This window comes from Bacillus sp. YH3-2-B2 (assembly GCF_053663335.1).
The window spans coordinates 225,273-686,645 of record NZ_JBSJQE010000003.1 but is presented as its reverse complement, the minus strand read 5'-3'; the positions used below and the strand labels follow the sequence as shown (position 1 = coordinate 686,645).

Below are 461,373 nucleotides of genomic sequence, written 5' to 3'. Positions count from 1 at the left end.
CGCTTGAACATATGCTTGTCGATAATGCCGCGATGCAGCTCATCTACGCTCCGAGCCAGTTTGACGTCATCGTAACTGAGAATATGTTCGGCGATATTTTAAGCGATGAAGCCTCCATGCTGACAGGCTCGCTCGGCATGCTGCCGTCAGCCAGTTTATCAAGTTCAGGTCTTCACTTGTTTGAACCCGTGCATGGATCTGCGCCTGACATCGCTGGTAAAGGGATGGCCAATCCGTTTGCGGCGATTTTATCAGCGGCGATGCTTTTGAGAACATCTTTCGGACTTGAAAACGAAGCGCAGGCGGTGGAAAAAGCGGTCGCAAAGGTGCTTGCAGACGGCAGCCGTACACGTGATATCGCCCGGGACGGCCAATATGCCGGAACGCATGACATTACTGAAAAAGTAAAAGCCGCATTAGCCGGCTCGAATACAAAATCTATAGTATGACGCTTTAAAGAAAGCGGTCTTAGTTCATAGGTAGAGGGAGGAAACAAAGATGATGCCTCGAACAATCATCGAAAAGATTTGGGATCGGCATGTTGTAAAAAGCGGTGAAGGAAAACCCGACCTTCTCTATATTGATCTGCACCTCATTCATGAAGTTACGTCTCCTCAGGCGTTTGAAGGGTTAAGGCAGAAGGGAAGAAAGGTCAGACGGCCGCAGAACACATTCGCGACGATGGACCACAATATTCCGACCGTCAACCGTTTTGACATTAAAGATGAAGTCGCAAAGCGCCAAGTAACCGCGCTTGAACGGAATTGCGAGGAGTTCGGCGTCCGTCTTGCGGATCTTCACAGCGCAGACCAGGGGATCGTTCACGTGGTCGGGCCTGAGCTTGGTCTGACACTTCCGGGAAAAACGATCGTTTGCGGAGACAGCCATACATCGACTCACGGCGCGTTCGGAGCGCTTGCCTTCGGTATCGGCACAAGTGAGGTGGAACATGTTCTTTCCACACAGACATTATGGCAGCAGCGGCCGAAAACGCTTGAAATCCGCGTTGACGGAACGCTCCAAAAAGGAGTGACAGCGAAGGATGTCATCTTGTCGGTCATCGGAAAATACGGGGTGAAATTCGGTACCGGATATGTCATTGAATACACCGGGGAAGTATTCAGAAAAATGTCTATGGACGAACGCATGACCGTCTGCAATATGTCAATAGAAGCGGGAGCACGGGCGGGACTGATCGCTCCAGATGACACGACGATTGAATACTGTAAAAACCGTAAATACGCGCCAAAAGGCGAGGAATTTGAAAAAGCCGCCGCAGAATGGAAAGCGTTAAAAACCGATCCGGGCGCCGTATACGATCATTCCATCGTGTTAGACGGCAGCGAGATTTCTCCAATGGTAACATGGGGCGTCAATCCCGGCATGGTTCTTCCGGTCGATGCCCAAATACCGGCGCCGGAAACGATTGATTCTGAAGACGGTAAAAAAGAAGCCATCCGCGCGTACGAATACATGGGAATCTCACCGAATCAAAAAATTGAAGATATTAAAGTCGAGCATGTGTTTATCGGCTCCTGTACAAATTCGCGGATGACCGATCTTCGCCAGGCTGCGGATATGATCAAAGGCCGAAAAGTCGCCGACAGCGTCAGAGCCATTGTGGTGCCGGGTTCTCAAAGCGTGAAACAGCAGGCCGAGGAAGAAGGGCTGCACCGCGTGTTTCTCGAGGCCGGCTTTGAATGGAGAGAATCAGGCTGCAGCATGTGTCTCAGTATGAATAATGATGTCGTGCCTGAAGGGGAACGATGCGCTTCCACTTCCAACCGCAACTTCGAAGGCAGACAGGGAAAAGGCGCGAGAACACACCTTGTCAGTCCGGCGATGGCGGCAATGGCGGCCATTCACGGGCATTTCGTCGATGTAAGAAAGTTTTATCAAGAAAAAACAGTTGTGTAAGGAGTGCGCGAAAAGATGGAACCTTTAAAAACGCATACGGGAAAAGCGGCCGTCTTAAACCGGATCAACGTCGATACGGACCAGATTATTCCGAAACAGTTTTTGAAAAGAATTGAAAGAACCGGATACGGCAGATTCGCGTTTTTTGATTGGAGATACCTTGAGAACGGGGAGCCTGATCCTGAATTTGAATTAAACCGCAAAGTCTATGAAGGCGCGTCCATATTAATTGCCGGAGAGAATTTCGGCTGCGGATCATCCCGTGAACACGCTCCTTGGGCGCTGGATGATTACGGCTTCAAAATCATCATTGCTCCGTCATTTGCCGATATTTTTCATCAAAACTGTTTTAAAAACGGTATGCTTCCCATCCGTATGCCGTATGATCAGTGGAAAAAACTCGCCGGCCAATATGAAAATCAGTCTCTTAACATGACGGTTGATTTGGAAAACCAGCTCATTCATGACAGTGAAGGAAAAGAGATTTCATTTGAAGTCGATCCTCACTGGAAGGAAATGCTGATTAACGGTTATGATGAAATTTCATTAACACTTCTGCTGGAGGACGACATTCAGCAGTTTGAATCGAAAAGGAGTTCATGGCTTCAAGCCTGAAAAAAGCTGCCCGGCATCTGTCCGGCAGCTTTTTTTACCGTGTGCATCATCCTTTCTTGTGTTTCATGACGCGTGTTGATACACTTGAACAAAATAGCGCCTGAAAGGAAATAAAGTATGACGCATGACAAGAAAAAAGCTGATATCATTCCTTTCCCCCGTCTTAAAGAACGCTTGGTTGATAAAGGGATGGCCGCCATGAAGGATAAACAGTATGAGGAGGCCCTCGAACTGTTTTCAGAGGCGGTAAGCCACGGCGATACCGAGTCCGACGTACATTTAGGCATGGCGATTTGTTTTCTGGAACTCGGGGAATTGGAAGAAGCAAAACAAGTTTGCGAGAAAATGCTGAATGAAGGGTACGGCCATTATTTCACCGTGCTGCAGGTGTACATGACCATTTTAATTCAGCTGAAACAATATGAAGAAGTCAAAAGCACAATTGAAGCTGTGCTGGAAGAAAACCAGCTGCCCGCAGAAAGTGCGGAGCAATTCTACCGGCTGCTCGAATTCAGCCGCAAAATGACCGATCCCGATCAGCAGGATGAGGCGTGGGAGGAGGAATACGAGGACATTCTTGATGCGGAAAAAGTGCTGAACAGCCCCGCTGAACAAATGAATCTGATTCATTCTCTTAAAGACCGCAATATTGCAAAATACACGGGTCTCTTAAAAACAATTCTTCAAGATCCGGGCTCGCATCCGCTTATCAAGACGATGATTTTGACGCTGATGGCGGAGCATGACTACAGCAAGCCGGTTCATATTACAAAATTCGGCGATTCAATGACCGCGGTTCCGAGTGAAACGGTTCAGCCTGATGCGGCTCCGATTTTGCACCGCGTTCTTCGGGTGCTTGATGAAACGCTCGGCAATGAAAACCCTACATTATACGCTGCCGTCGAGGAGCTGTGGAGAAGGCATCTGTACGTCCTGCACCCTTTTATGCCGAAGTTTTTGAACGCGGATTTATGGGCGGCTGCGCTTCATAAGGTCGGTTACGAGATGCACGGCATTGACATTGAGCCGGAGGAACTTCATATGATGTACGAGTTTGACAGCCGCGAACTCGAAGAAGCCTGCACGATGATTAAGGATATTGAAGAAATTTCTTATTTGTAAATCACACCATATAGTTGAAAGCGGTAGGCGTTATGTTATAATATAGTGGTTGTATTTATGTATAGCGGTTTAACTGAAATGAGAATTACGGTTGGACAGGCTGCCAGTTCATTACATAATGATTCTGATTCAAAGCGGTTTTTTCTTTGACAAAGCCGCGGATTGCTTTAGAATGGAAGACCGACACAACCTGAATAGATTTTTGGAGGGAAACACATGTCTGTAAAATGGGAAAAACAAGAAGGCAACGAAGGCGTATTAACGGTTGAAGTTGATGCGGATACGTTCAAAACAGCTCTTGATGATGCATTTAAAAAAGTAGTAAAACAGGTTTCTATTCCTGGATTCCGCAAAGGGAAAGTTCCCCGCGGTTTATTCGAACAGCGTTTCGGCGTTGAAGCTCTTTACCAGGATGCTTTAGATATTTTACTTCCTGTAGAATACCCTAAAGCGGTTGAAGAAGCCGGCATTGAGCCTGTAGACCGCCCTGAAATCGATGTTGAAAAAATCGAAAAAGGCGAAAGCTTAATTTTCACTGCAAAAGTGACTGTAAAACCGGAAGTGAAACTTGGCGATTACAAAGGCTTAGGAATCGAAAAAGATGACACTGTCGTTACTGACGAAGATGTACAAAACGAACTTAAAGCGCTTCAAGAGCGTCAGGCTGAGCTTGTCGTGAAAGAAGAAGGCGCTGTTGAAAACGGCGATACAGTCGTTCTTGACTTCGAAGGTTTCGTTGACGGCGAAGCGTTTGAAGGCGGAAAAGCTGAGAACTACTCACTTGAAGTAGGATCAGGTTCATTCATCCCGGGCTTCGAAGAGCAGTTAACAGGCCTTGAAGCAGGCGCTGAAAAGGATGTTGAAGTAACATTCCCTGAAGAGTACCACGCTGAAGAGCTTGCCGGAAAACCAGCTGTTTTCAAAGTGAAAATTCATGAAATCAAAGCGAAAGAGCTTCCTGAGCTTAACGACGAATTCGCAAAAGACATTGACGAAGAAGTTGAAACGCTTGCTGAATTAACTGAGAAAACAAAAAAACGCCTTGAAGAAGCAAAAGAAAACGAAGCTGACGCTAAATTGCGTGAAGAGCTTGTTCTGAAAGCATCTGAAAACGCTGAAGCTGATGTTCCTCAAGCGATGATCGACACTGAGCTTGACCGCATGCTGAAAGAATTCGAACAGCGTCTGCAAATGCAAGGCATGAACCTTGAGCTTTACACTCAATTCTCAGGCCAAGACGAAAACGCGTTAAAAGAGCAAATGAAAGAAGATGCCGCAAAACGCGTAAAATCAAACCTGACTCTTGAAGCGATCGCTCAAGCAGAAAACCTTGAAGTAACGGACGAAGAAGTTGAAGCTGAGCTGACTAAAATGGCTGAAGCTTACAACATGCCGGTTGAAAACATCAAGCAGGCAATCGGTTCAACTGACGCGATGAAAGAAGATTTAAAAGTTCGAAAAGCAATTGATTTTCTTGTAGAAAACCGTTAATATGGTTCATAATAATAGACATAATAAAACAGGGCGCGATTAATTCGTGCCTTGTTTTGTACAATTATGATATAACTCTTTTTCTTGGGGCAAGATAGTCATTGCCGGGCTGTTTTTCGTCATACATATAGAATGTGCAAGTGCGAAACACATTGTTACCGTCTTACTGGAAAGTATGGTAAAATGCAATACATACTCGATCGTAGCAAGAACCGTTTTCTTTTGCCCTTCAGGTAAAAGAAAAAGTGAGACAAGATTAAGGGGTGAAAGAATGTTTAAATTCAACGAGGAAAAAGGACAATTGAAATGCTCGTTCTGCGGAAAAACGCAAGATCAGGTTCGTAAGCTGGTTGCAGGACCGGGTGTATATATATGCGACGAATGTATTGAGCTCTGTACAGAAATCGTAGAGGAAGAGCTTGGTACAGAAGAAGAAGTCGAATTTAAAGACGTTCCGAAGCCGCAGGAAATCCGTGAGATTCTGAATGAATATGTCATCGGACAGGATCAGGCGAAGAAATCACTTGCGGTTGCGGTATACAACCATTACAAACGCATCAATTCCAACAGTAAAGTGGATGATGTCGAGCTTTCTAAAAGTAATATTTCTTTAATCGGACCGACTGGAAGCGGGAAAACACTTCTTGCCCAGACGCTTGCGCGTATTCTGAACGTTCCGTTTGCGATCGCGGACGCTACATCTCTGACTGAAGCCGGATATGTCGGTGAGGACGTAGAAAACATCCTCCTCAAGCTGATTCAGGCAGCAGACTATGATGTGGAAAAAGCAGAAAAAGGCATTATTTATATCGATGAAATCGATAAAGTAGCGCGGAAATCTGAAAACCCGTCCATTACACGCGATGTATCAGGCGAAGGCGTTCAGCAGGCGCTGCTGAAAATTCTTGAAGGAACGGTTGCAAGCGTGCCGCCTCAAGGAGGACGTAAACATCCTCATCAGGAATTCATCCAGATCGATACGACGAACATTCTGTTCATTTGCGGCGGTGCATTTGACGGCATTGAACAAATCATCAAACGCCGTCTCGGACAAAAAGTCATCGGCTTCGGCTCAGATAATAAAGCGGCAGACCTGGAAAAAGAAGAACTGCTTTCTAAAGTTCTCCCGGAAGACTTGCTCCGTTTCGGTCTGATTCCTGAATTCATCGGCCGTCTTCCTGTCATTGCAAGCCTTGAGCAGCTTGACGAAACGGCACTGGTTGAAATTCTGACTAAACCGAAAAACGCACTCGTCAAACAATACAAGAAAATGTTAGAACTTGATGATGTCGAGCTTGAATTTGAAGGCGAGGCATTATCTGAAATTGCGAAAAAAGCGATCGAGCGTAAAACAGGCGCACGCGGCCTGCGTTCTATCATTGAAGGCATCATGCTTGACGTCATGTTTGATCTGCCGTCCCGTGATGATATTGAAAAATGTGTCATTACCGGAGCGACAGTCGCAGACGGTGAAGCGCCGCGTCTTGTATTAAAAGACGGCACTGTTGTCGGCCAAGATAAAACATCAGCATAACACGACAAAACCTCCTGACCCGATTTGATCAGGAGGTTTTTTTCTTGTCCTGACCCTTCTGAAAATGTTTATTCCGGGCTTTGCTGGGAGATACTAGCGGACAGAGGAATGAATTGGATACATAAATCGTTTTTTCAGGAGGGACCAGTATGAGTTGGACAGGGATCGCATTATTTGTACAGCTGTTTTTCGGGATAGTCATCGGACTATATTTTTGGAATCTGCTCAAAAACCAGCGAACACAAAAAGTGACGATAGATAAAGAATCAAAAAAGGAAATGGAACAGCTGCGCAAAATGCGCGCCATCAGTTTATCAGAACCTTTATCAGAAAAGGTGCGGCCGAAAAGCTTTCAGGACATTGTCGGCCAGGAAGACGGAATTAAAGCGTTAAAAGCAGCGCTTTGCGGACCGAACCCGCAGCACGTCATTATTTACGGTCCTCCGGGAGTCGGTAAAACGGCTGCGGCGCGGCTGGTATTGGAAGAAGCGAAAAAACATAAACAGTCACCGTTTCAAAAGCAGGCTGTTTTTGTTGAACTTGATGCGACGACCGCGCGGTTTGATGAACGGGGGATTGCCGATCCGCTTATCGGTTCAGTGCATGATCCGATTTATCAGGGAGCGGGTGCGATGGGCCAGGCGGGCATTCCGCAGCCGAAACAGGGGGCTGTGACTCATGCGCACGGCGGGGTATTGTTTATTGATGAAATCGGCGAGCTTCACCCGATTCAGATGAATAAAATGCTGAAGGTGCTTGAAGATCGAAAAGTATTTTTAGACAGTGCGTATTACAGTGAAGAAAATACGCAAATACCGAATCACATCCATGATATTTTTCAAAATGGGCTTCCGGCAGATTTCCGTTTGATCGGAGCGACAACGAGAATGCCGACTGAAATTCCGCCGGCCATCCGTTCGCGCTGTCTTGAAGTATTTTTCCGCGAGCTGGAAAAGGATGAACTTAAAATCGTTGCGAAGAAAGCAGCCGACAAAATTCAGAAAGAGATTTCTGATGAAGCTCTCAGCGTGCTGACCGCATATACGAGAAACGGACGTGAAGCCGTCAATATGATCCAGATCGCCGCCGGCATGGCGGTGACTGAGGACAGAAAAGAAATCACGACTGAAGATATAGAATGGGTTGTTCATTCCAGTCAGCTCACACCTAAAAATGAGCAGAAAATCGCCGATGAACCGCAAGTCGGCATCGTGAACGGACTTGCCGTCTACGGGCCGAACAGCGGCGCATTGCTGGAAATCGAAGTGAATGTCACACCTGCGCAGGACAAAGGAAGCCTGAATATCACGGGAATTGCAGAGGAAGAAAGCATCGGCAGCCAATCGAAGTCGATCCGCCGCAAAAGCATGGCGAAGGGATCTGTGGAAAATGTGCTGACGGTTCTCCGCACAATGGGCATCAAACCTTCAGACTATGACATTCACGTCAATTTTCCGGGCGGAGGCCCGATTGACGGACCTTCAGCAGGTATCGCGATGGCCGCGGGGATTTTTTCCGCGATTCACCGCATCCCGATCGACCATACGGTGGCGATGACGGGAGAAATCAGCCTGACGGGGCTTGTCAAACCGATCGGCGGCGTCATTCCGAAAATTAAAGCCGCAAAACAGGCCGGAGCAAAAACGGTCATTATCCCATATGAAAATCAGCAGTCCATTCTGAAACGAATAGACGGAATCACCATTAAAGCGGTAAAAACGTTCCAGGAAGTGCTTGACGTCATATTGGTGGACCCTCCTTCAGAACAAAAACCGTTTGATATCCAAATGAATAAAGAATCTGTATAAACCCCATTTTTATAATGGGGTTTTTTTATGGAGGACATCTTTTCCTTTTTCAGAACAGAAAGAAAGGGTATACTACGAAGAGACTGTTTTATATACAGGGCAGGCGGATAAGCCGATTAAAGCCCGATCCCGGAATTGTACAACGATGAAAAAGTTGTATTATAATGGTTCATACTAAAGTCACGGAGGTGTCAGTCACATGGCAGAAGATACAAAACGCAGCATCCCGCTCCTCCCTTTAAGAGGCTTATTGGTATACCCGACAATGGTTTTACATTTAGATGTAGGCCGTGACAAGTCGGTTCAGGCTCTTGAACAGGCAATGATGCATGATCATATGATTTTTTTAGCCACTCAGCAGGATATTTCGATAGACGAACCGGGTGAAGAGGATATTTTCGCCGTCGGCACTTATACAAAAATTAAACAGATGCTGAAGCTGCCCAACGGTACGATCAGAGTGCTTGTAGAAGGCATTCAGCGGGCGCAGATCCTTGAATACACCGAACTCGAAGATTATACTTCGGTCGATATACAGCTGATGCATGAGGATGATTCAAAAGACGTGGAAGACGAAGCGCTTATGCGGACGCTGCTGGACCATTTTGACCAGTACATAAAAATTTCTAAAAAAATCTCCGCAGAAACGTATGCGGCTGTGACTGATATTGAAGAGCCCGGCAGAATGGCGGATATCGTCGCTTCTCATCTCCCGCTGAAATTAAAGGACAAGCAGGACATTTTAGAAACGGCGGATATTAAAGAACGTCTGAATAAGGTCATTCGTTCCATTCATAATGAAAAAGAAGTGCTGGAGATTGAGAAAAAAATCGGTCAGCGCGTCAAACGTTCGATGGAACGCACTCAAAAGGAATACTATTTGCGTGAACAGATGAAAGCCATTCAGAAGGAGCTTGGCGACAAAGAAGGAAAAACCGGCGAAGTTCAGTCGCTCACGGAAAAGATAGAAGAAGCAGGCATGCCTGAGCGTGTCAAAGAAACGGCGCTTAAGGAATTAAGCCGTTACGAAAAAGTGCCGTCAAGCTCAGCGGAAAGCTCTGTTATCCGCAACTATATCGACTGGCTCATCGCCCTTCCGTGGTCGGATGAAACAGAAGATAAACTTGATATTAAAAAAGCCGGGGAAATCTTAGATAAAGAGCATCACGGCTTAGAGAAAGTGAAAGAGCGGATTTTGGAGTATTTGGCCGTGAAACAGCTGACGAAAACGCTGAAAGGGCCGATTCTTTGTCTCGCCGGACCTCCGGGAGTCGGTAAAACATCTCTTGCAAAATCAATCAGTACGAGCATGGGACGCCGTTTTGTGAGAATTTCACTGGGCGGAGTGCGCGATGAGTCTGAAATCCGCGGGCACCGGCGCACATACGTCGGGGCGATGCCGGGCCGGATTATCCAGGGAATGAAAAAAGCCGGCAAACAAAATCCGGTCTTTCTCCTCGACGAGATCGACAAAATGTCGTCTGATTTCAGAGGCGATCCGTCTTCGGCGATGCTTGAGGTGCTGGATCCGGAACAAAACAGCACATTCAGCGACCACTATATTGAAGAGACGTTCGATTTATCGAAAGTGCTGTTTATCGCGACTGCGAATAACCTTGCTTCCATCCCGGGCCCTCTCAGAGACAGAATGGAGATTATCAGCCTGTCAGGCTACACTGAAAACGAAAAGCTGGAGATCGTGAAAGACCACCTGCTTCCGAAACAAATCAAAGAGCACGGCCTCACAAAGAGCAGCCTGCAGATTCGGGATCAGGCGATTACGGACATCATCCGCTACTATACGAGGGAAGCCGGCGTGAGAACGCTTGAACGCCAGATTGCCGCCATTTGCCGAAAGGCTGCAAAGGCCATTGTGTCTGAGGAGAGAAAACGCATTACCGTTACAGAGAAAAATCTGGCCGACTATCTCGGAAAACGGATATTCAGATACGGACAGGCGGAAACCGAAGATCAAATCGGGGTTGTCACGGGGCTCGCGTATACGACGGTCGGCGGAGATACGCTGTCAATCGAAGTGTCATTGTCACCGGGAAAAGGAAAGCTGATTCTGACCGGGAAGCTTGGAGATGTCATGCGGGAATCAGCGCAGGCCGCTTTCAGTTATGTCCGCTCGAAAGCGGAACAGTTCGGAATCGACCCGAAATTCCATGAGAAGTATGACATTCATATCCATGTCCCTGAAGGAGCGGTGCCGAAAGACGGCCCTTCTGCCGGAATTACGATGGCCACGGCGCTCGTTTCAGCATTAACGGACCGTGCGGTAAAACGCGAAGTCGGTATGACGGGAGAAATCACGCTGCGGGGCCGCGTGCTTCCGATCGGCGGACTGAAAGAAAAGGCGCTCGGCGCGCACAGAGCGGGCCTGACCACTATTATTGCGCCTAAAGATAACGAAAAAGATATAGAGGATATTCCAGAAAGCGTCAGAGAAGGACTGAAGTTTATATTCGTTTCTCACCTGGATGACGTTTTGGAACATGCCTTAGTAGGAGAGAAGAAATGAAAGTCACAAAGTCAGAAATCGTGATCAGCGCGGTCAAACCTGAGCAGTACCCAGATGGGGGGCTTCCGGAAATCGCGCTGGCGGGAAGATCAAATGTAGGAAAGTCATCTTTTATCAATTCATTAATCAATCGGAAAAACTTGGCCAGAACGTCATCAAAACCGGGGAAAACACAGACTTTAAACTTTTACATCATCAATGATGAATTGCATTTTGTCGACGTTCCCGGGTACGGATTTGCGAAAGTTTCCAAAAGCGAGCGGGAAGCATGGGGGAGAATGATTGAAACCTATATGACGACCCGCGAAGAGCTGAAAGCCTGCGTGCAGATTGTCGACCTCAGGCACGCGCCGTCTGCTGAAGACGTGAACATGTATGAATTCCTGAAGTATTACGGCATTCCCGTCATCGTTATCGCGACAAAAGCGGATAAGATTCCAAAAGGAAAATGGGACAAGCACTTAAAGGTTGTCAAACAGACGCTTGATATGGATCCTGAAGATGAGCTGATTTTATTTTCCTCTGAAACGAAAAAAGGCAAAGATGAAGCATGGGGAGCCATTAAAAAAATGATCAGCCGGTAATGAAAAACCCAAAACGCAGTGCGTTTTGGGTTTTATCGTATAGTTTTGTTCCGCTTGATAAATAATAATAAAAGGCTGATTCCGATGAAAACATACGGCCAGTATGTTTTGAAGTGTTCCGTCGGAATATGGACGGACTCCAGCCACGCCGTAATTTGTTTAAAGAAGTATAAAAAGAGGGAAAAACCAATCATGGCAGCCGCTTCGTATACATATTCTTTTCTGGCTGCCGCAAATAAGGAGAATCCGAAGACGAAGAGAATCATTTCAAAATCTCCCGGCCACCATGAGAGCTCAGGTTTGGCGAAAAAGTGTAAACCTATGCCGAAAAGAAGCATGCCGATCAGGACGTGAGGCCCGGCCGCTTCCTTTTTGCCCTGATACAAGAGCACGGCCCCCAAGAGCATAAGGAGCACCGGCCATTCCCCCTGATTCGCAAACAGGTGAACCTGTCCGCTCTGAAGCCATGCGAATAATGAAGCGGCTAGCAGAAGTCCCGGTAATAAAATTGATGTTTTTTTCATCCTGTCACCTACCCGCAGTAAAGGATTTTTAGTATGATGATTACAGTGGAAACGAGCTTTTTATACTATAGCATAACATTTTTGAAATCTGTTCACATTTTCCCGAAGAAACTATGTTATAATTATTATAAATAATAAATTCTATGTTAGAATGATTATAAATAAATTGCGATGTACGGGGGTGCATGAAAGCGATGCATATTCTTGTTGTGGGAGTAGATTATAAATCCGCCCCTATTGAAATACGCGAAAAAATAAGTTTTCAGCCGGATGAGCTTGCAGAAGCGATGCTCCGTTTAAAAGAAGAAAAAAGCGTTCTTGAAAACATTATCGTGTCAACCTGCAACCGCACCGAAATATATGCGGTGGTCGACCAGCTTCATACCGGCCGTTATTATATAAAGACATTTTTATCCGAATGGTTCTCGCTGCCGAAAGAAGAGCTGTCTCCGTTTCTGAAATTTTATGAGAGCGACGCGGCGATCGAGCATTTATTCCGTGTGGCGTGCGGTTTGGATTCCATGGTCATCGGAGAGACGCAAATACTCGGCCAGGTCCGCTCGAGCTTTAAAACGGCGCAGGCAGAAAAGACGATCGGCACCATTTTCAATGAGCTGTTTAAACAGGCGGTGACCGTCGGCAAACGCACGCATGCCGAAACCGATATCGGCGCCAATGCCGTTTCCGTCAGTTACGCCGCCGTTGAACTCGCGAAAAAAATCTTCGGCTCATTGTCAAATAAGCACATTTTGATTCTCGGTGCGGGAAAAATGGGCGAGCTCGCCGCAGAAAACCTGCACGGTCAGGGTATCGGCAAAGTAACGGTCATCAACAGAACGTTTTTGAAGGCAAAAGCGCTTGCTGACCGTTTCTCCGGAGAAGCGCGCAGCTTAAACCAGCTTGAACATGCACTTGCTGAAGCTGATATTTTAATCAGTTCGACAGGCGCAAGTGATTTCGTCGTGTCTAAAGAAATGATGGAGAGAGCGGGCAGACAGCGTAAAGGCCGTCCGTTATTTATGGTGGATATCGCTGTGCCGAGAGACCTCGATCCGGCGCTGAACGATCTTGAAGGTGTTTTTCTGTACGATATTGATGACCTTGAAGGAATCGTTGAAGCCAACTTACAAGAACGCCGCGAAACCGCTGAAAAAGTCGAGCTGTTTATTGAAGCGGCAATTGTTGAGTTTAAGCAGTGGCTTAATACGCTCGGGGTCGTGCCGGTCATTTCGGCGCTGCGTGAAAAGGCGCTGTCCATCCAGTCCGATACGATGCAGAGCATTGAGCGCAAGCTGCCTCATCTGACGGTAAGAGAGAAAAAACTTCTCAGCAAACATACGAAAAGCATCATTAACCAAATGCTGCGCGACCCGATTCTGAAAGCGAAAGAGCTTGCGGCTGAAGCGGATTCAGATGAAAAGCTGAAGCTGTTTATGCAGATTTTCGATATTGAGGAAGAGGCCGGCCGCCAGCTGGACAAAAGCCTGGATAACCGCCAGACGGTTCATTCGTTTCAAAAGGCAGAAGCAAAAACGGGCTTACGTCCGCTTGTAAGTGAGTGAGGGCTGTATGATTGATACAGCAATGGCAAGACTTAATGAAGCGACAATTGTTATTTATGCAGTAAGCGTCCTTTTTTACTTTATAGATTTTCTTCAACACAACCGGAAGGCTGGAAAAATAGCCTTCTGGTTGCTTTCTATTGTCTGGACTCTGCAAACCGTCTATCTTTCTTATTTCATGTGGCAGACGGGCAGATTTCCGGTCTTGAATATTACAGAGGCCCTTTACTTTTATGCGTGGGTGCTTGTCACGCTCTCACTTGTGGTCACGCAGATTCTGCGCGTTGATTTTATCGTGTTTTTCACGAATGTCATCGGTTTCTCGATGATTGCGATCCATACGTTTTCACCGACGGATCAGCATTCGGCCGCCTTTTCCGGCCAGCTGGTCTCAGAGCTTTTGGTCATTCATATTACAATGGCGATTCTGTCTTACGGCGCTTTTTCCCTTTCTTTTGTCTTTTCGCTTCTTTATCAGTTTCAATATTCTTTATTAAAGAAGAAAAAATGGGGAAAATGGCTGTTGAGAATTGAAGATTTGTCAAAACTTGATTATATGGCTTACGTTTTAAATGTCATCGGGGTTCCGATGCTGCTGTTGAGCCTGATATTAGGCGTGATCTGGGCGTATGTGTCGCTGGAAACGCTGTACTGGTTTGATTCAAAAGTGCTCGGCTCGTTTATTGTGCTGCTTTTATACAGCTACTATTTATATATCAGAATGATTAAGGAACTGCAGGGAAAAGTGGCGGCGTTATGGAATTCAGCATGTTTTCTCGTGCTGATGATTAATTACTTCCTGCTCGGAAGCCTGTCACAATTCCATTGGTTCAGTTAACGCACGCGCCCAAACAGATTCGGGAGGAAAGAAAATGAGAACGATTAAGGTAGGTTCCAGACGGAGCAAACTGGCTATGACCCAGACAAAATGGGTGATTAACAAACTGAAGGAATTGAATCCTTCCTATGACTTTGAAATCCGGGAGATTGTCACAAAAGGCGACCGCATCCTCGATGTTACACTGTCAAAAGTGGGCGGCAAAGGTTTGTTTGTCAAAGAGATTGAACAGGCACTGCTGCATCAGGAGATTGATATGGCGGTTCACAGCATGAAAGACATGCCCGCCGTTTTGCCTGAGGGTCTTGTCATAGGCTGCATACCGAAACGTGAGGATCCGCGTGATGCGCTCATTTCAAAAGGGCATCAAAAGCTGGACGGCATAAAAGAAGGGGGCATCATCGGCACCAGCAGTCTAAGAAGAAGCGCCCAGATTCTTGCTGAACGCCCTGATCTTACAATTAAGTGGATCAGAGGCAATATCGATACGAGACTTCAAAAGCTTGAAACGGAAGATTACGATGCTATTATTTTAGCGGCTGCGGGGCTTTCGAGAATGGGCTGGAAAGATGATGTCGTATCTGAATTTCTCGAACCGGACCGCTGTCTGCCTGCGGTCGGCCAAGGCGCTCTTGCCATTGAATGCAGAGAGTCGGATGAAGAGCTTTTGAAGCTGTTTGCGCAATTTACCGATGAGTATACGCAGCGCACGGTAGCAGCCGAACGGGCTTTCTTACACGCGATGGAAGGCGGCTGCCAAGTGCCGATAGCCGGGTATGCGTCCGTCAATGACCGGGATGAGGTTGAATTGGTCGGTCTTGTCGCGTCTCCGGACGGAAAGACGATTTATAAAGAAACAGCGGCGGGACATGATCCGGTAGAAATCGGGAAACGCTGTGCGGCGATGATGTCTGAAAAAGGAGCCAAAGCACTAATCGACAGCGTGAAACAGGAGCTCGAACAGGATGGCAAATGACCTTCCTTTACAAGGAAAGACCGTGCTCGTCACCCGGAACAAAAGACAGGCAGCACCGTTCCGAAAAAAAGTGGAGGCGCTCGGCGGAACGGCTGTTTCCGCCTCTCTGATCGCTTTTCAGGAAGCGCTCCCGGATGAATGTGCGGACAGTCTGCGGGAAGACCTTTCTGAACCGGGCTGGCTTGTGTTTACAAGCGTAAACGGTGTCCGGTTCTTTTTTTCCTACCTTGATCAGCATGGCCTTGCGCTTTCGGGACGGAAAAAAATCGCAGCCGTCGGTGAAAAGACAGCGCGCGCCCTGAAAGAGCGGGGAGCCCGGACGGATGCGATGCCTGACGAGTATGTGGCGGAATGTCTGGCTGATACTTTAAAACGGCACGCATCAGCTGCCGAACCCATTTCAGTGATAAAGGGCAATTTATCACGCGATGTCATAAAAGCGGAGCTTGAGCCGCTTGGCTATCAAATAAGGGAATGGGTGTTATACAATACCATTCAGGATGAAAAAGGCATGGACGAGCTGAGACGGGCTGCATCCCGCTCTCATTTTGATTTTATTACGTTTACCAGCTCATCGGCGGTGCATACGTTTATGCGCGCGGTCGGAGACGGAGAAAAAGCGTGGGAAAACAGCGGTGCGAGCTATATCAGCATCGGCCCTTTGACAGAGAAAGCGCTCTTGGAATACGGGATCTCATCCCATGTGCCTGACACCTATACGATTGAAGGCATGCTGGACGTCATGTGCAGCATGTCGGGAAAGGATAGATAATGATGAATCAAACATTTAACAGACACCGCCGTTTGCGCGCGAACGCTGCGATGAGAGATTTAGTAAAAGAAACACGTCTTCACCCTTCAGATTTTATTTACCCGTTATTTGTCGTTGAAGGACTCGAAGGAAAAAAAGAAGTTCCTTCCATGCCGGGGGTTTATCATGTATCACTCGATTTGTTAAAGGATGAAATGGCTGAGCTGATATCGCTCGGCATTAAGTCGGTCATCGTTTTCGGCGTGCCGGAAGAAAAAGACGCCTGCGGAACCCAGGCTTTTCACGACCACGGCATTGTGCAAAAAGGGATTGCTGAGATTAAAAAGCATTATCCTGAAATGATCGTCATCGCTGATACATGTCTTTGTGAATACACGGATCACGGCCATTGCGGCGTCGTGAAAGACGGAGTAATCCTGAATGACGAGTCGCTTGAACTGCTGGCGCAGACAGCCGTCAGCCAGGCTAAAGCCGGCGCTGACATCATCGCTCCTTCAAATATGATGGACGGTTTTGTCACAGTGATCAGGGAAGCGCTCGACAAAGAAGGATTCACGAATGTTCCGATCATGTCTTATGCCGTGAAATATTCAAGTGAATTTTACGGTCCGTTCCGCGACGCGGCTGACAGCACGCCGCAGTTCGGTGACCGAAAAACATATCAGATGGATCCGGCCAACCGCCTGGAAGCGCTACGTGAGGCTGAATCAGACGCGGCAGAAGGCGCTGACTTTTTAATCGTCAAACCGTCTATGTCATACTTAGATATTATGCGTGATGTGAAAAACCGCCATCACCTGCCGCTGGTCGCATATAATGTGAGCGGGGAGTATTCCATGGTGAAAGCGGCAGCCCAAAACGGCTGGATTAAAGAAAAAGAAATGGTGCTGGAAATTTTAACGGGCATGAAACGTGCAGGAGCCGATCTGATTATGACGTATCATGCAAAAGACGCAGCAAAATGGCTTGCTGAGTAACGATTTCATTTGACGGGAGCTGAGGCAGATGAGAAGCTATGAAAAATCAAAAGCCGCTTTTAAAGAAGCGCAGAAACTGATGCCGGGCGGAGTGAACAGCCCGGTGCGCGCGTTTAAATCAGTTGATATGGACCCGATCTTTATGCAGCGCGGAAAAGGATCGAAAATTTTTGATATTGACGGCAATGAATATATCGACTACGTCCTGAGCTGGGGGCCGCTCATTTTGGGCCACACGAACGACCGGGTCGTTGAAAGCCTGAAAAAAGTAGCCGAGAACGGGACAAGTTTCGGGGCATCCACTGAAGTGGAAAACGAACTGGCCAAATTGGTCATTGACCGTGTGCCGTCTGTTGAAATCGTGCGGATGGTCAGCTCCGGCACAGAGGCGACAATGAGCGCCCTGCGTCTGGCAAGAGGATATACCGGCCGCAACAAAATTTTGAAATTTGAAGGCTGTTACCACGGCCATGGTGATTCGCTGCTGATCAAAGCGGGATCCGGAGTGGCGACACTCGGCCTGCCGGACAGCCCGGGCGTACCGGAAGGAATAGCGATGAATACGATTACCGTTCCATACAACGACTTGGAAAGCGTTGCACTCGCATTCCGGGAGTACGGTGAAGATATTGCCGGGGTCATTGTTGAACCGGTAGCGGGCAATATGGGCGTTGTTCCGCCGCAGGAAGGCTTTTTACAAGGACTTCGCGACATTACGGAACAGTATGGCGCGCTGCTCATTTTTGATGAGGTCATGACCGGTTTTCGCGTGGACTATAACTGTGCGCAAGGATATTTCGGCGTGACGCCTGATTTAACGTGTCTCGGCAAAGTCATCGGCGGCGGTCTTCCTGTCGGTGCGTATGGCGGCAAAGCCGAAATCATGGAACGAATCGCGCCGAGCGGTCCGATCTACCAGGCGGGAACATTGTCAGGAAATCCGCTTGCCATGACAGCGGGACTTGAGACGTTACAGCAGCTCACACCTGAATCTTACCAAGAATTTGTGAAAAAAGGCGATATGCTTGAAGAAGGCATTTCAAAAGCAGCTGCAGCACATGGCATTCCGCACACGTTTAACCGGGCAGGGTCAATGATCGGCTTCTTTTTCACCAATGAGCCTGTCATTAACTATGAAGCAGCCAAATCTTCTGATTTAAAGCTGTTCGCCAAGTATTATAAAGGGATGGCCGACGCAGGCGTATTTCTGCCGCCGTCTCAATTTGAAGGATTGTTTCTCTCCACTGCGCATACAATGGAGGATATTGAAAATACCATTCAAGCCGCTGAGAAAGTGTTCCAGGCGATCAGCCGCTGATACCGAAAAGCCGATGCAAGCAAGACTTGTATCGGCTTTTTTCAATGCCTCCATTATCATATTTTCCCGGATTGCGGCATACACCTTTAGTGACATCTAATTGTATGGATTAGATGAAAGGAGGATATGAACTTGCCGCATAATCACCGATTGCAATTTTCTGTTGAAGAATCAATCTGTTTCCAAAAAGGACAGGAAGTTTCTGAATTACTTTCGATTTCATTAGACCCTGACATCAGGGTGCAGGAAGTAAATGATTATGTCTCAATTAAAGGGTCATTAGAACTTACTGGCGAGTACAACATAGATCACAGCAGTCATTTTGAAAAGCTTAATAGTGAGCTGAGGCATGTAGAGGAAGTGAGGGCAAGGGAGGATGGCACGGCCGAGCTCATTCATTGTTTCCCGGTGGACATTACGATTCCGAAAAATAAAGTGAGCCACCTCAATGATGTTTTCGTATTTATTGATGCCTTTGATTATCAGCTGACGGATTCAAGGATCTTAACCATTCAAGCTGATTTGGCAATTGAAGGGCTGCTTGAGGAATCCGAGCCAAAAGAGCCGGAGATCCCTTTGTACGTGGCGCCTGAATTTGCCAGAGAAGAAATGATCAATCTTGCCGGACATCATTCAGAGGACGAAAATGAACCAGAATTAATGATACGCCATGAGCCTGAAATACCTTTGACTGTATCAGAAGAAGCAGCACAAGAAACAGAGAAAAACGAGGAAGAAATCCCGTCTTCACTCAGGCAGGAGGAAGAAGAACAGGAAGCAGCCCCGATTCTGAGGGAGCGGGAAGAAGAAGAGCAGGAAGCAGCCCCGATTCTGAGGGAGCGGGAAGAAGAAGAGCAGGAAGCAGCCCCGATTCTGAGGGAGCGGGAGGAAGAAGAGCAGGAAGCAGCCCCGATTATGAGGGAGCAGGAAGAAGAGCAGGAGACTGCCCCGATTTTGAGGGAGCGGGAAGAAGAAGAGCAGGAAGCAGCCCCGATTCTGAGGGAGCAGGAAGAAGAGCAGGAGACTGCCCCGATTTTGAGGGAGCGGGAAGAAGAAGAGCAGGAAGCAGCCCCGATTCTGAGGGAGCAGGAAGAAGAAGAGCAGGAAGCAGCCCCGATTCTGAGGGAGCAGGAAGAAGAGCAGGAAGCAGCTCCGATTCTGAGGGAGCAGGAAGAAGAGCAGGAAGCAGCCCCGATTATGAGGGAGCGGGAAGAAGAGCAGGAAGCAGTCCCGATTCTGAGGGAGCAGGAAGAAGAGCAGGAAGCAGCCCCGATTATGAGGGAGCAAGAAGAGGTGCCGAAACCTGTTTCCTTTACTGAGCCTCCTCCTCCCGTTTCCTTCCAGCACGAAGAAGAGCCGGAAGAAGCTGAGGAGCCTGCAATCATGTCAGCCGTGAGGAATGAACCCGTATTTGAGGATGATTCAGCAGAAGCGCAGGAAGAGCCAAAAGATGATATCGAACCGGTTTTCCCTGCATTCACTCTGACTCCGCATGCAGAAAAAACAAAAATTGCGGAACAGCCCTTCCTTCAAAAAGAAGAACAGCCAGAGGCCGAGCCGCTTCTCCGTCAGAGCGATCATAAGGCGGCAGAAGACGAAGATGAGCCTGCGGTTTTTCAAGAAGAGCAGGCGCCCGTTTATCGTGAGTTCGTTCCGGAACGGCAGGAAGAGGAGTTTTACAGCGCTCCTAAGCTGCTTGAAGAAGAGGCTCATGATGAAGAAGGGTTTGAAATTGAGGTAAGGAAGATGGCGCCGCCGGAGGAGGAAACCGGGAAGCCTCTCGATTTGTCTTTTCAGTTTTCCAAACTGCCGCCGGAGGAGCCGGCGCAAGCGGAACAGCCTGAGCCGCTTAAGCCTGAAAGAAAGAATGAAGAAGCGGCACCGGGAACCGAGCAGAAGGAAAATGACAACTCTCATTACTTGACAAAATTATTTACAAGGGAAGAAGAAAAGTTTTCAAGAATGAAAATTTGTATCGTGCAGCAGCAAGATACAATCGACCGGGTGTGTGAACGATATGACATTACATCCCAGCAGCTCATCCGAACGAATGCTTTATCGTTTGATGACGAGCTTGAGGAAGGTCAGCTTCTGTATATACCTGAATATAATAACAGCCATGTGTAAGCACAAAGAGGCCGTAAAAATGTGGTGAATGGAATGGAAGCAGTCCAATCAGTGCTTCAGGAATATGGGCTGACGGCTGAGTACATTGAGCCTGTCAGCCCGCATGTTTGGAAGGTCTACTCAAACTACGGCATTTTTGCTTTGAAACAGCTCAAGCCGGCCCGCAGCAGTGAATTTACGGATCTTATGATTGAGATTGAGGAGAAAGGCTACCGATCATTTGTGCCGATCTGCCGCACGTATGCAGGCGATTTTTTTGCGGGAAGACAGACGGAGAATTCTTATTATTTAATGCCTTGGCTTCAGTACGATCAGGAAGAAGAACGGGACCAAAAACATGTTTACCTTTTTAAAGAGGTCGCGAAGCTCCATTCTGCGACTGTGCGGGACATCCAAATCCGGACTGAAGATATCAGCCGCTTTTATGAAGCAACGAAAAGAGATTGGGAAAATGATAAACTTGTCTATGAACAATTCGCCGACCGGGCGGAAAAAGAGTGGTACCTTTCACCTTTTGAACTGCAGGCTGTTACGTATCTTACAGAAACGGTTTCCGCCGTCAATTTTGCTCTCGAACGTCTGGAAGAATGGTTTGACGCGGCAAAGGATCATGACAAGACGAGAGCGGTGATCAACCACGGCAGTTTATCGAGCCGCCACTTTCTGTATAATGATGCGGGATCAGGCTTTTTCACAAATTTCGAGAAAGCTGCGCTGGGCCCTCCGCAAAATGACCTGCTCAGCTTTTACTCCAGAATGTTCAGAAGCTATCCGAAAGCATGTCCGGAATGCCTGGACTGGTTTTATACGTATCACAAATCATTCCCGCTCCGTGAAGCGGAAATCAGCCTGTTTCTCAGCTATATGGCTTATCCGTCCGCCATGTACAAAGTGCTGAAACGGTATCAGACCGGCCAAAGGGGCTCTGAAAAAGAAGAATGCACGCAATTATTAAGAGCGTTTTGGCAGATGAAAAATGTTGAGCCTTTTCTCATGAAGGTTCATCAGATTGAGCGGGAGAAAAAAATAAAAGCGGAAAACGAGTCCTCTTCATAACGGGACTCGTTTTTTTATATCCATTCCAAATGCAGGGCGCACGCTAAAAACAGCAGGATGGCAAGCAGCAGGACATCAAAAGTCGTCGGAAAGAAAATCGTCCTGATCCCCTGAAAGATCGTAATCGGGATAATGACTTGCACGGATACAAGGCGGACCTGTCTGGCCCACTGGGGGAGCGAATAAGAATTGAATTTTTTTCTCACGGGCAATTCCTCCTCACATTCGCCTTTCTATGTATCGTATGTAAGGGGAAGAGCGGGGTGCATGCCCATTTATGTATGACGGCAGCGGTTTTTGGAAAAGATGATTGACGAATCAAAAACACTTTTACTATAATAAAGAACATAATAAATAAGATCATGAGCTGATATAAATACACCTGCTTTGAACGGGAAGAGTACAAGAAAGACGCATGAAGAGAGAGAAGCTACTGTGCTGAAAGGCTTCTTATGCCGTCTCATTGGAAGGTCGCCCGGGAGCATAATTTCTTGAACATACAGTAGAGAAATTCGGGCCGCACCCGTTATCCGTTTAAGTGCATGAACAAATCTGTTCATGAAAAAAGGTGGTACCGCGAAAGAGCTTTTCGTCCTTTATCAGGATGAAGGCTCTTTTTTAGTTGCTCAGCCATTTCTAAACATGCTGGAGGGTTATCATGGATACAAACGAACAAACAATGCCGACAAAATATGATCCGTCTGCGATTGAAAAAGGCCGCTATGATTTTTGGTTGAAAGGAAAATATTTTGAAGCGGGCGGCGATCAAACGAAACAGCCGTATTCTGTCGTCATTCCGCCGCCGAACGTGACGGGCAGGCTGCACCTCGGACATGCGTGGGATACGACGCTGCAAGATATCGTTACGCGTATGAAACGCATGCAGGGCTATGACGTGCTCTGGCTTCCGGGCATGGACCACGCCGGCATCGCCACTCAGGCAAAAGTCGAAGCGAAACTCCGCGAGCAGGGCACAAGCCGTTATGACCTCGGCCGTGAAAAGTTTTTAGAAGAAACGTGGAAGTGGAAAGAAGAGTATGCTGATTTCATCCGCAGCCAATGGGCCAAGATGGGACTCGGACTCGATTATTCACGCGAACGTTTCACTCTTGATGAAGGGCTGAACAAAGCCGTGCGTGAAGTATTCGTCAAGTTGTACGAGAAAGGCTTGATTTACAGAGGCGAATATATCATCAACTGGGACCCTGCCACAAAAACGGCTTTATCCGATATTGAAGTGATTTACAAAGACGTACAGGGCGCGTTTTATCATTTGCGCTACCCGTTAGCAGACGGCTCAGGCTCAATTGAAATCGCGACCACCCGTCCGGAAACGATGCTTGGCGACACTGCTGTCGCGGTTCATCCTGAAGATGAGCGCTACAAGCACTTAATCGGCAAAACGGTGATTCTGCCGATTACAAACCGCGAAATTCCGATCGTCGGCGATGATTATGTTGATATGGAATTCGGATCAGGCGCCGTTAAAATCACGCCTGCCCATGACCCGAATGACTTTGAACTCGGAAACCGCCACAATTTAGAGCGGATTCTCGTCATGAATGAAGACGGAACAATGAATGAAAAAGCGCTGCAATATAACGGCATGGACCGGTTTGAATGCCGCAAAAAACTCGTCAAAGATCTTCAGGAATCCGGCGTTCTCTTTAAAATCGAAGACCATATGCATTCCGTCGGCCACAGTGAGAGAAGCGGCGCTGTTGTTGAGCCGTACCTGTCCACACAATGGTTTGTCAAAATGCAGCCGCTGGCCGATGCTGCGGTTGACCTTCAGGCAAAAGAAGAGAAGGTTCACTTCGTTCCTGACCGGTTCGAGAAAACGTACCTGCACTGGATGGAAAACATCCGTGATTGGTGTATTTCCCGTCAGCTGTGGTGGGGCCACCGCATCCCGGCTTGGTATCATAAAGAAACAAAAGAAGTGTACGTCGGCCTTGAAGCGCCTGAGGACAGCGAAAATTGGGAACAGGATTCAGACGTGCTTGATACATGGTTCAGCTCCGCGCTTTGGCCGTTTTCTACAATGGGCTGGCCTGATGAAAACGCTGAAGACTTTAAGCGGTATTACTCAACCGATGTTCTTGTAACGGGATATGACATCATTTTCTTCTGGGTATCCCGGATGATTTTCCAAGGTCTTGAGTTTACCGGCGAGCGTCCGTTCAAAGACGTGCTGATTCACGGCTTAATCCGTGACGAGCAGGGCAGAAAAATGAGTAAATCCCTTGGGAACGGCGTGGACCCGATGGATGTCATCGACAAGTACGGAGCGGATTCCCTGCGCTATTTCCTGGCAACCGGAAGTTCACCGGGACAGGATCTCCGTTTCAGCTATGAAAAAGTGGAATCCACATGGAATTTCGCAAATAAAATTTGGAACGCCTCCCGTTTTGCATTAATGAACATGGACGGCATGACGTATGACGAGCTTGATCTGTCCGGTGAAAAATCAGTTGCTGATAAGTGGATCCTGACAAGACTGAATGAAACGATAGAAGACGTAACACAGCTTGCGGATCGTTATGAATTCGGTGAAGTCGGACGCCACCTGTACAACTTTATCTGGGACGATGTGTGCGACTGGTATATCGAAATGGCGAAGCTTCCGCTGTACGGGGAAGATGAAGCGGCGAAGAAAACAACCCGGTCTGTTCTGGCATACGTGCTTGACCAGACGATGCGTCTTCTTCACCCGTTTATGCCATTCTTAACGGAAGAAATCTGGCAGCACCTTCCTCATGAAGGCGAGTCAATCACGATCAGCTCTTGGCCGGTTCCGGTGCCGGAACATACGGATAAAGAGGCAGCGGCGGATATGAAACTGCTCGTAGAATTAATCCGTTCTGTCCGCAATATCCGGAGCGAAGTCAACACGCCGATGAGCAAGCAGGTTGAACTTTACATTAAAACATCTACCGAAGACATTGCCGGCCGCCTTGAGAAGAACCGTTCTTACGTTGAACGCTTCACGAATCCGAGCACGCTGAAAATCGGGACGGATATCACTGCGGCAGACAAGGCGATGACAGCGGTCGTCACCGGAGCGGAAGTCATTCTGCCGCTTGAAGGGCTGATTAACATTGATGAGGAGATCGCCCGTCTGCAAAAAGAATTCGACAAGCTGACAAAAGAAGTCGAACGCGTTCAGAAAAAACTCGGCAACGAAGGATTCATTAAAAAAGCTCCTGAGCATGTCATTGAAGAAGAACGCGGAAAAGAGAAAGACTACACGGCAAAACGCGAAGCTGTCCGGCAGCGGATTGCAGAGCTGAAAGGCTGATAAAACAGCGGGGCGGTTTCCTAAGAAACCGCCTTGTCGTATAAAAGAGGGGATTTCATTGTTTAATACGTACAAAGAAGCGATCAGCTGGATTCACGGCAGACTCAAGTTCGGCGTTAAGCCGGGCCTTCTCCGTATGGAAAAGCTGATGGAAAAACTGGAACACCCGGAAAAGAACATCCGCGCCATTCATGTGGCGGGCACAAACGGCAAAGGATCAACCGTCTCTTTTATCCGTTCCGTGCTTCAAGAAGCCGGTTATACGGTCGGCACGTTCACATCGCCTTACATGATTACGTTTAATGAGCGTATCAGCGTCAACGGCACGCCGATTACCGATGAGGAATGGAGAACGCTCGTTAATGACATAAAGCCGATAGTCGATGAGCTCGATAAGACTGATGCCGGAACGGTGACAGAATTTGAAATCATTACAGCGTGTGCATTTTTATATTTTGCGAAGCGGGCTGATATCGATTTTGTTATTTTTGAAGCGGGGCTCGGCGGCACATTTGATTCAACCAATATTGTGAAACCGCTCCTGTCGGTCATTACAAGTATCGGACATGACCATATGGCCATTTTAGGCAATACCATCGAGGAGATCGCCGGGCAGAAAGCCGGTATCATTAAAAATTCCATTCCGGTCATTACGGGTGTCAATCAGCCGGAAGCACTCGGCGTTATTGAAGCGGAAGCCGAAAAAAAGCAGGCTCCGTATCAGTCACTTTATAAAACGTGCAGACTGTTTAATGAAGCGGCGCTTCCGTCCGGCGAAAGCTTTTCGCTGGAAACAGAAACGAAATGCTATGAAGACATTCAAACGTCGCTGATCGGCATTCACCAAAGGCAGAATGCGGCATTGGCGATATTGGCCGCTGAATGGCTGAATCGCCTGGAAGCCGCAGTCATTTCAGAAGAAGCGATGCGAAACGGCCTGAAAAAAGCTTCCTGGCCGGGCCGGTTTGAACGTCTTCAAAGCCGCCCTTTAGTGTTTGCGGACGGCGCGCATAACGAAGAGGGCGTTGAAACGCTGACAGAAACGATCAGGCAGCGCTTTGCCGATAAAAACGTCCATGTCGTATTCAGCGCATTAAAAGACAAACCGTATCAGGAAATGATTAAAAAGCTTGAAACCGAAGCAGATTCCATTCACTTTGTATCATTTGACTTTCCGCGTGCTTCAAGCGCCGAAGCTCTTTACAATGCAAGCAGTCATGCGTCTAAGAGCTTCGATGAGAACCCGGACAGTGTGAAAGAATGGATAGAACAAAAAGACGGGGCGGATGATGTCATCATCATTACCGGCTCCTTATATTTTATTTCAGAAATGAGAAAGCGGCTTATCTGAAAGCCCCTCGGATGCCCGGCAGACCATTTTCCGGTTTTGCCGGGTGTTTTTATGCTGAAAATATATTTTCAGCCATTTCAGTCATGGTGTTTTTCTTTGCTATAATCTGAGCCAGATTGATAGTAAAGGTGTGGTCTGAGTGCTTTTGATTCTGTTTTTTCTCGGCTTGATTTTCGGTTCTTTTTTTTATACAGCAGCGTGCCGTATCCCGCTTCGAATCTCGGTTATTTCGCCGCGTTCAGCCTGCTCGTTCTGCGGCTTGCCGCTCTCCTGGGGGGAGCTTGTGCCCGTCGTCTCCTATATTCTGCAAAGAGGCAGATGCAGAAACTGCCGTGCGAAGCTGTCGGTTATGTATCCGGCGGCGGAATGCTGGACGGCGTGTTTATTCACGGCTGCAGGCATTCATTTCGGTTTCTCAAAAGAACTGTTAGTCGCGCTGTTATTTCTGTCTCTGCTCATGATTGTTACTATGACGGATCTGCAATATATGCTGATTCCTGACAAAGTTCTGCTGTTTTTTCTTCCGCTTTTCATCGCCGGCCGTATGTTTTCTCCGCTGGATTCATGGTATGCGGGGTTTGCCGGAGCTGTTTGCGGATTTTTTCTGCTAGTTTTTATCATGTTTGTCAGTAAAGGAGGCATCGGCGCAGGTGATGTGAAACTGTTTGGGGTGATCGGCCTGACGCTCGGCGTGAAGCTCGTGCTCATTGCATTCTTTCTTTCCGTTATGATCGGAGCCGTATACGGTATGTGCGCCGCAGCCCGGGGCAGGCTTGGTAAAAAGCAGCCATTTCCGTTTGCGCCGGCCATCTCAGCCGGGAGCGCTTTGAGTTATTTATACGGTGAAGAGCTGTTTTCGTTTTACATCAAGCTCGCTTCAGGCGGGGCTTGAAAAATTTGGCGAACGTTTTTTGGACAAGACGACAAAAGTCTTGTTCTTTTTTTTTACGCCTATGCTAAAGTGTGAACCATGATCAGTTCAAGGTACGGCCAAGACGAATGCAAGGGGGAAGAGACGTTGAAAAAAAGGAAGAGCAAAAAGCACAGCAAAGCTAAAAACAGTGCCCTTAAAGTAACCATTAACGGACAAGAAGAAACGATGTATGGACAAGAAGATGTGAATGAAGGCGGGGAGAAAACCGTCACATTTTCCAATTGGGAAGAAACAAAAAAGGCGGAACAGGAGACCGCCGCTTCCCATGAAGATCCGAAAGAAGAAGATTTCAATTGGGATCATGAGAAGAATTCTGAGGTATTTGAAGATGACCCTAAAGTCGTTCCGCCATACCAGAAGAAAAAAACAGGCCCTCATTTTCCGAAAAAAAAGCAGCCGTCTTCTCCAGTTAAAAAAGCGGTCACGACAATTGCCGTTGCGGCTGTTTTAGGCACCGGGCTCGGCCTTGTCGCCTTAAATATGTCGGGAAGTAAAGAAGCCTCCGCTCCGGCATCAGCTGACAAAGGTTCACAAGGGCAGACGGTGAAAGCGGGAGATGTTTCTAAAGACAAATCTGAAACAGCCGGCACAGGAGATGCGGAATCTTCAGTGGGAAACTATAAAACATATGCGGTGCAGGCCGGAAAATTTTCATCAGAAAAAGGAGCGCAAACGCTTGTTGACCAGCTGACTGAAAAAGGATACTCGGCCGTCTCTCTGGCAAAAGAAGACGGATACACATACGTGATCGCCGGGCTTGCAGCGGAAAAAAGCTTATCACAGCAATTGGGTCAGACACTGATAGACCATGATTTTGAGGCTTGGGGCGGAAAAGAGCTCAGCTTTGCGGTCGATTCAGGGCTGGAAGACTCTTTTAAACAGGCATCTGAGCTCTCCGCCAAAGCGATTACCGGCAAAGATCTTTCAAAAACGGAAGTGGCTGAAGCGGCAAAAGCGGCAGACGGCGCAGACGCCGCTGACAAAAAGCAGAAGGAGGCCGTGCTTCAAGCGCTGAAAGAGCTGGAAACGTCGGGGGCAGAATCCGGCTGGAAAGCCCAAAAAGAGCTTTTAAGTGTTGTAAAATAGTATCTCATTTCCCGTCATCCGGCGGGATTTTTTATTTTGTCATCAAAAAGTTATTTTTCTGAAATTGTGGTTGCCCGTTTGATTTGGTAGGATAGACAAGTATCTTTTTTTCTTAAGCAAACCCTGAAAGGATGACAACCATGACAAAACGCTTAATACTCGCATCACAATCTCCGCGAAGAAAAGAACTCCTTAATCTTCTTCAGATTCCTTACAGCATTATTGCGAGCCGCACAGAAGAAAAATTAAATCGAAACCTTTCGCCGGAAGAAAACGTCCAATGTTTGGCCGAGCAAAAAGCCGGTGCTGTATTGGCCGAAAATCCCGATGCAGTCGTTATCGGGGCTGACACGATGGTGTGCATAGACGGCGAGTGCCTCGGCAAACCGCGTGACAGGGAAGAAGCGGCACAGATGCTGCGGAGGCTTTCCGGCCGAAGCCATCAAGTCATTACGGCGGTCAGCATTCAGACGCATGACCGGAAAGAAACATTCTGTGACACGACGGAAGTGACGTTTTGGCCGCTCAGTGAAGACGACATACAGCTCTACATTGAAACAAAAGAACCGATGGATAAAGCAGGTGCATACGGCATCCAAGGAAAAGGCGCGCTTTTAGTGAAAAAAATAGACGGTGATTTTTATTCTGTCGTCGGGCTTCCTGTCGCTAAAACAATGAGAGCCTTGAAAGAATTTAATATAAAAGCTTGATGTTCAAACCGGGAAGGGGAACAAGGAGGGGTTGATCATCCGTGATCTGCCGTTAAAATTAAGAGATTTCCCCGAAAAAGAAAAACCGAGAGAGCGGCTTCTGCACTTTGGAGCTGAACATCTCTCTAACAATGAATTGCTCGCCATCCTGCTGCGGACGGGAACGAAACATGAGTCCGTCATGAACCTCGCTCACCGGCTGTTGCGGACGTTTGACGGGCTGCGCCTGTTAAAAGGCGCCTCTGCCCAGGAGCTTTCCAGCATTCCGGGAATCGGCACGGTGAAAGCCGTTCAGATTCTTGCCGCAATTGAGCTGGGGAGCCGTATTCATAAGACATCCGCCGGGGAGCATTGCGTCATCCGCTCTCCGGAAGACGGGGCGAAGTATGTGATGGAGGATATGCGCTTTTTATCCCAGGAGCATTTTGTCTGTTTATATTTAAATACCAAAAATCAAGTCATTCATAAACGCACCGTTTTTATCGGAAGTCTGAATTCATCTATTGTCCACCCGCGGGAGGTGTTTAAAGAAGCTTTCAAACGATCCGCCGCGTCCTTCATTTGCGTTCATAATCATCCTTCAGGAGATCCTACACCGAGCAGGGAAGATATAGAGGTAACCAGGCGGCTTTTTGAGTGCGGAAATTTAATCGGCATCGAGCTGCTGGATCATTTGGTCATTGGTGATAAAAAATTTGTGAGTTTAAAGGAAAAAGGATATTTGTAACACTTTTTTTTTCGTTGATTTAAGATATAATAGATTTTATGAGTTTTTCCCTTTAGGGTATTTTTGCTTTAAGAAAGGAAGATACATACATATGTTCGGAATTGGTACAAGAGACCTTGGTATAGATTTGGGAACCGCGAATACGCTTGTGTTTGTTAAAGGTAAAGGAATCGTAGTGAGAGAGCCGTCTGTCGTTGCTCTGCAAACGGATACGAAGTCAATCGTTGCGGTCGGTAACGATGCGAAAAACATGATCGGAAGAACTCCGGGCAACGTGGTTGCGCTCCGTCCGATGAAAGACGGCGTTATCGCTGACTATGAAACAACTGCGACAATGATGAAATACTACATTAATCAGGCTGTGAAAAATAAAGGATTGTTTGCGAGAAAGCCGTACGTTATGGTGTGTGTGCCGTCAGGTATTACGGCCGTTGAAGAACGGGCGGTCATCGACGCGACAAGACAAGCGGGCGCACGTGACGCTTATCCGATTGAAGAACCGTTTGCGGCAGCAATCGGCGCGAATCTTCCGGTATGGGAGCCGACGGGCAGCATGGTCGTTGATATCGGCGGCGGAACAACTGAAGTGGCGATCATTTCTTTAGGCGGCATTGTCACGTCCCAGTCAATCCGCGTAGCCGGTGACGAAATGGACGACTCAATCATCAGCTATATCAGAAAAACATATAATCTGATGATCGGTGACCGTACGGCGGAAGCCATTAAAATGGAAATCGGTTCAGCCGAAACCGGTGAAGAAAATGCGTCAATGGAAATCCGCGGCCGCGATCTTCTGACAGGTCTGCCGAAAACGATCGAAATCACGGGAACGGAAATTGCAAATGCACTGCGTGATACAGTTCTCTCAATCGTTGATGCGGTGAAGAGCACGCTTGAAAAAACACCGCCTGAGCTGGCCGCTGACATTATGGACAGAGGTATTGTATTAACAGGGGGAGGCGCCCTGCTCCGCAATCTCGACAAAGTCATCAGCGACGAAACGAAAATGCCTGTTCTTATCGCTGAAGATCCGCTGGATTGTGTTGCGATCGGCACTGGAAAAGCACTGGAGCACATCCATCTTTTCAAAGGAAAAACAAGATAATCAGGAGTTAAATAGAAGAGGTGTATCACGATGCCGAACAAACGGTTAATGCTATTACTTCTGTGTATTATCATATTGGTGGCTATGATTGGATTCTCGCTGAAGAACGGCCGTAATACCACCTGGCCTGAAAAGCTGATCGGTGATACGACGGGAGTATTTCAAAACATTTTTCACACGCCTGCCGAATATTTTGCAGGGTTCTTCGGGGACATAAAAGACCTGAAAAACACGTACAAAGAAAACGAACGCTTAAGACAAAAGCTGGACGGACAGACACAATATGAAGCGAAGCTCCAAGAACTCAAAGATGAAAACAAGAAGCTGCGTGATGAACTCGGGCATGTCAAATCAATTTCCGACTATGATCCGATTTTAGCGACCGTTATCGCCAGAAACCCTGATCAATGGTACAAGCAGATCATGATCAATAAGGGAACGAAGCACAAAGTGGCCAAAGACATGGCTGTCACGAACGAAAAGGGTGCGCTGGTCGGGAAGATCAAAAGCAGCGGACTCAACAGTTTCACATCCGCCGTTCAGCTGCTGAGCGATGTTGACCGCAATAACAGAGTGGCCACCAAAATCTCCGGCAAAAAGGGAAGCAAAGGCTACGGTTTAATTGAAGGGTATGATAAAAAGAAACAGACCCTGAAAATGACCATCCTTGAACCGGATGAAAAACGTGAAGTGAAAAAAGGCGACCTCGTGGAGACCTCCGGAACGGGCGGCGTATTTCCTCAAGGGCTGACGGTCGGCGAAGTGACCGATGTAGAATCAGATGCTTACGGCCTGACGAAAATCGCTTACGTGAAACCGGCTGCCGACTTGTACGATCTTGACCATGTCATCGTCGTGAACCGAAGCGTAGCAACAGGGGAGGAAGGATCGTGAAACGTTTCCTTCTCCCTTTGATTATGATTTTGGTCTTTTGTGCGGAAAGCATCTATACCGATCTGGTGCGTTTTCCTTTCGTTTCCGTCGAGCAGCAGGTCGTTCCGCATTTTCTTTTGCTTGCGCTGATTTTTATGTCGGCTTATATCAACCAAAAGCATGCGGTGATCTACGGTTTCATTTTCGGATTTCTTTATGACATCAATTATACGGGTGTTTTAGGCGTTTATATGTTTGGTTTTGCCGGATTATGCTATCTGGCGGCCAAAGCGTTTAAAGTGCTGCAGACAAACGCCCTGATGGTCATTCTGGTCGCGGTGCTGAGCGTATGTGTGCTTGAATTTTACGTCTACGGCATTCAGACGTTAATCCGCAGCGGCACTATGACGTTTAACGATTTTGTCATTCAGCGGTTCTTGCCGACCGCTTTGCTGAATATCGCGGGAGCCGTTATATTAGTCCTGCCCTTCAGGCTGTTTTATATAAGTCTGAAGAAAGAATTAAGAGATGAGTAAAAAGGATTTTATCTTTTTTTGACGAAAAGAGTATGTTGTTGAGGTGAACATTGATGAAGACCAAAAAGCAGCAATATGTAACAATAAAAGGAACAAAAAACGGCTTAACATTGCATCTGGATGATGCGTGTTCTTTTGATGAGCTTCTCGATGGTCTTCAAAACATGCTGTCGATTGAACAATATACTGATGGCAAAGGCCAAAAAATCAGTGTTCATATTAAACTCGGGCATCGGTATCTGTATCAGGAACAGGCAGAGCAGCTGACTGATCTGATAGCGTCAAAGAAAGATTTAGTCGTGCATTCAATTGACAGTGAAGTCATCGCCAAAGAAGAAGCGCAGCGGATGAAAGAGGAGCAGGAAATTGTTTCGGTTTCCAAAATCGTCCGTTCGGGCCAGGTGCTTCACGTGACGGGAGATTTGCTTTTAATCGGAGATGTGAATCCCGGCGGTACGATCAGAGCCGGAGGAAATATATTTGTTCTCGGTTCATTAAAAGGGATTGCCCACGCGGGTTATAACGGAAATAACCGGGCTGTGATCGCCGCATCCGAAATGATGCCGACACAATTGAGGATCAATCACGTGTTAAATCGCTCCCCAGACCACATTCAAAAAGGGAACGACATGGAATGTGCTTATTTAGATACTGACGGAAATATGGTCATTGAACGCCTTCAGCAATTGGCTCATTTAAGACCTGATCTAACAAGGCTTGAGGGAGGAATGTGAAATTGGGTGAGGCTATCGTAATAACTTCGGGAAAAGGCGGAGTAGGTAAAACAACAACATCTGCAAACCTCGGTACCGCCTTAGCCATTTTAGGGAAGCGCGTCTGTTTGGTAGACACAGATATCGGACTGCGCAACCTTGATGTCGTAATGGGTCTTGAAAACAGAATTATTTACGACTTAGTAGATGTAATTGAAGGCAGATGCAAGACGCATCAGGCGCTTGTCAAAGACAAACGTTTTGATGATCTGCTTCATTTAATGCCGGCTGCCCAGACAAGCGACAAGACGGCTGTTGTCCCTGAGCAGATCAAATTGCTTGTGCAGGAGCTTAAGCAGGAATTTGATTATGTCATTATTGATTGTCCGGCCGGAATTGAACAAGGCTATAAAAATGCCGTCTCCGGAGCTGATAAGGCGATTGTTGTGACGACGCCGGAAATATCAGCGGTGCGGGACGCTGACCGCATTATCGGACTTTTGGAGCAGGAAGATATCGAACCGCCGCGCCTTATCGTGAACCGCATCAGAAATCACCTGGTGAAAAACGGTGACACGATGGATGTGGATGAAGTTGTTCATCATCTGTCTATTGATCTCCTCGGAATCGTTGCTGACGATGATGAAGTGATCAGGGCTTCAAATATCGGCGAACCGATTGCCATGAATTCCAAAAACCGCGCCAGCATTGCGTACCGCAATATCGCCCGGCGCATTTTAGGAGAATCCGTTCCTTTGCAGGTGCTTGAAGAGCAGCAAAAAGGGATGATGGCGAAAATCAAGTCATTTTTCGGCGTGCGTTCATAATATATACCAGAATACAAAGATCTGATGAAGCCCAGCTTATCAGGTCTTTTTTGTTTTTTAAGAGCGCATATTTGCAATGGACAAGACATAGGATGTACAAACCCAACGATTGCAAAGGATGATGGCGATGAGTCACAGAGCTGATGAAATTAGAAAAAGACTGGCCAAAAGAAGAAAACAGCGGCCTGAATCAAAACGGACTTTCGTTCAAAACGCTCAAACGCAGAATTTTCCCGCGTGGCAGATGGTCAAGGAGCAGGAAAAGCACAAGCTTCTTCCGGACTACGAATATCAAACGGAACACCCGCCCGAATTTAACGGGCGGCATCCATTGATCAGCGCTCATTCTATTATTTTAAAATGCCTGCTGGCCGCCTGTCTCGTACTGATCTCCGCTATTGCCTATAAAACTGACAAACAGCCGCTGAGTCAGATCAAACCGGCAATCGCACAAACCTTTCAAAAAGAATTTCAGTTTGCTGCCGTAAGCAATTGGTTCGTATCTTCCTTCGGAAACCCGCTCGCTTTTCTTACGCCGGGAACGAAAAAGAAGGACGGTCAGGTGGCGGTCAGTCAGGATATGGCCGTTCCTGCCGCGGGGAAAATCCAGCAGGACTTTCAAAATAACGGAGAGGGCGTCGTCGTCGAAACCGCCAGTGAAGCCATTGACAGCGTAAAAGAAGGCTACATTATGGAAGTGAGCAAAGATAAAAAAACAGGGCTGACGGTGAAGGTGCAGCACGCCGACAATACAAGCAGCATTTACGGCAGGCTAAAAGATGTTAACGTTTCATTGTACGACTTTGTCGATAAAGGGAAAAAGATCGGTTCGATCAAGCTCAACGATAAAAGTAAAGGCCAGTACTATTTCGCGATCCAGGATGGCGATAAATTCATAGATCCGATCCAGGTGATCACATTTGATGAATAAATGGCTCATCCTCCTTTTTAAAATTCATGTCCATCCTTTTCTTTGGATTATTATGGGGCTCGGTCTTATGACGGGGCACATCAAAGCGCTGCTGTGTCTTTTGCTGGTCGTATCCGTTCATGAGCTGGGGCATGCTGCTCTGGCTGTGTTTTTTTCGTGGCGCATTAAACGCATCTTTCTGCTGCCTTTCGGCGGGACGGTTGAGGTGGAGGAGCACGGAAACCGGCCGCTAAAAGAGGAATTCGCGGTCATTTTGGCGGGCCCGCTTCAGCATGTGTGGCTTCAGGCGGCAGCCTGGCTCTTTTTCATGTCAGGCTTTGCAAGTGAGCAGACATTTGAGATGTTTACCTTTTATAATCTCTCCATTCTTTTCATCAATCTTTTGCCGATCTGGCCGCTTGACGGCGGCAAGTTCGTGTTTTTATACTTCTCTAAACAAATGGCTTTTCAAAAAGCGCATCTCCTCAGCCTGCAGACATCGGCCGTTTCCGCGCTTTTGCTCTGCTGCTGGATTGTGCTGGCCGTCCCCCTTCAGGTCAGCGCATGGGTGCTGTTCGTCTTTCTCGCCGCTTCTTTATGGGATGAATACCGGAAGCGGCATTATATTCAGCTGAGGTTTCTTTTGGAGAGATACTACGGCAAAAACCGAGATGTCACCATGCTGCATCCTTTGACGGTCGCGGCCGATGCCAAAGTAAAGCATGTCATGGCCGAATTCAAACGGGGATGCAAGCACCCCATTATCATTGAAAAAGCCGGCGAAAAGCTCAGCCAGCTCGATGAAAATGAAGTGCTTCATGCGTATTTTGCCGATAAACGGACAGATTCCTCTATGGAAGACCTGCTGCTGCCTTACTAGAAATAGATTGACATATCCTTTTGGTTCTGATATATTTTTTAATGTTATGGATGTAGCACCAATGCTACAACCGCTCGGGACAGGTGATAAGAGCTTTAAAGCCCCCTGTTGCTGGCGAGTCTTAGTCTAATAGGAGGTGCAGAGAATGTACGCAATCATTAAAACAGGCGGAAAACAAATCAAAGTTGAAGAAGGTCAAACTGTTTACATCGAAAAACTTGCTGCTGAAGCAGGTGAAACAGTGACGTTTGAAGACGTATTGTTTGTTGGCGGAGACAGCGTGAAAGTCGGCAACCCAACAGTTGCAGGCGCGACAGTTACAGCTAAAGTTGAAAAACAAGGCCGTGCGAAAAAAATCACTGTTTTCCGTTACAAGCCAAAGAAAAATGTTCATAAAAAACAAGGTCATCGTCAGCCTTATACTAAATTGACAATCGAAAAAATCAACGCGTAAGCATGATTGAGGCAACAATTCGAAGATCTCGGAATGACGGGGGCATTTTGTCCTTTGAAATGACGGGACATGCCGATTTTGCTGAACATGGACGAGATCTCGTTTGCGCCGGGGTCACGGCTGTCGTTTTCGGAGCGGTCAATGCGGTTATCGCGCTGGCTTCTCTCGAACCGATTCTTGATATAGGCGAGGACGGGGGTTATTTCTACTTTGAATTCCCTGAAGCCGCTGATCAGGAAGCTTTGCAAAAAGCGCAGCTGCTGATTGAAGGCATGATTGTTTCTCTTGAAACGATCGAGCGGGATTACAGTGAACACTTACGGTTGACTGCAAACCAAATATAGGAGGTGAGTTACATGCTTAGATTAGATCTTCAGTTTTTCGCTTCTAAAAAAGGTGTAGGTTCTACAAAGAACGGACGTGACTCTGAATCTAAACGTTTAGGCGCTAAACGTGCAGACGGTCAATTCGTAACAGGCGGATCTATCCTTTACCGTCAACGCGGAACGAAAATCTACCCAGGTGAAAACGTGGGCCGCGGAGGAGATGACACTCTTTTTGCTAAAATCGACGGAACTGTTAAATTCGAACGTTTCGGCCGTGACCGCAAAAAAGTGAGCGTATATCCTGTAGCTCAATAATGACACAAAAAACTCCGGTCGTTGACTGGAGTTTTTTTTGCAGTAAGCGGAGTAACATCAAGAATGAAAAGCAGAGGATGCGTGAGTGAACCCCGCCTTGAATGAGGACATCAGCTTCTCATACCCACTGGATATGTTCCCCAAGCAGTGATACCAAAAATGTTTCTGCCTGGCATCCGCATTGTATGCGATCCGAAAAAGGAACATGATGAACCAGGAAAAACAAGTGTTTTTTTAACAAAGCCTTCTCTGTTATAATTCATAGTACACACTTATCAAGACTCCTAAAAAGAAATTAAACGATTGGGAGTGCGAAAATGAAGGATGTATCGAAGAAACAAGAAGAACCTGTAAGCGATGCGGCTCTGATCAATGAACTGATCCAATTAATGGGCCATTTCCGTCATGATTGGATGAATAAGCTGCAGCTGATAAAAGGAAACTTAAGTTTGCAGAAGTATGACAGGGTCGTTGAAATAATCGACGAAATGGTCATAGATGCAAAGCACGAGTCAAAGCTCTCAAACCTGAAAACCCCGCACTTGGCGTTTGACTTTCTGACATTTAATTGGAAGTCCCGTTATATGAGGCTCGAATACGAAGTGCTCGGAGAAATTAAAGATTTATCGGCATATGATCAAAAGCTGTCGAACCTGATGAGAAAACTGTTTCATCTGTTCGGTCTGGCGGTAAGCAATGAAAGTGAAAATCATCTGACCGTATCGCTGCAGACGGATCACCCTGACAGACAGCTTATTGTATATCTCGATTTTCATGGAACGATTGCAAATGCAGATGTGTTTGATGAATTTCGCAAATCGCGGTATGAGGACTTTGATGTCATGCAATTTGAGCTGACCGGCCATGAATGTGTGGCCGAAATTGGAATGAACTAGCGGTTTTTTACGGTTTAGAACGGAGGATATTATGTTTGTAGATCAGGTGAAAGTATATGTAAAAGGCGGCGACGGCGGTAACGGAATGGTTGCGTTCCGCCGTGAAAAATATGTGCCGAAAGGCGGGCCTGCCGGCGGTGACGGAGGTAATGGAGGCGACGTCGTTTTTGAGGTTGATGAAGGACTGCGCACGCTCATGGACTTCCGGTACCAGCGCCATTTCAAAGCGATACGCGGCGAGCACGGCATGTCTAAAAACCAGCACGGCAGAAATGCGGACGATATGGTTGTTAAAGTTCCGCCCGGCACAGTCGTAACGGATGACGATACAAAACAGGTCATTGCCGATCTGACTGAGCACGGACAGCGCGCCGTCATCGCAAAAGGCGGACGCGGCGGACGCGGAAATACCCGCTTTGCGACCCCGGCCAACCCGGCACCGCAGCTGTCAGAGCACGGAGAGCCCGGAAAAGAGCGCTATATCGTGCTTGAACTGAAAGTGCTTGCAGACGTAGGTCTCGTCGGCTTCCCGAGCGTCGGAAAATCTACGCTTCTGTCTGTCGTTTCATCGGCAAAGCCGAAAATCGCCGATTATCATTTTACAACGCTTGTTCCGAATCTGGGCATGGTGGAAACGGATGACGGAAGAAGCTTCGTCATGGCGGATCTGCCCGGTTTGATTGAAGGAGCGCACGAAGGAGTCGGCTTAGGCCACCAATTTCTCCGCCATATCGAACGGACGCGCGTCATCGTTCACGTTATTGACATGTCAGCGATGGAAGGCCGTGATCCGTATGAGGATTATGTGACCATTAATCAGGAGCTCAGTGAATATAATCTGCGGCTGACGGAGCGTCCGCAAATTATCGTTGCGAATAAAATGGACATGCCCGAAGCGGCTGAAAATCTTAAAGCGTTTAAAGAAAAGCTTCAGGATGACCATCCTGTCTTCCCGATCAGCGCGGTGACGAGAGAAGGGCTCCGCGATCTTCTGTTTGAAGTCGCCAACCAGCTGGAAACAACGCCTGAATTCCCGCTGTATGATGAAGAAGAACTGGCGGAAAACCGCGTAATGTACACGATGGAAGATGAAGAAATTCCATTTGACATTACCCGTGATCCGGACGGCGCGTTTGTGCTTTCAGGTGACAGTCTGGAACGCCTCTTTAAAATGACTGACTTCTCCCGTGACGAATCCGTCAAGCGTTTTGCAAGACAGATGCGCGGTATGGGCGTTGATGAAGCACTCAGAGAACGCGGTGCTAAAGACGGCGATATCATCCGGCTGCTGGAATTTGAATTTGAATTTATTGATTAAAAAAATGGAGAGCTTGCAATGCAGGCTCTCTGATGTAAAAGGGAGGGGTGCAGGTGAAAGAAGAGACATTTTATTTAGTGCGTGAAGACGTTCTGCCTGATGCGATGCGGAAAACCCTTGAAGTCAAAAAGCTGCTCGACAGAAAAAAGGCTGAATCGGTTGCAGATGCCGTGCAGAAAGTTGATTTAAGCAGAAGCGCTTTTTACAAATACCGAGATGCGGTTTTCCCTTTTTACACGATGGTTAAAGAACAAATAATCACACTTTTCTTTCATTTGGAGGATCGGTCAGGCGCGTTATCCCAGCTTTTGCAGGCGGTGGCTGACTCAGGAAGCAACGTGCTTTCCATTCACCAGACGATTCCGCTTCAGGGCAGGGCGAATGTCACGCTCTCAATCAGTACGTCCGCAATGGAAGAAAACATTCATACGTTAATGAATAAACTGAGAAAATTTGATTTTATAGAAAAAGTTGAGATCTTAGGGTCAGGCGCGTAAGGAGAGAAGAGACATGAAAGTCGGTTATTTAGGGCCAGAAGCCACATTTACACATCTAGCAGTCAGTTCCTGCTTTCAAAACAGCGTGACACAAGCACCTTATCAAACAATACCGGCATGCATGGATGCGGCGGTTGCGGGAGAAGTTGATCTTGCATTTGTTCCTTTGGAAAACGCGCTGGAGGGCTCGGTTAACTTAACGATTGACTACTTGATTCATGAGCAGCCTCTTGCGATCGTGGGGGAAATGACGCTGCCGATTCACCAGCATCTGCTCGTTCACCCTTCGAGAGAAAATGAGTGGAAAAAGCTTGAGAAAATTTATTCTCATTCCCATGCGATTGCGCAATGTCACAAATTTCTTCACCGGCATTTTTCGTCCGTTCCTTATGAGTATGCGAAGTCAACAGGTGCGGCTGCCAAGTATGTCAGTGAGCATTCGGACCTTCCGATCGGCGTGATTGCAAATGAAATGGCGGCCGCTACATACGGATTGAGCATCGTGAAGCGGGATATTCAGGATTATCAGGACAACCACACGAGATTTGTCATTCTTTCGCCTGAAAAAGACGTCTCATTCGAAGTGAATGCGAAACTGTCTTCACGGCCGAAAACGACGATGATGGTAACGCTTCCCCAAGATGACCAATCAGGCGCGCTGCACAGGGTGCTGTCCGCTTTTTCATGGAGAAACCTGAATTTATCAAAGATCGAATCGCGCCCGACAAAAACGGGTCTCGGCAACTATTTCTTTATTATTGATATTGAACAGGCGATGGATCAGGTTCTCATTCCCGGTGCCGTTCAAGAGATGGAAGCCCTCGGCTGCCGGGTCAAGCTTCTGGGAACATATCAATCCTATTCGATATAAAAAAAGCCCTTCAGGGGGCTTTTTTTTTAATCTTTTATTAAAATACCCGCGTCGTCCAGCGCTTGGCAGGCTTGGTCAATCCGCTCTTTTGTCGGGGCGCTTAACGTATGGAGATGCACGCCTCCGGTCAGCTGTGAAAGGTAAGCGGCATTTGTCGAGTTAATGTGATCCATGAATTGTTTGACTTCTTTCCGTGTGCTGACTCTTATGGCGGCGGTTAAATCGCCGTATACGGGGTGTTCAATAATGACGTCCTTTATGGTGACGCCTTCATCGACAATGAGTTCAAGCTCTTCTTCCGTCCGCTCCGGGCCGTGCAGACAGGCGACAATCCGTTCGGCGTTTTTTTCGCCGCCGGCATTCATGCTGATGTATAAATAGCCTTGGCTCGTCGCGATAATCGGTTCGCTTTTTGCTTTCAAGAGCGATATGTCCTGCACGATCACCTGTCTTGAAACATTTGCTTTTTTGGCCAATTCGCCTCCTGTTAATGGCGAGCCGGCTTCTTTCAGCCAATGAAGCAGCATGTCGCGTCTTTTCGCCCCAGTAAGCTTCGTTCCTTCTGTCAAATTGCTGATTCTCCTTTCTTTTGCTCCCATAGCGCCGTAAATGTATGTATCAGCATATCGAGCTGTTCACATGTTGTTTCGTTTCCGAATGAGATCCGGAAAAACTGCCGCGCTTCCCGTTCGGTTTTTCTCAGCGCCTTCATAGCTGAAGAAGGGCCGTGGCTGCCGGCGGAACATGCGCTCCCGGTTGAGATGCAAATATCGTTACGATTACATTCTAACATAATATATTGTCCTTCAAAGGAGTGAAAAAAACACCCGACAATGTGGGGCAGGCATTCACCGCCGGTTTCTTCCTCTGAAAATGAAATGGGGAGGCCTTGACGCCGAATTTGGTCATACAAATAATTCCTCAGCCTGTCAGCATGCTCACGGTGTTCCTCCATATGTTTCACTGCGTACTCCGCAGCAGCGGTAAAAGCGCCGATGGCCGGCACATTCACCGTACCGGGCCTGAACCCGTTTTCATGCACGGTATGCGGATAAACCGGATTCCAGCTGACACCGGGCCGAATGTAAACAGCCCCGGTGCCTTTCGGGCCGTATACTTTATGACCGGAGACGGAAAGGGCGTCGATTCCCGCCTGATCCGCATCAATCGGCAGTTTGCCGAAACTTTGAACACAATCGCAATGCAGCAAAATGTTTCTCTGGTGAAGAAAAGCGGCCAGACGATTCACAGGCTGGATGAGGCCGGTTTCTGAATTGGCGTGCTGTATGGAAACGAGCCCCGTGTCAGGACGGATATGAGCCGCCAGTATGTCCTCGGTTATAAGGCCGTTTTCGTCGGGATATATGATGGTGACATCAATTCCCCGGTCAGCCAAAAACGCCGCGGCATTATGGATCGAGTGGTGTTCCATTGCGGTCGTAATAAAATGTTTTTTGTGGTCGGGCAGACCGTACAGCAATGATTGGACGGCCAAGATGTTCGCTTCCGTTCCGCCGCTTGTAAAGTAAATGCCGTCTGCCGCTCCGCCGATCAATTTTCCTGCAGAATGTCTGCAATATTCCAGCACGTCCGCCGCTCTTCCTCCGGCGTCATGAAGGCTGCTTGCATTGCCGTATACCTCTGTGCTGAGATGCTGAAAGACTTTCGCGGCTTCTTTGTTTAAAGGCGTTCCCGCCGCGTAATCAAGATAAATCATACAGCCCGTCTCCTATCCGTTTATGTTAAAAAAAGCTTGAGTTTATTTTATCGTTGTGTAAATATAGGTGTCAAGACAGTTGTAAATATAATAGGAGGGTGATGTATGTCTGAAAAAACAATTATCGTCATTGGTACGGGGACGGCGGCCCTTGCCTGTGCTTCCTCATTTCCTCCGTCATACCAAGTAACCGTCATCACAAAGAGAAACGTAACGAACAGCAATTCGCATTATGCTCAAGGCGGGATTGCTGTTTCATACGCAAAAGATGACTCGATAGAATCCCATGTGAACGATACACTGTATGCGGGATGCGGACACAATGACGTGACAGCCGTGCGGCATTTGCTGCAAAGCGGACAGAGCATGATAAACAGGCTGATAGAAGGCCATTTCCCTTTTGATACGAAGTCGGACGGAACGTTTTGTCTCGGCAGGGAAGGCGCTCATTCCAAAAGGAGGATTCTGCACGCCGGGGGAGATGCGACCGGACGGATGCTGGTTGAGTTTCTGGTTCGGCAGCTGAGGGACGGCATTCGGATCATTGAACACGAGACGGTTGTTGATCTGCTGATTGAACACGGGCGATGCGCAGGCGTTGCCGTAAAGGATGCTTCAGGCGCCGTTTCTTACAGAAGAGCGGATTGTGTAGTGCTTGCTTCAGGCGGCTGCGGCAGTCTGTACCAATATCACACAAATGATTCCGCCATAACGGGAGACGGCATCGCTCTTGCCTTCCGCGCGGGTGCTGAGATCACGGATATGGAGTTCACCCAATTCCACCCGACCCTCCTTGTGAAAAACGGGACTGTGTACGGTCTGATTTCTGAAGCAGTGAGAGGAGAAGGCGGATATTTAGCGGATCGCTTCGGGCGCAGGATCATGGCTGACAGACACGCGCTTGAAGATTTGGCGCCCCGGGATGTGGTTTCACGGGCGATTTATGAAGAAATGATGAAAGAAAATCCTGTTTTTATAAATTGCAGCCGAATAGCCGATTTTAACAAACGTTTTCCGACCATAACAGAAATTTGTCAAACAGCCGGCGTTGATCTTGAAAGCGGGATTCCTGTAGCACCCGGAATGCATTTTTTAATGGGCGGAGTAAAAGCCGATACATGGGGGAAAACGTCCGTGCCTGATTTGTACGCTATAGGCGAGACCGCCTGCACAGGCTTGCACGGGGCGAACCGCCTTGCGAGCAACTCACTGCTGGAAGCGCTGGCAAGCGGGCAACGATGTGCTGAACATATCATTCAAACACCGTTAAACGGAAGATATAAAAAAACCCCGAAGAAAACTGATGTCATCTTACAAGTGCCGGACACAACGCTTCATGTCCTTCAAGCCAAAATGACAACCGGAGCGGGCATCGTCAGGGAAAAAGAAAACCTGCAGGCGCTGGCATCCTGGCTTAACAACGTATCTGTGCGTCATATGAATGTGAAGGATATCACAATGGAACAAGCCGAGCTATCCTGCCTATGGAAGACTGCGCAATTTGTTGTGACCTCAGCCCTTATTCGGGAAGAAAGCAGAGGCGCTCATTTTCGCACTGATTTTCCCGGGACGGAGAAAGAGTGGCACGGAAAACAAATCATTCATTCAACATCTGGAACAGTTATCAGAAAAAACGAAAGGATTGGGGAACTATGGACATTCTGCAGCTGAAACAAATGCTGACTCATTTTTTTCAGGAAGATATCGGAACGGGTGATGCGACGTCACAAGCGATTTTTTCTGATCAGCAATGTAAAGCGCGGATCATCGCAAAAACAGACGGCGTGTTTGCCGGAGAAGACGTTATCCGTGAAGGATGGAAGCTTTTACACGATGATATCCGCATCCGCTCCCTGAAAAAAGACGGAGAACGGATGAAAAGAGGAGACGTGCTCGCTGAAATGGAAGGCCGGGCGGCAGCTCTTCTTACGGGGGAGCGGGTCATTTTGAATCTCATACAAAGAATGTCAGGCATTGCGACCATGACGGATGAGGCCAAAAGGCGTCTTGATGATCCGTCCATCAAGCTTTGTGATACGAGAAAAACGACACCCGGGCTCAGAATGCTGGAAAAATACGCTGTTCGCATCGGAGGCGGCTTTAATCATCGCTTCGGCTTATATGACGGCATCATGATTAAAGATAATCATATTGCCGCCTGCGGATCGATAAAGGCAGCTGTGGAGCGGGCAAGAAAAACGGCGGGGCAGATGCTTGCGGTGGAAGTCGAAATCGAATCCGAACAGCAGCTGCTCGAGGCAATAGAAGCGGGCGCAGACATTATTATGTTTGACAACTGTCCGCCTGAGTCCGTCCGGCGTTTTGCAGGCATGACACCGGGTCATATCAAAACGGAAGCATCCGGAGGCATAACGCTCGATACATTGCCCGCTTATAAAGGGACGGGCGTCCAATATATTTCACTCGGATTTCTGACTCATTCAGTAAAAAGCGCCGACATCAGCATGGATGTTGAGGCTGCGGAACAGGGGGATTTTTAAGATGTCTATTTTTGACGTGCTAACTGCATCAGCCGAAATGATGCCGAGCCATTATAAAGACATGAGCACCGGAGAAATGGAAAAGCGTGTCGCCGCCATTAAACGGGATTTCGGAAAGCGCCTGTTCATTCCGGGACATCACTATCAAAAAGACGAAGTGATACAATTCGCCGATACGGCAGGTGACTCTCTGCAGCTTGCTCAAGTGGCGGAAAAAAATAAAGAGGCGGAATATATTGTGTTTTGCGGCGTGCATTTTATGGCGGAAACCGCTGATATGCTGACTGATGATAACCAAACCGTCATTTTGCCTGACATGCGCGCCGGATGCTCGATGGCTGATATGGCAGATATTCAGCAGACGGACAAAGCATGGCAAGAGCTTCAAGAACTGTACGGTAACACCATCATTCCGTTAACATATGTTAACTCGACGGCGGAAATTAAAGCATTCGTCGGACGGCACGGAGGAGCGACCGTCACCTCTTCGAATGCCCGGAGTGTGCTGAAATGGGCTTTTAAACAAAAAGAAAGAATTTTATTTTTGCCGGATCAGCATTTAGGCAGAAATACGGCCTATGACCTCGGCATTCCGCTGACAGAAATGGCTGTATGGGACCCGGGGCAGAACCGATTGCTTACTGAACATCCGGAAAACATTAAAGTCATCCTTTGGAAAGGGCATTGCTCCGTACACGAAAAGTTTACAGCGGAAAATATTTCTCAGCTGCGGCAGCGGGATTCCGGCATCCGCATTATCGTTCATCCGGAATGTTCGCGGGAAGTGGTCTCGCTCAGTGACGACAGCGGGTCTACCAAATATATTATTGATACGATTGAACAGGCAGAACCGGGAAGCAAGTGGGCGATCGGCACGGAAATGAATCTTGTTCAGCGCCTCATTCACTCGCACCCGGATAAACAGATTGAATCATTGAATCCCGATATGTGTCCGTGTCTGACAATGAACAGAATCGACCTGCCGCATTTATTGTGGTCGCTTGAGCAGCTTGAAAAAGGCGAGCCGAAGGGTGTCATTAAAGTTCCGGAAGCGGTTCGGACAGAAGCGCTTCGTGCTTTGAACAGAATGCTGAGTCATACGTAATCATAAAAATTTCCCCTCCTTCCCAAATTTTTTATCATCATGCCCAGTCCACCGGCATATAGTGTGAAGAAACGTATTGTAATGACAAATGTACCGTTCACGTTTTGTGCATAGGAGGGGAAAACGTTGAAAATTCATATCGTTCAAAAAGGCGATTCGCTCTGGAAAATAGCTGAAAAATACGGAGTTGATCTTGAAGAGTTAAAAAAACTGAATCATCAGCTTAGCAATCCAGACTTAATTATGCCTGGAATGAAGATAAAGGTGCCTTCAGAAGCCGTTCCGGTCAGAAAAGAGCCCAAGGCCGGCTTCGGAACGTCTGCGCATAAGCATGAGCATCCATATGCCAAAGAAAAACCGAAATCAGTTGTGGACATTGAAGACACCATACCGGAAGAACCGAAGCCGTCAATTCCGTATGTGCCGCCAATCCCTGAAAAGCATGAAAATGTGCTGCCGGAAGCTGATATGAACCAATATTATCCGTCCAATCAGCTGTTTCAGCCGTGGTCGCCTCCTAAGCCGGAGGAACCGGTGACACATTTTGTCGAGCCGAAAGAAAAAGAGCATGACAATAACATTCCACAACAGGAGGAAATGATCAACATGGAAAACGCGAATTACCCGAATATGCCGAAGGCGCCTGAAGCCGGAAAGATGGAAGAAGAAAACGCCGCTTATCATCTGCCGAACATGCCAAACATTCCGAATGTCCCGTTTCCGAATATGCCGGCCGTTGAACCGCCTTTTATGCATTACCCGATGCCGTGCATGCCTTGTCCTTGTCCGGTTCCGGTGACACCGATGCTGCCGGGTTCGGGACTATGCCATCCGTGCTTCCCGGTAGGCGGAGGTTTCGGCGGTTTTGGAGGAGGTTATGGAGGCTTTCCGGTAATGCCGATGCCATTACCGTACGGATTCCATCATCACGGATTCCATCATCCGGGATTTGGGCCGCAAGCGGGTTACGGTGAATATGAGAACCAGGCCCATGAAAATGCAGAGCATTATGATGGTTCTGCATCAGGTTTCGGCGGTGCTCCGTACGGTCAAATGCCGTATTACGGCGGATATTCGTCACATTACGCAAACGCGCCTCATCATGATGGAAAATATAAGGATGATGATTGCGGCTGCCATGATTCACATCACCACCACCATCATCACCACGGTTCACATCACCATCACGCAAATGTGCCTGTGCAGCCGTATCCGAATGTGGGTGCAAACGCCGGATATTTTATGCCTTACGGCGGAGCAAATCCTAATGCCGCGCCGAATCAGCCGAGTCCAAATCAAGTATTCGGACGGCCGGAGGAAGAAGAAGATTAATGTTTCGGGACGATGTATGTCGTTCCTTTTTTTATGTCCAACTGAGGAATGGACATAACTGACAAGCTTAAACCCGCCGTCGGCCGCACATCCTAAACATGAGCGGAAAACGCTCAAACAGCGATGAATCCACGGGGGGTTTTTCCATTGGGTAAAAAACTGATGACGATCGCAGGCGTTTTAGCCGTGACGGCAAGCTTAACGGCATGCGGAGCAAATAATGCCATGAATGACGGACGCTACAATCAGTCAACACGTCCGGTCGGATATTATTCGAATGATAATGATAACGGCAGACGCCAGTACGGAATGGACCATCAAGGACCCGTTTCTGAAATGATGGAAAACCGAAACGGCCGTCATAATACGACAAACGTGTCCGACCAGTATGCGCCTAATGACGGGGTTCCGTTAACGACGGACGGCACATATAACGGCCGAAATGTCAATACGCCGCCGGCAGCAATGTCTTATAATGGGTATGACAACGCCGAAAACATCAGGCTGGCGGCAAAAGTTGCAAACCGCGTGAAAAAAGTAAAAGGCGTACAGGATAGTCAGGTCATCGTGACTGACACGAGAGTCGTCATTGCCGTCAGAACAAATCATCCTTTTACGAAAAATGATGATAAACATGTCAAACATGCGGCCAAAAAATTTGCGGACGGCCGTACAATTCAAGTGTTTACCGACAACGCTACTTTTACAAAGCTGCAAGACATGAACAGAAACAGCCGTTAAACGGGACTGCCGGATGATTTCATCCGGCAGTATTTTTATGGATAAAGCTTCATCATTTCTTTACATATTCTTAAAACGCTCTTTATGTTGCGGTGGTAACATAAAAGTAATAAAACGTAACGGAGGGGCCGGAATGAAAAAAACGGAGCATGACAAAAGCCGCGGAGCAAAAACTGTGTATCTGACCGTAAGGGGATACCGGCTCAAACTGACGCCCGGACAAATGAAACTGATTTCAGCCGGCCGGGCATAATCATCGGGGCAGCCCTCATATAGAGGCTGCTTTTTTTCGGCTGAAACAGACAAATGAAAGAAAACGGTTAAGCACCGGCATCTTTGGTCAAACTAGCATCAAGAGTTTGATTGAATAAAGAGGTGTTATTGGTGAAACGAATTTGCGGTGCTCGTCTATTGTTTATGCTTATCTTATCGGCTGCAGTCCTGATTTGCGGAGGAAAAGGCGCATACGGGGCGGAGGTTGAGCATTACGGGCCGCTTCGGGTGCACGTCCAGCTGGAAAAGGTCTATCTGGACGGTGATGTCGGCATCGAACATACGGATGAAACCGTTTTGGCGATGGAGGATTTTTGGGCCGCATATGCGGGCTGGACGCTCGTTGAGCAGAAAAAAGGCTTCGTCCTTTTCCGTAAGCATGTTGATGACATTTCTCCGCTCAGTAAGGTTAACGGTTATATCGGCGTCACGGACGGAGGCGTCATCTCCACTTTTCACGGCCGTCCCGGATCGCTGGCCGAGCCGATTCAATCTTTCTTCCAGATTGATATAGAAAGGCTGGAAAGCCGATTGCAAAAGCACTTGGAACACGGCATACCGTACAGGACAAAAGCGGAGTTTGAGAGCGTGATCGATCATATTAAGACTTACAGCGGCTGACTTTGACGCAAGACATGTGACACATGTCTTTTTTTTTCTGAATGGAAGGTGTCAAAGCGAACATACGTTAACTTTTCTATAAGACTTTGGCTGTTTTTGTGTTACAATGATAAGCAGTCAAAGAGGTGAATAGGTGTGATTGAATTCGTGAAGGGGACGATTGATTATGTATCTCCCCAATACATCGTGATTGAAAACGGCGGAATCGGCTATCAGGTCTTCACTCCGAACCCGTTTATTTATAAGGTAAGCAATCAAGAGACCATTTTTACGTATCATCATATAAAAGAAGACGCCTTTTCTTTGTACGGTTTTTCAACCCGGGAAGAAAAAGCGCTTTTCACAAAGCTGCTGAACGTCACCGGCATCGGGCCGAAAGGGGCGCTCGCCATCCTCGGTTCCGGTGACCCCGGAGCCGTCATCGAAGCGATCGAACAGGAAGATGAAGCCTTTTTGGTGAAATTTCCGGGTGTGGGCAAAAAAACGGCGCGGCAGATTATTCTTGATTTGAAAGGCAAACTGGCCGACGTCGTGCCTGAAATGATTGACAACCTGTTCAATCATGAAGCGCGCATTGAAAAACAAGAGGCTGAAACGGCGCTTGACGAGGCGCTTGAAGCGCTTAGGGTTCTCGGCTACGCCGAAAAAGAAATTAAAAAAGTGCTTCCTCACTTAAAAGAGGAAACGGCGCTTTCAACAGATCAATATGTGAAAAAAGCATTGCAAAAATTATTAAAGTAAGGTGATGTTCATGGATGAACGGCTCGTTTCAAGTGAAGCAGACAGCCATGAATCAATAATCGAGCAAAGCCTCAGGCCGCAGAATCTCGCCCAGTATATCGGCCAAAAGAAGGTGAAAGAAAATCTGCGCGTGTTTATCGATGCGGCGAAAATGAGGCAGGAAACGCTGGACCACGTTCTTTTATACGGGCCTCCGGGTCTCGGGAAAACAACGCTTGCGTCTATCGTGGCCAATGAGATGGGTGTGGAGATGCGGACGACGTCAGGTCCCGCCATCGAAAGACCGGGAGATTTGGCAGCCATTTTGACGGCGCTCGAACCAGGGGATGTGCTGTTTATAGACGAAATTCACAGGCTGAACCGCTCGATTGAGGAAGTGCTGTACCCGGCGATGGAGGATTTCTGCCTTGATATCGTCATTGGAAAAGGCCCGTCCGCCCGCTCCGTCCGTCTCGACCTTCCCCCTTTTACGCTTGTAGGAGCGACGACAAGGGTCGGATTATTGACCGCACCGCTCAGAGACCGGTTCGGGGTGCTGTCGCGCCTTGAATACTATACGCAGGAAGAGCTGACAGATATCGTGTCAAGAACGGCTGACGTTTTTGAAGTGGATATCGAAGAAGCTCCGGCTCTGGAGATCGCCAGACGGTCAAGGGGAACGCCGCGGGTTGCAAACCGGCTTCTCAGAAGGGTGAGAGATTTTGCCCAGGTGCTCGGCGACAGCCGCATCACGGAAGAAATCGCTCACGACGCGCTCGAACGTCTTCAAGTCGATGCGCTCGGCCTTGACCATATCGACCATAAGCTGCTGATGGGCATGATCGAAAAATTCAGCGGCGGTCCTGTCGGCCTTGATACGATTTCCGCGACAATCGGCGAAGAACCGCATACAATAGAGGATGTGTACGAACCGTATCTGCTGCAGATCGGATTTCTCCAGAGGACGCCGAGGGGACGGGTCGTGACTCCGGCTGTGTATGAACATTTTCGATTGGAGGCGCCCGCCCGTGACTGACTTTCCGAAGGTTCTCATGGTTCTCGGTGCCGTTTTGCTTATTGCCGGCGCAGTCTGGCACTTTGTCGGAAGGCTGCCCGGAGATATTTTCGTTAAGAAGGGAAATGTTACATTTTTCTTTCCCGTTGTCACTTGTATTGTGATCAGTGTGATACTATCCATTCTGCTTAATTTTTTCGGCAGAATGAAATAACAATAGATAGAATAAAGGTGAAATGATGAAAGTCGATTTATTTGATTTTGAACTGCCTGAACGCCTCATTGCCCAAGTGCCGCTGAAAGAGCGTGACGCATCACGGCTGATGGTGCTCAACAAACAGACGGGCGGGCTGACGGACAGTTCGTTTAAAGAGATTGTAAGCTTTTTTAATGAAGGGGATTGTCTCGTCTTGAACAATACCCGTGTGCTGCCTGCAAGATTATTCGGCACAAAAGAAGATACGGGAGCGAAAGTGGAGCTTCTGTTATTAAAACAGGAAGAAAATGATACATGGGAAACGCTCGTAAAGCCGGCGAAACGCGTAAAAAAAGGAACGGTCCTGACATTTGGCGACGGCCGGCTGACAGCGGTCTGCACGGAGGAGCTTGATCACGGAGGCAGAAAAATAGAATTCCGGTATGACGGGATTTTTTACGAAGTGCTTGAATCACTCGGTGAAATGCCGCTGCCTCCTTATATTAAAGAGCAGCTTGATGATAAAGAACGGTATCAGACCGTCTTTTCAAAAGAAATCGGATCTGCCGCAGCTCCGACGGCCGGACTTCATTTTACGGAAGAGATTCTGGACGAGCTGCAGCAAAAGGGTGTGCGGATTGAATTTATCACACTTCATGTGGGACTCGGCACATTCCGCCCGGTCAGTGCGGATGATGTGGAAGAGCATAACATGCACGCGGAATTTTATGAAATGACGGAAGAAACCGCCGCCTCTTTAAACGAGGTCAGAAAGGCGGGAGGGCGCATCGTGTCGGTCGGGACGACATCAACGCGCACCCTGGAAACCATTGCCGGCGAGCATGACGGCGTATTTACCGCTTCAAGCGGCTGGACGTCCATCTTCATTTATCCGGGATATGAATTTAAAGCGATTGACGGCATGATCACCAATTTTCATCTGCCGAAATCTTCCCTTATCATGCTCGTTTCTGCGCTTGCCGGCAGAGAGCATGTTCTTTCCGCCTACCGTCATGCGGTAGAAGAGGAATACCGTTTCTTCAGCTTTGGCGACGCCATGCTGATTATCTAATTTGAATGACAGGAGGCCTCATACAAAGTGGCTGAACAACCGATACGTTATGAATTTATAAAGGAATGCAAACAAACGGGAGCGCGGCTGGGCAGAGTTCATACGCCCCACGGCTCCTTTGAGACGCCTGTATTTATGCCGGTCGGCACGCTTGCTACGGTAAAGACGATGTCTCCGGATGAGCTGAAATCTATGGATGCGGGCATTATTTTAAGCAATACGTACCATTTATGGCTCCGCCCGGGACACGACATTGTAAAAGAAGCGGGCGGGCTTCATAAGTTTATGAACTGGGACCGCGCGATTTTAACAGATTCCGGCGGTTTTCAGGTCTTTTCATTGAGCAAGTTTCGTAATATAGAAGAAGAAGGCGTTCATTTCCGCAATCACTTAAACGGAGACAAGCTGTTTTTATCTCCGGAAAAAGCGATGGAAATTCAAAACGCCCTCGGCTCTGATATCATGATGGCGTTTGATGAGTGTCCGCCGTATCCGGCAGAGTATGATTACATGAAACGCTCTGTGGAACGGACCAGCCGCTGGGCGGAACGCTGCCTGGAGGCGCACGGGCGCTCAGATGAGCAGGGTCTGTTCGGAATCGTACAGGGCGGAGAATACGAAGACCTGCGGACACAAAGTGCAAACGACTTGGTTTCGCTTGATTTTCCGGGGTATGCCATAGGCGGATTATCTGTCGGCGAGCCGAAGCACGTTATGAACCGAGTGCTTGAGTTTACAACTCCGCTTTTACCGAAGGACAAGCCGAGATATTTAATGGGTGTGGGTTCACCGGATGCCTTAATTGACGGCGCCATCCGCGGCGTGGATATGTTTGACTGCGTACTGCCGACCCGGATTGCCCGAAACGGCACGGTGTTTACGAATGAAGGGCGTCTGAATATGAAAAACGCCAAATATGAGCGTGATTTCCGTCCGATTGACGAAGAGTGCAGCTGCCATACATGCAAAAATTACTCCCGCGCTTACATCAGACATTTGATCCGCTGTAATGAAACGTTTGGAATTCGATTAACAACTTACCATAACCTTCATTTTCTGTTACACTTAATGGAGCAGGTCAGACAAGCCATCCGGGAGGATCGTCTTGGTGATTTCCGAGAAGAGTTCTTTGAGCGTTACGGCTATAATAAGCCAAATGCGAAAAGCTTCTAAATAAAACCATTCTTGAAAGGAGGGAAACAGATGGGTACTTTAGGCACAATCGTTCCTATTATTTTAATGTTTGCAGTGCTTTATTTCCTGCTCATCCGTCCGCAGCAAAAGCAGCAGAAGGCCGTACGCCAGATGCAGGAAGAGCTGAAAAAAGGGGATTCAGTGGTGACAATCGGAGGATTGCACGGCACTGTTGATTCAATTGATGAAAGCAAGGTCGTCATTAAAACAGGTGATAACACCCGTTTAACATTTGACCGCCGCGCAATCAGAGAAGCTTCCGCTGAATAACAGCGAAGCTCATACATACAAAAAAAAGAGCGGAGAATCCGCTCTTTTTTTTATTACGCTGATCTGCTTCCTTTCAAATTCACTCCGAAAATGCCGCCCAGCATACTGACTCCCAAAAAGCCGAGATGAAATAAAAGCTGACCGGATGTAAACGTTTTTCCGAACCCTAAATATTGAAACAGCAAGATGATTAATGAAAAACAGACGGCGGTTAACGCTCCGATCATCCAGCCTTTTTCCTTCGCTTTGCCGCCCGATATAAAACCTCCCGCAAATAAAGAAAGAAAAGAAAGCGCGGTGATCAGCCAGCTGAAAGATGATTCTTCCATTGAGGTAACCGTCAGTAAAAGCGAAATCGCCAAACTTGTAAGAAGCATCACCGCAAAAATAGCCACTAAACCGTACAAAACGCCTCTTCCCACTTGTTTCGTTTCTTCCATTTTTATCTCCTCTCCGCACTGCGGCCTGATATATGACAAGCCGGAGCCCGTCTTTTTCTAAATGTATTCTCTGAATGTTCGAATTAGACGTAAATGCATGATGTTCAGCCCGTTTATTACATAATTCAGAGCCGATGGCAAATGCTATGACCGTTGGAGGTGCGATATGGAAGATATTTTCATTATTACGTTTCGTACGATTGTGCTTTATTTTATCATTCTTGTGATTTTCAGACTGATGGGAAAACGGGAAATCGGAGAACTGAGCATTTTAGACCTTGTCGTCTCCATTATGATTGCCGAGATTGCCGTATTGGCAATTGAAAATGTAAAAGATAAGCTTTTGCACACAATAGTGCCGATTGTCGTTTTAATGATTATTCAAGTAAGCCTTGCTTTTATTTCGCTCAAAAGCCAAAAAATACGGCAGCTGCTTGACGGAAAACCCACCATTATTATAAAACAGGGAAAAATTGATGAACGGGCGATGAGATCGCAGCGCTACAATTTTGACGATCTTCTTATGCAGCTGAGGGAGAATAACATCGATAGAATCTCTGACGTGTCGTACGCCATTTTGGAGTCTTCGGGCAAACTGTCAATCGTCAAAAAGAAAAACAATAAGGATAAGCAGATGGAAACATCGCTTATCGTTGACGGGGTCATTCAGAACGAGCATCTGGACAGAATCGGGAAAGATAAACACTGGCTTGAAAAAAATTTAGCAAAAAGAGGATATCGCGATCTTTCGGTTATATCATTCTGCACGTTTACGGACGGCGCTTTTTTTATTGATCTTAAAGATGAAAAAGGGGAGCCATAAATCGGTTTCACCGCGTCACGAACTTGCCGATGACCGGAATCCGGATCAGCTCTTCCCTTTTAATCAGCCTGAATAACAGAAGAAGCGCAATGTACAAAATCGCGGTCATTGCAATCCAGCCTGTGAGATTAACAGCCTCTGATCCTGAAAAATGAACGGCGTGCTTGATGATGCGGCTGATATAACCGCAAATGAATATGACGGCAAAACAGAGCGCGTATTCTTTTATTTTAATGCTGATCGGAAGCACCTTGCTTACGGTGGCCGCATGCAGTAGGGTGACAAGGACCATCCCCGTTACAATCGCAAGTGCGGCGCCCATGATGCCTAAGGAAGGCCTGGTCGCCAAAACAAAAATTAGGCCGGTTTTGACAGCGGCGCCGATAAAACTGTTCATCATGGCGGCCCCGGCTAAATTGAGAGCCTGCAGCACCGCCTGAAGAGGCCCCTGAAAATAGTAAAGCAGAAAAAACGGCGCCATCACTTTAACAAATACCGCCGCATTAGTTGATCCGTACATGACGGACATCAGTTCATCAGCGAAAGAGAATAAAATAACCACCGAAATGCCTCCGCTTAAAAGACACAGCCTCATCGCCTGTTCCAGACGGTATTCGACAACTTGCAGCTTTTTTTGCTCCATTCCTTCACTGATCGCAGGAACAAGCGCCGTTGACAGAGAATAGGTTATAAAGCTGGGCAGCGTCAAAACCGTCATGGCAAATCCGGTCAGCTCCCCGTACTGGCTGGTGGCGGCAGCGGTGGCCACTCCTGCAATCGCAAGGCTCTGCGCGACGACAATAGGTTCAAAAAACCAAGATAAATTTCCGATGAAGCGGCTTCCGGTTGTCGGGAGCGACACGCTCATCAGCTGGCGGAAGGTTTCTTTTCCATTTGCAATCGACTTGAAAAATTGTTTTCTGATTCTGATTGTTTTATTTGCTTTAAAACAAATGAATAAATAAATAAGAGAGGCAAGCTCCCCGATGACAGACGAAATCATGGCTCCTGCTGCGGCATATTCAATCCCGTACGGCAGAAACACCGTCGTGCAGACTGCGACAAGTGAAATCCGCACGATCTGCTCAAGCACTTGGGAAAACGCCAGCGGGTTCATATTCTGTCTGCCCTGAAAGTAACCGCGGAGCACGCTGGAGATCGCGATAATCGGCACGACGGGCGTAATCGCCAGAAGCGGGTAAACCGTGCGCTGATCCGTCAGCATCGTTTCTGACATAATCGGCGCAAAGCATAAAAACAGCGGCGTGAAGATGAGACTTAATATCCCGGTGACGGTAAGCGCCATCACTAAAATGTGTTTCATTTTCTGCCGGTCCCCCCGCGCGCTTGCTTCAGCGACAAGTTTGCTGATGGCAACGGGGAGGCCGAATTGAGTCAAAGTGGTGGCCAAGAAAAATGTCGGGGCAGCCATCATGTATAAACCGACCCCTTCTTCACCGATAAACCGGGCGATAACCACCCGGTTGACAAAGCCGAGCATTCTCGTAATCATCCCGGCTGCAATGAGAATAAGAGTGCCCCTTAAAAAAGTCTGTTTTGCCATTTTATAAACCCCTGCCTTCTCAAACTACCTGGAATCATATACAATAAAGATATGCGCCGATGTCGTCCGAGCATGACAAGTCTTCGAGAAAAATGGAAAAAGGAGCGAGCGCCCAGTGGAGAAACATCCCGCCGAAATGTACAAAGATCATTTGCGGCCTTTCTTGTACAGTAAACTTGAAGAGTTCAAAATCCTCGGATACGATGATGTTGAGCACGAGAGTTTATGGTCATACTTAATACATAAAAAGTGGAAACAGAAAAAGGAACTGCCGCTGCATGAATTGGCCGGTAATATTTTATCAGTTAAAATTGGCGATTTTATGAACTATGCAACCGTTGAAGCTTTTAAGTCGTCTAATTGGCTGGAAAGCGATGAGGGTCAGGAAGCTTTGGATGAACTGCTGAGATAATGATTTGACGGCATAGGTTTAAGGAGGAAATACATAATGAAAAAAGGACGCTTGATTGCGTTTTTCCTGATCGTATTATTGATCGGCACAGGGCTGGGGTATTTTACAAAACCGGCTGCCAATAATATTACGTTAGGATTGGATTTACGCGGCGGGTTTGAAGTTCTGTACGATGTGCAGCCCGTCAAAAAAGGCGATAAAATCACAAAAGACGTGCTCGTCAGCACGGTGCAGGCGCTGAACCGCCGGGCTAACGTTCTCGGCGTAAGCGAGCCGAACATTCAGATTGAAGGAAATAACCGCATACGCGTTCAGCTGGCGGGCGTCACGAATCAGAACAGGGCGCGCGAAATTCTGTCAACGGAAGCGCAGCTCTCGTTCAGGGATACGAATGATAAAGAGCTGTTAAACGGCTCTGATCTCGTGGAAAACGGCGCGAAGCAAACCTTTGATCCGACGACGAACGAACCGATTGTCAGCGTTAAGCTGAAGGATGCGGATAAGTTCGGAGAAGTGACGAAAAAAGTCAAGAAAATGGCCCCTAATAATCAGCTTGTGATCTGGCTTGATTACCAAAAGGGCGATTCATTTAAAAAAGAAGTCGGCAAAAAACATCCGAAATATGTATCCGCTCCGAATGTGAGCCAGGAATTAAACACGAAGGATGTCACGATTGAAGGTCAGTTCACCGTTCAAAAAGCGAAGGACTTGGCCAATATTTTAAACGCGGGTGCGCTGCCTGTGAAACTGACCGAAAAATACTCTACTTCAGTAGGGGCGCAATTCGGACAGCAGGCTTTGCATGATACGGTAGAGGCCGGCATCATCGGTATTGCAATTGTTTTCTTATTTATGCTGCTTTATTACAGACTGCCTGGACTCATAGCGGTCATTACGCTTTCTGTATACGTGTATATTACGCTTCAAGTGTTTGACTGGATGCAGGCGGTGCTGACGCTTCCGGGTATTGCGGCGCTCATTTTGGGTGTCGGGATGGCGGTTGACGCCAACATCATCACCTATGAACGGATAAAAGAAGAACTGAAACTCGGCAAATCCGTCCGCTCAGCTTTCCGTTCAGGGAACAGACGGTCATTTGCGACGATCTTTGATGCGAACATCACAACGATCATCGCAGCGGTCGTGCTCTTTATTTTCGGGACAAGCTCTGTAAAAGGGTTTGCGACGATGCTGATTTTGTCAATACTGACAAGCTTTATTACAGCTGTCTTCCTTTCAAGATTCCTGCTCGCCCTTCTTGTGGAAAGCAGATGGCTTGACCGGAAAAAAAGCTGGTTCGGCGTCAAGAAAAAACATATTATGGACATTCAAAAAACAGATGAAAATACTGAACCGCATACGGCATTCCAGAAATGGGATTTCACGAGCAAACGAAAATATTTCTTTATTTTCTCAAGCGCTGTAACCATTGCGGGAATTATCATCTTACTGGTCTTTAAACTCAACCTGGGAATCGATTTTGCAAGCGGTGCGCGGATTGATGTGCAGAGCAATCATGCATTGACGGCGCAGCAGGTTGAAAAAGACTTTGACTCTCTCGGCATGGATCCGGAAAACATCGTGCTCTCGGGTAAAGAGAACCATGTTGCCGCGGCCCGTTTTGTCGGAGAGCCATCTAAAGAAAAAATCGCTGAAATCAAAACGTACTTTAAGGACAAATACGGATCTGAACCGAACGTCAGCACGGTATCGCCGACAGTCGGAAAAGAACTGGCCCGTAATGCTTTATATGCCGTGGCAATTGCATCAATCGGCATCATTATTTACGTGTCAATCCGTTTCGAGTACAGAATGGCAATCGCCGCGATTGTATCCCTGCTGTATGACGCTTTCTTTATCGTCGCGTTTTTCAGCATTACAAGGCTGGAGGTTGACGTAACCTTTATCGCCGCTATTCTCACCATAATCGGTTACTCGATAAATGATACGATCGTTACATTTGACCGGATACGCGAGCAGATGAAAAAACGCAAGCCGAAGTCATTTGCCGATCTGGAACATATCGTGAATCTGAGTTTGCAGCAAACCTTTACACGTTCGATCAATACGGTCTTGACCGTTGTGATTGTTGTCGTCGTGCTGCTCATTTTGGGCTCATCGTCAATTACAAACTTCTCCGTCGCCTTATTGGTCGGTTTATTGACGGGCGTTTATTCCTCTCTTTACATCGCCGCGCAGCTGTGGCTTGTATGGAAAGGAAAAGAATTTAAAGGGAAAAAATCAATCGAAGAGTAAAAGGAAACAGGCTGTCTTCCGGAAGGCAGCCTGTTTTTTTTAGGCCGCATTGAACTTAAAACCTGCATTTGCTATAATGACATACGCTTACATAATCAATCATCATTGTAAAAACATGTAGGAGGGTTCTTATGAACGTTCGTGAGTCGGAGCTTCCGGGCATCGGCCAGAAAGTAGAAGTCATTACGAAAAATCATGATAAAATCAGTATTATTCTTCATGATGACGGCAGAAAAGAGCTCTATTACTTCGATGAGAATGATCATGACGAATGCTTGGCATCCGTTGAATTTAACGACGAAGAGGCAAGGCAGATTTCCGCTATTTTAGGCGGGATGACGTATAAGCCGAAAGCGCTGGAATCTGTGGAAGTCGCGCTTGATGACCTCGTCATTGAGTGGTTTAAAGCCGAATCTCATGCACCGGCTGTCAGCCGCACAATCGGAGATTTGGAGATCAAGAAACATTACAACGTCCAGATTATTGCGATCGTGAAGAAAAACCGGCAAAAACAGCTGAGTCCCGGTATTGATACCGTAATTGAAGAAGGGGACACCCTCGTCATATCGGGAGAAAGAAGCGGACTGAAAAAGCTGGTCCGCGAGCAGTTGACGGCCCGGATTTCCTGAGGCCGGGGTTTACTCCCGGGAAAATGGGGGAAAAGATAAGAAAATAATTGGGGGCAGACGCATGAATAAACAATGGACTATTATATTCGCTTTACTATTTACTCTGATTGTCGCCATCTTTGCTGTCATTAACGTGCGGGCGGTTGAGGTTGATTATCTGTTCGGAACCGCTGAATGGCCGCTGATTTTAGTCATTTTAGGCTCTGTGTTAATGGGAGCGCTGATCGTGTTTTCAGCCGGTATATTTCAAGTGATGAAACTGAAGCGCGAAATTAAAATGCTGCGGAAAGAAAACAGATCCGCAGGTGAATTGACGGCTGATTCGGACGGCAAAAAAACAGCCGCTGCGCCGGAAGAAATGCTTGAAGAGAAAAAAGGATCAGAATAACATTTGAAACCCCTCAGTCCGCTCTAGTATAATAGGGTGGTTGAGGGGTGAATTTATGTTAGCGTCAAAAATGCGCTGGGAAATCCAGCAGCCGGATCAGGAAAAAGTCAAATCACTCACAGAACAATTGGACATAACACCTCTTGTGGCATCACTGCTTGTAAAAAGAGGTTTTGATACTGCCGAAAGCGCAAGGCTGTTTTTACATACAAAGGATGCAGACTTTTATGACCCGTATGAATTAAAGGGAATGCGGGAAGCAGTTGATCGGATAAAACTGGCGGTTTCTCAAGGGGAACCGATTATGATTTACGGAGATTACGATGCAGACGGCGTTACAAGCACGTCAGTGATGCTGACGGCACTCAGACAGCTGTCGGCGGACGTTGACTTTTATATTCCCGACCGTTTTACAGAAGGCTACGGCCCGAATGAACAAGCTTTCCGCTCCATAAAAGAGCGGGGATTTTCGCTGATCATTACAGTGGATACGGGAATCGCCGCCGTCCATGAAGCTGAAGTCGCAAAAGAGCTGGGCTTAGACGTCATTATTACCGACCACCATGAGCCGGGACCCGAGCTTCCTGACGTATTTGCGATCATCCACCCGAAGCAGCCGGGATGCGGCTATCCGTTTAAAGAATTGGCCGGCGTCGGTGTGGCGTTTAAGCTTGCCCACGCGCTTACGGGTTCTTTGCCGGAAGCTATGCTGGACTTGGCGGCAATCGGTACGGTTGCAGATCTGGTGCCTCTTCATGATGAAAACAGATTAATTGCGTCACTCGGAATTGAAAGGCTTCGGACGACAAATCGGCCGGGCCTCAAAGCTCTGATTAAGCTTTCCGGCGGAGATATCGGACAAGCTGATGAGGAAACGATCGGATTTCAGGTCGCACCGAGGCTCAATGCCGTCGGAAGAATAGAACAGGCCGATCCCGCCGTTCACCTGCTGATGACCGAAGATCAGTTTGAAGCGGAGGAACTGGCTTCGGATATTGACCGGCTGAATAAAGAGCGGCAGAAAATGGTGAAAACCATGACCGAAGAGGCTGTTGAAATGGTTCAGCAGCAAGGCGGAAACCCGTCTGCCATTGTAGTGGCAAAAGCCGGCTGGAATCCGGGAGTCGTCGGTATTGTCGCATCGAAGCTGGCTGAACGTTTTTACCGGCCCGCTGTTGTGCTTGGAATAGATGAGGAGCAGGGAATCGCCAAAGGGTCGGCGCGAAGCATCAGAGGCTTCAACCTTTTTACGAGCCTTTCACAGTGCAGAGACATTCTTCCTCATTTTGGCGGGCATCCGATGGCGGCCGGAATGACGTTGAAGGCTGAAGATGTGGCGGAATTAAGGGACAGGCTGAATCAAATGGCTGAAGAAACCCTTACGGAAGAGGATTTTATTCCCGTTCAGGAGGTTGATCTTGTCTGCGGCGTTGAAGACATAACCGTTGAAAGCATTACAGAATTGAATATGCTGTCGCCGTTCGGCATGCTTAACCCTAAACCGCATGTGATGGTGAAAAATGCCGTGCTTGATGATGTGCGCCTGATCGGAGCGAATAAAAACCACGTAAAAATGACGGTGAAAAGTGATTCCGCCGTCCTTGACTGCGTCGGCTTTAACAAAGGAGAGCTGGAAGCCGGAGTTGTTCCCGGATCAACGATTTCCATTGTCGGCGAGATGTCCATTAATGAATGGAACAACAGAAAGAAGCCCCAGCTGATGATTAAAGATGCTGCGGTGCCGGAATGGCAGCTTTTTGATATCCGGGGCAAGCGGACGTGGGAAGACACGGTCACCGCGCTGCCGAAGGAAAAACGGGTGCTCATCTGCTTTAACGAAAAAACCGCTCAGAAGCTCCGTGAAAAAGAGCTGTCGGGCGAGCTTGCCGAGATCACTTCGGAATCCGAGGCGGAAGTTCTCCAGCTTGACGGAAAATATGCCGTTTTTCTGGATGTGCCGCCGTCAGCGGATCGCCTGCAGCATTTGCTTGACGGAAAGAAGCCGGAACGGATTTATTTTGTTTTTATCAATCATGAAGAACATTTCCTGTCCTCATTTCCATCGCGGAATGATTTCAAGTGGTTTTACGCATTTCTCTTGAAAAGGGGCGCTTTTGACTTCGGCAAGCATGGTTCAGAGCTTGCGAGACACAGAGGATGGTCAATTGACACAATCAATTTTATGACAAAGGTGTTTTTTGATCTCGGTTTTGTTAAAATAGAAGATGGTGTGCTGTCTGTCGTGAGCGGCGCGAAAAAACGCGACCTGGCAGATTCGCAAACCTATCAGGTAAAACAGCAGCTGATGGAATTAGACCAGAAGCTCAATTATTCCGCAGCCCATGAGCTGAAGGAATGGCTGAATAAGCTGATGAACCAAGGTTCAGAGGCTTATGAAAGTACGAGGAGGACATAGAACAGATGGATCTTAAAAAATACGTAACAATTGTGCCCGATTACCCGAAAGAAGGCGTACAATTTAAAGATATTACGACATTGATGGACAAAGGCGACGTATACCGTTACGCCACTGACCAAATTGTTGAATATGCAAAAGAAAAAGAAATTGATTTAGTTGTCGGGCCTGAAGCGCGTGGCTTTATTATCGGCTGTCCGGTTGCATACGCGCTCGGAGTCGGCTTTGCCCCGGTTCGGAAAGAAGGGAAACTTCCGCGTGAGGTCATTAAAGTCGATTACGGTTTGGAGTACGGAAAAGACGTACTGACGATTCATAAAGATGCGATCCTGCCGGGACAGCGCGTGCTGATTACTGATGACTTGCTTGCAACAGGCGGCACGATCGAAGCAACGATTAAGCTTGTCGAAGAACTGGGCGGCGTCGTAGCCGGTATTGCATTCTTAATCGAGCTTTCTTACCTTGACGGCAGAGACAAGCTTGACGATTACGATATTTTAACATTAATGAAATATTAACCGCATATGGAAAAAAGCACTCGTGTCAGGGTGCTTTTTTCCTATTATTTCATCATCCTGACAGATTCTTTAGGTGTTTTGAACTTCTGCCCTTTACATCTCTCGTTTTTTTCTTGATAATAAACTAATACAGTTTACATTTAAAAAAGGTGATTCCATGGCGAACGAACAAGTATTGACTGCCGAGCAAGTAATAGATAAAGCGCGCACTTATCTGCCGGAGGAGCAGATTGCGTTTGTTGAGAAAGCTTACCTGTATGCGCAAGACGCGCATCGCGAACAGTACCGCAAATCAGGTGAGCCGTACATCATTCATCCGATTCAGGTGGCGGGGATCCTCGTCGATCTGGAAATGGACCCTTCCACAATTGCGGGCGGATTTCTGCATGATGTGGTGGAGGACACGGATGTCACCCTCGACGACCTGAAGGAAGCATTTTCTGAAGAAGTGGCGATGCTTGTCGACGGCGTGACGAAGCTCGGTAAAATTAAGTATAAATCTCAAGAGGAGCAGCAGGCGGAAAACCATCGAAAAATGTTTGTCGCTATGGCTCAGGATATCAGAGTCATATTGATCAAGCTGGCGGATCGCCTTCACAATATGCGGACGTTAAAGCATCTTCCGCAGGAAAAGCAGCGGAGAATTTCAAATGAGACGCTGGAGATTTTCGCTCCGCTGGCCCATCGGCTCGGGATTTCTAAGATCAAATGGGAGCTGGAAGACACCGCTCTCCGTTATTTGAATCCTCAGCAATATTACAGAATCGTCAACCTCATGAAGAAAAAGCGCGCGGAACGCGAACTTTATGTCGAAGAGGTTGTCAATGAAGTGAAAAAACGCGTTGAAGAAGTGAATATTAAAGCGGACTTTTCAGGACGTCCGAAGCACATCTACAGCATTTACCGCAAGATGGCGCTGCAAAATAAACAGTTCAATGAAATATATGATCTGCTCGCCGTCCGTATTCTTGTCGGAAGCATTAAAGACTGCTACGCCGTACTCGGCATTATTCATACGTGCTGGAAGCCGATGCCGGGCAGATTCAAAGATTATATTGCGATGCCTAAGCCGAATATGTATCAGTCTCTGCATACGACCGTAATCGGGCCTAAAGGCGATCCGCTGGAAGTGCAGATCAGAACGTTTGAGATGCATGAGATCGCTGAATACGGGGTGGCCGCACACTGGGCATATAAAGAAGGCAAGGCTGCAAACGAAGAAGCGACATTTGAGAAAAAACTGTCCTGGTTCCGTGAAATTCTGGAATTCCAAAACGAGTCTACCGATGCGGAAGAATTTATGGAATCGCTGAAAATCGATCTGTTTTCTGACATGGTATACGTATTTACGCCAAAAGGCGATGTCATTGAACTGCCGTCAGGCTCTGTGCCGATTGATTTTTCCTACAGGATCCATTCGGAGATCGGCAACAAAACAATCGGGGCGAAAGTGAACGGAAAAATGGTGACGCTTGACCATAAGCTCCGGACGGGCGACATCGTCGAGATTCTGACGTCCAAGCATTCTTACGGTCCGAGCCAAGACTGGGTCAAACTGGCGCAGACGTCCCAGGCGAAACACAAAATCCGCCAATTCTTTAAGAAACAGCGCCGGGAAGAAAACGTCGAAAAAGGCCGTGAGCTTGTCGAGAAAGAAATTAAAAATCTTGATTTTGAAGTGAAAGATGTTTTAACACTCGAAAATCTTCAAAAAGTTGCCGACAAGTTCAATTTCTCAAATGAAGAGGATATGTACGCGGCGGTCGGATATAACGGCATTACCGCTCTTCAGGTGGCCAACAGGCTCACCGAAAAAGAACGGAAGCTGCGTGACCAGGAAGAGCAGGAAAAAATCGTTCAGGAAGTCACTTCCGAGCCGAAACATTATCCGCAAGGGAGAAAACGGGAAGCGGGTGTGCGCGTAAAAGGCATTGACAACCTTCTCGTCCGCTTGTCGAAATGCTGCAACCCGGTGCCGGGCGACCATATTGTCGGTTTTATTACAAAAGGGCGCGGTGTATCCGTTCACCGGGATGACTGTCCGAACGTCAAAACGAATGAAGCGCAGGAACGTTTGATCCCCGTTGAATGGGAGCATGAATCACAGGTTCAAAGGCGCAAAGAATATAACGTTGAGATTGAGATTTTGGGGTATGACCGTCTCGGGCTTTTAAATGAGGTGCTCCAAGCCGTAAATGAAACGAAAACCAACATCTCCTCTGTCTCCGGCAAATCCGACCGCAATAAAGTCGCTACGATTCATATGGCGATTTTTATTCAAAACATCAATCATCTGCACAAAGTGGTCGAGCGGATTAAACAGATCAGAGACATCTATTCAGTCCGCCGGGTAATGAACTAAAAGGAGCTTGCTATGAAATTAGTTGTTCAGCGTGTAACAGAAGCGAGTGTGACGGTTGACGGCGCTGTCGCCGGCCGGATCGGACCCGGTATTATGGCGCTTGTCGGTATCACTCATGAAGATACAGAAGAAGATGCCGCTTACTTGGCGGATAAAATCGTGAATCTTCGGATTTTTGATGATGAAAGCGGCAAGATGAATTTATCGCTTTTGGATACGGGCGGGGAGATTTTATCCGTTTCCCAGTTTACGCTTTACGGCGAAACGAAGAAAGGGAGACGCCCGAATTTTATGAATGCGGCTAAACCGGATCAGGCTGTGCTCCTTTATGAAAAGTGGAACGAACTCCTTCGGGAAAAAGGAGTCAAAGTGGAAACCGGAATATTCGGAGCCATGATGGATGTTCAGCTGACGAATTCCGGGCCGATTACATTGATTATGGATTCTAAACAATAAAAAAGCTGCCGTTCGGCAGCTTTTTTTATGATTGAAAATAATGTTCCAATCCGCTTTCAATTCCGTCTGTCACTTTTTCCTGGTAAGAGCCGCTATGTATGATTGTTTCTTCTTGCGGTTGACTGAGATAGCCGAGCTCATACAGCATGGCAGGCCGTTTATTTTCCCTCAGAACGTAATAATCGCCAAACAGAACGCCGCGATCAGGAATAGGGGAACGCTTCACTACTTCAGAATGGACGTCTGAGGCAAGCTGGCGGTCCTTAGACGGACTGTAATAATAAGCCGTGCTTCCCCGCGTTGACGTATCGGCATAGCTGTCATAGTGGATGCTGATAAAGGCATCCGCATTCCGGTAATGAGAGGTTGAAACCCTGGCCTGCAGGCTGATAAATGTATCATCCTGTCTGGTGATATACACGTTTGCACCGGCCGCTCTCAATTTTTGGGCCAGCAGCTTAGCGGTTTTAATCGTTACGTTTTTTTCAAACTTTCCGGAGTAGCCGATCGTTCCGCTGTCTTTTCCTCCGTGTCCGGGATCAACGACGATCGTTTTGTTTTTAAGTGAGCCGCTGCCGCCTGACGTGTTGGGAGAAGGTGCTTCGCCTGTTTCCTCACCGCTTTTTGACGTTTGTACGACCCAGTCTGCCACATATGCGGTTTGTCCGTTCTCAAGCCGGACTTCATACCATTTGCCGCTTGAGCCGACAATCGGGTAGGCTGCGCCTTTATCTGCCCTTTTTACGATAGAAGCGGAAGTCGAGGCCGAGCTCCTTAAGTTGGTGCCGCCGTAAACAATATACGCTTTTTTCGAGGAGCCTGAGCCCGCAGAACCGTCTCCCGAGCCGGATGCGCTGCCCGATGAGTCAGAATCCTTTATGATGTAGTGGCTTGCTGCCCAGCCTTTTTGACCGTTTGCTTCAATTTTCAGCCAGCCGTGGTCTTCACTTAAGATGGAAACCTTTGTTCCGCGTGATAATTTAGTCATAATCGCTGAATCATGTGACGCTGCACTTCTGACATTCAATGAAGAAACGCCGACAGTCCCGCTTTTTGACCCGCTTCGGGCCGAAGTTGCTTTCGTATCCGATCCGCCGCTGTCCGCGGTGACGTATTCGGAAGAAACCCACCCGGTTGTGCCTTGATAAGAAATGTTCACCCATCCGCTGTTCTTGTCCAGCACGGATGCATGCGCGCCTTGCGGAAGTTTGCCGATGACTTCATACGATGTCCCCGGGCCTTTTCTGATGCGGAGGTCAGGATCGGTGGAAGTGACCGTTCCGCTTGTTGCGGATGAATTGTCTGCTCCCCCGGCTGTTTTTGATATCAGCCAGGAAACGACCCATCCGGTTTTACCTGGGCTCAGCTGAAGCTGTACCCAGTCTCCCTCTTCTTTAGTGATCGGGTATCTTTCCCCTTTTTTCACTTCAGCCTTAATTCCGTAGCTCAGGCCGGGACCGCCTCTGACATTGATCTTGTCTGTCGCGATGACCGCTTCTCCTTCGGCGGCGATTGCGGTGTGAAATGACGGAAGAAGCGCTGTGATGATGACGCCGCATAAAATAAGAGCAAGAGTTCTCTTCTTCATGGCTGTCCTCCTTTCTGAACTAACTAAAATACATTCTTGTATAATATCGTATTTTCCTTGCTGAATGTTAAATAAAAATAAAATGGTTTGTTTATACTAGTCATAAATACAGCGAAAAGGTGTGCAAATCATGAAATATCAACCAAAAATGGGACGCGCGCTGCACGATGCGGAAGGAAATCTGCACTTCAGTGATCAGAGCGATAGAGAAAAGGCGGGTTTTCTAGAAGAGACGTCGACGGAGTTCGGTCTCTTATCGAAAGAAGCGGTCGCAAGGAAAAACAGACGGAATAAAACTTGACAGGGGAGTGCAATCCCATTATTATAATAGAAATTGATGTACATAAGTCATGATAACGATTTTGAACCGATAATGGAGAAGAGTAGGTCAGAATGCATGGAGAAGAGAGGAACCGTCCCGGGCTGAAAGCGGATCCGCACTGCATCTTTCTCGAAACAACACTCCGGAGGTTCCCTGCTGAACGCTTTTGCAAGTCATTAGGCAGCGGACGTGAACCTGCGTTAAAGGTCAGAGCGGGGATGCTTCGGCATTCCAACTAGGGTGGCACCACGGGTATAACTCTCGTCCCTACTATACATGTATAGTAGGAGCGGGAGTTTTTTTATTTGAAGAAAGACATTAAGGAGGCCTGTAACATGGCATATCACATTCCAAGAGGCACACAGGACATACTGCCGGGTGAATCAGACAGATGGCAGTTCGTCGAACAAATTATGAGAGAGACGTGCCGCACTTATCAATATAAAGAAATCCGCACGCCGATCTTCGAGCATACGGAATTATTCGCAAGAGGCGTCGGTGAGTCTACAGATATCGTGCAGAAAGAAATGTACACGTTTGAAGACCGTAAAGGGAGAAGCCTGACGCTTCGGCCGGAAGGAACAGCCGCCGCAGTCCGCGCGTTCAATGAAAATAAATTATTTGCGAACCCGGTGCAGCCGACGAAGCTTTATTATGTCGGACCGATGTTCCGTTACGAACGTCCGCAGACAGGGCGTTTCCGCCAATTTTATCAATTCGGAATTGAAGCGATCGGCTCCAAAGATCCGGCCGTGGATGCAGAAGTCATTGCGCTTGCGATGAGTATTTACCGTAAAGCCGGTTTGAAACATGTCAAGCTTGTGCTGAACAGCCTTGGTGACCAGGAGAGCCGCAAATCCTACCGGGAAGCGCTCGTCAAACATTTTGAACCGCGCATCGGAGAATTTTGCTCAGACTGCCAGTCGCGTCTGCACACAAACCCGCTCAGAATTCTTGACTGCAAGAAAGACAGAGAGCATGAACTGATGAAAACGGCTCCGTCCATTCTTGATTACTTAAATGAAGAATCAGCCGCTTATTTTGAGAAAGTAAAACAATACTTAAACGATCTCGGCATCCCGTTCGAAATAGATCCGAACCTTGTCAGAGGGCTTGATTATTATAACCATACCGCTTTTGAAATTATGAGCAATGCCGAAGGATTCGGAGCGATTACAACCCTTGCCGGCGGGGGCCGCTATGACGGGCTTGTTGAACAGATCGGCGGACCTGAAGCGCCGGGTATCGGATTTGCGATGAGCATCGAACGTCTGCTGGCAGCCATTGACGCTGAGAAAACAGAGCTTCCCGTCAATCAGGGGATTGATTGCTACATCGTGACGCTCGGAGAAAAAGCGAAGGATTATTCCGTTTCCCTTGTGTACAAACTGAGAGAAGCGGGCATCTCAAGTGAAATCGATTATGAAAATAAAAAGATGAAGGGCCAATTCAAAACGGCTGACCGTCTCGGCGCACGTTTTATTGCGATTTTAGGGGAAGATGAGCTTGCTCAAAATAAAATCAATGTAAAAGATGCGGAAACAGGAGAGCAGCGTGAAGTGGTGTTAGACGAGCTGATACAAGTGTTAAAGGCAGATCAAAAGCAGTGAAGGAGAGGAACGCTATGTTTGGAAGAACATATTATTGTGGCGAGATAACTGAAAAAGCGATTGGCGAAACCGTCAAACTGAAAGGGTGGGTGCAGAAACGGCGCGATCTCGGCGGCTTGATTTTCATTGATTTGCGGGACCGCTCGGGTATTGTGCAAGTCGTGTTCAACCCTGACGTATCGAAGGAAGCCCTTGCCGCAGCGGAAGCAATCAGAAACGAATATGTGCTTGATATCGAAGGCACGGTTTCTGCCCGTGAAGAAGGCACGGTGAATCCCAACCTGAAAACCGGTAAAATTGAAATCAAAGCTGAAGCGGTGACGGTGCTCAGTACGGCGAAAACGCCTCCGTTTCCGATCAGTGACCAGGCGGCTGACGTTTCTGAAGACGTCCGGTTAAAACACCGCTATTTGGATTTGCGCCGCCCGGCGATGTTTCAAACATTGCAAATGCGCCATCAAGTCACAAAATCCATCCGCCATTTCTTGGATGAAAACGGATTTCTTGATATTGAAACACCGATTTTAACAAAAAGTTCTCCCGAAGGCGCCCGTGATTACTTAGTGCCGAGCCGGGTGCATGAAGGGGAATTTTACGCCCTTCCGCAATCGCCGCAGATTTTTAAACAGCTTCTGATGGTGTCGGGCTTTGAACGGTATTATCAAGTGGCCCGCTGCTTCCGCGATGAAGACTTGCGTGCCGACCGCCAGCCGGAATTTACGCAGATTGATATTGAAATGTCCTTTATGAGTCAAGAGGACATCATGGCTCTGGCGGAAGAGATGATGGCGAAAGTCATGCTTGAAACAAAAGGTGTTGAAGTACCGTTGCCGCTTCCGCGAATGACATATGAAGAAGCGATGAACAGCTACGGTTCCGACAAACCCGATACCCGCTTCGGCATGCTGCTGACGGACGTGTCAGACATAGTGAAAGATACTGAATTTAAGGTGTTCTCATCAGCCGTGGCAAACGGCGGCGTTGTAAAAGCGATCAATGTCAAAGGCGCTGCCGGCGACTATTCCAGAAAAGATATCGATGCGCTCGGCGTTTTTGCCGGAAATTACGGCGCGAAAGGTCTCGCTTGGGTGAAAGTTGAAGCTGACGGCGTAAAAGGCCCGATTGCGAAATTCTTTGATGAAGAGAAGCAGGCAAAACTGGCTGAAGCGCTTAATGCTTCTGAAGGCGATCTGCTCCTGTTCGGCGCTGATAAGTTTGAGGTTGTGGCTCAATCCCTCGGCGCGCTTCGCTTAAAACTAGGCAAAGAACGCGGCCTGATTGACGAAAGCCTCTTCAACTTCCTGTGGGTTGTGGACTGGCCGTTACTGGAGCATGACGAGGAAGAAGGCCGTTTCTATGCGGCTCACCATCCGTTTACAATGCCTGTCCGTGAAGATCTTGACCTGATTGAAACGGCGCCTGAAGATATGAAAGCGCAGGCTTACGACCTTGTCTTAAACGGCTATGAACTCGGCGGAGGCTCAATCCGTATTTTTGAAAAAGACGTTCAGGAAAAAATGTTCGGGCTTCTCGGCTTTACAAAAGAAGAAGCGGAGGAGGAGTTCGGATACCTTCTTGAAGCCTTTGAATACGGCGCCCCTCCGCACGGCGGAATCGCGCTCGGCTTAGACCGGTTGGTTATGCTTCTAGCAGGCCGCACTAACTTAAGAGATACGATCGCTTTCCCGAAAACGGCAAGCGCAAGCTGCCTTCTTACGGAAGCGCCCGGCGAAGTGAGCGACGCCCAGCTTGAAGAACTTCACCTTTCTGTCAAAAGAAAAGTGAAACAGTAAAGATCGGCAGTTTGTTTCTTGAAAATCAAAATCTGCTGTGATATGATTTTGACAAGTTAAATAAAGTCCTGATGTGTTAGTTGTACACCTAGTTTTGACCGAACATTTTTTTGATTTGGGAGCCCGCATTTTTAAATGGCGTACATGCCTCTTTTCATTCGCTAAAGAGGACTTACAAGATTTAAAAAAGGGCACCCACCTGCTGAGAGCGGGTTCAAAACGAAGGAAAGCTGCAACGGCACAATTGGGACTTTATTTTTTGTGCGCTAAAACCAGCGGCTTTCTGACAAGCCGAGTTTATAAAACCAGAATGTGGAGTGAGTCTCTTGTTACATCAGTTTTCCAGAAATGAGCTAGCGATTGGAAAAGAAGGGCTGGACACGTTAAGAAACAGCACGGTTGCCGTTCTCGGCGTCGGCGGAGTCGGTTCATTCGCAGCCGAAGCATTGGCGAGGTCCGGAGTGGGGCGGATCGTGCTTGTCGATAAAGATGATGTTGACATTACAAACGTAAACCGCCAGCTGCATGCGCTCTTGTCGACGGTGGGACAGCCGAAAACAGAATTGATGAAAGAGCGGATCGCTGATATTAATCCGGATTGTGACGTCGTCGCCTTAAAAATGTTTTATACAGAAGAGACGTATGAGCAGTTCTTTGAGTATCCGCTCGATTACGTCATTGACGCGTCGGATACGATTCATTATAAAATTCATCTGATGAAAGAATGTCTGAAACGGAATGTTCCGCTGATTTCAAGCATGGGAGCGGCGAATAAAACAGACCCGACACGCTTTCAGATTGCTGACATTTCAAAAACCCATACTGATCCGATTGCCAAAGTCGTCCGCACAAGGCTTCGTAAAGAGGGCATTAAAAAAGGCATACAGGTCATTTTTTCTGATGAAAGCCCGATCGTCATCCGTGAAGACGTCAGAAAAGAAGTCGGGAATGATGAAGCGAAAATCCGCAAAGCGCAAATGCCGCCGTCTTCCAACGCCTGGGTTCCGTCAGTGGCCGGTCTGATTATGGGCGGACATGTTGTCATGGAGCTCTTAAAGGACATTGACATTAAACGGGTTAAAGATAAGTAAAAAGAAAAACAGCCTTCTTCAGGAAAGGCTGTTTTTTTATTTTAATCCGCCGTTTACACGAAAGATCTTGTCCGGTTATTTTTTCTGCTTCATCAGTTTTTCATACACTTGCTTTATGGCGGCTTCAAATTTCCCCGTTTGTTTCGGTTTATAGTATTGCTTGTTTTTTAACGGATCGGGCAAATATTGCTGTTCGACCCATCCATTCTCGAAATCGTGAGGATATTGATAGCCGATCCCGCGTCCGAGCTCTTGGGCCCCTTTATAGTGGGCGTCTTTTAAATGTTTCGGCACATCGCCGATTTTACCAGTCCTGATGTCTTTGAGCGCCTCATCAACGGCTGAGATGGCGGAGTTTGATTTTGGCGAGAGGCATAATTCGATTACCGCATTGGCCAGCGGAATTCTCGCTTCCGGAAAGCCGATCCGTTCTGCGGTCTGAATCGCGCTCAGCACCCGGGGGCCTGCCTGCGGGCTTGCGAGGCCGATATCTTCATAGGCGATCACGAGAAGTCTTCTTGATATGCTTTCAAGGTCTCCGGCTTCGATCAGACGGGCCAGATAATGAAGGGCGGCGTTTGCATCCGAGCCCCGGATCGATTTTTGGAACGCGGATAAGACGTCATAATGCGCATCGCCGTTTTTATCATGGGTATAGCTTTTTTTCTGCAGACATTCTTCCGCCGTTTCCCGTGTAATCCGGATCGTGCCGTCGCTTGATTCCTTTGTGGAGAGCACGGCAAGCTCCAGTGCGTTCAAAGCGGAGCGGACGTCTCCTCCGCATCCTTGTGCGAAATGATCCATCGCGTCGTCGTCCACCGAAACGCTGTAGGAACCGAGTCCCCGGTGTTCATCTGTGAGCGCTCTTTTCAATGCCTGCTTGATCAGATCGGGTGTTAACGGTTCAAGCTCAAATATCTGGGTTCGGCTTCTGATGGCCGGGTTAATGGCATGATAAGGGTTGGCGGTCGTCGCGCCGATTAAAATAATCATGCCGTTTTCTAAATAGGGCAGCAGAAAATCCTGCTTTCCCTTATCAAGCCTGTGCACTTCATCAAGGATTAAAATGACCTGGCCTGACATTTTCGCTTCCTGTACGACAATCTCCATGTCTTTTTTATTATGAATGACGGCATTCAATTTCCTGAATGCGATGCTTGTCGATCCTGCGATCGCTGTGGCGATGGACGTTTTTCCGATGCCCGGCGGTCCGTACAGGATCATGGATGATAAGTGCTTCGCACGCACCATTCTGCCGATGATTTTATCTTCTTTGACCAAATGTTCCTGACCGATAATGTCTTCGATATTGGCAGGCCGCATCCGATACGCCAATGGTTTCATGAACATCTCTCCTTACATATACAGGGTAACGGAAAACGGCCGATTAGAAAAGCGAATTGCGGCGGGCCCCGTGTTTCAATGAAAATTAGGATAAGTTATGTTATAATAACAGTTGGTCTATAAGATACTAAACAGATTATTCATATCCATTTACTTGTATAAATTAACAATTAGAATTGACTGGGGTGTTCATATTGAAAATATCGACAAAGGGAAGATACGGGCTCACCATTATGATTGAATTGGCGAAAAAGCACGGAGACGGTCCGACGTCGCTCAAAAGCATCGCCCAAACAAACAGCCTTTCTGAGCATTACTTGGAACAGCTTGTATCACCGCTCAGAAACGCCGGACTCGTAAAAAGCATCAGAGGCGCTTACGGGGGTTACGTGCTCGGGGGCCAGCCTGAAGAGATAACGGCCGGAGATATTATCAGAGTGCTGGAAGGGCCGATCAGCCCGGTAGAAGTGCTTGAGGATGAAGAGCCTGCCAAGCGGGAGTTATGGATCCGCATCCGCGACGCTGTAAAAGACGTGCTGGACAGCACGACGTTAGAAGACCTTGCGAGCTACACGGACGGCGAGCAGGAAGCTTATATGTTCTATATTTAAACCAGAGGTGTAAAGACAATGGAACGGATTTATTTAGATCATGCCGCGACTTCCCCGATGGATGAACGTGTGCTCGAAGAAATGAAGCCCCATTTCTTCGGCAGTTTCGGCAACCCGTCAAGCATTCATTCATTCGGGAGAGAATCCCGGAAATGGGTCGATGAAGCGAGAGCGGACATCGCGCGCGAAATCAGTGCGAAAGAACAGGAAATTATTTTCACAAGCGGCGGCACGGAGGCTGATAATTTAGCGATTTTCGGAACGGCTGCCGCCCGGAAGAATGAAGGAAAGCATATCATTACGACCGCTGTTGAGCATCATGCTGTATTGCACGCCTGCGAAAAGCTGGAAGAAGACGGCTTTGAGGTGACATACCTCATCCCCGGCCCTTCAGGACGGATCAGTGCAAATCAGGTGAAAGAAGCGCTCCGTGATGATACAATCCTTGTTACCGTCATGTATGGCAATAACGAAGTCGGAACCATTCAGCCGATTGACGAAATCGGAGAGCTGTTAAGCGGGCACCAGGCCTATTTTCACACAGATGCCGTTCAGGCATTCGGTTATATGCCGATTGATGTGAAAAAAAGCAGAATTGACATGCTGTCTGTTTCCGGTCACAAGCTTAACGGGCCTAAAGGGACAGGCTTTTTATATGTAAATCAAGAGGTGAAGCTGTCACCGATTCTTCTTGGGGGAGAGCAGGAACGAAAGCGCCGCGCGGGGACGGAAAATGTACCGGGCATCGCCGGCTTAAAAGAAGCGGTCGTCCTTTCAAACCGTGAGAGGGAAGAGAAAACAGCGAAGTATAAGGAGTTTAAGAACATCATCATGAGCACGCTGGAAGAAGCCGGCGTCACAGCGGAGGTGAACGGAGATGCCGAGAAATGCCTGCCTCATATTTTAAACCTTTACTTTCCCGGTGTGCCGGTGGAAGCGCTGCTGGTCAATCTTGACATGGAAGGCATTGCCGTATCCAGCGGATCTGCTTGTACAGCGGGATCCGTTCTTCCGTCCCATGTGCTTACGGCCATGTTCGGAAGTGAAAGCGGCAGGCTGACTTCGTCAATCCGCCTCAGCTTCGGCCTCGGCAATACGGCGGAACAAATCGAAACAGCCGCCGAAAAGCTTGCCGCCGTCGTTAAACGGCTTGCTTAAAACGGCGGACTTACGTTTTTAATGGAGTGAATGCAAATGGAAAAACGGCCGGAGGATACAAGAGTCGTAGTCGGCATGTCCGGCGGCGTGGACTCTTCCGTGGCGGCCCTTCTGCTGAAGGAGCAGGGCTACGATGTAATCGGAATCTTTATGAAAAACTGGGATGATACGGACGAAAACGGTTTTTGCACGGCAACGGAAGATTATGAAGACGTCATCCGGGTCTGCAACCAGATCGGAATTCCGTATTATGCCGTCAATTTTGAGAAGCAATATTGGGAAAAGGTATTTCAATATTTCCTTGATGAATATAAAGCCGGAAGAACCCCCAATCCGGATGTCATGTGCAATAAAGAAATTAAGTTTAAGGCTTTCTTGGATCATGCTCTGTCACTCGGCGCGGATTATCTTGCGACGGGCCATTACGCACGCGTGGATAGAAGCGCAGGTACAGTGCGCATGCTCCGCGGTCTGGATGAAAACAAGGACCAGACTTATTTTCTGAATCAGCTCAATCAGGAACAGCTCAGCAAAGTCATGTTCCCGATCGGTGATCTGCAAAAAAGCCGCGTGCGGGAAATCGCCAAAGAAGCGGAACTTGCGACAGCTGCGAAAAAAGACAGCACGGGAATCTGCTTTATCGGCGAACGCAACTTCAAAACGTTTCTCAGCCAATATCTCCCCGCTCAGCCGGGCGATATGATGACAATGGACGGAGAAATAAAAGGGCGTCATGACGGTCTGATGTATTATACAATCGGACAGCGCCACGGTCTTGGAATCGGCGGAAGCGGCGAGCCGTGGTTCGCCGTCGGTAAAGATCTTGAAAAAAACATTCTGTATGTTGATCAAGGATTCCATAATCCGCTTCTGTATTCCGATAAGATCACGGCGACAAATGTCAGCTGGACGCGTCCCGGTCTGATGGACAGCGGCGAAATGACATGCACGGCGAAATTCCGCTACCGTCAGGAAGATCACAAAGTAACGGTGAAAATGACGGGTGATGATGAAGCGGAAATCATTTTTGACGGGCAGGTACGCGCCGTTACGCCGGGACAAGCCGTCGTTTTTTATGACGGAGAAGAGTGCCTCGGCGGCGGAACGATAGATGACGTTTATAAAGACGGAACAAAACTGTGGTACGTATAACACATGTAAAAAACCTCAACTCGCATGTTGGGGTTTTTTAGCGAAAGGAAGTTAAAAATGGATTATAATAAAATCGGGATTGACGCCATGCAGGAGGGCGATTTTGAAAAAGCGGCAGAGGCTTTTACGAAAGCGATTGAGGAAAACGGCCAAGACCCGGTGCCGTACATCAACTTCGCAAATCTGCTTTCTTCTGTGAACGAACTCGAACGGGCGCTTGCATTCTATAACAGAGCGCTTGAATTGGACAATTCGGCGGCAGCCGCTTATTACGGTGCGGGAAACGTATATGTGATGAAAGAATCGTTTTCCGAAGCGAAGGATATGTTTGAAAAAGCGCTTCGCTCCGGAATGGAAAACGGAGATTTGTTTTATATGCTGGGGACCGTTCTCGTTAAATTAGAGCGGCCGAAGCTTGCGCTGCCGTATTTGCAGCGTGCCGTTGAATTAAACGAAAATGACACGGAAGCGCGCTTCCAGTTCGGAATGTGTCTCGCAAATGAAGAAATGCTGGATGAGGCTCTTGCGCAGTTTGAGAAGGTGGTCGAGCAGGATCCAAGCCACGCGGACGCATTTTATAATGCCGGGGTCGCTTACGCGTACAAAGAAAATCGTGAAAAGGCGCTTGAGATGCTGGAAGGCGCAATCGGCATACAGCCTGATCATATGCTTGCGCTTCATGCGAAACAGCTTATCACCCAGTCATAACAAAAGGAGGGAAGGCTCGTGGATCAGCTGAACATCGAAGAACAGCCGTATGTAAAAGGCGTCATTCATACGGTCATTTATCATAATGACACCAACCTGTATACAGTGCTGAAAGTCAAGGTTGCAGAAACGTCTGAGGCGATCGAAGACAAGGTCGTATCCGTAACGGGCTACTTCCCTCTGCTGCAAGAAGATGAGACCTACACATTTTACGGAAAAACCGCCACGCATCCTAAGTTCGGCCTGCAATTTCAGGCTGAACACTTTAAAAAAGAAATTCCGACCACAAAAGAAGGGATCATTCACTATTTATCAAGTGATCTGTTTGAAGGAATCGGAAAAAAAACGGCGGAAGAAATCGTCAAAAAGCTTGGAGACGGCGCGCTCAATAAAATTCTGGCTGATGCATCGGTGCTTTATGATGTGCCGAAAATGTCAAAAAAGAAAGCGGACAAACTGGCGGGAGAGCTGCAGCGGCATCAGGGTCTTGAGCAGATTATGATCTCTCTGAACCAATACGGTTTCGGGCCCCAGCTATCCATGAAAATATATCAGGCCTACGAAACGGAAACCTTGGAGAAAATTCAGGAAAATCCTTATCAGCTTGTAAAAGACGTTGAAGGCATCGGCTTTGTGAAAGCTGACGAGCTGGGCGGAAAAATGGGTCTGTCAGGAAACCACCCGGAGCGGATCAAAGCGGCAATCTTATATACGATTGAATCGACCTGTCTTTCAGAGGGCCATACGTACATAGAGACAAAGCAGCTGATTATCAATACGCAAACGCTCCTGAATCAGTCAGCTGAAGGCGGCCGCGTCACGGAGATGGATGCGGCTGACGGCATCATCGCCCTCGGGGAGAGTAAGGATATCGTCATTGAAGGAGAGCGCTGCTATTTTCCGTCCTTGTTTTACGCCGAACAAAACGTCGCAAAACGCGTGCTCGACATTGCGGCCCAGACGGAGTATGCCGATCAGTTTCCTGAATCGGAATTTCTTCTTGCGCTCGGTGAACTGGAAGAACGGATGAATGTTCAATACGCACCAAGCCAAAAGGATGCCATTCAAAAAGCGCTGTCCTCGCCGATGCTTTTACTGACCGGAGGACCGGGAACGGGGAAAACGACCGTTATTAAAGGAATCGTGGAATTATACAGTGAACTGCACGGCGTATCCCTTGACCCTGGTGATTATAAAAAAGATGAAGCATTTCCGGTGCTGCTTGCCGCGCCGACCGGAAGAGCCGCAAAACGAATGAGCGAATCTACGGGTCTGCCGGCTGTTACGATTCACAGGCTGCTTGGCTGGAATGGCGCTGAAGGCTTTACCTACAATGAAGATCAGCCGATTGAAGGGAAACTGATCATTATAGACGAAGCGAGTATGCTCGATATTTGGCTCGCCAGCCATTTGTTTAAGGCGCTTCCTAAGCACATTCAGCTCATTATAGTCGGTGATGAAGACCAGCTTCCTTCAGTAGGACCGGGGCAGGTGCTCAGAGACCTTTTGGCTTCTGAGGTGCTGCCGACCGTGCGCCTGACAGATATTTACCGTCAGGCTGAAGGATCATCCATTGTGGAACTTGCCCATGATATGAAAAAAGGGCTGCTTCCAAAGGGGCTGACCGCGCCGACAAAGGACCGCTCATTTATCCGCTGTAATTCTTCACAGATTAAAGAAGTCGTGGACCAGGTCGTCTCGAACGCGTTAAAAAAGGGGTATACCTCCAGAGATATTCAAGTGCTTGCCCCGATGTACAGGGGAAAAGCGGGAATTAACGAGCTGAACATGCTTCTTCAGGACATCATGAATCCGCCGAAAGAAAAAAGGCGGGAGCTGAAATTCGGGGATGTCGTCTACAGGACGGGCGATAAAATATTGCAGCTTGTCAACCAGCCGGAAAACAATGTGTTTAACGGCGATATCGGCGAAATCGTGTCCATTTTTTATGCCAAAGAAAATACGGAAAAAGAAGACATGGTCGTCGTCTCGTTTGACGGCAACGAAATCACCTTTACGAAAAAGGATTTCAGCCAGTTTACCCACGCTTACTGCTGTTCCATTCATAAGTCGCAGGGAAGCGAATTCCCGATTGTCGTCCTGCCTGTCGTCAAAGGCTACTATCGAATGCTCAGGAGAAATCTGCTTTATACCGCCATTACAAGAGCGAAAAAATTCCTGATTCTTTGCGGAGAAGAAGAAGCGCTTGAATGGGGCGTCAAAAACAATGATGCCACCGTCAGACAGACGTCGCTTAAAAACAGGCTCACAGAGCAGACTGAAGAGATGGATGCAGAACTGGCCGCCCTGCAAAAAGAGCTGCCGTTCAGTGTATACGATGCGAACATCGGAATGGAAGGCATCACGCCTTTTGACTTTATGGAAGAAAAAGCGTAAATAAAACCCGGCACATGTTTATGCGCCGGTTTTTCGCCTGTGGAAGTCATTTCAAAGTATGCTGCCCGGCTTCTTGGCAAAACCTATACGTGTTCAACAAAAGGTGGTTGATCACACTTTGAGAACATGCCATGCAGCTGAAGGACGAACAGTATATGACGAAAACACCGGGCGCAGTCTCGGAATGATATCGGATGTATGTTTCTCTCTGGACGGCCGGTTTCTCGGTTTCGTGCTGGAGCAGAAACGCTTGTTTCACAACCGCCATCTTTTTTTAGGGGCAAGTGATATAAAAGAGATGGATCAAGAAGCCGTAGCTGCCGGTCATGCTCATTTGCAGCCTTTGCCGAAGAGCTGTTTCACCTTTGAACAGATTAAAATGCAGCCGGTGAAATCGCCTGATGGTGAAATGTTCGGTTTGCTGGAAGATGTATACTTTTGTTTGGACAGGGGCATAATCGTAGCATATGAACTCTCGGACGGCTTCTTTTCAGATCTGGCTGGCAGACGCCAAGTGCGCCGCGCCGCCGATACGCTTATTGAAGCGGGGAAAGAAGGCATCGTCCTGAACGGATAAGAGGTGTAGTCTGTGCTTGTATGTCCGAACTGCAAAAGTAAAGATATCGGCAAAATCGGCGTAAACCAATACTATTGCTGGGGCTGCTTCATTGAGCTGACGGTGGCCAAAGGCAAAATTGCGACACATCAAGTAGAGGAAGACGGCACGTTAAGCAGTCTTGATGATTTGTTTTCTGAAGACGAACGCAGTATCAATTTTTAAAGTTGAAAGGAGATACGCGCGATGGGCAGAACAATGACCTCTCTGTTGGCTTTAGGAGCTGGAGCCGTTATGTATCGTATGGCTTCTCAGTCCGATATGCTGAATAAAAAAGGGATGAAACGGATGAGAAGACGAGTCATGAAAATGTTTTAAGCAGAAAAAAGGATACTTCTCCGGAAGTATCCTTTTTACGTTTGTCTCGCTTCCAGCCGTCTGGCTGCGAGAGACAGGCTGTAATTGACCGCGAAATACATCAGGGCCGCCAGCAGAAAGATCGGGAAAAAATACCCCCCGTCAGCGCTTTGTCCGTTTAAAATCTGCGCGTTATGAATCAGTTCGGGCAGAGCGATGACGACCGCAAGTGACGTATCCTTTAATAAGGAGATAAACTGGCTCACAATCGGAGGAACCATACGCCTGAGCGCCTGCGGCATGACGACGAGAAAAAGAGTCTGCGTGTACGTCAGTCCTGAAGAACGCGCCGCTTCAATCTGTCCTTTGTCAACGGATTGCAAACCGCTTCTGATGATTTCTGACAGCATGGCCGATTCAAAAATCGTCAGCGCCGTGATGGCGGCCGCGGTAATTTCCAGTTTGATCCCGATTTCCGGAAGGGCAAAAAACGTAAAGAAAATGATTAATAACAGCGGCAGGTTGCGGATGGTTTCCACAATGGCCGCTATAATGCCCGAGACGATAGGAATTTTCGCATAGCGCAAAGTGCCGGCGGCAAGCCCGAAAATAAAACTCAGGACAATGGAGATCAGCGCAACATAAAGTGTGACCAAAAAGCCGTCCCATAAAAACAGCAGATGGTCAGGTGTATAGGCGCCGCTAAAATCCATGTTTTTCACTCTCCTTCTCTAATAACTCTTTCCGAGACGTCTTTCCAAATAGTGAACCCCGATGCTGAGCGGGATCGTTAATATCAAATAAAAAAGCGCGACGAAAATATAGACATCAAACACGACAAGAGTGCTCGAGGACACGAGATCCGCCTGATACATCAAATCGAGTCCCGCCACCACTCCGAGTATTGATGAGTTTTTGACAAGGTTGAGAAATTGGTTTCCGAGCGGGGGAATGACGATTTTTACGGCCTGAGGAAGAATGATATATCTCATCGCCTGACTGTAGGTGAAGCCTGACGATCTGGCCGCTTCCATCTGCCCATTGGGGACAGTCTGAATTCCGGCTCTGATGGCTTCTGCGATAAAGGCGGACGTGTAAATCGTAAGCGCAATTGTTCCCGCCTGAAAGCCGTCCAGTCTCAGCCCGGCGTTCGGAAGTCCGAAATAAAAAACGAATGTGATGAGGAGAAGCGGGATGTTCCGGATAAATTCCACATACGCAGTGCCGATCCATTGAAGGGGTTTGAAAGCCGTGATTCTCATGACTGCGATCAGAACGCCCACCGCAAAGCTGCCTGCCAGCGCGATGAAGCTCGCAAGCAATGTGTGCAGGAAACCGTCCATATACATATCGAAGTTTTCCGTTAAAATTGAAAAGTTCATCTATGTCACTCCTTATAAAACGGGGATGAGCATGCCTGCTCATCCCGCGATCCGTCCTATTTTGCCGGTTCTTCTTTTATCCATTTTTTATAGATTTTTTCGTACCTGCCGTCGGCTTTCATTTTTTTCAAAGAGGCGTTGATTTCTTTGACAAGGCCGGATTGGCCTTTTTTGACGGCGATTCCGTAAGGTTCATCGGTGAAGGTTTCGCCTGTCAGCTGATATTGTTTATTTTCATCCGCCATGCCGTATAAAATCGCATTATCGGTTGTGAGCGCATCTCCCTGTCCCGCTTTAAGCGCAGTGAACGCTTCGGCGTAATTTTCAAATTCCAGCACTGAGGCGTCAGGCGCTTTTTCCCTGATGTTCTGTGAGGAAGTGGAGCCTTTTACCGCCAATACTTTTGAGCCTTTTCCCAGGTCTTCGGTGCTTTTGATGCTGCTTCCTTTTTTGACGAGCAGGGATTGCCCGGCTTCAAAATAAACATCTGAGAAATCAACTTCTTTTTTCCGCTCATCCGTTATCGTCATCGTGGCGGTGATGGCGTCGATATCGCCGTTTTGCAGCATCGGAATCCTCGTTTTTGACGTCACTTCTTTAAATTCCGCTTTCTTCTCATCCCCCAGAATATCTTTTGCGAGCTGTTTTGAGATATCAATATCGAAGCCTTCAATATCACCGGAGCTTGGGTTTTTCAGCCCGAATAACCTCGTATCGGTTTTGACGCCGAAGATGATTTTGTCTCTGTCTTTAATAGAGGCTAACGTGTCTTTTCCCGTTCCTTTTGAATCCCCGGACGTTTCTTTCCCTCCGCAGGCTGCCAGCATAAAGACGGCCAGCAGTGATATCAATCCGAATGACAACCATTTTGTTACGCGTGACATAAGCGCTCCTCCGTTTCTTTTCAGTGATTTAAAATACGGCTTAAGAATAAACGCGCCCTCTCTTCACGGGGGCTTTCGTAAAATTCAGCCGGTGCAGCTTCTTCTAAGATGGATCCGCCGTCGATAAACACGATGCGGTCCGCCACTTCTTTTGCGAATCCCATTTCATGTGTGACGACTGCCATGGTCATGCCTTCCTTTGCGAGTGTTTTCATGACATCCAGCACTTCCCCTATCATTTCCGGATCAAGCGCGGATGTGGGTTCATCAAACAGCATAATCTCGGGCTTCATCGCAAGCCCCCTGGCGATGGCGACACGCTGCTGCTGGCCGCCGGAAAGCTGTGAAGGATAAGCGTCCGCTTTGTCCGGTATACCGACTTTTTTCAAATAGTATAAGGCCGTTTCCTTTGCTTCTTCTTTTGATTGCTTGAGCACTTTGATCGGTGCGAGCATGATGTTTTGCAGAACGGTTTTGTGCGGGTACAGATGAAAATGCTGAAACACCATGCCGATATTCCGGCGGACCTGATTGATATCCGTTTTCTTGTCATGGATGGAGACGCCGTTTACCGTTAAGGCGCCTCCATCAACTGTTTCCAGCTGATTAATGCAGCGGAGAAGCGTGCTTTTTCCCGATCCTGAAGGTCCGATGATAACGACGACTTCCCCTTTTTTAATGTGCAGATTAATGTTTTTCAGCACGTGGAAATGTCCGTAGTGCTTATTTACATCCTGAAATGAAATCATGGCCATCCTCCTTAAAAAAACATGAGTCATATTGACTGGACAGTTTTGAAATCCTTTAACACATTACGATGGTTATACAGACTTTTATGAATATTAGTTAGACTATTTCGTAATTTCTGATAATTATTTCCGTCAAGAGGTCTGCGTCATAAGGCGGAGTTTATGAATCGGGAATAATTCCGGCTTTCTGTCAAAAGATAAAGCAAGAGGTGAAACGTCATGCTTCAAAAACCGCTGCAGCTCTTAATGTGGACGGCTGTATGTCTGCTCGTTTTGTTAACAGTGTATGTCTTTTGCATGCTCGATATGTTATGGTCTCCCATTTGGCTTGTTATAAAATCTCTCTTTATTCCTATATTCATCGCAGTATTTATTGCTTATCTTTTACTTCCGATTACTGAATGGCTTCATAGAAAAGGGATGCCTAGAACTTTAAGCCTGCTTCTGATTTATTGCCTGTTTTTCGGCGGAATCGGCTGGGGGGTTTATAAAGGGGTTCCTGTTTTAATTGAACAGCTGCAGGATCTGTCTGAGAGCATTCCCGGTCTGGCCGAAAACTACAACAGCATGCTGAGGCATCTGCATAATCACACGGATCATTGGCCTGACGGCATGCACCATCGGATGGACAAAATGATTCAGCAGACAGAAACGTTTCTTGCCGGCACGATTGAAAGCACGATCAGAAGCATCCGTTTCGTGCTTGATTATATCCTGATCGCGGCGACGATTCCTTTTCTCGTGTTCTATATGGTGAAGGATATAGACGTTATGAAAAAGACGGTCTGGTATTTGACGCCGAAATCCTGGAGAAAAAGGGGGAGTGAATTTCTGCGGGATGTGGACGACTCTCTCGGTGATTACATCCGCGGTCAGCTTCTCGTTTGTTTTTTGCTCGGGTTCATAGCCGGCGTTTCATTTTGGCTGTTCGGGCTTCCTTACCCGCTGATTTTGGGCCTTGCCATCGGGATTACGAATGTCATCCCGTATTTCGGTCCGTTTATCGGCGCTGTGCCGGCGCTGCTCCTTTCGCTGGCGATTTCCTCCAAGGCTGTGATCATCGTAATCGTCACGATTTTTATTCTTCAATTTATAGAAGGAAACATTTTGAGCCCGCTCATTGTCGGCCGAAGTCTCAGGATGCACCCCGTCGTGATCATGCTTGCGCTTCTTGCCGGAGGGGAGCTCGCGGGCATTCCCGGCATGATTCTCGCTGTTCCGGCGGCAGCCGTTTTAAAAGTGACGGCCATTCACTTTTTGCGGATCAGGACGGAACATTGACATTCGGGTTCTGCTTGTCTATAATTTCGAGTAGAATACATACGAATCTCGAGTGACGGATATGAGTACGCCGAAGCCCTGTTTAAGAGAGAAGCTCCGATACGCTGAAAGGAGCTTCAGCAGAAGATCGGCCGAAGCTAATCCTGAGTGCAGTTAAAGGCTGCCGCAATCCTGCGTTACGGGATGAAAGGTGACAGGCCTTTTTCGGCCTGTAATCAGGGTGGTACCGCGAGACAGCTCTCGTCCCTGTGTGAACGCATGGTTTGCATAGGGAGAGAGCTTTTTTGCTGTCGCAAAAGAGAATTTCGGGTAGTGATAAGGAGGAATATAGATGAAACACTTAACTTCTGCTGAAGTGCGTCAAATGTTTTTAGATTTCTTTAAAGAAAAAGGCCATGCCGTTGAACCGAGCGCCTCATTGGTTCCGCATGAAGATCCGTCTTTATTATGGATCAACAGCGGCGTTGCGACGCTGAAAAAATACTTTGACGGCCGCGTTGTGCCGGAGAATCCGAGAATTGTAAACGCGCAAAAATCAATCCGCACAAATGATATTGAAAATGTGGGGAAAACGGCGCGCCACCACACGTTCTTTGAGATGCTCGGAAATTTTTCCATCGGTGATTATTTTAAAGAAGAAGCCATCACGTGGGCTTGGGAGTTTTTAACGAGCGAAAAGTGGATCGGCTTTGATCCGGAGCTGTTGTCTGTAACGGTTCACCCTGAGGATGAAGAAGCTTATACGCTATGGGCGGAAAAAATCGGCGTTCCGGAAGAAAGAATCATCCGTCTGGAAGGGAACTTCTGGGATATCGGCGAAGGCCCGAGCGGACCGAATACAGAAATTTTCTATGACCGCGGCGAGAAATACGGCAATGATCCGTCAGATTCTGAATTGTATCCGGGCGGCGAAAATGACCGCTATCTTGAAGTGTGGAACCTGGTATTCTCAGAGTTCAACCACAACCCGGACGGCACGTACACACCGCTTCCGAAGAAAAACATTGATACGGGCATGGGGCTTGAACGGATGGTCTCCGTGATTCAGGACGTCCCGACAAACTTTGACACTGATTTGTTTATGCCGATTATTGAAGCAACAGAGCGTATTTCCGGAGATACTTACGGAAAGGATGCAGTGAAGGATACGGCCTTTAAAGTGATCGCCGATCATATCAGAACGGTCGCATTTGCGGTAAGCGACGGAGCTCTGCCGTCAAATGAAGGGCGCGGGTATGTACTGAGACGCCTCTTGCGCCGGGCGGTGCGATACGCGAAAACCATCGGTATCAGCCGTCCGTTTATGTACGAGCTGGTTCCGACTGTTGCAGGAATTATGGACGCTTTCTATCCGGAGGTGAAAGAAAAGCAAGAGTTTATCGCCAAAGTCATCAAAACGGAGGAAGAGCGCTTCCATGAAACATTAAACGAAGGTCTGGCCATTTTATCCGACGTGATAAAGAAAGAGAAGGAAAAAGGCAGCGGCATCATCTCCGGAAAAGACGTATTCAAACTGTACGATACATACGGATTCCCGGTTGAATTGACGGAGGAATACGCGGAAGATGAGCAAATGAAGGTTGACCATAAAGGCTTTGAAGCCGAAATGGAAAAACAGCGTGAACGGGCGAGAAATGCGCGCCAAGATGTAGGAAGCATGCAGGTGCAGGGCGGCGCATTGCGCGACATTACCGCAGAAAGCACATTTGTCGGCTACAGTTCCGTAAAAGCTGAAGCGAAGGTAATCGAGCTTCTTCATGACGGTCAATTAATCAGCGAGGCGCAGGAAGGGGATACCGTCCAAATCCTTCTCGACAAAACGCCTTTCTATGCTGAAAGCGGCGGACAGATCGGTGACAGAGGAGTGCTGAGAAGCGAGCAGGCTGTCGTAACCATTAAGGACGTGAAAAAAGCTCCGAACGGTCAGCATGTACACGAAGGCACGGTGGATAGCGGCACGATTCAAAAAGGCGCAAGCGTGACGGCTGAAGTTGAAGATCAAATGAGAAGCGGCGTGGTGAAAAACCATACAGCAACCCACCTTCTGCACCAGGCGCTGAAAGACGTTCTCGGCACACATGTCAACCAAGCGGGTTCACTCGTTACCGAAAATCGTCTGCGTTTTGACTTCTCTCATTTCGGTCAAGTGACAAAAGAAGAACTTGAACGCATTGAAGGAATCGTCAACGAAAAAATCTGGGAGAGCATTCCGGTAGCGATTGATTTGAAACCGATCAATGAAGCGAAAGAAATGGGCGCGATGGCCCTGTTCGGCGAGAAATACGGCGATATCGTCCGCGTCGTACAAGTCGGAGATTACAGCCTTGAGCTTTGCGGCGGATGCCATGTCACGAATACGGCTGAAATCGGTCTGTTTAAAATCGTATCCGAATCAGGGATCGGCGCAGGTACGCGAAGAATCGAAGCCGTAACAGGAAAAGGCGCTTATCAGGAAATGAACAGCCAGCTCAGCCTTCTGCAGCACGCTGCGGACGAGCTGAAATCAAACGTAAAAGACGTACCGAAGCGAATTCAGTCTCTTCAAGCAGAGCTGAAGGAAGCGCAAAGAGAAAATGAATCATTGCTCAGCAAACTTGGCAATGTGGAAGCCGGAGCCATTCTGTCTAAAGTAAAAGACATCGGCGGCGTAAAAGTGCTGGCTGAAAAAGTAAATGCGAAAGACATGAACCACCTTCGCACTATGGTGGATGATCTGAAAGCGAAGCTCGGTTCTGCGGTCATCATTCTCGGCGCCGTGCAAAACGAGAAAGTCAACCTTTCAGCAGGCGTGACGAAAGACCTGATCGAAAAAGGCCTTCACGCCGGCAAAATGGTCAAACAAGCGGCTGAAGTCTGCGGAGGCGGAGGCGGAGGCCGTCCGGACATGGCGCAGGCCGGCGGAAAGCAGCCTGAAAAATTGGAAGAGGCGCTCGCATCTGCGGAAGATTGGATAAAATCCGTTTTATAATCCTTTCAACTAGTGTAGAATGATGATAAGATGAGGACCTCAGGCTGAACTTTGCCTGCGAATTTGGGAAAGAGGTGCAAAACGGTGAGCTCGTTTGATAAAACGATGAAATTTAATTTCTCCGATGATTCTGCTGAAACAAACGTCGAAGAAGTGCTGATTACGGTATATGATGCGCTTCAGGAAAAGGGGTACAATCCTATCAACCAGATTGTCGGATACTTGCTGTCTGGAGATCCTGCATACATTCCTAGGCATCGCGACGCCCGGAACTTAATTCGCAAACTGGAACGTGACGAATTAATCGAGGAATTGGTAAAATCCTATCTAGAACAGCATAAAGAGGCGTAAATACATTCATGAGAATATTGGGACTTGATCTTGGAACGAAAACACTCGGCGTAGCTTTAAGCGATGAAATGGGCTGGACCGCTCAGGGCATTGAGACGATAAAAATAAACGAGGCTGAAGGAGATTACGGTCTGGACCGTTTATCCGAGCTGATGAAAGACTATAATGTAGAGAAGATCGTGCTCGGTTTTCCGAAAAACATGAACGGGACGATCGGTCCGAGAGGCGAAGCCAGCCAAACATTTGCGAAACTGCTTGAAACAGCGTACAATGTCCCTGTTGTGCTGTGGGACGAGCGTCTGACGACGATGGCGGCTGAAAAAATGCTGATCGCGGCTGACGTCAGCAGGCAAAAACGAAAAAAAGTCATTGATAAAATGGCGGCTGTCATGATCCTTCAAGGATATCTGGACAGTTTAAACTAAGAGGTGAAAGAAATGGAACACGGCGAAAAACATATTACAATTGTCGATGATCAAGGCAACGAACAGCTTTGCGAAGTGCTGTTCACATTTGAAAACGACACATTCAACAAATCTTACGTACTTTATTATCCGATTGATGCTCAAGACGATGATGAAATCGAAATTCACGCTTCAAGCTTCGAACCGAACGAAAACGGTGAAGACGGCGAACTGATGCCGATTGAAACCGATGAAGAGTGGGAAATGATCGAAGAAACGCTGAACACGTTTTTAGCGGAAGAAGACGAAGAATAAAATGAACGGAAAAAGCCGGAGCGCATATGCGCTTCGGCTTTTTTTTTGTAATAAATTGCCGAATGCACATGAATCATGTAGTATAAGAGCTGTTGGGAGGAAAATACTTGTATGAATATCAATCAGACTAAAAATTCATTTCCGCGTAAAAACAAAAAAACAACGATAATACTGTCCTCCGTGATCGCTCTGCTTATCATCATTTGCGGTGCTTTTTTCTATGGAAAATCTCTGCTGTCCCCGGTTGACAAAGGCAGCAAAACGGCAGTCAATATTAATATTCCGAGCGGTTCTTCCGTTTCGGCAATCGCTGAAATTCTTGAGGATCAGCATGTCATCAAAAGCAAAAAAGCATTTCAGCTGTATGTGAAGTATAAAGGCGCTTCCGGGTTTCAGGCGGGATTTTACCACCTGAATAAAGGAATGGATGCGGATGCGATTATCAAAAAACTGACCGCGGGATCAACGGGATATGCCTTTCAGATCTCCGTTCCTGAAGGAAAACAGCTTACACAGATTGCGGATGCGATCGCAAAAGAAACATCATATTCAAAAGAAGAGATCATGGCAAAACTGGATGACAAAACATTCATCGGCAAACTGAAAAAACAGTTTCCTGATACAATAACGGACGCACTTTCAAACAAGAAGCTCAAGCATCCGCTCGAAGGCTATCTGTATCCGGCCACATATCCGTTTAATGATCCGGATGCATCGCTTGACACGATTTTGACGGCAATGGTTCAGGAAACAAACACCCGTATCGAAACGTATAAATCTGAACTGGAAAAAAAGAAACTTTCCGTCCATAACGCGCTGACGATGGCATCGCTTATTGAAGAAGAAGCCACCGCCAAAGCCGACCGTCACAAAATCGCCAGCGTTTTTTACAACAGGCTTGCAGAAAAAATGCCGCTGCAGACTGACCCGACGGTATTATATGCGGCCGGTAAGCATAAAAGCCGGGTCTACTACAAAGACCTGAAAATTGATTCTCCGTTTAATACGTATAAACATAAGGGGCTGCCGCCGGGACCGATTGCAAATGCCGGTGATTCATCATGGGAAGCGGCTCTCCGCCCTGACAAAACGGATTATCTCTATTTCCTTGCAAAATCAAACGGCGAGGTCGTTTTCACCAAAACATTAAAAGACCATAATAAAGCGAAGGAAAAGTATATTTCCAAAAAAGACAGCGAATAAAAGGAGGGCAAAAGCTCTCCTTTTATTCCATTCTGAAAGGTTTTATGATAAAATATATCGGGTTGTTTACTTATGGATAAAGAAGTGTCTTAAGAGAGTGTCCCCGCGGATTCGTCAGGGGCACTCCTTTTTAGAACGGAGGCTGTTTGCCGTGAATGATCGGTATGAACAAATAAACGAGTATATAAACGCGATGCTGAAGCCTCGGCCTGATAAAGTGAAAAAGCTTGAAGCCTATGCAAAAGAGCACCATGTTCCGATTATGGAAGAAGCGGGCATTGAAGTGCTGCTTCAAATGCTGTCGATTCAACAGGCGAAAAACATTTTGGAAATCGGCGCGGCAATCGGATATTCCGCCATACGGATGGCGCTTGAGCTTCCGGATGCGAATATTTACACGATTGAACGGGACGACAAACGCTATGAAGAAGCTGTGAACAATATAAAAGACTTTGAAATGGAAAAACGGATTCACGTAATGCACGGGGATGCGCTGGAACTTTCTGAGTCTGTCCGTGTCACGGCTCCTTATGATGCCATTTTTATCGACGCGGCCAAAGGCCAGTACACGAACTTTTTTGAGCTCTATGAACCGATGCTTGCGCCGGATGGAGTCATTTTTACGGACAATGTTCTGTTTAAAGGACTGGTGGCACAAAATCACTCGGACATTGAGCCGAAAAGAAGACGGAAGCTTGTTGAAAAAATTGATCAATATAACCAATGGCTGATGAACCGGCCTGACTATCAAACGGTCATACTTCCGGTCGGAGACGGCATCGCCATCAGTAAAAAGAAGAGGTGAATGATCATGAAAAAACCTGAACTTTTGGTGACTCCGACTTCTGTACAGGATATTCTTCCGCTCATTCAAGCGGGCGCAACGGCCCTGTTAGTCGGAGAACAGAGATACGGCCTGAGACTGGCCGGTGAATTTTCAAGAGAAGATATAAAAGAAGCCGTAAAGACAGCTCATCAGGAAGGCGCGAAAGTGTACGCCGCCGTCAATGCTATTTTTCACAACGAAAAAGTGGACGAGCTGAACGGCTATCTTGCCTTTTTGCAGGAGGCCGGCGTTGATGCGGCTGTTTTCGGTGATCCGGCCGTTTTAATGGCGGCGCGTGAAGCGGCTCCCGATCTCAAACTGCACTGGAGCACGGAAACAACGGGTACCAACTACTATTCCTGCAATTACTGGGGACGCAAAGGCGCACGGCGGGCAGTGCTGGCTAAGGAATTAAATATGGACAGCATCATTGACATAAAAGAGAACGCCGAAGTGGAAATTGAAATTCAAATCCACGGCATGACGTGCATGTTCCAATCGAAGCGTTCACTAGTGGGCCATTACTTCGAATACCAGGGAAAAGTCATGGACATCGAACAGAAGAAAAAAGAAGCGGGAATGTTTCTGCATGACAAGGAACGGGGCAATAAATACCCGATTTTTGAAGATGAAAACGGCACGCACATCATGAGCCCGAACGATGTGTGCATGATTGATGAATTAGAGGACCTGATGGACGCCGGCATCGATTCTTTCAAAATCGACGGAGTTTTGAAGTCTCCTGAATACTTAACTGAAGTGACCCGCATGTACAGAGAAGCAATCGATCTGTGCTTCGAAAGCCGAGAGACATACGAAGAGAAAAAAGAGAGCTGGATAGAGCGGATTGAAAGCATTCAGCCTGTGAACAGAAGCATCGACACAGGATTCTTCTTTAAAGAAACGGTCTATTAAAAAGGAGGGTGCAACGGATGACAGCCGTAAATCAAACCATTTCCAAAGTCGTAAACGGAAAACGCGTCATTACGAAAAAACCTGAACTCCTTGCTCCGGCAGGAAACCTTGAAAAATTAAAAATTGCTGTTCATTACGGAGCGGACGCGGTTTTTATCGGAGGACAGGAATACGGACTCCGCTCAAATGCGGATAACTTCTCAATAGAAGAAATCGCAGAGGGCGTAGAATTTGCCAAAAAATACGGGGCAAAAATATATGTGACAACAAACATTTTCGCCCATAATGAAAATATGGACGGTCTGGAAGAATACTTAAAAGCGTTGGGAGACGCAAAAGTTGCCGGAATTATCGTCGCTGATCCGCTGATTATTGAAACATGCCGGAGAGTGGCCCCGGACGTAGAAATTCACCTCAGCACACAGCAGTCCCTTTCAAACTGGAAAGCGGTGCAGTTCTGGAAAGAAGAAGGGCTTGACCGCGTGGTGCTTGCCCGTGAAACGAGCGGACTGGAAATTAAAGAAATGAAGGAAAAGGTGGATATTGAAATTGAAACCTTTATCCACGGCGCTATGTGTATCGCTTATTCAGGACGATGCGTGCTGAGCAATCACATGACGGCCCGGGATTCCAACCGCGGCGGCTGCTGTCAGTCCTGCCGCTGGGATTATGATCTGTATCAGACAGACGGTGCAAACGCGGTCGCGCTCTATGACGAAGAAGACGCTCCGTTTGCGATGAGCCCGAAAGATTTAAAATTGATTGAATCCATTCCGCAAATGATCGAGATGGGTATCGACAGCCTGAAAATTGAAGGCCGGATGAAATCGATTCATTACGTTGCGACGGTTGTCAGCGTGTATCGCAAAGTCATCGACGCATACTGCGCTGATCCTGAAAACTTTGTCATTCAAAAAGAATGGCTGGATGAGCTGGACAAATGTGCAAACCGGGATACCGCGCCTGCTTTCTTTGAAGGCACGCCCGGGTATGAAGAGCAGATGTTCGGCGAACACGGAAAGAAAACAACATTTGATTTTGCCGGTCTCGTGCTCGCGTATAACGAGGAAACTCAAATGGTGACGCTCCAGCAGCGCAATTTCTTTAAACAAGGTGACGAAGTGGAATTTTTCGGTCCTGAAATCGACAATTTCACATTCACAATCGGCACTATTTGGGACGAAGACGGAAACGAGCTTGATGCTGCCCGCCATCCCCTGCAAATCGTTACATTTAAAGTAGACAAAAAGATTTATCCGAGCAACATGATGAGAAAGGGGAAGTAATCACCAATGGGTAAGAGTCCTGTAGTTATAGGCATCGCAGGAGGGTCCGGATCAGGAAAAACAAGCGTCACCCGTTCCATCTATGAACAGTTTAAAGGACACTCGATTTTAATGATCCAGCAAGACCTTTATTATAAAGACCAAAGCCATCTTCCGTTTGAAGAAAGGCTGAACACAAACTATGATCACCCGCTCGCATTTGATAATGACTATTTAATCGAGCATATTCAAGAGCTTTTGAATTACCGGCCGATAGAAAAGCCGATTTATGATTATAAACTGCATACGCGTTCTGAGGAAACCATTCCGGTTGAGCCGAAGGATGTCATTATTCTGGAAGGCATTCTCGTCCTCGAAGATAAAAGACTTCGCGACCTCATGGATATGAAACTTTATGTGGACACGGACGCGGATCTCCGTATCATCAGACGGATTATGAGAGATATTAACGAAAGAGGCCGTTCAATCGATTCTGTCATTGAGCAGTATGTGTCCGTCGTCAGACCGATGCACAATCAGTTTGTTGAACCGACGAAACGCTACGCGGACATCATTATTCCGGAAGGCGGACAAAACCACGTCGCAATTGATCTGATGGTCACGAAGATTCAAACGATCCTTGAACAAAATGCAATTTTGTAATACCATAGCATAGACATAAATAACTCAGACCATATTATGTATAGGCTGGAAGGGAATGAGACAGTTCCCTTCTTTCCCTGTTTATAAACCGAAACATTTGCAGAAAACACACATTCAGTTTAAGATAAACAGTACCTATATGGGAGAGAAGAACGAGGACTGCCCTGTGTTCTCATTCTTGATTTTTTCGTTTATGCTCTCATACATAATCACACGTTATTGTTGAGGGACAACCACCAAGGAGTGAAGGAACATGGCACAAGAAAAAGTTTTTCCGATGACTCACGAAGGAAAACAAAAACTTGAACAAGAATTAGAGCAATTGAAAACGGTTAAACGTAAAGAAGTAGTAGAACGCATTAAAATCGCAAGAAGCTTCGGAGATCTGTCAGAGAACTCTGAGTATGATTCCGCAAAAGAAGAACAGGCATTTGTGGAAGGGCGCATCACGACGCTTGAAAACATGATCCGCAATGCGAAAATCATCGAGGATGACGGCGGTTCAAATGTAGTCGGTTTGGGAAAAACCGTATCATTCATCGAATTGCCCGACGGTGAAGAAGAATCTTACACGATTGTCGGAAGCGCTGAAGCTGATCCGTTTGAAGGAAAAATCTCAAACGACTCGCCAATCGCAAAAAGCCTGCTCGGCAGAAAAGTGGACGAAGAAGTGACAGTTCAGACGCCGGGCGGAGAAATGCTCGTGAAAATTGTGAAAATTTCATAAGATCCGTTTAACAATGAAACACCTCGTCCAAAATGTGGATGAGGTGTTTTTTATGATCGTATCAAAAAGGCTGAAAACGGCCGTGATTTGTTTTCTGCTCGTGTTTTTCTTTCTGCTTGCTAGGCTGGCTGAAATTCAGCTGTTTTTTACAGAATCTTTTTCAAAATCCAATATTAATCTGATTCAGGAAAGCGTCAAGCAGCGGACGGAAGAAGTCCTTATTTCAGACGGACGCGGCTCTTTTCTTGATCGGAACGGCAAAGAGCTGACCGGAAAAAAGCAGCCTGCCGTCATACTGTTTCCCTTTCTCGTGACGCAGGATTGGCCGGTTGACCGGGTATCAGACATTCTCGGAATGAAACAGGGGGAGCTCAGGCAGCTGCTCACGGAAGCAAAAAAACCGGTGATCCTGAACAGCAGAAAAATAAAACATCTGACGAAACAATCCGTGGCAAATATCAATTCTTTGAAATATCCCGGCATTTACGGCGTATATATGAAAGACAGCAAAGAAACAAACATAGCCGCTCATCTGTTGGGCGCGACAAACCAGGACCCTGAGCTTTTGAAAAAGAAATACCCCGGGAGGAAGGAACTGCCGATCACGGCAAAAATCGGGACAAGCGGGATGGAGCGGACGTTTGATGAGTTTTTACTGGCGGATCAGGACACAAAACTTTTGTATCATGTCGACGGAAGGGGAAACCCTTTATTCGGAATGGACGTCAAATATACGGCTGAAGCAAACGCGTTTTATCCGCTGCAAGTCAAAACCTCCATCGACCGCAATATTCAAAAAGCAATGGAAGATGTATTGAAAGACCGCGGGTTAAAAAAGGGGGGAGCCGTCCTTTTAGACATTGAAAAAAGCAGTGTGCTCGGAATGGTATCAAAGCCTGACGCCGACATGTCAAAGCAGCAGACACTGCAAAATTACATGCTGACGCCGATTTATCCGGGATCAGTGTTTAAAACGGTGATTGCCGCAGCCGCAATAGAACAAAACGAAGTGAAGCCGGGCACATCCTTTAACTGCAATCTCAACCTGTACGGAGAGCCGGGGGATGACAAAGGCACGCTCAGTTTTGGAGAAAGCTTTGCCCAAAGCTGCAATTATACGTTTACAAGTCTTGCGGAAAAATTGATCAAAAAAGATGATTCCGTTATTGAAAACATGGCGGAAAAACTAGGTCTCACACAGCGGGCGGGCTGGGAAGGCAAGCTGTACCGGGAAGACGGATTCAGGCAGCTGTATAATGAAAAAAGCGGGGTCATTTGGGGAGATGACAAAGACAAAACCGTAAAAAAAGCCGTCGCACAGACGGCGATCGGGCAAAAAAACGTGAAAGTCACGCCTCTTGAAGTCGCCAATATGATGGCGGCGATCGCGCGCGGCGGTGAAAAAAAACAAGTCAAAATCGCGGACAAAATTGAATACAAAAACAAAACGACGATGGCGTCATTCAGAGATCAGCCGTTAAAAGGGGAAAACATCGACAAATATACGGCGCAGCAGCTTCAAAAAATTCTCAGAGAAGTCGTCACCTCACCGAAAGGAACCGGCCGAAGGTTTCAGGATCTGCCGTATGAGATAGCAGGCAAATCGGGAACGGCCCAGACGGGAATGTTCACAAAAGAAAAACAGACGCTTTACCACAAATGGTTTGCGGGATACTTTCCCGCGGACAAGCCGAAATACGCTCTCGTGGTGCTGCACATGGACACGCCGGGGGATAAGGCTCTGACAAATACAGTGTTTTATGATATTGTTAAAAAGGTACATGAAAATGAAACAAATCAGACATAGAACAACCGCTCAGCCCATGTTAAAATATATGCTGAGCAAGAGGGATAAAGGAGTGCAGAATGATTGAGCAATAAACAATCTCGTTTTGAAAACCGTGATAAGCGCAGAAAAGCAAATATGGTGCTTAACATTTTAATTGCTATCGTATCTATTCTCATTGTCGTCGTTGCAGTCAGCCTCTTCATCAACAGTCCGTCGAGCGACGTGAGCGAAAAAGCGGACACGAGCCAGAAGCAGGAAACACCTGCATCAGGCAAGACGAAGCAGACATCCGATGAAGACATAAAAGACAGCAAAAAAGATAAGGCATCAGACGATGACAAAAAAGATAAACAGGATAAGGACACATCTGATTCATCTTCAGACTCTGACAGCAAAAAAGACGATGATTCATCGAAAAGTGATGACAGCAGCAAAAAAGACTCTGATTCAAGCGATCCTTTTAAAGGGGCAAAGATAACAGAGGGCGGCTCATCAAGCGAAGTCGAGAAAACAATTGTTAACCCAAAATGGAAAGCGGTCGGCACAAAGCAGACGGGAGAACATGCGGCGACGTATGACTCAAGCTCTGAAGACTGGTCCGAAATGCTTGACGCCATCTCTTACGCAACAGGCGTGTCAAAAGATCACATGACAGTGCTGTGGCTCGGAAACAATGGAAGCCCGCAAGATGCGAAGGGTAAAGTTTTAGACAAAACGAACGGCAAAAAGTATCAGGTCACCATCACTTGGAAAGACAAAAAAGGCTGGAAGCCGACAAAAGTAGAAACGTTAAAATAACCGCAAAAAAGCAGCTGATTATTCAGCTGCTTTTTTCTGTCATACGTCAGCTGAAAAATGCACCGACGCGCTGTAAAGGATTCTGCCGTCAACGGCCGTCACTTGATGGGATACAGAACGGACGCGAAGCATAATCGCCTGGTTGTTTTCAATCTGAACGTTTATTTTCTTTTCAAGCTCCTGCAAAGATGCCGCTTCGAAAAATTCTACTTTATCTTTGATTAAATCCAATTGAAAATTCATCAGTACAGATCCTCCTGATTTTTCTTCTGAGTCAATGAAAGTATAAGCCTTTCTGCCGTAATTGAGCAATAATCCCAAAGTATTTTAGTACCCTTCCATTCTTTTTTGTGATAGGATAGGAACTGTTCCACGATTAATCCATACTATACTCATAGGAATTATAAATTATGGAGAGTGAAAAATATGGGCCGTGAATTTATTCCATTATTTGAAGATTGGGCAGCGACTTATGATGCCACAGTGCACGGGGCAGACAAACAATATGCCGCTGTTTTTAAAGGGTATGACAATATTCTTGACAGCATCGTCGCACTTTCGGGTTCAAACGTTTTAGAGTTCGGACCGGGCACAGGGAATTTAACGGCGAAATTAGCCGCCGCGAACAAAAAGGTGTTTGGTGTAGAACCGTCTCCGTCAATGAGAAAACTGGCGGCTGACAAGCTTTCTGACAAAGCCGTGTTCAGTGACGGAGATTTTCTGGAGTTTCCCGCTCCGCCTTTTCAAATAGATACCATCGTCAGCTCGTACGCCTTTCATCATTTAACCGATGAAGAAAAGCAAGCGGCTGTAAAGCAATATGGCACAATCCTTCAGAAGCATGATAAAATAGTGTTTGCCGATACCGTCTTTAAAGATCATGAAGCTTATGATGAAACAATTAAAAAAGCAATCCGAAACGGCTATCATCAATTAGCGGACGATTTAAAGACGGAACATTATCCGACACTCGGGACAATGAAAAACATCTTTTCAGAAGAGGGATTTGCCGCGCGGTTTACGCAGCAAAATGACTTTGTCTGGATAATGGAGGCGATTAAACGGTAAATCGAAGGGATTGTGTATAAATGAAACTGGCAGTCATCGGAGCAATGGAAGAGGAAGTTACGATTTTAAGAAGCAAACTGAAAGACGCAAAACAAGAGATGATCGCTCACTGTGAGTTTACGACGGGCAGCTATGAAGGCGTCGAAGTTATCTTGCTGAAATCGGGGATCGGAAAAGTCAACGCCGCGATCAGCACGACGCTTCTGCTTGACCGTTTCAAACCTGATTATGTGATTAACACAGGCTCAGCGGGCGGTTTTCATCATACATTGAATGTAGGCGACATCGTCATCTCAACAGATGTCCGCCATCATGACGTGGATGTGACGGCGTTTGACTATGAATACGGACAGGTGCCGGGTCTTCCGGCAGCATACAAAGCTGATGAAAAGCTGATCAGTATTACTGAGGAAGCGGTTTCTGAACTGAACGGCATTCAAGTCGCCAAAGGCACAATCGCTACGGGAGATTCTTTTATGAATGATCCGAAGCGGGTTGAAGACGTACGCGCCAAATTTGCGGATTTGTACGCGGTTGAAATGGAAGCTGCGGCTGTCGCACAGGTGTGCCACCAGTTCAAAACGCCTTTTGTTGTCATCAGAGCTTTATCTGATATTGCCGGAAAAGAATCTGACGTTTCATTTGATAAATTTTTAGAACAGGCTGCCGTTCATTCAACTGAGCTTGTCCTGAATGTCATCAAACGAATTCACTAAGCGGGGGATTCTCGTTCTCCTCCGCTTTTCCAGGAGGAGGACATATATTGAACGTGATAACAGATATTACAGAACTGATCGGAAATACACCGCTGCTCCGTCTCAAGCATTTTGATATACCGGAGGGAACAGCGGTTTATGCTAAACTTGAGATGATGAATCCGGGCGGAAGCATTAAAGACAGGCTGGGCGGGATGCTCATTGAAGATGCGCTTCGCACGGGAAAGGTGAAACCGGGCGGCGTTATCATCGAAGCGACTGCCGGAAACACCGGGATCGGACTCGCTCTGTGCGCCAGAAAGCATCAGCTTCGCGCCGTTTTTTGCGTCCCGGAGCATTTCAGCAGAGAAAAGCAGCAAATTATGAAAGCTCTCGGAGCGGACATCGTGCATACGCCGAGAGAAGAAGGTATGCAGGGAGCCATTCGAAAAGCGCTTGAACTGGAGAGGGAGATTAGTAATTCTTATGCCGTTCTGCAATTTGAAAACCGAGTAAATCCATTGACTTACTATAAAACGATTGGACCCGAAATATGGAACGCGCTCGGCGGGGATATCCACACCTTTGTCGCAGGAGCGGGTTCCGGCGGCACCTTTGCCGGTACGGCAGCTTATTTAAAAGAGAAAAATCCTGCTGTCAAAACGGTGATCGTTGAACCGGAAGGCTCGATCCTGAACGGAGGAGAGCCGCATGCCCATAAAACGGAAGGCATCGGCATGGAGTTTATCCCGGAATATATGGACGAGAACCATTTTGACGCCATTTACACAGTGGAAGACGATACGGCGTTTTCGCTTGTCAGAGAAGCGGCCGAGAAAGAAGGCCTCTTAATCGGAAGCTCTTCAGGGGCGGCTCTTTATGCAGCGCTTGAAGAAGCGAAAAAAGCGCCCGCCGGATCAAATATCGTCACTATTTTCCCTGACGGCAGCGATCGATATATAAGCAAAAACATTTTTCAAGGAGGTCAGTAAGATGAAGAAAAAAACGCTGATGGTGCACGGAGGAATTACGGGAGATGAAAAGACAGGAGCGGTTTCCGTACCGATTTATCAAGTAAGCACGTACCGGCAGCCGAAAGCGGGCGAGCACACGGGTTATGAATATTCAAGAACGGCCAATCCGACGCGGACGGCGCTTGAAAGCTTAATTGCGGAGCTTGAAGGCGGCGCGGCGGGATATGCGTTCGGCTCAGGCATGGCTGCGATTACTGCCGTCATGATGCTGTTTGACAGCGGCGATCATGTTATTTTGACGGATGATGTATACGGCGGCACTTACCGGGTGATGACAGGTGTGCTGAACCGCTTCGGCATTGAAGCGGACTTTGTTGATACGAGCAGTGAAGAAAAAGTCAAAAAGGCCATTCGCCCGAATACGAAAGCCATTTATATCGAAACACCGACAAACCCGCTATTGAAAGTGACTGACCTCAAACTGATGTCTGACATCGCAAAAGAAGCGGGCGTATTGCTTATCGTCGATAATACATTTTACACGCCGTATTTCCAGCAACCGCTCAGCTTTGGCGCGGACATCGTGCTGCACAGCGCGACAAAATATCTCGGCGGCCACAGTGATGTCGTCGGCGGCTTAGTCGTGACGGCTGATAAAGAGCTCGGTGAAAAGCTTCATTACGTGCAAAACTCAACGGGCGGCGTTTTAGGACCGCAGGATTCATGGCTTTTAATGAGAGGCATTAAAACACTCGGACTCAGAATGGATGCCATCAATCACAGCGCCGGGAAAATCGCCGAGCTGCTTGAAGCGCATGATGCCGTTCAGACGCTCTACTATCCGGGATCAGCGAAACATCCGGGCCATGAGCTGACAAAAGCGCAAAGCTCCGGTTTCGGCGGAATGATTTCCTTTGATATCGGCAGCAGTGAACGCGTCGACGCATTTTTAGAAAAATTGAACCTGTTTACAATCGCTGAAAGCTTAGGAGCGGTTGAAAGCTTAATCTCCGTGCCGTCCAGAATGACGCACGCTTCGATCCCGCGCGACCGCCGGCTTGCGCTTGGCATTACCGACGGGCTCGTACGGATCTCAGTCGGTATTGAGGATACTGAGGATTTAACGGCGGATGTGAAACAGGCGCTTGATTCCCTTTTATAAAGAATGGATAGATTTACATTCTCTGTCGGCTGTCAGCTTGTATTATAATGTTGGTAGACTATAAAACTGGCAGGTGACCTTATATGGAGAAGAAAAGACTGAAATCATTAATAGAAGATTTTAAGCATTACGCATTTATTCTGCTTGCAGTCAGCACCTTCATTTATATCGGCGCGGTTCTTCCCGGACAAGGGCTGACTGCGGGCCAGAAAATGCTGATGTTTGTAACGGATTGTGCATTTTTAGCGGGCGCTTATTTCTGCGTTGACCGTTCACTTATTTATAAAAAGAGGCTGGAAGAGGCCGATGAATAAAAAAAAGCCATTGTCTTTTGACAATGGCTTTTTCATTTCTTATTCAGACGGGGTTTCGCGTAATTCTTTTCCCATTCCTTTTAAAAACTGCAGCCCGAAGCCGAGCGCGCGGTTAATATCAGGATCACCGACGGCTTTCATCAGTTCAAACATACTGACTTTCCTGTCCTCTTTTAAAAATCTTTGCGCCTGATCCGTCCCGGCCATGGCGCTTTCTAAAAGTCTGCCCATAAATTCGGGATCAGCTTTTGACAGCGCGCCTCCCGCGGCCATCATCGTATTCAGAAGATTGGTGACAGGTTCCCGGGAAATCTGTCCGAGTGCGATTTTGGCAATCTCCTCTTTTGCCTGGAGCATATAGCCGGCGGCATCAAAAATGCCCAAGCCATTCAGCTCTGCCATAATAGACATCGTTTTCGCGACGGCTTCTTCATTTTCTGCGAGAAGCGTCTTCAGTTCTTCCAGTTTTTCAGCTTTCAGCTGTTCCTCTGTTTTCGTTTCTTTTTGAATTTCAGTAATTGGGCTTGCCATAATGTTTCCCCCTTTCCTTAATCAGTTAAGTGCACATAGCCCGGACGGTTCCATTTTCGCTGAGCTTCCACACCGTTTTGCGGATGACGTTTTTTGTTCCGCGGATTCGTTTTCGGAAGCGGCGGTGTATCACAGGAACCGAGCACTTCCATGCGGACTTTTGTCTGTTTATAGGCAGGTGTATGTGTCCGTGAATCATACGCAGGCCCGGTCAGGAAATTAATCGCAGAATCTTTATCTGTAGAGTTCATCGGCAGATAAAGCTCATTTGCGCGGACACGGTCTGTCACAAGCGCATTCAATTTAACCGCCCCAAAAGGAGAGACGAGCCGGATCATTGTTCCGTCGCAAATTCCGCGTTCAGCCGCGAGCTCCGGCGATACTTCAACAAATACATCCGGCACTTTAGACTGAATGCCCTTCGATTTGTTTGTCATGTTTCCTTCGTGGAAATGTTCAAGCATCCGTCCGTTGTTAATATGCAGGTCATATTCTTCAGGGAATACGGCAGGCTCCACCCAATCGCTCAGCGCAAAACGGGCCTTTTTGTCCGGGAAGTTAAAGCCGTCTTCATAAAGAAGCGGAGTGCTTTCTCCCGTAAAGCTTCCCCACAGGAAGCTGTTCCAGCCGCTAAGAACGTCGTAGCTTGCTTTTCCGAACAGCGGAGAAAGGCTTGCCATTTCTGAGAAAATGTCGCTTGGATGCGTGTAATTCCAATCAGCGCCTAAACGATTGGCGACTTCCTGAATAATCCACCAGTCGGGTTTGGCATCGCCTAGTGTCGGAAGCGCCTGATACAATCTTTGTACACGACGCTCTGTGTTTGTAAATGTTCCGTCTTTTTCAAGAGATGGAACCGCAGGCAGGATGACATCCGCGTATTGCGCCGTTCTTGAAAGGAAAATATCCTGCACAACAAAGAAATCAAGGCTGGATAAAATGTCATGAACATGGTTGGCGTTTGAATCGACGAGCGCCATATCTTCACCGACAAGATACATGGCTTTCATGTTTCCTTCTTCAATCGCATGGAGCATTTCGATATTATCAAGACCCGGCTTGCCGCCAATTTCAACACCGTAAGCTTTTTCGAATTTAGCGCGTGCCGCATCATCGGTAATATGCTGATACCCCGGAAGCCAGCCTGGAAGAGTTCCCATATCGCAAGCGCCTTGAACGTTGTTATGTCCCCGCAGCGGATAGGCTCCGGCGCCCGGGCGGCGGTAGTTTCCTGTGGCAAGCAGCAGATTGGAAATCGCCGCTGATGTATCAGAGCCGCCTGTATTCTGGGTAACGCCCATGCCCCAAAGAACACAAGTGCCGTCTGCATCACGAATCATTTCGGCAATGCGGATGATCGTATCCTGAGAAAGTCCGGTGATGCGCTCCGCATATTCTAATGTATACTTTTTCAGCGTTTCTTTATAATCTTCAAAGTAGTTGACATTCTCATCAATAAACGCTTGATCGTGCCAGCCTTGGTCAATCATATATTTTGTCACTGCCATGAGCCAGACTTGGTCAGTCCCTTGTTTCGGGCTGATAAAGAGGTCGGACCGTTCAGCCATTTCATTTCTGCGCAGATCGGCAACAATTAATTTTTGTCCGTGCAGCTTATGGGCGCGTTTCACGCGTGTGGCTAGAACCGGATGTCCTTCTGCCGGATTGGCGCCGACGATGAGCACGAGGCCCGCTTTTGCGATATCTTTAATTGTGCCGGCGTCACCGCCCATACCGACTGTGCGGAATAAGCCGTCCGTTGCCGGTGACTGGCAGTAGCGTGAACAGTTATCCACGTTGTTGGTTTCAAATACTTGACGCGCTAATTTTTGAATAACGTAGTTGTCTTCATTCGTAATTTTAGAAGAAGAAATAAAACCGACAGAACCATTTCCGTGTTCGGCCTTGATCGAACCGAGTCTTGAAGCGACAAGATCAAGAGCTTCTTCCCATGACGATTCAACAAATGCGCCGTTTTTCCGGATAAGCGGTTTTGTAATCCGTTCTTCCGAATTCACGAAGTCCCAGCCGAATTTCCCTTTCACACAAGTGGAAATCGCGTTAACCGGAGCATCGGAAACAGGCTGAATTTTAAGGATGTCACGGCCTTTTGTCCATACTTCAAAAGAGCATCCGACGCCGCAGAACGTGCAGACTGTTTTTGTTTTTTTCGTCCGTTTATCGCGCATAGCCGCTTCCACTTCTGACACGGCGAAGATGCTTGTATAGTCGGGTTCAACATTTTTCACTAAATCAATCATCGGTTCCATGATATCTTCTTTTATTCCTGTCATAAATCCGGCTTGGCCGAGCATTGATTTTTCCATCAGTGCGTTACAAGGGCAGACAGTGACACATTGGCCGCAGCTGACGCAGGATGATTCATTAATGGCGACGCCTTCATCCCAAATGACCCGCGGGCGGTCGCGCTCCCAATCAATTGAAAGGGTCTCATTCACCTGAAGGTTTTGACACACTTCCACACATTGGCCGCAGGCGATGCATTGGTTCGGATCATAGCGGTAAAACGGGTGAGACATATCAACCGCGCACTTTGAATCATCTTTCGGCGTATACGGATATTTCTGATGCTCAATTCCCATCATTTCCGCTGTATTATGCAGTGTGCAGTTGCCGTTGTTGTTATCGCATACCGTACAGTAAAGCAGGTGATTCTCGAGCAGGCGGTCCATGGCCTCTGTCTGAGCCTCTTTTACCCTTCCCGACGTAAGCGAGATGGACATCCCGTTTTCTGCAGCCGTGGAACAAGAGCGCTGCAATTTCCCGTTTACTTCAACAATACAGGTGTCACATGTTTGAATCGGATCTACTTCCGGTACATGGCATATTTGCGGAATCTCAATTCCGTTTTGGTTTAAAATATCTAAAATCTTTGACCCCTCTGGTGCTTCATACTCCGTGCCGTCAATTTTGACACGGATAGACTGAACGTCTGTCACTTCCAATTCCCCTCCATCTTTTAAACTCGAAAAAAAGCCATGCACATAGATACCGGCCTCCTGTCCGGAGAACGGTATAAATACGCATGGCGGAATAGTTCACTAGCAAGTCTTACTAACAGACCAATCCTATTTGTATAAAACGATAGACTCATAACACGTTTCCTATTACAAATCCATCTTCACTGCTTTTATTATAAGGTGATATTTATTATAATACAATACGAAAGGAAAACTTTAACCAGGTGAAATGTCACAAAGGGGAACCGGGAATGTCTTTCATAGGCTGAAATCGGAGGGGACAATATGTCTAAAAAAATTCATGAATTTAACGATATTATCCGGAAATTGCGCAAAGAATTATTTGGAAAGGGGCCGGAACGAATTCACACCGTTTTTGTGGATAACATGGCGGTATCAACGCTTTACGGCAATCTAAGCGCAAGTGAGCAGTTTATCGCACGCACGCCTGAAGGAAGAGAAATGGTTCATGCGGCGCGGACCAGCTTAATTCAGGAACTGTATTCAAAACAAACGCCTGACGGAATGGAAGAGCTCATCGGAGCAAAGCTCGTGCATCTGTTTTCAGACATCAAGATCGAAGAGAATATTGCGGTGTCTGTATTTGTCTTTGACCGAACAATTGAAGAGCGCCGTGAAGAAATCAAAAGCTGAAAAAAATTCAATTGACACGAAATTGTCACATTTGATATGATATGAACTGCCTGCAGTGGCTTAAGGACGAATTTTATGGAATGTGTGCATGATCTGTACATTTTCTATAGCTGATATTTTCATTCTGCTTGATATTGTTGTATGGGTATGCATACAAGTTAGGCAGCATTCAAACCCGTTTTAGACGGGCTGTTTGAATGCTGCCTTTTTTGTTAGGCGTCTTTGGAAACTGCGGGGCTGAAATGATAAATGGAGGGGTTATTATGGCTTTTCGTAAACCGGACGAAATAGCGGAGCTTGCGGTCGAATCAGGGGTAAAAAAGGTGCATTCACCGCTTTCAGCACTGATTGTATTAGGATTTTTGGGAGGAGCGTTTATCGCACTCGGTTATTTGCTTGATATCCGTGTCATCGGCGACCTTCCGAAAGAATGGGGAAGCCTGTCGAGTTTAATCGGGGCGTCCGTGTTTCCCATCGGATTGGTGCTCGTCGTTCTTGCCGGCGCGGAGCTGATTACGGGTAATATGATGTCGGTATCTATGGCGCTTTTTTCCAGAAGAATATCCGCCGGTGCATTAGTGAAAAATTGGGTGATCGTGACGTTGATGAATCTTGTCGGCGCACTGTTTGTCGCTTACTTTTTCGGACATGTTGTTGGATTAACCGAAACAGGACCTTACTTGGAAAAAACGATTGCGGTCGCACAAGGCAAGTTGGATATGCCGTTTGGAAAAGTTATTGTTTCGGCGATCGGCTGTAACTGGCTTGTCTGTTTGGCCGTCTGGCTTTCTTTCGGCGCAGAAGACGGAGCCGGAAAAATCGCGGGTATATGGTTTCCGATTATGGCGTTTGTCGCGATTGGTTTTCAGCACGTTGTAGCCAATATGTTTATCATCCCGGCTGCGATTTTTGCAGGTTCTTTTTCGTGGGGTGATCTGATTGGCAATCTCATTCCGGCCTTTATCGGGAATGTAATCGGCGGGGCAGTGTTTGTCGGCCTTATTTATTTTATTGCATATTCAAAAAAAGATCAGAAAAAGCAAGGGATGAAAAGAGTTTCCTGAGGTAAGAAAGATGCCGGAAAACACGGACAATTGAAGCGGAATGCCAGCACATTTTCCGTCCAAATCTTGAAAAAAATGTTTACAAAATGGAAGCTGATGGATATACTTACAAAGTAAGAAAAAAGCAAAGGGAGGTTGAATCACATGACGACGTTAAACGGCAATCAAAATTTACAATTGAACCGATTCAGCCTGTGGAAGAGTTCGTGTCCTTCCTTAACCTCTGCCCGTCAAGCACGTTAATTTCGGAGTATCAGGACATTCGCAGCTCCCCGCAGGGAAAGAAGCACGTCTTCTTTTGTCTGCGGATTTAGTCTGCCCGCAGCGCATATGAAGTTTGCTGCGGGTTATTTTCGCTTGTGCGGATATTGAAAGGGGGTGAGCGATAATGACCATTAATCTTTTCTTTTTAACACTGACCATTTCAAAGCGTTTTAAAAGTGCGGAAGAGTATGAACGAGAACAGCAGGTCGAAGAGTTTTATAATGAAGCGAAAGAACGCCAGCTGAAACACTTTTATATGAACTGAACGGACACGAAGGGCCAAAACGGAGGAGAAGGAGGAGATCATCATGTTCAGAATTGAACTGCTGAATCATTACACAATGGAGAAGGACCAGGTTTAGCGAGGATGTTGCTGTCACGTCGCAGACGGCCTGCATACCATGGTAAAGAAAGAAAAATTGGTAAGCGGGTGATAGCATGCAAGGCGGTCAGAACAGGATTCCATCCATCGGGCACGGGTATGCGTCAATGCCCCATTCATTTAAACACGGCTACGGCAACCCGTATCGCCGGCAGAGAATGGCGGCGCTTTCCCGGCAGACAAGATATATAGCACCGTATTATTGGTACTAGAGCAGGCGGAAAACCTACGTTTTCCGTCTTTTTTTTTATGAAAACAAATATAAATTTCAAATAAATCGAAACGTTCATAAAGAGAAGTGCGTCTAGTTAGTACCTCATACTAATACGAGGTAATATTATTTCTGAATAATAAATCACAGGAATGGAAAAGCGGGTGTTATACAATGTTGCAACATACATCTTCAGCATTAAAACGAATGCGCGCGAAATACTTTGCTGCATCAGAACCGGCAGAGTCAGTCATTCAGCAAATCTTGATGGACATACAGGAATACGACCGCATTTTGGAAATCGGGACCGGAAACGGCTCAATGTTTAAACAAATCATCGGACAGCTTGAAAAGGGCAGTCTTAAAAGCATAGAAACATCGAAACGTAAAATACGGAAAACACAGCGCGCAAACCGTTCGGTTATAAAAGCCGGGCGCGGAAACATTCAGCAGGGGAGGCCTGAAAGCTTACCGTTCCGCGATCGCAGCTTTCATAAAGTTTTCTCATTACATACTGCTGAAACAGTCATCGATTACAGGACAGCATGTAAAGAAGTGTACCGCGTTCTTCAAATTGACGGGTGTTTCTATATGGTTTTGAAACCTTCGCGGATGAGTGAGAAGGATGTGATTCAGGTGCTCTATGATCAGCATTTCAGAGACATTTCAGTTGTCAGCAGAGATTCGTTCCATTTTATTACTGCCATTAAATAGAATATTTCTTGGGAAATAAAAAGAGCTGCTTAAGTCACTGCAGCTCTTTTTGTGAAATTGGGCATATTTCCTTATTTTTGGTTATTTCACATCTATTTTATATTAAAAAAAGTTTTTTTCTTATACAATGGTAATCAGATGACCGTACATTTTAAATATTTTGAACAAACGGAATGAATATTCATTCCGAATCTGGAAAGGGGGATGAAATGACAGCTTCAAACAAGGTTGAACTCATTATGAAAGCGTCGCTTACTTTGTTTACAGATAGAGGATTTGACGCAACGACGATTCCGATGATTGCCGCTCAGGCCGATGTCGGAACCGGCACAATCTACCGTTACTTTGACAGTAAAGAGACACTTGTGAACGTACTGTATCAGGAAAGTGCGCAGCGTTTTATGAAAAAAGTCAAAACGGACTTTCAGGGTATCTCTGTAAGAGAAGGGTTTCATCACCTGTTTTATTGTCTGATTGATTTTACGAAGGAAAGTGAGTATGCATTGTTTTTTCTTGAAACGAATAAGGACGCCTACTTTCTGAATGAAACGAGCCGTAAGCTTCTTGATGAAATAACACAGATGCTTGACGTCTTTTTTCAGCGCGGCAAGTCTGAAGGTGTGCTCCGCAATCTGCCGTCCAATGTGCTGATGGCGCTGCTGCTCGGGGCATATCTCAAACTCTATCAGCTTATCCGGACGGGAAGCGTCGAAATAACAAAACCGTTTCTGAAAGAATTGGAACAATGTTCTTGGGATGCCATCAGAACTCATTAACTATTCGCCGAAGGAAGGAAGATCGATATGAAACAGCTAAGCGCTATACCGCAGCCGAAAACATACGGACCTCTGAAAAATCTCCCTCACTTGGAAAAAGAAAAACTGTCACAATCGCTCTGGAAAATTGCCGAAGAATACGGCCCGATCTTTCGTTTCGAATTTCCGAGCTCTGTCGGGGTCTTCGTCTCAGGCCGCGAGCTCGCGGCAGAAGTCTGTGATGAAAAGCGATTTGATAAAAACCTCAGCAAAGCCTTGCTGAAAGTCCGTGAGTTTGGCGGTGACGGACTATTTACGAGCTGGACTCACGAAAAGAATTGGCAGAAAGCGCATCGGATTTTATTGCCGAGCTTCAGCCAGAAGGCGATGAAAGGCTATCATTCAATGATGCTTGATATTGCCATGCAGCTCGTGCAGAAGTGGAGCAGATTAAATCCGAATGAAGAAATTGACGTTGCCGAAGATATGACGCGCCTGACGCTGGATACAATCGGCCTGTGCGGATTTCATTACCGCTTTAACAGCTTTTACCGCGACACACAGCATCCTTTTATCACAAGTATGCTTCGCGCGCTGCAGGAGGCAATGCGCCAATCGCAGAGACACAGCCTGCAGGACAAGCTGATGATCAAAACGAGACATCAGTTCCAGCAGGATATTGAAGTGATGAATGAACTCGTAGACCGGATCATAGCTGAGCGGAGGGAAAATCCGGATGAGAATCTGTCTGACCTTTTAGCATTGATGCTTGAAGCGAAAGATCCTGTAACGGGTGAAAGGCTGGATGATGAAAATATCCGTTATCAAATCATTACCTTTTTGATCGCGGGGCATGAAACCACAAGCGGACTGCTTTCATTCGCGATTTACTGCCTGCTGAAAAATAAAGATAAATTGAAAAAAGCCGTTCAGGAAGCCGAGCGGGTGCTGACGGGAGAGACACCTGAATATAAGCAGATTCAGCAGCTGACATATATCCGCATGGTGTTAAACGAGACTTTGCGGCTGTATCCGACTGCCCCGGCATTTTCCCTGTACGCGAAAGAAGATACGGTTCTCGGCGGGAAATATCCGATTGCGAAAGGACAGCCGGTGACGATTCTGACTCCGCAGCTTCACCGGGATAAAAGCGCGTGGGGAGAAGATGCCGAGCTATTCCGTCCGGAAAGGTTCAGCGATCCCGCGGCAATTCCGGCTGATGCCTATAAGCCGTTCGGAAACGGACAGCGCGCATGCATCGGGATGCAGTTTGCCCTGCAGGAAGCGACAATGGTGCTCGGCCTTGTCCTTAAACACTTTGAACTGATTGATCATACTGATTATGAGCTTACGATTAAAGAAGCTTTAACCATTAAGCCCGGTGATTTTAAAATCCGTGTGAAAAACAAGGATGTGTCCAATCAGCAGTCCGCACAAAACCATAAAGCTGAAGTCAGCGGTCACAAAGAAGAAACGACAGAAATACCGTCCCACGGAACGCCGCTTCTCATTCTTTACGGTTCAAATTTGGGAACTGCGGAAGGAATCGCGGAAGAGCTGGCTGACATCGGCAGAAGCAAAGGATTTTCAACTGAAACCGGCCCGCTCGATGATTATACGGGGAAACTGCCTGTAAAAGGCGCAGTCGTTATTGTGACGGCTTCTTATAACGGGGCGCCGCCTGATAACGCAGCGGGTTTTGTGAAATGGATGGAAACCCTTGAAGATCAGGAATTAAAGGGTGTTTCTTACGCCGTCTTCGGCTGCGGAGACCGCAATTGGGCCGCCACTTACCAGAGGATCCCCCGCCTGATAGACAAAGTGCTTGAAGAAAAAGGGGCAAAACGGCTGACCTCTATCGGAGAGGGCGACAATGCCGATGATTTTGAGTACAGTCAGGAAGCCTGGGAAGACTCATTCTGGAAGGACATCATGAAGGCTTTTCATATAGAGGCCGCTCCAAAACAGACAAACAAATCACAGTTATCAATCGAATACGTAAGTGAAGCAGCCGAGACGCCGATTGCCAAAACGTACAAAGCATTTGAGGCGGAAGTCACCACAAACAAAGAGCTTCATACCGAAAGCAGCAAGCGTTCAGTCCGGCATATTGAGCTGCGTCTCCCGAAAACCGAAACGTATCGGGAAGGAGACCATCTCGGGGTGCTTCCGCAAAACAGCGGGGAACTGATCAGCCGTGTCATTCGCCGATTCGGTCTTGATCCGAACCAGCACTTTAAGATCAAGGGCCGGCAGCTGCCTCATCTGCCGATGGACCGGCCGGTTAATGCGCCGGCGCTTTTGGCGTCATATGTAGAGCTGCAGGAACCGGCAACGAGAGCCCAGCTTCGCGAACTTGCCGCCCATACCGTGTGCCCGCCGCACCAAAAAGAATTGGAGCATCTTTATTCTGACGATGCGGCATATAAAGAAAACGTGCTGAAAAAACGAATGACCATGCTGGACCTGCTGGAAGATTATCCGGCTTGTGAACTGCCGTTTGAGCGCTTTTTAGAACTTCTGCCGTCCTTAAAGGCGCGCTATTATTCAATCTCAAGCTCACCGAAGTCAAACAAAAGGGAGCTCAGTATCACGGTCGGCGTTGTGACGGCTCCGGCGTGGAGCGGCCGGGGAGAATACAGGGGCGTGGCTTCGAACTATTTAGCCGGATTACAAAATGGCGATTCTGCCGTCTGTTTCATCCGCTCGCCGCAGTCGGGTTTCGCATTGCCTGAAAATACGAAAACGCCTCTCATTATGATCGGAGCAGGCACCGGAATTGCACCGTTCAGGGGATTTATCCAGGCGCGGGCAGCAGAAAAAATGTCCGGTAACAGCCTGGGCGAAGCTCATTTATACTTCGGCTGCAGACATCCTGAAGAAGACGATCTGTACAAAGATGAATTCGACCATGCGGAGAAAAACGGCCTTGTCACCGTGCATCGGGCGTATTCCAGATTAGATCAGGACTGTAAAGTTTACGTACAGGATGTCCTGCTTCGCGAGGCTGCACAGATTATTGCGCTTCTTGACCAAGGCGGCCATCTCTATATATGCGGAGACGGAAGCAAAATGGCTCCGGCTGTCGAAAATGTACTGCTTCAGGCGTATGAAAAGGTGCATAACACTGATTCAAAAGTTTCCTCGAATTGGCTTGAACAGCTGCAGGCGGAAGGAAGATATGCGAAAGATGTTTGGGCAGGTGTGTAACAGAAGCGTAAGGCAATTGAAGATTGTGTTTTAATTGAAGAAAGCCGGCACGATATTTGAAATCTACTGAATCAAAAGGAATAGTTATAGGGAGTATCGTGCCGGCCTTATCTTTAGTATCGGACAAAAGACACAAATCTTTAATGTTTTTATTGATTTACATGCAGGCGGCTATGTCCCTTTTTTCTGAATTCCGCCACAAATAAAATTGGATAAGACAGCAATAGCAAAACCGAAATAAATGAAATGATACCGATCCAATGAAAATGCGTCCAAAAGAAACCGCCGCAAGACCCGGCCGCGCTTGACCCGATATAGTATGCAAGCAGATATAATGAAGAAGCTTGCGCGCGCTGATCACCGGCTGCTCGGCCGACCCAGGCGCTTGCAATTGAATGTGCGCCGAAAAAGCCGAAGGTAAACACGGCAATGCCCGCAATTTTAAGGGCAAGCTGGGGCAAAAGTGTCACCGCTGCGCCGGCAAGCATAACAAAAATCGCAATCTTAATCATTTTTGCACTTCCGAAAAGATCTGCTTTTTTCCCCATATAGACAGAGCTGAACGTTCCCGCGAGATAGACAATAAAAATAAAACCGATTACAGTCTGTGACAAATGATAAGGAGCCGCCATTAAATGAAAGCCGATATAATTATATAATGTCACAAAACTCCCCATTAATATAAATCCCAGAGATATTAACAAAAGCAGCCGTTTGCGGTGTAGAACCGCTCCGTATTCCTTACATGCCGCTTTTACGCCCGCATGCCGCTGAGATGAATGGCGCGGAGCCGGAAGAAAACGCCAAAACAAATAGCTTAATATAATAGAAAGAATGCCGATAATGGCAAGCGCCGGCCGCCAGCCGAATACATCAGTCAGAAGCCCCGTTAACAGCCTGCCGCTCATTCCCCCGATGCTTGTGCCGCTGATATACAGGCCCATCATTTTCCCGAGGCCCTTCGGATCAAACTCCTCGCCTACATATGTCATAGCGACAGCAGGAACGCCTGCCAGAAAAATACCGAGCAGCCCCCTCATCGCCAAAAGCGCCGGAAAAGCCGGACTGAACGCTGTTAATAGACCTAAAACAGAAGTAGCTGTTAACGACAGCACCATTAATTTTTTTCTGCCGAATCCGTCAGACAACGAAGCGGCGGCCAATAATGAAAATGCCAAAACGGCTGTTGAGATGGATAAAGTTAAGCTGGCAGCCGCAGCGGAAATATGAAACTCTTCCGAAAACAAAGGCATAAGCGGCTGTGTCGTGTAAAGCGTGGCAAATGTCACAAAGCCGCTGATAAACAGAGCCAAGCTGGCCTTTCTGTAAGCCTTTGTATGAGGCTGAATAAACGTCATGAATGTCCCTCTTTTCTCACTGTTGGTTATATATGTATCGTACGCTTTTCATTTCAATGTGTCTAATTTATAATAACTATAGAATTAATGCGTGTAGGTTATGAGGAAAGGGGAGAAGGAGAAAATGGAGCTTCATCAAATTGACAACTTCATTGCGGCGGCAACTCATCAGCATTTCACAAACGCGGCAAAAGAAAGAATGATTTCTCAGCCGGCATTAAGCCGATCGATTATCAGGCTCGAAGAAGAATTAGGCGCGCCGTTATTTTACAGAGAGACAAAAGCCGTCCGGCTGACAAGGCACGGAGAGCAGTTCTTAATAAAAGCAAAACAAGCGAGACGAGCTTTAAATGAAGGCGTTGAACAAGTGAAAAAAAATATGAGCCTGGAACACGGCGAAATATCTGTATCTTTTCTTCATACGCTCGGGCTGCGCTTAATGCCTCAGCTGATTGCCGAATTTAAAAAGCTATACCCAAACGTGACCTTCCGGCTTTATCAAGGCGCAAATGAAACGCTTCGCAAAATGGTGGAAACGGGAGATGCGGATATCTGTCTCAGCTCCCCGCCGCTTCCCAGCGAGCTTTTACAATGGACAGTGCTGGAGAAAGAGCCTCTTTATGCGGTGCTTCCTGAGAACCACCCGCTTGCAGGAAATAAAAGCATTCAAATGAAAGAGATGCAGGACGAGGATTTTGTCGGATTTAAACCGGGATACGGGCTGAGGTATATGTTTGATCTGATGTGCCGGGATTTGAATATACACCCGCATCTCGCATTTGAAGGAGAGGAAGTGTCAACCATATTAGGGCTGACCGCCGCGGGTCTTGGGGCTGCAGTGCTGCCGAAAACCGCGGAGCATTCATACTTTCCGGTCGTTTTTCTCCCGGTTGCAGATTACCAATGCGAACGCACCATAGCGTTAGCGCAGTTAAAAAACCATGCTCTCTCTCCCGCTGCTGAGCGTTTTAAACAGTTTGCACTTGATTATTACAAAGCACGCAACTGAGCGGTCATTTTATTAAAATCGAAGTTGAAAATAAAGCAGAAAGAAATACAGAAAACGGAGGATAACCATGGCGAAAAAAACAGTGAAAACAAATGCTGTCCGTATCATTGAGCAGCAAAACATTCCCTATGAGCTATTAGGTTACAAAACAGAAGGGGGACAGCCCGCAGACGGTCTTTCCGTTTCACAAAAAATCGGATACTCTGCCGAATATGTTTATAAAACCTTAGTGGCATCTGCAGGAACTGATCGTTATTACGTCTTTGTCGTTCCCGTTGCAAAAGAACTGAATCTGAAAAAGGCTGCGAAGGCGGCAGGTGAGAAGAAAATAGAAATGATTGCCATGAAGGACCTTTTGGGAGTGACCGGCTATATACGCGGCGGCTGTTCTCCGATCGGAATGAAAAAAAGGTTTCCGACTTTTATTGATAGATCCGCTGAAACACTGGGGTTTATGATTGTCAGTGCGGGGAAAATCGGAATGCAGCTGAAAGTAGCGCCTCAAGATTTAGCCGAAGCAAGCGGAGCGGTATTTACAGACATTGTATAAATGTCCGATGAATCTAATGGAATACACGTTTCAAAGGAGAATGATAATGAAAAAAAGATATGAAAACTTGAATGGCGTGAAGAATGAACATGGATTCAGAGATATGTGGAAATGGATGAAAGAACGAAGAGAAAAAAGTAAAGACTTAAGCGAGAACATTCCGAAAGCGGTCACAAGGGATGTCCGTGATGTTGCCGTCAATCGGACGGAAACCGCCATAACATGGATCGGCCATTCTTCATTTCTGATCCAAATACAGGGGCTTAACATAATGACCGACCCTGTATGGGCGCGGAGGATGGGTTTTCAAAAACGGCTGACAGAGCCGGGATATGAATTGAGCGAACTGCCTGACATTGATGCCGTGCTCATCTCACATGGGCATTATGACCATCTTGATTTTCCGAGTATAAAAAAACTGAGAGGAAACCCGGATTTTTACGTGCCTGCGGGATTGAAAAAGCTGTTCATCAAAAAAGGCCGCAAAAAGGTTCATGAAATGAATTGGTGGGATCGTTTTGAGATGCGGGGGGTGAATATATCATTTGTTCCGGCCCAGCACTGGACACGGAGAACGCTTTGGGATACCGATACCTCTCATTGGGGGGGCTGGGTCATAGAAAGCGAAAACGGCGAGTCCATCTATTTTGCAGGAGATACAGGCTATTTTGAGGGCTTTAAAGAAATCGGAGAGAGGTTTCGTATTAAGGCGGCTCTGATGCCGATCGGAGCATACGAACCCGAATGGTTTATGAAAGTGTCACATATCAATCCGGAAGACGCCGTGAAAGCGTTTTTGGAGCTGAAGGCTGACAGCTTCATTCCCATGCATTACGGGGCATTCCGGCTTGCTGATGATACAGGCCCGGAAGCATTAAGCAGACTGCACAGCGAGTGGGACCGGCGTGCATTACCTCCTGAAAACCTGAAAGCATTAGCGCTTGGCGAAACATTTTGGCTGTAACAGCAGGTTTTCGCTGCCGACACCAATCGTTTAAAAACGGTTGGTGTTTTGTTGTCAACCAAAGGTGAACAGCCTCAGTATAAAACATGATTTTTCCGGAATCTGCGGTAAAAAACAAAACTTTTTACTCTTTTGTTTCACTATACAATGAAAACGGTTTCGTATGCGCAGTATATTTAACCTATCATAATTGCTCCAGCAGAAACGGACAGGAAGGATAGAAAAACAGATGAAATACATGAATTCAAGACAGAAAAAGATTTTGTATCTGTTGTTATCTGAACCTGATGACTACTTAGTTGTGCAAGATTTCGCAGACAGGGTCCGCTGTTCTGAAAAAACGATCAGGAATGATTTGAAAACGATTGAAGATTTCCTGAATGAACATGCTCAAGCTCAGCTGATCCGCAAACCGGGATTAGGCGTCTATTTACATATATCTGAACAGGAAAGGTCACGGTTAAGCCGGCACATTTATAATGAGCACTTTACATGCAGGCACAAGACCGATGAAGAAAGAATACTTCACATCGCTTATGATTTATTAATGAATTCAAAGCCCGTTTCCGCAAAAGAAATTGCCGCACAGCATTTTGTAAACAGAGCTTCCATTAAAAAGGATATTAGTGCGGTTGAAGAGTGGCTGAAGCGATTTGACCTCATACTGGTTTCTAAACAGCGGCTCGGCTTAAAGATTGAAGGGGACGAAAAAAACAAAAGAAAAGCATTGGCGCGAATTTCAGATTTGATTGATAATGCGGAGTTTACAAGCCAATTTATAAAAAGTAAGTTTTTAAGTCATGAAGCGGACTTTGTGAGAAAAGAAATCAAGTTATTACAAAAAAACCATTCTATCTATTTTACGGATGAAACATTTGAAAATTTGCTGCTGCATACATTGCTGACCATCCGCCGTATCAAAATGAAACAGCCGGTCGCCATCTCTGCAAGACAGCTGGAGGCGGTAAAAAAGAAGAAAGAATATGAATGGACACTGGCTTGTTTAAAACGGCTTGAGCCGGTATTTGCCATCCGGTTTCCCGAGGAAGAAGCCGTCTATTTAACTTTACATATAATAGGCGGGAAAGTCCGCTATCCATTGCAGCAAGAAAAGAAGCTTGATCTTGAAGATTCTGAGCTTTCCAAAGTCGTCAGGCATTTGATCAATCGTGTTTCAGAACTGAAAATGCTGGATTTTCACAAAGACCAGGAATTGATCAACGGATTGAACATTCATCTCGATCCGGTGTTGAAGCGGCTGAGCTATGATCTCTCTGTTTCAAACCCCATGCTCCACGATATCAAAAAAATGTACCCTTATTTGTTTCATCTTATCATTGACGTTTTAGAAGACATCAATCAAACATTTGATCTTTATATTCCTGAAGAAGAGGCGGCCTATTTGACGCTGCATTTTCAGGCAGCGATCGAACGGCTGCGCCGAAGCAGTCATAACCCTAAAAGGACGATCATCGTCTGCCATATGGGCATTGGCATGTCGCAATTGCTGCGGACTAAAATTGAACGCAAATTTCATCACATTACGATAAAAGACTGTATCGCAAAAGCGGAGCTGACAGAGTATATCAAAAAGCATAAAGATATAGATTTCGTCATTTCTACGATAGAGCTTGGAAATGTAACGATCCCTCATATCGTCGTATCACCGCTTTTGGAGCCTGCTGATGAAAAGAAGCTCAGCGCATTTATGCAACAGCTTGATACATCATACCGCCGGGAGCAAAAAACGTTTAAAATGCTGAATGATACGACTCCGTTTCTCGTTTTTTTACAGCAAGAGACAGAGCACCGTTATCAGGTCATTGAAAAGCTGGCGCAGGCTTTGTATGAAAAAGGCTATGTAGAAAAAGAGTATGGCATTCATGCAGTAATGAGAGAAAAAATGTCGGCGACAAATATCGGGGCGGGTATTGCCATCCCTCACGCGAACTCTAAATATATCAAACAATCAGCCATTGCAATCGCCACCTTAAAAGAGCCCATTGAGTGGGGGACGGAAAAGGTGTCGCTTGTATTTATGCTTGCCGTCAAACACGAAGATCAAAACAAGGTAAAGCAATTATTCAGTGAGCTTTCCTATCTTAGCGAGCAGCCGGCATTTATTCAAAAACTGACGGAAGAAAAAAATGTGATGACGTTTTTATCGTATTTAAACTATTAAAAGCAGGGGATGGCTCCCTGCTTTTTTTCTGTTTATAGGGAAAAATGCCGTTATTTCCGGAACTTATGGTAAAAAAACGCGCTTATCACAGGCTGATTTCAGTATAAAGTTGAGACAAGATCTTGAAATTCAGACTGCAAAGGAGGATTTATATGAAACTGTTAGCGATTACATCATGTCCGAACGGCATTGCCCATACGTATATGGCTGCTGAAAATTTACAAAAAGCAGCCGGCAGATTAGGCGTTGAGATCAAAGTGGAAACCCAGGGCGGAATCGGGGTGGAAAATAGGCTGACTGAAGAGGAAATCCGGGAAGCAGACGCAATCATTATCGCGGCGGACCGTTCGGTGAACAAAGACCGATTCGCGGGAAAAAAGCTGCTGGCCGTCGGGGTTCAGGAAGGCATCCGCAAACCGGAAGAATTAATTCAAAAAGCGCTTAGCGGTGAAGTGCCGGTTTATCAATCTGCTTCAAAAGCTCAAACCGCAAGTCAGCAGGGCAAAAAACAAAACCCGATTTACCGTCATTTAATGAACGGCGTTTCTTTTATGGTTCCTTTCATTGTCGTCGGCGGATTATTGATAGCGGTTGCATTGACGCTTGGAGGAGAAAAAACACCAAAGGGCTTAGTCATTCCGGATGAGTCTTTTTGGAAAACGATTGAACAGATCGGCAGCGCTTCTTTTTCATTCATGATCCCGATTTTAGCCGGGTACATCGCGTTCAGCATCGCCGATAAGCCGGGTCTTGTCCCCGGAATGATCGGCGGATATATTGCGGCATCCGGCAGCTTTTACGACAGTGCGAGCGGCGCAGGATTTCTTGGAGGAATCATTGCGGGATTTTTGGCGGGATATGCGGCGCTTGGAATCAAAAAATGTAAAGTTCCTAAAGCAATACAGCCGATTATGCCGATCATTATTATTCCGGTGTTTGCCTCACTGATCGTCGGTTTGGCGTTTGTATTTCTGATCGGCGCCCCCGTCGCTCATATTTTCGCATCATTAACGGTTTGGCTTGCGGGAATGAAAGGCTCGAGCTCAATTCTCCTGGCATTGATTTTAGGAGCGATGATCTCCTTTGATATGGGAGGACCCGTAAACAAGGTGGCCTTTCTATTCGGATCGGCAATGATCGGAGAAGGAAATTATGAAATTATGGGCCCGATTGCCGTTTCCATTTGTATACCGCCGATAGGGCTTGGGATTGCGACGTTTTTAGGAAAAAGAAAATTCGCCGCCGCAGAAAGAGAAATGGGAAAAGCTTCATTTACGATGGGCCTTTTCGGTATCACGGAAGGAGCCATTCCATTTGCGGCCCAAGACCCCCTTCGAGTGATCCCGAGTATTATGGCGGGTTCTATGACCGGCTCGGTGATAGCGATGATCGGCCATGTGGGGGACAGAGTGGCACACGGCGGCCCCATCGTTGCTGTACTTGGAGCAGTAGATCATGTATTGATGTTTTTTATCGCTGTAACAGCAGGCTCTCTTGTCACCGCTCTGTTGGTTAATGTACTGAAGAAAGATATGGCGAAATCCCCCGCGCCCGGTGAGGTGCTGCCGTCTGCCGCATCAAATGAAGCTGCAGCGGCAAAAGAAACAAAGGAACCATCTCAGGCTGACAGCCGAAAAGCCGGGATGACCGAAATCAAAAAACTGACTGACATTATCAGCACGGACTTGATTGAACCGCATTTATCCGGCGAAACGAGGGATGACATTATCGATGAAATGATCGAGAAATTGTCCCGTAAAGGTATGCTGCTGTCTGACAGCGGATTTAAGCAGGCCATTTTGAGCCGTGAACAGCAGGGAACCACGGCGATAGGTATGAATATCGCCATTCCGCACGGAAAGTCTGAAGCCGTCAGAACGCCGGGTGTTGCATTCGGAATAAGACGTTCGGGTGTTGACTGGAACAGCCTTGATGGTTCTGATGCAAAACTGATTTTTATGATTGCTGTACCGAAGGAAAGCGGCGGAAATCAGCATCTGAAAATATTGCAGATGTTATCCCGAAAACTGATGGATGACAGCTATCGGGAAAGGCTGCTCTCCGTTCAGACAAAAGAAGAGGCGTATGAGCTTCTGGAAGAAATCGAATAAAGCGAGGGATGATCATGTCTACTGAACCGATATTTTTCAATCCGGTTTTCAAAGAAAGAATTTGGGGAGGCGCCGCCCTGCGTGATTTTCACTATAATATTCCGTCCGAGCGGACAGGGGAGTGCTGGGCCTTCGCCGCTCATCAAAATGGACAGAGCACAGTTCGAAACGGCATGTATAAAGGATGTACGCTCGGTGAATTGTGGGAGCATCACAGAGATTTATTCGGAAACCTTGAAGGAGACCGTTTTCCTCTTCTTACAAAAATTTTGGATGCGGACCAAGACCTGTCCGTTCAGGTGCATCCGAATGATGACTTTGCCAAAATGCATGAAAACGGGGAACTTGGAAAAACCGAATGCTGGTATATCATTGATTGTGAAAAAGATGCGGAGATCATTTTCGGCCACAGCGCAACAACAAAAGAAGAACTGATATCCATGATTGAGCGCGGAGAATGGGACGGGCTCCTGAACAGAGTTAAGGTAAAGCCGGGAGATTTCTTTTTTGTCCCAAGCGGCACCGTTCACGCGATTGGAAAGGGCACACTTATTTTAGAGACGCAGCAAAATTCAGATACGACTTACAGATTGTATGATTACGGAAGAAAAGATGCGGACGGCAGGATGCGCGAGCTCCATTTGGAAAAAAGTATAGAAGTGACAGACGTTCCAGCTGTCCGTGAACGGCCGACCGTTCAATATAAACAAACAGATGATCTGCTGGCAGCTGTTTTAATAGAATGTCCTTATTTTTCAGTCGAAAAGTGGGATGTAAAAGGTGAAGCAAATTTATTCCAGAATCATCCCTTCCTTCTTGTCAGCGTGATCGAAGGAGACGGAATAATGATTGCAGGCGGGCATGAACATCCCTTTAGAAAAGGTGATCATATTCTCCTGCCTTCCGGTTTGGGAGAATATAAACTGGCGGGCCATGCAAATTGTATTGTGTCTCATCTGTGATCTTCAAAACCCTTCTCTGGCAGCAGAGAAGGGTTTCTCGTTACTTTTACAAAAAGGCCGAAATTTCCGTGGTTCGTTCCTGAATTTATTCTCTCAATTTGTATATCTCCCGAGCCATCGATTCAAGTATGTACATCGCGGGGATTTGGGTGGTGATATTCGCATTTTCAACCCATTCTTCCGTCACGTAATATGAAATATTCACATCGGACATTTTGGCAATGGTTGAATGTTTATGATTTGTAATACTGATGACCCGGCTTCCTTCTTGTTTCAGCTGATTCAGATGAGTCACTGTAGAATCTCCTTCACCTGAAACCGATAATGCGATCGTGATGCTGTTATGGCGGAAATGGGAATGGGCCGGAAAGTAAGGATCTTTAATATACATTGAAAGTTTCCCTAAGCACGAAAAATATCTGGCTCCGTATTCGGCGAGAATTCCTGAACTTCCCACTCCGATAAAAATGACGCTTTCTGCATCGGCCGCAAGGGCAGCTGCTTCCTTCAGCTTTTCTTCCATGCCTCCGCTTACTGTTCTTTCAAAAAACTCGGCAACGGAATGATGGGGACTCTTTAAAATCGTTTTTTTATTTGCCTCCGCATACATTTTCAGCTTCACCTTAAACTCCGAAAACCCTTCACAGTTTATTTTTTTGCAGAAACGTAAAATAGAAGCCGTAGATACATGGGTTTCATTTGCCAATTCACGGATTCGCATATAGACGACTTTCTCGCTGTTTTGGGAGATGTAGTTGTATAAAGAAGTTTCAAGCTCGTTAAATGAAGCAATCATTTCGTGTGTGAACATGCAGGGGGATTCTCCTTTTTATGAGAATGGTGAATGTACATCTCATCGTAACATATCATTTTTAAAAGAAACATAGTGTTATTTTCATGTGACAAATCACTTTTTGTGTCATTCAAAACAAGACGTCAGCCAATGATTTACGGTGCAAAACAACTGCGGATATAATTCGTTCATACGCTTTATGCATGATCTCTTCAAGGGTCGCTGACAAGAGCGGCCGAAAAAAGGAGGACAATATGAGTATCAAACTGATAGCGGTTGATATGGACGGAACGTTTTTGAATGATGAAATGGCATATAACGAAGAGCGTTTTATGAATCAGTATCGTGAATTAAAAGCACGGGGAATTAAATTTGCCGTAGCAAGCGGAAACCAATATGCGCAGCTTACATCTTTCTTTCCGGAAATCAAAAGTGAAATCGCTTTCGTTGCCGAGAATGGCGCTTTCGTCGTGAATGCCGGAGAAGAAGTATTCGCAGGTAGCATGTCTGAAGACACTATAAAAGCAGTAATCCGTGCTTTAGAGCAGTATGAGGTGAAAAACGTCATTGTCTGCGGAAAAAAAAGCGCGTATATTCATGAAAATGCCAGTGAAGATGAATATCTGCATGCCAGTAAGTATTATTATGTGTTAAAAAGGGTGCCGCATTTTGAAAACATCGATGATGACATTTTAAAATTTTCCATCAGCTTTCCCGCCGAACATTGTTCCGCACTTCTGAGCCATTTAAAAAACGCAATCGGGTCTTTCGTCACGCCTGTATCAAGCGGGCACGGTGACATAGATCTGATCATACCGGGGCTTCATAAAGCAAGCGGGATTAAGCTTCTCCAGAAACAATGGGGAATAAATGCTGAAGAATGCGCGGCCTTCGGAGACAGCGGCAATGATTTGGAGATGGTGTCCGCCGTGAAATACGGAGTCGCCATGGATAATGCGCAGGAAAGCATTAAACAGGCCGCGGCGCATATCGCGCAATCAAACAATGAGGAAGGGGTCTTAAACGCGATTAATTCCATTCTCAAATGTGAAAAACCCTTTGTCTGAAAAAAGACATTTTAACTGCGGAGGTGCTGAACGATGATTAAATTAGTGATTACGGATTTAGACGGCACATTTTTAAATAATCAAGGCGATTTTGACAGAACGTTATTTGAAAAGACAAAAAGAGTAATGGAGGAACAGCATGTCGCTTTCGCCATCTGCACCGGGAAACAGTGTGAAAGGGTGGAAGCCTTATTCGGAGAAGACGCGAAAGATTTTTGGATTTTAGGAGACAGTGCTGCACGTATGAAAAAGAACGGCAAGTTCGTATATGAATCTTTAATCAGCAATAAAGCCGGACTGTCAATTATAGGCGCTTTAGAAAAAATCAGCTGCGGGCACACCATTATCGCGTGCACAAAAAAAGGCGCGATCGTAAAAGAAAATCTGTCTGAAAGTGAAATGAAATATGTAAATGCCTCTTATGCACATGTAACGAAAATAACTGATTTTACTGAGATAAAAGACGATTTTATCAAGATTACGCTTCATGACCCCGACGCCAACTGTCCGGAAACGAGAGAAAAGCTGCATGAATTTTTTCACCAATTATATATCGTAGCATCAGAAGATACCTGGATGGATATATCAAATATCGGAATACATAAAGGATCAACAGTACAAGAACTGCAGCGATTATTAGGGGTTTCGGCTGATGAAACAATGGCATTCGGAGACGGCCGCAATGACAAAGAATTGATGGAAGCGGCATCCTACAGCTTTGCGGTTAAGAACGCCGTTGACGAAATAAAAGATGCGGCGCACTTTGTCATCAAATCAAATGACGAAAGCACCGTCATGCACACGATTATGAGAATATTAGCGCTGCAAAAACAATGAGAAAGCAGATGGGCTAAAGCCAATGAGGCAGGACTTACTAGGAAAAGAAAAAGCGGGCTATTCTCAGACTTTAATTCACTCCTCATTTCCCTAAAATATGTTAAAAATGAATAAATATCTATATTTGACTCGGTTTTATTGGTATAATATGTATAAAATGAATGAAACGGCGTAATATCAAGATGAAAAAAATCACTTCATATCATTTGATATCAGACAAAAAGTAGGAACTTCCTCGTTTTGAAATTGGGAGGTGTTTGTATTAGCCCGCTGTTGAGTCCCGCGTATATCATTCTCATTTTTCTTCCGGCAGCTTCTTTTCTGTTAGGGATTTTAGGATATTTCATTTTCAAAAAAGTATGGATGATGGTTGTTATTGTATTGATTTTGTCCTTGATATTTATGTTTATTGTAATAGGTGCCGAACCGACATTTTTCATTTGGGTGGCTATGATGACGGGGAGCTGTTTTATCTCCGGTTCAATCACTAAGACGATATGGACTTTTGCAAAGCGAAAATATTAGACTGAAAAATCCTGTTTGAGCAGCGATCCTTTTTTGCCGATTGAAGAAAAGGAAGTATAGAGTGATCTGTTATGTTCTTATATTTTGTCTGTTATTGTCATGTCTGTCTATCGTTTTGTTCTTTTTTAACTAAACGGAGCACTATAATTGAACTGCAGATACATAGAAAAACAAAAAAGGATAAGGAGGATTTTTATGTTTCAAACCTTAGACCATTTTTTGAAATCTTGGGAATTCGAAGCCGATGCGACACAAAAACTGCTGAATCATCTGACTGATGAATCACTTAAACAAGAAATCACTTCACAACATTGGACTTTAGGCCGTATTGCATGGCATACTGTCGCGGCCATTCATATCATTACCTCAAACACAGATTTAACGTTTCACGCTCCGGCTGAAGATTATCCTGTTCCTGCGTCGGCGCGGTTTATTGCTGAGAGTTATCACCAAGCCAGTAATGCATTTGTACAGGCGTTAAAAACGCAATGGACTGATGATACACTTCAAGAATGTGTCAACTTTATTGGTCAGCAATTGCCAAATGGTTCACTTTTGATGTTTTTAATTCAACATCAAAACCATCATCGAGGACAAATGACTGTCCTTATGAGACAAGCAGGTTTACCTGTTCCGGGTATTTATGGTCCGGCAAAAGAGGAATGGACAACATTTGGTTTGGAAGCTCCGAAATAGGATGTTGTTGTAAGGGCTCGAACGAATAGATGATACCAATCGATGTTGGTATCTTTTTTGTTTTAGTCTTCGTGACATGCAGACGAATCAACAGTTCAAAAGGTGTAAAGTGAGTTCAATAACTGCAGAAAGGCGATTATGATGATAACTAAAATGACTCAATTCAATATGAAAGACTTCTATAAACCAAACGAACCTTTCGTTGTTTCAGGGAGAATCATCCCTTCATTTGAAAACAATGTTTGGACATATACAGAGGAGAAATTTGCTGAACCTTATGTCAAAAAATATGACGATGAAGACATTGATGTCAGTTATATTGAAGAAGCGGATAAAGTTGTCTTTTTTTATTACGCAGAGAACGACTGTGTCGGCCGGAGTAAGCTTCGTTCTAATTGGAATGGATACGCACTGATTGAAGACATTGCCGTTGCAAAAGATTATAGAAAAAATGGTGTCGGGACGGCTTTATTACATAAAGCGATTGAGTGGGCAAAGGAGAATCATTTATGCGGTCTTATGCTTGAAACACAAGATATTAATGTTTCAGCTTGTCATTTTTATGCCAAAAATAACTTTGTCATAGGAGCGATCGATACAATGCTTTATTCCAATTTTTCAACAGCAAATGAAATTGCGGTTTTTTGGTACTGTAAATTTTAAATATAACAGTATTTGATGTTTCGTCATTTAGCGGGTGTGTGCCGCAAAGTATTCAAAACATCGGCTTGAGGATTTATAATAAGGTATATCAATCAATGCAGGGGGAGTTATGTATGAAGTGCAAAAAAATGAACAGGGTACAATTAAAAGAGGGAAGCGTATCAATGGCCCTATAAACTGCGTCTGCCCTCATTAATGGAGGGAAATTTGTGAATACGCCTTATTCACAGTCAGCTTTACGGCACAACCAAGTGTTCATTTGGCTTTGTGTTCTGTCATTTTTCAGCGTATTAAATGAAATGGTTTTGAACGTCTCGCTACCTGATATCGCCAACGATTTTCATAAACTGCCAGCGAGTGCAAACTGGGTGAACACGGCCTTTATGTTAACCTTTTCCATCGGAACTGCTCTGTATGGGAAGTTATCAGATCAGCTGGGCATCAAAAAACTGCTCCTATTTGGAATTATGGTAAATGGCTTCGGGTCGATCATTGGATTTGTCGGACACTCTTTCTTTCCTGTACTCATTCTGGCCCGATTTATTCAAGGGGCTGGTGCAGCCGCATTCCCGGCTCTTGTGATGGTTGCAGTAGTACGCTATATTCCGAAAGAAAACAGGGGTAAAGCATTTGGTCTGATCGGGTCGCTGGTGGCAATGGGGGAAGGTGTCGGACCAGCTATTGGCGGAATGATCGCTCATTATATTCACTGGTCATATTTGCTGCTTATTCCGACAGCAACAGTTATCACCGTTCCATTCCTGATGAAACTGCTGGAAAAGGAAGAAAGAATCAGCGGGCGCTTTGATATGACGGGGATTATATTAATGTCTGCAGGCACCGTATTTTTTCTGCTGTTTACAACGTCATATAGAATGTCTTTTCTGATCATCAGTATTCTGGCTTTCCTGATATTTGTGAAACATATTAGGAAAACTCAAGATCCCTTTGTTGACCCTGCACTGGGGAAAAATGTTTTGTTTATGACGGGCGTCCTTAGCGGAGGCCTGATATTCGGCACTGCTGCAGGATTTGTGTCTATGGTTCCTTATATGATGAAAGATGTTCACCATTTAAGTACTGCGGCAATTGGAAGCGGGATTATGTTCCCCGGGACGATGAGCGTCATCATCTTCGGTTACATTGGAGGATTGCTTGTTGATCGGAAAGGTTCTTTGTATGTGCTGACCATTGGGATTGTATTGATGTCTTCCAGCTTTTTAATCGCTGCCTTTTTCATAGATGCGGCACCTTGGCTTATGACCGTCATAATCGTTTTTGTTTTTGGGGGGCTCTCCTTCACAAAAACGGTTATATCTACAATTGTGTCTGGCAGTTTGAAACAAAAGGAAGCCGGCGCCGGAATGAGTCTGCTTAATTTTACGAGCTTTTTATCAGAGGGAACGGGTATTTCGATTGCAGGCGGTTTATTATCGATCAGCTTGCTGAATCAAAGGCTGCTGCCTGTTAACGATGATCATTCCGCTTATTTGTACAGTAATATGCTCATTCTTTTTACAGGAATCGTTGTTATGAGCTGGCTGGTAACCATGAATGTCTATAAACGTTCGCGAAGAAATGACTAAAAAGGGAAAAGGATCAAACTTGATAAAAGTTTTGATCCTTTTTTTAAGGAGCTTCCTTATTACGGAACCTTTTGCCGATCAATGAAAGGGGAGTTAAAGTGAATTACATTTATAAGAAAAAGGAAAAGAAAAATGGAAAATTGTATCATTTCAATCAGAGATAAATGGGAGAATGCACTTATTGGGTCTGAACAAAAAAATAATCAAATTGAGATCGTGATCAATCACCGCAACGAGAAAACAACCAAGTTTTCACTGCCAATCGAGACTTTTGAAAAAGTGTATAGGGATATTAAAATAGGCCGGAGAGAAAGTTAATCATTCTGTTTGAAAATGACCATGAAGTTCGTAAGCGGTATGGTTTTAACCGCATCTGGATTCCCCTGGCAAAGTAAAGGTTTTTGGGGATTTATGTCAAAATAATAGTAAGTACCTTATGCAACAGGGAGTTTGGTTGCTTCATAAGGAGGGGGAAGTATGAAAAATAAGATTCACATATTGGGAGCCTCTGGTGTCGGAACGTCAACATTGGGTGTTGCATTATCAAAGCATTTGCCGCATACGCATCTTGATACTGATGATTACTATTGGACAGATAAATTCACTAAAAAAAGAGAAATCCCTGAAAGAAGAAAGTTACTTAAAAAAGACTTGACAATAAATGAGAAATGGATTCTTTCTGGCGCAGTGTGCCGCTGGGGCGATGATCTAAAAAGTTATTTTGACCTTGTCATCTTCTTATGGATTCCGCAGGATATACGGCTTGAGAGATTAAAGCATAGGGAATTTCAGCGTTATGGAAACGAAGTGTTAGCCGGCGGCAGTAAATATGAACAATCACAAACATTTTTAGAGTGGGCTTCTTTATATGATCATGCCGGAATGGAAGTTAGAAGCAAAGCTTTACACGAACATTGGATGGAAGATTTATCTTGTCCATTGTTAAAAATTGAAGGGGATTACTCAGTCAATGAAAGAGTTGATCGTGTCTTGGATTATCTGAATTCTAATTAAACTAACGGATGGAGATAACTGCAAAATCCAAAATTCAAAGACAGTTCCGGCCATTTTAACGGAGCTGTTTTTTTATACCGCCTTCAGTTTGTCTGTTGTGAAGTGATTTATTCTCGGAAAGAAGCAGCGGAATTAATAGAGAACTCACTTCGGGAAACCGTGAAGGCAGGAATCAAAACGGGAGATCTTGGCAGTCAATCATCAACGTCAGACTTTGCAGAAGAATTGCAGAAAGGATCGGACGTTAAGGCGGAAAATAAGAGGTGAGAAGCAGATCATCAAAACGCAATACACCTCAATTTATATTTTCAGTAAGAACGGCTCTGCTCATTAAAAAACTCAATTCGAAGATTAGTGGCATCAATATTGCCGCAGATCGAGTGACATAAAGAGGAAGGGATGAGACCCCTTCCTTAAAACCTTCAATTCCTCTAATTTCATTGTAAGATATATTCCTTTTTTGAAATGGGTATCCAAATTTCACTTTTAAAAGATGGCGATGTTACATCTTTATGCTCGTTCCACAGGATCTCTGGGCCTTCAATTTGTTCATAATGTGACGATGGAAACCATTCAGAATAAATCCGCCCCCATACTTCCTGCAGTGCATCCGGAAATGATCCGGCTGCTTCGAATACAGCCCACGTTGAGGCAGGGACTTCAAGCTGTGATAGATGATTTGGGCAATGTTTCGTTGTGGCTGCGCCAATATAGTGATCAAGCTCTCCGTTTTCCTCTGTCCGGCCTTCAGAAAAGTTCGTGGATGCACTGATGAGTCCTGCAGGTGCTGCATTAGAAAGCTCTTTTAGTTGTTTGATTGCTGCTTCATTTAAACTTTCCCACATCAATGCAATGTCAGGATTCACGCCTTTGAACAAAATAGGGACTCTTTTTTTTAATGCCGACGATGCGAAATTTTATTATGCAATAGTTCACTCTATTTCTGCTTTCAATTTTTCGAACCACTCTAAATTAACCAAGTGATGTGAACGGGAATTTTCATTCATACGGCGAAAGTAATTGATTGTGCCGGGAATTTCTTGAGTGATGGACAGGTATTCATCAAGGAGCTCGATTCGAGTTTTAGTCTGATCGATTTGTGATTGGATCAGATCCAGTAATTTATTTTTGTCGAATTCATCGGCAAAGAGTAACGCGCCATAAAATTGCAGGTTCACATATTCCGATTTGGTGCCGTATTTGATCATTAATTTTTCGAATTCTGCCCTTCCCGAATCTGTGACTTTAAAGTTACGGATCTCACGCCCGCTGGTTGAGGGTTTCTGCTGAATCTGTTCAATCAAACACTTTTCTTCAAGTTGCTGCAGATTGTAATAAAATGAACCTTTCGTGAAGTTAACAATGTATTTGTAATGACGTTTTTCCATTAAGGCCAGAAGTTCATAGCCGTGAGCTCCGGGGTTTTGGATGAGCAAGCCAAGGATAAGTAAGGGAATTATGGTTTCATCACCTTCGCCATCCGCGCCTCAAATTCCGCGTACGTGATTTCACCCGAAGCCAAATCCATACTATGAAGGTAAATCTGTTCTGTTTTAGAATAGTCACCCTTCACTTTCAGTGATTGCTCCTCTCCCGAAATGGGTTTTAGGATATGGTGCTTTTTCGAAAAAGCCTCGAAATAGCGGTAACCGAATTTACGTTGTGAAGCTGCGTCTAAATGAATGCCATCAGGATTCGCAGTCAAACCTGCCGCAGTAACAAAATAACAATTCTGTTGTTCATTAGCAAAACGCAGCAATTGTTCATTAACCTGTCGAAATTCAGTCGCGTGCTGTCCAAAACCGGTCTTCCCAAGAAAGTCACCAAGCCCTCCAATAATCAACGGTACCTCATCAAGTTTCAACTCGTTTCTTAGCGTCTCAATGATAAGAGTTAATTTCTCGTAATAAGTTTCATGCAGCGAACGATAACTGTCACTCTCACCTTGGTGCCAAAGGATCCCGCAAATTTGACTGGAACGGAGGGCGAAGCGGGCTTCGGACAAAGCATGCTGAAAAAGGATGCCTTCCGGATGCCAGTCATTCAATGAACTGCCGCCTTCCGCACACGGGATCAAGCCAATTTCTTCATCGGGATGAGCTTTCGACCATGCATCTGCAAAAGATGCCGCCAGGCCAACGCCGGAAACCGGACGGTCGTAATTAATCGGCTCTGTCATCATCTGCCATTGTCCATTGCGCAGCATTTTAATTTTTTCATTATAGATAGGGTCTACTTCATTCAAAAATCCACGGCCTGCCATATTCGACTGCCCCAACATTAAAAAAGACTTTATCATCTGATTTTTCACTTCTTTACATCAATATTTTAGTCTAATTAGACTATAGTCAATTCAGCTTGTCTTGTAAAGTTTTAATAAGGTTTTATTATGATGTATGAAAAGCGTTCCTGTGGCAGACACTCGACCTGCCTATAGATAAAAACTTAGGGTATGCCTGGATAGTTCCTTCCATCAATTGCATACCGATTCATGAAGGCGAATTGGAGAAGCGGAATCCGCTGACTGAGGAGATCGAGATTGATTTTGAAAAGGCACAAGTAGAAAAGCACAAAAAGAAATTCAGTAAGTCTGATTTTGGATGGAAAAATGACTGTGATGCGATGGCTCCTAAGTTTCCGAGCCTTCAAACAAAGAAAATACAGAAAACCAAGCGCGCGAGAAGCCGATCCTTTGATGGCAAGCCTGTTCAAGCTTCAACTTTTATTCGAATGGTTCAAGATACGCCAACGATTTTAAGAGTTGCGCTGACTAAGGATCAAAAGTCTGTTCCATCAATTAGCACAGCTAACTTAAGCACAAAAGAAGTAATTGCTGAAGTTAACATTACCTCTGACACACTTGAAAACAACATCGAACAAGAAGTCGCATACAGATGCGACTTCTATCAATTTCTAATTAATAGAAAGTAACCGTAAGAAAAAAATTAAGGACTTGCAGCCCTATAGACGTATAAACAAATTTAATCGCTCATAACATGTCATCAAACTTAGCCTATTCAATATGGATTCCAATTCCAATTTAGGAGTTTAAGATCCATTGATGTGCTCATAAATATCTTTCACATCTACCGGACAGTGGGCGAGTAAAATACGTCACTATGCATATGCTGTATTTTTTCCCAGTTGGCGGGATTGGTTGTATCAAAAGAGCGGTGCTCCAGAATGGCCTGATATAGGGCGGTTTTTTGTTCCAAATGGGCAATGTGCTGTTTGGCTTCTTCGAGCTGGGCGAGTGCTTCTTCTTTATGCTCCATCATGAGTGTGTACCGTTGTGGGATGGTCGAATCTCCTTCGAGACAGAGATTCACGTACGTTTTAATGTCTTCAATCGGCATTCCGGATTGCCTGAGGCATTTGACGCCAAACAGCCAGTTGATTGATTCTTCATCGAACAAACGGATATTGTTTTTATTGCGCTGTACGCTCGGCACCAGGCCTTTATCCGTGTAAAAGCGCACCGCATGCTCAGTGAGTCCGGTTATCATCGCTGCTTCTTTGACTGTATGCATGTGTAATCCTCCTTTAAAAATTTTTTAAAAAAGTGCTTGCCTTCGTGTTGCACGAAGGTAATAAGCTTATTATAACGCAAACCAGCCGCAGCGGAATTCATTCTGCAGTGCCCGATTTTCGGGATGCGTGCCGTTTGTCGTTCTACATTTGAACAATAGGAGGAATTACAATGCAAACCGTAACATTAAACAACGGAGTGAAAATGCCAATTATCGGCTTCGGTGTATACCAAGTCCCCGATGCTCAAGAATGTGAAAACGCAGTATATGAAGCACTGATGGCCGGTTATCGCCTGATTGACACTGCTTCCGGTTACCTAAATGAGGAGGCAGTCGGACGTGCAATCAAGCGGAGCGGCGTACCGCGTGAGGAGCTGTTCATTACGACCAAGCTCTGGATTCAGGATGCCGGCTATGAAAGTGCCAAGGCGGCATTTTCCAAATCTTTAAATAAGCTGCAGCTGGATTATCTTGATTTATACCTTATTCACCAGCCATACGGCGATTACTACGGCGCTTGGCGCGCGATGGAGGATCTGTACCGCGAAGGAAAAATCAGGGCAATCGGAGTCAGCAACTTCCATCCCGACCGTCTAATGGATCTGATCATGCATAATGAAATCGTGCCAGCCGTCAATCAAGTCGAAACGCATCCATTCTGCCAGCAAAAAGAAAGTGCTGCTTTTATGAAAGAGCAGGGAGTTCAACACGAGTCATGGGCACCGTTCGCTGAAGGACGCAATAACATGTTCAGCAACGGCGTGTTGACTTCCATTGCGGAAAAACACAATAAATCCGTCGCCCAGGTCGTGCTGCGTTGGCTTGTTCAGCGTGAAGTCGTTACGATTCCAAAATCGGTGCGCAAAGAACGGATTGTCGAAAACTTTGACATTTTTGATTTTGAGTTGAGCTTAGAGGATATCGAAAAGATTTCCACCCTTGATAAAGGAGAAAGTCTTTTCGGGTCGCACCGAGATCCTGAAATTGTAAAATCGATAGGCGCCATGAAATTCGATCTGTAAGCTTTATCTAATAAAACAGTTAAGTTTAATGAACTTAAAAGGTTAATCCCATGGATTACACAGAGGATATCGATACTACAACTTAGGGAATTAGAACCTTATCGGGTATGAAAATTATTCGAAAATGCCAAGTTTGTTCATAAGGGAGGGTTAATGCTAAAAAGACTGCGTGCAGCTTACATTTTAACGGAAGATTTGATGAGATGGTTAAACCAGAAAATCTGAAACCTAATATTTGAATCTTTTAAGATAAAAACTAGTTACTAATCAGTAACTAGTTTTTCTTTTTTCCACCGTTGAAAATCACCTCAGTAGGACAAACAGTTATTACGTAGTATAACCAAAGGGGTGATGCATTTAAAGAAGGTGATAATCTTCGAGAGCCGCAAACTGGCAAATGCATAACGATTTCTATCATTATTTAATAAAACTGTATAGGAAGAAGATTCAGGATGATAGCCATTAGCTTTAAGGTTATCAACCGAGGAACAAGGGATCAAACATCGGCAGCCAGATCGAGGTCAGCATAAAGAAAGCAGGGACTGAAGTATGCCTGTGAAGGACTTTCTGAGAGCTTTTTAGAGCGTCCGGCGTTGAATCGTTTGAGAGAGGACGCAAGTTAAGGACTTATAAGTCAAGTCATTTGATACCAAAATGCAGTAATGAATGAGAAAAATGATTTTCATAACTGTCACATCTCTTTTTCTATATTCTTATTGATTCTGAGTCACCGGTGGATATTATGCCGGCTGAAGTGATTTCCGTTTCATCTATTGAAATAAGGCTTAATGAAAATGACAAATTAATAATACCTGCTGATTTGATTATTATTCCTAAACGGTTGCGCTCTGGAGAAGATGAAGAACTGAAAATGGGTGAGAATTTGATGGTTGTCTCCTTAAAAGGCGGGCAATCATTTTTTATTCTCGATAAAATTTAATGATAGTAATCCTGAAAAAATAAATAATTGTAAAGACCTAATCTATGCTTTAAAATAACTATAATATTTTGAAAATTTTATCCGAGGTGGGTTATGAAAACTATTGGTCTTATTGGCGGAATGAGTTGGGAATCTTCAGCTGAGTATTATCGAATTATCAATGAAGAAATAAAAAAGAAGTTAGGAGGGCTTCACTCGGCAAAATGCCTTTTATACAGTGTTGATTTTAAGGAAATTGAACATTATCAATCCATAGGAGCTTGGGATAAAGCAGGTGAAGCTTTAGGTCAAGTTGCAAGATCATTAGAAAAAGCAGGTGCAGATTTTATTGTAATATGTACAAATACTATGCATAAAGTTCTTGGATATATCCAAGAAATGATCACTATACCTATTTTGCATATTGCCGATGCAACTGCAGAACAAATTATTAGACAAGACATTCGCTCAGTAGGATTGCTAGGTACTAAATATACGATGGAACAAGATTTTTATAAATCATGTATTGCGTCTCATGATATTAATGTCATTGTTCCTGATGATGATGAAAGGGAATTAATAAATAATATTATTTATCAAGAACTGTGTCTGGGTGAAATTAAACAGTCTTCCAAAAACATTTATAAGAAGATCATGAATAATTTGGTGGATAGAGGAGCAGAAGGAATCATTCTTGGATGCACTGAAATTGGACTATTAGTAAAGGCAGAGGATTCAAAAGTGCCATTATTTGATACGACTTTAATCCATGCTCAAAAAGCAGTAAATAAATCCCTTTCGATTTCTTCTTAGAATGATTATTTCTTATATTTTAAAACCGCTCTTTAGGAGCGGTTTTTATTATGGTTCATTCAATCAATAAATGGAGGAACGATATAGGAGTGATCTTATCATGACCCTTTCCTCAGAAATTGAATTTGATGATATTGAAGATGACAGCGAAGTCATAGGGACCTCTCAAACCTACAAAATAGATTTTGAAAATGGCCGTATCACAAATGAATTCATCACAGGCCTTGACGCGATTAAACAGTTTGTATATTTGTCCCTTCATACTGAGCGCTACGCATATTCTGTTCATAGTCATGATTGAAAAAGATAAAATAGAAAAAGCCGGAATGTCAGATCCGGCTTTTCGCTCACTTTCCCTTCTTCTTCCGCTTCTCCTTTTCCGCCCGGTAAAACTCATGAAACATCTTCATCAATGCGCGTTTTTCAATCCGCGACACATAACTCCTTGAAATGCCGAGCTCCTTTGCGATCTCGCGCTGCGTTTTTTCTTTTTTTAAATCAAGCCCGAAGCGGCCGACGATGACTTCTTTTTCGCGGTCGTCTAAAATATCAATATATTTTTTGACCTTTTCAAGTTCCATGTTGAGCTGAATGGTGTCGATCACATCTTCGCTTTCCGACTTGAGGACATCGATCAGGCTTATTTCATTCCCTTCTTTATCCTGGCCGATCGGGTCATGAAGGGAGACGTCTTTTTTCGTTTTTTTCAATGCGCGCAGATGCATTAAAATCTCATTCTCAATACATCGTGCGGCATATGTGGCAAGCTTCGTGCCTTTTCCGGCTGAGTAGCTTTCAATTCCTTTGATCAGCCCGATTGTACCGATGGAGATCAGATCTTCTGCGTCTTCTCCCGTGTTTTCGAATTTTTTTACAATATGGGCGACTAAACGGAGATTGTGTTCGATCAGCATGTTGCGGGCGTGTTCATCGCCTTCAGCCATAAGGTCTAAGTATTTTTTCTCCTCACTATTTGAGAGCGGTTGTGGAAAGGCATTATTTTTCACGTATGATACTAAAAACACGAGTTCTTTCACAATAAACCCGAGCGCTGCAAAAACACCTGTCACCATCCTCACCTCCACAAAGTTATGTAGGCAAAAGCCTATATGTAACTGTATGTGGCAGTCAGGCTGTTTGTGTCTGTACAGGGAAATTAATCAAAGGCAGGTTTTATTTCTTACAGCCTCTTGATTTTTGCTGATTGAGCCTGTATATTGTTAAAAAAAGTAAGGGTGAAAAGAATATAACGAAAAGCGCTGAAGAGACGAGTAGACAGATATCATTCATGACAGAGAGCTCCGGGAGCTGTGAAGGAGTATGAATGGATGTGTTGAAACAAACCTCTTAGCTTCGCATCGGAATCATGAAAAACGAGGATGATGCGGCGGATACTCCTGTTACCGAGTAAGCTTTGTACCCGGCAAGGCCGGCACCAAACCGAATTGAGGTGGCATAGCGGGCTGTTTCCCGTCCTCAAGACTTTATTGTCTTGAGGGCGTTTTTTATTTCTAAGGGAGGGATAAGATGAAAAACCGGAAGTCTTGGCGGTACCCGATGCTTCTGTTAACCGGAATCGGGATAGCAAATATTGGTGAATGGATTTATTTTTTGTCTCTTAATCTTATTGTCTTAAAAGAAACGGGGTCTGCTTTTGCGGTTTCCATCCTTTATTTAATCAGGCCTGCGGCTGTTTTGATAACAAATGGGTGGGCGGGTAGCATCATCGACCGGTGTAACAAACGGAATATGATGATGTCGCTTGATTTCATCCGGGCTGCATTCATTGCCGTTCTGCCGCTGATGTTTACTGTACGGTCTTTATTTTCTGTTTATTGTATCGTGTTTTTGATTCAAATGGCCAATGCGATGTTTCGTCCGTGTTCCATGGCGTATGTGACGATGCTTATTCCGGCTGAAAGGAGAAAACGATTCAATTCACTAAGGGCTTTGTCGGAATCAGGGGCTTTTCTCCTCGGGCCGGCTGCGGCCGGGCTGCTTTTTATCGCCGGCACGCCGATTTTTGCGATTTGGGTGAATGCGGGGGCTTTAGTGCTGTCCGGTTTCATCACGATGATGCTGCCGAACCTTGAAAATGAGCCCCACGTACATTCTCCCGCACAGAAGCTTTCTTTGGCAGTGTACAAAGAAGATTGGAAGCTCGTCTATCGCTTCAGCCGAACGGCGCGAAACGTCATGATCATTTATTTTTTATTCAGTCTGGTCATGACCGTTATGCTATCCGCGCTTGATTCGCTTGAAGCCGCTTTTTCAAAAGAAGTTCTTCAGCTGACTGATGCCGATTACGGTTTTCTCGTCAGTGTCTCTGGGGCAGGGGTTATTGCGGGGGCGCTTGTCAATGTGTTCTTTAATAAAAAAATGCCGGCTTCTTTATTGATGGGAATGGGCTCTTTATTCACAGCGGCAGGATATATGATTTATGCGTTTTCTGACGTTTTTTGGACGGCTGCTTTCGGATTTTTCCTTCTCGCTTTTTTTCTGGCGTTTGCCAATACAGGCTTTCTGACGTTTTATCAAAAGAATGTTCCGGTGGACATCATGGGGAGAGTGGGGAGCTTTTATTCATTAGTCGAAGCCGTCTTCATTATATTGGTAACGGCGGTTTTCGGAGCGGCGGCTGTCAGTTCTTCCGTCCGCGGCATCGTCATCGCAGGGGCTGCTGTTATGCTGGCGTTGGCAGCCGTTTTATGCTCGTTCTTATTTGCGGCCTCAAAAAGGAGGACTCCCGATGTATTTCAAGCGGATCAAATTAAACAAACATAAAGAGACGGCCGTACAGCTTGAAGCTTCCATCAAATTTTACCGCAGCCAAAAAATCGGTTATGTGCACCTTTACTATATGACTGAGCAGCAGAGGGGAAGAGGGTGCGGAACAGAACTGCATCAATACGCGAATCAGTTTTTCAGAGCGAACGGTGTTTCGGAATATCACCTGAGAGTTTCGCCGGGCAATGAAGCGGCTCTGTCATTTTACAGAAAGAAAAAAATGGAAGTGATCGGTTCAGAATGTAACGGAAAAGTTCTCAGAATGAGAGGAGCCGTACCGCCGGAATAGGGGGGCGGTACGCGCTTCATTTTCTCGTTGTTTTTAAAAGACCGGGAAACTTCTTATAAATGACCGCCATTAAGACGAGCATATACATTCCGTAAATCCCGAAAGACAGCAGTTTGTTGCTTGTAAATGAAGCGCCTGCGACGGTCACGATCACAATGTTCGGAATTTTGCCGAGCACCGACGCAGAAAAAAAGATCGGCCATCGTATGTTACTCAGCCCGCAGACGGTATTCATGGCAAGCGACGGTATAATCGGAATCAGCCGCCCGAAAAGCACCGCCGTAAACGCGTGCTGATGAAATGAATCTTCATATTGAGCCGCGGCCGGGTAAGCCACCAGCTTTTTTCTGGCCCAGTCTCTGAATCCGTACCGGACGAGAAAAAACAATGCCATTGTTCCGAGCATCGCGCCTGACAATGTAATCCACACTCCGTTTAAAATCCCGAAAACCGCTCCGTTTAAGGCCGCGATAATGGCGAATGGAACGATCGGAAAAAATACGTCAGCTGCGACCAGAAGGATACTCATAAGCACGGCGTACATGCCGCCCGCGCGAATCATGCTGAGCCAGACGTCTTTTTGCATAAAGCCGATCATCACGACAGCAATGATGACGGCAAGACTGAATCCCTTTTTTATCATCTGTACGTTCACCTCTTTTCAATTAGTATACAGCACAAATCTATCTCCTTCTATTAAAATAAGCTGTCCGATAAGCGTACTTGTTTATCAGCATTTGCCGTTTGATGAGAAACGGCTGCACCCGGATTTGGACAAAAACAAGCGGGAAGCGGGATGTACATCATTTGATGCAGAGAATGATTTTTTATAAAAGGGGACACGTTAACAGTAGTGTTTACTGGAGGTGTAAACGTTGAGATGCTTTCATCTGATCATCATGATATGCGTCCTCACGAGTCTCACTGCCGTGTCCGCCGATGCGAAATCTTTAAAAAGAAGTGACATGGAGAAGACGGGAAACGTGTACTGGGATATAAGGTCTGAAAAAAAGAAGCTATCTTTAACCTTCGATGACGGCCCCCATCCTGTCTATACGGAGGCTGTGTTAGACGTGCTGAAACAGCACAATGTTAAAGCAACCTTTTTTTGTATCGGGAGCCGTATAGACAAATACCCCATAACGGCAAAACGCATCGTTGAAGAAGGACATGAAATCGGCAACCATACGATGAACCATGTTTATTTTCACCGTTTAAAACGCAAAGAAATTTTACAAGAGCTTCACAGCTCCGCGCATCATATCAGATCGCTGCAGCCGGAAGGGGACAAGTTATTCCGCCCGCCGGGAGGGTCGTTGAATCATACGGCTTTCAAAAGCATCTTAAAAGAGGGCTATCATATCATCATGTGGTCATGGAACCAAGATCCGAGGGACTGGAAAAGGCCCGGAAAAGGAAAAATCGTCAGGCACGTTGTTTCACATGCCAGAGATGGAGATATCGTTCTTCTGCATGACGGCGGAGGAAATCGGCGCCAGACGGTTGAGGCTTTGAAAGAAATCATTCCCCAGCTGAAAAAGCAGGGCTACACGTTTGTTAAGGTTTCGGATTTGATCGGACAGGATTCCGGTCCTTTTCATATCCAGTAAAGAGAGCGCCGCGTTGAAAGCCGCCAAAGAGATGTGTACCATAGGAGGTAAGGTTTGGAGGGAGAGAAAATGAAGTTTGCTGTTCTTTTTATTACGATAACCTGTCTGTTATCAGGATGCGCTGCGGGCAAAGAAAAAAGTGTTGTCGCGTTCGGCGACAGCAATACGCGCGGTTCCAACTGGGATTATCGTGATTATCCGAAGGCGCAGCAGTGGGTAAACATTTTAAAAACAGCGGAACGCGGCCGTCTTACGGTTATAAATGCGGGAATAGGCGGCCAGACGACTGAGGATGCGCGCCTGCGCTTTCAAAGCGATGTGCTGGAGCGTAAGCCCCAATATTTATTTATCATGTTCGGAACAAATGATGCGGGCATTTTGACGGGAGATCAGCCGCGAGTATCAAAGAAACGGTTTAAAGAAAACCTGACTTATTTCATAAACGAAAGCAGAAATCACGGCATAAAGCCGATTTTAATGACGTGCATCCCGGTTATAGAAGGAAACGGAACGCATCATCTCTATTACTATTCGAGATATAAAGCCTCAGCCTTTAAAGAAAAAGGCGGCGCGAGAAAATGGCATAATTCCTATAACGGCGTTACGAGGCAGGTTGCAGCTGAGTTGAAAGTGCCGCTGGTGGATAACTGGAAACACTTTATACGCGCGGACGGCGGCAAAGATACAGACCGGGCGCTGATCCAATCCGGACTGATAGATCCCTCCGGAAATCATATGACGCCAAAAGGCGCCAGAATCTTAATTGAAGGCATAAAAAATGGGCGGGTTTTGGAACGCTGACGCCGTCAGCTGCCTAAACCGTTTTGCTTCTGCTTCATAGGCTGTAGAAAAAACATCTTTTGGAGGCGATTGCTATGAACCGCGGTTTCCCTCCGCAATATCCTGTATGCCCGCCTCCTCGGGTGAATGCGGGGTACTGGTACGCATTTTTTGTTGTGCTGCTCGTCGTCATTCTCGTCCTGGGCGGTCTGTATTGGTTCAATATATAGCAGCCGTCCTCTTAAACACCTCTATTTTAGGGGTGTTTTTTGTTGAAAGTGGTAGTAATGCGCATAACCGAAGTGATATAATATCAGTCATCTGAGTAAAAAAAGGAAATTCGCCCGGGAATTTTTTTCTGTTTAAGAAGAAACGGAAATAATGTGTCCGAGCGATCTTCTTTTGATTTCGTTTTCAATTAACTCGATAAATTCACGGCTCAAATTCATTTCATTGGCTTTGAAATAAGATTCTATTAGTAATTCATCAGAAAGCTTTCTCATGCCGGGGACCCAATTAATGGGAGTGGCACCTCCTTACAATTGTAATCAATCATCAGACGCAAGCATATGATGGAAGGTTGCGTTTCAATCATGGTGAGGTTATCTTTAATCTACCATGAAATACAAATAAGAACAATCGTTCTGTTATCCACACTTGTAAGTGGATAACTTGTTAGTATCTTGTTTATAATCTGGATAAATCCGGATGTAATAAGAGTGGATAATGTGTGTAATTTTATCCACAACTGGTGAAGAAACCCAATTTTTGTCGAAATTTTTTTACTGAGTCCGACTTTGTTTTTAAATCTGACAGGTTTCGACATATAGATGATAGAAAGAAAAGGAAGGGTGCGGGTTTTGTTAAAAAAGTTTTTTTTACCTGACGAATTTGTGAAAAATATATTTCATATCACACCGGAAAAGCTCAAGGAACGCAATGTGAAAGGGATTATTACAGACCTTGACAACACGCTTGTGGAGTGGGACAGACCGAGTGCGACACCTCGATTAATCGAGTGGTTTGAAGAAATGAAGGAGCACGGCATTAAAGTCACGATCGTCTCCAATAATAATGAACGAAGAGTGAAATTATTCTCGGAGCCGCTTGGCATACCGTTTATTTATAAGGCAAGAAAACCGATGGGGCGCGCCTTTAAAAGAGCCGTCAGCAGCATGGATCTGAAAAAAGAAGACTGTGTGGTCATCGGCGATCAGCTGCTTACTGATGTTCTCGGCGGAAACAGAAACGGGTATCATACGATCCTCGTCGTGCCTGTCGCTTCCTCTGACGGAGTCATGACGCGCTTTAACCGCCGGATTGAACGGAGAATATTGAGTTCTTTGAAACGTAAAGGCCATATTCAGTGGGAGGATTAGGAATGGAAAAGGTTGTTTGCATCGGCTGCGGAGTAACGATCCAGACCGAGGATAAACAAGGTCTCGGATACGCGCCAAAGGCATCACTCACAAAAGAGAATGTCATCTGCCAGCGCTGCTTCAGACTGAAAAATTACAATGAAATTCAAGATGTTTCATTAACGGATGATGACTTTTTAAATATTTTGCACACAATCGGCGATACTGACTCTCTAATTGTCAAAGTCGTTGATATTTTTGATTTTAACGGAAGCTGGATAAACGGGCTGAACCGCTTTGTCGGCGGTAATCCGATCATTCTTGTCGGTAATAAGGCCGATATCCTGCCGAAATCCGTAAAGCGGGAACGGCTCGTCCAATGGATGAAACGCGAAGCGAAAGAATACGGCTTAAAACCCCTTGATGTCTTTTTAATCAGCGCTTCCCGCGGACAAGGGATGAAGGAAGTCATTGACGCCATTGAACATTACCGTGAAGGGCGGGATGTGTATGTGGTGGGCTGTACCAATGTCGGCAAATCCACATTTATCAACCGGATTATTAAAGAGGTCTCAGGGGAAGAGAATATTATTACCACCTCTCAATTTCCGGGCACGACGCTTGATGCGATTGAAATCCCGCTTGATGACGGATCTGCGCTTTATGATACGCCGGGAATCATTAACCATCACCAGATGGCGCATTACGTGGACAAGCGTGACTTAAAGGTGCTGACACCGAAAAAAGAACTGAAGCCGCGCACTTTTCAGCTGAATGAAAAACAAACGCTTTATTTCGGCGGGCTTGCCCGGTTTGACTATGTATCAGGCGATAAAACGGCGTTTGTCTGCTATATGCCGAATGAATTGATGATTCACAGAACAAAGCTTGAAAATGCTGATGCTTTATACGAAAAGCATGTGGGAGAACTGCTTACCCCGCCCGGAAAAGATCATTTGGATGAATTTCCGGAGCTTACGGCCCACACGTTTACGATTAAAGAAGGAAAGACGGATATCGTTTTTTCCGGACTCGGCTGGGTCACGGTGCAGCAAGCAGATAAAAAAATAACGGCATACGCTCCGAAAGGCGTACACGTATTTGTCCGCCGTTCATTAATATAGAGAGAAGGGGAGAGGGAGCATGAAACAATTGTACGGAGTAATCGGAAATCCGATCGAGCATTCAATGTCACCCGATATTCATAACGCAGCTTTGCAAGATAAGAACATCAACGGGCAGTATTTTGCGTTTCAGGTGGAACCTCGTCATCTCAAGGACGCCGTTAACGGAATCAAGGCGCTTGGCATCTGCGGAGTGAACGTCACAGTTCCGCATAAAGTCGCGATCATGGAGCATCTGGATGAAATACATGAAAGCGCGAAAGTACTCGGGGCCGTAAATACCGTCAAAAGAGAGGGAGACAGGCTCATCGGGTATAATACTGACGGAGATGGGTTTTATAAATCCTTAGTCAAAGTATTGGACAAACCGATATCAGAGCTCTCCATCCTCATGATTGGGGCGGGAGGAGCGGCAAGAGCGATTTTTACGACGATCGTCCGCAGAGAGCCGAAACAATTTGACGTTTGCAACCGCACGCCGGAAAAAGCAGAAAGTCTGATTGCGGCTGCTCCCTCTTTTCAGCAGAAACGCGCCCTTACTTTAAAAGAAGCTGAAAATCAGCTTGAACAATATGACGTCATCATTCATACAACATCTGTCGGCATGTATCCGAAAACGGATGCCGTGCCGCTCTCATTGGAACGGGCCAAAACGGGCGCCATCGTTTGTGATATCGTATACAACCCGATTCAAACGGCGTTCTTAAAAGAAGCTGAAAAAAGAGGTTTAACAACCCTTGACGGTGTCGGCATGTTTGTGGAACAGGCTGCACTGTCTTTCAAGCTGTGGACGGAACAAGAGCCTGACAGCGGCTTAATGAGAGCAATTGTTGAAGGAAAACTAGGAGGAACACAATGTTAACAGGAAAACAAAAACGGTTTTTGCGTTCAAAAGCGCATCATTTAACGCCTATTTTTCAAGTGGGAAAAGGCGGAGTCAACGAAAACATGGTGAAACAGATTGCCGAGGCTTTAGAAGCAAGAGAGCTGATTAAAGTCAGCGTGCTTCAAAACTGCGAAGACGATAAAAACGATGTCGCAGAAGCGCTTGTGAAAGGCAGCCGCTCACAATTGGTGCAGACGATCGGAAATACGATCGTATTGTATAAGGAATCAAAGGAAAATAAACAAATCGAGCTTCCGTAAGGTGGTTGACATGAAGAAAATCGGAATATTCGGGGGCACATTTGACCCTCCGCACAACGGACATCTTCTGATGGCTAATGAAGTCCTTCATCAGGCGGAGCTCGATGAGATTTGGTTTATGCCCAATAAAATCCCGCCGCATAAGCAGAATGAAGACTTTACAGACAGCCGGCACCGGGTGGAGATGCTGAAGCTTGCCATCAGCTCTAATTCCTTCTTTAAGCTTGAGCTTGCGGAAATGGACCGGAAAGGCCCTTCTTATACCTATGATACCGTCCGTTTACTGAAGGAGCGGCACCCGAACGACAAGCTTTTCTTTATTATCGGGGCGGATATGATTGAATATCTGCCGAAATGGTACAAACTGGACGAACTGCTCACGCTCATTCAATTTATCGGAGTGCGGCGCCCGGGGTATCATATTGAGACCCCGTACCCGCTGCTTTTTGCCGACGTTCCGGAATTTGACGTTTCGTCAACGATGCTGAGAGAACGTCTCAAAGCAAAAAAGCCGACGCAATACTTAATGCCGGATAAAGTGAGGCAGTATATAGAGGAGAATGATTTATATGAATCGTGAGGAAGCACTTGCCTGCGTCAAAGAACAGCTGACCGAGCATCGCTACATCCACACAATCGGCGTGACAGATACGGCGGTTATTCTCGCAGGCCGGTTCGGAGCAGATCCGAAAAAAGCGGAAATGGCGGCTATTTTTCATGATTATGCAAAATTCCGGCCGAAAGAAGAAATGAAGCAGATCATCGTGCGGGAAAAAATGCCGGCTGAGCTCTTGGATTACAATGCCGAGCTGTGGCATGCCCCTGTGGGAGCGTATTTGGCTGAGAAAGAAGCGGGGATCACTGATCCTGAGATCTTGGATGCAATCCGCTATCACACGTCAGGGCGTCCCGGAATGACCCTTTTAGACAAAGTCATCTACGTTGCGGATTACATTGAACCCGGCCGCCATTTTCCCGGAGTGGAAGAGGTGCGCCGTCTGGCGGAAACAGATCTGAACGAAGCGCTCATACAAGCGATGAAAAATACAATGATATTTCTGATGAAAAAAAACCAGCCGGTCTTTCCGGAGACGTTTGCAACCTATAACTGGCTGGTGTCTCAAAAATGACAGGAGGAATATGGAAAATGAATCAAGCTTCCGTATTAAAAATCGCGGCAAAAGCATGCGACGATAAACGTGCAGAAGATATTTTAGCGCTGGACATGGAAGGAATCTCACTTGTAGCGGATTACTTTTTAATCTGCCACGGGAATTCTGATAAACAGGTTCAGGCCATTGCGCGTGAAATTAAAGATCAGGCAGAAGAAAACGGCATTGATGTCAAAAAGATGGAAGGGTTTGATGAGGCCCGCTGGGTTTTAGTTGATCTCGGCGACGTCATTGTCCACGTTTTCCATAAAGATGAAAGAAGCTACTATAATCTTGAAAAGCTATGGGGCGACGCGCCGCTCGCAGAGCTTGAACTCGGCTTGAACTCATGATTTACCAAGGCTTCGCCGGTGTATATGACGAGTTAATGTCACATGCGCCGTATGATGAATGGGCGGGCTGGATCGAAGCGTCTCTTCCGGAAAAGGGAAGGGTGCTTGATCTTGCCTGCGGAACCGGAGAAATATCCATCAGGCTTGCTGAAAAAGGCTGCGAAGTCACGGGGATTGATTTGAGTGAAGATATGCTGAGCTGTGCCCAGCAGAAAAAAACGGGAAAGCCGATTCTTTTTCTCCAGCAGGATATGAGAAAGCTTTCCGGTTTTGAAGAACAGTTTGATGCCGTAGTCATCTGCTGTGATTCCCTAAATTACTTAAAAACGAAAAATGATGTCTTAAGCACCTTCAAAAGTGTTTTTCAAGTTTTGAAGGAGGGCGGCCTGCTTCTGTTTGACGTCCATTCCCCGTATAAAATGACGGAGCTTTTTCCGGACAGCACCCATGCGGATCAGGATGAGCAGATCAGCTATATCTGGCAAAGCTTTGCCGGCGATGAAGAGCTTTCTGTCATCCATGATATGTCCTTTTTCGTATGGAACGGACAATCTTATGACCGCTATGACGAGACGCATGAGCAAAAAACATTTTACATTGAAGAATATAAACAAATGCTTGCAGAGACCGGATTTGAACTGAAGAAGGTGACGGCTGATTTTACAGACCGTCCTCCTTCAACAGAGTCTGAACGTCTTTTCTTTACGGCAGGCAAACCAAAAACCATCGTTTAAACGGAACGATGGTTTTTAAAATGCATTTTTTGCGATTGGCGCGATAAAGCTCTTTATGGCATACTCAGTTACACGTGAAATTGCTTCTTCACTAACGATATATCTTCATCGTATTTGTCATGTGTACGCTGAAAGACACGATTGAACATATCCTGAACACCGCTTTCGAGAGCCTTCAGTCCTTCTCCGGTGACGCCGCCTTTTACGCATACTTTTTCCTGCAAGGCGGGAAGCGTGTAATGCCCCGTTTCAAGAAGCTTTCCGAGACCGACAAGCATTTCTGTCGACATAATCACGGCTTCTTCTTTGGTGATGTCCGTTTCTTCCACTGCCGCGTCAATAAAGCGCTGAACGAGATAACTCATAAAAGCGGGCCCGCAGCTGACAATGTCTGACGCCGCTCTTGTAATGCCGCTGCTGATTTCCACAGGTTTTGAAATATGAGTGAACAGCGTTTGAATATCCGCTTTTGCAGACTCGCTGCAGCTTTTGCCGAACGTAACAAGCGAGACGCCGGCCAAGGCGCGGTTCGTAATGCTCGGAATGACGCGGGCCGTCTGACACGGAACCGTATGTTCAATCTGATCCGTCTGAACGGGGCTGGTAATGGAGATTAAAATGTGATCTTTCCGTAAATGCGGTGTGAGTTTTTTCAGCAAAGGATATATATCCAGCGGTTTTACACAAATGAATATTATTTCATTATCCTGTACGAGCTTTTCCTGATCCTCGGTGACATGGATGCCGCTGAAACGTTCTTTTAGTTTTAATGCTTTTTCGATTGTTCTGTTTGTGATGGTGATATGTGAGGGATCGGCAGCGTTTGATTCGATAAACGATTCAATCAGGATCGTTCCCATGTTTCCGGTGCCGATAAAGCCTATTTTCAATGAATTCCCCTCCTTTTCCCTTAATCCTCTAAACCTTATGCGGGGAGGCAATGCAATATGACGAAAGCGATGATGACGGAGCGGCTGCGGCGGAACCTGAAAATTCTGGGCGCTTGTCTTGCGGCAGGGGCGGTTTTTATCTGTATTTGGCTGTTTCGTTCTGAAAAGGAAGAGCCGGTCAAACAGCAGTCCGTGCTCGGCCAAACAGCCTCGGCATCCGTCGCGGACAAAAAAGACACCGCAGACGATAAGATTATGATTGATGTGAAAGGTGCGGTCCGAAATCCCGGCGTGTATGAAATGAAAGCGGGAGACAGAGTGACGCAAGCCATTGAAAAAGCCGGAGGCCTGAAGAAAAAGGCGGATGAATTGAATGTTAATTTAGCAGAGCAGCTGCAGGACGGGACGATTGTTTATATTCCGAGTGAAGGCGAAGAAGAGAATCACCCGAAAACAGCAGCGGGTGAAAAGGAGAATGCAGCTGTCAATATCAATACGGCATCTTTGGACGAACTTCAGGCGATTTCCGGGGTGGGGCAGAAAAAAGCGGAAGCCATTATCGCCTACCGAGAAGAAAACGGACGGTTTCAGACTGCTGAAGATTTGATGAATGTATCAGGCTTTGGAGAAAAGTCATTTGAGCGGATAAAAACTTCCATTACGGTAAAGTGAATTGACGGTTCTGCTTAAATCTATGTAAACTTAGAAAAGCAACAAGACTTTTTGGAGGGAACACTTGTGGAACGAATCTCATGGAATCAATATTTTATGGCGCAAAGCCATTTGCTGGCGCTGAGAAGCACATGTCCGAGACTGTCAGTCGGGGCAACCGTAGTCAGAGATAAGCGGATGATTGCCGGCGGATACAACGGCTCAATCGCCGGCGGCGTCCATTGCGCTGATGAAGGATGCCTTTTAATAGATAATCATTGCCAGAGGACCATACATGCAGAGATGAATGCGATTCTGCAATGTTCTAAGTTCGGTGTTCCGACGGAGGGCGCCGAAATTTATGTGACGCATTATCCTTGTATTCAATGCTGCAAATCAATTATCCAGGCAGGCATCAAAACGGTCTATTATGCCGAAGATTACAAAACACAGCCTTATGCAAAAGAGCTGTTCAGCCAAGCCGGAGTCAAGGTGGAGCAGGTCGAACTTGATGAAATGATCATCGATCTGAAAAACCGCGAAAAATTGTCTTTTGTCGCAGGTCTGATTCAGCAATTATCTGATGCGGGAGTTAAGGCAGATGAACTGAAAAAAATTCATGAACAGGCCAATGAGCTGTTTACCAGTTACGTATAAATGAAATATAAATACCTTCTTCTGCCTCTGGCGGCGGTTTCTGCAACTGCGGGAATTGCCGCCGCTCATGTCTTCTGGGTTCTGCTCCTTTTTCTTCTGTATCTTCTCTTTATTATGATAAAAACAAAGCAGCCTGCTCCGGTTGTTGTCTGCCTCGTTTCTTTTTGTGTTTATTTCTTTCTTTATACGGTTTGTGACGCTGCGAATGTAACGCGGTATCAGGCCGGCAGTTATACTGAACAGGCCGTCATCACTAATATTCCGAAGGTTGACGGAGCGAAAATGTCAGCCGTTATCCGTACACATGACAAGGAAAAATGGGCGGCTTCGTACAAAATCCGGTCTCTTGAAGAAAAGAGACGCATTGAACAGCTTGAACCGGGGATGCGCTGCACGTTTACAGGCTCTCTGGAACAGCCTGCACATGCGACGATTCCCGGGGGTTTTGATTATAAGGAATATCTTTACTCTCAGCAGATTCACTGGTTATTTACCGTGACTTCTATTCAGCAGTGTGAAAAATCCAAACAGCCGCTGTTTAAACTGCTGAGCATCAGAAAAAATTTGATTTCAATCATTCGGAATCACGTGCCTGAATCTTCCGCCGGAATTGTTGAAGCGCTGACCTTAGGTGAAAGATTTTCTATAGAGGACGATATACTGAGTGCATATCAAAATTTGGGAGTCGTTCATTTAATGGCGATTTCCGGAATGCATGTCGGTCTTATTACGGCGGGACTATTTTATGCTCTGATCAGAATCGGGCTGACAAGAGAAAAGGCGGGGATGTTGCTGCTGCTGTTTTTACCGGTGTATACGCTGCTGAGCGGTGCCGCCCCATCCGTATTGCGCGCATCCCTCATGCTGGGATTTTATATCGCCGGAACTCTTTTTAAACGCGGCATTCATTCCTCTGCTGCATTGTCTCTGTCTTATCTGCTGCTCCTGCTGTTTAATCCTTACCTCCTTTGGCAGGCGGGCTTCCAGCTTTCCTTTGCGGTAAGCGCCTCTTTAATTCTGTCATCCTCCATTTTAAAGAAAGCAGGGAAAAGCAGACTTGCCGGGCTTGCGATGGCTTCATTCATTGCAGAGCTCAGCTCACTTCCGTTTCTTCTCTATCATTTTCAGCAAATTTCACTTGTCAGTTTTCCGATGAACATGGTGATGGTGCCATTTTATACGTTATTTGTCATTCCGGTTTCTGTCATCGGTTTCCTTCTTCTTTTGCTTTCAAGGCAGGTGGGAGAATGTTTGTTTGATATGTTTGACCTTGTGATGAAGCCTGTGCATGATTTCATTACATATGCGGCATCCGTTGATTTATTTACTATGATTGTGTCAAAGCCTGACTTTCTTTCTCTTCTTCTGCTTGCGGTTTCCGTTTTTACGCTTTTTGCGGCTTTGGAAAAGGGAGGTTTTTTAAAACTCAGGAAATCGGCTCTTTTTTTCTGCGCGGTTTTGGCTTATTTAATATGCCGTCCGTATTTCAGTCCATGGGGAGAAGCGGATATGCTTGATATCGGGCAGGGAGACTCGCTGTTTATAAGCGCGCCGCACCGCAAAGGGACCGTAATGGTTGATACAGGGGGAGTGATTGCTTATCACGGAGAATCATGGAAAGAAAAACGCCACCCGTATTCTATCGGCGAGAAGGTTTTGATTCCGTTTTTAAACGGAAAAGGGGTGAAAAAGCTGGATGCGCTGATTTTAACCCATGCGGATCAGGATCACATCGGGGAAGCCGGAGTGTTAATCAAAAATCATAGAGTCAAACGGTTAATTGTCCCCGTGGGATTCGTAAAAGAACCGAAGGATCAGAACATATTAAATATGGCGAAAGAAAACAACATTCCCGTTGCCGAAGCAAAGCGGGGCGACACCATTACAGCGGGTGATCTTCAGTTTCAGGTGCTGTCTCCGGAGTCATCTGACGGAAAGAGTAAAAATGATTCATCACTGGTGCTTTGGACGGTTTTAGGCGGAGTGAGCTGGCTTTTGACGGGAGATTTAGAATCGGACGGCGAAACAGAAGTGCTGAAAACGTATCCGAAACTGAAGGCTGATATATTGAAGGCGGGTCATCACGGCAGCAAAAGCTCAACGAGTGAAGCCTTTTTGAAACAGCTTCAGCCGGAAGCAGCGCTGATTTCAGCAGGAAAAGAGAATCGATACCATCATCCGCATGAAGAAGTGCTGGATCGTTTGAAGGCGTACTCTGTCAATGTGCTTCGCACCGATATCAGCGGAACGATTCAATACAGATTTGAAAAAGGCGCCGGAACGTTTTCCGTCTTCCCTCCATATGATATAGAAGAAACCAGGGCGCAAGAAGTAAAAAAGACTGCCGATTGACAGCAGCCCGGAATGCGGCTAAGAGCCGATAAGATGGATGGCTGTTGCCATCACGAACAAAAAGGCGAAAAATCCGAAGGACACGACAAAACCGACAGCTGAGTCAACAGCATCATTTCGTTTGCTTTGAACGTTTTTTTCAAAATCATTCAATTTCATCCCTCCTGACTTCCCTAAGTATACTGGAATTGTTTTGAAAAATCTAGAAGTGATGGTAACGTTTTCTGTTCTTGTGATTATCGCCTTTTTACAAGCAGACCCGGGAGCTTGTGAATCAGGCGTTTATTATAAATGAGGAAGCTGTCCTTTTTAAAGCTTCCTCTTTACTATTTGCCGAACTCAATTTAGGATAGAAGGGGATCAAGAAAGAGAGGAAGTCATACGATCATGGTATTTGATGTTTGGAAAGCCCTGAAAAAAGGGGATGTCCGCTCCGTTTATTGCTTATACGGAAAAGAAACGTATCTGCTCCAAGAGACTGTCAGCCGGATCAGACAAGCTGTCGTTGATGAGGAGACTAAAGATTTTAACCTGTCTGTTTTTGATCTTGAAGAGGATCCGCTTGACCAGGCCATAACCGATGCGGAAACGTTTCCGTTTATGGGAGAGAAGCGGCTGGTTATCGTAAAAAATCCGTCTTTTTTAACAGGGGAAAAAAAGAAAGAAAAAATAGAGCATAATACAAGCGCTTTGGAGACTTACCTGAAGGAGCCTGCGCCTTATACGGTCTTTGTGATTGTGGCTCCGTATGAAAAGCTGGACGAACGGAAAAAGCTGACGAAAGCGCTGAAGCAAAAAGCCCTTATGATTGAAGCTAAGGAGCTGAATGCAAAGGAGACGACTGATTTTACGATTAATCTGGCGAAATCCGAAAATAAAACGATGGATACAGAAGCTGCTGAGCATTTGGTTCTGCTTGCAAACGGCCATCTGTCTTCCATATATCAGGAAATACAAAAACTCTCCGCCTACACCGGTGACAGACATGAGATCACGCTTGAAGATGTCCGGGAGCTTGTCGCAAGAAGTTTGGAGCAGAATATTTTTGAGCTGATCAACAAAATCGTGAACCGAAAACGGACGGAAAGTCTTCAAATATTTTATGATCTTTTAAAACAAAACGAAGAACCGATCAAAATTATGGCGCTGATCGCCAACCAATTCCGTCTGATTATGCAGACAAAGTATTTTGCGGGACAAGGATACGGCCAAAAGCAAATCGCTTCCAATTTAAAGGTGCACCCCTTCCGGGTAAAGCTGGCGATGGATCAGGCGAGGCTATTTTCTGAAGAAGAGCTGCGGCGTATTATAGAAAGGCTCGCAGTGATGGATTATGAAATGAAAACGGGGAAAAAGGACAAGCAGCTCTTGCTGGAGCTCTTTCTCCTTGAGCTTCTCCGGACTGAATGAAAAAAACGATCCCCGTTAAAGGGATCGTTTTTGTATTATGCAGAAAGTCCGTTCACTTGTTTCGCAAGTCTAGATTTGTATCGAGCTGCGGCATTTTTGTGTACAAGACCTGTTTTCACTGCTTTATCAATGCGTTTCGCTGCTTCAGAAAGAGCAGTTTTCGCTTTATCCGCTTCGTTGTTAGCAACAGAAGCTTCAACTTGTTTGATTGCAGTACGCATAGCAGATTTGATTGTCGCGTTATGAGCGCGGCGTTCGTTGTTTGTTTTTGTACGTTTAATCGCTGATTTAATGTTTGGCATGTGTTTCACCTCCTAAGATACAACCTGTAGCACAGTGTCTTAAGGTTAAATCTTCTTCACAATAGAACAAATTGTATTCTATCAAACAGAACTTTAGATTGCAATATAAATGTAAAGTATTTTTCGTTGATGGGTAAATTCGCATGATTCGTTTTGTAAATGGCCACACTATGTACCACGATGATTGAAGGAGGTCTTTCCTGTGAAAAACAACGAACTGGATGTCAATCAATTTCTGATACGGACGGATTTAGCGGTAGAAACGAAACAGGCGGTAAAAGACGGACAAGCCGGTCAGACAAAAGAAATAAACGGGTTTATTGAAAAAGAACGCGACAAGGGCGGCATTAAAGTCAGAACCGTCGATATTACCAAAGAAGGCGCCGAGCTATCGGGGAAAAAGCAGGGACGCTATGTCACGATCGAGGCTCAAGGGGTTCGGGAACACGACTCTGACATGCAGGAAAAAGTAACGGAAGTGTTTGCCGAGGAATTTTCCGCCTACCTGTCGGCATTAAAGATTCCAAAGGATGCAAGCTGTTTGATCGTCGGTCTCGGCAACTGGAATGTGACGCCGGATGCGCTCGGCCCTCTCGTGACCGAAAACCTTCTTGTGACACGGCATCTGTTCAGGCTTCAGCCGGAAAACGTACAGGAAGGGTACAGGCCGGTCAGCGCGCTTGCTCCCGGTGTGATGGGATTAACGGGAATTGAAACGAGCGATATTATTCAAGGTGTGATCAAAGAATCAAAGCCGGATTTTGTGATTGCGGTAGACGCTCTTGCGGCAAGAGCCGTTGAAAGGGTGAACACGACCATCCAATTTTCTGATACGGGCATTCACCCGGGATCAGGCGTCGGCAATAAGAGAAAAGAATTAAGCAAGGAGACGCTCGGCATCCCCGTCATCGCAATCGGGGTACCGACTGTCGTTGATGCGGTTACGATCGCAAGCGATACGGTGGATTATATATTAAAGCATTTCGGCAGAGAGATGAAAGATGACAGCCCGTCAAGATCCCTGGTGCCCGCCGGAATGAACTTCGGCAAAAAGAAGGTGCTGACAGACGAAGACCTTCCCGGAGAAAAAGAGCGCCAATCCTTTCTCGGTATTGTCGGCACGCTGGACGAAAACGAAAAACGACAGCTGATTCACGAAGTGCTCTCTCCGCTCGGCCATAATCTGATGGTCACGCCGAAGGAGATTGACACCTTTATTGATGATATGGCGAACGTGCTAGCAAACGGGTTAAACACCGCCCTTCATGAAAAAGTGTCACAAGATAACAAAGGTTCTTATAATCATTAAAATGGTTCTACCTCCTCTAGCTTGTTCATAGAGTAATTACTAGACAAGCGCTGGAGGGATTCAAATCATGAGAAAAAAACGCAGAAACCGTCAAATTGTCGTTGCAGTAAACGGTGGAAATGCGCTCAAGGGCATGTTTTTGTTTATGACAAGCCTTATCGTTATTTTCGTATTATCGGGTGTGCTCACATCGCTTCGCCCTGAACTGAGGCTTTCTTCGGATTCTCTTCACGGAATTGCCGGAGAACTTCCGGGTGACGCGTTTGCACACCTCCTCGGTATGGAAAATCATTATTTCGCCTCAGAGCTTCCTGAAAAAGACTCTTTTCAGCTGTCCCGGCTTTCCTTAAAACTGGCGACAAGTATTAATATGGAAGACCCGCGGAGTTTCTTGGGACGTGAGCTGCCGGGATTTGCCCAATACGATACGGAGATCCTTCTGGCGGGGCAGGGGACGGATTATACGAATATGCCTGCTGAATCTCCGCCGCCGTCGAAGGTGATGGAAAAAGAAAAAGAAGTGAACCTGGCAGAAATCGAAAACAAAACGAAAAAAGAAGAAACGGCGCCGCCGAAACATTCAACAGGCAGCAAAAAAGTCGTTTTTATTTACCACACTCATAATACCGAATCCTATCTTCCTCTGTTAAAGGGGGAAACAAATCCTGATAACGCCCGCCATTCGAAGGCCAATGTCACGCTTGTCGGAGATATGTTCGGAAAAGCGCTTGAAGCGCAAGGTGTAGGAGCGACCGTAGATAAAACCGACATTCAGGCCCGCCTGAACAAAGACGGCTTAAATTATGCGCGAAGCTATGACGAATCAAGGCCGGTCGTAAAAAGCGCGCTCGCCAAAAATAAAAATCTGCAATATACCATAGACATTCACCGGGATTCCCGCCGCAAGAAAAATACGACAGCCGACATCAAAGGAAAAAGCTATGCCAGAGTCGCCATCGTGGTCGGGAAAAAAAGCGCTAATTTTGAAGAAAACTATAAACTCGCAAGTGAACTTCATAAGCTGATGGAGAAAAAATACCCCGGCTTAAGCGTCGGTGTTTTATCAAAAGGCTCTCCGGGAGATAATGGAGTATACAACCAGGATTTAAACGACAGGTCGCTTCTGCTGGAATTCGGGGGCGTGGATAACAATCTAGAAGAACTGAGGCGCGCATCAGATGCCGTGGCCGATGTGTTCAGCGAACTGTACTGGGATGCAGACAAGGTCAGCTCGCAATCAGGAGAGAAGAAAAAACAATAGAAATCAGGTGATTCGAATGATCCGTTTTACCGGCAAATGCCTGCTGATCGCCATTGTCATGTTTTTCGGCGTTTTGTTCGGCATGCAGCAGGCAAACAGCGGAATGCTTGATATGAAAGGATACAAAGATCCCTCCTTAAAAGGAGCATTCACGCTCGGCGGCGGAGAAGGACAGGAAAAAGAAGCTTCCATTTTGGGGCAAACCGTTACGGCGAAAGATCTGGAAGAAAAACAAAAACAGCTGGAACAGGCGGAAACCTTCAACCTGTTTTCAAAAGCGGGAGAAACCCTTTCAAATACCGTGACGGACTCGGCGCAGGCGATGTACGAGTGGGTTTCGAAACTGAACCGATAGCATTGATGAAGAGAAAAGCGGATGATTCCTTAAAGGAAGCTTTTCTCTTTCTTGTTTTAATTGAATGTTTACAATCCTATTGATATAATCTAAGCTAGTGTATTTTGCGTTTAATAGTAGGAGTGATAGATTGTGACAGATAAAGAAAAGCGTTTAGAGAGGCAGTCAAGAATCCGGAATTTCTCCATCATCGCCCACATAGACCACGGCAAATCGACCTTGGCGGATCGGATTTTAGAAAAAACATCGGCGATCACCCAGCGGGAAATGAAAGAACAATTGCTTGATTCAATGGACCTTGAACGCGAACGGGGAATTACCATCAAATTAAATTCCGTTCAGCTGAAATACAAAGCAAAAGACGGAGAAGAATATATATTCCATCTCATCGACACGCCCGGACACGTCGACTTTACATATGAAGTTTCGCGAAGCCTGGCTGCCTGTGAAGGCGCGATTCTCGTTGTTGATGCGGCTCAGGGAATAGAAGCGCAGACATTGGCGAACGTCTATCTGGCGCTTGATAATGATCTTGAGATTCTTCCTGTCATTAATAAAATCGATCTTCCGAGCGCAGAGCCAGAACGTGTGCGTCAAGAGGTTGAGGACGTTATCGGCCTTGACGCTTCAGACGCCGTCCTCGCTTCAGCGAAAGCGGGCATCGGCATCGAAGACATTTTAGAACAGATCGTAGAAAAAGTGCCGGCTCCCGCGGGAGATCCGGAAGCTCCGCTGAAAGCGCTCATCTTTGACTCGCTTTATGACGCGTACCGCGGAGTCGTCGCGTATATCAGAGTCGTAGAAGGAACGGTCAAACCGGGCCAGAAAATTAAAATGATGGCAACCGGAAAAGAGTTTGAAGTCATCGAAGTCGGCGTCTTCACGCCGAAAGCGCAGCCGGCTGACGAATTGACAGTCGGTGACGTAGGCTATTTGACAGCCGCAATCAAAAACGTCGGCGACACCCGTGTCGGTGATACGATCACGAGCGCGGTTAAGCCTGCGGCAGAAGCGCTTCCGGGTTACCGCAAACTCAATCCGATGGTATACTGCGGACTTTATCCGATTGACACAGCCAAATATAATGATTTGCGCGAAGCTCTGGAAAAACTTGAATTGAACGATTCATCTCTTCAATACGAGGCGGAGACGTCACAAGCCCTCGGCTTCGGTTTCCGCTGCGGTTTTTTAGGAATGCTTCACATGGAAATCATTCAAGAGCGGATTGAACGGGAATTTAAAATTGACCTTATTACGACCGCGCCGAGCGTTATTTATGACGTTTATATGACGGACGGCGAAAAGATCATCGTGGATAACCCGTCAAACATGCCTGACCCGCAAAAAATAGAGCGGGTGGAAGAACCTTATGTCAAAGCGACGATGATGGTTCCGAACGATTACGTCGGAGCGGTTATGGAGCTTTGCCAGGGGAAACGGGGCAACTTTATCGATATGCAGTACTTAGACGCCAACCGGGTCAGCATTGTATATGAGATGCCTCTTGCGGAAATCGTATATGAATTTTTTGATCAGCTGAAATCCAGCACGAAAGGGTACGCCTCTTTCGATTACGAGCTGATCGGCTACAAACCGTCCAAACTCGTCAAAATGGACATTATGCTGAATGCAGAAAAAATTGATGCGCTGTCATTTATCGTGCACCGCGATTACGCATACGAGCGCGGGAAAGTCATCGTCGAAAAATTGAAAGAATTGATTCCCCGCCAGCAATTCGAAGTGCCCGTACAGGCAGCGATCGGACAGAAAATCGTGGCCCGCTCAACCATTAAGGCCATGCGGAAAAACGTCCTTGCAAAATGTTACGGAGGAGACATCTCGCGGAAACGGAAGCTTCTTGAAAAACAAAAAGAAGGAAAACGCCGGATGAAGCAGGTCGGCTCGGTAGAAGTGCCGCAGGAAGCGTTTATGGCCGTTCTTAAAATGGATGACAGCCCGAAAAAATAACGGAAGCCGCCGCAGTCCCGCGCTGCGGCTTCTTTCTGTAAAGAAGAAGGTGTTTCAAAATGAAATCAGCTTATATTCATATTCCGTTTTGTGAGCATATCTGCCACTATTGCGATTTCAATAAATATTTTATTCAGAGCCAGCCTGTCGATGAGTACTTAAACTCACTCGAAAAGGAAATGATAAACACAATAGAACGGACGGGACGCCCTGATCTCCGCACGATTTTTATCGGGGGAGGCACGCCGACATCGCTCTCACCCGCCCAGCTGGAAAAATTGATGGATTCCATTCACCGCGTGCTGAAACCTTCTGACGGACTCATAGAATTTGCCGCGGAAGCGAATCCGGATGATTTGTCCCCGGAAAAATTAAAAATCATGAAAAATGCCGGTGTCAACCGGCTGAGCTTCGGTGTTCAAACCTTTGAAGATGAGCTTTTACAAAAAATCGGCAGAGTGCATAAACAAAAGGACGTATTCACTTCCTTTGAACGTGCGAGGGCTCTCGGCTTCGACAACATCAGTCTCGATTTAATGTTCGGCCTGCCGGGTCAGACGCTGGCCGATCTTGACAATTCCGTCAAAACGGCTTTGTCTCTTGATGCGGAGCATTATTCCGTTTACTCGCTGATCGTAGAGCCGAAAACGGTGTTTTATAATTTAATGCAAAAAGGCCGCCTGCATCTCCCGGCGCAAGAACAAGAGGCCGAGATGTATGAAACGGTCATGAGGCAGATGAGCGAAGCGGGCATCCGTCAATACGAGATCAGTAACTTTGCAAAGCCCGGATTCGAGTCGCAGCATAATCTGACGTATTGGAGCAATGAAGCGTATTTCGGTTTTGGCGCAGGCGCTCACGGATATATCAGCGGCACGCGCACCGTCAACGCCGGGCCTGTGAAACATTACATTCAGCTCATCGAAGAAAAGGGGCTGCCTTATCGTGACACGCACGAGGTGACACGTGAGGAGCAGATTGAAGAAGAAATGTTCCTCGGTCTCAGAAAAATGTCCGGCGTACAAAAGCAAGCTTTTCTCGATAAATTCGGACGCTCGGTTGACGAACTGTTTCCCGATGTTCTCAAAGATTTAACCGAAAAAGGCCTGATCTGTGACACGGAAGAATCGGTTGCATTAACGCATGAGGGCAAATTATTAGGAAATGAGGTTTTTGGCGCTTTTTTGGGTGAGTTATAATTGACATTTTTCTTTTGGTTTGTTACTTTTGATATAGAATTAGCACTCGCTGACCTTGAGTGCTAACAGGGGTGATGATGATGTTAACAAATCGTCAGCTGTTGATCCTGCAAGTGATTATTAATGATTTTATACAATCAGCGCAGCCTGTAGGATCAAGAACTCTTTCAAAAAAAGACGAGATTACATTCAGCTCTGCAACGATCAGAAACGAGATGGCTGACTTGGAGGAATTGGGCTTTATTGAAAAAACCCATTCATCCTCAGGACGGATTCCGTCGGAAAAAGGGTACAGGTATTATGTCGATCATTTGCTGTCACCCGTCAAGCTGACAAAAACCGATCTGGATTTAATTCACTCGATATTTAAAGAAAAAATCTTCGAGCTGGAAAAAACAGTCCAAAAATCAGCGCAAATCCTGTCCGATCTGACAAACTACACATCGATTGTCCTCGGGCCGACGCTGAGCGAGAACTATCTTAAACAGATTCAAATCGTTCCGATCCAGCCGGATAAGGCGGTCGCCATCCTCGTCACGAACACGGGGCATGTCGAAAACCGCACCATCAATTTCCCGGCTAAAGTGGATTTGGCCGATATTGAAAAACTGGTCAATATATTAAACGATCGATTAGCGGGCGTGCCGATGGACGAATTGAATGAGCGCATTTTCAAAGAGGTTGTCACATATTTAAGGCAGCATATCGCCAACTATGACAGCATACTTGAATCGCTCCGCTCCACATTCCATCCGGCGGCCCACGTTGAGAAATTGTTTTTCGGCGGAAAGATCAACATGCTGAATCAGCCGGAGTTCCACGATATTGAAAGGGTCCGCTCGCTCTTATCTTTAATTGAAAAAGAGCAGGATGTTCTGAAGCTGTTTCAGTCATCAAAAGCCGGAATTTCAATCAAAATCGGGAAAGAAAACGACTACGAAGAAATGGAAAACTGCAGCTTAATCACGGCCACCTATACAGTTGATACGAAGCAGATCGGATCAATCGCGATTATCGGGCCGACGCGCATGAATTATTCAAGAGTCGTCAGCCTGCTGCAGCACGTGACTTCGGACTTGTCAAAAGCATTCACAAGTTTGTATGATGAATAAGGGAATTTTGGCAATCATTTTCAGTCATCTTTTTACAGCATTTGAGGGAGGTGAACACAATGTCAGAAGAAAAACAAACCGCAGAACAGGTTGAAGCAGCAGAACAAGAAGAAGTGACAGAACAGGCAGAACAAGCGGCTTCACAAGAGCAGCATGAAGAAACGGCAGGTCAGGAAGAAGCCCTTCAGCACCAAATTGATGAATTGCAGGGTTTGCTTGATGAAAAAGAAAACAAGCTTTTGCGTGTTCAAGCAGACTTTGAAAACTATAAACGACGCAGCCGCCTTGAAATGGAAGCTGCTCAGAAATACCGTTCTCAAAACGTCGTAACGGAAATCCTTCCGGCTCTCGACAACTTTGAACGGGCGTTACAGGTAGAAGCTGAAAGCGAGCAGACAAAAAGCTTGCTGCAAGGTATGGAAATGGTCCGCCGTCAGCTGATGGACGCACTTGAAAAAGAAGGCGTTGAAGCCATCGAAGCTGTCGGTCAGGAATTTGATCCGAACCTTCACCAAGCCGTCATGCAGGTGGAAGATGAAAACTTCGGCAGCAATATTGTTATCGAAGAACTGCAAAAAGGCTACAAACTGAAGGATCGCGTCATCCGTCCTTCAATGGTAAAAGTGAATCAATAACTACATAGCAGGAGGTAATTCAAAGTGAGTAAAGTAATCGGAATTGACTTGGGTACGACAAACTCATGTGTGGCAGTGCTTGAAGGCGGAGAGCCTACAGTAATCGCCAACGCTGAAGGAAACCGTACGACTCCGTCAGTCGTTGCATTTAAAAACGGCGAGCGCCAAGTAGGGGAAGTGGCGAAACGCCAATCAATCACAAATCCTAACACAATCATGTCTGTTAAACGCCATATGGGTACTGACTATAAAGTGGAAATCGAAGGAAAAGACTACACGCCTCAAGAAGTATCAGCTATTATCCTTCAGCATCTGAAAGCATACGCTGAAAGCTACCTCGGCGAAACAGTTTCAAAAGCCGTTATCACGGTTCCTGCATACTTCAACGATGCAGAGCGCCAAGCGACAAAAGATGCCGGTAAAATCGCCGGTCTTGAGGTAGAGCGTATTATCAACGAGCCGACTGCAGCAGCGCTTGCATACGGACTTGATAAAACGGACGAAGACCAAACGATTCTTGTTTACGACCTTGGCGGCGGTACGTTTGACGTATCTGTTCTTGAACTTGGCGACGGCGTGTTTGAAGTCCGTTCAACTGCCGGTGACAACCGTCTTGGCGGGGACGACTTTGACCAAGTCATCATCGATCATCTCGTAGCAGAATTCAAAAAAGAAAACGGCATTGATCTTTCAAAAGACAAAATGGCGCTTCAGCGTTTGAAAGATGCGGCTGAGAAAGCGAAAAAAGATCTTTCCGGCGTATCATCTACACAAATTTCTTTACCGTTTATCACAGCGGGAGAAGCAGGTCCTCTTCACCTTGAGCTGACACTGACCCGCGCTAAATTCGAAGAGCTTTCCGCTCACCTTGTTGAGCGCACAATGGCTCCTGTCCGTCAGGCTCTTCAAGATGCGGATCTTTCTGCGAGCGAAATCGACAAAGTTATCCTTGTCGGCGGATCAACACGTATTCCTGCCGTACAGGAAGCAATTAAAAAAGAAACGGGTAAAGAAGCGCATAAAGGCGTAAACCCTGATGAAGTTGTAGCGTTGGGTGCAGCGATTCAAGGCGGCGTCATCACGGGAGACGTAAAAGACGTTGTTCTTCTTGACGTTACACCGCTTTCTCTCGGTATTGAAACAATGGGCGGCGTGTTCACGAAACTGATCGACCGCAACACGACAATTCCGACGAGCAAGTCTCAAGTATTCTCAACTGCAGCTGACAACCAAACGGCTGTTGACATTCACGTGCTTCAAGGTGAGCGCCCGATGTCTGCCGACAACAAAACGCTCGGCCGCTTCCAGCTTACTGATATCCCGCCTGCACCGCGCGGCGTACCGCAAATCGAAGTTTCTTTCGATATTGACAAAAACGGTATCGTAAACGTAAGAGCGAAAGACTTAGGCACAGGAAAAGAACAAAACATTACAATCAAATCTTCTTCAGGTCTTTCTGATGATGAGATCGAACGCATGGTAAAAGAAGCGGAAGAAAACGCTGACGCTGATGCGAAGAGAAAAGAAGAAATCGAAGTTCGCAACGAAGCTGACCAGCTTGTGTTCCAAACGGAAAAAACATTAAAAGATCTGGAAGGCAAAGTGGACGAAGAGCAAGTGAAAAAAGCAAACGACGCGAAAGACGCGCTGAAAGCCGCTATCGAGAAAAACGAAATTGAAGACATCAAAGCGAAAAAAGATGATCTTCAAACAATTGTTCAAGAGCTTTCTATGAAGCTTTATGAAGAAGCGGCAAAAGCGCAGCAGGCTGAAGGCGCAGCAAACGCTGAAGGCAAAAAAGCGGATGACAACGTTGTCGATGCGGAATACGAAGAAGTAAAAGACGACGAAACGAAAAAATAAGTTCTTTCCCGCATGGCTTTAGGCGGAAGAACACACAGCATATTCTGATTCAACAGACAGAAAGTCAAAGTCAGGCATCTCTTGGCTTTGACTTTTTTTCTTGCCCGGGATAAAAGGAATTGAAAAAACATAATTCAAAATGATACAATCTAATTTATGTGAGAAATTCGGGAGAGTGAAGCGAGATGAGTAAGCGTGATTACTATGAAGTGCTTGGGGTAAGTAAGAGCGCTTCAAAGGATGAAATCAAAAAAGCCTATCGGAAGCTTTCAAAAAAATATCATCCTGATATCAATAAAGAATCCGGAGCAGATGAAAAATTCAAAGAGGTAAAAGAAGCGTACGAAGCGCTCTCAGACGACCAAAAACGCGCTCAATATGACCAATTCGGCCATACAGACCCTAACCAGGGATTCGGCGGCGGTTTCGGAGGCGGCGGAGACTTCGGCGGCTTCGGTTTCGATGACATCTTCTCAAGCATCTTCGGAGGCGGCACGAGACGCCGTGACCCGAATGCGCCGCGGCAAGGCGCGGATCTGCAGTATACAATGACCCTGTCATTTGAAGACGCGGCTTTCGGAAAAGAAACGATCATTGAAATTCCGCGCGAAGAGAATTGCGAAACATGTAAAGGATCGGGCGCGAAGCCGGGAACAAAGCCGGATACGTGCTCGCACTGCGGAGGTTCAGGCCAGCTGAACGTCGAACAGAACACGCCGTTTGGCAAAGTGGTTAACCGAAGAGTCTGCCACCACTGTGAAGGAACAGGAAAAATCATCAAAAACAAGTGTTCTGACTGCGGCGGCACGGGCAAAGTGAAAAAACGGAAAAAAATCAATGTCACGATTCCTGCCGGTGTGGATGACGGACAGCAGCTGCGCGTTCCGGGCCAAGGTGAACCTGGCGTAAACGGAGGGCCTGCGGGAGATCTGTTTGTCGTATTCCATGTGCGCGCCCACGAGTTCTTTGAACGCGACGGAGACGATATTTATTGCGAAATGCCGTTAACGTTTGCCCAAGCAGCACTCGGAGACGAAGTGGAAGTGCCGACGCTTCACGGAAAAGTGAAATTGAAAATACCTGCCGGCACACAAACAGGCACGAAATTCAGATTAAGAGGCAAAGGCGTTCAGAACGTCCGGGGCTACGGACAAGGCGACCAGCACATTGTCGTCCGCGTCGTCACACCGACGAATCTGACAGACAAACAAAAAGACATCATCCGCGAGTTCGCTGAAGTCAGCGGAAACCTGCCGGATGAACAAGAAATGAGTTTCTTTGACAAAGTAAAACGCGCATTTAAAGGCGAGTAATGATTGGATAGGAGTTGGTAGTTTTGAAATGGTCCGAAATCAGCATTCACACAACACATGAAGCGGTCGAACCCATCTCAAATATTTTGCATGAAGCTGGTGCGAGCGGGGTTGTCATCGAAGATCCGCTTGATTTAATGAAAGAGCGTGAGAATGTTTACGGGGAAATCTACCAGCTCGACCCCAATGATTACCCCGATGAGGGTGTCATTGTCAAAGCGTATCTGCCGATTAACAGTTTCCTCGGCGAAACGGTGGACGGCATTAAAGAGACGATTAATAATCTGCTTTTGTACGACATTGATTTAGGCAGAAACACAATCACCATTTCTGAAGTTAATGAAGAAGAATGGGCGACAGCTTGGAAAAAGTATTATCATCCGGTGAAAATTTCTGAAAAATTCACGATCGTACCCACATGGGAAACGTACACACCCGTGAATACCGATGAACTGATTATCGAAATGGATCCGGGCATGGCATTCGGTACGGGAACGCATCCGACAACCGTTCTGTGCATTCAGGCGCTTGAGCGTATCGTTCAAAAAGGCGACCATGTCATTGATGTCGGCACCGGTTCAGGAATTTTAAGCATCGCGGCCGCCATGCTTGAGGCCGAATCGGTTCATGCATATGACCTTGATCCGGTCGCTGTTGAAAGCGCGCGTCTGAATCTAAAATTGAACAAAGTGAGTGATACGGCCGAAGTGAAGCAGAACAATTTGTTAGACGGCATCACGGGCGAACATGATGTCATTGTCGCAAATATTTTGGCGGAAGTGATTCTCCGCTTTACATCACAGGCGTACGACCTGCTCAAAGACGGAGGCCATTTTATTACTTCAGGCATTATCGGCCAGAAAAAACAGGAAGTAAAAGAAGCGTTGGAAAAAGCCGGCTTTACCATCACAGAAATTCTGTCTATGGAAGATTGGGTCAGCATCATCGCGAAAAAATAACAGTTAGTAGGTGTCACAGCGTATGCAACGATATTTTATCGAGCTCACGAAGCAGGAGATGGACGAAACTCCCGATTTTCAAATTACGGGGGAAGACGTCCACCATATAGCGAACGTCATGAGAATGAGTGCGGGAGACCGGATAATCTGCTGTTCGAAAGACGGCCATGAAGCGTTATGCCTGCTCAAAGCGGTTTCTAAAGATCATATATCATGCAGCATTGCTGAATGGACGGGTGAAAACCGTGAACTGCCGTTAAAAATCAGGATTGCCAGCGGCCTTCCGAAAGGCGATAAGCTTGAATGGATTATCCAAAAAGGGACCGAGCTGGGGGCTAGTATGTTCATCCCCTTTCAGGGCGCCAGATCCGTCGTTAAGCTAGACGACAAAAAGGCAAAAAAAAAGCGGGAGAGATGGGCGAAAATCGCGAAGGAAGCGGCGGAGCAATCGTACCGCAATGAAATTCCCGAAGTGAAAACCGTTCATACGTTCCGGCAGCTGCTTGAAATGGCGGAGAATGTCGATAAATGTGTCGTTGCATACGAGGAGTCATCAAAGCAGGGAGAAACGGGCGCTTTCGCCGCGGAGCTTAAAAGCCTTCCGCAAGGTTCGTCTCTTTTAATCGTATTCGGCCCTGAAGGCGGTCTGACTGAGTCTGAAGTTCATCAGCTTTCAGAAAAAGGCGCCGTCTTATGCGGCCTCGGACCGAGAATTTTACGGACTGAAACTGCGCCTCTTTACGCGTTAAGCGCAGTTTCCTATCATACAGAGTTATTAAGAGGTGATCAGTAATGGCAACTGTTGCTTTTCATACCCTTGGCTGCAAGGTCAATCATTATGAAACAGAAGCAATCTGGCAGCTGTTTAAAGATGCGGGTTATGAACGAAAAGAATTCGAACAGACAGCAGATGTATATGTCATTAATACATGTACGGTAACAAACACGGGAGATAAAAAAAGCCGTCAAGTCATCAGACGGGCGATCCGCCAAAATCCTGACGGCGTCATCTGCGTAACAGGGTGCTATGCGCAAACCTCTCCGGCAGAAATTATGGCCATACCGGGTGTTGACATCGTCGTCGGCACGCAGGATCGTGAAAAAATGCTCGGTTACATTGAGCAGTACAGGGAAGAGCGTCAGCCGATCAACGGCGTCGGCAATATTATGAAAGCACGCGTGTTTGAAGAGCTGGATGTTCCCGCTTTTACTGACCGCACAAGAGCGTCGTTAAAAATCCAAGAGGGCTGCAACAACTTCTGTACGTTCTGCATTATCCCTTGGGCGCGCGGTCTGCTTCGTTCCCGCGATCCGGAAGAAGTCATTAAACAGGCGCAGCAGCTGGTGGATGCCGGCTATAAAGAAATCGTCCTGACGGGGATTCATACGGGCGGCTACGGCGAAGATATGAAAGATTATAATTTCGCCAAGCTTCTCCGCGAGCTTGATACACGTGTAGAAGGACTGAAGCGGATCAGAATTTCATCTATTGAAGCAAGCCAAATCACTGATGAAGTGATTGAAGTGCTGGACGCGTCTGATAAAATCGTCCGCCACCTTCATATCCCGATTCAGTCAGGATCAAACACCGTTCTGAAACGGATGAGACGCAAATATACGATGGAATTTTTCGCGGACCGTTTAAATAAGCTGAAAGAAGCGCTGCCGGGTCTTGCTGTCACATCTGATGTCATCGTCGGTTTCCCGGGTGAAACGGAAGAAGAATTTATGGAAACATACCGGTTCATTAAAGAACATAAGTTTTCAGAGCTTCACGTATTCCCTTACAGCAAACGCACCGGAACACCTGCGGCCAGAATGGAAGACCAGGTTGACGAGAACGTGAAAAACGAACGGGTGCATAAGCTGATTGCGCTGTCTGACCAGCTTGCCAAAGAATACGCCTCCGATTATGAAGGAGAGGTTCTGGAAATCATTCCGGAAGAGGCGTTTAAAGAGTCTGATGAGGACGGCATGTTCGTCGGCTATACGGACAATTACATGAAAGTCGTCTTCAAAGGCACGGAAGATGTAATCGGCAAACTTGTCAAAGTCAAAATTCAAAAAGCGGGCTATCCGTATAATGAAGGACAATTCGTCCGCGTCGTTGAGGATGAAATGACCCGGAACATGCGCATGTCTTCATAACAGATAAAAAAACCGGTGCCTTCCCGCATCGGTTTTTTTACGGTTTCGGAGGAATCATCCTGTCAATCAGCCGGTAAAACAAATGTGTGAACGGCAGAAACAATAAGGCGGTGACTACGTTAAATAACAGGCTGAAATGCGCAATCATCTGCGCGGGATCATCAGACAAGCGCTCCGTAATACCTGCTGATGCAGACAGGAAGGGAAAGACGAGCAGTACGCCGAGAATATTAAACACTACGTGAGCACCGGCGGTCTGTCTGGCGGCATAACCGCCTGAAACAGCAGCCATGACGGCCGTGACGCATGTCCCGATATTAGATCCCAGAACGACGCTGACCGCTTGTTCAATGCCGATCACCCCTTCGTTCATAAAACTCATCAAAATGCCGATGCAGACGGAGCTTGAATGAATGATTGCCGTCAATATCATACCGATAAAAAGAGCGGACCAGCTCGAATCATTCACATGGCGCAAAACCTCCGCCCCCGCCTTCATTTCTGTCAGCGGAACGGCAAGTCGGCTGAAGCATGTGATGCAAAAAAAGATGATGCTGAGACCGAGGAAGCTTATACCGATCTGCCTGAACGGATATTTACGGATGAGGATAAACACAAGGCCTCCGATAAAAAGCACCCAAATGAGCACGTCCATCTTTATGGCTAAAAACTCCGTCGTAAATGTGGAGCCGACATTCGTGCCGAGAATCATCGGAATGGTCCGTTTAAAAGATAAAGCGCCTGCGCTGACAAAGCCGATGACAATGACCATGAAGGCTGAGCTGCTCTGAAGAAAACCGGTGAATATGATGCTTATGAGAAAAGCTTTCAAAGGGTGGTCGGTAAATAAGAGCAGGCTTTTCTCAATTTTTGAATACGTTAATGCGATCAGGCCCTGCCTGAGCAGGCTCATTCCGAGTAAAAAAAACAGGATAAGTGCGGTAAAGAGAATCAGTATTATCAAACGAAACACCCCTTTCCATCATTATATAGACAAGCAGCCTTATTCATGACGGAAAAGTGAGCTCGCTTAGTTGACCTGACTGATGGCTTATATTATAATGTCAAAGTACATGTTTATATATGTATCTTTTTAAAGGTAGTCGATTGGTGTATTCGGAGGGAGGGAAAGAGAATGTCAAAAACGGTCGTTAGAAAAAACGAATCGCTTGAAGATGCTCTTCGTCGCTTCAAACGCAGTGTATCAAAGACAGGTACTTTGCAAGAAGCAAGAAAGCGCGAATTTTATGAAAAACCTAGCGTAAAGCGCAAGAAAAAGTCAGAAGCTGCTAGAAAACGCAAATTCTAAAAGAGGGTGGATTTATGAGTCTTCTTGAGCGACTTAACCAAGATATGAAGCTGTATATGAAAAGCCGTGAGAAAGACAAACTGACTGTCGTTCGAATGGTGAAAGCTTCACTTCAAAACGAAGCAATTAAGCTTAAGAAAGACAGTTTGACCGAGGATGAGGAACTTACTGTCCTATCTCGTGAACTTAAGCAACGTAAAGACTCCCTCCATGAATTTTCAAACGCTGATCGTTTAGATTTAGTAGATAAAGTTCAAAAAGAGCTGGACATTTTAGAAATTTATTTACCGAAGCAGCTTTCTGAAGAAGAGCTGCAGACAATTGTAAATGAAACCATCGCTGAAGTCGGTGCGAGCTCCAAAGCGGACATGGGCAAAGTGATGAGTGCTATTATGCCTAAAGTAAAAGGTAAAGCTGACGGCAGCGTAATTAACAGACTTGTCAGCAGTCAATTATCTTAATTGACAAGAAAAAAGACATCTTTCCTAGAGAGATGTCTTTTTTTATACATAAAAAAATGAAACTAAAGTACATTTGTTACGTATATAAAGAAGAACGAAACGGGAAGGAGGGTATATTGGCCTTGTTCCGAAAAAAAACCGGAATTGCTGTTGCTCTATTGGGCTTATTTGTATTATCTTTATTAGGGGTTCAATTGAACGCGAAAGCTGATCATCCATCGGTTTATGTCGTCCCGGTTGAGAAAAATGTCGAACAGGGGCTCGCCTCGTTTTTATCGCGTTCTTTCAAAGAAGCGAAGGAGTCCGGCGCGTCACACATTATTCTTGACATCAATACACCGGGAGGCGCCGTTCAATCAGCCTTGGATATTGCGGATATCATCGGCCGCGCGGATGTGCCTGTTACCGCTTACGTTAATAAACGGGCGCTTTCTGCCGGAGCGTATATAGCGCTTCAGGCAGATGAAATCTATATGGCGCCGGGCGGAAAAATGGGTGCCGCAGCCATCATCGACGGAAAAGGAAACGCGGCGGACAAAAAGGCTCAATCACTGTGGCATGCAGAAATGGAGGACGCAGCGGTTAAAAACAACCGAAATCCGAAATACGCCCTGGCCATGGCAGATCCCGCCATCAATGCAAAGGAAGCGGGCGCCCCAAAGGGAAAACTGCTGACACTGACAGCTGAAAAAGCCAAGGAAGTCGGATATTCGGAGGGCACGGTTTCAGACCTTGATGCTTTATATACAAAGCTAAGTTTTGACAAAGCGGATGTTCACCATGCAAAAGAAGGTTTCGTCGGCAAACTGGGCAGATGGCTGACAAATCCGTTTGTTGTCCCCGTCTTATTAACGCTTGCTTTGCTTGGTTTGACCATTGAATTGTTCTCGCCGGGCCTCGGGATACCGGGTGCCGTCGGACTGACGGCCATGCTGCTGTTTTTCACCGGGCATATCGCTGCCGGATTCGCCGGCTATGACAGCGTATTCTTATTTTGCGCGGGCTTGGTTTTTATCCTTTTAGAGATATTTCTGCCCGGAGGCATAATCGGTCTTATCGGTATTGCAGGCGTCATCGCGAGCCTCTTTCTCGCTGCGGGCAGCTTTACCGTAATGGCGGTTTCTCTCTTGATCGCCATTGCTGTGTCTATTACAGCCTTTATCATATTAACAAGGGTGTTGGGGAAACGAATGAAATTCTTTAAAAAATTAATATTAACTGATTCAACAAGCACGGAGAGCGGTTATGTTTCAAATCAGAACCGGACGGAGCTGTTGGGGAAAGTCGGCATTACCGCTACAGCCCTCAGACCGTCAGGCACCGTCATTATTGATGATGAACGTCTGGATGTCGTCTCGGAAGGATCATTCACTGAAAAAGACAGACAGGTGAAAGTAGTGAAAGCGGAAGGCTCACGCATTGTCGTGAGAGAAATATAGATGATAACCTTGAGGAGGAATTAGATGGAACTGTCAAGTTTGGCGATTTTAGCAATAGTTGCAGCTGCCATAATCGTGTTAGCCATATTCTTCACCTTTGTACCGGTGATGCTATGGATTTCGGCGCTTGCGGCAGGAGTCAGAATCAGCATTTTTACTTTGGTCGGAATGAGGCTGCGGCGCGTCATACCAAGCCGCGTTGTCAATCCGTTAATTAAAGCACACAAAGCCGGCCTATCCGCAACAACAAATCAGCTCGAAAGCCATTATCTGGCCGGTGGTAATGTCGACAGGGTGGTCAATGCCCTGATTGCGGCACAGCGCGCCAATATTGAGCTGACATTTGAACGCTGCGCAGCCATTGACCTGGCCGGGCGTGACGTATTGGAAGCCGTACAGATGAGCGTCAATCCGAAGGTCATTGAAACACCGTTTATCGCGGGTGTCGCCATGGACGGAATTGAAGTAAAAGCAAAAGCCAGAATCACGGTAAGAGCCAATATCGAGCGCCTTGTCGGAGGAGCGGGAGAAGAGACGGTTGTCGCCCGTGTCGGAGAAGGGATTGTCTCGACAATCGGTTCCTCGGGTAATCATAAAAAAGTGCTGGAAAACCCTGATATGATTTCGCAGACCGTACTTGGCAAAGGGCTGGATTCAGGCACCGCCTTTGAAATTCTTTCGATTGACATCGCCGACGTTGATATCGGCAAAAACATCGGAGCGATTCTTCAAACGGATCAGGCAGAAGCAGACAAAAACATTGCGCAGGCAAAAGCCGAAGAGCGCCGTGCCATGGCGGTCGCCCAAGAGCAGGAAATGCGCGCTCGCGTAGAAGAAATGCGTGCAAAAGTCGTGGAAGCAGAAGCCGAAGTGCCGCTTGCGATGGCAGAAGCGCTGCGTGAAGGAAACATCGGCGTCATGGACTATATGAACATAAAAAATATCGACGCGGATACGGACATGAGGGATTCTATCGGCAAGCTGACGAATGACCAGCAAGATGAAGACCAACAATAACCTCTCTATTAAGGAGGGAGCCGCTATATGCACGAGATTCTGACAAATCCGCTCGTCATTGCCGCCGTCATCGGCATTATATCGGCAATATTCGGCAAGAAAAACAAAGATGAAAAACGGCCGCCGGGTACACGTCCCGAAAATCAGGCAAAAAAGCAGGATCAAAAACAGCCGCAGAAAGAGCATAAGCCGGAAGCGGAAGAATTGCCTGCCGTTTCAGAAGAGAACCCTTTTGAGCAAAAAAGAAGGGAAGCTGAAAAGCGCCTAGCGGAGACGGAGCAGATGTTTAACGGGCTTGAACATAAGCTGACATCTCAACGCGCACGAAACGCATCTCTGAAGAAATCAGCCCTCAAAATAAATAAAGAAACTGCGGTCCAAGGCATTATATTCAGTGAGGTTTTGGGTTCGCCCCGTGCAAAAAAACCGCATCGGATCATGCGGAACATCGGTAAAAAATAAAGTGTTAGAACCCCTTTTCAAATCATACATATGAGATGAAAGGGGGTTCTTTTTTTATGGGGCAAAGAAAGAATCGTGTAAAGGCATGGCTGACAAGAGCATTGGAAATTCCCCCGGACGTTATGATGGATCTGCCTCGTATTACGATGGTCGGCAGACTTCATATCTACATAGAGAATCACAGAGGCCTCCTGCTGTTCAGCGAAGAAGAAGTCAGGCTGATGCTCAAGCAGGGGCAATGTATCATATCAGGAAAAAACTTGGTCATTAAGGCAATCCTTCCTGAGGAAATCCTTTTGGAAGGCACGATAGATCACGTACGATATGTCGATTCATAAAGCCGGGGGGAAATAATGTGAAAAACAAATGGCTGTCATTTTTTTCGGGTAAAGTCCAAATGGAAGTCAAAGGAAAAGGGATTGAACGGCTGCTGAATGAATGCACGAGAAACGGAATCGCCATCTTTGCGGTGAAAAAAAAGCAAGACTGTATTCTGCTGATGATTCAGCTTCAAGATGTACATGCTTTCAGAAGAGTCATCAGAAAACATGAATGCAAAGCAAGCTTTACAAAAAGAAAGGGTCTTCCCTTTCTGCTTCTCAAATCAAAATTAAACCTGGGCTTCACTGCGGGATTTGTGATGTTTTTCATTATATTGTTTCTTTTGTCCAACATGATTTGGGACATTGATATTAAAGGGGCCAAGCCCGAAACCGAGCATCAGATGGTAAAGCACCTTGAAGAAATCGGTGTGAAAAAAGGCCGTTTGCAATTTTTAATGATGACGCCGGAGAAAATCCAAAAATCATTAACAAACGGCATTGATAATATTACGTGGGTCGGTGTGGAATTGAACGGGACAGCCCTTCATATGAAAGTGGTCGAAAAAAACGAACCGACAAAAGAAAAGTACGTGAGCCCCCGCCATATCGTTGCCAAAAAGAAGGCGGTCATCAAAAGGATGTTCGTGCAAAAGGGGCAGCCGATGGCTTTTGTGAACGATCATGTTAACAAAGGACAGCTTCTCGTCTCAGGACTGATCGGAAATGAAGACCGGAAAGTCGCCTCAAAAGCGGAAATTTACGGAGAAACATGGTACAAGTCAGAAGTAACCGTGCCTCTTGAAACATCATTTACGCTATATACGGGTAAAGTAAGGACGAAGCACAAGCTGTCTTTCGGATCATGGGGCGTGCCTTTTTGGGGCTTTGAATTTAATGAGGAGCCGCTGAAACATCCGAAAACAGAGGAAGAAAAGCACCCGTTTCAATTTCTGGGGATGAAGCTTCCGGTGTCTTACGTTCAAGAACAGACAAGAGAAAGTGAAACAACCGTGCGGACTTATACGAAAGGCGAAGCGGTTCAGGCCGGTATCAAAATGGGAAGACAAGATGTAGAAAAGCGATTAAACGGCAGCGGAGAGGTGGAAAGTGAAAAAGTTTTGCACCAATCCGTTGAGAATGGTAAAGTAAAGTTGATTATTCTCTACCAAGTTATAGAAGATATCGTTCAAACCACACCTATTGTTCAGGGAGACTAAAGAATGGCAGAACATTTACTTGCGATTAATCACAAACTGAAAAGCCCGGACGAAGCACTTTCTTTGTTCGGCAGCCAAGATGCCTTTTTACATTTAATGGAGAAGGATCTGGGCATTAGCCTCATCACACGCGGTGAAACCATTTACGTTTCCGGGAATGATGAAACATTTGAGATCGCTGACAGATTATTAGGCTCGCTCCTTACTTTAATTCGCAAGGGGATCGAGATTTCGGAACGTGATGTGCTGTATGCCGTGAAAATGGCAAAAAAAGATGAACTGGACTATTTTGAAAGCATGTATGAAGAGGAAATAACGAAAACGGCAAAAGGCAAACCGATCCGTGTCAAAACCCTCGGCCAAAGAGAATATGTGGCGGCGATGAAGAAAAACGACATGGTGTTCGGCATCGGGCCGGCGGGAACCGGCAAAACTTATTTGGCGGTCGTAAAAGCGGTGCATGCTTTAAAAAACGGCCACATTAAAAAAATCATTTTAACAAGACCCGCTGTGGAAGCCGGCGAGAGCCTCGGTTTTCTGCCCGGAGATTTAAAGGAAAAAGTAGATCCTTATCTGCGCCCGCTGTATGACGCGCTCCATGATGTGCTCGGAAGCGACCATACGGAGCGTCTTATGGAAAGAGGGGTTATCGAAATTGCCCCGCTTGCCTATATGAGAGGGCGGACGCTTGACGACGCGTATGTGATTCTTGATGAAGCCCAGAATACCACTCCCGCTCAAATGAAAATGTTTTTGACGAGATTGGGTTTTGGCTCTAAAATGATCATTACGGGCGACGTAAGCCAAATTGACCTGCCGAAAGGCGTCACATCGGGACTTGCAGTAGCGAAGGATATGCTGAAGGATATAAACGGCATCTCCGTGATTGAACTTGACCAGACAGATGTGGTCAGGCATCCGCTTGTTGCAAAAATTATTGAAGCTTATGATAAGCAAAAGTAATGCAAAAATGACCCGATCTCCCGTTATCGGGTCATTTTTATATGATGTGTTCCTGATGTTTCAGGGAGGAGGTTCTTGTTTTGAAAAAGAAGGAAAAGGGCAAAAGCGCCCGGGAACGGTTCCGCAGTTTCAGACATGCCCGCTCAGCCCATGTGCTGCTGTACCTGCTGCTTTCAGCGATCATGTTTGGTTTGCTCTTTATTCATGTAAAACCTGAATCACTTAATTTGGATTTGTTTTCAGTCAGTGATAAGACGATTTACGCGCCCGCCACAGTGGAAGATCAGCAGGCGACGGAATCGAAAAAACAGGCGGCCGAAGATGCGGTGGAAGATCAATACACCCTGAAAAAAGGCTATACCGACAACCGGCTTGACCTGATCACTTCCATTTTTGACAGCATCGGCGAAGTGAAAAAAGATGCGGAAAAAGACAAAAAGTCACCATCGGAAAAATCACTGGTCAAATCGGTGAAAAACAAGCTGACACAGGATGTCAATGAATCCGTCTCGGAAGATGCCATTAAATCGCTTCTCCATGCAAACAATGAAGATTTCTCATTTGTGAGGGATTCCGTCATTACCGCGGTGAATACGGTGATGAGCAGTGAAATTCCTTCTGAAAAGCTTGCTGAAGCGAAGGATAAGGTCGCAAAAGAGCTCAAAAGCGCTTCTGTGCCGTCAAAATATTTAGCGGCTGCGACTGAAATCGGAAAATACGCGGTCATCCCGAATTACGTATTTGATCCGAAAGCGACGGATGAAAAACGCCAGGAAGCGTCAGACAGCGTCCAGCCGGTACAGATCAAACAGGGACAGGTTCTCGTGGAAGAGAATGATCTGATCGACCGGGAAGTATACAGGAAGCTTGAACTGACGGGGCTTTTGAATAATTCCAACCTGTTAAAACCGATCAGCGGTCTGCTTCTGATGATCGGGCTGTTTATTGCCACGCTTGTCTACTATTTTGAGAAACAGCAGCAGGAGCTTAAGCTGAAAAATAAATCTCTTTTGCTGTTTTCTATCATTACAACGCTTATTCTCGTCATTATGGAAGTCGTCAGTCTCTTTCAGAAGATTGAATACACCAATATCGGCTATCTTGTGCCGATCGCCGCCGGCGCGATTTTAATCAGGCTGCTGCTCAATGAAAGGCTCGCCATTTTAGGAAGCATCATTCTGGCGATCTGCGGCAGTATGATGTTTAATCAGGGTGTGACGGGAACATTTAATTACGTCATCGGCATTTACTATTTAATCAGCAGCATTTCAGGCATTCTGTTTTTGGGGAAACACAATGCGAGATCAAAAATATTGCAGGCGGGACTGTTCGTCTCATTTATTAATATGATTATCGTGCTGTCGCTTTTATTAATACAAAATACGGCGCTGTCACCGGTTGAAATCGGAACGCTGATGCTGATGGGGGTCGTCTCGGGACTTGCTTCATCCGTTTTAATTATCGGTCTGATGCCGTTTTTTGAGACGGGATTCGGCATTCTTTCAACGATGAGGCTGATTGAACTGTCTAATCCGAATCATCCCCTGCTTCGAAAGATTTTAACGGAAACACCCGGTACATATCATCACAGCGTCATGGTGGCAAATCTGTCGGAAGCGGCTTGTGAAGCCGTAGGGGCAAACGGTCTTTTGGCACGGGTCGGAGCGTATTATCACGATCTCGGCAAAACGAAACGTCCGCAATATTTTATTGAAAATCAGATGAATATGGATAATCCGCATGACAAGCTGTCTCCGCAGCTCAGCAAAAATATCATTATCGCACATACGACAGACGGTGCGAATATGCTCAGAAGCTATAAGTTTCCGAAAGAGCTTGTGGATATCGCGGAACAGCATCACGGAACGTCCCTTTTAAAATTCTTTTATTATAAAGCGAAAGAAAAGGGCGACCAGATTACAGAGAAAGAGTTCCGCTACCCGGGGCCGAAGCCGCAATCGAAAGAAGCGGCTATTATCTCAGTGGCCGACAGCGTTGAAGCCGCCGTCCGTTCCATGCATAATCCCAATCCTGAGCGGATCGAAAAACTGGTGCGGGGAATTATATCCGATAAGCTTCAGGACGGACAATTCTCAGAATGTGATCTCACGTTCCGAGAACTGGATACGATCGCAAAAACACTATGTGCGACTTTAAAAGGAATTTTCCACTCCCGGATTGAATATCCGGAGGCTACGAAGAAGGTGAAATAAATGGGTTTACTCATAGATATTGTTGATGAAACGAACAGCGTCTCAGCTGATGCGCTCCAAGAAGTGGAGAAGCTGCTCCAATTCGCGGCGGAAAAAGAAGGCGTTCAGGATCAGGCTGAAGTATCGGTCACGATTGTGACAAATGAAGAAATCAGAGAAATCAACAGAGACTACCGGGGAAAAGACACTCCGACTGACGTCATTTCATTTGCGCTTGAAGAAGAAGGCGAAGACGAGGTTGAAATCGTAGGCGCCGACATGCCGCCTGTTTTAGGAGATATTATCATCAGCGCAGACAGAACGAAAGAGCAGGCGGAAGAGTACGGCCATTCGTTTATGAGAGAGCTCGGTTTTCTGGCCGTGCACGGCTTTTTGCATTTGCTTGGCTATGATCACATGACAAAAGAAGAAGAGGAAGAAATGTTTTCAAAGCAAAAGGATTTGCTGGATGAGTATGGACTCACGAGATCATAAAAACGAGTGGAGCAGGTTCCTGAAGAGCTTTGTCCATGCATGGAGGGGAATCTGGAAAACGGCGCGGTCAGAGCGGAATTTTCAATTTCATATTACCGCGGCCTGCGCCGTTATCGTTTGCGGTTTTCTCACCGGGCTGAGCACAGCCGAATGGGCCGTTGTTTTGGTGCTGATCGGAGGGATGCTTGCTTTGGAGCTTTTAAATACGGCGATAGAGCATGTTGTGGATTTAGTTACCGATCAGTATCACCCGCTCGCAAAAGCGGCAAAGGACGCGGCCGCCGGAGCCGTTTGCGTCTTTGCCGTGATATCGTGTATCATTGGTTTACTCATCTTCCTGCCGAAGATATGTTAGCAGAAGATTCTTACAATTATTTTACATTGCCAAAAATGGGCGTGAAAAACCGATCATAATTATGTAAAATAAAAGTGACAGCGGTATCATACAGGATAAAGGTAAGAGAGGAATTAAGTACACATGAACAGACAAGAATTGATTGCAGAAGCATTAAAAGCACGGGACACAGCGTATGTGCCGTATTCAAATTTCAGAGTGGGAGCCGCTCTTCTTACCAAAGACGGAAAAGTGTACAGAGGCTGCAACATTGAAAATGCGGCATACAGCATGTGCAACTGTGCTGAACGCACGGCGATATTCAAAGCTGTTTCCGAGGGGGATACGGAATTTGCGATGCTCGCCGTGGCTGCGGATACTCCGGGACCGGTTTCGCCGTGCGGAGCCTGCAGACAAGTAATTTCCGAGCTGTGCTCAAAGGATATGCTTGTTATTCTGACCAACTTACAAGGACAAATAAAAGAAATGACTGCGGAAGAATTATTGCCGGGCGCATTTTCATCGGAGGATTTACATGACGAACGAAAGCTTTAAATCAGGATTTGTATCTATCATCGGAAGACCGAACGTAGGAAAGTCTACCTTTTTAAACAGGGTCATCGGTCAAAAGATCGCCATCATGAGCGACAAACCTCAGACGACAAGAAATAAAGTCCAAGGGGTACTGACAACCGGCACGTCGCAGACTATTTTTATTGATACACCGGGCATTCACAAACCGAAGCACAAGCTTGGCGACTTTATGATGAAAGTGGCGCAGAATACGCTGAAAGAAGTTGACTTGGTGTTATTTATGATTAACGCCGAAGAAGGGTACGGAAAGGGCGACGAGTTTATCATTGAAAAGCTCGGACAGACGTCCACGCCGGTCTTTCTGATCGTAAACAAAATTGATAAGATCCACCCCGACCAGCTGCTTCTTTTAATTGATGAGTACCGTACGCGCTATCCGTTTAAAGAAATCGTGCCGATCTCAGCTTTGGAAGGGAACAACGTCGAAACCCTTCTCGCGCAGATTGAAGCGTATTTACCGGAAGGGCCTCAGTTCTATCCGAGCGATCAGGTGACTGACCATCCCGAGCGGTTCATTATTTCTGAACTGATCAGGGAAAAGGTGCTCCATTTGACAAGGGAAGAAGTGCCGCACAGCATCGCTGTCGCTATCGAGTCCATTAAAGGGCAGGAAAACGGCTCTGTCCATGTCGCCGCCACCATTGTGGTCGAGCGGGATTCTCAAAAAGGCATCGTCATCGGGAAAAAAGGAGCGCTTCTGAAAGAAGTCGGCAAAAGAGCGCGGGCTGATATTGAAGCGCTGCTGGGTTCACGCGTTTACCTCGAATTATGGGTGAAAGTGCAGAAGGACTGGCGGAATAAAATGTCTCAGCTGCGTGATTTCGGCTTCAAAGAGGATGAATATTAATTCATCTGAGGCGCATGCCTGATGTGTGGGATTACCTCACAGAAACAGGGATTCGTTAGCAAAATTTGTTTAACATGAAAAGGAGGACATCAGGTCAAGATAAGGGTAAGAATTTGGATTGGCAAGCTAGTTTAATGATGAAAGGTGGGTTTTTTGTGTTGAATTTTACCTGGAACGTATTTTCTCAAACAGGAAGTGTTGATACGTACCTTCTTTTTAAAGAACTGGAAAAAGAGAACCTGGAAAGACCCGAAGAACCGGAAGATGAGCTAGCCCGAATTGATTTTCCAATTTTGTAAACCTCTTGGCCCCTCCCGTTGTTGGAAGGTGCGGAAATGCTGACTAAATGTGAAGGAATCGTGCTCCGTACGAATGACTACGGGGAGACGAATAAAATCGTGACATTGCTGACGAGGGAACACGGCAAAATCGGCGTCATGGCAAGGGGCGCCAGGAAGTCAGCCAGCCGGCTGTCAGCAGTCAGCCAGCCGTTTTTGTACGGGTCATTTTTAATGCAAAGAACATCCGGACTCGGCACGCTCCAGCAGGGTGAAATGATTCTCAGCATGAGAACGATCAGAGAAGATTTATTTTTGACGGCGTATGCCGCTTTTATCGCTGAACTCACTGACAAAGGAACGGAAGAGAAGAAACCGAACCCCTATTTATTCGAATTGATTCTCGAATCCTTTAAGAGGCTGAATGACGGGACTGACCCGGACGTGATCACCTTCATCGTGCAGATGAAAATGCTCGGCGTCATGGGGCTGTATCCGGAGCTGAATCATTGTGTCCACTGCAAAAGCGGGGAAGGGACGTTTCATTTTTCGATAAGAGATAACGGTTTTATCTGCCACCACTGCTTTGAAAAGGATCCGTACAGAGTTCCGATTTCGCCGCAAACGGCAAGGCTGCTAAGGCTTTTTTATTACTTTGATATCGGAAGGCTCGGCAGCGTCTCGTTAAAACAGGAAACCAAAAACGAAATTAAACAGGTCATTGATCTGTATTACGAGGAATATTCAGGACTTTATTTAAAGTCAAAACGGTTTTTAGACCAGATGGAAAGCATGAAGAACCTTTTGGATGAAAACAAAAGTTGACATTCTGCCCATCTTTTTATATGATCATTTATTATAAAATATGTTGCAGTGACAGAAAGAAGTACTTGCGTCCAACTCATACAAGCGACCTTAGGACAGTGTAAGCTAAGGATGAGCGCGCAACGAAAGGCATTCTCGAGCAACCCTTTAAAAAGAGGCTGAGTGATTCACATCCTCAGCAACTAGGGTGGAACCGCGGGAGAACTCTCGTCCCTATGTTTGCGGCCGGCAAGCATAGAGACGGGAGTTTTTTGGTTGCCGCCGCACTTGTAAAAGAATGGAGAAAGTGGAGGTGCTTGAAATGAACATTCAAGATATGATTTTAACCTTGCAGAAGCACTGGTCGAATGAAGGCTGTGTGCTCATGCAGTCGTATGATGTGGAGAAAGGCGCAGGCACAATGAGTCCGTATACATTTTTACGAAGCATCGGGCCGGAGCCGTGGAGAGTGGCTTACGTTGAGCCGTCCAGACGGCCTGCGGACGGACGGTACGGTGAAAACCCGAACAGGCTCTATCAGCATCACCAATTTCAAGTCATTATCAAGCCGTCGCCTGATAACATTCAAGAGCTTTACCTTGATTCATTGCGTGCGCTCGGCATTGACCCGCTTGAACATGATATCCGTTTCGTAGAAGACAACTGGGAAAACCCGTCTTTAGGCTGTGCAGGTCTCGGCTGGGAAGTATGGCTTGACGGGATGGAAATTACTCAGTTTACATACTTCCAGCAGGTGGGCGGAATTGAATGTAAACCGGTGTCCGTTGAGATCACATATGGTATTGAACGTCTCGCGTCATATATTCAGGATAAAGAAAACGTCTTTGATCTTGAATGGACGTCAGGATTTACTGTGAAAGATTTATTTATGATGGCTGAATATGAGCATTCCGTTTATACTTTTGAAACATCTGACGTGGATATGCTTTTCCATTTGTTCAGCACCTATGAAAAAGAAGCGATCAGACAAATGGATAACGGGCTTGTGCATCCGGCCTATGATTATGTGCTGAAATGCTCTCACACATTTAATCTGCTTGATGCAAAAGGCGCGATCTCGGTGACAGAGCGGACGGGTTATATCGGCCGTGTCCGCAACTTAGCGAGAAAAGTGGCAAAAACGTATTATGAAGAACGGGAAAAATTAGGGTTCCCAATGCTTAAAGAGGAGGGCTCTTCCCATGAGTAAACAAGACTTGCTTTTAGAGATCGGACTCGAGGAAATGCCGGCGCGGTTTTTACATGACAGCATGGTGCAGCTCGGTGAAAAGCTGACCGGCTGGCTTGCTGAAAAAAATATCGCCCACGGCGAAGTGAAACTTTTTAATACGCCGAGACGTCTGGCAGTATATATAAAAGACGTAGCAGAAAAACAGGCTGATATTCAGGAAGAAGCAAAAGGCCCTGCGAAAAAAATCGCTCTGGATGCTGACGGAAACTGGACAAAAGCCGCTATCGGATTTTCAAAAGGCCAAGGCGCCGGAGTGGATGACCTGTATATAAAAGATGTAAACGGCACGGAATATGTCTTCGTTCAAAAATTCCAGGCGGGACAAGAGACGAAGACACTTTTACCGCAGCTGGAAAATTTGATTGCCGGAATGCATTTTCCGAAAAACATGCGCTGGGGCACGCAGGATCTGCGTTATATCCGTCCGATCAAATGGATTGCCGCCCTCTTTGGAAAAGATGTCATTCCGTTTGAAATCACAAATGTCGAGACGGGCCGGAACACGCAGGGACACCGCTTTCTCGGCCAAGAAGTATCTGTTGATGTGCCGTCATCATACGAAAAGCTGCTGAAAGAACAAAGCGTCATTGCTGACCCGAAAGAACGCAAACAAATGATCCAAAGCCAGCTGGATGCGCTTGCGGCCAAGAAAAAATGGAATATTCCGGTCGATGAGGATCTGCTGAACGAAGTCAACCATCTGGTGGAATATCCGACGGCGCTTTACGGATCTTTTGAATCCGAGTTTCTTTCTATCCCTGAAGAAGTGCTCGTGACAACAATGAAAGAGCATCAGCGCTACTTCCCGGTAAAAGATGAAAACGGGAATCTGCTTCCTCATTTTATTACGGTGCGAAACGGGAACAGCCATGCAATTGAAAATGTTGCCCGCGGAAACGAGAAAGTGCTGAGAGCAAGGCTTTCAGATGCTGCGTTCTTCTACAAAGAAGACCAAAAGCTGAACATTGATGAGAACGTGAAGAAACTGGAAAATATCGTTTTCCATGAAGAGCTCGGCTCCCTTGGAGATAAAGTAAGAAGAGTGGTCACCATTGCGGGCAAACTTGCCGTCCGCCTGAAAGCGGATGAACAGACGCAAAAACTTGTGAAGCGCGCCGCAGAGATTTCTAAATTTGACCTGGTTACACATATGATCTATGAGTTCCCTGAGCTTCAAGGCGTGATGGGAGAAAAATATGCGCGCATGCTCGGTGAAGATGAAGCCGTCGCTGCCGCTGTCAATGAGCACTATATGCCGAGAGCGGCCGGGGGAGAAGTGCCTTCAACCTTTACCGGCGCGGTCGTGGCGTTAGCTGATAAACTGGACACGATTGCTTCCTTCTTCAGCATTGACGTAATTCCGACAGGTTCTCAGGATCCGTACGGATTGCGCCGTCAGGCAAGCGGCATTGTTTCCATTCTGATCGACCGCAACTGGGGCATTTCTTTTAAAGAACTGCTGTCGTTGACAGAAACGGAAAAAGAAAATGAGCTCCTTGATTTCTTTACACAGCGTCTGAAATACGTCTTAAACGCTGAAGACATCCGTCATGACGTTATTGAAGCCGTTCTGGACAGCACAAAACTTGAGCCGTATGCAGCCGTTCATAAGGCAAGAGTGCTTGAGAAGCACCTCGGCACACCCGGCTTTAAAGAAACGGCTGAATCACTCGGCCGGGTCATCTCCATCAGCAAAAAAGGCGAGAGCCGCGATATCAAGCCGGATCTGTTTGAAAATGAACAGGAGAAAAAGCTGTTTGACGCTTATGAAAAAACAAAAGACAGTGTCGCGGAAAGCTTTGCCTCCAAAAACTATGAACAGGCGCTTGCCGTGCTCAGCGGATTAAAAGAGCCGATCGAAGATTACTTTAATCACACGATGGTAAATGCGGACGATGAAGCATTAAAAACCAACCGTTTAGCGCAAATGACCGCTCTTGCAGATGTGATCAAGTCTTTTGCTAATATGAATCATCTTATTGTAAAATAAAGAAAAAGACGGTTGCTGTGTGATCGGCAATCGTCTTTTCCCCTTTTACATAAACATCACAGAATGAAAACATAGATAAAGAAACCCTTCCATAAAGGTGGTGAGTACGATCGAATTAAATAAACGGCAAGAACAAATTTTACAGATTGTAAAGGAAAACGGCCCGATTACCGGAGAGCATATCGCAGAACAGCTCAATTTAACGAGGGCCACGCTGCGGCCGGACTTGGCCATACTCACCATGTCAGGCTTCTTAGAGGCCCGTCCGCGGGTCGGTTATTTTTATACGGGGAAAACGGGAAATCAGCTGCTTGCGGATAAATTGAAAAAGCTGCAAGTGAAAGATTTTCAATCGATCCCTGTTGTCATCAATGAAAATGTCTCGGTATACGATGCCATCTGCACCATGTTTTTAGAAGATGTCGGCACGTTATTTGTCGTAGATCGTGATGCTGTCTTAGTCGGTGTGCTGTCACGCAAAGATTTGCTGCGGGCGAGCATCGGCCAGCAGGAACTTGCCTCAATACCGGTTCATATTATCATGACAAGAATGCCGAATATCGCCGTCTGCCGGCGTGATGATTATGTGATGGACATCGCCAAGTATTTAATTGAGAAACAGATCGATGCCCTGCCCGTTATTAAAGATACGGATAAAGGCTTTGAGGTCATCGGCCGGTTTACCAAAACGAATATGACTAAGATACTTGTCAGTTTATCAGAAAATGAAATCATATAAGCTTGAAAACTAACGGGGGGATAACATGGACAATCGCATCATTTATGTAGTATCAGACTCAGTCGGAGAAACCGCCGAACTCGTTGTAAAAGCCTCGCTCAGCCAGTTTAACGGCTCAGCCGATGATACGCATATCAGAAGAATACCTTATGTGGAAGATATCGGCACCATTAATGAAGTCGTGTCTCTCGCCAAAGCGGACGGCGGCATTATTTGTTTTACGCTCGTTGTTCCTGAAATGCGCAAATACCTGGTTGAACAAGCGGAAAAAGCGAATGTGCTGTATTACGATATTATCGGTCCGCTCATCGATAAAATGGAATCGGCTTACGGTCTGACCGCCAAATATGAACCGGGCCGCGTCCGCCAGCTTGATGAAGATTATTTCAAAAAGGTCGAGGCGATCGAGTTTGCCGTCAAATATGACGATGGCAGGGATCCAAGAGGCATTTTAAAAGCCGATATCATCCTGCTCGGAGTATCCAGAACGTCTAAAACCCCATTATCACAATATCTTGCCCATAAGCGTCTGAAAGTGGCCAATGTGCCGATCGTTCCTGAGGTCGATCCGCCGGAAGAACTGTTCAGCGTTGATCCGAAAAAATGCATCGGCTTAAAAATCAGCCCTGATAAACTGAACCATATACGTAAAGAACGGTTAAAATCTCTCGGCTTAAATGACAAAGCCATTTACGCCAATATCAACAGAATTAAAGAAGAGCTGGAGTATTTTGAGAAAATCGTGAACCGGATCGGCTGCCAAGTCGTTGACGTTTCGAATAAAGCGGTCGAAGAAACAGCGAACATCATTCATCATCTCAAAACAAAGGGCCGATAACTCAGGACGCTTTATCCTGGGTTTTTGGGTATGCAAATAGGGAATAAACAAAAAGGATGGCATCTTCGCGAAGTTTGTATTATAATAAAAAATTGTGATAAAATGTTTATTTTTAGGTTTAAGCTTCGTGTGATACGAATAAACTATTATGGGTAAGATGTCAAGAATAACTCCCGGAAATTTTTCGACAAAGCTCAAAATAGATCCGCAGTCATGGAGCATATGCGATTTCGCTTGTTTTTATGCAGGAGATTGATGGAGGGATGGAGAATTAGTCTTCTAAATGAAAAAGAAAAGACGATTTTTGTCGATGCAGACGCATGCCCCGTAAAAGAGGAAATAATGCTCATTGCATCGCAATTCAGCGTTCGGGTTATTTTCGTCGCATCATTTGAACACTACCAGCTTTCCAGAAGCAAAGACGAGAACTGGGTATACGTTGATCCTCATAAAGAAGCGGCAGATTTATATATCGCAAACCATGTGAGATCGGGAGACGTCGTAGTCACGCAGGATATCGGTTTAGCATCTCTTTTGCTGAACAGAAATATTGCCGTCTTATCGGAAAGGGGCCGTTCTTATACTGAAGACACGATTGACTTCGCTCTGATGAGCCGTCATATGTCAGGCAAAATGAGAAGAAGCGGCATTCATTCCAAAGGACCTAAAAAATTAAATAAAGAAGATCGGAATCGATTTGTTACCCTGCTTAAAAAAATCCTGTCGAATGATGAAGGGATTTCAAATCAAAACATCGAATAATGTACGACGGAGTGTTATAAGATGGGAAACCGCATACCAGATGAAGTAGTTAATCAGGTGCAGCAGTCAGCAGACATTGTTGAAGTCATAGGTGATTATGTCCAATTGAAAAAGCAAGGCCGCAACTACTTTGGGCTCTGTCCGTTTCACGGGGAAAACACGCCCTCGTTTTCCGTCTCCAGCGATAAGCAGATCTTTCATTGCTTCGGATGCGGAGCGGGCGGGAACGTTTTCTCTTTCTTACGGCAGATGGAAGGCTATTCATTTACGGAAGCTGTTTCTCACCTTGCGGATAAATATCAGATTGATTTCCCTGATGATATAACGATTCACTCTGCATCCAGGCCGGAATCTTCCGGAGAGCAGAAGATGGCGGAAGCCCACGAGCTTCTGAAGAAATTTTACCATCATTTGCTAATAAATACAAAGGAAGGCCAGGAAGCGTTAGATTACCTTTTATCAAGGGGTTTTACGAAAGAGCTCATAGATGAGTTTGAAATCGGCTACGCGCTGGATTCCTGGGATTTCATGACGAAATTCTTGAAAAAGCGCGGTTTTGAGGAAGAAATGATGGAAAAAGCGGGTCTGCTGATCAGAAGGGAAGACGGCAGCGGGTATTTTGACCGTTTCAGAAACAGAATTATGTTTCCCATTCATGATCACCACGGAGCCGTGGCGGCTTTTTCAGGAAGGGCGCTCGGAAGCCAGCAGCCGAAGTATATGAACAGCCCGGAAACGCCGCTGTTTCATAAATCTAAGCTGCTGTATAACTTTCATAAGGCGCGCCTGCCGATCAGGAAAGAGGAGAGAGCCGTTCTGTTTGAAGGCTTCGCTGACGTCATATCCGCCGTCAGCTCAGGCGTAAAAGAAAGTATCGCCACAATGGGGACGTCGCTCACCGAAGAGCATGTGAAAATCCTCAGAAGAAATGTTCAGGAGGTCATTCTCTGCTACGATTCGGATAAAGCCGGGTACGAAGCTACGCTGAAAGCGGCCGGCCTGCTCCAGAAAGCTGATTGTAAGGTAAGAGTAAGCATGCTGCCTGACGGGCTTGATCCTGATGATTATATCAGAACCCGGGGCGGAGAAAAATTCCGGACCGATATCATTGATGCAAGCGTTACGGTCATGGCTTTTAAAATGCAATATTTCCGCAAAGGGAAAAACTTATCTGACGAAGGAGACCGGCTCGCTTACATGAAAGAAGTGCTGAAAGAAATCAGCGCTCTTTCCGGGTCGCTTGAGCAGGAAATGTATGTGAAGCAGCTCGCCTCTGAATTTTCTCTTTCGGTAGAATCTTTGACGGAACAGCTTTCCATCTACGCCAGACAAAACGCCCCCGGCGACAAAAACGCCGAACCGCAGACAAGACGGGCCCGGGTGACGACAAAAGCGAAACGGCGCCGTCTCCGTCCCGCCTATGAGAACGCGGAAAGACTTCTGCTCGCTCATATGCTGAGAGACCGAAACGTCATAAAGAAAGTGATTGAGCGTGTCGGCTTTGAATTTAACATTGACGGACATCGTGCGCTGGCAGCATACCTGTACGCTGTTTATGAAGAGGGTGCTGACATGACGCCGCAGCATCTTATGGCGAGAATGCAGGATGATGAAATCAGCCAGCTGCTTTCAGATATAGGGATGCTCCAAGTAAACGAGGAGCTCTCAGAGGCCGAGTTATCCGATTACGTAAAAAAAGTGTTGGATCACCGAAAATGGTCAATGATAAAGGAAAAAGAAGCAGAAAGAGCGGATGCGGAGAGGCAGAAAGACTTCGTGAAAGCTGCGTCTCTGGCTCAAGAAATTGTTGCATTGAACCGATCATTAAAGTAACACCAAAAAGAGGCTTGCGTTCTGATTGGCAATGATTCCTTGCGGAGGAGCAAATAGATCGCTTAACCTCATCATGAATTGTCATTATTATCCGCAGCCCTGCATGCTGAAAAAGAGAGAAGGCTTCCGGGGCGGATAAGAAACATACCGCTTTTAGAATTCGTTGCAAGCTTTGGAAGGAGGGATCCATAATGGCTGATAAACAAACCCACGAAACAGAAACAGAACTTACATTAGACCAGGTAAAAGAGCAGCTTACTGAAACTGGAAAAAAACGTGGTGTTTTAACATATGAAGAAATTGCTGAACGCATGTCCAGCTTTGAAATTGAATCAGACCAAATGGATGAGTATTATGAATTTTTAGGAGAACAAGGTGTTGAATTAATTAGTGAAAATGAAGAAACGGAAGATCCTAATATTCAACAGCTTGCCAAAGCCGAAGAAGAATTTGACCTTAATGACCTCAGCGTACCGCCTGGCGTAAAGATCAATGATCCAGTCCGCATGTACCTTAAGGAAATCGGACGGGTAAATCTTCTTTCTGCTAAAGAAGAAATCACCTACGCTCAAAAAATTGAAGAGGGTGACGAGGAATCTAAACGCAGACTGGCTGAAGCAAACCTTCGTTTAGTTGTCAGCATTGCTAAACGGTATGTCGGCCGCGGCATGCTTTTCTTAGACTTGATCCAAGAAGGAAACATGGGTCTCATGAAAGCCGTCGAGAAGTTTGACTACCGTAAAGGATATAAATTCAGTACGTATGCGACTTGGTGGATCAGACAGGCGATTACACGCGCCATCGCTGACCAGGCGAGAACAATCCGTATCCCGGTTCACATGGTGGAAACCATTAACAAATTAATCCGGGTGCAGCGTCAGCTTCTTCAGGATCTTGGCAGAGAGCCGACACCGGAAGAGATTGCTGAAGACATGGATCTTACGCCTGAAAAAGTCCGTGAAATATTAAAAATTGCTCAAGAGCCAGTTTCTTTAGAAACGCCGATCGGTGAAGAAGACGACTCACATCTCGGTGATTTTATCGAAGACCAGGAAGCGACATCTCCGTCGGATCATGCGGCATATGAGCTATTAAAAGAACAGCTGGAAGATGTGCTGGATACGTTGACAGATCGTGAAGAAAACGTGCTGCGTCTCCGTTTCGGTCTGGATGACGGACGCACAAGAACTTTGGAAGAAGTCGGCAAAGTGTTTGGAGTAACGAGAGAGCGTATTCGCCAAATTGAAGCAAAAGCGCTTCGCAAATTGAGACATCCGAGCAGAAGCAAACGTCTGAAGGATTTTCTCGAATAGAATGGAACGGGTCTTTTTGATCCGTTCTTTTTTGTGTATAAGATATATGGATAATATACCTTTATTTTACTGGATAAGCATATGTTTTGCAAATGAGTTCGGAAAAAATGCGGCATGTCCTGGAAGGGGGAAAATGAGATAAGTTTATTTATATTCTTTATTGTAAGCGTATACAATTCATTATACAATAGAATAAAGATAATTTTGTGATAAACAAAACAGTTATTTTTGCTTTTTGTATAAATTGTGAAATCAATGAAATTGCTGAGCAAGACCATTTACTTTTTGTAAAAATAAGTTAGAATTAGAAGTGTTTACATAGGGGGAGAATGAAAAAGGGGGATGGAGATATGAAGTGGAATCCGCTGATTCCTTTTTTGCTCATTGCAGTGTTGGGAATAGGGCTGACTTTCTTTTTAGCTGTAAAAGGCAATGGAGATGCGCAGCAGATCGCAAGCGGCGGTGAAAGCAAAAATGCCGAGAAGGAAACTGCAAACGCTTCACCTGAAGAGATTTATAAAGCGAACTGCATCACCTGTCACGGAGAAAACTATGAAGGTGTGTCAGGGCCGAACTTAAAAGGCGTCGGCAAAAGAAAAGATGTCGCTGAGATTAAAACAAAAATTGAAAAAGGCGGCAACGGGATGCCCGCGGGCCTTGTGCCGGCCGAAAAGCTGGATGACATGGCAAAATGGGTTTCTGACATTAAATAAAGCTTTGCCGGTCCCTATATAAAAGACATATGAAAAACTCTATCCGCCGCTTGGATTCCGGGCGGTTTTTTTATATGATAGTAAAGGAAAAAGAACCTGAGAAAAGTTGTGATATTGTGAATGAAATGAAGTTATCTAAAAGATTGCAGTCTGTGGCGGAATATATCCCTCCGGGTGCCCTGGTTGCTGATATCGGGTCAGACCACGCGTATCTTCCTTGCTATGCCGTTTTGAATCATTTGGCAAGCCGCGCAATCGCCGGTGAAATTACAGACGGACCGTTTCTATCCGCCAAACAGCAGGTGGAAAAACTGGACTTAAGCACTCTTATCTCCGTAAGGAAAGGTGACGGGCTGAGCGTCCTTGAAAAAGGAGAAGCCGGCGCCATTACGATCGCTGGCATGGGCGGAGCGCTGATCGCTCGTATTTTGGAGTCGGGAAAAACGAAATTGACGGGGCGTGAACGGCTGATTCTGCAGCCGAATATTCATGCCGTTCATATAAGAGAGTGGCTGTATCAGGAAGGTTATGAACTGCTTGATGAAGTGATTCTCGAAGAAGACGGAAAGTGTTATGAAATCCTCGTTGCGGAAACTGGCGACCGTGATGCGCCGTATCGGGACGTGCCGATGGCTGCCGGAATGCTTGCGGGTCCGTTTTTATTAAAAGAGAGGAATGAAGTGTTTCTTCGGAAATGGAGCCAGGAACTTAAGCATACTGAGCAAATTTATGAACAGATCAGCCGCAGTGCAAAGCATGAAAATCATGAAAAATTAGCTGAATTGAAAGAGCGGATTTCTCTGCTGAAGGAGGTAATCGGACATGCCTAAACATGTGAACGGACAGGAAATCATCCAGCTGTTTGAACAATTTTCACCGAAGGCTTATGCGGTGGAAGGAGATAAAATCGGACTGCAGATCGGTACATTGAATAAGCCGGTGAAAAATGTCATGGTGACACTGGATGTTTTGGAACAAACGGTAGATGAAGCCATTGAGAAAAAAGTTGACTTAATTATCGCCCACCATCCACCGATTTTTCGGCCGCTTAAACAGATCACCACTGATCAGCCGGGCGGAAGACTGATTGAGAAATGTATAAAGCATGATATTGCCGTATATGCGGCTCATACGAATCTTGATGTAGCGGACGGCGGTGTTAACGATCTGCTTGCCGAAGCTCTCGGCCTGACAGACACAGAAGTGCTCGTCCCGACATATTCGGACCCGATGAAAAAACTTGCCGTATATGTTCCGAAAGACTATGAAGAAGCTGTAAGAACCGCGCTCGGCAACGCCGGAGCGGGACATATCGGCAATTACAGCCATTGCGCGTTCTCTTCTGAGGGAATCGGGAGCTTTAAGCCGCTGGAGGGGGCAGACCCGTTTATCGGACAGACGGGAGAGCTGGAACTCGTCCATGAAGTGAGACTTGAGACCGTTTTTCCGGCAAGTATGGAGAAAACCGTCATAAAAGCGCTGAAAAAAAGCCATCCGTATGAAGAGGTGGCGTATGATATTTATCCGGTGGAGCAGTCTCCGCTTGAAAAAGGCCTCGGCCGGATCGGAAAACTTCAGCAGGACATGACACTTGAAGAGTTTGCTCTGTTTGTGAAAGAAAAGTTTGACGTTAACGGAGTCCGGATGGTCGGAGAGCGAAACAGCAAGGTGAAAAAGGTCGCGGTTCTTGGCGGCGACGGAAATAAATATATTTATCAGGCAAAGCGGAAAGGTGCAGATGTTTACGTGACGGGCGACCTTTATTTTCATGTAGCGCATGATGCGATGATGATGGGATTAAACGTCGTGGACCCGGGGCATTATGCTGAAAAGATCATGAGAAAAGGCACGGCTGAGAAGCTTACGGCAATGGCCGTAGAGAAAAACTATGACGTGCGCATTTTCGCTTCCGAAACAGATACAAACCCATTTACCTTCTTATAAAAAAAACTGAGGCCCCGGGCCTCAGTTTTTTATTTTTACTTTCGGAAGGATTTTTTTGAGCGGCACACTGTGTTCAAGCTGCCATGTCGATTCATCGTTGTGGTCAAACTGCTCTAAAAAGCGGATGACTTCCTTTGTAATCGGTGTCGGTGTTGATGCGCCTGCGGTAACGGCGACGGTATTGACGTCTTTCAGCCATTCGAGCTTCAGTTCACTGATGTCTCCGATTCGGTAGGCTTTTGTTCCGGCGATCTCTTCTGACACTTGAGCCAGCCTGTTGGAGTTATTGCTTTTCGGATCGCCGACAACAATGGTTAAGTCCGCTTTTTTTGCCTGCTCCGATACAGCTTCTTGACGAACCTGTGTGGCCAGGCAGATTTCCTGATGGTATTCCACGTGCGGGTACTTTTCTTTGACTGATTCCATAATATCGTGGACGTCCCACTGGGACATTGTCGTTTGGTTTGTAACGATTAATTTCTCAGCCTGAATATCGAGATTTCTGACGTCTTCTTCTGTTTCAACGAGATGAACGATTTCAGGAGCGACGCCGACGGCTCCTTCAGGCTCGGGGTGGCCTTTTTTGCCGATGTATATGACATGATAGCCTTCAGCTTTTACTTTTCGGATTAAGTCATGTGTTTTCGTGACGTCCGGGCATGTGGCGTCAATCGTAACAAGCCCTTTTTCCTCAGCAGCTTTTCTTACTTCCGGAGATACCCCGTGAGCCGTGAAAATAACGGTTCCTTTTTCCACCTGCTTTAAAATCTCCAGACGGTTTGTGCCGTCAAGCGTGTAAATGCCGTCTTCCTCAAACGCATCTGTGACATGCTTATTATGAACAATCATTCCGAGTATATATATAGGTCTTGGCAGTGTTTTATCGAGTGACGCGTTTTTGGCTATGACCATGGCATCAACAACGCCGTAACAGTAGCCGCGCGGCGATATTTTGATAACGTCCAATGTAGATGTCCTCCTATCAAAAGTGAGTGTAGAGGCAATATAAAAAGCCGTAGTTAAACGGCTCAAATCTTGCATTCTTCTGATCTCATTATAGCTAATCTTTCGTGAGATATCAAAGAATGTTAAATATATAATTTCGGCGTTGATCTGCCCGATGTTCTTTTTGGACGCGGCTGTTCCGTTGATTCTGCCTGTGCGGCGTCTTTTTCTTTTGAAGCGGATGCTTTTTCAGACGTCTTCTTTGATGTTTTGGATGAGGCGTCTGATTTGTTTTCATCTTCTGTTTCATCTGTTTTTTCGGCTTCATCCTTTTTGTCCTGTTCGTCTGTTTCTTTTGTCTCGTCAGATTCATTCTCATCATCGCTGCTGCTTAATTGGCTGTAAAGCTTCATCATGGCGGGCAGACTCCGTACTAAAGGACCGTACTGCTGGATCATCGGCGTAACCTGCTGCGCCACGCCGAGCACCTTCTGAACGTTGCCGAGCATGCTCGACAGGGATGCCGGACTTGCCAGGTTCTGTATTCCCTGCAGTCCTGCACCTGCTCCTCCGCTGGCCGCCGCCGGTGCCGACGCGGCAGCGCTTCCTCCTCCTGAACCGGGTAAAAAACGGGAAAGCATCCCTTTTAAGCCCCCTCCGCCGCCCGTGCCTGCGTTTCTCAGGCCCGCTCCGGCAATCTGCTGCTGAGGGAAAAGCTGCCGGCCCTGCTGCATCAGCTGCCGGCCCGGCAATGACGGTCTTCCTCCCATCCTCATACGCGGATTCATCAACGGCCGGCCCTGCTGCGCCATATTTCTCATCGGCTGCTGTGGAAACATACTTGTACCTCCTTTCTGTCTCTCTGCTATTACAATATGCATCGGAGGGGGCATTTGCTTTTCTGTCTTGAAAACAGGATTCCCCCAAGACATGGTGTTTTTAAGTAAAATCGGTTATAATGTGATGATGGACACAGAATGTGCCGCTTTAAGGAGCTGGGAAAAATGAAAGAAACTAAATTTGATGGATACAACTTAAAACCGTTTATTATAGATGCAGTTCACCGCCTTGGTTTTTATGAACCGACAGATATTCAAAAGCGGCTGATACCTGCCGTACTGAAAAACGAAAGCGTGATCGGGCAGTCCCAGACGGGGACGGGGAAAACCCACGCCTATTTATTGCCAATTTTGAATCGGATTGATCCGGGTTCTGATACGGTGCAGGCTGTTATCACGGCGCCGACGAGAGAGCTTGCCAATCAGATTCATCAGGAAGCGCTCAAAATCACACAGGGTGCGGAAGATGAGCCGATCCGGACAAAATGCTTCATCGGCGGGACGGACAAGCAAAAATCAATTGATAAGCTGAAAACACAGCCTCATCTCGTCGTCGGAACGCCGGGCCGGATCGCGGATCTGATTAAGGCGCAGGCATTGAACGTCTATAAAGCGCAGTCTCTCGTCATTGACGAAGCTGATCTGATGCTTGACATGGGCTTTTTAGAAGACGTTGATTATATCGGATCGCGGATGCCGGAAGAACTTCAGATGCTTGTGTTCTCAGCTACGATTCCGGAAAAGCTGAAGCCGTTTTTGAAAAAGTATATGGAAAATCCGAAGTACGCGCATGTTGAGCCGAAAAGAATCACAGCCGAAAAGATTGAACATGTTTTGGTTCCTTCTAAACAGCGTGATAAAGACAAACTGCTTTTTGATATGATGTCTCATCTGAACCCTTATCTGGGCATTGTGTTTGCCAATACGAAAAACACGGCTGACCATATTGCGAAATACCTGACTGAAAAGGGCATGAGGATCGGTCTTCTGCACGGGGGATTAACGCCGCGTGAGCGTAAGAAGGTAATGAAGCAGATTAATGATCTGGAATTCACTTATGTCATTGCGACAGACCTTGCGGCAAGAGGAATTGACATTAAAGGCGTAAGCCACGTCATCAACTATGAGCTTCCGGACGATCTGGATTTTTATGTTCACCGTGTCGGGAGAACCGCACGCGCCGGTTCATCAGGCCAAGCACTGACCATTTATGAGCTTTCTGACGAAGATGCGCTCGTAAGACTCGAAAAGATGGGTATTGTGTTTGAATATGCGGAGCTTGTAAACGGCGAATGGAAGAAAGGCGATGACCGCCACCGCCGCAAAAATCGCAAAAAGACGGCAAATGAGGCTGACCAAATGGCGAAACGCCTTGTGAAAAAGCCGAAAAAAGTAAAGCCGGGCTATAAAAAGAAAATGAGCTACGAAATGGAAAAAATCAGAAAGAAGCAGAGAAGAAACCAATCTAACAGAGGAAAGTAGGGGGAATCGGGTTGCTGAAATTAGGCTCACACGTCTCAATGAGCGGAAAACATATGCTCCTTGCCGCAAGCAAGGAAGCCGTTTCATACGGGGCGAACACATTTATGATCTATACGGGCGCTCCCCAAAATACGCGCCGCAAAAAAATTGAAGACTTGAATATTGAAGCGGGCCGCGCCCATATGAAGGAAAACGGCATCGACGAGATTGTCGTGCATGCGCCGTACATCATTAACATCGGAAATACGACAAATCCGGCAACGTTTGAGCTGGGCGTTGATTTTCTGCGTTCTGAAATTGAAAGAACGGCAGCGATCGGCGCGAAACAGATCGTGCTTCATCCGGGAGCGCATGTCGGAGCCGGCGCTGAGACGGGCATCAAAAAAATCATTGAAGGTTTAAACGAAGTGATTGTTCCCGGTCAACACGTGCAGATTGCGCTGGAGACAATGGCGGGCAAAGGATCAGAATGCGGAAGAAGCTTTGAAGAGCTGGCCGAGATCATTTCGGGGGTTACGCATAATGAACATCTATCCGTCTGCTTTGACACTTGCCACACCCATGATGCAGGATATGATGTCGCCAATGATTTTGACGGCGTTCTTAACGAGTTTGATAAAATCGTCGGCATCGACCGGATAAAAGTCCTTCATGTGAATGACAGTAAAAATATTAAAGGCGCCCGGAAAGACCGCCATGAAAATATCGGGTTCGGAGAGATCGGTTTTGACGCTCTGCAGTACATCGTTCATCACGAGCAGCTTGCCGATATTCCGAAAATCCTCGAAACACCGTATGTAGGCGAAGACAAGAAAAATAAGAAGCCGCCGTACCGTTTTGAAATCGAAATGCTGAAAGAAAAGCAGTTTGATCAGGAGCTTCTTGAAAAAATATCAGCTCAATAAAAAAGGAGGGGGAATTGCCCCTCCTTTTTTACCCTGAGAATTGATTGAAAAGTTCGTCAACTTTCCGAGCCGTTTCTTTTGAGGTTATCGTTTCCACTTTTTTCAGCAGGCGCAGCCGCTCCTGTTCATCAAAAATATTGATGTTTTTTCCGTGCATCAGAGCCGCTACCTCAGCCGCTTGACTTCTCGTAATGCTGATTCCGTATTGCTTGGAATATTTCAGAAGATCGTCCGCAGTGACTTGATTGAGCCGCTGCAAAATAATTCTTTGTATTAAAATCATCGATACTTTCACCTCTTTAGACATAATGTATTGAGCAAATCATTAAAATGTTACGGCTTTTAATGGTAAAATGAAGTTGCTTACTGTTTAAAATAGTTATTACAGGAAAGGAGATTTTATGACCCCAAATAAACAGCATAAAAGAGAATCATTTTTACACTTTATCTTCAGGGTCATCATGATTCTGATCGGGGCGGGTTCAGCCGCCGTAAGTATTGAATTGTTTCTGGTCCCTAATAATTTTATCGACGGAGGCATTATCGGTGTTTCATTAATTTTAGACCACCTCTTTATGTCCAATCCCCTCCTCAATTTCGCCTTATTCGTTGTGTTACTCAACATTCCATTTATGATTTTCGGATATAAATATATCGGAAAAACATTTCTCATCTCTACTGTTATCGGAATTGTCGGTTTAGCGCTGATTGAATCCTCCTTGCACCATGTGGAGGCCATTACGACCCAGCCTATTTTGGCGACGGTATTCGGCGGGCTTTTGCTCGGTTTCGGGGTAGGCCTTGTCATCCGAAACGGAGGCTCGATGGACGGTACTGAAATACTCGGTATCCTTCTCACAAAAAAGCTGCCCTTCTCAGTCGGAGAATTCGTTATGCTCATCAATGTGTTTATTTTTATTTGGGCCGGTTTTGTGTTCGGTCCGGAGCAGGCGATGTATTCTTTCATGACTTATTATATTGCCATGAAAACGATTGACGCCGTCATTCAGGGTCTCGATGAAACAAAAGCGGTCATTATTGTGGCAGATCAGTATGCGGAAATTTCAGACGCAATCTTGCACCGGCTTGGAAGGGGAACCACCAAGCTTCAGGGAAAAGGCGGATATACGGATGAATCCAAAGAAGTCATTTACGCGGTCGTGACAAGGCTTGAAGTGACTAAATTGAAATCCATTGTGTTTGAAATTGATAAAAACGCCTTTATTACGATCATGAATACCCATGAAACGAGGGGCGGTAAGTTCAAAACCGCGATTCACTAGGCTTTCATTTACTTTTCATCATTTTATAGGTATAATTTGATACATCATAAGAAAATGGCCTGCTGTTCAGACAGCTGCCATTTTCTTTTTGGAGCGATACCGTGTTGTAAAGGGGAGGTCCTCATGAACGTACAAGAAGCGTTGAACCTGCTGAAAGAAAAAGGGTATAAATATACGAGTAAGCGAGAAGACATGCTGCAGCTTTTTGCTGATTCTGATAAATATCTGACCGCCAAAAACGTGCTTGCCGCATTAAATGACGACTATCCGGGTCTGAGCTTTGATACCATATACAGAAATCTTTCGTTATATGAAGAACTCGGCATTTTGGAAACAACGGAGCTTTCCGGAGAAAAACTGTTCCGTTTTACATGCTCTTATACCCATCATCATCACCATTTTATCTGTTTAACTTGCGGGAAAACGAAGGAAATTGAGTCCTGTCCGATGGATAAGCTGCACGATGATTTGGAAGGGTATGAAATCAGCGGCCATAAGTTTGAAATTTACGGCACCTGTCCGGCGTGCCGATAAAAAACCTCCTGCTTATACAGGAGGTTTTTTTTCAGCTTTTAACATGCTGAAAGCTGTGTTTGTTTTTATTAATCCAGGCGACGGCTTCAAGCCAATTCTGCACCCTGATAATATTGGAATCGATGGGGAGCTGATTATATGGGGAGTTAAAAAGGATAACCGGAATGCCTGCTTCTTTTGCGATCATTGTCGCGTTGCCGTGGTGATCTTCGAAAAATAAATCAATGCCGTGTTTTTTGACGGCTTCCACTTTGTGATGGCCTCCGACAAGCTCAATGTGATCGTAATGAATGTCCCGGTTTGCAAACCAGTCCAGCGTAACATCTTCTAAGTGGCCGCGTCTTGCCGTAATGTAGATAAGGCGGTGCTCTTCTTTCAGTCCGTCCAGTGCCTGCTTGGCAAATTCCGCGAGCTTCGCTTCTTTATATATGGCTGCTTCATGAACGTTCATCCATTCCCAAAATTCCTCGTCTGTAATGTTCAAAAGCTTCGTCAGATCATAATCAGTCATATCATCCAAGGTAATGGAAAGATGAAATGAGCGGTTTAAATAAGGGACAAATGTATCCTGTGCCGTAACTGTGCCGTCAATATCTATACCTAACCGTAACATGTCCACACTCCTATAAATTCATCCCTTCAAGTGTAACATAAACAATTAACAATACCAGAAAAGTTTAGCAAACATGAATTCGTAAAAAACGCGGAAACTAAAAAAGCTCCTTTCATAAAAGAAAAAGGGGGAATTGAAGGTGGCATACGATTACGAAAATCGAAAAGGCAACGATTACTATGTAGATCATGGATCGGAAGGAACCGATATCACGCGTGATGTTTATTCAGAAGAAACAGCGGCCGAAATCTCAGAGCCATATCGTGCTTCTGACCGGGCAGCAGACCGTGATGATAATCGGGACGGAGTAAGTGAAGGCCGGGGGATAGGGTATGCAGCATTGGCTATTTCTATCATTTCCCTGTTTGTGCTCCCTGTTTTATTAGGGGCATGCGGCATTATCGTCGGCTATATCGCCAGAAGAAGAGGAGCAGGCGCTTTAGGCGGATGGGCGATGGGAATCGGTATTGTTTCCCTTGTGCTTGGCATCTTCATTACACCGTTTTTTTAACACAACGCAAAAAAAAGCTTGGCGGAATATCCGTCAAGCTTTTTGTGTTTCTTGTTCTGCTTTTGCTTTTTCTGCTTCAAGCTTTGCATAGTGTTCTTCTGCCAGCTTGTCGATTTCTTTTTTGAGCTCTTCGACCATTGTTTCTTCAGGCACTTTGCGGACGATTTGGCCTTTGCGGAAAAGAAGTCCTTCGCCGCGCGCGCCGGCAATCCCGATATCGGCTTCTCTTGCTTCGCCCGGTCCGTTAACGGCACATCCGAGAACCGCTACTTTAATCGGCGCTTTGACTTTAGAAATGTATTCTTCCACTTCATTTGCGATGCTGATGAGATCAATTTCGATCCGTCCGCATGTCGGGCATGAAATAAGCGTAGCCGCGTTTGAAGCGAGACCGAATGATTTCAGCAGTTCTCTGGCTACTTTCACTTCTTCAACCGGGTCGGCGCTCAGAGAGATCCGGAGCGTGTTTCCGATTCCTTTGCTTAAAATCGCTCCGAGTCCGGCCGCGCTTTTTACCGTTCCGGCAAACAGCGTGCCCGATTCTGTAATTCCGAGGTGAAGCGGATAATCAAATGCTTTTGACGCTTTTTCGTATGCTTCTATGGCGAGATTGACGTCAGAGGCTTTCATGCTGACGATGATGTCATGAAAGTCAAGGTCTTCCAGGATTTTGATATGATGAAGCGCACTCTCAACCATTCCGTCAGCAGTCGGATAGCCGTATTTTTCTAAAATACGCTTTTCCAAAGATCCCGCGTTTACGCCGATCCGGATCGGAATTCCTTTTTCTTTCGCCGCTTTTACGACGGCTTCCACTTTTTCGCGCCGGCCGATGTTACCCGGGTTGATTCTGATTTTGTCGGCCCCGCCCTCAATTGCTTTTAATGCAAGCTTGTAGTCAAAATGAATATCGACAACGAGAGGGATGGAAATTTGTTTTTTGATGTCGGCAATCGCGTTAGCGGCGCGTTCGTCCGGACATGCCACCCGGACAATTTGGCAGCCGGCTTCGGCTAAACGGTTGATTTCCGCAACTGTTGCTTCTACGTCGTGTGTTTTGGTCGTCGTCATACTCTGAATGACGACTTCGTTATTTCCGCCTATTGTTAAAGGTCCCACTTTGACGGGACGCGTTTTTGTACGATGTGTGATTTCACTCACTTGTCAATCGCTCCTTAATTGTAGTTACCGCTTTTGCAGGCTGAGCCTTTTACATGTCAGGCAACTTCTATTTACATGTTATATTGTAACAGTGTATTTGCCGAACTGACAAGAAATTAACGTTTAATTGCGGTAGACGGGGAATTTATAAGCGGTGCCTGCCTGAATGGCGTTTGCTTTTACATTCGGATTCAGCGCCTCAAAATCTTGTGCAATATCATCTGGCGCTTTATGTGCGCCGACTATCGACATCACCGTATCGCCTTTTTTGACCGTAACCGTTCTGTATGAAGCTTCCTGTTGGGCTGGCTGTGCCGCCGCTGCGTATGCTGGAAGGTCTTGAGAAGGGATCGTGCCGATTTTAAGATCGTAAAAGATAATGAATATCACAAATAAACTGCCGAATACAAAAGTAAGCCGCTTCATTCCAACCGCCTCCCGCATACATTTTTACTTCATTGTATGCTTGTCCCGTTTTGTTCATGACAAAAAAGAAGACCGCCGGGGGCAGTCTTTGTTACACAGCTGTTTTATTTCGCGGTATCTCTTTTAAGACGAGGAAAAGGATGATAAAGTTTACAAACCAATTCACTAAAAATTCACTCGGCACCGTAATAACAAGCGCGCGCATGATCGTAAAGAATATGGTCGAAAGTGTAATGGAATAAGCCGAAAGCTTCCAGAGCTGCTGGTAATTCAATGTCTTTCTTTGCGCATTTTTCAATATCAGGCCGATGACGGCGAGAAATGATACTTCAATGAATTTGCCGGCCGCTGTCATGATGAACAGCAAAACGGACAGGACGGTGACGATCATTGTTTTATTTTGGTTTAATGCTGATATGATTTCTTTTTTTGTGATATCGGCAGGCATCAGCGAATAATTCATTTCTGTCGCCTGTCCGTCTACAGCAAGCACCATTTTATTTTTCAAAATGCCGATCGCATTTTGTTTCGCCGCTATTTGTTTAGCGCCGTAAGCATCTGTGGGATCAAACACGATGACGAACCCGTTCGCTTCCGTTTCCTTAGAGGCGGATGCTTTCGTCTGCAATTCTCCGTTTGAAATGCTGAAATCAGGGAAATCTTTCTTTAACACGGTTTTGAAACCGTTCATTGAGTTTACGGTGCCGGAGCAAAGGTAATAAGCGCTTGGCAGCGTAAAAAGGACAGACAGCAAAAATACATAAAGGATCGCTTTTCCTATCCCCTGAAACCGTGTTTTTGCAATATCTGCCGGAGAGTATGTACTTTTCAATAAAGCCGTAAATATGTTCAACATCTTCACTTCCTAGCCTAAACTGGTATATGTTGCTTATTGTATCGTTCACAGGGGATGAACACAAGTGAGAGTATTTAAAGCGGTGATAAGGAATCATACATAATAAGATAAAGCGGGAAGCGGTGATCGCCCGCAAAACAAAGGAGGGTGTTTTTGTCATGAGTGTTTTGTATTGGCTGATTATCATTGCGGTCTTCGTCATTGCTTTTATCGGGCTTGTATATCCGGTGATTCCAAGCGTTATTTTTATTGTGGCCGGTTTTCTTCTCTACGGATTTTTGTTTTCCTTCAGTCCTTATTCTTACCTGTTTTGGCTCATTGAGGCGGTATTTGCGGCCGTTTTATTTGCAGCTGATTATGTGTCAAATTTACTTGGCGTTAAAAGGTACGGAGGAAGCAGGGCGGCAATCTGGGGAAGCACGATCGGATTGTTGATCGGGCCCTTCGTTATTCCTGTGGCAGGCATTATAATAGGCCCGTTTATCGGTGCTGTCTGCGCTGAGGTGTTTGTTCATCAAAAGGATATCAAGTCCGCGGCAAAAGTGGGGCTCGGCTCGTTAATCGGCTTTTTAACAAGCGTGGCGGCAAAAGGCGTCATTCAGCTCTTTATGATCGGATATTTCTTATGGACGGTGCTTTAGAAAGGTTTAATTTCGGCAGTGAACGGATAAAGTGTAATATGTCTGCTGGAATCGCCGGATTGTGAGCTTTTTCATTGATTACCATGCTTTCTTTTGTTACATTGAGATTAGAAAAGTTCGCGTTAAGCGGCATTTCAGTACATATATTTAAAGGAGGAAAAAAATTATGGCTTACAAACTTCCAGAATTGCCTTACGCTTATGATGCTTTAGAACCTCATATCGATAAGGAAACGATGACGATTCATCATACGAAGCACCATAACACATACGTGACAAACCTCAATAAAGCGATCGAAGGATCAGCGCTTGCAGAGAAATCTGTAGATGAGCTTGTTGCTGATTTGAACGCAGTGCCGGAGGACATCCGCACAGCTGTCCGCAACAATGGCGGCGGACATGCCAACCACTCTTTATTCTGGACTCTTTTATCTCCGAACGGCGGAGGCGAACCGACTGGTGAGCTTGCTGAAGAGATCAAAAGCACGTTCGGAAGCTTCGATCAATTTAAAGAAAAATTCGCCGCAGCAGCTGCCGGCCGTTTCGGTTCAGGCTGGGCTTGGCTTGTTGTAAACAACGGCAAACTTGAAATTACAAGCACGCCAAACCAAGATTCACCGCTTTCAGAGGGTAAAACGCCTGTCCTCGGTCTTGATGTTTGGGAGCATGCGTACTACCTGAACTACCAAAACCGCCGTCCTGATTACATTTCAGCTTTCTGGAATGTTGTGAACTGGGATGAAGTTGCCCGTCTTTACAGCGAAGCAAAATAAATAGTTCGATCAAACAAGGTCTCCCGCGGGAGGCCTTGTTTTTTTATTGACTTTGAATCCTTTTACATATCTCAGTTTGAGTGAGACAAACTAATGTGTAGTAAAGGGGAGTCAATGATGAGCAAAATAAAAAAAATTATCGGCGACATCGAAATAAATAAAGGGCTGCTGCTGTTATTGACGATTGGCGGCCTTTACTCATTGGGCATCGCGCTGTCAAATACATTTGTCAACGTGTATTTGTGGAAGCAGTCGGGAAAATTTATTGATTTGGCCATATACAATTTGTCGGTCGTAACGATGCAGCCGGTTACCTTTCTGCTGGCCGGCCGGCTGGCTAAAAAAATCGACAGGGTGTTTATTCTCAGGTTCGGCGTTATCTTTTTGGCGGCTTTTTATTTAAGTGTGCTGCTTGCCGGAGAAACTGCGGCTTCCCGTCTCGTTTTGATAGGGGCCGTGCTCGGAGTTGGATACGGCTTTTACTGGCTGGCTTTTAATGTGCTGACGTTCGAAATTACGGAACCGGAAACGAGAGATTTTTTTAACGGGTTTTTAGGCATTTTGTCTTCATCGGCGGGCATGATCGGTCCGATTGTGGCCGGATATGTTATTTCAAGACTTGAAAACAATACGGGTTATACAATCATTTTCAGCCTGTCGCTCGGCTTATTTGCCCTTGCCGTGGTCATGAGCTTTTTTCTGAAGCGAAGGGAGTCGAAAGGCCGGTTTATGCTGAAAAAAGTTTTTGATGAGCGCCACACGAATCTGAATTGGCGCCGGATTACCAACGCGCACTTTTTTCAAGGCTTGAGAGAAGGGATTTTTGTTTTTTTAATCAGCGTATTTGTATTCATTGCGACAAACAGTGAGCTGGCGCTCGGAACATTCGGTCTCGTCAATTCCGCGGTTTCTTTTTTTGCCTATTATTTTGCATCAAGGCTCATCAAAAAAAGAGCTCGGAAAAAGGCGATTCTTATCGGCGGATTGATCTTGTACGGCGCCCTGTTTCTCATCATTTTTAAAATGAGCTTCACGACGCTCCTTTTGTACGGAGTGTTTATTGCGATCGGCTATCCAGTTCTGCTCGTGCCGTATGTCTCGCTTACATATGATGTGATAGGCCGGGCGCGTCTTGCCAGAAAAGCCAGAATTGAATACATTGTGCTCAGGGAGTTATTTTTAAATGCGGGCCGGATCGTTTCCATCCTTTGTTTCCTTGTAATCGTTACATTATTCAAGGAAAAAGTGGGAATACCGGCGGCGCTCGTGCTGCTCGGAGCCGGCCATCCGCTGATTTATTACTTTATAAAAGACATCAGACTGGATACGGAAACTTCTGATGAAACAGTAGAAGAAGACCGACAAAAACAGGCGGCGGAACCGAATTTTATAAAAGGAGAAAGATAAAAGGGTTATCTGTAGAAAAATATCGAAAAAACCTTTAGAATGAAAAATGACACCTGAACAGAAGGTGTCATTTCTTTCTGTAAATAAGAAAAGGTGATGTCATGAGGAGAAATAAAAAGAAAATAGCTGTAAACAAAGAAAAGAAAAAATCACTGCCGATCCGGCTTAATTTTTTGTTTTTGGCCGCGTTTCTTATTTTCACTTGGATTATCGTCGAGCTTGGCATCAAGCAGATCGTTCAGGGTGATGATTATAAAAACGCCGCTAATAAGCAGGAGGAGTCTGATGTCAGCACGGCGGTTCCGAGAGGGAAAATATACGACCGGAACCTAAATCCCATCGTAACGAATAAAGCATTAAATGCGATTACATATACACGTTCAGCCTCAACCACCCAGGCGCAGCGTTTAAAAATCGCAAAAAAACTGTCGGGTATGATTAAGGTAAGCACCAAAAAGGTGACTGAGCGGGATAAAAAAGACTATTGGATGTTAACGAGGCCTGATGAAGCGAAAAAACTGATTACGGCCGAAGAAAAGCAAAAAGCTGAAGACAAAAAACTGTCTGAAGATGATTTATATCAGCTTCAGCTGAAACGTATCACAGACAAACAGCTGAATGAGCTCACTTCAAAAGATATGCAGATCCTTGCGATCAAAAGGCAGATGGATTCAGGCTACTCACTGACGCCTCAATACATCAAAAATGAAGGGGTGTCGGCAAAAGAAATGGCCGTCGTCAGCGAACATTTAGATGAACTGCCGGGAGTTGACGTGACGTCTGACTGGGAACGGTCTTATCCTTATAAAAGCCTGATCCGGACATTGCTCGGCAGTGTATCCAGTGCGAACGAAGGTCTTCCTTCCAATCTGCTGGATCACTATCTGTCACTCGGCTACAGCCGGAATGACAGGGTCGGAAAAAGCTATTTAGAATATCAATATGAAAGCCTGCTGCAGGGTCAAAAAGAGAAAGTGCAGAACTTAACCGACTCATCCGGAAATGTCACGGGCAGCAAAGTGATTTCAAAAGGACAGGCCGGCAAAGACCTTGTATTATCCATTGATATGGACCTGCAGAAATCCGTTGAAAAAATCATTGAGAAAAATTTAAGATCGGCAAAAGCGAGACCGAGCACGAAGCTTCTTGATCGGGCCTTCGTCGTCATGATGAACCCGAAAAACGGAGAAGTGCTGACGATGGCCGGCAAACAGATTACGAATGATCATGGAAAGTACAAAATTAATGATTATGCCCTCGGCGCAATGACTTCCTCCTACGCAATGGGATCGGCGGTCAAAGGAGCGACGGTGTTGACCGGACTGCAGACGGGCGCGATTAATTTGAACACCGTTTTCCAGGATGAACCTATGTATTTCAAGGGAAGTAAAAACCCGAAAAAATCATGGACGAATTTAGGTCCCGTAGATATCCAAAAAGCGCTTCAGGAATCATCAAACGTGTTCATGTTCAAAACGGCGATTGCTGTCGGTAAAGGGGAGTACAAAAAAGGCCAGTCCCTGCCGCTTGATATGAAGGCATTCGATACTTTCAGATACTACTTCAATCAGTTCGGACTCGGAGTTAAGACGGGGATTGATCTTCCGAATGAAGCAACCGGGTACCAAGGGACACAGCGAATTTCCGGTCTTCTGTTAGACTTTGCCATCGGGCAGTATGATACGTTTACACCGCTGCAAATGGCGCAGTATGTATCAACGATCGCCAATGGAGGCTATCGTTTGAAACCTCAGCTTGTAAAAGAGGTCAGACAGCCTGATTCGAAAAAAGGAATCGGAGCCGTTGTAGAGTCTGTTCAGCCTCAAGTACTGAACAAGATTGATATGAATCATGCAGACATTAAAGAAGTGCAGGCAGGTTTCAGACGTGTCATGACAAAAGGGACAGCCGCAACTGATTTTGCGACGGCGACATACAGTCCTGCCGGTAAAACGGGTACGGCGCAATCTTTCTATGACGGTCCTGACAAATCAGAGACGGGTGAAGGAACGTATAATACGACTCTTGTCGCGTATGCACCTGCTGATAATCCGGAAGTGGCTATTTCTGTAGTCGTTCCTTGGGCCTATATTAATTACAGCGATCGATATTCGATTACGAATGATATAGGAAGAGCAGCTCTGGACAAATACTTTGAGCTGAAAAAGAAACAAGAAGATAATAATACGAAGCAGAAAAACGAAGATAAAATTCAGGAAGACGCTGAAAACGGCAATACAAGCAACTAACAGAAAAACGCTCACAACCTGTGAGCGTTTTTTTTATACAAAAAAACATCCGGATTTACAAAACCTTAACACTTGATTTATACGCATTTTACAAGAACCCTTTACTCTATACGTGTAGGACAAATTACACATTAAATGCAGGGGGAATTCAGGAAATGAAAAAAAACAAATGGATGCTTATGCTTCTGATGGCTGCTGTTATGATTGTTGCTGCAGCATGCGGAAATGCAAAGGAAAGCGGCAAGACAGACAGTCAATCTGCAAGTGAGGATAAAAAAGCATCAGGTTCTTTAACCATTTCTGGTTCATCAGCCATGCAGCCGTTAGTACTGGCAGCGGCGGAAAAGTTTATGGAAAAACATCCGGATGCTGATGTGCAGGTGCAAGCGGGAGGTTCAGGAACAGGACTTTCGCAAGTGTCTGAAGGGGCAGTGCAAATCGGCAACTCAGATGTCTTCGCTGAAGAAAAAGAAGGCATTGATGCGAAAGCCCTAAAAGACCACCGAGTAGCGGTAGTGGCGATGGCGGCTGCGGTCAACCCCGGTGCGGGCGTAAAGGATATAACCAAAAAACAGCTGACAGACGTCTTTACTGGTAAAATTAAAAACTGGAAAGAGCTTGGCGGTAAAGATCAAAAAATTACACTCGTGAACCGTCCTGATTCATCTGGAACACGCGCTACGTTCGTCAAATATGCTCTTGACGGAGCAGAGCCTGCAGAGGGCATTACAGAGGATTCCTCCAATACAGTCAAAAAAATCATTGCGGAAACGCCGGGAGCAATCGGTTATCTGGCATTCTCTTATATAAACGATGACAAAGTAACGCCTTTATCGATCGGAGGCATCGAACCGGAAGAGAAAAACGTCGTCACAGGCGAGTATCCGATTTGGGCTTACGAGCACTCTTATACGAAAGGTGAAGCGTCAGGCCTTACAAAAACGTTTCTTGACTATATGAACAGCGATGAAGTACAGAAAAGTATCGTAAAAGATCAGGGCTACATTCCGATCTCTGATATGAAAGTCACACGTGACGCAAACGGCAAGCAAAGCTGAGGGGAGGGCGGGCTCCCCGCCTCTTCTTCTTTATAGGAGTGTAAACAAATGATAAATCACAGAGAAAAAGAGTCTGTAAGCGAACGCTTAATAAGCTCAAAACAAAACAGGCAATTGGATGAAGTCCGCGGAAGGGTGGTTGTGTCTGTGTGTGCCGCGATTATCATTGCGGCATCAGCGGCGATCACAATTTTTCTCGGCATAAAGGGGCTGCAATCTTTTTTTGTAAATGGTGTAAGCCCGATTGAGTTCTTAACAAGTCAGAATTGGAATCCAACCCAGGCAAAACCTGAGTTCGGCGCGCTGCCTTTTATTTTCGGATCATTTGCGGTCACGATTCTGTCCGCTCTGATCGCAGCGCCCCTCGGTATTGCGGGTGCCGTGTTTATGACGGAAATTGCGCCGACTTGGGGAAAAAAGGTGCTGCAGCCGGTAATTGAGCTGCTTGTCGGCATTCCGTCCGTCGTTTATGGATTCATAGGTCTTACAGTATTGGTTCCGTTTATCGGCTCTTTTAAATCAAGCGGAACGGGTCACAGCCTTCTGGCGGGGACGATCGTACTCTCGGTAATGATTCTGCCGACTGTTACATCGATTTCCGCTGATGCGCTTGCGTCACTTCCGAAACACCTTCGCGACGGTTCATATGCGCTTGGTGCGACGAGGTGGCAGACAATCAGAAAGGTGCTTATCCCGGCGGCGTTTCCGACATTGCTGACCGCTGTCGTGCTCGGGATGGCAAGAGCGTTCGGAGAAGCACTCGCCGTACAGATGGTTATCGGAAATACAAAGCTTCTGCCGGAAAGCCTGCTTGATACGGCGGGAACATTAACGACGATTATCACGTTAAACATGGGCCATACCACATACGGCAGTATTGAAAATAATACGTTATGGTCTATGGGGCTTGTTCTTCTCATCATGTCGTTTCTGTTTATATTGCTCATACGCTACTTGTCATCTAGGAGGAAAGTGTAATGAACCGGAAAATAACGGATAAATTGGCCACCGGTGTATTCGGGTTATGCGCCGCTGTAATCGCGGCGATTTTGGCAGGATTGTTTTTGTACATTCTTATTCACGGCGTCTCTGAAATCTCCTTGCGTTTTCTTACGTCAAAATCGAGCGCCATTGCCTCAGGCGGCGGAATACGGGATCAGCTTTTTAACTCCTTTTACATTCTGTTTATCACCATGCTGATCACGATACCGCTTGGTGTGGGGGGCGGCGTCTTTATGGCTGAATATGCGCCCCAAAATAAAATCACCGATTTTATCAGAACGTGTATTGAGGTGCTGTCTTCGCTTCCGTCCATTGTCATCGGGATGTTCGGCATGCTGATGTTTGTAAACCTGACCGGATGGGGCTACACGATTATCGGGGGCGCGCTCGCATTAACGGTCTTTAACCTTCCCGTTATGGTCCGGGTGACAGAAGGCGCGCTCACTGCAGTCCCTAAGGAGCTGAAAGAAGCTTCTCTTGCTTTAGGCGTATCGAGATGGCATACCGTCAAAACGGTGCTGATTCCGAGTGCGATTCCTTCAATTTTAACCGGAGCCATTCTGGCATCAGGAAGAGTATTCGGAGAAGCGGCCGCATTGTTATTTACAGCGGGGCTGACAACGCCGCGGCTGAACTTTACGGATTTGAACCCATTTTCTGAATCATCTCCTTTCAACATTTTCAGGCCGGCTGAGACGCTGGCGGTTCATATATGGAGTGTCAATACGCAGGGAATCATCCCTGACGCCGAAGCGATTGCAAACGGCGGCTCGGCGGTGCTGGTGATTTCGGTTCTCTTGTTTAACCTTTCTGCGAGATGGCTCGGGTCTGTCATTTATAAAAAGCTTACGGCAAATTAATCGGAAAGAGGCGAAAACATGATCGATCACATCATCAGGGAACAAGCGGAACAGACAAAGCGTTTGCCGGAGTCTTCGATTTTGGAAGTGAAGCATTTATCAATTTATTACGGTGACAAACAAGCGGTAAAAGATGTAAACATGAATATTGAAAAACATGCGGTGACGGCTCTGATCGGTCCGTCCGGCTGCGGGAAATCAACATTTTTGAGACAGATTAACAGAATGAACGATGCCATTGCTTCGGCGAGAAGTGAGGGAGAAATCCTTTATGAAGGGCTGAATATTTTGGGTGAAGCGATTAATGTCGTGTCTCTCAGACGGGAGATCGGTATGGTGTTTCAAAAACCGAATCCGTTCCCGAAATCCATTTACAATAACATCACACATGCGCTGAAGTATGCGGGGGAACGCAGAAAAGCCGTTTTGGATGAGGCGGTCGAGGAAAGCTTAACGAAGGCGGCGCTTTGGGATGAAGTCAAAGACCGGCTTCATTCATCGGCTCTGTCGTTATCAGGCGGCCAGCAGCAGCGCCTTTGTATCGCCCGTACGCTTGCGATGAAACCTGCCGTGCTTCTTTTAGATGAACCGGCTTCAGCTCTGGACCCTATTTCAAACGCCAGAATCGAGACGCTTTTGACAGAACTGAAAAAAGATTATTCGATTATTATCGTTACGCATAACATGCAGCAGGCGCTGAGGGTGTCTGACCGAACGGCTTTCTTTTTAAACGGGGAAGTGGTGGAATACGGGCAGACAGAACAAATTTTCACGAGTCCTAAAGCGCAAAAGACAGATGACTACATTAACGGAAAGTTCGGATAGGGGGAAGGACTGTGAGCCTTGTGAAGGAAGCGGTGCACACACAGAATTTATTTGATATTCACGGCATGAACGTATGGTACGGAGCCCATCAGGCTTTAAAAGACATTACGATCGGTTTTGAGGAGCGGAAGGTAACTGCGATCATCGGTCCGTCCGGCTGCGGGAAATCCACTTTTATTAAAACATTAAACTTAATGCTGCAAATGGCCCCGAATGTCAAAGTGACAGGCGACATGATCTATAACGGGCGCAATCTGCTGAAGGAAAAGACGGATGCGGCAGAATTAAGAAAACAGATCGGTATGGTGTTTCAAAAAGGCAATCCGTTTCCCCAGTCAATATTTGAGAATGTCGTGTACGGTCCGAGAATTCACGGCGAAAAAAATAAAAAGAAACTGCTTGAAATCGCCGAGGAATCTTTAAAAGCAGCTGCGCTCTGGGATGAAGTGAAGGATCGCCTTCACCAACAGGCGCTTTCACTGTCAGGCGGTCAGCAGCAGCGGCTGTGCATCGCAAGAGCGCTCGCCACCAAACCGGACGTCCTTCTGATGGATGAACCGACGTCCGCTCTTGATCCCGTGTCCACGCGGAAAATAGAAGAGCTGATTTTGACATTGAAAGAAAAGTATACAATCGTTATTGTGACTCATAACATGCAGCAGGCTGCGAGGGTCTCTGATCAAACCGCGTTTTTCTATATGGGCGAACTGGTGGAGTGGGGCGATACGGGCAAAATATTTTCTCAGCCGGACCATCAAAAAACACATGATTATATCACCGGAAAATTCGGATGAAAAAAACGGGCCCGGCCATTAACCGGGTCCGTTTTATATGTCTATTAAAAAAGCCTGCCGGCCGTATCCATCTGAATGGACGATGCCTGCAAGCTTTTTTAGCGGGTTAATGTTTTGACGATTTTTTTAAAGCTCATATCTGAGTCGACTTTGAAATGGCCGGCGCGGATTTCTTTGTGGTAGCCTGCGTCAATGACGTAATCATTGAAGTCTTTCGCTGAAGGAATAATCCCTTCTTTTTCAAGAATGGATGACACATCAGCAGTGCTCATTCCGTCTTTAATCGTCAGTTTGTATGTTACTTTTTTCTTTTTGGCGTCTGTGTTTTGGTCGTTGTTTAACGATTTTTCTTTAGAATCAAGCAGTTTTTGATAGTCATCGCGGTTGACGGAGACTTTGTGCTGATCGTCGAGGTAGCTGTTTACTTCTTTTTCTGTCAATGCTGTTTTTTCAGTTTTAACGGCGGCTGCCTGGTCATGGTCAGTCAAATAGAAGACAGCGGCGAGAACGGCCGTCGCTAAAATCATGCCTGCTGCAAAAGCCTGAATGCCCCGTTTTGTCATACGAGCACCTTCTCATTATCTTTAATAATGGTATTGACGTCCTCGACAGACACGTGCTCCGCTTTTGCGATGGCTTCCGCAGACATTCCGTTGTTATATTTTGAAATGATTTGTTTGGCGATTTTTTGGTTAATGCCGCTGCTTTTGGCTTTGCGGATCACGAGGTTGGTTTCCAGCAATTCTTCTTCAAGCACCGTCATTTTCTTTTTCAACTTGTAAATTTCCTGCATGGCGGAAAGCTGAAGCGTTTCTAGCTCCTGTTCCACGTCTTTCATCGGATCTCTTTGAGAATATGAGAATGCAATAAGCGCTATACTGACGATAAACAACGCAATAATAGCAATTTCCACGTTTCATCACCTTCTATTATTAATTTGCCCTTCTTTTTTATACCATAAAACGCCGCCATTCTAAAGGAAATAGAGAAAAAAACGGAATTTTGTCGGAAAATCTTTTTTACTCGGGGAGCAAACGGTTATTTCTCTATAGATTTCGTATCGGAAAGCCCTTTTTTGTCCTGTTTCGTCATATTTTGCCTTCTTCTGACGCAAGCTCATTCAGAGGATCAGAAGCGTAAACTGATGTTTTCTGCACTTAAACAACATTTCATGTAAATCAGCTCTAGCATTCCGTCCATTATAGTGGTATTATATATAAGTCTGAATAAGTAAATGATATTTAGTTTGGAGGGAAAATAATGCGCGTTAATATTACTTTGGCTTGCACTGAATGTGGTGAGCGTAACTATATTTCTAAAAAGAACAAACGCAACAATCCGGACCGCGTTGAATTTAAAAAATATTGCCCACGTGATAAAAAATCTACGTTACACCGTGAAACAAAATAAGCTGTTTAACACAGCGGAAAAAGCTGGAGCTTTCAATAAAGTTCTGGCTTTTTTGTCTTTCAGGGAGGTTTGAGAAACGTGAAAGCACAAATCAGAACCGATATAAAAGCAAAGCTTTCTGACATGACAGAAAGTGAATGGGAGAAAAAATGCCGCAGCATGCGTGAAACGCTGTTTTCTTTAAAAGAATGGAAACAGGCCCGCATGATCGCCGTTACTATCTCGACACGCCTGGAAATTCCGACACGGCCGATCATTGAACAGGCCTGGCAAGAGAAAAAACAAGTCTGTATCCCAAAATGCTTTCCGCAGACGGGAGCAATGGAGTTCCGTACATTTTCTGCGTATGATCAGCTGGAAACCGTATATGCGGGCCTCAGTGAACCGATCGAGAGTCTGACGGAAAAAGCCGCCCAAAATGACATTGACCTTGTGATTGTGCCCGGCGTGGCTTTTGACCGGGAAGGCTTCAGAATCGGATACGGCGGAGGATATTATGATCGGTACCTGTCCGGTTATAAAGGCCGTACCGTGTCGCTTCTCTTTGACTGCCAGCTGACAGACCGCATTCCCCGCATGCCCCACGATATTCCGGTCGATATGATCGTGACTGAATCTGAAACCATCGCTTAATCGCATAAAAAACTTCTTGCACCGGAATAATTCTCGCTGTTTGACAAACGATAGGGGCAGGAGGGATAAGATGAAAAAATTGTTGATCTACTCATTATGCGCCGTATCTGTTTTAGCCGTTTACCAAAACCGCTACCGTCTGATGAACAGCGTGCTCAGCCAGCCGGGGATCAGACGGACATTCATTCATTTCTTTTTAAAAATACCGTTTATCAGAAACAAATTCATTCAGCAGGCATTTTAAACAAATCCCGTTTTTTCAGCGGGATTTTTTGCATAAGAAAACCTGCCGGTAAAAAACGGCAGGTTTTCTCGTATTGTCAGCTTTTTTTCAGGAAACCGAGCAGAATTGAGATCATAGGAGAAATGTACAGGAAAAAGGTAAACGGCAGGTAGTCGATGACGGAAACCCCTAATGCGCTTGCCATAAAAGCGCCGCTTACTCCCCAGGGAATCAGCGGGTTGATCAATGTTCCGCCGTCCTCAAGCGACCGCGCAAGGTGAATCCGCTTAATGCTGAGCTTGTCATATAAAGGTTTATAAGATTGACCCGGAATTAAGATCGACAAATACTGCTCACCTGTCGCAAGGTTTACGCCTATACTTGAGAAGACGGTCGCCATGACAAGACGTCCTTTCGTATGCACGCCTTTTATCAATCCTTGAAGCAGCGCCGCGATCAGGCCCGTTTTTTCCATCAGGCCGCCGAGCGCAAAGGCGATCATGATCAGAGAGACTGATCCCATCATCGATTGGAGCCCGCCTCTGTTGATAATGCTGGCCACAGCCTGGTCGCCGGTTTTAAACGCCGTCCCGCTTTGCAGGGCGGATATAAATCCTTGAATGCTGCTGTCAGGAATAAAAACAGCAGTCAGAAGCCCTGCGGAAATAATACCGGCGGTAAGCACCGGAATCACGGAAACCCGTCTCACAGCTAAAATGATCACCAACAGAGGTGAAAGAAGCGACCAAGGCGTAACGTGCACGGCCTCTTTTATTCCGGAAATGACCGCCTCAATATTTTGCGTTGAAGCGGCATTTATTGAAACAGATGAACCGAGAATATAAAAAAGAACGATCGTGATCAGCAGTGCCGGAACGGTAGTGCCCATCATATGGCGAATATGCTTAAAAATCGGAATTTCGCCGATTCCGGCGGCAAAATTCGTCGTGTCGGACATCGGTGACATTTTATCACCGAAACAAGCTCCGCAAATGACTGCTCCCGCCGTCCATTCGAGCGGAACTCCCGCCGCGCTTGCTACCCCTAACAGCGCGACGCCGATTGTACTGACAGTTGTCAGACTTGAGCCGACAAGCGTGCTGATAATCATGCAGGAAAATAATGCGGTCAAAAGCAGCTGACTCGGCTGTATAATTGACAGAGCGTAAACGGTGACGGTGGGAATGGCGCCGCTGTACATCCAGGCGCCGATCAGCACACCGATCAAAGCCAGCACGATAATCGGCTGCACACCGTTTTTCAATCCGCTGACAATTCCTTTTTCAAGACTGTCCCACGAGAAACCGAGCCATAAACCTGTCAGAGACAGAATAATGACGCAAAAGAACAGCGGCATATGCGGCTCTGTATGAAAGAAAAACAGGCAGGAAATAATGACTGCTAACATCAAGACAAATAAACTGATGGCTGAGATGAACGTCAGCCTTTTTTCTTGTTTCAAAACAACACCCCATCAAACTTTAATCCTTTTGTGCTTTTGGGCACGAAAGTATTGTAACAGAAAAACGCATAAATGAGTGTTTTTTTACAATTGTGAATATACAATTTATGAAAATAATACAAGGATATTTTCTCCAATCGTTTTTTGCTTGACGCCCGGATCAGTGATGAAATACGCTTATACTAAGAAGAATAGAAATGGTGAAGAAGATGAATTCATTTTATGACGTGCAGCAGCTGTTTAAGTCATTCGGACATATCGTTTATTTCGGTGACAGACAAGCCGAAATTGACTTTATGAAAGATGAATTAAAGGAAATGTACTTGTCAAACGTGATTGAAAGAGAATTATGGCAAAAAGCCGCCGGAGTTCTTCAGAGAGAATCGGAGCGGATCAAAGACAGATAACACAGCAGGATTTTAAATAAGAAAAGGAGATTATTATGGAAGATACATGGTTTGCGGGGATTGATCTTGGCGGAACAACCATCAAGCTGGCCTTTATCAACATGTACGGTGAAATTCAGCATAAATGGGAAGTTCCGACCGATAAATCAGGAAACACAATTACGGTCACGATCGCCAAAGCGCTTGATCAGAAGCTGGAAGAACTGAACAAGCCGAAACGGATCGTAAAATGGATCGGAATGGGAGCGCCCGGACCCGTGGAAATGGCGACGGGAATGGTCTATGAGACGACAAATATGGGGTGGAAAAACTATCCGCTGAAAGACCATCTCGAGGCGGAAACGGGTATTCCGGCCGTCATTGAAAACGATGCCAATATCGCGGCGCTCGGAGAAATGTGGAAGGGTGCAGGTGACGGGGCCAAAGATGTCATTTTAGTGACGCTCGGAACCGGAGTCGGCGGAGGCATCATCGTCAACGGAGAAATCGTTCACGGTAAAAACGGGGCCGGCGGAGAAATCGGTCATATTTGCAGTATTCCGGAAGGAGGAGCTCCGTGCAATTGCGGAAAATCCGGCTGCATCGAAACGATTGCGTCCGCAACCGGCATCGTCCGCATCGCGAAAGAAAAGCTTGCAGCGGTTTCCGACTCTTTGCTCTTACAAGTGCGCGATCTGACGGCACGTGACGTGTTCGAAGCGGCTAAACAGCAGGATAAGACAGCGCTTGAAGTCGTTGATTACGTCGCAAAACATTTAGGCCTCGTGCTCGGAAATCTGGCAAGCGCCATGAATCCGACGAAAATCGTGCTCGGCGGAGGCGTGTCTAAAGCGGGTGAAATCCTGCGGTCAAAAGTGGAAGAGACCTTCAAAATCACCGCGTTCCCGCGTTCTGCGGAAGCGGCCGATATTTCGATTGCGGCACTTGGAAATGACGCCGGAGTCATCGGCGGGGCGTGGATTGCCAAAAATGAATGGCTCAAACATCAAAACTGCTGAAGAAAGTCTGCCTGCCCATATCGCGGGCAGCTTTCTTTTTTTATCTCCCCTGTCATATAGTTTTAAAAAAAGGGGGATGAACATGGCGGGAATTCGTGTCAAACCTGAATTGAAACAGCATATGAAAGATATTGCAAAGGTGCTTTCAATTGATGAAAAACTGTTGAAAGCCGCTGATAAAATGGCGGAAAGCGATGAATTATTTTGTCCCGGCTTTGCCGTGAGCGGGCAGTCAGAGGGTCCGCCGCTTGAGACGCTGAGCGGGCTTTCGCGATACATCCGGCACTGTGAAAGCGTTCTTTCCGCTGATCAATGGGTGAAGGAAGAAAAGGTGTACGGCTCCCAATCGGTTTATGAAGAAATTGAGAAAATAACGGATGTCTTTCCGTTTGTCACATGCCGTAAAATCGGCAGTTCCGTATTGGGAAAGCCGCTTTATGAGCTGAAAATAGGTGCGGATACGGCCGAAAGAAAAGTCCATGTAAACGCCTCATTTCATGCCAATGAATGGATCACCACCTCGGTCGCGCTTAAATGGTGTAAAGAATATTGCGCGGCATTATGCGAAAATAAAACCGTTTTCGGGCACTCTGCGCTTGATATATTCAGCCGGACATCATTGTCATTCGTTCCGCTCGTAAATCCCGACGGGGTTGATCTCGTGCTTTACGGGTGTGAAGATTTATCAGAAAAAAATGAATTTCTCAACGAATTAAATGAGTACCGCCCGGATTTCCGCGAATGGAAGGCGAATATAAACGGTGTGGATTTAAATAAACATTTCCCATCCAATTGGGATATTGAACAAAGGCGCAAACCGAAAGCCCCTTCATACCGTGATTTTCCGGGAACGGCGCCGCTCACTGAACCGGAGGCGCAGGCAATGCACCGGATGATAACGGAACAGCCGCCTGACCGGCTGATCGCGCTTCATACGCAGGGAGAAGAGATTTACTGGGGATACGAAGGATGTGAACCGGAGCAATCATCTCAGATGATTCGGGAGTTTGAAGCGATAAGCGGAAACCGCTATCAAGGCGTTAAAACCATTGACAGCCATGCCGGTTTTAGGGATTGGTTTATACAGCAGTATGGAAAAGAGGGCTATACCATTGAGCTCGGGAAGGGAAAAAACCCTTTGCCTTTTCATCAGTTTGCTGATATTTATCAAGCGACGGAAGGTATTTTGTGGAGGTCGCTTGTTTTTTGAGACATCTGTGAAATTTCTCATTTGTTTACATAAACAAATATGGGACAATAGAAAGAATGGAGGGAAGGCTGATGAGATACTTGGTTTGTGTTCTGCTGTCCGCATTCGTTCTGTGTTTAGCGGCCTGTGAACCATCTCATCAGCAGCAAGACACAGGCGTTTCGGCAAAATCGGCAGAACAGAAAATCGTTCCGCTCAGTAAAAAGGAAGCGGAAAAAACGGAAGGGTGGCTGGATAACAGAACAATTCTGTATACAGCACATCATCAGCTGATGAAATATGATCTTTTCAGCGGAAAATCCGAACGGCTCTATGAAACAAAGGGCAATATTGTCAATGTAAAGATCAGCCGGAAAAAACAGCTGATTCTCGTACAGGTGACAAGCAGCGGTCAGACTGAGCTTGTGCTTATGAACAAGCAGGGGAAAAGACTTTATCACAAAGCCTTTAACTCTTATGAGCTGGAGACGGCTTGGAATCCGTATGACCCGTATCAAATGATGATTACCGTTTTTACTGAAACATGGGACTTCACAGCCTATACGGCCGATATGAACAACGGCATTTTAAAAAAGAGTCCCGTTCAGGCCCCTTTTGTTCATTGGACCTCCACTGATGAATTCCAATATATCAAGCAAGGAAAAACGGAGGAAGAGGGTCCTTTATATTCTTATGACTTGCAGACGAAAAAAGAAAAAAGAGTGCTTCATCACGTCATCTGGGCTGATTCCCGCCCGGGCATGACGATTGCCGTCAGACAAACGGATCAATCGGACGGAGACGGCGAGTTCCTTTTCCAAAAGCCGGCATCCGTGACACACCGCTTTCCTCTCCAAAAAAAGTATGAGAGCTTTGCGCCGATGGAATATGATTACGATCAGACACACAAGCGGTTTTACATATTTAAGCCTGAAGGCCGCTCTTACAATCTGATCAGCTTTGACTTAGGAGACGAACGGGAGCGGACGGTGCTCAAAAACACGGAAATGGAGCCGATTCAGATCTCTCCGAACGGGGAATACGCTTTATACGGCTTTACGTATGACCGTCTGATTTCACTGAAAACAGGCATGACAGAACCAATCATAACAAATGAAAAAGGAGTTTGAACCAAATGGCAATTGCAGATGTCACAATCATTCCGATCGGAACAAAAACACCGAGCGTCAGTGAGTATGTAGCGGATGTGCAAAACATTTTGGAGGGTTACAAAGCTGCCGGCAAAATCAAATTTCAGCTCACGCCGATGAACACGTTGATTGAAGGTGAGCTGAGCGACTTATTCGCAGTCATTCAGGACATTCACGAAGCCCCGTTTCAAAAAGGGCTGCACAGAGTGGCGACAAATATCCGCATTGATGACAGACGTGATAAAGAAACGACGCTGGAGAGCAAAATCAAAAGTGTCAGCAAACATTTGCAGCAATAAAAAATAAGCCTGTATCCATTGGATACAGGCTTTTAATGTGCAGTCGGATAGCCGCTGGTTACAACGGTCATTACGGTAAACCAGCCAAACACGCCCAGCGTGGCGGCGGCTAACAAAAATCCCAGGATATTTCTCTGTCTGACAGCCCGCAGGACTCCTAATACAGCTAATAATGCGACAAGGCCGAAGATTACAACAAGTAACATCATGCTCCTCCTTTGTCATTGGAACCTGAAAATCTTTCCATTTTATTTTAACCGTTTTCATTTTGTTTGTCGATAGCGTTTTCCCATCCGCATTCATTGAATCTTCCGCAGAAAACCTTCATAATAAGGGCATATACATAAAGAGGTGATGAAAGTGAAATGGAGACGAATGCCGGCCGGTCCGATTCAGGCAAACGCGTATTTTCTTGTCAGTGAGGATCAGTCCTGTCTTATTTTTGATCCGGGCGGGGAAGCGGACAAAATCAACAATTACATAAAAGAAAACAATCTGAAGCCGCTGGCCATCTTACTGACGCACGCCCATTTTGACCATATCGGCGCACTTGACGAAGTAAGAGACAGATGGGATGTTCCCGTCTATCTTCACAAAAATGAAGAAAAGTGGCTGGAGGACTCTTCCTTAAACGGATCAGGCATATTGCGGGGCATTGCCGTAACGGCACGGCCCGCCGAACGGCTCATCGAAGGCGACGGCATTTTGGACATCGGGCCTTTCCATTTGGAGACATTGTTTACGCCGGGACATTCACCGGGAAGCGTTTCTTATTATGTGAAGGACGCGGATCTGGTGATTTCAGGTGATGTGCTCTTTCAGGGAGGCATCGGCCGAACTGATTTACACGGCGGAAGTCAGGACGTATTGCTTGATTCCATTCATCAAAAACTGCTCACGCTTCCCGGACATACACTTGTATTAAGCGGGCACGGGCCGGAAACGGACATCCAGACAGAGCAGGAGCGAAACCCGTTTATCAATGGTTTTTCACTGTAAATGAAAAAGACAGACCATAATCGGTCTGTCTTTTTCTGTTCAATGGGTTCCGCCGCCCGGTGTCATAATAAAAATAGAGTAATATGTAAATCCGGCGAAAAATACGGTTAAGTAAGCTCCAAAAATATAAATATACATCCGCTCAGTCAGATTCAAATAAGAAAGAAATACGAAAAAGATCGTCTGTCCAAAAAACAAAAGAGAAGCGTCTTTCATGCCCCCTAGAAAAAACATGACTGCAAATATCCCCGTCCAAAATCCTAACACCCGGAACATGCGATTCATTCCTTATCCCCTCCCGAGAGTCTATCTGAAGTTTATTATAATAGATCGGCACTCAAAATGTAAACATTTTCATGATTATATTTATTGTGGAATTTATGTCTTTCCCTGTGTTTTATATCTTATGCCGCTCTCTAAAAAAGATCCGAAAAATCTTTTTGAAATACGTTTAGGGAAAAAAAGTTCAGGGTACTTATGTTAACAAAGAGACGGATTATCCGAGGGAGGAATTTTTAAAAATGAAAGAACTTATTTTTTATTCATACCCGAGCTGCACATCATGCCGAAAAACGAAACATTGGCTAAAAGCCCACAATGTTGACTTTCAAGAGCGCCATCTATTCAGGGAGACACCGACAATTGATGAATTGAAGCAGATCTTATCATTAACGACCGAAGGAATTGATGAAATATTGGCGACGAGAAGCCAAACATTTAAAAACCTCAACCTGAACATTGAAGAAATGACTGTAAATGAAGTGCTGAAGCTTTTGACTGAGAAGCCGAAACTGCTGCGGCGTCCGATTCTGATCGATCGCAATAAGCTCGTTATCGGATACAATCCGGGAGAACTGATGAAGCTGACGAAGAAAAAAACGGTACATCAATCTGTATCATAAGAGAAAAACGAAGATCCGCTGATCAAATTTATCAGCTAATCTTCGTTTTTTGCGGTTGCGGGACTGGGCTAGCTGGATTCGAACCAACGATCACGGAGTCAAAGTCCATTGCCTTACCGCTTGGCTATAGCCCATCGGATGTAATTACAGTATGTGCGTCCGGCGCCGATTTATACATACAAAGTAATTTGAATGGAGGAGACCCGTGAAACATTTGAATGAAACATTATCTCGAACCTTAATTGAAGAATCAGGTGAAATCACACGCCAGTGGCTGCTCATACCAAAATCGGGGCGGCCTTCAGATGATCAGAAAGCGGAAATGCAGCACCGTCTGTTAATTGAAATCGTTGCCGGCATTTTATCGGAAAAAGACGGCGGGGAAGAGGAGCTGACAAAGTGGGCGCTTCAGTTCGCAAGGGACCGGGCCGTCCATGAAGTACCGGTCTATGAAAGCGTCACGAGCTTTAAAGAATTCCGGAGATTGCTCTGGAACCGCATACAGACATGCTGTGAAACGATGTCTGAGAAGCCCGGGGCGAATGCGGTATTCCATTGGGGAGAGAAGCTGAACAAAGCAATTGACCATATGATTGAAGTATTTACAGAGGAATATTATAAAGTGACGGTTACACAATTAAACGCCCAAAAGGAAATGATTAACGAACTAAGCGCGCCGATTATGCCGATTGCCGACGGTATTGGAATTTTGCCGCTCGTCGGCGAAATTGATACCTACCGGGCAAAAATGATTTTGGAATCGGTGCTTGACCAATGTTCTTCACTCCGTCTTTCTTATTTATTTTTAGATATATCAGGAGTGCCGATTGTGGATACGATGGTCGCTTATCAGATTTTCAAAGTGATTGACAGCACAAAACTTCTTGGCATAGAAACGACAATCTCAGGCATCAGGCCGGAAATCGCGCAGACCGTCGTGAAGCTCGGCATCGATTTTTCTCAGGTGAAAACAGAGCAGAGTCTGGCGAAGGCGCTGGCAAAAAACGGATTTATCGTAAAAGAATCATTAAGATGATAAAAAGCTGAATGGCCGGGGAGGATTTCTCCCTCAGCTATTCAGCTTTGTCAGCTTCAATCGTCATGATATGATGGCTGTCGATTTCTTTTACCGTAAATGTGTAGCCTTCAAAATCAATGGTGCTCCCGGGCTTCGCGTCAATATGCTGAGTAAGAAACCAGCCCCCCAGTGTATCGACTTGATCAGCCGTAATCTCTGTTCCGAGTAAATCATTGACGTCACTGATCAGCAATTTGGCGTTCAGGAGATAGCGGTTCTTCCCAAGCTTTTGAACGGAAGGTGTTTCGTCCGTATCAAATTCGTCGCGGATTTCGCCGACGATCTCTTCAATGATATCTTCCGCCGTTACTAATCCCGCGGTTCCGCCGTACTCATCAATGAGAATGGCCATATGGGCGTGTTCCCGCTGCATTTTAACGAACAATTGATAAATCGGAATCGTCTCAATCACGTGGATCGCCGGCTGGATGTAAGGGCTGAGTTCGTGTTTTGTAAACGCCCCTCCTTCTGACAGGAATCTGAATAAAACTTCTTTAATATTGATGATGCCGACTACATGATCTTTATCTCCTTTTACGACGGGATACCGGGTATATTTATTTGTTTTGATAATGTCCCGGAGCATATGTCCCGATCCGCTGTCTAACGGCAGGCTCACCATTTCATTCCGGGGCACCATAATTTCTTTGGCAGTGCGCTTATCAAATGTAAAAATGTTATTTACGTAATGCAGCTCGCTTTTTTTGATCATGCCGCTTCGATAGCTTTCGGCAAGGAGCACCCGCAATTCCTCTTCCGTATAAGCCATTTCATGTTCGGAAGCAGGCTTCAAGCCGAACATGGCTGTAATCAGGCGGGCGGAATGATTGAGCAGCCAGATGAACGGAAACATTAACTTATAAAACAAAATCATCGGTCTGGCAGACAAAAGTGTAATCCGCTCGGCTTTTTGGATAGCAAAACTTTTCGGGGCGAGTTCGCCGATGACGACATTCACATATGTAACCAGCAGAAAGGCGATGATCAATGACAGTACTTGGGCAACCGCTTCGTGAACTCCGGTTTTTAAAAATAACGGCTGAAGCATTGCTTTGACTGTCGGTTCACCCAGCCAGCCGATCCCCAAAGCGGTGACGGTGATGCCCAATTGGCACGCCGATAAATATTCATCGAGGTGTGTAATGACATGCTTGGCTGCTTTTGCTCCTTTTACATCTTCCTCAATGAGCTGATTAATGCGGGAGCGCCTTGCTTTAACAATTGAAAACTCTATGGCGACAAAACACGCCGTTAATAAAATAAATAGTACGATGGCAGATAGTTTGATGATATACAATGTAACGCCTTCCGCGAAGGAAGGCTTGCACCTCCCTTTTTTCGGAATAATACCACTGTAGAAAGCTGCTCAAACATCGAACCTGGTTTAGCCTGCTTCATTTACGGTAATAAAACAAGAAAGCGATACTGGAGGATGACAAGAGATGAAGGTACATTCGGGAGCGGACTGGCTGTGGTACCAGCTCGGTCCGCATGAAAAAGCGGAAGCGAAAAAAATGATCCATCACAATCACTGGCCGCAATGCGAAAAGTGGTTTGAACATGAAAATCATATAAACTTTCTGCGCTCAGATACAAATGATCAGAATAATGAAGCGGTTTTCGGATCTTTAATCTATCATCAAGGATTAGATGATGAAAAAAACCATACCGTATTTCACTTTTATATTACGAGAGACTTCTTTTTTACGATTAATTTTGATTTTTCGCTGCTGCGCGGTGTAAAAGAAAAGCATGCCACACAGCAGATTCAAACCTGTGAAAATCCGATTGAAGGCTTTTTTGTTCTGCTGGGAGAGCTGATGAATTCCTATCTGATCGGACTGGATGAATTTGAAGTCAAGCAGCGGACGCTGAAATGGCAGATTCATGATGACAACAGCAAAGGAATCTTGGAAAATGTGCATAAACTGCGCCATGAGCTGTTCATTTGGAAAGGTCTTACACTGGGAGCTAAAAAAGTGGAAATGGCTTTAAAAGAAGCGTTTCTCCCGAAAAATGACAGGCAGAAAGATTACCTCAGGGCTCATCATAAGATGGAAAGAGGGATTACATATATCAATGAGTTTGATCAGGAACTGAGCAATCTGCTGCACGCCGAGGAAGTCATTACCTCCCAAAGAGGAAATGAAATTGTGAAAGCCTTGACGATCTTTACAACTCTCTTTACACCGATGACCGCGCTTGGAGCTCTCTGGGGGATGAACTTTGATAACATGCCGGAGCTTCATTGGAAATATGCGTATATCTGTTCCATCGTGCTCATTATTGTATCAACCCTGCTGATTTATATTTATCTGCGGCAGAAAGGCTGGACAGGGGACATTTTGAGGGAGCATCAAAAAAAATATTTGCGGAAAGAAAAGAAACGCTAAGAAGAGCAGGCATACGCCTGCTTTTTTGATGGCTGAAAATGGCCGAATGGTTCCGGATTTCATTCAGTAAATCAAAGTCAGGGGGCTTATTTTTTATTTTTTTGCGTTTTACACAGTGTAAAACGCATAATCTCTCCTTTGCCGGCTTTTGTGTATCTGATTTACAATACGTGCGGAAGGAGGAAAGTCTTGTGAAAAATATTGAAACATACAGCAGGAACATCATAAATGAGGCCTATACGGCAAGGGCTTCAGATATACACATTGTGCCGAGAGAAAAGGATGCTTTCATTCATTTTCGCATCGGCCATGCTCTTGTGAAAAAAAGAGTCTTAAAAAAAGAGGAATGCGTAAGGCTTATTTCTCATTTCAAGTTTTTATCGGCCATGGATATAGGAGAAAGACGTAAGCCGCAAAACGGGTCATTGTCTCTGCCGCTTCCGACGGAAACCGTTCATTTGAGAATGTCAACCTTGCCGACAATGAATGATGAAAGTCTTGTCATCAGGCTTTTGCCTAAGCGGCAGATTCCCCCTCTGGATAAACTGTCTTTATTTCGGGGGGCGGGCGCCGCACTATTGTCCTTTCTGAAGCATTCGCACGGCCTGCTTCTGTTTACCGGACCGACCGGATCTGGAAAAACGACCACCCTTTACTCGCTTGTCAACTATGCAAAAAGGCATTTCAACCGGCGGATTGTCACGCTTGAAGACCCCGTAGAAACAAGAGATGAGGATGTGTTGCAAGTCCAGGTGAATGAAAAAGCCGGAGTCACATATTCCGCCGGTTTAAAAGCGATTTTAAGACATGATCCCGATATGATCATCTTAGGGGAAATCAGGGATGCCGAGACGGCTGAAATCGCAGTCCGCGCGGCCATGACGGGACACCTCGTTCTTTCAAGCCTGCACACAAGGGATGCTAAGGGCGCCATATACAGACTGCTGGAGTTTGGGGTGAACATGACAGAAATTGAACAAACCGTCATTGCCATCGCTGCTCAGCGTCTGGTTGATTTAACATGTCCGTTCTGCAAAGAGGAAAACTGTTCGGTGTACTGCCGGATGTACAGGCAGACACGCCGTGCGGGCATTTATGAACTGCTCTACGGGAAAAACCTTACCCAATGCTTTCAGGAAGCAAAGGGAGAGCACGCCAATTTTCAATATCAGACGCTCCGCAGGCTGATCAGAAAAGGAATCGCGCTCGGCTATGTCACGACCGACAATTACGATCGGTGGGTGTATCATGAAGCGGATTAAACGAACCTGGCCGTTGAAGGATCAAGCGGCTTTTTTGAAAAGGCTCGGTGAAATGACGGAAAAAGGATACAGTCTGATTGAAGGGCTCAGACTGCTGAAACTCCAGCTGCATAAACGTCAGCTTGCAGAGCTGACGGACGGAATCCGCCGGCTGAGGGAAGGTGATGCGTTTTACGAAGTGCTTGAGGCACTGTCTTTTCATAAAGAAGCCGTCTCTATCTGCTATTTCGCAGAGAAACACGGAGAATTGCCAGGGGCGATGAAACAAAGCGGCGAATTATTACAGAGAAAGCTCATGCAGACGAATCAAATCAAAAAAATGCTCCGGTATCCGATGTTTTTAATTTCTTCCGTCTGTGTCATGTTTTATATCCTGCAAAGTTTAATTATTCCGCAGTTTTCTGGGATTTATCAATCAATGAATATGAATACATCCGGTGCGACTGCTTTCATCTTTGCGTTTTTTCGGCATTTTCATGAAGCCTGCGCACTGGCGCTGTCCGCCGCTTTCTGCTTGTTTTTGTACGTTTGGTTCTTATGTAAGAAAAAATCCCCGCAAGATAAAATGCTCATTGTTGTGAAAATACCCCTCTTAGGAAAAGCGGCCGTTCTTTTTAACAGCTACTTTTTCTCTTTACAGCTCAGCAGTCTTCTGAAATCCGGCCTTTCTATCTATGACAGCTTAACAGCTTTTAAAGAACAATCTTTTCTGCCTTTTTATCGTGAAGAAGCAGAGATGCTCATTACACGTCTGAAAGCCGGAGAAACCATAGAATCCGCTCTTTCCGGGCATCCGTGTTATGAAAAAGATCTTGCGGCTGCAGTCAGCCACGGACAGGCAAACGGCCTGCTTCACCGCGAACTTTATACGTACAGCCAGTTTATGATGGAGCGTCTTGAACAAAACGCGGCGAAGTATACCGGCATTCTCCAGCCTGTCATTTACGGTGTTGTGGCCGGTATGATTTTAATTGTCTACATGTCAATGCTGATGCCGATGTACCAGATGATGAACCAAATGTAAGGGAGTGCTTCGTCTGAAAAATCAAGATGGATTTACTTTAATTGAAATGCTGATCGTTTTATTTATCGTTTCCATTCTGCTTTTAATCACCATTCCTAACGTTACAAAACATAATCAAAGCATTCAGCATAAAGGCTGTGAAGGACTGCAGAATATGGTGAAAGCCCAAGTGACGGCGTACGAAATCGACCATGAAGGTAAAATGCCGGATATGAACGATTTACAATCAGAGGGGTATATCAAAAAGAATACAGCCTGCCCGAATGGTAAACAGATCTTAATTAGTGGCGGAGAAGTTACAGTTGAACAATAACAGGCGGACAGAAAACGGGTTTACCCTTCTTGAAAGCCTGATTGTGTTAAGCCTGGCGTCCGTCCTGCTGACGATTTTGTTCACGACGGTTCCGCCGGTCTGCACCCACCTTGCCGTGCGGCAAAAAACAGAACAGCTTCAAAAAGATATTCAGCTTGCGCAGGAAACGGCTATCGCAGAACATAAAAGAACAAAAATCACTTTTCTACCAAAAGAGCATAAATACAAACTGCAGTCAGGCGGAAGGATTGTCGAGCGTTCTTTTGATTCGCTTCACATTACACTTGTGACTTTACCGGAGAGCCTTGAATTTAATGAAAAAGGCCATCCGAATTCGGGAGGAAAGATTCAATTGAAGAGCGCCGGGTTCACCTATGAGATCACAGTTTACTTAGGGAGCGGAAATGTCCATGCTAAACGGAAATAAAGGGTTCTCTACTATTGAAACACTATCAGCAATGGCCATTTGGCTGTTCCTTATGACGTCTATCATTCCGGTCTGGACGGGCATGCTGACAGATGGTCTGAAAATAGAAGATCGCCAGGAAGCGTACCAGCTTCTTCAGAAGCATATCAGCACTTATATGATGACCGGAAAAAAGCCGCCGTCTCCCAGCGTGAAGTGGAAGGAGGATGGTGAGTATTACAAAGTGTGTGCGGCTGACCGCGGCGAAAAAGAAATGTGTCTCAGCATTCTCAAAACAGACTGGCTTTACGCTTCTTAATGTTTTGTTCTCCTTGGCAGTCTGTCTTTTCCTATCAGGCACCCTGGGCCCGATTTTACATCTGTTTTTATCAAACCGGACCGATAACGGCGGAATAGACAGCCGGGAGCATCAAATTGCCGTTCAGCAGATCATGAACGAATGTAAACAGGCTGAGACTGCTAAGCCGGCGGACGGCGGACGGGCGTTAGCATGCCGGAAAACAGGGGGCGAAGAAGTGCGTTTTGAAATTTATCATAAGATGATAAGGAAAAGAGTAAACGGAAAAGGCCACGTGCCGATCCTGCAAAACACGGCATCATTAACGGCTGATGTGAAAAACGGCCTGCTCTTATTAGAGATCTCAAGCGTTACAGGTAAAAAGAATCAGGCGGTCATTCCGGTTTACAGCTCTTTAAAAGGTGATTAAATGCACAAATCTGACGGTTTTATATATCCCGCGATTCTGTTTGTTTCTGCCGCAGTTTTACTTGTCATCAGCTATACTTCATCTGATTTCATCACCCGAAAAACATTTGCGAAAGAGGCCGGGGAGTACTGGATCGGAGAGAATCTGCTCCAAAACGGCGCGCTGCTGTCAAGCCGCCATATGACACAGGGACAAAAGGTCCAAACTGGTACACAGCGTTTTCCGTACGGAACTGTTTCCTTCCACATCACCGGGAGTGATCGCCGGGAAACGGTTCAGGTTACAATTCAGGCCGAAACAGTGTCAGGCACGAGACGCGAGGCTCACCTTTTGTTCGATCAGAAGAAGAAACAGCTGATTCAATGGACGGAAGTATAAAAAAGAGGCGGCGGGACAACACTTCATAGTAAAGACAGCACTATGAGGTGAGAGCCGTGAAAACAAATGATTATGTAAAATATATGACTGAGCAATTCGTTAAATATTTCGATACGCCGAAACAGGAACGGAGAGAGCGAAAAGAAGTGCGGAAAGAAAAGAAAGTGCCGGCTTCTCAGCACTGGTTCGGAATATTGCCGTACAGTTTTAAGCTGTGGATGCAGCGGAAAAAATAAAGTGAATCACACGAAAGGTCCTCCTGTATCAGGAGGGCCTTATTGGTATTCCTCAATGACGGCAATTTTATTTACCTTTTGGCTGTAGGGATTAAAAGAAATCGTAACAAACACACCAAATTCTTTTGCGCCATCCCGCAATGTCAAGTGGTATTGTTTGACTGCTTCATCCGTTCTTTTCCGATCCCACACCTTTTGAATAAATAATGTTTGGGCGAGCGGATATCTTTTTTTAGCTTCTTTTTCTGCTAACTTTTCCCATTTTGATTTATGGTGAACAGCATAATAAGGCACCGTTTCCGCCTGAGCTGTTCCTGAAACCCCGAAAACAAGAAGAGAAAGGCAAATCAGACTTTGTGTGATCATCATTCTTCGTCCTTTCGCTGTATATACTTTCCATTTTGTTCTAGTCACCTCGTTATTTTCTCACGTTTTATTAGAAAAAATTCCAAAAAGGTGTGTAATTTGAAGCAAAACGATGTTTTTGAAAGATACCATTCTTAAAAACGAACAATTTGACCGATTTTGACATTTTTCAAGACGATAATCCTTGATTATACTTTGTTCATGCGGTTCTTTAAAAAGAACGGTTGTCATATTTATTAACAGTTTTACAGGGGGTAAGGCATGTTCCGATGGTTGCGAATGGAAAAAAAGGGCAAGGTGAGATGGCGGATGATGCTATTTTTACGGCTTTCGTTCATTTTTTGCCTGTCCGTGACGATATGTGCTCAGTTAACAGGTGATACAAGTTCCTCCTTCAATGATGTGAAAAGCTTCAGTCTCCCGGTTCAAACGTGCGGAGATTTTCAATATACGGATGACGATTGCCGTTATGACGAACGCTGGGATCAGAGTGATTTACATATAACAAATCAAACTGATACGTCAGGCACCGTGTGTGCGCCGCTTCAACTCTATGCCGAGCTGGAGAATAAGGGAAAAGAGCGGACTGTTTCTGACTGGAAATGGGAGCTCCATAAAATCGCTTCTCAGCAGCAGCCTTTACGAAACGGCAATGTTGTGGATAAAGGGCTTATTACTGATAAAAAAAGCAAAACGATTTATAAAATTGAGTCAAAGCGGTCTTTGCAGCCGGGCATATACGCATTCAAGGTTTACAAGCCTGAAGGGTATCCGGCGGACGAAGAAAAATTTGAGTGGTCAAAACCGATGAAACTCGTCAAATGCCGGGAACAGGCAACCGTTTCTGATCTAAAGAAAACGGAGAAAGAGCCGGCTGAGCCGGTAAAAGAAAGCGGGGAAGAACATGAAAAAAACGCTGAAACTGATCAGTAATATTTTGTATGCCGTCATCTTCAGTCTGATTATTGTGCTGACGTTAACGGTGATTTCGACCCGGGCTTCCGGGGGTGAGCCGGCCATCTTCGGCTATACGCTGAAATCCGTGCTGTCGGGTTCAATGGACCCGGAATTTAAGACGGGTTCGCTCATAGCGGTAAAGAAAATTTCTGACGTGAATGACTTAAAAAAAGGGGATGTGATCACCTTTACGCAAGATGACGGAACAGCCGTCACACACAGAATAATCGGGATCACAAAAAAGGACGGGAACCTGCTGTTTGAGACAAAAGGGGACCATAATGCCGCCCCGGATGCCGCACCCGTTCAAGCTGAAAAAGTGGCGGCCCAGTATACGGGATATCAGCTTCCGTATGCAGGATATGTCATACATTTGGCAAGCCAGCCGATCGGAACGGCGATTCTGTTAATCGTTCCCGGCGTCATGCTTTTGATTTACTCAATAACAGTCATCGTCAGCGCCCTCCGCGATATTGAGCGGAAAACGAAAGCGCTGGAAGAACATGCGAAAAAGGGAACCATCTCCACATGAATACGGTTGCAACCTGGCGACAGGATTTGATAACAAAAAATAAAAAGTAAGGGGAGTACAAACATGGGTATGAAAAAGAAATTAAGCTTGGGCGTTGCCTCTGCCGCACTCGGTTTAGCATTAGTAGGAGGAGGCACATGGGCCGCATTTAATGATGTGAAGTCGACGGACGCTACATTTGCGTCAGGAACACTTGATTTATCGGCTAAAGAACAATCAGCCAATGTCAATTTGTCAAACTTAAAACCAGGTGATAAATTGACGAAAGATTTTGAATTCAGAAACAACGGTTCACTTGCCATTAAAGAAGTGCTGATGGCTTTGAATTTTACTGACTTTAAAGGAGCAAAGAAAGGAAATGAATCTGCGGAGGATTTCCTCAGCCAGTTTGAAATTACGGTTCTGACAGTCGGTAAAGAAGGGGGCAACGGCTATCCTAAAAATATCATTTTAAAGGCGGCCAGCCTGAAAGACTTATACTTAATGTCAACAAAACAGGATAAAGCAGCTGCCGAAGCGATCAGCAAGCACATTGATCCGAAATTCCTGAGTGAGAGCGGAAAAGTCAATGTGGCAACCATTAACGGCAAAACAGCTCCTGAGTACGACGGAGTTCCGAAAACGCCTGCTGATTATGACCAGGTGAGAATGGAAATCCAATTTAAAAATGACACCGCAAAAACTGCGGACGGATTAAGTGTGCAAAACAAGTTCCAAGGCAATGCGATTTCTCTTCAATTCTCTTTTGAAGCAACGCAATGGAACGGCTTGACCATTACGAAAGATCATACGGATAAAGACGGTTACGTCAAGGAAAATGAAAAGGCTCACAGTGAGGATAAAAACTAATCCGAAAGTCGGACAGTTAAAAGAGGAGTTGTGCACATATGGCGGCACTACTCCTCTTTTTGCGCTTTTCTCCATTTTTGATAATCTAAAAATTCACGAAATTGTTTTTTTGATACCCCGGATGTCATCGCATCGCGAACTAATTTCTCCCATTCACTATCTAATTGACCATCGTATTCGGTTTCATGTTTTTCATCAAGTAAAGTATGAACCGAGACGTCCAGAACAGCGGAGACTTTTTCGAGAAATTGAATGGAGGGGTTCGTCTGTAAATTTCGTTCTATTGAGCTTAAATAAGACTTCGCTACCCCAGCTTTTTCAGCTAGTTCTGATAGTGAGTAGCCTTTTTCTTTTCGGTATTGTTTAATACGCTGGCCAATCAATGTCATCACCTTCCTTGTGATATTATAGCACATTCAGAAAGGATTTACGGTATGACTTCTGGCTGCCTGGATATGTTGAGAAGACTTTTTATGCGAAAGCAGGTATTTGCGTATTTCTTCTAGGCTGATATTTGCTTTTTGGGCTTCTAATATCAGCTCAACCCATTCCTTATCTAATTGCGAAAATTCCATTTTTGCATTTTTCATGCATTTTCTCCTCCTAAAATACTTGTTTATGTATTTCAGCCAATCCGCCCATGACCTTATCTTTACATGTCTGGAAGTGATTCATCGCATGCGAAACGCCAGAAATTTTTTCTATATACTTTTATTATAATATAGAATTTCCAGAAAAAACGGGAAAGGTGTCGAATGGATAACGCTTATCCAGAAAAATTACTTTGCAGGAAAAATAAACCGCCGTTTTCAATCTGAATGTGAATTTTCGGCTGATATAAGGCTTTCAGCGCTTGTTTTTCCAAATGGTATTCCTCAGGTTTTTCTTCTGTCTGCTCATAAAACTGATCGAGCAGCCTGAGGTCCTTTTTCCATCTGGCGATCGCGCTGTCAGCCCAGTCTGACGGCTCTTTGGCGGCAGCGTCTTTTAAGTAATGCTCCATCCTTTTAATCCCGCTTTCCGGCTTAATCATCGGCGATATGGTAAAGCAATAGTCTGATATTTGCGAGGTCAGCGGAAGCGGTGCAAGCTTCTGCTGAAACCCTTCTATAATTGTTCCAGAAACAAGATGCAGGCCTAAAGACAAAAGTCTGTCTTTTTTCATGTCGGATTGGTATGAAATCACTACATTTAATCCAAGCCAGGGCTGAAGCGGCACTCTGGCTCCGGCTGATACAATTTTCTCATATATTCTTGTAAATCTCCCATTTTGTTTAACTGCTTGAAAGATTTGAAAGAGGCGCGGGGCTCCAAAGTAAATAAACTCGCCGTCCATATCCTCCGGAGCCGTTTCTTTATCAGTGATGAACGTAATCTTCATCGGGTTCGGTTCGCCGCCCGTTTTTTCACGCCAATGCCAATAAAACGGGCGGTTCATAATTTGTTTGTCCATCTCGACCGTCAACTGAACCGTCATAAAACCCGGCCCGTGTTCTGTAATCGGGCAGTGGTTCGCTTCAAAAAAGCGCAGTAAAAATTGGTGAACCTCCTGCTGTCTCATGTCGCGCTTCCTCCTTTTTAAGAGCCTTTTTTTGTGGCGGGCTTTTCCGTACTGTACGACAGAAAAGAGGTGAGATTGTCCATTTTGATTCTCATTTCCTCCTCTGTCAGCGAATGGCATAAAATATCATGCAAATGGTCTTCAAAATTGCTCACTTTGATTTTTGTTAAAATGTCATCTAATTCTCCGACGACATTTTCAAATAAATGAATTTTGTCATACAGAAGTTTTAAGATATGCTCTTCCACCGTATGTTTTGTCGCCATATTGTAGATATGGACATCTCTTTCCTGACCGAGTCTGTGAATCCTTCCGATTCTTTGTTCAAGCCGCATCGGGTTCCACGGGAGGTCATAATTGATAATATGGTTGCAGAATTGCAGGTTGATCCCTTCGCCTCCTGCTTCTGTAGCGATCAGCACCTGCACTTTGCCGCGGAAGAGATCCTTCATCCAGTCTTTTTTTCCGCGTTTAAATCCGCCTCTGAACGGAACGGAGCTTATGCCGTTCTGCTGAAGGAACCATTGCAGGTAAATCTGTGTCGCCCTGTATTCAGTAAAAATAATGACTTTGTCATTAATCTTTTGGATCAAGTCAACAACTTGAATCGCTTTTGAGTTTTGCGTGACTTGATTGATGCGGTCCATTAAATTAGCGATCGTCTGTTCATCGAATGCGGGCGCTTGTTTGTCTTTTTGGTCAAGCATTTTTTTGAGCGTCATATACACGGCTTCCCGGCTTGAACAGCACTCTCTTTGCAGCGTCATAATGGAAAATGCGCTTGCGGGCTTTTCCGTGCCGTTTTTCAGTGCGGCAATGTCATCGTAAAGCGCCTGTTCCGTCGGTGAAAAGGTGATCGGCACTGTTTCCACGTGGCGCTTCGTCCATGTAAGGCCGGTGTCGCTCCGCGTGTTGCGGATCATCACCTTATTGACGAGTTCTTTCAAATGCTCATGAGCGTCAATCCCGTCCTTCTGATTGAAGGTTTCTTGAAATCCGCTTTCGTTTCCTAAATGGCCGGGCTTTAACAGTGACACTAAATTGAAGATTTCTTCGATCCGGTTTTGAATCGGCGTCGCCGTCAGAAGCAGGCAGTATTTCTTCACAAGACTTCTCGCAAATTCATAATTTTTCGTTTTGCTGTTTTTGAGCTTGTGCGCCTCGTCAATAATGACGAGATCATACGGAATAGAAAGGACAATGTCTTTGTGAGGGGAGCGTTTGGCCGTATCAATAGAAGAAACGACGATATCGCACTGTTCCCACACATAGCTTTTCTTCTGTTCAACAGCGGGTATTAAAAACTTCTCCTGAAGCTCTTTCACCCACTGGGAAACGAGTGATGCCGGCACAAGAATCAGGATTTTCTTGGCCAGCCCGCGAATCATATATTCTTTTAAAATCAGGCCTGCTTCCACCGTTTTTCCGAGCCCCACTTCATCAGCCAAAATCGCCTTGCCGTTCATTTTTTCAACGACTTTCTGCGCGACCTCAAGCTGATGGGGAAGCGGAGTGAAATCGGGCAGGTATAAAGGAGCCCTCAACCCTTCGAATTCAGGAATGGCAAGGGTCTGCTGGACTTCAGCTGACAGTTTGTACATCTCCCAATTTGACCAGGGACCGTCCGTTTTCAGCCGCTCAGAAAACTCTCCCGGCCAGTTTGCATCAAATATGATCTCTGCTGTCATATGTAACAAAACCGCCTTTCTTTTAAAAAACTGATTTATCATAATTTTTGTTGCCGGACGTAAATGAGGGTGGTAGGATATAAGTAATGATTTCACTAAAAGATATTGCTTTAGTATGTCCATAAAATTGGTAAATATGAGCGAATGACAGCAAGGGGAGAGACTCGGACGAAAGATGGGCGTCCGGGCGCCGAAGGAGCAAACTGCGGAGTGAATCTCTCAGGCAAAAGAACTCTTGCTCGACGCAACTCTGGAGAGTGTCTGCACTTAGAAGAAGCAGGCCACCAAAGGGGACGTCTTTATGATATGTTCATAAAGTAAACTTTCAGGTGCCGGGACAGAGAAACCTTCATTTTCATGAGGTGTTTCTCTGTCCTTTTTTATATGTTTTTACAATGCGCCAATGACTGAAGGGGGAAGATGATGCTGAAACGAACACCGCTTTATGACGTGTATAAAGAATACGGCGGAAAAACGATTGATTTTGGAGGATGGGAGCTGCCGGTTCAATTTTCTTCTATTAAAGAGGAGCATGAAGCCGTCCGCACAAAAGCAGGACTGTTTGATGTGTCTCATATGGGGGAAGTTGAAGTATCCGGTAAAGACGCCCTGTCTTTTCTGCAAAAAATGATGACAAATGACGTTGCCGATTTAAAGCCGGGAAACGCGCTTTATACCGCCATGTGCTATCCTGACGGCGGTACGGTCGATGATTTGCTGATCTATCAGAAAAGCGAGAGCTGCTATCTGCTCGTGATAAACGCGTCTAATATTGAAAAAGACATCGCCTGGCTGACGGAACATGCGGAAGGCGACGTCACGCTGACGAATCAGTCTGACGGGATTTCACTGCTTGCCGTTCAGGGGCCGAATGCTCAGTCGGTTCTTGCGAAGCTGACTGAATGTGATTTGTCCTCCTTAAAGCCGTTTGCATTTATTGACGAGGCGGACGTTGCCGGACGCCAAGTCCTGCTTTCAAGAACAGGCTATACCGGTGAAGACGGGTTTGAGTTATATTGCCGAAATGAAGATGCGGTTCATCTATTTAAGGAGATACTTGCAGCGGGAGAGCATGAAGGCCTCGTTCCGTGCGGCCTCGGCGCCCGTGATACGCTGAGATTTGAAGCGAAGCTTGCTTTATACGGTCAGGAATTGACGAAAGATATTACACCGATTGAAGCCGGAATCGGATTTGCCGTGAAACACAAGAAAGATTCCGATTTTTTCGGGAAATCTGTATTGCGCGAACAGAAAGAAAAAGGAGCCCCGCGAAAGCTGGTCGGACTTGAGATGATTGAAAAAGGGATTCCGAGACACGGGTACGCCGTGAAAAAAGACGGTGTTCCGATCGGGGAAGTCACGACAGGCACGCAATCTCCGACTTTAAAGAAAAATATCGGCCTTGCCTTAATCAAAACGGAATTCAGTGAAGTCGGAACGGAAGTAGAAGTGGAAATCCGTAAAAAAACGGTAAAAGCAAAGGTTGTCCGCACACCGTTTTATAAACGTCCAAAACAGAACTGAAAAAGGAGAGTCATATGAAGCATCGATATTTGCCCGCGACAGAACAGGATAAAAAAGAAATGCTGAAAGCCATCGGCGCAGAAACAATTGATGAACTGTTTGCCGATATTCCGGAAGATGTGAGGTTTCAAAAAGACTACCAAATTAAACAAGCAAAATCTGAAACGGAGCTGACGAGAGAGCTGACAAAGCTTGCGGCGAAAAATAAAGACGCTGTTACATATGCATCTTTTCTGGGCGCAGGAGTGTACGATCACTATCAGCCGGTTATCGTCGATCATGTGATTTCCCGATCAGAGTTTTACACGGCTTATACGCCTTACCAGCCTGAAATCTCACAAGGGGAGCTGCAGGCGATTTTTGAATTTCAAACGATGATCTGTGAATTAACGGGAATGGATATCGCAAACTCCTCTATGTACGACGGGGGAACGGCGCTTGCGGAAGCGGCGATGCTTGCATCGGGACATACGAAAAAGAAAAAAATCGTCATTTCCGCAGCCGTTCATCCGGAATCACGGGATGTTTTGAAAACATACGCAAAGGGCCAATATATTGAGGTTGTAGAGGTGCCCGCGAAAAACGGCGTCACAGATCTTGAAGCATTGGAACATGCCGTTTGTGATGAGACGGCCGCCGTGATCGTTCAGTATCCGAACTTCTTCGGACAAATCGAGCCGTTAAAGGACATTGAGCCGCTCGCACATAAAGGAAACAGCCAGCTGATTGTTTCTTCAAACCCGCTCGCGCTCGGTATTTTGACACCGCCCGGGGCATACGGAGCTGATATTGTCGTCGGAGACGCGCAGCCTTTCGGCATACCTGCGGCGTTCGGCGGCCCGCACTGCGGCTATTTTGCAGTAACGAAAAAACTGATGAGAAAGGTGCCGGGCCGGCTTGTCGGCCAAACGGAGGATGAAAACGGGCGAAGAGGTTTTGTTCTCACCCTTCAGGCGCGCGAGCAGCATATCAGAAGAGACAAAGCCACGTCTAACATTTGTTCAAATCAGGCGCTGAATGCTTTAGCGGCTTCAGTCGCGATGACGGCGCTCGGAAAAAACGGCGTCAAAGACATGGCCCGCCAAAATATATTGAAAGCTGATTACGCGAGACGCCACGCGGAAAAAGCCGGCTTGCACGTAGCATTTGACGGCCCGATATTTAATGAATTTGCCGTCAGGCTGAATCTTCCCGTCAAGGAAGCAAACCGGCGGCTCCTGCAAGACGGCATCATCGGCGGATATGACTTAGGTCTTGCGTATCCGGAACTGGATCAGCATATGCTGATTGCCGTCACAGAGCTGAGAACGAAAGAAGAGATCGATTCGCTTATTGCGGGATTGGGGGATCAACATGAATAATCAAGATCAGGCGCTTATTTTTGAAATGTCCCGCGAAGGGCGTGTCGGTTACAGCCTTCCGGAGCTTGATGTGCCGGAAACAGAGCTTGAAAGCCTTCTTCCCGGTGACTATATCCGCGATGAAGACGCAAAGCTGCCGGAAGTATCAGAGCTTGATATTATGCGGCATTATACCGCTCTTTCTAAGAGAAACCACGGAGTTGATTCAGGCTTTTATCCGCTCGGCTCCTGTACGATGAAATACAATCCGAAATTAAATGAAAAGATTGCCCGGTTCGCAGGTTTTTCCGCTATTCATCCGCTTCAGGACGAGGACACGGTTCAGGGGGCGCTTGAGCTTTTATACGATTTAAGCGGACACTTGGAGGAGATTACGGGCATGGACGAGGTGACGCTGCAGCCTGCGGCGGGCGCTCACGGCGAATGGACCGGCCTGATGATGATCCGCGCCTACCACGAAGCGCGGGGAGACTTCGGACGGACGAAGGTGATTGTCCCTGATTCAGCCCACGGTACGAATCCGGCATCCGCCACGGTCGCCGGTTTTGAAACGATTACCGTTAAGTCAAATGAGCACGGGCTGGTTGACATTGAAGATTTGAAAAGAGCGGTAAACGAAGAAACAGCGGCGCTGATGCTGACGAATCCGAACACCCTCGGGTTATTTGAAGAAAACATTACGGAAATGGCTGAAATCGTCCATCAGGCCGGCGGAAAGCTTTATTATGACGGAGCGAATTTAAATGCCGTTTTAAGTAAAGCAAGACCGGGAGATATGGGATTTGACGTCGTTCACCTTAATCTGCATAAAACATTTACCGGGCCGCACGGCGGGGGAGGACCGGGCTCAGGGCCGGTCGGAGTGAAAAAAGAATTCATTCCGTATCTGCCGAAACCCGTTCTCACGAAAAAAGAGGGCCGTTTGACTTTTGATTATGACCGGCCGCAGTCGATCGGGCGCGTAAAACCTTATTACGGCAACTTCGGCATTAATGTCAGAGCCTACACGTATATCCGTTCCATGGGGCCTGACGGCTTAAAAGCTGTGACCGAAAACGCGGTTTTAAATGCAAATTATATGATGAGAAGACTCGCGCCTTATTATGATCTCCCGTTTGACCGTCATTGCAAGCATGAATTTGTGTTATCGGGAAGAAGGCAGAAAAAGCTCGGCGTAAGAACGCTTGATATTGCCAAACGGCTTTTGGATTTCGGCTATCATCCGCCGACTGTGTATTTTCCTCTCAATGTTGAAGAAAGCATCATGATCGAACCGACGGAAACGGAATCGAAGGAAACGCTTGATGCGTTTATAGATGCCATGATTCAAATTGCGCGGGAAGCGGAGGAATCGCCTGAAATCGTTCAGGAGGCGCCGCATACAACAGTTGTCAAAAGAATGGATGAAACCAAGGCGGCAAGAAAGCCGGTTTTAAAATACGAACGTACACCTGACGTCAGCCGCTGACACGGTATAAAAAAAGAGCTTCCGTATAAAACGGACAGCTCTTTTTTCATGATTAGTTTTTTGCTTTAATTTTTCCGCCCCATTTTTTAAATCCGCCTTTCAGGTTGTAAATATCTTTGCAGCCGTGTTTGCGGAGCGTCTGTGCCGCGCGTCCGCTGCGGACATTGTTTTGGCAGTACAGATAAACGGGTTTATCAGGACGGATTTCACTTTTGCGCTGTTTCAGCTGTGACAGCGGAATGTTGCGCGCGCCGAGAATATGGCCGCCTTCAAATTCATTCGGTTCACGGACGTCAATCAGCTGCGCTTTTCTGTAGCCCGCGCGGAATTCCTCTTCCGTAAGTGTTTTCATTAAACGCTGCTGGTAAAAATACGAAACGATCATATAAACGATAAACGCCGCAACAATAATTAAAGCAATCATATTAGACAATGCAATTCTACTCCTTTAGCTTATAAAATCAAAACCCTGCTTCCTGAAAACAAGGCTTACCGGACGTTTTGGGACAAATACTATTATAGTAAAGCATGAAGCGATTGTCATCCTTAATGAAACGAAATATTTTTCATTTTCAAGGCAGTTTGTTAAACTGATTTTATTAAAACGATAAAGAAGGGTTCAGTGTATGGAAAAAGAAACATGGCGGTTTATTGACTCAGGGAATGAAAGCCCGGCATTTAACATGGCGCTGGATGAAGCGCTTTTATATTGGCACAGCCAAAAAAAAATTCCTCCGGTGATCCGTTTTTACGGCTGGAATCCGGCAACTTTGTCTGTCGGGTATTTTCAAAATATTAAGAAGGAAATTAACTTTGACGCAGTACATAAACACGGCCTCGGGTTTGTCAGAAGACCGACAGGTGGACGGGGTGTTCTGCATGATAAAGAATTGACATACAGCGTAATCGTTTCAGAGGATCACCCGGAAATGCCGGCCACGGTGACAGAGGCGTACCGGGTGATTTCAGAAGGTATTCTGCAGGGATTCAGAAACCTTGGACTTGATGCCTGCTTTGCGATTCCGCGAACGGAGAAAGAAAAAGAAAGCTTGAAAAATCCGCGCTCGTCCGTCTGCTTTGATGCCCCTTCGTGGTATGAGCTGGTCGTCGAAGGACGGAAAGTTGCCGGAAGCGCACAGACACGCCAAAAAGGCGTCATTCTTCAGCACGGTTCCATCCTGCTTGACATTGATGAGGATAAGCTGTTTGATCTGTTTTTATATCCGAGCGACAGAGTCCGTGAGCGCATGCAGCGGAATTTCAAAAACAAAGCGGTAGCCATCAACGCCTTAGCGCCGAAACGGGTAACGATGGATGAGGCCAGAATCGCTTTTAAAGCCGGTTTTGAGGAAGGGCTGAACATTCATCTTGAGCCTTACACACTCACGTCTGAAGAGCTTGCATTTGTCAATGAGCTGGCTGAGACGAAATACGCGTCTGATGAATGGAATTATAAGCGCTGATAAGGCTTGACAGACCGGAAGCATCCTTGTTTTTTCATGACCGTTAGTGTAAACTTGTAATGGTTTATAAAGTTAAGGTGCTTTTTGGGAGGGTTACTTATGACAACACCAAGTATGGAAGATTATATTGAACAGATTTATATGCTGATAGAAGAAAAAGGATATGCACGGGTTTCTGATATCGCGGAAGCTTTGGCAGTCCACCCCTCCTCTGTAACGAAAATGGTTCAAAAACTAGATAAAGACGAGTATTTGATTTATGAAAAATATCGCGGGCTCGTATTGACGTCAAAAGGCAAAAAGATCGGCAAACGGCTCGTATACAGACACGAATTGCTTGAGCAGTTTTTAAGAATCATTGGTGTTGATGAAGAGAAGATTTACAATGATGTTGAAGGAATCGAACATCATCTGAGCTGGAACAGCATTGACCGCATCGGCGACCTCGTTCAGTATTTTGAAGATGACGAAAGCCGGAAAAAAGAATTGAAATCCGTACAGAAAAAAACCGAAAATCCCGGTGAATAAAGGGCAGCCCGAAATGGGGCGCCCTTTTTTTAATGTCTTCATTCTTTGGTCTATTTCGCCCAGCCGTTTCTTAAAATAATAATACACCTTGAGATGGAAGGGAGAGGGCGCGCTATGCAGATTGACGGCGTATTTTCGGGCGGGGGGATAAAAGGGGTGGCGCTTGCCGGCGCTTATGAAGCGCTGGAAGAAAAGGGCTTTCGCTTTGAAAGGCTCGCCGGAACAAGCGCCGGCGCGATTATTGCCGCATTTATCGCTGCGGGCTATACGAGCAGAGAGGTTCATTCCATCATAGATGAGGTGGACGGAAGGCAATTGCTTGATCAGAGATACTCATTTCTCCCGCTGAAAATCCTGCAGTGGGTGTCGATATATTGGCGCCTCGGACTATACAGAGGCGATATGCTGGAAAAGTGGATTGCGGATAAATTAAAAGCGAAGGGCATCATCGCGTTCGGTGATTTGAAAAAAGGCTCGCTCCGTCTCATCGCTTCAGATCTGACGAACGGAACGATGATCGTGCTTCCTGACGATCTTCCCCGCTACGGATTAAATCCGGAGATGTTCCCGGTTGCCAGAGCCGTCAGAATGAGCTGCAGCATTCCTTATTTTTTTGAACCGATAAAACTGAAGACCGAAAAAGGCACCTCAACGGTCGTTGACGGCGGCGTGTTAAGCAATTTCCCGATTTGGCTGTATTCAAAAGAACGCAAACGGCCGGTCATCGGAATTTCGCTTTCGCCCAACGAAAAAGAGCGCCCGAAAAAATCAATCCGCAACGCTTTTGAGCTGTTCGGGGCTTTGTTTGAAACGATGAAAGACGCTCATGATGCCAGGCATATCGCGACAAAGTACGAACAGAATATTATTTTTATTCCGGTGGAACATGTGATGGCGACGGAGTTTCATCTCACACCGCAAAAAAAACTAGCTCTCATTGAGCTAGGAAAAAGCAGAACAGAGCAATTTTTGAAGCAATGGAGCTATTAAAAAAGCGCTCTGTTTTTCTTTTTATTCTTTTTGCCTTCTATGACGGTAAGCTGGGTCTGGCTTTTTTTCTTAAGAATCATCGGCTTCGGTCTGCTGCTGCTCGGCACGCTCCGCAAATGGCTGACCCGGCCTCTGTGTCCGGCGCGGTGCTTCGCTTTTTGCTCCTTCATTCGGAGCCGCGATTGTCTGGCCGCTTTTTTGAAAGCGGTTCCGTCACGGCCGGTGCGTCGGTTCAGGACCGTCCTCACGATAAAATAAATAATAATGCCTGCGATAATAACGGTGATTGCTCTTGAAATCATCTGCCCGGGGTTGGTTACCGCCGCATAAATGAAACCGAATGCGCCAAGCGCTATCAATACAGCAAAAAAAGGTTGTACACGATGATTCATAACTGCCCACCTCCAAAATAATAACGGTAACGGTTCAGATTACGTTGTGAGACGGCTTTTCGCTCTGTTCTGAAATGTCTTCCAGTCTGAGAAGCTCGTTAAAGCTTTCTATGGCAACCTCGACCTGGTCATCCGCCGGTTCCTTTGTCGTTAAAAGCTGCAGCCACAGGCCGGGATAACCGAGCACTTTCAAAACGGGGATATTCCGTACTCTGTTCGTCAGCTGGAGCACTTCAAAGGAGATGCCGAGAACGACCGGTATAAGCGCAATCCTGTCTAAAATCCGCACCCAAAGCGGATCTGTCGGAACGAGTAAATAGACGAACATGCCGACAATGATCGTAAATAAAATAAAGCTTGAACCGCAACGGTAATGAAGCCGTGACTGTTTCTGAACATTTTCTATTGTAATTGGCAAATTCTGTTCATAACAGTTTATGACCTTATGTTCGGCTCCATGATATTGAAACACTCTTTTAATTAACGGCGTCATTGATAAAAAATAAATGTAGCCGAGAAGCAGAATCAGCTTAAACAGACTTTCGATTCCGATCTGCGCGGCGTCTGAGGAAAATACGGGCCTTACAAGCTCCGCTAAGAAGACCGGGACGAGCGTAAAAACGAATTTGCTGAACAAAAACGACAGAACGCCGATCACCGCCAGGCTGAAAAACATCGATAAGCCGGAACCCTTCTTATCTTCCTGCTCCAGCTTGGCGTCATCCTGAGGATCAAGCCCGTAACGTTCGCTGGAAAAGTTTAAATGCTTTGTGCCGTTGGCGCTCGCCTCAATGATGGCGACGATTCCCCGCAAAAAAGGAATCTTTTTTAAAGCCGAAAGCTTGGCGTTCGGCACTCTCGGAAGCTTGAAAAAATCAATGCTTCCGTCATTCCTGCGGATGGCGGTAACATAATTTTTTCTGCCGCCGAACATTACCCCTTCAACGACAGCCTGCCCGCCGTATGCAGGGGGCGTTTTTTGTTTGGACATTGTTTATCAACCTGCCTGTTTTCTTAGGATTTACTAACCATTTCCTTTCACTCTATTGTACAGGAAACCGCGGTAAACCTCTAGTTAGACAGCCGGAAAATCAATGCTTTTTCTACATGCAGTATACCCCGTTTCTTTAGATTTTACTCATTGAATGAAAATATGGCGCAGCTTTTTATGACTTTTCAATTTTTGGGCAGTCTATGACTGGAGGTGCCATGATGACAAGCGAAAAACATTCAGAACAGGAAGAAAAAAAGAAGCAGGATGATGATCAGCAGCCTGTTTCATTTACCGGCAGAATTTGCGGTATCGGATTTGCCGGCGGTGTATTTTGGAGTTTGATCGGCTATCTCGGGTATGTCTTTCATTTTTCAGAGATCAGCCCCAACATGATTCTTCAGCCGTTTATGATCGGAGAATGGAAAAAACAATGGCTGGGCACGATGGTCAGCATCGTTGTCATCGGATTCATTTCAATTGCCGGGGCGTTTATTTATTTCGTCTGCCTGAAGCGTTTTAAAACCATGTGGCCGGGGATGGTGTACGGCGTCATTTTATGGTGTGCGGTTTTTTTCTTATTCAATCCGATTTTCGAAGATGTGAAATCCGTCACTGAATTGAAATCAGATACAATCGTGACGACGCTTTGCCTTTACATTCTGTACGGTTTGTTTGTCGGCTACTCAATTTCCTTCAACTACAATGAACTTACGTCAGACAAGCTTGCAAGGGCGCTCGGCAACAAGTGAATAAGTGTATAATCCCTGTCCGGTATGGTAAAATGTTCACGAGAAGTGAACATTTTTTATGCTGAAAACCGGGCGGGGATGCTCCCGCGTTGTCAGGCGGCAGTCAAGAATCGGCGAGGAGGAGAAAGGGAATGAAACTTGAGAAATTGCGAAATCTTTTCGGTCAGCTGGATATAGACGGAATGTTGGTGACAAGCTCCGCCAATCTGCAGTACATGACGGGATTTACGGGTTCGTCAGGCCTTGCGGTCATATCGAAAGAACGTGCGGCATTTATCACGGATTTCCGTTACACCGAGCAGGCGAAGACGCAAGTGAAGGGTTTTGACATTATCGAGCACGGCGGAAGCTTAATCCAAACGGCTGCGGATACGATTCTTGAGTACGGCATTAAAAAACTCGGCTTCGAGCAAAACAGCATGACGTACGGAACATATGCATCCTACCAAGCGGTGCTGCAGGAAGCGGAGATGGTTCCCGTCGCGGATTCCGTTGAAAAGTTGCGCTTGATTAAGTCAAGTGAAGAGATTAAGATATTAGAGGAAGCTGCGAAGATTGCGGATGATGCGTTTGAACATATTCTGACGTTTATCAAACCGGGCATCTCAGAGATTTCAGTTGCAAACGAGCTTGAATTTTATATGAGACGTCAAGGAGCAGACGGCTCTTCCTTTGATATGATCGTCGCCTCGGGAGTCAGATCCAGCCTTCCCCACGGAGTGGCAAGCGGCAAATTGATTGAAAAGGGAGACTTGGTCACGCTCGATTTCGGCGCTTATTATAAAGGCTATTGTTCTGATATCACACGCACCGTCGCGGTCGGAGAGCCAAGTGATAAACTGAAAGAGATTTATCAGGTCGTATACGATGCCCAAGCGCTTGGTGTCCTGCATATTAAACCCGGCATGACGGGAAAAGAAGCGGATGCCCTGACGAGGGATCATATCACCGCAAAAGGCTACGGACAGTATTTCGGCCATTCGACAGGACACGGGTTCGGAATGGAAGTCCATGAATCACCGGGGCTGTCTTTCAGGTCATCGGCCGTCCTTGAGCCGGGCATGGCGGTAACGGTTGAGCCGGGCATATACATACCGGAAGTCGGGGGCGCAAGAATCGAAGATGATATCATCATCACTGAGGACGGCAACCGGACAATTACGCATTCCCCTAAAGAATTAATTATTTTGTGATCGGAATATAGGAGGACATCAAACATGATTTCAGTTAACGATTTTCGTACAGGACTAACGATTGAAGTAGACGGCGGCATTTGGCGCGTCGTTGACTTTCAGCACGTAAAACCGGGAAAAGGAGCGGCATTTGTCCGTTCTAAATTGCGTAACCTGCGCACGGGCGCTATTCAGGAGAAAACATTCCGTGCAGGAGAAAAAGTCGCGAAAGCTCAAATCGAAACAAAAACGATGCAGTATCTTTATGCCAACGGCGATCAGCACGTGTTCATGGATACAAGCTCATATGAACAGCTTGAATTGAACGAAAACCAAATCGAAGAAGAATTGAAATACCTTCTGGAAAATATGTCTGTGCATATCATGATGTATCAGTCTGAAACGCTCGGTATTGAACTGCCGAACACAGTTGAACTGAAAGTTGTTGAAACAGAGCCGGGAATTAAAGGCGACACGGCGTCAGGCGGCACGAAACCTGCCAAAACGGAAACAGGCCTTGTCGTAAACGTACCGTTCTTCGTGAACGAAGGCGATACGCTGGTTGTAAATACATCAGACGGTTCTTACGTGTCAAGAGCGTAGTTAAAGAAATTCGGAGTCTGCTCCTTTTACGGGGCAGGCTTTTTTTTGCGTTCTGCCTCAGAATCTTTCTTCTATATGAAAATAGTGAGACTACTTCCGTCAGCTAGAGCATATAGTGTAACAAAATGCTTGAAGTTGGGGGATTGCAATGAAATTTTTGTTCGGTTCAATCAATTCTACTGTTTTAACGATGGCCGGTTTACGAGTTTTGTCCTCGCTCATTGAATTATCTGCCGCTATTATCATGCTTTTGACAAACGACATCAGAAAAGCGGTTGTGGTGAATAGTATTTTGGCAATCGTCGGCCCTCTGATCTTTATCATCACAATGACGATCGGCATTTATCAGATTGCCGGACAGCTCTCATATGCAAAATTAATATTGATTTTTGCGGGGGTGGTGCTGATTTTGGCCGGTGTGCATAAATAGAGGGCCGGGGTGTCATAAAGTCTGTCCCGGATCATACATTTTAAAGAAGCCAATCGGTAAAAAGGAGGAGACTCTATTGAATGAAATTACAGAGGTTCTCCCTGAATTATTGAGAGATGCCATCTCCGCCGTGCCCGAAGAAGCAAGGCGGGATACAGAAGAAATCAGAATCCGGGTCGACAGGCCGGTTGAACTGATCCAAAAAGGACAACCTTTGTATTTGTCATATGTGTGTACGGCCGGCGACGCACAGCTGATCCTCAGCCGGCTCAGCAATTACAGTATGTACACGCTGGAAGAAGAGCTGAAAAAAGGATACATCACAATCAGAGGAGGCCACCGTGTGGGGCTGGCCGGAAGAGTCATCGTCGAAAACGGAGCCGTCAAAGGACTCCGGGATATTACATCTTTTAATATCCGAATCGCCCGGGAGAAGCTGGGGATCGCAGAACCGCTCATTCCTTTCTTATGGAAAGAAAACTGGCTGAACACGCTGATCATCGGTCCTCCGCAAACGGGGAAAACGACCTTGCTTCGTGATTTGGCCCGGCTTTCCAGCACCGGATCAACACGCATCCCGGCAAAAAAGACAGGTATCGTAGATGAACGGTCGGAAATTGCCGGCTGCCTGCGGGGCATTCCCCAGCACAGTTTCGGCCGCAGAGTCGATGTCCTTGATGCCTGTCCGAAGGCGGAAGGGCTGATGATGATGATCCGCTCTATGAGCCCTGATGTCATAATTGTGGATGAAATTGGGAGAATGGAAGACTCACAAGCGCTGATGGAGGCGCTCCATGCGGGCGTATCCGTTATCGTCTCTGCGCACGGATGGAATATGAAAGACTTGGTCAAGAGGCCGTCGCTGAAAATGCTGTGGGAGGAAAACGTGTTTGACCGGTATGTGGAGCTGTCAAGACGCCGCGGTCCGGGAACGATCAGCAGGATTTACGGAAAGGACGGGAAACCTGTTCCGCATGCTGAAAGCGTGATGTCATGCTGAAGCTTTTAGGTGCCGTGTTCATTCTGACAGCGACGACATGGACGGGATTTGAGATCGCCAAAATGTATATTGAAAGGCCGAGGCAGATCCGTCAGCTGCGCGCGGCGCTCCAATCGCTAGAAGCGGAAATCATGTTCGGGCATACGCCGCTGCATACCGCCTCGGGACAAATTGCCGCACAGCTTTCCGAACCTGTATCGTTATTGTTTCAAGCTTTCAGCAGAAGGCTTGAGCAGGGAAGCGATTCCGCCAAAACGGCTTGGGAACAGAGCTTGAAACATAACTGGTCTTCCATGGCGATGAAAAAAAGCGAATATGATGTGCTGAAGCAATTCGGAGAGACGCTCGGGCTCCATGACCGTGTTTCTCAGCAGAAACATATCAAGCTTGCGCTTACACATTTGGAAGCGGCGGAAGCGGATGCCGGACGGGCGCAGGCGAAAAATGAAAAAATGGTGAAAAGCTTAGGATTTTTAGCCGGACTGTTACTCATTCTTCTATTGATGTAAACATGAGGGGAGCAAACATAAAATGGGAGTCGACGTAAATGTCATTTTTCAAATCGCCGGAGTCGGTATCGTGGTTGCGTTTCTGCACACCATACTTGACCAAATGGGAAAAAAAGAATACGCCCAATGGGTGACGCTGCTTGGCTTTATCTATATTTTATTTATGGTGGCGACGATTGTCGATGACCTGTTCAAAAAGATCAAAGCTGTGTTTCTATTCCAAGGATAGGGGGGCTTACAGATTGAGATTGTTCAAATTGTAGGTTTAGGCCTGATCGCCACATTTCTCTCCCTGATCGTAAAAGAACAGAAACCGACTTTCGCGTTTATGATTGTCGTCTTCAGCGGCTGCGTGATCTTTCTCTATCTCATCGATCAGATTTACGACATTATCAGAATGATAGAAAAAATAGCCGTCAATGCAAATGTCAATATGGTCTATGTGGAAACCATTTTAAAAATTATCGGCATCGCCTACATCGCTGAATTCGGTGCGCAGCTGACAAAGGATGCGGGCCAGGGAGCGATTGCTTCGAAAATAGAGCTGGCCGGAAAAATTTTGATACTGGTAATGGCCGTGCCGATACTCACCGTCATTATTGAAACGATTCTCGGACTTATTCCTTCTTGATCATCAATAAAATGGAAAGGGGGGCACAAAAAATGAAGCGCTTTCGGTGGGCGGGGGCTTTTTTGTTCATCCTCTTATTTTTTCAGACTGAATGTGTACAAGCTGCCGGAACAGACGGTGCGTCGCAGGAAACCGCAATTCATCAAGAATCCGCTGATGAAGTGGCGAAAAAGCAGGCCGAAGCGCTGAAAACAGAAGGCATCGGAAAGTTTTGGGACGACATCATGACAGAATACGGCGGTCTTCTGCCTGAAAGCCAAAAGGGAAGCATCATCGACTTTATTAACGGAGAAAAAACGTTCTCGCCGGAGGCATGGCTGAAGGCTTTATTTTCATACTTGTTTCATGAAGTGCTCGCAAACGGAAAGCTCCTGGGAACTTTGATTCTTCTCACCATTTTTTGTGTCATTCTGCAGCTTTTGCAAAATGCGTTCCAGCAGAGCACCGTCAGCAAAGTGGCTTATGCAATTGTCTACATGGTGCTGATTATTCTCGCTTTAAACAGCTTTCATGTTGCCGTCAATTATGCCAGTGAAGCGATCCAGACGATGACAAGTTTCATTCTCGCGCTCATCCCGCTTTTACTCGCGCTTTTGGCGTCTTCCGGGGGAGCCGTCTCCGCAGCTTTTTTTCACCCCGTTATTTTATTTCTGATGAATACGAGCGGCCTTCTCATTCAAAACATTGTCATGCCGCTTATCTTCCTGTCAGCGATTTTAAGCATCGTCAGCACGATGACGGATCAATATAAAGTCACGCAGCTTGCCAATCTGCTCAGAAATATTGCGATCGGCGCGCTTGCCGTATTCCTCACCGTGTTTCTCGGCGTCATCTCCGTACAGGGGGCTTCGGCTGCCGTGACGGACGGGATTACGCTCAGGACTGCAAAATTTATCACAGGCAATTTTATTCCCGTGCTCGGCCGGATGTTTACGGATGCGACGGATACGGTCATCAGCGCCTCGCTCCTATTAAAAAACACCGTGGGAATCCTAGGAGTCGGAATTTTGATCTGCATCTCCGCGTTTCCGGCGATTAAAGTGCTCTCGCTCGCTTTTATTTATAAGCTCGCGGCCGCTATTCTGCAGCCGCTCGGAGGCGGTCCCGTCATTACGTGCCTCGGCGTCATCAGCAGAAGCGTGCTGTATATTTTCGCGGCGCTCGCCATCGTCTCTCTCATGTTTTTCCTCAGTATTACAGTCATTATTACAGCAGGCAACCTCACCATGATGATGAAATAAAGGAGGCCCATTGGATATGAGCTTTTTAACAGAATGGCTGACAAGCATTATTTTATTTATCTTATTCGCCATCGTCATCGACATGCTGCTGCCCAGCTCCAGTATGCAAAAATACGCCAAGATGGTTGTCAGCCTGCTGTTAATCATTGTCATGCTCAACCCGATCTTCAAACTTTTCAAAACAGACCCGGAAATCATCTTCGATTATTTGACAAAACAAGAGCAATCTCAATCCGCTGATATAAAAAATCAAATCAAATCAGAAAAAAAAGAAATACAAGCATCAAACCGCGCATATGTTTTAGAAGAAATGGCTGTCCAACTAAAAAAGAAAGCGGAGGAGATGTTCAGTCATGACGAATACAAAATAGACGACATCCGCCTTACAGCGGAAGAACAGGTTCGTTCAGAAGAAGATGTAAAAACGATCAGCGTGTATATGGCCCCATCTTCTGAAAAAACCGTGCAAACCGTCGCACCGATCGACATCCGCACAGACCGCAAATACGAACCGGAAGGCGCAGCCGAAAAAAAAGAGGCCGCAGACATCAAAGAAAAACTTGCGGATATATGGGAAATCGGCAGTGAGAAAATTACGGTTTATATGGAAGGCGGGGAGAAAAACGGCCATGAATAAAAACGGACTATGGACCATACTCAAAAAACAGCTGATGATCGGACAGGCGAAAGACGGAGAAAAACCAAAACTGACAAAATATCATTATTTTCTGTTCGTGTTTGTGCTCGGGGTATCTTTTATGCTGGTGAGCCAGCTGTTCTCTTCACCGGAGAAAACCGGGAAGGACCAAGCGGCGCAGACCGTCATGTCCGGCCGAACGGAAGACAAAAGCGGGCAAAAAAGCGCACCCGTTTTTAAGGCATCGAAAGACAGCAGCGCCAAAAACACGATCGATGATTATGAAAGAGACTATGAAAACCAGCTGAAAGAAATCCTTGAAACGATTATCGGCGTGGAGGATGTATCAATTGTCGTGAACGTAGACGCAACATCTTTAAAAGTGTTTGAGAAAAATAAAACGAAAAAAGACACCACCACCGAAGAAACCGATAAAGAAGGCGGCAAAAGAAGCGTAACCGATCAAACCTCAGAGGAGCAAATTGTCATGATTCGAAACGGGGATCAGGAAACCCCGGTCGTCGTCCAGACGAAAAAGCCCGATATCCGCGGTGTACTCGTTGTCGCTCAGGGAGTGGACAACGTTCAAATAAAAAAAACCATCATTGATGCCGTCACAAGGGTGCTTGATGTTCCGAGCTACCGTGTAGCGGTTGCCCCTAAAAAAATCAAGGAGGATTCATAAATCATGCTGAAAAAACAAACGGTTTGGCTTTTAACAATGCTCAGTCTCGTCGTGGTATTAAGTGTTTATTATATTATGTCGCCGGAAAGCAAAAATGCCGTGCAGATGAAAAGCGAAAAAAGCAGCGGAGAAGTGGCAACTGAAAAAACGCCGGCTCCTGAAACGAAAGATAAGAACGGAAGCGGCACGGATAAAGAAGACGGAACAAAAGGAACGAAAGATTCTAAAGGCACAAAAGAGGATAAAGAAACATCAGCTGAAGCATCGGACAAAGACGGATCGGTCGCTACAGAAACAGCTGATGAAAACTTATTTACCGCATACCGCATGGAGCTTGAAGACGCGAGAAGCAAAGAAAGGGAACAGTTAAACAGCATTGTTTCAAGCGATGATGCGACCGCAAAGGAAAAAAGCGAAGCCTACGATAAAATGACGGCGCTGAGCAATGCTGAAGGGACGGAAAAACAGCTGGAAACGCTGATTAAAACACAAGGCTACAAAGATGCGCTCGTGGATGCTGAAGGAGACAAAATCAACATTACGGTCATGTCTGACAAACATTCAAACGCAAAAGCTTCCGCTATCATTGACCTTGTAAAAAAAGAAATCAAGACGATGAAAGACGTCGCCATTACGTTTGAACCGACAAAATAAGAGATCTCCACCGCCCGCACCTGCTGCGGGCTTTTCTGATGTCATTTTAGATCAGTGTTGAATTTACACAAGCGCTCCTGTAAGATAAACATAGTATGTACTTTTAGTAGCAACCCATAAATTTCTATTTTTTATACATAGGAGTGGAAACTGATGTTAAAAATCAACGAAATTCATGAACTGATAAAAAGAATCGATGAATCTTCCATCGACGAATTCGTTTACGAAATCGAAGGCGTAAGCCTCAAACTGAAAAAAAATGAAGCGCCGGCAGTGAATGTAACGGGACAAGCCCAAGCCGTTCCCGCCGCTTACGCACCTGCTCCGCAGGCTGCAAAACCGGAAGCGCGTGAAGCCGCTCCTGTTCAGGAAGCGCCGAAACAAGACGAAAACCTGCACAAAATTACGTCTCCGATGGTCGGAACGTTTTATGCTTCTTCATCGCCGGAAGCCGGCCCTTACGTAAACCAAGGTTCAAAAGTGAGCGAAAATACAGTTGTTTGTATCGTAGAAGCAATGAAACTCTTTAACGAGATTGAAGCCGAAGTAAAAGGAGAAATCGTTGAAGTGTTAGTTGAAAACGGCCAGCTGGTCGAATACGGACAACCTCTATTTCTTGTAAAAGCTGAGTAAGGAGACCTGCTATTATGATTAAAAAGCTATTGATCGCCAACCGAGGAGAAATCGCCGTCAGAATCATCCGGGCCTGCAAAGAGCTGGGCATTGAAACTGTAGCCGTTTATTCTGAGGCAGATAAAGATGCCCTGCATGTCCAAATGGCCGATGAGGCTTTTTGTATCGGGCCGAAAACATCAAAAGACAGCTATTTAAATGTAACGAACATCGTCAGCGTCGCAAAGCTGACCGGCACGGATGCGATTCATCCGGGATACGGGTTTTTAGCTGAAAACGCCGACTTTGCCGAGCTGTGCGAGGAATTAAACGTAACGTTTGTCGGCCCTACGGCTGACGCCATTTCAAAAATGGGAACAAAAGATATCGCGCGCGACACGATGCAGCTGGCGGGCGTGCCGATTGTGCCCGGTTCAAAAGGAATCATAAAAAATACGGAAGAAGCGGTTTCGCTTGCAGGTGAAATTGGGTATCCTGTCATTATAAAAGCCACTGCGGGCGGAGGCGGAAAAGGCATCCGGGTCGCACGCACAGAAGAAGAACTGATCAAAGGCATTGAGATTACCCAGCAGGAAGCCGCTACGGCATTCGGAAATCCGGGTGTGTACATCGAGAAGTACATAGAAGATTTCCGCCATGTTGAAATTCAGGTGCTTGCGGATAATTACGGAAACACGATCCATCTCGGAGAGCGTGACTGTTCTATCCAAAGACGCCTGCAAAAACTTCTTGAAGAGTCACCGTCACCTGCGCTTGATTCTGAAATCAGGGAGCAGATGGGCGAAGCTGCGGTAAAAGCAGCGAAGGCCGTCGGTTACACGGGAGCCGGCACAGTAGAATTCATTTATGACTACAGAGAACAGCGCTACTACTTCATGGAAATGAACACGCGTATTCAAGTAGAGCACCCTGTCACAGAAATGGTGACGGGAACGGATCTGATCAAAGAACAGATCAAAGTGGCATCCGGACAGGAGCTTTCGCTCAGACAGGAAGACGTTGAATTTAACGGCTGGGCGATTGAATGCCGCATCAACGCTGAAAATCCTGCGAAAAACTTCATGCCTTCACCCGGTAAAATTAACATGTACCTGCCGCCGGGCGGACTCGGCGTACGCGTGGATTCAGCCGCATATCCCGGCTATTCGATCCCGCCGTACTATGACAGTATGATTGCTAAAGTCATCACATACGGAACAACGCGTGATGAGGCAGTTGCACGGATGAAACGCGCGCTGAGCGAATTCGTGATTGAAGGTATTGAAACGACGATTCCGTTCCATCTGAAACTGCTTGAACACGAAACATTTGTCAGCGGAGAGTTTAATACAAAGTTTTTAGAAACATATGATGTAATGGGCTCATAATTTTTGCGGGAGGTGAATTGAATGGAAGACAACAGTGTGCTTAAAATGGATCATGATGAGGCTCATTTAGGCAAGGTTGAAATTGCTCCTGAGGTCATTGAAGTCATTGCCGGCATCGCCGCTTCCGAAGTTGAAGGAGTTGCTGAAATGCGCGGCAATTTCGCCACCGGCGTCGTAGAGCGCTTCGGCAAAATCAATCACGGTAAAGGCGTAAAGGTCGATTTAGCCGATGACGGGATTACCATCGACGTCTATTGCGTCGTTCAATTCGGGATCTCGATCCCGAAAGTGGCGGCAAGCGTTCAGGAGAATATCCGCCAAACCTTATTAAACATGACGTCTCTGACCATTAATGAAATCAATATTCATATCGTCGGCATTCAATTTGACACGAAAGCCCAAGAAGTCGAAATCGACGAAGAAATGTAATGAGCGTATAAAAACCAAGGGGATGGGCAGCCCTTTGGTTTTTTATACGTTTCCCGTCATTTCAGGCATGAAGAAAGCCGGCTTACAAACGGCAGCCGAGTTTCTTCATGCTGTGAAATCCGAATGAAATTAATACGGTTTGTGAAAATATTCGGCATTAGGGTGAAAAAACCTAAATTTCGACATGCGATTGAGAAAAAAATATGTTATGATCTCTTTAAGCTTAACGACAAGCGGATAAAGCGGATCTGAAGGAGAAAGAAAATGAAAAGAAGAACAGCTAGAGAAAAAGCTTTGCAGGCACTTTTTCAGATTGATGTCAGCGATATTGCACCGAACGATGCCATTGAGCACGCGCTTGATGGTGAAAAAACAGATGCCTTCTTTGAACAGCTGGTGTACGGAGTGATCGAACATCAGGTTCAGCTTGATGAAATGATTTCCGGCCATCTCGTCAATTGGAAGCTTGACCGGATTGCAAACGTAGACCGCGCGATCCTGCGTCTGGCGGTGTATGAAATGGTTTATACTGACGACATTCCTGCTAACGTGTCATTAAACGAAGCAATCGAGCTGGCAAAACGGTTCGGCGACGATAAAGCTGCAAAATTCGTAAACGGGGTTCTTTCTAACATTAAAACTGATATCGAATCATAGGAGGAAAGAAAATGACTGCAACAATCATCGACGGAAAAGAAACGGCTAAAGAAAAACGCGAACAATTGGCAAAAGAAGTAGAAGAGCTGAAAGCACAAGGCGTAGTGCCCGGTTTGGCGGTCATTTTAATCGGAGACGATCCCGCTTCTGTTTCATATGTGACAGGCAAGAAAAAAGCCGCTGAAACAATGGGAATGAAATTTAAGCTTGACCGCTTTGACTCAAGCTTAACCGAGGCGGAGCTTTTAACAGTGATTGATCAGTATAATCAAAATCCGGAATTCCACGGCATTCTCGTCCAGCTGCCGCTCCCGGATCATATTTCTGAAAAAGCCGTAATCGAGCGGATCTCTCCCGATAAGGATGTTGACGGTTTCCACCCTCTCAACGTCGGGAAAATGCTGCTTGGCGAAGATACATTTCTTCCATGCACGCCGCACGGAATTGTCGAGTTATTGAAAAAGACGAACGTAGATCTTTCCGGCAAAGAAGTTGTTGTAGTCGGACGAAGCAATATTGTCGGTAAACCGGTCGGCCAGCTGCTGCTGAACGAAAACGCGACCGTCACATATTGCCATTCCCGCACGAAAAATATGGCTGAGCATACGAAAAAAGCAGATATTCTTGTGGTAGCGGTCGGTAAAGCGAATTTCATCAAAGCCGATCAAATCAAAGAGGGCGCCATTGTCATTGATGTCGGCGTCAACCGTCTCGAAAGCGGAAAACTCTGCGGAGACGTTCAGTTTGATGAAGCGAAAGAAAAAGCATCTTTCATTACACCGGTGCCGGGCGGAGTAGGTCCGATGACCATCACAATGCTTGCGCATAATACTGTTAAATCTGCCAGACGTACGTTATCATAGATAACCGGAGACAGTCACAAAAAGTGTGACAATGAGCACGATACCCGCTTCTTAAGGCTCCTTTCAGCCAGAGCGGGTTTTCTTAGTTTAGGGCAAAAAGCCTTTATGAAAGGAGTGCAGGATGTGAGTGAAGCGGCATATGTCACGGTTTCCGCGCTGACCAAATACATTAAACGAAAATTCGATGTGGACCCTCATCTTGAAGACATTTGGATTAAGGGTGAGCTCTCCAATGTTAAAATTCATACGAGAGGCCACATCTATTTTACATTAAAAGATGAGCATGCCCGCATGCAGGCCGTCATGTTTCAAAGACAAAGTTCGAGGCTTGCGTTTAAGCCCGAGGACGGAATGAAGGTCATCGTAAGAGGCGGGATCTCCGTCTATGAACCGAGCGGAAGCTATCAGCTGTACGCGAAAGAAATGCAGCCGGACGGTGTGGGGGCGCTCTACTTAGCATATGAAGAATTAAAGAAAAAACTTGCCGGCGAAGGGTTGTTTGATGACCGGCATAAGCAGGCCATCCCCGCTTTTCCGGCTACGATCGGGGTCGTCACGTCACCGACGGGAGCAGCCGTCAGAGACGTCATTACCACACTTAAAAGAAGATACCCCCTTGTGAAAGTCATTGTGCTTCCCGCGCTCGTTCAAGGTGAAAATGCCAGCAGATCGATTGTGAAGCGCATTGAAGAAGCCAATGCACAAAAAATGTGTGACGTCCTGATCGTCGGAAGGGGAGGGGGCTCGATCGAAGAATTGTGGGCATTTAACGAAGAAATCGTGGCCCGGGCGATTTTTGCTTCCGCCATTCCGATTATATCAGCCGTCGGACATGAAACAGATTTTACAATCAGTGATTTCGTCGCGGATATCCGGGCGGCAACGCCGACAGGAGCGGCAGAAATCGCCGTCCCCCACACGACGGACTTAATGGAACGGACAAAAACGGCGGAAGTCCGCCTGACAAGAGCGATGCAGCAGCATATCAGCAAGAAAAAAGAACGGGTTCAATCGCTCCAGTCATCCTACGCGTTCCGTTTTCCGAAACGATTGTATACCCAAAAAGAACAGCAGTTTGATCTTTTGTATCAGCAGTTCCAATCACAGCTCACAGGGCTTACGGACAGGAAACAAAGACAGCTGGAGCGGAATACGTACAGATTAACGGCGCTCCACCCTGAAACCCAGCTGAAACAGGCGAAAAAACGGTACGAGGAGCGCTCAAATCAGCTCGCCCGAAGCATGAATGTCCAGCTGAAGCAGCTTCATTCGCAGTTTCAGACGGTTCTTGGTAAACTGAATGCATTAAGTCCCCTTCAGGTGATGGAGAGAGGATACAGTCTGGCCTATAAAGACAAAGAGCTGATCAAAAGCGTTGATCAAGTGGAACAAAATGATACGCTTGAAGTAAAGATGACAGACGGCGTTCTGACGTGTGAAGTATTGCAAAAGAGAGGCGAACGAAAATGACAGAAACCAAAAAAAGTGAAGAGCTGACATTTGAAGAGGCGATGAAAGGCCTTGAAGGTATTGTGGCAAAGCTTGAAGAAGGAGACGTGCCGCTTGAGCAGGCGATTAATTATTTTCAGGAAGGGATGGCCCTTTCAAAAATGTGCCATGAAAAGCTTCAGCATGTCGAAAAGCAAATGGACTTTATTTTAAAAGATAACGGCGAACTTGCACCTTTCAGCGTTCAGGAGGAAGACGAAGGTGACAAATAAACTGGACGCATTTTTAGCATCGCGCAAACAACTGATTGAACAGCAGCTTTTTTTGTATACGGAACGGCTTGCGATGCCGGAAATCCTCAAAAAATCTATGCTGTATTCTTTGGAAGCGGGCGGAAAGAGGCTGCGTCCCCTCGTCGTCTTAGCCGTTCTGAATGCTTACGGAAAAGATGAAAAAGACGGGATTCCGGTCGGATGCGCTGTCGAAATGATTCATACGTATTCCTTAATCCATGATGATCTTCCTTGCATGGACGATGATGATCTGCGCCGGGGAAAGCCCACAAACCATAAAGTCTTCGGAGAAGCGGCAGCCGTATTGGCCGGAGACGGGCTTCTGACAGAAAGCTTTAAATTGATCACATCTCACGTGTCTGAGGCGGTTTCAGCAGAAAAACGGCTCCGTCTCGTCGATGAGCTGATCAGCGCGGCAGGAACGGAAGGAATGGTCGGCGGGCAGGCTGCCGACATGGAAGCGGAACAAAAGCGGATAACGCTTGAGGAGCTGGAATCCATCCACGAGCGGAAAACGGCCAAGCTCCTCGGTTTTTCCGTGACGGCGGGCGCCATTTTGGCAGATGCGCCGGAGGATGAAGTCGAAAAGCTGCGTCTGTTCAGCAGCCATATCGGCATCGGATTTCAAATCAGAGATGACATCCTTGATATTGAAGGGCATGAGGAGAAGATCGGCAAACCGGTCGGCTCAGACACGTCGAATGAAAAGTCAACGTATCCGTCGCTTTTAACGCTAGAAGGCGCGAAAGAGAAGCTGGCGTATCATATCAGCGAGGCGAAACGGATCATCAGCGGCCTTTCTCTTCAGAAAGAACTGCTGCATGACCTCTGTGATTTAATCGCGGCGAGAGATCATTAAAAACGGTCCTGATTTGAAGGGGCTGCCGCTCCTATGGTAAAATGTAAGCAGTTTCGATGAAAATACAAAGGGAGTCTTTTTCTTTTTTCAAAAAGACACTGTTTAATTTGCAGAAATTCATGCTGAAAGTGAGTTGATCCGCTTTGGATCTTTTATCAATACAGGACCCGTCATTTCTTAAAAAGATGTCAATTGAACAGCTGGAAGAGCTGAGTGAGGAGATCCGCAATTTCCTCATCACATCGCTGTCTGCCTCTGGCGGCCATATCGGGCCGAACCTCGGGGTTGTCGAGCTGACAATTGCGCTTCACAAAGAATTTGACAGTCCGAAAGATAAATTTTTATGGGATGTCGGACATCAGTCCTATGTTCATAAACTGTTAACCGGGCGCGGCAAGGAGTTTGAAACCTTGCGCCAATATAAAGGGCTTTGCGGTTTCCCGAAACGCAGCGAAAGCGAACATGACGTATGGGAAACAGGCCACAGCTCAACATCGCTCTCAGGCGCGATGGGAATGGCTGCCGCCCGTGATATTAAAGGATCGAAAGAATATATCATCCCGATTATCGGAGACGGCGCTTTAACCGGAGGAATGGCGCTTGAAGCGCTGAACCATATCGGTGATGAGAAAAAAGATATGATCGTCATTCTGAATGATAATGAGATGAGCATTGCGCCGAATGTCGGAGCGATTCATTCTATGCTGGGACGGCTTCGCACGGCCGGCAAATATCAATGGGTAAAAGACGAGCTTGAATATTTATTTAAGCGCATCCCGGCCGTCGGCGGAAAATTGGCCGCCACAGCGGAACGGATAAAAGACAGCTTAAAATATATGCTTGTGTCAGGTATGTTTTTTGAAGAGCTGGGCTTTACGTATTTAGGCCCGGTTGACGGTCATTCCTACCACGAACTGTTTGAAAACCTGCAATACGCCAAAAAAACGAAAGGCCCTGTCCTTTTACATGTCATTACGAAAAAGGGCAAAGGCTATAAACCGGCTGAGACCGACACAATCGGCACATGGCACGGAACGGGTCCTTATAAAATCAATACGGGTGATTTCGTCAAGCCGAAAGCCGCGGCGCCTTCATGGAGCGGACTTGTCAGCGGCACCGTGCAGGAGCTGGCGCGCGAGGATGACAGAATTGTCGCGATTACACCGGCTATGCCGGTCGGCTCTAAGCTTGAAGGATTTGCGAAAGAATTTCCTGAGCGCATGTTTGACGTCGGAATCGCAGAACAGCATGCGGCGACAATGGCCGCGGGAATGGCGCTTCAGGGGATGAAGCCGTTTCTTGCGATCTATTCGACCTTTTTGCAGCGGGCGTACGATCAGGTCGTCCATGATATCTGCCGTCAAAACGCGAATGTATTTATCGGCATTGACCGCGCCGGTTTGGTCGGCGCTGACGGGGAGACGCATCAAGGCGTCTTTGACATCGCCTTTTTGCGGCATATACCGAACCTCGTTTTAATGATGCCGAAGGATGAAAATGAAGGCCGCCATATGGTCAATACAGCCCTTTCCTATGAGGAAGGTCCGATCGCGATGCGCTTCCCGCGCGGAAACGGGCTCGGCGTAAAGATGGATAAAGAGCTGAAAACCATTCCGATCGGAACATGGGAAGTGCTCCGTCCCGGAAAAGACGCGGTCATTTTAACATTCGGTACGACCATTGAAATGGCGCTGGAAGCGGCTGAAGAACTGCAAAAAGAAGGCCTGTCCGTGCGTGTCGTGAATGCGAGGTTCATAAAACCGATTGATAAACAAATGATGAAGGCCATTCTTAATGAAGGTCTGCCGATTTTAACGATAGAAGAAGCTGTGCTTGAAGGCGGATTCGGCAGCACGATTCTTGAATACGCTCATGACCTCGGCATGTATCATACACCGATTGACAGAATGGGCATCCCAGACCGGTTTATTGAACACGGCAGCGTAACCGCCCTGCTTGAAGAAATCGGTCTCACGAAGGCTGAGGTTATGAACCGGATAAAACTGCTGATGCCGCCGAAGACACATAAAGGAATTGGATCATGACAGCAAAAAAAGAACGATTAGATGTACTTCTTGTAGAAAAAGGCCTTGCGGAAACGCGGGAAAAAGCGAAACGCGCCATTATGGCGGGCATCGTATACTCAAATGAAAACCGATTGGACAAACCGGGTGAAAAAATCGCCCGGGATCTTCCGTTAACGGTAAAAGGAAACCCTCTTAAATATGTCAGCAGAGGCGGATTAAAGCTTGAAAAAGCCTTGGAAGTGTTTCCTGTCTCGGTAAAAGGCAAAACGATGATTGACATCGGCTCGTCTACAGGGGGATTCACGGATTGCGCCCTCCAAAACGGAGCCGAGCGGTCCTACGCAGTGGATGTCGGCTATAATCAGCTTGCTTGGAAGCTCAGACAGGACGAGAGGGTCGTCGTCATGGAACGGACGAATTTCCGCTATTCCGAGCCTTCCGATTTCACAGAGGGTTTGCCGGAATTTGCGACAATCGATGTTTCTTTCATCTCACTCCGCCTCATTCTGCCGGTTTTAAAAACGCTGCTTGTACCGGGGAGCGATTGTATCGCACTGGTGAAGCCGCAATTTGAAGCCGGACGGGAATCCGTCGGAAAAAAAGGCATTGTCAGAGATCCCGGCGTTCATGCTGACGTTCTCCGCCGCATGAATCAATTTGCCGCTTCTGAAGGATATACAGTGAAAGGACTGTCCTTCTCACCGATTACGGGGGGAGACGGCAATATTGAGTTTCTGCTTCATTTGGAATGGGGCGGAGAAAACGGAAACGGCGCTGAACTGCCGGAAGAAGACATTCTCCGTACCGTCCGCGAAGCACATGAGACATTAAAAGCCAAAAAGACAGATGTACCGGAATAATAGGGGGCTATTATTCCTTTTTTCTGCCATCATGTACTTTTTATCAAGAAGCGGTTAACATAATGACAAACAGCTTGAAAACAGAGGTGCTTACATGACAAAAGGCCAAAGGCATATAAAAATCAGAGAGCTTATTACAAGCCATGAGATTGAAACGCAGGATGACTTAGTTGACATGCTGAGAGAAGAAGGATATAAGGTAACCCAGGCGACTGTCTCCAGAGACATTAAAGAGCTGCATCTCGTAAAGGTGCCGACGAACAACGGCTCCTACAAATACAGCCTGCCGGCGGATCAGCGGTTCAATCCGCTGTCAAAACTGAAGCGTTCATTAATGGATGCGTTCGTAAAAATTGACTCAGCAAGCCATATGATCGTATTAAAAACGATGCCGGGGAATGCTCAGGCAATCGGCGCTCTGATGGATAATCTCGAATGGGAAGAAATCATGGGCACGATCTGCGGAGATGACACGATCTTAATCATCTGCAGGACGCCTGAAGATACGGAAGGCGTACAAAGCCGTCTTTTGGAGCTGCTGTAGCGTAATTATCAGATAAAAGGTGGAATGCTGTTTGTTAGCTGAACTATCAATAAAAAACTTTGCCATTATAGAGGAACTGACGATTTCGTTTGAACGGGGGCTCACCGTCCTGACGGGAGAAACAGGGGCCGGCAAGTCAATTATTATAGACGCCGTTTCCCTATTAGTCGGCGGCCGCGGCTCGTCTGAATTTGTCCGTTACGGTGAAACAAAGGCCGAGCTTGAAGGACTGTTTCTATTGGACAGCGGTCATCCCGTTTTTGAAGTATGCCGTGAGCAGGGAATAGACGCATCTGACGACATGATTGTCATGAGAAGGGACATCAATGCCGGAGGAAAAAGCGTCTGCCGTGTCAACGGAAAATTAGTGACGATTGCGGCTTTAAGGGAAATCGGCAGACTTTTATTAGATATTCACGGACAGCATGATAACCAGCTGTTAATGGAGGACGACAAACACTTGGAGCTTTTGGATAAATTTGCGGGCGTTGAGGCCGAATCCGCGCTTCAGGCTTACCATGAAGGCTATGAGCGTTATATGAAGCTGCTCAAAAAAGTGAAGAAGCTGTCAGAAAGCGAGCAGGAAATGGCGCATCGGTTAGACCTGATTCAATTTCAGCTTGAAGAAATCGAGTCGGCGAAGCTTGAATTGAATGAAGACGAACTTCTTCAGGAAGAGCGGAAGCAGATATCCAACTTTGAAAAAATTTATGAATCATTGCAAAACGCCTATAATGCGCTCCGCAGCGAGCAGGGGGGGCTTGACTGGGTCGGAATGGCCTCTGCTCAGCTTGAAGATATTTCGGATATCAATGAACCGCTGCAAAAGCTGTCTGAAAGTGTGTCAAGTTCCTATTATCTGCTGGAGGATGCAACCTTTCAGATGCGCAATCTGTTAGATGATCTGGAATATGATCCGGAACGGCTGAATTTTATTGAAACCCGTTTAAATGAGATCAAACAGCTGAAGCGCAAATACGGAGCGACGGTAGAAGACATTTTGGAATACGGATCTAAAATAGAAGAGGAAATCGATCAAATCGAGAACCGCGACAGCCACCTTGAAGCCCTGAAGAAGGAATTGGAGTCGGTCGGCAAAGATGTGGCCGTAGAAGCCGCCAATTTATCAAAAATCAGAAAAGCATGGGCCAAGAAACTGGCGGAAGCGATTCATCAGGAATTACAAAGTCTGTATATGGGCAAATCAACGTTTGATACGGAATTTCTCGTGAAAACCGATCCGTCTGCCAGTGAAGCTCCGGTTGTTAACGGGCAGCCCGTGCAGCTTACCCATAAGGGGATTGACCTTGTGAAGTTTTTAATTTCAACAAACACCGGTGAGCCTTTAAAACCGCTGTCAAAGGTCGCTTCCGGAGGCGAGCTTTCAAGGGTGATGCTGGCGATGAAGAGTATTTTTTCTTCCCAGCAGGATGTCACCTCCATCATCTTTGACGAAGTGGACACCGGTGTAAGCGGGCGGGTTGCCCAAGCCATCGCTGAAAAAATCCATAAAGTATCGACCGGTTCACAGGTGCTCTGCATTACACACCTGCCGCAGGTTGCCGCCATGGCGGATACGCACCTTCTGATCGCAAAAGAATTCAAAGACGGCCGGACGACAACGCATGTCACGCCGCTTTCCAAGCAGGATAAGGTAGCGGAAATCGGCCGTATGATTGCGGGTGTTGAAGTGACCGATCTGACAAAACGGCATGCACAAGAGCTTTTAAAACAGGCCGGACAGGTAAAAACGACAGGATAAGCTGCTGATACAGGCAGCTTATTTTTTTGTTCCATTTCTCTAACAGTGTATCCAATGTTTTTCTTCGTATGCCGGTTATAAATCAAGCGCAGGAAGGCAAAAGTATAGATGTAGCAGAAAAAGAAAGTGGTGTGGGATAGGAGCGAGGAGAGTGAAGGAATGAATGCACGATAACATGAGGAAAGCAATAGGTGTAATTCTCCTTGTTTCTTTACTAAGTGTAGGCTTTTTTAAGCCGTTTAAAGAATATTTACTGATACCGTCAGAAATGAGCGTCTTTGAAAACCAGACTCAGGCCGTTCCGGTCAATGCATCAATAAGCGCTGAAAAGGGCGAATTATCAGAAGCCTTTACGCTGAAAGAAGAGCACGGTCATGCAAACATAACAGGGCAAACACAAGGCCGGTCAGAAGTAGTATATGATCTTGCCGGGTTTCCCATTAAAAAAACGAAAGTGCGTGTCCTTCCTGAATTGAAGGTCATTCCGGGCGGACAGTCCATCGGTGTAAAACTGCATTCAGTCGGTGTTTTGGTCGTCGGTTTTCACCAGGTGATGACAAAGGATGGGAAAAAGTCTCCGGGAGAACAAGCGGGTATTGAATCTGGCGACATCATTATTAAAATGAACGGACATAAAATTGAAAAAATGAGCGATATCGCCCCGTTTATTCAAAAAGCGGGCAAAACCGGTGAATCTTTGGATTTATTGGTGAAACGCGATAAGCAAAAAATCAAAACAAAGCTGATTCCGACAAAGGACGAAGCCGAGGGGAAATATCGAATCGGCCTTTATATCCGCGATTCGGCAGCCGGCATCGGCACCATGACATTTTTTGAACCGAAAACAAAAAAATACGGCGCATTGGGCCACGTCATCTCTGATATGGATACAAAAAAACCGATTGTTGTAGAAGACGGAGAAATCGTCCGTTCTACTGTAACATCGATTGAAAAAGGAAAAGGCGGCAATCCCGGCGAAAAACTGGCAAGGTTTTCGTCAGAACGGAAAACGATCGGCGATATTAACCGCAACAGCCCGTTCGGCATTTTTGGGACACTGCATCAGCCGATTAAAAACAACATTTCCGACAAAGCGCTTCCGATTGCTTTGTCAAATGAAGTAAAAAAAGGACCTGCGCAAATGCTGACGGTTATCGAAAACGATAAAGTAGAGAAATTTGATATTGAAATCGTCAGCACCACGCCGCAAAAATTCCCGGCGACAAAGGGAATGGTGTTGAAAGTGACAGATCCGAAACTGCTGAAAAGAACCGGCGGAATCGTTCAGGGGATGAGCGGAAGCCCGATCATTCAGAATGGAAAGGTCGTCGGAGCCGTAACCCACGTATTTGTCAATGATCCGACAAGCGGCTACGGCGTTCATATCGAATGGATGCTGTCTGAAGCGGGTGTTGATGTTTACGGGAAAGACAAAGCAAGCTGACTGCCGGATGATCCGGCAGTTTTTTTATGTGATGCGTTCTTCACTTCTTTCCGGGATTCATGTAAAATAAGACATGAAGATTTTTCGACAAATTCACGTTTCCTGATTTGTCAAACTTAATTTTTAGTCGAAAAACCTAGAAAATGCTAGAAAAACAAAGATATACCACTATTATTGGTAAATATGGATTTTTTAAAAGGGGAAGTAGTGGTTTTGTCGAATGTAACATATAGCAGTCAAATGGGTTGCGTCCTGTTAATACATTGGGGGAGGAAGAAACGTGGAGAAAATTAAAGTTTGTGTTGCTGATGATAATCGAGAGCTTGTAAGCCTGTTGAGTGAATATATAGAGGGACAGGATGATATGGAAGTGATCGGCGTTGCTTATAACGGACAGGAATGTCTTTCTTTGTTTAAAGATAAGAATCCCGATGTGCTCGTTTTAGACATTATCATGCCGCATCTGGACGGACTTGCGGTTTTGGAGCGTCTGCGGGAATCAGAGCTCGAGAAGCAGCCGAACGTCATCATGCTGACGGCATTCGGTCAGGAAGACGTTACGAAAAAAGCCGTCGATTTAGGCGCGTCCTATTTCATCCTGAAGCCGTTTGATATGGAAAACCTTGTCGGCCATATCCGCCAGGTAAGCGGAAATGTCAGCAGTGTCACACACCGTGCGCCGTCCGCGCAAAGCAGCATTATCCGCAGCCAGCCGGAGCCGAAACGGAAAAATCTCGATGCCAGCATTACAAGCATTATCCATGAGATCGGTGTACCTGCCCATATCAAAGGCTATCTTTATTTGCGTGAAGCCATTTCCATGGTGTATAACGATATTGAACTCCTCGGCAGCATCACAAAAGTCCTTTATCCCGACATCGCCAAAAAATTCAACACGACCGCAAGCCGTGTAGAACGGGCCATCCGCCACGCCATTGAAGTCGCATGGAGCAGGGGAAATATTGATTCCATTTCTTCACTGTTCGGATATACGGTAAGCATGACAAAAGCAAAACCAACCAACTCGGAATTCATCGCGATGGTTGCTGACAAGCTGAGATTGGAGCATAAAGCTTCGTAACGCAAGCCTTTGGCTAAATGTCTTTTTGCGCCTTCTATTCCGTGCATGAACGCGGAAGAGAAGGCGTTTTGAGATTTTGCTGACGAAAACAATGGGAACCACTCACGCCGGTACTTGTTCTATACATAAATACGGGAACTATGCCGTCTATACGTATAATACCGGAGCTGATATTTTAATGATTTTGCCGTCTCTGAAATAAAAGCGGGGGATGCGGCGGCTTAACACAGACAGGACTTCGTAGCTGATCGTACCGAGCATTTCGGCAATTTCATCAACGGAAATCTCGGCTTCTTTTTGTTTGCCGTAGATGACGACTTCTTCTCCTTGTTTGCCCTCATTCTCACCTAAACTGACCATTATCATATCCATTGTCACTCTCCCCGCCACCGGCACCCGTCTGCCGCGGTGCAGAATAAACCCGCGGTTGGACAGGGCGCGGGAGTAACCGTCAGCATAGCCGATCGGAATCGTCGCGATGATTTCACCCGGTTCGGCGATATATGTGGCGCCATAACTGACGGTCCGGGGATCTGTCACCATAGCTTTCACATAAGCAATACGCGCCTTTAAACTTAGTGCGGGTGTGAGATCCACGAGGTTCAGTTCCTTTATCGAGGCGGACGGATATAAACCATATAACCCAATACCTAAACGGATCATGTCGGCGCTGAATTCCGGGAATGCGATAGCGGCGGCTGTATTGCACATATGCACGGTAGGCAGCGTAATGTCTTGATTTTTTAAAAAGCGGAGGAAGCTGATAAACTTTTCGTGCTGCAGCATCGTCAGCTCAGTGTCCGGTTCATCCGCTGTTGAAAAATGTGTAAAGATGCCATCCCATGACAGGTATGTACTCGACTTGAGCGCTTTCACCACTGCTAAAAGATCTTCTTCTGTGCGCACACCCAGCCGGCCCATTCCGGTATCCACATTGATATGAATGGACAGCCGTTTCGAATCTGCTTCTTTTTCCAATATCCGATTCGCTTTTTTGATCCAGCTGACCTGAAACGCTGATAATGTGATGTTCCAAACGGCAGATTTTTTCACACAGCTGAGAGCTGTAAAGCCGAGCACGAGAATAGGTGCCGTAATTCCCGCTCTCCGTAACACAATTCCCTCTTCGACGCTTGCGACAGCAAGCTCGCTCGCCCCGCTTTCCAGTGCCTGCCGCGCTACTTCCACAGACCCGTGGCCATAAGCGTTCGCTTTTACGACGGCCATAATTTTAGACGTATTCGGAATATGGCGGCGGATCGCCCGTACATTCTTTTTTATCGCATCAAGGTCAACTTCAATCCAAACTTCCCGGCAAAGTTTTTTCATCACGATTCCTTCTTTCCTTAATGAGATTCAGTACTCATGCTTTCAATCTGCATTCTATTCATCTTTAACTGAAATCATTCAAAACATGGAAAGGTGATCGCTGATGTTTAAAATCAAGTTTTCGGGAAATCAGTGTGCCTGCTTTATTTATGCAGTTAGGGCTGCTTGGCAGCCCTTAAATTGACTTTACAATATTCTGATCTGAAAATTGATGTTCAAACATTTTGGACTGGCTTACAGCATTGTTTTGAATGACAATGCCGATATTTCCCCCTCCGGCACCGAAAACGGTTTTTGATGCAGTCAGCGGACTGATGGATATGGCGCCGCCAACATTGACAACTCCGTTTCCTGATACGTTGTTTATCGTAATCGGGCAACCGCTCATTCTATTTTTTCTCCTTTCTCTCACAGTCTACTAACTATATGTACGCTGTGATATGGAATAAGATTAAACAAAACGGCAAAAAGAATCCGGCTGCTGCCAGCCGGAAAGGGAGGGAAATACGGATGTCATAATGTTTTCGTTACATTTTGATCAGAGTATTGAGAGTTTGAAGATTGAGATGTGCTGGATTGATTCATTTGCAGGACCATACCTGTATTTCCCCCTCCTGAGCCGTAGACGGTTTTTGATACGGTTAAAGGACTTATCGAAAACGCACCGCCGACATTGACAACCCCGTTTCCGGAAAGACTGTTAATCGTAATAGGGAAACCAGCCATCATATACGGTCTCCTTTCTATTAATCTATTTACTATATGTACGCTATGTGTTGGAAATAAGAGTAAACAAAGCGGTAAAAACTTGTGAATCAAAAAAACTGCCGGACATCCGGCAGTTTTTTTAGTCTACTTTTCAAACGGCACCCAGCCGCCTGTATTCTGAATCATTTCCCATAACGGTTCAGGAAGTCGGTATTTCTCAATTTCAGATGCTTGAATGGCTTTTTCGATTTCCTGTTCGCGGCCTTCTTTGACCAGCACCGCCCATTCGGGGTTAATCAAAATGACACGTCCCAGAGCCACCAGCGGAATTCCGCTTTCTAATACGGCAAGCGCTTCGTCCGCGGTATAGATGGAACCGACGGCCATCAGCGGCACTTTATGGCCGACGCGTTCGTTTAATAAATCCATCCGGGTCCGTGAAGTATCCGCGCCGCGGCGGGCTTTGGAATTGACATCCATCAGTGAAATATGCAGATAATCCAAGTTCTCTTCCGCAAGCGCGTCGGCGAGCATGAATGTTTCTTTCATTGTAAGCCCCGGTGTTTCCGGCTCTTCCGGTGACAGGCGGTAGCCGAGAACGAATGGATTTTCAGCGTGTGTATCAATCGCCTGTTTGACAGCGTCAACGACTGCAAGCGGGAACGCAAGGCGCTTTTCATCGCTTCCGCCCCAGCGGTCTGTGCGCCGGTTTGTTTTCGGTGAATAAAATTGGTGAATCAGGTACCCGTTTGCCCCGTGAATTTCAACACCGTCAAAGCCGGCTTCAATCGCTCTGCGTGTCGCTTCGCCGAATGCTTTCACGATGTGCTCAATTTCTTGTTCGGTGAGGGCCCGGGACGTTTGTCTGCCGTCTTCTTCTGAGCCGCTCGGACTGACGACGTCGTTGTTTGGCACGAGTTCAGGAGGACATTCCAATCCTCCGTGGTGAATCTGCACAACGGCTTTCGCTCCTTGAGACTGGATCGCCTGAGCGAGTTTTTTCAAGCCGGGAATGTGAGAATCATCATAGATGCCGGGCTGGCCTGGAAACGCTTTGCCGTCCGGCGTTACGTTTGCACATGCCGTAATGACCATGCCCATTTCTTTTGAACGGGGAGTAATGTAGCTTAATTCACGGTCGGAAATCGTTCCGTCATCATTTGATGAATAGTGTGTCATCGGTGCGACTGAAATACGGTTTGGTATGGTGACGCCGCTTTCGAACGTAAAAGGTTCAAACAGCGGTTGATAAGTTTGCTTCATCATTTCGCCTTCTTCCTTAGGAGTTTAACTCGTCCGTATTCTAGCTTATGTTTTCATTGTGTGCAATTATTTTGCTTGTTCTTCTTCCGGAGGTTATGACCGGCTGAACCATTTAAACGAATGAAACGGTTTTCTCCGTTCCTTTTCAGGATCTTTATATCCTCCTGAAATTTGATGGCCGATCGAGCTGAATATGACAGCGGCGGCGAAGAGGAGAATGATTTTTTTCATATGCATATCTTCTTTCTTATCTTTTACAAGGTTATTTATAAGCATACGCTTGTGCGAAAAAACCGTCAATTTGTTTATTCTTTTTTCCACTTTCCTGCGGCGAATATCGTTCCGATCTGAATCACAACACTTAACAGAGCGCACACTGCCACTACTGTGTTGCTGTCCATAGAAGACACCCTCCTTTTTGTTAGGTTGATGTATCATATGACAGCTGTCTCTGTTTTGACAAAACCGTAATGCGGTGTTTCATATTTTTCAACACAAAAAGGGCGCTTTTTTAAGCGCCTTTACTTTTTTTTCAGCCGGTTCAAAGCGATTTGCACGGCGATGGCGTCATCCAGGTAGCCGATCGGAAACATGTAATCCGGAATGACGTCGGTCGCTAAAATATAATACAGCAGCGCGCTCCCGAGAATCGCGCGGTCTTCAGCCGGTGTTGATTCATCCATATACTGATGATGCATGTTTTTCAAATGATCAATAAAAGGGCCGACGCTTTCTTCATTGTCCATTTTCTTTTGAAACTCATCGCAAATCAGGCGATGGCCCTGCTGGGTTTTGGCGTATTGTTCATATCTGGTCAGTTCGCGCTCAATTTGCTCCCGGGAAAAAGGCTGATCAAACATCTCGGCCATATTCAGCATATCCTGAATCGCGTGCATCGGGTCTTGCGGCGCAGCTTCTTTTTCATGGCCGATGTCTATGCCTGACGCCTCAAGCAATTCCTCCAGCGGGGTGCGGAGATGTTTTGAAAATTCCTGAAGATGCTTTAAATTGGCCTTCTGTTTGCCGTTGATAATCCGGGAGATGGTGGCCGTATCAATGTTTGTTAAGGCGCCGAGCTTTCTCATGGAGAGTGAGTGCTTATCAAGCAGTGATTTTAAAAGGGGTCCCAGTGTCTTATTTTTATTTTCTGGCAAGGGTGTCACCTCGTTTCCGCCGGAATGATGATCGTCAATCAATAATTTTTGCAGAAAAGGTACCTTTTCTGTGCTGCTGAATAGGATAGTGTAGATTCAACGGCACAACATGTTGAAAAGACATCAAAGAATGGAGAGAAACGAACATGGCTTGGTTATTGATTTTAGGTTTGGCAGTGTCCTCAAGCATTGATAATTTAGGAGTGGGGATGTCATACGGCATCAGAAAAATCAAAATATCGCATGCGTCAAATATGATGATCGCTTTTATCTGTTTTGTATTCAGTTATATCGGAATTTATTTCGGCAAATGGATTTCAGCCGTTTTACCGGGCTTTCTTCCTGTATTGCTGGCGGCGTTTATTTTATCTGTCATCGGTATCCGCATCATTCTGCTGGCTGTGCCGAGAAAAACAGCGCGTGTTGGTGCGTCAGGAAAAAAAGGCCGTTTTGCCGGTCTGCTGCAAAATCCGGAGGCAGCGGATGCCGACGGTTCGGGAGAAATCGGTATATTGGAATCCATGGTTCTCGGGGTGGCCGTATCCGCAAATGCGCTGACCAACGGATTAAGCGCGGGGTTGATCGGGCTTTCTCCCGCTGCCATTTCTATTACTGCGGCGGTCGGAAGCTTTCTGACCATATGGATCGGCTGCTCGCTTGGAAAAAAAGCCGCTTCATTGCGCATCGGTTCTTTTCACGTCGGACAGTTCAGCACGGTGTTGAGCGGAGTGATTATTCTCATCATTGCCGCCAATACGCTGCTCTTTTAAGTTGTCCCGTTCATTTTATGAAAAGCTCAAAATAAATATGAATGTTTCTATTCGGGAGAGTGCATGACGCGGCTCTCTTTTTTGCCGATCTGATATTTTTTCAAAATGAACAGAAAGTCGTCCGTTTCCGTTAAATTCTGCATATTCGGCCTTCAGACAGAACCTTTTTCATAGACTGATCAGCTTGTTTTCTTTCTAAGTTCAGGTAAACAGCAGGTCAGATAGCCTTCATTCCAAATATGGAAAAGCGCTGGAGGAATGGAGGCTCCCTTTACAAATCGGCCATTCTGTTCAAAGATAAAGCCGAATGAGAAAACGTGAGGTGATCTGTGTGAAGTCTGCCATACTTCTGATCTTCACCGCATGGCTGTTATCAGGCTGCGAGTATACCGCGGAGGCTGATGCGGCGCCGTCATTTACACAGGAAGGAACATTTATAAAAGCGGCCGGAAACGATACGATCGCGGTCGAAATTGACGGAGAAAGGCAAGAGGTGAAGGTGCCTTTCACTAAGCGGTTTGAATGTCAGTCGCTGCCTGAACATACGGCGGTGCAAATCACCTATAAAAAAGAGAGCAGCGGACAATTACGGCTTGAGAAACTGAAAAAAGAAACAGATATGTGAAAACGGGGAGGAAAAAAACGTGGGTTTACTGACAAAAAGCGCTGCTGCCTTCGGTGCCGCTCTGCTTCTGCTTGCGCCGTCCGCTTATGCAGCCGAACCTTTGCAAGGGAAAACCATCTATATAGATGCCGGACATGGCGGAGAAGACAGCGGGGCCGGCGGAAATGGACTGCTTGAGAAAAACATCAATTTAGCGGTGTCAAACAAGGTGATCGCCAAATTGGAGACAGAAGGCGCAAAACCTGTAGCTTCAAGGACTGATGATACTTTTTTACGTTTGGACGAGCGGGTGGCGAAAGCGAGCGCCAGCCAATCCGATTTATTCGTCAGCCTCCATACCAATTCAGCCGTATCAACGGCATCGGGCGCGGAAACGTATTTTAATTCGACATATGAAGGAGCGGACAGCGAAAGGCTTGCTTCCGACATTCAGCAGCAGCTTGTCACGTCTTTAGGGATGAGGGACAGAGGCGTAAAAGAAGCTCCTTTTTATGTTATTACATATTCAAAGATGCCGAGTGTGCTGGCTGAATTAGGTTTTATCACAAATCCTCAAGATGCGGACAAGCTGAAAAGCGATAACGGACAAGAGCACGCCGCGGACGCCGTTGTAAACGGAATCGAAACCTATTACAGCGGACGGTAATGATAAAATATGTGTAAATAGCGCCCTCCTGATGTGCATAACGATTATAATAGAGAAAACCGATGACAAACATCTGAGGTGACACATATGACGAATATTTTTGCCCACCGGGGGGCGTCGGGCGACTGCCCTGAAAATACGATGCCCGCATTCAAAAAAGCGATTGAGGACGGGGCTGACGGAATTGAACTTGATGTACAGATGACAAAAGACGGCCGGATCGTGGTCATTCACGATGAAACCCTCGACCGCACGACATCTTTGAAAGGATTTGTGAAAGATACGGCGTATGACAAAATCAGAACCGCCGATGCCGCCGGAAAATGGAAAGATTCTTTTAAAGGTGTCAGAATTCCGCTTTTGTCAGATGTGCTGCGTTTTGCGGAACGTGCTGATTTTCTGATAAACATTGAGCTGAAAAACAGTGTATTCCGTTACGAAGGAATGGAAGAAGAAGTGATCAAAAAAGTCAGATATTACGGACTGGAAAAGCGCGTTATTTTTTCTTCATTTAATCATGAGAGTCTCGCGGTGTGCCACGCCCTGGCGCCTGAAATTGAACGGGCGGTGCTGACAATGGATGTGCTGTACCGGCCTGAACGGTATCTTGCCGCCATTCCCGCTTCGGGTTATCATCCGAAGCTCGGCACGCCGGCGGTCAGTGCTGAAGTGATCACACATCTTGCAAAACACCAAGCGGCGCTCCGTCCGTTCACCGTCAATCGTCCTGAGGATATGAAGCGGCTGATGAAAGCGGGGATAGACGCAATTTTTACCGATTATCCAAAGCTGGCTGTTTCTATAAAAGAAGAATGCCGCAGCTGAGAAGACTGGTCAGACAGTCTTCTTTTTTTATGGGCGGGAAAAAGGCGGTGCACTCATAACTCGGTCAGCCGGTTCATATATTGTAACAGGGCGTTTTGTGTAAGCGTTATCTTTTATCTTATTGAAAGTGAGGCAAAAGTGTGGGAAAAACGGTTATCGTCAGTGCGGCAAGAACGCCGTTCGGAAAATTCGGCGGCGCATTAAAAGAGGTAAAGGCATCCGAGCTTGGCGGCATTGCCATAAAAGAAGCAATCAAGCGCGCCGCTATCAGTGAAAGCGAAGCGGAAGGAGCGGTGATGGGGATGGTCGTCCAGGCGGGTGCCGGGCAGATTCCGGCACGGCAGGCTGCAAGATATGCCGGGCTTCCGTGGTCTGTTCCGGCTGAAACCATTAATAAAGTCTGTGCATCAGGGCTCAGAGCCGTTACCATCTGTGATCAAATGATCCGGGCGAAAGACGCGGACGTGCTGATTGCAGGCGGAATGGAAAGCATGAGCAACATCCCGTACGCCATTCCGGCCGGCCGCTGGGGTGTGAGGATGGGGGACGGAGTTTTTCAGGATTTAATGGTTCATGACGGTCTGACCTGTGCGTTCGACCAGGTACATATGGCTGTCCACGGAAGCACTGCGGCCAAAAAGTACGGCATTTCCCGGGATGAACAGGATCATTACGCTCTTTTGAGTCAGAAACGCGCGGCTGAGGCGGCTGAGGCGGGCAAATTGCGTGAAGAAATTGTCCCCGTCACCTGGATCGGCAAAAAGGGCAAACAGCATATCGTTGAAGCGGATGAGGGGCTGCGTCCTGATACAAGCCTTGATCAGCTCGCAGCGCTCAAGCCAATTTTTACAGCCGACGGAACGGTTACAGCAGGAAATGCTCCCGGTGTAAATGACGGGGCCGGAGCATTTGTGCTGATGTCAGAGGAAAAAGCAGCAAAGCAGCATGTCAGGCCGCTCGCAGCAATACTTGGCTTTGCGTCAGTCGGACTGGAAGCGTCCGAGCTGGCAAGCGCGCCGGGAGAGGCCATCAGCCGGCTCTTGAAAAAAACCGGACTGTCCGTTGACGATATTGATTTGTTTGAAGTAAATGAAGCATTTGCGTCCGTCGTGCTCGTGAGTGAAAAAATAGCCGGGTTCAGCCGGGAGAAAGTGAATGTAAACGGAGGGGCAATCGCGTTCGGCCACCCGATCGGCGCAAGCGGAGCGAGAATCATCATGAGTTTAATATACGAATTAAAGCGTCGCGGAGGAGGTTTAGGCATAGCGGCTATATGCAGCGGAGCGGCTCAAGGAGATGCCGTCCTGCTGGAGGTGTACTGATCAAAGGAGGGAGCGCCGGATGAAGATGAAAACAATCATGGTCGCAGGTGCCGGTCAGATGGGGGCAGGCATCGCTCAGACGGCTGCAGAAGCCGGGTTTGCCGTCAAGTTATACGATTGGGAGCCGGAAACGGTAACAAAAGGTCTTCACCGCATAAAGACAAACCTGGAGAAAGAGCAGGCAAAAGGACGGAAGTCACAGCAGGAGACAGATGCCGTTTTCAGCCGTATTTCCCCGGCAGAGCTTACAGAAGCGGGAGATGCTGATTTTATCATTGAAGCCATTGCCGAAAACAAAAAAGCAAAAGCGGAATTGTTTGACACACTTGATAAAATCTGTCCCCCTCATGCCGTATTGGCAAGCAATACGTCTTCTCTTCCTATTACGGAGCTTGCCGCGGCCACAAAAAGGCCTGAAAAAGTAATCGGCATGCATTTTATGAATCCGGTTCCTGTCATGGAGCTTGTCGAAGTCATCAGAGGACTCGCCACATCGGAAGAAACGGCGGAAACAGTAAAGAAGCTTGCCGTCCGGATGAATAAAACCCCTGTCGAAGTCAATGACTTCCCGGGCTTTATATCTAATCGCATATTAATGCCGATGATTAACGAAGCCGTTTATTGCCTTTACGAAGGAGCAGCTTCAAAGGAAGCGATTGATGAGGTGATGAAGCTCGGCATGCGTCATCCGATGGGCCCTTTAACGTTAGCTGATTTCATCGGGCTGGATACGTGCCTTTCCATTATGGAGGTTCTCTACGCGGGGCTCGGAGATCCGAAATACCGCCCATGCCCTCTGCTCAGAAAATATGTCAGCGCCGGCTGGCTCGGCAAAAAAAGCGGGCGCGGTTTTTATGAGTACGGCAGATGATGTAAAGATCATGAGGGGAGACGGCAGCCATGCATTTTACAGAAGAGCACATCATGATGAGAAAAATGGTGCGTGATTTTGCCCGCAAGGAAATCGCGCCGGTGGTTGAGCTCATGGAATCAACAGATGAATTTCCGGAGCGGCTGATTAAAAAAATGGGCGAAGCGGGATTGATGGGCATTCCCGTCCCGGAAGCTTACGGCGGGGCGGGTGCTGATACAACATCTTACATTTTAGCGATTCATGAAATATCAAAAGTCAGCGCGGCCGTCGGCGTCATTTTGTCCGTCCACACATCGGTAGGCACAATCCCGATTTTGCATTTCGGGACAGAAGCCCAAAAACAAACGTATATTCCGAAGCTGGCAGCGGGGAAATATATTGGGGCTTTTGCGCTTACTGAGCCTCAATCCGGATCTGATGCGGGAAGTCTGAAAACAACAGCCGTGCGACGAGGCGGTTCATATATTCTGAACGGTTCAAAAATCTTTATTACAAACGGCGGAGCGGCAGATCTGTATCTGACATTCGCCATAACCGATCCGGGTAAAGGGAGAAAGGGAATTTCAGCGTTTATCGTTGAAAAAAACACACCCGGTTTTTCTGTCGGAAAAAAAGAAAAAAAGCTCGGATTGTTAGGTTCCAATACTGTCGAATTGCAGTTTGACCAAGCGGAAATTCCGATTGAAAACCGGCTCGGCGAAGAGGGCGAGGGTTTTTCAATCGCCATGAAAAACCTTGACGTCGGACGGATCGGCATAGCGGCTCAGGCGCTCGGGATTATCGAAGCGGCGCTCGGCTGCTCGGTGGAGTACGCCAAAACCCGCAGCCAGTTCGGCAGACCCATCGCTTCGAATCAGGCCGTTTCATTTAAATTATCTGACATGGCAACGAATGCGGAAGCTGCCAAATTATTGGTCTATCATGCTGCTGATCTGTATCAGCGAGGGCTTCCGTGCGGAAAAGAAGCATCTATGGCGAAGCAATTCGCGTCCGATGCGGCGATGAAAGCGGCGGTGGAGGCTGTGCAGATTCACGGCGGCTACGGCTATATGAAAGAGTATCCCGCGGAGCGTTTATTTCGGGATGCGAAAGTCACGCAAATCTATGAAGGAACCAATGAGATTCAAAGGCTGATTATTTCTAAGTATCTTCTTCAATAAAAAGTGCGCAAAGGAGCGAAACCATGGAATCTTATTCTCCCGGTTTAGATGGCGTCATTGCGGTGGAAACGGGGATTTCTTTCCTGGATACACAGCAGGGCAGTATTTTAATCAAAGGCCACGATCTGATTGAGCTTTCTAAAACGGCCGGCTATATGGACATTGTTCATCTCTTATTGGAAGACAGACTTCCTGATGCGAAAGAGAAGAAGGCGCTTGAAGAAGACGTTCGGCGCGGCGGACACCTTCCCGAGGAAATCTTGCGTATATGCCGTCTGCTGCCCGAACGTACTCACCCGATGGACGGACTGAGGACAGGTTTGTCCGCGCTTGGAGGCTTTGATAAGGATATTGATAACCGCACCTCTTCTGTAAATCGGCACCGTGTCCGCGGGCTGATAGGCAAAATGCCCAATCTGACCGTCAACAGCTATCGAGTCATCAACGGACTGGAGCCTTTAGCGCCTGTCGGAACCTTATCGTATAGCGCAAACTTTTTATATATGATTACCGGAAAAACGCCGTCCTCCTTGGAAGAAGAAATATTCGACCGGTCGCTTCTTTTATACAGTGAGCATGAATTGCCGAACTCAACGTTTACGGCCCGTGTCATTGCTTCGACGCAATCGGATATTTACGGCGCTCTGACCGGAGCCGTCGCCTCGCTTAAGGGAAACCTTCACGGCGGAGCGAACGAAGCGGTTATGTACATGCTTGAGGAAGCGAAGGATACAGACGGGTTTACACAATTATTAACTCAAAAACTCGCAAACAAAGAAAAAATCATGGGCTTCGGCCACCGTGTCTACATGAAAAAAATGGACCCGAGGGCGCTCATGATGAAAGAAGCATTGAAAAAACTGTCTGATCTTTCAGGCGATTTCCGTCTTTATCATATGTGTGAAGCCGGAGAAACCGTCATGCGGGAGAAAAAAGGCCTTTATCCGAACTTAGATTACTACGCAGCGCCGGTTTATTACATGCTCGGCATCCCGATCCCGCTGTATACGCCTATATTCTTCAGCGCACGGACGGTCGGACTGTGCGCTCATGTCATTGAACAGCACAGCCGAAACCGGCTTTTCCGCCCGCGTGTCCGCTATACCGGAGCGCGCCTGTAAACAGATGAGAAAGGAAGATGAAAACATGACAGAACCCCGCCGAATGGATGCTGTAATCGAAGAGATTTCTGACTACGTGCTCCATCAGGAGATTGACAGTTCAGAAGCTTTCACTACGGCAGGACATGTGCTTCTTGATACGATAGGCTGCGGAATTTTGGCGCTCAGCTATCCCGAATGTACAAAGCTGCTCGGCCCGATTGTCCCGGGAACCTCCGTGCCCAACGGCAGCAGAGTCCCGGGCACGCCTTTTGTTTTAGACCCGGTCACGGCTGCCTTTAATATCGGCTGTATCAACAGGTGGCTCGATTATAATGATACGTGGCTTGCGGCCGAATGGGGGCATCCGTCTGACAATCTCGGAGGCATATTGGCTTGTGCGGATTATATATCCAGAGTGCGGATTTCAGAAGGGAAAGAACCGCTTACCGTGCGTGATGTGCTTTGCGCAATGATCAAAGCGCACGAAATTCAAGGAATTCTCGCTTTGGAAAACAGCTTAAACAGAGTCGGGCTTGACCATGTGCTGTTTGTGAAAGTGGCGACTGCGGCTGTTTGCGCACAAATGCTGGGCGGCTCAAGAGAGGAAATCAATAACGCCGTATCTCACGCTTGGATTGATAATTCAAGCCTCAGAACGTATCGTCATGCGCCGAACACCGGATCACGCAAATCATGGGCGGCCGGCGACGCGACGAGCAGAGGCGTATATTTGGCCCTTATGGCGCAAAAAGGTGAGATGGGGTACCCGACGGCTCTGACCGCATCCGGGTGGGGATTTCAAGACGTATTATTTAACCGGCAGGAAATGAAGCTTGCCCGCCCGCTTGGGTCCTATGTGATGGAGAATGTTTTGTTTAAAGTATCCTACCCGGCTGAATTCCACGCCCAGACAGCGGCGGAATGCGCGGTCCGGCTTCATCCGGAGGTGAAAGACCGCATCGAAGACATTGACAGGATCACGATTATGACCCATGAGTCGGCAATCCGGATTATCGATAAAAAAGGGCCGCTTCACAATCCGGCTGACCGGGATCACTGCCTCCAGTATATTACGGCAATCGGGCTGCTTTTCGGAGATATCACGGCGGATCATTATGAAGAGGAAACGGCGTCTGACCCGCGAATTGATACATTGCGGAGCAAAATGGAGGTGACGGAACACAAAGCGTACTCAATAGATTACTTAGACCCGAATAAGCGATCCATCTCAAATGCCGTACAGGTGCATTTTACAGACGGCACGGCTACGGGACGGATTGAATGTGAATATCCGCTCGGGCACCGATTCCGCAGAAAAGAAGCCGTTCCGAAGATTCTTGCCAAGTTTTCAGCAAACATCAGCACTCATTTTTCATTGAAGCAGCAGCGGAAAATCGAAGAGGCCTGTAAAGATAGCGGCCAAATGCAGAAGCTCAGCGTTAGTGAATTTATGGACTTATTTCTCATATAAAATAGGAGGGTGACAAACATGACGTGGATCGTCAGCAAGCAGTCGTCTCAAGAGGAGCTTGCAGAGCGGTTCCGTACGCTGATGGCAGCGCCGGATCTATTGCAGATTCCCGGCGCTCACGATGCGATGGCCGCTCTTATTGCCAAGAAAACGGGTTTTTCGGCTCTTTATTTATCAGGCGCGGCTTACACGGCGAGCAGAGGGCTGCCCGATTTAGGCATCATCACGTCGGCGGAAATGGCTGAACGGGTTAAAGATCTGGTCCGCTCGTCTGATCTGCCCGTCCTTGTCGATATTGACACGGGTTTCGGAGGCGTGCTGAATGCCGCCCGGACGGCGAAAGAAATGTATGAAGCGCGCGCGGCCGCCGTCCAAATGGAGGATCAGCGCCTGCCGAAAAAATGCGGACATCTGAATGGGAAGCAGCTCGTGCCGATTGAAGAAATGGCGCAAAAAATCCAAGCGGTCAAGCGGGCCGCGCCGACTCTTCTTGTTGTTGCGAGAACAGACGCCAGACAGCAGGAAGGGCTGGAGGGGGCATTAAAAAGGGCGTCCGCTTATATAAAAGCGGGTGCTGACGCTGTTTTTCCGGAAGCGCTCCAATCCGAAAGTGAATTCAGAGCGTTTTCCAAACAAATCAGTGTGCCGATTCTCGCAAATATGACTGAATTCGGACAAACGCCGTATTACAGTGCTGATGAATTTTCCGATATGGGCTGTCAGATGGTCATTTATCCGGTCACGTCACTCAGAACGGCTGCCAAGGCTTTTGAGCGTATTTTCCGCCTTCTGAAAGAAGAAGGCTCTCAAAAAGAGGGGCTTTCGGATATGCAGACGAGAAAAGAATTATATGAAACGATCGCTTACGATGACTATGAAGACCTGGATCAATCCATTGCCAAAACGATACTGCCGGACGACTGAAAAAGCCCTTTTTTGCAAGGGCTTTTTTTACAGCTTTTTTTTCCTGAACCGCGGGCTGACTTGATTGCGTTTCCGATCTCTGTACAAAATAAACCCGGCCAGAACATAAAGGCCGAACAAAAAAAACGCCAATCCGGCCGCCCCCTGAAGAAAAAGGGACGGAAACGGGGAAAACGCATGCCCGAATAATGCATCTCTCATCAGCTTAATGCCGAGCGCCGCGACAGCGCCGGGGAGGACCAGAATCAAAAGCGCAACAAGCCGGCTCATATTCAGAAAACCCCTTTACGATATGATTTCCTTTATTGTCCAATCGAAAAAATATTTTGTCAAGAGATCAAAACGTGGTAACATAGGGGTTGTGCAAATTATTGCAACGGGAAATACAGGTGTGCAAATTTTTTCATATAAAGGGGTATCGGGATGCAGAAGGTGCTGATTATAGGTGCTGGTAAAGGAGGCACGGCGCTCCTACAGATTTTGATGAAAACAAAACTGATCCGGATTATTGCGGTGGTTGATCAAGATCCGGAGGCGCAAGGGCTGCAAGAAGCCCGGAGATATGGAATTGCAACCTCATCAGATTGGAAACCCTACATAACTGAAGATATAGATATTATCATCCATACAACAGGCGATAAAGCGGTCATGGATGAGCTGCTCCATGAGAAAAAAGAACAAACCATCGTCATGCCGGGAAAATTGGCGTACATGGTGTTTCAGCTGATGGAGGAAAAACAGCAGCTTATCCAAATGCTGAAGTCGCAGACGTATAAGCATGACCGGATTTTTAATTCAACGCACGACGGCATGATTTTTATAGACGTCAACGAAACGATCATTTTATTTAATCAGATGGCAGAAAAAATGGTCGGCCGAAAACGGGAGGATGTCATCGGCCGCCAAATTAAAGATGTAGTGCCGAACACAAAGCTGCCGCGGATTCTGGAAACGAGAGAGCCGGAATATAACCAGAAGCAGCTTCTCGGCAAGCACCTGCAGATTGTCACGACAAGACTGCCGATCATTGATGAAGGCGGAAAGCTTCTCGGCGCGTTATGTGTGTTTAAAGACATCACCGACGCAGTTGAACTGGCGGAAGAGGTCACGAACTTAAAACAAATCCGCACCATGCTTGAAGCGATTATTCAATCGTCAGACGAGGCCATTTCCGTCGTTGATGAAAACGGCATCGGAATGTTAATCAACAAAGCGTATACAAAAATGACCGGGCTGTCAGAAAGCGAGGTCATCGGAAAACCCGCTTCCACCGATATCTCAGAAGGGGAAAGCATGCACCTGAAAGTATTGGGGACAAGGCGGCCCGTGCGGGGTGTGAGGATGAAGGTCGGCCCCAATAAAAAGGATGTCATCGTAAATGTTGCCCCCGTTATTGTGGACGGTATTTTAAAAGGCAGCGTCGGCGTCATCCATGACGTGTCAGAAATTAAAACGCTGACTGCTGAGCTGAATCGGGCGCGCCAGATCATCCGCACGCTTGAAGCGAAATACACGTTTGACGACATTATCGGCACGAGTGAACAAATGCTGGTCGCCCTTGAACAGGCGAAGCTCGGGGCGAAAACGCCGGCGACGATTCTGCTGCGGGGAGAATCCGGCACAGGAAAAGAACTTTTCGCCCATGCCATCCATAATGAAAGCGACCGAAAATACAATAAATTCATCCGGGTCAATTGTGCGGCCCTGTCTGAATCCCTGCTTGAATCCGAGCTTTTCGGCTATGAGGAAGGCGCGTTTACGGGCGCGAGGCGCGGGGGCAAAAAAGGACTTTTTGAGGAAGCGAATAACGGCAGCATTTTCTTAGATGAAATCGGAGAGCTGACCCAAAGCACCCAGGCAAAGCTGCTCAGAGTTCTGCAGGAAAAAGAAATTATCAGAGTCGGCGGCGCTAAAGCGATTTCTGTCAATGTCAGAATTATCGCAGCGACAAACGTCAACATCGAAAAGGCCATGGCGGAAGGCGCGTTCCGTGAAGACCTGTATTACCGGATTAACCGCTATCCGATCTCAATCCCGCCGCTTCGGCAGCGCAAAGAAGATATTGAAGCGCTGAGCATTCGGCTCATTGAAAAAATCAATCAGGATTACGGCCGCAATGTAAAGGGGCTCACGCCGAACGCGCTGCGAGCTTTATCAGCCTACAGCTGGCCGGGAAACGTACGGGAGCTTGAAAATGTTCTCGGACGGGCAATGATATTTTTAGAGCCGCACATGGAACGGATCGAACAGCAGCATCTGCCTGTTTTCGAATCAGAGCTGAATGAAAAAAACGGCACCCAAAGTGATTTTCCGGATGTAGAAGGGGAAAAGCTGTCTCAGGCTGTTGAAAAATTTGAAGCGCACGTCATTCAAAAAACGCTTGAAAAGCATAAATTCAACCGAACCAAAACGGCGAAAGCGCTTGGTGTCAGCATTCGGAATCTGTACTACAAAATGGACAAGTACGGCCTTGCAAATGACGGCATGCAATAAGTTGCAGAGAAAGCGCAAACAGCTGCATGTGTTCTTGAAAAAAGCCGGAATAAACCCTTTCGCATATTTGGCACGGAACTTGCATTGTTAAAAGCGGATTCGCACAAGAAAGGTGGTACAAAATGAAGCTGAAAGACCTAGTTGAAAAAGCCGCGGCAAAAAACGCAAAAACCATTGCAGTGGCCCACGCAGCAGATAAAGAAGTGATCCAGGCCGTCAAAATGGCGGCAGAACACTTGTCGGCACGATTTTTACTGACAGGTGACAGCGGAAAGCTGAAAGAGCTTCTGGCAAATGAGCCGAAGTTCAATGCTGACATCATCCACGCCGATTCACCAGAAGAATCTGCGGCAAAAGCAGTGCGCGCAGTGCGTGAACAAGAGGCGGACGTTTTAATGAAAGGGAATCTCCCGAGCTCAACTCTTCTGAAATCGGTTTTAAACCGCCAGGAAGGGCTTCGTTCAAAAAGGGTGTTATCACATGTAGCCGTTTTTGAGGTGCCGGACTATGACCGGCTGATGTATGTGACTGATTCAGCGCTGAACATTGCCCCGTCTCTTGAAGAGCTCGGGCATATTCTGCAAAATGCGGTTCATGTCGCACATTCTGTAGGGAACCCTATGCCGAAAGCCGCAGTCCTTGCCGCTATTGAAACGGTTAATCCGAAAATGGAGGCGACGCTGAACGCGGCTGCGATCGTCCAGATGTGCAATAGAGGACAGATTACCGGCTGCATTGCGGACGGACCGCTTGCTTTGGATAATGCCGTATCCCAAGCGGCTGCGCTGCAAAAAGGGATTTCCGGAAGCGTAGCGGGCCAGGCGGATATTCTCTTGGTTCCTTCAATCGAGGCCGGAAATATGCTTTATAAGTCAATGATTTATTTTGCGAAAGCAAATGTTGCTGCCGTCATCGCCGGTGCAAAAGCGCCGATCGCATTAACGAGCAGAGCGGATACCGCAGAAAATAAACTGTATTCAATTGCGCTTGCGATTTGCGCATCACAAGAACAGTAGGAGGAACGAACCTATGGAAATTTTCAAATATATGGAGACTTACGATTACGAACAATTGGTATTCTGCCAAGATGAACAATCCGGATTAAAAGCGATCATCGCGATTCATGATACGACGCTCGGCCCTGCACTCGGCGGAACAAGAATGTGGACATATGACAGTGAAGAAGCGGCGATTGAAGATGCACTGAGACTCGCAAAAGGCATGACTTATAAAAATGCGGCTGCCGGTTTAAACTTAGGCGGCGGGAAAACCGTTATTATCGGAGACCCGCGCAAAGATAAAAATGAAGAAATGTTCCGCGCGTTCGGCCGCTACATCCAAGGCTTAAACGGAAGGTATATTACGGCGGAAGACGTCGGCACCACCGTTGAAGATATGGACATTATTCATGATGAAACAGACTATGTAACCGGAATTTCTCCGGCATTCGGTTCATCAGGAAATCCGTCCCCGGTTACGGCGTACGGCGTCTACAAAGGGATGAAAGCCGCAGCGAAAGCGGCGTTTGGCACTGATTCACTGGAAGGTAAAACAATTGCCGTGCAGGGCGTGGGAAATGTGGCTTACAATCTATGCCGCCACCTTCACGAAGAAGGCGCTTCTTTAATCGTAACGGATATCAATAAAGAATCTGTTAAACGTGCCGTTGAGGACTTCGGCGCCCGCGCAGTTGATCCCGGCGACATTTACTCACAGACGTGCGATATTTATGCCCCATGTGCTCTCGGCGCCGTCATTAACGATGACACGATTAAACAGCTGAAGGCGAAAGTCATTGCGGGAGCGGCCAATAACCAGCTGAAAGAAACACGTCACGGCGATACCATTCATGAAATGGGAATCGTGTACGCTCCGGATTATGTCATCAATGCAGGCGGCGTCATCAATGTGGCCGATGAGCTTTACGGCTACAATGCTGAGCGGGCTTTGAAAAAAGTTGAAGGCATCTATGCAAACATTGAGCGGGTGCTCGATATTTCCGCGCGTGACGGCATTCCGACATACTTAGCGGCCGACCGTCTGGCTGAGGAACGAATTGAACGCATGCGCCGTTCAAGAAGCCAGTTTCTGCAAAACGGCCAAAGTATATTAAGCAGACGATAGGAATTTGATCTGGAGGTATGAAAATGTTCGAAAAGGAAAAACGCATTCTCATTCTGAATCCAGGCTCAACATCAACGAAAATCGGTGTCTTTCACAATGAACGCTGTATCTTTGAAAAGACGCTGCGGCATCCAGAAGAAGAGCTGAAAACATTTAACGGCATTATCGACCAGTACGAATTTCGAAAAATAAGCATTCTTGAGTCTTTGCACGAACAGGGCATCAACATTTCAAAGTTTGATGCCGTTTGTGCCAGGGGCGGCCTGCTCAGACCGATTGAGGGCGGCACATATGAAGTGAATGACGCCATGATCACTGATTTGAAAAACGGCTACAACGGCCAGCATGCTTCTAATCTGGGCGGAATTATTGCCAGGGAAATAGCTGACGGACTAAATATCCCCGCGTATATCGTCGATCCGGTCGTGGTGGATGAGATGACTCCGCTCGCTAAAGTATCAGGGATGCCTGAAATCAAGCGGAAAAGCATTTTTCATGCTTTGAACCAAAAAGCTGTTGCCCGTCAGGCGGCGGCGTCCCTCGGCAAACGGTATGAACAGATGAAGATGATCGTCACTCATATGGGCGGCGGCATCACAGTCGGTGTCCATGATTGCGGACGGGTGACGGATGTCAACAACGGGCTTCACGGAGAAGGGCCCTTCAGCCCGGAGCGCGCGGGAACCGTTCCTGCGGGTGATTTGGTGGAGATGTGTTTTTCCGGCAAGTATTCAAAAGCCGATATGATGAAAAAACTTGTCGGCACGGGCGGACTCTCCGGCTACCTGGGGACAACGGACGCGGTGAAGGTGGAAAAACGCATTCAGGCCGGAGATGAGCATGCGAGGCTCATTTATGACGCCATGGCTTATCAAGTAGCAAAAGAAATCGGGGCGGCAAGCGCCGTATTAAAAGGAAAAGTAGACATTATCGTCCTGACGGGCGGATTGGCGTACGGGAAAAGTTTCGTATCCGCCATCAGATCGTACATAGATTGGATTTCGGATGTACTGGTGTACCCGGGAGAAAATGAACTGCAATCTCTCGCGCAAGGCGCGCTTCGGGTTTTAGCCGGTGAGGAGCAGTCAAAGCAATATCAGATCGGCGAAGGAGTGAAAACAAATGGCGACTGAATATGATGTGGTCATTCTGGGCGGCGGGACGGGCGGTTATGTAGCCGCCATCAGAGCGGCCCAGCTCGGCTTAAAAACGGCCGTTGTAGAAAAAGAAAAGCTCGGCGGAACATGCCTGCATAAAGGATGTATCCCGAGTAAAGCGCTGTTAAGAAGCGCGGAAGTGTACCGAACCGCAAAGGAAGCGGCAGCATTCGGCATTGAAACGGAAGGTGTCTCCCTCCGCTTTGACAGCGTGCAAAAACGAAAGCAGGGAATCGTTGACCGTCTGGCCGGCGGTGTCGCCCACTTGATGAAAAAGGGGAAGATTGATGTATTCAACGGGTACGGACGTATGCTCGGCCCTTCCATCTTCTCACCTCTTCCCGGTACGGTTTCTGTCGAATACGCAAATGGTGAAGAAAACGACATGCTGATACCGAAACAATTGATTATCGCAACCGGTTCAAGGCCGAAAATGCTGCCGGGTTTAGAAGCAGACGGTACATATATTCTGACATCAGATGAAGCGTTAGAGCTTGAGCGTCTGCCCAAATCCATGATGATCGTCGGCGGCGGTGTCATCGGAATTGAATGGGCATCCATGCTGAACGATTTCGGCGTCAATATCACTGTGATTGAATATGCGGACCGCATTTTGCCGACTGAAGACCGTGATATTTCAAGCGAGATGGAAAAACTGTTAACGAAAAAAGGAATTAAGATCGTAACGGGTGCGAAAGTGCTTCCGGATACATTGGAAAAAGCGGACGGCGTTTCAATTGCCGCTGAAAAGAATGGAAAAAAAGAAACGTATCACGCGGAACAAATGCTTGTTTCCATCGGCCGCCAGCCGAACATTGAAGGGATCGGCCTTGAAAACACGGATATTGAAGCGGAAAACGGTTCTATCATCGTGAACGAAGCCGGGCAGACGAAGGAATCGCACATTTATGCGATCGGTGATGTTGTCGGCGGTCTTCAGCTTGCACATGTGGCCTCCCGTGAAGGCATCATTGCCGTTGAGCATATGGCGGGTCTTAATCCGGCTCCGCTTGATGCAGCTCTTGTGCCGAAATGCATTTATTCAAATCCGGAAGCGGCGAGTGTCGGTCTGACAGAAGAGGAAGCAACCCGAAAAGGACATGAACTGAAGATCGGGAAGTTTCCGTTCATGGCAATCGGAAAGGCTCTTGTATACGGAGAAAGCGATGGCTTTGTGAAAATCGTCGCCGATCGGAATACAGATGATATTCTCGGTATTCATATGATCGGCCCGCACGTCACCGATATGATCTCTGAAGCGGGGCTTGCCAAGGTGCTCGACGCGACTCCTTGGGAAATCGGCCAGTCCATACATCCGCATCCGTCGCTTTCAGAAGCGATTGGAGAAGCTGCGTTAGCCGCAGACGGAAACGCGATTCATTTTTAAAAGGAAAGAAGGAGGGGTTTGAATGACTACAAACCGCCATCAAGCATTAGGGCTCTCTGACGAAGAAGCCGTTGAAATGTATAGAACCATGCTGTTAGCCAGAAAAATCGACGAAAGAATGTGGCTCTTAAACCGCTCGGGCAAAATTCCGTTCGTTGTTTCATGTCAAGGACAGGAAGCGGCTCAAGTAGGCGCGGCCTATGCTTTAAACCGTGATACCGACTATGTGCTTCCTTACTACAGAGATATGGGAGTTGTGCTTGCATTCGGTATGACTGCAAAGGACTTGATGATGTCCGGTTTTGCGAAAGCGGCTGACCCGAACTCAGGCGGAAGGCAGATGCCGGGCCACTTCGGGCAAAAGGAAAACAGAATCGTAACGGGCTCATCCCCTGTGACAACGCAGGTGCCTCATGCAGTCGGAATCGCGCTTGCGGGACGCATGGATAAAAAGGATATCGTCTCTTTCGTTACCTTTGGAGAAGGATCTTCCAACCAGGGGGATTTTCACGAAGGGGCAAACTTTGCCGCCGTGTATAAATTGCCGGTCATTTTCATGTGTGAAAACAATAAGTATGCTATTTCTGTTCCGTATGACAAACAGGTGGCGTGCGAAAATATTTCCGACCGGGCGGCAGGCTACGGCATGCCGGGAGTCACAGTTGACGGAAACGACCTGCTGGAAGTTTACCGGGCCGTGAAAGAAGCGCGCGAACGGGCATCTAAAGGCGAAGGTCCTACATTAATAGAAACGGTTTCCTACCGGTTGACGCCCCATTCCAGTGATGACGACGACAGCAGCTACAGAGAACGCGAAGAAGTAGAAGAAGCAAAGAAACAAGATCCGCTTCTTTTATATAAAGCATACTTGCAAGAAGCCGGGCTTCTAGGTGAAGAAGAAGAAAAGACCATGCTGGATGACATCATGGCTATCGTAAACGAAGCGACAGACGAAGCGGAGAAAGCGCCATACGCATCTCCTGAATCAACGCTTGATCACGTTTATGCGAAGTAGGGAGGAATACTTATGTCTGTAATGTCTTATATTGACAGTATTAATGCAGCAATGAAAGAAGAAATGGAAAGAGATCCGCGCGTTTTTGTTCTCGGGGAAGATGTCGGGAGAAAAGGCGGCGTGTTTAAAGCCACGGCGGGTCTCTATGAACAGTTCGGAGAAGAGCGGGTGATGGATACGCCGCTTGCGGAATCAGCGATTGCCGGTGTCGGGATCGGCGCCGCGATGTACGGCATGCGCCCGATTGCCGAGATGCAGTTTGCCGATTTCATTCTGCCTGCGGTCAACCAAATCATTTCAGAAGCGGCCAAAATACGCTACCGTTCAAACAATGATTGGAGCTGTCCGATGGTCATCAGAGCGCCTTACGGGGGCGGCGTGCACGGCGCGTTGTATCATTCCCAGTCTGTGGAGGCCATTTTTGCCAACCAGCCGGGTCTTAAAATTGTCATGCCTTCAACTCCTTATGACGCAAAAGGGCTGTTGAAAGCCGCAGTCCGTGACGAAGATCCGGTGCTGTTTTTCGAACATAAGAGGGCGTACCGTCTGATTAAAGGTGAAGTCCCTGCGGATGATTACGTCCTTCCGATCGGAAAGGCGGATGTAAAACGCGAAGGCAGCGACATTACTGTCATTACGTACGGATTATGCGTCCATTTCGCTCTGCAGGCTGCCGAGCGTCTTGAAAAAGACGGAATTTCCGCGCACGTATTAGATTTGCGTACGGTTTATCCGTTAGATAAAGAAGCCATCATTGAAGCTGCGTCTAAAACGGGAAAAGTATTGCTGATCACAGAAGATACGAAAGAAGGCGGTATTATGAGCGAGGTCGCCGCCATTATTTCTGAAAACTGCTTATTTGATTTAGACGCGCCGATCAAGCGGCTTGCAGGTCCTGATGTTCCGGCAATGCCTTATGCGCCGACAATGGAAAAATACTTCATGATGAATCCTGACAAAGCAGAAGCCGCGATGAGAGAATTAGCGGCGTTTTAAAGACGTAAGGAGGTTTTTGACATGGCGATTGAACAAATGGCTATGCCTCAGCTCGGAGAGAGCGTGACGGAAGGGACGATCAGCAAGTGGCTGGTATCCCCCGGTGATCAAGTGAATAAATATGACCCCATTGCGGAGGTCATGACGGATAAAGTGAATGCGGAGGTGCCGTCTTCTTTTACCGGTACGATTACAGAACTTGTAGGAGAAGAAGGCCAGACTCTTACAGTCGGCGAGATCATCTGCAAAATTGAAACGGAAGAAACGGAAACCGAAGAGGCGCCGAAGTGGGAAGAAGAGCAGAATACCCCTTCAGACACCGATGCAAACCGTAAAGGTAAAGACCAGTCAAATAAAGCGCGTTATTCGCCGGCCGTGCTCAGATTAGCGGGAGAACACGGCATTCAGCTTGAAGAAGTTGAAGGAACGGGCGCAGGCGGAAGAATTACGCGAAAAGACATTCAAAAGATCATTGATTCGGGAATGCAGCAGAAGTCGGAAGCACCGGCGCCGGCTGCCGTTCAAACAACGCAACAAGCGCCGAAACAACAGCAAAAACAAGCGCCGGCACCAGCTCTGTCAGCCGGTGATATTGAAATTCCGGTTACAGGCGTCAGAAAAGCCATCGCCGCCAATATGCATAAAAGCAAAACAGAAATTCCGCACGCCTGGACGATGATGGAAGTCGACGTCACGAACATGACGGCGTACAGAAACAGGATAAAAGACTCATTTAAACAGAAAGAAGGCTTCAATTTAACATTTTTCGCTTTCTTTGTAAAAGCGGCGGCGCAGGCTCTCAAAGAGTTCCCGCAGATGAACAGCATGTGGGCGGGAGACAAAATCGTCCAAAAGAAAGACATCAACATCTCCATTGCCGTTGCCACGGAAGATTCGCTGTTTGTTCCGGTTATTAAGCATGCTGATGAAAAAACGATTAAAGGCATAGCCAGAGAAATAACGGACCTTGCGAAAAAAGTGAGAAACGGAAAACTTACCGCGGAAGATATGCAGGGCGGCACATTTACCGTCAATAACACGGGATCTTTCGGCTCAGTTCAATCTATGGGCATTATCAACCATCCGCAGGCGGCCATTCTTCAGGTAGAATCAATCGTCAAACGTCCGGTTGTCATGAATAACGGGATGATCGCAGTGCGTGATATGGTTAATCTTTGCCTGTCTTTAGATCACAGAGTGCTTGACGGGCTCGTATGCGGCCGATTCCTCGGACGCGTCAAAGAAATCTTAGAAAACATTGACGAACATACTTCCGTCTATTAAAAAAACTCCTTTTGCCCGGGCGGCAAAAGGAGCTTTTTTATTTTCGTTGTGAATCCTCGGGAACAAGCATAGTGAGATGATGTTTTTTCACTTCGATCGTACAAGGCGTTGTTCCGTATACCTCGCCATCTGTATCCGCGTCCATTTCACGTCCGGTTTCGATTTCAATCCTGGAGGCCTGAATATAGGACAGCTCCCCTTTGAAATCATCAAATGAACCCTGCTCCATCGTCATCAGCTCCCGCAACGCGGCAAGGCTTGTGTTGCGGCAGATTAACACATCGGCTAAGCCGTCCCGGAGGCTGGCATCAGGCAGGGGAACTCTGTTTGTCCCGATATAATGCCCGTTCATGACAAGCACCATTACGGCTTCGTCTTCTTTCACCTCGCCGTCAATCGTCAATTTGACAGGAAACGGGTTCGCGCTTGTCATCGTTCGCAAGGCGCTCGTGAAGTAGCTGATTTTACCGAGCCATGCTTTTTCAGTTTCATTGATATGGCTTGATGCTTCGGTGATCAATCCGATGCCCCAAAAGTTCAGAAAATAGCCGTCATCCGTTTTACAGACGTCAATCATTCGTTTATGTCCGGACGCGAGCGCATCAGCGGCCTTTTGAAGGTTTTGCGGGATGCCGAGCGCCCGTGAGAAATCGTTGCACGTTCCTCCCGGCAAAATGCCGACAGCGGGCCTGTGATCAAGCTTGCTGATGCTGTTGATGCATTGATGCACAGTGCCGTCTCCGCCTAAAATATATAAATGGTCAACTGAACTGTCGAGGTTTTCACAATACTGACGGGCATCATCCTGATGTTTGGTCGGTTTAATCAAAAGTTCGTCAGCTGACTGGGCCAAAATGGGGACGACCGTGCCGAGCGTTTTATCAATCTGTTTTTGACCGGCGTTTCCGTTATAAATTAATACTGCTTTCCGTTGGCTCATACGACTGCTCCTTTATTTCAGACAATCTCTTTAACAAGTTTCCCGTTTTTAAAAGGTCATAAACTTACATCGGGTACATAAAAGGGACAAAACAATTGGATATGAGCGGTGTCATTTGCCGATAGGGAGGTTCCTTGCTATCATAAGAAGAGATGATCAAAAAGGAGAGGTCCCAGTTGAATATGGATTTTAATTTATTTATGAATGATGTTGTGCGTCAAGCCCGCCAGGAAATCACGGCCGCCGGGTATACAGAGCTGAAAACCGCTGAGGAAGTGGACGAAGCGCTTTCGAAAAAAGGAACGACACTCGTTATGGTCAACTCTGTGTGCGGATGCGCAGGCGGTATTGCACGGCCTGCCGCGTACCATTCCGTACATTACGATAAACGCCCGGATCAGCTTGTGACGGTATTTGCCGGACAGGATAAAGAAGCGACAGCCAAAGCGAGAGAATACTTTGAAGGCTATCCGCCGTCCTCTCCGTCATTTGCCATTTTAAAAGACGGGAAAATCATGAAAATGGTGGAACGCCATGAAATTGAAGGCCATGAGCCGATGGCCGTCGTCACAAAACTGCAGGAAGCATTTGAAGAATATTGTGAAGAAGTATAAGTGAAAGAAAAACCCCGGAGCCGAGCGCTTCCGGGGTTTTTTATATGGAAACTGTATAAATATAAATATTTATACACCGGCATTCAGCTGTCACTAATCGGAAAAACAATGACTATAATAAACACAGAAAGGAAAATATATTTTTCAAAAATAGTATTGCATCACAATTAAAAAGTGTTTAAAATACAAGTTAACGAATAAATATTCAAATTTAAGAGATCAGTAGATATGGGGGAAATGAATCATGAAGAAATGGCTGTTGGTATTAGCTGCCGCATGTATCACCTTTGCGCTGTCCGCCTGCGGATCAGGCAATTCAGGCTCAGAGGGCGGAAAGAACAAGCTGATTATGGGTACATCGGCTGACTATAAACCATTTGAATATAAAGACGGCGATCAGATCACCGGGTTTGACGTTGATCTGGCAAAAGCTCTGGGCAAAAAGACCGGCTATGACGTTGAGGTGCAGGACATGGACTTCAACAGCCTGATTACAGCCTTGAAGTCCAAGCAGGTAGATATGATTTTATCTGGAATGACACCTACGCCGGAACGGAAAAAGCAAGTTGATTTTTCTGATATTTATTATACTGCTAACAATATGATCGTTACGAAAAAGGGAAGCAGCATTAAATCCCTGAATGATCTGAAAGGCAAAACCGTCGGTGTTCAGCTCGGCTCCATTCAAGAGGAAAAAGGCAAGAAGCTCGCTTCGAAATACGGTTTTCAGCTCGAAGACCGCAACCGGATCTCAGACTTAACGGAAGAGATCAAATCCGGGCGTTTTGATGCCGCGATTATCGAAGACATCGTAGCACAAGGCTATTTCAGTTCAAATAACGATCTGCAGGGCTTTGCGTCAGCAGATGCGAAATCAGACGAATCGGGCTCCGCGATTGCGTTCCGCAAAGACAGTGATCTGACAGCGAAGTTTAACAAAGCGCTGAAAGAAATGGAGAAAAACGGAGAAATCGAAAAACTGAAGAAAAAATGGTTCACCAACGAGAAATAAAAGAAAGCTCAACTTTTCGTTGAGCTTTTTATCTTGAATAAAGACAAAGGAGATCACACGTATGAATTTGGATTTCTCAGCGACAATCCCCCAAATTCCTTTTATATTGGAAGGCCTTGCGGTCACATTAAAAATTGTGCTCGTTTCAGCGGTCATCGGTCTTGTATTAGGAATCGTGCTCAGCTTATTTAAAATCAGCATGATCAGTCCGCTGAAATGGATTGCGGATTTTTATACTTCGATATTCCGCGGCACGCCGCTCGTGCTGCAGCTGATGATCATCTATTTCGGTATGCCGCAGCTTCTCGGCTTTCAGATCGATCAATTTTGGGCGGCGGTCACCGCATTATCGCTCAATTCAGCCGCTTACGTCTCTGAAATTATCAGAGCGGGAATCAACGCAATTGACAAAGGACAAAAAGAGGCTGCCGTCGCTCTCGGCGTGCCGTACGGTAAAATGATGAAAGATCTGCTGCTGCCGCAGGCGTTTAAAAACATTTCTCCGGCTATTATTAACGAATTAATCACCTTGACGAAAGAATCGGCGATCGTCACGGTAATCGGTCTCGGAGACATTATGAGACGGGCCTACCAGTCCGGCGCCGCAACATACAACTATTTAGAACCTCTTATTGTGGCGGGCTTAATCTATTACGTGCTCGTTTTGATCTTAGCATTCATCGGAAAAGGCGTAGAAAGGAAGCTGAAAGCCAATGATTAAGGTCGATAACCTGTCAAAATCATTCGGGAAACATGAAGTACTGAAAAACATTTCAACACAGATCGAAGAAGGGGAAGTCGTCGCTGTCATCGGCCCTTCCGGTTCCGGCAAATCAACGTTTCTGCGCTGTTTAAATCTGCTGGAAACCCCGAGCGGCGGAACGATTGCCATTAAAGAAAACGAAATCACCGCAGCTAAAACGAATAAACTGAAAGTGCGGGAAAATATCGGCATGGTATTTCAGCATTTTCATTTGTTTCCTCATAAAACGGTGCTTGAAAATATCACATACGCGCCGGTCAGCGTGAAGAAAGAGTCTAAAAAGGAGGCGGAGGAAAAGGCGTGCGCTCTCCTTGAAAAAGTCGGATTGCTTGACAAACGGAACGACTATCCGAACCGTTTGTCAGGCGGACAGAAGCAGCGGGTCGCCATCGCGCGGGCGCTTGCCATGAATCCTGACATCATGCTGTTTGATGAACCGACCTCAGCCCTTGACCCGGAAATGGTCAAAGAAGTCCTTGAGGTGATGAAAGAGCTCGCGCAGACGGGCATGACGATGGTGATCGTCACGCACGAAATGGGATTTGCCAAAGAAGTCGCAGACCGCGTATTATTTATGGATGAAGGGACGATCGTGGAAGACGGTCAGCCGGAAGAATTTTTTCTTTCTCCGAAGTCAAAAAGAGCACAGGACTTTTTAGAAAAAATATTATAAAATATAACTGTAAGAAAAGAAGAAGAATGCTCTTCTTCTTTTTTTTGAGAAAGAAACAAACAGAATGGAGCAAGCAATGTTTAAAATCGGTTACCGGACACTAAAGACCGCACTTGGAACGGCGCTGGCCATTTATTTAGCCCAGCTGTTGCATCTGCAAAACTTCGCATCCGCAGGAATCATCACCATATTGTGCATCCAGATTACGCAAAAGCGGTCGCTTCAGGCCTCGTGGGCCCGATTTGCCGCCTGTTTATTGGCGATCGTCTTCTCATATGTCTTTTTCGGACTGATCGGCTATTATCCGTTTGCGATCGGAATATTGCTGGTGCTGTTCATTCCGACTACAGTCGTTTTAAAAATAAATGAAGGGATCGTCACCAGTTCAGTAATCATTCTTCATTTATATATGTCCGGCGGCATTACGATGGCGTTTATCTGGAATGAGTTCCAGCTGATCACCGTAGGTATCGGCGTCGCGCTGTTAATGAATCTGTATATGCCGAGCCTCGACAGAAAACTCGCGGCGTACAGGAAAAAAATCGAGGACAACTTTTCCGTCATCTTCGCCGAAATCGAACGGTATTTGTTAACTGGTGAGCAAGATTGGACGGGGAAGGAAATACCGGAGACGCATCAGATGATTCAAGAGGCGAAAAACCTCGCCTATCGGGACGTGCAGAATCATATTTTGCGCCATGAAAATCTCTACTATCATTATTTTAAGATGAGACAGAAACAATTTGAAATCATTGAACGGCTGCTGCCGAAGATTACCTCTATTTCAATAACGGTGGAGCAGGGAAAAATAATCGCCCATTTCATCCATGAATTAAGGGAAGCCATTCATCCCGGCAATACCGCTCATAAATTTTTAAAAAGACTTGCAGAAATGAGAACGGAATTTGAAGAAATGCCGCTCCCGGCAACGCGCGAGGAGTTTGAAGCGCGGGCGGCTTTGTTCCACCTCCTCGGTGAGATGGAACAATATCTCGTGATTAAAAGTTATTTCAAAGGCATCAAGCTGTAAAAAACATATGGATCAATCGCATGAGTCCTCCTTTCATTGGTCATTCTAATGAAAAAAGGAGGGGAGCCCATGCGATTTTTTTTATTGTCAGCCGCCCTGCTGCTGTCTCCGCTTTGGCCGCTTGGCGCGAACCCTTTGCCGGGTGACCCTTATATTATCGTCAATAAAGCCACAAACGCGCTTGCTGTTGTGAAGGATAACCGAATAGAAGGCATTTATCAGGTAGCGACGGGAAAAACGGATGATTTGACGCCTGAAGGAGAATTTACGGTAACGGTCAAAGCCGTCAATCCGTATTACCGGAAGAAAAATGTAGAGGGAGGCGCGCCGGAAAACCCGCTCGGCGTCCGCTGGATCGGTTTTGATGCGAAAGGCACCGACGGCAGAATATACGGCATTCACGGAACAAACAGAGAAGAGCTGATCGGGGGGTTTGTATCAAACGGCTGCATCCGTATGAAAAACCGGGATGTCATCCGTATTTTCCGGATTATCCCTCCCGGAACGAAAGTATTGATTACAAAAGAAAACCGCTCATTCGAGGACATTGCAATAGAGCGGAAAGCCCTCATAAAAAAGCAGGAAACCCCCTTGCAATGAGGCGCCTGCTTTTTTACCGCAAATACATCATAATGCCTGAGAGGAGGGTTGAAAGTATAAATACGCCCAAAATGACGATGACGGCGCTTTTCATAAATTTTTGAGACATTGTTTCACTCCTTAAGATTACTGTCTACCATTTTAACGTGTTTTGCTTGTATGAACAAGCCATATCCTATGGCGGAAAGCAGGTGGCCGCGCTATGAAAAAACTTGATCATGTCGGCATTGCCGTCAGCTCTATTGAAGCCGCGAGAGAATTTTACGAACGGATGCTCGGGCTTACGTATATGGGAGACGAGCTGGTAAACGGCCAAAATGTGAGAGTTGCTTTTTTAGAAGCGGGAGGCACAAAGCTTGAGCTGATTGAGCCGCTGTCGGACGCGTCTCCCGTCAGCTCTTTTTTACAGAAAAGAGGCGAAGGGCTGCATCATTTGGCATTCCGCTGCGCCGATATGAAGGAAACGATCAAGGAGCTTGAATCATGCCGCATGACCTTGATTCATCATGAACCGCAAAACGGAGCGGGCGGGAAGAAGATCGCATTTCTCTCTCCAAAAGAGGCGAACGGGGTCCTGATTGAGCTTTGTGAAACAATTGAAAAAGGAGAAACTCAAGATGAGCATGAGTGATCATATCAGACACTTAAACGAAAGACGTTCCTTTTTAACAAACGGCGGCGGAGCGGAAAAAAATGAAAAACAGCACAAAAAAGGCAAGCTGACGGCAAGAGAAAGAATTGACTATCTATTGGACGAAGACAGTTTTTCAGAGCTGCAGCCGTTTGCCAAAAGCCGCACGCCCGGGTGCCAGAATGCTCCGGGAGACGGCGTTGTTACCGGATACGGCACAATTGACGGACGGCCCGTGTATTTGTTTGCCCATGACTTTACCGTACTCGGCGGGACGCTCGGCGAGACACATGCGGAAAAAATCGCGGCGGTAATGGATCTGGCGGCGAAAAACAAAACCCCGATCATCGGGCTGAACGACTCAGGTGGTGCGAGAATTCAAGAGGGTGTGGTATCATTAAATGGATACGGTCATATCTTTAGGCGCAACGTCCTTTACTCGGGAGTGATTCCGCAAATTTCTGTCATCCTTGGGCCCTGTGCCGGCGGTGCTGTTTATTCACCCGCTTTGACGGATTTTGTGATTATGGCGGAACATACGTCGCACATGTTTATTACAGGCCCGAAAGTCATTGAACAGGTGACGGGTGAACAGATTGACGCGGAAAGTTTAGGCGGTGCGGGAATACATAATGTGATAAGCGGAAATGCCCACTATTCCGCACGAACGGAAAAAGAGGCACTTTCCGCTGTGAAAACCCTGCTTTCTTATCTCCCGCACGGCGGACAGACGGCATTACCCGTTAAAAAGGAAGACGCCAGACCGTTATTAAACACCCTCGTTCCCGCGGACAGTTCGAAACCTTACGATGTGTTACAGGTAATAAAAGAGCTGGCGGATGACGGAACGTTTTTTGACATTCAGCCGTATTTTGCCAAAAACATTGCTGTCGGTTTTCTGAAACTCGGACGGCGTACAGTCGGTGTTGTCGCAAACCAGCCGAAACACTTGGCGGGGAGCCTCACGATTGATGCCGCTGACAAAGCGTCGAGATTCATCCGTTTTTGCGACGCGTTTCATATTCCGCTATTGACGATCGCTGATGTTCCGGGATTTCTTCCGGGCCTTCAGCAGGAACATGCGGGAATCATCCGTCACGGAGCAAAATTGCTGTATGCTTTTGCCGAAGCGGCGGTGCCGAAAGTGACGCTCATCATCAGAAAAGCTTACGGAGGCGCCTATGTCGCCATGAATTCGAAAGGGCTCGGGGCAGATCTTGTATTCGCCTGGCCCAATGCGGAAATCGCCGTGATGGGAGCGGAAGGCGCGGCGTCGATTTTATACAGCAGAGACATACAGGCTTCTGGCGACCCGGAGAAGACGAAGCGCGAAAAAAAAGCCATATACGAAAAGGAAAACGCCGGTCCGTATAAAGCGGCTGCCTGCGGAATGGTGGATGATATCATCCGGCCGGAAGACTCGAGGAAAAAATTGATTCAGGCATTTGACATGCTTGCGCATAAGGAAGAGGAAAGACCGAAAAAAAAGCACGGTAATATACCGCTTTAAACGGAGGGAACTGAAAATGGTAAACGAAAAACGTCTGCTTGAAGAATTTCTTGAACTCGTTCAAATTGATTCAGAGACAAAACATGAAGCGGAAATCAGCAAGGTGCTCAAACAAAAATTCACTGATTTAGGATTGAGCGTAAAAGAAGATGATACAAAAGAAGTGACCGGGCATGGAGCCGGCAACTTAATCTGTACGTTAAAGGGCACAAAAGATGCGGATACGATTTATTTCACTTCGCACATGGACACGGTTGTTCCGGGCAAAGGCGTTAAGCCGATTGTGGAAGACGGCTATGTAAAATCCGACGGCACGACGATTCTCGGCGCCGATGATAAGACGGGTCTTGCCGCAATGTTTGAAGCCATTAAAGTGCTGAAAGAACAAAACATCGAGCACGGCACCATTGAATTCATTATCACGGCCGGAGAAGAATCGGGATTAGTCGGGGCAAAAGCAATGGATCGTTCAGACATTACCGCGAAATACGGTTTTGCGCTTGATTCAGACGGAAAAGTCGGCAACATTATTGTAGCCGCGCCGACACAAGCGAAAGTGAGAGCAACCATTTTCGGGAAAACGGCTCATGCGGGAGTGGAACCGGAAAAAGGCATCTCCGCGATTACCATCGCATCAAAAGCAATCTCTAAAATGCCGCTCGGCCGTATTGATAAAGAAACAACGGCTAATATCGGCCGTTTCGAAGGCGGCACGCAAACCAATATCGTCTGCGACCAGGTTGATATTCTGGCTGAAGCGCGTTCATTAGTGCCTGAAAAAATGGAAGCGCAAGTGCAGAAAATGAAAGAAGCTTTCGAATCTGCTGCAGCTGAGATGGGAGGCCGCGCGGAAGTGGACATCGCGGTCATGTATCCGGGTTTCAAATATCAGGACGGCGATCAGGTTGTGGAAGTCGCGAAAAAAGCAGCGGCAAAAATCGGCCGTCCGAGCGAACTTCAGACAAGCGGCGGCGGAAGTGATGCAAACGTCATTGCCGGCCACGGCATTCCGACAGTCAACCTGTCAGTAGGCTATGAACAAATCCATACGAAAAATGAAAAAATGCCGATTGAAGAGCTCGTCAAAACGGCGGAAATGGTCGTTGCCATTATCGAAACAGCGGCCAACTAAAAACGAAGCACCCAGTTGATTGGGTGCTTTTTTCATTCTTCATGATAATTGGCGTAAAGCTTCGCAGATACAAGAAAAAACCCTGCCGGATAGGTTCCGGCAGGGTTTCAGTATTATGATTTGGCGGGCTCCGCCTGAGCCGCAGCCTGTTTCTTTTTATGATGCGTCTGCTGTAAAAGTACGTTCTGCACTGTCAAAAACAGTCCGCTTGTAAACCAGTAAAGCGGCAGCGCAGCCGGTACGTTAAGCGAAAAAACGGTCATCATGACAGGGAAAATAAAGACCATGATTTTTGCTGACTGCATCGCGGCCGGATTTTGAGCAGCCGGTGAATATTTCTGGTTTAATTTTTGGGAAATATAAGCCTGTAAGAAATACATGGCCCCCGCGCACAGTGATACAAGAATATCAGAATGCCCTAAGCTGAACCACAGAAATGAGTGTGAAGCAATTTCCGGCGTTGAGCGGATGGCGTAATAAAAACCGATCAAAATCGGGAATTGCACCAGCATCGGAAGACATCCCATTGCCATCGGATTCAGATTGTGCTCACGGTAAAGCTTCATCATTTCCATTTGCAGTTCTTTTTGTTTTTCCGCATCTTTCGTTTGTTTTATTTTAGCCTGGATGCTGTCGACCTGCGGTTTGATCACAGCCATTTTTTCCTGGAACACCCGCTGTTTCTTAAATTGGTTCACAAACAAAGGCAATACAACGATCCGGACGATAATCGTCACCAGAATAATCGACAGTCCGTACTCACCGTGGAACAGGCCCGCCACCCCTTTTAAAAGTGCCGAAAACGGCTCGATCAGGTAATCGTGGAAAAAACCGATATTCCCGAGGCCTCCCGTCTGAGTCTGAGATGTCGCGGCAAAAGCCGAGCGGCCTGTGCACAGTACGATAAAAAACAATCCGAATGCAATCCATTTTTGATATGTTTTAGACAATTATGTCTCCTCCTTTTTATCTTCACTTGCCGTTATAAAAGGAGGAAGCTGACATCTTCATCATCATTCGCCGGTGAATTCATGCGGATGACTTTACGTATCCAAGTTGTAATGCGATGATATATAATAATAAGAAAGTCTGTTCGGTTCAGCTGAACGACTGCTTGATGTTCATCTATTCGTTTCGTTCTCCAATGCTCGCCTGCGCGGCGCTCACGCAAAAGAAAAGCGATGCCGATCGCGGTCAGAGCGGGAAGAATAATTGTGAAAAAATCGACTAAAAATAAAAAGTCATTCATTGACTCAAGAATCATTTTATCACATCCATTCAGCTCTTATTTTACTACATATATATAAGGTTGTCTATGTAAGGAAAGGAGGCGCCGGGAGTGGCCGGAAAAGGGAGAATTATATTTCATATCGATATGAACAGTTTTTATGCCTCTGTAGAAATGGCGTATGATCCGTCTTTAAGAGGAAAACCCATCGCCGTTGCCGGAAACGTGAAGGAACGGAAAGGAATCATCGTCACCTGCAGCTACGAAGCGAGAGCGCGGGGCGTAAAGACCACCATGCCGGTGTGGCGGGCAAAACGCCTCTGTCCGGAACTCATCGTCGTGCCTCCGAATTTTGACCGCTACCGGAGTTCGTCAAAAGAAATGTTCAGCATTCTGAGAGAGTATACGGATTTAGTCGAGCCTGTTTCTATTGATGAAGGATACATGGATATTACGGACACACCGCACAGACACAGGGCGTATGAGACAGCCGCAGACATTCAGGCGAGATTGCAAAAAGAGCTTTTGCTTCCGTCAAGCATCGGCATCGCCCCGAATAAATTTCTCGCTAAAATGGCGTCTGACATGAAAAAACCGCTCGGCATCACCATTTTAAGAAAAAGAGAGCTGCCGGACGTCTTATGGCCTCTTCCGATAGAAGAGATGCACGGTATAGGAACGAAAACTGCGGAAAAAATAAAAACGCTCGGCATCAAAACGATCGGTGATTTGGCAAAAGGAGATGAACATGCGCTGAAAACGCTTCTCGGCATAAACGGCCCGAGGCTGAAGGATAAAGCGAACGGCATCCATCCTGCAGAAGTCAATCCCGAGCGGATTTATGAATTTAAAAGCGTCGGCAACTCATCCACCCTGTCGCATGATTCGGCTGACTGGGATGAATTAACGGGCGTGTTTGACCGGCTCGCGCTGTCTGTGAGCGAACGGCTCCAGCGTAAGGAGGTCATGGCCTGCCGGCTGTTCATCATGATTCGGTATGCGGATTGGAAAACGGTCACAAGAAGCATGACCCTCAGCAATCCGGCTGATCAGAAAAAAGACATCATGGAAGCGGCGATGGAACTGTTTGACAAGCACTGGAACCAAAATCCGGTAAGGCTTCTCGGCATCACCGGGACGGAACTGGTTGAAAAACAGCAGGCGTATAAACAGCTTGATCTGTTTTCATTCAAGGAGGACGCAAAGGATGAGCCGATTTTTCAGATGATGAACGAGCTGAATGAAAAGTACGGCCAAAACCTGATCAGAAAAGGCGCCGTTATAAAAAAAGAAGAAAGCAAAACAAGGGGAACGAGCTTTAACAGAGACTTTTTTCAGGATGAAAAGAAAAGGTGAATAACTTGAAAAAAGGGGTTATGTATGATAATTTCTTTAGTATAAATATCATTTTATTTTAATTTAAATTTTAAAATGGTTAAACGTTTGAAGAAGGGACGTTAGAATATGTCAAAACAACAAATCGGAGTTATCGGTCTTGCGGTAATGGGTAAAAATCTGGCTCTTAACATCGAAAGCCGGGGATTTTCTGTGTCTGTATACAACAGATCAAGCAGCAAAACGGAAGAGTTTTTAGAAGAGGCAAAAGGCAAAAATGTTGTCGGCACATACAGCATTGAGGAGTTTGTCCAGTCTCTTGAAACACCCCGTAAAATTTTATTAATGGTTAAAGCGGGAACTGCAACGGATGCGACGATTCAATCTCTTCTTCCTCATCTGGAAAAAGACGATATTTTGATTGACGGCGGAAATACATACTATAAAGATACACAGCGCCGGAACAAAGAGCTTGCCGAAAGCGGCATTCACTTTATCGGAACGGGTGTATCAGGCGGTGAAGAGGGAGCGCTGAAAGGGCCTTCTATTATGCCGGGCGGCCAAAAGGAAGCGCACGAACTCGTAAAACCGATTTTAGAAGCTATTTCTGCTAAAGTGGACGGAGAAGCTTGTACGACATACATCGGCCCGGACGGAGCGGGGCACTATGTAAAAATGGTGCACAACGGTATCGAATACGGTGACATGCAGCTGATCTCTGAGTCATATTTCATTCTGAAACAGGTGCTCGGATTGTCTGCCGAAGAGCTTCACGAAGTATTCGCTGAGTGGAACAAAGGAGAGCTTGACAGCTATCTGATCGAAATCACGGCTGATATTTTCACTAAAAAAGATGAAGAAACGGGCAAACCGCTTGTTGACGTCATCCTTGATAAAGCTGGCCAAAAAGGAACGGGTAAATGGACAAGCCAAAGCGCTCTTGACTTAGGCGTGCCGCTTCCGATTATCACTGAATCTGTTTTTGCGCGTTTCATTTCCGCAATGAAAGAAGAGCGTGTGAAAGCAAGCGGCCTTCTGTCCGGACCAGACGTTAAGCCGGTCACTGAAAATAAAGAAGAGCTGATTGAAGCGGTCAGAAAAGCGCTCTTCATGAGTAAAATCTGTTCTTACGCACAAGGCTTCGCCCAAATGAAAGCCGCGTCTGAAGAATATAACTGGGATCTGAAATACGGTGAAATCGCGATGATCTTCCGCGGCGGCTGTATCATCCGCGCGGCGTTCCTGCAAAAGATCAAAGACGCATATGACCGTGAACCGGAGCTTGACAACCTGCTGTTAGACAGCTACTTCAAAAACATTGCAGAAAGCTACCAAGGCGCCCTTCGCCAAGTGATTTCACTTGCCGTAGCCCAAGGCGTGCCGGTACCTTCGTTCTCAAGCGCACTTGCGTATTACGACAGCTACCGTACGGCAGTGCTTCCTGCAAACTTGATTCAAGCGCAGCGTGATTACTTCGGCGCGCATACGTATGAACGCACAGATAAAGAAGGCATTTTCCATACTGAATGGATGAAGTAATGAAGAAGCCCCCGCATTGATTGCGGGGGCTTTTCCTGATATTAAAAACCGCGGGCCGTCATGAACGGCGCCGCGGTTTTTTAATTTTTTCTTATATATTCCACCAGTGGAGGCCGTCTTTTTCAAGAAGATCGTCCGAAGCTTTCGGTCCCATTGACCCGGCTTCATAATTCGGAGAAAGGGTTTTGTCGGCTGCCCACGTTTCGGAAATCGCATCGACGAAATTCCAGGAAAGCGCCACTTCGTCCCAATGGGCAAAGTTTGTCGCATCACCGAGCAGACAGTCATGGATTAATTTTTCATAGGCTTCCGGTGTGTTCATTTCATCACTGCAGTTGCTGCAGTAATCCAGCTTAATCGGCTGAGCATGAGCGGCTCCGCCTAATTTTTTAGCGTTCAGATATAGTGTGATGCCTTCATCCGGCTGAATATGGATGACAAGCAGGTTCGGATTTACATTCGTTTCATTGCCGTAATAAAGGTTCATCGGAATGTCTTTAAATTGAACGACGATTTTCGTTGATTTTTCTTTCATCCGTTTCCCTGTGCGGATATAAAACGGAACGCCGGCCCAGCGGAAGTTATCGATTAACAGCTTTCCGGACACGAATGTTTCCGTATTGGAATCCGGTGCTACATTTTGTTCATCTGTATAGCTCGGTACAGCGTTTCCGTCAATCTTTCCCGCTTGGTATTGTCCGCGGACGAAGAAGTCACTCACTTCGTTTGGAGCGACAGGGCGGAGAGCTCTCAGCACCTTCACTTTTTCGCTGCGGATTTCTTCCGTGTTCAGTTTAATCGGCGGTTCCATCGCCAAGAGAGCGACCATTTGTAAAATATGGTTTTGAACCATATCACGGAGTGCGCCTGATTTTTCATAATATCTCGCACGGTCTTCAACGCCGAGATCTTCACTTGACGTAATCTGGATGTTTGAGATGTAGCGGTTATTCCACAGCGGCTCAAACAGCGCATTCGCAAACCGGATGACTTCGATATTTTGAACCATTTGTTTGCCTAAGTAATGGTCGATCCGGTAAATTTGATCTTCCGTGAAAGCTTCGCGTATTTCTTTGTTAAGCTCTTTCGCACTCGGCAGATCATGGCCGAACGGTTTTTCAATGACGAGACGGGACCAGCCATTTGTCGCTGTGACACCTTCGTTTTTAAGTGATTTTGCGATCGTGCCGAAAAACTCAGGAGCCATCGCCAAGTAAAACATTCTGTTGTTCGGGATTTCATATGTATGTTCAAGCTGATCCAGCAGGACATTCAGCTCCTGATAGGAACCCGGATTCGTTACATCAAACGGATGGTAATAAAAATGAGATGTGAAATCGTCTATGTCTTTTTGCCCGGCAGAAGAAACAGACGTTTTAACCGTTTCCCGGAGGTCCTCGTTTGACCAAGGTCTTCTTCCAACACCTACAACTGCAAACTCTTCACCAATTTGACCATTTTTATATAAACGGTGAATGGATGGGTAAAGTTTTCGTTTTGCCAAATCCCCTGTGGCACCAAATATTACAATTACTGCTTTTGGTTTGTCGTTTGTTTTCACTTAGAGTACCTCACTTTATCTGAAGCATGGTTTAAAACCCCGCATATTTCCTTCATTTTAAATCTAAAATTCGTTGAAAGCAAACATTTCAGCCTGTTTTTTGCGGTTTGCGGAAAAAAATTAATCAGGCCGGAGAAGGCCCGGGTGAATTCACATTTTCAGTCTGATCCTGTATCCTTAGTAGTACAAAGATCTAGGAGGAAGCATTGTGGAATTATTATTTTTAGGGACGGGGGCCGGCATGCCGGCAAAGACGAGAAACGTAACGTCCGTCGCGCTGAAGCTTCTTGAAGAAAGGCGTTCCGTATGGCTGTTTGATTGCGGAGAAGCCACTCAGCATCAGATATTACATACAACAATCAAACCGAGGAAAATAGAAAAGATTTTCATCACCCACCTTCACGGCGACCATGTTTACGGTCTTCCGGGTCTGTTGGGGAGCCGTTCATTTCAGGGCGGTGAAGAAGAGCTGACGATTTACGGGCCAAAAGGCATTAAAGCCTTTATCGAAGCAAGCCTGAACGTGACGGCGACTCATCTGACGTATCCTCTTACCGTACATGAAATCGAAGAGGGGACGGTTTTTGAAGATGAGCACTTCATTGTTACCGCAGCATCCGTCATTCACGGTGTGGAAGCGTTCGGCTACCGGGTTCAGGAAAAGGATATTCCCGGCGCATTGCAGGCCGGCAGATTGAATGAAATGAATATCCCGCCCGGACCCGTCTATCAGAAACTTAAAAAAGGCGAAACGGTCACACTTGACGATGGCAGAATCATTAACGGGCGGGATTTTCTGGAATCCCCGAAAAAAGGGAGAATCGTCGCTTTTTCCGGGGATACGAGGGCATCAGAGCGGGTAACGGAGCTTGCGCGCAATGCGGATGTGCTTGTTCATGAAGCGACGTTTGCCAAGGAAGATGCAAAGCTCGCACATAATTATTATCACGCGACGACAGAACAGGCTGCGCAAACGGCAAAAAAAGCAGGCGCCAAACAGCTGATCTTAACTCATATCAGCGCAAGGTATCAGGGTGAATCGCCGATAGAGCGTCTCGAACATGAGGCGAAAGCGGTATTTGAGAACAGTAAGATCGCATTTGACTTCATGGAGGTCACTGTGGAGCGGTCTTAAAAAATAGACGCTTGACATTTTTTTCTGATGAGATATAATAAAACGTAATAATTACGATTTATATAAGGGGTGAAAATGATGCGTGTGAATGTTACATTGGCCTGTACAGAGACAGGGGACAGAAATTATATCACGACGAAGAACAAACGGACGAATCCGGACCGGTTAGAAATGAAAAAGTATTCACCCCGGTTGAAAAAGTATACTTTGCATCGTGAGACAAAATAGATCACGATAACAAAAGCCATTGTGCCGTTGCACAATGGCTTTTGTTTTATCAGTTTACCGCCTGATAGGCAGGAGCATTCATTTGCTGGCGCACCGCGCACCAAACATCATAAATGGCAAGGTGGACGATGTGCGGTTCATCGTGGTGAATGGCATGAGAACTGTTTTTGGCCTGAATCCATCCGCTTTGATAAGAGACATCAAGCATGCTTCTGTGCAGTTTCACCCATTGTTCATGAGCGTGCTTTAAGCGCTCATCCCGCTCTCCCGATGATAAAATCAACAGCGGCATATCGCCGAAGTGAATCTGCTGATGCTGGATCTGCCTAAGGCTCGTTAAAAATTCCGCGTGTGATCCTTCCAATTTGAACTGTTTCAAATAGGCGGCCTTCATTTCTTCAGGAAGAAGCGGAAGCACTTTCGTCTCCTGATCCTCAGAAACCGGATCAAGCAGCACCATCCCGAGAATATCCCGGCGGTTCCGGCTCGCCCAAAGTCTGCTGATAATCGTGCCGTATGAATGCGAGACGACAAGGTAAGGAGGCTTGACGCCGGCCTTCAGAAGAAGAGCGTTTAATTCCTGTACCATATGGTCCGCCGTTCTCTTGTTTCGGCTTCGTCCGCTTTTGCCGATTCCGGCTCTGTCATATGTGAAAACCCCAAATTCTTCATCTATGTCAGCGAGTAATGATGTCCATGTTTCAGAAGAAGTGCCGTAGCCGGCTTCAAAGACGATCGTCACTTCGCCGGCGCCTTTACGGTGTTTCGTATAAAACGGACACCCGTCAATCAGATATGTCCTTTCCATCCATGCTGCTTTCATTGGAGTCATCTCCTCTAATTGGTTCTATAGGGAAGACGGAGAAGCTTCGGCAATCGTTTCTCGAAAAATAAAAAAAGAGACAGCCGGATCGAAAAACTCCGGCTGTCACTTCATCACCATGCTCTGTCGTATTGGACCGGTGACGGTATTTCAGTATTCAGCTGCTTCGCTGCACTCCTTGCAAAGTGCGGATCGCGCAGAAGTTCTCTCGCGACAAAAATAAGGTCAGCGCGGTTGTTTTGCAGAATTTCTTCCGCCATTGTTCCCGTCGTTATCAAACCGACGGCGCCTGTTGCAATTTCGGCCTGTTCACGGATTTTCTCCGCGAAGCTCACTTGGTAGCCGGGGAAGACGTTAATATCAGCTTGAACGAGTGCGCCTGAGCTGCAATCAATGAGGTCGACTCCCTGTTCTTTCATCCACTTCGCAAAACCGATATGATCCGCAATGTCCAGCCCTTTGTCTGTATAATCCGATGCAGAAATACGGACAAATAACGGGCCGTCCCAGACTTCCTTGACGGCTTCAATAGTCTCGCCTAAGAAGCGGTAGCGATTTTCATGTGAGCCTCCGTATTCGTCTGTACGGTGATTGGACAGAGGGGACAAAAATTCGTGCATTAAGTAGCCGTGTGCGGCATGAAGTTCAATAATGTCAAAGCCGGCTTCTTTCGCGCGCGCCGCTGCCTGTTTGAATTCCTGAATGGTTTCTTTAATTTGTTCTGTCGTCATTTCAGCCGGTGTTTTGGATTGCTCATCGAACGGAATGGCTGACGGAGCGTAAATGTCTCCCTCAAGCTCAGCTTTACGTCCGGCGTGCGCAAGCTGAATGCCGATTTTAGATCCTTGCGCTTTCACTTGTTCCGTCAGTTTGGCAAAACCTTCGATATGATCATCGCTCCAAATGCCCAAATCCTGATCGGAAATGCGCCCCTGAGGATTAACGGCTGTCGCTTCCACGATAATCAGGCCGACCTGTCCGATTGCACGCGATATGTAGTGCGCCATATGAAAAGGCTGCAGTTTTCCGTCCTTCTCATGTGAGGAATACATGCACATCGGTGCCATAACAATACGGTTTTTGATCGTTACATCTTTAACGGTCCATGGTGTGAATAATTTTCTCGCCATTTATTTCGCCTCCCGGAATGTTTTTAGACATTGATTATAACAACTCATGATCATTCAGTCATATAAACTGCTCACAACTGAACAGATCGTTCTTATTGTTCTGGACGGGCATTTTTTTATACACAGCGGTGCTGTATCTTCATAACAGGCATTTACAGCCGATCATATAGCAAATATAGATGAGAAACGCACCGATGACTGCGTGGCCTCCTTTGAACCAGTTTGTCAGGATGAAAATACTGCTGATGAAGATCACTGCGCCGAAGGCACCGAATATTCCGTTTTTTTGAGCGGCTCTGAAATCGTCGGGGCTCATATTTTTCAGCTGCAAGTGAATATTCAGTAACGTCATGATCGGCAGCAATGTGATAACGCCTGATAAAAATAAGTATTTCGACTTGCTTAAATACGCGGCGGCCACCATAACGGTGCCGCCGATAAAAAATTGAATGAGAAAACTCATGCTGAAACGCTCACCTTCTGTTTGTTATTAAGTATAATGATGGAGACATTGCCATTTTATTTTTGATTGATGTATAAGTAAACTAAATATAACTAATGCATTGGATAATAAGTAATGATATCTGGGAGATGAAGCCGGTTGGATTTAAAGAAGCATTTAGCCTTTATTAAAACGGTAGAAAGCGGCAGCCTGACCCAGGCCGCTGCCATATTGAATTACACACAGCCGAACATCAGCCAAATGATCAGTAAATTAGAGGAAGAGTACGGTTTTCCGCTTTTGATCAGACAGCGGCATGGAGTGAGGCCCACCGCAAATGGCTTGAAAGTGTTACATATTATGAAGGAAATTCAAAAAAACTATGAAAAACTGTCTCAAACCGTTGATAATATTAATGGGTTAGAAAGAGGGGAAGTCCGGCTCGGCACTGTTACGAGCGTGGCGGTAAAATGGCTGCCGAAAATCTTGAGGGAATTTAATGAGCTGTATCCTTCTATTAAGGTGCATTTGTTTGAAGGAAATTCTACTGAGCTGGAACAATGGCTGAAAGATGACCGGATTGATGCGGCGATCGGGACATCCCACAGCGAGAAGTGGCATTTTTACCCGTTGGCCGAGGACCCGATTGTAGCGGTGATGAGCCCGCAGCATGAATTGGCGCAATGTGAAACGGTTCCGTTACATGTCATGGAATCCGTCAAATGTATCGTGCCTTATCCGGAGACACATTTTGATGTGCTGAAAGTGCTGAAGGAAGAAAAGATCACACCGCGGGTCGCTTATCAAATCAGAGGGGATGAAGCGATAATTGCAATGGTGCGGAACAATCTGGGGATCAGCATCCTGCCGCAGCTTTTGGTGAATGATTGTGATGTGCTCATCAAACGGTTCGACCGGTATGTCTCCAGGCAGCTCGGCATTTTGACAGCTCATGCAAAGGAGACGCAGACACCTTCTGTCCAGAAACTGATTCAATGCATACAAGAATGGGTTGCGGTCCATCAGGCTTCTGTCTGAAGAAGCCTGATATGCGTTTAAGCCGGTTCAGGATAATAGACCAGCATAAAATATGTCACCGGTTCATCCGAGGAATGAAAATAATTGTGCGGCACCGCCCGAAGTCAGCACATGGTTTTCGTCATGAAGCTCAACCGTCAATTCACCGCTCTTGATTAAAATGGATTCCCCTAAATGTGATTTTGTCTCATAGGCGCAGCCCGGCTTCAGGTCAACTATGCCTTGAAAACAAAAATTTGACCGTGACGGTGGTGAGCGGGGTTATTTTGATGTCGGGCTTTCGTCTGTTTATATAAAAAGGGCATCAACGGCACATGCTGTTGATGCTTTTTTTGAAATGCTAGGGTTTGGAGAGCACTTCAATTCCGACGTTGACCATTTTGTCCAGTCCCATAAAAGACAGGCAGATTTTGGCGCGTCTTTTTCTTTTATCGATCTTTTTAATAATGCCTTCCATTCCTTTAAGAGGCCCTGAGGCAACGGTTACTTTTGAATTTTCAATATAGACTTTTGAATAATCTACAGTGTCTCCTTCTCCGATCAGCCTGATAATAGGGAGGATTTCTTCATCCTTAATTGTCGTGAAATAGGTTTTACGCTCTTTGGAATAATATGCGCCGTTATTCACGATTCTGCATGAAATGGGGAGTTCTTTGATTTTATGAAATGTCCGCTCTGTCATCTTTGTTTTAAACAGAACATATCCCGGAAACATCTTTTTGAGTGCCTCGTATTTGATTCCGGCTTTTCGTTCTGTGACTTTTTTCTTGGGTATGATTGAGTAGAGAGCCTGCTCATCAAACTGCAGACGCAGAAATTTTTGAACTGCTTCTTCTTTTCCCGACTCTACAAAAAGTGCGTACCATTTCATGACTGGATCCTCCTTAGAATAATAAGAAATTATTATACAAAGAAAGTATTTAATGGATAGTATTTAAAGTGATTAAAAAATTTTCTAATTCGTCTTTTTTTTACATAATATATGAAAATGAAAAATAAGTATAGACCCAATTGACAGAGAGGTGATGAATTTTCTTTGACATGAAAAGGGTTCAGGGAATTATCTGACATTTATCCCGAAACAATTATGCCGACTGTCCACCGAACATAAAACTGTGGAATAAATGTCAGAAAATAACGAAATAAAGCCTTGACATTATTATCTATAAATTGATATTATTCTCTTTAAATAGCAACTATTTGTTAAATTTATTAAATTAAAGTAAAGCACCTATTAAATTTCAATCGCTGTTTCGGCACGTTGAAGAGGAAATAGGGATTATAAAAATGATTGCAGTGTATATATCTACATATACATGATAAGGGAGAAGTGTGCCGTCATGGCTGTTTTCGGGCATATTGGCACTGCAGCTTGTCATGCGAAACATTCTGTAAACAAGCAAGATGTCTTTATATAAATTATGTTAGAAAAGGAAAACACAATGCGTTTGCGATTTTTAAACCTGTGCTGAATCGCAAACGCGTTTGTGTTTTTATTTTTATGGCGGTGTTTACACCAGTCAATATATGAAATGAGCGAGACGTTTTTGCATTGAGAACCACATGTGATATTCAAATTGACAATGCGGAAAGGATGAGGATAAGATGCTTACGTTTGTGTTCCCGGGGCAGGGTTCTCAATTTAAAGGAATGGGAGCCGGGCTGTTTGATGAATTTCAAGATCTGACACGTCAGGCTGATGACATATTAGGCTACTCTATAGAAGAATTGTGTCTGGAGGATCCGAATCATCAGCTGGGGAAAACGCAATTTACCCAGCCGGCGTTATATACGGTAAGTGCACTCAGTTATTTAAAGAAGATTAAAGAGTCCGGCAGAGAGCCCGATTACGCCGCAGGGCACAGTTTAGGAGAATATAATGCGTTATTTGCGGCCGGCTGCTTTGATTTTAAGACCGGTTTGCAGCTTGTGAAAAAAAGAGGGGAGCTCATGAGCAAGGCAGCTCCCGGAGGCATGGCGGCGGTTTTGGGGTTTACGGCTGAACAAGTAAAAGAGGTTCTATCCGATTATCATCTGACCGGCATTGATATCGCTAACCACAATTCACCTACGCAAATTGTGATCGCCGGAACGAAACAAGACATTGAAAAAGCGGGCCCCGTCTTTGAAAAAGCCGGCGTGAGAATGTATCTTCCTTTAAATGTGAGCGGCGCCTTCCATTCCCGCTATATGAAAGATGCTGAAAAAGAGTTCGCGGATTATTTAGAAGAAACGGCGTTTATGCCTCTTCGTTTTCCGGTGATTTCAAATCTTCATGCCGCACCTTATAAGAATGATGAAATCAAAACAAATCTGACTTTGCAAATGACCAATCAGGTAAAGTGGACGGACACGATACGCCGTCTGATGGGGCTTGAAAATAATGAAATTGCAGAAGTCGGGCCCGGGGAAGTGCTGACAAAACTGACGCGGCAGATTAAAAAAGATGCCGTCCCATTACCAATGCCGAAAGAAGAGTCTGATACTGCTGATGTTAAAGCATCGGCAGCTGATTCACAAAAAACGGCGGGAATGAGATTAGGGAACGAAGATTTTAAAAAAGATTATAACATCCAATATGCTTACATGACGGGCTCCATGTACAGAGGAATTGCTTCGGAACAGATGGTCATTAAAGCGGCAAAAGCGGGAATGCTGGGCTTTTTCGGAACGGGCGGATTGAGTATCGAACGGATCGGACAGGCCATCGGAACCATCCGGTCTGCACTGCGGCAAGGGGAAACATTCGGAATGAATCTTCTTCATCATATGATGTCACCTGACAAGGAAGTCAGAATGATAGATTTATATTTGAAAAACGGCATTCATCTTATTGAAGCATCGGCATTTATGGGCATAACCCCGGCTCTCGTGATATACAGGGCAAAGGGATTAAGCAGGAATCATGACGGGTCGGTGTCAGTTCAAAACAGAATCATCGCGAAAGTATCCCGGCCTGAAGTCGCTGAGGCCTTTCTGAATCCGGCTCCGGCTCATGTGCTGGAAAGACTTGTGTCTGACAATCGGCTGACAGCCGGGGAAGCGGCGCTTGCAAAAGAAATTCCGATGGCTGATGACATTTGCGTTGAAGCGGATTCAGGAGGGCATACCGACCAAGGGATTCCGTATACATTAATGCCTGCCATGATCAGACTCAGAGACCGCATGATGGAGAAGCACGGGTATGCGAAAAAAGTAAGAATCGGCGCAGCGGGCGGCATCGGCACTCCGGAAGCGGCTGCTGCCGCGTTTCTGCTCGGCGCCGAATTTATCGGAACCGGTTCTATTAATCAATGCACGGTCGAAGCCGGGACAAGTGATTCAGTGAAAGATCTGCTTCAGGAAGCGAACGTGCAGGATACGTCATACGCTCCCGCGGGAGATATGTTTGAAGCGGGTGCAAGGGTGCAGGTGCTGAAAAAAGGCCTGTTTTTCCCGGCAAGAGCCAATAAACTCTTTGACTTGTACAGACAATACAATTCTTTAGATGAAATAGATGAAAAAACGAAAACATTAATTGAAGATAAGTATTTCCAGCGCAGTTTTGAGGAAGTGTATGAGCAGTTGAAACGTGATAAATCTCCTGAACAGATCGCCAAAGCCGAACAGAATCCGAAACACAAAATGGCGATGGTATTTAAATGGTATTTTTCCCATACGACGAGACTCGCTCTGGAAGGAAAAAGCGAAAGTAAAATAGATTACCAAATTCATTGCGGCCCTGCACTCGGGGCGTTTAATCAATGGGTGAAAGGAACCCCGCTTGAAAATTGGAGAAACAGGCATGTCGACTTGATCGGCAAACAGCTCATGGAAGAAACAGCCGGCCTTCTTGCGCAAAGGCTGGTATCGATTACAGGCTGAGTATGACCAGACATTACATTTTTTCTGCGGAGGACTACCATGCTGATTGAAAATCATGAATTAACGATGAGCCATGTCGGGTTAGGGAATTTGAATGAGTACGCGCTGCTGCTGTTATTCGGCAACGCACACAGTCACCATTTAACGGACGGAACGGGATTCCGGCCTGATCAGATGGCCGATCACCAAGGGCTGATTTTGTATCCGGCTTATTTTATGACACATCTCAAAGTTCCTTCAGATAAGCCTCTTGATCAGTACCGATTATGGGACGAGGTTTCCGTCGGAGTCGATATCTCCCGGTTTGGAGAAACCATATTAGAATCTGATTATTTGTTCGGGCCGAAAGGAGCGGTCAGCTCTGATAAAAGCGAGTGGGACCGCGGACGGTTTCCTTCTATGAAAGCCAATAGTTTAATTGTCGTCGACGTCACGCAAACAGAAGGTTCGACCCGCAAAGTCTCAGCGCCGAAGGCTGAATGCATTGCGGAACTTTCTAAGCTAGCCAAGCCGCCTTACGCGCTGATGCGGTCAAAGAAAATCAGAACGGACGCTTTCGGTATGGAGCCGGGCAACCTCAAAACAGCGGACCCCGTTTCATATCGGGTTCCTGTTGATCAGGATGCTGCGCCGGGGCATGCCATGGTGTTTGCGAAATTCAGCAAGATAATGGATGCGGCGGAATTTGAATGGATGACGCGCCGGTCGAAGCCGGGTTTTCCGGTTTCAATCGCGCGGCATTTATTTTTGCTTGAAAGAGAGACGTATTATTACGGAAATTGTTTTGCAGATGAAGAGCTTGATATTTATATGACGGGACACATTGAAGAATGCGATCCCGACTTTCACGGTGAGTCCCTCGGTATGATCTCAGTGGCGAAAATCAGCTATCAGATTGAAGTCTATATGAAAAGGAATCATACATTGCTGGCCATTTCCAAGGTGGATAAGCTGCTGGCGGTGCCGACCTCTTCACAAGATCATATTCCGGATTATAAACGGGTCATCAGAAGTTTATAAAATGAAGAATGGAGCTGAAAGCAAATGGAACAAACCAAGGAAATGAAGCAGATCATCGCTCAAATTATTCAGGATATTCAAGAACAGCAGTCGTATCGGGCCGTCGAAGCGGGAGATGATGTGAGAGTCATAGAGGATCTGGGCTTCTCATCACTGGATATCGCTCAATTAGTCGCACAGATGGAGATGGAAACCGGAGTAGATCCTTTTTCCCAAGGAGAAACGATTTCCAGCATTACAACCGTCGGCAGCATTTGTGATATTTATCAAAAATATATGGACAGTGCTCAATCATGAAAACAGAAAGCAGGGGAGATATCAGCTGGGTGACTGATAAGCTTCGGGAAACGCAGGACAGTGAGTTTCTCATTTTTAAAGGGCAGACTTTTACGTATGATGATTTGCTGACACGAATCAGCTTTTTTCAGAAAGAACTTGAACAAAACGGAATACGTAAAGGAGAATGTGTGGCGCTTATCGGGGATTATTCCCCGAACGCCATTTTTTTGCTGATGGCGCTTTTGTTAAACCGAAATATCGTTGTCCCTCTCAGCAATGAATCAAGGGAGAAGCATCTCGATATGTTTGAAGACGCGAAAGTGAATCAAATCATTGAAATAAATGAAAATGACAGCTGGACGCTTCGTGAAGGTTCTGAAAGCGCCTCTCACCCTCTGCTTGATGACCTGCGCGAGAGAGGGGAGTCAGGCATTATTATTTTCACATCGGGAACCTCCGGCAAAAGCAAAGCATCCGTGTTAAGCGCCGGCCGGCTGCTTGAAAAATACAAAACGGCGAAGAGAAAACCGCTGCGTACGCTCATTTTTCTGAAATTGGATCATATAGGCGGCATTAATACGCTGTTTGCGATTCTGTTTAACGGGGGGACGATCGTCACATCAGACAGCAGAACGCCGGAGTCCGTTTATCAGGCGGTCGACAAACATGCTGTCCAAGTGCTCCCCGCCACCCCGACCTTTTTAAACATGCTGCTGATGTCCAAGGCGGATGCCGGCTATAACCTGTCTTCACTCCAGCTGATCACTTACGGCACAGAACCGATGCCCCAATCAACGCTGCGCGGCATTCACCGGCTGTTTCCGGATGTACGGCTGAAACAAACATACGGATTAACTGAACTGGGTATATTCTCAACGAAATCAAAAGACAGCCAATCCACTTGGATGAAAGTAGGCGGTGCCGGAACAGAGACCAAAATTACCGGAGGCACGCTTTGGGTCCGTTCTGAGTCGGCGATGCTCGGCTATTTAAACGCACCCTCACCTTTCGATGAAGACGGCTGGTACGACACCGGTGACCAGGTGGAAACAGACGGCGAATATATAAGAATTCTCGGAAGAAAGAGTGAAATCATTAATGTGGGAGGAGAGAAAGTGTTTCCGGCAGAGGTGGAAAGCGTCTTTCTGGAGATACCGAATGTCCGGGATGTTCTCATAACGGGCCGAAAAAATCCGATTACGGGCGAGATTGTCGCGGCAGAGGCCGTGCTTGAAAAAGAGGAAGATATCAAATCTTTCAGAAAGCGGGCCGTAGCTCATTGCAGACAGAAGCTGCAGCCATATCAGATACCGCAGATCATCTCTGTTACAGATCGGAAACTGTCTAATGACCGATTTAAAAAAATAAGAAACGTGTAAAACAGGAGGCAAATATGAATAACGGAAAAGTAGCGGTCGTCAGCGGAGGTAGCCGGGGGCTCGGAAAAGCGATTGTACAGGCGCTTTTGGATGAGAATTACAAAGTAGCCGCTTTCAGCCGCAGTGAATCTGATTTTATTAACACATTGAGAGAGAGTGAAAAGTACCGTGACCGCTTTTATTGGGAAGCGGCGGATGCGGCGGATGATGCCGCCATGAAACAGTTTGTTCTTCAAGTATACCGCAAGTTTTCCAGAATAGACGGCTTGGTCAATAACGCCGGTTTGAACCTTGATCAGCTGCTGCCCCTGACCAATGATGAAGACATTGACCGCATCCTCAATCTGAATATCGGTTCAGTCATCAAGCTGACCCGAAACGTTTCCCGGGTCATGCTGAAACAAAATTCCGGATCAATCGTTAACATAAGCTCCATTATCGGTTCAAGAGGATTTAAAGGCACTTCAGTCTACAGCGCATCCAAAGCGGCTCTTGACGGCTTGACGCGAAGCCTGGCCAGGGAGCTCGGGTCCAAAGGAATCCGTGTCAATTCACTTGCGCCCGGTTTTGTGGACACCGATATGACGAAAAATATGCCGGAAAAACAAAAATCGCAGATTATCAGAAGGACGCCGATGGGGCGTTTAGGCGAAACAGACGATATGACCGGACTCGTTCGTTTTCTGCTTTCTCCTGAATCGTCCTTTATGACCGGACAGACAATGGCAATAGACGGCGGATTAACTTGTTAAAGCACAGAAAAATTCTTTTGTACAAGGGATGGTATCCTCATGAAATGTATTAACGAATTTTTAAGAACGGTAATAGCGGAAAAGCTGGGTGCCGAGGTGACCGAAGCAGAAGATAAAACCGCTTTTTTTACTCTTGGCGTGACGTCTCTCATCAGTGAAGAAATCATGACCATATTGCATAAAGAATTTACCGGCCTTTCTGAAACGCTGCTGTTTGAATATCCGAACATTGAGAAATTGAGTGAGTTTTTAAGTGCGCAGAAACGAAATCCCGAAAGCGTTCTTGAATTCAAAGAAACGGAGCCTGATACGGGAAGCCGGCAGGAAGAAGAAGTGCTTCCTGTACAGGCGGCTGAAAAGGTGCCTGAACCGGGAACGGACAGGAGTTCTGATATTGCGGTTATCGGAATGAGCGGGATGTTTCCGAAAGCGGAAAACCAGCATGATTTTTGGGACAATTTAATGGAAAATAAAGATTGTGTCTCCGAAATCCCTGAGGACAGATGGGACAGCTCTTATTACTCGGAAGAGAAAACGGCAGAATACGCGTCATACAGTAAATGGGGAGGTTTTATTGATCGTCCGGATCGATTTGACCCGCTGTTTTTTTCTGTTTCCCCGTGGGAAGCTGATTTAATGGACCCTCAGCAAAAATTGTATGTCACGTGCTGCTGGGAAGCGATGGAGGATGCCGGTTACGGGAACCCGGCGGCGAGGCCGACGGATCAAATCGGTGTATTCGCCGGAGTGACCTGGAATGAATATTCATTAATTGCACACGAAGAAGGTTTCCTCAAAGATCAGTATAAAGGCCCCGGCTCCTTATATTGGGGCATTCCGAACCGGGTTTCTTATTTTCTTGATCTCCATGGGCCGAGCATCGCTGTTGATACGGCGTGTTCTTCATCGCTTGTCGCCGTCCATCAGGCTTGTCAGGCCATTATGTCGGGCGACTGTGAAATGGCGCTTGCCGGAGGCGTCAACCTCAGCTTACACCCGCAAAAATACATGTTTTTAAGCCAATCGCATTTTCTGTCTTCTGAAGGAAAATGCCGCAGCTTCGGTGAAGGCGGAGACGGTTACGTGCCCGGTGAAGGCGCGGGAGCCGTTTTGTTAAAACCATTGAAAAAAGCGATTGCGGACAACGACCACATCTACGGTGTCATTAAGGGGTCCGCCACTAATCACGGCGGCAAAACGACCGGGTATACGGTGCCGAATCCGGAAGCGCACCGGGAGCTGATTTTATCCGCTATAAACAGAGCCGCGGTAAGTCCGGCGGATATCAGCTACATTGAAGCTCACGGTACCGGCACGGCACTCGGCGATCCGATTGAGATACGCGGTCTGTCTATGGCATTTGAGAAACAGACCGATGAGAAAAATGACTGCGGAATCGGCTCGGTGAAATCCAATATCGGACATTTGGAAGCGGCTGCAGGGATCGCCGGTTTAATCAAAGTGCTTTTAAGCATGAAACATGAAACGCTTCCCGCCAGTCTGCACGCCGAGGAACTGAACCGCAAGATTTCTTTTTCTGATTCGCCATTTTATGTTGTCCGAAACAATCGGCCGTGGCCGGCTGAAGGAGATAAACCGAGAATCGCCGCAATCAGTTCATTCGGCGCAGGAGGCTCTAATGCCCATCTGATCGTAGGTGCTTATCAGCCAAAACGGCAAGCGGACGGGAATACTGAGCAACAACCGCATGCCGTCGTACTAAGCGCACATTCCGAACAGCAGCTGAAAGAATATGCCGGGAAATTGAGCTCCTTTCTTGCCCGATTGGAAAACTCGCCTTCTGCCGGCGGATACAGCCTGGAAAATATCGCTGCCACCCTATTGTCAGGCAGAGAGCCTTTCTCCTTCCGGCTTGCTGTCATTGCGTCATCCCTTCCCGAGCTGAAACAGCGATTGGACGGCTTTGTGAGCGGTCACAGCGGCGGCAGGCATATTTACTTCGGAAAAGCGTCACCCGGACGGCCGGACGTTTCAGGCCAATCCGTTTCAGATCCTGAAAAATTTGCCGCGCTGTGGGTCAAAGGCCTTCAAGGTTTCAAAAAGCCGGGGACGCCGTATCAGAAAGTTCCGCTTCCTACGTATCCGTTTTTAAAGGAAACGTCCTGGCTGACCGACCAAAAAAAGCGGTATACGAAAAAGCCCCAATCTATCAAAAGGCGTGAAGCGCTGCATCCGCTGCTTGATGAGAATGTTTCATCCGCCCGGAAAGGGACGTTTCAAAAGATATTTTCCAAGGATGAATATTTCTTTAAAGATCATTTAGTGAACGAAAAATATGTGCTCCCCGGAGTCTGTCATCTTGAAATGGCGGCATACGGCGCGGCATTGTGGGGAGAACGCCCGGTCGTCTCTCTTCAAAATGTGTGGTATATGGAGCCGATTGTGACAGGGACAGACCCAAGATCCGTCATGATAGAGTTTGAAGCGGAAAAAGAGCGTATAAGCTATGTCATTAAGGAAAAAGGAGCGGACGGCACTCTCTTTTCGCAAGGAGAAGTGATTTGTAAAGAAAATGGAGCGTCGTTTGAGGCCCCGGTCTTTCAGCTTCCGGCGCCATTTGCGCAGAGAACGGAGCCGAAAGACATCTATCACTCGTTCTCTGAGGCGGGAATCGTGCAAAAAGACAGTTTTCAGGTCATCCGCGAATTCTCTTATACAGAAAGGAAAGCACTGGCCAAATTAACGCTCCCGTCACACTTGGAAGCGGATTTTAAACAGTACATCCTGCATCCGTCCTTAATGGATGGCGCTGTTCAAACTGCAATGGCGCATGTGCTGCAATTTCAAAAAGAGCCTGCGCTTATCGTACCGTTTTCCTTCGGAGAAATACAGCTGCTTAAACCGTTAGCGAAAACCGTATTTGTGCATGCGGAGGTAAAAGCGGCCTCCGTTCACCAATTTGACCTGCATATTTGTGATGAGCGCGGCGTGCTGCTGGCGGCAGTGAAAGATTTTATCATAAAAGAGGTGCAGGAAAGCGCCGGGTTTAACCAAAAAGCCGGCGTCATGCCGAAGAAAAGCCGTGAAACGGAATTGCTTATGACACCGGTTTGGAACACCGTCACCATTCCGGAAACCGGCATGTCTTTCATGCGTGAAGAAAAAATAATCGTCATCGGGGGCGGGCCGGATTTTCAGCAGGCTTTGAAAGAGATGTATTCCGATGTCCGTTTTCCGGACATCACTTCTTTGGACAGCGCGGAACAAATAGCTGAAACACTGAAAGCGCAAGGCTCTTTTCAACACATGATATGGGCGGCGCCGGATCATCCGATTCCATCCGTTTATGATGCGGATACGGCCGACGGACAGGAGCACGGGGTCATGCAGCTTTTCCGGCTGGTAAAATCGCTTCTGCTTCTGAATTTTGACACGGAACAACTATCATTGACAATCTGCACGTTTCAAGCACAGCCGATTCATGAACATGATGAGGTCAATCCGAGTCATGCAAGCATACACGGATTAGCGGGGGCGCTCGCAAAAGAATACAGCAATTGGAGCATCCGGCTTCTTGATTTGGAATCTCAAAGGGGAGACCGGCATCTTCCCGATATCTTCTCTTTACCGGCGGACCCCGAGGGAAATCCGTGGGTCTTTCGTGCAGGTCAGTGGCACCGCCAGCAATTGGCCGTCTGCCAGCCTCATGCAGGTGAGCCTTCATTATACCGGCACGGCGGGGTTTATGTGATTATCGGCGGAGCAGGCGGAATAGGAGAAGTATGGACTGAATATATGATTCAGACCTATCAGGCGAAAATTGTCTGGATCGGGAGACGGAAAAAAGATACACAGATTGAAAGAAAGCTGAAAAGACTTGCGGCTTTAGGTCCCGTACCGCAATATTTCAGCGCGGATGCTGCGGATTATGATTCTCTCAAGCGGGCGTATGACACCATTGTGAAGGAACATGGAAAGGTGCGCGGAATCATTCATTCCGCCATCGTGTTATCAGACCGGAGTTTTGCCAATATGGAAGAGGACCAGTTCCGCGCTTCACTTTCTGCAAAAACTGATGTCAGCTTGCAGATTGCCCGGGTAGCTGAAGGGGAACCGCTGGATTTCTTGCTGTTTTTCTCTTCGATGATGTCGTTTCAAAAAGCGCCGGGACAGAGCAATTATGCCGCCGGGTGCACGTTTAAAGACGCTTTTGCTAAGCGGATCTCACAAAAAGCGCCGTATGCCGTAAAGGTTGTCAATTGGGGCTTTTGGGGAAGTGTCGGCGTTGTCGCTTCAGAACAATACCGGAAACGGATGGAGCGGGACGGAATCGCTTCTATTGAGGCGCCCGAAGCGATGAAAACGCTGGAAACCCTGCTTTCGGGACCTTATGACCAGCTGGCGCTGATCAAAACGACAGATCCGGTTTTTATGAAAGATGATCTGAAAGAACAAGTAACGGTTTATCCGGAAAAGATTCCTTCCGCACTCGGACAATTAGCGGTTAACATCACGCAGAATGATGAAGCTGAGCGGGTAAAAGCATCAAATGTCATGAGCTGCATGAGAGAGATGGAATCCCTCATTGAAAAAATACTTGTATCAACCCTTTATGAGATGGGCGCAAGGCTTGATGAGACTTTGCCGTTATTTCAATCGGCTGCCGGCATAACGGAACAATACAGCAGATGGCTGAAAGAGAGCTTTGTCTTCCTGACTGAATTAGCGCTTGCTCCGGAAAAAACGGATCTAGGGGAGGTGTGGGAGGAATGGGAGCGGAAAAAAGAGACTTGGCTGCGCCGGAAAGACATGAGGGCGCATGTCAGATTGGCAGAAGAGACATTGCGTGTGCTTCCAGACATTTTAACCGGTAAGCTTCCGGCAACGGAAGTGATGTTCCCTGACTCCTCCTTCCGTCTTGTGGAAGGTATTTACCGCAATAATATCATTTCTGATTTTTTCAATGACAAGCTTGCTGACACATTGATTGCAGTTTTGCGGGAGCGTCTGGAAAAAGACCCGCAGGCGAAAATCCGCATTTTAGAAATCGGAGCCGGAACGGGCGGGACGAGCGCCGCGGTCATGAGAAAATTGAAACCGTATGAAGCGCATATTGCCGAATATTGTTTCACGGATATTTCTAAAGCATTTCTTTTACATGCAGAAGACATATTCGGTCCGGAATATCCTTATGTCACTTATAAAATATTCAACGCTGAGCAGCCGGTATCAACAGAAGCGCCGGACATCGGCACGTATGACGCGGTGATCGCGACCAATGTGCTTCATGCGACAAAAAATATCCGCTCTGCGCTGCGCCATGCGAAAGCAATGCTGCAAAAAAACGGCCAGCTGTTTATAAATGAGATCAACAGCCGCACCGTATTCAACCATGTGACGTTCGGCCTTCTTGAAGGCTGGTGGCTGTATGAGGATCATGATTTACGGATTCCGGGCTGTCCGGGGGTTGAGCCGGCCGGCTGGTCGGAAGCGCTTTCACTTGAAGGGTTCGTCCATCCTCTGTTTCCGGCTGAAGCCGCACACGACTTAGGCCAGCAGATTATAGCGGCTGAAAGTGACGGAACGGTCAGGCTTGCCCTCCCGCAGGCGTCAGAAGAAAAACCGGAGCGCCGTCCCTATGACGCAGATGGTCTTTCGGATGATACATTGCATTTCAGCTTGAGAGAAAAAAGCGTTGAACTGATGAAGAAGGTAATCGGTGAAGCGCTTAAAGTGCCGGCGCATCGTCTTTTATCCCATGAACCTTTAACCGCATACGGATTGGATTCCATACTGGTCGTCAGACTGACCAACGCGTTAAAAGACGTCTTCGGTTCTGTCAGCAGCACTTTGTTTTTTGAATATCAAACCATTGATGAGCTTGCTGATTACTTTCTGTCTTCCCGTAAAGAAGCGCTCGAGCGGCAATTCGGGAATGGACGGGCTCATTCCGAAAACGCCGGACGGATGCAGGCTCCCGCAGAAAGCGCCGCGCCGATTCCAAACGTAAGGGAACGGGGCATCACATATCTGACGGAATTAATAGGAAAAACGCTGAAGATTCCGAGCAGGAGAATGGATCCGTCGGTTTCCTTAACCGCATACGGTTTGGATTCTATTCTGGTCGTCAGGCTCACAAATGCTTTTCGTAACGTGTTTGACAAAATGACCAGCACCCTCTTTTTTGAATATCAGACGATAGAAGAAATCGCGGATTACCTGCTTCTTTCTCAGCGGGGAGCATTTATGAAAGCGATGGGTGTGCGTGAGGAGCAGCTGTCTGATCACACAGATAACCTGAATGTAATTCCTCAAAACGAGGAAGAAAGCAGGACAAACGGAGATCCCTATATCCAGGATATCGCTGTCATCGGTCTGTCAGGCCGGTATCCGGGCGCCGATCACGTTGATGAGCTGTGGGAAAATGTAAAAGCCGGCAGGCATTCTATTACAGAAGTGCCGAAAGATCGCTGGGACTGGAAAACGTTTTATAACGAGGAACGCGGAAAATGGGGGTCCATTTATTCAAAATGGGGCGGTTTCCTCGATGACATTGATAAATTTGATCCGCTGTTTTTCCGTATATCTCCCGCGGAAGCTGAAAGGATGGACCCGCAGGAAAGGTTGTTTCTGCAGACTGCTTATTCAAGCATTGAAGATGCGGGGTACACCCCGGCCACGCTTTGTGACAGCCGGAAAATCGGAGTCTTTGTCGGTGTGATGAACAGCAATTACCCGACAGTTCCCAGCGACTGGTCTATCGCAAACAGAGTATCGTTTTTGTTCAATTTTCAAGGGCCGAGTATGGCTGTGGATACAGCCTGTTCTTCTTCTTTAACAGCTGTCCATCTCGCTGCAGAAAGCCTGCGGAGCGGAATGAGTGAAACAGCGATTGCCGGCGGAGTCAATCTTATCGTTGATCCGGCTCACTATGAGCGGCTGTCCGCTTTTTCAATGCTGTCTCCCGGTGATAAATGCAAATCTTTCGGAGACAGGGCGGACGGTTTTGTTGACGGTGAAGGAGTAGGGGCGATTGTGTTAAAGCCGCTTGCTCAAGCGGAGAAAGACGGCGATCATATTTACGGCGTTATCAAAGGAAGCATGCTGAACGCAGCAGGCAGGACAAACGCTTATATGGTGCCGAATCCGAAAGCGCAGTTTGATCTGATCGCAGAGACGTTGAAACGGACAGACATTCACCCGAGAACGGTCAGTTACTTGGAAGCCCACGGAACGGGCACTGCGCTCGGTGATCCGATTGAAATCGACGGGTTAACGAAAGCTTTTCGCCTGACAACAGAAGACCGGCAGTTTTGTTCCATCGGTTCAATTAAATCAAATATCGGACATTTAGAAAGCGCTGCCGGGATTGCGGGAATCACCAAACTGCTTCTCCAATTGAAACATAAGAGGATTGCCCCTTCATTGCATGCGGCGGAATTGAATCCGAATATTGAGTTTGAGCACACTCCGTTTTTCGTACAGCAAAAAGAAACGGAATGGAAACGACCTGTCTTGAATATCACGGGTGAAATGAAGGAATATCCGAGAATTGCCGGTATTTCCTCTTTTGGAGCAGGAGGGGCAAACGCGCATGTCATCATTCAGGAATATGTGCCGTCTGACAGCCTGAAACCAAGGGAAAACGCGTCTGTTTCTCCGCAAAAACCGGCTGTTATTATTTTATCAGCGCGAAATGAGCAGCAATTGACAGAGCGCGCCCGCCAGCTTCTGGATGATGTCATAAGAAAAAAACGTTCTGACGGGGATTTGGCCAAAATCGCTTACACGCTTCAGGCGGGAAGAGAACCGATGGCTGAGCGGCTTGCATTTACGGCCGAGTCGATAGAAGAACTGAAAATGAAGCTTATGAGTTTCTCAAACGATCATATCGAACATGCTCATATCTGGCGGGGCAGGACAGCCAAACATCATTCATTGGCGGCTTCGCTCACTTCCGATGAAGATATGGCGCTTACCATAAATGCCTGGCTGAAAAAAGGGAAATACGGAAAGCTGCTTGACCTTTGGGTTAAAGGACTTGACGTCGATTGGTCAGCTCTTTATCAGCGCAACCCGGGCCGCATCAGCCTCCCGGCTTACCCTTTTGCCAAAGACCGATATTGGGTCACAAAAGCTGATGTGTCACTTGACAAAACAGGCTCAGCGGAAAGTGAGAAAGCAGCCAGACTTCACCCGCTGCTCCACGCGAATACATCGACCTTTACCGCCCAGCGCTTTACTTCTGTTTTTTCAGGGCGTGAACCGTTTTTTGCTGATCACATCGTCAATGGAAAACCGGTGCTTCCGGGCGCGGCTGCTTTAGAAATGGCCCGGGCCGCCGTTACACTTGCTGCTGAGGGCTTGCCGGGCGGGAAAGCGGGTGTCCGGCTCAAACAGATCATTTGGCTCCGTCCGGTGACGGCGCTTTCTGAAGGCGTGACGCTTCATGTAAAGCTTCAGCCGGAAGAAAACGGAGACATCGCTTTTGAAGCGTATGCCGAAGGAGAAGAGCCGCTTGTCTTTTTCCAGGGAAAGGCCGTGCTCGAAGAGACGGAGCGTGCTCCTGTACTCGATGTGGAGGCGGTTCAGGCGCGCTGCGGCGGCCGGCGCATGTCAAAGGCTGAGTGTTATGAAGCATTCGACAGCCTCGGCATCACCTACGGACCGTCTCATCAGGCGCTTGACGCCGTCTATGCCGGAAGCGGAGAAGTGCTCGCGAAGCTCACTCTTCCGCCGTCCGCCCGCGAAGAAAAGGAGCCGTTCATCCTGCATCCGAGCATGCTGGACGCCGCCCTTCAGGCTTCTATCGGTCTCGTGCTCTCAGACGGTTCCGCGTCCGGACGGCCGTTTCTGCCGTTTGCCCTCCGGGATATGCAGGTGTTTTCTGCGTGCCGGGAGACGATGTGGGCGGTGCTTTCCTCAGCGGACGGCGCCTATCATATTGAGCTGTGTGATGAAAACGGCGAGGTATGCGTCCGATTGACGGGGCTCACCGCCCGTTTTCTGGAAGAGGAAACGGAGGGAAAACCGCTCTTGCTTCAGCCAAAGTGGCAGGAATCACCGCCGGGTGAAGGCGGCGGACAAGAAGAGTCTTTCAGATACGTGACGCTGTATGGCGGAATGTACGCTGAGGACATAAACGGCGCCGTATGTGCGGCTGACGGCGAAGGTCCGATTGAAGACCGTTATGACGCCTGTGCGGCGGAGCTGTCAGCGATCGTCAAGCGTCTTATCAAAGAAAAACAGAAGGGAAAAACGCTGATCCAGCTTCTTGTCCCCGACAGGGGGGAAGACAATGTATTGGCGGGGCTGGCCGCTTTCCTGAAAACGGCTCACCTTGAACATCCGAAGCTGTACGGCCAAGTCATCCAAGCCGATCCGGACGAGTCAGCATCAGCGCTTCTTGCCAAGCTGAAAGAAAACCGGGCGCACCCTGAACAAGCGGAAATCCGTTATGAAGCCGGCAAACGTCTCGTCAGAAACTGGCGTCACCTGCCTGCGCCTCAAAGCGGCACCGTTCCGTGGAAAGACGAAGGGGTCTACCTCCTCACCGGGGGAGCGGGCGGCATCGGACTGATTTTCGCTGAAGAAATAGCCTCCCGCGTCAAAAACACCGTCCTCGTATTAACGGGGAGGGCGGAAGCGCTTGATGAAGACCGCTCCGCCCGCTTACGGCGCTTGGAAGCGACGGGTGCCCGCGTATTGTATCAACCGGTTGACGTGACAGACAGGACGGCGGTCATCGCCCTCGTCCGCGGCATACAGGAGGAGCACGGAACACTCGACGGGATCATTCACGGCGCCGGCGTGATCGCCGACAACTACATTCTGAACCAGACAGAAAACGAACGGAAGACCGTCATGGCGCCGAAGGTGAAAGGGCTTATCAATCTTGATGAAGCAGCGAAAGATGTGCGGCTGGACTTTTTCATTCTGTTTTCTTCCTTGGCGGGAGGCATGGGAAATCCGGGGCAGGCCGGTTATGCGGCAGCCAACGCATTTATGGATGTTTATGCAGCCCGCCGAAATCGTTTCGTGCGGGACAACAAGCGGAGCGGGCAGACCCTGTCCGTCAACTGGCCGCTTTGGGAAGAAGGCGGTATGCGCGTGGACAAAGAGACCGAACGGCTGATGTATGAACAGACCGGAATGAAAGCCATGCGATCGGCTTCAGGCATCCAGGCGCTGTACGCCGCTTTTGCCTCCGGAGCACACCAGGTCATCGTGGCAGAAGGCGACGAGAAACGGATTCGAAAAAACCTGATGCCTGAAGCGCCGGAACCGTCACGCAGCATTCATGTGTCAAGGAAGACCCACGTCCATCTGCCAAATAAAGTACAAGCGGAACTCAAACATATGATATCAGGCATTCTGAAGGTGAAAGAAGAAGAAATAGATGCTGAATCAGAGATGAGAGATTATGGATTTGATTCGGTTTCATTCACGCAGTTTGCAAATGAACTAAATAAAATGTATGGGCTTGAACTGACGCCGGCCGTGTTTTTTGAATACCCGACAGTCTTTAGTTTTGCCCAATACTTGCTGACGGAACATCCGGATACATTCGGCCCACAGGAAGAAACAGAAACGGAGAAACCGGTTGAGCGTAAAAAAATGAAGACGGAGCCATTCTCGATTCCGTCCCGCCTTCCTAAAACAAAAACCGCAGCTGAACCTGAAGAGCCCGTGGCGATAATCGGAATCAGCTGTGCATTTCCAATGGCTGAAAATCCGGAAATGTTTTGGGAGAATTTAGCCGGAGAAAAGGACTGCATTTCTGAAATACCGCCGGAGCGCTGGGACTGGAGACAGTATTACGGAGATCCGCAGAAAGATAAAAATGCGAGCAATGTAAAGTGGGGCGGCTTCATTGATGAAACCGCTCAATTTGATCCTTTATTTTTCGGTATTTCTCCGCATGAAGCCGAAATGATGGATCCTCAGCAAAGACTTTTAATGATGCATGTATGGAAAGCGATTGAAGATGCCGGCTGCTCTGCAAAAAGCCTGTCAGGTACAAATACAGGCATTTTTGCAGGCACGACAAACAGCGGTTACGCTCAGGAAGCTTCAAAGTTCCATATAGAGATTGAGGGTTCTTCCGCTGCCGGAACGGTTCCGTCAATCGGTCCGAACCGCATGAGCTATTTTCTGAATATACATGGGCCGAGCGAACCGATTGAAACCGCCTGTTCAAGCTCATTGGTCGCTGTTCACCGTGCGGTCAGGGCAATTCAGGCCGGAGACTGCGGCATCGCGATTGCAGGAGGCGTCAATGCTATTGTGTCGCCGGACATGCATATCAGCTTTAATAAAGCAGGAATGCTCAGTGAAGACGGGCGCTGCAAAACATTTTCCGATCAAGCGGACGGCTATGTCAGAGCTGAAGGTGCCGGCATGATTGTTTTGAAAACATTATCTGATGCGGAACGTGACGGCGACCGTATTTATGCCGTTATCCGCGGAACGGCGGAAAATCATGGCGGAAGGGCGGCTTCCCTTACATCGCCGAATCCGAAAGCGCAGACAGAAGTCATGATAAAAGCGTATCAGCAAGCGAACATCGACCCCCGTACAGTGAGTTATATTGAAGCCCACGGCACGGGAACGGCGCTCGGAGATCCGATAGAAATCAACGGACTCAAAGCGGCTTTTGCAGCGCTTTATCAGAAAGCCGGAGTAACGGCACCCGATCAGCCTCATTGCGGCCTCGGTTCCGTCAAAACGAATATCGGCCACACAGAGCTTGCCGCCGGCATGGCCGGACTTTTAAAAATTATTTTGCAGATGCAGCACAAAACGCTCGTTAAAAGTCTGCATTGTGAAGCCGTTAATCCGTATATCAGCCTCGACGGCAGCCCGTTTTATTTCGTCCGCGAAACTCAGCCGTGGAAAGCGGCGACTGATGATAGCGGAAATGAACTGCCGCGGAGAGCGGGTGTCAGCTCGTTCGGATTTGGCGGTGTTAATGCTCATGTCGTGCTCGAAGAATATGTTTCTCCTGTTGAAGAGAAACAATGGACGGCCGGTGAACTTCAGCCGTCCTTATTCATTCTCTCGGCAAAGACGGCGGAACAGCTGAAGGAACGTGCGGAACAGCTACGCAGATATTTGGAAAAGTCACATTCAGCTGACGGAGCTCTTGCGGATATCGCTTATACGCTTCAGCTTGGCCGGGATGAAATGGAAGAGCGCCTTGCCGTCATTGCTGAAACAAAAGAAGAGCTTACGAACGCGCTGAATGATTTCCTCAGCGGCAAGGAGACGGGGCAGAATTTCTTTACAGGCCGGAACAAAGCGATGAAACAGCTGTTTACAGAGATGACGGACAATGCAGAAATGAGCGGGGCCGTAGATCAATGGATTGAAGCAGGAAAGTATGCAATGCTTGCAAAATTATGGGTGCAAGGCTTGCATGTCGATTGGAATAAATTGTATTCGGACGAAAGGCCGAAAAAAGTCAGCCTGCCCGTCTATCCTTTTGCGAAAACACATTGCTGGATACCGCACAGTGTGCAGCATATAAGGCACCGGGAGACTTACGGGACTGATACGTCCCCGCTTGAGACTTATGAGCGCCTGCTTGATGAATTGGAGAAAAACGAAATAAGCATAGAAGCCGCTGTAAAAAGAACGATCGGTTTTTACAGGGATTAGCGTAATGGAGGAAACCATATGAAAGAGTTTCTGCACCGGGTTTTTTCTGACGTCAAAAATAAAAAAATGACAAAACAGGATGCGATCGGCATTTTGCGTGATTATGATATGCGGATGGGACTTCGCCAAGCGGATTCCCTTCATCCGCTTGCTCAGCAGCATATTTCCGATGAAACGGGACAGGGATTCTCGGCAGCTTTCAGCGGCCGGGAATTTTTTCTCGCTGATATTTCTTTACAGCATAAAAAGCTTATGCCTGGAGAACTTCTTTTGGAAATGGCGAGAGCTGCAGCTGTTTTGACAGTAAAGGAGACTGCGGCTGTCCGGCTGACGCATATCGTGTGGTCAAAGCCCATTCTGACTGAGGCTGAGCCGTTCCATATCGAAATCAGGCTGATACCCGCAGAGGGTGAAGCCAAAAGGTTTGAGATTTATAATCCATTTTCTGCTGATTCCAGTCATTATGATGTGTACAGCCAAGGGACGATTCAGCCAGTTGATGCTGCGCCCGGCATGCTGGATATCAGCCGCTTGATGGAAAACAGCGGTTCCCTGATGGATCAGCAGCAAATTGAAGCCATCACTCAGAACGATACCGTTCAATACAGTGAGCACATGAAAGGAATTGAGCGTATTTACGCCTCAGCAGGACGGATGCTGGCAGACATATCAATTCCATTGACAAACCAAAAAGAATCCGCCCGATTCGGCCTCCCTCCCTGTGTGATGCAAAGTGTGACAGAGGCATGCGCGCTGCTTGGCGGCAAAGAATATAAAACGCTCGCCCCGGTTTCATTGGACGAGCTTTTGTTTTATGAATCTTGTCCTGACAAGGTATGGGCCGAGATACAAGAGAAGGCGGGGAGCTTTTATATTGATTTATGTGACGGAGAAGGAAAAATATGGGCTTCCCTGTCGGGGTTGAAGCTGCAGCCTGTCATCAAGACGGGCGCTTCCGGAAAAACCAATGCCGAACACCGCAGTGAACGTTTGTATGAACAAACGCTTCTTCAGCTCAAAACGCTTTTTGGCCTGACTGCAAAAATTGCTGTTTCCAACATAGATACTGAAGAGCCGCTGGAAACTTACGGAATCGACTCAGTCACTGTGACGAAATTGAACCGCGAATTGTCTCTGCTTTTCGGTGACCTTTCCAAAACGGTTTTTTACGAATATAAGACACTGGGCTCTTTGGCAGCTCACTTTGTCACGGATTATCCGAATGAATGCCGAAAATGGACAAATGATGATGAGCACCGTTCAGGCATATCAGAACAGGTTTTGGCAAATGAAGATTTTCCGGTGCTTCCGTCGTTTACCAAGCGAAGAAAACGGCCTGCTTTTTCCAATGAGAAACAGACAAAAGAAGGGATTGCGATTATCGGAGTCAGCGGACGTTATCCGCAAGCTGAAACACTTGAAGAGTACTGGGATAACTTAGCGGCCGGAAAAGACTGTGTGACCGAAATTCCCGAAGAGCGCTGGGAAAAGGACAGGTACTACAACCCTGATCCCGAAGCGGCCGTGAAAGCAGGGAAAAGTTACAGTAAGCGGGGCGGGTTTCTGAAAGATGCCGCTTTCTTTGATCCGCTGTTTTTTCAAATTTCACCCCGTGATGCTTTGAATATGGACCCGCAGGAGCGTCTCTTTATTGAAATGTGCTGGCAGGTGCTGGAGGATGCCGGTTATACGAAGGAACAGCTTGAGAATCTGTATAACGGCCGGGTCGGCGTTTTTGCTGGCATTACGAAAAATGGGTACGGAATGTACTGGAAAAACGGCGGCACCCTGCTGCCGAAAACGTCGTTCAGTTCAGCGGCCAACAGAGTTTCCTATTTTCTTAATCTGAAAGGGCCGAGCATGCCGGTCGACACGATGTGCTCGTCTTCGCTGACTGCAATTCATGAAGCGTGTGAAAACATCCTTCGCGGCGAATGTGACATGGCGATTGCCGGCGGTGTGAATGTGTATACGCATCCTTCGGCTTATACGGAGCTCAGCGCCTATCGAATGCTTTCAAAAGACGGAACGTGCAAAAGTTTCGGTGAAGGCGGGGACGGATTTGTTCCCGGGGAAGGCGTCGGGGCCGTGCTGTTAAAGCCGCTGTCAAAAGCGATAGCTGATAAGGACCATATTTACGGGGTGATTCGCGGCACTCATATCAATCACGGCGGCAGAACAAACGGGTATACAGTGCCGAGTCCGAGCGCCCAGGCTGACGTGATTTCCGGCGCGCTTGAAAAATCAGGAATACATCCGCGGATGATCAGCTGTATCGAAGCCCACGGCACGGGCACTGAACTCGGAGATCCGATCGAAATTGACGGTTTGACCCGCGCATTTCAAACGAAAACGTCAGATAAAGGCTTTTGCGCCATCAGCTCAGTTAAATCCAATATCGGGCATTTGGAAGCCGCGGCAGGCATTGCCGGTGTAACAAAACTGCTGCTCCAGTTTCAGAAACGAAAGCTGGCCCCTTCATTACATTGCCGAAAATTGAATCCGAATATTGCATTCGACCGGACGCCGTTTGCGGTGCAGCGTGAATTGGCAGACTGGAAACGGCCGGTCATTGAGGAAAACGGAGCGCAGAAAGAGATTCCGAGAATCGCGGGAATCTCTTCTTTTGGCGCGGGCGGGGCAAATGCCCACATATTGATAGAAGAATATATTGAACCTGATAGGGAGATTTCTGAGCCATTCACAGATGAAGATCCCGCAGTCATTTTATTATCCGCCAAACAGGAGGCCAGCCTGAAGCAGCGGGCGCAGCAGCTTCTTCAAGCGGTCAGAAAAAATGACGTCACAGACCGCAGCCTCCGGGATGCGGCTTACACCCTTCAAATCGGAAGAGAAGCGATGGAAGAACGTGCGGCGTTTATCGTGACGTCGACAGAGCAGTTAGCGGAAAAACTGCAGCGTTTTATTGACGGCGGAACAGACGGCTGCTTCAGGGGAAAAAGCAAACAGTATAAAGACATTCTAGCCGTTTTTAAGGATGAAGATATGCAGGAAGCCGTCCGTAAATGGATGAAAAGAAAAAAATTCGCAAAGCTTCTGGAACTTTGGGTAAAAGGGCTGAAGATTGATTGGTCAGAGCTTTATAACGGCAGCCTGCCGCATCGCATCAGCCTTCCCGGTTATCCATTTATAAAGGATCGTTATTGGCCGGACGATGCAGCGCCGGACAATGTTCGTGATGCTGAAACACATTCTGAAACATTTCGTGAATTCCGCTTTTTACAGAAAAGCTGGGCAGAAAGCAGCCGTGTTCCGGTTAAGGAAGTGCGGGGCGTCATCGGAATAGCTGCTGATCACCAGACAGGAAATTTGGCCGTTGAGCTGTCCCGTTATTTCCCCGAGTCTGAAATCATTGACGCTGCATCACCGGAAATATCCGGGGACGCGGCCCGGTTTGGCGGTCTGATTGATGTGACGGGGTGCGGGACGGAAATCAAGCATGATGACGGCTGGATTCATCGTCTGCAGTGTCTCATTGACAACAGAAACCGCGGCCGAAAGCTTCAGCTGCTTTGTGTGACAAAGGGGCTTGAACCTTTTGCAAATGAAACGATAAATCTTTCAGGTGCAAAAAAGGCCGGATTGTACCGGATGCTCCAAAGTGAGTATAAGGATATCCGCTCGCGGCATATGGATGCAGAACGGACTGCCGAAGATCCCGAGCTGGCAAACCAGATCGCAGAGGAGTTTTTTCGCGATTCTGCAGACATCGAAGTGTGTTACCGAAACGATGTGCGCTATCACGCGCGGTTAAAGGAAACAAACAGCTTAGCTGAAAAAGAATTTTCATTTCCGAAAGACCATGTGCTCTGGATCACCGGAGGGACCCGGGGACTCGGATATTTATTCGCCCGGCATTTTGCCGAACGTTACGGAGTCACGAAACTCGTGCTTACCGGAAAAGAAACAATGCCTCCGAAAGCGGAGTGGGATGATCATATCAAACGGAATTCCCCGTTTTCCGATAAAGTGAGAAGAATCAGAGAGCTCGAACAAAAAGGTGTCCGGACGGAAGTGCTGACTGTATCTTCCGGTCCTGAATATGAGCAGGCCGTCAGCCGGGTGAAAGAGAAGATGGGGCCGATAGGAGGCGTGATACACGCAGCGGGAGCCGTAGATCTCGATCATCCAGCCTTTATCCGCAAAACGAGAGAACAGATGATGCCAGTGCTTGAACCTAAAACAGACGGACTGGACCTTTTGTATCAAGCGCTGCACAAGGAGCCTCTCCGATTTTTTGCGCTGTTTTCTTCAGTGTCCGGCGTGATGCCCGAATTAGGAGCGGGACAAAGCGATTATGCCATGGCTAACGCCTATATGGATTATTTTGCGGCCGCAAAAGGTTTTCCGGTGCTGAGCATCCAATGGCCGAGCTGGAAAGAAACGGGTATGGGCGAATCAAAAAGCCGGGCCTATCTGAAAAGCGGTTTAAAGAGCATCACTGACAGAGAAGGGCTGAGTCTGTTTGATGCCGTTATGGCAGGCGATTGCGGATCTGTTATTATGCCGGCCGTCATTCACCCGGAAAAATGGGAGCCCGACCGTCTGATGCTTTCAACCGGCCTTACCGAAACAAAGCAGCATGTACAGGGTGAGACAGAAAGCGTAGAGGAGTGGCTGACGGGCATTTGCTGCCGGGAATTAAGACTGGAGCCGTCAAGATTTGAATCTGATACACCGTTTCAAGATTACGGAGCCGATTCCATCATGCTTGCCCAAGTGTCCAGAGCGATCGGAAAGAGGATCAAAGCTGACCTTGACCCGGCGGTGCTGTATGAATACCCTACGGTTGCTGCGCTGGCGGGATGGCTTGAAACAGCATATCCGGAAATCAAAGCTGCCGTTTCAAAACCGGTTCAGCCTGTAATCCCGGACGTTCCCAAACAAACAGCAGCCGCTGTCATTCAGCCTTCTGGCGCTGCAGCGGCGCAAGACATCGCTGTTGTCGGAATGTCCTGCCGTTTTCCGGGAGCTGAATCAATTGAAGCTTATTGGAAGCTGCTGTCTGAAGGAACGTCGGCCATTCAAAGGGTGCCGAAAGAGCGCTGGAAAACGGAGAAGGCGGATTATGCGGGCCTTTTAAAAAATGTAACGCATTTTGACCCGGAGTTTTTCCTTATTCCCGAAGAAGACATCAAGGCAATGGATATCCAGTCCTTTCTTATATTAGAAGAGGCGCTTCATCTGTTCAGAGACAGCGGTTACTCTTTACAAGAAATGAAAGGCAGGTCAGCCGGTGTCTATTTAGGAGGACGCGGCGGCAGTATGCCTGACGAAAACCGTCTGAAGCATGCAAAAAATCCGATAGTCGCCGCCGGCCCGAATTACTTGGCGGCCAATCTTTCTCAGTTCTTTGATTTGAAGGGGCCGAGTCTCGTTTTGGATACGGCCTGTTCTTCAGCGCTTGTCGGTATGAATATGGCGATACAGGCGCTTTCTTGCGGTGAAATCGACTCAGCGGTGGTCGGGGGAGTCAGTCTGCTGGAATCCGGTCAAACCCACCGGATGTTCGAACTTCGCAATCTGTTAAGCGAAGAGCCTGCGTTTCATATTTTTGACCGCCGCACCGGAGGCATCGTATTGGGAGAAGGCGTCGGAATGGTGTATTTAAAAACAGCGGCCCAGGCTGTAAAAGACGGGGACCGGATTCATGCGGTCATTAAAGGCATTTCCGTAAACAATGACGGCAGAACCGCGGGGCCTGCCACACCGAATATACAGGCGCAGAAAGAAGTGATGGCCAAGGCGCTTGCCAAAAGCGGCAGAAAAGCGGAGGATATCAGCTACATTGAAGCAAACGGTTCAGGCTCTGAAGTAACCGACCTTTTGGAACTGAGGGCGATTGAAGCGGTGTACCGTATGCAAAACAGCGCGCCTTGCGAATTGGGGTCGATGAAGCCGAATATCGGACACCCGTTATGCGCTGAAGGGATTGCCGGATTCATTAAAACAGTGCTTATGCTCTCGCGCCGAATGCGTGTGCCTTTCCTTTCGGGCAAAGAGCCGATGACGCATTACGATCTGTCCGCCTCGCCGTTTTATTTTTCGCACGTTCTGCGTGAATGGACGGATTCACCGCGGATTGCCGCCGTCAGCAGTTTCGCTGACGGAGGGACGAATGCTCATGTCATAGTGGAAGCCTGGGAGCAGGAGGCGTACACCCCGGTTAGAAAGCCTTTGCCGAGACAGGAATTAAAACGCCGGCCCATCCGTCCGGACAAAACCGAAAGTCTGCATGAAAACGCACATAAGTCCCGCCCGAATACGTTTTGGAAACAAATGAAGACTTACTGATTGCGCTGAAAATTGAACGTCGATATGGAGGAAGTTCATATGCAAGAGCAGCTTCTTATTAACAATCAGCATCCCGTTCTGAAACATCATAAAGCCTATGGAAAGGAACTGCTGCCGGGTCTGGCTTATATTGACCTGATCTATCAGACTTTCAGAGAAAACGGTTTTTTTCATGCCGGCCTTGAACTCAGGCACTTATCGATTTTTCACCCTTTAGCTCCTGAACAGGGAGAAACAATCCTGCTTTCTGTTGACTGTACAGAGAACGGTGAAGGGCAATGGAAGGTAGAGGTGAAAGGGCAAAAACAAGGTGACGAAGCAGCAGAGACAAAGATATATGCCGCGGCGCAAATGCATTCCGTCAAGCCCGCCGGCTTCCAAGAGAGCGTCCGGATGGATGCCGTAAAACAAACGGCGGCAGAAATACCGCTTGAGGACATTTACGCGGAATGCAGGGATCAAGAACTGGTTCATTCAGGAATGATGAAAGGCTGCGGAAGCGTCTACCAGACTGAAAAAGAGATTTATATTGATCTGTCGGTGCAAAAGGATCAGCTGGAACATGCAGGAGAGGCGATGTTTCATCCCGCATTGATAGATGCGAGCAGCATCGGCTCCAATGTATATCTCGCTCCTTTGACGAGGGAGGAGGGGCAATTATTTCTGCCGCTGTTTTATGAATCGTTTTATTGCGCCGAATTGCTGCAGACGACATGTATCACCAAGATAAAAAAAGAATCCGTCACCCGTAAGAAAGATCTCGTTTACGTGACAATGGAGTTTTTCAATGAGGAAGGCAGAAAAGTCGGCGAACTGAAAAACTTCGCCAATAAACGGGTGAGGGACCCGGAACTGATCAATCAGAAACGGCAAAAGAAAGAACTTGACGGGCGGAATGCCGTCCCGGCTCCGCCAGCGGAACCGGCGCCTTCCGCTGGCCTTACTGAACAGTGCATCTTTTATTTAAAAGAATTGCTTGCCGCCCGATTGAACAAACCTGTGAAAGAGATCGACCCGGATATCGGCTACTATGAAATGGGGCTGGATTCTCCGGGGCTGTTGGACATGGTAAAGGAAATTGAACGAAAAATCGGAACGCAGCTTCTGCCGACGCTGTTATTTGAATACACGACAATCACGGAATTGGCGGGGTATTTGTGCGAACATTACGGAGCCGGCTTCGGCCGTGCTCAAAGCGGGCATTCAAATGCTGAACCTTTGCACAGGGAAAAAAAGAGGACGACCCAAATCCGTGTGAAAAAATCGGCGTCAGCCGGAACGCAGAATGGAGATATTGCGATTGTCGGGATGGCGGGACGGTACCCCGGCGCCAAAAATCTTCGTGAATTCTGGACAAATTTAAAAAATGGAGAAAACAGCGTAACGGAAGTGCCTCGTTCCCGCTGGGATACGAGGAAATATGAGCATTTGCGATCGCCGTCCGGCAAGCCGATTTCCAAATGGGGCGGTTTTATAGACGATCCGGATTGTTTTGATGCGAAATTTTTCCGGATTTCTCCGCGGGAGGCAGAAGCTAAAGATCCGCAAGAACGATTGTTTTTAGAAACATGCTGGGAAACGATTGAGGATGCGGGCTACACCCCGGAAACAATCGTTCAGCCGAAAGGGCCGAATAAGAGAATGAACGTCGGTGTGTTTGCCGGGGTGATGCATATGGATTATTCTCTCGCCGGCGCTGAAGCTGCGGCCAAAGGGCTGGTCTTTCCTTATCCTTTGAACTATGCGCCGATCGCAAACCGGGTTTCATATTTCTGCAATTTTCACGGGCCGAGCATGGCGGTTGACACGGTGTGTTCGTCATCTCTGACGGCCGTCCATATGGCGGCGGAAAGTCTGAGACGGGGTGAATGTGAAGCAGCTCTTGCCGGAGGCGTCAATTTATCATTGCACCCGACAAAATATATCACATACGGCTTGATGGATATGCATTCGAGTGACGGGCTGTGCCGCACGTTCGGCGAAGGCGGCACAGGCTATGTCTCAGCTGACGGCATCGGGGCCGTGCTGCTGAAGCCGCTTCACAAAGCCGAAGAAGATAAGGATCATATTTATGCGGTGATAAAAGGCAGCGCCGTCAATCACGTGGGAACCGTCAGCGGGATTACCGTGCCGAGCCCCGTGGCGCAGGGGGATATGATAGCCGAATGTCTTGAAAAGACGGGGATCGATCCCCGGACGATTTCTTATGTGGAAGCGCACGGAACCGGAACTTCTTTAGGAGATCCGATTGAAATACAAGGTCTTGTTAAAGCTTACCGCACGTTTACGGAGGATCGGCAATTTTGTGCGATCGGTTCCGTTAAATCGAATATCGGACATGCGGAATCAGCCGCCGGGATCAGCGGGCTTCATAAAACGGTTTTGCAGCTGTTTCACAAAACGCTTGTCCCTTCTTTGCACTCAGAGACGATTAATCCGTATCTCCGTTTAGAGGACTCGCCATTTTACGTGCAGCAAAAAACCGAGTCATGGAAAAAGCCGGCGTATACAGAGAACGGCAGTGAACATTCCTGTCCGAGACGCGCAGGCATCAGTTCATTCGGGGCGACGGGTTCAAACGTTCATCTCATTTTAGAAGAGTACAGGCCCAAAAACCCCGGCATTACGGAGAATCAAGAGAGACCGTATATCGTGCCTCTATCAGCGAAAAATCCGGAGCGGCTGAAGGAATACGCTGCCCGCCTGCTGATGTTTCTCAAAGATAAAGCGGTTGAAGGAAGCGGGCCGCTTCATGACAAAACAGATACAATGCAAAATCAGTTGGAAAATGTGCTGCGCGGTGCTCTGGCCGAAGTTCTGCATGTAGAGGCCGGCTCGGTAGATGGTGAACAGGATTGGAAGGAATTCGGCTTGGATGTCATGCAGCTGACACAGTTTTCTGAGCGGCTGACGGATCAATACGGGCTGGCAATAGACATGACTGATCTCATACAGCATACTTCCGTCCGGACTTTGGCAGAATGTCTGACAAACGATGAGAAACATAAGAATCTTCTTTCCGGTCTTTTCGGTCAGTCCGGCTTAGAGAAGCAGCCTGAAGAACCTTTTTCCCTGCGGTCACTGGCATATACGCTGCAAACGGGACGGCTGGCAATGGAAGAACGGCTTGTTTTTTTAGTGAACGATCAAGCGGACCTGGTCAGGAAATTAACCGAATTTACAGAACGAAAACGGCAGATTGACGGCTGCTTTCAAGGGCGGTCTGATAGCGGAGCGGAATTCAGGGGTTTCCTGAATGATGATCAAGATACGGAGGAGCTGATCCGAAAATGGACGGACAGCGGCACTTACAAAAAACTTGCGGAGCTGTGGTCAAAAGGATTTGAGATAGACTGGACGCGGCTGTATCAGGAGGAGAAGCCGCGCCGGATGAGTCTGCCGACGTATCCGTTTGCAAAGGAACGCTATTGGATACCGGAGCCCGATCATCCCGTCACTTCCGTAAATACAGAAAGCAGGCTTCACCCGCTGCTTCACCGCAATACATCAGATTTGTTAGAACAAAAATTCAGCACGGTACTGAACGGAGATGAATTCTTCTTAGCCGATCATATCGTCCGAAACAAGCGTGTTCTCCCCGGGGCGGCTTATCTTGAAATGGCGAGAGCCGCGGCTGAACTGGCTGCCGCGCCGTTAGCCGCTGAATACACGGCTAAAACCGGCATTTCGCTGCGGTATATCAGCTGGATACGCCAGGCCGTTCATAAAAAAGAGCCGCTGCGTATGACGACAGGTCTTTCCTTAGAGGATAACGGCAATGTTTCATTTCAAGTGTACAGCAATGAAAACGATTCAGACATTTATTGTGAAGGCAGTGCTGTGATTGAGCCGCTGTCTGAGGCGCCGGTTTTGCATATTGAACAGCTGAAAGCGCGATGCCGCAAAAAAGTGCTGTCAAAGGAAGACTGCTATGCGGCATTTGCAAAGGCGGAAATTGTATACGGACCTTCACATCAAGGAATTGATCACATTTATTGCGGGGAAAAAGAAGCCTTGGCTAGATTGGTGCTCCCTGCTTCCGTTTGTGATGAGGCCGAACAGTTTGTGCTCCATCCGAGTCTGATAGATTCCGCTTTTCAGGCGGCCATCGGCGTTATGAATGAAGATAAAGCGGGTTATCCGGAGCAGCCGTTAATGCCTTTTGAATTGCATGAACTGACCGTTTTTCATCCGTGCAGTCCAAACATGTGGGCGGCCGTGTTTGTGACGCATGAAACACCGGCCGTGCGAAGAATGGACATTGATATATGTGATGAACGCGGCAATGTGTGTGTAAGAATAAAAGGATTTTCTGCCCGGATAGCCGAAAGTGCGCCGGCCGTAACCGATAATAAGCAATACGATCTGCCGGGTGACCTTACCGGAGCCGTCAAACTGATGCAGGTATGGGACGCTGAACCGATAGACAACCAAACCGGCTTCCCCATTTCTGAAGCAAAAGCTGTCATCATAGGCGGTACAGACGGGCAGGCGGACGCGGTTTTACGATTGTTTCCTAAAGCTGTGCGATTTGATAGCAGCCAAAGTGCTTCCGTTGAAGTGATATCCGATCGGCTCCGCCGTGTCGGTGAGATTCAGCATATGATCTGGTTTGCCCCTCAGCCGGCTGATTCTTACATCCATGATCAAAAAAGCGGGGTGCTGCAAATTTTCAGAGCGGCCAAAGCTCTTATCGGTCTCGGGTATGGAAAAGAGCAGCTCGGGATGACGGTGATTACGCACCAAGCACAGCCTATCACCCAATATGATGAGGTGCGTCCCGCTCATTCCAGTGTGCACGGTTTCGTCGGGTCTCTCGCAAAAGAACATCCGAGCTGGCACATCCGTCTGGTCGATCTTGAAGACGGGGGGGATTTCCCCGCAGAAGACATATTCAGCCTGCCCCGCGACCGTACGGGTAAAGCATGGGTGCGCAGACATCAGGAATGGCACCGGCCTCAATTGCTTCCGGTCCAAAGCGGGCCGTCTGAAAGTGTTCCTTACCGATATGGAGGCGTATATGTCATCATCGGCGGTGCGGGAGGCATCGGCGAGGTTTGGACAGATTATATGGTGACGACGTATAAAGCCCGAGTCGTCTGGATCGGGAGGCGGCCGCTGGACAGCCGGATACGCCAAAAAATAGACCGGTACCGGCCATCAGGCCCCGCTCCCGAATATATAGCCGCAGATGCTTCTGATCTTCCATCGCTTCAGCGCGCCTATGAACAGATTAAAAACACATACGGCACCATCAGCGGCGTCGTTCATTCAGCGATGGTATTTGCGAATGAAAGCGTAAAAGATATGGAAGAATCACAGTTTCACGCCGGCCTTGCGGCGAAAGTGGATATTTCCGTCAACATTGCCGAAGCATTTGCGAAAGAGTCTTTGGACTTTATTCTCTTTTTCTCTTCGGTTATTTCATATATTAAGAATCCGAATCAAAGTCATTATGCGGCGGGGTGCGCATTTAAAGACGCATTTGCCCATGAGCTTTCCGGACGGCTGTCATGCCCGGTCAAAGTGATGAACTGGGGGTATTGGGAGCGGGCTGACAATCACATTTCTGAAGAGTTTGACAGACTGAGTGCAATCGGTCTCGGACTGATCAGCCGGGCGGAAGGGATGCAGGCGCTGGAAACTCTGCTGACGCAGCCGATCTCCCGCATGGGGCTGATGAAGCTGACCAAGCCGATTCCGATCGAGGGAATGAACCCTCATGAATTTGTGACTATCTGATTGCCTGTCAAAATGACGGAGCAAATTTAATTTTCTTAGGAGGATAAGGTTTTGGGTAAGGGAGACAAACAAAAAGACCGTACACAGTTATCCTTAAGAACAGAAATAAGCAATCAAATGAAAGAATTGAATCGGCTTTTGCTGCAAGTGCTGCGGGTGACGCTGCGTTCAATGGGTCTGACCGGCGAAGCGCCGGCGGCTTCCTGTCTGCCTTTATATGAGCGCTGGCTGGAAGAAAGCATCCGCCTTTTAGACAGCGATCTTAAAAGCGGTGAAACGGCCCCGATTTGGGAAGAGTGGCATAAGAAGAAAAACGAATGGCTGAAAGATCCGGATATGAAAGCGCAGGCTCTGCTGGCGGATACTGTCATTCAAGCTTTGCCTGACATTTTAACAGGCAAAATAAAAGCCACTGACGTGATGTTTCCCGATTCTTCAATGGAGCTTGTTGAAGGAATCTATAAGCATAACATTCTCGCTGATTATTACAACGATGTGCTGGCAAATGAAGCGTGTATTTATGTGGAAAATGTAATTAAAAACAATCCTGAGGCAAACATCCGTCTGCTGGAGATCGGAGCGGGCACCGGCGGAACGAGCAGCACACTGTTTAAAAAGCTCCGCCCCTATCAAAACCATATTCAGGAATACTGTTATACCGACTTGTCAAAAGCTTTTTTAATGCATGCCGAAAAGGAATACGGCGCGGACAATCCGTATTTGACGTATCAGCTGTTTAATGTGGAGAAGCCTGCGGCGGGCCAGGGATTACATCTGAAAACCTACGATATCGCCATCGCCGCAAACGTGCTGCATGCTACCAAAAATATCCGGAAAACCTTACGGACGGCAAAAGCCGTATTGAAAAAAGACGGTTTGCTGCTCGTTAATGAACTGGGCGGGCATACGCCGTTTACACATGTTACATTCGGCTTATTAGAGGGCTGGTGGCTGTACGAAGATGAGGTGCTGCGGATTCCGGGGTGCCCCGGTCTTTATCCGGAAACATGGAAATCCGTTTTAATGGCTGAAGGCTTTCATTCCATTCAATTTCCGGCTGAAAACGAACGTCTGCACACCCAGCAGATTATCACAGCGAAAAGCAACGGAGTCATCAGGCAGAGCAGGGAAGCTTACACCGCGCAAAAGCGCCAATCAAACGTACCGCAAACATCCTCTGATCGTCAGCTCCCCATCAAACAAGCGGGAGAGGGGCTTTCGGAAAAGACAGCGGCTTTTCTGATAAGGGCTGCGGCAAAAGTATTAAAAATGCCGGCAGAAGAGATAAATCCGCTGGCTCCTCTGGATGAATACGGCATTGACTCTATTCTGATCGTTCAGCTGACGAATGAGCTGCGGGATCTCGTCCCTGATATCAGCAGCACGCTGTTTTTTGAATACCGGACGATAGAAGAGCTTGCCGCATACTTGGCTGAAACGAAGGAGCGCGAACTGCATGCGCGATTTTCTGAAGAACTCCCTCATACTGAAGCGGTATCATCCGGCTCTTTGCTTGAAAAAAGCACAGAGTACCTGAAACAGATCGTCAGCGTCATCTTAAAGATGCCGATTGAGGACGTTCAAGCCCATACGCCCCTTGAAGAATACGGAATCGATTCCATCTTAATCGTACAGCTGACCAACCGCGTGCGGGAAGACGTTCCTGATATCAGCAGCACATTGTTCTTCGAGTATCCGACAATCGGCGGATTAGCGGAATATCTCGTCAGCTCAAGACAGGAAGATATGGCTGGGATTTTCAAGACAAATAAAGAAGCCGAAAAGGCGCAGCACACTTTAGAGAAAAAGCAAAGCCGCAAAAAAAGCGCCGGATTGACGAAGCGCCAAGCATCATCTTTTTCTGAAAAAGCGCCGCCCGCTTCCGAACCGCCCTCAAAACACCTTGAAGTGGCAATTGTCGGTCTTGCCGGGAAGTATCCCGGAGCTGAAAATGTTAATGAGTTCTGGGAACGGTTAAAAACCGGTGAACACGGAATCACCGAAATTCCGAAAGACCGCTGGGATTGGCGGGACTACTATGATGAGACAAAAGGTAAGGAAGGCCGGATGTATACAAAGTGGGGCGGCTTTTTAACAGATATTGATAAATTTGATCCGCTGTTTTTTAAAATCTCCCCGAAAGAAGCGGAGCGCATGGACCCGCAGGAGAGACTGTTTCTGGAAACCGCTTATGCGGCCCTTGAGGATGCCGGATATACCCCTGATTCACTATGCGCCGGTAAAAAGGTTGGTGTCTTTGCGGGTGTCATGAACGGCAACTATCCGACAGGGGCCCACTACCACTTTATCCCGAACCGCGTATCCTATGTGTTTGATTTTCACGGTCCGAGCATCGCGGTCGATACCGCATGCTCCTCATCTTTAACCGCCATTCATCTCGCCGCAGAAAGCATCAGAACAGGTGCATCTGAATGCGCGATTGCCGGCGGCGTAAACCTGATTACAGATCCGGTTCATTATATCGGACTTTCTTCTATGAGAATGCTGTCGCCGTCAAACGCGTGCAAAGCGTTCGGTGATAAGGCTGACGGGTTTGTTGACGGAGAGGGCGTCGGCTGTATCGTGTTAAAGCCGTTGAAGAAGGCTGTTGAAGATCATGATCATATATACGGTGTCATTAAAGGAAGCGCTCTGAACGCCGGCGGCAAAACGAACGGGTTCACCGTTCCGAACCCGAATGCACAAGGGGAAGTGATCGCAGACGCGATGGAGCGGGCAGGGATTGATCCGAGAGCAATCAGCTATCTGGAAGCCCACGGCACCGGCACTTCCTTGGGAGACCCGATTGAAATCGCGGGGTTAACCAAGGCTTTCCGCCGCTATACGGATGCAAAGCAATTTTGTTCCATCGGTTCTGTTAAATCCAATATCGGACACCTGGAAAGTGCGGCGGGCATTGCTGCGGTCACCAAAATTCTTCTTCAGATGAAACACGGATATCTGGTGCCGTCGCTGCATTCAAAGCAGCTGAACCCGGAAATTGATTTTGAAACTTCTCCTTTTATCGTGCAGCAGGAAACGGCGGAATGGAGACGGCCGGTCATAGAATCTGAAGGAGTAACACGGGAATATCCGAGAATCGCGGGTACATCTTCTTTCGGAGCGGGCGGGGCAAATGCCCACCTGCTTATAGAAGAGTATGAACCGGCTGAAATGACTTCGGCGGACTTCGGCCGTCCGGCGCTTTTTGTTTTATCGGCAAAAGATAAAGACCGCTTGCGCGAGCGGGCTCTGTTGCTGTCGAATGCCGCCGGAAACGGAACAATTACAGATGCAAATCTGCTTGACGCGGCATTTACCCTTCAAGTCGGCAGGGTCCCGATGGAAGAACGGCTGGCGATGACAGCGGACTCTGTTTCTGAATTGGAACAGAAGCTGACTGCTTTTCTGAATAATGCCGGTTCCGTAAGCGGGGTGTTTACGGGCCGGAGTGATAGTGCTGTCACAGAGACGGAAGGCACAGTCGGTGATTGGATGGAAAAACGTCAATTTGACAGTCTTTTGAATGCCTGGGTCCACGGGGCGCCCGTCGATTGGGCATCTTTATATAAAGGCGCGCTGCCGCATCGTATCAGTCTGCCGTCTTATCCATTTGCAAAAGAAAGCTACTGGATGAAGCGGGAAGAACAAAAAACAGGAACAACTGAATATGTGCATCCTTTCCTGCATGAAAATACGTCAACCTTGGCGGAGCAAAGCTATCATACATCTTTTACAGGCCGGGAACACGTTTTCCACGATGTGAGAGGGGAGCGGGTTCTGTCGGCAGCCGTTTATTTAGAAATGGCGCTTGCGGCTTATCATCATGCGGCAGACAGCTCTGAAGAAAAAGAGATATGGATCCGAACGGCGGCATGGACTGATCCGATTACCGGCGGACATCACGGTGCGGGCGTCAATCTCTCCCTTCTGTCTGAAGACGAGGAAGGCATCCATTATGAAATATACAGTGACGAAGAGAAGCTGCATCATTATGGAATCATCGGGCAAGGGAACATACAGCCATCCCGCGTGCTTGATATTGCCTCCTTACAAAAAGACTGCCGCCCGCTGTCATTCGATTATGAAACACCAAGCACATCAGGTGTAACGATCAGTAAGGAGTTCCGCACCGTTGAAAAGCTTTATGCGGGAGAAAATGCGGTTTGGGCGAAGCTGGCTCTCACAGATGAAAGCGTCCGTAATCCGGGATATCATCTGCCGCCGGAATTTCTGGACGCAGCTTTTCATGTCCTGGCAAAAACGGAGCCATCATTCCATATCGTGCCTGAAGCGGTTGAAGAACTGCGCGTCATGCGTCCGTGCTCATCCGGCATGTGGATGTATATGAATAAAAAGAATCAAACCGGCTGTGACATTCAATTTTGTGACGAAACCGGCACTGTCTGCGCAGAAATCAAAGGGATGAGAATGAGACAGCCGTCTCAGCAGGATCACGGGCAAGAGGAACACTCCGAGATGATGATATTTGAAGAAAGGTGGACGCAGCAGCCTCTGAAGAAATCCATTCATGAAGAGCTGAAAACGGTCATCTGTTTTCTTACGGGAGAAGCTGCCAGAAAACATGCTTATCGGTCTTTACAATCCCTTTATCCGGGAGCCGGCGTGTTTTTTATTTCACAGGGTGAGGAAACTCAAAAGCTTTCAAACACGCATTATCAAATTAAAATCACTGACGGACAAGCATATCAAGAAACGTTTCGGCATATTGAAACGGCTGCAGGCAAGGCGGATGCCGTTTTGTATGGATGGCCGCTTGAAGATGAAAAGGCCGTGAAAGACTATTCCATTCTGTATCATGTGATCCGCGCAGCGGCTTCTTTACGTTCTAAACCGAGGCGAATTCTTCTTTCCGCTCAGTGCGGGACCGATGCCGATATCAATTACGCCGAGTCATGGATCGGGCTGGAACGGTCGCTGAAACTGATCCTGCCGGAGACGGATACGGCCGCGGTTTATTTTGGACAAAAAGGACCGTTTGAAAAGCTGATCCGTAACGTATGTGAAGAGCTTCACAGCGAGTCGTTCCGCAGTGTCATGTACAGTGGGGAAAGCCGTCACGTCATGGAAATGAAGCAGACGGATATTGCCCATGTTGAGAAGCGTGTGATAAAAAGCGGAAAAACGTACTTGATTACCGGCGGATGCGGAGGTTTAGGCTTATTATTCGCCGGATATTTTGCTGAAAAAGGACCGGTTACGCTCATTTTGACGGGGAGATCAGCGGCAGGCGGCCCGGTGCTGAACAAGATAAAGAGATTGGAAGAATCAGGCGCCAAGGTGTTTTACGTGCAGGCGGATGCCGCAGATCAGGCTCAGATGGAGAAAGGTTTGCAAGAAGCGAAAGAGAAAGGATGCGGGCCGATTCACGGTGTCATTCACGCTGCAGGTCTTCAAGGCACTGAAAGCATTCTGGAGAAAGATCTGCAAACCTTTCAGCAAGTCTTATCGCCAAAAGCGGACGGCACCGCGGTGTTAGATCGGGTTCTGTCACGGGAGCCGCTTGACTTCTTCTGTTGTTTCTCTTCTTCTTCAGCGATTTTAGGAGACTTCGGTTCTTGTGACTACGCAATGGGGAACCGCTTCCAAATGGCTTTTGTCCGTCATCGGGATAAACTTGTGAGCCTCGGACTCAGAAGCGGCAAGTCACTTGCAATCAATTGGCCGCTTTGGAAAGAAGGGGGGATGCATGTCGGCACGGCGGAAAGCACCGATATGTATTTAAAATCAAGCGGACAGCGTTATTTATATACAAAGGAAGGACTCGAAGCTTTTGAAACTTTGTTAGTCCAGCCGTCCAGCCAGTATCTCGTCCTGGCCGGTTTTCCGTCGAGGGCCAAACGCTTCCTGCAGATAGATCAAGGCGAACGGCCGATTTCGGGTTCTGTAAATAGGAACGTCCCGTTTTCAGGAAGGCGGAGTGAAATGAAAGGCTTTACACTGGAAGAATGCGTAAGCTGGGATGTGAAGGAACTGGCGGCGGGGCTTTTGAAAATAGACAAGAACAGACTGACGGACGCTGACAATCTGGCTGATTTCGGCTTTGATTCTATCAGTTTGGCGGAATTCGCCTCTTCTTTGTCCGCTCACTACGGAATTGAAGTGACCCCGGCCCTGTTTTTCGGACATTCCACACTGGAGAAGGTCGTCCGCTATTTTCTGACGGAACACAAGTCCGTCATGGAGCATGTCTATGAAGAAAAGAAACCTGAATCCGCAGATCAATCTGTCTTTGAAAAGGCAGGAACGGAAAAGCGAAAGAAGCAGAGGGGAAGAAATAAGCTGAACGCCGGAACCGAGGGCAGTCAGGCAGCTGATTCCATTGCCATTATCGGCATGAGCGGCCGATTTCCTCAGGCGCGCACGGCGGACGAGCTGTGGGACATTCTGTTTCAGGAAAAGGACGTTGTCGCACCGGTCGCAAAAAAAGGCTTCACAAGTTCAAAATGGAAACTCGGCGCTGTACCGGGGGCGGACGAATTCGACCCTTTATTTTTTGAAATATCGCCGAGGGAAGCTGAAACGATGGATCCGAAGCAGCGGCTGCTACTTCAGGAAGCGTGGAGGGCCCTTGAGGACGCCGGCTACGGCGCCAGTCACATCAGGCAGCAGACGATCGGTATGTTTGTGGGTGCGGAAGAAGGAGATTATCACCTTTTAACACAGGACAAAGGCAATGTCACGTCTCATCATAACGGTATTTTGGCGGCGCGGCTGGCTTATCACTTGAATTTATCAGGTCCTGTGATGGCGATAAATACAGCATGTTCTTCGGGGCTCGTTTCTGTCCATCAGGCGGTATTAAGCCTGCAGAATAAAGAGTGCACAACAGCTGTTGCGGCCGGGGTGAATATCATGAATACCCCGGACTTTTTTGAAACGATAGATAAAGCCGGAATGCTGTCGGAAAACGGGAAATGCTTCGCGTTTGATAAAAGGGCTGACGGCATGGTTCCCGGGGAAGCGGCCGCGGCGGTTGTTCTGAAGCCGCTGAGAGAGGCGGAAGAAGATGGTGATCCGATTTACGGGGTGATTCGGGCGAGCGGCATCAATTATGATGGGAAAACAAACGGAATTACCGCTCCGAGCGGCGTCGCGCAGACCCGGCTGCTTACTTCCGTTTATGACCGAGGCCGTATCAACCCTGAAGATATCGAATATATCGTCACACACGGCACGGGGACAAAACTCGGTGATCCGGTGGAAATTAACGCGCTTTATGACGCATTTACTGCCTATACAAACGAAGAAGCATTTTGCGCGCTCACATCAATTAAAACCAATATCGGCCACACGTTTGCCGCGTCAGGCATTGTCAGTTTGATCAGTCTTTTACAGGCATTCTCCCGTGAAATGATTCCCGCCAGTCTGCATTGCAGCGGGGAAAACCGCTATATCAACTGGGAGAAGAGTCCTTTTTATGTGAATAAAACGGGTAAACCGTGGCCTTCTCTGCCGGATAAAAACCGAATGGGGGCAGTCAGCGCATTCGGGATGAGCGGAACAAACGCCCATGTCGTTATGGAAAGCTATAAGCGCAGCGCTTCACCTCATCGGGATGCCCCTGCTTATTTACTGACTTTGTCTGCAAAAACAAAGGAGGCCCTTCAGGAAAAAATCGAAGATATGATCACTTGGGCGGAAAATGGCGGACTGAAAGAAAATGATCTAGCCCAGCTCAGCTATACGTTGCTAAAAGGACGGCATCACTTTAACCATCGCGCCGCCATCGTGGTTCAAGATGCTGATGACGCAGTGTATGTATGGAAGCAGGCAAAGCTTAATGAACATCATCCTTATGTGTTTTCGGGAAAAGTACCGCAGCACTTTGCAGGCCGACAGCATATTCAGGAGCACATAATAGAAGTGCTCGGCAAGTGCAGCGCCTCATATTCTGACCAAAGAAAATATCAGGAACTGTTATGCGTGCTGGCAGATTTTTATTGTCAAGGTTATGAAATCGAAGGGGACTTGCTTTATGGCGGACCTTTGCCGCGAATCGGCAATCTGCCGGGCTACCCGTTTGCAAGGCAGACGTATTGGGCGTCCGATCGTCTTCAGGGAGAGCTTGAAAGCCGGAATTCAGCTGAACGTGAAAAGCTTCACCCGCTGCTCCACGCGAATACATCGACCTTTACCGCCCAGCGCTTTACTTCTGTTTTTTCAGGGCATGAACCGTTTTTTGCTGATCATATCGTCAATGGAAAACCGGTGCTTCCGGGCGCGGCTGCTTTAGAAATGGCCCGGGCCGCCGTTACACTTGCCGCTGAGGACTTGCCGGGCGGGAAAGCGGGTGTCCGGCTCAAACAGATCGTTTGGCTTCGCCCGGTGACGGCGCTTTCTGAAGGCGTGACGCTTCATGTAAAGCTTCAGCCGGAAGAAAACGGAGACATCGCTTTTGAAGCGTATGCCGAAGGAGAAGAGCCGCTTGTCTTTTTCCAGGGAAAGGCCGTGCTCGAAGAGACGGAGCGTGCTCCTGTACTCGATGTGGAGGCGGTTCAGGCGCGCTGCGGCGGCTGGCGCATGTCAAAGGCTGAGTGCTATGAAGCATTCGACAGTCTCGGCATCACCTACGGACCCTCTCATCAGGCGATTGACGCCGTCTATGCCGGAAGCGGAGAAGTGCTCGCGAAGCTCACTCTTCCGCCGTCCGCCCGCGAAGAAAAGGAGCCGTTCATCCTGCATCCGAGTATGCTGGACGCCGCCCTTCAGGCTTCTATCGGTCTCGTGCTCTCAGACGGTTCCGCGTCCGGACGGCCGTTTCTGCCGTTTGCCCTCCGGGATATGCAGGTGTTTTCTGCGTGCCGGGAGACGATGTGGGCGATGCTTTCCTCAGCGGACGGCGCCTATCATATTGAGCTGTGTGATGAAAACGGCGAGGTATGTGTCCGATTGACGGGGCTCACCGCCCGTTTTCTGGAGGAGGAAACGGAGGGAAAACCGCTCTTGCTTCACCCAAAGTGGCAGGAATCACCGCCGGGTGAAGACGGCGGACAAGAAGAGTCTTTCAGATACGTGACGCTGTATGGCGGAATGAACGCTGAGGACATAAACGTCGCCGTATGTGCGGCTGACGGCGAAGGTCCAATTGAAGACCATTATGACGCCTGTGCGGCGGAGCTGTCAGCGATCGTCAAGCGTCTTATCAAAGAAAAACAGAAGGGAAAAACGCTGATCCAGCTTCTTGTCCCCGACAGGGGGGAAGACAATGTATTGGCGGGGCTGGCCGCTTTTCTGAAAACGGCTCACCTTGAACATCCGAAGCTGTACGGCCAAGTCATCCAAGCCGATCCGGACGAGTCAGCATCAGCGCTTCTTGCCAAGCTGAAAGAAAACCGGACGCATCCTGAACAAGCGGAAATCCGTTATGAAGGCGGCAAACGTTTCGTCAGAAACTGGCGTCATCTGCCGGCCCCTCAAAGCGGCGCCGTTCCGTGGAAAGACGAAGGGGTTTACCTCCTTACCGGGGGAGCGGGCGGCATCGGACTGATTTTCGCTGAAGAAATAGCCTCCCGCGTCAAAAACGCCGTCCTCGTATTAACGGGTAGGGCGGAAGCGCTTGATGAAGAGCGCTCCGCCCGCTTACGGCGCTTGGAAGCGTCAGGCGCCCGCGTATTGTATCAACCGGTAGATGTGACAGACAGGGCGGCGGTCATCGCCCTCGTCCGCGGCATACAGGAGGAGCACGGAACACTCGACGGGATCATTCACGGCGCCGGCGTGATCGCCGACAACTACATTCTGAACCAGACAGAAAACGAACGGAAGGCCGTCATGGCGCCGAAAGTGAAAGGGCTTATCAATCTTGATGAAGCAGCGAAAGATGCGCGGCTGGACTTTTTCATTCTGTTTTCTTCCTTGGCGGGAGGCATGGGAAATCCGGGGCAGGCCGGTTATGCGGCAGCCAACGCATTTATGGATGTTTATGCAGCCCGCCGAAACAGGCTCGTGCGGGACAACAAGCGGAGCGGGCAGACCCTGTCCGTCAACTGGCCGCTTTGGGAAGAGGGCGGTATGCGCGTGGACAAAGAGACCGAACGGCTGATGTATGAACAGACCGGAATGAAAGCCATGCGATCGTCATCAGGCATCCAGGCGCTTTATGCCGCTTTTGCCTCCGGAGCACACCAGGTCATGGTGGCAGAAGGCGACGAGAAACGGATTCGCAGCCATATTTTCGATCTGGGCGAAGAACAAAGCGCCGCCGGACAAGCTCCGGCAGAGACAGATGCAACAGATCTGAAAGATCGGGTTCAAGAGAAACTAAAGAGGCATGTATCAGATCTTTTAAAGGTAAGCATGAAAGATATTGAGGCTGACAGCGAACTGACGGAATACGGATTTGATTCGATCATCTTCACTGAATTTACAAATCTATTAAATCGGTCTTACCAGCTTGAGCTCAGCCCGACTATCTTCTTTGAATTTCCGACATTGCGCAAACTGAGCGGCCATTTGATATCTGAATGGAAAGAAGCATTCAGCGGCTTAGAAAGAGAGCGTTTTAAAACCGCTCCAAAAGCCGGAAAAAGAAAAGCTGAAACTCCGGCGGCCGTTCATGTCAAACGGGAAACGCCCGTATCCGTAAAAGGAAAATCAGAAGAAAAAACCGAACCGATAGCCATTATCGGAATCAGCGGTATTTTTCCGCAAGCGAAAGACATAGATGAATTCTGGACACGTTTATCAAAAGGAGAGCATTGCATCACAGAAATTCCCCGGGATCGCTGGGATTGGCGCGAATATTACGGCGATCCGGCAGCGGCTGCAAATAAAACGTCAATTAAATGGGGCGGTTTTATAGATGGAATCGCCGGGTTTGACCCGCTGTTTTTCGGGATATCTCCGAAAGAAGCTGAAATGATGGATCCTCAGCAGCGCCTATTAATGATGTATGTGTGGAAAGCCATTGAAGACGCGGGGTACTCAGCAAAACGGATTGCCGGAACAAAAACCGGCATTTTCACCGGCACATTGGGAAGCGGATATCAAACCTTAATCAATAAGGCGGGTCTTCCTGTCGAGGGGTATACGATGACCGGAATCGTGCCGTCCGTCGGGCCGAACCGGATGAGTTATTTTCTTGATATCCACGGGCCGAGCGAGCCGGTAGAAACCGCTTGTTCAAGCTCTTTAATCGCCATTCACCGCGCGGTAAAAGCCATTGAAACGGGAGATTGTGATATGGCGGTCGCAGGGGGCGTCAACACGATCGTCACGCCTGAAGGCCATATCGGTTTTCAAAAAGCAGGCATGCTCAGTGAAGACGGACGCTGCAAAACATTTTCTGATCAGGCTGACGGTTATGTCAGAGGAGAGGGTGCCGGCATGATTGTCTTGAAAAAGCTTTCAGAGGCTGAGCATGACAGGGATCACATCTACGGCCTCATCCGCGGTACAGCGGAAAATCACGGCGGACGCTCAGCGTCACTTACAGCGCCGAATCCGCAGGCTCAGACGGATGTGCTGAAAAGCGCTTATCAAAAAGCCGGTATTCACCCGTCAACGATCACTTATATAGAAGCGCACGGAACAGGTACGGCGCTCGGAGATCCGATTGAAATCAATGCATTGAAAAAAGCTTTCCAAACAGACGGGGCTCCGGGCGGATATTGCGGGATAGGCTCAGTGAAGACAAATATCGGACATTTGGAGCTCGCAGCAGGTATTGCGGGCGTTATCAAAGTATTGATGCAGCTGAAACATCGGACGCTCGCCAAAAGTCTGCATTGCGAGAACATCAATCCCCATATCAAATTGAAGGACAGCCCGTTTTACATTGTGACAGAAACAAAGGAGTGGGAAGCGCTGCGTGATGAAAACGGCCGGGTCCTGCCCCGCCGGGCGGGTGTAAGCTCATTCGGTTTCGGAGGTGTCAATGCGCATATCGTTATTGAAGAATACATGGGCAAAAGTGAGACGGAACAGCCGGAAACCCGTGAGAAAGCGTCATCTCTTTTTGTTTTGTCGGCTAAAAATGAAGAGCGGCTGAAAGAAAGAGCGCGTCTCCTCCGGGATTTTATCCAAAACGGATCATCCCGCCATATCGATCTTGCAGATGTTGCATACACACTGCAGACCGGACGGGACGCAATGGAAGCGAGGCTGGGAATCATTGCAGGCTCCGCAGAGGAACTGACTGAAAAACTGAACGCGTTTCTGATGGGAAAAAACAGCGAAGATATCATCAGCGGGCGTAAAAAACGCGAGAATAACTCGATCTCCATGTTCTCAGACGATGAAGACGCTGCTGACCTCGTCAGCGCCTGGATTGAGAAAAAGAAATACAAGAAAGTGCTGCGGCTCTGGGCAAACGGATTTGACACGGATTGGGAGCAGCTGTATACGGACAGTAAGCCGCGCCGCATCAGCCTGCCCTCCTATCCGTTCAGAGCAGACCGCTATTGGGTGCCGAAACGGGAGCAGCTGCCGCTTTCGAATCAAAAAACAGTATTATTGCAGAAAACATGGGAGCCTTCCGAGGCAGTGTCTTCATCCGAGCCATTCAGCAAAATAGCGCTCATCGTTTCCGAGGATACAAAAGACCTTGCCGCCGAGGTGAAAAAACAGCTGAACGATGCTGACATTGTGCAGGAAAATCAGCTCATCTCTTTCTTACAGGATCCGAATGCGGCCATCTATTCCGGGTTTATTGACTTCACCGGCTGCGGCTCCCGGCAAAAGCGGCAGGACATCAGCTGGGTGGCATCGCTGCAGCAGCTGATTGAATACGGCCGCGGACAAGAAAACATGAAAATGCTTTATCTTACAAAAGGGCTTGAATCCTTCAAAAATAAGGCGGCCGCTATGCATGGTATCGAGAAAGCGGGGCTTTATCGCATGCTGCGGCACGAATACAGCCATATTCTCACCTGTCACGCCGATATTGATCCTGAAGAGCCGCTGGAGCAGACAGCCGCTTTTATTAAACAAGAAATTGAATCAGACTTAACGGAATCTGCTGTTTGCTACAGGGACGGCATGCGCTTCAGCTATGTTCTTCGGCAGACTGATCAGATTGAACCAGAAGCCGTGCAAACAGACCGGACTGTGTTTCCAAAAGACGCCGTCCTGATGATAACCGGAGGAACGCGCGGACTCGGCGCTTTATGCGCCAAGCATTTCGTTTCCGCATACGGTGTGAAGAAACTGCTTCTGACAGGCAGAAAGGAGCTGCCGCCGAAAACCGAGTGGGATCTTGAGCAAACAGACCCTGTCGTTTCGGAAAAAATACAGCTTATCCGAAAGCTGGAATCACAAGGCGTAAAAGTGTGCGTCTCTACAGTTGATCTGACGGATAAGCAGGCTGTCGGACGGCTTATAAAAGAGGTAACCACAACGCTCGGACCTGTCGGAGGCATTCTGCATTGCGCGGGAATTGCGGACCGTGAAAACCCTGCTTTTCTCCGCAAATCCAAAGACAGTATCGCGCGGGTGCTCGCACCGAAAGCAGACGGCCTTCACAGTCTGTATGAGAGTGTAAAGGATGATGCGCCGGCATTTTTCGTCCTGTTTTCGTCTGTCTCGGCAGCCGTCCCGATTCTTGCGGCGGGTCAGAGCGATTATGCGATGGCAAATTCTTATATGGACTATTTTGCAGAAAACAATGAGAGCGGCATCATGAGCATACAATGGCCGGCATGGGATGAGACGGGCATGAGCAGGGATACAAAAAGCGGGATGTATCAGCAAACGGGATTGCTGCGTCACTCTGACGCGGAAGGTCTCAAGATGCTTGATTACATTTTAAGAGAAAGACCCGGAACCGTCGTGCTGCCGGCACAAGTGAAACATGATTGGGACATCAAAGCGCTTGAAAACGCCAAGCCAGCCGCCCATAAAGGAATGAGAACAGCTTCCAAACCTCCTGAAACAAAAAAACGGGTCCATAACCGGACTGATATTCAATCTTGGCTGAAGTCGCTTTTGGCAAAAGAGCTGAGTATCGATGAAACGCATATGGATATCGATGTGCCTTTTCAGGAATACGGAATGGATTCTATCTTTCTGGCGCAAGTGCTGACAAAGATCGATCAAAAACTGCCGTCCGTTTCAATTGATCCGACTGTCCTTCTGGAACACCCTACCATAGAACAGCTCGCGGATTATTTAGCCGCACATTGTCCGGAAGCTTTTTCGGCAGATGCAGCGGTTCCCGCGGAGAAGATCCCTTTGCAGAAGACGCCGAAACAGAGCAAAAAAACGGCAGATAAGCCCGGGAAACGGGGAAAGGTTGCGATCATCGGCATGGCCTGTCATTTTCCGAAAGCGGGGGATATAAAAGAATTTTGGAAGAATCTCCGCAGCGGAACGGATGCCGTCACTGAAGTTCCGCCGGACAGATGGAACGCCGGAGAACACTATCAGCCGGGTGAATATCAAGAAGGAAAAAGCATCAGTAAATGGGGAGGTTTTATTCACGATATTGATCATTTTGACCCGGAGTATTTTAATATTTCAGAAACGCTGGCACCGATGATAGACCCGCTGCAAAGGCAGTGGCTCGAAGTGAGCGCGGAAGCTTTGGCCGATGCGGGTTATCAAAAAGAGGATCTCTGGGGCCGCCGTATCGGCGTTTTTGCCGGTGCAAGGGCAGGTGCGTTTCATCAGAAATTTCAATATTTGCAAAAAGACGCGATTATTGGCGCGGGGCAAAATTTTATTACCGCACATATGGCGCACATTTATAACTTTACAGGGCCCAACCTGGTCGTGGATACGGCCTGCTCCAGTTCGCTTACGGCAATTCATTTGGCTGTGCAGGCTATTCAAAATGGAGAAGCGGAGGCGGCCTTTGCGGGCGGGGTTGACATTTTGCTTGATGAAAAACCTTTTCTCACAATGAGCGCGGCGAGAATCTTATCGCCAAATGGCCGTTCAAAATCTTTCGATGCCGATGCGGACGGAACAGGAATCGGAGAGGGCTGCGGTGTGCTGATGCTGAAGCCGCTCGAAAAAGCGATAGAAGACGAAGATAAAATATACGGCGTTATTGACGGCTCTGCGATAAATAATGACGGCAGCACAATGGGGGTGACGACGCCGAATCCCCGGGCGCAGCAGGACTTGATTGAGCAGGCGGTTCAATCAGCGCAAATCGAGCCGGACACCATGACATACGTAGAGACTCACGGAACCGGTACTTTGATCGGCGACCCGATTGAATTAAAAGGATTAACCAATGTCTTGTCTGCTTATTCCGATGAAAAACAATTTTGCGGTGTAGGGAGCGTCAAAAGCAATATAGGCCACTTGCTGAGTGCGGCGGGCGCGGCGGGAATCATCAAAGTTTTGCTGGCGATTGCCAATGAAGAACTCCCGCCGACTTTGCATTGCCATAAACCGAACCCCCGCTTTCAATTTCATGATTCGCCGCTTTATCCTGTGCTTGAGCTGAAGCGGTGGGACGGAAAAAAAGAGATACTCAGGGCCGGCGTCAGCGCGTTCGGTTTGGGCGGGAATAACGCCCATATCATTGTCAGCAACGAAGGAATTCCGAGAGAACGAAAAGCGACCATGGAACCGAAAGGCGGCCAGACAGTATACCGAAAACAGCGGTATTGGCCTGAAAAAGCACAGTTGTCCGAAGCGGAAGAAAATGAGGCGGGCACAGAAGCAATGTTTGAAATAAGCGAGGTGTGATAGATTGGCAGTTGCCACCGATCAAGTCAAAACGTTCCTGCAGAAAATCAGCCATACGAATTATATCGTCCGGGATCATCGCGTTCATCAAATCCGCGTCCTCCCGGGCGTGACTTTAATAGATATGCTGTATCGGCTCGCCGCCGGGTATCTCGGTGAAAGGCCTATAGAATTAAGACAGATTATTTTTAAGCAGCCTGTTGTAACATCTGAAGAGTTTGATAAACACCTGTATGTCACCTTTACGCCGGAGCGTGACAGCTGGAAAGTTGAGATCACAAGCGAAAAAGCAAAAAACGGCACACCGCTTGGCGGAAAACGGGATGAGAATATGGAATGTCAGCTTTATTTGCAAAAAGACACGCCCCGGGCAAAAGAACTGAATATTGAAGCATTCATGAAAAACGCAAGCCGAAAATGGGACATGCATGAGATTTACGGAATTGCAAGAAGAAGCTATATTGAGCATGGCGAGTTTATGAAAAATGAAGGGGCTGTTTATCAGCTTCAGGATAAAGAAGAATTAATGGAGCTCACTCTGAGTGATTTGGCTGAAGGATTCCGGGAGAAATTTAAGGCGCATCCGGCTTTTTTAGATGCGTCCACCCTTGCCGGCTCTTCCTTTGCATTGTCGGCCCAAAAGCAGAATGACACACCTTATATTCCTTTTATGATTAATCGTTTTTGCATATATCAGCGGTTTCCGAAAACGATTTACACTTATTCTGCGAAAAACAGCCGCACTGAAAGCGGCGCATCAGATAGCGAACCTGATTTTTATTCGGCCGACTTCACGATTTACGACAGGGCAGGGAACGTATTGGCCGAATGTGAGAAACTGACAGTAAAAAGGGTCAGACAAGCGAATATGATTACCCATCTGATAGACAAAGAGAAGCCGCCTCAGCAGAACAGAAGCGGCCGTGGAGAGCCCGAAAGTCCTGTGGCCGCAGAAGATGTGTCTGAACAGCAAACGCCGGAACAAAACATGGTGACTTACATCAAGTCGGAAATCGCCAGGCTGATCAATCGTCCGGCACAGGCTATTGATGTGCGGAAAGGCTTTTATGATATGGGGCTTGACTCGGCGCATTTGCTGAAGCTTGTAAAGATATTAGAGCAGACTTTTCAGCAGCAGTTTTATCCGACACTGCTTTTTGAATATTCATCTGTCCGCCGCCTTGCGGATTACCTTATCAATGAAGCGGGCTGTGTGCTGAAAGATTCGGCCGAAGAACGGCATACATCAGACGCTGACACTGCTGATGAGGTTCTGTTTTTTGAACCCGCCTGGAAAGTTCATCCGCTGGAAACGGCGGTGCAGAACGGGCAAAAACACACCCGTCATCTCATTATCGCTGCCGATGCAGGAGCCCGTCTCACCGGTGAACTCGGCACATATTGCCCGGAAGCGGAAGTGATAGAACTGAAAAGGGAGCATGAGGTTGCAGATGAGCAGTTTGAAGCAGATGCCGAGCGCATATTTCGTATGCTCAAACGGGAACTGACAGACCATCCGAAAGAACATACATTGATTCAGCTTGTATGCGCCGTTGAGAATGGAGCGGCATTGTCTTCCGCTCTCGGGGCTATGCTGAAAACGGCCCATCTGGAAAATCCGGCTCTTCGCACTCAGGTGATCACCTTCTGTGACAAGAATGAGAGATTGCCAAGTGAGACGGCCGCAATCATTAGAACAGAAGCAGACTGCTCTCATGCAGGCTGCACAGACATTCGGTATAAAGACAATATGCGGCAGATCAGATTGTTCGAACGTATTGAGAAACCGGACGGGCAGACACAGTCTCCTTGGAAACAAAACGGCGTATATGTCATTACAGGAGGCCTCGGCGGTCTTGGATTTCTGCTTGCCCGTCACCTTGCAGAAAAAGAAAAGGTGAAGCTCGCACTCATCGGCCGTTCGCCGGAACAGTCTGAGAAGATCAGCAGACTGAAAGCATTGGGAGCGGAAGTTCTTTACGTTCAAGCGGACATCGGCAGCAAAGCCGAAACAGAGCGGGCATTTGCTCAGATTACAGAAACTTTCGGCCGGCTGACGGGCATTTTTCATTGCGCCGGTGTTTTAAAAGACCAATTTATCATCCAAAAAGACAGTTCTGACTTGAAGCGGGTGTTCCTGCCGAAAATCAGCGGCCTGATTCATGCGGACGAAGCTTCACAGCATGAACCGCTTGAATTTTTCGCCGCATTTTCCTCATTCTCGGCGTTGACCGGAAATGCGGGCCAGACAGATTATGCCGCAGCGAACGCTTTTATGGATGAATATATGAAATATCGCGATTGCAAAGCGGAAAAAGGCGAACGGACAGGGGCTTCTATGACGATCAACTGGCCGCTTTGGGAAGATGGCGGCATGCAGGTTGACAGCTTGATGAAAGAGATCATGAATGATGCAACCGGCACCAGCCCGCTTCCGGCCGGGGAAGGGATGGCTTCACTTGAATATATGCTGCGTCTCGGCAAGCTGCAATCCGTTATTTTATACGGGAAGGAGCCTGCTGTAACTGAAAGCATGGCCCGATTGGTTCCGATGGCAGACAAGAACCGCTCTTCATTATCCCATGCAGCTGTCAAGAGAAGAAGCCGTAAACAAGAGAGACATACAGAAGAGCACGATATTGCCGTAATCGGATTGGCGGGAAGATATCCGCAGGCGGAAAGCATCGATGAATTTTACCAAAATCTGCGCTCAGGTAAAGACTGTATCACAACAATGCCGAAAGACAGATGGAAAGGTTATCCTTTCTCATATGAAGCAGATCAGTTCTACCGTTACGGAGGATTTTTAAATCGCATAGACAGCTTTGATCCGCTGTTTTTCAATCTGACTCCGCGCCAGGCTGAAATGATGGACCCGCAGGCACGGCTGTTTTTAGAGACGGCTTGGGAAGCTTGTGAAGATGCCGGTTTTTATCAGGACAGAACGGCGCGCGGGCCATCTTCACAAAATAGAAAACGCGTCGGGGTATTCGCAGGTGTGTTTTGGAGCCATTATGAGCTGTTCGGCGCTGAAATCACACAGCGGGGCACACCGCTGTCTATGGGCGTGACGCCTGCCTCCGTTCCGAATATCGTGTCTCACTGCCTGAACTTTACAGGGCCGTCAATGGCTGTTGATACGATGTGCTCTTCTTCGCTCACATCCATACATTTGGCATGTGAAAGCATTAAAAGGGGGGAGTGCGAATTCGCCATTGCCGGCGGTGTTAATGCGGTCACACATCCGCATAAATATGCGTTTTTGGCGAATGCCGGATTTCTGTCTTCAGAAGGCGTCTGCAAAAGCTTCGCCGACGGCGGTGACGGCTATGTGCCGGGAGAAGGCGTCGGCGCGGTGTTACTGACAACCGTTCAAGAAGCGGAAAAGATGGGCTGTCCGATATATGGCGTCATAAAAGGCTCCGCTTTAAACCATGTCGGAAAAACATCCGGTTTGACCGTGCCTGATCCGGCATCACAGGCGGAAGTCATTACAGATTCCTTTCAGAGTGCCGGCATTGATCCGGAGACATTGAGTTATATTGAAGCTCACGGAACGGGTACGTCTCTGGGTGATCCGATTGAAATTGAAGGGCTGAGCCGCGCTTTCCGCAAATGGACAAACAAGAAGCGGTTTTGCGCCATCGGCTCTGCCAAATCAAATATCGGCCATTTAGAAGGAGCCGCCGGAATCGCCGGATTAACAAAGGTGCTTTTGCAGCTGAAGCATGGAGAAATCTTTCCGTCATTGCACGCGGACACGCTGAATCCCTATATTCCATTTCCGGATACGCCGTTTTATGTGGCGGACCGGCTGGAAGAATGGGAACGGCCGTCACATCCTGACCAGCCGAGAAGAGCGGGTTTAAGTTCTTTTGGCGCCAGCGGGAGCAATGCCCATTTTGTCATAGAGGAATATCTGCCGCCGCAGGCTGAAAAGAAATCGGTGAATATACGGGAAGACGAGCCGGTTCTGTTTCTGCTTTCGGCAAAAAATGAAGAACGGCTATTGGAATATGTCAAACGGTATGCCCGCTTTTTACGGGAAAAAGAAGTCAACCTTAAAGACCTGGCCTACACGCTTCAAGCTGGCAGAGAAGCGATGCCTGAACGGCTGGCATTGATCGTTACATCCGTTTGCGGCCTGCAAGCGAAACTGAAGGATGTACTTGAACGAAAAACGGAAATTGAAGGGTGTTTCCGCGGACGTGCTCAAGATGATATTTCAACAAGTGGAATGGCCGAACTTTTGAAAAACAAGCAATATTCCAGATTGCTCACTGAGTGGGCAAAAGGAGCCGCCGTTGACTGGAACCAGTTATACGAAGGAGAGAAGCCGAAACGGGTCAGCCTTCCTGTATATCCGTTCGCGAAGGAGCGGTATTGGGTGCCTGTGCCTGCGGATATCCGGAAACAGACAGACGAACCGGCGGAAAACCAAAAGATCATTCTTCAAAAAGACTGGAAGCAGCAAGATCCGGCGGAGTCTGAAGCCTTATCAGGAACAGTAATGATACTTGCAACTGATAAGACGAGCCGATTGGCCGATGCTCTATTTAAAGGAAACGGCCATATTGAAACGATCTGCATCATCCATCAGGCAAAAGACGGCGCCGATTATTACGCTGCCGCATCGGGGCGAAACCTTTACGGCAGAGTGCGGGAGTCTCTTCAAAACAAACAGATACTCGGGGTCGTCGACATAACCGCATATGATGCGGAATATGAACGGCGGGAAGAGATAGAACACGGAAAGCTTGCCTTTTTACAGCAGGCTCTTGAATCATTCCATCATAGCGGCGCTGTGTTCAGCCAAGTGACACACCGCCTCCAGCCTTTCAAGGAAAGTAAACCTCTGATGCAAGGGGCGAAAACGGCGGGGCTGTACCGGATGCTGGGCGCTGAGTATACCAACATACATTCTTTTACGATAGATAGCGATTGTGAGATTGAGCATACAGAAGAATTAAGCAGACAGATTGAGACTGAATTTTTACAGCCGCGGGCCAAAAGCGGCAGTGAATGCTGCTACAGGCTGAATCGCCGTTATGTGCCGTTTCTGAAGCAGGGTACGAATGTGTCTGCGGCGCCTGAGCTTTCCTATTCGTCTGATGATGTGCTGTTAATAACGGGCGGATCGCGCGGGATCGGCGCAATTGCGGCGGATCATGCCGTTTCACGCGGATGCAGGAAACTGGTCATCATGGGGCGGGAGCCGCTTCCCGATTCCTCAGAGTGGGCAGACATGAAAAAGGACGGCATTCTCCCGGAAAAAGCCGAGCGGATGCAGAGGTTAGCCGAGCGGGGCGCGGAGATCTGTTATTACAGCGTTTCTCTTACGGATCAAAAGGGGCTCCGGAACATGACGGACAGCATCCGCGGCACGATGGGACCGATTACCGGCGTTTTTCATTGCGCAGGTGCAATGGGAGAACACCCCGCTTTTTATAACAAAACCGAAACTGAAATCGAAAGCGTTTGCACGCCGAAAGTAACTGGGCTTTGCGGTCTCTATGAAGCCGTTCAGAATGAGCCGCTGTCGTTTTTTATTTTGTTCTCATCCGTTTCGGGTCTGATTCCTTCGCTTGCTGCGGGGCAAAGTGACTACGCGATGGCTAATTCATTTATGGACTCTTTTGCAAATCATCAGGCAGGTAAAGGAAACGTGTTTGTTAAAGCCGTTCAATGGCCCGTCTGGAAAGAAACCGGCATGGCTGAAGGCCTGCCGGAAACACCTGCTTATCAAAAATCAGGACTTTCCAGGCTGTCTGCCGAAGACGGACTGAAGTTTTTAGATTACATCATATTAAACGGACAAAGCTGCGGAATTCCGTGTGTTCCCGAAGACAGTAAGGCTGATTTTGGTGATCTTCTGAAGGTGAAGAAAACTGAAGCGCCCATGAAAAAAAGCACTGCCGGTGACCAAAAGGTGAAGGATATGATTCGTCAATGGGTGCGCACCGTTTTCAGCGAAGAACTGAAAATGACGGATGAGCAGATAAAAGATGATATGCCGTTTGATGAATACGGGATTGACTCAATACTCTTTGCGGAATTGGTTCAATCATTGCAAAAACGGATCAGCATAAAGTTAACACCGTCCTTAATGCTTCAATATCAAACGATTACAGAAATGGTTGACTATTTCGCAGCGCATCATGAAACCGATTTTGTGACAAAAGAAAATGGTTTCGTTCAAGACATGGACGTCCAGCCTGATGTAACCGCCGCCGCTGAAGAGAGAACATCCATGAAGCCGAAAGCGGATACCGAAGACGATATTGCCGTCGTCGGCATGTCCTGCCGTTTTCCGGGGGCGGGCGGAACGGATGCTTTTTGGGAGCTGCTGATGAAAGGGAACACCGCCATCCGGCCTGTCCCCGCATCGCGCTGGCATGCAACAGCACATGCAAAGGATTATGCGGGGTGGATTGATGATATCGACATGTTTGATGCGGGCTTTTTCGGCATCTCTGAAAAAGACGCGGCAATTATGGACCCGCAGGCGCGGATCATATTAGAAGAAGCGGTTCATTCCGTTTATGATGCCGGGTACGGACAAAAGGATTTGTCGGGCCGGAAAGTCGGCGTATACATCGGCGGCAGGGCGCAGCCTTCAGCCGGTATGGAACATATCCTGCAGGCGCCTAATCCGATTTTGGGGGCGGGGCAAAACTATTTGGCGGCCAACATTTCACGATTTTTTAATGTCACAGGGCCGAGCCTTGTCGTGGATACAGCATGTTCCTCAGGGCTGATCGGGCTGTCCTTTGCAAAAGACGCCCTTTTGGCCGGAAGGATTGACGCGGCCTTAGTCGGTTCGGTGAGTCTGCTCTTATCTCCATCCGCGCACCGGTTATTCGGAGCGCGCCATATTTTAAATGAGAACGGTGTGTTTCATATATTCGACCGTGAATCAGCGGGAGAAGTGCTCGGAGAAGGAGCGGGGGCGGTTTTTATCAAGCGATTGAGCGATGCGGTGCGGGACGGAGACCGTATTTACGGCGTCATAAAAGCCGTCTCGGTAAACAATGACGGCCGGACGCTCGGTCCCGGTTCACCGAATATAAGGGCGCAGAGAGACGTCATTCAAACTGCGCTTAATATGGCGGAAAAGTCGCCCGAAGACATCGGATATATAGAAGTGAACGGAGGCGGTTCCCCAATCGTTGATTCGGTGGAAATCAAGGCGCTCTCAGATGTCTATCAGCTGAACCGGAAAACGCTTCTGCCCTGCCGGATCGGATCAGTGAAACCGAATGTAGGGCATTTGCTTCTGTCTTCAGGTATTGCGGGCTTCATCCGATGTGTGCTGAGCGTCTATCATAAGCGGATTCCGCCTTTCTTATCAGCGCGTGAGCCATTTGAACATTATGACTTTGAAGCGTCGCGTATTCATTTTAATCGTGAACCCGTTGATTGGCATTCAGAGAAGAAACCCCGCGTCGCAGCTCAGAGTTCATTTCCTGACGGCGGGACAAATGCTCATATCCTCGTTGAAGAATACAGAGGTGAAAGGCAGCGGGAATATCACCGGGCGCCCCAGCCGCCGGAATTCAGAAAAAAACACTACCCGCTTTTGGGCGGCTGGAACAGCACGGAAAGTGAACCGGAAAAAACAAGTAATGAAAAAACGGACATTGCGGATCTTTTAAAGAAATATGAGAAAAAAGCAGAGACAAGCACTGCACCTGCAGACTCGTTTTGGCAGGTGACAACGTGACGTTTTTAAAAGGGGACTAACCATGAAAAAAACAGTGAATCTGCGCCTGACGGCAGAACATCCCATTATGAAAAACCATCTTGTTCACGGAGAATCTGTCATGCCCGGTCTGGCCTATATTGATATGCTGTATCAGCTGGCAAAGCAAAGCCTTGATCTTTCATTCCGTTCCATCTGTCTGAAACGGGTGACCATTTATCATCCTTTATCAGTGAAGCGGTCAGAGCGGCTTGATGTGAGTGTCATATTCAGTAAAGAAAAGGAGTTCTGGACTGCCTCGATTTGCGGGGCGGATTCCGGGACGGTTTTCTTATCAGCGGAGATGTATGAAGAAGTCTTCTCATCAGACAGGCGTCTTGACGCAGGGGAGAAAAAACAACAAGCCGCACTTCCATCAGTCTCTTTGCATACGGTTTACGAAGACGCGAGAAGCCGCGGACTGTCGCATGACGGGCTGATGAAGCCGGAGGGAGAGATCTATGCTTATGAAGAGGAATGTTTCCTTGATATTCGGCAGTCTGATTCATGCCGGGAAAATCTCCCCGGCGCGCTCTTTCATCCCGCGCTGATGGACGGTGCCGCCATGGCCTCCGGCGTATTGCAGACAGCTGCAGGCGCCGAGTTGTTTTTACCGATTTATTATGAGTCGTTTATTGCCGCTGAGACCGTTACGGAGCGCTGTTACGCGGTGATTTCGAAAAAGTCCGGCACGCCTTCTGAAATGGTGAAAATGGATATTGACTTTTACAACCCCAGCGGCGTGCATATTGCTTCACTGCTCGGCCTGACAGCCAAAAAGGTGCGGACAGACCGGCAGCTGATACCAGGCGTTCAGCAGATGGAGGAAACCTTATATCGCATTTTCTCGACATACGTAGGCCGTCCTGTCACAAGAAATGATGCGCACACCGTGTTTTTTGAATTAGGTCTTGAATCGTCACAGCTTCTGGCCATTATTAAAGACATCGAAGGGTCGTTTGATCTGCGTCTGAATCCGACTCTTTTATTTGAGTGCAGCAGCATATCCGAACTGCTTGAAGACATAAAAACAAAAGGAACAGATGAATCTTCCGGCCTTGTCGCGGATGCAGCACCGGTCTCTGAAACGCAATCGGGCAGTCAGACATTTACTTTCTATGAACATGAAGCATTCCTTCAGGATCATCTGGTTTTCGGCAAACCGGCACTGATGGGTGTAGTGTATCCGTGTCTGGTGCTTGAAGCATCCGGAGCATCTCGTTCCGGCACGTATCCCGCCGAGCTGAAAGATATCCGCTTTACGGGCGGGCCCGTCACGCTGGAGCCGGGAGAGGCCGCACAGATTGACATTTCATTTGCGGCAGAAAAGAGTGCCGAACGCTTTACCGCAAGCTGGACTGTCTCCGGTAAAGAAAGCCGAAAGACATGTGCCGAAGGAGAAATAAGCAGATATACAGAGGCACCCATAAAAAAATCATATGACGTTGAACAAATAAAGTCGCATGCACAAAAGGTGGGGCCGGATGTCATTTCCCGTCTGTACGATTCGGTTGCCGACTTCACGATAGGCCCGATGCTGAAAACGGTAACGGCGGGATACAAAATGAGTGAGAGTTCCTTTTTATTGCAGCTGGACTTATCAGGAAAAAAAGAAAAAGGCGATCTGCATCACTTTGCATTTGACCCGCTTATATTGAATTCATGTTATATGTCGCTCGGTGAAGAAGAATTGCAGCTGAAAAAGCGGATTCACGTCCCGCTCATGATTGAGAGGCTGACGCTTTACGGACCTGTCATGTCTGATACCGTCTATGTGGTGAATACAATCAAACATAAAAAAGACGGGTTTCTCTCATTTGATGCCGCAATCCTCAGTCATACCGGGGAACAGCTGGCGGAATTGAAAAATGCGTCTGTGAAAGAAGTGCTTCAGCCAAATCGGCTTGAAAATGCGTCTTTTGCCCCGTCCGGGAATCAAAGCCGTCAGGAAACGAAAGGAAAACCGCTGGATATTGCCGTTGTCGGGATTTCCGGCAAGTATCCGCAGGCCGATGATATCGATGCGTTTTGGGATAATCTCAAACAAGGCAAGGATTGTATTACCGAAATTCCGAAAGACCGCTGGAAATGGGAACATTACTTTTCCGAGGACCGGACGGCGCCGGGAGCGATCTACAGCAAATGGGGCGGGTTCATTGACGGGATCGCCGATTTTGATCCTGAGTTTTTTAAGATTTCCCCCCGGGAAGCGGAACACCTTGATCCCCAGGAGCGGCTGTTTTTAATGCATGCTTGGATGGCCATGGAGGATGCGGGATATACGAGGACATCCCCTGAACTGGGCCGTCAGGTAGGCGTGTATGCCGGTGTCATGTATCAGGAATACCCGCTATTCGCGGCTGAAGCGGGAGTGAAAGGACGGCATATCGGGCTCCCCGGCGGGATTTCATCCATTGCTAACCGTGTCTCCTATTTTTGTGACTTTCAAGGGCCGAGCATGTCGGTCGATACGATGTGTTCGGGTTCGCTGACTTCATTGTACATGGCGTGCCGGGATCTGCGGGATCATCGGATTCGCGCGGCGCTTGCCGGCGGAGTGAATCTCACCGTTCATCCTAACAAGTACTTCATGCTGAGCCAGGGGCAGTTCATCTCATCTAAAGGACACTGCGGGAGTTTCGGCGCCGGGGGTGACGGCTATATTCCGGCAGAAGGGGTCGGGGTGCTGCTTCTTAAACGTTTAGAAGACGCCGTACAAGACGGAGATCGGATTTACGGCGTCATTAAAGGAGCTGCCATTAATCACGGCGGGAGAGCGAGCGGTTACACCGTACCGAACCCCAAGGCGCAAAGCGAAGTCATTTCTCAAGCTTTACAGGAAGCGGGGGTATCTCCGGGCCGGATCAGCTATGTGGAAGCGCACGGGACAGGGACGAAATTAGGCGATCCGATTGAAATCCGGGCTTTAACCGATGCATTCGGTGATGTTCCTGAAACATGTCTTGTCGGGTCTGTCAAATCAAATATCGGACATGGGGAATCGGCAGCAGGCATCGCCGCAGTTACAAAAGTGCTGCTGCAGATGAAGCACAAACAAATCGCCCCATCCTTGCATGCTGATGTTTTAAATCCGAATATTCAATTTGATGGAGGGCCGTTTTCCGTCTGCCGTGAATTAACAGATTGGAAACGGATTTCAGCAGACGGAGAAGAACAGCCGCTCAGGGCGGGAATCAGCAGCTTTGGTGCGGGCGGTTCTAACGCGCATATCATTATTGAAGAATATGAGGCTCCTGTCAAACAAGCAATCAGCAGCCAAGAGCCGGCGGTCATTCTGCTGTCTGCGAAAAATGGCGAGCGTCTGACAGAATATGCGGAGCGCCTTCTTGCTTTTCTTCAAAAGAAGCATATTGATAAGCCGGACTTATTTGATGTCGCGTACACTTTACAAGCGGGGCGCGAAGCGATGGATGAGCGGCTGGCTCTCATTGCGGACTCCCTTAAGGAGCTGGAGGACAAGCTCAGATCGTACTTGGAAAATGAAAACGCACCGCATCTTTACAGGGGACGGGCGAAGCGAAATCACGAGACAGTGGCTGTGTTTGAATCTGATGAAGATTTGCAGGAAGCCATGGTTAAATGGCTGAAAAAGAGAAAGTACGGTCATTTGCTGAAAATGTGGGTGCAAGGAGTTGATGTGGACTGGAACTTGTTATATTCGGGACAAAAACCCCGGAGAATCAGTCTTCCCGCCTATCCGTTTGCAAAAGTCAGATGCTGGATTCAAGATGAAGCCGAGGCGGTTTCAAAAAGGGATGACGGCAAAACGGTGATCCATCCGCTGCTCCATGAAAACACATCCGATCTTTGGGAGCTGAAATTCACCTCTGTTTTTACCGGACGGGAATTCTTTTTCACTGATCACTCAGTCAATGGACAGAAGGTGCTCCCGGGAGCCGCCGTGATCGAAATGGCCAGAGCGGCCGTTGAGCGTGCCGCATACGCTGTGCCGGACGGACGTAAAGGAATGTATTTGAAAGATCTCATATGGATGAGGCCTGTCATTCATAAAGGGACGGATGTAGAAGTCCATATCAGCCTTATTCTTAAGGAAAATGAAGACATTGAATTTACGATTTACAGCCTATCGGAAGAACCTGGGGGAGAACGGATTTTATACAGTAAAGGCACCGCCGTATCGGGAGAGATAGCAGCGGCTCCGTCTGTTCATTTAGAGGGCTGGCTGTCCGGCTGCAGCCAATCGGTTATGACGTCTGATGAGGTTTATCAGGCTTTCCGGCATGCGGGTATGATCTACGGGCCGAGCCATCAAGGCATTGATCAGCTGATGATCGGAGAGAGGGGGGCTGCAGCCCGGCTGTCGCTGCCGGAAACGGCAGACAGTACCGCCGATCAGTTTGTCATCCATCCGAGTCTTCTGGATGCCGCGTTTCAGGCGTCACTGGGTGCCGGTTCAGATACTGCCGGAGACACTCCGATGCTGCCGTTTTCCCTGCGGCAGGCAGAAATATTTCAGCCGACTCAGAAAACGATGTGGGCGCTTGTCCGCAAACAGAGCGATCGGTCAGATAACGGAGCGCTGACGCTGGATATTGATTTATGTGATGAAAACGGCGCTGTTTGTATGAGATTGACGGGCTTCTCCTGCCGGGCTGTCCGGCAGACAAACCAAACCGAAAGCAAACGGCAGGAAGTTCAGACGGCGATGCTTGCCCCTGTTTGGGACAAAACTTTCTTTTCCCTGGAAGAAAATCGAGCGGTTGATCAGGAACAATTGCTGATCATCGGAAAGCCGGGAAATACCATAAAGGCCGCGGCAAAAATGTGGCCCCGCGCCCATCTGGCGGAGACGCCGGATCATTCAAGCGAGCAAACATTACGTGAATTGACAGCCGGTTATCAAGATATCCGCCATTTCTTATGGATTGCGCCGGATCGTTTCGCACCCGCATCCGCCAGTCAGGAAATGCTTGATGAGCAGGAGAATGGGGTGATTCAATGTTTCCGTTTCATCAAAGCGCTGCTGTCACTCGGGTATGGAAACCGAAACATCAGCTTTACGGCGGTCACCCGGCAGACACAGTCCGTGTATCCGGGTGATCTCCCGCAGCCTGAGCATGCAGGCGTACACGGTTTGATCGGTTCATTGGCAAAAGAATATCCGAACTGGGACATCAGGCTGATTGATGCAGAAGAAGGCAGTGATTCGTCTGAGATGAAAAACATCTGGCGCCTTCCTCCAGATCCGGACGGAAATGCTGCCGCGTACCGTAACGGAGCTTGGCACAAGCAAAAAACAGTCCGGGTGCTGACAAGTTCCGCTCCGCGTATGTCGTACAGAGAAGGCGGCGTTTATGCTGTCATCGGCGGAGCGGGCGGCATCGGAGAAGCATGGAGCAAATACATGATCACCCGTTACAAAGCACGGATGATATGGATCGGCAGGCGGCCGAAGGATCAGGAGATTCAGAGCAAAATAGACAGGCTGGCCCTATCAGGCCCCGCGCCGCATTATATACAGGCTGATGCTCAAGATGCCGCAGCGCTTAAAGCGGCCGTCCGTTCCATAAGAGAGCGATACGGCAATATAACGGGAGTCATCCATTCCGCGATAACGCTTGCCGATAAAAGTATGGCGAATATGGATGAAGCTTCTTTCAGAAACGCTTTTTCAGCTAAGGTGAATACGAGCGTCCGAATGATCGAAGCTTTTAAGGGAGAACCGCTTGATTTTGTGCTGTTTTTCTCATCCGTTAATTCTTTCACAAAAAATGCCGGGCAAAGCAACTATGCGGCAGGGTGTACATTTCAAGACGCCTTTGCCCGCCATATCGCTTCCTTGCTTGATTGTGAAGTGAAAGTCATGAATTGGGGATATTGGGGCAGTCTGGGCGTTGTATCAGACCCGTCTTACAGAAAACGGATGGAGGCGTCAGGGATCGGTTCTATTGAACCCGATGAAGCAATGGAGGCGCTGGAAGTCTTACTATCAGAACCGTTCAGCCAAGCGGCATTCATCAAAGCTGCTCCGCACGGCTTAGCCGCACTGACGGATCAAGATGCAATATCGGTTGTATCCGGCCCGGAGCCTTCATTTATGGAAAGCGTCAAGCGGCAAAATCCGGATCGGAATGAACGGCTTGAGACTTTAAAACGAGAAATGGAGTTGCGCATATGAACAGCCTTCTTTGCAAACTGCTCTTTTATCAATTACAGTCAATCGGGTTTTTCAGCGAGCCTGTCACCACACCTGCAGCATCCATGCGGAGCGCCGGCGTGATCGGCACATACGGCAGATGGCTGGAAGAAAGCCTGAATCTATTAAAAGAAAACGGATATATCGCGTATGACGGATACACGATCACTCTTCTCGCGGATCAGCGCCCGGACGGCCGCACAGTCTGGAATGAGTGGAATGCCCATAAACGCCTGCTTCCCAAGGGGGAGCTTGCGCAAGCTGAATTGGCCGAGGCGACGATAAAAGCGATGCCTTCAATTTTAAAAGGAGAACGTCCGGCTACGGATATCGTATTTCCCGATTCATCAATGCGGCTCGTTGAAGGTGTTTATAAGCATAATCCCGTTGCGGATTATTTTAATGAAGTGTTAGCAGATTCCGCGGCCGCTTACCTGAAAGCCTACCTTACAGAACATCCCGATGCCCGTATCAGGCTGATAGAAGTAGGGGCCGGGACGGGCGGAACGAGCGCCATGCTGTTTACAAAACTGAAACCATTTGCAAAACAGATTGCGGAATATTGTTATACGGATGTTTCTAAAGCTTTTTTAATGCATGCCGAACAGGAATACGGACCTGACGTGCCGTATTTGACAACAGCCTTGTTTAATGCAGAGGAGCCTTGCGAATCACAAAATATCAAAACGGGTGTTTACGATATTGTCATCGCCGCCAATGTGCTTCACGCCACAAAAAATATCGGTTTGACGCTGCGCCGTCTGAAAGCGCTCCTGAAATACAACGGGATGATTTTGATAAACGAAATCAGCGATCGTTCTGTTTTTACCCATTTAACCTTCGGGCTGCTTGACGGCTGGTGGTCCTATGAGGATGCTGAGCTTCGGATTCCGGGAAGTCCCGGCCTATATCCAAAATCGTGGGAGCGTGTGCTGCATTCGGAAGGATACAGAGCGGTTTGTTTCCCTGCTGAAACGGCTCATGATTTAGGTCAGCAGATTATCGCAGCTGAGAGTGACGGACTCGTTCGGATGCAAGGGATCAGAGACGGCAGAAAGCCATACGCCGCCCCGGCCGAAGTTTTCCGAAAGCCCGCACAGCCTGTTTCCCGCAGCCGCGCGCCAGAGGAGCATCAAGCTGTTAAGGCTGATGGGGAATCGGTCGCTTCCCATGTCCGCTCTGTCATCAAAACAAGTATTGCCGATGTATTAAAAATGAAAGAAGAGGATATTCAGGAAGAACTGAATTTCTCTGAATACGGCATTGATTCCATTTTGGCCGTCAATGTGATTAACGAGATTAATAAGCGATTGAATCTTACACTGCAGACAACGATTTTATTTGATTACTATCATGTGAAACTGCTGACCGGTTATATCTCGGCAGAATATGAAACCATCATAGCCTCATCTCTGGAGACCGAAAGAGCGAAAATCCGCCCGGCGCTTCAGGAAGAACGGCCTGCTGAAAAACCTTTGAAGACGGAAAGAAAGGAAAACGGTTATCAGAAACCGAAACAAGAACGGATGCCGCTTTCTTTCGCAAAGTCCGATGACTCGGGAATGTTCCGGGTTGTGATTGACCGTCCGGGCGGCATTGAAGATCTGACGATTGCCCGCAGTGAAGTGCCCGAGATAAAAGATGACGAAGTTCAAATAGCCGTCCGCGCCTTTTCTTTAAACTTCGGAGACTTGCTTTGTGTCAGAGGGCTGTATCCGACGATGCCGCCTTATCCGTTCACTCCGGGATTCGAAGCAAGCGGCGTCGTGATCAAGACAGGGAGGCATGTAACATCCGTCATTCCGGGTGATGAAGTGATTGTCGGCATGGGAGAGGAATTTGGCTCTCAGGCGAATCTCATCACATGTAAAGAACATCAAGTCTATCATAAACCGGCCCGGCTGACCTTTGAAGAAGCATGCGCTCTTCCTACCGTGGCGGTGACAATGATAGACGCCTTCCGGAAAGCCGGACTTAAAAAAGGCGAAAAAATATTAATTCAGACCGCGACGGGAGGAACGGGGCTGATCGCGGTGCAAATGGCCCGGCATATCGGCGCGGAAATATATGCAACGGCCGGATCACAGAAAAAAATTGAGTATCTGCATTCGCTCGGGATCCACAATACCATTTGCTATTTGGAAGAAGATTTTGAAACGGAAATCATGCGAATGACCGGCGGCCGTGGGGTGGATGTTGTCATTAATACCCTGGCCGGTGATGCCATGCAAAAAGGAATGAATTGCCTGGCGCCGGGCGGAAGATATATCGAAATTGCCATGACTGCGCTGAAATCCGCTAAATCAGTCGACTTGTCCGTCCTTCATAACAATCAATCGTTTCACAGCGTGGATTTGCGGAAGCTCTCCCTTCAAAATCCGGATCAGGTCAAAGACTATCAATTGGAACTGCAGCGGCTGGCGGAAGAGGGAGTCATTCAGCCTGTCATCTCAAAAATCTTTTCCTTTGAAGACATAAAAGAAGCGTATCACTGTCTGGATGACCGCGGAAATATCGGGAAAATCGTCATCAGCGTTTCTGAGCCGTATCAAATGACGTACCGCCCCGAACAAAAGGATCCGGCCGAAACGGTAAAATCAGCAGCTGTGTTACCTGAAAAAGAACCGATCGCGATTATCGGGATGAGCGGGCGGTTTGCTGAATCGGAGAATGTCCATGAGTTTTGGGAAAACTTAGCCGCCGGACGGGATCTGATTAAAAAAGCAGACAGATGGGATGTCTCTGACAGTCAATGCCAGTATGGCAGTTTTATAGAGGGCATTGAATGTTTTGACCCCGTTTTCTTTCATATATCAGGACGTGAAGCGACCTATATGGACCCGCAGCAGAGGCTGTTTCTGGAAGAATCATGGAAAGCGCTTGAAGATGCGGGATATGCGGGAGACTCGGTAAGAGGCCGGGAATGCGGCGTGTATGCCGGCTCCTGCGGCGGAGATTACCAGGCCATTTTTAAACAGCAGGGGCCCGCGCAGGCTTTTTGGGGCAATCATAATTCCGTCACTCCGGCAAGGATCGCCTATCACCTTAATTTACAAGGGCCGGCGATCACTGTTGATACAGCATGTTCCAGTTCGCTGACAGCCATTCATTTGGCATGTCAGGGGCTCTGGACGAAAGAAACGGAAATGGCGGTGGCGGGCGGGGTTTTCATTCAATCCACTCCCGCTTTTTATCAGTCGTCAAATAAGGCGAATATGCTGTCACCGACCGGGCGCTGCCATACGTTTGATCAAAGCGCGGACGGCTTCGTGCCGGGTGAAGGCGTGGGAGCGGTGGTGCTGAAACGTCTTAGCGACGCCGTCAGTGACGGAGATCATGTGTACGGCGTCATAAAAGGCTCTGCAATGAATCAGGACGGCGCTACAAACGGAATAACCGCTCCAAGCGCGCTTTCTCAAGAACGATTGGAACGGCATGTCTATGATACTTTTCACATTAATCCGGAAACCATTCAAATGGTGGAAGCTCACGGAACGGGCACTGCACTGGGCGACCCGATCGAATTCAGCGCCTTAACGCGCGCTTTCCGCCGCTATACGGATAAAAAAGGATATTGCGCCATCGGCTCTGTGAAAACCAATCTCGGACATGCCGCTGCGGCCGCGGGGATGGCCGGATTGTTTAAAATCCTGCTGTCGCTGAAGCATCGGCAGATTCCGGCTTCCCTGCATTTTCATCAAGCCAATCAGCATATTCAATTTGCGGACAGCCCGTTTTTTGTGAATGAAAAGCTGATACCGTGGGAACGGAATCCGGATGCACCGCGCAGAGCCGCGATCAGTTCATTCGGATTCAGCGGAACAAATGCCCATCTTGTTATTGAAGAGGCGCCGCAAACCGTGCGCCGGTCACCGGCAAAACCGGCCTGCCTCATTCCTTTATCTGCGCGGACGGAGCGTCAGCTGGAAATTCAGGCAGAACGCCTGCTGGATTCACTCAGCAAGAACAAAGACAGCGATCTGGGAAATATAAGTTATACGCTCCTGCTCGGCAGAAAGCATCTGCATCACCGGTTTGCCTGTATCGTAAGCAGTGCGGACGAACTGAAGCGGGTATTATCGGAGTGGCTTGTAAAAAGAGAGCTTCCGGGTGTGTTTGTGTCCAATTTGAAGGATCAGAAGCCGGCAGACGAAGCCGGAATGAAAACATTCGGAATGGAATGCATTGAACAGTGCCGCTCGGCGGCTTCGCCCGCGCAGTACAGAGAAAGCCTGGCACATATCGCTGACCTTTTTTGCAGAGGATATGATCTTCCTTTCACACGGCTTTTTGACGGAGGGCAATATTATAAAACGCCGCTGCCTGCCTACCCGTTTTTAAAAGAAAGGTATTGGGCGGCTGATGTAAACAGTTCTTTACCAGGCCAAGCCATGAAAAAGTCTGAAACGCAAACCGTTCCCCCGTCTCCGCCACAGCCTGAACATGAAGGTCTGATTTCTCTGAGTCCTTTAACTGAGATCGAAATGACAGCGTTTGAACCGGAGACATTGCAAAAACCGATCGTCTTACAGCCTTTGGATTGTACTGTTTCTGTCCAGCAGCCGGAAAACGCCGTTTCCGAAGACAATAGAACATTGCTTGAAGAATTGAGGATAAGCCTGGCAGATATTTTATTTTTGTCGCCGGAAGATATTGATGCTGATGAGCCTTTCATCGACATGGGGCTTGACTCCATTATCGGGGTTGAATGGATACAAACAGTAAATAAAACGTACCACATTGGGATTACTGCCAATAAGGTGTATGAACACCCGACGCTTGAGGAGCTTGCGGAATATATAGCGGGGCAAATAAAGAAACCCGAGTATGCTGAAGCGGAGGAAACAGCGGTACGTCCGCAAATCCCGGAAGCAGAAACTCCCCTTGCCGGCATCTCTGACGGCACTTTGCGCAAAGAGCTTAAAGAAAGCCTTGCGGACATCCTGTTTCTGAAGCCGGAAGATATTGATGAGCATGAGGCATTCATTGACATGGGGCTGGATTCTATTATCGGTGTGGAATGGGTTCAGTCTATTAATAAAACCTATCAAGCGTCTATTACGGCAAATCTGGTCTATGAATATCCGACAATCGCAAAATTAGCCGGGTATCTGACCGGTTCCGTTCAAAAAGACACTGATGAAGTACATGAGGAACATACGAAACAAAACGATATATCAGAAGAGACAGATGATCAAGAACCGCCCGAACTGATCTGTCTTAACCCGGGGGAAAAGGGAAGACCGATTTTCTGGTTTCATTCCGCGCTGGGGGCAGTGGAGCTGTACCAGCCTGTTGCCGAACGGACCGGGCGTCCTTTTTACGGAATTCAGGCAAGAGGATGGATGACAGACCGGGAACCGATCCGCGGCATTAAAAACATGGCGGAATATTACGTTAAGCTCATACGTACCGTGCAGCCCCGGGGGCCTTACGATGTAGGCGGCTATTCATTAGGGGGCATGCTCGCTTATGAAGTCACCCGGCAATTGCAGCTGGCTGGAGAAACCGTTGAGTCAATCGTCATGCTCGACTCCTTTGACTCGGCGGGTGCGCGGGAAATAAACATTCCTGATGAATTATTTGATAAAAATATGATGCTGCAGACGGTGAACATGGCTTTATTTGCACCGATCTATCAACATCCGGAACGCATTTCTGAAACCTTGATTCACCGTGATGAACTAGATGCCGATCTTCATGAAGACATATTTTTAGAGCAATTAATAGCAAAAGCCAAACAGCGGGGGTTAACGAAGACGGACGCGTTGGTGAAAAATCTGATCAGGCAGAATATAAACGTTCAGGACGCTTACGAAATCACTGATTACGAACTCCTGCCGCTTCCGGATCCGAACGGGGTGACATGCTATTATTTCCGAAATAAAAACGGTATTTTCTTGGGTGAGCTTGATCCGTATTTTACGATCAGGGCCGATATTTTATCCGCTGATTTCGTCAACTACTGGAGCCAGTGGCAAGAGCATATGACAAACATCGCCATCATGGATGTGGCGGTATCCAACCATATGACGTTATTGGCTGAAGACAGCGCAGCCGAAACGATTTCTGAATTTTGCGGCGTTTTATATTCGGCAGACGGAATGACAGAACACAGCTTTCTGAAACTGCAGGAAAAGATACTGAACGTGCATGGTGAGATGCTGAAGCAGCCCGCCAAAATAAGACCGTAAATTCACATATCCGCCCGCCGGGTTTACTCGTAAGCTTTGGCGGGTCATTTCAAATCTTGGACACATCTTGGAGGAATGAAAATGACCAGTTTAACAAAAATCAGACAGCAGCAGCCGTACAAGTGGTACCAAACGATGAGAGAAACCTCTCCCGTTCATTACAATGAAAAGGAAGATTGCTGGGAAATCTTCACCTATGATGAAGTGAAGCGGGTGATTTCTGACTACAGTCATTTTTCTTCCGATCATAAATACTTAAGTGCGGACAAGCAGGAAAAAATGATCCGGCATATTAACAAAGACAGCCTTTTGAAAATGGACCCGCCTGAACACACCGTCTTCAGAAAATTGGTCAATCAGCCGTTCATGCCGAAATCGGTTGAGTCTCTTGCACCGCGTATAGCCGCGATCGCTGATGACCTGCTTCAGGCCGTCCGTTCAAAAGGCAGGATGGACATTATTGAAGATTACGCATTTCCGCTTCCGATTATCGTGATCGCAGAGCTTTTAGGATTTCCTCCGAAAGACAGGGATATCTTTAAAAGCTGGGTCGACCAAAGCCAGAATGTAAAAGATGAAAAGAAAATGAATGAAGTGCAAAAGCAGATGATCGGATACTTTATGCAGTTTATTTTACAGCGGAGAAAACAGCCGCAAAATGATTTAATCAGCCATTTAATTGCAGCTGATTTAGACGGAGAGCCGCTGTCAGACAAGCAATTAATCGGTTTTTGCGGCTTGTTGATCGTCGCGGGGCACGTAACGACGGAAAATGTGATCGGAAATTCATTTCTCAGTCTCAAGGAGTTCCCGCATATTCTGCCCCGGCTGCTTGAAAATAAGGCGCTCCTTCCTGACTTTATTGAGGAAGTCATCCGCCTCAGACCTTCCATTCAGCGGGTAACCCGCTACACCGCGGTTGAGAGCGAGATTGGCGGAAAAACGATTCCGGCCGGAGAAAAAGTATATGCGTGGATTGGATCGGCGAACAGAGATGAAAAGAAGTTTGAAAATCCCGATCAGATTGACTTGGGACGAAAGCCGAATCAGCACCTGTCATTCGGTCAGGGCAGCCATTATTGCTTAGGAGCGCCGCTGGCCCGGCTTGAAGCGAAAATCGCGCTTTCCCACTTTTTTGAACAGATGCCCGCATGGCGTTTTACTGAGGATCAAGAGCCGAATCTGGTTCCGAGCCCTGTATTTCACGGCGTTGACAGGCTGCTTGTTGAGTTTTGAACGAAAAAATAAAAGAGGCTTCACGGGAAGCCTCTTTACTCTGGGGGCTTGGAGAAATGAATGTAGGAATCGAAGCAATGAACGTGTTTGGCGGAACCGCGTATGTAGACGTCATGGAGCTTGCGGAACATCGGAACCTGGATAAAAAAAGGTTTGAGAACCTGCTGATGAAAGAAAAAGTGGTGGCGCTTCCGTTTGAAGATCCGATTACGTTCGCCGTAAATGCCGCAAAACCGATTATCGATTCTCTCTCAGAAGAGGAACGGAATCAGATTGAAATGGTGATCACCTGTACGGAATCCGGGATTGATTTTGGCAAATCCATCAGTACATATGTCCATGATTATTTGCAGCTGAAGCGGAATTGCCGGTTATTTGAGGTGAAGCAGGCTTGCTATTCTTTAACGGCCGGGTTTCAAATGGGCGTGAATTTCATCTTGTCGCAAACATCGCCGGGAGCGAAAGCGCTCATCATCGGAACGGATATTTCCCGCTTTTTAGTGGCTGAAGGCGGTGACGCGTTGACGGAGGAATGGTCCTATGCCGAACCGAGTGCGGGGGCGGGAGCTGTCGCGCTTTTAGTCAGCAGCACCCCTCATGTCTTTTTGCTTGATCAAGGCGCAAGCGGGTATTACGGGTATGAAGTCATGGATACCTGCCGCCCGATTCCGGATAGTGAAGCGGGGGATGCTGATCTGTCGCTCATGTCTTATTTGGATTGCTGTGAACATTCATTTCAGGAATACCGAAAGCGTGTGAGCGGGGCGGATTATAAGAATACATTTCAATACCTTTCTTTTCATACTCCGTTTGGCGGAATGGTAAAAGGAGCGCATCGGACGATGATGAGAAAATTGGCAAAGGCTAAGCCGCAAGACATTGAAGCGGATTTTCAGCAACGCGTGCTGCCTGGGATTCAATACTGTCAGCGCGTCGGCAACATCATGGGGGCCACCGTATTTTTATCTCTTGCCAGCACGATTGATAACGGCTCTTTTGAAACGCCGAAACGCGTCGGCTGTTTTTCATACGGTTCGGGCTGCTGCTCTGAATTTTACAGCGGTGTCGTTATGCCGCAAAGCCGTGCCCGGCAGAATCAATTTCAGATCAGCCGGCATTTGGATGAACGCGTCCGTTTATCGATGGCTGATTATGACCGGCTGCTCCAAGACAGCGGCATCGTAAAATTCGGCACAAGAAATGCCGCGCCCGCAGCAGACATCCCGAATGCGCATCAAGGAAAAACGCGATTAGTGCTGACTGAAATAAAAGAGTTTCACAGAAAGTATGAATGGACGACCTAGTATAAGAGCCGGAAAGGCTTAAGTATTTTTAAAGAAACGGAGAATAAACATGAATCCAATGATTGATGTACAGGAAACAGAACCGGGCATTGTGCAGGTCACAATGCAGGATACGGCCGGGAAAAACGGGCTGTCAGAAGAGTTTGTAAGAGAGCTGCACCGGGTATTCCAAGACATCAATGCCCATCCGTCCTATAAAACCGTTCTTCTGACGGGTTACGGAAATTATTTCTGCACGGGAGGAACGCAGGAGGGGCTTTTGACCATTCAGAGCGGAAAGCTTCAATTTACAGATTTAAAGCTTCACAGTCTTTTATTGGATTGCAGGATCCCTGTGATTTCCGTCATGCAGGGGCATGCGATCGGAGCCGGCTTTACGATCGGTCTGAGCTCGGATTTCGTCATTTTAAGCAGAGAGAGTTTTTATTCTTGTAATTATATGAAGTACGGATTTACACCGGGAATGGGCGCGACGTATATTGTGCCTGAAAAACTGGGAATTGTCCTCGGGGAAGAAATGCTGTTTACGGCCGCGAACTTCAGCGGTGCCGCTCTGGAAAAACGGGGTGTTCCGTTTGAAGTGCTGCCGAAAAAAGACGTCCTTCAAAGAGGCCGCGAATTGGCCCGACTGCTGGCGGATAAACCGAGAGCCTCACTGGTTGCGCTGAAAACCAATGTGACCGCACGCATCAAAAGAGAGCTGACAAAAGCGGTTGAGGAAGAGGTGAACATGCACGAAGCCACATTCCATCTTCCTGAAGTAAAAGAGAGAATCAGCCGTTTATACGGCAGTTAAACAGAATGAAAAAAGCATGGGATGCCCCATGCTTTATGACTGGTCTGTCTTTTGCAGAACGGAGCCTGCGAATTGTTCTTTAATTTCGGCGCTCCGGGCTGCGGTTTCTGCGATGCAGTGCATGATGGCTTCTTCGAAGCGGCGCTCGTCTAATGCGCGAAGGCCTGCTTCAGTCGTGCCGCCGGGGCTTGTGATTTCCTTGCGCAGGCGTTCAGGCCGTTTGCTGCTTGTTCTGAGCATTTCCGTCGCCCCGGTCATGGTTTGTAAAATCAGCTCTTTTGCCGTTTCTTCCGGCAGGCCGGCTTGAAGGGCGGCCTTTTCCATCGCTTCGACATACCGGTACACATAGGCGGGACCGCTTCCGGCAATGGCTGTGACGGCATCAAGGTGTTTTTCTTCAAAGAGCGTCGCTTCTCCGATTGTTTCCAGAAGCTCTTTTGCCGTCCGGATTTCAGCTTCACTCGCCTCGGAGCTTGCGGAAAAACCGGTCGCCGATTGCTGAATCGCCGCGGATGTATTCGGCATCGCCCGGATGATGGTGAGTTTTCTGCCGAAATATTGCTGAATCGTGTGAATCGTCAGCCCCGCGATGACAGAAATCACAAGCTGATCTTTCACGTATTCGCGAATGTTCTCAATGCTTTCTGCCGCATCTTTCGGTTTAAAGGCGAGAACAATAATGTCGGTATTGCTGAAAAACTCTTCTTTATCCCGGCACGGTTTCACTCCGTACGTTTTTTGGAGCTCTTCAAGCCGGCTGTCATTTGACCGGTTTGTCATATATATATGTCCGGGGGCTGTCATTCCGCTTTGCAGCAGTCCGTTCACCATTGCTTCCGCCATTGATCCGGCCCCGATAAAACCGATTTTCTTCATATAAATCCTCCTTCTTCTAAAACACAAAAAAACCTTCCCGTCAAAAAGGACGAAAAGGTTTCGCGGTACCACCTTACATTAGCACGAATCAGCCGTGCTCAGCTCAAATCCCGTAACGAGGGGATACGTTTAGGTTTTCCTAACCGCTCTGAGGGCAGGTTCTGTAAACAAGAGGGCCGCAATGTCTTTCAGCCGGGGACATTGCTCTCTGCTGCCGTTGTTTATATACTAGTTCCTCGTCATCGCGTTCCGTGTTTTCTAGTTTGTTGTTCATTATGCTATGCGAAAGAGCGGGATGTCAATCTTTTTTTCCGATATGCGGCAATAATGACACAGTGAAAAGAAAACGCTAAAATATGATTATTCAGGAATGAAAAGAACGAAGGAGCGTAAACATGGCAGCGAGAAAGATCATTCCGATACGTGTGCCGACTCCGTTTGCAGTCGGCGACGTTATCGTTTATTTAATAAAAGATGAAGCCTTAACCCTTATTGACTGCGGACCGAATACAAAGGAAGCGGCTGAATCGCTCTCATTTCAGCTTAAGGAACACGGCGTTTCTGCGGCGGATATAGAACAGGTGGTGCTCACTCATCATCACGCAGATCATTCAGGTCTGCTGCACCTTTTTTCCGAGGATACGGAAGTGATCGGGCATCCGCTGAATGACAGGTACATTACTCAGGATCAGTCGTATATCGCCCGGCAGGAGGACTTTTTTCTGTCGCTTATGACTGAAATGGGCGTTCCCCTGACGCCTGAAGACATACATAAAACAGTTAAGCTGTCATACTTATTTTCAGCAAACCGTCCGTTAACGAAAACAGTGGGAGAAGGCGGAAAAATCGACGGGCTTAACGGCTGGACGGTGCTCGAAATCCCGGGTCATGCCGCTTCTCACATTGCGCTCTACCATGAAAAAAGCGGTGAAATGTTCAGCGGCGATCTGCTTTTGTCCAACAGCTCCACCAATCCGATTCTGGAAGCTCCGGAAAAGGGGGGCGTGCGCGCGGCCCCGATGCTCGACTACTTGAACTCAATGAAGCGGCTGTATGACGTAAACCCGTCCTTTTTATATCCGGGACACGGCGATCTGCTGACAGACGTAAAGCCTGCTTTTGACAGGCGGCTTGAAAAACAGAGAAACCGGTCGGAATATGTGCTGCGCCTGTTGTCAGAGGAAACGCTGACGGCTTTCCAGGTATGCCGGCGGCTGTTTCCGGCTGTGTATGAAAATGAATTGTTTTTAACGATGTCAGAAACGATCGGCCATCTTGACGTACTGGCTGCAAAAGGGAAGGCCGAATCCTTTCAGTCGGGAAGCACTCTGATGTTTAAAGCTGTGAAGGGGTGAAGGAAATGGGCAGATTAACGGATAAGCGGATTTGGATCACCGGAGCATCCGGCGGACTCGGAGAACGGCTTGCATATTCCTGCGCGGCAGAAGGGGCTCATGTTTTTTTATCCGCCAGGCGGGAGGACCGCTTGCAGGAAGTGAAAAAAACGATTACCGCGCGCGGCGGACAGTGTGATGTCATTCCGTTTGACGTCCGGCATGCAGAAGAGGCTGAAAACGTAAGGCGTTTGATCGGTCATGTTGACGTATTAATCAACAACGCCGGCTTCGGCATTTTTGAAACGGCCGCTGATTCATCTTTGGATGATATGAAGGCAATGTTTGAAGTCAACGTCTTCGGATTAATCGCCTGTACGAAGGCCTGTCTTCCGGTGATGCTTCATGCGAAAAGCGGCCATATTATCAATATCGCCTCACAGGCCGGCAAATTGGCGACGCCGAAATCAAGCCTTTATTCCGCAACGAAACACGCCGTTTTAGGGTATTCCAATGCGCTGCGGCTTGAGCTGGCCGGTACGGGTGTAGCTGTGACAACGGTTAATCCCGGTCCGATCAAAACAGACTTCTTTACAATTGCAGATAAAGAGGGCGGTTATGTGAAAAGCGTCGGCAGATGGATGCTTGATGCCGACCGTGTGGCAGAGCGTATTACATCCGTAATTCTGACGGATAAACGGGAAATGAATCTTCCGCGATGGATGAGTCTCGGGACGAAGCTGTATCAGCTTTTCCCTTCGTTTACAGAAAAACTGGCCGGCCGCGCATTAAAGAAAAAGTAACAAGGGGGAGAAAGGAATGTCCGACCGGGATATACACAAGGCATTGATGGCAGAGCCTTTAGTCAGGCAAATGGCGGAGGCGTGTGAAGTATTTTGGATCAACCCGCATAAAACCGATGATCCAGTAAAGAATGGCGCTGAATGGAAAAAGGAGATTGCCGAAGCGGAAGAAAGGCTGCGCCGGTTTGCGCCTTATATCGCGTCGGCTTTTCCGGAGACGGAAGCGGCGGGAGGCCTCATTGAGTCTCCGCTTGTCTTCATCAATGAAATGAAAAAGCGTCTGGAACAAAGCGCCGCTCAGGCTTTCCCCGGGCGTCTGCTTTTGAAATGCGACGACGAACTTCCGATTTCCGGTTCCATTAAAGCGCGCGGCGGGATTTACGAAGTGCTGAAGCATGCCGAAGACCTCGCGGTAAAAGCGGGAATGCTCTCAACAGACGATGATTACAGCATATTGACTGAGGAACGGTTTACCGCTTTTTTCTCAAAATACTCTATAGCCGTCGGTTCTACGGGCAATTTAGGTCTGAGTATCGGCATAATCGGCGCGAAGCTCGGCTTTTGTGTGACAGTTCATATGTCCAGTGACGCAAAGCAGTGGAAAAAGGAGCTGCTCCGGGAAAAGGGGGTTCGCGTCATCGAATATGAAGCAGACTACAGTCTGGCTGTCAAAGAGGGGCGCATGCAGGCGAAGCAGGACCCTTATTGTTATTTTATTGATGATGAGCATTCCCGGGATCTGCTTTTGGGGTATGCCGTTGCGGGAAGCCGTGTGAAAAAGCAGCTCAATCAAATGAACATAAAGCCTGGTGCAGATGAACCGCTTTTCGTTTATTTGCCGTGCGGGGTCGGAGGAGGCCCGGGCGGCGTCGCGCTTGCGCTAAAGCTGATCTATGGCGAGCATGTCCATATTTTTTTCGGTGAGCCGACGCATTCACCGTGTATGCTGTTAGGACTGTTTTCCGGCTTGCATGACGGAATCAGCGTGCAGGATATCGGCCTTGATAATCAAACAGCCGCCGACGGACTTGCGGTAGGAAGGCCGTCCGGACTGGCCGGCCCTCTGATGGAGCCTATACTCAGCGGCTGTTATACCGCTGATGACGGCACGCTTTTTTCGCTGCTTTATCAATTAAGAGCGGCCGAGAATAAGAGCCTTGAACCCTCTGCACTCGCCGGTATGGCCGGAGCCGTCAAGTTCGTTCAGACCGAAGCCGGTAACCGTTATATAAAAGAGCGGGGGCTTGAGATGGAAAATGCCGTGCACCTTGTGTGGAGCACCGGCGGAAGCATGGTTCCCAAGGAGGAAATGGAAGAGTACAGCCGGATCGGTTCCTCATTTGTGAAAAAAATGGGCAGACAGTGAGGCGGTTTTCCGTTACAATCTTTGTAAGCGTTTGTTTTTTAATCGGAAAGCCATACAGAGAGATTGGTGTGAATTGTGAAAAGTAAAGAATTGAACTTACATACATTGTATACGCAGCACAGCCGCGAGTCGTGGGCCGGATTCGGCGGCCATCTTTCCATTGCCGTTTCAGAGGAAGAAGCCAAGGCCGTAGAGGGGCTGAATGACTACCTATCGGTGGAAGAAGTAGAAACGATTTATATTCCGCTTGTGCGACTGCTCCATCTTCATGTCACGTCTGCCGCAAGACGGAATCAGCATGTCAACGTGTTTCTGAAACATCCGCATTCAGCGAAAATCCCGTTTATCATCGGAATCGCGGGCAGCGTCGCCGTCGGCAAAAGCACGACGGCGAGAATTTTGCAAAAGCTTCTTTCCCGTCTGCCGGACAGGCCGAAGGTGAGCCTGGTGACAACCGACGGTTTCTTATATCCGACGGCGGAATTAAAAAGGAAAAACCTTCTGTCCAGAAAGGGATTCCCGGAAAGTTACGACGTGAAAGCGCTGCTTGAGTTTCTGAACGATATAAAGTCAGGGAAAGAGAGAGTGGAGGCACCGCTATACTCCCACCTTACCTATGACAGGGAAGAGGGCGCCGTCGAGGTTGTCGAAGGTGCGGATATCGTTATTATCGAAGGAATCAATGTCCTGCAGTCGCCGACCTTAGAGGACGACAGGGAAGATCCGCGGATTTTTGTATCCGATTTCTTTGATTTTTCGATCTATGTGGATGCCGAAGAAAGCCGGATTTTCACGTGGTATTTGGAGCGTTTCCGCCTCTTAAGAGAAACCGCTTTTCAGGATCCGGCTTCTTATTTTCATAAATTTAAGGATTTGTCTGATGCAGAAGCGGATACCATGGCCGCCTCCATTTGGGAGAGCGTCAACCGTCCGAATCTGTATGAAAATATCCTGCCGACAAAATTCAGATCGGATTTGATTTTGAGAAAAGGTGACGGCCATAAAGTTGAAGAGGTGCTGGTAAGGCGGGTGTGATATGAGGAGGAAGCGAATATTATGATGCATCATATTGAATTGTATGTATCTGACTTGAAAGCCTCCGCCCGGTTTTGGGGATGGTTTTTAGGTGAGCTCGGTTATAGGGAGTTTCAAAATTGGGACTCCGGCATCAGCTGGAAAAACGCAGGATTTTATGTTGTGCTTGTACAGACAGAGGAGCGTTTTTTAACACCGGAGTACCACAGATGCCGGGTCGGGCTGAACCATCTGGCTTTTCATGCTGCATCAAGAGAGCAGGTTGACGAGATGACGGAAAAGCTGCTTGCCAGAGGATGCCCCGTGCTTTACAGGGACCGCCATCCATATGCAGGCGGAAGCACGCATTACGCCGTATACACGGAGGATCCGGATCGGATAAAGGTGGAGCTGGCTGCGCCTGCCTCTGAATGAACTATAACTTCTCGTTTTTTTCTTCGCGCAGCGCGTCGAGTTTCTTTTCGATTCTGTCCAATTGTATGCGGCGCTGCTTCAAGCTCCTGAATACGTATATCACGGCAAACAGGAAAAATGCGGCTGCAATAAATGAGATCAATTGAAAAATGACATCACCGATGTTCATCTTTTTTACCTCCGTGTGCGGCGGGCTTCTTCAGCCCGCCGTTTTTTCATTTTAACCGATGTGAAGACATGGGGGATGAATCATTTCTCTCTTAGCTTTGTGTTTTTCTGAGAATGAATAGTTTCTGCATGTGGCTTATGACCACTTTTGCGGCCGCATATCCCGGAATGGCCAGCAGCATCCCGGCAATTCCTGAGAATTTGCCGGCGGCAAGCAGAAGAAAAATAATGGTCAGCGGGTGAATGTCCAGCTTCCGTCCCATAATTTGCGGGGAAATCAGCTGGCTTTCAAGCTGCTGGACAATGACGACGACCGTAATCACCAGCACCGCCTCGGTCGGTGAATCAAACAATCCGACAATGACTCCGGGAAATGTGCCGATCCAAGGCCCGATAAACGGAATCAGATTTGTCACCATGGCGAACGCGCCCAGAACGAGCGGATAATCGAGCCCGATGATAAAATAGCCGATTGTGACGAGAACGCCGACACAGAAACTGACGAGCAGCTGTCCTTGTATGTATGAACTGAGAGCTTCATCCATGTCCCGAAGGATTTGTTTTCCTTCTTTTTGATGTTTTTCCGGAAGAAGCCGCAGCAGTCGCCGGGGGGCTTTATTTCCTTCTTTTAACATGTAATACAGCGCAAACGGAATAATGGCTGCGGTGATGGCGGCATTGGCAGCCGTACCGGCCAGACTGCTGAGAGAATCAGCGATTGAACCGGAATAATTTGCGGCTTTGTCCGCTAATTTTTTAAAGGAATCCCCATGCTGAAGCCTGGAAAACCATTTGCTGTCCTGAAGGTGTCCGATCCAATTTTCAGCTTTTGCGGAAAGCTCTGGAATATGATCTGTGAAGGCTGTAAACTGTTTTTGAACGGCAGGGCCCGCCGTATACAGGAAGAGGACAAAAAGGCCGGCTGCTCCCGCATAAATCGCTAAAATCGCGATTCCTTGGGGCAGCTTTAATTTCGCATGCAGCAGTCTGACGAGCGGGCGGCACAAATAGTAAAGGACGCCCGATAATACAATGGGCGGAAACAAGGTTTTAACCGTAATCACAACAGGCTGGAACAAAAAGTCTATTAATGTTCCGAGATAAATGATGAGAAATAACAGAAGAACGGCATAACCGATCTTGAAATAAGGCCCGACAGGCATATCCTGCACCACGCAATCTTTAAGGGTTTACTCTCGGACGTTTCCCTTATCGCCCAGTGCATAAACGTCCGTGTCAGGAAAACTGCCCCTGATTGGTGACGTAATCGTAGATAATATCTTCTACATGGGCATGGAGATCCTCATCGGGTTCTTCATTCCTTCTTTCTTCTAAAGCTTTTTTTAAACTCTGTTTTTCATAGGGGCTCAGCGGATCTGTCGACACATTCCGTCCATACTGGCGGAGGGCTTGTCCCAGCATTTTTTCTATAAATTGATCCATCATATATTCTCCTATTCTTGTCATTCATCTTTATTCTACTAAATATCATGTGATCCTCCCACTCTTCTATCATATTTTCTGTCAGGACGATTTAGGCTCTTATTCCAGTTCAGCCGAGAGAATAAGATGAAACGGCAGCGTTAACGCATCTTCATCGTTTATGATTTTTAAACGTTTTTCGTCATGCCTCACTTGTTTTACCCATCCCCAAAAGCGGCGGGGGCCGTGTGCTGAAGCATAGGTGACCGAGATGGCTCTGTCTTCTTCAATCGACGCCGCAATGATGCGGTTCATGTCGTTCAGTTGCTCTTCGCTCAGTTCCGGAGGCCGGAATTCCCGTTCTTTTCGTTTTTTTGCAAGCAGCTGCTCCCGATGTTCGGGCAGCATCATCCGGCTTGATTCCCACATGACATTATACCCGGGTGTTAATTTGTTCGGATTCATGTATATCACCTCAATTATTTGTAATGCCCGCCGATTTTTTCAGCCCGGTGAAAGGCTTGGCCGGCCTCTGTCAGCGAAGCGGCATGGAGGAGCGACGCAGGGCCGTACCGCTCATGAATATCATCCAATACTTTGCCGAGACTGATCTTTTTTTCCTGAGCATCAAACAGGCTCAGCTGAACATAATCACAGGGCTCCAGCTGGGAAAGGGAGACGCCGGCGCTGCGGACGGGCTCACCGTTCCAATGCTCTTTGAAGAGCTTGACCGCCGCTTTAAAAATATCCATTCCGAAATTAGTCGGAGAGACCAGCTTTCTCTGTCTGTGAAAACCTGAAGGGAATTCAAAATCAGCGCCTCTGATGCTGACCGAAACCGTATGGCCGATGTATTGTTTGAAACGGGCGCGGCGGGCCACTTCTTCGCTTAACTCCAGCAGCACGACTTTGATATCCTCAAAGCGGCTGTAGTCTCTCGGGAGGGTCATGTTATGGCCGATCGCTTTTTGCCGGCTGTGCGTGTTGACGGTGACCGGAGAGGGATCGATGCCGCGGGCTGTCCGCTGAAGCAATTCGCCGTTAATGCCCCAGCGTTTTTTCAGCAGTTCGGCGGGGTGCACGGCAAGCCCGCCGATTGTGCTGATGCCCATCCGTCTTAAATGATGCTCCATCCGTTTTCCGATGCCGAATAATTTTCCGACCGGCAGCGGCCACAGATCCTCCCTGATATTTGACATATCCAATCTGTAGATGCCGGATGCGTTTTTTTTGGCAAAATGGTCGCAAGCCATTTTCGCGAGCGCCTTATTCGGTCCGATGCCGACACGGGCATAAATTCCGAATTCACGCATAATCGCTTGCTGAATGCTTTCGGCAATTGTAAAAGGATCACCGAACAGCCGCCTGCTTCCGGTCACGTCGAGAAACTGCTCATCGATGGAGTAGGGTTCTACAAGATCGGTATATCGTTCAAACAGTTCGGTAATCACGACGGATACATCAATATACCGCTGCATCCGCGGACGGACAATAACGGCGTCGGGACATTTGGCCTGCGCTTCCCACAGCCGTTCGGCATTTTTTACGCCGTATCGTTTGGCGAGCGGACAAGCCGCAAGCACGACGCCGCTGCGTCTTTCGGGATCTCCCGAGACAATCACGGGCCGGCTTTTGAGATGAGGCGCTTCCGCTTTTTCTACAGACGCATAAAACGATTGCATATCAACAAGAAGAATATCAGCCATAAAAAAACCTCCGGGAACATTTGTTCTGTTTTTCATTGTACCCGAACAATGATCACGTTTATACTGGTAATTCATTCCCCGGTTGGAAGACGTGCTGATTCGTTTGCTTGAAAAGAAATCATTTACAATTGCAAACAACCCACATATAATTTTTTATATTCCAATGAGAAGAGCTGACATTCATTTTGCCGGACGAAAAGGAGAGTCAATCGATAATGGATATTCGAACAATTACCTCTGAAGACTATGAAATGGTTACGTCTGTTTTGAATGAATGGTGGGGCGGCAGGCAGATGAAAGACAAACTGCCGCGCTTGTTTTTTGAACATTTTCAGGACACGAGCTTTATCACGTACGGGCCGGAGGGAATGACCGGTTTTTTAATCGGTTTTCAGTCACAATCAGACCCTGAGACAGCCTACATTCATTTTTCCGGTGTGCATCCGGATTTCAGAAAAATGCAAATTGGAAAACAGCTCTACGATCGATTTATGGAGACGGTGAAAAAAAGGGGCTGCACAAAAGTCAATTGCGTGACGGCGCCTGTCAATAAAGTATCAATCGCTTATCATACAAAATTGGGCTTTGAAGTTGAAAAAGGAACCAAAACCGTAAACGGAATCCCTGTTTTTGCGAATTATGACGGTCCGGGAGAAGACCGGATTCTGTTTGTGAAATATATGTAGAGGGGGATGAATATGGGTTTTTTAGCTGACACGCCCAAACCGCCCTATTATGCGGTCATTTTTTCATCAATAAAGGGAAAATATGATGAGGAATATGAGCATACGGCAGAGCGCATGATGAATTTGGCAGGCGGACAGCCGGGCTTTTTAGGCGCGGAAAGCGTTCGGGAGGAAAACGGCTGCGGCATCACGGTTTCCTACTGGGACAGCCTGGAGGCGATTAAAAGGTGGAAAGACCATACTGACCACCGGGCGGCAAAACAAAAAGGAAAAAGCGCCTGGTATGAAGCGTACGCGGTCCGCATTACGAAGACGGAGTCACAGCGGATGTTTGCGTCAAAAGGGGCGGAAGATTGATTACATTTTTACGGCATACACAAGAACAGACGGCGCGGGAAATTGCGGCGGTTCAACGTTGCTCTTATCAAAAAGAAGCCGAGCTGATCGGCTTTTTCGGCATTCCAGCCCTGCATGAAACACCCGGTGACATACAGAGGTCACGGGAGACGTTTGCCGGTTTCAAGGAAAAAGATCGGCTTGCAGGCGTCATTTCGTATGAAAAAAAGGGGTATGACCTTGTCATATGCAGGCTGACGGTGCACCCGTCCGCCTTTCGGAAAGGAATCGGACGGGCACTTATTCAATTTGTGATAGATCAAAACCGGGACGCCCAAAAAATAGAGGCGGCTACCGCCAGTCAAAACGTTCCGGCAGTCTCTCTCTATTTAAAAACCGGGTTCACAGAAGCCGGACAGACAGAGACGCCGGAAGGGCTGACCCTCTCGTTTTTTCATCTTTATCCGAAGAGGAAAGCGGAAGTTGTTCCGTACAAGCCGGAATGGAAAGAGATGTTTGAAAGAGAGAAGGCGGACTTGATCCGAATCTTCGGCCCCGCTCTTCATTCTGTCAGCCATATCGGCAGCACCTCCATCCCGGGAATGGCCGCAAAACCCGTCATTGATATACTGGCGGAGGTCAAAGATATTTCGGACGCTGACCGATTCAGTCCGCAGCTGGAAGCACTCGGCTATGAGGCGAAAGGAGAAAACGGGATAGAGGGCCGGCGTTTCTTTCAAAAAGGCGGCAGCAAGCGCACACACCACATCCACATATACGAAACAGGCCATCCGGATGTGAAGCGTCATCTGCTGTTCCGGGATTACCTCACTGCAAAGCCTGAAAAAGCGGCTCAATACATGGAACTGAAACGGCGGCTCGCAAAGGCATACCCATACGATATGGAAAAGTATAGTGAAGGGAAAAATGACTGGATCAAGGCGGCTGAACAAGAGGCAAAGGACTGGGAGAGCAGGCTGCTGTAAAGAAAGCAGAAACAATGCATACAGCGGCTCCGGTATGCTACAATGGCGAAAATGAAAAACGGAGGATCATCTATGCAAATACATGTGACGGATGCGGCGAAACACACACTTCAGCAGGCGATGGACGCCAACCCGGGGAAAAAAGCGCAGCTCCGCTATGACGCAGAAGGCTGCGGGTGCGCGGTGAGCGGCGTGCCGACCATCTGGCTGGCGGACGAATTAACGGGACAATGCGAGGCCATTGAAACCAACGGACTTCCGCTTTACATCCAGACCTCACAAAAAGTGTTTTTTGACGAGGAAATGACAATCGATTACAATGAAAAGGCAAAAACGCTCGTCTTAAAAAGCCCGGCAGAGATGCTGAGCCCGAGAATGAGCATATTAGTAAAGCAGGGAGAAACGGAAAGTGAATCAAAAGCTGAAAGCCATTAAACAGACGGCACAGCATAAAACGTGGGTATCCTTTCTGAACAACAACCACCCGTACAGTCTGCTGCACTGGTCCATCGGAGGCGCTGAATCCGTTCAGAAGGATGTCTGGCTGCTTCAGGATGAGATGACCTTCAAAGCGCAGGAGTTTACGACAATCGACCTCGCCATTGACTGGATCGGAGAAAATATGGACGGGATTACCGACGTTTTATGACGGGAAAGCGAAAGAACCAGCATACGTTCTTTCGCTTTTTTACGTTTGCGTCATGGTATCTAAAAAGGTTTGAACGGCTTTGCGGTAGCTCTCCGGATTTTTGGTGTACGACATGGCATGCCCGCCCGATTCGGCCAGATAGAGCATCTTCGGGCCGCGTTTTCTGCGGTGCAGCAATTCGGAAGAAGCGGGAGGTATATAATCATCTTCCTTACTGTGAATAAACAGCACGGGCTGCCGGATTCGGCTGATAACCGATAAAGGCGATACATCACGGATACGGTATCCTTCTCTCATCCGCAAAAAGAAATCAGCCAAAGGCAGAAGCGGCCACGGAGGCAGCCGGAACTCCCGCTTCAGCCTGTAGGCGAGCTGATCGCGAAAGCTTGCGAACGGACAGTCCGCAATATAAAAATCAGCGCCGTTTTCATCCTGATGCCCGCCCGCGTATAATAAGGCCGTCACCGCTCCCATCGATTCCCCGTGGATGCCGATTTGACCGCCGTCTCCCGTTTTGTGTCTCACCCAATTCACGGCTTCTTCCAAATCATCTTTTTCAAAATAGCCGTAGCTCGTCGTTCTGCCGCCGCTTTTTCCGTGCCCGCGGTGGTCATATACGAGCACATTCCAGCCTAAATCTAAAAATAAATCCATGTATTTCAATGAATTGAACGAATTTACGGTAACGCCGTGACAAATAATCATGGTGTTTGCCGTATGATGCGGGGCGACGTAAAAGCCTTTGATCTCATACCCGTGGCGTGACAGGATGACGGCCTCTTCTTTTTCCATGGCCTGAAAGGAATCAAATCTATCATGCCCGTCGGCCGTTTCTTTTTTCATGATATCTTCATCCGTCTTTTTCTTCATAAACATAATCAGATTCGTAAAAGCGAATCCGGCAGCCAAAAAGACTGCGCAAGCCGAACCGAACACCGCCAGCCATTTTTTCACACAGGCACCCTCCTTTCATATGAAAAATCCTTCCTCCGGCTTTTCAGGACCGTGAACGTTGCCGGCCTCCGGCGCTCCGTGGTACACTTGCTTCACCATATTCAGATACGGGGGGCGTAATGATGAAAAAGCAGCTGCCTAAAGAAAAACACAGCTTAAAAGACGATCTGGGGGAAGATCTGAAGGCCAGGCTTTTGCAAATGAAAAGTGAGCTGAAGGAAGAAGACGAGAAAAAACAGGCGCAGCAAAAAGCGGAACAAATCAGAAAACGAAAAGAAAAAGAAAAAAATAAAAGCTTTGAAGAGCTGCTGAATGAAAGCAGTCTCGATTGGCACAAATATAAATAAACCGGCATCTGACAAGGTGCCGGTTTTATTGTTTAAGAACGATGGGCTTCGTATACGTCCCGTTTTGTATGGTATTGCAGAGCTTTGATTTCCTGGCTGCTTAAACGCCGGGCCTCTGCAGCCGAACAGTTTTCTCTCAGCTGCTCAAGTGAGCTGGCTCCGGTGATGACAGAAGCGACGGCCGGCTGTGACAGTAAGTATTGAAGGGAAAGCTCCGTCATGCTCAAGTCAGGTGCGGCAGCGCTGATCGCTTTTTTAGTTTCTTCCAGTTCTGCAAAAGAATATGTTAAATAGCCGTTCTCTTTTACGCTTGCGGCTGCTTGATCAAGCGGTTTTTCCGTAAGAAGCCCTTTAGCGACAGGCCCTCTGGCGACGACGCTGATTCTGTTCTCCTCTAAAAGGGGAAGCCACTCCTCAGGACGCCGGTCCAGCAGGCTGTATTGCATCATAACGCTTGAGATATTTGATTTTTTTACATATTCTTTAATGACATTCGGACGAATCGAGGAAATGCCGTAATACCGGATGACACCTTCCTGTTTTAAGTCCTCAAACGCTTCGATCGTTTCGTCAATATGGTCTTCCATCGTGCCGCCATGCAGCTGATAAAGGTCGATATAGTCCGTTTTCAGCCGGCGCAGACTGTTTTTGACCGCTTCTTTTATGTATCCTTTGGAGGCGTCCCAATGCCAGCCGTCTTTATCATCATTCCAGCGGTTTCCGGCTTTCGTGGCTAAAATGATGTCGTGCCTGCGGTTTTTGACGGCCTCCCCGACAATTTCCTCATTTCTGCCGAAATCATAAAGGTCAGCGGTATCTAAATAATTGATTCCAAGCTCGATCGCTTCATCCAAAATAGACAGCGCTTCAGCTTTATCCGTGCCCAGCGACATACAGCCGAGCCCGATTTCGCTTATTTCTAAATCAGAATGTCCCAGTGTGCGTTTTCTCATCGTTTCGCTCCTTTTTATAGTCTTTTATTGACCGTAATATAAAGGCGCGAAGTTTTCAACTGTTAAGGCCCGGTGATCCAATCTCCGACATAGCGGAATGTCCGTCCGTATTCTTTCAGTTTAGCCCGCACTTCCCACGCCTTTCCGACCAATACGATACTTTTATCCTTCCGGTACACCTTCAATCGAAAAGCACCTCCCTCTCATGCATGTATGATAAAATATATGAGGCATAATAGAGAGACAGAACGGGAGATGACATGATGAAACATTTAGAAGAAAAAACACTTGCGAAAAAAAAGCTGTATGACGGGAAAGTCATAGATCTTTACTTAGAGGATGTAGAGCTCCCGAACGGAAAAACAAGCAAGCGGGAAATCGTCAAACATCCGGGAGCGGTGGCCGTACTTGCGGTGACCGAAGAAGGAAAAATCATTTTGGTGAACCAGTTCAGAAAGCCGCTGGAACGGACAATCGTTGAAATTCCGGCCGGGAAGCTTGAAAAGGGGGAAGAGCCGGAACATACGGCGTTAAGAGAGCTCGAGGAAGAAACGGGATATACGGCGGAAACCTTGACGAAAATCACCGCTTTTTATACATCACCCGGGTTTGCTGATGAAATCGTGCATCTCTTCCTTGCGGAAGGGCTTTCGCCGCTGGAAGAAAAGCGCGAACTGGATGAGGATGAATTTGTCGAAGTCATGCAGGTCACGCTTGAAGAGGCCGTGAAGCTGATTGAATCCCGCAGGGTGTATGACGCAAAAACGGCGTACGCGATTCAGTATCTGCAGCTGAAAGAAGCACTGAAGGAAAAATGATGAAAACCATCTATGCGGATCTGCATATTCATATCGGCCGCACCTATACGGGAAAACCGGTCAAAATCACCGGGGCCAAAACGTTGACGCTGCATCGGATTTTAGAAGAGGCCAGTGAGGGGAAGGGAATTGAACTATTGGGCATCATCGACTGCCATTCCCCGGAAGTCATAGAAGAAATCGAGCGCGGAATTGATGAAGGCAGATACCGTGAGCTGAAAGAAGGCGGCATCCGGTATCGGAATACGACGCTTCTGTTGGGCAGTGAGCTTGAAATCTATGATCACACATGCCGCGGGCCGATTCACGTTCTCGTCTTTATGCCGTCTCTTGCCGAAATGAAGATGTTTTCTGAGTGGCTCGCAAAAAGGCTTAAAAATATCCATCTCAGTTCCCAGCGTATTTATGAAACCGGTTTGAATCTTCAAAGGAAAACAAAGGAATTGGGCGGGCTGTTTATTCCCGCCCATATGTTCACCCCGCATAAAAGCCTGTACGGAAAAGGGGTCATATCTTCTTTGACAGAAGTTTTCGACCCGGCGCTCATTGATGCGGCGGAACTCGGATTAAGCTGCGACACCGACATGGCTTCGCGGGTAACGGAACTTGATCCGTATACATTTTTAACAAATTCTGATGCGCATTCCTTAGGAAAAATCGGCAGAGAATATAATGAAATGCTTCTTAAAGAAGCGAATTTCACGGAATTTTCGCTGGCTTTAAAAGGGAAGGACGGAAGAAAAATCACGGCGAATTACGGGCTGAACCCGAAGCTCGGGAAGTATTACCGGACGGCTTGCGACCGCTGCGGCAGCCCGGTTGAAAAAGGAGCTTCCGCCTGTCCGGAGTGCGGGGGGAAAACAATGACAAAAGGGGTCAGTGAACGGCTGGAGGAACTGAGCGGCCCGAAAAAAAGCCGCGTGCCGCGGCCGCCGTATATTCATCAAATCCCGCTGCAGTTCATTCCGGGGGTCGGGCCGAAAACGTTAGACAAACTGAAGCGGGCTTTCGGGACGGAGATGGCGATTCTTCATCAGGCGCAAGAAGAGGAATTGGCGCATGTCGTCCAGCCTAAAATAGCGGCTGTCATTCATAAAGCGCGCACCGGGCAGCTCGTCCTTGAGGCCGGGGGCGGAGGGACGTACGGCAGAATCAAGCCGTAAAAGCCGGATTTTAGCGGAGCTCCTCCTGCACCTTCTTTTTCGTGCGGACAAACGCAATCAATTCGATGATTTCATCCTGATTCAGCGGCTGTCCGTCAACGGTCAGTGTGCCGCGGCCTTGTGCGGCGTTTGTTAATTCGATGGTCTGGGTAAACGGCTCCGCCTTTTTTTCAGCGCGCCCCAGTAAATCGTCGCACGTCGTGTCAAACAGATCGGCAAGCGTGCCCAGCGCCTCGAATGACGGACGCCGGTATCCTGATTCATACCCGGCGTACGTGCTTTTGGCGATGCCGAGACGGTCAGCCGTATATTGAAGAGACCAATTTTTCTTTTTTCTCAGTTCAGTTAAACGATCTAAATTCATATTCAAAACCGCTCCTTTTCACTTGAGCAAATTATATCATATCGATATGCAAAAGTGTACGCGAATTGAATAATAATCACTTGATTAATTTCAATCGTCTGTCTATAATTTGATTAAAAGTATGCGAAAAGCGAATGCTTAACACATCTTGAGAAATGGATGAAGAGGTGCAGGGTATGAAAAAATTATTGCTGTTAACAACCGGAGGAACAATCGCCTCAGTCGAAGGAGAAAACGGGCTTGCACCCGGGGTGAAAGCAGACGAATTGTTAACCTACGTATCAAAACTTGATAACGATTACACGATGGAAACCCATTCGTTAATGAACATCGACAGCACAAATATGCAGCCTGAATACTGGGCCGAAATCGCAAATGCTGTCAAAGAAAAATATGACGCATATGACGGGTTCGTCATTACGCACGGGACAGACACAATGGCGTATACATCAGCGGCACTGTCTTATATGCTTCAGCATGCTGATAAACCGATCGTCATTACGGGTTCGCAAATTCCGATTACATTTCAAAAAACCGATGCCAAAAAAAATATCACGGACGCGATTCGCTTCGCATGTGAAGGGGTGGGCGGCGTATACGTCGTATTTGACGGCAGAGTCATTCAAGGCACACGCGCCATTAAATTAAGAACGAAAAGCTATGATGCATTTGAGAGCATTAACTATCCGTATATCGCGTTTATTACCGAAAACGGAATTGAATACAACAAACAAGTGCACATGCCAAAAGACGATGCCTTTACGGTCAATACCTCACTTTGCACGGACGTGTGCCTGCTCAAGCTCCACCCGGGGCTGAAACCGGAAATGTTTGACGCATTAAAGGGCATGTACAAAGGGATCGTCATTGAAAGCTACGGCAGCGGCGGCGTGCCGTTTGAAGGAAGAGACATTCTCGCCAAAGTCAATGAAATGATTGAAAGCGGCATTGTCGTCGTCATTACGACACAATGTCTTGAAGAAGGAGAGGACATGAGCGTCTATGAAGTCGGCCGAAGAGTCAATCAAGATCTCATTATCCGCTCCAGAAATATGAACACGGAAGCCATCGTGCCGAAATTAATGTGGGCGCTCGGCCAGTCTCACAACTTGGCTGAAGTCAAAAACATTATGGAGACACCGATCGCAGACGACGTTGTACTGTAAAAACATGACTACCACAAAGAGAAAGTAGGGTTTTAGCATGACAAACGCGCAAAAAGAATATCGTCAGGAAAAAGATTTCCTCGGAGAAAAACAAATTGAAGCTGATGTGTATTACGGAATCCAAACGCTGCGCGCGAAAGAAAACTTTCCGATTACCGGCTACCGCATCCACGAAGAGATGATTAATGCGCTCGCCATCGTCAAAAAAGCGGCGGCGCTTGCCAACATGGATGTAAAACGGCTGTATGAAGGAATCGGAAATGCGATTGTCCAGGCCGCAGACGAGATTCTTGAGGGGAAATGGCATGACCAATTCATCGTCGATCCGATCCAAGGGGGAGCCGGAACGTCCATGAACATGAATGCCAACGAAGTAATCGGCAACAGAGCGCTTGAAATCATGGGGCATAAAAAAGGTGAATACATTCACCTCAGCCCGAACACACACGTCAACATGTCACAATCGACGAACGACGTGTTCCCGACGGCAATCCATATTTCCACCTTAAAACTTTTGGATAAGCTCCTTGATACGATGGCGCATATGCTGAGTGTCTTTAAGGATAAAGCGAAACAATTTGATTCTGTCATTAAAATGGGGCGCACACACCTTCAGGACGCTGTGCCGATCCGTCTCGGACAGGAATTTGAAGCATACAGCCGCGTGCTCGAGCGTGACATAAAGCGAATTAAACAATCCCGCCAGCATCTGTATGAAGTCAACATGGGGGCAACGGCCGTAGGGACGGGGCTTAATGCCGATCCGCGCTACATAGAACAGGTTGTAAAGCATCTGGCTGACATCAGCGGACTGCCGCTTGTCGGCGCCGGCCATTTGGTTGACGCCACACAAAACACTGATGCGTATACGGAAGTTTCAGCCGCGTTGAAAGTATGCATGATGAACATGTCTAAAATCGCCAACGATCTGCGCTTAATGGCTTCAGGCCCGCGCGCGGGACTTGCGGAAATTTCACTGCCCGCCCGTCAGCCGGGATCATCCATTATGCCAGGGAAAGTCAACCCTGTAATGGCAGAGCTGATCAACCAAATCGCCTTCCAGGTCATCGGGAATGACAATACGATCTGCCTCGCTTCAGAAGCGGGCCAGCTGGAGCTTAACGTAATGGAGCCGGTACTCGTATTTAACCTGCTTCAATCCATCAGCATCATGAATAACGGGTTCCGTTCATTTACCGATCATTGTCTGGCGGGAATTGAAGCCAACGAAAAACGTCTGAAGCAATACGTGGAAAAGAGCGTCGGCGTCATTACAGCGGTCAATCCGCACCTCGGGTATGAAGCGGCTGCGCGAATTGCCCGTGAAGCCATCATGACGGGGCAATCTGTAAGAGATCTTTGCCTTCAAAATGATGTCCTGACAGAAGAAGAATTGGATATCATTTTGAATCCGTATGAAATGACAAAACCGGGGATTGCTGGAAAAGATCTATTAGAAAAATAAATTTTAAAGTAACAACAACCGCCTTTTCACGTTTTTCAGTGAATAGGCGGTTGCCATACAAAGGGATGAGGCAGTATAGTATAATTTGTTATATCATTTGATGAAAGCGTTTTAGCTTTTTTCTTCTAGGGGGATTTTCTTGTGAAAGAGGTCAGATTGCCAAATTTATTGGAAATTATTATCTTATTATTCGGGTTTTTAGCACTTGTCTTATCGTTCACAGTGTTTTTAGACCTGCCGATCCAGCTAGCTCTATTAATATCCTGGTTTTTCGCTATTATTCTCGGAGTCAGGCTGGGATATTCATATAAAGACTTGCAGGATTCGATTGTCACCGGGATATCAAACGGTCTTGAAGCGGTGTTGATTCTCGTTTCGGTCGGTGCGCTCATCGGGACATGGATTGCCGGCGGCGTTGTGCCGACGTTAGTTTATTATGGTTTAGAGTTTATTAATCCTCATATTTTCCTTCTGGCTACACTGGTTATCTGTTCCGTTATGTCCGTTGCGACCGGAACGTCGTGGGGAACCGTGGGAACCGCGGGAATCGCCATGATTGCCATCGGAGAGGGAATGGGTATACCGCTTCCGATCGTAGCGGGAGCCGTTTTGTCCGGCGCTTACTTCGGAGACAAGCTTTCACCGCTGTCTGACAGTACGGTGCTTGCCTCCACGCTTTCTAAGGTGGATGTGCTGTCACACGTCAGAGCGATGATGTATCTGTCAATTCCGTCCTATATTATTACGGCCATTCTATTTACCGTAACGGGATTTATATACGGCGGAAAAAATATTGATCTCGACAAAGTGGAATTTTTAAAATCTTCATTGCAGAAAACGTTTGATATTCATATATGGATGCTCATTCCGGCTGTTGTCGTCGTTGTCCTTCTGATTTTGAAAAAGCCGTCTATGCCCGTTATCGTCATCGGTGCTTTGCTTGGCGCAATCTGGGCTTCCGTCTTTCAGGGAATGAATTTTGCCGATGCCATTGCGACTGCTTATAATGGTTTTTCTATTAAAACGGACGTCGAATTTTTAAACGGCCTGTTAAACCGCGGAGGCATTACCGGTATGCTGGATACGTTAGTCGTTATTCTGTTCGGTCTCGGTTTTGGGGGAATTCTTGAGAAGCTCGGCGTATTAAAAGTGATTGTCTCAACTTTTGAGAAAAAGCTGACCACACCGGGAAATGTGACGCTTTCGACATTGATCGTCGCCCTTTTAGGAAACATTTTCGGCTGTGCGATGTACGTGTCATTGATTCTGACGCCGAAAATCATGGAGAACAGTTATGATAAACTGAAACTTGACAGAAGAGTTTTATCCCGGAACGCAGAGGTGGGCGGAACGCTTACTTCAGGGATGGTGCCGTGGTCTGATAACGGCATCTATATGGCCGGCATTCTCGGCGTATCCACATTTTCATATCTGCCGTTCATGTGGCTCAGTTTTGTATCTATCGGACTGGCAATATTGTACGGATACACGGGGAAATTCATTTGGTACACGAAAGAAAAATCCTTGCAATCTCAAAAATTGGGTTAGGAGGTTCATTTCATGATTACAAAGCATATGATTCGGACGTTAATGATTGAAACGCCGACTGTTCCCGGAAATCTCGGAAAAGTGGCAACCGCCATCGGAGTGATGGGCGGAGATATCGGGGAAGTTGAAACCGTTAAAGTCGGCCCGAACTACACAATGCGCAACATCACGGTGCAGGCCGAAAATGAGGAGCAGCTGCAGGAAATCATTCAAGCCATTGAAGCTCTCGGTGAAGGCATCCGGCTTCATACAGTCTCAGATGAAGTGCTCTCTGCTCATGAAGGCGGCAAAATTCAAATGAAAAGCAAAATGCCGATCCGGACATTGGCTGAGCTTGGCCGTGTTTATACACCGGGCGTCGCCGATGTGTGCCGACTGATTGAAAACGAGCCTGAAAAAGCGTCCATCTATACGACAATCAGCAATTCTGTCGCCATTGTCACCGACGGCACGGCGATTCTCGGCCTCGGCAATATCGGTTCTGTCGCCGGAATGCCTGTAATGGAAGGGAAAGCCGCGCTTTTTGACCAGCTGGCGGGTATCAGCGGAATTCCGATTTTGCTTGATACCTCTGATCCGGAAGAAATTATTCGCACGGTAAAACATATTTCTCCGGGGTTCAGCGGAATACTGCTTGAAGATATCGGTTCGCCTCACTGCTTTGACATTGAAGACCGCCTGAAAGAAGAACTGGATATTCCGGTTATGCACGATGATCAGCACGGCACGGCGGTCGTCACGCTCGCCGCCGCCATTTCCGCTTGTAAAAGCGCCGGTCTTGATTTAAAAGAAGCGAAGGTCGGACAGATCGGTCTCGGCGCGGCAGGCGTCGCCATCTGCCGGATGTTTATGGCATACGGAGTCAAAGCGGTCTGCGGAACGGACAAGTCAGAAGACGCAATGAACCGCCTCGCTCAGTACGGAGGTCAGCCGCTTGGAAGCATCAAAGATTTAATGGACACGTGTGACATTGTGATCAGCACCACCGGAGTTCCGGGTCTCATTAAAAAAGAGGATGTCAGAAAAGGACATGTCATTCTGGCCTTATCTAATCCGAAGCCGGAGATTGAACCGGAAGACGCATTACAAGCCGGAGCCGCTTATGCAGCCGACGGCCGCTCGGTCAATAATGTTCTCGGCTTCCCGGGGATTTTCCGCGGCGCGCTGAACGCCAAAAGCAAGAAAATCGACCATGAAATGCTTGTGGCGGCCGCAGAAGCCATCGCCTCTTGCACAAAACACGGCGATCTCGTGCCTCAGCCTTTGGATGCGGACGTGCATCAGGCTGTATCAGCAGCCGTAGAACGGGCCGCGGCAGGAAAATAAACAACTCTTACAGTACCGGACATGTGCCGGTGCTGTTTTTTTAGATGAATAGGAAACGGAATTCTTAGGCAGGCTAACAGATAGCAAAAGACGGAATAAAGAGGTGTCAATGTGGATTATTTTCCGCTGATCCATACAAATATTTGGGATGCTGTGATCGGCGTGCCGGTCGTCTTATGCGTTACACAGCTGATCAAAGTGTTCTGCCGGGTTCCGGGCATATTCGTTCCCACGATTGCCCTTGCTGCCGGAAATGTTGTGTCTATCGTTTTCGGTCACCATGAACACGTGTATGCGGGGATTTTCATGGGATTTTTTTACGGATACGCCGCTATGGGGAGCTATTCATCTGCCAAAACGTCTCTGCGCGCTTACCGGTCGAAACATGAGCCGTATTCATGAACACATCGGGATTTTTTTGTTATGATAAAGAAAAGGCAAAAAGGAGCGATTGGCACATGGCGAAGAGCAAAACGAAAAAAATGCGGGAGCATCTCAGAAGAAACGGGATGCGTGACGCAGTCTTGTCAAGGGGGACGGCGCCGTCTTTCAGCACCCATGAAAGAGTGACGAAAACCAAAAAAGACAGGCTTGAAAGAATAAAGCATAAAAAAAGGAACCCCTATGATCACCGGAGTGATGACGGGGGTTCTTTTTTTATGCCCGAATCTCGCGCCTTTCTATGATTTCTCTGTCATGTTTTCTCTTTTCTTTCATACAATCTACTAAATCAAGTCAATAGATTAGCGGGAGGAAAGCGGTATGAGAAAACAATCGTACAAAGAACTGTTTTTTCGCCATGTAAAGGATCATCTGTCACTTTATATATTTGTGTTCGTCTTGTTTTTGATGGGAGTCATTTTCGGGGCGATCATCGTCAACAGCATGACCATCACGCAGAAAGAAGATTTGTATTACTATTTAAGCAAGTTTTTCGGACAGCTGTCTGACGGAAAACATGCCGGCGCTTCAGAAATGTTTTGGCAGGCCGTCTTTCATGATGTAAAATATTTGGGGCTGATGTGGATTCTTGGTATTTCCGTGATCGGTCTTCCGGTTATTTTCATTATGGTGTTTTTAAAAGGAATCGTCGTCGGCTTCACGGTCGGTTTTTTAGTGAATCAAATGGGGATGAACGGGTTTTTCCTGTCATTTATTTCGGTTCTGCCGCAAAACATCGTTCTCATTCCGGCATATCTTATCATGGGGACATGCTCCATCGCTTTTTCACTGAAACTGATCCGGCAGCTGTTTGTCAAACGCAGCCTTCATGACGCGCCGATCCAATGGTTCGGACGTTACGCCTTCGTACTGATTCTCATCGTTTTCTTCTCGGTCATCGCTTCGCTGCTCGAAGCGTACGTGTCTCCGCTGTTTATGGAAAAGCTGTCTTCACGCATATTTTAGAATGATTATCACAAAATAATACTTTTATTTATCAGTTTATAATAATTATAGTTGGAACTCTGCGCGTATTTTGTTATAATGAGTCATGGAATGCGGCGTAGGAGGGAAAGACATGGAAAACCGTATTGATCGAATTAAAAAGCAGCTGCACTCGTCAAGTTACAAGCTTACGCCACAGCGGGAAGCAACGGTAAGAGTGCTGCTTGAAAACGAAGAAGACCATTTAAGCGCAGAAGATGTATACCTCCTCGTAAAAGAGAAATCTCCTGAAATTGGTCTCGCTACAGTATATCGTACATTAGAATTATTAACAGAATTAAAAGTCGTTGATAAAATTAACTTCGGGGACGGCGTATCCCGCTACGACCTTCGCAAAGAAGGCGCGGCTCACTTTCATCACCATTTGGTGTGCATGGAGTGCGGAGCCGTCGATGAAATTGAAGAAGATCTGCTTGAAGACGTTGAAGAAGTGATTGAACGTGATTGGAAATTTAAAATTAAAGATCATAGATTGACTTTTCACGGAATCTGCCACCGCTGCCGCGGGGATGAAACAGAGTAAAAGCCTATGAACCTTTTCTGCCAGGAAAGGGTTTTTTGCTGTTTTTATGTATAAAAGCCTTTGAAATTGGCATAAGGTGTACTAACAGCCGCCAAAGAAAGGGTCGATCGAAAGATGGGCAGATTCCTGAAAACAGCCGCGGATACGATCAAAGTGTTTATTCTGTTCACAGGTTTTACCGCGCTGTTCTATTATGCTATGATATGGGTGAATTCAGAGTATGAAAACTATCATCGGTACGATAAACCGGAAGGCTCCGCCGTCAAAGTGGCCAAAACGGAACATGAGGAGAAAGACGGCTGGTTCGGCCGATTGATCTTTTTTTACCAAAACGGGGAGTAGATCAAGAGTGAAGGATCAAATTAAGGATTTCATCCATTATGTGAGGGTTGAAAGAGGGCTGTCCCAAAATACGATGATGTCCTATGAGCGTGATCTGAAAAGTTATTCTCTCTTCTTAACTGAAACCCTTCAGATCACTTCATGGAATGATGTGACCCGTCTTCATATTATTCAATATTTAAAGCATATAAAGGACTCCGGGAAATCCGGCAAGACGTCTGCCAGGCATTTGGCGTCGATCCGGTCTTTTCATCAATTTCTGTTAAGGGAAAAAGCCGCGGATAAAGATCCTTCGGTACATATTGAAACACAAAAAACAGAGCGGACGCTTCCGAAAGTATTGGCGCTTCACGAAGTTGAGCGGTTATTGGACACGCCTAAGCTTGACAGCCCGTTCGGTCTCAGGGATAAAGCCATGCTTGAACTGCTGTACGCAACCGGCATCAGGGTCAGCGAGATGATCGAGCTGAAATTATCCGACGTCCATTTGACGATGGGATTCGTCCGCTGCTTCGGAAAAGGGCGGAAAGAGCGGATTGTGCCGATTGGTGAAGCCGCTTCCCATGCGATAGAAGCATACATTGAAAAAGCCAGAGGGAAATTATTAAAGAAAAACGTAACCGAAGCGCTTTTTCTGAATCATCACGGCAGGCAGATCAGCCGTCAGGGGTTCTGGAAAAACCTGAAAAAAATCGCCCTTGAAGCGGGGATTAAAAAAGAGCTGACACCGCATACGCTCCGGCACTCTTTTGCAACGCACCTGCTCGAAAACGGCGCGGATCTGCGCGCCGTGCAGGAGATGCTCGGACATGCCGATATTTCCACGACGCAAATTTATACGCATGTGACGAAAACAAGGCTGAAGGACGTGTACAAACAGTATCATCCGCGCGCTTAGGAGCCGCTGCCGGAGGGGCCGCGGCTTTTTTGCCGGATTGGCGGAATACAGAGAAGGTTCTAATTATTTGAATCGGCATTGTCAACAAGAATGTAAACGGTTTATACTTGAGTTGTCTGACCTCTGTAAGCTACAATGGACAGATGGAAGAAAAGGAGGCTTTTATGATGTCTGAATACAAATATAACCGGGTATTTTTGATCGTAATGGATTCTGTCGGAATCGGTGAAGCGCCGGACGCCGCCGATTTTAATGATATAGGCGCAAATACGCTCGGACACATCGCAGAGCACATGAACGGCTTACATATGCCCCATATGGCGCAGCTCGGTCTCGGACTGATCGGAGACATTAAGGGCGTGGAAAAAACGGAGCACCCTCTTGCGTACTACGGAAAAATGCAGGAGGCGTCAAACGGGAAAGATACGATGACGGGGCACTGGGAGATTATGGGCCTCTACATTGAAAAACCGTTTAAAGTGTTCCCGGAAGGATTTCCGGATGAACTTCTTCAGGAACTTGAGCGGCGTTCAGGACGGAAAATCATCGGAAATAAGCCGGCTTCAGGCACGGCGATTCTGGACGAGCTCGGAAAAGAACATATGGAAACGGGTGCGCTGATCGTTTATACATCAGCAGATTCCGTGCTGCAGATTGCGGCTCACGAAGATGTCGTTCCGCTGGAAGAGCTGTACAGCATCTGTGAAACGGCCAGAGAACTGACGCTTGATCCGAAGTACATGGTCGGCCGAATTATCGCAAGACCGTTCGTCGGCGAACCGGGCAGTTTCAAACGCACGCCGAACCGTCATGATTATGCGCTCAAACCGTTCGGCCGCACGGTAATGAACGGAATGAAAGACAGCGGATTAGACGTCATTTCCATCGGCAAAATTTCTGATATTTATGACGGAGAAGGCATTACATCTTCCCGCCGCACGGTATCTAATATGGATGGCATGGACAAAGTGATTGAAACGCTCGGTGAAGAGTTTACGGGCCTGAGCTTTGCCAACCTCGTTGATTTCGACGCGCTGTACGGACACCGCCGCGATCCGGAAGGGTACGGAAAAGCGCTCGAGGAATTCGACGCGAGGCTTCCGGAAGTGTTTGAAAAAATGAAAGAAGACGATCTGCTTATTATCACTGCGGATCACGGCAATGATCCTGTCCATCACGGCACGGATCACACGCGGGAGTATGTGCCGCTTCTTGTTTACAGCAAAAAGCACAAACATACAGAACAGCTGCCGCTTGCGGATACATTTGCCGATATCGGCGCAACCATTGCCGATAATTTTAAAACGGAAAAGCCGGAATACGGAAAAAGCTTTTTATCAAGATTACAGTAGGGGGACTTTTTTTGAAACAAAAGATCGAACGTGCTGCTGCATTTATTAAAGAACACGTGAAAGAAACACCAAAGATCGGTCTGATTTTAGGGTCAGGGCTCGGCGTATTGGCCGATGAAATTGAAGGAGCTGTCAAGCTTACATATGAAACGATCCCTGATTTTCCGGTCTCAACGGTAGAAGGCCATGCCGGCCAGCTTGTGATGGGAACGCTTGAAGGCGTGCAGGTCATCGCGATGCAGGGCCGCTTTCATTACTATGAAGGCTACTCAATGGATCAGGTCACATTTCCCGTCCGCGTGATGAAAGCGCTCGGCGTTGAATCTCTCGTCGTGACGAATGCAGCCGGCGGTATCAACACTGAATTCCGCGCCGGCGATCTGATGATTATTACAGACCATATCAACTTTACAGGCACCAACCCGTTAATCGGGCCGAACGAAGCTGAATTCGGAGCGAGATTCCCGGACATGTCAGAAGCCTATGACAAAGAGCTGTCAAGCTTGGCTGAAAAAACGGCCGATGAGCTGGGCATTCCAGTTCAAAAAGGTGTGTATACAGCTGTTACGGGGCCGTCTTACGAAACACCTGCTGAGGTTCGGTTTTTAAGAACGATGGGGTCTGACGCTGTCGGCATGTCGACCGTGCCGGAAGTCATCGTCGCCAACCACGCGGGGATGCGCGTGCTCGGCATCTCATGCATTTCCAACGCGGCGGCAGGTATTCTTGACCAGCCGTTATCCCATGAAGAAGTAATGGAAATGACGGAAAAAGTAAAAGGCGGCTTTTTGAAGCTTGTCAAAGCCGTAGTCGCACGATCTCAAAAATAAGTCAGCATAAGTCAGCTGTTTCTTCGGAAGCAGCTGTTTTTTTGTGTCCTCAACACGAAACATTTTCCAGATGAGGCGTATAAAACCACCGGATTTGGAAAAAATAAAAAGGATTATGAAATGGAGGGCTTTGGAGATGAAACGTCTTATATCCACTTTGTTGATTGGCATTTTATTAACGGCATCAGCACCGTCCGCTTTTGCAAAGCCGGACGGAAAACATACATCGGAGCTCGCTCATGAAGCCAAAAGCGCCGTGCTGATTGAACGCGATACGGGAAGCATTCTTTATAACAAGAACAGCCGGGAGCGTCTGGCGCCGGCAAGCATGACAAAAATCATGACCATGCTTTTAATCATGGAAGCGCTTGACAAAGGGAAAATAAAGATGAGCGATAAAGTCAGGACGAGTGAACACGCCGCGTCTATGGGCGGATCACAGATTTTCCTTGAACCCGGAGAAGAAATGACGGTAAAAGAAATGCTCAAAGGAATTGCGATAGCTTCCGGAAATGACGCATCTGTCGCAATGGCGGAGTATATCGCCGGTTCAGAAGAGGATTTCGTCAGCCGGATGAACAAAAAAGCAAAAGAATTGGGATTGAAAGATACCTCCTTCAAAAACCCGACGGGACTGCCTGAAAAAGACCATTACAGCTCTGCTTATGACATGGCGAAAATGGCGAAGGAATTATTAAAGTACGATAAAATCACTCAATTTACGGGAACGTATGAGGATTATTTAAGAGAAAATACAGACAAAAAGTTCTGGCTCGTCAATACAAACCGGCTGATCAAATTTTACCCGGGTGTAGACGGCGTGAAGACGGGCTTTACAGGCGAAGCGAAGTATTGTTTAACCGCTACCGCTAAAAAAGGAAATATGAGGGTCATCGCTGTCGTTTTCGGAGCCAGCACCCCGAAAGAAAGAAATGCCCAAGTGACCAAAATGCTTGATTACGCCTTCAGCCAGTTCAAAACACACCCGCTGTACAAACGGAATCAAATCGTCGGAACGGTAAAAGTGAAAAAAGGAAAACAGAAACTGATCAAGCTGACCACATCTGAGCCGATCTCTCTTCTGGCCAAAAAGGGAGAGAACATGGACAAAGTAAAAAAAGAAGTGAAAATCAACGGCAATGTAACGGCTCCGGTTAAAAAAGGAGAGGTGCTCGGCAGCCTCGTTCTGAAAAAAGACGGAAAGGTGCTCGTTGAAAGCCCGGTCACGGCAAAAGACGACATGGAAAAAGCGGGTTTTCTCACTTTTCTGAAGCGGACGATGGGAGATTGGACAAAATTTAAATAATCGTGGCGAACGGGCACTAGTTTTGTCATAGTGAAGGAATTGCTTTCCCAAAAATCGAAACACTCATTATCCGATCATATCAAGGAGGAATGAGCATGAGCCTTGGAATTGACTTTCATGTCAAAGAATCCGTGCTTTGTATTCGATTAACAGGTGAACTCGACCATCATACGGCAGAATCATTAAAACAAAGGGTTACTGAATCGCTGGAGGCTGACGGCATCCGTCACATTGTGCTGAACCTTGAAGATCTTACCTTCATGGACAGCTCCGGCCTCGGCGTGATTTTAGGGCGTTATAAACAAATTAAACAGCTCGGCGGAGAAATGGTCGTGTGCGCGATTTCGCCCGCGGTGAGACGCCTGTTTGACATGTCCGGCCTGTTTAAAATCATCAGGTTCGAACAATCGGAACAAAAAGCGCTTTTAACGTTGGGGGTGGCATCATGAAAAACGAGATGCATCTTGAATTTTCAGCCCTCAGTCAGAACGAATCGTTTGCGCGCGTAACGGTTGCTTCTTTTATCGCGCAGCTCGACCCGACGATGGATGAGCTTACGGAAATCAAGACCGTCGTATCAGAAGCGGTAACAAACGCAATCATCCACGGCTATGAAGAAAACTGCGACGGAAAGGTGTACATCTCCGTTACGCTGGAGGATCATGTCGTCTATTTGACCATACGTGACGAAGGCCTCGGGATCACGGATCTTGAGGAAGCGCGCCAGCCGCTCTTTACGACAAAACCCGAGCTTGAGCGCTCCGGAATGGGCTTTACCATTATGGAAAACTTCATGGATGATGTCACGATTGATTCTTCGCCGGAGATGGGAACGACGATACGCTTAACAAAACACCTATCAAAAAGCAAAGCGCTTTGTAATTAAGGAGATTTGTTATGGATGTGGAGGTTAAGAAAAACAGCAAAAACGCGCAGCTCAAGGACCATGAAGTCAAAGAATTAATCAAAAAGAGCCAAGAGGGCGACCAGCAGGCAAGAGACCTCCTCATAGAAAAAAACATGCGTCTTGTGTGGTCCGTCGTTCAAAGGTTTTTAAACAGAGGCTATGAGCCGGACGATCTGTTTCAGATCGGCTGTATCGGATTGTTAAAATCCGTTGATAAATTCGATTTGTCCTATGATGTCCGTTTTTCAACTTATGCCGTGCCGATGATTATCGGGGAAATCCAGCGCTTCATCCGCGATGACGGAACCGTCAAAGTATCAAGATCTTTAAAAGAGCTCGGCAATAAAATACGCCGGGCGAAAGATGAACTGTCAAAAACATACGGAAGAGTGCCGACCGTCCAGGAAATCGCGGATCATTTAGAAATTGATGCGGAGGATGTGGTGCTTGCGCAGGAAGCGGTGCGGGCGCCTTCATCCATTCATGAGACCGTGTATGAAAATGACGGAGACCCGATCACCCTGCTTGATCAGATCGCTGATCATTCAGAAGAGAAGTGGTTTGAGAAAATCGCCCTCAAGGAAGCGATCAGTGATTTGGAAGAACGGGAAAAACTCATTGTCTATCTGAGATATTATAAAGATCAGACACAGTCGGAAGTAGCCGAACGGCTCGGGATTTCCCAAGTTCAGGTATCGAGGCTGGAGAAAAAAATATTAAAGCAGATTAAAGTGCAGATGGATCATACGGAAAGCTGACCTTTTACGGGCCGGCTTTTTTTATTTGTGCATCGGTGGTAATTTATGGTCTTTTGCCGCTGATGAATGAGAACAAAAGTGAACCACATACTACATATATAACCACCCGAAAGATGGTGATGCAAGATGGAAAGACGAATATTTCTCAGACTTCGCCACCGCGTGAAGGCTCATACCGGAGATATCATCACAGTCGGCGACGCCGCGCAGATTGCGGGACAGCAAAAGCTGAAAAAAAAACTGTCGGCACTGCCGCTGTATAAGGTCACGAAAAAAGACAAAAATATCGTCGTGCTGGACATCATAAAAGTGCTGAAAACCATTCATACCGCTTTTCCCGCGCTTGATGTACAGACCGTCGGCGGCGCTGAAACGATAGTGGAAATCCATTACCAGAAAAAGCAGCTGTCAGCCGTTTTATTCGTCGGTGTCTGGCTCCTGCTTTTTATCGGTTCATGTCTTGCCATTATGAATTTTCATGAAGATGTCAGTATGAGAGAAGTTCATATCGCCTTATATGAAATCATAACGGGCGAACGGAATGAATACCCGTATCTGCTTCAGATTCCATACAGCATCGGCCTCGGTCTCGGTATGATCGTCTTTTTTAATCACATCTTCAAAAAACGCCTGAATGAAGAGCCAAGCCCGCTGGAAGTCGAGATGTTTAATTATCAGATTGATCTCGATCATTATGTCGCAATGCACGAAAATGAAGAGACGATGAAAGATCTGCATGATCGTTAGCATTCTTTTCGTTATATTTGTCGGGCTTGGCGGAGGGCTGACCGTGGGCGCGGGCTTTGTGGCTTTTTTAACCGTTATGGGAATCGTCCCCCGCCTTATGCAGCTGACAAAGACAATGCGCTTTGTACAGGCCTACGAAGGAGCTGTTATTTCAGGAGCTGTGTTCGGCGGCTGGGAAACCTTAAATATGAATCATTTTTTTTTATCTGAATGGCTGGCCGTTCCGGTCGGGCTTTTGGCCGGCATGTTTATCGGCATGCTGGCCGCAGCGCTTACAGAAGTGCTGAATGTGCTTCCCATTCTTGCCAAACGGATCGGCTTCGGCAGCAAAATCATCATATTGCTGATGGCCATTGTGTTCGGCAAAATAGCCGGCTCTTTATTTCATTGGCTGTATTTTATCCATCATTCATAAGGAGGAACCGACGTGACAAACTTAAAAGAAAATTACAAAACAAAAGTGAAAGACTATCAGCCGAAACCGCCATATGTTTGGAATTGCGTCAAAGCCTTTCTGATCGGCGGTTTGATCTGTCTGATCGGGCAGGCTCTTCAAGACTTTTACATCCACTTTTTTAATTTTAATGAAAAAACAGCGGGCAACCCGACGGCCGCCACTCTTATTTTAATTTCCGCTCTTTTGACCGGATTCGGCATTTATGACAGACTCGGGCAGTTTGCCGGAGCGGGTTCAGCCGTGCCGGTGACGGGTTTTGCAAACAGTATGACAAGCGCGGCTCTGGAACACAGAAGTGAAGGACTCGTGCTCGGAGTAGCGACAAACATGTTTAAATTGGCGGGAAACGTCATTGTATTCGGCGTCGTGGCAGCCTATATCGTAGGCCTGATACGGTTTGCTTGTGAAAAACTGTTTTCGTAGGAGGAGAAAAAATGAAATTAACCGGAAAGCAAACCTGGGTGTTTGAAAACCCGTTATTTGTAAATGCGGCGGGGACGGCAGCCGGACCGAAAGAAAAAGACGGCCCGCTCGGTTCGCTGTTTGATAAGACATACGATGAAATGCATTGCAATCAGAAAAACTGGGAAATGGCGGAACGTCAGTTAATGGAAGATGCCATCAACTCAGCTTTGCAAAAACAGAATTTGAAAAAGAGCGATATTGATTTGTTACTCGCGGGGGATCTTTTAAATCAAAATGTGACCGCCAACTACGTCGCCAGACATCTGAAAATCCCGTTCCTCTGTCTGTTCGGCGCCTGTTCGACATCAATGGAAACGATTGCCGTCGCATCCGCGCTCATTGACGGCGGTTTTGCGAACCGGGCGATCGCAGCCACGAGCAGCCATAACGCGACCGCAGAACGGCAATTTCGCAATCCGACGGAATATGGCGGGCAAAAACCGGATACCGCCACTTCGACGGTCACGGGGGGCGGGGCGGTCATCATCAGCCAAAACCCTTCTGATATCAAGATTACAAGCGCAACAGTGGGAAAAGTAAGCGACCTCGGAATAACAGATCCGTTCGATATGGGATCCGCCATGGCGCCAGCTGCCGCCGACACAATCAAACAGCACCTGCAGGACTTAAACCGCACGGCGGATGATTATGATCTGATTTTAACGGGAGACCTTTCAGGCGTCGGCTCGCCGATCGTGAAAGATTTGCTCAAAGAAGAAGGCTATCCCGTCGGAACGAAACACGATGACTGCGGTCTTCTCATCTATACGCCGGACCAGCAGGTGTTTGCGGGCGGAAGCGGCTGCGCCTGCTCCGCGCTTGTTACGTACACACATATTTTTAATCAATTAAAATCAGGGGCTCTGAACAGGGTGCTCGTTGTCGCGACAGGAGCGCTTTTAAGTCCGACAATGATCCAGCAGAAAGAAACCATTCCGACCATCGCGCACGGTGTGGTATTTGAGCGGGCGGGAGGTGCATCATAAATGGAATATCTGTTGGCTTTTGTTTGCGGGGGAATCATATGCATTATCGGTCAGCTGCTGCTTGACATTTTTAAACTGACACCCGCCCATGTGATGACAACTTTTGTCGTCATCGGCGCCTTGTTGGATGGGTTCGGAATATATGACAAATTTATCGAATTTGCAGGTGCGGGCGCGACGGTTCCCATCGTCAGCTTCGGTCACAGCTTATTGCACGGCGCCATGCATCAAGCTCACGAGCATGGATTTATCGGGATCGCCATGGGGATTTTTGAACTTACTTCCGCCGGTATATCTTCAGCGATTTTATTCGCATTTCTTGTAGCCATTATTTTTAAACCGAAAGGATAATGCCTGATGACGAAACGGAAGGTCATTCTTGTGACAGACGGGGACGTATACGCCGCCAAAACAATTGAATATGCCGCGGAAAAAGCAGGCGGACGGTGTATTTCCCAATCAAAGGGCAATCCGTCAACCAGAAGCGGCCCCGAACTTGTTCAGCTGATTAAAGCCGCGCCGAATGACCCGGTGTTTGTCATGTTTGACGATTCAGGCCTGCAAGGGGAAGGGCCGGGCGAAACGGCGCTGAAATATGTCGCCTCACATCAGGACATTGAAGTGCTGGGGGTGATTGCGGTCGCTTCTAAGACCCATCAGGCTGAATGGACGAAAGTCGATGTCTCCATTGACCGTGATGGAGAAGTGACGGAGTACGGCGTCGATAAAACCGGAATGAGAGAAATGGACGAGCACAGAATGAACGGAGATACGGTGTATTGTCTGGATAAATTGGACGTTCCCCTCATTGTGGGCATCGGCGACATAGGAAAGATGGGGAGAAAAGATGACATATCCAAAGGCTCGCCGATTACGATGAAGGCGGTCGAATTCATTTTAGAAAGGAGCGAAAGCCATGCCGGAAAAACCGGAAAATATGATCAAGGTATACCGGGATCCTAGAAAAAATGAACAATTTTTTAAAGACCGCGTCGGTATGGGAACGAGCTATGATGTCGGCGTCCGCAAAGTTCGAGTATTAGACCGGGAAGTCCAGATTTACTTTGTCAACGGATTAACCGATACTTTGTTTATCATTCATTTAATGGAACAGCTCGTCGACGTTAATAATTATGACGAGAATGCGGATGAAGCGATTGACGTTGTTGAAAACAGGCTTGTCAATCAGCAGGTCCAAAAAGTCAAAACGCTCGACGAAGCAACAGATCAAGTGCTTTCCGGACTTGTGGCCGTTATCGTTGAAGACGCGGGCTTCGCCTTTATCGTTGACGTCAGAAGTTACCCCGGACGCACACCTGAAGAACCGGATACGGAAAAGGTCGTCCGCGGGGCAAGAGACGGTTTTATCGAAAATATTGTCATTAATACAGCATTGATCAGAAGAAGAATCAGGGACGAAAGGCTCCGCGTCAAAATTACGAAAGTCGGCGAGCGCTCTAAGACCGATCTTGCCATTGTGTATATAGAAGACATCGCGGACCCGGACCTTGTCAGCATCGTCGAAAACGAAGTGAATGCGATTGACATTGACGGATTGACGATGTCTGATAAAACGGTGGAAGAATTCATCGTCAAACAGGGCTACAACCCGTTTCCGATGGTCAGATACACGGAGCGGCCGGATGTGGCCGCCAATCACATTTTGGAAGGGCACGTCATCATTGTCGTTGATACGTCACCGAGCGTGATCATAACGCCGACAACGATTTTTCACCATGTTCAGCATGCGGAAGAATACAGGCAGGCGCCTTCAGTGGGAACATTTTTAAGATGGATCAGGTTTTTCGGTATTATCGCTTCAACGGTTCTGCTTCCGATCTGGTTCCTCTTTGTTCTTGAACCGTCTCTTCTGCCTGAAAGATTGGATTTTATCGGTTTAAATAAAAATACGCATATCCCGATCATTCTGCAAATCTTTTTGGCCGATTTGGGGATTGAGTTTCTCAGGATGGCCGCGATCCATACGCCGACCGCTTTATCCACCGCCATGGGTCTGATTGCGGCGGTGCTGATCGGTCAAATCGCCATAGCGGTGGGGCTGTTTTCAGCAGAAGTGATTCTGTACGTATCGATCGCCGCCATCGGATCATTTACCACGCCGAGCTATGAGCTCAGCCTCGCCAATAAAATGATACGCCTCATCTTAATGGTGCTCGTGGCCATTTTCCAAGTGAAAGGCTTTGTGATAGGCTTTACATTGCTGCTGATCATAATGGCGAATATCCGCTCGTTTCATACGCCGTATTTATGGCCGTTTTTACCGTTTAACGGCAAGGCGCTGTGGCAGGTGCTCGTCCGGACGACAGTGCCGGGAGCGAAAGTCAGACCGAGCATTGTTCACCCGAAAGACCGTCAAAGACAGCCAAGCGGTTCATAATCGCATTGAAACCGACAGAAGATTATGATATTGTATGTCTTAACTTATACGGGACTTGTATAAGGACAGCTCAAAAGAAGCTGTCCTTTTCACCCATAGGCGGATCAGAAAGAGGGAATGAGCATTGTTCTTACATGGCACAAGCAGACAAAACAAACTAGGTCATTTGGAAATCGGAGGTGTGGACGCGCTGTATTTAGCGGAGCATTACGGCACGCCTCTTTATGTTTACGATGTGGCTTTAATACGTGAGCGCGCTAAAAGCTTTAAACAGGCATTCATTGACGCGGATTTAAAGGCGCAGGTCGCGTACGCGAGCAAGGCGTTTTCTTCCGTTGCGATGATACAGCTCGCTGAGCAGGAGGGGCTCTCATTGGACGTTGTATCCGGCGGAGAGCTGTTCACGGCGGTTGCGGCTGGTTTTCCGGCTGACAGGATTCATTTTCACGGCAACAACAAAAGCAAAGAAGAGTTGAAAATGGCGCTCGATCATCAAATCGGCTGCATCGTCGTTGATAATTTTTATGAAATATCCTTACTCGCGGAACTGTGCCGCAAATCAGGGCGCACAATGGATGTGCTTCTGCGGATCACTCCGGGGGTAGAGGCGCATACGCATGATTATATTACGACGGGACAGGAAGATTCCAAATTCGGTTTTGATCTGCATAACGGGCAAATAGAAAAGGCGATTGAACAAGTATTGCAGTCAGACCATATCCGGCTTCTCGGCGTTCACTGCCACATCGGATCGCAAATTTTTGATACGGCGGGCTTTGTGCTGGCCGCAGAAAAAATCTTCGCAAAACTGAATGAATGGAGAGAATCATTCGGCTTTGTCTCTGAAGTGCTGAATTTAGGGGGCGGCTTCGGCATCCGCTACACGGAAGAGGATGAACCCCTTCATCCCGCCGTTTATGTGGAAAAAATTATCGAAGCGGTAAAAGAAAACGCAGCGCTGCACGCTTTTGACATTCCGGAGATCTGGATTGAACCGGGACGCTCGCTCGTCGGAGACGCCGGAACGACGCTTTATACCATCGGTTCGCAAAAAGAAGTGCCCGGCACCCGTAAATATGCAGCGGTTGACGGGGGCATGAGCGATAATATCCGTCCTGCGCTGTATCAGGCGAAATATGAAGCCGTATCGGCAAACAGAATCGGAGAACACCACGACAAAACGGTATCCATCGCGGGTAAGTGCTGTGAAAGCGGGGATATGCTCATTTGGGATATAGACCTTCCGGAAGTGAAAGAAGGCGATCTTCTCGCCGTTTTCTGCACGGGAGCATACGGGTACAGCATGGCTAACAACTACAACCGCATTCCGCGTCCCGCCGTCGTTTTTGTGGAAGACGGCGAAGCGCATCTTGTCATTAGAAGAGAAACTTATGAAGACATTGTAAAACTGGATCTGCCGTTTAAGACGGGGGTCAAACAATAAATGAAAAAGAGACCGGAACAATGGCGTCCGGTCTCTTTTTGCGTTCAGCTGTCAGAACTTGATCCGCTGTCTCCTGTAAATACAGACACGATCGCATTCCAAATCGAAGCGAAGAAATCAATAACTTTTTGAACAAAGCTTTTGCCTTCATCGGATTGAATGAACTTCGTGATTTTGTCTTTTGCCTTATCGAGCTGGCTGCCGACTTGGCCCCAATCAATCTTTGCATTTTTCATTTTATTAAACAATGAAACAAGCTGGTCTTTTTGAGCGTCAGTCAGTGTAATATTAAGGTTTGAAGCCGCATCATCGACCTTTTTCTCGATTCCTTCTTTTGTATCGGGCACACCGTTTTTCGCGAAATCATCTTTAATGTTTGCGATAAGCGCGGAGGCGTTTTTATCCCCGATTTTATCCCCGAGATTTGAAGTGGTGACAAGCTCTTGGTTGGCGACTTGTTTTACATCTTCTGAAATTGCTTTGTCTGATGAGACTTCATATGCCTTGATGATTCCCGTTAATGCTGCGGTGCCTGATACCTCAAACGGCGCCGTCACGTATACTTTCGCATCTTTCACTCCTGCTGTCATCAGGGCGTTTAAGTACATTTCATCCGTAATGGAATCGATATTATGGGTCTTAACGTCAAGCCCGGACCCTTTCTTAGCCACCGTGATGGATGACGAAGAGATGGCTCTTGTGCCGATTTGGGCGTTCGATATATATTTTCCCAGATATTCATGTTCTTCTTTATTTGTGACCGTCACTTTTGTCGCGTTATCAGGGACATTTAATTCGTCAAGCACTTTCTGACGGTTTTCGTTTGACAGATCCGCCCCCAGTGTGACGATGACATCTCCGACTGCGGCATCGGCCAGGCTGATTTTCGGTATTGTGCACAATACAACGGCCGCCGCCAGCAATCCAATCCACATTTTTTTCAAAGCGGTTAACCTCCTTCTTTTCACAAATGCCGTTTTGAAGCGGTTTGTGAGGACCTGCGTGAAGCAGTTCCGATACATAGACGGCTGTGAAGCTGTTCTGGTTTCATTTTCTTTCTGCGGAAGCGGGGAGATTCGTTTTCCGGCTGAAGGTGTGGTATAATAGCCGCGAAAAGAAGAGCAGAGGCCTCTTCCTTCAAAAGAATATCAAAAAGAAAGCCGGCTTACAATTGAAATTCATATTGAAGAAGGCTTTGACAAAAAACAATACGGAAGTAGGAATGAGAATGAAAACTGGTTACATCGAAATGGAAAACGGCAGCAGAATCGAATTTGAACTTTATCCGAATGAAGCGCCTAATACAGTCGCTAACTTTGAAAATCTGGCGAATACGGGCTTTTATGACGGCGTTATTTTCCACCGCGTGATTCCGGGCTTTGTCAGCCAAGGCGGAGATCCGACTGGGACAGGCATGGGCGGAAGCGGAAAAACGATCAAATGTGAAACAGAAGGCAATCCGCATAAACACGAAGCCGGTTCTTTATCAATGGCGCATGCCGGTAAAGACACGGGTTCAAGCCAATTCTTCATCGTACATGAGCCGCAGCCGCATTTAAACGGCGTTCATACTGTATTCGGAAAAGTGACAAGCGGTTTAGAGCATGCGAAAAACATGTCTAACGGAGACAAAATGAAAGAAATCCGTGTAGAAGGATAATGACAGAAAACCCGCCTTTTTCAGGCGGGTTTTTTTATGTATATGAAAATTCTCATGTGTAAATCATGAAAAAATACATATATGAACATCGGCGATCATTCTGGTATAGTGAAAAAGACCGATTACAACAATGAAAAGAGGTAGAAACGTTGGTTCAATTGGCAACCGTTTTATTTGTCATTATCATTCTCGCACTTATGATTTGGTTCAGGGTGAAAAAGGGAAACAGGCCGATTAAAGGCGGCGGCTTCGGCATCATTCTCCCGCTTTTGATTATCGCCGTCATTTTCACATTCAGTATCAGCCAGCTCATGAATATCCCGGGAAAGCCGTTTCATTTTCCCGCTCTTTGGGAGCTCGCCATCGCCGGACTGTTAGGCGCGGTATTCGGTGTCATCATGCTGTCGCAAACCGCCTATGAAATCCGGGAAGACGGCTTTGTCTACTCCAAGCGGAATAAAAACTTTAAATATGTCATTATCGCGATTATTGCGATCCGTATCGCGCTCAGCCAATATTTCAAAAACATTGACGCGGCGGAATTCGCCGTTTTAACGATGGAGCTTGCTTTTGTGTATTTGTGCATTTGGCGGATCGGAAGCTTCGTGAAATACCGTAAAATCAGCAGATCCGGCTTATAAAATGAAAAAAATGGATGGGGTGCGGGGCTTATTTGCCCTCTGTGCAGGGATTCATGGTAAAATAAAAACGACCATGGCTAATGGGAGGAAATCACTTGAAATCAGAAAAAGAAAAAACTTCTAAAAAAAGCACCGTACTTGATTGGGCGAAAGCCATTATCATCGCTGTCGTTCTGGCACTGCTCATCCGAAACTTTTTATTTGCCCCTTATCTCGTTGATGGAAGATCAATGGATCCGACGCTGCATGACCGCGAGAGAATCTTTGTGAATATGACGGTCAAATACATAAGCGACTTCAAACGCGGCCAGATCGTCGTGCTGAACGGAGAAAATGAGCACTATGTCAAACGGATTATCGGACTTCCCGGCGACACGGTGCAAATGAAAAACGATCAGCTGTATATCAACGGCAAAAAAGTGTCCGAACCGTATTTAGCGGCAAACAAGAACAAGGCGAAGCAAGACGGCTATGACCGGCTGACAGAAGACTTCGGCCCGGTGAAAGTGCCGGACGACAAATATTTCGTCATGGGTGATAACCGCAGAGAATCTATGGACAGCCGCAACGGCCTCGGTCTTTTTACGAAAAAACAAATAGCGGGCACATCAAAATTCGTCTTCTTCCCGTTTAACGAAATTCGCAAGACGAAATAAACCGTACAGGCAGTTTTCTTCATGAGAAAACTGCTTTTTTTATATAAATTTATCTCTCCACCCTCAAAAACAGAACATAAATTCGTATATCTATTTAATAGATAGAAAGTTTTACAGATACATGAAACATCTTCCCTTTATGAAACGTTATATGAATAACTCACGCAGGGAAGAACGGTTTTCTATTCATGAAAAAAAGGAATATGACATAGTAATGAATAGATTGATACGGGCTGGAGGTAGAAAAATGGGAAGAATTAAAACAAAAGCAGCCATTTTACTTGTACTGCTGCTGTTATTAGCGGGCGGTTATATGGTCATAAACGATATTGAACTGAAAGACGTGCCGACTGCAATCGGACAAACCCTGTCCCAGGAAAAAGAAGAATATACAGTCAAAACATATAAAATTACGAAAATCGAAGGAACTGAGTATCACGGTACGGCAGCGAACGGCACAAAAATTATTTTTAACGGCGACAAGCTGAAGCAGGATCTCTCCGATGTGAAAAAAGGTGATAAGATTAAAGCGTACTTCAGCAAATCAAACCGGATTGACGGCTTATTGAAGGTCGTCAAAGTGAACGAATAAATAAAGACGCCTTTTATGGGAAAAGGGCGCTTTTTATTTTTCTGAATAATGAGGTGCAAATTCATTGCGCCTGCCGCAAAGGATGTTATAATAGCGGATAAGGACAAAAAAATATTGATTGTATCCTTCGGGGCTGGGTGAAAATCCCGACCGGCGGTAATAAGGCGCTTTGCGCTTTACAGCCCGTGACCCGTATGCATCTGTATACGGTGGATTCAGTGAAAAGCTGAAGCCGACAGTGAAAGTCTGGATGGGAGAAGGATGAGAGAAGCTATGCAAAAAATAAACTTGCTGTATAGTCTTATTTCCTATGGATTAAAACTGGCAAAGCCCCGAACTGTGTAAACATTCGGGGCTTTTTTGACGCCAAATTGCGTGGAAGAAGGGAGGGATAACGATGGATGAATATTATATGAATACGGCAATAGAACTTGCCAGACGCGGTGAAGGACAGACACAGTCCAATCCTCTTGTAGGCGCTGTCGTCGTCAAAAACGGACAGATCGTCGGAATGGGCGCCCATTTGCAATACGGAGAAGCGCATGCCGAGGTTCACGCGATTAATATGGCCGGCAGACACGCAAAAGGCGCCGATTTGTATGTGACGCTGGAGCCTTGCAGCCATTACGGAAAAACACCGCCATGCGCCGAACTGATAATAAAGTCGGGGATAAAAAGGGTGTTCATTGCTGTGAAAGATCCGAATCCGCTTGTAGCCGGAAAAGGCATCGGAATGCTGGAAGCAGCGGGCATCGAAGTGAAAACCGGACTTCTCAGGCAGCAGGCAGAAGAGCTGAATAAAATGTTTCTTCACTTCATGCGGACCGGGCTTCCGTATGTCACCTTGAAAGCGGCCGCGAGCCTTGACGGGAAAACAGCGACCGAAACCGGTGAAAGCAAATGGATTACATCAGAGGCGGCAAGGCTTGATGCCCAGCAATACAGGAAATCGCACCAAAGCATTCTTGTCGGAGCAGGCACAGTCAAAGCCGATAATCCGAGCCTGACCTGCAGGCTTCCTGATGCGGTGAAGCAGCCGGTCAGAGTGATTCTCGATACAAAGCTGACCATTCCTGAAACGGCAAATGTGCTCACTGACGGCGCTGCGCCGACATGGATATTTACGGCCAAAGGTGCAGACGTGCAAAAGAAAGACCGGCTGACCGCACTCGGAATAAAAGTTTTTCCGCTGGAAACAGACCGCATTCACATCCCTGAGGTGCTCAGTATTCTCGCTGAAAACGGCATAATGTCCGTTTATGTGGAAGGCGGAGCATCCGTACACGGAAGTTTTGTCAAGGAAGGCTGTTTCCAAGAGCTTCATTTCTATTTCGCCCCTAAATTAATCGGAGGAACGCTTGCTCCCAGCTTGATCTCCGGTGAAGGTTTTCAATCAATGAAAGATGTCCCCCATTTGCAATTCACACAAATCACCCAAATCGGGCCGGATATAAAACTGACGGCCATACCTAAAGATGGAAAGGATGGTGACGATGTTTACAGGAATCGTTGAAGAAACAGGCACGATCCAAGCAATCAAAAAGACAGGCCTTTCCATGGCATTAACCATCGCCGCTTCAAAAGTGACAAGTGATGTGAAGCTTGGCGACAGCATTGCGGTAAACGGCATCTGCCTGACCGTAACCGGATTTTCTGACAATCAATTTACGGTTGATGTCATGCCGGAAACAGTGAAAGCCACTTCGCTGAACGGCTTGTCAAAAGGCAGTAAAGTAAACCTGGAAAGAGCGATGTCCGCCAACGGACGGTTCGGCGGCCACTTTGTATCAGGGCATGTGGACGGAACGGCGGAAATTACGCGGATCGAGAAAAAAAGCAACGCGGTCTATTACGATTTAAAACTTTCGCCGGAATTGACAAAAACGCTCGTATTGAAAGGTTCAATTACGGTAGACGGCGTGAGCCTGACGATTTTCGGTCTATCAGACGAAAGCGTGACGGTATCCATCATTCCGCATACCATCTCAGAAACGATTTTTCAGACGAAAACAGTCGGATCAACCGTAAATATTGAGTGTGACATGATCGGCAAATACTTATACCGCTTTTTGCACAAAACAGAACAAACGAAAAGCAATCAAACTATCACGGAAGCCTTTTTAAGCGAGAACGGCTTTTAGAAAGGAAGATCGATATGTTTCATCCGATAGAAGAGGCGTTAGAGGCGCTGAAAAAAGGTGAAGTCATCATTGTTGTCGATGATGAAGACAGAGAAAACGAAGGAGATTTCGTAGCGCTGGCTGAGCATGCCACGCCTGAAGTGGTGAATTTTATGGCGACCCATGGGAGAGGCCTGATCTGCACGCCCCTGTCTGAAGACATCGCCGGCCGGCTGGACCTTCACCCGATGGTCGATCATAATACGGACTCACATGAGACCGCGTTTACGGTCAGTATTGACCACAGGCTGACAAAAACGGGCATCAGCGCTCAAGAACGTTCTTTTACGATTCAGGCGCTGTTGAACGAGGAATCTGTGTCTGACGATTTTCAGCGTCCGGGCCACATTTTCCCCTTAATCGCAAAAAAAGGAGGCGTCCTGAAGCGGGCCGGCCATACGGAAGCAGCCGTTGACCTTGCAAAAGCCTGCGGATCTCAGGGAGCGGGCGTCATTTGTGAAATTATGAATGAAGACGGCACAATGGCCAGAGTGCCGGAGTTAGCTGAAATCGCCGAACGCCACCAGCTGAAAATGATTACGATAAAAGACTTAATAGAGTACCGTTACAACATTACGACACTTGTGAACAGAGAAGTTGATATTACGCTGCCGACTGACTTCGGCACGTTTAGAGTTTACGGATATACAAACGAGGTTGACGGAAAAGAACATCTCGCCTTTGTCATGGGGGATGTCCCGTTTAACAGCGAACCCGTTCTTGTCAGAGTGCACTCAGAATGCCTGACGGGCGATGTGTTTGCATCCCATCGCTGTGATTGCGGACCTCAGCTTCATGCCGCGCTTGCGCAAATTGCTGAAGAAGGCCGCGGCGTTCTATTGTATTTGCGCCAGGAAGGCAGAGGAATCGGTTTAATCAATAAGCTGAAGGCGTACCGATTGCAGGAACAAGGGTACGACACGGTTGAAGCGAACGAAGCGCTCGGCTTTCTGCCTGATCTGCGCAACTACGGCATCGGCGCCCAGATTCTCCGCGACTTAGGGGTTCAGCATATGAAACTTTTAACCAATAACCCCCGGAAAATCGCCGGCCTCGAAGGATACGGTCTCAGCATTTCAGAACGGGTGCCGCTTCAAATGGAAGCGAGTGAGCATAACAAACAGTATTTACAGACCAAAATGAAAAAACTTGGACATCTGCTCCATTTCTAAAAACAAATCTCACAAAAAAGGATGGATAACATATGAATATCATACAAGGAAACCTAGTAGGAACAGGACTTAAAATCGGAATCGTCGTCGGCAGATTTAATGAATTTATAACGAGCAAGCTGTTAAGCGGAGCGGAAGACACGCTGCTTCGCCACGGTGTAGAATCAAACGACATTGACGTCGCTTGGGTGCCGGGAGCGTTTGAAATCCCGTTTGCGGCAAAGAAAATGGCGGAAACGAAAAAATACGATGCCGTCATTACGCTCGGCACGGTTATCAGAGGAGCGACAACGCATTACGACTATGTCTGCAATGAAGCGGCAAAAGGCATCGCCCAGGCGGGAACGGCGACGGGCGTCCCGGTTATCTTCGGCATCGTGACGACTGAAACCATTGAGCAGGCCATCGAACGAGCCGGAACAAAAGCCGGAAATAAGGGAGCGGATTGCGCAGTATCTGCCATTGAAATGGCAAATTTAAACCGCTCATTTGAATAATTTGTTGAAAAGCGTTTAAAACCGCGGCGAAAATGATATAATGTGAGAAAACGGATCGCCTTTATGTATCCGTTTGATAGGACATGAATGGACATTTTGGATATAGAGGGGTTTTTATGTTAATTCGTTATAAAAAATCGTTTGAAAAGATTGCGATGGGTCTTCTGTCATTTATGCCGAATGAAAAAGATCTCAAGCAGCTTCAGCAGACAATAAAGGACTATGAAACGGATACTGGCCGCCAGCTCTTTCTTTGGAAAGAGGATGAAGATATCGTCGGAGCGATCGGAGTCGAAAAAAAGGACTCAGAGGTTGAAATCCGGCATATCAGCGTGAATCCTTCTCACCGCCATCAAGGAATCGGAAAGCAAATGATGGACGCCTTAAAACGTCTGTTCAAAACGGAGGCACTCGTTCCGAATGAATTAACGCAAAGCTTTTTTGAACGCTGTCAACATCAAAAAGATCAGGATATCTCATATAATAACTGACAAATGCTCCCGGAATCTTCACGGTTTCGGGAGCTGTTTTGATATAGAAAAAGCAGGGCTGACCGTCAGCCTCTGCTTTTTTTTCTTCTCTCCATTTCCCGTTCGCGTTCCTTAATGACATCCGTCCTGTCCCGCAGGCGGTGTTTATGGATAAGAAAGGTATCTGATACGCCGTCTTGCCCCCATGTATAGCCCTTTCGGCGGCATTCGGCAAGACATGCTTCTTTCAGGGCTTCATCTGTAATCGGAAGCATAACACTTCTGTAAGGCAGGCCCGCTTCTATATCGTCTGACAGCGTTTCTATCAGCTCAATCAGCTTCGGATGGCTGAGCCCGAGAGAACAGACCGCCTGCTTTTCAGACCGCAGAATACGTAAGCTGTTGGCAATCAGCCGTTTCGCCCCGACTTCATTTCCCCTGCGCTGGTGATACAGAGCGACGGCAAGCTGAATCAGGCCGACCCAATGAATGCTCCGCTTTTCAGCCGGGCTTTCTTTCCAATATTCCTCTAACAGTTCATGACACTCAAAATAATCTCTTGATGCGTGAAATTCGGCCAAAAAGCCGATATAAGCTTTAGGATACAAGCCGCTTCCTCCTTTTATGCTAAAACCAGTGTACCACAGCGCTATGAAAAGGAAAAAAGAGCGGCTTGGTGTCTGAAGCCTGAGGAACTAGCAGATGTAAGATGCTCCTACGACAACGAGCAAAATAAACAGAACGACAATTAATGCAAAACCTCCGCCGAAACAAGCTCCGCTCATGTGAAATCAGCCTCCCTTTGTTTCAAGTTTACACGGCTATCATATGTGCATCCGCCTTTAAAGGTATAGGCGTATATCTTCTTTTTCAGTATTTTCTAAATAACGGAGGACGTGTATAAAAGTATTGGACGAGAGCATTTCGGTGGATTATACTAAAGGGTAGCCAGTTTTTCCGGCAATGAGAGTGATACTGAAAATGGTGAGATAATGGTAGAATATCAAGTGAAAATTGATACGTTTGAAGGCCCATTGGACCTGCTGCTTCATCTGATTAACCGTCTTGAAATCGACATATACGACATACCCGTGGCAACCATTACTGAACAATATTTATTATATGTACATACAATGCAAGAGCTTGAACTTGATGTCGCCAGTGAATATCTGGTCATGGCGGCGACGCTTCTCAGCATTAAAAGCAGAATGCTGCTTCCGAAACAAGAGGAAGAGCTGTTTGAAGACGAAATGCTTGAAGAAGAAGACCCTCGGGACGAGCTGATTGAAAAGCTGATTGAGTATAGAAAGTATAAAACCGCTGCGAAGGATTTAAAAGAGCGGGAAGAAGAAAGACAAAAGTCATTTACAAAGCCGCCGAGTGATTTAAGTGAGTATGCAAAAGAAATCAAACAGACCGAGCAGAAACTGTCGGTGACCGTTTATGACATGATCGGCGCGTTTCAAAAGGTGCTTCAGCGTAAAAAAATCACGCGGCCGAAAGAAACGACCATTACAAGACAGGAAATACCGATTGAAGACAGAATGAACGAAATCGTAAAAAGCTTAAAAACGGCGGGGAGAAGAATAAACTTCACGGAGCTTTTTCCTTCTCGGCAAAAAGACCATCTCGTCGTGACGTTTTTAGCAGTCCTGGAACTGATGAAAAATCAGCAGATTATCATTGAACAGGAAGAAAACTTTTCAGATATATACATTACGGGGAGTGAATCCATTCATGGCGCTTGATATCGTGAATTGGAAAGCGATTGTGGAAGCCCTGCTGTATGCGGCGGGTGATGAAGGGCTGACCAAAAAGCAATTGGTGACGGTGCTTGAAATAGAAGAAGCGGAACTGGCCGGAATCATGGAAGAAGTGGCCGCTCAGTACAAGGAAGACGACAGAGGCATCGAGCTTACCGAATATGCGGATACGTATATGCTTGGAACGAAAAAAGAATTCGTGCCTTATTTGAAAAAACTAATCGAAGTGCCGTCAAAAGGGCTGTCACAGGCTTCTTTGGAAGTGCTGGCGATCGTTTCGTACAAGCAGCCGATCACACGGGCGGAAATTGAAGATATCCGGGGCGTGAAGTCTGAGCGGATTCTGCACAGTCTCGTGTCAAAAGCGCTGCTGTGTGAGGTGGGCCGCGCCGACGGTCCCGGCCGGGCGATTTTATACGGCACGACACCGGTATTTCTTGAACAATTCGGCTTAAAAACATTGGAGGAGCTCCCGCCGCTTCCTGAAAATGCGGAGGAAGACGTTCTCCAGGAGGAAGCCGATTTATTCTTTGAAAACTTCAACCAAACTTTTGAGGATATTAAATAATAACCGTTTTTCATCATACGATAGTAGGGAAAGGCCATTGATGAATGACGCAAATGACGACGTACAAGAGAGGAAGGAAACGGACGGAAATGGGAAATTCGATTGTGAGGGCCCATACTGAAGAAACTGGTGAATTTTTAGCCGAGGTTGTCACGATGGTCAGCAGCTATTTAAATCATACAACATTGCCGGAGATGCGGGCTCAAGGAGAGGCGGATGAGGCATACTGCCGCGACGTGCTCAGTGTGCTGAGGAGGATGACCGTCTTTTGCGAAGGCGCCCAGGAAGCCTGCCGGCGGCTCTTAATGCAGGAGCCGTTTCATGAGGTGAGAGCGGAAAAAACGCTGTATAAAGTGTATCATCAGTGCGTGGAAGAGTTTTTCATGCCGAAAAAGGATACATGGTACGAAAACAGCCGCGCCGCTTATACAGGCCAAAGCGCGATTGAATTCTACCAGCAAGTGCCGGACTCGCTGCGGAGCCTTCTGCTTTCGCTCAGCAGTGAATTTCTGCGCATGCGGGAAGAATTGGCGCAATATGAAGCATCAGGCTCAAATATGGCATCAGTCAGATAAAAACTCTTCCTTTTGGGAGAGTTTTTTTATGTGAAAGTGATGCAATTGGTATTCATAAGTCATGGACAGGCGCATAAACTTGTACAAACCCACAACAAGGACGTGAGCATTCATGCGCTTTCTCAAAAAAGCTGCCGTATTTCTTTTGACTTTTGTTATTCTTTTTTCCATTACAGACGGCAATACGGCACATGCCCAAATACATGTCAGCGCAAAAAGCGCGATTATTATCGACGGAGCATCTGGCAGGGTGTTATTCGCCAAGGATGAACATCATAAGCGGCGGATTGCAAGCATTACGAAAATCATGACGGCGGTGCTGGCGATTGAATCAGGGAAGATGGAAGAGACCGTGACGGTTTCCCCGAATGCCGTAAAAACGGAAGGCTCAGCCATTTATCTTCAGCCGGGACAAAAAGTAAAGCTGAAAGATCTCGTTTACGGGCTTATGCTGAGATCAGGAAATGACGCCGCTGCCGCAATAGCGGAATATGTCGGCGGAAGCCTTGACGGTTTTGTATTTATGATGAACAAAAAAGCCGAGCAAATCGGGATGGAAAATACAAAATTTCAAAATCCGCACGGGCTGGACGACCATGAAAATTTATATTCAACGGCGTATGACATGGCGCTTTTGACTAAATACGCGATGAAAATCAAGGAATACCGGACCGTTTCAGGCACAAAAGTGTATAAGGCAGAAACGATGGACCGGGTATGGAAAAATAAAAACAAGCTTCTGACTGGGCTCTACCGTTACAGCACAGGCGGAAAAACGGGTTACACAAAAATCGCGAAACGGACGCTCGTTTCGACGGCTTCAAAAGACGGAACGGATCTCATCGCGGTCACCATAAATGATCCGGATGACTGGGATGACCATATGAATATGTTTAATTATGTCTTTGAGCACTATAAAACCTATGTCGTCGCTAAAAAAGGCGGCATCCCGAAGCTGAAAAAGACGTTTTACGGAAAACACGCTTTTATTGCCCGGGATGTCAAATATTTATTAAAAGAGGATGAAATCGACGATGTAAAAATCCGCACAACCTTAATAAAACCGAAAAAAGCCTGGAAAAAGGACGCCTCTCTCATTCCTGATGTCGTCGGCCGGATGACTGTTATGCATGATGGGAAAGTGATCGCCAAGATTCCCGTCTATTATGAAAACGAGCGCCATAAAAAACCGAAAAAGCATTTCATTGAGACGTTTACGAGCCTGTTTATGAGCGCGGCGGGCGGTTCGTCATGGTCAATTTAATCTGGGTATGTCTGACGGTAATCGGACTTGTCTTTGCGATGTTTAACGGTACCTTGCAGGATGTGAATGAAGCTGTTTTTAAAGGAGCGAAAGAAGCGGTTACGATCTCGTTCGGATTAATGAGCGTCCTCGTCTTCTGGCTCGGCCTGATGAAAATAGCCGAGCAGTCCGGCCTTTTGGATATATTCAGCAGAATGTGCCGCCCGTTTATCTCTAAGCTGTTTCCCGATATTCCCCCTGATCATCCGGCGATGGGATACATCTTATCAAATCTCATGGCAAACTTTTTCGGACTGGGAAATGCGGCGACACCGCTCGGTATTAAAGCCATGGAGCAGATGAAAAAGCTGAATGGAGGTAAGTCTGAGGCCAGCCGTTCCATGATCACCTTTTTGGCGGTAAATACTTCGAGTATTACATTGATACCGACAACCGTCATTGCCGTGCGCATGGCTTATTCGGCGAAATCACCGACCGATATCGTCGGGCCGACCATCTTAGCGACTTTAATTTCGGGAATCGGCGCGATTTTCATTGACCGCTACTTCTGGTACCGCCGCAAAAGAAAAGGGAGGTAAGCGAATGGAAATGGTGAATTGGCTGTCTTTAGCCATGATTCCGATTATTATCGCCGGTATATTGATATACGGCACGATCAAAAAAGTGCCGACGTATGAATCATTCGTTGAAGGCGGAAAAGAAGGAATTGAGATTGCGTTTTCCATCATTCCGTATTTGGTCGGGATGCTGGTGGCGATTACCGTATTCCGGGCCTCAGGCGCGCTGGATTTTGTCATGGGGCTGTGCAAGCCTTTCTTTACAGCGCTCGGCATTCCCGCAGAAGTCGTGCCGCTTGCTCTGATCCGCCCGATTTCGGGGACGGCGGCGCTCGGCATGACGACAGATCTGATCGCCGTGTACGGGCCTGATTCATTTATCGGCAGACTGGCCTCGGTCATGCAGGGATCGACTGACACGACGCTGTATGTCCTGACGGTGTATTTCGGGGCGGTCGGCATCAAAAAAATGGGGGATGCTTTAAAGGTTGGTCTTCTTGCTGATCTGATCGGGGTGGTTGCATCAATCATCATAGTTACGTTATTATTTGGAAGCGCCTGAAATCAGGCGCTTTTTATATATCAGAATAACTCTCCTTGAAAAAGCTTGTTTGTTCAAGGGGAAAAAAGTAAGATTATACTTGAGGTGAACGACATGGAAAGACTGCAAAAAGTTATTGCTCATGCCGGCGTGGCATCACGCAGAAAGGCAGAAGAGCTGATAAAAGAAGGAAAAGTAAAGGTGAATGGAAAAGTAATAACAGAGCTCGGCGTAAAAGTGACCGGTTCTGATCAGATTGAAGTAAACGGATTAAAGGTGGAGCGGGAAGAACCCGTGTACTTTCTGCTTTATAAACCGAGAGGAGTGATCTCAGCAGCTGATGACGACAAAGGGCGGAAAGTGGTGACCGACTTTTTCAAAGAAGTGCCGCAGCGCATTTATCCGATCGGCAGGCTTGATTATGATACGAGCGGACTTTTATTGCTGACAAATGACGGCGAGTTTGCCAACAAACTCATGCATCCGAAATACGAAATTGATAAGACGTACGTCGCCAAAGTGAAGGGGATTCCTTCCAAGGAACTTCTGAGAAAGCTTGAGCGCGGCATTCAGCTTGAAGAAGGCAAGACAGCGCCGGCCAGAGCGAAAATGCTTTCCCTGGACAAAAGAAAGCAGACGAGCATTATTCAGCTGACGATTCATGAAGGCCGAAACAGACAGGTCCGCCGCATGTTTGAGGCGATCGGTCATGACGTGCTGAAACTCAAACGTGAAGAATACGCATTTTTAGATTTAAGAGGTCTGCGCACAGGAGACGCAAGAGAATTGACGCCGCATGAGGTGAAAAGGCTGCGGGCTTTAGCTGAACACGGTAAAAACGCTTTCTAATTTTCACATAACCTTCAAAAATTACAAAACGTGTAGATGATATAATTGAATGGATTTGCAGACAGGGGAGGGGAGCAGTGTACAATGAACAAAAAACGGCGGCGTTTATTCATTCGGACCGGCATCCTTCTCATCTTACTCTGCGCGCTCGGATATACCATCTATAATGCCGTTTACACAAACGGAGAGCGTATATCTGAGGGGTCCAAAGCCCCGAATTTCGCGCTGAAAGATACAGAGGGCAGACTCATAGAACTGAGTCAGTTAAAAGGGAAAGGTGTTTTTCTGAATTTCTGGGGAACGTGGTGTGAGCCGTGCAAGCAGGAATTTCCCTACATGGAGAATCAATACAAGCATTTTAAAGACCTCGGTGTCGAGGTGGTTGCGGTAAATGTCGGCGAATCAAAAATTGCAGTACATAATTTTATGAAAACATACGGCGTCAATTTCCCGGTTGCGCTTGATACTGACCGGCAAGTGCTGGACGCGTACGGCGTATCACCTATTCCGACGACATTTTTGATCAATCCCGACGGAAAGGTCGTGAAAGTGGTGACCGGCACGATGACAGAACGCATGGTTCATGACTATATGAATTTAATTAAGCCGGAGGCGTCTTCATGAAAAAGGTCAAATGTGAATGCGGGCACGTGAATCCAGCCGGGACGGTTTTGTGCGAGTCGTGCGGGAAGCCGCTTGATGATCAAAAATCGCCGCTTGCCGATATGCGGTACGACGGCAGCGCAAGGCGTTCGCAAACATATAACAAAACAATCGTAGATAAGGTATGGAACTTCTTTTCTTCCGTAAAAGTCGGAATATGGCTGATTGTCATTACTCTGGCGGCATCTGCTTTCGGCACGGTTTTTCCGCAGGAAGCTTATCTGCCGCCGGGCGCCCAGCCGGATACATATTATGAACAGCAGTACGGCATAATCGGCCAACTGTATTATTTGCTGGGGTTTCATCACCTGTACGGCTCATGGTGGTATATGCTCCTGATCGCATCCATTGGCATATCACTGGTCATCTGCAGCCTGGATCGGGTGATTCCTTTGTACAGGGCGCTGAAAAATCAAGGAGTTCGTCGGAATCCGGTCTTTTTGAAGAGGCAGCGTCTATACAGCCGGACAGAAACCGAGCTGAGCGGGGATGCGGCTGATAGCCTCAGAACACGATTGAAAAAAAAGCATTATAGAGTGCGAGAACAAGAGGGAAGCATCCTGGCGGAAAAAGGCCGTTTTTCAAGGTGGGGGCCCTACGTCAATCATATCGGCCTGATCATTTTTCTGATCGGAGCCATGCTGAGATTTGTACCCGGTATGTATGTCGATGAAACACTCTGGGTCCGTGAAGGCGAAACCGCCCAGATCCCCGGTACTGACGGCAAATATTACTTAAAAAACAACCGGTTCACGATGCAGACATATAACAAAGACACTGAGAAAAAAGTATTCGCCGACGCCATTGACAGAGCCGGAAACGGCAAAGTCGCCAAATCCTTCACTACGGACGCGGTTCTGTACAAGAGGGAAGGCGACATTGTATTCGGTGAAAAGCCGAAGCTTAAAAGAGTCAAAGAAAACAATATCCGCGTCAATGAACCGCTGCGCTTTGACTCCTATTCTGTGTATCAGGTGGACTATAAAGAAAACCAGCTCGATCAGATGGTATTTCAGCTGATCAACCAAAAAACAAAACAGTCATTCGGCAAACTGAAGATCAATCTTCTTGATCCCGACACGGACTACGATCTTGGTAACGGTTACAAAGTGCAGATCGCCAGTTATCTTCCTGATTTTTATTTTAACAAGGACGGAGAACCGAGCACGAAAACGAAGGTTCCTAACAATCCGGCTTTTGTCTTTAAAATCACGGCTCCCGACAAGCCGAAAGGGGAGAAAAGTTTTGTTGCGATTCAGCAGACTGTTGAAGGTTCCGAAAGTAACAAGTACAAATTAAAATTCGACCATGTGGAAACGAAAAACATTACAGGACTCACCGTCAGAAAAGACTTAACCTTATGGGTGCTTGCCGTCGGCGGCGCGATCTTTATGATCGGCGTCATTCAAGGGATGTACTGGCAGCACAGAAGGATCTGGATCAAAACAGGTGATCATGAAGTGCTTGTGGCGGGACATACGAACAAAAACTGGTTCGGTCTGAAAAAGGATATCGAATTTGTTCTTAGCGGGACCGGGATTCAAGAGCCGGCCGATCAAAAAGAATTGGCCAAAAATCAGGCCTAGTGAAAAAGGAGTGGTGTCATGGCGGAGCTGAGCGCAAATTTTCTTTATGCTGCCTTTTTGATTTATTTAATTGCCGTCCCGGTTTTCGGCGGCGCCATCCGGGGAACAAAAGGTGCGAAGGACGGTAAGGGCCGCTGGTCGGCTATCGGAATCACGTTAACCATTTTCGGATTTCTTTGTCATCTCGGCTACTTTATTGCGAGATGGTCGGCAAGCGGACATGCGCCTGTCAGCAATATGTTTGAATTTACGACGTCATTCGGCATGATGCTTGTTCTCGCTTTTATTATTATTTACTTTATTTACAGACTGCCTTCATTAGGCATGTTCACATTGTCTATCGCGCTTTTGCTTATCGCATATGCAAGCATGTTTCCGACAGACATCACGCCGCTTATTCCGTCACTGCAGAGCAATTGGCTGTACATTCACGTCACGACGGCTGCGCTCGGGCAGGCGATTCTTGCGATCAGTTTTGTAGCCGGCGTCATTTTCCTGTTAAAGCATGTCGACCAATCCAGACCGGGCAAAAAAACGTTTTGGCTTGAAGTCATCATGTTTATACTCGTGACGACCGTGGCATTTATCGCCGTCACGTCGGCATTCCGGCTGGCGGATTACAAAGCAGAATTTAATTGGGTGGATAAAAAAGAGGCTAAAAGCGTGATGATATATGATATGCCTGCGCTTGTCGGCCCGCATGACGGAGAACTGCTTACGGAAGGCGCAATGAAGCCGCTTATTGAGCTTCCGGCCATTTTTTCAGGCAGAAAGGTCAATACGGTGATCTGGTCGTTTGGCGCAGGTCTCGTTTTATACGGGGCGCTCAGGCTGATATTCAGAAAGAGGATCAGCGCTCTTATAAGCCCGCTCGTCAAAAATGTGAATCTGGACTTGGTCGATGAAGTCGGCTACCGCGCTGTTTCCATCGGTTTTCCGGTATTCACACTCGGCGCGCTTGTGTTTGCGATGATTTGGGCGCAGCTTGCATGGACGCGTTTTTGGGGCTGGGACCCGAAGGAAGTATGGGCGCTGATCACCTTTCTATTTTACGCAGCGTATTTGCACTTGCGGCTGTCAAGAGGCTGGCATGGCGAAAAGTCCGCGTGGCTTGCCGTCATCGGCTTCGCCATTATTATGTTTAACTTAATTTTTGTGAATCTCGTGCTTGCCGGACTTCATTCGTACGCATAGATGCAAAAAGCCGATACAGTTCTCAAGCTGCCGCACAGTTTGTTAAAATGAAAGTAACAGAAGGAAAGCAGGGGGAAAACGATGGATCAAACAAATGAAACTAAAATATTAGTAGTAGATGATGAAGCCAGAATTCGACGCCTTTTAAGAATGTACCTTGAACGGGAAAACTATGTGATTGAAGAAGCGGAAAACGGAGACGAGGCCATTAAAATGGGGCTGGCATCAGATTATGATCTGGTGCTCTTGGATTTAATGATGCCGGGAACGGACGGAATAGAAGTATGCCGGCAGCTCAGAGAAAAAAAAGCGACCCCGATTATCATGCTGACGGCAAAAGGGGAAGAAGCCAACCGCGTCCAGGGATTTGAAGCGGGTACGGACGATTATATCGTCAAGCCTTTCAGCCCGAGAGAAGTGGTGCTTCGGGTAAAGGCGCTTTTAAGAAGGGCTTCCCAAACATCTTATCTGACAGCCAATACCCCGACAAAAAATGTGCTCGTCTTCTCGCATCTATCCATTGATCACGATGCTCACAGGGTGACTGCGGACGGCACGGAGGTGAGCCTCACGCCGAAGGAATATGAACTGCTGTACTTTCTGGCGAAAACACCGGACAAAGTGTACGACAGGGAAAAGCTTTTAAAAGAAGTGTGGCAGTATGAATTTTTCGGAGACCTCAGAACAGTGGACACTCATGTCAAACGGCTCCGTGAAAAATTAAATAAAGTGTCCCCGGGAGCGGCGAAAAAAATCGTCACCGTCTGGGGAGTCGGATACAAATTTGAGGTAGGCGCTGAATGAAGTTTTGGAAAAGCGTAGTAGGAAAGCTTTGGTTTACCATTCTTTCACTCGTGTTAATTGTTTTATTTATTTTAACGGTGCTGCTTCTGGAATTTATAGAAAATTACCACGTTGAAGAAGCGGAAAAAGATTTAACGCAGCTTGCCGATAAAATTGCGGTCATAATAGAAAATCATGAAGACCAGCCGCTTGCCAGATCCATCACGTGGGAACTGGCGGACAATTTAACGAGCATCGCGATCATTCAGGATGATAAGCATGTCTGGTATTCGCCCAATGACGATAATCATTTATCCTCTATTACATTAGAGCAGATTAAACATGACCGGGATCTGCACAAGGCGCTGACAGACCGCAATAAAGTAAGCAAACGCGCGGTCCCCAAAAATGCCGGTTCGGATAACGAACGGCTGATCGTCGGAGTGCCCTATGAAAAAGACGGCAAAAAAGGCATGGTCTTTTTATCCCAATCGCTGCTTGCCGTCAAAGATACGACGAAACATACGACACGGTATATTTTTCTTGCGGCGGGCATTGCCATCGTCTTGACAACGTTTTTCGCGTTCTTTTTATCCAGCAGGGTGACATATCCCCTTCGGAAAATGCGGGAAGGCGCCCAAGACTTGGCGAAAGGAAAGTTTGATACAAAAATTCCGATTCTGACCCAAGATGAAATCGGGGAACTGGCCATTGCCTTTAATCAGATGGGACGGCAGCTCAATTTCCATATTAACGCGCTGAATCAGGAAAAAGAACAGCTGTCCAATATTTTAAGCAGTATGGCAGACGGGGTCATCACCATTAATATCGACGGCACCATTTTGGTGACCAACCCGCCGGCCGAACGTTTTCTGCAGGCATGGTATTATGAGCAGAACATGAACATTAAAGAAGGAGACAACCTTCCCCCTGAAGCAAAAGAGCTATTTCAAAATGCAGTGAACACGGAAAAAGAGCAAATGATTGAAATGACGCTTCAAGGAAGGTCATGGGTTTTATTGATGTCGCCTCTTTATGCGGAATCACACGTCCGCGGCGCCGTGGCCGTGCTCCGTGATATGACCGAAGAGCGCAGGCTGGATAAATTGCGTGAAGACTTCATTGCCAATGTCAGTCATGAGCTCAGAACCCCGATTTCTATGCTGCAGGGATACAGTGAAGCAATAGTGGACGACATTGCAAGCACCGAAGAGGAGAAAAAAGAAATCGCGCAGATCATTTATGATGAATCTCTTCGCATGGGCCGGCTTGTCAATGATTTGCTGGATTTGGCCAGAATGGAATCCGGACATACGGGCCTGCGCTATGAAACGGTAAACCTGCATGAATTTCTGGAGAAGATCTCCCGCAAATTTTCCGGGCTAGCGAAGGAAAAAGGCGTTTCGCTCACAGAGGACATCTCGGTGTCTCAGCCGGAGTGTGTCTTTGACGAAGACAAAATGGAACAGGTGTTTACCAACCTTATAGATAATGCGCTGCGCCATACGGAGTCAGGCGGAAGCGTTCATATCGCGGCTCAGACCGTAAAAGACGGACTGAAAATCGATATCAAAGATTCCGGCTCGGGAATACCGGAAGAGGATCTGCCTTTTATTTTTGAACGTTTTTATAAAGCGGACAAAGCAAGAACAAGAGGCAGGGCGGGGACCGGACTCGGACTCGCCATCGTAAAAAATATCGTGGAAGCCCACGGCGGCTCAATTGCGGTTCACAGCAGCATCGACAAAGGGACGACGTTTACATTTTATATTCCGACAAAAGTGCAGGATGACGTCTGAAATTGACGAACAATCTTGTTCCATACGAAACACCCGCATGTTCTGCGGGTGTTTTTTGTTTGTTTCTCCTTTAAAAATTTAAGAATATGTTAATATAAATTCCCTTCCAAATTCCAGTTTCTCGTAATATAGTTGTAATGTAACTTTTCAACGCATTTTTACGACAAAAAAGTGAACGGAGGGGTTTCCCATGGAAGAAACCTTTCAGATATTATACGATGCATACCATCAAGATTTATATCAATTTTTATTTTATATGGTAAAAGATAAGTCGCAGGCTGAAGATTTGACGCAGGAAGTGTATATCCGCGTCTTGAATTCCTATCATACATTTGAAGGAAGAAGCAGTGAAAAAACATGGCTGTTGTCCATCGCACGCCATGTGGCGATTGACTGGTTCCGCAAGCAGCAGACGATCAGACAGCGTATTATGGGTACGTTTGATTGGGATACACAAGATGTCAGAGATCAGCATTTGCTTCCGGACGAACTCGCCGTACAGCATGAAAATGTCCGGGAAATTTATACCGCGCTTGATCATTGCACCATTGATCAAAGAGCTGTTATTATCTTGAGATTTATTCAGGGATATTCCATTCAGGAAACAGCCGCCGCTCTCCGCTTCTCGGAAAGCAAAGTCAAAACGACCCAACACAGAGGGCTCAAAATACTTCGGAAACAGATGGAGCTTTTGAGGGAGGAGCTAATGGATGATGAAGTCATATTGGAACGAAGAAAGAGTAGAGGAGTTGTTAAGACAACTTCCGGCGGTTAGAGATCATCGTTCACCCGAGGCCATTTACCGGAATATTGAAACGGGTAAACCGTACAGGAAAAAACCGGCCCGAAGCTGGATCGGCCCCGCCGCAGCCGGCATCTGCGCATTGTGCATCGCTCTGATTATTTCTCCTCACCTGATGACAAACAAATCTGCCGGTGATCTTACAGCTGACAGCGGTCAAGCTGAAAAAGCCAGTCAGTCAGCTGCTGTCAAGCCGGATCAGAAGACGTTTGTCGTTTCTAACGAAAACAAAAACAATTACATTACTTTGGCGTTTGCCGATTCAGATACATCCGCCGTCATTCCGGTCAGTTTTGAAAAAAAGAAGCCTGACGAATCGGTTTCAGAGGCATTATCTGATGCAGAAAACTTAGAAGTGCCCGAATCTTTCCTTTCTGTGCCGAACCTTTTGGACGGTGTGCAGGTAACTGCGGATAAGAAGGATTTGCTTGTGCAGGTAAACGGACGTCTTTCTATCGAATCAGCTGCCGATGCTGACTTATTGAAAAAGATGCTGAAAGAGACTTTGACATGGAGTCCTTACGAGCGGATTAAATTGAAAAAGGTTCAAAACGGAGCCGGACAGGATTTTTATAAATCTTACGGCATTTCCGCTGAGATGTCCGTACATAAACAGACAAACCGGGCGTATTTTTCTTACAGCGACAGTCTGGGACAAGAGTATCTCATCCCGTCTGAACAAACCTATTATTCAGTATATCAGGCTATTGACGGGATGAAGACAACAGACGGAGGCTCACAGACCGCGAGCATTATAGAAGCAGATGCGATTGCATCGGTATCGGAAAGGGAAGACGGCGAGCAGCTGCGGATCCAATTGGCCGAAAAACATAAAGTTGAAGATTCGCTGGAAGGCATTTTAATGATCGAAGGGCTTTTATTAACCGCGAAGGAATTCGGTTATTCTGAGGTGCTGTTCACACATGCGCACGCAAAGAAAATCGGTAATTATGATGTGACAAAACCTATTGCTGTGCCTGCCGCGCCTAATCCGCTTCCGACCCATTAAACGTAAAAAAACCCAAAACATTCATATGTTTTGGGTTTTCTGTTGGTTACGGAAGGTCAATCAGTTTAACGGAAACAATATCCTGAACTGAAGTCAGCTCATTGACGACTTTATCATCTAAATGTTTATCAAAAGAAAGCATCATAATGGCTTCTCCGCCTTTTTCTTTACGGCCTACCTGCATGGTAGCGATATTGATATCGTTATCGCCGAGGATGCGTCCGACGCGTCCGATTACACCAGTCGTATCCTGGTGCTGGATATAAACGAGGTGGCCGGCAGGATTTAAGTCAATATTAAAGCCGTTCAGTTCAACGATTCGTTCACCGAAGTGAGGGATATACGTAGCCGTTAACGTAAATGTGCTCCGGTCTCCGGTTACTTTTACGCTGATGCAGTTATCATATCCTGATTCATTGGAGGAAATCTTCTCGCTGAAGCTGATACCGCGTTCTTTTGCTACACCGCCGGCGTTCACTTCATTGACCGTTGAGTCTACACGCGGTTTTAAGAAACCGGACAGCAGGCTTTTTGTAATAAATGATGTTTCAAGTTTGGCGATGGTGCCTTCATATTGAATCGCAACATCTTTGACGGGTTCCTTCATACATTGTGACACGAGACTTCCGATTTTATCGGCAATTTGGTGATAAGGCTGGATTTTTTTGAATTCATCTTTCGTCATCGCAGGCAGGTTGATCGCTGACATGACAGGCAGACCTTTTGCAAACTGCAGCACTTCTTCAGAAACCTGTGCCGCGACATTCAGCTGTGCTTCTTTCGTTGAAGCGCCTAAGTGAGGTGTGGCGATCACCAGCGGATGGTCGGGAAGCTTTGATTCAACTGGCGGTTCCACTTCAAACACGTCAAGGGCAGCGCCTGCGACATGGCCGCTTTCCAGCGCTTCCAAAAGCGCCGCTTCATCAATAATGCCGCCTCTTGCGCAGTTGATAAGACGGACGCCTTTTTTCGTTTTGGCAATGGTTTCTTTGTTAAGCAGTCCCTTTGTTTCCTTTGTTAAAGGCGTGTGGACGGTAATGATATCTGCGCTTTCAAGCACTTCTTCGAATGTCCGGCTGTTTACGCCGATTTTGCCGGCTCTCTCTTCGGTTAAGAAAGGATCGAATACATGAACCGTCATACCGAACGCTCTGGCGCGCTGGGCAATCTCGCTTCCGATCCGGCCCAGACCGACAATGCCTAAAGTCTTTCCGTAGAGCTCCGCTCCGACAAAAGCCGTCCGGTTCCATTCTCTTGATTTTACTGAGATATTGGCTTGCGGGATGTGTCTCATTAATGAAGAAATCATCGCGAATGTATGCTCTGCCGTTGAAATGGTGTTTCCATTCGGCGCGTTTATCACGATAACTCCATGTTTTGTGGCCTCATCAATGTCGATGTTGTCTACGCCGACACCGGCTCTGCCGACGATTTTTAAAGAAGTCATCTTTTTAAACAATTCTTCGGTTACTTTTGTGGCACTGCGGACTAACAGGGCATCAAAGGTATGTAATTCATCTTCTGCATCCGCGACGTTTTTTTGAACAATTTCTATAAAGTCTGATTCCATCAGCGGCTTTAAGCCGTCATTGCTCATCTTATCTGAGACCAAAACTCGAAACATTGTTAGATTTCCTCCTAGTTTAGCTGACTAAATATCTGATAATTTATCATATTCTTAATAGAGTGTCAATGTGTATTGACGCAGTAAAGGAGAAAAGGAAGCCGATAATTCAGTTAAAATGGGCTTCATCAATATTTTATATAAAATTGAGCAGTTCTCTATACAATTACAATTTGATCATATATAATGTGAATAAATTCATAAGATCAATCTTCGGGGCAGGGTGAAATTCCCTACCGGCGGTGATGAGCATCACGCTCTAAGCCCGCGAGCTGCTTCGGCGGCAGGATCCGGTGAGATTCCGGAGCCGACAGTATAGTCTGGATGGGAGAAGATGGAGGTTCAGCAGACGTTTTGATGCTTATATCAAACGTTTCTTTGCCAATCCTTAGTAAGCTCCCGCTTTTTAACAAAAGCGGTTTTTTTATTGGGGCGCAAAGAACCTTTCCACTTTTCGAGAGATTTGATCGAAAAGGAGAGAGCATTGTGAAAGTAAAAAAATTAGTTGTCATCAGTATGCTTAGCAGTATTGCGTTTGTGCTTATGCTGTTAAATTTCCCGTTTCCGGGGCTGCCGGATTACTTGAAAATTGATTTCAGTGACGTTCCTGCAATTATCGCCATTTTGGTTTACGGGCCTGCGGCGGGGATTGCGGTTGAAGCGATTAAAAATATTCTGCAGTATATCATTCAAGGAAGCATGGCCGGCGTGCCTGTCGGGCAGGCAGCCAATTTTATCGCGGGAACGCTGTTTATTCTGCCGACGGCGTTTATGTTTAAAAAGCTTAATTCTGCAAAAGGGCTTGCAGTGAGCCTGCTGGCCGGAACCGCGGCGATGACCGTGCTGATGAGTATTTTGAACTATATTCTTATCCTGCCCGCGTATACTTGGTTTTTACATTCACCGGCATTGTCAAACAGCCAGTTGAAAACGGCGGTTGTCGCAGGAATTCTGCCGTTTAACATTGTAAAAGGCATTATCATCACCATCGTCTTTACGTTCATCTTTACGAAGCTGAAACCTTGGATTGAACAAAAACGCAGCATCCAAACACAATAAAGGCTTAAAGCGTCCGCTCTGTGAAGAACAGCCGGGCGCTTTTTTTGTTTGTGCTGATCGGCAAAAAAATAAGACTCCGGCCGATAACAGCCGGAGTCTTATTCAGGACGAAAAAGCAAGCTCCTCTCACGGGGAGGGCTTTTTTATTCGTATTTCAGCGGATCGCCTTCGAACGGTTCATCCGCAACTTTGATTGAATCAGTAGGGCATCCTTCAAATGCGTCAATCATATCTTCTTCCAGAACTTCCGGAACTTCGACGACACCTTTATTTTCGTCAAGCGTAACGAACGCAATGCCTTCATCATCATAATCATAAATGTCTGGTGCCGCAGCTCCGCAGGCGCCGCATGCAATACACGTATCTTTATCTACAATTGTGTACTTTGCCATGAATAAAACCTCCCAGATTGTTCGTGTTGGAACAAATGGTTTACCTTATATATTTTTAAATATAACACCTATTCCTCTTACTTATTGTAATGATGTTAGTGTCAAATTTCAACAGAAAAATGATTGAGAATGCTTATCACATAAGGGATTCTCTTTAGCACTTCCCCCTAAAAGATGACTTTAAACGTCAAATTTATATGAAAATCTGTTAAAATAAAAAGAACCAAAAAACGAAACTTGTCACAAAAGAAATGTAGGTGTGTTTAGATTGGCGATAAACTACTTTGATACCGTGGTTCTCGACTGTCTGGACAAAATAGACGGCGAACGGACTCCGAGTGCTGTGTTTCATTTATTAAAAGGAAAAAAGTCGTCTCAAACCATTCAGGATGCCGGCTTATTTCAGATCGCTAAATATTTCGGCATGGCTTCACAGTGTGAACGCGGCGATATTGCTGCTTCTTTGCATAAACTCACCGAGAACTCATACATTACAGCCGGAAAAGAAGAGGGAACGTGGAAAGTGACTGCGCGCGGCGTTCAAAGGCTTGAACGGGCGTTTGCCGAGCGGCCTTGGCCGAAGCACTGCCACGGCGCGAATTATCAAACGCCTGCCGTCACTCTGTGGAGGCGGCTTTCCCTGCTCATTCAAGTCCTGTCAAACAAAGAGCATCAATGCAGTCAATATATCCCGGTTACCAACGATGTGCAGACGCTGAGATGGGTCAAATGGTTCATGCGGAAAAACAGAGATGCTAAAGAGCTTTCCATCCAAATGCATGACGCGCTGTTTCAGCTTCTGCAAGGCGTAAGTGAACGGCAGGCGCTTATTTTTGTCTATTCTTTAACTTCATTCAACAGAATCGGCAAAACGAATAAGCAGCTCGCTCTCCAGCTGAACGAAGATGAATGGTATGTGTCCGTCCAGTTTTGGGGAGCGGTACATTATGTTATTCAATCGCTTCCGCAATGTGCATATCCCGCTCTGCGCGAGCTGTTGTCCGATCTGCAGGCGGAAAGCGCGCTGACACAGTCTGCCAGAAAAACCTTTGAGCTGTTGGAAAAAGGGTTTCCGATTGAACGGATCGCCGCGGTCAGAAATTTAAAAACCGCCACAATCGAAGACCATATCGTAGAAATATCATTGCATCAGCCTGCATTTTTTATAGAACAGTATCTTTCTGAAGAGGAACAGCGTATGATAACGGCATTTGCAAAAAAGCATCAAACAAATAAAATTAAACGGATTCGCGAAGGAATGCAGATGCGCTTCAGCTATTTCCAGATCAGGCTGGCGCTGGCAAAGACGGTGAATCAGCATGACTGAGCTGCATAAAGCTTTATCCAGGTATTTTGGTTTGCATTCCTTTAAAAAAGGGCAGGAAGAGATTATGACTAGCGTGCTCCAAAAAAAGGATACGATCGCCATGCTTCCGACCGGCGGGGGGAAATCATTATGCTATCAGCTCCCGGGTTACATGATGGACGGGCTGGTGCTGATTATTTCACCGCTTCTTTCATTAATGGAAGATCAGGTGCAGCAGCTGAAAGCAAAAGGAGAAAAGCGGGTTGCGGCATTAAACAGCATGCTGAATTCCGCAGAGCGGCATTTTATTCTCAGCAACATCAGCCGGTATAAATTTCTCTATATGTCTCCTGAAGCCCTTTCTTCACCTTATGTACTGAACCGTTTGAAAAACGTTTCGGTCAGTTTATTTGTTATTGATGAGGCTCATTGCATATCAGAATGGGGACATGATTTCAGGCCTGATTATTCGAAGCTCGGGCCTTTCAGACAGGCACTCGGAAAGCCGCCTGTATTGGCGCTGACCGCAACAGCGACAAAAGAAACGCTCAGAGACGTGACGGATGTGCTCGGACTTGAGCATGCTGTGCGTCATCTTTATTCAGTCAACCGGCCGAATATTCTCCTGGCGGCAGAACATTTGGCTGATAATGCCGAAAAAATAAGCAGGCTCACGGAGCTTGCCGAAAAGCTTGAAGGCCCGGGTATCATATATTGTCCGACCAGGAAATGGGCGGAAGAGCTTGCGGCTGAGCTGAATGAAAAAACAGGAAAGCGGACGGATTATTATCACGGCGGAATGGATACAGGGGACAGAATCTTGATCCAGCAGCAATTTATCCATAACCAGCTTGATTGCATCTGCTGTACCAATGCGTTCGGCATGGGTGTGGATAAGTCAGATATCCGCTTTGTCATTCACTTTTATCCTCCCCAAACGGCCGAGGCCTTTATGCAGGAAATCGGCAGAGCGGGACGCGACGGCAGCCCGAGTGTCAGTATTTTGCTGAGGGCGCCCGGCGATACCGAGCTTCAGCAGCAGATTATTCAGACAGAAAGCCTGTCTGATTATGATCTGGAAGGCATTCTGGCCGTCATACGGGATGCCGGTACGGGTGATGAGCGAAAGCTTCGGGACGTTCTGATCAATAAGGGCGTTCAGGAAACACAGGCGCGAACGGCCGTCCACCTGTATCTGCAAGGAAAAACCACAAAAGAGCAGCTGCAGGAAGAACTGACATACCGCGTGGAAAAGAAGCTGCGTAAAATGAACCGTTTTTCGGCGTTATTAGAGCGGAAAGAATGTATAAGAGAAGCGCTGCTGTCTTATTTTGATGAATCGTATGAGCCTGAAGGTCAAACCGGACAATGCTGCAGCAGCTGCGGACTTGATCTGGCTCCGTACGAGCAAAAAGGAGAACGGAAAAACATGGAACGGTTTGAAGATTGGAAGCTGGAATTAGGCCGGATTTTCGGTTCAGAGTCTGCGGGTGAGTTCAGCTGAGACGGCAAAGCGAATTGATCCAGCAGCTCTCAGACCGGGAGATTGTGATACAGCTGTATGCCACCCAATTGCTCATATTGGCAGTTTCAGCTGTTATCGGCTTTTTCTTTTTCACCGACATTCACGATTTTTTAAAGCTGTGGCATATACGTGACGATAATATCATATGGTACGGTGTAACTCTTGCCGTCCTTGTCATTTTTGCCGATCTGGCGGTGATGAAATGGTGTCCTTCGCATTTATATGATGACGGCGGCATTAATGTATTGCTTTTTAAGAACAGGCCGGTTCTGCACATTTTATTTTTGACGCTTCTCATTTCGTTCAGCGAAGAGATTTTGTTCAGAGGCGTTCTGCAGACACATATCGGCTTATGGGCCGCCAGCTTCATTTTTACCGTGCTTCATTTCAGATACATGGCGAAGTGGCTTCTGTTTATGATGGTTGCGGGCATCAGTCTTTTGCTGGGGCTTATCTATGAATGGACCGGCAATTTATTCGTTCCGGTTACAGCGCATTTTATTATTGATGCGGTATTTGCCTGTCAGATCCGTTTTCAATATGTTAGGAGGGGTTTCTATGACGGAAATGTCAAGAGTTGAAAGAAGAAAAGCTCAGCTGCGTGCCGAGCAGCAGGTTGCCGCGGCCGCGGATGAACAAATTGAATATCTTGAAGACAGCCTCCCGACAAGACAATCTGTAAAAGAGGAGCGTAAAAAAAAGGAAGAGCAGGTGAAGGAAAAAACCAAAACAAAAACGCCGCTGTTCACTTTTCTGACCGTCCTGTTCATTATCGTAACAATCGGTGTCTTTTTCGGTCTTCTTTATATGACGAACAGCAGCAGATTTGACCCGAAGGACTATGAAGATGTCTTCATTGACCACAGTGAAAGCGCGCCTGCCGTTATTCCGAAAGGCGCTCAGAAAGATACGTCAGAAACCGCTCTTTTAGAACAACCGAAAAAAAAGTCTGACGACAAAGATAAGAAAGAAGCGGCTGCATCTGAAAAAACAAAAGAAAAACCAAGTGAAAAAACACCTGAAAAAACGGAAACGTCCTCAGAAAAACAAGTAAAGCCGACAGACACCGAATACGCGGAGACAAAACAGCAGTCTCCGCCGGCTGTCCGTGAAAAAGCGGCTCCGGCTGCCGCAAGTGATCAAGCCGGGACTGTCCCGAAAAAAGTGCGGACCGTACAGCATACTGTACAGCCGAAAGAAACGCTTTACCGCATTTCAATGAAATATTATAAAAGCCGGGCGGGCGAAGAAAAAATCCGCAGCTACAACGGATTAAACGGAAACGACGTGTACACCGGCCAGGTTCTGAACATTCCGCTGTCTGATTAAAATAAATGCATGTTTTCACCGCGTTTTTCATATAGTGTACCAATGAAAACGGACAAGGTGTGAAGCGCATGGATTCTTTATGGAAGCAATTAGACCGATTTGCTGACGGACCGACGAAACAAATGCTTCAGGCGCTGGTGAAACGGAAATTAAAATACGAAAATTATGCCGCACAATGCCGAAGATGGCAGTGGGCGTCCCTCGTTTGTTTTTCCCTGATGTGCATACTGCTGATGTTTAAAAGCTTTAACGCCCCCCAAGCCTCTCCGCAGCTGATTCTGCAGGAAATATTAGGCCATACGGTTTATTTGTGCTGGATTATGGCTTCCGCTTTTGCGTATTGCACTTCTTATTATTTTAAAAAAAAGGAAGAAAAAGCTGAGGGTGAATTTCATAAACTGAGATGTGAAATTATCCAAAAAAGCACGGATTTATGGCCCCAGCCTGAAAAATGGAGGGCGAGAGAATCTGTTTTTCACTTGATGAAACATCGGTATGATATCAATCTTTATTTTGAAAGCAAATAAAATGAGGCGTTTTCCGGAAAGGATAGAAACGTCTTTTTTTGTTTGTCCGTCTAATGTAAGACAATGACAGAATGGAGAGTGCGTTTATGAAGCTTACAGCGGGAATTCTCGGCACATTGGCGGGAGCGGCTGCGGTTATGGCGGCCGTCATGTACAAAACGGCAAACGGCAGCCATTTGAAAACACATACATTTACGCTTGATAAAATGAAAGGGATGAAGCCGCTCACCATCTTCTTTATATCTGACGTGCACCGCCGTTTAATTGATGAAAAGCTTCTCCGCGAAGCGGCAGTTTATAAGCCGGATGCCGTTTTGCTCGGCGGTGATTTGGCGGAGGGCGGAGTTCCTTACGCCAGAATTGAAGAAAACATCAAACGTCTGACGGCTCTCGCGCCTGTCATTTATGTGTGGGGAAATAATGATTACGAGGTCAGCCAGCAAAAATTGCTCTCACTTTTACGGGCATACAAAGTGATTCCGCTGAGAAATGAATCGGTTCAGTTTGCTTATAAAGGGGAAACCGTTACGATCTGCGGGGTGGATGATATCAGGATGATGATGGATGATTACGAATCTGCAATCAGATATACGGATGCTGACAAAGTAAACCTCCTGCTTTGCCATAATCCTGACATCCATGAGCAGATGAGGGAGTCAGACGGGATTGACGCTGTGTTCAGCGGCCATACGCATGGCGGCCAAATCCGTTTCGGCCGGTTCGGGCCGTATGAATTGGGCGGGACGGGAACGGTAAAAAAAGCGCATTACCTGATCAGCAACGGCTACGGGACGACAAAAGTTCCGCTGAGGCTCGGGGCGAAGCCGGAGACGCATATGATTACGCTGTGCGGACCGGATGAGCCGTTTTCCTGAAACAAATCCGGCCGCGGTGATAAAAAACGGCATTCTGCTTGTCTTCCCGCTGTACACGGTGTAAACTGATAACAAATTAAGAACCTATGACTCATTTATTCATATACTGTGTTATATGATTTGTGTGCAAGAAGAGGCAGGAGGGAACATTATGCGGCTTGAGCGTCTGAACTATAATAAGATTAAAATCTTTTTAACCCTCGACGATCTGACTGATCGGGGACTGACAAAAGAAGACCTCTGGAAGGACTCGTTTAAAGTCCACCAGTTATTTAAAGATATGATGAATGAAGCAAATACAGAGCTCGGCTTTGAAGCGAATGGTCCGATCGCGGTGGAAGTATATTCTCTTCAGGCACAAGGTATGGTTGTGATTGTAACGAAAAATCATGACGCGGACGCAGAAGATGACGAATATGACGATGATTATATCGAGATGCAGGTCAAACTTGACGAAAGCCCGGATATTATTTATCAGTTCCATTCGTTTGAAGATATCATTCAACTAGCCGGAAGCCTTCACCGAATCGGGATTACCGGCGGCACCGTCTACCACTATGAGAACCAATACTATGTAAGCCTTGAAGACCTCGGCTCCCGTTCCGCCGAAGGTGTCATCGCGGTGCTGGCTGAATACGGACACCCGGCGACGATTACGATTTACAGACTCCATGAGTACGGAAAACTCATCATGGACGGCAATGCTGTGGAGACCATCCAGAAACATTTTTCATAAAAAAGATTTGAAACGGCAGCTGTTTTCAGCGGCCGTCTTTTTTTAAGCGAAATAATGGAAAAATCATTGTCTTTCTTCTATGCACGGAGATATTGAAGGTGTATACTAGTCACTGAAAGGGAGCATGAGAGAAACAGAAGATTTTAGGAGGTTAACTCAAATGGCAGCCGATCGATTCACCGGTCATAATGAAGAAGACAAACATGATGTATTAAAATCAACCCAAACCGTAATACATAAAGCTCTGGAAAAATTGGGGTATCCAGAAGAAGTGTATGAACTGCTGAAAGAGCCGCTCAGATTATTAACGGTTAAAATTCCTGTTCGGATGGATGACGGGTCTGTGAAAATATTTACAGGCTATCGTGCGCAGCACAATGATTCCGTAGGTCCGACAAAAGGCGGCATTCGTTTTCACCCGAATGTAACTGAAAAAGAGGTGAAAGCACTTTCCATCTGGATGAGTTTAAAATGCGGAATTATTGATCTTCCTTATGGCGGTGGTAAAGGCGGAATTGTTTGTGATCCGAGAAATATGTCATTCAGAGAGCTTGAAAGGCTGAGCAGGGGATATGTAAGAGCAATCAGTCAGATTGTCGGACCGACTAAAGACGTCCCGGCACCTGACGTATTTACAAACTCACAGATTATGGCTTGGATGATGGATGAATATTCAAGAATTGATGAATTTAACTCACCCGGCTTTATTACGGGAAAACCGCTTGTACTCGGCGGATCCCACGGCAGGGAATCAGCGACGGCAAAAGGCGTCACCATCTGCATAAAAGAAGCGGCCAAGAAAAAAGGTCTCGATATTCAGAACGCGCGCGTCGTCGTACAAGGCTTCGGAAATGCGGGCAGCTATCTGGCCAAGTTTATGCATGACGCCGGCGCGAAAGTTGTCGGAATTTCTGACGCGTACGGAGGCCTTTACGATCCGGACGGTCTTGATATTGATTATCTGCTTGACCGCAGAGACAGCTTCGGAACGGTGACGAAGCTTTTCAATGACACCATTACGAATCAGGAGCTGCTTGAGCTGGACTGTGATATACTTGTCCCGGCGGCGATCGAAAACCAAATTACAGAAGAAAACGCTGACCGCATCAAAGCGAAAATTGTGGTAGAAGCGGCAAACGGACCGACGACACTGGAAGGAACGAAAATCCTGACAGACAAAGGAACGCTGCTGGTTCCCGATGTTCTGGCGAGCGCCGGCGGTGTAACGGTTTCTTATTTCGAATGGGTTCAAAACAACCAGGGCTTCTACTGGAGTGAAGAAGAAGTCGAGGAAAAACTGGAAAATATGATGATAAAATCGTTTAATAATATTTATGAAATGTCCCAAAACCGCCGGATTGACATGAGGCTTGCGGCTTACATGGTCGGCGTGCGGAAAATGGCTGAGGCTTCGCGTTTCAGAGGCTGGATATAAACCAATCGTTTGCATAAACAAAAAAAATCTCCTATGATAATATAGGAGATTTTTTATATGAGTGGAAACTTATGATGGAAATGCCAATCGCAGGAGTTGAAGGACATGACAGAAGAAAAAGCAATTATAATAGGCGGAGGTCCTTGCGGATTATCGGCGGCTATACATCTGAAGCAAATTGGCGTGAACGCGCTTGTGATCGAAAAAGGGAATGTCGTAAACAGCATTTATAACTATCCGACCCACCAAACTTTTTTCAGTTCAAGTGAAAAATTGGAGATCGGCGATGTTGCCTTTATTACGGAAAACAGAAAACCGGTCCGAATACAGGCTCTCTCTTATTACAGAGAGGTTGTCAGAAGAAAAGAGCTGCGCGTAAACGCCTTTGAAACGGTGGAGCGCGTAACGAAACAGGAAGACGGCCGTTTTCTTGTAGAAACGTCAAAAGACCGCTACCTCACTCCGTTTTGTATCATTGCGACAGGATATTATGATCATCCGAATTATATGAACATACCGGGTGAAGGGCTTCCTAAGGTATTTCATTACTTTAAAGAAGGCCATCCTTATTTTGATAAAGATGTTGCTGTGATCGGCGGGAAAAACTCAAGTGTGGACGCGGCTTTGGAACTCGTGAAGTCCGGTGCGCGCGTCACGGTGCTCTACAGAGGACATGAGTACTCCCCGAGCATCAAGCCGTGGATTCTGCCTGAGTTTGAGGCCCTTGTCAGAAACGGCACAATCCGGATGGAATTCGGCGCTTGTCTTGAAGAAGTGACGGAAGATGAAATCATTTTCCGCTCCGGCCGAAATGAGACGGTCCGGCTGAAAAACGATTTCGTATTTGCCATGACGGGATACCATCCCGATCACGGTTTCCTCGAAAAAATCGGTGTGCGGATTGATGCGGAATCAGGCCGGCCGTTTTTCCGGGAAGAAACGATGGAAACAAATGTTGACGGTGTTTTTATCGCCGGAGTCATTGCGGCTGGAAATAACGCCAATGAAATTTTTATCGAGAACGGCCGTTTTCACGGCGGCTTGATCGCAAACGAAATATCAAAACGGCTGGGTGCAGAGAGCATATGATCATTCATATGCTCTTTTTTAAAAAAATTGAAAGATGTAAAAATATGAACAACATGGTACCATAGATATAGGAATATAAAGGAAAGAGGTTGCCTGATGTTTGCAATCATCTCTGCAGGAATTGCTCCCGGCATTGCGCTGTTAAGCTATTTTTATTTAAAAGATCAGTATGACAATGAACCCGTACATATGGTGCTGAGGTCTTTTTTTCTCGGGGTTGTCCTTGTGTTTCCGACCATGTTTATCCAATATGTTCTTGAAAAAGAGCATGTGGGGGGAGGAAGCTTTTTCGTTTCGTTTTTGTCTTCGGGATTTTTGGAAGAATCGGTGAAATGGTTCGTTCTGATGATAAGTGTGTACCCGCATGCTCATTTTGATGAGCATTATGACGGAATCGTTTACGGGGCCAGTGTGTCTTTAGGCTTTGCCACGCTTGAAAATATTCTGTATTTATTCGGCCACGGCGTTGAGCATGCTTTCATAAGGGCGCTTCTGCCGGTCTCCTGCCATGCGCTGATCGGAGTGATTATGGGGTTTTATCTCGGAAAAGCCCGCTTTTCGCAGAAAAAAGCCCGTGTCAAATGGCTTGTGATTTCGCTGGCCGTGCCTTCATGTCTGCACGGTTCGTACGATTTTATTCTTACCGCCCTCAATCATTGGGTATATTATATGCTGCCGTTTATGCTGTTTTTATGGTGGTTCGGGCTGCGAAAGGCAAAAAAAGCACGCTCCGTCAATATGATCCAAGTGTGAAGAAACCGCGCATCGCGTGCGGTTTCTTTTTTTATGCCTTGATGAGGGATAAGAAGGAAACGGTGTATAAAAATATCCGCGTGACAGACAATACGGGTACACTTTAAATTTTGCAGTAGGAGGCTTGAAGAGATGAAGTGCAAAGGAGCCTTTATGGCATGTCTCATTCTATTTTCTTTCGCCGCCGCTTTCTTCGATCATCATGAAACGATTCATGCGTTTTCAAATCAAGTGATTCAAAGAGGCGCGACGGGTGATGATGTTATAGAATTGCAGGCCCGTCTTCAATATAACGGATTTTATAACGGGAAAATTGATGGTGTTTACGGCTGGACCACATACTGGGCCGTGAGAAATTTTCAGGAGAAATTCGGCATGAAGCCGGTTGACGGCCTCGTCGGGGCGAAAACCAAACAGGTGCTGATTTCAAAATCAAAATATTACCGTGAATATGTAATGGAGCAGATCCAAAAAGGGAATACGTTCACTCATTATGGCAACGTCCCATTGGAAAACCAAACAAAACCGAGAGCCGGAGCGCAGAAGCCGGCGGGAACGAATAAGCCTGCTCAAAAGCCGCAAAACAATACAGGCGGTCAGTCAAATCAAAAGCAAAATACGACAGCGGCCAATATGCCTGGCGGTTTCTCAAACAACGACATCAATCTTCTGGCGCAGGCTGTGTACGGGGAAGCGCGCGGTGAGCCGTTTGAAGGACAGGTTGCCATCGCCGCGGTTATTTTAAACCGTATTAAAAGCCCGTTATTTCCGAATACGGTGGCCGGCGTCATTTTCGAACCGCTCGCGTTTACCGCCGTTGCCGACGGCCAAATATACATGCAGCCGAATGAAAGAGCAAAAGAAGCGGTTCTTGATGCGATCAACGGATGGGACCCTTCTGAAAACGCGCTTTATTATTTCAATCCTGATACGGCGACAAGCAAATGGATTTGGGGACGTCCGCAGATTAAAAGAATCGGAAAGCACATTTTCTGTGAGTAAAAGTACGCAAAATGAGGTGTTAACATGATTAGAGGAATCATTATCGCTGTTCTCGGTGTCGCGATCGCCGCAACCGGATACTGGGGATATAAAGAGCATCAGGAAAAAGATGCGGTCCTTCTGCACGCGGAAAATAATTATCAGAGGGCTTTTCATGAACTGACGTACCATGTTGATCAGCTTCACGACAAAATCGGGACGACGCTTGCAATGAACAGTAAAAAATCTCTGTCTCCGGCGCTCATTGATGTATGGAGAATTACATCTGAAGCACATAACAATGTGAGCCAGCTGCCCCTGACTCTCATGCCTTTTAATAAGACGGAGGAGTTTTTATCCAATATAGGAGATTTCAGCTATAAAACATCCGTCCGGGATTTAGACCAAAAACCGCTTGATAAGAAAGAATATACAACACTGAACAGCCTGTACAAACAGGCCGAGAACATTCAAAACCAGCTCCGCAGCGTTCAGCATCTCGTCATGAGCAAAAATTTACGGTGGATGGATGTTGAGATGGCGCTCGCCTCTGACAAAAAACAAAGCGATAATACGATCGTCGACAGCTTTAAAACAGTCGAAAAAAATGTAGGCGCTTTTTCTGAAGACAGTACCAGCCCTACGTTTACAAGCGCAAATACAGAACGAAAAGGGTTTACGCATCTGAAAGGAAAACAAATTACGGAAAAAGAAGCGGTAAAAATCGCGGAACGGTTTGCGCCTGATCATAATTATTCCATTAAAGTGGTCAAAAGCGGCCGGAAGACGAATCGGGATGTATACAGTATCCGCATGAATGACGTGGATCACAAATCTTTTATCTATATGGATATTACCCAAAAAGGGGGACATCCTGTCTATTTGATTCAAAAACGGGGCGTGAAGAAACAAAAGATCAGCCTCAATGAAGCATCTAACCGGGCCGTCGCGTTTTTAAAGAAAAACGGATATGAAACAAAAGGCCTCGAAATTGATGAAAGCGCGCAATATAATAACATCGGCGTCTTTTCTTTTATTCCCGTGGAGAAAAACGTCCGCATTTATCCGGAAGCCATCCGAATGAAAGTGGCGCTGGATGATGGTGAAGTCGTCGGTTTTTCCGCGCGTGATTACCTGGCGGCGCACCGCACGAGAACGATTCCGGCTCCCGCTTTGTCAGCTGATGAAGCGAAAGCGAAGCTGAATAAAAATGTTGAAGTGCGGGAGACCCGGCAGGCGCTGATCACGAATGAACTCGGTCAGGAAGTGCTTTGCTACGAAATGCTCGGGACGATCGGGAAAGACACGTATCAAATGTTCATTAATGCGGACGACGGAAAAGAGGAAAAAATAGAAAAATTAAAAAGTGCAGAGCCTATATATAAAGACCTATAAAAATAAAGGAGGAAAGGACTAAAAGTCTTTTCCTTTTTTTCATTACATGCTTTAATAAAAGCATAAATAATGAAAGAGTGAAGGCCCATGATAGCTGTCGGAGATTATATTTGGATTGAATACATAGAGAACAATGAGCCCAAAAAAGCGAGGAGCAAAGCAGTAAGCGTTGAAAACGGCGAACTCCATATCTCATATCCCGTCGATCTGGATTCGGGACGGACGGTCTTTTTGCATAAAGGATTGGAAATAACAGCGGAATTTATGGGGAATGGCCAAGTACCGTATCAATTTAAAAGCATAATCAAAGGAAAGAAAAAAGAACCCATCCCGATGATCGGATTGGACATCCCCCCTCAGAAGGAAATGAAGCGGATTCAAAGACGCCGATACGTCCGTGCAGAAGCAGTATTGGATGTATCTGTCAAAACGGAAGCGAAAAAAACCGCTTTCCAAACGGTTTCCTCTAATATCAGCGCCGGCGGAATCGCTGTTGTGATGCCTGAGCATATTTCCGCGGAACCAGGTGAAAAGCTGTATGTCTCATTTTCTCTTCCCGGCAAAGAAAAGGCGGCGGATATAACGGCTGAGGCTCTTACCCAGCGGATTTTTTATGATGAAAAGGCGGATAAACAAAAAATGACGCTTGAATTTACAGAAATCGGCCCCGCAGCGCAGCAGCTTTTACTCCAATATTGTATGCGCGCGCAGCTGCAGCAGAGAAGAAACAGTCTGTCGGAATAAACAGCAGCGCACTTTTCCATACTAATCCTAATGGAGGTGCGCGTGTATGAAAACGTTTGAACGTCTGCTGGTCAAATTGGTCTGCATTCAGCTTATAATTTTGGGCGCGGTGCAGTTTTTGCTTCATTATCAGCCTATTGAACCTTATATTTCGAAAGCTGTGAAATATGAGGGAGTTGATAAAATGGAGAAAAAAGAATGGATTGAAACGGTAAAGCGGTAAATCAGCTCAATTTTTTCGCCCCTTTTCCGGCAGTTCATGATACAATCCATAGAGGAGTAAAGAGCAAGGAGAGAGATTATGGACAAGAAATTATCAATTGCGATCGACGGGCCGGCCGCTGCCGGAAAAAGCACCGTTGCTAAAATAGTGGCTGAGAAAAAATCATATGTGTACATTGATACAGGGGCGATGTATCGTGCCATTACATATACGGCGCTCAAGCAGAATGCCGATTTAACCGATGAAGCCGCGCTTACAGAGCTTTTGAAGCGTACGGAAATTGAGCTTGTATCCGCTCCGGAAGGACAAATCGTTCTCGTAAACGGAGAAGATGTGACAGAAGAAATCCGAAAAGACGAAGTCAGCAACCAAGTATCCATCGCCGCCAAGCATAAAGGCGTCAGAGAAGAAATGGTTAAAAGACAGCAGCAGCTCGGACAAAAAGGCGGTGTCGTCATGGACGGCCGTGATATCGGTACTCACGTGCTGCCTGATGCCGAAGTGAAAATTTTTCTGCTCGCGTCCGTAGAGGAAAGAGCGAAGCGCCGATATGAAGAGAATAAGAAAAAAGGCTATGACGTGAATTACGAGACGCTCATTGAAGAAATTGCCAGACGCGACAAACTCGATTCAGAGAGGGAAGTTTCCCCGCTGCGCAAAGCGGAAGACGCGATTGAAATCGATACGACGTCACTCAGCATTGCCGAAGTCGCAGGAAAAATTCTGGAGATCGTCGAACAGAAATCACGTTAACTTCGGGCGGAGCGCTTTTTAATTTTTTTTCAAAAGACAAGATGTTATTGCTTGACAAACCAGTCCTTTTATTAGAAGTTAATACTAATAAAACTTTTTATTGATCATTCAAAATCTTTTTTGGATGATTCTTTAATACATATTCGGCTGAAAAGCGGACATTCACATGTTCAGCTTTCAAACCGTATTAATTAAGCTGTGTAGGTTTGGACCAAGGAGGTTATTCAAATGACAGAGGAAATGAATCAAATTGATGTTCAAGTGCCAGAGGTTGGAGATGTAGTAAAAGGGATTGTGACAAAGGTAGAGGACAAGCATGTAGATGTCGAAATTGTCAATGTCAAACAGTCCGGAATCATTCCAATCAGTGAATTATCAAGTCTTCATGTAGAGAAAGCATCGGATGTCGTAAAAGTTGACGACGAGCTTGACCTGAAAGTAACAAAAGTGGAAGACGATGCTTTGATTTTATCTAAACGTGCCGTTGATGCTGACCGCGCTTGGGAAGACCTTGAAAAAAAATTCGACACAAAAGAAGTGTTTGAAGCTGAAGTGAAAGATGTGGTGAAAGGCGGTCTCGTCGTTGATATCGGCGTTCGCGGCTTCATTCCCGCATCACTTGTCGAAGCTCATTTCGTCGAGGATTTCACTGACTATAAAGGGAAAACCCTCTCTCTTATCGTCGTTGAACTCGACCGTGATAAAAACCGGGTGATTCTGTCACACCGGGCTGTAGTGGAAAAAGAACAGACAGCCAGAAAGCATGATTTTCTCCAAACGCTTGAGGTTGGAAGCGTGCTTGAAGGAAAAGTGCAGCGTCTGACTGATTTCGGCGCATTTGTCGACATCGGCGGAATTGACGGGCTTGTTCATATTTCGCAGCTGTCTCATTCACACGTCGAAAAACCGTCTGACGTGGTGGAAGAAGGTCAGGACGTAAAAGTGAAAGTGCTGTCCGTAGACCGCGATAACGAGCGTATTTCTTTATCTATTAAAGAAACGCTGCCGGGACCTTGGAGCCAGATCGGCGAAAAGGTAAAACAGGGAGATGTGCTTGAAGGAAAAGTGCAGCGCCTTGTAAGCTTCGGCGCTTTCGTTGAAATTCTTCCGGGCGTGGAAGGACTTGTGCACATTTCGCAAATTTCCAATAAACATATCGGAACGCCGCATGAAGTGCTTGAAGAAGGACAGACTGTTAAAGTGAAAGTGCTTGACGTGAACGAAAGCGAAGAGCGCATTTCCTTAAGCATGCGTGAGCTTGAAGAAGCGCCGAAAGCCGATCAGGAGGACTTCCGTCAATACCAGGCGAAAGAAGAGCCGAGCACCGGTTTCCAGCTTGGCGATTTAATCGGAGACAAGCTTAATAAATTAAAATAAATTGGTGATAAAACGTGACACGAGCAGAACGAAAAAGAGAACATATAAATCATGCGCTGTCTACCGGTCAAAACCGGGAAACGGGGCTTGATGATATTACGTTTGTTCATGTCAGCCTACCGAACCTAGCATTGGAAAAAGTGGATATATCAACGAAAATCGGCGGACTCACAAGCAGTTCGCCGATTTTTATCAATGCGATGACAGGCGGCGGCGGACAGCTTACATACGAAATTAACAGATCGCTGGCAAGAGCCGCGCGCAAAGCCGGCATGCCGCTGGCTGTCGGTTCGCAAATGTCGGCTTTAAAAGATCCCTCCGAACGGTATTCTTACGAGATCGTCAGAAAAGAGAATCCGGACGGGCTGATATTTGCCAATTTAGGCAGCGAGGCGGATGCCGAGCAGGCGAAAAGGGCAATTGATATGATTCAAGCAGATGCCCTCCAGATTCATTTAAATGTGATTCAGGAGATCGTCATGCCAGAGGGAGACAGAAGCTTTACCGGCGCTCTCGGCCGTATTGAGCGGATTGCGGCGGAAGCGGGAGTTCCCGTTTTTGTCAAAGAAGTCGGCTTCGGAATGAGCAGGGAATCGGCACGGCAGTTATTTGATGCCGGCGCGGCAGCAGTTGATGCCGGCGGATACGGCGGTACAAATTTCTCTAAGATTGAAAATATGCGCAGAGAGAAGGCGCTTCAATTTTTTAATACATGGGGAATTTCCACTGCCGCAAGCTTAGCGGAAATCCACTCGCTCTCCGCTGATCAATCAATTATCGCATCCGGCGGGCTGCAAAGTGCCCTGGATGTCGCCAAATCGATTGCCCTCGGCGCTTCTGGCGCGGGAATGGCAGGCACTTTCCTGAAAGCTCTCACCTCCAAAGGAGAAGAGGGGCTGTTTGACGAGATGACGGCGCTTTTACAAGAGCTGAAAATGATTATGACCGCCCTCGGATGCCAATCGGTTGCCCAATTGCAAAAGGCGCCTTTGGTCATAAAAGGTGACACACATCACTGGCTTTCTGAACGGGGAATTGACACGTCCCGTTTCAGCAGACGTTAAAAGGCATGCGAACACGCATGCCTTTTTCTGTTTTTTACGATTTTCTTTTTCGGAATTCACCGTTTTGTTCAAGGCTTGTCGCTCCTTTATGGTGAATCGAATCATCGCGATCAGATTCCACCCGGCGGGAGGCTTTCAGTTTTTTCTCCTGTCTGTCTTTTCCCATCCTTATCCGCTCCTTTCAGGCATAATTGGTTTAAAAAATGCGTTCCCGCTCCATACTGGTCAGAGGAGGAGCGATTATGGAACCGTTTTATTATTACTGGTCAATGTGGTTTTTATGGATACTTGCGACTTTTATTTTTGCCAAAACAAAAAGCCGGTTTTACGTATCAGTCTTTATTTTGACTAATATGATGGCAAGCATACATCAGATAACGGCTTATTTTACGCTGAACGCGGCATATGTCATGTTTTTTGCTGCGGCATTTGTATATGCGGGAAGCCTCGGCATGCATAAACGGCTCCGTCATATTGTGATTCATCTGACGGCGTCTGCGGCATACGGCTTTATTTTTCTTTTTGCATTATATGACCCTGTTTGGTTTATCATAAAACCTGAATGGGCGGCGGTTATACTGCTTACCGTTATTACGCTTTCTGTTGAGGGGCGGTTCCCTGAGAGGCTTTGTCTTTTTGTTCTCGGCATGTGCCAGGGGGAGTTATTGTATGCTGCGGTCATCCGCAACATTGCGGGTGCAGCAGCCGTCGGTGATTATAAATGGCTTTCAGGCTGTTCGGCGGGAGTGATTCTTCTCGTCGGGCTGACTACATATGAACAGCTTGCGGCGCGCATCAGCCAAAAAAGCAAAAAGCAGGGCAAAGGAGCGACAAAAATGTCTTGAAAACAGACGGAGACTGTTACATGAATGCGAAACATTTTGAAGAATACATTGTGATCTCAGTGAAAACTGATATAATAAATGAGTTAAGCCCTTCTGTTTGAAGGGTTCTTTTCATAGCGAAGATGATTTTTAATAACCGGTTGAACAATTTTTTGTGAAAATGTAAGCGGCTGGATTGAAAGGAAGGGTACTATGGGTAAACCTGTCGTAGCCATTGTCGGAAGACCGAATGTGGGAAAATCCACAATCTTTAACCGGATTGCGGGTGAAAGAATTTCAATAGTAGAAGATACCCCCGGAGTGACGCGGGACCGGATATACAGTTCGGCGGAATGGCTGAATTATGATTTTAACCTGATTGATACGGGCGGAATTGATATCGGAGACGAACCGTTTCTGACACAGATCCGCCAGCAGGCTGAAATCGCCATGGACGAGGCTGATGTGATCATCTTTATGGTGAACGGCCGCGAAGGTGTGACGTCTGCGGATGAAGAAGTGGCAAAAATACTGTACCGGACGAAAAAACCGGTCGTATTAGCCGTTAATAAATTAGATAATACCGAAATGAGAGCGAACATCTATGACTTTTATGCGCTCGGCTTTGGAGAACCGTATCCGATTTCGGGCACACACGGTTTAGGATTGGGAGATTTGCTCGATGCTTGTGCCGAGCATTTTAAAAACATTCCGGAGACGAAGTACAGTGATGATGTCGTTCAATTCTGCCTGATCGGCCGCCCGAATGTCGGAAAATCATCCCTTGTCAATGCGATGCTCGGCGAAGAGCGGGTTATCGTGAGCAACGTAGCCGGAACGACTAGAGACGCTGTAGATACGGCGTTCACTTACAATCAGCAGGAATTCGTAATCGTTGACACGGCGGGAATGAGAAAAAAGGGTAAAGTATATGAAACAACAGAAAAATACAGTGTGCTGCGGGCGTTAAAAGCCATTGACCGCTCAGACGTCGTCGGCGTTGTGCTGAATGCAGAAGAAGGCATCCTGGAGCAGGACAAGCGGATCGCCGGATACGCCCATGAAGCCGGGAAAGCCGTCGTCATTATCGTAAACAAATGGGATGCCGTTGATAAGGACGAGCGCACGATGAAAGAATTTGAACAGAATATTCGGGAGCATTTCCAATTTCTCGATTATGCGCCGGTGCTGTTTATGTCGGCACTGACGACAAAGCGGATTCATACACTCATGCCTGCGATTATTAAAGCGAGTGAAAACCACTCTCTCCGCGTGCAGACAAATGTCTTAAATGATGTCATCATGGATGCGGTCGCCATGAATCCGACTCCGACGCACAACGGCTCCCGTCTGAAAATTTATTATGCGACTCAAGTCGCTGTTAAGCCGCCGAGCTTCGTTGTTTTTGTCAACGATCCGGAACTGATGCATTTTTCTTATGAACGCTTTTTAGAAAACCGAATCCGGGACGCTTTCGGATTTGAAGGTACGCCAATTAAAATATTTGCAAGAGCAAGAAAATAAAAAGGTGTGATACAGAGATGAAAAAAGTGGCAATGCTTGGAGCGGGAAGCTGGGGCACTGCACTTTCTTTAGTGCTGGCTGATAACGGACACCAAGTCATGATGTGGGGACACCGTGCCGAATTGATCGATCAAATCAACGAACTGCATGAAAACAAAGATTACCTGCCGGGGGTGGAGCTATCAAGTTCTATCATCGGGACAGCCGATTTAAGCGAGGCTTTAAAAGGAGCTGACTTCATCATTGTGGCAGTTCCGACAAAAGCCATTCGGGAAGTGCTGAAAAAGGCTCTGCCGTACATCCCGAAACAATCGATTTTTGTTCATGTCAGCAAGGGAATTGAGCCGGATTCGCTTCTCCGCATTTCAGAATTAATGGAAGAGGAGCTGCCTGAGGAGTACAGAAAAGACATCGTCGTGCTTTCAGGGCCGAGCCACGCTGAGGAAGTCGGATTAAGACACCCGACGACTGTTACATCATCTTCAAAAAATATCAAGGCTGCAGAAGCGGTTCAGGATTTATTCATGAACCAGCATTTCCGCGTCTATACAAATCCGGATATGATCGGTGTTGAAATAGGGGGAGCGTTAAAGAATATCATTGCTCTTGCAGCGGGGATTACAGATGGATTGGGATACGGAGATAATGCAAAAGCGGCCTTAATCACCCGAGGTCTTGCTGAAATCGCCAGACTCGGCACAAAGATGGGCGGAAATCCGCTCACCTTTTCCGGCCTGACCGGCGTAGGCGATTTAATCGTGACGTGTACAAGCGTTCATTCCCGAAACTGGCGCGCCGGCAACCTGCTCGGCAAAGGATACAAGCTGGAAGCTGTCCTGGATAAGATGGGGATGGTTGTTGAAGGCGTGCGGACGACGAAAGCTGCGTATCAGCTGTCTCAAAAATATCAGGTGAAAATGCCGATCACAGAAGCGCTTCACCAAGTATTATTTAACGGGCAGAAGGTAGAAACGGCCGTAGAATCCTTAATGGCCAGAGTGAAAACCCATGAGATGGAAGACTTGGTCAACACATTCGAAAACCGGGTGAAGTGACAATAACATGCCGTCAGCATATTCTGAAGTGACGAAAGTCCAAAACGCAGAACTCTCCGGCTGAAATCGCTTAAAACATTTGCTGATTTAGGCAGAAGAGGATGCAGACGTACGCATCTAAGCATACTATAGCATCGAAGTCCAAGAGAGTGTATCTCAGACGTACAGGTGAATATAGTCAACTTGACTGAAGCAAAGTCCCCCTCTTTGCTTCAGTTTTTTTGTTTTTTCAATAGATGGAAAACCTGTTGATCTTTTCAACATTTGTATATTAAAATGAAATATAACGCTTACAATGATGGGACGGGGGGCACGAACGTGAGTGTGGCATTGATGAAAATGTGGTTTGCGCTTGGTGCTATGGGATTAATGTTTGTTGCGGTCGCCTCTATTTATGTCAGCAGGTACAAAGTGAAAAACAAACTGATAAAAGCAGCGGTTTCTTCACTCGCTTATGCCTGCATGGTCATCTCGGGATTGATCGTGTTAATGGTCGTTTTCAGCGGGCCTGTCAATGAATAAAGCAAAAAGGGGGCGCGGAATGCATAAGTTAAAAATGGCCGTCATAACGGCAATGGCGGTGCTTCTGCTGTCCGGCTGTCTGTACCCTGAAGCGAAAAAAACTGAAAATAAAGTATCTTACAAACATCAGCTTCAGCAGGTGCAAGCGGCAGTGGATGAATTTAAAAAGGCGAACGGCGGACTTCTGCCGATTCAGACAAAAGATATGAAAACACCGCTCTATCAAAAATATCCGATAGATTTTAAGCGGCTCGCGCCCAGATACATAGAGGAGCCGCCGGCCTCAGCTTATGAAAGCGGAGGAATGTACCAATACGTGCTTGTCGATGTGGAAAATAAGCCGACCGTCAAGCTGGTCGATCTCCAAATGGCGGAAGCAATCCGCGACATGAAGCTGCGTGTCAAAATGTATCAGGAAAAGCATACATATCCTCCCTATGAGGACGCCGTTTCAAAAGGGCTGTTCACTTTAAATGAAAAAAAGCTCGGCATGAAAGACTCTCCTTCAGTCAAAAGTCCGGTTTCAGGCACGTCTCTGCCGCTTTTAATCGGCGCTGACGGAGAAATCTATGCCGACTATCGCGTCGATCTCGCCCGCTGCCTGAAGGAAAACAAAAAGAAAATCAAACCGGGCGCGGAAATTCAGGATATTTTATGGAAAGAGACTCCTTTCGTCCCGGCCTTTTCAGTCACA

At 47.0% G+C, this 461,373-nt stretch carries 444 protein-coding genes, 1 tRNA gene, 1 other RNA gene, 10 pseudogenes, 3 riboswitches and 4 other annotated features (2 of these 463 running past the window's edge); of the genes and pseudogenes, 374 read left to right on the top strand and 82 right to left on the bottom strand.

Going from position 1 to position 461,373, the window contains the following annotated elements; genetic code table 11:
* The 9 genes from leuB to yihA form a co-directional block, all read left to right on the top strand.
* Positions 1 to 449, top strand: the 3' portion of a protein-coding gene (gene leuB, locus ACWJJX_RS13615) for a 3-isopropylmalate dehydrogenase (RefSeq protein WP_003152604.1). The gene continues 649 nt to the left of window position 1, outside the view; only the last 449 of its 1,098 coding nucleotides appear in the window; the start codon falls outside the window, past its left edge; its stop codon occupies positions 447 to 449.
* Between the two features lie 49 nt (positions 450 to 498).
* The gene (gene leuC / locus ACWJJX_RS13610) at positions 499 to 1,917 is read left to right on the top strand and encodes a 3-isopropylmalate dehydratase large subunit (protein WP_454023039.1); all 1,419 of its coding nucleotides are present in this window, start codon (positions 499 to 501) and stop codon (positions 1,915 to 1,917) included.
* A gap of 15 nt (positions 1,918 to 1,932) precedes the next feature.
* A complete protein-coding gene (gene leuD, locus ACWJJX_RS13605; protein ID WP_007408146.1) occupies positions 1,933 to 2,532 on the top strand; it encodes a 3-isopropylmalate dehydratase small subunit in 600 nt (199 codons plus the stop codon).
* Between the two features lie 117 nt (positions 2,533 to 2,649).
* Positions 2,650 to 3,654, top strand: coding sequence for a DNA damage checkpoint antagonist DdcA (gene ddcA / locus ACWJJX_RS13600; RefSeq protein ID WP_454023038.1), 1,005 nt, complete (start codon positions 2,650 to 2,652; stop codon positions 3,652 to 3,654).
* Between the two features lie 216 nt (positions 3,655 to 3,870).
* Positions 3,871 to 5,145 carry a trigger factor gene (gene tig, locus ACWJJX_RS13595; RefSeq protein ID WP_454023037.1) on the top strand — a complete coding sequence of 425 codons (1,275 nt, stop codon included), beginning with the start codon at positions 3,871 to 3,873 and terminating at the stop codon, positions 5,143 to 5,145.
* Between the two features lie 271 nt (positions 5,146 to 5,416).
* Entirely contained in the window at positions 5,417 to 6,679 is a 1,263-nt protein-coding gene (gene clpX, locus ACWJJX_RS13590) for an ATP-dependent protease ATP-binding subunit ClpX (protein WP_003152620.1), read from the top strand.
* 149 nt (positions 6,680 to 6,828) lie between these two features.
* A complete protein-coding gene (lonB, locus tag ACWJJX_RS13585) occupies positions 6,829 to 8,487 on the top strand; it encodes an ATP-dependent protease LonB (protein WP_003152622.1) in 1,659 nt (552 codons plus the stop codon).
* 199 nt (positions 8,488 to 8,686) lie between these two features.
* Complete coding sequence (gene lon, locus ACWJJX_RS13580) at positions 8,687 to 11,011, top strand: endopeptidase La (RefSeq protein WP_052827698.1); 2,325 nt, start codon at positions 8,687 to 8,689, stop codon at positions 11,009 to 11,011.
* Positions 11,008 to 11,595: a ribosome biogenesis GTP-binding protein YihA/YsxC gene (gene yihA, locus ACWJJX_RS13575; protein ID WP_003152626.1), complete on the top strand. Its 588-nt coding sequence runs from the start codon at positions 11,008 to 11,010 to the stop codon at positions 11,593 to 11,595. The genes lon and yihA overlap by 4 nt, the downstream gene beginning before the upstream one ends.
* Before the next feature lie 32 nt (positions 11,596 to 11,627).
* Here the strand turns inward: yihA and ACWJJX_RS13570 are convergent, their stop codons facing one another.
* Positions 11,628 to 12,119 carry a hypothetical protein gene (locus ACWJJX_RS13570; RefSeq protein ID WP_014305520.1) on the bottom strand — a complete coding sequence of 164 codons (492 nt, stop codon included), beginning with the start codon at positions 12,117 to 12,119 and terminating at the stop codon, positions 11,628 to 11,630.
* 194 nt (positions 12,120 to 12,313) lie between these two features.
* Here ACWJJX_RS13570 and hemA point away from each other — a divergent pair, with 194 nt between their 5' ends.
* The 8 genes from hemA to ysxE all read left to right on the top strand — a co-directional run bounded on the left by hemA (position 12,314) and on the right by ysxE (position 21,745).
* On the top strand, positions 12,314 to 13,681 hold the full coding sequence (hemA, locus tag ACWJJX_RS13565; RefSeq protein WP_003152628.1) for a glutamyl-tRNA reductase: 1,368 nt from the start codon (positions 12,314 to 12,316) through the stop codon (positions 13,679 to 13,681).
* A 7-nt stretch (positions 13,682 to 13,688) separates the two neighbouring features.
* Positions 13,689 to 14,519 (top strand): cytochrome c biogenesis protein, encoded by an 831-nt coding sequence (locus tag ACWJJX_RS13560; RefSeq protein WP_003152629.1) that lies wholly within the window; start codon positions 13,689 to 13,691, stop codon positions 14,517 to 14,519.
* A 34-nt stretch (positions 14,520 to 14,553) separates the two neighbouring features.
* A complete protein-coding gene (gene hemC / locus ACWJJX_RS13555; protein ID WP_232213398.1) occupies positions 14,554 to 15,495 on the top strand; it encodes a hydroxymethylbilane synthase in 942 nt (313 codons plus the stop codon).
* Entirely contained in the window at positions 15,485 to 16,267 is a 783-nt protein-coding gene (locus tag ACWJJX_RS13550) for a uroporphyrinogen-III synthase (RefSeq protein ID WP_454023036.1), read from the top strand. The genes hemC and ACWJJX_RS13550 overlap by 11 nt, the downstream gene beginning before the upstream one ends.
* Positions 16,268 to 16,269: 2 nt before the next feature.
* Positions 16,270 to 17,244 (top strand): porphobilinogen synthase, encoded by a 975-nt coding sequence (hemB, locus tag ACWJJX_RS13545; RefSeq protein ID WP_094247687.1) that lies wholly within the window; start codon positions 16,270 to 16,272, stop codon positions 17,242 to 17,244.
* 28 nt (positions 17,245 to 17,272) lie between these two features.
* Positions 17,273 to 18,562, top strand: coding sequence for a glutamate-1-semialdehyde 2,1-aminomutase (hemL, locus tag ACWJJX_RS13540; RefSeq protein ID WP_077722655.1), 1,290 nt, complete (start codon positions 17,273 to 17,275; stop codon positions 18,560 to 18,562).
* 132 nt (positions 18,563 to 18,694) lie between these two features.
* Positions 18,695 to 20,689, top strand: coding sequence for a LysM peptidoglycan-binding domain-containing protein (locus tag ACWJJX_RS13535; protein WP_454023035.1), 1,995 nt, complete (start codon positions 18,695 to 18,697; stop codon positions 20,687 to 20,689).
* Between the two features lie 33 nt (positions 20,690 to 20,722).
* On the top strand, positions 20,723 to 21,745 hold the full coding sequence (ysxE, locus tag ACWJJX_RS13530; RefSeq protein ID WP_070082724.1) for a spore coat protein YsxE: 1,023 nt from the start codon (positions 20,723 to 20,725) through the stop codon (positions 21,743 to 21,745).
* Between the two features lie 14 nt (positions 21,746 to 21,759).
* Here the strand turns inward: ysxE and ACWJJX_RS13525 are convergent, their stop codons facing one another.
* Positions 21,760 to 21,951 (bottom strand): hypothetical protein, encoded by a 192-nt coding sequence (locus ACWJJX_RS13525; protein ID WP_003152639.1) that lies wholly within the window; start codon positions 21,949 to 21,951, stop codon positions 21,760 to 21,762.
* Between the two features lie 172 nt (positions 21,952 to 22,123).
* Positions 22,124 to 22,345 (top strand) — a binding site (T-box leader).
* A 58-nt stretch (positions 22,346 to 22,403) separates the two neighbouring features.
* Here ACWJJX_RS13525 and ACWJJX_RS13520 point away from each other — a divergent pair.
* The 20 genes from ACWJJX_RS13520 (at position 22,404) to pheA (ending at position 40,375) form a co-directional block, all read left to right on the top strand.
* Positions 22,404 to 25,046 (top strand): valine--tRNA ligase, encoded by a 2,643-nt coding sequence (locus tag ACWJJX_RS13520; RefSeq protein ID WP_070082171.1) that lies wholly within the window; start codon positions 22,404 to 22,406, stop codon positions 25,044 to 25,046.
* 58 nt (positions 25,047 to 25,104) lie between these two features.
* Positions 25,105 to 26,397 (top strand): bifunctional folylpolyglutamate synthase/dihydrofolate synthase, encoded by a 1,293-nt coding sequence (locus ACWJJX_RS13515; RefSeq protein ID WP_070082170.1) that lies wholly within the window; start codon positions 25,105 to 25,107, stop codon positions 26,395 to 26,397.
* Positions 26,398 to 26,536: 139 nt separating this feature from the next.
* The gene (locus ACWJJX_RS13510) at positions 26,537 to 27,289 is read left to right on the top strand and encodes a prepilin peptidase (protein WP_060674737.1); all 753 of its coding nucleotides are present in this window, start codon (positions 26,537 to 26,539) and stop codon (positions 27,287 to 27,289) included.
* Between the two features lie 126 nt (positions 27,290 to 27,415).
* On the top strand, positions 27,416 to 28,417 hold the full coding sequence (locus ACWJJX_RS13505) for an SPOR domain-containing protein (RefSeq protein ID WP_454023034.1): 1,002 nt from the start codon (positions 27,416 to 27,418) through the stop codon (positions 28,415 to 28,417).
* Between the two features lie 140 nt (positions 28,418 to 28,557).
* A complete protein-coding gene (locus ACWJJX_RS13500; protein WP_070082167.1) occupies positions 28,558 to 29,127 on the top strand; it encodes a Maf family protein in 570 nt (189 codons plus the stop codon).
* A gap of 31 nt (positions 29,128 to 29,158) precedes the next feature.
* Complete coding sequence (gene radC, locus ACWJJX_RS13495) at positions 29,159 to 29,854, top strand: RadC family protein (protein ID WP_007408165.1); 696 nt, start codon at positions 29,159 to 29,161, stop codon at positions 29,852 to 29,854.
* Between the two features lie 91 nt (positions 29,855 to 29,945).
* On the top strand, positions 29,946 to 30,959 hold the full coding sequence (gene mreB, locus ACWJJX_RS13490; protein WP_003152647.1) for a cell shape-determining protein MreB: 1,014 nt from the start codon (positions 29,946 to 29,948) through the stop codon (positions 30,957 to 30,959).
* Positions 30,960 to 30,989: 30 nt separating this feature from the next.
* Positions 30,990 to 31,853, top strand: a complete 864-nt coding sequence (gene mreC / locus ACWJJX_RS13485) for a rod shape-determining protein MreC (RefSeq protein ID WP_003152649.1) — start codon at positions 30,990 to 30,992, stop codon at positions 31,851 to 31,853.
* The gene (gene mreD, locus ACWJJX_RS13480; protein WP_003152650.1) at positions 31,850 to 32,368 is read left to right on the top strand and encodes a rod shape-determining protein MreD; all 519 of its coding nucleotides are present in this window, start codon (positions 31,850 to 31,852) and stop codon (positions 32,366 to 32,368) included. Before mreC ends, mreD begins: the two co-directional genes overlap by 4 nt.
* A gap of 53 nt (positions 32,369 to 32,421) precedes the next feature.
* Positions 32,422 to 33,102, top strand: coding sequence for a septum site-determining protein MinC (gene minC, locus ACWJJX_RS13475; protein ID WP_003152653.1), 681 nt, complete (start codon positions 32,422 to 32,424; stop codon positions 33,100 to 33,102).
* 2 nt (positions 33,103 to 33,104) lie between these two features.
* On the top strand, positions 33,105 to 33,908 hold the full coding sequence (gene minD / locus ACWJJX_RS13470) for a septum site-determining protein MinD (RefSeq protein WP_060674730.1): 804 nt from the start codon (positions 33,105 to 33,107) through the stop codon (positions 33,906 to 33,908).
* Positions 33,909 to 34,035: 127 nt separating this feature from the next.
* Positions 34,036 to 34,839 (top strand): M23 family metallopeptidase, encoded by an 804-nt coding sequence (locus ACWJJX_RS13465; RefSeq protein WP_071391546.1) that lies wholly within the window; start codon positions 34,036 to 34,038, stop codon positions 34,837 to 34,839.
* Entirely contained in the window at positions 34,832 to 35,698 is an 867-nt protein-coding gene (locus ACWJJX_RS13460) for a M50 family metallopeptidase (protein WP_454023033.1), read from the top strand. Before ACWJJX_RS13465 ends, ACWJJX_RS13460 begins: the two co-directional genes overlap by 8 nt.
* 58 nt (positions 35,699 to 35,756) lie before the next feature.
* Positions 35,757 to 35,830: a sequence feature (ribosomal protein L21 leader region), on the top strand.
* 13 nt (positions 35,831 to 35,843) lie between these two features.
* Complete coding sequence (gene rplU / locus ACWJJX_RS13455) at positions 35,844 to 36,152, top strand: 50S ribosomal protein L21 (RefSeq protein ID WP_003152660.1); 309 nt, start codon at positions 35,844 to 35,846, stop codon at positions 36,150 to 36,152.
* Between the two features lie 2 nt (positions 36,153 to 36,154).
* Positions 36,155 to 36,496: a ribosomal-processing cysteine protease Prp gene (locus ACWJJX_RS13450; RefSeq protein ID WP_032868745.1), complete on the top strand. Its 342-nt coding sequence runs from the start codon at positions 36,155 to 36,157 to the stop codon at positions 36,494 to 36,496.
* 12 nt (positions 36,497 to 36,508) lie between these two features.
* Positions 36,509 to 36,793, top strand: coding sequence for a 50S ribosomal protein L27 (gene rpmA / locus ACWJJX_RS13445; protein WP_003152662.1), 285 nt, complete (start codon positions 36,509 to 36,511; stop codon positions 36,791 to 36,793).
* Between the two features lie 317 nt (positions 36,794 to 37,110).
* A complete protein-coding gene (locus ACWJJX_RS13440) occupies positions 37,111 to 37,689 on the top strand; it encodes a sporulation initiation phosphotransferase B (protein WP_003152664.1) in 579 nt (192 codons plus the stop codon).
* Between the two features lie 31 nt (positions 37,690 to 37,720).
* Positions 37,721 to 39,007: a GTPase ObgE gene (obgE, locus tag ACWJJX_RS13435; RefSeq protein ID WP_003152665.1), complete on the top strand. Its 1,287-nt coding sequence runs from the start codon at positions 37,721 to 37,723 to the stop codon at positions 39,005 to 39,007.
* 53 nt (positions 39,008 to 39,060) lie between these two features.
* The gene (gene thrR, locus ACWJJX_RS13430) at positions 39,061 to 39,504 is read left to right on the top strand and encodes a transcriptional regulator ThrR (RefSeq protein WP_007408173.1); all 444 of its coding nucleotides are present in this window, start codon (positions 39,061 to 39,063) and stop codon (positions 39,502 to 39,504) included.
* Positions 39,505 to 39,517: 13 nt separating this feature from the next.
* Positions 39,518 to 40,375, top strand: coding sequence for a prephenate dehydratase (gene pheA / locus ACWJJX_RS13425; RefSeq protein ID WP_003152668.1), 858 nt, complete (start codon positions 39,518 to 39,520; stop codon positions 40,373 to 40,375).
* Positions 40,376 to 40,401: 26 nt separating this feature from the next.
* On the opposite strand, the gene ACWJJX_RS13420 is transcribed toward pheA, so the two are convergent.
* Complete coding sequence (locus ACWJJX_RS13420; protein ID WP_014305508.1) at positions 40,402 to 40,944, bottom strand: transcription repressor NadR; 543 nt, start codon at positions 40,942 to 40,944, stop codon at positions 40,402 to 40,404.
* On the bottom strand, positions 40,941 to 42,092 hold the full coding sequence (locus ACWJJX_RS13415) for an IscS subfamily cysteine desulfurase (RefSeq protein ID WP_454023032.1): 1,152 nt from the start codon (positions 42,090 to 42,092) through the stop codon (positions 40,941 to 40,943). The genes ACWJJX_RS13420 and ACWJJX_RS13415 overlap by 4 nt, the downstream gene beginning before the upstream one ends.
* Positions 42,093 to 42,197: 105 nt before the next feature.
* Between ACWJJX_RS13415 and nadB the strand changes: the two genes are divergently transcribed.
* The 13 genes from nadB (at position 42,198) to yajC (ending at position 53,132) form a co-directional block, all read left to right on the top strand.
* Complete coding sequence (gene nadB, locus ACWJJX_RS13410) at positions 42,198 to 43,763, top strand: L-aspartate oxidase (RefSeq protein ID WP_454023031.1); 1,566 nt, start codon at positions 42,198 to 42,200, stop codon at positions 43,761 to 43,763.
* The gene (gene nadC / locus ACWJJX_RS13405; protein WP_060674721.1) at positions 43,745 to 44,593 is read left to right on the top strand and encodes a carboxylating nicotinate-nucleotide diphosphorylase; all 849 of its coding nucleotides are present in this window, start codon (positions 43,745 to 43,747) and stop codon (positions 44,591 to 44,593) included. The genes nadB and nadC overlap by 19 nt, the downstream gene beginning before the upstream one ends.
* Before the next feature lies 1 nt (position 44,594).
* Entirely contained in the window at positions 44,595 to 45,698 is a 1,104-nt protein-coding gene (nadA, locus tag ACWJJX_RS13400; protein WP_060674719.1) for a quinolinate synthase NadA, read from the top strand.
* Between the two features lie 126 nt (positions 45,699 to 45,824).
* The gene (safA, locus tag ACWJJX_RS13395) at positions 45,825 to 47,030 is read left to right on the top strand and encodes a spore coat assembly protein SafA (RefSeq protein ID WP_176283445.1); all 1,206 of its coding nucleotides are present in this window, start codon (positions 45,825 to 45,827) and stop codon (positions 47,028 to 47,030) included.
* Positions 47,031 to 47,177: 147 nt separating this feature from the next.
* Positions 47,178 to 47,771 (top strand): YhcN/YlaJ family sporulation lipoprotein, encoded by a 594-nt coding sequence (locus ACWJJX_RS13390; protein ID WP_069013531.1) that lies wholly within the window; start codon positions 47,178 to 47,180, stop codon positions 47,769 to 47,771.
* Between the two features lie 133 nt (positions 47,772 to 47,904).
* A complete protein-coding gene (locus tag ACWJJX_RS13385; RefSeq protein WP_007612850.1) occupies positions 47,905 to 48,024 on the top strand; it encodes a hypothetical protein in 120 nt (39 codons plus the stop codon).
* Between the two features lie 131 nt (positions 48,025 to 48,155).
* Complete coding sequence (locus ACWJJX_RS13380) at positions 48,156 to 48,665, top strand: intercompartmental signaling factor BofC (protein ID WP_012118093.1); 510 nt, start codon at positions 48,156 to 48,158, stop codon at positions 48,663 to 48,665.
* 135 nt (positions 48,666 to 48,800) lie between these two features.
* Positions 48,801 to 49,406, top strand: coding sequence for a Holliday junction branch migration protein RuvA (gene ruvA / locus ACWJJX_RS13375; RefSeq protein WP_003152683.1), 606 nt, complete (start codon positions 48,801 to 48,803; stop codon positions 49,404 to 49,406).
* A 10-nt stretch (positions 49,407 to 49,416) separates the two neighbouring features.
* Complete coding sequence (ruvB, locus tag ACWJJX_RS13370; RefSeq protein WP_003152685.1) at positions 49,417 to 50,421, top strand: Holliday junction branch migration DNA helicase RuvB; 1,005 nt, start codon at positions 49,417 to 49,419, stop codon at positions 50,419 to 50,421.
* Complete coding sequence (locus ACWJJX_RS13365) at positions 50,414 to 50,614, top strand: DUF2905 domain-containing protein (RefSeq protein WP_003152687.1); 201 nt, start codon at positions 50,414 to 50,416, stop codon at positions 50,612 to 50,614. Before ruvB ends, ACWJJX_RS13365 begins: the two co-directional genes overlap by 8 nt.
* A gap of 25 nt (positions 50,615 to 50,639) precedes the next feature.
* Positions 50,640 to 51,668: a tRNA preQ1(34) S-adenosylmethionine ribosyltransferase-isomerase QueA gene (queA, locus tag ACWJJX_RS13360; RefSeq protein ID WP_173613486.1), complete on the top strand. Its 1,029-nt coding sequence runs from the start codon at positions 50,640 to 50,642 to the stop codon at positions 51,666 to 51,668.
* Between the two features lie 27 nt (positions 51,669 to 51,695).
* On the top strand, positions 51,696 to 52,841 hold the full coding sequence (gene tgt, locus ACWJJX_RS13355; RefSeq protein ID WP_172614868.1) for a tRNA guanosine(34) transglycosylase Tgt: 1,146 nt from the start codon (positions 51,696 to 51,698) through the stop codon (positions 52,839 to 52,841).
* A gap of 30 nt (positions 52,842 to 52,871) precedes the next feature.
* Entirely contained in the window at positions 52,872 to 53,132 is a 261-nt protein-coding gene (yajC, locus tag ACWJJX_RS13350; RefSeq protein ID WP_003152695.1) for a preprotein translocase subunit YajC, read from the top strand.
* A gap of 53 nt (positions 53,133 to 53,185) precedes the next feature.
* Here yajC and ACWJJX_RS13345 read toward each other — a convergent pair whose 3' ends face one another.
* A complete protein-coding gene (locus tag ACWJJX_RS13345) occupies positions 53,186 to 53,572 on the bottom strand; it encodes a TIGR04086 family membrane protein (protein WP_003152697.1) in 387 nt (128 codons plus the stop codon).
* A gap of 166 nt (positions 53,573 to 53,738) precedes the next feature.
* Here ACWJJX_RS13345 and ACWJJX_RS13340 point away from each other — a divergent pair, with 166 nt between their 5' ends.
* Entirely contained in the window at positions 53,739 to 54,395 is a 657-nt protein-coding gene (locus ACWJJX_RS13340; protein WP_003152699.1) for a DUF421 domain-containing protein, read from the top strand.
* A 7-nt stretch (positions 54,396 to 54,402) separates the two neighbouring features.
* Here ACWJJX_RS13340 and spoVB read toward each other — a convergent pair whose 3' ends face one another.
* Positions 54,403 to 55,959, bottom strand: coding sequence for a stage V sporulation protein B (spoVB, locus tag ACWJJX_RS13335; protein ID WP_454023030.1), 1,557 nt, complete (start codon positions 55,957 to 55,959; stop codon positions 54,403 to 54,405).
* Between the two features lie 115 nt (positions 55,960 to 56,074).
* Between spoVB and ACWJJX_RS13330 the strand changes: the two genes are divergently transcribed.
* The 8 genes from ACWJJX_RS13330 to dtd all read left to right on the top strand — a co-directional run bounded on the left by ACWJJX_RS13330 (position 56,075) and on the right by dtd (position 65,396).
* Complete coding sequence (locus ACWJJX_RS13330) at positions 56,075 to 56,371, top strand: post-transcriptional regulator (protein WP_003152702.1); 297 nt, start codon at positions 56,075 to 56,077, stop codon at positions 56,369 to 56,371.
* A 36-nt stretch (positions 56,372 to 56,407) separates the two neighbouring features.
* Positions 56,408 to 58,627 (top strand): protein translocase subunit SecDF, encoded by a 2,220-nt coding sequence (secDF, locus tag ACWJJX_RS13325; RefSeq protein ID WP_003152704.1) that lies wholly within the window; start codon positions 56,408 to 56,410, stop codon positions 58,625 to 58,627.
* A gap of 131 nt (positions 58,628 to 58,758) precedes the next feature.
* The gene (locus tag ACWJJX_RS13320; RefSeq protein ID WP_012118088.1) at positions 58,759 to 59,256 is read left to right on the top strand and encodes a cation:proton antiporter regulatory subunit; all 498 of its coding nucleotides are present in this window, start codon (positions 58,759 to 58,761) and stop codon (positions 59,254 to 59,256) included.
* A 61-nt stretch (positions 59,257 to 59,317) separates the two neighbouring features.
* Positions 59,318 to 59,644 (top strand): LapA family protein, encoded by a 327-nt coding sequence (locus ACWJJX_RS13315; RefSeq protein ID WP_071391555.1) that lies wholly within the window; start codon positions 59,318 to 59,320, stop codon positions 59,642 to 59,644.
* A gap of 55 nt (positions 59,645 to 59,699) precedes the next feature.
* Positions 59,700 to 62,060, top strand: a complete 2,361-nt coding sequence (recJ, locus tag ACWJJX_RS13310; RefSeq protein ID WP_454023029.1) for a single-stranded-DNA-specific exonuclease RecJ — start codon at positions 59,700 to 59,702, stop codon at positions 62,058 to 62,060.
* 5 nt (positions 62,061 to 62,065) lie between these two features.
* Positions 62,066 to 62,578, top strand: a complete 513-nt coding sequence (locus ACWJJX_RS13305) for an adenine phosphoribosyltransferase (RefSeq protein ID WP_003152714.1) — start codon at positions 62,066 to 62,068, stop codon at positions 62,576 to 62,578.
* Between the two features lie 157 nt (positions 62,579 to 62,735).
* Positions 62,736 to 64,940, top strand: a complete 2,205-nt coding sequence (relA, locus tag ACWJJX_RS13300; protein WP_060674703.1) for a GTP diphosphokinase — start codon at positions 62,736 to 62,738, stop codon at positions 64,938 to 64,940.
* A gap of 12 nt (positions 64,941 to 64,952) precedes the next feature.
* Complete coding sequence (gene dtd, locus ACWJJX_RS13295) at positions 64,953 to 65,396, top strand: D-aminoacyl-tRNA deacylase (protein WP_007408194.1); 444 nt, start codon at positions 64,953 to 64,955, stop codon at positions 65,394 to 65,396.
* 25 nt (positions 65,397 to 65,421) lie between these two features.
* Here dtd and ACWJJX_RS13290 read toward each other — a convergent pair whose 3' ends face one another.
* On the bottom strand, positions 65,422 to 66,984 hold the full coding sequence (locus ACWJJX_RS13290) for an SH3 domain-containing protein (RefSeq protein ID WP_060674701.1): 1,563 nt from the start codon (positions 66,982 to 66,984) through the stop codon (positions 65,422 to 65,424).
* A 130-nt stretch (positions 66,985 to 67,114) separates the two neighbouring features.
* On the opposite strand from ACWJJX_RS13290, the gene ACWJJX_RS13285 reads away from it, so the two are divergent.
* The 5 genes from ACWJJX_RS13285 (at position 67,115) to ACWJJX_RS13265 (ending at position 71,800) form a co-directional block, all read left to right on the top strand.
* Positions 67,115 to 67,285 (top strand): YrzK family protein, encoded by a 171-nt coding sequence (locus tag ACWJJX_RS13285; RefSeq protein WP_094247699.1) that lies wholly within the window; start codon positions 67,115 to 67,117, stop codon positions 67,283 to 67,285.
* Between the two features lie 60 nt (positions 67,286 to 67,345).
* Positions 67,346 to 67,578 (top strand) — a binding site (T-box leader).
* A 63-nt stretch (positions 67,579 to 67,641) separates the two neighbouring features.
* Entirely contained in the window at positions 67,642 to 68,916 is a 1,275-nt protein-coding gene (gene hisS / locus ACWJJX_RS13280; RefSeq protein ID WP_007612829.1) for a histidine--tRNA ligase, read from the top strand.
* Between the two features lie 14 nt (positions 68,917 to 68,930).
* On the top strand, positions 68,931 to 70,709 hold the full coding sequence (aspS, locus tag ACWJJX_RS13275) for an aspartate--tRNA ligase (protein ID WP_060674699.1): 1,779 nt from the start codon (positions 68,931 to 68,933) through the stop codon (positions 70,707 to 70,709).
* Between the two features lie 62 nt (positions 70,710 to 70,771).
* Positions 70,772 to 70,964, top strand: a non-coding RNA gene (ssrS, locus tag ACWJJX_RS13270) — 6S RNA.
* A gap of 71 nt (positions 70,965 to 71,035) precedes the next feature.
* Positions 71,036 to 71,800, top strand: a complete 765-nt coding sequence (locus ACWJJX_RS13265; RefSeq protein ID WP_255763913.1) for a tRNA threonylcarbamoyladenosine dehydratase — start codon at positions 71,036 to 71,038, stop codon at positions 71,798 to 71,800.
* A gap of 75 nt (positions 71,801 to 71,875) precedes the next feature.
* Here ACWJJX_RS13265 and ACWJJX_RS13260 read toward each other — a convergent pair whose 3' ends face one another.
* A complete protein-coding gene (locus ACWJJX_RS13260; RefSeq protein WP_003152729.1) occupies positions 71,876 to 73,144 on the bottom strand; it encodes a replication-associated recombination protein A in 1,269 nt (422 codons plus the stop codon).
* 194 nt (positions 73,145 to 73,338) lie between these two features.
* Between ACWJJX_RS13260 and cymR the strand changes: the two genes are divergently transcribed.
* The 8 genes from cymR to ACWJJX_RS13220 all read left to right on the top strand — a co-directional run bounded on the left by cymR (position 73,339) and on the right by ACWJJX_RS13220 (position 80,104).
* Positions 73,339 to 73,755, top strand: coding sequence for a cysteine metabolism transcriptional regulator CymR (cymR, locus tag ACWJJX_RS13255; protein ID WP_003152730.1), 417 nt, complete (start codon positions 73,339 to 73,341; stop codon positions 73,753 to 73,755).
* A gap of 18 nt (positions 73,756 to 73,773) precedes the next feature.
* Positions 73,774 to 74,913 (top strand): cysteine desulfurase family protein, encoded by a 1,140-nt coding sequence (locus ACWJJX_RS13250; protein WP_071391560.1) that lies wholly within the window; start codon positions 73,774 to 73,776, stop codon positions 74,911 to 74,913.
* Between the two features lie 36 nt (positions 74,914 to 74,949).
* Entirely contained in the window at positions 74,950 to 76,065 is a 1,116-nt protein-coding gene (gene mnmA, locus ACWJJX_RS13245; protein ID WP_058906210.1) for a tRNA 2-thiouridine(34) synthase MnmA, read from the top strand.
* An 87-nt stretch (positions 76,066 to 76,152) separates the two neighbouring features.
* Complete coding sequence (locus ACWJJX_RS13240; RefSeq protein ID WP_155589874.1) at positions 76,153 to 76,773, top strand: tetratricopeptide repeat protein; 621 nt, start codon at positions 76,153 to 76,155, stop codon at positions 76,771 to 76,773.
* A gap of 18 nt (positions 76,774 to 76,791) precedes the next feature.
* On the top strand, positions 76,792 to 79,170 hold the full coding sequence (recD2, locus tag ACWJJX_RS13235; RefSeq protein ID WP_058906208.1) for an SF1B family DNA helicase RecD2: 2,379 nt from the start codon (positions 76,792 to 76,794) through the stop codon (positions 79,168 to 79,170).
* A 118-nt stretch (positions 79,171 to 79,288) separates the two neighbouring features.
* On the top strand, positions 79,289 to 79,747 hold the full coding sequence (locus ACWJJX_RS13230) for a PRC-barrel domain-containing protein (RefSeq protein WP_017418223.1): 459 nt from the start codon (positions 79,289 to 79,291) through the stop codon (positions 79,745 to 79,747).
* A gap of 12 nt (positions 79,748 to 79,759) precedes the next feature.
* A complete protein-coding gene (locus ACWJJX_RS13225; protein WP_003152738.1) occupies positions 79,760 to 79,951 on the top strand; it encodes a hypothetical protein in 192 nt (63 codons plus the stop codon).
* Between the two features lie 21 nt (positions 79,952 to 79,972).
* Entirely contained in the window at positions 79,973 to 80,104 is a 132-nt protein-coding gene (locus tag ACWJJX_RS13220) for a YrzQ family protein (RefSeq protein WP_003152741.1), read from the top strand.
* Between the two features lie 35 nt (positions 80,105 to 80,139).
* Here the strand turns inward: ACWJJX_RS13220 and ACWJJX_RS13215 are convergent, their stop codons facing one another.
* Genes ACWJJX_RS13215 through ACWJJX_RS13200 form a run of 4 tightly spaced genes read right to left on the bottom strand, consistent with a single transcriptional unit; the run spans position 80,140 to position 83,098 of the window.
* Positions 80,140 to 80,796, bottom strand: a complete 657-nt coding sequence (locus ACWJJX_RS13215; RefSeq protein WP_015417903.1) for an amino acid ABC transporter permease — start codon at positions 80,794 to 80,796, stop codon at positions 80,140 to 80,142.
* An 18-nt stretch (positions 80,797 to 80,814) separates the two neighbouring features.
* Positions 80,815 to 81,465 (bottom strand): amino acid ABC transporter permease, encoded by a 651-nt coding sequence (locus ACWJJX_RS13210; RefSeq protein WP_182069314.1) that lies wholly within the window; start codon positions 81,463 to 81,465, stop codon positions 80,815 to 80,817.
* Positions 81,466 to 81,521: 56 nt separating this feature from the next.
* A complete protein-coding gene (locus tag ACWJJX_RS13205; protein ID WP_070082155.1) occupies positions 81,522 to 82,349 on the bottom strand; it encodes a transporter substrate-binding domain-containing protein in 828 nt (275 codons plus the stop codon).
* A gap of 20 nt (positions 82,350 to 82,369) precedes the next feature.
* Complete coding sequence (locus ACWJJX_RS13200) at positions 82,370 to 83,098, bottom strand: amino acid ABC transporter ATP-binding protein (protein ID WP_014305489.1); 729 nt, start codon at positions 83,096 to 83,098, stop codon at positions 82,370 to 82,372.
* A gap of 219 nt (positions 83,099 to 83,317) precedes the next feature.
* Here ACWJJX_RS13200 and ACWJJX_RS13195 point away from each other — a divergent pair, with 219 nt between their 5' ends.
* The 13 genes from ACWJJX_RS13195 to ACWJJX_RS13135 all read left to right on the top strand — a co-directional run bounded on the left by ACWJJX_RS13195 (position 83,318) and on the right by ACWJJX_RS13135 (position 96,603).
* Positions 83,318 to 84,379: an AI-2E family transporter gene (locus ACWJJX_RS13195; protein ID WP_014305488.1), complete on the top strand. Its 1,062-nt coding sequence runs from the start codon at positions 83,318 to 83,320 to the stop codon at positions 84,377 to 84,379.
* A gap of 43 nt (positions 84,380 to 84,422) precedes the next feature.
* Positions 84,423 to 84,630 (top strand) — a binding site (T-box leader).
* A gap of 80 nt (positions 84,631 to 84,710) precedes the next feature.
* A complete protein-coding gene (alaS, locus tag ACWJJX_RS13190; RefSeq protein WP_071391563.1) occupies positions 84,711 to 87,347 on the top strand; it encodes an alanine--tRNA ligase in 2,637 nt (878 codons plus the stop codon).
* A gap of 84 nt (positions 87,348 to 87,431) precedes the next feature.
* Entirely contained in the window at positions 87,432 to 87,698 is a 267-nt protein-coding gene (locus ACWJJX_RS13185) for an IreB family regulatory phosphoprotein (protein ID WP_003152749.1), read from the top strand.
* A gap of 8 nt (positions 87,699 to 87,706) precedes the next feature.
* Positions 87,707 to 88,123, top strand: coding sequence for a Holliday junction resolvase RuvX (ruvX, locus tag ACWJJX_RS13180; protein ID WP_003152750.1), 417 nt, complete (start codon positions 87,707 to 87,709; stop codon positions 88,121 to 88,123).
* A 12-nt stretch (positions 88,124 to 88,135) separates the two neighbouring features.
* Complete coding sequence (locus ACWJJX_RS13175; protein ID WP_003152751.1) at positions 88,136 to 88,417, top strand: DUF1292 domain-containing protein; 282 nt, start codon at positions 88,136 to 88,138, stop codon at positions 88,415 to 88,417.
* Between the two features lie 111 nt (positions 88,418 to 88,528).
* The gene (gene mltG, locus ACWJJX_RS13170) at positions 88,529 to 89,620 is read left to right on the top strand and encodes an endolytic transglycosylase MltG (protein WP_014305487.1); all 1,092 of its coding nucleotides are present in this window, start codon (positions 88,529 to 88,531) and stop codon (positions 89,618 to 89,620) included.
* A 151-nt stretch (positions 89,621 to 89,771) separates the two neighbouring features.
* On the top strand, positions 89,772 to 90,425 hold the full coding sequence (locus ACWJJX_RS13165; RefSeq protein WP_003152755.1) for an O-methyltransferase: 654 nt from the start codon (positions 89,772 to 89,774) through the stop codon (positions 90,423 to 90,425).
* Between the two features lie 6 nt (positions 90,426 to 90,431).
* The gene (locus ACWJJX_RS13160) at positions 90,432 to 91,361 is read left to right on the top strand and encodes a peptidase U32 family protein (RefSeq protein ID WP_003152757.1); all 930 of its coding nucleotides are present in this window, start codon (positions 90,432 to 90,434) and stop codon (positions 91,359 to 91,361) included.
* 17 nt (positions 91,362 to 91,378) lie between these two features.
* Positions 91,379 to 92,647: a peptidase U32 family protein gene (locus tag ACWJJX_RS13155; protein WP_003152759.1), complete on the top strand. Its 1,269-nt coding sequence runs from the start codon at positions 91,379 to 91,381 to the stop codon at positions 92,645 to 92,647.
* Positions 92,648 to 92,653: 6 nt separating this feature from the next.
* Positions 92,654 to 93,289: a uridine kinase gene (udk, locus tag ACWJJX_RS13150; RefSeq protein WP_003152763.1), complete on the top strand. Its 636-nt coding sequence runs from the start codon at positions 92,654 to 92,656 to the stop codon at positions 93,287 to 93,289.
* Positions 93,290 to 93,542: 253 nt separating this feature from the next.
* On the top strand, positions 93,543 to 94,016 hold the full coding sequence (greA, locus tag ACWJJX_RS13145) for a transcription elongation factor GreA (RefSeq protein ID WP_003152766.1): 474 nt from the start codon (positions 93,543 to 93,545) through the stop codon (positions 94,014 to 94,016).
* A 52-nt stretch (positions 94,017 to 94,068) separates the two neighbouring features.
* Positions 94,069 to 95,823, top strand: coding sequence for a peptidoglycan D,D-transpeptidase FtsI family protein (locus ACWJJX_RS13140; RefSeq protein WP_369614559.1), 1,755 nt, complete (start codon positions 94,069 to 94,071; stop codon positions 95,821 to 95,823).
* Between the two features lie 63 nt (positions 95,824 to 95,886).
* Complete coding sequence (locus ACWJJX_RS13135; protein WP_071391566.1) at positions 95,887 to 96,603, top strand: YrrS family protein; 717 nt, start codon at positions 95,887 to 95,889, stop codon at positions 96,601 to 96,603.
* 39 nt (positions 96,604 to 96,642) lie between these two features.
* Here ACWJJX_RS13135 and ACWJJX_RS13130 read toward each other — a convergent pair whose 3' ends face one another.
* Positions 96,643 to 96,846, bottom strand: coding sequence for a YrzA family protein (locus tag ACWJJX_RS13130; protein WP_003152771.1), 204 nt, complete (start codon positions 96,844 to 96,846; stop codon positions 96,643 to 96,645).
* 183 nt (positions 96,847 to 97,029) lie between these two features.
* On the opposite strand from ACWJJX_RS13130, the gene ACWJJX_RS13125 reads away from it, so the two are divergent.
* The 5 genes from ACWJJX_RS13125 (at position 97,030) to ACWJJX_RS13105 (ending at position 100,816) form a co-directional block, all read left to right on the top strand.
* Entirely contained in the window at positions 97,030 to 97,671 is a 642-nt protein-coding gene (locus tag ACWJJX_RS13125; RefSeq protein ID WP_015387960.1) for a class I SAM-dependent methyltransferase, read from the top strand.
* Between the two features lie 20 nt (positions 97,672 to 97,691).
* Positions 97,692 to 98,387 (top strand): 5'-methylthioadenosine/S-adenosylhomocysteine nucleosidase, encoded by a 696-nt coding sequence (gene mtnN, locus ACWJJX_RS13120; protein ID WP_101562301.1) that lies wholly within the window; start codon positions 97,692 to 97,694, stop codon positions 98,385 to 98,387.
* A gap of 47 nt (positions 98,388 to 98,434) precedes the next feature.
* Positions 98,435 to 99,358, top strand: a complete 924-nt coding sequence (locus ACWJJX_RS13115) for an O-acetylserine dependent cystathionine beta-synthase (RefSeq protein WP_172614858.1) — start codon at positions 98,435 to 98,437, stop codon at positions 99,356 to 99,358.
* Position 99,359: 1 nt separating this feature from the next.
* Positions 99,360 to 100,502, top strand: coding sequence for a bifunctional cystathionine gamma-lyase/homocysteine desulfhydrase (locus ACWJJX_RS13110; RefSeq protein WP_003152778.1), 1,143 nt, complete (start codon positions 99,360 to 99,362; stop codon positions 100,500 to 100,502).
* Positions 100,503 to 100,585: 83 nt separating this feature from the next.
* Positions 100,586 to 100,816: a YrhC family protein gene (locus ACWJJX_RS13105; RefSeq protein WP_013353003.1), complete on the top strand. Its 231-nt coding sequence runs from the start codon at positions 100,586 to 100,588 to the stop codon at positions 100,814 to 100,816.
* Positions 100,817 to 100,855: 39 nt separating this feature from the next.
* Here the strand turns inward: ACWJJX_RS13105 and ACWJJX_RS13100 are convergent, their stop codons facing one another.
* Positions 100,856 to 101,347 (bottom strand): DUF1641 domain-containing protein, encoded by a 492-nt coding sequence (locus ACWJJX_RS13100; RefSeq protein ID WP_003152780.1) that lies wholly within the window; start codon positions 101,345 to 101,347, stop codon positions 100,856 to 100,858.
* 17 nt (positions 101,348 to 101,364) lie between these two features.
* Positions 101,365 to 104,307, bottom strand: a complete 2,943-nt coding sequence (gene fdhF / locus ACWJJX_RS13095) for a formate dehydrogenase subunit alpha (RefSeq protein WP_109955229.1) — start codon at positions 104,305 to 104,307, stop codon at positions 101,365 to 101,367.
* A 306-nt stretch (positions 104,308 to 104,613) separates the two neighbouring features.
* Here fdhF and ACWJJX_RS13090 point away from each other — a divergent pair, with 306 nt between their 5' ends.
* The 7 genes from ACWJJX_RS13090 (at position 104,614) to ACWJJX_RS13060 (ending at position 111,582) form a co-directional block, all read left to right on the top strand.
* Positions 104,614 to 104,982, top strand: a complete 369-nt coding sequence (locus ACWJJX_RS13090; protein ID WP_003152783.1) for a DUF2294 domain-containing protein — start codon at positions 104,614 to 104,616, stop codon at positions 104,980 to 104,982.
* A 263-nt stretch (positions 104,983 to 105,245) separates the two neighbouring features.
* Positions 105,246 to 106,046 carry a formate/nitrite transporter family protein gene (locus tag ACWJJX_RS13085; RefSeq protein WP_007408225.1) on the top strand — a complete coding sequence of 267 codons (801 nt, stop codon included), beginning with the start codon at positions 105,246 to 105,248 and terminating at the stop codon, positions 106,044 to 106,046.
* Positions 106,047 to 106,434: 388 nt separating this feature from the next.
* Positions 106,435 to 106,575, top strand: coding sequence for a YrzI family small protein (locus ACWJJX_RS13080; protein ID WP_003152787.1), 141 nt, complete (start codon positions 106,435 to 106,437; stop codon positions 106,573 to 106,575).
* A 173-nt stretch (positions 106,576 to 106,748) separates the two neighbouring features.
* A complete protein-coding gene (locus tag ACWJJX_RS13075) occupies positions 106,749 to 106,904 on the top strand; it encodes a hypothetical protein (protein ID WP_007408227.1) in 156 nt (51 codons plus the stop codon).
* Between the two features lie 173 nt (positions 106,905 to 107,077).
* Positions 107,078 to 107,617, top strand: a complete 540-nt coding sequence (locus tag ACWJJX_RS13070) for a class I SAM-dependent methyltransferase (protein ID WP_088037425.1) — start codon at positions 107,078 to 107,080, stop codon at positions 107,615 to 107,617.
* 209 nt (positions 107,618 to 107,826) lie between these two features.
* Positions 107,827 to 108,393, top strand: coding sequence for a TetR/AcrR family transcriptional regulator (locus ACWJJX_RS13065; protein WP_003152789.1), 567 nt, complete (start codon positions 107,827 to 107,829; stop codon positions 108,391 to 108,393).
* A gap of 27 nt (positions 108,394 to 108,420) precedes the next feature.
* Positions 108,421 to 111,582 (top strand): bifunctional cytochrome P450/NADPH--P450 reductase, encoded by a 3,162-nt coding sequence (locus ACWJJX_RS13060; protein WP_454023028.1) that lies wholly within the window; start codon positions 108,421 to 108,423, stop codon positions 111,580 to 111,582.
* 149 nt (positions 111,583 to 111,731) lie between these two features.
* On the opposite strand, the gene ACWJJX_RS13055 is transcribed toward ACWJJX_RS13060, so the two are convergent.
* Entirely contained in the window at positions 111,732 to 112,940 is a 1,209-nt protein-coding gene (locus ACWJJX_RS13055; RefSeq protein WP_003152792.1) for an MFS transporter, read from the bottom strand.
* A gap of 124 nt (positions 112,941 to 113,064) precedes the next feature.
* Between ACWJJX_RS13055 and ACWJJX_RS13050 the strand changes: the two genes are divergently transcribed.
* The 6 genes from ACWJJX_RS13050 to manA all read left to right on the top strand — a co-directional run bounded on the left by ACWJJX_RS13050 (position 113,065) and on the right by manA (position 120,718).
* Positions 113,065 to 113,949: a LysR family transcriptional regulator gene (locus ACWJJX_RS13050; RefSeq protein ID WP_003152795.1), complete on the top strand. Its 885-nt coding sequence runs from the start codon at positions 113,065 to 113,067 to the stop codon at positions 113,947 to 113,949.
* 67 nt (positions 113,950 to 114,016) lie between these two features.
* The gene (gene ybaK, locus ACWJJX_RS13045; protein ID WP_013352996.1) at positions 114,017 to 114,499 is read left to right on the top strand and encodes a Cys-tRNA(Pro) deacylase; all 483 of its coding nucleotides are present in this window, start codon (positions 114,017 to 114,019) and stop codon (positions 114,497 to 114,499) included.
* A gap of 46 nt (positions 114,500 to 114,545) precedes the next feature.
* The gene (locus tag ACWJJX_RS13040; RefSeq protein WP_454023027.1) at positions 114,546 to 115,463 is read left to right on the top strand and encodes an MBL fold metallo-hydrolase; all 918 of its coding nucleotides are present in this window, start codon (positions 114,546 to 114,548) and stop codon (positions 115,461 to 115,463) included.
* Between the two features lie 229 nt (positions 115,464 to 115,692).
* Complete coding sequence (locus ACWJJX_RS13035) at positions 115,693 to 117,645, top strand: BglG family transcription antiterminator (protein WP_454023026.1); 1,953 nt, start codon at positions 115,693 to 115,695, stop codon at positions 117,643 to 117,645.
* Between the two features lie 152 nt (positions 117,646 to 117,797).
* Complete coding sequence (locus tag ACWJJX_RS13030; protein WP_454023025.1) at positions 117,798 to 119,756, top strand: fructose-specific PTS transporter subunit EIIC; 1,959 nt, start codon at positions 117,798 to 117,800, stop codon at positions 119,754 to 119,756.
* Between the two features lie 14 nt (positions 119,757 to 119,770).
* Positions 119,771 to 120,718 carry a mannose-6-phosphate isomerase, class I gene (manA, locus tag ACWJJX_RS13025; RefSeq protein ID WP_070082145.1) on the top strand — a complete coding sequence of 316 codons (948 nt, stop codon included), beginning with the start codon at positions 119,771 to 119,773 and terminating at the stop codon, positions 120,716 to 120,718.
* Between the two features lie 85 nt (positions 120,719 to 120,803).
* Here the strand turns inward: manA and ACWJJX_RS13020 are convergent, their stop codons facing one another.
* Positions 120,804 to 121,529 (bottom strand): MurR/RpiR family transcriptional regulator, encoded by a 726-nt coding sequence (locus tag ACWJJX_RS13020; protein ID WP_053573170.1) that lies wholly within the window; start codon positions 121,527 to 121,529, stop codon positions 120,804 to 120,806.
* A 236-nt stretch (positions 121,530 to 121,765) separates the two neighbouring features.
* Here ACWJJX_RS13020 and ACWJJX_RS13015 point away from each other — a divergent pair, with 236 nt between their 5' ends.
* The 9 genes and pseudogenes from ACWJJX_RS13015 to ACWJJX_RS12975 all read left to right on the top strand — a co-directional run bounded on the left by ACWJJX_RS13015 (position 121,766) and on the right by ACWJJX_RS12975 (position 127,899).
* Positions 121,766 to 122,578 (top strand): Cof-type HAD-IIB family hydrolase, encoded by an 813-nt coding sequence (locus ACWJJX_RS13015; protein WP_454023024.1) that lies wholly within the window; start codon positions 121,766 to 121,768, stop codon positions 122,576 to 122,578.
* 33 nt (positions 122,579 to 122,611) lie between these two features.
* Positions 122,612 to 123,415, top strand: a complete 804-nt coding sequence (locus ACWJJX_RS13010; RefSeq protein ID WP_454023023.1) for an HAD-IIB family hydrolase — start codon at positions 122,612 to 122,614, stop codon at positions 123,413 to 123,415.
* Positions 123,416 to 123,655: 240 nt separating this feature from the next.
* Positions 123,656 to 123,940, top strand: a complete 285-nt coding sequence (locus ACWJJX_RS13005) for a DUF2651 family protein (protein ID WP_454023022.1) — start codon at positions 123,656 to 123,658, stop codon at positions 123,938 to 123,940.
* A gap of 195 nt (positions 123,941 to 124,135) precedes the next feature.
* Positions 124,136 to 124,636 (top strand): DinB family protein, encoded by a 501-nt coding sequence (locus tag ACWJJX_RS13000; RefSeq protein WP_003152812.1) that lies wholly within the window; start codon positions 124,136 to 124,138, stop codon positions 124,634 to 124,636.
* 141 nt (positions 124,637 to 124,777) lie between these two features.
* Entirely contained in the window at positions 124,778 to 125,299 is a 522-nt protein-coding gene (gene satA, locus ACWJJX_RS12995; protein WP_003152814.1) for a streptothricin N-acetyltransferase SatA, read from the top strand.
* Between the two features lie 113 nt (positions 125,300 to 125,412).
* Positions 125,413 to 125,475, top strand: coding sequence for a tetracycline resistance efflux system leader peptide (locus ACWJJX_RS12990; RefSeq protein WP_134816631.1), 63 nt, complete (start codon positions 125,413 to 125,415; stop codon positions 125,473 to 125,475).
* Positions 125,476 to 125,508: 33 nt separating this feature from the next.
* A complete protein-coding gene (tet, locus tag ACWJJX_RS12985; RefSeq protein ID WP_003152815.1) occupies positions 125,509 to 126,885 on the top strand; it encodes a Tet(L)/Tet(K)/Tet(45) family tetracycline efflux MFS transporter in 1,377 nt (458 codons plus the stop codon).
* Between the two features lie 98 nt (positions 126,886 to 126,983).
* Positions 126,984 to 127,203: pseudogene (locus ACWJJX_RS12980) on the top strand (hypothetical protein).
* 159 nt (positions 127,204 to 127,362) lie between these two features.
* A complete protein-coding gene (locus tag ACWJJX_RS12975) occupies positions 127,363 to 127,899 on the top strand; it encodes an ATP-binding protein (protein WP_070082141.1) in 537 nt (178 codons plus the stop codon).
* 437 nt (positions 127,900 to 128,336) lie between these two features.
* On the opposite strand, the pseudogene ACWJJX_RS12970 reads toward ACWJJX_RS12975, so the two are convergent.
* From ACWJJX_RS12970 to ACWJJX_RS12960, 3 genes and pseudogenes are all read right to left on the bottom strand, one after another.
* Positions 128,337 to 128,814: pseudogene (locus tag ACWJJX_RS12970) on the bottom strand (GyrI-like domain-containing protein); the annotation flags it as partial.
* Positions 128,815 to 128,831: 17 nt separating this feature from the next.
* Complete coding sequence (locus ACWJJX_RS12965) at positions 128,832 to 129,359, bottom strand: PadR family transcriptional regulator (protein WP_065180886.1); 528 nt, start codon at positions 129,357 to 129,359, stop codon at positions 128,832 to 128,834.
* A complete protein-coding gene (locus tag ACWJJX_RS12960) occupies positions 129,356 to 130,198 on the bottom strand; it encodes a sialate O-acetylesterase (RefSeq protein WP_167860615.1) in 843 nt (280 codons plus the stop codon). The genes ACWJJX_RS12965 and ACWJJX_RS12960 overlap by 4 nt, the downstream gene beginning before the upstream one ends.
* A 104-nt stretch (positions 130,199 to 130,302) precedes the next feature.
* Between ACWJJX_RS12960 and ACWJJX_RS12955 the strand changes: the two are divergent.
* Together ACWJJX_RS12955 and ACWJJX_RS12950 are read left to right on the top strand one after the other, a co-directional pair.
* Positions 130,303 to 130,533: pseudogene (locus ACWJJX_RS12955) on the top strand (recombinase RecT); the annotation flags it as partial.
* A pseudogene (locus ACWJJX_RS12950) lies at positions 130,522 to 130,782 on the top strand (hypothetical protein); the annotation flags it as partial. The pseudogenes ACWJJX_RS12955 and ACWJJX_RS12950, both read left to right, overlap by 12 nt.
* Before the next feature lie 203 nt (positions 130,783 to 130,985).
* On the opposite strand, the gene ACWJJX_RS12945 reads toward ACWJJX_RS12950, so the two are convergent.
* The gene (locus ACWJJX_RS12945) at positions 130,986 to 131,429 is read right to left on the bottom strand and encodes a MerR family transcriptional regulator (protein ID WP_052586319.1); all 444 of its coding nucleotides are present in this window, start codon (positions 131,427 to 131,429) and stop codon (positions 130,986 to 130,988) included.
* A 170-nt stretch (positions 131,430 to 131,599) separates the two neighbouring features.
* Between ACWJJX_RS12945 and ACWJJX_RS12940 the strand changes: the two genes are divergently transcribed.
* The 6 genes and pseudogenes from ACWJJX_RS12940 to ACWJJX_RS12915 all read left to right on the top strand — a co-directional run.
* The gene (locus tag ACWJJX_RS12940) at positions 131,600 to 132,451 is read left to right on the top strand and encodes an aldo/keto reductase (RefSeq protein WP_070082139.1); all 852 of its coding nucleotides are present in this window, start codon (positions 131,600 to 131,602) and stop codon (positions 132,449 to 132,451) included.
* Positions 132,452 to 132,466: 15 nt separating this feature from the next.
* Positions 132,467 to 132,562 (top strand): annotated as a pseudogene (locus tag ACWJJX_RS12935) (winged helix-turn-helix transcriptional regulator); the annotation flags it as partial.
* A 391-nt stretch (positions 132,563 to 132,953) separates the two neighbouring features.
* Positions 132,954 to 133,071: pseudogene (locus ACWJJX_RS12930) on the top strand (hypothetical protein); the annotation flags it as partial.
* A gap of 68 nt (positions 133,072 to 133,139) precedes the next feature.
* Positions 133,140 to 133,391 (top strand): DUF2577 family protein, encoded by a 252-nt coding sequence (locus tag ACWJJX_RS12925; RefSeq protein WP_454023080.1) that lies wholly within the window; start codon positions 133,140 to 133,142, stop codon positions 133,389 to 133,391.
* Positions 133,392 to 133,484: 93 nt separating this feature from the next.
* Positions 133,485 to 134,183 carry an aspartate/glutamate racemase family protein gene (locus ACWJJX_RS12920; protein WP_454023021.1) on the top strand — a complete coding sequence of 233 codons (699 nt, stop codon included), beginning with the start codon at positions 133,485 to 133,487 and terminating at the stop codon, positions 134,181 to 134,183.
* Between the two features lie 100 nt (positions 134,184 to 134,283).
* Positions 134,284 to 134,481 (top strand): annotated as a pseudogene (locus ACWJJX_RS12915) (DUF2634 domain-containing protein); the annotation flags it as partial.
* 49 nt (positions 134,482 to 134,530) lie between these two features.
* Here the strand turns inward: ACWJJX_RS12915 and sigK are convergent.
* Positions 134,531 to 135,256 carry an RNA polymerase sporulation sigma factor SigK gene (gene sigK / locus ACWJJX_RS12910; RefSeq protein ID WP_020956104.1) on the bottom strand — a complete coding sequence of 242 codons (726 nt, stop codon included), beginning with the start codon at positions 135,254 to 135,256 and terminating at the stop codon, positions 134,531 to 134,533.
* Between the two features lie 454 nt (positions 135,257 to 135,710).
* Between sigK and ACWJJX_RS12905 the strand changes: the two genes are divergently transcribed.
* Both ACWJJX_RS12905 and ACWJJX_RS12900 read left to right on the top strand, forming a co-directional pair.
* A complete protein-coding gene (locus ACWJJX_RS12905) occupies positions 135,711 to 136,967 on the top strand; it encodes an MFS transporter (RefSeq protein ID WP_454023020.1) in 1,257 nt (418 codons plus the stop codon).
* On the top strand, positions 136,933 to 137,259 hold the full coding sequence (locus tag ACWJJX_RS12900) for a GNAT family N-acetyltransferase (RefSeq protein ID WP_454023019.1): 327 nt from the start codon (positions 136,933 to 136,935) through the stop codon (positions 137,257 to 137,259). The genes ACWJJX_RS12905 and ACWJJX_RS12900 overlap by 35 nt, the downstream gene beginning before the upstream one ends.
* Positions 137,260 to 137,275: 16 nt before the next feature.
* Here the strand turns inward: ACWJJX_RS12900 and ACWJJX_RS12895 are convergent, their stop codons facing one another.
* Positions 137,276 to 137,902 (bottom strand): TVP38/TMEM64 family protein, encoded by a 627-nt coding sequence (locus ACWJJX_RS12895; RefSeq protein ID WP_454023018.1) that lies wholly within the window; start codon positions 137,900 to 137,902, stop codon positions 137,276 to 137,278.
* Between the two features lie 232 nt (positions 137,903 to 138,134).
* On the opposite strand from ACWJJX_RS12895, the gene ACWJJX_RS12890 reads away from it, so the two are divergent.
* The 3 genes from ACWJJX_RS12890 (at position 138,135) to ACWJJX_RS12880 (ending at position 139,879) form a co-directional block, all read left to right on the top strand.
* Positions 138,135 to 138,869 carry a polysaccharide deacetylase family protein gene (locus ACWJJX_RS12890; RefSeq protein WP_454023017.1) on the top strand — a complete coding sequence of 245 codons (735 nt, stop codon included), beginning with the start codon at positions 138,135 to 138,137 and terminating at the stop codon, positions 138,867 to 138,869.
* 69 nt (positions 138,870 to 138,938) lie between these two features.
* Positions 138,939 to 139,670 (top strand): SGNH/GDSL hydrolase family protein, encoded by a 732-nt coding sequence (locus tag ACWJJX_RS12885; protein ID WP_025649828.1) that lies wholly within the window; start codon positions 138,939 to 138,941, stop codon positions 139,668 to 139,670.
* 74 nt (positions 139,671 to 139,744) lie between these two features.
* Positions 139,745 to 139,879: a hypothetical protein gene (locus tag ACWJJX_RS12880; RefSeq protein WP_003152848.1), complete on the top strand. Its 135-nt coding sequence runs from the start codon at positions 139,745 to 139,747 to the stop codon at positions 139,877 to 139,879.
* Between the two features lie 132 nt (positions 139,880 to 140,011).
* Here the strand turns inward: ACWJJX_RS12880 and sda are convergent, their stop codons facing one another.
* Entirely contained in the window at positions 140,012 to 140,152 is a 141-nt protein-coding gene (gene sda, locus ACWJJX_RS12875) for a sporulation histidine kinase inhibitor Sda (protein WP_003152850.1), read from the bottom strand.
* 357 nt (positions 140,153 to 140,509) lie between these two features.
* On the opposite strand from sda, the gene ACWJJX_RS12870 reads away from it, so the two are divergent.
* From ACWJJX_RS12870 to ACWJJX_RS12835, 8 genes are read left to right on the top strand one after another with little or no spacing between them, the layout of a single operon-like run.
* Positions 140,510 to 141,028, top strand: a complete 519-nt coding sequence (locus ACWJJX_RS12870; RefSeq protein WP_007408254.1) for a YqeG family HAD IIIA-type phosphatase — start codon at positions 140,510 to 140,512, stop codon at positions 141,026 to 141,028.
* Between the two features lie 2 nt (positions 141,029 to 141,030).
* Entirely contained in the window at positions 141,031 to 142,131 is a 1,101-nt protein-coding gene (yqeH, locus tag ACWJJX_RS12865; protein WP_454023016.1) for a ribosome biogenesis GTPase YqeH, read from the top strand.
* A gap of 19 nt (positions 142,132 to 142,150) precedes the next feature.
* On the top strand, positions 142,151 to 142,993 hold the full coding sequence (gene aroE / locus ACWJJX_RS12860) for a shikimate dehydrogenase (RefSeq protein WP_454023015.1): 843 nt from the start codon (positions 142,151 to 142,153) through the stop codon (positions 142,991 to 142,993).
* A complete protein-coding gene (gene yhbY / locus ACWJJX_RS12855; protein ID WP_003152858.1) occupies positions 142,987 to 143,277 on the top strand; it encodes a ribosome assembly RNA-binding protein YhbY in 291 nt (96 codons plus the stop codon). Before aroE ends, yhbY begins: the two co-directional genes overlap by 7 nt.
* A 10-nt stretch (positions 143,278 to 143,287) precedes the next feature.
* Positions 143,288 to 143,857: a nicotinate-nucleotide adenylyltransferase gene (locus tag ACWJJX_RS12850; protein WP_003152860.1), complete on the top strand. Its 570-nt coding sequence runs from the start codon at positions 143,288 to 143,290 to the stop codon at positions 143,855 to 143,857.
* Positions 143,847 to 144,407 (top strand): bis(5'-nucleosyl)-tetraphosphatase (symmetrical) YqeK, encoded by a 561-nt coding sequence (gene yqeK / locus ACWJJX_RS12845; protein ID WP_032856887.1) that lies wholly within the window; start codon positions 143,847 to 143,849, stop codon positions 144,405 to 144,407. Before ACWJJX_RS12850 ends, yqeK begins: the two co-directional genes overlap by 11 nt.
* Before the next feature lie 17 nt (positions 144,408 to 144,424).
* Positions 144,425 to 144,781 (top strand): ribosome silencing factor, encoded by a 357-nt coding sequence (gene rsfS, locus ACWJJX_RS12840; protein WP_003152864.1) that lies wholly within the window; start codon positions 144,425 to 144,427, stop codon positions 144,779 to 144,781.
* Positions 144,778 to 145,515, top strand: coding sequence for a class I SAM-dependent DNA methyltransferase (locus ACWJJX_RS12835; RefSeq protein WP_013352944.1), 738 nt, complete (start codon positions 144,778 to 144,780; stop codon positions 145,513 to 145,515). The genes rsfS and ACWJJX_RS12835 overlap by 4 nt, the downstream gene beginning before the upstream one ends.
* A 68-nt stretch (positions 145,516 to 145,583) precedes the next feature.
* On the opposite strand, the gene comER is transcribed toward ACWJJX_RS12835, so the two are convergent.
* Positions 145,584 to 146,405, bottom strand: coding sequence for a late competence protein ComER (gene comER, locus ACWJJX_RS12830; RefSeq protein ID WP_014305449.1), 822 nt, complete (start codon positions 146,403 to 146,405; stop codon positions 145,584 to 145,586).
* A gap of 57 nt (positions 146,406 to 146,462) precedes the next feature.
* Between comER and ACWJJX_RS12825 the strand changes: the two genes are divergently transcribed.
* The 3 genes from ACWJJX_RS12825 to ACWJJX_RS12815 all read left to right on the top strand — a co-directional run bounded on the left by ACWJJX_RS12825 (position 146,463) and on the right by ACWJJX_RS12815 (position 150,065).
* Positions 146,463 to 147,077 carry a helix-hairpin-helix domain-containing protein gene (locus ACWJJX_RS12825; RefSeq protein WP_013352942.1) on the top strand — a complete coding sequence of 205 codons (615 nt, stop codon included), beginning with the start codon at positions 146,463 to 146,465 and terminating at the stop codon, positions 147,075 to 147,077.
* Between the two features lie 66 nt (positions 147,078 to 147,143).
* Entirely contained in the window at positions 147,144 to 147,713 is a 570-nt protein-coding gene (locus ACWJJX_RS12820; RefSeq protein ID WP_003152868.1) for a ComE operon protein 2, read from the top strand.
* Positions 147,714 to 150,065, top strand: coding sequence for a DNA internalization-related competence protein ComEC/Rec2 (locus ACWJJX_RS12815; protein WP_454023014.1), 2,352 nt, complete (start codon positions 147,714 to 147,716; stop codon positions 150,063 to 150,065).
* Between the two features lie 18 nt (positions 150,066 to 150,083).
* On the opposite strand, the gene ACWJJX_RS12810 is transcribed toward ACWJJX_RS12815, so the two are convergent.
* Positions 150,084 to 150,218: a YqzM family protein gene (locus tag ACWJJX_RS12810; RefSeq protein ID WP_003152870.1), complete on the bottom strand. Its 135-nt coding sequence runs from the start codon at positions 150,216 to 150,218 to the stop codon at positions 150,084 to 150,086.
* A gap of 40 nt (positions 150,219 to 150,258) precedes the next feature.
* Here ACWJJX_RS12810 and ACWJJX_RS12805 point away from each other — a divergent pair.
* Both ACWJJX_RS12805 and holA read left to right on the top strand, forming a co-directional pair.
* Positions 150,259 to 150,413 (top strand): annotated as a pseudogene (locus tag ACWJJX_RS12805) (hypothetical protein).
* A 39-nt stretch (positions 150,414 to 150,452) separates the two neighbouring features.
* Positions 150,453 to 151,494: pseudogene (gene holA, locus ACWJJX_RS12800) on the top strand (DNA polymerase III subunit delta).
* 16 nt (positions 151,495 to 151,510) lie between these two features.
* On the opposite strand, the gene rpsT reads toward holA, so the two are convergent.
* Positions 151,511 to 151,777, bottom strand: coding sequence for a 30S ribosomal protein S20 (gene rpsT, locus ACWJJX_RS12795; protein ID WP_003152876.1), 267 nt, complete (start codon positions 151,775 to 151,777; stop codon positions 151,511 to 151,513).
* 202 nt (positions 151,778 to 151,979) lie between these two features.
* Between rpsT and gpr the strand changes: the two genes are divergently transcribed.
* The 12 genes from gpr to mtaB all read left to right on the top strand — a co-directional run bounded on the left by gpr (position 151,980) and on the right by mtaB (position 165,899).
* Complete coding sequence (gene gpr / locus ACWJJX_RS12790; RefSeq protein ID WP_003152878.1) at positions 151,980 to 153,086, top strand: GPR endopeptidase; 1,107 nt, start codon at positions 151,980 to 151,982, stop codon at positions 153,084 to 153,086.
* 67 nt (positions 153,087 to 153,153) lie between these two features.
* Positions 153,154 to 154,347 carry a stage II sporulation protein P gene (spoIIP, locus tag ACWJJX_RS12785; RefSeq protein WP_013352939.1) on the top strand — a complete coding sequence of 398 codons (1,194 nt, stop codon included), beginning with the start codon at positions 153,154 to 153,156 and terminating at the stop codon, positions 154,345 to 154,347.
* A gap of 16 nt (positions 154,348 to 154,363) precedes the next feature.
* Positions 154,364 to 154,702 carry a YqxA family protein gene (locus ACWJJX_RS12780; RefSeq protein WP_007408270.1) on the top strand — a complete coding sequence of 113 codons (339 nt, stop codon included), beginning with the start codon at positions 154,364 to 154,366 and terminating at the stop codon, positions 154,700 to 154,702.
* 132 nt (positions 154,703 to 154,834) lie between these two features.
* A complete protein-coding gene (gene lepA / locus ACWJJX_RS12775) occupies positions 154,835 to 156,670 on the top strand; it encodes a translation elongation factor 4 (RefSeq protein ID WP_013352938.1) in 1,836 nt (611 codons plus the stop codon).
* 59 nt (positions 156,671 to 156,729) lie between these two features.
* A complete protein-coding gene (hemW, locus tag ACWJJX_RS12770; protein ID WP_070082131.1) occupies positions 156,730 to 157,869 on the top strand; it encodes a radical SAM family heme chaperone HemW in 1,140 nt (379 codons plus the stop codon).
* Positions 157,870 to 157,949: 80 nt separating this feature from the next.
* The gene (hrcA, locus tag ACWJJX_RS12765; RefSeq protein WP_003152889.1) at positions 157,950 to 158,981 is read left to right on the top strand and encodes a heat-inducible transcriptional repressor HrcA; all 1,032 of its coding nucleotides are present in this window, start codon (positions 157,950 to 157,952) and stop codon (positions 158,979 to 158,981) included.
* Positions 158,982 to 159,040: 59 nt separating this feature from the next.
* Positions 159,041 to 159,616: a nucleotide exchange factor GrpE gene (gene grpE, locus ACWJJX_RS12760; protein WP_003152892.1), complete on the top strand. Its 576-nt coding sequence runs from the start codon at positions 159,041 to 159,043 to the stop codon at positions 159,614 to 159,616.
* Between the two features lie 24 nt (positions 159,617 to 159,640).
* Positions 159,641 to 161,479 carry a molecular chaperone DnaK gene (gene dnaK, locus ACWJJX_RS12755; protein WP_454023013.1) on the top strand — a complete coding sequence of 613 codons (1,839 nt, stop codon included), beginning with the start codon at positions 159,641 to 159,643 and terminating at the stop codon, positions 161,477 to 161,479.
* Positions 161,480 to 161,664: 185 nt separating this feature from the next.
* Positions 161,665 to 162,792, top strand: a complete 1,128-nt coding sequence (dnaJ, locus tag ACWJJX_RS12750) for a molecular chaperone DnaJ (RefSeq protein ID WP_003152895.1) — start codon at positions 161,665 to 161,667, stop codon at positions 162,790 to 162,792.
* Positions 162,793 to 162,815: 23 nt separating this feature from the next.
* On the top strand, positions 162,816 to 163,751 hold the full coding sequence (gene prmA, locus ACWJJX_RS12745) for a 50S ribosomal protein L11 methyltransferase (protein ID WP_077722610.1): 936 nt from the start codon (positions 162,816 to 162,818) through the stop codon (positions 163,749 to 163,751).
* 22 nt (positions 163,752 to 163,773) lie between these two features.
* Positions 163,774 to 164,544: a 16S rRNA (uracil(1498)-N(3))-methyltransferase gene (locus tag ACWJJX_RS12740; RefSeq protein WP_003152900.1), complete on the top strand. Its 771-nt coding sequence runs from the start codon at positions 163,774 to 163,776 to the stop codon at positions 164,542 to 164,544.
* Positions 164,544 to 165,899: a tRNA (N(6)-L-threonylcarbamoyladenosine(37)-C(2))-methylthiotransferase MtaB gene (gene mtaB / locus ACWJJX_RS12735; protein ID WP_014305444.1), complete on the top strand. Its 1,356-nt coding sequence runs from the start codon at positions 164,544 to 164,546 to the stop codon at positions 165,897 to 165,899. Before ACWJJX_RS12740 ends, mtaB begins: the two co-directional genes overlap by 1 nt.
* 37 nt (positions 165,900 to 165,936) lie before the next feature.
* Here mtaB and ACWJJX_RS12730 read toward each other — a convergent pair whose 3' ends face one another.
* Positions 165,937 to 166,863, bottom strand: a complete 927-nt coding sequence (locus ACWJJX_RS12730) for a Na/Pi symporter (RefSeq protein WP_070082128.1) — start codon at positions 166,861 to 166,863, stop codon at positions 165,937 to 165,939.
* 171 nt (positions 166,864 to 167,034) lie between these two features.
* Between ACWJJX_RS12730 and rpsU the strand changes: the two genes are divergently transcribed.
* From rpsU to ACWJJX_RS12605, 25 genes and pseudogenes are all read left to right on the top strand, one after another.
* The gene (gene rpsU, locus ACWJJX_RS12725) at positions 167,035 to 167,208 is read left to right on the top strand and encodes a 30S ribosomal protein S21 (protein ID WP_003152957.1); all 174 of its coding nucleotides are present in this window, start codon (positions 167,035 to 167,037) and stop codon (positions 167,206 to 167,208) included.
* Positions 167,209 to 167,222: 14 nt separating this feature from the next.
* Positions 167,223 to 167,669, top strand: a complete 447-nt coding sequence (locus ACWJJX_RS12720) for a GatB/YqeY domain-containing protein (RefSeq protein ID WP_003152958.1) — start codon at positions 167,223 to 167,225, stop codon at positions 167,667 to 167,669.
* A gap of 122 nt (positions 167,670 to 167,791) precedes the next feature.
* Complete coding sequence (locus ACWJJX_RS12715; RefSeq protein WP_454023012.1) at positions 167,792 to 169,108, top strand: NfeD family protein; 1,317 nt, start codon at positions 167,792 to 167,794, stop codon at positions 169,106 to 169,108.
* 24 nt (positions 169,109 to 169,132) lie between these two features.
* The gene (floA, locus tag ACWJJX_RS12710; RefSeq protein ID WP_003152961.1) at positions 169,133 to 170,125 is read left to right on the top strand and encodes a flotillin-like protein FloA; all 993 of its coding nucleotides are present in this window, start codon (positions 169,133 to 169,135) and stop codon (positions 170,123 to 170,125) included.
* 27 nt (positions 170,126 to 170,152) lie between these two features.
* Positions 170,153 to 170,587 (top strand): hypothetical protein, encoded by a 435-nt coding sequence (locus ACWJJX_RS12705; RefSeq protein WP_454023011.1) that lies wholly within the window; start codon positions 170,153 to 170,155, stop codon positions 170,585 to 170,587.
* Positions 170,588 to 170,643: 56 nt separating this feature from the next.
* Positions 170,644 to 170,925: a sporulation protein YqfC gene (gene yqfC / locus ACWJJX_RS12700; protein ID WP_003152966.1), complete on the top strand. Its 282-nt coding sequence runs from the start codon at positions 170,644 to 170,646 to the stop codon at positions 170,923 to 170,925.
* Between the two features lie 17 nt (positions 170,926 to 170,942).
* A pseudogene (gene yqfD / locus ACWJJX_RS12695) lies at positions 170,943 to 172,167 on the top strand (sporulation protein YqfD).
* Entirely contained in the window at positions 172,131 to 173,090 is a 960-nt protein-coding gene (locus tag ACWJJX_RS12690; RefSeq protein ID WP_003152970.1) for a PhoH family protein, read from the top strand. The pseudogene yqfD and the gene ACWJJX_RS12690 overlap by 37 nt, the downstream one beginning before the upstream one ends.
* Positions 173,091 to 173,170: 80 nt before the next feature.
* Entirely contained in the window at positions 173,171 to 175,303 is a 2,133-nt protein-coding gene (locus tag ACWJJX_RS12685; protein WP_003152972.1) for an HD family phosphohydrolase, read from the top strand.
* Positions 175,304 to 175,777 (top strand): rRNA maturation RNase YbeY, encoded by a 474-nt coding sequence (gene ybeY, locus ACWJJX_RS12680; protein ID WP_003152973.1) that lies wholly within the window; start codon positions 175,304 to 175,306, stop codon positions 175,775 to 175,777. It begins immediately after the preceding gene.
* The gene (locus ACWJJX_RS12675; RefSeq protein WP_003152974.1) at positions 175,758 to 176,132 is read left to right on the top strand and encodes a diacylglycerol kinase family protein; all 375 of its coding nucleotides are present in this window, start codon (positions 175,758 to 175,760) and stop codon (positions 176,130 to 176,132) included. Before ybeY ends, ACWJJX_RS12675 begins: the two co-directional genes overlap by 20 nt.
* Positions 176,133 to 176,255: 123 nt before the next feature.
* Positions 176,256 to 176,666, top strand: a complete 411-nt coding sequence (locus ACWJJX_RS12670; protein WP_003152976.1) for a cytidine deaminase — start codon at positions 176,256 to 176,258, stop codon at positions 176,664 to 176,666.
* Positions 176,647 to 177,552, top strand: a complete 906-nt coding sequence (gene era / locus ACWJJX_RS12665) for a GTPase Era (RefSeq protein ID WP_007408285.1) — start codon at positions 176,647 to 176,649, stop codon at positions 177,550 to 177,552. Before ACWJJX_RS12670 ends, era begins: the two co-directional genes overlap by 20 nt.
* 155 nt (positions 177,553 to 177,707) lie before the next feature.
* Positions 177,708 to 177,851 (top strand): YqzL family protein, encoded by a 144-nt coding sequence (locus ACWJJX_RS12660; protein WP_007408286.1) that lies wholly within the window; start codon positions 177,708 to 177,710, stop codon positions 177,849 to 177,851.
* A 36-nt stretch (positions 177,852 to 177,887) separates the two neighbouring features.
* Positions 177,888 to 178,655 carry a DNA repair protein RecO gene (gene recO, locus ACWJJX_RS12655; RefSeq protein ID WP_146284344.1) on the top strand — a complete coding sequence of 256 codons (768 nt, stop codon included), beginning with the start codon at positions 177,888 to 177,890 and terminating at the stop codon, positions 178,653 to 178,655.
* 301 nt (positions 178,656 to 178,956) lie between these two features.
* Entirely contained in the window at positions 178,957 to 179,844 is an 888-nt protein-coding gene (gene glyQ, locus ACWJJX_RS12650; protein WP_003152984.1) for a glycine--tRNA ligase subunit alpha, read from the top strand.
* A complete protein-coding gene (gene glyS, locus ACWJJX_RS12645; protein WP_146284346.1) occupies positions 179,837 to 181,876 on the top strand; it encodes a glycine--tRNA ligase subunit beta in 2,040 nt (679 codons plus the stop codon). Before glyQ ends, glyS begins: the two co-directional genes overlap by 8 nt.
* 100 nt (positions 181,877 to 181,976) lie before the next feature.
* Positions 181,977 to 182,615: a transcriptional regulator CcpN gene (ccpN, locus tag ACWJJX_RS12640; protein ID WP_003152989.1), complete on the top strand. Its 639-nt coding sequence runs from the start codon at positions 181,977 to 181,979 to the stop codon at positions 182,613 to 182,615.
* Positions 182,616 to 182,640: 25 nt separating this feature from the next.
* The gene (locus ACWJJX_RS12635) at positions 182,641 to 183,453 is read left to right on the top strand and encodes a pyruvate, water dikinase regulatory protein (protein WP_071181854.1); all 813 of its coding nucleotides are present in this window, start codon (positions 182,641 to 182,643) and stop codon (positions 183,451 to 183,453) included.
* A 255-nt stretch (positions 183,454 to 183,708) separates the two neighbouring features.
* Complete coding sequence (locus tag ACWJJX_RS12630) at positions 183,709 to 184,215, top strand: YaiI/YqxD family protein (RefSeq protein ID WP_014418404.1); 507 nt, start codon at positions 183,709 to 183,711, stop codon at positions 184,213 to 184,215.
* Positions 184,216 to 184,236: 21 nt separating this feature from the next.
* Complete coding sequence (gene dnaG / locus ACWJJX_RS12625; protein WP_454023010.1) at positions 184,237 to 186,048, top strand: DNA primase; 1,812 nt, start codon at positions 184,237 to 184,239, stop codon at positions 186,046 to 186,048.
* Positions 186,049 to 186,239: 191 nt separating this feature from the next.
* A complete protein-coding gene (gene rpoD, locus ACWJJX_RS12620) occupies positions 186,240 to 187,361 on the top strand; it encodes an RNA polymerase sigma factor RpoD (protein ID WP_003152998.1) in 1,122 nt (373 codons plus the stop codon).
* Positions 187,362 to 187,711: 350 nt separating this feature from the next.
* Positions 187,712 to 188,074 (top strand): cytochrome c550, encoded by a 363-nt coding sequence (gene cccA / locus ACWJJX_RS12615; protein ID WP_069473510.1) that lies wholly within the window; start codon positions 187,712 to 187,714, stop codon positions 188,072 to 188,074.
* Positions 188,075 to 188,199: 125 nt separating this feature from the next.
* The gene (locus tag ACWJJX_RS12610) at positions 188,200 to 188,904 is read left to right on the top strand and encodes a tRNA (adenine(22)-N(1))-methyltransferase (RefSeq protein WP_454023079.1); all 705 of its coding nucleotides are present in this window, start codon (positions 188,200 to 188,202) and stop codon (positions 188,902 to 188,904) included.
* Entirely contained in the window at positions 188,897 to 190,018 is a 1,122-nt protein-coding gene (locus tag ACWJJX_RS12605) for a Nif3-like dinuclear metal center hexameric protein (protein WP_454023009.1), read from the top strand. The genes ACWJJX_RS12610 and ACWJJX_RS12605 overlap by 8 nt, the downstream gene beginning before the upstream one ends.
* Before the next feature lie 21 nt (positions 190,019 to 190,039).
* Here ACWJJX_RS12605 and ACWJJX_RS12600 read toward each other — a convergent pair whose 3' ends face one another.
* Positions 190,040 to 190,984 carry a 4-hydroxy-3-methylbut-2-enyl diphosphate reductase gene (locus ACWJJX_RS12600; protein ID WP_003153006.1) on the bottom strand — a complete coding sequence of 315 codons (945 nt, stop codon included), beginning with the start codon at positions 190,982 to 190,984 and terminating at the stop codon, positions 190,040 to 190,042.
* 122 nt (positions 190,985 to 191,106) lie between these two features.
* Complete coding sequence (vrrA, locus tag ACWJJX_RS12595; protein ID WP_454022439.1) at positions 191,107 to 191,802, bottom strand: VrrA/YqfQ family protein; 696 nt, start codon at positions 191,800 to 191,802, stop codon at positions 191,107 to 191,109.
* Positions 191,803 to 191,967: 165 nt separating this feature from the next.
* Here vrrA and ACWJJX_RS12590 point away from each other — a divergent pair, with 165 nt between their 5' ends.
* Positions 191,968 to 193,284 (top strand): DEAD/DEAH box helicase, encoded by a 1,317-nt coding sequence (locus ACWJJX_RS12590; protein WP_017418162.1) that lies wholly within the window; start codon positions 191,968 to 191,970, stop codon positions 193,282 to 193,284.
* Between the two features lie 11 nt (positions 193,285 to 193,295).
* A complete protein-coding gene (locus ACWJJX_RS12585) occupies positions 193,296 to 194,189 on the top strand; it encodes a deoxyribonuclease IV (RefSeq protein WP_094247726.1) in 894 nt (297 codons plus the stop codon).
* A 28-nt stretch (positions 194,190 to 194,217) separates the two neighbouring features.
* Here the strand turns inward: ACWJJX_RS12585 and ACWJJX_RS12580 are convergent, their stop codons facing one another.
* Entirely contained in the window at positions 194,218 to 194,472 is a 255-nt protein-coding gene (locus ACWJJX_RS12580; protein ID WP_003153013.1) for a DUF2624 domain-containing protein, read from the bottom strand.
* A gap of 118 nt (positions 194,473 to 194,590) precedes the next feature.
* On the opposite strand from ACWJJX_RS12580, the gene ACWJJX_RS12575 reads away from it, so the two are divergent.
* Entirely contained in the window at positions 194,591 to 195,472 is an 882-nt protein-coding gene (locus tag ACWJJX_RS12575) for a YitT family protein (RefSeq protein WP_003153016.1), read from the top strand.
* A gap of 123 nt (positions 195,473 to 195,595) precedes the next feature.
* Positions 195,596 to 196,006 carry a Fur family transcriptional regulator gene (locus ACWJJX_RS12570; RefSeq protein ID WP_003153018.1) on the top strand — a complete coding sequence of 137 codons (411 nt, stop codon included), beginning with the start codon at positions 195,596 to 195,598 and terminating at the stop codon, positions 196,004 to 196,006.
* A gap of 31 nt (positions 196,007 to 196,037) precedes the next feature.
* Here the strand turns inward: ACWJJX_RS12570 and ACWJJX_RS12565 are convergent, their stop codons facing one another.
* Entirely contained in the window at positions 196,038 to 196,619 is a 582-nt protein-coding gene (locus ACWJJX_RS12565) for a nucleotidase (RefSeq protein ID WP_007408297.1), read from the bottom strand.
* A gap of 133 nt (positions 196,620 to 196,752) precedes the next feature.
* Between ACWJJX_RS12565 and ACWJJX_RS12560 the strand changes: the two genes are divergently transcribed.
* Positions 196,753 to 197,130: a DUF308 domain-containing protein gene (locus ACWJJX_RS12560; protein ID WP_087920773.1), complete on the top strand. Its 378-nt coding sequence runs from the start codon at positions 196,753 to 196,755 to the stop codon at positions 197,128 to 197,130.
* 33 nt (positions 197,131 to 197,163) lie between these two features.
* Here ACWJJX_RS12560 and ispG read toward each other — a convergent pair whose 3' ends face one another.
* The 3 genes from ispG to ACWJJX_RS12545 all read right to left on the bottom strand — a co-directional run bounded on the left by ispG (position 197,164) and on the right by ACWJJX_RS12545 (position 199,573).
* On the bottom strand, positions 197,164 to 198,282 hold the full coding sequence (gene ispG / locus ACWJJX_RS12555; protein WP_169510269.1) for a flavodoxin-dependent (E)-4-hydroxy-3-methylbut-2-enyl-diphosphate synthase: 1,119 nt from the start codon (positions 198,280 to 198,282) through the stop codon (positions 197,164 to 197,166).
* Between the two features lie 132 nt (positions 198,283 to 198,414).
* On the bottom strand, positions 198,415 to 198,717 hold the full coding sequence (locus ACWJJX_RS12550; RefSeq protein WP_003153022.1) for a LysM peptidoglycan-binding domain-containing protein: 303 nt from the start codon (positions 198,715 to 198,717) through the stop codon (positions 198,415 to 198,417).
* A gap of 91 nt (positions 198,718 to 198,808) precedes the next feature.
* On the bottom strand, positions 198,809 to 199,573 hold the full coding sequence (locus ACWJJX_RS12545; RefSeq protein WP_102421888.1) for a DUF1189 domain-containing protein: 765 nt from the start codon (positions 199,571 to 199,573) through the stop codon (positions 198,809 to 198,811).
* A 158-nt stretch (positions 199,574 to 199,731) separates the two neighbouring features.
* Between ACWJJX_RS12545 and ACWJJX_RS12540 the strand changes: the two genes are divergently transcribed.
* The 9 genes from ACWJJX_RS12540 to pstB (ACWJJX_RS12500) all read left to right on the top strand — a co-directional run bounded on the left by ACWJJX_RS12540 (position 199,732) and on the right by pstB (ACWJJX_RS12500) (position 209,181).
* Positions 199,732 to 200,214 (top strand): DUF456 domain-containing protein, encoded by a 483-nt coding sequence (locus tag ACWJJX_RS12540; RefSeq protein ID WP_017418157.1) that lies wholly within the window; start codon positions 199,732 to 199,734, stop codon positions 200,212 to 200,214.
* A 166-nt stretch (positions 200,215 to 200,380) separates the two neighbouring features.
* Positions 200,381 to 200,986, top strand: a complete 606-nt coding sequence (sodA, locus tag ACWJJX_RS12535; RefSeq protein ID WP_003153025.1) for a superoxide dismutase SodA — start codon at positions 200,381 to 200,383, stop codon at positions 200,984 to 200,986.
* Between the two features lie 117 nt (positions 200,987 to 201,103).
* Positions 201,104 to 202,393 (top strand): MFS transporter, encoded by a 1,290-nt coding sequence (locus ACWJJX_RS12530; RefSeq protein ID WP_014305429.1) that lies wholly within the window; start codon positions 201,104 to 201,106, stop codon positions 202,391 to 202,393.
* Between the two features lie 101 nt (positions 202,394 to 202,494).
* Positions 202,495 to 204,642 (top strand): penicillin-binding protein 2A, encoded by a 2,148-nt coding sequence (gene pbpA / locus ACWJJX_RS12525; RefSeq protein WP_014305428.1) that lies wholly within the window; start codon positions 202,495 to 202,497, stop codon positions 204,640 to 204,642.
* Positions 204,643 to 204,797: 155 nt separating this feature from the next.
* The gene (locus tag ACWJJX_RS12520) at positions 204,798 to 205,700 is read left to right on the top strand and encodes a phosphate ABC transporter substrate-binding protein (protein ID WP_454023008.1); all 903 of its coding nucleotides are present in this window, start codon (positions 204,798 to 204,800) and stop codon (positions 205,698 to 205,700) included.
* Between the two features lie 48 nt (positions 205,701 to 205,748).
* Positions 205,749 to 206,678: a phosphate ABC transporter permease subunit PstC gene (gene pstC / locus ACWJJX_RS12515; protein WP_213403485.1), complete on the top strand. Its 930-nt coding sequence runs from the start codon at positions 205,749 to 205,751 to the stop codon at positions 206,676 to 206,678.
* Entirely contained in the window at positions 206,678 to 207,562 is an 885-nt protein-coding gene (pstA, locus tag ACWJJX_RS12510) for a phosphate ABC transporter permease PstA (protein ID WP_003153036.1), read from the top strand. The genes pstC and pstA overlap by 1 nt, the downstream gene beginning before the upstream one ends.
* An 18-nt stretch (positions 207,563 to 207,580) precedes the next feature.
* A complete protein-coding gene (pstB, locus tag ACWJJX_RS12505; RefSeq protein WP_003153038.1) occupies positions 207,581 to 208,387 on the top strand; it encodes a phosphate ABC transporter ATP-binding protein PstB in 807 nt (268 codons plus the stop codon).
* 11 nt (positions 208,388 to 208,398) lie between these two features.
* Positions 208,399 to 209,181: a phosphate ABC transporter ATP-binding protein PstB gene (pstB, locus tag ACWJJX_RS12500; protein ID WP_003153040.1), complete on the top strand. Its 783-nt coding sequence runs from the start codon at positions 208,399 to 208,401 to the stop codon at positions 209,179 to 209,181.
* Positions 209,182 to 209,279: 98 nt separating this feature from the next.
* Here pstB (ACWJJX_RS12500) and ACWJJX_RS12495 read toward each other — a convergent pair whose 3' ends face one another.
* Positions 209,280 to 209,744 carry an endolytic transglycosylase MltG gene (locus ACWJJX_RS12495; RefSeq protein ID WP_003153042.1) on the bottom strand — a complete coding sequence of 155 codons (465 nt, stop codon included), beginning with the start codon at positions 209,742 to 209,744 and terminating at the stop codon, positions 209,280 to 209,282.
* Positions 209,741 to 210,094 carry a hypothetical protein gene (locus tag ACWJJX_RS12490; protein WP_003153047.1) on the bottom strand — a complete coding sequence of 118 codons (354 nt, stop codon included), beginning with the start codon at positions 210,092 to 210,094 and terminating at the stop codon, positions 209,741 to 209,743. Before ACWJJX_RS12490 ends, ACWJJX_RS12495 begins: the two co-directional genes overlap by 4 nt.
* Positions 210,095 to 210,441: 347 nt before the next feature.
* Here ACWJJX_RS12490 and rpmG (ACWJJX_RS12485) point away from each other — a divergent pair, with 347 nt between their 5' ends.
* The 3 genes from rpmG (ACWJJX_RS12485) (at position 210,442) to ACWJJX_RS12475 (ending at position 211,468) form a co-directional block, all read left to right on the top strand.
* Positions 210,442 to 210,591: a 50S ribosomal protein L33 gene (gene rpmG, locus ACWJJX_RS12485; protein ID WP_003153056.1), complete on the top strand. Its 150-nt coding sequence runs from the start codon at positions 210,442 to 210,444 to the stop codon at positions 210,589 to 210,591.
* Between the two features lie 78 nt (positions 210,592 to 210,669).
* The gene (locus ACWJJX_RS12480; protein ID WP_129091554.1) at positions 210,670 to 211,224 is read left to right on the top strand and encodes a 5-formyltetrahydrofolate cyclo-ligase; all 555 of its coding nucleotides are present in this window, start codon (positions 210,670 to 210,672) and stop codon (positions 211,222 to 211,224) included.
* Between the two features lie 70 nt (positions 211,225 to 211,294).
* Positions 211,295 to 211,468, top strand: coding sequence for a hypothetical protein (locus tag ACWJJX_RS12475; protein ID WP_003153061.1), 174 nt, complete (start codon positions 211,295 to 211,297; stop codon positions 211,466 to 211,468).
* A gap of 76 nt (positions 211,469 to 211,544) precedes the next feature.
* On the opposite strand, the gene nhaC (ACWJJX_RS12470) is transcribed toward ACWJJX_RS12475, so the two are convergent.
* Positions 211,545 to 212,909 (bottom strand): Na+/H+ antiporter NhaC, encoded by a 1,365-nt coding sequence (gene nhaC / locus ACWJJX_RS12470; protein WP_128574835.1) that lies wholly within the window; start codon positions 212,907 to 212,909, stop codon positions 211,545 to 211,547.
* A 197-nt stretch (positions 212,910 to 213,106) separates the two neighbouring features.
* On the opposite strand from nhaC (ACWJJX_RS12470), the gene ACWJJX_RS12465 reads away from it, so the two are divergent.
* The 5 genes from ACWJJX_RS12465 to ACWJJX_RS12445 all read left to right on the top strand — a co-directional run bounded on the left by ACWJJX_RS12465 (position 213,107) and on the right by ACWJJX_RS12445 (position 216,953).
* Entirely contained in the window at positions 213,107 to 213,316 is a 210-nt protein-coding gene (locus ACWJJX_RS12465) for a YqgQ family protein (protein WP_025852938.1), read from the top strand.
* A gap of 35 nt (positions 213,317 to 213,351) precedes the next feature.
* Positions 213,352 to 214,314 carry a glucose kinase GlcK gene (gene glcK / locus ACWJJX_RS12460; RefSeq protein WP_069013544.1) on the top strand — a complete coding sequence of 321 codons (963 nt, stop codon included), beginning with the start codon at positions 213,352 to 213,354 and terminating at the stop codon, positions 214,312 to 214,314.
* An 82-nt stretch (positions 214,315 to 214,396) separates the two neighbouring features.
* Positions 214,397 to 215,524 carry a M14 family metallopeptidase gene (locus ACWJJX_RS12455; RefSeq protein ID WP_071182126.1) on the top strand — a complete coding sequence of 376 codons (1,128 nt, stop codon included), beginning with the start codon at positions 214,397 to 214,399 and terminating at the stop codon, positions 215,522 to 215,524.
* 71 nt (positions 215,525 to 215,595) lie between these two features.
* Entirely contained in the window at positions 215,596 to 216,633 is a 1,038-nt protein-coding gene (locus tag ACWJJX_RS12450) for a YqgU-like beta propeller domain-containing protein (RefSeq protein WP_039254477.1), read from the top strand.
* Positions 216,634 to 216,638: 5 nt separating this feature from the next.
* The gene (locus ACWJJX_RS12445; protein ID WP_003153073.1) at positions 216,639 to 216,953 is read left to right on the top strand and encodes an MTH1187 family thiamine-binding protein; all 315 of its coding nucleotides are present in this window, start codon (positions 216,639 to 216,641) and stop codon (positions 216,951 to 216,953) included.
* Positions 216,954 to 216,985: 32 nt separating this feature from the next.
* Here the strand turns inward: ACWJJX_RS12445 and ACWJJX_RS12440 are convergent, their stop codons facing one another.
* The gene (locus ACWJJX_RS12440) at positions 216,986 to 217,159 is read right to left on the bottom strand and encodes a DUF2759 domain-containing protein (RefSeq protein WP_003153076.1); all 174 of its coding nucleotides are present in this window, start codon (positions 217,157 to 217,159) and stop codon (positions 216,986 to 216,988) included.
* 154 nt (positions 217,160 to 217,313) lie between these two features.
* Here ACWJJX_RS12440 and ACWJJX_RS12435 point away from each other — a divergent pair, with 154 nt between their 5' ends.
* Positions 217,314 to 217,952, top strand: a complete 639-nt coding sequence (locus ACWJJX_RS12435; RefSeq protein ID WP_003153077.1) for an MBL fold metallo-hydrolase — start codon at positions 217,314 to 217,316, stop codon at positions 217,950 to 217,952.
* 39 nt (positions 217,953 to 217,991) lie between these two features.
* On the opposite strand, the gene ACWJJX_RS12430 is transcribed toward ACWJJX_RS12435, so the two are convergent.
* The gene (locus ACWJJX_RS12430; protein ID WP_003153078.1) at positions 217,992 to 218,237 is read right to left on the bottom strand and encodes a DUF2626 domain-containing protein; all 246 of its coding nucleotides are present in this window, start codon (positions 218,235 to 218,237) and stop codon (positions 217,992 to 217,994) included.
* A gap of 236 nt (positions 218,238 to 218,473) precedes the next feature.
* Here ACWJJX_RS12430 and ACWJJX_RS12425 point away from each other — a divergent pair, with 236 nt between their 5' ends.
* Positions 218,474 to 218,854, top strand: coding sequence for a Spx/MgsR family RNA polymerase-binding regulatory protein (locus ACWJJX_RS12425; protein ID WP_003153079.1), 381 nt, complete (start codon positions 218,474 to 218,476; stop codon positions 218,852 to 218,854).
* A 63-nt stretch (positions 218,855 to 218,917) separates the two neighbouring features.
* On the opposite strand, the gene ACWJJX_RS12420 is transcribed toward ACWJJX_RS12425, so the two are convergent.
* Positions 218,918 to 218,988, bottom strand: a tRNA-Gln gene (locus ACWJJX_RS12420).
* A 71-nt stretch (positions 218,989 to 219,059) separates the two neighbouring features.
* Here ACWJJX_RS12420 and ACWJJX_RS12415 point away from each other — a divergent pair.
* Positions 219,060 to 219,890 (top strand): STAS domain-containing protein, encoded by an 831-nt coding sequence (locus ACWJJX_RS12415; RefSeq protein WP_454023007.1) that lies wholly within the window; start codon positions 219,060 to 219,062, stop codon positions 219,888 to 219,890.
* Positions 219,891 to 219,927: 37 nt separating this feature from the next.
* On the opposite strand, the gene ACWJJX_RS12410 is transcribed toward ACWJJX_RS12415, so the two are convergent.
* Entirely contained in the window at positions 219,928 to 221,229 is a 1,302-nt protein-coding gene (locus ACWJJX_RS12410; RefSeq protein ID WP_070082114.1) for a hemolysin family protein, read from the bottom strand.
* Between the two features lie 145 nt (positions 221,230 to 221,374).
* On the opposite strand from ACWJJX_RS12410, the gene ACWJJX_RS12405 reads away from it, so the two are divergent.
* The 9 genes from ACWJJX_RS12405 (at position 221,375) to ACWJJX_RS12365 (ending at position 226,672) form a co-directional block, all read left to right on the top strand.
* Entirely contained in the window at positions 221,375 to 222,325 is a 951-nt protein-coding gene (locus ACWJJX_RS12405; protein ID WP_071391609.1) for a magnesium transporter CorA family protein, read from the top strand.
* Positions 222,326 to 222,516: 191 nt separating this feature from the next.
* The gene (gene comGA, locus ACWJJX_RS12400) at positions 222,517 to 223,587 is read left to right on the top strand and encodes a competence type IV pilus ATPase ComGA (RefSeq protein WP_003153083.1); all 1,071 of its coding nucleotides are present in this window, start codon (positions 222,517 to 222,519) and stop codon (positions 223,585 to 223,587) included.
* A complete protein-coding gene (gene comGB / locus ACWJJX_RS12395) occupies positions 223,574 to 224,611 on the top strand; it encodes a competence type IV pilus assembly protein ComGB (protein ID WP_063174751.1) in 1,038 nt (345 codons plus the stop codon). The genes comGA and comGB overlap by 14 nt, the downstream gene beginning before the upstream one ends.
* 4 nt (positions 224,612 to 224,615) lie before the next feature.
* Complete coding sequence (gene comGC / locus ACWJJX_RS12390; RefSeq protein ID WP_003153087.1) at positions 224,616 to 224,924, top strand: competence type IV pilus major pilin ComGC; 309 nt, start codon at positions 224,616 to 224,618, stop codon at positions 224,922 to 224,924.
* Positions 224,914 to 225,351, top strand: coding sequence for a competence type IV pilus minor pilin ComGD (gene comGD / locus ACWJJX_RS12385; protein WP_182069281.1), 438 nt, complete (start codon positions 224,914 to 224,916; stop codon positions 225,349 to 225,351). Before comGC ends, comGD begins: the two co-directional genes overlap by 11 nt.
* Positions 225,335 to 225,649, top strand: coding sequence for a competence type IV pilus minor pilin ComGE (gene comGE / locus ACWJJX_RS12380; RefSeq protein ID WP_146284356.1), 315 nt, complete (start codon positions 225,335 to 225,337; stop codon positions 225,647 to 225,649). Before comGD ends, comGE begins: the two co-directional genes overlap by 17 nt.
* Positions 225,650 to 225,662: 13 nt before the next feature.
* Positions 225,663 to 226,058, top strand: a complete 396-nt coding sequence (comGF, locus tag ACWJJX_RS12375) for a competence type IV pilus minor pilin ComGF (protein WP_182069420.1) — start codon at positions 225,663 to 225,665, stop codon at positions 226,056 to 226,058.
* The gene (comGG, locus tag ACWJJX_RS12370) at positions 226,059 to 226,436 is read left to right on the top strand and encodes a competence type IV pilus minor pilin ComGG (protein WP_182069279.1); all 378 of its coding nucleotides are present in this window, start codon (positions 226,059 to 226,061) and stop codon (positions 226,434 to 226,436) included.
* A 56-nt stretch (positions 226,437 to 226,492) separates the two neighbouring features.
* Complete coding sequence (locus ACWJJX_RS12365; protein WP_003153093.1) at positions 226,493 to 226,672, top strand: YqzE family protein; 180 nt, start codon at positions 226,493 to 226,495, stop codon at positions 226,670 to 226,672.
* 39 nt (positions 226,673 to 226,711) lie between these two features.
* Here the strand turns inward: ACWJJX_RS12365 and ACWJJX_RS12360 are convergent, their stop codons facing one another.
* The gene (locus tag ACWJJX_RS12360; protein ID WP_003153097.1) at positions 226,712 to 227,041 is read right to left on the bottom strand and encodes a DUF3889 domain-containing protein; all 330 of its coding nucleotides are present in this window, start codon (positions 227,039 to 227,041) and stop codon (positions 226,712 to 226,714) included.
* Between the two features lie 258 nt (positions 227,042 to 227,299).
* Between ACWJJX_RS12360 and tapA the strand changes: the two genes are divergently transcribed.
* The 3 genes from tapA (at position 227,300) to tasA (ending at position 229,376) form a co-directional block, all read left to right on the top strand.
* Positions 227,300 to 227,971, top strand: coding sequence for an amyloid fiber anchoring/assembly protein TapA (gene tapA / locus ACWJJX_RS12355; protein WP_182069277.1), 672 nt, complete (start codon positions 227,300 to 227,302; stop codon positions 227,969 to 227,971).
* The gene (gene sipW, locus ACWJJX_RS12350) at positions 227,943 to 228,527 is read left to right on the top strand and encodes a signal peptidase I SipW (RefSeq protein ID WP_012117977.1); all 585 of its coding nucleotides are present in this window, start codon (positions 227,943 to 227,945) and stop codon (positions 228,525 to 228,527) included. The genes tapA and sipW overlap by 29 nt, the downstream gene beginning before the upstream one ends.
* Positions 228,528 to 228,590: 63 nt before the next feature.
* On the top strand, positions 228,591 to 229,376 hold the full coding sequence (tasA, locus tag ACWJJX_RS12345) for a biofilm matrix protein TasA (protein WP_007408329.1): 786 nt from the start codon (positions 228,591 to 228,593) through the stop codon (positions 229,374 to 229,376).
* 47 nt (positions 229,377 to 229,423) lie between these two features.
* On the opposite strand, the gene sinR is transcribed toward tasA, so the two are convergent.
* The 4 genes from sinR to ACWJJX_RS12325 form a co-directional block, all read right to left on the bottom strand.
* Positions 229,424 to 229,759, bottom strand: coding sequence for a transcriptional regulator SinR (gene sinR, locus ACWJJX_RS12340; RefSeq protein ID WP_003153104.1), 336 nt, complete (start codon positions 229,757 to 229,759; stop codon positions 229,424 to 229,426).
* Between the two features lie 33 nt (positions 229,760 to 229,792).
* A complete protein-coding gene (gene sinI, locus ACWJJX_RS12335) occupies positions 229,793 to 229,966 on the bottom strand; it encodes an anti-repressor SinI (RefSeq protein WP_003153105.1) in 174 nt (57 codons plus the stop codon).
* Positions 229,967 to 230,142: 176 nt separating this feature from the next.
* Positions 230,143 to 230,937, bottom strand: coding sequence for a YqhG family protein (locus ACWJJX_RS12330; RefSeq protein WP_014305407.1), 795 nt, complete (start codon positions 230,935 to 230,937; stop codon positions 230,143 to 230,145).
* Positions 230,938 to 230,954: 17 nt separating this feature from the next.
* On the bottom strand, positions 230,955 to 232,625 hold the full coding sequence (locus ACWJJX_RS12325; RefSeq protein ID WP_060562612.1) for a DEAD/DEAH box helicase: 1,671 nt from the start codon (positions 232,623 to 232,625) through the stop codon (positions 230,955 to 230,957).
* Between the two features lie 144 nt (positions 232,626 to 232,769).
* Positions 232,770 to 232,870, top strand: a riboswitch (glycine riboswitch).
* 178 nt (positions 232,871 to 233,048) lie between these two features.
* Here ACWJJX_RS12325 and gcvT point away from each other — a divergent pair.
* Genes gcvT through gcvPB form a run of 3 tightly spaced genes read left to right on the top strand, consistent with a single transcriptional unit; the run spans position 233,049 to position 236,978 of the window.
* Positions 233,049 to 234,149, top strand: coding sequence for a glycine cleavage system aminomethyltransferase GcvT (gene gcvT / locus ACWJJX_RS12320; protein ID WP_326375330.1), 1,101 nt, complete (start codon positions 233,049 to 233,051; stop codon positions 234,147 to 234,149).
* Positions 234,150 to 234,163: 14 nt separating this feature from the next.
* Positions 234,164 to 235,510, top strand: a complete 1,347-nt coding sequence (gene gcvPA, locus ACWJJX_RS12315) for an aminomethyl-transferring glycine dehydrogenase subunit GcvPA (protein ID WP_454023006.1) — start codon at positions 234,164 to 234,166, stop codon at positions 235,508 to 235,510.
* Positions 235,503 to 236,978, top strand: coding sequence for an aminomethyl-transferring glycine dehydrogenase subunit GcvPB (gene gcvPB, locus ACWJJX_RS12310; protein WP_014305403.1), 1,476 nt, complete (start codon positions 235,503 to 235,505; stop codon positions 236,976 to 236,978). Before gcvPA ends, gcvPB begins: the two co-directional genes overlap by 8 nt.
* Before the next feature lie 52 nt (positions 236,979 to 237,030).
* On the opposite strand, the gene ACWJJX_RS12305 is transcribed toward gcvPB, so the two are convergent.
* Positions 237,031 to 237,411: a rhodanese-like domain-containing protein gene (locus tag ACWJJX_RS12305; protein WP_007408335.1), complete on the bottom strand. Its 381-nt coding sequence runs from the start codon at positions 237,409 to 237,411 to the stop codon at positions 237,031 to 237,033.
* A 193-nt stretch (positions 237,412 to 237,604) separates the two neighbouring features.
* On the opposite strand from ACWJJX_RS12305, the gene ACWJJX_RS12300 reads away from it, so the two are divergent.
* From ACWJJX_RS12300 to ACWJJX_RS12290, 3 genes are all read left to right on the top strand, one after another.
* Entirely contained in the window at positions 237,605 to 238,441 is an 837-nt protein-coding gene (locus ACWJJX_RS12300) for a lipoate--protein ligase family protein (RefSeq protein ID WP_003153114.1), read from the top strand.
* Between the two features lie 99 nt (positions 238,442 to 238,540).
* Entirely contained in the window at positions 238,541 to 238,969 is a 429-nt protein-coding gene (gene mntR, locus ACWJJX_RS12295; RefSeq protein WP_007408338.1) for a transcriptional regulator MntR, read from the top strand.
* Between the two features lie 114 nt (positions 238,970 to 239,083).
* Positions 239,084 to 239,959 (top strand): patatin-like phospholipase family protein, encoded by an 876-nt coding sequence (locus tag ACWJJX_RS12290; RefSeq protein WP_003153118.1) that lies wholly within the window; start codon positions 239,084 to 239,086, stop codon positions 239,957 to 239,959.
* Here ACWJJX_RS12290 and ACWJJX_RS12285 read toward each other — a convergent pair.
* Both ACWJJX_RS12285 and ACWJJX_RS12280 read right to left on the bottom strand, forming a co-directional pair.
* Entirely contained in the window at positions 239,956 to 240,351 is a 396-nt protein-coding gene (locus tag ACWJJX_RS12285) for an SA1362 family protein (protein ID WP_003153119.1), read from the bottom strand. The genes ACWJJX_RS12290 and ACWJJX_RS12285 overlap by 4 nt on opposite strands.
* Before the next feature lie 34 nt (positions 240,352 to 240,385).
* Positions 240,386 to 241,342: a DUF1385 domain-containing protein gene (locus tag ACWJJX_RS12280; protein WP_003153120.1), complete on the bottom strand. Its 957-nt coding sequence runs from the start codon at positions 241,340 to 241,342 to the stop codon at positions 240,386 to 240,388.
* Between the two features lie 221 nt (positions 241,343 to 241,563).
* Between ACWJJX_RS12280 and ACWJJX_RS12275 the strand changes: the two genes are divergently transcribed.
* From ACWJJX_RS12275 to spo0A, 26 genes are all read left to right on the top strand, one after another.
* The gene (locus ACWJJX_RS12275) at positions 241,564 to 242,094 is read left to right on the top strand and encodes a YqhR family membrane protein (RefSeq protein WP_003153121.1); all 531 of its coding nucleotides are present in this window, start codon (positions 241,564 to 241,566) and stop codon (positions 242,092 to 242,094) included.
* Positions 242,095 to 242,225: 131 nt separating this feature from the next.
* Positions 242,226 to 243,287, top strand: a complete 1,062-nt coding sequence (locus ACWJJX_RS12270; RefSeq protein WP_003153122.1) for a M24 family metallopeptidase — start codon at positions 242,226 to 242,228, stop codon at positions 243,285 to 243,287.
* Between the two features lie 24 nt (positions 243,288 to 243,311).
* Positions 243,312 to 243,869, top strand: coding sequence for an elongation factor P (gene efp, locus ACWJJX_RS12265; RefSeq protein ID WP_003153123.1), 558 nt, complete (start codon positions 243,312 to 243,314; stop codon positions 243,867 to 243,869).
* Positions 243,870 to 244,017: 148 nt separating this feature from the next.
* Positions 244,018 to 244,299 carry a YqhV family protein gene (locus tag ACWJJX_RS12260; RefSeq protein WP_003153124.1) on the top strand — a complete coding sequence of 94 codons (282 nt, stop codon included), beginning with the start codon at positions 244,018 to 244,020 and terminating at the stop codon, positions 244,297 to 244,299.
* A 76-nt stretch (positions 244,300 to 244,375) separates the two neighbouring features.
* Positions 244,376 to 245,299: a stage III sporulation protein AA gene (spoIIIAA, locus tag ACWJJX_RS12255; RefSeq protein WP_454023005.1), complete on the top strand. Its 924-nt coding sequence runs from the start codon at positions 244,376 to 244,378 to the stop codon at positions 245,297 to 245,299.
* On the top strand, positions 245,293 to 245,808 hold the full coding sequence (gene spoIIIAB, locus ACWJJX_RS12250; RefSeq protein WP_104842677.1) for a stage III sporulation protein SpoIIIAB: 516 nt from the start codon (positions 245,293 to 245,295) through the stop codon (positions 245,806 to 245,808). The genes spoIIIAA and spoIIIAB overlap by 7 nt, the downstream gene beginning before the upstream one ends.
* 22 nt (positions 245,809 to 245,830) lie before the next feature.
* Positions 245,831 to 246,037, top strand: a complete 207-nt coding sequence (spoIIIAC, locus tag ACWJJX_RS12245; RefSeq protein ID WP_003153142.1) for a stage III sporulation protein AC — start codon at positions 245,831 to 245,833, stop codon at positions 246,035 to 246,037.
* Positions 246,038 to 246,049: 12 nt separating this feature from the next.
* A complete protein-coding gene (gene spoIIIAD, locus ACWJJX_RS12240) occupies positions 246,050 to 246,439 on the top strand; it encodes a stage III sporulation protein AD (protein WP_071392571.1) in 390 nt (129 codons plus the stop codon).
* A 32-nt stretch (positions 246,440 to 246,471) separates the two neighbouring features.
* A complete protein-coding gene (gene spoIIIAE, locus ACWJJX_RS12235; protein ID WP_326359444.1) occupies positions 246,472 to 247,680 on the top strand; it encodes a stage III sporulation protein AE in 1,209 nt (402 codons plus the stop codon).
* A gap of 16 nt (positions 247,681 to 247,696) precedes the next feature.
* A complete protein-coding gene (gene spoIIIAF, locus ACWJJX_RS12230) occupies positions 247,697 to 248,317 on the top strand; it encodes a stage III sporulation protein AF (protein ID WP_015388014.1) in 621 nt (206 codons plus the stop codon).
* A complete protein-coding gene (gene spoIIIAG, locus ACWJJX_RS12225) occupies positions 248,310 to 249,002 on the top strand; it encodes a stage III sporulation protein AG (protein WP_003153148.1) in 693 nt (230 codons plus the stop codon). Before spoIIIAF ends, spoIIIAG begins: the two co-directional genes overlap by 8 nt.
* A 3-nt stretch (positions 249,003 to 249,005) precedes the next feature.
* Entirely contained in the window at positions 249,006 to 249,656 is a 651-nt protein-coding gene (locus ACWJJX_RS12220; protein ID WP_069013078.1) for a SpoIIIAH-like family protein, read from the top strand.
* Positions 249,657 to 249,809: 153 nt separating this feature from the next.
* Positions 249,810 to 250,289, top strand: coding sequence for an acetyl-CoA carboxylase biotin carboxyl carrier protein (accB, locus tag ACWJJX_RS12215; protein ID WP_070082099.1), 480 nt, complete (start codon positions 249,810 to 249,812; stop codon positions 250,287 to 250,289).
* Positions 250,290 to 250,303: 14 nt separating this feature from the next.
* Positions 250,304 to 251,656, top strand: coding sequence for an acetyl-CoA carboxylase biotin carboxylase subunit (accC, locus tag ACWJJX_RS12210; protein WP_071391627.1), 1,353 nt, complete (start codon positions 250,304 to 250,306; stop codon positions 251,654 to 251,656).
* Positions 251,657 to 251,677: 21 nt separating this feature from the next.
* Positions 251,678 to 252,085 carry an Asp23/Gls24 family envelope stress response protein gene (locus tag ACWJJX_RS12205; RefSeq protein WP_003153156.1) on the top strand — a complete coding sequence of 136 codons (408 nt, stop codon included), beginning with the start codon at positions 251,678 to 251,680 and terminating at the stop codon, positions 252,083 to 252,085.
* Between the two features lie 264 nt (positions 252,086 to 252,349).
* Complete coding sequence (gene nusB, locus ACWJJX_RS12200) at positions 252,350 to 252,742, top strand: transcription antitermination factor NusB (protein WP_061890719.1); 393 nt, start codon at positions 252,350 to 252,352, stop codon at positions 252,740 to 252,742.
* Positions 252,743 to 252,753: 11 nt separating this feature from the next.
* Positions 252,754 to 253,605, top strand: coding sequence for a bifunctional methylenetetrahydrofolate dehydrogenase/methenyltetrahydrofolate cyclohydrolase FolD (gene folD / locus ACWJJX_RS12195; RefSeq protein WP_146277157.1), 852 nt, complete (start codon positions 252,754 to 252,756; stop codon positions 253,603 to 253,605).
* Between the two features lie 123 nt (positions 253,606 to 253,728).
* Positions 253,729 to 255,075, top strand: a complete 1,347-nt coding sequence (gene xseA, locus ACWJJX_RS12190; protein ID WP_003153166.1) for an exodeoxyribonuclease VII large subunit — start codon at positions 253,729 to 253,731, stop codon at positions 255,073 to 255,075.
* Positions 255,072 to 255,326, top strand: coding sequence for an exodeoxyribonuclease VII small subunit (locus tag ACWJJX_RS12185; protein WP_007408352.1), 255 nt, complete (start codon positions 255,072 to 255,074; stop codon positions 255,324 to 255,326). The genes xseA and ACWJJX_RS12185 overlap by 4 nt, the downstream gene beginning before the upstream one ends.
* Positions 255,316 to 256,206 carry a polyprenyl synthetase family protein gene (locus ACWJJX_RS12180; protein ID WP_102421901.1) on the top strand — a complete coding sequence of 297 codons (891 nt, stop codon included), beginning with the start codon at positions 255,316 to 255,318 and terminating at the stop codon, positions 256,204 to 256,206. The genes ACWJJX_RS12185 and ACWJJX_RS12180 overlap by 11 nt, the downstream gene beginning before the upstream one ends.
* Positions 256,207 to 256,349: 143 nt before the next feature.
* A complete protein-coding gene (dxs, locus tag ACWJJX_RS12175; RefSeq protein WP_024085592.1) occupies positions 256,350 to 258,251 on the top strand; it encodes a 1-deoxy-D-xylulose-5-phosphate synthase in 1,902 nt (633 codons plus the stop codon).
* Positions 258,248 to 259,093, top strand: a complete 846-nt coding sequence (locus tag ACWJJX_RS12170) for a TlyA family RNA methyltransferase (RefSeq protein WP_454021551.1) — start codon at positions 258,248 to 258,250, stop codon at positions 259,091 to 259,093. Before dxs ends, ACWJJX_RS12170 begins: the two co-directional genes overlap by 4 nt.
* Positions 259,094 to 259,187: 94 nt before the next feature.
* The gene (gene ahrC / locus ACWJJX_RS12165) at positions 259,188 to 259,637 is read left to right on the top strand and encodes a transcriptional regulator AhrC/ArgR (protein ID WP_003153173.1); all 450 of its coding nucleotides are present in this window, start codon (positions 259,188 to 259,190) and stop codon (positions 259,635 to 259,637) included.
* 31 nt (positions 259,638 to 259,668) lie between these two features.
* Positions 259,669 to 261,399 (top strand): DNA repair protein RecN, encoded by a 1,731-nt coding sequence (recN, locus tag ACWJJX_RS12160; RefSeq protein ID WP_327969149.1) that lies wholly within the window; start codon positions 259,669 to 259,671, stop codon positions 261,397 to 261,399.
* 163 nt (positions 261,400 to 261,562) lie between these two features.
* Positions 261,563 to 262,843 carry a SpoIVB peptidase gene (spoIVB, locus tag ACWJJX_RS12155; RefSeq protein ID WP_007408360.1) on the top strand — a complete coding sequence of 427 codons (1,281 nt, stop codon included), beginning with the start codon at positions 261,563 to 261,565 and terminating at the stop codon, positions 262,841 to 262,843.
* A 280-nt stretch (positions 262,844 to 263,123) separates the two neighbouring features.
* Positions 263,124 to 263,924: a sporulation transcription factor Spo0A gene (gene spo0A, locus ACWJJX_RS12150; RefSeq protein WP_003153177.1), complete on the top strand. Its 801-nt coding sequence runs from the start codon at positions 263,124 to 263,126 to the stop codon at positions 263,922 to 263,924.
* Between the two features lie 147 nt (positions 263,925 to 264,071).
* Here the strand turns inward: spo0A and alr are convergent, their stop codons facing one another.
* From alr to ACWJJX_RS12120, 6 genes are all read right to left on the bottom strand, one after another.
* Positions 264,072 to 265,253: an alanine racemase gene (gene alr / locus ACWJJX_RS12145; protein ID WP_233662320.1), complete on the bottom strand. Its 1,182-nt coding sequence runs from the start codon at positions 265,251 to 265,253 to the stop codon at positions 264,072 to 264,074.
* A gap of 175 nt (positions 265,254 to 265,428) precedes the next feature.
* Positions 265,429 to 265,641, bottom strand: coding sequence for a spore germination protein (locus tag ACWJJX_RS12140; protein ID WP_003153181.1), 213 nt, complete (start codon positions 265,639 to 265,641; stop codon positions 265,429 to 265,431).
* Between the two features lie 125 nt (positions 265,642 to 265,766).
* Positions 265,767 to 265,979 (bottom strand): spore germination protein, encoded by a 213-nt coding sequence (locus tag ACWJJX_RS12135; protein WP_003153183.1) that lies wholly within the window; start codon positions 265,977 to 265,979, stop codon positions 265,767 to 265,769.
* A 126-nt stretch (positions 265,980 to 266,105) separates the two neighbouring features.
* Positions 266,106 to 267,224: an NADH-dependent flavin oxidoreductase gene (locus tag ACWJJX_RS12130; RefSeq protein WP_003153184.1), complete on the bottom strand. Its 1,119-nt coding sequence runs from the start codon at positions 267,222 to 267,224 to the stop codon at positions 266,106 to 266,108.
* Between the two features lie 93 nt (positions 267,225 to 267,317).
* Positions 267,318 to 267,455: a hypothetical protein gene (locus tag ACWJJX_RS12125; protein ID WP_014470646.1), complete on the bottom strand. Its 138-nt coding sequence runs from the start codon at positions 267,453 to 267,455 to the stop codon at positions 267,318 to 267,320.
* Between the two features lie 290 nt (positions 267,456 to 267,745).
* A complete protein-coding gene (locus ACWJJX_RS12120) occupies positions 267,746 to 268,378 on the bottom strand; it encodes a helix-turn-helix domain-containing protein (RefSeq protein ID WP_278071161.1) in 633 nt (210 codons plus the stop codon).
* Positions 268,379 to 268,524: 146 nt separating this feature from the next.
* Here ACWJJX_RS12120 and ytaF point away from each other — a divergent pair, with 146 nt between their 5' ends.
* From ytaF to prpB, 10 genes are all read left to right on the top strand, one after another.
* Positions 268,525 to 269,148 (top strand): sporulation membrane protein YtaF, encoded by a 624-nt coding sequence (ytaF, locus tag ACWJJX_RS12115; protein WP_007408366.1) that lies wholly within the window; start codon positions 268,525 to 268,527, stop codon positions 269,146 to 269,148.
* 307 nt (positions 269,149 to 269,455) lie between these two features.
* Positions 269,456 to 269,773, top strand: a complete 318-nt coding sequence (locus ACWJJX_RS12110) for a hypothetical protein (RefSeq protein WP_032857295.1) — start codon at positions 269,456 to 269,458, stop codon at positions 269,771 to 269,773.
* A gap of 19 nt (positions 269,774 to 269,792) precedes the next feature.
* Positions 269,793 to 270,419, top strand: a complete 627-nt coding sequence (locus ACWJJX_RS12105) for an N-acetylmuramoyl-L-alanine amidase family protein (RefSeq protein WP_015388023.1) — start codon at positions 269,793 to 269,795, stop codon at positions 270,417 to 270,419.
* Between the two features lie 87 nt (positions 270,420 to 270,506).
* Positions 270,507 to 271,244 carry a glycerophosphodiester phosphodiesterase gene (locus ACWJJX_RS12100; RefSeq protein WP_003153194.1) on the top strand — a complete coding sequence of 246 codons (738 nt, stop codon included), beginning with the start codon at positions 270,507 to 270,509 and terminating at the stop codon, positions 271,242 to 271,244.
* Positions 271,245 to 271,384: 140 nt separating this feature from the next.
* A complete protein-coding gene (locus ACWJJX_RS12095) occupies positions 271,385 to 272,566 on the top strand; it encodes an acetyl-CoA C-acetyltransferase (RefSeq protein WP_454023004.1) in 1,182 nt (393 codons plus the stop codon).
* Between the two features lie 19 nt (positions 272,567 to 272,585).
* A complete protein-coding gene (locus ACWJJX_RS12090; protein ID WP_024085587.1) occupies positions 272,586 to 273,437 on the top strand; it encodes a 3-hydroxybutyryl-CoA dehydrogenase in 852 nt (283 codons plus the stop codon).
* Between the two features lie 29 nt (positions 273,438 to 273,466).
* The gene (locus tag ACWJJX_RS12085) at positions 273,467 to 274,600 is read left to right on the top strand and encodes an acyl-CoA dehydrogenase (RefSeq protein ID WP_102421907.1); all 1,134 of its coding nucleotides are present in this window, start codon (positions 273,467 to 273,469) and stop codon (positions 274,598 to 274,600) included.
* Positions 274,601 to 274,623: 23 nt separating this feature from the next.
* The gene (gene mmgD / locus ACWJJX_RS12080) at positions 274,624 to 275,721 is read left to right on the top strand and encodes a citrate synthase (protein WP_003153198.1); all 1,098 of its coding nucleotides are present in this window, start codon (positions 274,624 to 274,626) and stop codon (positions 275,719 to 275,721) included.
* Positions 275,722 to 275,746: 25 nt separating this feature from the next.
* Positions 275,747 to 277,174 (top strand): bifunctional 2-methylcitrate dehydratase/aconitate hydratase, encoded by a 1,428-nt coding sequence (locus ACWJJX_RS12075; protein ID WP_278071160.1) that lies wholly within the window; start codon positions 275,747 to 275,749, stop codon positions 277,172 to 277,174.
* A gap of 18 nt (positions 277,175 to 277,192) precedes the next feature.
* Complete coding sequence (gene prpB / locus ACWJJX_RS12070; protein WP_278071159.1) at positions 277,193 to 278,098, top strand: methylisocitrate lyase; 906 nt, start codon at positions 277,193 to 277,195, stop codon at positions 278,096 to 278,098.
* Positions 278,099 to 278,125: 27 nt separating this feature from the next.
* Here prpB and ACWJJX_RS12065 read toward each other — a convergent pair whose 3' ends face one another.
* Positions 278,126 to 278,368 carry a DUF2627 domain-containing protein gene (locus ACWJJX_RS12065; RefSeq protein ID WP_007408378.1) on the bottom strand — a complete coding sequence of 81 codons (243 nt, stop codon included), beginning with the start codon at positions 278,366 to 278,368 and terminating at the stop codon, positions 278,126 to 278,128.
* A 153-nt stretch (positions 278,369 to 278,521) separates the two neighbouring features.
* Between ACWJJX_RS12065 and ACWJJX_RS12060 the strand changes: the two genes are divergently transcribed.
* The 8 genes from ACWJJX_RS12060 (at position 278,522) to ACWJJX_RS12025 (ending at position 288,554) form a co-directional block, all read left to right on the top strand.
* Complete coding sequence (locus ACWJJX_RS12060) at positions 278,522 to 280,591, top strand: sigma-54 interaction domain-containing protein (protein ID WP_007612462.1); 2,070 nt, start codon at positions 278,522 to 278,524, stop codon at positions 280,589 to 280,591.
* A 122-nt stretch (positions 280,592 to 280,713) separates the two neighbouring features.
* On the top strand, positions 280,714 to 281,607 hold the full coding sequence (yqiS, locus tag ACWJJX_RS12055) for a phosphate butyryltransferase (RefSeq protein WP_025649863.1): 894 nt from the start codon (positions 280,714 to 280,716) through the stop codon (positions 281,605 to 281,607).
* A 13-nt stretch (positions 281,608 to 281,620) separates the two neighbouring features.
* Positions 281,621 to 282,715, top strand: coding sequence for a branched-chain amino acid dehydrogenase (gene bcd / locus ACWJJX_RS12050; protein WP_173613040.1), 1,095 nt, complete (start codon positions 281,621 to 281,623; stop codon positions 282,713 to 282,715).
* A 17-nt stretch (positions 282,716 to 282,732) separates the two neighbouring features.
* Positions 282,733 to 283,848, top strand: coding sequence for a butyrate kinase (gene buk, locus ACWJJX_RS12045; RefSeq protein WP_094247799.1), 1,116 nt, complete (start codon positions 282,733 to 282,735; stop codon positions 283,846 to 283,848).
* The gene (lpdA, locus tag ACWJJX_RS12040; RefSeq protein ID WP_017418112.1) at positions 283,838 to 285,259 is read left to right on the top strand and encodes a dihydrolipoyl dehydrogenase; all 1,422 of its coding nucleotides are present in this window, start codon (positions 283,838 to 283,840) and stop codon (positions 285,257 to 285,259) included. Before buk ends, lpdA begins: the two co-directional genes overlap by 11 nt.
* Positions 285,260 to 285,281: 22 nt before the next feature.
* The gene (locus tag ACWJJX_RS12035; protein ID WP_070082089.1) at positions 285,282 to 286,274 is read left to right on the top strand and encodes a thiamine pyrophosphate-dependent dehydrogenase E1 component subunit alpha; all 993 of its coding nucleotides are present in this window, start codon (positions 285,282 to 285,284) and stop codon (positions 286,272 to 286,274) included.
* Positions 286,275 to 286,286: 12 nt separating this feature from the next.
* Positions 286,287 to 287,270: a 3-methyl-2-oxobutanoate dehydrogenase subunit beta gene (bfmBAB, locus tag ACWJJX_RS12030; protein WP_278071158.1), complete on the top strand. Its 984-nt coding sequence runs from the start codon at positions 286,287 to 286,289 to the stop codon at positions 287,268 to 287,270.
* 21 nt (positions 287,271 to 287,291) lie between these two features.
* Positions 287,292 to 288,554 carry a dihydrolipoamide acetyltransferase family protein gene (locus ACWJJX_RS12025; protein WP_454023003.1) on the top strand — a complete coding sequence of 421 codons (1,263 nt, stop codon included), beginning with the start codon at positions 287,292 to 287,294 and terminating at the stop codon, positions 288,552 to 288,554.
* Between the two features lie 37 nt (positions 288,555 to 288,591).
* On the opposite strand, the gene ACWJJX_RS12020 is transcribed toward ACWJJX_RS12025, so the two are convergent.
* A complete protein-coding gene (locus ACWJJX_RS12020; RefSeq protein ID WP_073981941.1) occupies positions 288,592 to 289,494 on the bottom strand; it encodes a YegS/Rv2252/BmrU family lipid kinase in 903 nt (300 codons plus the stop codon).
* Between the two features lie 176 nt (positions 289,495 to 289,670).
* Here ACWJJX_RS12020 and brxB point away from each other — a divergent pair, with 176 nt between their 5' ends.
* The 6 genes from brxB to ACWJJX_RS11990 all read left to right on the top strand — a co-directional run bounded on the left by brxB (position 289,671) and on the right by ACWJJX_RS11990 (position 294,186).
* Positions 289,671 to 290,108, top strand: a complete 438-nt coding sequence (gene brxB, locus ACWJJX_RS12015; RefSeq protein ID WP_003153223.1) for a bacilliredoxin BrxB — start codon at positions 289,671 to 289,673, stop codon at positions 290,106 to 290,108.
* Between the two features lie 244 nt (positions 290,109 to 290,352).
* A complete protein-coding gene (locus ACWJJX_RS12010) occupies positions 290,353 to 291,120 on the top strand; it encodes a transporter substrate-binding domain-containing protein (RefSeq protein ID WP_003153224.1) in 768 nt (255 codons plus the stop codon).
* A 61-nt stretch (positions 291,121 to 291,181) separates the two neighbouring features.
* Positions 291,182 to 291,841, top strand: coding sequence for an amino acid ABC transporter permease (locus tag ACWJJX_RS12005; protein WP_069473495.1), 660 nt, complete (start codon positions 291,182 to 291,184; stop codon positions 291,839 to 291,841).
* The gene (locus ACWJJX_RS12000) at positions 291,834 to 292,556 is read left to right on the top strand and encodes an amino acid ABC transporter ATP-binding protein (protein WP_003153229.1); all 723 of its coding nucleotides are present in this window, start codon (positions 291,834 to 291,836) and stop codon (positions 292,554 to 292,556) included. Before ACWJJX_RS12005 ends, ACWJJX_RS12000 begins: the two co-directional genes overlap by 8 nt.
* Positions 292,557 to 292,632: 76 nt before the next feature.
* On the top strand, positions 292,633 to 293,586 hold the full coding sequence (locus tag ACWJJX_RS11995; protein WP_003153231.1) for an aromatic acid exporter family protein: 954 nt from the start codon (positions 292,633 to 292,635) through the stop codon (positions 293,584 to 293,586).
* Between the two features lie 69 nt (positions 293,587 to 293,655).
* On the top strand, positions 293,656 to 294,186 hold the full coding sequence (locus ACWJJX_RS11990) for a L,D-transpeptidase (protein ID WP_003153233.1): 531 nt from the start codon (positions 293,656 to 293,658) through the stop codon (positions 294,184 to 294,186).
* Between the two features lie 13 nt (positions 294,187 to 294,199).
* Here ACWJJX_RS11990 and prli42 read toward each other — a convergent pair whose 3' ends face one another.
* A complete protein-coding gene (gene prli42 / locus ACWJJX_RS11985; RefSeq protein WP_007408390.1) occupies positions 294,200 to 294,295 on the bottom strand; it encodes a stressosome-associated protein Prli42 in 96 nt (31 codons plus the stop codon).
* Between the two features lie 93 nt (positions 294,296 to 294,388).
* Between prli42 and mce the strand changes: the two genes are divergently transcribed.
* The 3 genes from mce to ACWJJX_RS11970 are packed head-to-tail and all read left to right on the top strand — an operon-like array spanning position 294,389 to position 297,459.
* Positions 294,389 to 294,817: a methylmalonyl-CoA epimerase gene (mce, locus tag ACWJJX_RS11980; protein ID WP_454023002.1), complete on the top strand. Its 429-nt coding sequence runs from the start codon at positions 294,389 to 294,391 to the stop codon at positions 294,815 to 294,817.
* Entirely contained in the window at positions 294,804 to 296,327 is a 1,524-nt protein-coding gene (locus ACWJJX_RS11975) for an acyl-CoA carboxylase subunit beta (RefSeq protein WP_373871227.1), read from the top strand. Before mce ends, ACWJJX_RS11975 begins: the two co-directional genes overlap by 14 nt.
* A gap of 16 nt (positions 296,328 to 296,343) precedes the next feature.
* A complete protein-coding gene (locus tag ACWJJX_RS11970; protein ID WP_003153237.1) occupies positions 296,344 to 297,459 on the top strand; it encodes a tripeptidase T in 1,116 nt (371 codons plus the stop codon).
* Positions 297,460 to 297,572: 113 nt separating this feature from the next.
* On the opposite strand, the gene ACWJJX_RS11965 is transcribed toward ACWJJX_RS11970, so the two are convergent.
* Both ACWJJX_RS11965 and ACWJJX_RS11960 read right to left on the bottom strand, forming a co-directional pair.
* Entirely contained in the window at positions 297,573 to 298,409 is an 837-nt protein-coding gene (locus ACWJJX_RS11965) for a membrane protein insertase YidC (protein WP_076851362.1), read from the bottom strand.
* A 32-nt stretch (positions 298,410 to 298,441) separates the two neighbouring features.
* The gene (locus ACWJJX_RS11960; protein WP_003153239.1) at positions 298,442 to 298,723 is read right to left on the bottom strand and encodes a hypothetical protein; all 282 of its coding nucleotides are present in this window, start codon (positions 298,721 to 298,723) and stop codon (positions 298,442 to 298,444) included.
* Between the two features lie 75 nt (positions 298,724 to 298,798).
* Here ACWJJX_RS11960 and ACWJJX_RS11955 point away from each other — a divergent pair, with 75 nt between their 5' ends.
* Positions 298,799 to 300,043 carry a DNA polymerase IV gene (locus ACWJJX_RS11955; RefSeq protein ID WP_003153240.1) on the top strand — a complete coding sequence of 415 codons (1,245 nt, stop codon included), beginning with the start codon at positions 298,799 to 298,801 and terminating at the stop codon, positions 300,041 to 300,043.
* Between the two features lie 108 nt (positions 300,044 to 300,151).
* A complete protein-coding gene (gene gndA / locus ACWJJX_RS11950) occupies positions 300,152 to 301,561 on the top strand; it encodes an NADP-dependent phosphogluconate dehydrogenase (RefSeq protein WP_003153241.1) in 1,410 nt (469 codons plus the stop codon).
* 91 nt (positions 301,562 to 301,652) lie between these two features.
* On the opposite strand, the gene zwf is transcribed toward gndA, so the two are convergent.
* Positions 301,653 to 303,122: a glucose-6-phosphate dehydrogenase gene (gene zwf / locus ACWJJX_RS11945; RefSeq protein WP_053573216.1), complete on the bottom strand. Its 1,470-nt coding sequence runs from the start codon at positions 303,120 to 303,122 to the stop codon at positions 301,653 to 301,655.
* Positions 303,123 to 303,330: 208 nt separating this feature from the next.
* Here zwf and rnz point away from each other — a divergent pair, with 208 nt between their 5' ends.
* Positions 303,331 to 304,257, top strand: coding sequence for a ribonuclease Z (gene rnz / locus ACWJJX_RS11940; RefSeq protein WP_326375336.1), 927 nt, complete (start codon positions 303,331 to 303,333; stop codon positions 304,255 to 304,257).
* A gap of 78 nt (positions 304,258 to 304,335) precedes the next feature.
* Complete coding sequence (gene rpmG, locus ACWJJX_RS11935; RefSeq protein ID WP_003153246.1) at positions 304,336 to 304,485, top strand: 50S ribosomal protein L33; 150 nt, start codon at positions 304,336 to 304,338, stop codon at positions 304,483 to 304,485.
* Between the two features lie 49 nt (positions 304,486 to 304,534).
* On the opposite strand, the gene ACWJJX_RS11930 is transcribed toward rpmG (ACWJJX_RS11935), so the two are convergent.
* The 3 genes from ACWJJX_RS11930 to ACWJJX_RS11920 all read right to left on the bottom strand — a co-directional run bounded on the left by ACWJJX_RS11930 (position 304,535) and on the right by ACWJJX_RS11920 (position 306,901).
* On the bottom strand, positions 304,535 to 305,308 hold the full coding sequence (locus ACWJJX_RS11930) for an alpha/beta fold hydrolase (RefSeq protein WP_043867272.1): 774 nt from the start codon (positions 305,306 to 305,308) through the stop codon (positions 304,535 to 304,537).
* A gap of 113 nt (positions 305,309 to 305,421) precedes the next feature.
* Positions 305,422 to 306,438, bottom strand: coding sequence for an NADPH dehydrogenase NamA (namA, locus tag ACWJJX_RS11925; protein WP_003153250.1), 1,017 nt, complete (start codon positions 306,436 to 306,438; stop codon positions 305,422 to 305,424).
* Between the two features lie 139 nt (positions 306,439 to 306,577).
* Positions 306,578 to 306,901, bottom strand: coding sequence for a GlpM family protein (locus ACWJJX_RS11920; RefSeq protein WP_015240166.1), 324 nt, complete (start codon positions 306,899 to 306,901; stop codon positions 306,578 to 306,580).
* 138 nt (positions 306,902 to 307,039) lie between these two features.
* Between ACWJJX_RS11920 and ACWJJX_RS11915 the strand changes: the two genes are divergently transcribed.
* Positions 307,040 to 307,918 (top strand): LysR family transcriptional regulator, encoded by an 879-nt coding sequence (locus ACWJJX_RS11915; RefSeq protein ID WP_070082078.1) that lies wholly within the window; start codon positions 307,040 to 307,042, stop codon positions 307,916 to 307,918.
* Between the two features lie 340 nt (positions 307,919 to 308,258).
* Here ACWJJX_RS11915 and loaP read toward each other — a convergent pair whose 3' ends face one another.
* Positions 308,259 to 308,789 (bottom strand): antiterminator LoaP, encoded by a 531-nt coding sequence (loaP, locus tag ACWJJX_RS11910; protein WP_003153257.1) that lies wholly within the window; start codon positions 308,787 to 308,789, stop codon positions 308,259 to 308,261.
* 734 nt (positions 308,790 to 309,523) lie between these two features.
* On the opposite strand from loaP, the gene fabD reads away from it, so the two are divergent.
* The 15 genes from fabD to ACWJJX_RS11835 all read left to right on the top strand — a co-directional run bounded on the left by fabD (position 309,524) and on the right by ACWJJX_RS11835 (position 379,002).
* The gene (gene fabD, locus ACWJJX_RS11905) at positions 309,524 to 311,782 is read left to right on the top strand and encodes an ACP S-malonyltransferase (protein ID WP_191073196.1); all 2,259 of its coding nucleotides are present in this window, start codon (positions 309,524 to 309,526) and stop codon (positions 311,780 to 311,782) included.
* Between the two features lie 39 nt (positions 311,783 to 311,821).
* Positions 311,822 to 312,802: an LnmK family bifunctional acyltransferase/decarboxylase gene (locus tag ACWJJX_RS11900; protein WP_204529735.1), complete on the top strand. Its 981-nt coding sequence runs from the start codon at positions 311,822 to 311,824 to the stop codon at positions 312,800 to 312,802.
* Positions 312,803 to 312,826: 24 nt separating this feature from the next.
* Positions 312,827 to 313,099 carry an acyl carrier protein gene (locus ACWJJX_RS11895; protein WP_003153264.1) on the top strand — a complete coding sequence of 91 codons (273 nt, stop codon included), beginning with the start codon at positions 312,827 to 312,829 and terminating at the stop codon, positions 313,097 to 313,099.
* On the top strand, positions 313,096 to 314,460 hold the full coding sequence (locus ACWJJX_RS11890; RefSeq protein WP_077722568.1) for a long-chain fatty acid--CoA ligase: 1,365 nt from the start codon (positions 313,096 to 313,098) through the stop codon (positions 314,458 to 314,460). Before ACWJJX_RS11895 ends, ACWJJX_RS11890 begins: the two co-directional genes overlap by 4 nt.
* A gap of 14 nt (positions 314,461 to 314,474) precedes the next feature.
* Positions 314,475 to 315,212 carry an SDR family oxidoreductase gene (locus ACWJJX_RS11885; protein ID WP_003153268.1) on the top strand — a complete coding sequence of 246 codons (738 nt, stop codon included), beginning with the start codon at positions 314,475 to 314,477 and terminating at the stop codon, positions 315,210 to 315,212.
* Between the two features lie 39 nt (positions 315,213 to 315,251).
* Positions 315,252 to 327,833, top strand: coding sequence for an SDR family NAD(P)-dependent oxidoreductase (locus ACWJJX_RS11880; protein ID WP_454023001.1), 12,582 nt, complete (start codon positions 315,252 to 315,254; stop codon positions 327,831 to 327,833).
* Positions 327,834 to 327,851: 18 nt separating this feature from the next.
* The gene (locus ACWJJX_RS11875) at positions 327,852 to 334,148 is read left to right on the top strand and encodes a beta-ketoacyl synthase N-terminal-like domain-containing protein (protein ID WP_454023000.1); all 6,297 of its coding nucleotides are present in this window, start codon (positions 327,852 to 327,854) and stop codon (positions 334,146 to 334,148) included.
* 39 nt (positions 334,149 to 334,187) lie between these two features.
* The gene (locus ACWJJX_RS11870; RefSeq protein WP_454022999.1) at positions 334,188 to 339,890 is read left to right on the top strand and encodes an SDR family NAD(P)-dependent oxidoreductase; all 5,703 of its coding nucleotides are present in this window, start codon (positions 334,188 to 334,190) and stop codon (positions 339,888 to 339,890) included.
* Positions 339,891 to 339,941: 51 nt separating this feature from the next.
* Entirely contained in the window at positions 339,942 to 355,553 is a 15,612-nt protein-coding gene (locus ACWJJX_RS11865; RefSeq protein ID WP_454022998.1) for an SDR family NAD(P)-dependent oxidoreductase, read from the top strand.
* Between the two features lie 4 nt (positions 355,554 to 355,557).
* Positions 355,558 to 363,276 (top strand): SDR family NAD(P)-dependent oxidoreductase, encoded by a 7,719-nt coding sequence (locus tag ACWJJX_RS11860; RefSeq protein WP_454022997.1) that lies wholly within the window; start codon positions 355,558 to 355,560, stop codon positions 363,274 to 363,276.
* Positions 363,277 to 363,298: 22 nt separating this feature from the next.
* Complete coding sequence (locus ACWJJX_RS11855; protein ID WP_454022996.1) at positions 363,299 to 369,454, top strand: SDR family NAD(P)-dependent oxidoreductase; 6,156 nt, start codon at positions 363,299 to 363,301, stop codon at positions 369,452 to 369,454.
* On the top strand, positions 369,451 to 375,666 hold the full coding sequence (locus ACWJJX_RS11850; protein ID WP_454022995.1) for a beta-ketoacyl synthase N-terminal-like domain-containing protein: 6,216 nt from the start codon (positions 369,451 to 369,453) through the stop codon (positions 375,664 to 375,666). Before ACWJJX_RS11855 ends, ACWJJX_RS11850 begins: the two co-directional genes overlap by 4 nt.
* 81 nt (positions 375,667 to 375,747) lie before the next feature.
* Positions 375,748 to 376,902 (top strand): cytochrome P450, encoded by a 1,155-nt coding sequence (locus ACWJJX_RS11845; RefSeq protein ID WP_454022994.1) that lies wholly within the window; start codon positions 375,748 to 375,750, stop codon positions 376,900 to 376,902.
* A 56-nt stretch (positions 376,903 to 376,958) separates the two neighbouring features.
* Positions 376,959 to 378,206: a hydroxymethylglutaryl-CoA synthase family protein gene (locus ACWJJX_RS11840; protein WP_077722558.1), complete on the top strand. Its 1,248-nt coding sequence runs from the start codon at positions 376,959 to 376,961 to the stop codon at positions 378,204 to 378,206.
* A 49-nt stretch (positions 378,207 to 378,255) separates the two neighbouring features.
* The gene (locus ACWJJX_RS11835; RefSeq protein ID WP_016939192.1) at positions 378,256 to 379,002 is read left to right on the top strand and encodes a polyketide synthase; all 747 of its coding nucleotides are present in this window, start codon (positions 378,256 to 378,258) and stop codon (positions 379,000 to 379,002) included.
* Positions 379,003 to 379,035: 33 nt separating this feature from the next.
* Here ACWJJX_RS11835 and proC read toward each other — a convergent pair whose 3' ends face one another.
* Positions 379,036 to 379,878: a pyrroline-5-carboxylate reductase gene (gene proC / locus ACWJJX_RS11830; RefSeq protein WP_146284396.1), complete on the bottom strand. Its 843-nt coding sequence runs from the start codon at positions 379,876 to 379,878 to the stop codon at positions 379,036 to 379,038.
* Between the two features lie 395 nt (positions 379,879 to 380,273).
* Here proC and ACWJJX_RS11825 point away from each other — a divergent pair, with 395 nt between their 5' ends.
* The 5 genes from ACWJJX_RS11825 to ACWJJX_RS11805 all read left to right on the top strand — a co-directional run bounded on the left by ACWJJX_RS11825 (position 380,274) and on the right by ACWJJX_RS11805 (position 384,830).
* Entirely contained in the window at positions 380,274 to 381,233 is a 960-nt protein-coding gene (locus tag ACWJJX_RS11825; protein WP_071391654.1) for an MBL fold metallo-hydrolase, read from the top strand.
* Between the two features lie 5 nt (positions 381,234 to 381,238).
* A complete protein-coding gene (locus ACWJJX_RS11820) occupies positions 381,239 to 382,015 on the top strand; it encodes an SDR family NAD(P)-dependent oxidoreductase (protein WP_071181824.1) in 777 nt (258 codons plus the stop codon).
* A 16-nt stretch (positions 382,016 to 382,031) separates the two neighbouring features.
* Positions 382,032 to 383,381, top strand: a complete 1,350-nt coding sequence (gene dsdA, locus ACWJJX_RS11815; protein WP_182068944.1) for a D-serine ammonia-lyase — start codon at positions 382,032 to 382,034, stop codon at positions 383,379 to 383,381.
* 75 nt (positions 383,382 to 383,456) lie between these two features.
* Positions 383,457 to 384,416 carry a type I pantothenate kinase gene (gene coaA / locus ACWJJX_RS11810; RefSeq protein WP_077722554.1) on the top strand — a complete coding sequence of 320 codons (960 nt, stop codon included), beginning with the start codon at positions 383,457 to 383,459 and terminating at the stop codon, positions 384,414 to 384,416.
* A 24-nt stretch (positions 384,417 to 384,440) separates the two neighbouring features.
* Entirely contained in the window at positions 384,441 to 384,830 is a 390-nt protein-coding gene (locus tag ACWJJX_RS11805; RefSeq protein WP_025852786.1) for a VOC family protein, read from the top strand.
* 1 nt (position 384,831) lies between these two features.
* Here the strand turns inward: ACWJJX_RS11805 and ACWJJX_RS11800 are convergent, their stop codons facing one another.
* The 5 genes from ACWJJX_RS11800 to ACWJJX_RS11780 form a co-directional block, all read right to left on the bottom strand.
* Positions 384,832 to 384,999, bottom strand: a complete 168-nt coding sequence (locus ACWJJX_RS11800) for a DUF4083 family protein (RefSeq protein WP_024085556.1) — start codon at positions 384,997 to 384,999, stop codon at positions 384,832 to 384,834.
* A 91-nt stretch (positions 385,000 to 385,090) separates the two neighbouring features.
* Positions 385,091 to 386,161 (bottom strand): AI-2E family transporter, encoded by a 1,071-nt coding sequence (locus ACWJJX_RS11795; RefSeq protein ID WP_077722553.1) that lies wholly within the window; start codon positions 386,159 to 386,161, stop codon positions 385,091 to 385,093.
* 73 nt (positions 386,162 to 386,234) lie between these two features.
* On the bottom strand, positions 386,235 to 386,441 hold the full coding sequence (locus tag ACWJJX_RS11790) for a YqzH family protein (RefSeq protein WP_003153294.1): 207 nt from the start codon (positions 386,439 to 386,441) through the stop codon (positions 386,235 to 386,237).
* Between the two features lie 99 nt (positions 386,442 to 386,540).
* A complete protein-coding gene (locus tag ACWJJX_RS11785; protein ID WP_071391657.1) occupies positions 386,541 to 386,885 on the bottom strand; it encodes a YolD-like family protein in 345 nt (114 codons plus the stop codon).
* 14 nt (positions 386,886 to 386,899) lie between these two features.
* Positions 386,900 to 388,126, bottom strand: coding sequence for a DNA polymerase IV (locus tag ACWJJX_RS11780; RefSeq protein ID WP_094247816.1), 1,227 nt, complete (start codon positions 388,124 to 388,126; stop codon positions 386,900 to 386,902).
* Between the two features lie 215 nt (positions 388,127 to 388,341).
* Between ACWJJX_RS11780 and ACWJJX_RS11775 the strand changes: the two genes are divergently transcribed.
* From ACWJJX_RS11775 to ACWJJX_RS11755, 5 genes are all read left to right on the top strand, one after another.
* Positions 388,342 to 388,812, top strand: coding sequence for a GNAT family N-acetyltransferase (locus tag ACWJJX_RS11775; protein ID WP_003153297.1), 471 nt, complete (start codon positions 388,342 to 388,344; stop codon positions 388,810 to 388,812).
* A gap of 12 nt (positions 388,813 to 388,824) precedes the next feature.
* Positions 388,825 to 389,169 (top strand): antibiotic biosynthesis monooxygenase family protein, encoded by a 345-nt coding sequence (locus ACWJJX_RS11770; protein WP_003153298.1) that lies wholly within the window; start codon positions 388,825 to 388,827, stop codon positions 389,167 to 389,169.
* Positions 389,166 to 390,134: a GNAT family N-acetyltransferase gene (locus ACWJJX_RS11765; RefSeq protein ID WP_146284403.1), complete on the top strand. Its 969-nt coding sequence runs from the start codon at positions 389,166 to 389,168 to the stop codon at positions 390,132 to 390,134. The genes ACWJJX_RS11770 and ACWJJX_RS11765 overlap by 4 nt, the downstream gene beginning before the upstream one ends.
* Positions 390,135 to 390,206: 72 nt before the next feature.
* Positions 390,207 to 390,569 (top strand): iron-sulfur cluster biosynthesis family protein, encoded by a 363-nt coding sequence (locus ACWJJX_RS11760; RefSeq protein WP_014305346.1) that lies wholly within the window; start codon positions 390,207 to 390,209, stop codon positions 390,567 to 390,569.
* Positions 390,544 to 390,783, top strand: a complete 240-nt coding sequence (locus ACWJJX_RS11755) for a DUF2552 family protein (protein ID WP_003153307.1) — start codon at positions 390,544 to 390,546, stop codon at positions 390,781 to 390,783. The genes ACWJJX_RS11760 and ACWJJX_RS11755 overlap by 26 nt, the downstream gene beginning before the upstream one ends.
* A 39-nt stretch (positions 390,784 to 390,822) precedes the next feature.
* Here the strand turns inward: ACWJJX_RS11755 and ACWJJX_RS11750 are convergent, their stop codons facing one another.
* Positions 390,823 to 391,737: an alpha/beta hydrolase gene (locus ACWJJX_RS11750; RefSeq protein ID WP_025649815.1), complete on the bottom strand. Its 915-nt coding sequence runs from the start codon at positions 391,735 to 391,737 to the stop codon at positions 390,823 to 390,825.
* A 122-nt stretch (positions 391,738 to 391,859) separates the two neighbouring features.
* On the opposite strand from ACWJJX_RS11750, the gene ACWJJX_RS11745 reads away from it, so the two are divergent.
* Positions 391,860 to 392,084 (top strand): YqkE family protein, encoded by a 225-nt coding sequence (locus ACWJJX_RS11745; protein WP_070082061.1) that lies wholly within the window; start codon positions 391,860 to 391,862, stop codon positions 392,082 to 392,084.
* Positions 392,085 to 392,116: 32 nt separating this feature from the next.
* Here the strand turns inward: ACWJJX_RS11745 and ACWJJX_RS11740 are convergent, their stop codons facing one another.
* Positions 392,117 to 393,037 carry an aldo/keto reductase gene (locus tag ACWJJX_RS11740; RefSeq protein ID WP_060674371.1) on the bottom strand — a complete coding sequence of 307 codons (921 nt, stop codon included), beginning with the start codon at positions 393,035 to 393,037 and terminating at the stop codon, positions 392,117 to 392,119.
* Positions 393,038 to 393,099: 62 nt separating this feature from the next.
* Positions 393,100 to 393,222 (bottom strand): Z-ring formation inhibitor MciZ, encoded by a 123-nt coding sequence (mciZ, locus tag ACWJJX_RS11735; protein WP_003153315.1) that lies wholly within the window; start codon positions 393,220 to 393,222, stop codon positions 393,100 to 393,102.
* A gap of 78 nt (positions 393,223 to 393,300) precedes the next feature.
* Here mciZ and ACWJJX_RS11730 point away from each other — a divergent pair, with 78 nt between their 5' ends.
* Together ACWJJX_RS11730 and ACWJJX_RS11725 are read left to right on the top strand one after the other, a co-directional pair.
* A complete protein-coding gene (locus ACWJJX_RS11730; protein WP_003153317.1) occupies positions 393,301 to 393,855 on the top strand; it encodes an NUDIX hydrolase in 555 nt (184 codons plus the stop codon).
* A complete protein-coding gene (locus ACWJJX_RS11725) occupies positions 393,855 to 395,018 on the top strand; it encodes a TIGR00375 family protein (RefSeq protein ID WP_015388049.1) in 1,164 nt (387 codons plus the stop codon). The genes ACWJJX_RS11730 and ACWJJX_RS11725 overlap by 1 nt, the downstream gene beginning before the upstream one ends.
* Positions 395,019 to 395,028: 10 nt before the next feature.
* On the opposite strand, the gene ACWJJX_RS11720 is transcribed toward ACWJJX_RS11725, so the two are convergent.
* Positions 395,029 to 395,382 carry a helix-turn-helix domain-containing protein gene (locus ACWJJX_RS11720; protein ID WP_015388050.1) on the bottom strand — a complete coding sequence of 118 codons (354 nt, stop codon included), beginning with the start codon at positions 395,380 to 395,382 and terminating at the stop codon, positions 395,029 to 395,031.
* Positions 395,383 to 395,558: 176 nt separating this feature from the next.
* Here ACWJJX_RS11720 and ACWJJX_RS11715 point away from each other — a divergent pair, with 176 nt between their 5' ends.
* The 24 genes from ACWJJX_RS11715 (at position 395,559) to lysA (ending at position 415,746) form a co-directional block, all read left to right on the top strand.
* Positions 395,559 to 396,548 carry a type I asparaginase gene (locus ACWJJX_RS11715; protein WP_003153321.1) on the top strand — a complete coding sequence of 330 codons (990 nt, stop codon included), beginning with the start codon at positions 395,559 to 395,561 and terminating at the stop codon, positions 396,546 to 396,548.
* A gap of 37 nt (positions 396,549 to 396,585) precedes the next feature.
* Positions 396,586 to 398,013, top strand: a complete 1,428-nt coding sequence (aspA, locus tag ACWJJX_RS11710; protein WP_003153322.1) for an aspartate ammonia-lyase — start codon at positions 396,586 to 396,588, stop codon at positions 398,011 to 398,013.
* Positions 398,014 to 398,154: 141 nt separating this feature from the next.
* Positions 398,155 to 399,561, top strand: a complete 1,407-nt coding sequence (nhaC, locus tag ACWJJX_RS11705; RefSeq protein ID WP_454022993.1) for a Na+/H+ antiporter NhaC — start codon at positions 398,155 to 398,157, stop codon at positions 399,559 to 399,561.
* A 12-nt stretch (positions 399,562 to 399,573) separates the two neighbouring features.
* Positions 399,574 to 400,887: an NAD-dependent malic enzyme gene (locus ACWJJX_RS11700; RefSeq protein WP_014305342.1), complete on the top strand. Its 1,314-nt coding sequence runs from the start codon at positions 399,574 to 399,576 to the stop codon at positions 400,885 to 400,887.
* Between the two features lie 111 nt (positions 400,888 to 400,998).
* Positions 400,999 to 401,289 carry a hypothetical protein gene (locus ACWJJX_RS11695; RefSeq protein WP_003153325.1) on the top strand — a complete coding sequence of 97 codons (291 nt, stop codon included), beginning with the start codon at positions 400,999 to 401,001 and terminating at the stop codon, positions 401,287 to 401,289.
* Between the two features lie 56 nt (positions 401,290 to 401,345).
* Positions 401,346 to 401,573, top strand: a complete 228-nt coding sequence (locus ACWJJX_RS11690) for a hypothetical protein (RefSeq protein WP_003153326.1) — start codon at positions 401,346 to 401,348, stop codon at positions 401,571 to 401,573.
* 76 nt (positions 401,574 to 401,649) lie between these two features.
* Entirely contained in the window at positions 401,650 to 402,294 is a 645-nt protein-coding gene (gene spoIIM, locus ACWJJX_RS11685; RefSeq protein ID WP_007409404.1) for a stage II sporulation protein M, read from the top strand.
* A gap of 112 nt (positions 402,295 to 402,406) precedes the next feature.
* Complete coding sequence (fur, locus tag ACWJJX_RS11680; RefSeq protein WP_003153330.1) at positions 402,407 to 402,856, top strand: ferric iron uptake transcriptional regulator; 450 nt, start codon at positions 402,407 to 402,409, stop codon at positions 402,854 to 402,856.
* Between the two features lie 114 nt (positions 402,857 to 402,970).
* Complete coding sequence (locus ACWJJX_RS11675; protein ID WP_003153331.1) at positions 402,971 to 403,198, top strand: YqzK family protein; 228 nt, start codon at positions 402,971 to 402,973, stop codon at positions 403,196 to 403,198.
* Between the two features lie 7 nt (positions 403,199 to 403,205).
* On the top strand, positions 403,206 to 404,096 hold the full coding sequence (gene xerD / locus ACWJJX_RS11670; RefSeq protein ID WP_012117897.1) for a site-specific tyrosine recombinase XerD: 891 nt from the start codon (positions 403,206 to 403,208) through the stop codon (positions 404,094 to 404,096).
* Positions 404,097 to 404,263: 167 nt separating this feature from the next.
* Entirely contained in the window at positions 404,264 to 405,448 is a 1,185-nt protein-coding gene (deoB, locus tag ACWJJX_RS11665) for a phosphopentomutase (RefSeq protein WP_003153338.1), read from the top strand.
* An 11-nt stretch (positions 405,449 to 405,459) separates the two neighbouring features.
* Complete coding sequence (locus ACWJJX_RS11660) at positions 405,460 to 406,278, top strand: purine-nucleoside phosphorylase (protein ID WP_003153340.1); 819 nt, start codon at positions 405,460 to 405,462, stop codon at positions 406,276 to 406,278.
* 136 nt (positions 406,279 to 406,414) lie between these two features.
* Positions 406,415 to 407,584 (top strand): D-alanyl-D-alanine carboxypeptidase family protein, encoded by a 1,170-nt coding sequence (locus ACWJJX_RS11655; RefSeq protein ID WP_003153342.1) that lies wholly within the window; start codon positions 406,415 to 406,417, stop codon positions 407,582 to 407,584.
* Between the two features lie 95 nt (positions 407,585 to 407,679).
* Complete coding sequence (spoIIAA, locus tag ACWJJX_RS11650; RefSeq protein ID WP_065180567.1) at positions 407,680 to 408,033, top strand: anti-sigma F factor antagonist; 354 nt, start codon at positions 407,680 to 407,682, stop codon at positions 408,031 to 408,033.
* Entirely contained in the window at positions 408,030 to 408,470 is a 441-nt protein-coding gene (gene spoIIAB, locus ACWJJX_RS11645; protein WP_003153347.1) for an anti-sigma F factor, read from the top strand. Before spoIIAA ends, spoIIAB begins: the two co-directional genes overlap by 4 nt.
* Positions 408,471 to 408,481: 11 nt before the next feature.
* On the top strand, positions 408,482 to 409,249 hold the full coding sequence (sigF, locus tag ACWJJX_RS11640; protein WP_102422740.1) for an RNA polymerase sporulation sigma factor SigF: 768 nt from the start codon (positions 408,482 to 408,484) through the stop codon (positions 409,247 to 409,249).
* A gap of 126 nt (positions 409,250 to 409,375) precedes the next feature.
* Positions 409,376 to 409,996, top strand: coding sequence for a stage V sporulation protein AA (locus ACWJJX_RS11635; RefSeq protein ID WP_070082055.1), 621 nt, complete (start codon positions 409,376 to 409,378; stop codon positions 409,994 to 409,996).
* Positions 409,986 to 410,411, top strand: coding sequence for a stage V sporulation protein AB (locus tag ACWJJX_RS11630; protein ID WP_003153350.1), 426 nt, complete (start codon positions 409,986 to 409,988; stop codon positions 410,409 to 410,411). The genes ACWJJX_RS11635 and ACWJJX_RS11630 overlap by 11 nt, the downstream gene beginning before the upstream one ends.
* A gap of 12 nt (positions 410,412 to 410,423) precedes the next feature.
* Positions 410,424 to 410,876, top strand: a complete 453-nt coding sequence (gene spoVAC, locus ACWJJX_RS11625; protein WP_003153353.1) for a stage V sporulation protein AC — start codon at positions 410,424 to 410,426, stop codon at positions 410,874 to 410,876.
* Between the two features lie 11 nt (positions 410,877 to 410,887).
* Complete coding sequence (gene spoVAD / locus ACWJJX_RS11620) at positions 410,888 to 411,904, top strand: stage V sporulation protein AD (protein ID WP_025649812.1); 1,017 nt, start codon at positions 410,888 to 410,890, stop codon at positions 411,902 to 411,904.
* The gene (gene spoVAE / locus ACWJJX_RS11615) at positions 411,905 to 412,255 is read left to right on the top strand and encodes a stage V sporulation protein AE (RefSeq protein ID WP_003153356.1); all 351 of its coding nucleotides are present in this window, start codon (positions 411,905 to 411,907) and stop codon (positions 412,253 to 412,255) included.
* 3 nt (positions 412,256 to 412,258) lie between these two features.
* Positions 412,259 to 412,867, top strand: coding sequence for a stage V sporulation protein AE (locus tag ACWJJX_RS11610; RefSeq protein ID WP_102422741.1), 609 nt, complete (start codon positions 412,259 to 412,261; stop codon positions 412,865 to 412,867).
* Complete coding sequence (locus ACWJJX_RS11605) at positions 412,821 to 414,302, top strand: spore germination protein (protein ID WP_003153360.1); 1,482 nt, start codon at positions 412,821 to 412,823, stop codon at positions 414,300 to 414,302. The genes ACWJJX_RS11610 and ACWJJX_RS11605 overlap by 47 nt, the downstream gene beginning before the upstream one ends.
* A gap of 124 nt (positions 414,303 to 414,426) precedes the next feature.
* A complete protein-coding gene (gene lysA, locus ACWJJX_RS11600; protein ID WP_014305333.1) occupies positions 414,427 to 415,746 on the top strand; it encodes a diaminopimelate decarboxylase in 1,320 nt (439 codons plus the stop codon).
* Positions 415,747 to 415,790: 44 nt separating this feature from the next.
* Here lysA and ACWJJX_RS11595 read toward each other — a convergent pair whose 3' ends face one another.
* Positions 415,791 to 416,690, bottom strand: coding sequence for a DUF1002 domain-containing protein (locus ACWJJX_RS11595; protein ID WP_003153362.1), 900 nt, complete (start codon positions 416,688 to 416,690; stop codon positions 415,791 to 415,793).
* A 284-nt stretch (positions 416,691 to 416,974) separates the two neighbouring features.
* Here ACWJJX_RS11595 and ACWJJX_RS11590 point away from each other — a divergent pair, with 284 nt between their 5' ends.
* The 9 genes from ACWJJX_RS11590 (at position 416,975) to ribT (ending at position 423,635) form a co-directional block, all read left to right on the top strand.
* Positions 416,975 to 417,406, top strand: coding sequence for a peptidylprolyl isomerase (locus ACWJJX_RS11590; RefSeq protein ID WP_003153363.1), 432 nt, complete (start codon positions 416,975 to 416,977; stop codon positions 417,404 to 417,406).
* 149 nt (positions 417,407 to 417,555) lie between these two features.
* Positions 417,556 to 418,047: a CcdC protein domain-containing protein gene (locus ACWJJX_RS11585; RefSeq protein ID WP_070082052.1), complete on the top strand. Its 492-nt coding sequence runs from the start codon at positions 417,556 to 417,558 to the stop codon at positions 418,045 to 418,047.
* Positions 418,048 to 418,127: 80 nt separating this feature from the next.
* Positions 418,128 to 418,703 carry a signal peptidase I gene (gene lepB, locus ACWJJX_RS11580; RefSeq protein WP_077722543.1) on the top strand — a complete coding sequence of 192 codons (576 nt, stop codon included), beginning with the start codon at positions 418,128 to 418,130 and terminating at the stop codon, positions 418,701 to 418,703.
* 247 nt (positions 418,704 to 418,950) lie between these two features.
* A complete protein-coding gene (locus tag ACWJJX_RS11575; RefSeq protein WP_003153366.1) occupies positions 418,951 to 419,295 on the top strand; it encodes a hypothetical protein in 345 nt (114 codons plus the stop codon).
* Positions 419,296 to 419,414: 119 nt separating this feature from the next.
* Positions 419,415 to 419,561: riboswitch (FMN riboswitch) on the top strand.
* Between the two features lie 131 nt (positions 419,562 to 419,692).
* On the top strand, positions 419,693 to 420,808 hold the full coding sequence (gene ribD / locus ACWJJX_RS11570) for a bifunctional diaminohydroxyphosphoribosylaminopyrimidine deaminase/5-amino-6-(5-phosphoribosylamino)uracil reductase RibD (RefSeq protein ID WP_077722542.1): 1,116 nt from the start codon (positions 419,693 to 419,695) through the stop codon (positions 420,806 to 420,808).
* Positions 420,789 to 421,436, top strand: a complete 648-nt coding sequence (ribE, locus tag ACWJJX_RS11565; protein ID WP_007409425.1) for a riboflavin synthase — start codon at positions 420,789 to 420,791, stop codon at positions 421,434 to 421,436. Before ribD ends, ribE begins: the two co-directional genes overlap by 20 nt.
* Positions 421,437 to 421,450: 14 nt before the next feature.
* On the top strand, positions 421,451 to 422,647 hold the full coding sequence (locus ACWJJX_RS11560) for a bifunctional 3,4-dihydroxy-2-butanone-4-phosphate synthase/GTP cyclohydrolase II (protein ID WP_003153371.1): 1,197 nt from the start codon (positions 421,451 to 421,453) through the stop codon (positions 422,645 to 422,647).
* 32 nt (positions 422,648 to 422,679) lie between these two features.
* Positions 422,680 to 423,144: a 6,7-dimethyl-8-ribityllumazine synthase gene (gene ribH, locus ACWJJX_RS11555; protein WP_003153372.1), complete on the top strand. Its 465-nt coding sequence runs from the start codon at positions 422,680 to 422,682 to the stop codon at positions 423,142 to 423,144.
* Between the two features lie 116 nt (positions 423,145 to 423,260).
* Positions 423,261 to 423,635 (top strand): GNAT family N-acetyltransferase RibT, encoded by a 375-nt coding sequence (ribT, locus tag ACWJJX_RS11550; RefSeq protein ID WP_003153373.1) that lies wholly within the window; start codon positions 423,261 to 423,263, stop codon positions 423,633 to 423,635.
* A 65-nt stretch (positions 423,636 to 423,700) separates the two neighbouring features.
* On the opposite strand, the gene ACWJJX_RS11545 is transcribed toward ribT, so the two are convergent.
* Together ACWJJX_RS11545 and ACWJJX_RS11540 are read right to left on the bottom strand one after the other, a co-directional pair.
* The gene (locus ACWJJX_RS11545) at positions 423,701 to 424,222 is read right to left on the bottom strand and encodes a DUF309 domain-containing protein (RefSeq protein ID WP_069013360.1); all 522 of its coding nucleotides are present in this window, start codon (positions 424,220 to 424,222) and stop codon (positions 423,701 to 423,703) included.
* A gap of 87 nt (positions 424,223 to 424,309) precedes the next feature.
* Positions 424,310 to 424,399: a YjcZ family sporulation protein gene (locus ACWJJX_RS11540; protein WP_003153376.1), complete on the bottom strand. Its 90-nt coding sequence runs from the start codon at positions 424,397 to 424,399 to the stop codon at positions 424,310 to 424,312.
* Between the two features lie 207 nt (positions 424,400 to 424,606).
* Here ACWJJX_RS11540 and ACWJJX_RS11535 point away from each other — a divergent pair, with 207 nt between their 5' ends.
* The 14 genes from ACWJJX_RS11535 to ACWJJX_RS11470 all read left to right on the top strand — a co-directional run bounded on the left by ACWJJX_RS11535 (position 424,607) and on the right by ACWJJX_RS11470 (position 437,567).
* A complete protein-coding gene (locus ACWJJX_RS11535; protein ID WP_007409427.1) occupies positions 424,607 to 425,362 on the top strand; it encodes a segregation/condensation protein A in 756 nt (251 codons plus the stop codon).
* Positions 425,352 to 425,945: an SMC-Scp complex subunit ScpB gene (scpB, locus tag ACWJJX_RS11530; RefSeq protein ID WP_007409428.1), complete on the top strand. Its 594-nt coding sequence runs from the start codon at positions 425,352 to 425,354 to the stop codon at positions 425,943 to 425,945. The genes ACWJJX_RS11535 and scpB overlap by 11 nt, the downstream gene beginning before the upstream one ends.
* Before the next feature lie 89 nt (positions 425,946 to 426,034).
* A complete protein-coding gene (locus ACWJJX_RS11525; protein WP_003153380.1) occupies positions 426,035 to 426,520 on the top strand; it encodes a DUF3907 family protein in 486 nt (161 codons plus the stop codon).
* 112 nt (positions 426,521 to 426,632) lie between these two features.
* Entirely contained in the window at positions 426,633 to 427,784 is a 1,152-nt protein-coding gene (locus tag ACWJJX_RS11520; RefSeq protein ID WP_003153383.1) for a D-alanyl-D-alanine carboxypeptidase family protein, read from the top strand.
* Positions 427,772 to 428,362: a nucleoside recognition domain-containing protein gene (locus ACWJJX_RS11515; RefSeq protein WP_003153385.1), complete on the top strand. Its 591-nt coding sequence runs from the start codon at positions 427,772 to 427,774 to the stop codon at positions 428,360 to 428,362. The genes ACWJJX_RS11520 and ACWJJX_RS11515 overlap by 13 nt, the downstream gene beginning before the upstream one ends.
* A 4-nt stretch (positions 428,363 to 428,366) precedes the next feature.
* A complete protein-coding gene (spmB, locus tag ACWJJX_RS11510) occupies positions 428,367 to 428,903 on the top strand; it encodes a spore maturation protein SpmB (RefSeq protein ID WP_003153387.1) in 537 nt (178 codons plus the stop codon).
* A gap of 93 nt (positions 428,904 to 428,996) precedes the next feature.
* Positions 428,997 to 429,731, top strand: a complete 735-nt coding sequence (rluB, locus tag ACWJJX_RS11505) for a 23S rRNA pseudouridine(2605) synthase RluB (protein WP_015388055.1) — start codon at positions 428,997 to 428,999, stop codon at positions 429,729 to 429,731.
* An 84-nt stretch (positions 429,732 to 429,815) separates the two neighbouring features.
* Positions 429,816 to 430,355, top strand: a complete 540-nt coding sequence (gene resA, locus ACWJJX_RS11500) for a thiol-disulfide oxidoreductase ResA (RefSeq protein ID WP_003153391.1) — start codon at positions 429,816 to 429,818, stop codon at positions 430,353 to 430,355.
* On the top strand, positions 430,352 to 431,980 hold the full coding sequence (gene resB, locus ACWJJX_RS11495; RefSeq protein WP_454022992.1) for a cytochrome c biogenesis protein ResB: 1,629 nt from the start codon (positions 430,352 to 430,354) through the stop codon (positions 431,978 to 431,980). The genes resA and resB overlap by 4 nt, the downstream gene beginning before the upstream one ends.
* A gap of 18 nt (positions 431,981 to 431,998) precedes the next feature.
* Positions 431,999 to 433,174, top strand: a complete 1,176-nt coding sequence (gene ccsB, locus ACWJJX_RS11490; RefSeq protein ID WP_003153395.1) for a c-type cytochrome biogenesis protein CcsB — start codon at positions 431,999 to 432,001, stop codon at positions 433,172 to 433,174.
* Between the two features lie 81 nt (positions 433,175 to 433,255).
* Positions 433,256 to 433,978 (top strand): DNA-binding response regulator ResD, encoded by a 723-nt coding sequence (gene resD, locus ACWJJX_RS11485; RefSeq protein WP_003153397.1) that lies wholly within the window; start codon positions 433,256 to 433,258, stop codon positions 433,976 to 433,978.
* Positions 433,975 to 435,756, top strand: coding sequence for an ATP-binding protein (locus ACWJJX_RS11480; protein ID WP_070082049.1), 1,782 nt, complete (start codon positions 433,975 to 433,977; stop codon positions 435,754 to 435,756). The genes resD and ACWJJX_RS11480 overlap by 4 nt, the downstream gene beginning before the upstream one ends.
* 190 nt (positions 435,757 to 435,946) lie before the next feature.
* Entirely contained in the window at positions 435,947 to 436,531 is a 585-nt protein-coding gene (sigX, locus tag ACWJJX_RS11475) for an RNA polymerase sigma factor SigX (RefSeq protein ID WP_003153399.1), read from the top strand.
* Positions 436,506 to 437,567, top strand: a complete 1,062-nt coding sequence (locus ACWJJX_RS11470; RefSeq protein WP_278071936.1) for a sugar dehydratase — start codon at positions 436,506 to 436,508, stop codon at positions 437,565 to 437,567. The genes sigX and ACWJJX_RS11470 overlap by 26 nt, the downstream gene beginning before the upstream one ends.
* 46 nt (positions 437,568 to 437,613) lie before the next feature.
* On the opposite strand, the gene serA is transcribed toward ACWJJX_RS11470, so the two are convergent.
* Complete coding sequence (gene serA, locus ACWJJX_RS11465) at positions 437,614 to 439,191, bottom strand: phosphoglycerate dehydrogenase (RefSeq protein ID WP_077722535.1); 1,578 nt, start codon at positions 439,189 to 439,191, stop codon at positions 437,614 to 437,616.
* 205 nt (positions 439,192 to 439,396) lie between these two features.
* A riboswitch (FMN riboswitch) is annotated at positions 439,397 to 439,531 on the top strand.
* A gap of 146 nt (positions 439,532 to 439,677) precedes the next feature.
* On the opposite strand from serA, the gene ACWJJX_RS11460 reads away from it, so the two are divergent.
* Positions 439,678 to 440,250: an ECF transporter S component gene (locus ACWJJX_RS11460; RefSeq protein WP_003153402.1), complete on the top strand. Its 573-nt coding sequence runs from the start codon at positions 439,678 to 439,680 to the stop codon at positions 440,248 to 440,250.
* Positions 440,251 to 440,393: 143 nt separating this feature from the next.
* Here ACWJJX_RS11460 and ACWJJX_RS11455 read toward each other — a convergent pair whose 3' ends face one another.
* The gene (locus ACWJJX_RS11455; protein WP_003153403.1) at positions 440,394 to 440,642 is read right to left on the bottom strand and encodes a ferredoxin; all 249 of its coding nucleotides are present in this window, start codon (positions 440,640 to 440,642) and stop codon (positions 440,394 to 440,396) included.
* A 268-nt stretch (positions 440,643 to 440,910) separates the two neighbouring features.
* On the opposite strand from ACWJJX_RS11455, the gene ACWJJX_RS11450 reads away from it, so the two are divergent.
* From ACWJJX_RS11450 to fni, 17 genes are all read left to right on the top strand, one after another.
* Complete coding sequence (locus tag ACWJJX_RS11450; RefSeq protein ID WP_454022991.1) at positions 440,911 to 441,969, top strand: helix-turn-helix domain-containing protein; 1,059 nt, start codon at positions 440,911 to 440,913, stop codon at positions 441,967 to 441,969.
* Positions 441,962 to 443,452: a RecQ family ATP-dependent DNA helicase gene (locus ACWJJX_RS11445; protein ID WP_077722533.1), complete on the top strand. Its 1,491-nt coding sequence runs from the start codon at positions 441,962 to 441,964 to the stop codon at positions 443,450 to 443,452. The genes ACWJJX_RS11450 and ACWJJX_RS11445 overlap by 8 nt, the downstream gene beginning before the upstream one ends.
* Before the next feature lie 14 nt (positions 443,453 to 443,466).
* Complete coding sequence (locus tag ACWJJX_RS11440) at positions 443,467 to 444,054, top strand: CPBP family intramembrane glutamic endopeptidase (RefSeq protein ID WP_025649801.1); 588 nt, start codon at positions 443,467 to 443,469, stop codon at positions 444,052 to 444,054.
* On the top strand, positions 444,032 to 444,802 hold the full coding sequence (locus ACWJJX_RS11435; RefSeq protein WP_069013357.1) for a LysM peptidoglycan-binding domain-containing protein: 771 nt from the start codon (positions 444,032 to 444,034) through the stop codon (positions 444,800 to 444,802). The genes ACWJJX_RS11440 and ACWJJX_RS11435 overlap by 23 nt, the downstream gene beginning before the upstream one ends.
* A 68-nt stretch (positions 444,803 to 444,870) precedes the next feature.
* Positions 444,871 to 445,329: a YpbF family protein gene (locus tag ACWJJX_RS11430; protein ID WP_007409443.1), complete on the top strand. Its 459-nt coding sequence runs from the start codon at positions 444,871 to 444,873 to the stop codon at positions 445,327 to 445,329.
* 86 nt (positions 445,330 to 445,415) lie between these two features.
* Positions 445,416 to 446,204 (top strand): metallophosphoesterase, encoded by a 789-nt coding sequence (locus ACWJJX_RS11425; protein WP_017418049.1) that lies wholly within the window; start codon positions 445,416 to 445,418, stop codon positions 446,202 to 446,204.
* 151 nt (positions 446,205 to 446,355) lie between these two features.
* Positions 446,356 to 446,940: a genetic competence negative regulator gene (locus ACWJJX_RS11420; RefSeq protein WP_003153412.1), complete on the top strand. Its 585-nt coding sequence runs from the start codon at positions 446,356 to 446,358 to the stop codon at positions 446,938 to 446,940.
* A 160-nt stretch (positions 446,941 to 447,100) separates the two neighbouring features.
* Positions 447,101 to 448,375 (top strand): NAD-specific glutamate dehydrogenase, encoded by a 1,275-nt coding sequence (gudB, locus tag ACWJJX_RS11415; RefSeq protein WP_003153413.1) that lies wholly within the window; start codon positions 447,101 to 447,103, stop codon positions 448,373 to 448,375.
* A 105-nt stretch (positions 448,376 to 448,480) separates the two neighbouring features.
* Entirely contained in the window at positions 448,481 to 449,464 is a 984-nt protein-coding gene (locus ACWJJX_RS11410) for a YpdA family putative bacillithiol disulfide reductase (protein WP_012117874.1), read from the top strand.
* 96 nt (positions 449,465 to 449,560) lie between these two features.
* On the top strand, positions 449,561 to 450,217 hold the full coding sequence (gene prsW / locus ACWJJX_RS11405) for a glutamic-type intramembrane protease PrsW (RefSeq protein WP_003153415.1): 657 nt from the start codon (positions 449,561 to 449,563) through the stop codon (positions 450,215 to 450,217).
* 132 nt (positions 450,218 to 450,349) lie between these two features.
* The gene (gene sleB / locus ACWJJX_RS11400) at positions 450,350 to 451,219 is read left to right on the top strand and encodes a spore cortex-lytic enzyme (protein ID WP_014305319.1); all 870 of its coding nucleotides are present in this window, start codon (positions 450,350 to 450,352) and stop codon (positions 451,217 to 451,219) included.
* Positions 451,220 to 451,243: 24 nt separating this feature from the next.
* Entirely contained in the window at positions 451,244 to 452,593 is a 1,350-nt protein-coding gene (gene ypeB / locus ACWJJX_RS11395; protein ID WP_454022990.1) for a germination protein YpeB, read from the top strand.
* Between the two features lie 87 nt (positions 452,594 to 452,680).
* Positions 452,681 to 453,337 (top strand): flagellar brake protein, encoded by a 657-nt coding sequence (locus tag ACWJJX_RS11390; protein ID WP_454022989.1) that lies wholly within the window; start codon positions 452,681 to 452,683, stop codon positions 453,335 to 453,337.
* A gap of 46 nt (positions 453,338 to 453,383) precedes the next feature.
* Complete coding sequence (locus ACWJJX_RS11385; protein WP_003153420.1) at positions 453,384 to 453,560, top strand: YpfB family protein; 177 nt, start codon at positions 453,384 to 453,386, stop codon at positions 453,558 to 453,560.
* Between the two features lie 78 nt (positions 453,561 to 453,638).
* Positions 453,639 to 454,313 carry a (d)CMP kinase gene (cmk, locus tag ACWJJX_RS11380; RefSeq protein WP_014305316.1) on the top strand — a complete coding sequence of 225 codons (675 nt, stop codon included), beginning with the start codon at positions 453,639 to 453,641 and terminating at the stop codon, positions 454,311 to 454,313.
* A gap of 228 nt (positions 454,314 to 454,541) precedes the next feature.
* A complete protein-coding gene (gene rpsA / locus ACWJJX_RS11375) occupies positions 454,542 to 455,690 on the top strand; it encodes a 30S ribosomal protein S1 (RefSeq protein ID WP_454022988.1) in 1,149 nt (382 codons plus the stop codon).
* 14 nt (positions 455,691 to 455,704) lie between these two features.
* Positions 455,705 to 456,754, top strand: coding sequence for a type 2 isopentenyl-diphosphate Delta-isomerase (gene fni, locus ACWJJX_RS11370; protein WP_015388064.1), 1,050 nt, complete (start codon positions 455,705 to 455,707; stop codon positions 456,752 to 456,754).
* A gap of 34 nt (positions 456,755 to 456,788) precedes the next feature.
* Here fni and ACWJJX_RS11365 read toward each other — a convergent pair whose 3' ends face one another.
* On the bottom strand, positions 456,789 to 456,920 hold the full coding sequence (locus ACWJJX_RS11365; RefSeq protein ID WP_003153429.1) for a YpzI family protein: 132 nt from the start codon (positions 456,918 to 456,920) through the stop codon (positions 456,789 to 456,791).
* A 76-nt stretch (positions 456,921 to 456,996) separates the two neighbouring features.
* Between ACWJJX_RS11365 and ACWJJX_RS11360 the strand changes: the two genes are divergently transcribed.
* The 5 genes from ACWJJX_RS11360 to ACWJJX_RS11340 all read left to right on the top strand — a co-directional run.
* Entirely contained in the window at positions 456,997 to 457,599 is a 603-nt protein-coding gene (locus ACWJJX_RS11360; RefSeq protein ID WP_017418044.1) for a YphA family membrane protein, read from the top strand.
* A 192-nt stretch (positions 457,600 to 457,791) separates the two neighbouring features.
* On the top strand, positions 457,792 to 459,102 hold the full coding sequence (gene der, locus ACWJJX_RS11355) for a ribosome biogenesis GTPase Der (protein WP_003153433.1): 1,311 nt from the start codon (positions 457,792 to 457,794) through the stop codon (positions 459,100 to 459,102).
* 17 nt (positions 459,103 to 459,119) lie between these two features.
* Complete coding sequence (locus ACWJJX_RS11350; protein ID WP_003153434.1) at positions 459,120 to 460,157, top strand: NAD(P)H-dependent glycerol-3-phosphate dehydrogenase; 1,038 nt, start codon at positions 459,120 to 459,122, stop codon at positions 460,155 to 460,157.
* 318 nt (positions 460,158 to 460,475) lie between these two features.
* Positions 460,476 to 460,679: a DUF2768 domain-containing protein gene (locus ACWJJX_RS11345; protein ID WP_003153435.1), complete on the top strand. Its 204-nt coding sequence runs from the start codon at positions 460,476 to 460,478 to the stop codon at positions 460,677 to 460,679.
* Between the two features lie 19 nt (positions 460,680 to 460,698).
* Positions 460,699 to 461,373, top strand: the 5' portion of a protein-coding gene (locus ACWJJX_RS11340; RefSeq protein WP_071391684.1) for a hypothetical protein. The gene runs 60 nt beyond the window's last position; 675 of the gene's 735 nt are visible here — the first part of the coding sequence; it begins with the start codon at positions 460,699 to 460,701; the stop codon falls past the right edge of the window.

What these genes read in the sequence shown, in the direction of transcription:
- leuC (WP_454023039.1), top strand. Translation starts at nt 499, where the DNA reads ATGATGCCTCGAACAATCATCGAAAAGATTTGGGATCGGCATGTTGTA.
- leuD (WP_007408146.1), top strand. Translation starts at nt 1,933, where the DNA reads ATGGAACCTTTAAAAACGCATACGGGAAAAGCGGCCGTCTTAAACCGG.
- ddcA (WP_454023038.1), top strand. Translation starts at nt 2,650, where the DNA reads ATGACGCATGACAAGAAAAAAGCTGATATCATTCCTTTCCCCCGTCTT.
- tig (WP_454023037.1), top strand. Translation starts at nt 3,871, where the DNA reads ATGTCTGTAAAATGGGAAAAACAAGAAGGCAACGAAGGCGTATTAACG.
- clpX (WP_003152620.1), top strand. Translation starts at nt 5,417, where the DNA reads ATGTTTAAATTCAACGAGGAAAAAGGACAATTGAAATGCTCGTTCTGC.
- lonB (WP_003152622.1), top strand. Translation starts at nt 6,829, where the DNA reads ATGAGTTGGACAGGGATCGCATTATTTGTACAGCTGTTTTTCGGGATA.
- lon (WP_052827698.1), top strand. Translation starts at nt 8,687, where the DNA reads ATGGCAGAAGATACAAAACGCAGCATCCCGCTCCTCCCTTTAAGAGGC.
- yihA (WP_003152626.1), top strand. Translation starts at nt 11,008, where the DNA reads ATGAAAGTCACAAAGTCAGAAATCGTGATCAGCGCGGTCAAACCTGAG.
- ACWJJX_RS13570 (WP_014305520.1), bottom strand. Translation starts at nt 12,119, where the DNA reads ATGAAAAAAACATCAATTTTATTACCGGGACTTCTGCTAGCCGCTTCA.
- hemA (WP_003152628.1), top strand. Translation starts at nt 12,314, where the DNA reads ATGCATATTCTTGTTGTGGGAGTAGATTATAAATCCGCCCCTATTGAA.
- ACWJJX_RS13560 (WP_003152629.1), top strand. Translation starts at nt 13,689, where the DNA reads ATGATTGATACAGCAATGGCAAGACTTAATGAAGCGACAATTGTTATT.
- hemC (WP_232213398.1), top strand. Translation starts at nt 14,554, where the DNA reads ATGAGAACGATTAAGGTAGGTTCCAGACGGAGCAAACTGGCTATGACC.
- ACWJJX_RS13550 (WP_454023036.1), top strand. Translation starts at nt 15,485, where the DNA reads ATGGCAAATGACCTTCCTTTACAAGGAAAGACCGTGCTCGTCACCCGG.
- hemB (WP_094247687.1), top strand. Translation starts at nt 16,270, where the DNA reads ATGAATCAAACATTTAACAGACACCGCCGTTTGCGCGCGAACGCTGCG.
- hemL (WP_077722655.1), top strand. Translation starts at nt 17,273, where the DNA reads ATGAGAAGCTATGAAAAATCAAAAGCCGCTTTTAAAGAAGCGCAGAAA.
- ysxE (WP_070082724.1), top strand. Translation starts at nt 20,723, where the DNA reads ATGGAAGCAGTCCAATCAGTGCTTCAGGAATATGGGCTGACGGCTGAG.
- ACWJJX_RS13520 (WP_070082171.1), top strand. Translation starts at nt 22,404, where the DNA reads ATGGATACAAACGAACAAACAATGCCGACAAAATATGATCCGTCTGCG.
- ACWJJX_RS13500 (WP_070082167.1), top strand. Translation starts at nt 28,558, where the DNA reads ATGACAAAACGCTTAATACTCGCATCACAATCTCCGCGAAGAAAAGAA.
- mreB (WP_003152647.1), top strand. Translation starts at nt 29,946, where the DNA reads ATGTTCGGAATTGGTACAAGAGACCTTGGTATAGATTTGGGAACCGCG.
- mreC (WP_003152649.1), top strand. Translation starts at nt 30,990, where the DNA reads ATGCCGAACAAACGGTTAATGCTATTACTTCTGTGTATTATCATATTG.
- minC (WP_003152653.1), top strand. Translation starts at nt 32,422, where the DNA reads ATGAAGACCAAAAAGCAGCAATATGTAACAATAAAAGGAACAAAAAAC.
- ACWJJX_RS13465 (WP_071391546.1), top strand. Translation starts at nt 34,036, where the DNA reads ATGAGTCACAGAGCTGATGAAATTAGAAAAAGACTGGCCAAAAGAAGA.
- ACWJJX_RS13460 (WP_454023033.1), top strand. Translation starts at nt 34,832, where the DNA reads ATGAATAAATGGCTCATCCTCCTTTTTAAAATTCATGTCCATCCTTTT.
- rplU (WP_003152660.1), top strand. Translation starts at nt 35,844, where the DNA reads ATGTACGCAATCATTAAAACAGGCGGAAAACAAATCAAAGTTGAAGAA.
- ACWJJX_RS13450 (WP_032868745.1), top strand. Translation starts at nt 36,155, where the DNA reads ATGATTGAGGCAACAATTCGAAGATCTCGGAATGACGGGGGCATTTTG.
- rpmA (WP_003152662.1), top strand. Translation starts at nt 36,509, where the DNA reads ATGCTTAGATTAGATCTTCAGTTTTTCGCTTCTAAAAAAGGTGTAGGT.
- ACWJJX_RS13440 (WP_003152664.1), top strand. Translation starts at nt 37,111, where the DNA reads ATGAAGGATGTATCGAAGAAACAAGAAGAACCTGTAAGCGATGCGGCT.
- obgE (WP_003152665.1), top strand. Translation starts at nt 37,721, where the DNA reads ATGTTTGTAGATCAGGTGAAAGTATATGTAAAAGGCGGCGACGGCGGT.
- pheA (WP_003152668.1), top strand. Translation starts at nt 39,518, where the DNA reads ATGAAAGTCGGTTATTTAGGGCCAGAAGCCACATTTACACATCTAGCA.
- ACWJJX_RS13415 (WP_454023032.1), bottom strand. Translation starts at nt 42,092, where the DNA reads ATGATTTATCTTGATTACGCGGCGGGAACGCCTTTAAACAAAGAAGCC.
- nadB (WP_454023031.1), top strand. Translation starts at nt 42,198, where the DNA reads ATGTCTGAAAAAACAATTATCGTCATTGGTACGGGGACGGCGGCCCTT.
- nadC (WP_060674721.1), top strand. Translation starts at nt 43,745, where the DNA reads ATGGACATTCTGCAGCTGAAACAAATGCTGACTCATTTTTTTCAGGAA.
- nadA (WP_060674719.1), top strand. Translation starts at nt 44,595, where the DNA reads ATGTCTATTTTTGACGTGCTAACTGCATCAGCCGAAATGATGCCGAGC.
- ACWJJX_RS13385 (WP_007612850.1), top strand. Translation starts at nt 47,905, where the DNA reads ATGAAAAAAACGGAGCATGACAAAAGCCGCGGAGCAAAAACTGTGTAT.
- ruvB (WP_003152685.1), top strand. Translation starts at nt 49,417, where the DNA reads ATGGATGAACGGCTCGTTTCAAGTGAAGCAGACAGCCATGAATCAATA.
- queA (WP_173613486.1), top strand. Translation starts at nt 50,640, where the DNA reads ATGAAAGTCGATTTATTTGATTTTGAACTGCCTGAACGCCTCATTGCC.
- yajC (WP_003152695.1), top strand. Translation starts at nt 52,872, where the DNA reads ATGGGTACTTTAGGCACAATCGTTCCTATTATTTTAATGTTTGCAGTG.
- ACWJJX_RS13345 (WP_003152697.1), bottom strand. Translation starts at nt 53,572, where the DNA reads ATGGAAGAAACGAAACAAGTGGGAAGAGGCGTTTTGTACGGTTTAGTG.
- ACWJJX_RS13340 (WP_003152699.1), top strand. Translation starts at nt 53,739, where the DNA reads ATGGAAGATATTTTCATTATTACGTTTCGTACGATTGTGCTTTATTTT.
- spoVB (WP_454023030.1), bottom strand. Translation starts at nt 55,959, where the DNA reads ATGGCAAAACAGACTTTTTTAAGGGGCACTCTTATTCTCATTGCAGCC.
- secDF (WP_003152704.1), top strand. Translation starts at nt 56,408, where the DNA reads ATGAAAAAAGGACGCTTGATTGCGTTTTTCCTGATCGTATTATTGATC.
- ACWJJX_RS13320 (WP_012118088.1), top strand. Translation starts at nt 58,759, where the DNA reads ATGAACGTTCGTGAGTCGGAGCTTCCGGGCATCGGCCAGAAAGTAGAA.
- ACWJJX_RS13315 (WP_071391555.1), top strand. Translation starts at nt 59,318, where the DNA reads ATGAATAAACAATGGACTATTATATTCGCTTTACTATTTACTCTGATT.
- recJ (WP_454023029.1), top strand. Translation starts at nt 59,700, where the DNA reads ATGTTAGCGTCAAAAATGCGCTGGGAAATCCAGCAGCCGGATCAGGAA.
- ACWJJX_RS13305 (WP_003152714.1), top strand. Translation starts at nt 62,066, where the DNA reads ATGGATCTTAAAAAATACGTAACAATTGTGCCCGATTACCCGAAAGAA.
- relA (WP_060674703.1), top strand. Translation starts at nt 62,736, where the DNA reads ATGGCGAACGAACAAGTATTGACTGCCGAGCAAGTAATAGATAAAGCG.
- dtd (WP_007408194.1), top strand. Translation starts at nt 64,953, where the DNA reads ATGAAATTAGTTGTTCAGCGTGTAACAGAAGCGAGTGTGACGGTTGAC.
- ACWJJX_RS13290 (WP_060674701.1), bottom strand. Translation starts at nt 66,984, where the DNA reads ATGAAGAAGAGAACTCTTGCTCTTATTTTATGCGGCGTCATCATCACA.
- ACWJJX_RS13285 (WP_094247699.1), top strand. Translation starts at nt 67,115, where the DNA reads ATGAAATATCAACCAAAAATGGGACGCGCGCTGCACGATGCGGAAGGA.
- hisS (WP_007612829.1), top strand. Translation starts at nt 67,642, where the DNA reads ATGGCATATCACATTCCAAGAGGCACACAGGACATACTGCCGGGTGAA.
- aspS (WP_060674699.1), top strand. Translation starts at nt 68,931, where the DNA reads ATGTTTGGAAGAACATATTATTGTGGCGAGATAACTGAAAAAGCGATT.
- ACWJJX_RS13260 (WP_003152729.1), bottom strand. Translation starts at nt 73,144, where the DNA reads ATGAAACCATTGGCGTATCGGATGCGGCCTGCCAATATCGAAGACATT.
- ACWJJX_RS13250 (WP_071391560.1), top strand. Translation starts at nt 73,774, where the DNA reads ATGGAACGGATTTATTTAGATCATGCCGCGACTTCCCCGATGGATGAA.
- mnmA (WP_058906210.1), top strand. Translation starts at nt 74,950, where the DNA reads ATGGAAAAACGGCCGGAGGATACAAGAGTCGTAGTCGGCATGTCCGGC.
- ACWJJX_RS13240 (WP_155589874.1), top strand. Translation starts at nt 76,153, where the DNA reads ATGCAGGAGGGCGATTTTGAAAAAGCGGCAGAGGCTTTTACGAAAGCG.
- ACWJJX_RS13220 (WP_003152741.1), top strand. Translation starts at nt 79,973, where the DNA reads ATGGGCAGAACAATGACCTCTCTGTTGGCTTTAGGAGCTGGAGCCGTT.
- ACWJJX_RS13215 (WP_015417903.1), bottom strand. Translation starts at nt 80,796, where the DNA reads ATGGATTTTAGCGGCGCCTATACACCTGACCATCTGCTGTTTTTATGG.
- ACWJJX_RS13210 (WP_182069314.1), bottom strand. Translation starts at nt 81,465, where the DNA reads ATGAACTTTTCAATTTTAACGGAAAACTTCGATATGTATATGGACGGT.
- ACWJJX_RS13205 (WP_070082155.1), bottom strand. Translation starts at nt 82,349, where the DNA reads ATGTCACGCGTAACAAAATGGTTGTCATTCGGATTGATATCACTGCTG.
- ACWJJX_RS13200 (WP_014305489.1), bottom strand. Translation starts at nt 83,098, where the DNA reads ATGATTTCATTTCAGGATGTAAATAAGCACTACGGACATTTCCACGTG.
- ACWJJX_RS13195 (WP_014305488.1), top strand. Translation starts at nt 83,318, where the DNA reads ATGCTTCAAAAACCGCTGCAGCTCTTAATGTGGACGGCTGTATGTCTG.
- alaS (WP_071391563.1), top strand. Translation starts at nt 84,711, where the DNA reads ATGAAACACTTAACTTCTGCTGAAGTGCGTCAAATGTTTTTAGATTTC.
- ruvX (WP_003152750.1), top strand. Translation starts at nt 87,707, where the DNA reads ATGAGAATATTGGGACTTGATCTTGGAACGAAAACACTCGGCGTAGCT.
- ACWJJX_RS13175 (WP_003152751.1), top strand. Translation starts at nt 88,136, where the DNA reads ATGGAACACGGCGAAAAACATATTACAATTGTCGATGATCAAGGCAAC.
- mltG (WP_014305487.1), top strand. Translation starts at nt 88,529, where the DNA reads ATGAATATCAATCAGACTAAAAATTCATTTCCGCGTAAAAACAAAAAA.
- ACWJJX_RS13160 (WP_003152757.1), top strand. Translation starts at nt 90,432, where the DNA reads ATGAAAAAACCTGAACTTTTGGTGACTCCGACTTCTGTACAGGATATT.
- ACWJJX_RS13155 (WP_003152759.1), top strand. Translation starts at nt 91,379, where the DNA reads ATGACAGCCGTAAATCAAACCATTTCCAAAGTCGTAAACGGAAAACGC.
- udk (WP_003152763.1), top strand. Translation starts at nt 92,654, where the DNA reads ATGGGTAAGAGTCCTGTAGTTATAGGCATCGCAGGAGGGTCCGGATCA.
- greA (WP_003152766.1), top strand. Translation starts at nt 93,543, where the DNA reads ATGGCACAAGAAAAAGTTTTTCCGATGACTCACGAAGGAAAACAAAAA.
- ACWJJX_RS13140 (WP_369614559.1), top strand. Translation starts at nt 94,069, where the DNA reads ATGATCGTATCAAAAAGGCTGAAAACGGCCGTGATTTGTTTTCTGCTC.
- ACWJJX_RS13130 (WP_003152771.1), bottom strand. Translation starts at nt 96,846, where the DNA reads ATGAATTTTCAATTGGATTTAATCAAAGATAAAGTAGAATTTTTCGAA.
- ACWJJX_RS13125 (WP_015387960.1), top strand. Translation starts at nt 97,030, where the DNA reads ATGGGCCGTGAATTTATTCCATTATTTGAAGATTGGGCAGCGACTTAT.
- mtnN (WP_101562301.1), top strand. Translation starts at nt 97,692, where the DNA reads ATGAAACTGGCAGTCATCGGAGCAATGGAAGAGGAAGTTACGATTTTA.
- ACWJJX_RS13110 (WP_003152778.1), top strand. Translation starts at nt 99,360, where the DNA reads ATGAAGAAAAAAACGCTGATGGTGCACGGAGGAATTACGGGAGATGAA.
- ACWJJX_RS13105 (WP_013353003.1), top strand. Translation starts at nt 100,586, where the DNA reads ATGGAGAAGAAAAGACTGAAATCATTAATAGAAGATTTTAAGCATTAC.
- ACWJJX_RS13100 (WP_003152780.1), bottom strand. Translation starts at nt 101,347, where the DNA reads ATGGCAAGCCCAATTACTGAAATTCAAAAAGAAACGAAAACAGAGGAA.
- ACWJJX_RS13090 (WP_003152783.1), top strand. Translation starts at nt 104,614, where the DNA reads ATGTCTAAAAAAATTCATGAATTTAACGATATTATCCGGAAATTGCGC.
- ACWJJX_RS13085 (WP_007408225.1), top strand. Translation starts at nt 105,246, where the DNA reads ATGGCTTTTCGTAAACCGGACGAAATAGCGGAGCTTGCGGTCGAATCA.
- ACWJJX_RS13080 (WP_003152787.1), top strand. Translation starts at nt 106,435, where the DNA reads ATGACCATTAATCTTTTCTTTTTAACACTGACCATTTCAAAGCGTTTT.
- ACWJJX_RS13075 (WP_007408227.1), top strand. Translation starts at nt 106,749, where the DNA reads ATGCAAGGCGGTCAGAACAGGATTCCATCCATCGGGCACGGGTATGCG.
- ACWJJX_RS13070 (WP_088037425.1), top strand. Translation starts at nt 107,078, where the DNA reads ATGTTGCAACATACATCTTCAGCATTAAAACGAATGCGCGCGAAATAC.
- ACWJJX_RS13065 (WP_003152789.1), top strand. Translation starts at nt 107,827, where the DNA reads ATGACAGCTTCAAACAAGGTTGAACTCATTATGAAAGCGTCGCTTACT.
- ACWJJX_RS13060 (WP_454023028.1), top strand. Translation starts at nt 108,421, where the DNA reads ATGAAACAGCTAAGCGCTATACCGCAGCCGAAAACATACGGACCTCTG.
- ACWJJX_RS13055 (WP_003152792.1), bottom strand. Translation starts at nt 112,940, where the DNA reads ATGACGTTTATTCAGCCTCATACAAAGGCTTACAGAAAGGCCAGCTTG.
- ACWJJX_RS13050 (WP_003152795.1), top strand. Translation starts at nt 113,065, where the DNA reads ATGGAGCTTCATCAAATTGACAACTTCATTGCGGCGGCAACTCATCAG.
- ybaK (WP_013352996.1), top strand. Translation starts at nt 114,017, where the DNA reads ATGGCGAAAAAAACAGTGAAAACAAATGCTGTCCGTATCATTGAGCAG.
- ACWJJX_RS13040 (WP_454023027.1), top strand. Translation starts at nt 114,546, where the DNA reads ATGAAAAAAAGATATGAAAACTTGAATGGCGTGAAGAATGAACATGGA.
- ACWJJX_RS13035 (WP_454023026.1), top strand. Translation starts at nt 115,693, where the DNA reads ATGAAATACATGAATTCAAGACAGAAAAAGATTTTGTATCTGTTGTTA.
- ACWJJX_RS13030 (WP_454023025.1), top strand. Translation starts at nt 117,798, where the DNA reads ATGAAACTGTTAGCGATTACATCATGTCCGAACGGCATTGCCCATACG.
- manA (WP_070082145.1), top strand. Translation starts at nt 119,771, where the DNA reads ATGTCTACTGAACCGATATTTTTCAATCCGGTTTTCAAAGAAAGAATT.
- ACWJJX_RS13020 (WP_053573170.1), bottom strand. Translation starts at nt 121,529, where the DNA reads ATGTTCACACACGAAATGATTGCTTCATTTAACGAGCTTGAAACTTCT.
- ACWJJX_RS13015 (WP_454023024.1), top strand. Translation starts at nt 121,766, where the DNA reads ATGAGTATCAAACTGATAGCGGTTGATATGGACGGAACGTTTTTGAAT.
- ACWJJX_RS13010 (WP_454023023.1), top strand. Translation starts at nt 122,612, where the DNA reads ATGATTAAATTAGTGATTACGGATTTAGACGGCACATTTTTAAATAAT.
- ACWJJX_RS13000 (WP_003152812.1), top strand. Translation starts at nt 124,136, where the DNA reads ATGTTTCAAACCTTAGACCATTTTTTGAAATCTTGGGAATTCGAAGCC.
- satA (WP_003152814.1), top strand. Translation starts at nt 124,778, where the DNA reads ATGATAACTAAAATGACTCAATTCAATATGAAAGACTTCTATAAACCA.
- ACWJJX_RS12975 (WP_070082141.1), top strand. Translation starts at nt 127,363, where the DNA reads ATGAAAAATAAGATTCACATATTGGGAGCCTCTGGTGTCGGAACGTCA.
- ACWJJX_RS12960 (WP_167860615.1), bottom strand. Translation starts at nt 130,198, where the DNA reads ATGATAAAGTCTTTTTTAATGTTGGGGCAGTCGAATATGGCAGGCCGT.
- ACWJJX_RS12945 (WP_052586319.1), bottom strand. Translation starts at nt 131,429, where the DNA reads ATGCATACAGTCAAAGAAGCAGCGATGATAACCGGACTCACTGAGCAT.
- ACWJJX_RS12940 (WP_070082139.1), top strand. Translation starts at nt 131,600, where the DNA reads ATGCAAACCGTAACATTAAACAACGGAGTGAAAATGCCAATTATCGGC.
- ACWJJX_RS12920 (WP_454023021.1), top strand. Translation starts at nt 133,485, where the DNA reads ATGAAAACTATTGGTCTTATTGGCGGAATGAGTTGGGAATCTTCAGCT.
- sigK (WP_020956104.1), bottom strand. Translation starts at nt 135,256, where the DNA reads ATGGTGACAGGTGTTTTTGCAGCGCTCGGGTTTATTGTGAAAGAACTC.
- ACWJJX_RS12905 (WP_454023020.1), top strand. Translation starts at nt 135,711, where the DNA reads ATGAAAAACCGGAAGTCTTGGCGGTACCCGATGCTTCTGTTAACCGGA.
- ACWJJX_RS12900 (WP_454023019.1), top strand. Translation starts at nt 136,933, where the DNA reads ATGTATTTCAAGCGGATCAAATTAAACAAACATAAAGAGACGGCCGTA.
- ACWJJX_RS12895 (WP_454023018.1), bottom strand. Translation starts at nt 137,902, where the DNA reads ATGATAAAAAAGGGATTCAGTCTTGCCGTCATCATTGCTGTCGTGATG.
- ACWJJX_RS12885 (WP_025649828.1), top strand. Translation starts at nt 138,939, where the DNA reads ATGAAGTTTGCTGTTCTTTTTATTACGATAACCTGTCTGTTATCAGGA.
- ACWJJX_RS12880 (WP_003152848.1), top strand. Translation starts at nt 139,745, where the DNA reads ATGAACCGCGGTTTCCCTCCGCAATATCCTGTATGCCCGCCTCCTCGG.
- sda (WP_003152850.1), bottom strand. Translation starts at nt 140,152, where the DNA reads ATGAGAAAGCTTTCTGATGAATTACTAATAGAATCTTATTTCAAAGCC.
- yqeH (WP_454023016.1), top strand. Translation starts at nt 141,031, where the DNA reads ATGGAAAAGGTTGTTTGCATCGGCTGCGGAGTAACGATCCAGACCGAG.
- aroE (WP_454023015.1), top strand. Translation starts at nt 142,151, where the DNA reads ATGAAACAATTGTACGGAGTAATCGGAAATCCGATCGAGCATTCAATG.
- yhbY (WP_003152858.1), top strand. Translation starts at nt 142,987, where the DNA reads ATGTTAACAGGAAAACAAAAACGGTTTTTGCGTTCAAAAGCGCATCAT.
- ACWJJX_RS12850 (WP_003152860.1), top strand. Translation starts at nt 143,288, where the DNA reads ATGAAGAAAATCGGAATATTCGGGGGCACATTTGACCCTCCGCACAAC.
- yqeK (WP_032856887.1), top strand. Translation starts at nt 143,847, where the DNA reads ATGAATCGTGAGGAAGCACTTGCCTGCGTCAAAGAACAGCTGACCGAG.
- rsfS (WP_003152864.1), top strand. Translation starts at nt 144,425, where the DNA reads ATGAATCAAGCTTCCGTATTAAAAATCGCGGCAAAAGCATGCGACGAT.
- ACWJJX_RS12835 (WP_013352944.1), top strand. Translation starts at nt 144,778, where the DNA reads ATGATTTACCAAGGCTTCGCCGGTGTATATGACGAGTTAATGTCACAT.
- ACWJJX_RS12825 (WP_013352942.1), top strand. Translation starts at nt 146,463, where the DNA reads ATGACGAAAGCGATGATGACGGAGCGGCTGCGGCGGAACCTGAAAATT.
- ACWJJX_RS12815 (WP_454023014.1), top strand. Translation starts at nt 147,714, where the DNA reads ATGAAATATAAATACCTTCTTCTGCCTCTGGCGGCGGTTTCTGCAACT.
- rpsT (WP_003152876.1), bottom strand. Translation starts at nt 151,777, where the DNA reads ATGCCAAACATTAAATCAGCGATTAAACGTACAAAAACAAACAACGAA.
- spoIIP (WP_013352939.1), top strand. Translation starts at nt 153,154, where the DNA reads ATGAGAAAAAAACGCAGAAACCGTCAAATTGTCGTTGCAGTAAACGGT.
- ACWJJX_RS12780 (WP_007408270.1), top strand. Translation starts at nt 154,364, where the DNA reads ATGATCCGTTTTACCGGCAAATGCCTGCTGATCGCCATTGTCATGTTT.
- hemW (WP_070082131.1), top strand. Translation starts at nt 156,730, where the DNA reads ATGAAATCAGCTTATATTCATATTCCGTTTTGTGAGCATATCTGCCAC.
- hrcA (WP_003152889.1), top strand. Translation starts at nt 157,950, where the DNA reads ATGTTAACAAATCGTCAGCTGTTGATCCTGCAAGTGATTATTAATGAT.
- grpE (WP_003152892.1), top strand. Translation starts at nt 159,041, where the DNA reads ATGTCAGAAGAAAAACAAACCGCAGAACAGGTTGAAGCAGCAGAACAA.
- dnaJ (WP_003152895.1), top strand. Translation starts at nt 161,665, where the DNA reads ATGAGTAAGCGTGATTACTATGAAGTGCTTGGGGTAAGTAAGAGCGCT.
- ACWJJX_RS12740 (WP_003152900.1), top strand. Translation starts at nt 163,774, where the DNA reads ATGCAACGATATTTTATCGAGCTCACGAAGCAGGAGATGGACGAAACT.
- mtaB (WP_014305444.1), top strand. Translation starts at nt 164,544, where the DNA reads ATGGCAACTGTTGCTTTTCATACCCTTGGCTGCAAGGTCAATCATTAT.
- rpsU (WP_003152957.1), top strand. Translation starts at nt 167,035, where the DNA reads ATGTCAAAAACGGTCGTTAGAAAAAACGAATCGCTTGAAGATGCTCTT.
- ACWJJX_RS12720 (WP_003152958.1), top strand. Translation starts at nt 167,223, where the DNA reads ATGAGTCTTCTTGAGCGACTTAACCAAGATATGAAGCTGTATATGAAA.
- floA (WP_003152961.1), top strand. Translation starts at nt 169,133, where the DNA reads ATGGAACTGTCAAGTTTGGCGATTTTAGCAATAGTTGCAGCTGCCATA.
- ACWJJX_RS12705 (WP_454023011.1), top strand. Translation starts at nt 170,153, where the DNA reads ATGCACGAGATTCTGACAAATCCGCTCGTCATTGCCGCCGTCATCGGC.
- yqfC (WP_003152966.1), top strand. Translation starts at nt 170,644, where the DNA reads ATGGGGCAAAGAAAGAATCGTGTAAAGGCATGGCTGACAAGAGCATTG.
- ACWJJX_RS12690 (WP_003152970.1), top strand. Translation starts at nt 172,131, where the DNA reads ATGGCAGAACATTTACTTGCGATTAATCACAAACTGAAAAGCCCGGAC.
- ybeY (WP_003152973.1), top strand. Translation starts at nt 175,304, where the DNA reads ATGGGTTTACTCATAGATATTGTTGATGAAACGAACAGCGTCTCAGCT.
- ACWJJX_RS12675 (WP_003152974.1), top strand. Translation starts at nt 175,758, where the DNA reads ATGGACTCACGAGATCATAAAAACGAGTGGAGCAGGTTCCTGAAGAGC.
- ACWJJX_RS12670 (WP_003152976.1), top strand. Translation starts at nt 176,256, where the DNA reads ATGAACAGACAAGAATTGATTGCAGAAGCATTAAAAGCACGGGACACA.
- era (WP_007408285.1), top strand. Translation starts at nt 176,647, where the DNA reads ATGACGAACGAAAGCTTTAAATCAGGATTTGTATCTATCATCGGAAGA.
- recO (WP_146284344.1), top strand. Translation starts at nt 177,888, where the DNA reads ATGCTGACTAAATGTGAAGGAATCGTGCTCCGTACGAATGACTACGGG.
- glyQ (WP_003152984.1), top strand. Translation starts at nt 178,957, where the DNA reads ATGAACATTCAAGATATGATTTTAACCTTGCAGAAGCACTGGTCGAAT.
- glyS (WP_146284346.1), top strand. Translation starts at nt 179,837, where the DNA reads ATGAGTAAACAAGACTTGCTTTTAGAGATCGGACTCGAGGAAATGCCG.
- ACWJJX_RS12635 (WP_071181854.1), top strand. Translation starts at nt 182,641, where the DNA reads ATGGACAATCGCATCATTTATGTAGTATCAGACTCAGTCGGAGAAACC.
- ACWJJX_RS12630 (WP_014418404.1), top strand. Translation starts at nt 183,709, where the DNA reads ATGGAGGGATGGAGAATTAGTCTTCTAAATGAAAAAGAAAAGACGATT.
- dnaG (WP_454023010.1), top strand. Translation starts at nt 184,237, where the DNA reads ATGGGAAACCGCATACCAGATGAAGTAGTTAATCAGGTGCAGCAGTCA.
- rpoD (WP_003152998.1), top strand. Translation starts at nt 186,240, where the DNA reads ATGGCTGATAAACAAACCCACGAAACAGAAACAGAACTTACATTAGAC.
- cccA (WP_069473510.1), top strand. Translation starts at nt 187,712, where the DNA reads ATGAAGTGGAATCCGCTGATTCCTTTTTTGCTCATTGCAGTGTTGGGA.
- ACWJJX_RS12610 (WP_454023079.1), top strand. Translation starts at nt 188,200, where the DNA reads ATGAAGTTATCTAAAAGATTGCAGTCTGTGGCGGAATATATCCCTCCG.
- ACWJJX_RS12605 (WP_454023009.1), top strand. Translation starts at nt 188,897, where the DNA reads ATGCCTAAACATGTGAACGGACAGGAAATCATCCAGCTGTTTGAACAA.
- vrrA (WP_454022439.1), bottom strand. Translation starts at nt 191,802, where the DNA reads ATGTTTCCACAGCAGCCGATGAGAAATATGGCGCAGCAGGGCCGGCCG.
- ACWJJX_RS12590 (WP_017418162.1), top strand. Translation starts at nt 191,968, where the DNA reads ATGAAAGAAACTAAATTTGATGGATACAACTTAAAACCGTTTATTATA.
- ACWJJX_RS12580 (WP_003153013.1), bottom strand. Translation starts at nt 194,472, where the DNA reads ATGATTTTAATACAAAGAATTATTTTGCAGCGGCTCAATCAAGTCACT.
- ACWJJX_RS12575 (WP_003153016.1), top strand. Translation starts at nt 194,591, where the DNA reads ATGACCCCAAATAAACAGCATAAAAGAGAATCATTTTTACACTTTATC.
- ACWJJX_RS12570 (WP_003153018.1), top strand. Translation starts at nt 195,596, where the DNA reads ATGAACGTACAAGAAGCGTTGAACCTGCTGAAAGAAAAAGGGTATAAA.
- ACWJJX_RS12565 (WP_007408297.1), bottom strand. Translation starts at nt 196,619, where the DNA reads ATGTTACGGTTAGGTATAGATATTGACGGCACAGTTACGGCACAGGAT.
- ACWJJX_RS12550 (WP_003153022.1), bottom strand. Translation starts at nt 198,717, where the DNA reads ATGAAGCGGCTTACTTTTGTATTCGGCAGTTTATTTGTGATATTCATT.
- ACWJJX_RS12545 (WP_102421888.1), bottom strand. Translation starts at nt 199,573, where the DNA reads ATGTTGAACATATTTACGGCTTTATTGAAAAGTACATACTCTCCGGCA.
- ACWJJX_RS12540 (WP_017418157.1), top strand. Translation starts at nt 199,732, where the DNA reads ATGAGTGTTTTGTATTGGCTGATTATCATTGCGGTCTTCGTCATTGCT.
- sodA (WP_003153025.1), top strand. Translation starts at nt 200,381, where the DNA reads ATGGCTTACAAACTTCCAGAATTGCCTTACGCTTATGATGCTTTAGAA.
- ACWJJX_RS12530 (WP_014305429.1), top strand. Translation starts at nt 201,104, where the DNA reads ATGAGCAAAATAAAAAAAATTATCGGCGACATCGAAATAAATAAAGGG.
- pbpA (WP_014305428.1), top strand. Translation starts at nt 202,495, where the DNA reads ATGAGGAGAAATAAAAAGAAAATAGCTGTAAACAAAGAAAAGAAAAAA.
- ACWJJX_RS12520 (WP_454023008.1), top strand. Translation starts at nt 204,798, where the DNA reads ATGAAAAAAAACAAATGGATGCTTATGCTTCTGATGGCTGCTGTTATG.
- pstC (WP_213403485.1), top strand. Translation starts at nt 205,749, where the DNA reads ATGATAAATCACAGAGAAAAAGAGTCTGTAAGCGAACGCTTAATAAGC.
- pstA (WP_003153036.1), top strand. Translation starts at nt 206,678, where the DNA reads ATGAACCGGAAAATAACGGATAAATTGGCCACCGGTGTATTCGGGTTA.
- pstB (WP_003153038.1), top strand. Translation starts at nt 207,581, where the DNA reads ATGATCGATCACATCATCAGGGAACAAGCGGAACAGACAAAGCGTTTG.
- ACWJJX_RS12495 (WP_003153042.1), bottom strand. Translation starts at nt 209,744, where the DNA reads ATGACAAAACGGGGCATTCAGGCTTTTGCAGCAGGCATGATTTTAGCG.
- rpmG (WP_003153056.1), top strand. Translation starts at nt 210,442, where the DNA reads ATGCGCGTTAATATTACTTTGGCTTGCACTGAATGTGGTGAGCGTAAC.
- ACWJJX_RS12475 (WP_003153061.1), top strand. Translation starts at nt 211,295, where the DNA reads ATGAAAAAATTGTTGATCTACTCATTATGCGCCGTATCTGTTTTAGCC.
- ACWJJX_RS12465 (WP_025852938.1), top strand. Translation starts at nt 213,107, where the DNA reads ATGGTGAAGAAGATGAATTCATTTTATGACGTGCAGCAGCTGTTTAAG.
- glcK (WP_069013544.1), top strand. Translation starts at nt 213,352, where the DNA reads ATGGAAGATACATGGTTTGCGGGGATTGATCTTGGCGGAACAACCATC.
- ACWJJX_RS12455 (WP_071182126.1), top strand. Translation starts at nt 214,397, where the DNA reads ATGGCGGGAATTCGTGTCAAACCTGAATTGAAACAGCATATGAAAGAT.
- ACWJJX_RS12450 (WP_039254477.1), top strand. Translation starts at nt 215,596, where the DNA reads ATGAGATACTTGGTTTGTGTTCTGCTGTCCGCATTCGTTCTGTGTTTA.
- ACWJJX_RS12445 (WP_003153073.1), top strand. Translation starts at nt 216,639, where the DNA reads ATGGCAATTGCAGATGTCACAATCATTCCGATCGGAACAAAAACACCG.
- ACWJJX_RS12440 (WP_003153076.1), bottom strand. Translation starts at nt 217,159, where the DNA reads ATGTTACTTGTTGTAATCTTCGGCCTTGTCGCATTATTAGCTGTATTA.
- ACWJJX_RS12430 (WP_003153078.1), bottom strand. Translation starts at nt 218,237, where the DNA reads ATGAATCGCATGTTCCGGGTGTTAGGATTTTGGACGGGGATATTTGCA.
- ACWJJX_RS12425 (WP_003153079.1), top strand. Translation starts at nt 218,474, where the DNA reads ATGAAAGAACTTATTTTTTATTCATACCCGAGCTGCACATCATGCCGA.
- ACWJJX_RS12405 (WP_071391609.1), top strand. Translation starts at nt 221,375, where the DNA reads ATGAAGGTACATTCGGGAGCGGACTGGCTGTGGTACCAGCTCGGTCCG.
- comGB (WP_063174751.1), top strand. Translation starts at nt 223,574, where the DNA reads ATGAAGCGGATTAAACGAACCTGGCCGTTGAAGGATCAAGCGGCTTTT.
- comGE (WP_146284356.1), top strand. Translation starts at nt 225,335, where the DNA reads ATGCTAAACGGAAATAAAGGGTTCTCTACTATTGAAACACTATCAGCA.
- comGG (WP_182069279.1), top strand. Translation starts at nt 226,059, where the DNA reads ATGCACAAATCTGACGGTTTTATATATCCCGCGATTCTGTTTGTTTCT.
- ACWJJX_RS12360 (WP_003153097.1), bottom strand. Translation starts at nt 227,041, where the DNA reads ATGATGATCACACAAAGTCTGATTTGCCTTTCTCTTCTTGTTTTCGGG.
- tapA (WP_182069277.1), top strand. Translation starts at nt 227,300, where the DNA reads ATGTTCCGATGGTTGCGAATGGAAAAAAAGGGCAAGGTGAGATGGCGG.
- sipW (WP_012117977.1), top strand. Translation starts at nt 227,943, where the DNA reads ATGAAAAAAACGCTGAAACTGATCAGTAATATTTTGTATGCCGTCATC.
- tasA (WP_007408329.1), top strand. Translation starts at nt 228,591, where the DNA reads ATGGGTATGAAAAAGAAATTAAGCTTGGGCGTTGCCTCTGCCGCACTC.
- sinI (WP_003153105.1), bottom strand. Translation starts at nt 229,966, where the DNA reads ATGAAAAATGCAAAAATGGAATTTTCGCAATTAGATAAGGAATGGGTT.
- ACWJJX_RS12330 (WP_014305407.1), bottom strand. Translation starts at nt 230,937, where the DNA reads ATGAGACAGCAGGAGGTTCACCAATTTTTACTGCGCTTTTTTGAAGCG.
- ACWJJX_RS12325 (WP_060562612.1), bottom strand. Translation starts at nt 232,625, where the DNA reads ATGACAGCAGAGATCATATTTGATGCAAACTGGCCGGGAGAGTTTTCT.
- gcvT (WP_326375330.1), top strand. Translation starts at nt 233,049, where the DNA reads ATGCTGAAACGAACACCGCTTTATGACGTGTATAAAGAATACGGCGGA.
- gcvPA (WP_454023006.1), top strand. Translation starts at nt 234,164, where the DNA reads ATGAAGCATCGATATTTGCCCGCGACAGAACAGGATAAAAAAGAAATG.
- gcvPB (WP_014305403.1), top strand. Translation starts at nt 235,503, where the DNA reads ATGAATAATCAAGATCAGGCGCTTATTTTTGAAATGTCCCGCGAAGGG.
- ACWJJX_RS12300 (WP_003153114.1), top strand. Translation starts at nt 237,605, where the DNA reads ATGGAAAAAGAAACATGGCGGTTTATTGACTCAGGGAATGAAAGCCCG.
- mntR (WP_007408338.1), top strand. Translation starts at nt 238,541, where the DNA reads ATGACAACACCAAGTATGGAAGATTATATTGAACAGATTTATATGCTG.
- ACWJJX_RS12290 (WP_003153118.1), top strand. Translation starts at nt 239,084, where the DNA reads ATGCAGATTGACGGCGTATTTTCGGGCGGGGGGATAAAAGGGGTGGCG.
- ACWJJX_RS12285 (WP_003153119.1), bottom strand. Translation starts at nt 240,351, where the DNA reads ATGAATCATCGTGTACAACCTTTTTTTGCTGTATTGATAGCGCTTGGC.
- ACWJJX_RS12280 (WP_003153120.1), bottom strand. Translation starts at nt 241,342, where the DNA reads ATGTCCAAACAAAAAACGCCCCCTGCATACGGCGGGCAGGCTGTCGTT.
- ACWJJX_RS12275 (WP_003153121.1), top strand. Translation starts at nt 241,564, where the DNA reads ATGACAAGCGAAAAACATTCAGAACAGGAAGAAAAAAAGAAGCAGGAT.
- ACWJJX_RS12270 (WP_003153122.1), top strand. Translation starts at nt 242,226, where the DNA reads ATGAAACTTGAGAAATTGCGAAATCTTTTCGGTCAGCTGGATATAGAC.
- efp (WP_003153123.1), top strand. Translation starts at nt 243,312, where the DNA reads ATGATTTCAGTTAACGATTTTCGTACAGGACTAACGATTGAAGTAGAC.
- ACWJJX_RS12260 (WP_003153124.1), top strand. Translation starts at nt 244,018, where the DNA reads ATGAAATTTTTGTTCGGTTCAATCAATTCTACTGTTTTAACGATGGCC.
- spoIIIAB (WP_104842677.1), top strand. Translation starts at nt 245,293, where the DNA reads ATGCTGAAGCTTTTAGGTGCCGTGTTCATTCTGACAGCGACGACATGG.
- spoIIIAC (WP_003153142.1), top strand. Translation starts at nt 245,831, where the DNA reads ATGGGAGTCGACGTAAATGTCATTTTTCAAATCGCCGGAGTCGGTATC.
- spoIIIAE (WP_326359444.1), top strand. Translation starts at nt 246,472, where the DNA reads ATGAAGCGCTTTCGGTGGGCGGGGGCTTTTTTGTTCATCCTCTTATTT.
- spoIIIAF (WP_015388014.1), top strand. Translation starts at nt 247,697, where the DNA reads ATGAGCTTTTTAACAGAATGGCTGACAAGCATTATTTTATTTATCTTA.
- spoIIIAG (WP_003153148.1), top strand. Translation starts at nt 248,310, where the DNA reads ATGAATAAAAACGGACTATGGACCATACTCAAAAAACAGCTGATGATC.
- ACWJJX_RS12220 (WP_069013078.1), top strand. Translation starts at nt 249,006, where the DNA reads ATGCTGAAAAAACAAACGGTTTGGCTTTTAACAATGCTCAGTCTCGTC.
- accB (WP_070082099.1), top strand. Translation starts at nt 249,810, where the DNA reads ATGTTAAAAATCAACGAAATTCATGAACTGATAAAAAGAATCGATGAA.
- accC (WP_071391627.1), top strand. Translation starts at nt 250,304, where the DNA reads ATGATTAAAAAGCTATTGATCGCCAACCGAGGAGAAATCGCCGTCAGA.
- ACWJJX_RS12205 (WP_003153156.1), top strand. Translation starts at nt 251,678, where the DNA reads ATGGAAGACAACAGTGTGCTTAAAATGGATCATGATGAGGCTCATTTA.
- nusB (WP_061890719.1), top strand. Translation starts at nt 252,350, where the DNA reads ATGAAAAGAAGAACAGCTAGAGAAAAAGCTTTGCAGGCACTTTTTCAG.
- folD (WP_146277157.1), top strand. Translation starts at nt 252,754, where the DNA reads ATGACTGCAACAATCATCGACGGAAAAGAAACGGCTAAAGAAAAACGC.
- ACWJJX_RS12185 (WP_007408352.1), top strand. Translation starts at nt 255,072, where the DNA reads ATGACAGAAACCAAAAAAAGTGAAGAGCTGACATTTGAAGAGGCGATG.
- ACWJJX_RS12170 (WP_454021551.1), top strand. Translation starts at nt 258,248, where the DNA reads ATGACAGCAAAAAAAGAACGATTAGATGTACTTCTTGTAGAAAAAGGC.
- ahrC (WP_003153173.1), top strand. Translation starts at nt 259,188, where the DNA reads ATGACAAAAGGCCAAAGGCATATAAAAATCAGAGAGCTTATTACAAGC.
- spoIVB (WP_007408360.1), top strand. Translation starts at nt 261,563, where the DNA reads ATGCACGATAACATGAGGAAAGCAATAGGTGTAATTCTCCTTGTTTCT.
- alr (WP_233662320.1), bottom strand. Translation starts at nt 265,253, where the DNA reads ATGAAAAAACTTTGCCGGGAAGTTTGGATTGAAGTTGACCTTGATGCG.
- ACWJJX_RS12140 (WP_003153181.1), bottom strand. Translation starts at nt 265,641, where the DNA reads ATGAGCGGTTGCCCGATTACGATAAACAACGTATCAGGAAACGGAGTT.
- ACWJJX_RS12135 (WP_003153183.1), bottom strand. Translation starts at nt 265,979, where the DNA reads ATGGCTGGTTTCCCTATTACGATTAACAGTCTTTCCGGAAACGGGGTT.
- ACWJJX_RS12130 (WP_003153184.1), bottom strand. Translation starts at nt 267,224, where the DNA reads ATGAAGCAAACTTATCAACCGCTGTTTGAACCTTTTACGTTCGAAAGC.
- ACWJJX_RS12125 (WP_014470646.1), bottom strand. Translation starts at nt 267,455, where the DNA reads ATGAAAAAAATCATTCTCCTCTTCGCCGCCGCTGTCATATTCAGCTCG.
- ytaF (WP_007408366.1), top strand. Translation starts at nt 268,525, where the DNA reads ATGGCTTGGTTATTGATTTTAGGTTTGGCAGTGTCCTCAAGCATTGAT.
- ACWJJX_RS12110 (WP_032857295.1), top strand. Translation starts at nt 269,456, where the DNA reads ATGAGAAAACGTGAGGTGATCTGTGTGAAGTCTGCCATACTTCTGATC.
- ACWJJX_RS12100 (WP_003153194.1), top strand. Translation starts at nt 270,507, where the DNA reads ATGACGAATATTTTTGCCCACCGGGGGGCGTCGGGCGACTGCCCTGAA.
- ACWJJX_RS12090 (WP_024085587.1), top strand. Translation starts at nt 272,586, where the DNA reads ATGAAGATGAAAACAATCATGGTCGCAGGTGCCGGTCAGATGGGGGCA.
- ACWJJX_RS12085 (WP_102421907.1), top strand. Translation starts at nt 273,467, where the DNA reads ATGCATTTTACAGAAGAGCACATCATGATGAGAAAAATGGTGCGTGAT.
- mmgD (WP_003153198.1), top strand. Translation starts at nt 274,624, where the DNA reads ATGGAATCTTATTCTCCCGGTTTAGATGGCGTCATTGCGGTGGAAACG.
- ACWJJX_RS12075 (WP_278071160.1), top strand. Translation starts at nt 275,747, where the DNA reads ATGACAGAACCCCGCCGAATGGATGCTGTAATCGAAGAGATTTCTGAC.
- prpB (WP_278071159.1), top strand. Translation starts at nt 277,193, where the DNA reads ATGACGTGGATCGTCAGCAAGCAGTCGTCTCAAGAGGAGCTTGCAGAG.
- ACWJJX_RS12065 (WP_007408378.1), bottom strand. Translation starts at nt 278,368, where the DNA reads ATGAGCCGGCTTGTTGCGCTTTTGATTCTGGTCCTCCCCGGCGCTGTC.
- ACWJJX_RS12060 (WP_007612462.1), top strand. Translation starts at nt 278,522, where the DNA reads ATGCAGAAGGTGCTGATTATAGGTGCTGGTAAAGGAGGCACGGCGCTC.
- yqiS (WP_025649863.1), top strand. Translation starts at nt 280,714, where the DNA reads ATGAAGCTGAAAGACCTAGTTGAAAAAGCCGCGGCAAAAAACGCAAAA.
- bcd (WP_173613040.1), top strand. Translation starts at nt 281,621, where the DNA reads ATGGAAATTTTCAAATATATGGAGACTTACGATTACGAACAATTGGTA.
- buk (WP_094247799.1), top strand. Translation starts at nt 282,733, where the DNA reads ATGAAAATGTTCGAAAAGGAAAAACGCATTCTCATTCTGAATCCAGGC.
- lpdA (WP_017418112.1), top strand. Translation starts at nt 283,838, where the DNA reads ATGGCGACTGAATATGATGTGGTCATTCTGGGCGGCGGGACGGGCGGT.
- ACWJJX_RS12035 (WP_070082089.1), top strand. Translation starts at nt 285,282, where the DNA reads ATGACTACAAACCGCCATCAAGCATTAGGGCTCTCTGACGAAGAAGCC.
- bfmBAB (WP_278071158.1), top strand. Translation starts at nt 286,287, where the DNA reads ATGTCTGTAATGTCTTATATTGACAGTATTAATGCAGCAATGAAAGAA.
- ACWJJX_RS12025 (WP_454023003.1), top strand. Translation starts at nt 287,292, where the DNA reads ATGGCGATTGAACAAATGGCTATGCCTCAGCTCGGAGAGAGCGTGACG.
- ACWJJX_RS12020 (WP_073981941.1), bottom strand. Translation starts at nt 289,494, where the DNA reads ATGAGCCAACGGAAAGCAGTATTAATTTATAACGGAAACGCCGGTCAA.
- ACWJJX_RS12010 (WP_003153224.1), top strand. Translation starts at nt 290,353, where the DNA reads ATGAAGAAATGGCTGTTGGTATTAGCTGCCGCATGTATCACCTTTGCG.
- ACWJJX_RS12005 (WP_069473495.1), top strand. Translation starts at nt 291,182, where the DNA reads ATGAATTTGGATTTCTCAGCGACAATCCCCCAAATTCCTTTTATATTG.
- ACWJJX_RS12000 (WP_003153229.1), top strand. Translation starts at nt 291,834, where the DNA reads ATGATTAAGGTCGATAACCTGTCAAAATCATTCGGGAAACATGAAGTA.
- ACWJJX_RS11995 (WP_003153231.1), top strand. Translation starts at nt 292,633, where the DNA reads ATGTTTAAAATCGGTTACCGGACACTAAAGACCGCACTTGGAACGGCG.
- ACWJJX_RS11990 (WP_003153233.1), top strand. Translation starts at nt 293,656, where the DNA reads ATGCGATTTTTTTTATTGTCAGCCGCCCTGCTGCTGTCTCCGCTTTGG.
- prli42 (WP_007408390.1), bottom strand. Translation starts at nt 294,295, where the DNA reads ATGTCTCAAAAATTTATGAAAAGCGCCGTCATCGTCATTTTGGGCGTA.
- mce (WP_454023002.1), top strand. Translation starts at nt 294,389, where the DNA reads ATGAAAAAACTTGATCATGTCGGCATTGCCGTCAGCTCTATTGAAGCC.
- ACWJJX_RS11975 (WP_373871227.1), top strand. Translation starts at nt 294,804, where the DNA reads ATGAGCATGAGTGATCATATCAGACACTTAAACGAAAGACGTTCCTTT.
- ACWJJX_RS11970 (WP_003153237.1), top strand. Translation starts at nt 296,344, where the DNA reads ATGGTAAACGAAAAACGTCTGCTTGAAGAATTTCTTGAACTCGTTCAA.
- ACWJJX_RS11960 (WP_003153239.1), bottom strand. Translation starts at nt 298,723, where the DNA reads ATGATTCTTGAGTCAATGAATGACTTTTTATTTTTAGTCGATTTTTTC.
- gndA (WP_003153241.1), top strand. Translation starts at nt 300,152, where the DNA reads ATGTCAAAACAACAAATCGGAGTTATCGGTCTTGCGGTAATGGGTAAA.
- rpmG (WP_003153246.1), top strand. Translation starts at nt 304,336, where the DNA reads ATGCGTGTGAATGTTACATTGGCCTGTACAGAGACAGGGGACAGAAAT.
- ACWJJX_RS11930 (WP_043867272.1), bottom strand. Translation starts at nt 305,308, where the DNA reads ATGAAAGCAGCATGGATGGAAAGGACATATCTGATTGACGGGTGTCCG.
- namA (WP_003153250.1), bottom strand. Translation starts at nt 306,438, where the DNA reads ATGGCGAGAAAATTATTCACACCATGGACCGTTAAAGATGTAACGATC.
- ACWJJX_RS11920 (WP_015240166.1), bottom strand. Translation starts at nt 306,901, where the DNA reads ATGAGTTTTCTCATTCAATTTTTTATCGGCGGCACCGTTATGGTGGCC.
- loaP (WP_003153257.1), bottom strand. Translation starts at nt 308,789, where the DNA reads ATGAAATGGTACGCACTTTTTGTAGAGTCGGGAAAAGAAGAAGCAGTT.
- fabD (WP_191073196.1), top strand. Translation starts at nt 309,524, where the DNA reads ATGCTTACGTTTGTGTTCCCGGGGCAGGGTTCTCAATTTAAAGGAATG.
- ACWJJX_RS11900 (WP_204529735.1), top strand. Translation starts at nt 311,822, where the DNA reads ATGCTGATTGAAAATCATGAATTAACGATGAGCCATGTCGGGTTAGGG.
- ACWJJX_RS11895 (WP_003153264.1), top strand. Translation starts at nt 312,827, where the DNA reads ATGGAACAAACCAAGGAAATGAAGCAGATCATCGCTCAAATTATTCAG.
- ACWJJX_RS11890 (WP_077722568.1), top strand. Translation starts at nt 313,096, where the DNA reads ATGAAAACAGAAAGCAGGGGAGATATCAGCTGGGTGACTGATAAGCTT.
- ACWJJX_RS11885 (WP_003153268.1), top strand. Translation starts at nt 314,475, where the DNA reads ATGAATAACGGAAAAGTAGCGGTCGTCAGCGGAGGTAGCCGGGGGCTC.
- ACWJJX_RS11880 (WP_454023001.1), top strand. Translation starts at nt 315,252, where the DNA reads ATGAAATGTATTAACGAATTTTTAAGAACGGTAATAGCGGAAAAGCTG.
- ACWJJX_RS11875 (WP_454023000.1), top strand. Translation starts at nt 327,852, where the DNA reads ATGAAAGAGTTTCTGCACCGGGTTTTTTCTGACGTCAAAAATAAAAAA.
- ACWJJX_RS11870 (WP_454022999.1), top strand. Translation starts at nt 334,188, where the DNA reads ATGCAAGAGCAGCTTCTTATTAACAATCAGCATCCCGTTCTGAAACAT.
- ACWJJX_RS11855 (WP_454022996.1), top strand. Translation starts at nt 363,299, where the DNA reads ATGAAAAAAACAGTGAATCTGCGCCTGACGGCAGAACATCCCATTATG.
- ACWJJX_RS11850 (WP_454022995.1), top strand. Translation starts at nt 369,451, where the DNA reads ATGAACAGCCTTCTTTGCAAACTGCTCTTTTATCAATTACAGTCAATC.
- ACWJJX_RS11845 (WP_454022994.1), top strand. Translation starts at nt 375,748, where the DNA reads ATGACCAGTTTAACAAAAATCAGACAGCAGCAGCCGTACAAGTGGTAC.
- ACWJJX_RS11840 (WP_077722558.1), top strand. Translation starts at nt 376,959, where the DNA reads ATGAATGTAGGAATCGAAGCAATGAACGTGTTTGGCGGAACCGCGTAT.
- ACWJJX_RS11835 (WP_016939192.1), top strand. Translation starts at nt 378,256, where the DNA reads ATGAATCCAATGATTGATGTACAGGAAACAGAACCGGGCATTGTGCAG.
- proC (WP_146284396.1), bottom strand. Translation starts at nt 379,878, where the DNA reads ATGAAGAAAATCGGTTTTATCGGGGCCGGATCAATGGCGGAAGCAATG.
- ACWJJX_RS11825 (WP_071391654.1), top strand. Translation starts at nt 380,274, where the DNA reads ATGGCAGCGAGAAAGATCATTCCGATACGTGTGCCGACTCCGTTTGCA.
- ACWJJX_RS11820 (WP_071181824.1), top strand. Translation starts at nt 381,239, where the DNA reads ATGGGCAGATTAACGGATAAGCGGATTTGGATCACCGGAGCATCCGGC.
- dsdA (WP_182068944.1), top strand. Translation starts at nt 382,032, where the DNA reads ATGTCCGACCGGGATATACACAAGGCATTGATGGCAGAGCCTTTAGTC.
- ACWJJX_RS11805 (WP_025852786.1), top strand. Translation starts at nt 384,441, where the DNA reads ATGCATCATATTGAATTGTATGTATCTGACTTGAAAGCCTCCGCCCGG.
- ACWJJX_RS11800 (WP_024085556.1), bottom strand. Translation starts at nt 384,999, where the DNA reads ATGAACATCGGTGATGTCATTTTTCAATTGATCTCATTTATTGCAGCC.
- ACWJJX_RS11795 (WP_077722553.1), bottom strand. Translation starts at nt 386,161, where the DNA reads ATGCCTGTCGGGCCTTATTTCAAGATCGGTTATGCCGTTCTTCTGTTA.
- ACWJJX_RS11790 (WP_003153294.1), bottom strand. Translation starts at nt 386,441, where the DNA reads ATGGATCAATTTATAGAAAAAATGCTGGGACAAGCCCTCCGCCAGTAT.
- ACWJJX_RS11785 (WP_071391657.1), bottom strand. Translation starts at nt 386,885, where the DNA reads ATGAATCCGAACAAATTAACACCCGGGTATAATGTCATGTGGGAATCA.
- ACWJJX_RS11780 (WP_094247816.1), bottom strand. Translation starts at nt 388,126, where the DNA reads ATGGCTGATATTCTTCTTGTTGATATGCAATCGTTTTATGCGTCTGTA.
- ACWJJX_RS11775 (WP_003153297.1), top strand. Translation starts at nt 388,342, where the DNA reads ATGGATATTCGAACAATTACCTCTGAAGACTATGAAATGGTTACGTCT.
- ACWJJX_RS11770 (WP_003153298.1), top strand. Translation starts at nt 388,825, where the DNA reads ATGGGTTTTTTAGCTGACACGCCCAAACCGCCCTATTATGCGGTCATT.
- ACWJJX_RS11760 (WP_014305346.1), top strand. Translation starts at nt 390,207, where the DNA reads ATGCAAATACATGTGACGGATGCGGCGAAACACACACTTCAGCAGGCG.
- ACWJJX_RS11745 (WP_070082061.1), top strand. Translation starts at nt 391,860, where the DNA reads ATGAAAAAGCAGCTGCCTAAAGAAAAACACAGCTTAAAAGACGATCTG.
- ACWJJX_RS11740 (WP_060674371.1), bottom strand. Translation starts at nt 393,037, where the DNA reads ATGAGAAAACGCACACTGGGACATTCTGATTTAGAAATAAGCGAAATC.
- ACWJJX_RS11730 (WP_003153317.1), top strand. Translation starts at nt 393,301, where the DNA reads ATGAAACATTTAGAAGAAAAAACACTTGCGAAAAAAAAGCTGTATGAC.
- ACWJJX_RS11725 (WP_015388049.1), top strand. Translation starts at nt 393,855, where the DNA reads ATGAAAACCATCTATGCGGATCTGCATATTCATATCGGCCGCACCTAT.
- ACWJJX_RS11720 (WP_015388050.1), bottom strand. Translation starts at nt 395,382, where the DNA reads ATGAATTTAGATCGTTTAACTGAACTGAGAAAAAAGAAAAATTGGTCT.
- ACWJJX_RS11715 (WP_003153321.1), top strand. Translation starts at nt 395,559, where the DNA reads ATGAAAAAATTATTGCTGTTAACAACCGGAGGAACAATCGCCTCAGTC.
- aspA (WP_003153322.1), top strand. Translation starts at nt 396,586, where the DNA reads ATGACAAACGCGCAAAAAGAATATCGTCAGGAAAAAGATTTCCTCGGA.
- ACWJJX_RS11700 (WP_014305342.1), top strand. Translation starts at nt 399,574, where the DNA reads ATGATTACAAAGCATATGATTCGGACGTTAATGATTGAAACGCCGACT.
- ACWJJX_RS11690 (WP_003153326.1), top strand. Translation starts at nt 401,346, where the DNA reads ATGGCGAAGAGCAAAACGAAAAAAATGCGGGAGCATCTCAGAAGAAAC.
- spoIIM (WP_007409404.1), top strand. Translation starts at nt 401,650, where the DNA reads ATGAGAAAACAATCGTACAAAGAACTGTTTTTTCGCCATGTAAAGGAT.
- fur (WP_003153330.1), top strand. Translation starts at nt 402,407, where the DNA reads ATGGAAAACCGTATTGATCGAATTAAAAAGCAGCTGCACTCGTCAAGT.
- ACWJJX_RS11675 (WP_003153331.1), top strand. Translation starts at nt 402,971, where the DNA reads ATGGGCAGATTCCTGAAAACAGCCGCGGATACGATCAAAGTGTTTATT.
- deoB (WP_003153338.1), top strand. Translation starts at nt 404,264, where the DNA reads ATGTCTGAATACAAATATAACCGGGTATTTTTGATCGTAATGGATTCT.
- ACWJJX_RS11655 (WP_003153342.1), top strand. Translation starts at nt 406,415, where the DNA reads ATGAAACGTCTTATATCCACTTTGTTGATTGGCATTTTATTAACGGCA.
- spoIIAA (WP_065180567.1), top strand. Translation starts at nt 407,680, where the DNA reads ATGAGCCTTGGAATTGACTTTCATGTCAAAGAATCCGTGCTTTGTATT.
- spoIIAB (WP_003153347.1), top strand. Translation starts at nt 408,030, where the DNA reads ATGAAAAACGAGATGCATCTTGAATTTTCAGCCCTCAGTCAGAACGAA.
- sigF (WP_102422740.1), top strand. Translation starts at nt 408,482, where the DNA reads ATGGATGTGGAGGTTAAGAAAAACAGCAAAAACGCGCAGCTCAAGGAC.
- ACWJJX_RS11635 (WP_070082055.1), top strand. Translation starts at nt 409,376, where the DNA reads ATGGAAAGACGAATATTTCTCAGACTTCGCCACCGCGTGAAGGCTCAT.
- ACWJJX_RS11630 (WP_003153350.1), top strand. Translation starts at nt 409,986, where the DNA reads ATGATCGTTAGCATTCTTTTCGTTATATTTGTCGGGCTTGGCGGAGGG.
- spoVAD (WP_025649812.1), top strand. Translation starts at nt 410,888, where the DNA reads ATGAAATTAACCGGAAAGCAAACCTGGGTGTTTGAAAACCCGTTATTT.
- spoVAE (WP_003153356.1), top strand. Translation starts at nt 411,905, where the DNA reads ATGGAATATCTGTTGGCTTTTGTTTGCGGGGGAATCATATGCATTATC.
- ACWJJX_RS11605 (WP_003153360.1), top strand. Translation starts at nt 412,821, where the DNA reads ATGCCGGAAAAACCGGAAAATATGATCAAGGTATACCGGGATCCTAGA.
- ACWJJX_RS11590 (WP_003153363.1), top strand. Translation starts at nt 416,975, where the DNA reads ATGAAAACTGGTTACATCGAAATGGAAAACGGCAGCAGAATCGAATTT.
- lepB (WP_077722543.1), top strand. Translation starts at nt 418,128, where the DNA reads ATGGGAGGAAATCACTTGAAATCAGAAAAAGAAAAAACTTCTAAAAAA.
- ACWJJX_RS11575 (WP_003153366.1), top strand. Translation starts at nt 418,951, where the DNA reads ATGGGAAGAATTAAAACAAAAGCAGCCATTTTACTTGTACTGCTGCTG.
- ribD (WP_077722542.1), top strand. Translation starts at nt 419,693, where the DNA reads ATGGATGAATATTATATGAATACGGCAATAGAACTTGCCAGACGCGGT.
- ribE (WP_007409425.1), top strand. Translation starts at nt 420,789, where the DNA reads ATGTTTACAGGAATCGTTGAAGAAACAGGCACGATCCAAGCAATCAAA.
- ACWJJX_RS11560 (WP_003153371.1), top strand. Translation starts at nt 421,451, where the DNA reads ATGTTTCATCCGATAGAAGAGGCGTTAGAGGCGCTGAAAAAAGGTGAA.
- ribH (WP_003153372.1), top strand. Translation starts at nt 422,680, where the DNA reads ATGAATATCATACAAGGAAACCTAGTAGGAACAGGACTTAAAATCGGA.
- ribT (WP_003153373.1), top strand. Translation starts at nt 423,261, where the DNA reads ATGTTAATTCGTTATAAAAAATCGTTTGAAAAGATTGCGATGGGTCTT.
- ACWJJX_RS11540 (WP_003153376.1), bottom strand. Translation starts at nt 424,399, where the DNA reads ATGAGCGGAGCTTGTTTCGGCGGAGGTTTTGCATTAATTGTCGTTCTG.
- ACWJJX_RS11535 (WP_007409427.1), top strand. Translation starts at nt 424,607, where the DNA reads ATGGTAGAATATCAAGTGAAAATTGATACGTTTGAAGGCCCATTGGAC.
- scpB (WP_007409428.1), top strand. Translation starts at nt 425,352, where the DNA reads ATGGCGCTTGATATCGTGAATTGGAAAGCGATTGTGGAAGCCCTGCTG.
- ACWJJX_RS11525 (WP_003153380.1), top strand. Translation starts at nt 426,035, where the DNA reads ATGGGAAATTCGATTGTGAGGGCCCATACTGAAGAAACTGGTGAATTT.
- ACWJJX_RS11520 (WP_003153383.1), top strand. Translation starts at nt 426,633, where the DNA reads ATGCGCTTTCTCAAAAAAGCTGCCGTATTTCTTTTGACTTTTGTTATT.
- ACWJJX_RS11515 (WP_003153385.1), top strand. Translation starts at nt 427,772, where the DNA reads ATGGTCAATTTAATCTGGGTATGTCTGACGGTAATCGGACTTGTCTTT.
- spmB (WP_003153387.1), top strand. Translation starts at nt 428,367, where the DNA reads ATGGAAATGGTGAATTGGCTGTCTTTAGCCATGATTCCGATTATTATC.
- rluB (WP_015388055.1), top strand. Translation starts at nt 428,997, where the DNA reads ATGGAAAGACTGCAAAAAGTTATTGCTCATGCCGGCGTGGCATCACGC.
- resA (WP_003153391.1), top strand. Translation starts at nt 429,816, where the DNA reads ATGAACAAAAAACGGCGGCGTTTATTCATTCGGACCGGCATCCTTCTC.
- resB (WP_454022992.1), top strand. Translation starts at nt 430,352, where the DNA reads ATGAAAAAGGTCAAATGTGAATGCGGGCACGTGAATCCAGCCGGGACG.
- ccsB (WP_003153395.1), top strand. Translation starts at nt 431,999, where the DNA reads ATGGCGGAGCTGAGCGCAAATTTTCTTTATGCTGCCTTTTTGATTTAT.
- resD (WP_003153397.1), top strand. Translation starts at nt 433,256, where the DNA reads ATGGATCAAACAAATGAAACTAAAATATTAGTAGTAGATGATGAAGCC.
- ACWJJX_RS11480 (WP_070082049.1), top strand. Translation starts at nt 433,975, where the DNA reads ATGAAGTTTTGGAAAAGCGTAGTAGGAAAGCTTTGGTTTACCATTCTT.
- sigX (WP_003153399.1), top strand. Translation starts at nt 435,947, where the DNA reads ATGGAAGAAACCTTTCAGATATTATACGATGCATACCATCAAGATTTA.
- serA (WP_077722535.1), bottom strand. Translation starts at nt 439,191, where the DNA reads ATGTTTCGAGTTTTGGTCTCAGATAAGATGAGCAATGACGGCTTAAAG.
- ACWJJX_RS11455 (WP_003153403.1), bottom strand. Translation starts at nt 440,642, where the DNA reads ATGGCAAAGTACACAATTGTAGATAAAGATACGTGTATTGCATGCGGC.
- ACWJJX_RS11445 (WP_077722533.1), top strand. Translation starts at nt 441,962, where the DNA reads ATGACTGAGCTGCATAAAGCTTTATCCAGGTATTTTGGTTTGCATTCC.
- ACWJJX_RS11435 (WP_069013357.1), top strand. Translation starts at nt 444,032, where the DNA reads ATGACGGAAATGTCAAGAGTTGAAAGAAGAAAAGCTCAGCTGCGTGCC.
- ACWJJX_RS11430 (WP_007409443.1), top strand. Translation starts at nt 444,871, where the DNA reads ATGGATTCTTTATGGAAGCAATTAGACCGATTTGCTGACGGACCGACG.
- ACWJJX_RS11425 (WP_017418049.1), top strand. Translation starts at nt 445,416, where the DNA reads ATGAAGCTTACAGCGGGAATTCTCGGCACATTGGCGGGAGCGGCTGCG.
- ACWJJX_RS11420 (WP_003153412.1), top strand. Translation starts at nt 446,356, where the DNA reads ATGCGGCTTGAGCGTCTGAACTATAATAAGATTAAAATCTTTTTAACC.
- gudB (WP_003153413.1), top strand. Translation starts at nt 447,101, where the DNA reads ATGGCAGCCGATCGATTCACCGGTCATAATGAAGAAGACAAACATGAT.
- ACWJJX_RS11410 (WP_012117874.1), top strand. Translation starts at nt 448,481, where the DNA reads ATGACAGAAGAAAAAGCAATTATAATAGGCGGAGGTCCTTGCGGATTA.
- prsW (WP_003153415.1), top strand. Translation starts at nt 449,561, where the DNA reads ATGTTTGCAATCATCTCTGCAGGAATTGCTCCCGGCATTGCGCTGTTA.
- sleB (WP_014305319.1), top strand. Translation starts at nt 450,350, where the DNA reads ATGAAGTGCAAAGGAGCCTTTATGGCATGTCTCATTCTATTTTCTTTC.
- ypeB (WP_454022990.1), top strand. Translation starts at nt 451,244, where the DNA reads ATGATTAGAGGAATCATTATCGCTGTTCTCGGTGTCGCGATCGCCGCA.
- ACWJJX_RS11390 (WP_454022989.1), top strand. Translation starts at nt 452,681, where the DNA reads ATGATAGCTGTCGGAGATTATATTTGGATTGAATACATAGAGAACAAT.
- ACWJJX_RS11385 (WP_003153420.1), top strand. Translation starts at nt 453,384, where the DNA reads ATGAAAACGTTTGAACGTCTGCTGGTCAAATTGGTCTGCATTCAGCTT.
- cmk (WP_014305316.1), top strand. Translation starts at nt 453,639, where the DNA reads ATGGACAAGAAATTATCAATTGCGATCGACGGGCCGGCCGCTGCCGGA.
- rpsA (WP_454022988.1), top strand. Translation starts at nt 454,542, where the DNA reads ATGACAGAGGAAATGAATCAAATTGATGTTCAAGTGCCAGAGGTTGGA.
- ACWJJX_RS11365 (WP_003153429.1), bottom strand. Translation starts at nt 456,920, where the DNA reads ATGGGAAAAGACAGACAGGAGAAAAAACTGAAAGCCTCCCGCCGGGTG.
- ACWJJX_RS11360 (WP_017418044.1), top strand. Translation starts at nt 456,997, where the DNA reads ATGGAACCGTTTTATTATTACTGGTCAATGTGGTTTTTATGGATACTT.
- der (WP_003153433.1), top strand. Translation starts at nt 457,792, where the DNA reads ATGGGTAAACCTGTCGTAGCCATTGTCGGAAGACCGAATGTGGGAAAA.
- ACWJJX_RS11350 (WP_003153434.1), top strand. Translation starts at nt 459,120, where the DNA reads ATGAAAAAAGTGGCAATGCTTGGAGCGGGAAGCTGGGGCACTGCACTT.